This is a genomic window from Natrinema salaciae, assembly GCF_900110865.1.
In the GTDB taxonomy this organism is placed as follows: domain Archaea; phylum Halobacteriota; class Halobacteria; order Halobacteriales; family Natrialbaceae; genus Natrinema; species Natrinema salaciae.
Window position 1 is genome coordinate 297,001 of the sequence record NZ_FOFD01000002.1, and the last position, 447,704, is coordinate 744,704.

A 447,704-nucleotide genomic window follows, 5' to 3' on the forward strand; every position below is an offset into this window, starting at 1 on the left:
GCGCTAGACGACTACCGCGGGATCCTCTACGGCCAGTTCATGCTGACGGCTACCGGTCCCCGGGTCGTCGAGTTCAACGCCCGCTTCGGCGACCCCGAGGCGATGAACACGCTGCCGGTTCTCGAGACCGACTTCCTCGAGATCGTAACTGCCGCTCGCGACGGCGACGCACCGCCGGCACTCGAGTTCGCCGAGCAGGCGACGGTCTGCAAGTACGCGGTGCCGGAGGGGTACCCCACCGACCCCGAGGCGGGTGCGAAGGTGCAGGTCGACGAGGAGAGTGCCGGGGACGCGTTGCTCTACTACGCCAGCGTCGAAGAGCGACGCTCTTCGAGTTCTGATGACGTGGACGAACGCGACGACGGGATCTACACGACGACGTCCCGGTCGTTCGCCCTGGTCGGCGTCGCCGACTCGATCGCCGAGGCCGAGGAGATCGCCGAAGACGCGCTCGCGGTCGCCGGCGAGGAGGGACTGCGCGTCCGCCACGACATCGGCAAAGCGGACCTCATCCAGCGCCGGATCGATCACGTGAACGAGCTCCGCGGCGAGTAAATCGAGATCGAGACACGCGGGCGCTCGCATCGCGCTGTTTCTCGCTGATCGCCGGGCATCTCGGAACGGCGTCTCCGTTTTGGGCACTTCGAGGCGTCCCCGTTCCGTACGTCTCGTACCGCCAAGCGGCGCTCCCGTCGCCGCGTCGACTCGTCGTCACGCGGACGGGACGTCGGTCGTTCGTCGCGCTGACTGGTCGGCGCCAATAACTGTCAGTTTACCATTCACTAGCGTGGAACGAAGTATCTGGGAGTCCCACGGTACGACGGAGCCGATCGCCCGCGATCACGCCGATCTGTGCAGATTCCGATGGCAATTATCGAACCGCTCGGACACCACGAACTGTTGCTCGTCATCGTCCAGCTCACGCTGTTGCTCTTCGTCGCGAGAGCGCTCGGCGAGGCGTTCAGTCGAATCGGCCAACCGACGGTCGTCGGCGAGCTGTTCGCGGGCGTTCTGCTCGGCCCGTCGGTGCTCGGCCTCGTCGTACCGGGCGTCTACGAGTCGCTGTTCGCGGTCTCGGAGAGCCAGTTCCACCTGCTCGAGGTCATCTCGTGGCTCGGTCTCATCCTGTTGCTGATCGTCACCGGCCTCGAGACGGACATCGATCTCATCGTCAGCAAGGGGCGAACGGCGGTCATCCTCTCGCTCGGCGGGATCGTCGTGCCCTTTACGACCGGATTCGCGCTGGGCTGGGTACTGCCGGTATCGTTCGTCGCGTCGCCGGGCCAGCGGCTCGTGTTCAGTCTCTTTCTCGGAACCGCGATGAGTATCTCCGCGATCCCCGTCATCGCGAAGGTGCTCATCGAACTCGACGTCATCCGTCGCGACATCGGCCAACTGATTCTCGCCGCGGGGATGGTCGACGACACGATCGGGTGGATTCTGTTGGCCACGGTCGCCGGACTCGCTCGAACCGGCGTCGTCGATATCGGATCGGTCGCGACGACGATCGTCTCGGTGCTCGTCTTTCTCGGCGTCTCGCTTACCGTCGGACGTCGGTTCGTCGCGGCACTCGTTCGCTGGGTCGGGACCGTCTTCGGCAGCGAGGTCGCGCTGGTCTCGACGGTGATCGTGCTCGCGTTCGCAGCGGGCGCGGTCACCCAGTACATGGGGCTCGAGGCGATCCTGGGCGCGTTCGTCGTCGGAGTGCTGGTCGGCCAGGTCAAGCGCTTCCCCTACGAACTCCGACACACGCTCGAAGTGATCACGCTCGCCGTCTTCGCGCCGCTGTTCTTCGCGATCGCCGGGCTGCGAATGGACGTGGCCGCCCTGTTCGACGAGACGGTGTTCGCCGTGGGACTCGTCGTCCTCGGGGTGGCGTGTTTCGGCAAGTTCGCCGGGATCATGGGCGCGTCTCGGCTCGCCGGCCTCTCGAGGTGGGAGGGAGTCACGATCGGTGGCGGGATGAACGCTCGCGGGGCCATGGAGATCATCGTCGCGACGGTGGGACTCGGCGCGGGCATCTTGACGACGGACATGTACAGCATTATCGTCGCGGTCGCCATCGCGACCTCCGTGATCGCACCGGTGATCATGCGGTGGTCGATCCCGAAGATCGAGATGAGCGAGGACGAACGCGAGCGCATCGAACGCGAGGCGTTCCTCCGGGGGAGTTTCGTCAACACCCTCACGAGAATTCTGTTGCCGGTCGGTGGCGGTGCGGACGGCCGGTACGCCGCCCGTCTCCTCGATCCGCTCGTTCGCGATCGCGATATCGACCTCGACGTGATGTGCGTGAGCGACGGTTCCGGTGCCTCGGACGGACGGTACGACGGCTTCTTCACCGGTCTCCGAAACGATCGCTTCGCGCCGACGCGAGCGAACCACGGGTCCGGACGGCCCACCGCCGTCACGTCCGACGAGGTGGATCGTGTTTTCGAACCGATCGAACGCCGGTTACGCGACCGGAGGCAGCCGTCGAGAACGTTCGTTCGCAACGCCCGGGGAACGGTCGCCGAGACGATTCTCGACGAGCTGGACGCCGGGTACGATCTCGCCGTCCTCGGCGAGTCGGTCGTCGGCGACGAGTCCAACGAATCCCTGTTCGGTACGACGGTCGACCGCATCATCCAGGGGACGACGTGTCCGAAGATGATCGTCAGTACACCGTTCGAACCGGCTGCGTCGACGGATCGGGCCGACGAGCCCATCGACCGAATTCTCCTCCCGACGGTCGGGACGGTGTCCAACCGCCACGCCGCCGAGATCGCGTTCACCGTCGCCGCAGCGGAAAACGCGCTCGTCGAGATCGTTCACGTCGTCGACGAACCCCCGTTCGACGACCGGTTCGCCACTCGACCAGATCCCTCCGAGCAGGTTCGGATCGGCGAACAGATCGTCGAGCGGGAGGCGGAGTTCGGCAGACGACTCGACGCGACGGTGCTGACGAGGGTGACGATCTCGGAGACCCCCGAAACGGAGATCGTCGACCTCGCCGACCGGACCGACGCCGACGTGATCGTTATGGGCGCGAACATGCGGCCGATCTCTCGACGGGTGTTTCTCGGCCATCGCGTGGAGTACGTCGTCCGGAACGCTCCGTGTCCGGTCACGATACTCAGTTCGCTCTGAGCGTTCCGACGCGGACGAGACTGGACGGCGCTGCGAGCCGACCGGCCCGCTCGTACACGGATCGATTCGGCGGGGGCCGTCGGTGTCGGTCGACCGTTACGGGCCCTCGTCCGCGACCCGCTCGAGCGACTCGAGCAACAGCCTCGTCCCCAGTTCGATCTCCCGTTCGGTGACGTCGAGCGGCGGCAGCAATCGAAGCGTCTTGTAGCCGCAGCCGAGGGTCAACAGGCCGTGGTTGAACGCGCTCTCGAGGACCGCGTCCCGGCGCGCTTTCGTATCGAACTCGACCGCGAGCATCAGCCCGCGACCGCGGATGTCGACAATACCGGGCGCGTTACCGTCTTCGACGGCGTCCGCGAGTCGGGTCCGCAACTGCTCGCCTCGCTCGCGGACGTTCGCGAGCAAGTTCTCCTCGTGAATCGTGTCGATCGTGAGCACGCCCTGCATGGCGGCGATGAGATCGCCCGCGCCCCACGTCGAGGAGAGGCGGCTCTTTTCGGCGGGGAAGACGTCCGACCGCGAGATCGTCGCGCCCACACGGAGCCCCTTCGCGCTGGTGATGACGTCCGGCGTGAGATCGAGGTGATCGACCGCCCACAGTTCGCCCGTCCGCCCCAGCCCGGACTGTATCTCGTCGGCGATAACTGTGAGATCGTACCGGTCACGGAGCGCCTCGAGGTCGCGGGCGAACTCGGGATGGGCGACCCGATAGCCGCCCTCGCCCTGAATGGGCTCGAGGATCAGGTAGGCGACCTCGTCGGGGTCGACGACACCCCGTTCCGGGTGGAGCGCGTCAGCGACGACGTTCCCACCGGGGCCGTCGGTTCGCCAGCGGGTTCGGTACGCCTCGTCGGTAGCGGGATAGGGAACGCTGACGACGCCCGGAACCTCCGGAAAACCGCTTCGGTGGGCGGTCTTCGAGCGGTTGAGCGAGAGCGCGCCCAGCGTGCGACCGTGGAACGCGCCGTCGAAGGTGAACGCCCGGTGACCGCCCGCGGCGTAGCAGATTTTGATCGCGTTCTCGATGGCCTCCGCACCGGAGTTCGAGAGGAAGACCCGATCCATGTCGTAGTGGTCGGTCATCGCGACGAGGCGGTCCATCAGCTGCGTCGGACCGGGGAAGTCGGGATCGTCCGGTCGACCGCCACCGCCGCTGACGTAGAAGTCCTGTCCAGCGATCTTCAGCGGATCGACGATGTCGAACTCGCGGAGCTTCGTCCGGATCGTCGGGTTGTTGTAGCCGAGCGGGGCGGCCGCGACGTGACTCGTGAAATCCAGCAGGACGTTGCCGTCGACGTCGGTACAGAACGGGCCCGTCGCCTCACCGCCGGCGTCCCAGACGAACTCGTAAACGTACGTACTCGGGGCGGCGTACTGGTGGTGATACTCGACCCACTCGCTCGCTCGTTCGCCGGGGATCGAGTCGACCTGTGGTTCGACCGTTGCTCGGTCCATACAATATCTTCGGCAACCGTCGGATAAACGTAGTGAGTCCGGGCCGCCGAAACGGTCGCTGCACGGCGACGGTGACCGTCGCCTTACACGGCGACGATTGCCGCCGCGGCCACCCCGCCGCCGACCAGCAGAATCGTGCTGTAGGCCGCGATCCGGTTCCGGAACCCGTCGTTCGACGAGGTCGACGCCAGCAACGCCTTGACCACGATACTCGAGACCGTCGCGAGGAGGATGGCGACGGTCGCCTCGGGGGCACCGAGTTGACCGCCGCGATAGAGGACGACCGCGGAAGTGGTCGCGCCGGCGCTCGAGACGAAGCCGCTGGCCACGGCCGTCGCGTAGAAGCCGAGCGTCCCGAACCACGTCTCGGCCAGCGATCCGAACACGAGGACGACGAGGAAGACGGCCCCGAACGCGAGGGCGTTCTTCAGCGAGAACGGGCTCTCGAGTTCCATGGGGCCGGACTCGCTCCAGTCGGCCGTGAGGGCGGCGATGGCGAAGGCGAGCAGGATGACGGCACCCAGCGGAACGACCGCCTCGACGAGAATGCCGGTCTCACCGCCGGCGGTGAAGCCGACCGCGATCGCGAGGTTACGGGCGGCCATGGCGGCGTTCGCGAGCAGGATCGCGGCGACGGCGTAGGACGCGGCCTCGGGGCGCTGGTTGACGTGATCGAGCATCGTCCCGACGACCGCCGTCGAGGAGGCCAGCCCGCCGAAGAATCCGGTGATCGCGATGCCGCGGCCACCGTAGGTCGAGACGATCGCGTAGTTCGCGATACCGATCCCCGCCACGGCGACGACCATCAGCCAGATGATCTGGGGCTCGAGCGGGATGGTGATGCCCGCGACCTCGGGCTCGTACGTGGCCGGGAGGAGCGGATAGATGACGAACGCGAGGATGGCGAACTCCGTCGTCGATCGCATCTCCTCGCGCGAGAGCCCCCAGGCGAACTCGTGAAGCTCCCGCTTCAACACCAGTAGCAGCGACGAGAGGACGGCGACGGTGACTCCCTCGATGATGAAGCCGGCGGCGACCAGCACGCCGATACCGTAGGCGACGAGCATCGAGACCGAGGTCGTCAACGAGAGCCCCGTGTCGGCCGGGTCGTCCTCCGTGAGCCCCTGCACGGCGAGCAGGACCCCCTGGACGATCACGAGCAGTCCACCCAACAGGAGCAGACTCTCGCCGATACCCCCCTCGCGAACGAGCACCGTAAACACCGCACCGAGCAGGCTGATCAGCGAGAACGTGCGGATACCCGCGGACTTCTGGGACCACTCGCGCTCGAGGCCGAGGAACATACCCAGTGCGCCGGCCAGCGCGAGCCGAACGACCGTTTCCTCGAGCGGCGCGTCGGCGACCTGTAACGCGACCTCGTTCACTCCAGACCGTTCACCGTGCCCGCATATAAGCAACGCGCCGGCGGCGGACAAACTGGTCGCTCGGTCCGATCAGACTCTCGAGGCCCGACGGGCGCAAAAGTGGGAGTCGCCGCTCGGAGGGATGACGGGCGGCGGTCGCGCGACCGGAGTCGGCGTGACGGTCGGCCTAGAGGTCGACGTACTGGGACTCCCAGTCGCGGCGCGCCTCGAGTTCGCGGCGGCCGCGACGGGTGAGCGTGTAGAAGTTCGTCCGCCGGTCGCGACGGCCCTTTTCGACGAGCCCCTTGTCGACGAGGGTGTCGAGGTTCGGGTAGAGCCGACCGTGGTGGATCTCCTTCTCGTAGTAGTCCTCGAGTTCCTCTTTGATCGCCAGTCCGTGCGGCTCCTCCTCGCCAGCGATGACGTAGAGCAAGTCACGCTGGAATCCTGTCAGGTCGTACATTGGGGAAGTACCAATCGCATTTACTGTCGAATTTTAATAAGGCTATCGGGTTGTTTCGACCGAAAGGAGGCTATTACCAGCGAGAGGACTCGTTTCGAGTGGAGACGATCCATAACACCCGTGATGGATCTACCGCTGTAACTCACATAATGAGCGATTCATGTTTACAGTTCGTTGATTACGTTTCGGTACAATTATATCGTTCGAGCGCGATTATTGCGCGCTAATCGAACTCGATGAGAACGGACGCATCGCTCCGACACATAGACACGTCGAAACAGGAAAGCAGATCGCGTGGCGGAAAAGTGCCACGCGATCGCTTGCCGCCCTGAATTGGTCCCCGCTGACGCTTCGGCCCTCCAAGCGAAGCGTCACGTGGATGATTCCGCCGAGAGGACTTAAAGGTAACGACACCGGTCACCTCGTCGCAGTGCGTCGGGCCGGTCCCGGCGTCCGCGGGCGGCTCAGATGTGTTCTTCCTCGAGCACCCAGCCGATCGCGCGCTTGTAGTAGGTAAACATCTGCCTGACGCCGTCGTGGCGCATCTCGTCGCTCTCGAGGTGTTCTTTGAGGAACTCGTACTGCTCGCGGATTTCTTCTTCGTCACGCATACTCGTCACTACCGACCGAGGGGGCAAAAAAGTCGCCACGGCGAGCAACTCCTCACGCCGCCCGGCCCGCCACCGCCTGGGCTCGAGCGGGGGCAGCGAATCCCGAGCGATCGCGAACCGCTCGCCAGACGTGTTCGCAACGGGACAGTTTCACGGGCGGCGACGACGGTCTCCTGTTCCGGTCGACAGTCTGCCACAGTGGTGTCCGACTGTCGTCGCCGTTTCGGTCGGGAAGGCTGTGGTTTCCGCGTGAAACGATCTCGGTCGATCGTTCCCACCGCGACGGCGGCCGCTCGAGGCGCGGTTCGGCGCGCTGACCGAAAACGGGCGTCGATGCGTCCGTCCTCGAGGTCGATACAACCGGTCGATGGGACACGGCTCCGACTGTGGAGCCGACGGACCGCTTACGAACTATTCTCGTCGCCGCTTTCGTTCCCAGTCGTCGTTTCGTTGTCGGTCTCGTTACCGCCGGCACCGCCCTCGCCGAACGTCAGCGTGACCTCCTCGTCGTCGCCGTCGATCTCGACGTCGCCTTCGGTCTCTTCGCCCTCGTATTCGGCGGTCACGGTGTATTCTCCGTCCTCGAGTTCCTCGAATTCGACTTCACCGTTCTCGTCAGTCTCGTCTTCCATCGGGAAGCTCTGCCCGCCCACGTCGGACGTGCTCTCGTTACCCATCGTCTCGTTGCCCGACTCGTTGCCCATCGTCTCGTTGTCCGACTCGTTGCCCATCGTCTCGTTGTCCGACTCGTTGCCCATCATTCCGTCGGACTCGTTATCCGACTCGTTGCCCGCTCCGCCACCGCCCAGCCCCGCTTCCTCGAGGGTGACCGTCGCGCCTTCGACGGGCCCCTCGTCGTCTTCGACCGTGACGGTCAGCGTATACGTTTCGTCCGCACCGCCTTCGGTCTCGTTGCCGGTTTCGTTCTCACCGGTCGTGTCGTTCTCGGATTCGTTGCCACCGGGGCCGCTGTCGGCGCAACCGGCCAGTGCCAGTGCGCTTGCTGTTCCTGCCGCGGTTACGAACGTCCGTCGGTTCAGTCGGTTACGGGACATATACCTTGGTTTGACGTTCCGGCTGGTTTCGATGTGGCCTGCACCTGCCACCCGTTAATCACCTATTGAACGACACCGACGACCCGATGACCGTCATCCGTCTCGCACCGTCAACGGATCGGAATGATCACGACGGGCGACACTCCGCGAGCGCGAGCCGTGGCGGGACTCGAGGTCCGATCGCCGTCGCCGCTCCCGTCTCGACGGGGTAGCGGGAGGGCCTCGAGTGCTGCCGGGTGGTTCGGTCGCGGGCCGCGATCCGTCGCCACCGACGCACGGTAGGTCCGGTGAGATTTTTTGTGTGCCCCCCGTAGCGCCGCCCATGAAGATCCGGGGTGAGCGCGAGTGTACGGAGTGTGAGACGCGCTGGTCGTACTACGAGACCGGGAGCGTCGGCTGCCCGGCCTGTGGCAGCCTGCGAAGCGTCGGCGTCGACGAACGCACCGAGCACACGGACCTGCAGGTCGCGTTCGATCTCACCCCCGTACGGAACGCGATCGACGAGGCCGATACCGACGACGTCGCCGTACGGGCCCGCGACCGCTGTCGCGAGTACGTTCGGCGGCGCGGATTCGTCAACGCCGGTACCCTCCGTGAACTCGACGACACCTACCTCGCCGCGATCGAACTCCTTCACGTCAGCGACATCGTCGCCCGCGAGATCAGTCTCGAGGACCGTGAAGAGCTGTACTTCCTCTCCCTGCTCCGGGACGCAGACCAGGGTGAACGGCCGTCCGCCGCCGACGTCCCCCGATCGCTTCGGGCGGCCCGCGGCCTCGCGTACGCGAACGCCGTCCGGGAGTACCGCCGCGACGTCCGAACCTGGGCCGAGGACCGCGACCTGACGGCGAGCGAACGGAGCGCGCTCGAGACGCTCGGCGAACACGTTACGCGTATCCGAATGCTCGACGGCGACGTCGACCTGCGGACCGCCGAGCAACTCGTCGACGCGACGCGCGAACTCGCGAACGGGCTGCGCGGCGACGAGGTCGCCTTCTCGCAGGCCGAGGAGCGGTTGGACGCCCTCTCGGCCGGTCCGGACGGGTGATCTCGGGAAACGACCAAACGGGGATCGCGTCTCGAGTCGGTACTTCAGGGCAAGTCGACGTCGACGTCTTCCTGCAGGCTCGCCGCCTTGACCGTGTTGTAGAGCAACATCGCGCGGGTCATCGGGCCGACGCCGCCCGGAACGGGCGTGATCGCGCTCGCTTTCTCCCTGGCGCTCTCGAACTCGACGTCGCCGACGAGTTCGTACCCCTTCTCGGTGTCCGCGTCCATCCGGTTGACGCCCACGTCGATGACGACCGCGCCCTCGCCGATCATCGAGCCGTCGATCAGTTCCGGTGCGCCGGCGGCTGCGACGACGATGTCCGCGGCCCGCGTCTTCGCCGCGAGGTCGTCGGTCCGTGAGTGACAGACCGTCACGGTCGCGTTGCCGTCGTCGGCCTTCTGGATCAGGAGGTTCGCGAGGGGTTTGCCGACGATGTCCGAGCGGCCGACGATGGTCACGTCCGCCCCTTCGGTGTCGATATCCGCGGACGCGAGTAACTTCTGGACGCCGTGGGGCGTACAGGGCCGAAACCGGGCGTCGCCGGCGACCAGTCGACCGACGTTCTCGGGGTGGAAGCCGTCGACGTCCTTGATCGGGTCGACGCGGCGGATCACGTCGCGGTAGTCGACGTGGTCCGGCACCGGGGCCTGGACGATGTAGCCGTGGACGTCGTCGTCGTCGTTGAGGTCCGCGATTGCGTCGTATAACGCCTCCGGCGGCGCGTCGCCGTCGACGTCGACGTGGTGGCTCTCGATGCCGACCTCCTCGCAGTCGCGCTGTTTCATGGTGACGTAGGTCTGGCTCGCGGGGTCGTCGCCCATGAGTACGGTCGCCAGCCCCGGTCGCGCACCGGCGTCGGCGAGGGTCTCGATCGCGTCCGTCAGATCGTCTCGGATCTCGCTCGCCACGGCGTCGCCGTCGATGATCGTTGTCATTACTGGAGTGGGCGACCGCGAGGCTCATTAATCTCCGGATTCGTGCTCAGAATCGAGCCAGCGCCGACCTGAATGCGCACGTTCGTGGATACGTCCTCCTCAGAATCGGTCGTCGAGGAACGACCTGATCGCATCGGTAGCCGGCTCCGACCGCTCGAGATTCGAGGTGTGTCCCGCGTCCGGAATTAGCTCCATCTCGGCATCGGGCAGCTCCTCGAGCATCGGTTCGGCTCGTGAGGGATCGATCGACGGGTCCTCCTCACCGTGGACGATCAGGACCGGGACGTCGATCTCCGAGAGGCGGTCGGTTACGTCCGACCGCTCGAGCCAGGAGTGGAGTTCGTGGTAGACCGCAGCGCCGGGATACGTCGCCCAGCGGTCAACCCACGCCTCGACCAGTTCGGGATTCTCCTCGCGGGTCGTATCGCCGAAGAGGTAGCCCGTCACACCCTCGGCCAGTTCACGCGGGGTGGCCTCGTGGGAGCCGTCCAGGGGCGCGACGAGATCGCCGTAGATCTCCTGCTCTTCGGCCGTGTGCGGGGCGGCCATCGAGTCGATCAGCACGAGTCCGTCGACCCGCTCGGGATACTCGAGCGCGAATCGCAGTGCCATGAAACCACCCATCGACATGCCGGCGATGACGGCGCTGTCTTCGCCGATCCCGTCCAGCACCGCCGCACAATCGTCGGCCAGCTCCCACAGATCGTAGCCGGGGGCGTACCGGTCGGTTCGCGCGCGAAGATCGTACGCGACGGCCCGGTACTCGTCCTGCAACGCCTCGATCTGGGGCGCGAACATCGTTCGATCCATCAGCGTCCCGTGCGCGAAGACGATCGGCTGCCCCTCGCCGACGTCGGTCGTCAGCGCGTCGGTCCGGGATCGATACATCTCGGTCGCGGATGCGTCCGTCATGTGAGATCATTCACGTGAAACGATCTGAAAAAGATACGGCATGCGGAAACACACACCACACAACGACCGACGGGACTCGGCCGGATCGGCGTCCTACCCGAGTTCGTGGCGAACCGTATCGCTCGCGATAGTCGCGCGCGCACCGTGTTCGTACCCGTCGCGGATACCGTTGGTGACGTACGCGAAGGCGAGGTCGTTCACGGGGTCGGCCCACCCCATGATGCTCCCGAGTCCACCGTGGCCGAACGTGCTCGGCGGCGCGGTCACGCCGTAGGAACTGTGGACCAGTCCGCCGAGGAAGAAGCCGAGCGAGAACCGACCGGGCGACCCGCCGCGGACGGGATCGGACTCCCGTTCCGCCTCGAGCGAGGTCCACTCCCGAACCGTCTCGGGGCTGAACAGCCGCGTTCCCTCGAGTTCCCCGCCGTTCAACAGACAGGCGTAGAAGCGAGCCATGTCGCCGGCGGTGCCGACACCGTTCGCGGCCGGGACGACGGCCCGGTGGACGGCTTCGCTGTTGAACTGCTCGGCGACCTGTTGGTTGTAGGCCGCGTCCGCCGGCGCGGGGTCCTCGATCTGATCGTACGGTTCGAAACCGACGAGCGTCGCGACGTCGTCCGGGTCGCCGGCGGGGAGCCCGATGTGGGTGCGGTCCATGCCGAGCGGTTCGAAGAGCTCCTCGCGCGCGAATCGATCGATCCGCCGCCCGGTCACCTGGCGGACGAGTTCGCCGGTGAGCCAGCCGAAACTGAGGATGTGGTACTGCGCCCGCTCGCCCGGCGCGTACTCGAGGTCGGCCGCCTCGAGCCGTCGAGCGATCGCGTCGGGATCGCCCCAGATCGACGGCTCGTCGTCGATCGCCGGGAGCTGCGACAGTCCCGCCCGATGCGAGAGGAGGTGCCGAACGGTCACCGCAGCCTTCTCCGACCCCGCTTCGGCGAACGCGGACCAGTGCTCGACGATCCGATCGTCGTACGAGAGTTCGCCGCGGTCCGCGAGCAGGTGGACGCTGGCCGCGGCATACGGTTTCGTCGCCGAAAACAGGATGTGACGAGTCTCGGTCGTCGCTCGAGGGACCGCCCTCACCGTCCGGTTCGCCGCCGGTCCGGGACGCACAGCCGGCGAGGGCGGCCGCGCTCGCCGCGCCCACCGTCGAGAGTACCGTCCGCCGATCCACCGCATTCCGTTCTCGTGTCATGCGGACGAACACCTCGACTCGATGTCGTATGACTACTGTCAACGTACCCTGTCACGGTTCGCGGTACTCCGGCACAATCGGACGGACGGTCTCGGTACTGGACCGGTTCCGCGCGGCAACGAGACGACGAACCGATCAGTTCGTCTCGCTCCGATCGGCCGTTCCGGCTCCGAAATCTTCCACTCCGCGGTGTCGCGTGCGTCGATCACGAGCAGGGCGTACTCGTCCACCGGACTACAGGGGTATTCCGGGAGAGCCGTACAGCGGAATCGGGACGAAAAGCAGCTCCATCGGCAGTTCGAAGGCGACTCCGCGATCGGTTGGGGTCGCAGTCCTACTCGTACAGCGGGTTCTCGTCGCACAGCGTCGCGACTTCCGCTCGGACGTCTTCGATCACGGCCTCGTCCTCGGGGGCGTCGACGACGCGGGCGATCAGATCGCCAACCGTCCGGCAGTCGTCCTCGTCGAAGCCGCGCGTGGTCAGCGCCGGCGTGCCGGCGCGGATCCCGCTCGGGTTGAACGGCGAACGCGTCTCGCCGGGCACCGTGTTCCCGTTGAGGACGATGCCGGCTTCCTCGAGGGCGTCCTCCGCGTCGCCGCCGGAGGTGTCCGGGTGACTGTCGCGGAGGTCGACGAGCACGAGGTGGTTGTCGGTGCCGTCCGAGACGAGCGAGAGCCCGTTCTCGGCGAGGCTCTCGCCGAGTGCCTCGGCGTTCGCGACCGTCTGCTCCGCGTAGTCCTCGAACGCGGGCTCGAGGGCCTCCTTGAAGCCGACGGCTTTCCCGGCGACGTTGTGCATGAGGGGGCCGCCCTGTCCGCCGGGGAAGACGGCGGCGTCGATGTCGTCGGCGTACTCCTCGCTCGTCATGACGATGCCGCCCCGTCCCGCGCGGATGGTCTTGTGGGTCGACCCGGTGACGAAGTCCGCGACGCCGACCGGCGAGGGGTGGACGCCCGCGGCCACGAGTCCGGTGATGTGGGCGATGTCGGCGAGGTGGAGCGCGTCGACGTCGTCGGCGGCGTCCTGAATGCGCTCCCACTCGATCTCGCGCGGGTACGCGGAGTACCCCGAGACGATGATGTCGGGATCGAACTCGGCGGCGTGGTCCGCGAGGTCGTCGTAGTCGATGTAGCCCGTCTCGGGATCGACCTCGTACTGCTCGACCTCGTAGAGCTGGCCCGTGAAGTTCGCGGGGTGACCGTGGCTGAGGTGGCCTCCGTGGTTCAGATCGAGCGACAGGATCTTGTCGCCGGGCTCGAGCATCGCGAAGTAGACCGACTGGTTGGCCTGCGTGCCCGAGTGGGGCTGGACGTTGACGTGCTCGGCACCGAACAGTTCTTTCGCTCGGTCGATCGCGAGCCCTTCGATCTCGTCGGCGTACTGGCAACCGCCGTAGTATCGCTCGCCCGGATAGCCCTCGGCGTACTTGTTCGTCAGGGCGCTGCCCTGGGCGTCGATGACGGCCTCGCTGGCGTGGTTTTCGCTGGCGATCATCTGCAACGTCTCTCGCTGGCGGTCTACCTCGGCCTCGAGCGCGTCTGCGACGGCGGGGTCGACGTCCCGAACCTTATCGTGGTCCATGTCCGAACTGCGGTCTGGCGGCTGTATAAGTGTACCCTTCCCCGGCAAGTCGGGCCACTATCGTCGCGTCGATTCCGGCGGCTGTCAGACGGACGCACGACGCCCTCCCCGACTACGGCCCGATACAACTAACTTGTCCCAGTGACATTCAGCCAACCGAATGATCGAGTGGGCGGTAGACGACGACACCCTCCACGTCACCGACGCGGACAACGCCGAGCTAACGGTCGACGGTGACGGACTTGTCGTCGGCGACTCCGGCGCGGACATCCCGCGTCCGGTCGACGACACGGTCGCCCTGACGGCGGACGAGCTCCGGTTCCCGCACGCGGTCGTTTACGCGTTTTCCCTCGGACTCGAGGACCAGTACGAACTCGATCCCAGCGGGGATCCGCTCACACTGTCTCCCGACGAGTACGTCGTCGACATCGACACCGACATCAAGGCCTACCTTCGGTTCTCCGGCGCGGCGACGATCGCAAAGACCGACGACTACGAGGAAATCGTCGTCTCCTTTCCGGATCGGACTCGCGTCATTCTCGGCCTCCGATGCCGGCACGAGTTTCCGGCGGGGACGATCACCGTTCCCGACTCGCCGTCGGCTATCGCCGACGCCATCACGCACATGGCCGCGTCGCACAAGACGGACAGTCCGGACCGGTCGTACCCCACGCTCCGCGGCCATCCGTCGTTGATCGAACGCGGCGACCGCCTCGAGATTTCCGACTACCTTCGGGCCGATACGCCCGACCACGGGATCGAACTGGTCGTCCCGCCCGACTACGAATCGCTGTTCGTGACCGCGCCGCTGGCGTACTATCTGCAGGCGGCCGTGCGGACGACCGACGAGGGAATCGGGAACGGAATCGGGTCGGACCCCGACGGGCCGCGACTCCGGCTCGTCGACCGCGCGGTCGAAATGGAGCTCTCGACGATGCCCGACCTGGAGCGTGACGTCGAGCGGCTGCTCCGAAAGGTCTTCTTCCTCGACTGTCTCGTCCGCAACGCCGGTCCCTACGGGACGACCCTCTCGGAACTCAGCCTGCTCGAGGCGCTCGATATCGATGCCCGCACGTTGTACGACGCCTCGCCACAGGACCGCCTCGCGACCTATCTCGACGTGCCGTACGCGGCGATCAAACACCGCCTCCCGGAGTGGCACCTGTCGACGTACGTGACGCCCGCCTACGACAGCGTCGAGACACTCCCGTTCCTGCTCGACCGGCTGAGCATGATCTACACCCCACGGACCTCTACGCTCGAGGGCCAGGAACTGGTCGAACGGTCACTCGAGGACTTCTATCGGGGAGCGGACCCAACCGAGGCCGACGCAGAACCCGTCCGCGGCCCCGACACGCGGGCCAGCACCGGGCAGGTCGCCTCGGTAGACATCGTCAAACCCGATCTCCGAAGCGGCCGAACCCACGGCTGGCTCGCCGAGGGCGTTCCGATCGACGTCTTCAAATCGGCACCCGAGGCCTACCGCAATCGCCTCGACTTCCTCCGGAAACCGAGCGACTCGATCTCGATCTGCGTCGTCCTGAACGATCCGGAGATGGCCGGCGAGCACGACGACGTCGCCGAGATCTACCGCCAGCGATCCGAGGAGCTATCGATCGACCTCACCGTCGAGGAATCGCTCGGGACGGCCGCTCTCGCACGGGTCTTCGAATCCGATCACGACTTCGTCCACTACATCGGTCACTGCGAGACCGACGGCCTGCGCTGTCCGGACGGGACGCTCGCTGTCTCGAGTCTCGACCGCTGTAACACGCAGACGTTCTTCTTGAACGCCTGTGGCTCTTTCTACGAGGGCATGCGTCTGATCGAGAAGGGCAGCGTCGCCGGTGCCGTCACGTTCACCAAAGTCCTGAACGACCACGCGATCAAGGTCGGCTCGACGTTCGCCAAACTGCTGGTCCACGGGTTCAGCATCGAACGCGCCATGGGCCTCGCGCGCAGGCGAATCATGATGGGGAAAGACTACGCCGTCGTCGGCGACGGCACCCACTCGCTCACACAGGGCGAACACCGGAATCCGACGACCGCGACGCTCGAGGAACTCGACGCCGACGGCGACGGCCGACGGTACCTGCTGAACCTGGACTGTTATTCGACGCGCGTGACCGGTTCGTACTACTTTCCGCACACCGAGACCAACGAGTACGCCTATCTCTGTGGTAACGAGTCGAGTTTTACGCTGACGGAGCCGGAGCTTGCAACCATGCTCGAAGAGACGGAAGCGTCGGTCATCTACGACGGCGACGTGTACTGGTCGAAAAAGCTGAGTTCCCGGTTCGATCGATAACCTGTTCTACGGTCCGCCGTACGTACTGACGCGCTTGGCCCGCAGCCCGAACCGTCGCATTATTCGGTCCGTCTTCCTCCCGATTGGAACTTCGTCGACTAACTCGTGAGCGACCCACCACAATCGATTGCGTCGAACACCCATACGATATCGTAATAACACGTTTCATGTATATAGTTATTGTTGTTTTCATGATATGAGGGTGTTTTTTCGACGGATTTCCGAGCGCTATTAGCTATCGTGACTTTCTAGGCTTACATGCGTGTAAGAGATAGCTATCATTCGTCGGCGAACTAACGAGTTATGGGACAAAAATTACCGGTACAGTCGCTGGACGAGAAGTTCTGGTGTGCAAACGGCCACCAAAATTAAGTAGGTCGCTCTCGATTACTTCTGTATAGGCATGACCTCGAATTTACTAAACCACCAGATTGACGATATCCTCGGGTCGGTTCTCGAGGACGCGACCGGGGATATCTACATGGTAAACCCGTCGCGGGACGCCATCGAGGAGTTCGTTTCCGTCGCGACCGCGTTCGACGGCGAGCTCCCGTCGGTTCACATGCTCGCCGACGAGCGAACGCTGAAAGACGTCATGGACGACTTCATCGTCGCTTCGAACGCCGCCGACCTCATCAGCGAGGGCGCGCTTTCGCTGCGGACGCTCGAGGAGGCACCCGAGAACTCGCTGCTCGTCAGCGAGGACCGCGTCGTCGCCATCGTCCACGCCGGCGACCGCGTCGGCGGGCTCATCACCGACGACGACAGCTTCGTCACGGACACGTACGACACCTACGCGGGCCGCTGGGAGGACGCCGCCGACTTCAATCTCCGGACCCCGCCGATCACGGACGTCCGCGAGACCCTCGCCGACGAGATCAGCCCCGACGCCGAGGACGACTTCACGGCCATCCTCAACTCGCTCGAGACCGCCCGCGGCGACGGCGACGGACTCGACGAAGTCACCATCTCGCTGCTCGTCGCCGCCAAGAACGAGGCCCTGCTCTACGACATCAGCAAGTGGGGCGAGGACGTCGGCATCGCCTCCAAGGCGACCTTCAGCCGAACGAAGACCAAGCTCGAGGACATGGGCCTGATCGACACCGAGAAGGTCCCGATCGACGTCGGCCGCCCGCGCCTGCGTCTCAAGATCGGCGACGAGCGCCTCGGCGAGGCCGACAACGGCCAGCTCGCGACGGTCGCGCAGTCGATTCTCAATTAAGTAGCGTCTACTATCGAATCCCTCCTGATATATTCCTTTCAGGGATTCGACGTGGAAGATTACACTTCCAGTGGCAAAGCTAGTTCAAGAGCGTAAGCACAAACACGTATATGGATTATTTACAATAGGAAAGAAGAAATTAATAATCCACGAAACTATGGCCCCAATATATTTTGGCGATATCTTTTAATAATATTTGAACATATTTACCTATGAATGGCGCCTCGAAAAGTACGCCATTTGCTTCGACACAGAAACTATGTCCCCGAAGAAACAACACATCGACCGGCGATCGTTCGTTCGAACCATGGCCAGTGCGGGAATCGCTACGCTTGGCGTTGCAAGTTTCAGCACCTCTTCCGCCGCTGCCGCATCCGTAGGCGACGAGTGGAGTCGTAACGAAGAAACGGTTTACGAATATGGAGGTATTGATACTTATGACATTCTATACGGACATGATCTTCAGGTCAACTATCTAGAGAAGAATCACTCAAGCGCGAACGAAGCGTTCTACCTGACCTTCGAGATGCTGGGTACGGGATATGAGCGCCAGCGGGCCCATGGCTCAAATGGTGAATGGAAAGCAATGAACTTCAACATTGTCGAAAGAATTGGGTTTGAAGTCTCGACACCCGACAGCGGAGTCGGAATTTATCAAACTCCGGCGCAAGAGGAGATGTCATCCGCAGCAGGAATCCCCGAGGAAGATGCCTATACATATAACGAACTTCTCGCGGACGCTGCGCTTGCGATCGCTACTCGCGGCGCGTCCAAAATGGTTGACCGGGATATTTGGATCCACGCTGCATCGGATATAGTGAGTGCGTTCGTTCAAGAGACCAAAGATACCGACAGCACATCTACACTCGCCTCTACGTGGACGAACCAGGATGTCCTCGATTTGCTCTCGCCTCGGCCCAGACACACGATGACCTGTTACACCAAGTTCCGGGTGGAGGTCCCTGATACGTTTACCCACGCTAATCTCGCGCTCAACAACTGGTCTGAACCTACCTCGTCTGGTAGCGGAAGACAAACCGCTTCTCTCGATATCACTGTCGATCTGGACAACTCGCCTGGTGGCGGCATCAGCTAGAGTTCTTTGCCCAACTCTCCGAACATTTCCAAATAAACCTATTATTCCTAACTTCAGCCATTTCGTCGTGCCGTCGATCAAATCAGTTTTGACAGCGCCAGCGGCTTCAGGGTCCCACACCGTTCCGCGAAAACGCAAGCACAAAGACCCACACGGGACATCATATGAGTATGTACGAGGCCGTCCACGCCCACCCCGACGGAGAGAGCACGGTCGCCAGATTCGCGAACCGGGCGGCCGACTACGGCTACGAGGGCGTGGTCGTGCGCAATCACAGCGACGCGCGAGCCGAGTACGATCCCGAGGAGATCAGCGAGGAGTACGGGATCGACGTCGTCGAGGGAGTCGAGATCCGGGCCGACGATCCGCAGGAAGCGAGCGGCTCGGTCGGCAACTTTCGGTCGTCACAGACGATCGTCGGGATTCACGGCGGGACGACGACGATGAATCGGTTCGCCGTCGAACAGACGAAAGTCGACGTGCTCGCCCACCCGATGACTGGCGACGGGGACGTCAATCACGTCCTCGCGAAGGCCGCCGTCGAGAACGGCGTTCGCATCGAGTTCGACCTCGCCGGGGTGCTCCGGGAGAGCGGCGGCCACCGCGTCCGCATCCTGCAGTCGTTGCGAAAGCTCCGGGAGATCGTCGACCACTACGACGCGCCGTACGTCGTGAGTGCCGATCCGACCTCCCACCTCGAGTTGCGGACACCCCGTGAACTGAAAGCGCTCGGCGAGCAGATCGGATTCACCCGCGAATTCGTCGGCGACGGCCTCGCGGAGTGGGGACGGCTAGCCGAGCGCAATCGGCACGTCGACTCCGAGTCGTTCATTGAGCCGGGGGTCCAACGAGGGAGATATGAAGAGGACTCTTGAGGAACACGCAGCCCGGTTCGACGAAAAGGCCGGCGAGTACGACGACTCGAAGTCCGACGAGTACCACGCCTGTGCGAATCTCGTCGTGGAACACGCCAGCCCCGGCGAAGACGATGTCGTCCTCGATCTGGCAACCGGAACCGGTGCGATCGCGCTCGCGCTCGCCCCCGATGCGAAGCGCGTCGTCGGCCGGGACATCAGCGAGGGCATGCTCGAGGAAGCCGAGCAGAAAGCCGCAGACGAAGGACTCGAGAACCTCTCGTTCGGTCACGGGAGCTTCCGGGAACCGAACTACGACGGGCCGGTCGACGTGGTCACCTCGAACTTCGCCTTGCACCACCTCTCGGACGAGGAAAAGCGCGAAGCGATCGCGGTCATCGCCGACCTGGAGCCCCGGAAATTCGTCCTCGGAGACGTGATGTTCTTCGGAGAGCCCGATCCCGACGAGCCGTTTTACTCGCCCGACGTCGACGATCCGGCAACCGTCGGGGTGCTCGCGGACGCCTTTACCGATGCCGGCTTCTCGCTGACTGCCGTCGAGCGCGTCCACGATCAGGTCGGTGTGCTGGTCGCAGAGCGAAGTTCGACCGCAGGCGACGCGGTCGGCGAGGAATGAAACACCTCCCGAAACACCTCCGGCCGCGCTGGCGGTATCTCGCCGTCGAACTCGAAACGTGGCCCGACGAGCGGATCGACCGACGGTCGTTCCAGCGGGACCTGTGGTACGCGGGCCAGAACCTGCTGGGCGATCCGGGCAGCGCGGACGCCGATCTCGGCGTCGTCAGGTTCGACTTCGCCGACGGACGGGGGGACGCAGTCGTCAAAGTCCGCCGCGGGGAGACCGAGCCCGCACGGGCGGCGCTCGCCTGTATCGACGAAATCGACGGGGCTCCCGTCGGGATTCGGGTCCGCGGTATCAGTGGCACGATCCGGGCGGCTGAAGAAAACTATTTAGGACGCGACGGGCAAGATTCCGAAGAGAGAAACGTCGTGTTCGGGAACGAGGAGCGAGTCGCCGTCCTGCGGGACGGCGTTGGGGACGTGCGGCTCGATGAGACGTTCGTGGGCGCGACAGACCTCGATTACCATTTAGTGTGATACTATGCAGGGACAACAACAACAGCAGGCGTACGACCGCGGCATCACGATCTTCTCGCCCGACGGCCGACTCTACCAGGTCGAGTACGCTCGCGAGGCGGTCAAGCGAGGAACGGCGAGTATCGGTGTCCGAACGAACGACGGCGTCGTGCTCGCCGTCGACAAACGAGTCCCCTCCCCGCTGCTCGAGGACTCGAGCGTCGAGAAGATTCACAAGGCCGACGACCACGTCGGCATCGCCAGCGCGGGCCACGTCGCCGACGCTCGCCAGCTGATCGACTTCGCGCGCCGCCAGACGCAGGTCAACCAGCTGCGCTACGGCGAGCCGATCGGCGTCGAGACGCTGACCAAGGAAGTCACCGACCACATCCAGCAGTACACCCAGGTCGGCGGCGCCCGACCGTTCGGCGTCGCGCTGATCGTCGGCGGCATCCAGAACGGCGAACCGCGCCTGTTCGAGACCGACCCCTCGGGGACGCCCTACGAGTGGAAGGCCCTTGCCGTCGGCTCCGACCGCGGCGAACTCCAGACCTTCCTCGAGGAGAACTACGACCCCGAAGCCGATCTGGACGGCGGTATCCGGCTCGCGCTCGACGCGCTCGCGTCCGTCAACGAGGGCTCCCTGCTCCCCAACGAGGTGGGGCTGGCGACGATCGACGTCGAGACCGAGTCCTTCGAGCAGTTCGACCAGGATCGAATCCAGTCACACCTCGAGGAGAACGACCTCCTCGATACGGGCGAGGACGAGGCCGACGACGACGAACCCGCCGAGTAATCGAGGCCCGATTCCGTTTCCGACCGCTGTTTTCCCCACCGGACCCGTCCGGGCGCGCGAGCAGCGCGTACGATCGCTCCGCCGAACGACCGCGTCTCGACACCACGCGGCACCGTCGGATCGAGTCGGGAAACACTCTTTTAATTGGCGAGGGAACCATCCGGTATGATTTCGCTCGACGAGGCGGTGACGGCGCGACTCGAGTCCCACGGGGCGCGCTTCGAGGTGCTCGTGGATCCGGACGCAGCGCTGGCGATCAAACGCGACGAGTTCGACGGCGACCTGGAGGACGTGATCGCCGCCGAGGACGTCTTCGAGGACGCCTCCCGCGGTGATCGCCCCGCGGAGGCCGACCTCGAGAAGGTCTTCGACACGACGGACCCGCTCGAGATCATTCCCGAGGTGATCACGAAAGGGGAGATCCAGATCACGGCCGATCAGCGACGCGAGATGCAAGAACAGAAGCGAAAACAGCTGATCGACACCATCACGCGCAACGCGGTCAACCCGCAGATGGACAACGCGCCCCATCCCCCCGAACGCATCGAGAACGCCCTGGAGGAGGCCGGGTTCACGGTCGATCCGATGGAGCCGGTACAGGAGCAGGTCGACGACGCCCTCGACGCGCTCCGACCGGTGATCCCGATTCGGTTCGAGGAGATCACCGTCGCCGTGCAGATACCGGCCGAACACGCGGGCAGCGCACAGGCCAAGATCCGCCAGTTCGGCGACCTGGAGCGCGAGGAGTGGCAGGCCGACGGCTCGTGGATCGGCGTCCTCACGTTCCCGGCCGGCATGCAAAACGACTTCTACGACACGGTCAACGAACACACGAGCGGCGAGGCCGAGACGGAGATCGTCAAGGACAAGGACGATCTGAAGACGCGGTAGCGACGGGGCCGCGTGGCACCGCTATCCGCGTTTGAACCCGATCAGGAAGCCGCCGGTGAAGCCGGCGCCGATCGAGAGCGTCGAGACGATCGACTCGAGCCAGTGGATATCCGCCGCACCCTGTGCCCGTTCCTGGGTTTTCAGGACCCCCGCCGAGAGTCGGTTCCAGTCCACGACGACGATTCCCTGCGACTCGAGGTAGCGAAAGACCATCAACTGGACGCCGACGATGATCGCGAGGAGTTTCGCGATCTTCTTCGCGGCGAACCCGATGACACCGCCGATGACCGCGCCGCCCCCGAACTCGAGGCCGAGCGTCGTCGGATCGAGATCTATCATTATGCGTCCCAATTCGAGTCGGCTCCTATGACTGTTGTGATCGGACACACGCTCGGGACCGGCGAGCGACCCGACCGACGATCGCTGGCTCGCGACTCCCGGGTCTCGACGGCTCGAGTGGCCGAGCGAGCGACCCGTGATCCAGCATCGGGCACGGGATTGAAGACGGTTCGCCGCGTACGGACGACTATGACTCACGTGCGTCCAACGGAGGTGTGTGACCGGCATCGTTAGCGTCTCCGGGCCCACGAATCAGTGCCCGAACCGTCCGTGCGGCCGGCGCGTGCGTGCGACGGGTCGCAGGAACGACGAGCCGCGGCACTCGAGCGAACAGGGCCGATCGCGCCCGGCGGACACACAGTCACCCCCATGAACACGATCATCGCGAAACGCGTCGATTCCGGCACGGCAGACACGAGTGAGATTCGCGACCTGGCCCGCGCGGCGGGATACACCGTCGTCGGCGAGGTCACCCAGTCACGGCGGGCGGATCCGGCCCTCCAGATCGGCGAGGGGAAGGCCGACGAGCTGGCGGCGTTGGTCGAGGAGACCGACGCCACGACCGTCATCTTCGACAACCGACTGGGGCCGTATCAGATGTACAACCTCGGACGGCTCCTCCCAGAGGGCGTCGAAGTCATCGATCGCTTCACGCTGATTCTCGAGATCTTCGGGCAGCGTGCGCAGACGCGGAAGGCCCAGCTCCAGGTCGAACTGGCCGAACTCAGGTACGAACTCCCGCGCGCGGAGGCGAAGACGAGCCTCGCCAAGCGCGAGGAACACCCCGGGTTCATGGGTCTCGGTGAGTACGACGAGAGCCGCGAGCGGGACATCAAGGCCCAGATCAGCCGGATCAAGGACGAACTCGAGCGGATCGAGCAGACCGAGCAGCACCGTCGGGAGCGACGGCGCGATTCCGGGTTCGATCTGGTCGCGCTCGCGGGATACACGAACGCGGGCAAGTCGACGCTACTGCGCCAGCTCGCGACCGATCTCGAGGTCGACGAAAACGAGGAACTGCACCCCGATCTGGATACGACGGCGGAGTCCCAGGACAAGCTGTTCACGACGCTGGGGACGACGACCCGCCGGGCGGACATCGACCGGCGGGACGTGCTGGTGACGGACACGGTCGGCTTCATCAGCGATCTGCCCCACTGGCTGGTCGAGTCGTTCAAGTCGACGCTGGACTCCGTCTACCGGGCGGATCTCGTCTTGCTCGTCGTCGACGTCAGCGAGCCGATCGACGAGATCCACGAGAAGCTGGTCACCTCCCACGACACCCTCTACGAGCGCAACGAGGCACCGATCGTGACCGTCCTGAACAAGATCGATCAGGTGACCGACGAAGAACTCGCGGAGAAACGCGAGGCCCTCTCGTCGCTCGCGCCGAACCCCGTCTCCGTCAGCGCGAAGGAGGGTCTCAACGTCGATACCCTCCTCGATCGGATCGACCACGAACTCCCCGACTGGGAGGCAGAGCGACTCATGTTGCCGATGACCGACGACACGATGAGCGTCGTGTCGTGGATCCACGACAACGCACACGTCGACGACGTCGCCTACGGCGACGAGGACGTCATCGTCTCCTTCGAGGCCCGACCCGCGGTGATCTCGCAGGCGCGCTCGCGCGCGAGCGAGCTACGGACCGCCGCGGCGGAATCCGCGTAGTTTCTTCGAACGGTATTTGACTGTCGCTCGGGATGGCTTGGACGTGCCATCACGTTCCCAATCTGACACCGACGACCCGCGATCGTTTTACGACGAATACGGCGACGACGAGTGGGAGCGACTCGAGGACGGTCTCGACGGTCGACTGGAGTTTACTGCCACCGTGGAGACCGTCGCGGAACACCTCCCGCCTACTGGCCGTGTGCTCGATGCCGGCGGCGGTCCAGGACGGTACAGTCTCTGGCTCGCCGAACAGGGATACGACGTTACGTTGGTGGATCTCAGTCGGGGGCAGCTCACCATCGCACGAGAGCGGGTACGCGAGTACGGTGTCGAGTCCAACGTCACGCTATCGCAGGGAACCATTACGGAGCTTGGTCTGGCTGCGAATACGTTCGATGCGACGTGCTGTCTCGGCGGACCGCTTTCTCACGTGAGAGACGAACCGGACCGCGTACGTGCAGTTCGTGAACTGCAACGAGTGAGTCGAGCCGGTGCGCCGGTGTTCGTCTCCGTGATGGGGCTGCTCGGTGCAGTACAGCTGTACCTCCTGACGGGCCACAATCTCGAGGCACTCCCAGCGCTGCTCGAACACGGTGATTACGATTCCGAGCTGCTCGAGGAATACGGCTACGAGAACGAATTTACGGCGACGCACTTCTTCCGGCGGGACGAACTGCAGTCGCTCCTCACGGAGAACGGGATCGACGTGGTCACGATGAAAGGATTGGAGGGTTTGGCTTCGCCACTTCACGCCGATCGACTCAGAACGGGTCTCGAAGCGATCTCGGATGCCGAACGCGAGGCCCTCGAGAAGGTCGTTCGACGGACCAACGCTGCGTCGACTGTAACGGAACTGTCGATTCACATGCTCGCCGTCGGAGAAGCATAGACCGGCCGAATGCGAACTGTACGTGACAAACCGGCTCGCGTGCGTTCGGTCTCGAAACCCACAGCGGCCGTCGATCGCTGTCGCGACCCTCACTTATAAATCGCTGACCTGAGTCCGGGTAGGATATGGAACGTGTTGCGATCATCGGTGCCTCGATGACCCAGTTCGGGCAACGCGAGGGGGAGTGGATCATGGATCTCCTCGCGGAGGCTGGAATCGAGTGTCTCGAGGATGCGGGTGTCGACGCTGACGACGTCGACCACCTGTACGTCTCGAACATGGCGAGTGGCGAGTTCGAAGGACAGACCGGCGTGCCGAACGCGCTGGCACACGACCTCGACGCGATGCCGGCGTACACCCAGCGCGTCGACCAGACGAGTTCCAGCGGCGGTGCCGGGATCTTTGCGGCCTGGCAGTCGGTCGCCAGCGGGGCCAGCGACATGACGCTGCTCGTCGGCGGCGAGAAGATGACCCACAAGACGACCGGGGAAGCCACCGACGTCATCGCGTCGCTGACCCACCCCGTCGAGTACAAGACGGGCGTCACGCTCCCGTCGTTCGCCGGTCTGACGGCGCGCCACTACCTCGAGCGGTTCGACGCGCCCCGCGAGAGCCTCGGGAAGGTCGCGGTCAAGAACCACAAAAACGGCGTGGACAACCCACACGCCCAGTTCCAGAAGGAGATCGACCTCGAGACGGTCCTCGAGTCACCGATCGTCGCCGACCCGCTGCGGCTGTACGACTTCTGTCCGATCACGGACGGTTCGGCGGCGCTCATGCTCTGTCCCGAGTCGGTCGCACAGAAGTATACGGACGAGTACGTCGTGATTTCGGGGATCGACGGCGCGACGGATACGCACGTCGTCCACGAGCGCGAGGACCCGACCGTGATGGGCGGCGTCGTCGAGAGCGGCGAGGGTGCCTACGAGATGAGCGGGCTCGGCCCCGAGGATATCGACGTGGCCGAACTCCACGATATGTTCACCATCCTCGAATTCCTCCAGATGGAGGGGCTCGGCTTCGCCGAGCAGGGCGAGGCCTGGACACTCGTCGAGGACGGCTACACGGACCGCGACGGTCAGTTACCGATCAACACCTCGGGTGGGCTCAAATCGAAGGGGCATCCGTTGGGGGCCAGCGGTGTGGCACAGGGCGTCGAGATTTACGAACAGCTGGTCGGCGAGGCCGGCCCGCGACAGGTCGACGCGGACGTGGGGCTGTGCTGTAACGTCGGCGGCTTCGGCAACTGCGTTATTACTACGATTATGGAGGCTGCACGATGACGATGGACGCGACGCGCTACGAGGACGGATCGATCAGTTACCCCGGCCACCCGCGTGGACCGGGCGGATCGGAGCCGGTCGAAACGATCGATCTCAGCGAATACACCGCCGAGATCGTGACGTGGACGACCAGTACCGCGACGCCACCCGGCGTCCGCGAGCCCAATCACCTCGCGATCGTCGAGTTCGACGTCGACGGCGAGTCGGTCCGCGCGATCGGGCAACTGACCACCGGCGACGTCGAGACGGGCGACGAGGTCCGACCGGTTTACGTCGACGAACTCCGCGAACCCGGTGCGGGTATCAGGGTGCCCGAAAGTCAGGAGTGGGACGGGTATCGGTTCGAGCCGGTGTAAGTCGTCACAAAACAGCTCTCCGCGGAGACGGGCGCTTCGTTCGTCGCCGAAACGGCTGTCCAGCCGTCGTCGACTACCGTGCTCTCCCCATACCTGCCCCGACAGCCGTTCGCGGCAATTGCCGAGAACCCCTCGAGGGAGCGCGACGGCCTCCGTTCGGTTCGATTGATTCGTTGAACGGTTCTCTCCCTTAGTTTTAAACCACCGTTCGTGGTCAGCCATCGGCAGAGGGCACACAATATATGGAACGTGTTGCGATCATCGGTGCCTCGATGACCCAGTTCGGGCAACGCGAGGAGGAGTGGATCACGGATCTCCTCGCGGAGGCCAGCATCGAGTGTCTCGAGGACGCAGGCGTCGACACGGACGACGTCGACCACCTGTACGTCTCGAACATGACGAGCGGCGAGTTCGAAGGACAGACCGGCGTAATGAACGCGCTGGTACACGACATCGGTGCCATGCCGGCGTACACCCAGCGCGTCGACCAGACGAGCGCGAGCGGCGGTGCCGGGATCTTTGCGGCCTGGCAGTCGGTCGCCAGCGGGGCCAGCGACATGACGCTGCTCGTCGGCGGCGAGAAGATGACGCACCGATCGACGTCCGAAACGACCGATATCATCGCCTCGGTCACACACCCCGTCGAGTACAAGACGGGCGTCACGCTCCCGTCGTTCGCCGGACTCACCGCGCGCCACTACCTCGAGCGGTTCGATGCGCCACGCGAGAGTCTCGGAAAGGTCGCGGTCAAGAACCACAAGAACGGCGTCGACAACCCACACGCCCAGTTCCAGAAGGAGGTCGACCTCGAGACGATCCTCGAGTCGCCCATCGTCGCCGACCCGCTGCGGCTGTACGATTTCTGTCCGATCACGGATGGGTCGGCGGCGCTCATGTTCTGTCCGGAATCCGTGGCACAGGAACATACCGACGAGTACGCCGTCGTGTCGGGCGTCGACGGCGCGACGGACACGCAGGTCGTTCACGAGCGCGAGGATCCGACCGTGATGGGCGGCGTCGTCGAGAGCGGCGAGGGTGCCTACGAGATGAGCGGGCTCGGCCCCGAAGACGTCGACGTGGCCGAACTGCACGATATGTTTACTATCCTCGAATTCCTCCAGATGGAGGGGCTCGGCTTCGCCGAGCAGGGTGAGGCCTGGACACTCGTCGAGGAGGGAGACACCGAGCGAGACACCGGTTCGTTGCCGACCAACACCTCGGGCGGGCTCAAATCGAAAGGCCATCCTCTCGGCGCAAGCGGCGTGGCACAGGGCGTCGAAATCTACGAACAGCTGGTCGGCGAGGCCGGCCCGCGGCAGGTCGACGCGGACGTGGGACTGTGTTGTAACGTCGGCGGCTTCGGCAACTGCGTTATCACCACGATCATGGAGGCTGCAAAATGACGATGGAGGCGACGCGCTACGAGGACGGATCGATCACCTACCCCGGTCATCCGCGCGGTCCGGGCGGGTCGGAGCCGGTCGAGACGATCGACCTCAGCGAGTACACCGCGGAAGTCGTGACGTGGACGACCAGTACCGCGACGCCACCCGGCGTCCGCGAGCCCAATCACCTCGCGATCGTCGAGTTCGACGTCGACGGCGAGTCGGTCCGCGCGATCGGGCAACTGACCACCGGCGACGTCGAGACGGGCGACGAGGTCCGACCGGTTTACGTCGACGAACTCCGCGAACCCGGTGCGGGTATCAGGGAGCCCGAAAGTCAGGAGTGGGACGGGTATCGGCTCGAGCCGATCTAGCGGTCCCCGCCCCTCGTCGCGTTACGTTTCGTCGCTGCCGTTTTCGCCGTCACCGGTTTCGTCGCCAGCAGCCCCGGGATCGTCATCTTCTGCAGTCGGTTCGCCGGAACCGCTCTCGTTCGCGTCGCTCCCGTCATCGTCGTCGGCGTACTGGTCCCGTAGCGTCTCGAGTTCGGCGTTGACGTCGACGGCGGAGTCGGGATCATCGGTGCGGTCCGGTTCCGTCTCGGCGTCGGGCAGAGGCCCCTCTTCGATATCGATCGTGACGGGTTCGTCGGACGCCGCGCGATCCGAATCCGTCGCACCTCCCTCTCCGTCGACGGCGTCCCGGAGCCGGCTATCGACGTCGTCACGGAGGGCGCGAGCGTCCGCAAGGAGGTCGCGGGCGTCTTCGTCGGCGGGGAGCCCGCCGGTAGAGGCTGCCCGCTGGAGTTCGGCCAGCACGGTATCGAGCTGGGAGAGCGTCGTTCGGCGGAGTTCGCTCGCGCGCTCGCTCGTCGCCTCGGCGGCGGTCGCGGTTCGATCTCGAGCCTCCCGCTCGGTTCGGACGACTTTCAGGCTCCGCTGGAACGCCTCGAGCGCGCGGACGCTGGTCTCGAGGACGGCCAGCGCGGCCGGCAGGGCCACATCGTCGGTGAACCGCAGCAGCTCTCGAGGGGTCGGCGGTCTGAGCGGCGGCCGGCGGCGCGGCCGCGAGCCGTCGAGCTCCGCGCGGAGGTCGTCGATCGTCCGCGCCAGTTCGCGAACGGCGTCGACGAGTTCGTCGTCGTGATCGGCCATACCGGACTTACGACCGCCCGTTTGAAAAACGGGCCGATCGGACGGGCCGTCCCGATCGTCTTTTCAGAGCGCGAAGGGGCCACAATTTTTATTGCGATACCGACTGTTTCGTGGAACTGAATGGAAGACGAGCGAGGGGGAGCCGTGCCGGATAGTGCGACGTTCGCACGGACGCTCGGCACGCTCAAACGGGAGGGGAGCAACGTTCTGCTCGTCGGTTCGGAAGCGACGGGGACGCACGAGACGGCCTGTCAACGATTGGCGGGGGCGACGAAACGGGACTCGCGGTATCGACTGTTCGTCACGGACGAACGCGGGGTCAGCTGCGGTGGCGACCACGAGACCGACTGCGTCCACACGATCGATTACTCGAGTACGGTCGACGATCGAACGCCGCTGGGAGCGCTCGGGATCGAGGTCGTCGAGACGATCGACGAGTTCGCCGACGATGCCGACGGATTCGAGCCGTCGGAGCTTCGCGTCTGCGTCGACTCGCTGGTGCCGTTACTCCGGGAGCACGACCCGCAAGCGGTGTTCAGGCTGCTCCACATGATAACGTCACGAATCGACCAGGCTCGCGGCATGGGCCACTATCACGTGCCGCTCCCGCGGGATCACGACGCCGTCAACCTCTTCGAACCGATGTTCGACGCGATCGTCACGGTTCGGTCCCGCGGTGGGACCGAGGAACAGCAGTGGTACCTCCGGGAAACGGAGACGACCACCGACTGGCTCGAACTGTAGCTTCGCGGGGCGTCGACGTTCGATACGTAGTCGTACATGTCTCGAGTCGTGTACGATCGTTGAAGCCAACGGAGTGGGCGTAGAAGCGCCGATCCGTCCGTCTTCTGTCGATGAAACTCCAGTGTTATCGGTGTTACGGCACAAGGTCTATATATCGAACGACCTATCCGTTCAAAGAGTAGCATACATGGTCGAAGCCAGTACTGAGCTTCTCGTCGGAGCCGCCGTTACCGTTTTCCTCGCGCTCTTGTTCTTTGGCGTCGTCGTCCTCTGGGACGTGGCACTCGCCCTCCGAAGCGTCGGCGACAAGATCGACAAACTCGAGGACAATATCGACGACGATCTGACCGATATCGCCCACAGTCTGGACGGGATGTCGAACGCGCCGGGCGGTGGTGGCGGGACGCAACTGCACCTGAACGGCGGCACGATCAGCTCCGGACCGGGAGCGGACCGGCCCCAGCAGGCACCGCAGGCGGGACCGCAACGGCAGGCGCGTCCACAGCAGGCCGCTGCGGGGCAGCCGGAGCCGCCGGATGGCGCGGGGCCCCAGCCGCAGTCGAACGCTCACCAGCAGCGACAGCAGTCCCAAGCGGCCCAACGGGACCCCGAGGCGGCCGAAGGGGCGACCTCGAGCGCGGGGGCCGCCGATCCCGACGCGGAGGAATCGGATCGACGGACGGCGGCGTCCGCCGCGCCCGACGACCCCTCGCGAGGGACCGACGAGTCGGACGGTGACGAATCCCCGGCGGACGCCCCGTCGCCGGACGAAGAATCGGCGGCGGACACTGCCGAGGAGGAGCGGTCGGCCCACCCGCGCGCCGAGGGTAACCGCGGTCGATTCATCACGTCGCCCGATCGAACCGCATGGTACGCCACACCGCTGGACCGCGATGCGATTGCAGCGGCCGGCCCGTCGATCGCCGGCGCGCTTCCCGACGGCTCCGACTCGGGGATCGACGAATCCGAGATCATCGCCGCGGGACCGGTCGACTCGGCCGAGTCGGTCGAGGGCGGTGAGAGCGCTGGAGCGACCGATGCGGCGGCTGCGATGCCGGACTCGGAGGGCGATGCGACCGATCGGACGGCAACCGACGCGGAACCGGACGATGAGCGTACCGACGGTGTAGAACCGGGCGACGAATCGAGCGTGGACGACGAACCGGGTGCCGACGAGGTGCCGGCATCGGAGACGACGGCCGAACTCGCAGCAGGTCGCGAGGCGGCCGACGACGACGGGATTCCCGAGTCGCCGGACGAAATCGACGTGCTGTCGTTCGACGAGGCGGCCGACGACGAAGCCGCGGCAGACGGGACGCAGTCGGGAGCGGAAACGGACCTCGGCGACGAAGACGAGTCCGACGACGCCGACGAGGGCGACCGGTCCGATTCGCTCGAGTCCGTCGACGAACCGAGCGACGCGGCGCTCCCGGCCGAGGCGTCCGAGACCGAGTCCGACGGCCCGAGCGACGAACCGCCCGCAGACGGGCTCACCGAGCTCGAGTTCGACGAGAGCGAGTTCGAGACCGACGAGGACGACGTGAGCGTCGAGGAGGCCGTCGACACGATGAACGAAGACGCGCCGGCTCCGGAGCTCTCGAGCCACCGGTTCGACGTCACCGCGGCGGAGACCGACGAGGGAACGGTGGTGGTGACCATCGAGTTCGATACGGAGACGGTCGACATCACGGGCTCGACCGAGCGACTCCTCCAATATCAGATGCAGAGCTTCGCGGATCGGGAGTCGACGCCGGCGGGCGACGTGACCATCGGTCGGGACCGGATCGATATCGAAATCGCCGACTCCGACGGCACCGCCGTCCAGCAGTGGGGTGAAGCGGCGGTCAGCATCATCGATCGGACGCTGTACCTCTCGGACAACAGCGACGACAGCTAGCGGGATCGCGTCCGACACGATCGCTTCGGTGCGGTCGAACCGAGCGTTTTTACTCACCCCTCTCCCTTGAACGGGTGTGCGAATCGAGAACAGTTTCATCCCCGTCCGCGGCGTCGGTGAAACCACCGAACGACGGCTCTGGGAGAACGGGATCACCCACTGGGACGAGTTCGACGGCAGCGTCGTCGGCTCGACGCTGGCCGACCGCATCGAGACCTTCATCGACGACGGCCGAACGCACCTCGAGCGAGGGGACATCTCCGTCTTCGCGGACGCGCTTCCCGCGGCGAGCCGCTGGCGGTGCTACGAGAACGTCAGCGACGAGACCTGCTTCCTCGACATCGAGACCACCGGTCTCGACGCCTCGTGTGACGATGTGACGACCGTGAGCCTGCATCGTGGCAGCGAAACGAAGACGTTCGTCAAGGGCCGCGATCTCACGGCGAATCGCCTCGAGCGGGAGCTCGCCGAGTCGGCCCTGCTCGTCACGTTCAACGGGCAGCGGTTCGACGTTCCGTTCCTCGAGACGTGTTTCGACGTCGACGTCGACGTCCCTCACGTGGATCTCATGTACCCCTGCAAGAAGATCGGCCTCGACGGCGGGCTGAAAGCGATCGAACGGGAGCTCGGCATCGACCGGGACAGGCCGGATCTCAGCGGCCGCGACGCGGTCCGCCTCTGGCGCGAGTACGAACGCGGTGACGAGGGCTCCCTCGAGACGCTCGTCGAGTACAACCGCGCCGACACCCGCAATATGGAGCCGCTGCTGGAGATCGTCGCGGACCGGCTTCACGAGAGCGTGTTCGAGGCGGCGACGGCCGGCGACTGAGCGGGTGCCGTTGTCGTTTTCGCGGCCCGTGACGATGCGATGGTCGCAGCGTCGAGCGATGCGTATACGGCGGCCAGTGCTGTAACGCTCTCACATGGAAGACTACAGCTACGAGACGGCCGTCGACGTTCGGCTTCGCGACGTCGATTTCATGGGCCACGTCAACAACGCGATCTACGCGACGTACCTCGAGCAGGCTCGCGAGGACTACTTTGCCGACGTACTCGACGTCTCGCTGGTCGAGACGGACACCGTACTCGTGAGTCTCGAACTCGAGTACGCGCGGCCGATCGAGGCCGACGACGAGGTCACCGTCGCGCTTCGCGTCCCCGAGCTCGGAACCTCGAGTCTGCCGATGGCGTACGAAATTCGGTCGAACGGAGAGCGGGCGGCGACGGCGCGGACCGTTCAGGTACTCACCGACCCCGAGACGGGCGAGTCGCGGCCGATCCCGCCGGAGTGGCGAACGCGTATCGAGCGCCGCGAGTAGCGGAGTCGGCGATCGGAGTCACTCACTCGAGGTCGCCGTCGAGATCGGCGACCTCGACCTCGCCGTCGCTTCTGACGACGACGTGATACCCACAGAAGGGGAATTCGACGCGGCCGGTCGGTCGCTCTTGGCCGTTCGATCGCATTTCGAAGAGCGAATCGAGGGCTTCGGGATTGACGACGTCGTAGAGGGCCTCGTATTCGGGCGGCTCGAGTTCCATCGGATCGACTCCTTCCTGCTCGGCGACGGCGGCAATCACGTCGAAGCTAATAGACTGCCCGACTGTCGCATCCGATCGATCGACTGAGAGTAGCATTGGCCGGACTCTTTCTTCGGTCGGATATAAATCCTCTGGCCCCAATCCGAGCTTGGGCCCCATTGTTGGTGCCCAACGCATATATTTGTACACTGGCGTATTTGTTTATAGGATATTTATATCTAATTTTGTCTCATTCAAACTATCTAAAACTGTTCAGGAAGTGATAATCGCCGTGCAATCGGTGGTTGTCGTCCGAGTCGGTGTGACAGTCGCCGGTTCGAGACCGCGATCGGTGCGCAGGTCACATGTTCGGGGAGAGCTACTGGACGATCCGAAACGCAGTCGGAGACACGATGAATCCATTCTCGCGCGGACGATCGGCGTCCGGATCCGCCGACGATGGCGGCTTCGACGATCGGGGAACGTTCGTTCCCGAACACGTTCCGAAACCGGGGGCGTTCCTCGCGGGCCACGACGTCCTCGAGGGCGAAGATCACGTCGCGTTCCACGACGTCACTCGAGCGCTGTTCGAAGAGCGGGGCGTCTACGACGCCACCTTCGGCTACAATCTGGCGCGGCTCAACCTCGATCGGCGACACCCCGACGCGGGATACCGGTACGCGGTCGACGCCGACGATCCGACGGTCCTGCGGGCGGAGTTCAGCCCCACCACGGAGTTCTGTCCGCAGGCCGAGGCGCTCGTCACGGGGTCGTTCCGCGCGTGGAACGGGCTGTCCGATCGCCACGAGTACGCCCTCGTGCGCGTCCGCGTTCGCCCGACCCACCACCAGTCCGACTCGCTCAACGAGGCGCTCGAGGACCTCGAGACGCGGTATCGCGAATCCGGGTCGGTACCCGACGCGCCCGCCGGCCGGAGCCCAGACGGCGGGTCCGACGACCGGGCTCGAGGGGCGGACGACACGACCGCACAGTCGCCTTTCTGACCGACGATGGTGACGGGGAGCGGGAACGCGACCGCGATCGTCACGCGGTGGTCGCGCGCGTTCGTCGCGGCCGGCGTCGGGTTCTTCGTCGCGTGGCAGATAGCCGTCGCAGTTGGGCTGGCGCGAGCGGCGACCGTTCCGCTCGGCGTGTTCGGATTCGTCTTCCACGTCGTCTTCGGCAAGGCGTACACGCTCGTTCCGTCGTACTTCGCGCGCGAACTCGCCGTCCCGCACGCGCCGGCGATCCACCTTCTGTTCGCGCTGGCCGGCGCGATCGGTGCGTTCGCGGCCGGTGCCGGAATCGGCCCCTCGACGGTCGCGCTCGCCGGCGCGGCGAGTTGGCTGGTCGGCTGTCTCGTCTTCGTCGCGACCCTCTGCTGGACCGTCCGCGACAACCCGACGGGGCGCGAAACCGGTACCGGCACGACCGACGCGCACCGAAAACGAGTCGACCGGATCGCAAACGCCGCGATCCCGTTCGTCGTCGCGTACCTGCTCGTCGGCTCGTCGCTCCTCGTCGCGGCCGAACTCGGCCTCGAGCCGCCGCTGTCCGCGGGCGGACCGGCGACGACCCACCTGTTCGCGGCCGGAACGGTGGCGCTGCTCCTGTTCGCGGTCGGATTCCGGCTGTTACCGCGATTGCTGGTCGCCTCGACGCGGCCGTCGCTGGTCGGTCTCGTCCTCGTCGCCGGAATCGGCGGCCCGCTGCTGCTGGCGGCCGACTTCCGCGGGGGATCGCCGTTTCGCCTCGGTGCTGGTCTGCAGGCGATCGCACTGATCGGGTTCGCCGCGGCGGTCGTCGATCTCTCCCGCCAGAGTGAGCGCCGACGCGTCGGCCGACTGGCGATCCTCGCCGCCGCCGGCTGTGGCGCTCTGGTCGCCGCGCTGGGGCTCGCCGTCGCGTTCGCACCCGCCTCGATCCTCCCGCCGGCCGCGTTCGACGCCCACTACCGGCTCGCCGTCGGTGGCTTTCTCGGGTTGACGATCGTCGGCGTCAGCTACCACTTCTACCCGCCAGCCGTCGCCACCGTTCCCGGGATCGGTGACCGGTCCGCGAGCGCATCGATCGCCGCGCTGGTCGCCGGTCTGGGACTCGAGGTCGCGGGGCTGCTCGCGTCGGTGCCGTCGCTGGTCGGTCTCGGCCGCTGGTGCTCGGTGCTCGGCGCGGTCCTGTACGCCGCCGTCTGCTGGACGATCTTCCTCGAGCGGGCGCGGTGAGACGACCGGGCCGCGTCACTCCGCCCGCGCCTCGAGCCAGCGGACGGCGGGCGTAGCGGTGATGCCGTGGACGACGATCGAGATGAGGACGACCGCGCCGACGGTGGCCCACAGGAGGTCGGCGTCGGGGAACGCGCCCTCGTTCAACCCGTGCGCGAGGTAGTAGAACGAGCCGATTCCCCGCACGCCGAAGAACGCGATGGTCGCCCGCTCGGCGGGGTCGCGATCGAACCCGAGAAACCCCACCAACCCGGCGAGCGGACGGACGAGGAACACGATCGCGACTGCCGCGGCGATCGCCTCGAGTGTGAGCGGTTCGAGGAGTCCGCCGACGATCGCGCCGCCGAAAAAGAGCATGACGAGGGCCATCATCACCTGCTCGGCGAACTCGCTGACCTCGTGGAGCGACCGGTTGTAATCGTGCGTGCGCTCGTAGTGGCGGACCATCAGTGCGGCGACGAAGACGCCGATGAAGCCGTAGCCGCTGACGAGTTCGGTCGCACCGTAGACGAGCAGGGTACCGGCGATCGCCTCGAGTCCCCGGACCGACTCTGCCACAGGGGTATCGGGCTCCGTGGCGAACACGAGCCGCGCGGTCGGATAGCCGAGGACGATGCCGACGACCACGCCGACGACGATCCGGTAGCCAACGTCGACGAGCAGCCACTCGCCGAGCCAGTTCCCCGGGGCAACGCCGACGAGCGCGATCGCGATCGCCAGATTGGTGAACGGAAAAGCGAGTCCGTCGTTCAATCCGGCCTCGGAAGTGAGCGCGAATCGGACCTCGTCTTCTCCTCCGGCGGCCTCCGTCATGCGTTCGTCCTCGCTCCCCATCCCCGGCCCGCCGACCTGCACCTCCGACGCCAGTACGGGGTCGGTCGGCGCGATGCACGCACCCAGGAGGACCGCGGTCGGCACCACGAGGCCGATCCACCGGCCGAGCAGGGTCGCTCCGGCGATCGACAGCGGCATCGTGATCGCGAGCAGCCGCCAGGTCGACGCCCACGCGCGCAACCCCGGGACCCGATCGATCTTCAGCCCGACGCCCATCAGCGCGACGATGACGCCCAGTTCCGCGAGGTGTTCCGTGGTCGTCCCCTGCTCGAGCGGATCCGGCGGGGGCAGTCCGATCGGGAGTCCGAAGACGAGCATCCCGAAGCCGACGAAGAAGATCGGGAGCGAGATCGCGCGGTCCGAAACGAATCGAGGCAGGACGGCGACGCCGAACAGCGCCACGCCGACCACGACCAGGCCGACGTTGTACAGCTCGAGGACCATCTGGAACGACCGGTTCTACGGACAATCGATCCTTTATCTCGATGCCGGCGTGTGCAGAACGAATTCATATGCCTCGAGACGGCGAGTCGTCACGTATGGATGGGAACGCGACGGGGGACGGGAACGAGACGTCGACGCGGCGGCGGCTCCTGCAGTCGGGAGCGGTCGCCGCGACGCTCGGCCTCGCCGGCTGCATCGAGGAGATGGGAACGGAATTCCCGGAGAACGAGGAGTGGCCGACCGCGGAGTACGTCCCCGCCCTCCCCGTCGAGGAGCGAAGCGCGATCGCCGAGGAGCGGATTCCGGAGCTCGCGGGGGCAGCTATCACCGATCCCGAGACCCTCGCGTCGACGCTCGAGGAGTACGACATGACCGTCGAATCGGTCGAACGCGAACGCGACGTGCTCTCCCTCGAGTACGTCAACACGGATCGGTACGACGAGGGGAACGTCCACGACGTCTCCCTGATCGCGGGCGGCTACGCGGCGCTGGTCGACGCCGGCTACGACGCGGTCGCCCTGGGCGCGACGATTCTCGACGATGCCCCCGCGTCGTACGGGTCGGCGACGGTCGAGACGCCGCTAGCGAGGGAGTACAACGAAGGGGCGCTGACGGCCGCCGAGTACGGCGAACTGGTGGTCTCGACGATCGAATCGCAGCGATACGAACCGGAGGTCGACGTCTCGCCGAAGGAGTAGGCTCGCCTCGAGCCCGTGCGCTCTTACCGGTCCGGCGACGCGTCGATGTCGGGCTCCCCGCCGCTCGCCGCCGGCTCGTCGCTCGACTCGAACCCGCTCGCGAACACCCCGGCGATCCCGTTCGGTCCGTGCCGGTGGATCGTCGACAGCACGTTCACCACGAAGAGTATCGCGCCGAGCGTCGCGAGGACGCCGCTCGCGGTGCCCGCGAGGGCCGGGAGGCCGACCAGCGGCGTCACGGAGAGTCCGGCAAACCCGGCGAGCGTCAGCCGGAAGTCCGCCCGCTCGAGGCGGTCGTCGTAGAGGTCGTCGATCATCGGGACCCGTTCGAAGCCGAGCCGATCGCTGTAGCGTTCGATCCAGATGATGAACGGAACGATGTGGTACAGCGAGCCGATGACGACGAAGCCGAAGACGCCGAAGAGCAAGAGCGGCCGGGCGTCGGGGTGGCCGAACAGCGATCCGTACGCGAGCGGATCGGTCCACCACGTCGGCGCGGCGAGCGCGATCCACGCGAACAGCGACGCGACGACGACCCAGTACCGGTCGATCATCGGCGATCGCCCGACCGTCGCGCCGGCCAGGAGACGGCCGACGACGACCGCGACGGCGGCCAGTCCGACGAGCAGGGCGACCCCACCGACTCGGGCCAGCGGCTCGACGCTCAGCCCGCGACCGAGCGCGAGCGCCGCGAGCCCGGCGGGGTAACACAGTTGCTCGAGTGTGAGCAGTCCCTCACCGAGTCGGTCGGGGTCGGCCTGCGTGAACATCTTCGCGAGCTGGAAGAGCGCGCCGACGACCGTCGCGAGCAGGGCCCCGAACAGCGCCAGCGTCGCGTGGACGAGATGGAGTTCGAACCGGGAGAGCGGGAGCGAGTCGAACACCGGCGTCGTGAAATCGACCGCCAACAGGAATCCGAACGGTGCGACGAGCCCGAAACACGCGAGCGCGAGCGCGAAGTGTCGCTCCGTGAAGTCGAACGGGCGGGCACCGGCCAGCGTCCGCCCCACGTTGTAGACGAAGAGCCAGAATCCCGCGAGCATGAGCGCGCCGGCGACCGGGAGCCACGCGAGCGTGCCCGCGAGCAGCGCCGCCGCGAAGCCGATCAGACCGGCGGTGACGAGCCACAGTTGGGCGACCGCCAGCCGTCGCGAGTGGATCGTCGCGCCGGACCAGACGGGAACGAACTGGGTCATCGCGCCCATGATCGTCACCGCGACCCAGCCGACGAGCAGGGCGTGCAGGCGTGCCAGCCCCGACAGCCCGGGCAGCGTCGCAGCGGCCACGGCCGTTCCGCCACCGACCCCGACGACGAGGAACCCCAGCGCGAGCACGAAGTGCCGCAGCGGGATCACCATCGGCGGCTGCTGGTCGGTCCGTAACCCGCCCGGTATTCCGTTCATGTCTCGCGGTTCGGCCCGGACGGCCGTCCCGTTCGTCCCGAACACGTTCGGAACGTAGCGTTTGGCGGCTCGCACCGTACCATCGGGTGAGCCATGGGAACCGACCGAGCAACGACCGCCGATCCGAAACCCGCCGCGACGGAACACCGAGAGCCGGACACGACGACGGTCACCGTCCGCTGTACCGGCCACGTCCGCACCGCCGTCGGGAGCCACGAACTCGAGTTCACCTTCGAGGGGGACCGACTCAGAGACTTCCTCGAGTCGTTCTTCGACGAATACGATCTCGAGGACATGCTCATCGCCGAGACCGAAGCGGACGCGGCCCACAGCGGCTGGGCACCGGTCCCCGACGACCTTCCCGGTACCTGGCGCAAGAATCCGGAGGGCGAGCAGACTCGCCCGTACGCGCGGGTCTGCGTCAACGGCCGGTTCAACGAACACCTCGGCGGGTTCGAGACCGAGCTCACCGACGACGACCGCGTCGCGCTGATCTATCCGTTCATGTTCTGCTGCTGATCCGGCGTCGACCGCGGTGGCGGACGGCCGAAAACCCGAACGAGTTCGTCTCAGCCCTTAGGTCCGTCGGGAGCCGATGGACGACCATGACCGAAGACGTCTCCGGCGTCGAACCCGTCACACGCAGGGACCACGACGCGTCGTGGTCCGCGAACCTCGAGGGGCCAGCACACGCCGCGAACCGGTCACTGGTGGTCGCACAGTCGAAAGACGCGATCGAGGCGACGACCGCCGGTTCCCACGTCAACCTCGTCACCCACGGCGAGCACGGCCGTCCTGAATCGTATCTGTGGCCGGAACTCGAGGCCGAATTCGACGGAATTCGCCTCGAATACGTCGACCGGTGTGGCTGCGGCGGACACGTGACCCGTGTTCACGTCGGCGACGAGTGAGCAGTCGGTCCCTCGGTCACGGGATCGCCCTGCCCCGTCGAACGCGCGGACCGTCGCGTCGTTCGTCGTGGGTTCGCCCCACCCCTCGTCCTTGCAGTCGTCAGCCGGCTGACTATCCGGCTCCGCTCGCTACAGTTGGCAATGACTTCTCGGACTCGCACGATAGAGGAACCGGCCACGTGCCGCGTGTGCGGCACGGAGAACGACCACCACTACACGTACTGTCGGAATTGCCTCGCGGGGCTTCCCGCGCGGCCCGACTCCCGCCGCTGAACGGACCCCCGGGAGGACCGTTGTCCGCGAGCCGGTGCCGTCGTTCCCGAGCGCCCGCGAAACGGGGGCGCGGTCTCAGTCGGCGACACCGCCGACGGGCGGCCCATCGCCGTGAACCTCCTCGTCGCGGAGATAACACTGCGGATCGGGCGCGAACAGGTCGCCGGTCGTCGCCAGCGCTCGCAGCCGCGACGCGCCGCGACAGATCGACCGATACTGGCAGTCGGCGCACTTGCCGTTCAGACGGTCCTCGCGGTTCCGGAGCGCCTCGAGCAGCGGGTTCGACTCGTCGTCCCAGATTTCGCCGAACGGACGGTCCCGAACGTTGCCCAGACTGTATCCCTGCCAGAACTGCGTCGGGTGGACGTTGCCCTGGTAGTCGACGTCGGCGATCCGCTCGCCCGTCGGGTCCCCGCCGTTTCGCTCGAGGTACTCGTACACCGCCCGTGCTTTCCCCGCACCGAATTTCTCGCGCGCGTACTCCACGAGGAAGGCCGCGTCGGCATAGTTGCCGACCAGCAGGGTCTCGATCTCCTCGCCCCGGTCGTGATACTCGAGTGTGAGATCCGCCAGTCGCTCGACCGCCTCGCGCTTCTCGCGAGGCGTGAGATCGGCGTCGACGATCTCGGCCCCGCGACCGCCGTAATCGAGGTGGTAGAAACAGAACCTGTCGAGCCCCCTGTCGACGAGCAGCTCGACGACCCCCTCGAGATCGGGCGCGTTCGCCTCGGTAATCGTGTACCGCAGGCCGGTCTTGAGGCCGGCCTCGAGGCAGTTCTCGATGCCGCGGACGGCGGCGTCGAACGCGCCGTCTTCGCCCCGAAACCGGTCGTTTCGCTCCGGGAGACCGTCGACCGAAATCCCGGCGTACTGGAGCCCGGCGTCGCGGAGCGCGTCGGCCTTCTCGCGGGTGAGCAGGGTCCCGTTCGAGGACAGCACGGGCCTGAGTCCTCGGTCGGCGGCGTATCCGACGAGTTCGACCAGATCGTCGCGCACGAGCGGCTCGCCACCGGAGAAGAGGACGACGGGTGCGCCGTAGTCGGCGAGCTGGTCGAGGAACGACTTCGCCTCGGCGGTCGTGAACTCGCCGGTCGCGGGCTGGGTCTCGGCGCCGGCGTAGCAGTGCGAGCAGTAGAGGTTACAGCGGCGGGTCGTGTTCCAGACGACGACCGGCCGCTGCTGTTTCTCCTCGGTTATCTGTGGCTTGTCCGACCCGTCGGCGGCATCGTAGCGCAGGCCGTCGCCCTCGGCGTCGAGATCGCAGAGCAGCTTGCTGATGGAGATCACAGGCTGTTCACCTCGGAGACGCCGGCGGTTTCCTTGTAGACGCGCGGTTCCTCGCTCTCGGCGTCGTCGCCGTCGCGATCGTCTTCGTCGTCGCCGGCGTCGTCGGCCCGCTCCGCCGCGTCGTTCGCGAGCCCCCGCGTCGAGTACCGTTCGACCGCCGCTGCCGGACAGAGCCAGACGTCGACGGCGTACCAGCCGAACAGCCGGGACGCGTGTTCGTGTGCCTCCGTTCCGTTCGCGGCGGCGACGCTGCCGACGTGGTGCATCGGATCGTCCGCCTCGGCGCGGACGAAGACCTCCCACTGCCGCGTCGGGTTCCCTCGATCGTCGCTCTCGACGGGTGACCGGCGTGCTTTCTCGACCATATCGACACCTTCGAGACGGGACCGAAGGCCGTTCCGCGACCTCCCAGCGCGCGGGAATACCTCGCCGATCGGTCGAACATCTTCCCGTCTTCCCGCCCGACGGGAACGAGAGCCGCGTTTTCGGTCGTCCGATGCCCAGCCTCGAGCATGCGCCCCGGCGATCTCGACACGTCCGAGCGACCGTTCGTCCTCATCTGGGAGCTCACGCAGGCCTGTGGGCTCGCCTGCGATCACTGTCGGGCAGACGCTCAACCCCGACGGCACCCCGACGAGCTCTCGACCGCCGAGGGGAAGGCGCTGCTCGAGGACGCTGCGAAGTTCGGCGACGGGCAGCTGGTCGTGCTCTCCGGCGGCGATCCGCTCGTCCGCGACGACGTCGCGGAGCTGATCGCCCACGGCGACGACCTCGGGTTGCGGATGACGATCACGCCCAGCGGCACGGGCTCGCTGACCGCCGCTCGGATCCGGGAAATGGCCGACGCGGGGCTCAAGCGAATGGCCGTCAGCCTCGACGGTGGCTCACCGACCGCTCACGACACCTTCCGCGGCGAGGCAGGCAGTTTCGACGAAACGATCCGTGCCGTCGAGGACGCTCGAGCGGCGGGACTCCCCGTTCAGGTCAACACGACGGTCTGTCGGGAGACGGTCGACGAACTCCCCGCGATCCGCGACCTGCTGACCGAGATCGGGGCCGTCATGTGGAGCGTCTTCTTTCTCGTCCCCGTCGGCCGCGGACGACTCCTCGAGCCGGTCGGGCCGGAGCGGGCCGACGCGGTGATGGAGTGGCTCCACGAGGTGAGCGAAACGGAGCCGTTCGGCGTCAAGACCACCGAGGCCCCGCAGTACCGACGGGTCGCGATGCAGCGACGGGCGGGCGCAGCCGGTACCGACGACGGATCGCCGGGCCCGGGTGCCGGCATCGAGCGCCGGACCGGCATCGTCGCGGGTGACGGCTTCGCGTTCGTCAGCCACACCGGCGAGGTGTTCCCCTCCGGGTTCTTGCCGGAGTCGGCCGGCAACGTCCGCGATCGGCCGGTCACGGAACGCTATCGGGAATCACCACTGTTCCGGTCGCTGCGCGACCGCGACAACCTCTCGGGCAAGTGCGGTGCCTGCCCCTATCGGCACGTCTGCGGCGGGAGTCGGTCGCGCGCGTTCGCCCACACCGGCGACCCGCTCGCGAGCGATCCGCTCTGCCCGTTCGTTCCCGAAGGGTACGAGGGCCCCCTTCCCTGGGACGACGGCGACGGCGAGCCCCGCGGCGTCTCGAGCGGGGACTGACTGCCGACTGGCCGGTCCGAATCGGCGGTTCGCAGCCGAATCCGGACGATCGACACGGCCCCGGACGCCGCGAACGGTGGCTCGGTGGAGCCGCCGCAACGATACGGGGCTCGTCCCGACCGCTCGCGGTCGAGCGCACGCGACACCGGGGTGGGATGAGCATCGGATCGACGGCCAGCCTTCGCCGGTCGCGTCTTCGAGGACGACCGTCCGGCGAGTACCCTGCTCGCCGCCGTCTTTTTCATGGACCGTTTCGACGTGAGGTCGTAGCCGGCCGACTCCGCCCCCCACGCCGTCGCGAAGCCCAGCGCGAGCAGGCCAGCGAGATCGTGCGAGATGGGCCCGACGGCGAGCCGCCGACGTCGGACGTGATCGACGCGGTCCTCACTCACCTGATCGAGAGCGAACAACACAGCCAGGTGGCGCGCGACGAGCATCACCCGAACGTCATCCAGTCGATCGCGAATACGTCCGTCATCGGCCTTCGATATCGGACGAGAATCGAAAGCCGCTGGCGACAATTGTGTTCGAGGTATTCACCCCAGATTCGATCTGGGAAAACTACCTTTTGACTATACTCGCCCATACTCACCAGAAGAGGTACGTTGTTCCATTCGTAACAGTATATGTGGAAGAAAACAACGCCGGAGCGTTTGAAACCATATTCTATCTGGGTATTGCAGGTATCGTATTATTCGAAGCTATTTTCGGATTCCCGTACAAAACAGTAGTTTTCATGTTCATCGGGGCTGTTATGGTTATTTTTGCCGTATACAAAATCACACGCGACAAGAATTCAGAAGCGGCACAAAATAGGGCATAATATTCCAGATTGTCATTCTATATCGTGCTAGTGTCGATGATTGGCGAAACTAACGCATAAATTTCCCGACTATTTATATATTGGTAATTAGAAGGAAAGCAGAAGCGAAAATAATCCTTCAGATTACAGTGTCCAGCTGCCCGTCAGTTCCCGTCGCCCGCTCGCAGAGTGCAGGGCCTCGAGCCGGCGGCGCGTGCAGGTACACCGTGACCCGAGACCGCCGTCGGCGTTGTGCCGAATGCGTTCGCGGCCGCGACCGGGGCTCCGACTGCGAGCCGCCGGTGGCGACTGCGATCGGTCGCCGTTACTCGAGGACGACCAGCGTGTCGCCCATGTCGACGCTGTCGCCTTCCTCGACGGCGATCTGGGTGACCGTCCCGCCGCGGGACGCCACGATGTCGTTTTCCATCTTCATGGCCTCGAGGACGACTAACACGTCGCCGCTGGCCACGTCGTCGCCCTCCTCGACCTCGATACCGAGGATCGTCCCCTGCATCTCGGCGTCGACGGTCTCGCCCTCGCCCTCGAGTTCCGCACCACCGTCGCTACTGGAGCCGCCGGACGGCTCCGGTCGGCTCGCCTGTCCGCCGGCGTCGACGTTCCCGGTCGGGATGGCGGGCGCACCGTGTTCCTCGAGTTCGACTTCGAAGCGCTTGCCGTTGACCTCGACGGTGAACTCGCGCTCGACAGACTCCTCGTCGTCGCCGGCACCGCCGTTGCCGACGTCGCCGCCCCACTGTTCCTGGGCCTCCTCGATGCGGCTCTCGTCGAGTTCCTCGTCGAGGTACTTCGTGGTGTGCGTGCTCCGGACGAACTCCTCGTCGGTAAGCATCAGCCGGTGGAACGGGATGATCGTCGGGATGCCCCCGATCTCGTACTCGCGGAGAGCGCGCAGCGAGCGCTCGATACACTCGTCGCGGTCCTCGCCCCAGACGACGAGCTTCGCGATCATCGAGTCGTAGTCGGTGACGAGGTCGTCGCCCTGTCGGAGGGCGTCGTCCAGGCGGACGCCGACGCCGCCCGGCGGGTCGTACGTCTCGAGCGTCCCGCCGGTCGCGGGCGCGAAGTCGTCGGCCGCGTTCTCGGCGTTGATCCGGAACTCCATCGCGTGGCCGTCGATGTCGACGTCGTCCTGATCGAAGTCGATCTCCTCGCCGGCGGCGATCCGGATCTGCCGTTTGACGATGTCGATACCGGTGATCTCCTCGGTGACCGTGTGTTCGACCTGGATCCGCGTGTTGACCTCGAGGAAGAAGAAGTTCGCGTCGGGGCCCAGCGGGCCGTCGCGTCCGGGCTCTTCCTCGACGAGGAACTCGACGGTTCCGGCGTTGGTGTAGTCGGCGGCGGCGACGCCCCGACGGGCGGCCTCGCCGATTTTCTCGCGGAGTTCGTCGGTCAGCGCGGCGGACGGCCCCTCCTCGATGACCTTCTGGTGGCGGCGCTGGAGCGAACAGTCGCGCTCGCCGAGGTGGCGCACGTTCCCGTGCTCGTCGGCGACGATCTGGACTTCGATGTGTCGGGGCTGCTCGAGGTAGCGCTCGAGATAGACGGAGTCGTTGTCGAAGTAGGCCTCGCCCTCGCGCTTGGCGCTCTCGAGTTGTTCCTCGACCTCACTCTCGTCCCAGACGACCTTCATCCCGCGGCCGCCGCCGCCGCCTTCGGCCTTGATGGCGATGGGGTAGCCGTACTCCTCGCCGAACGCTGTGACCTCCGCCGGGTCGGTGACGGGGTCGGTCGTTCCGGGGACGATCGGGACGTCGGCCTCGTTCATGATCGTGCGGGCCTTGGTCTTCTCGCCGAGGGACTCCATCGCGTCGCTGGACGGGCCGATCCAGGTGATCCCCTCCGCCTTCTCGACCTTGCTCGCGAACTCGGCGTTCTCCGCGAGGAAGCCGTAGCCGGGGTGGATGGCGTCGGCGTCGGCCTTCCGCGCGGCCTCGATGACGGCCTCGTGATCGAGGTAGGAGTCTGCCGCGCGCGCCGGTCCCACGTTGTACGCCTCGTCGGCGTAGCGCACATGCCCCGAATCCGAATCGGCCTCGGAGTAGACGGCGACGGTCCCGATGTTCAACTCTTCACACGCCCGCATGACTCGCACGGCGATTTCCCCGCGGTTCGCCACGAGAACCTTCCTGAACATTCCTGTGGGAAACGTCGGCAGGGCCCTACCTTACTTTTTCGCAACTGATTCGACAACGCGACAGGTATTGCCAGCTTCACAAGGCGAAGCCGCCGATAGCAGCGGGTCGGTCACCCTGACCCCGAGCGCGGGGGACGATCGACGGTACCGAACCGACGGAGCGCACGAGCGCGGGGCCGCGAACGTGCCACGCGGCTGCCGCCGTCTCGACCCAGACGTGGACTCGCGTTCCCCGGGTCGAACCGTCATCTATCGTGACCCATGCTAGTTATGGACAACTGTTATCCGGTCCGAACCCCTGATACACACGATGTACGAGTTTACACACGGTCCACTACAGACGCAATCGGTGCTCGAGGATCCGCTGGTACTCGTCGGGCTCGCGGGACTCCTCCTCGTCGTGATCACGGTCTGGCAGATGATCGAGATCGTCGACGCCTACGACAGGGCCGCGCTGACCGTCTTCGGCGAATACCGGAAGCTGCTCAAGCCCGGACTGAACATCGTGCCGCCGTTCGTCTCGCGGATATACACGTTCGACATGCGAACGCAGACGCTGGACGTCCCCCAGCAGGAAGCGATCACCCGCGACAACTCGCCGGTGACCGCCGACGCCGTCGTCTACATCCGCGTGATGAACGCCAAACGCGCGTTCCTCGAGGTCGACGACTACCAGCGGGCGGTCTCGAACCTCGCACAGACGACGCTGCGCGCCGTGATCGGCGACATGGAACTCGACGATACGCTGAGCCGGCGCGAGATGATCAACGAGCGAATCCGCACCGAACTCGACGAACCCACCGACGAGTGGGGGATCCGCGTCGAGAGCGTCGAGGTCCGCGAGGTCACGCCGTCCGCGGGCGTCAAGGGCGCGATGGAGGAACAGACCTCCGCCGAGCGCCGCCGTCGAGCGATGATCCTCGAGGCGCAGGGCGAACGCCGCAGCGCCGTCGAGAAGGCAGAGGGTGACAAGCAGTCGAACATCATCCGCGCCCAGGGTGAAAAGCAGAGCCAGATCCTCGAATCACAGGGTGACGCCATTTCGACCGTCCTGCGTGCGCGCTCCGCCGAATCGATGGGCGAACGCGCCGTCATCGACAAGGGCATGGAGACGCTCGCGGAGATCGGACAGGGCGAGTCGACGACGTTCGTCCTCCCGCAGGAACTCTCGTCGCTGGTCGGCCGCTACGGGAAGCACCTCTCCGGCAGCGACGTGAAAGGCAACGGGGCGGAACTCGACAGCCTCGAGTTCGACGAGGAGACGCGCGAACTGATCGGACTGGACGACATCGCCGACATCATCGGCGAGATCGACGAGCAAGCCGAGATGGACGTCGAAGCGATGGAAGAGCAGGCTCGGGCGATCAAAGAAGGCCAGGACGTCGGAATGGAGGCCGAAAATCCGATCACCATGTCGGGCTCTGATGACGAATCGGAACCGGACGCTGACGCGGAGTAGGCGTGGCCCTCGGGTGGGAATCCCCCGTCGTCAGTCGTCACTGCTCGAATTCATCCGTTCTTCGATCTCGTCGCGGCCCTCCTCGAGCCACGCCGGTTCGGTCGGTTCGACGGCCGTGATCTCCTGTGTGAACTCCTCCGTGACGAATCGCCGATCGCCGTCGGCCGTCAGCTCGCCCTCGAGCGCGTAGGCCGTCAGATGGCCGTCCTCGGCGAGCGTGAGCGTGAACGAGACGTTCTCGTAGTGCCCGAGCTTTCCGCGTGGCCCTCGAGGCGATACCGCTCGTCCGACTCGTTCTCGACGGTCACGGTCTCGACTTCGTCGTAGGCCTCTTCCAGCGGAATGGGCGGAGCAGGTTCGATGGCTCGCGTCGAACCCGGCGTGTACGTGACCGTTCCGGACTCGTTCGTTCGAACGATCGGCAGTTCGGTGTCGATCCAGTGACCGTGGGTTATCGTTTCGGCAGCTCCGAGGGAGCTGGTTCTCTCGACGCGTGCGGGTGATCCGCTCGGCGCACTCGAACGATCTTCCCGGTGGCGTCACTATCGGTGGAACGGACGTCGCGATCGGGCTGCGCCAGAAACGTTGTTTTCGACCGTCGTCAGAACTGTTTCGTCCGTCCCGCGGCCGACCACGGGTCGGTCGGTGCATCACGCGGAACACGGACGGTCCGGTGTTGCTGTGCGCGAACGCGGCCCGCGAAGGCCCATCGCTTGTCGTCCCACGTCTCCTCGCCCTCGGCCGCCGCCGCGGCAGCCGCGAGCGCCCGATCGTGGAGGTGCGCGCCGACGGCGGCCGCGATCGCTGCGGCCTCCTCGTCGTCCGCGTCGTCCGGCAGGTCGAGGGTGACGTCCCCGGGCAGGACCGCCTCGAGTTCCGACGACTCGTCGGTGGCGGCGGTCTCGTCGGCCGACGGCGTCGCGCCGTCGGCGGTGGTCTGTCGTGAGGTCATCTGACTACAGCGGGATGTTGCCGTGTTTCTTGTCCGGGTTCTGTTCGCGCTTGGACTCGAGCATCTCGAGGTCGGCGATCAGTCGCGGCCGGGTTTCGGTTGGAACGATGACGTCGTCGAGGAAGCCCTTGTCGGTAGCGGTGTAGGGGTTGGCGAACTCCTCGCGGTACTCGTCGATGAGTTCGTCGCGGAGTTCGTCGGGGTTGTCCGCCTCCTGGAGTTCCTCGCGGTAGAGGATGTTGACCGCGCCCTGCGGACCCATGACGGCGATTTCGGCGGTCGGCCAGGCGTAGTTGACGTCCGCGCCGAGGTTCTTCGAGGCCATGACGCAGTACGCGCCGCCGTAGGCCTTCCGGGTGATGACGGTCAGCAGCGGGACGGTCGCCTCGGCGTAGGCGTAGAGCAGTTTCGCACCGTGGCGGATGATCCCGCGGTGTTCCTGATCGGTCCCGGGCATGTAGCCGGGGACGTCGACGAAGGTGACGATGGGGATGTTGAACGAGTCACAGAAGCGGACGAACCGCGAGGCCTTCATCGAGGCGTCGACCGTCAGCGTCCCGGCGTTGACTCGCGGCTGGTTGGCGACGAGACCGACCGATCGCCCGTCCAGGCGACCGAAGCCGACGACGATGTTCTGGGCGAAGTTGTCCGCCACTTCGAAGAACGAGCCCTCGTCGACGACGCTATCGATGACGTTCGTCATGTCGTAGGGCTTCTGCGGGCTCGGCGGGACGATGTCGGTGAGCGCCTCGTCGCGGCGGTCGGGGTCGTCCCACGGTTCGACGCGCGGCGGGTCCTCGACGTTGTTCTGGGGAAGATAGGAGAGGAGCCGCTTGATGTCGTCGAGCGCCTGCTCTTCGCTCTCGCAGGCGAACTGGGCGACGCCGGTCTTGTTGGCGTGGGTCATCGCGCCGCCGAGTTCCTCGTGGGTGACCTCCTCACCGGTGACGGTCTTGGTGACGCCGGGACCGGTGATGTACATGTGGCTCGTGTCCTTGACCATGAAGATGAAGTCGGTGATCGCCGGCGAGTAGACGGCACCGCCGGCACACGGTCCCATCGTCGCGGAGATCTGGGGGATGACGCCGCTGGCCTCCTGATTCCGGCGGAAGATCTCGGTGTAGCCGGCGAGGCTCTTGACGCCCTCCTGAATGCGAGCCCCCGCGGAGTCGTTGAGCCCGATGACGGGCGCGCCGACCTCCATCGCCATGTCCATGACCTTGCAGACCTTCTCGGCGAAGACCTCCCCGAGCGAGCCGCCGAAGACGGTGAAGTCGTGGGCGAAGACGAAGGTGGTTCGCCCGTTGACCTCGCCGTAGCCCGTGACGACGCCGTCGCCGGGAATTTTCTTCTCCTCCATTCCGAACTGGCTCGTCTGGTGGGTCCGGAGCTGGTCGAACTCCGTGAAGGACCCGTCGTCGAGGAAGTAATCGATCCGCTCGCGGGCGGTCATCTTCCCCTTGTCGTGTTGTTTCTCGATCCGCGCTTCCCCGCCGCCGTTCCGCGCTTCCTCGCGGAGCTCCTCGAGTTCCTCGATGCGATCCTCCATCGTCATAGGGAAACCCTCCCGTGCCAACTCATTGCCCGAGGCAACGGTCACCTGCATAAAAAGCGTTCTGTAACTCGTATTATTTCCCATGAGGGTTTGAGTGTTCACACATAGCACGGAAATGTAATCGAACGAATGATTGTTTGCTGGTTCCCCCGCAAACCCTCCGCGTTCCGGATAGGAACTGTATTTGCGATTCACCAAAGAGTCTTATATTAGAAATTACCTTGTAACGCCATAGCAATGGGATTTGATCGACGACACGTACTAAAGGGGCTGGGTGCTGCAGGTATCGCTAGCGTTGCTGGATGTATCGGTGACGGGGTCGGCGGCGGGGGCGATGCCGACGCGATGGTGGGCGTCCTCCAGCCGGTTACGGGCGACCTGGGGAACCTCGGCGCGCCGATCCGGGACGCGGCGATCCTGCCCGGGACGCAACTCGAGGACAGCGACTTCACGATCGACATTCGCGAAGAGGACACGGAGTCACAGCCGGACGCCGGTGTGAGCGGTGCGAAGGCGCTCGTCAACGCCGGTTATCCGGCGATCACCGGTGCGGCGTCCTCGCAGGTGACGATCACGGTCGCGGAGGACACGCTGATTCCCAACCAGGTCGTGGGGATCTCCCCGGCGAGTACCGCGCCGACGATCACCAACCTCGAGGACGACGACTTCCTCTTCAGGACCTGTCCCAGCGACGCCCTGCAGGGCGAAGTCATGGCGAACGTCGCGTACGAAGAGCGCGGGCTCGAGTCCGCAGCATCGTTCTACCTGAACAACGACTACGGACAACAGCTCTCGGACTCGTTCGTCACCGCCTTCGAAGAGCTCGGCGGGACGGTCTCGAACACCGTCTCGTTCGAGGCGGAACAGCCGTCGTACACGTCCGCGCTCGAGAGCGCGCTGGCGGACGATCCGGACATGATGATCGTCATCGGCTACCCGGCAAGCGGCGAACAGATCTTCCGGGACTACTACTCCGACTTCGACAGCGGGCAGACGATCATGGTGACCGACGGCCTCCGCGACGGCGACCTCCCCGGCAACGTCGACAATTCGATGGACAACGTCGTCGGGACGGCCCCGCTGGCCGCCGGTCCCGAACAGGACGCGTTCACGGAGCTCTTCCAGGAAGAGTACGGCGACGACCCCGGCGTGTTCACCGCGCAGGCCTACGACGCCACGGCCGTCAACATCCTCGCGAGCATCGCCGCCGGCGAGACGGACGGGCCCGCGATCCGCGACAGCCTCCGTGACGTCGCGAACCCCGACGGCGAGGAGGTCGGCCCGAGTAACCTCGAGGAGGCCGTTCAGCTGGTCGACGACGGCGAGTCGGTCAACTACCAGGGCGCCTCGAGCAGCGTCAATTTCGACGACAACGGTGACATGCAGGCGGTCACCTACGAAATCTTCCAGTTCGGCGACGGCGGCGTCGAGACGGTCGAAGAGATCGATTTCGAAGCCTGATCGGTCCGGCTCGCGATTACCCAATTTTTTCGAGAGACGAAGCGAGAAGAGCCATCGGTACCGCGAGAACGCGGCCCGACCGAAACTCGCACGATCCGCGGCCGGTCCGTGTCGGCGCGGCCGAACGGCCGCGCTATCCGCCGAGGAAGTCCTGTCGAACCTGCTCGTCGGCCAGCAGCGCGTCGCCGCTGTCGACGTACCTGTTCCGCCCCTGGACGAGAACGTACCCCCGGTCACACCGGCGCAACGCCTCTTTGGCGTTCTGCTCGACGAGCAGGATCGCCGTCCCGTCGTCGTTGATCTCGTCGATCCGGTCGAACATGTCGTCGACCAGATCGGGCGCGAGCCCGGCGCTCGGTTCGTCGAGCATGAGGAGGTCGGGATCGAGCATCAGCGCCCGCCCCATCGCGAGCATCTGCTGTTGCCCGCCGCTCATCGTCCCCGCTTTCTGGGACTTGCGCTCCTCGAGAATGGGGAATCGGTCGTAGATCCCCCGCAACCGATCCTCGGGAAGGTCGTCGAGAATGTAGGCCCCCATCTCGAGGTTCTCTTTGACCGATAGCGACGCGAAGACGTTGTCGTTCTGCGGGACGTAGCCGATCCCCGTCGCGATGATATCCTCGGGGCGGGAGGAGCTGATCTCCGCACCGTCGAACTCGATCGAGCCGCCCATGTAGCTTGTCAGCCCGAAGATCGACTTCATGACCGTCGATTTCCCCGCCCCGTTCGGACCGACGATCGTGACGTACTCGCCGCCGTCGACGGTCATGTCGACGCCCTCGAGGATCTGCAGGTCGCCGTATCCCGCGTCGAGATCCGAAACCTCGAGCAGTCCCATCAGACGTCACCCCCGAGGTAGGCCTCGACGACCGCCTCGTCGGCCTTGATGTCCTCGGCCGTCCCTTCGGCGAGAACCGATCCCTGATGCATGACGATGACGTGTTCGCAGTGATTCATGATGACATCCATATCGTGTTCGACCAGGAGGAAGGTGTAGCCCTGCTCCTGCAGTTCGTGCACGTGCTCCAGGAGCTTCTTCTCGAGCGACGGGTTGACTCCAGCCATCGGCTCGTCCAACAGCAGCATCTCCGGCTCGGTCAGCAATGCCCTCGCGAGATCGAGCAGTTTCCGCTGGCCGCCCGAGAGGTTGCCGGCGTACTCGTGGGCGAGGTGGTCGATCTCGAAGAACTCGAGCATCTCCCAGGCGCGGTCGCGCGTCACCGCCTCCTGTTCGACGACCTCGCGTCTGGCGATCGGCATGACAGAGCGCCACAGCGACTCCCCGAGCTGCGCTTTCGGCGCGAGCATCATGTTCTCGAGAACGGTCATCTCGGGGAACTCGCGGGCGATCTGGAACGTACGGACGAGTCCGCGGTTGGCGATCTGGTGGGGTTCCCGGCCGGTGATCTCGTCGCCGTCGAAGACGACGGACCCCGCGTCGGGGGTGTGAACGCCGGTGATGCAGTTGAACGTCGTGGACTTCCCGGCCCCGTTCGGCCCGATCAGTCCCGTAATCGTCCCGCGTTCGACCGCGAAGCTCGCGCCGTCGACGGCGGTGATGCCGCCGAAGTGTTTCTCGAGCTCGCGGATCTCGAGGATGGACGAGTCGGTCGATCGGCTGGTCGGTTCGGCGGTGGCCTCGCCGCCGTCAGCGGGGCGGGACTCCGTATCGACGTCACTCATCGGTCTCACCTCCGTTGGTTGCGGCGGGTCGGCGTGAGAGGTCGGTCGCGGCTGCGATCTCTTTTCGATGGCCGAGCAGGCCGTCGGGGCGTCGGATCATGAGGACGATGAGGACGAGTCCGATGAAGATGTATCGTATCTCGTCGAGACTGCCGATGGCGTACCCGAGCAGCGGCAGGGGGTCGCCCGAGGCCAGCGGGACGAACGCGTCGTAGATGGTCGGCGGTGCGCGGACGTCGACGAGCGCTCGGACGATCGTTCGGAGGAATCGAGGGCCCTGATAGAGGAACGCGGCGAACGCGAAGCCGCCGACGATGCTGCCGGTGTTCGAGCCCGAGCCGCCGACGATGAGTGCGACGAAGATGTAGAACGTCACGATCGGCATGAAGCTGTTCGGGCTGATCTGGGTTCGGCTTCCCTGCCAGAGGATGCCGGCGAGCCCCATCAGCGCACAGCCGAGCATGAAGACCTTGATCTTCGTGCGGTTCGTGTCCTTGCCGAGCGAGCGGGCTGCGAGTTCGTCCTCGCGGATCGCCTTGAGGATGCGACCGAACGGGGAGTACGCGATCCGGGTCAACAGCACGTAGAAGGCGACGACGAACGCGATCAAGATGAGCGTGTAGACGCCGTTTCTGATAATTGACGGCTGGATTCCGAGGAGTTCCGCGGATTCGAACAAGACGGCTCCGAGCGTCGTCGGGTCGCCAGTTCGGTCAGCGCCGACGTACAGCAAGTAATCGGCGACGACGTCGGTCGACGGGGCGCGGATCCCGCTGCCACCGCCGGTTCCGAGGGCGTAGCCGGCGATCTCGAACTCCTGAAGCGATCGCGAGAGCAGGGCGCGACGAATGATCTCGGAGAGGCCGAGCGTGACGATCGCGAAGTAGTCCGCTCGTACCCGCAGGGCCGGCAGGGCCGCGACGAAGCCGACCAGCGAGGCGGCGATCATGCCGCCCACGACGCCGACGATCAGGGGGAGTCCCAGCCCGGGCGGTGAGCCGTCCGGAGCGGCGGTCAGCATCCCCATCGTGTACGCGCCGACGGCCATGAAGCCGGCGACGCCGATGTTGAACAGGCCGGTGTATCCCCAGTGGAGGTTCAACGCGAGCGCGGCGAGCGCGTAGACGGCGGCGAAAAACGTGATCTGCTGGAGCTGCCCGACGATCAGGTTGGTGCTGACGCCGAACACGATCCCGATGACGATGAACAGGGCGTACGTCGCCAGCACGACCCCGCCGATCAGTAGCAGGTCGACCGCCCACTGTGGCAGTCCCAGCTCGGACACGCGGTCGGATAGCCGCTCTTCGAGCGCGGTCATGCCGTCTCCACCCCGCTAAACAGCCCGTCGGGCCGGAATATCAGGACGACGATCATCAGCGTGAACGCTGCGATCTCGTTCATGTCCGACGGAATCCAGACCAGCGAGAGATTGATGGTGATGCCGATGACGAGCGATCCCGCGATTGCCCCGTAGATCGACCCGATGCCGCCGAGGATGACGGCCGCGAAGATCAGGAGCAGGAGGAACCAGCCGAGATTGATCGAGACCTGGCCGCGATCGAGGACGATGAGATAGCCGGCGGCACCGGCCAGGCCGGCCCCGATCACCCAGGTCGCGAAGATCACGCGTTCGGTCGGGATGCCCGTGATGAGCGCGAGGTCCTTGTTGTCGGACATCGCGCGCATGGACTTGCCGAGTTTCGTGTACTGCAAGAGCAGGTGAATGCCGAGCATCAACGAGACCGCCGAGACGACCAGCGTCAGCTGATGGAGGTCGACGCCGCCAGGTGACGGTGCCTGGGCCACGACGCCGCGGGTGTCCGTCGTGTAGAACACGGCGAGGAGATATCGTAACGCGAGCGCGACACCGACGCTGGCGATGAGCAGCGCGATACCATCCTCGTCGCGCAACTTCCGGTAGACGAGTCGATCGATCGCGAGCGCGACGAGCACCGTGACGATCACGGCCGCGACGAGTCCGAGAACGATCGCGAGCGGTGCGGCGAGTACGTCCATCCCCACAGCCCCGGGCTGTGCACCGCCGTTCGCTCGAAGCAACAGTCGACTGCTCAGGTCCGCGACGCCGATCCCACCGACGAGGTAGGCGACGGTCCACCCGGAAAACGCGCCGGTCGTGATGAGATCGCCGTGCGAGAAGTTCGCGAACCGAAGAATGCTGTAGGTCATCGAGAGCCCGATCGCCGCGAGACCGATGTACAGCGAGTCGACGATCCCCGCCCAGAGATACGATCCCAACCGCGCGATCGACAGCTCCCCCGTCACGAGCAGGCGGACCAGATCGAGCGCCAAAACGGCGATCCCGAGCAGCAGTACCGCCCCCACCATTTCCTGGGCTGTCGTGTCAGACAGCCTCCCTCTTACGTTACCGGTACTCATACTTGTTCGAGTGTTACACCGGGGGTTGAAATACTTCACGACAAATCGACTGCATTGACGGCGACTAGGGGCGAACCGAGCGACGGGATCTGCGCTCTGTCCGGACGGCAACCGATCGAGTTCGAACCGGCCGTCGTCTTGTTCAGTTTGTATTCATTTATAGAATGACATTCCGGCGAACAGGGTCCGTCTTCAAACTGAATGTTGTCGAGCGATAGAGGAATTAAAAAATAATGAATACAATGCTCAAATGTAAGGTTTTAGGTGCACGGGACTGTCCTCTCGGACATGGCACAACGCGAGTCATGGGCGACACGAACAGGCTTCATCCTCGCCGCAGTCGGAAGCGCAGTGGGATTAGGAAACATCTGGCGGTTCCCGTTTCAGGTTGGACAGGAAGGTGGTGCAGGGTTCGTACTCATTTACCTCCTGTTTATCGCGTTAATCGGGTTCCCCGTGATGCTTGCAGAATTCGTCATCGGTCGCCGAACCGAACTCAATCCGGTCGGTGCGGTGAAACAGCTTGCAGCAGGACGATTCCGATATGCCGGATGGCTCTTCTTCACAACCGGTTTCCTCATTCTTTCGTACTATAGCGTCGTCGCAGGATGGACGTTCCGATACGTACTCCTGGGACTGCAGAACGACTACGTTGCTGATGTCGCGGGTGCCGAGCAGCAGTTCCTCTCCGTGGCGAGCGGACTAGATGCGGTACTCTTCCATGCCCTGTTCATGCTGGCGATAATCGTTATTGTCGGTTTTGGTATCCGGCGTGGAATCGAACTCGCAGTGAAAGTGATGGTTCCTGCAATTATCGTTATTATGATTGGAATGGCGATCTATGCCTTCACCCTCGAGGGATCGGGTGAGGCGTACGCGTACTACCTTTCCCCTGATTTCGGCTACATCGGTTCAGAGTGGCAAAATATACTTCCTGCAGCTGCTGGGCAGGCGTTCTTTACTCTTTCACTGGGAATGGGTGTGATGATCACCTATGCCTCATATCTCGGTGAAGACCGAAACCTCGCCGAAGACGGCCTGATTATCGTCGGGTTTGACACTTTCATTGCGTTACTCGCCGGTCTCGTCGTCTTCCCGATCTTCTTCAGCGCGGGAGTGAACCCCGGTTCCCCCGGTGCCGGTGCGGTTTTCGTGACACTCGCCGCTGCGTTCGGGGAAATCTCGTTCGGTGGACTCATCGGCGCGATCTTCTTTTTCACTGTCGCCATCGCCGCTCTCTCGAGCGCAATCAGTATTCTCGAGGTGGTCGTTTCCTACCTGATCGACGAGCACGGAATGGACCGACTGTCGGCGACCACGATCATCAGCGTCGTTATTTTCCTCGTCGGACTTCCAACGACGTATGATATCGTCGTTCTCGACCTCTACGACAAACTGGTCAACGATATTTTGCTCGTGTCCGGCGGCTTCCTGATCGCACTCTTCGTCGGGTGGGAAATCTCCGACTTTGCAATCGACGAACTCGAACAGGGTATTGGCGACCTGGGATCGTGGGGTATCGCCTGGCTGTGGTTGCTTCGCATTCCAGCGGTCATCGGTCTGTTAGTAGTCGTCCTGCTGGGTATCAGCGGCTATTACGACTTCCTCACGGGAGACTTTGCGGGGTGGCTCGAACAGACCGTCTAGATCGGAATTTCTGATTTATGCGGATCTGACCGAATATAGGTAGAGAGTGATATATGAGCGTATCAGCCAGTGAGATAATAACCCGGATTTTAATTAATTTCTCCATGTGATTTCGCCAAGCGTTATCTCTAGTTCTCCACCATAAGGTTGTTCTTAAAAACCGAGTATTTGTTAACTCAAGAATAGATTGATTCAGGCTTCGCCGTATACCGGCACGGCAGCGCCGCTCGTCACCGTCGCCCCGTCGCTACAGAGGAAGGCCATCACGTCCGCGATCTCGCTCGGGTCGACCCACTCGTCGTGATCGGCGTCGGGCATCATCTCCCGGTTCATCGGCGTATCGATCACGCTCGGCATCACGCAGTTTGCCCGCACCGTTCCTCGGTTCTCCTCGGCGAGCGTCTCCGTCAGTAGCCGGATGCCGGCCTTCGTAATCCGATAGGGGCCGTCCCCCTCGCCACCCTCGAGCGAGGATCGGGCGCTGATACTGACGATCGATCCCTCGCTCTCTTGCAGGTGGGGCAGGGCGTGTTTGGACGCGAGGAAGGCCGTCTTCAGGTTGACGTCCACGAGCATCTCGAACTCCTCGAGCGCCGTCTCCTCGACGTGATCGCCGCCGCGCCACGTCCCGGCGATGTTCAGCAGGTGATCGATCCGGTCGTGGTCCGCGGCGATGGACTCCAGCAGCCCCGCGACGTCGTCCTCGTCGGTCAGGTCCCCCTCGTAGAACGCGAGAGCGGACTCCTCGCCGGGATCGCGCTCGAGCAGGCTGTCGTCGTCGGCCGGCGCGACGACGTCGACGGCACAGACGGTCGCGCCCGCCTCGAGGAAGCGATCGACGGCGGCGCTGCCGAGCGCGCCGCTTGCGCCCGTAATCACCGCGACGGTACCGCTGAAGTCGACGTCGAACGCAGTCGTCACTGCCATACCAGACGGTGTGCGGGCTGGTCGCATCAAAGGTGGGGGCCGTTTCCGACCGGGTGAGTCCGACGAGGAGTCTACGACCGATTGGTCGGCAGGGCGGCCCGCCTGAACCAGAAGTCCGCGACCGCTTCGACCATCTCGGCGTACTCGTCCGGATCGGTTGGTTTCGTAAGATACGCGTTCGCCGCGAGGTCGTAGCTCTCGTGGACGTCCGCGACGGTCGCCGATCGCGTCAGGACGAGCACCGGAAGCCGGGCGAGAGAATGCTCGTCCGTGAGCGTCTCGAGCAACTCGAACCCGTTCATCCCCGGGAGTTCCAGGTCCAGCAAGACGAGGTCGGGGATCGCCGGCGGCTCGTCGCCGCGGTCGGTGAGGATCGTCAACGCCTCGTCACCGTCGGTAGCGAGGCGAAGCGACGTTTCGACAGCTACCTTGTCGAACGACTCGCGAATGAGCCGAGCGTCCGAGTCGTCGTTCTCGACGAGGAGTACGTCGACCGGCTCGTCGCGTCGGCCACTCATCGGGGGATCACGACCGACCAATCGGTGTCTGTCTCATCCAATCGAGTAATCGACTCTATCTAGCCAGGGTGTTCGCTTAAACGTCGTTGCTAAGTGCTTTGGAACTCGCGCGATATCGTGTCGTCACCACGGCGACTACAGTGAGCGGCCGAGCGACGACTCGGAGGACCGTCGCGTCTTCCGGTGGCCGACCGAGCGGTCGCAGATCCGAGCGACAGCGAGAAAAGTACGTACTCGAGTCCGGGTCGCAAGCCGACAGGTCACCGGGGGCCGCTGGAGTCCGAGGCTGGATACGGCCTAGTGCTCACGCTTGAGCAACCCGGGCGTTACCGAACAACCACACGGGCTGGCGGTGCCCGTGTGGGGGCCGACGGCAGTGACGACGGCGACCGGTTCGCCGCAGTTCGGACAGGCCGGGCGCGGCGGCGTCTCGTCGTCCTCGCTGGCCTCGAGATCGCTACGCATCGCGACCAGACTCCGGTGGCCGTTTCGAAGGTGAGATCGGTTGCGTCGTGCGATTCCTCCGCCGTGCGGGACGTTTATGTCCCGGTAGAATGTACGGAATCATGCTTCCTTGCTCCCGGTTCGGGGATTTGGAAGCCGAGTCTCGGGTGACCCAATCACCCGGGGTGTTCGCGTACACCACCGCTCAGAGACGCGGCCTCCACCCTAATTGCCGAACTATCCCAACTTATATCTATTGATTACTGTATAGAATTTACCTGGACGGCAGCGCACGAGCGGACGCGGGCCCACGCCGAACGTCCGAATGGAGTCGCCGCTGTCCGAACGAGGGACCTGCGTTCCAGAACCGACCCTAGTCCCCGACGGTCGTCACGGACACCGTCCGCGTTCGCGGCCCGTCACACTCGACGAGCAGCGCCGACTGCCACGTCCCCAGCGCCAACTCACCGTCCGCGACCGGGATCGTCACGTCGGGGCCGACCAGCGCAGCCCGCAGATGCGAGTCCGCGTTGCGGTCTAGCTGGTCGTGCGCGTGGCCCTCGTCGGGAACCAGATCCCGCAGGAACGACTCGAGGTCGCCGCGAAGCCGCGGCTCGTTCTCCTGGACGACGAGGCCCGCGGTCGTGTGTTCGACGAAGGCCGTACAGGTCCCCGACTCGAGGTCCTCGGGGACGGCCGCAGCGATGCGATCGGTCACGTCGACGGTCGTCAGCCGCGACTCGGTCTCGACGGTGAACGCCATAGCCGGTCCCACGGCCGCGAGAATAGAGTTCGTTCCGGTCCCACCGCGGACCGCAGGACTACTGCCTCGCCGAGAGCCGCTCGGCGGCCCACGACGCGCGATCGCGAACGTTCGGCGCGGGGTCCTCGTACGCGAGGGTCGCGAGTCGGGGCGCGGCCGCAGCGACGCGTCCGTTCCCGAGCGCGATGCAGGCGTTCGCCCGAACGCGTGGCTGATCGTCCGCGAGCAACTCGAGTAACTGGTCGCGAACCGGCTCGACCGCGGCGTCGGTCTCGGTGGCGACGCGAGCGACCGTGATCGCGGCGACGGCCCGCGTGTCCGGATCGGGAGACGAGAGCGCCGGCCCGAGGTCGGCACAGATCGGCTCGACTGCGGCGGGATCGCGGCGGGCCACGTCGTCGAGACAACCGATCGCGTCGCGGCGCAGGGAGCTGTCGTCGTGATCGACGAGCGCGGCGACGTGTGTCACGAACCCGAGAGCGGGAAGCGACGCGTCGGAGCGGGCGAGCCGACCGAGCGCCCGGAGCGTCGGTCGTCCGTTCTCGACCGGATCGGCCGCCAGCGCGCCCGTGAGTACGTCTACCGCGGGTTCGACCGCCGTCGGCTCCGCCCTCGAGACGTGTGCCAGTACTCGGAGCCCCCGGCGATCGTACCCGGACCGTCGCTCGAGCACGTCGGCGATCGCCGGGACGTGATCGGCGACGACGGTCGGCCGTTCGTCGGCGACGGCGGCGAGACAGCGAAGGAGTTCCTGCGTTACCGGCTCGTCGGCGCGTTCGACGGCAACGTCGACTATCGTCGCGGTCGACGGTGCAACGTCGGTCGGTGCCTCGGCCGCCAGATCGGCGAGACAGGCGGCGACCGCCACTCGGAAGTCGATGTCCGGCCGCTCGAGCAGCGCTCGGAGCTTCGGCACCGTCGGGACGTACGCCGCCGTCCGTCCCTGCTCGTCGATCGCGGTTCGGATCCGGCGGACCGCGGCTCGTTGCTCCGTCGATGCAGCGTCGTCGAGTTGTGCGAGGACTGACGGCACGTCGATTCCGGCGGCCCCCTGACCCCGAGGCTCGACGGCCGCATCCCCTTCCCCATCCCCATCCATCGTGTCTCCTGCATGTGTGATAGTCAACAAAAGCGTTCTGGCCGAATGGGGCGTGTTACGCGCGCTTCCCGACAATTTCAACGGAATCGGGTTCCGGATCTATCTCACGCCAGCCACTCGTCGGGCTTGGTGTCGTAATCGATGTCGTCGGCCGCGAGGTGTTCGACCTCCTCCCACGGCACGTCCTCGATTGACACCGTTTCGCCGTCGTACCGGATCAGCTTCCCCTGCTCTTCGGGTTCGGGTTCGCGGTTGCGGCGCTTGGCGACCTCGATGTCGTGTTCGTCGACCTCCTTGACGATCGTCAGCAGGTTCACCGGCCGCCCCCACAGTTCGAAGATCCGCTTGAGCGTCTCCTTGGCCTGCCCGAGATCGAGCATGACGCCGTTGTACTGGTGCGCCAGCAGCAGTTCGTTCGCGTTGTTGTAGTTGCCGTCGTAGACCGCGATCGTCGGCTTCCCGAAGTTGGTGAACTGCAACAGCAGCTTCTTCTTGACGTCCTCGGCCGCGTCGCTGGCGACGTGGAACTGCCCCGTCGCCTGCGAGTGCTCGTAGGTGAAGTAGTTGTTCTCGGTGATGAACTCCTGGGTCAGGAACTCGTCCAGGAACGTCACGTCGTTGTGGCTCTCCCTGATGTCGAACATCCGGTCCCAGCCGACGGTGAAGTCCACGTCCTCGAGCGCCTCCTCGACGGACGAGTAACGGGCGTCGTCGAACAGGTACCGGCCGATCCGTTCGAGTTCGTTCTGGTTGACGCGCGCGAGGAACCCGCGGTTCTGGCGCTTGACCAGCGAGTAGTGTCGACGCGCCAGTCCCTCGTAGGTCAGCACCTTCCAGGGGTACGTCTCGACGTCGATCTCGCCCGCACGCGCTCGCTCGAGCGCCTCGCGGTCGACCCATTCGTCCGGGACCTCCTCGAGCGAATCGAGGGTTTCCGGAGTGATCGTTTCGATCGCGTCCGGCGGCTCGAGCGTCTCGAGGACGCCCTCGAAGTCGACGACGTCGGTGAGGTTCCGCCAGGAAACGCCCTCGACGCGCAGGAGGTGCTCGAGGACCTCCCGGCGGTTCGTAGTGTTCTCGACGTACTCCCACAGCTCCATGCCGAGGCTGTAGGGATTGAGGCCACCCGACGCCAGTACCTTCGCCATGTGGTCGGCGTAGTTGAGGAACTCGTCGTCGCCGGCGAAGACCTCGTCGGTCATCATCGTCGACTCCCAGTAGGCGGCCCAGCCCTCGTTCATCACCTTGGTCATCTTCTGCGCGGCGAAGTAGTAGGCCTCCGCGCGCATCATGTCGAGGATGTCGCGTTGCCACTCCGCCATCTCGACCGCGCGCTCGGCCTCGTCGTCGTACTGCTTGCCGTGTTCGCGGACGAACGCCAGCACGTCCTTCTGGGGCTCCTCGGGGAAGCTCGCGGTGATCTCCTCACCCTCGAGTTTCTCGACCCACTCCTCGTTGAAGACCTCGCCTTTGATTTCGTCGGAGAGATCGAGTTCGTCGAGCTTCTCGGCCAGGTCCTCGTCGATCTCCTCGCCAGCCGGGCCGTCGACGTCGAGCCGGCGGCTGAACACCTGATGCTGGTCGATGTTGTCCTCGAGCGAGAGGCAGTGGTCGATCCACTTCTCGACCTCGGCGCGGTCGATGTCGGGGTCGGACATGTACTCGTCGATGGCCCGCGCGTGGCGCTCGAGCATGGCGGCGGCGTTGACCTGCTCCTCGTCGGCGCGCCCGCTGGTGAACATGCCGAACCAGTCGTTGTTCGCGAAGAAGTCGGAGTGGGCCTCGACGTGGGTGATGACCGCCTTCTGGTCGGCCACCGTGTTCGACTCCTGCAGGAACGCGTGCGCGGGATTGTCGTTGTTGACGATCTCGAAGGCTTTCCCGCCGCCGTACTGTCCCTGCTTTTGTTGCTTGTCGTACTGCATCCCCCACCGCCAGTGGGGGTACCGCGACTGGAACCCGCCGTAGGCGATGAGTTCGTTCATCTCGTCGTAGTCGATGATCCAGTACTTCACCGGGTAGGGCTCGAGGCCGAGCTTCGTCGCGAGGTTCCGGGCTTCCGCGACCGGTTCCTCGAGATCGCTGGCGATGGCCTGTTTGCGGAATCTGTCGGCGTTACTCACTGTCATCACTCTCCGTCGAGAGAATATCGTAGATCGCGTCGGTCACGTCGCTCTCGTTGTTGACGTACGCCACCGCGACGTCGTCGGCGTCGGTCCCGAAGTGGCGCTCGAGTTCCTCGGCGTGGGTGGCGTTGATCGCGTTGCCGCTCGGCTGGGTCTCCACGTAGGCGTGGAGGTTCGCCGGGATCTGCTCCATCATCGGAATCACGCGCTCTTCGGTGTCGTTCGAGGAGTTCTCGGAGTCGCCCGCCGCGAAGACGTAGCGGTTCCAGTCACTCCACGGGTACTCCTCTAGCAGTTCGTTGGCGAGTTCGTACGCGCTCGAGATCTTCGTCCCCCCGCCGCTGCGGATGCCGAAGAACTCGTCGCGCTCGACCTCCCAGGCGTCGGCGTCGTGGGCGATGTAGACGAACTCGGCGTTGTCGTACTTGCCCTGGAGATACCAGTCCAGCGGGGTAAAGGTCCGCTCGACCAGCTCGCGCTTCTTCTCGCGCATCGAGCCGGAGACGTCGCGGATGTTGACCACGACGACGTTCTTCTCTTTCTCCTCGATGATCTCGGGGTGGCGGTAGCGCTCGTCCTCGCGGCGGAAGGGGACGTGCTGGATCCCCTCGCGGCGGATCTTCTGCTGGACGCTCTCGCGCTCGACGTTGTCTTCGACGTCCCGAATCGAGTCCCACGTACCGCGTTCCTCGTCGGGGATGTCCTTGTAGGCCTCTTCGATCCAGGCCATCGACACCGGCAGGTTCTCGCCGCGGGCCCACTCGAAGACGTCGCGGGGCTCGATCCCCTCGACCTTGCAGAGTTCGCGGAGGAACTCCTCGTCGAAGTCCATCGCGAGCTTGCGCTTGAGCCCCTCCTTGAACATCCGCTCGAAGTCGAGCGTGCTGTTCGGCCCGGTCCGGGTGAGGTCCGTGAACGGCCCCTCCTTTTCCTCGACAACTTTCTTGCCCTTCGGATCGAGGTCGAGCCCGAGTTCCTCGTCGAGCTCCTCCGCGAACTCCTCGGGGTCCATCTCGTAGTACTCGTGGTCGCCGCCCTCCTCGCCGGGTTCGCCGTCCTCGCCGTCGTCGTCGCCCGGCTGTGGCTGCGGTTGCCCGACCGGCTGGCCGGTGTCGGGCGTGCCGTCCTCACCCTGTCCGACGCCGCCCTGGTCGCGCTGGTCGTACTCGAATTCCGGCAGCGAGACGATCTTGACCGGAATCTTGATCTCGCCCGGCCGGCTCTGGCCGAGGTCGCCGTACTGGATGAAGTCGGCGAGGTCCTCGCGGCGCTGCTCACCCACCTCGCGGAATCGCTCGAGGTCGTCTCTCAGTCCCATCGGTAGCTCACCTGTCCCATGACGTGTCTGCTCGTTAGCTCGGCCGAGGCGTCGGAGTAGCCGAAGAGATCGACCATCGTCTCGATGGTGTCCGCCTTGACTTCGGCCGTCTCGGTCCCGCTCGGCGGGTCGCTCCACTGCCGCGGGTCGAAGTCCTCGAAGGTCCGCTCGACGTCGTCCCAGTCGTGGCTCTCGAGGACGGTTTTGATCACCGGGATCGCCGTGAGGTCGACGTCCTCGACGGAGAAGTCCTCGTTGCGGTGTTCCCAGGCGTGGCGGTTCAGCGACGTGATGACCTTCTCGCGTCGGAAGTTCCGGACGCTCTCGCGGGGGAGGTTCCCCTCGTACTCGGCCTCGGAGAAGCGCCCGAGGTGCTCGACCTCGAACAGCTTCATCTTCAGTGGGTCGGGCTCGACGCGCTCGCCGCGGTCGTTGTACAGCGGCTCTTCGGTCTCCCAGGCGTAGACGTGTTCGACGTACTCGGCGACGGTCTCCTCGTCGACGCGCTTGTCGTGCATGATCGCCTCGATGACGTCGCTCTCCTGTTGATCGTAGATGTAGTTCTTCACGGGGACGACGCGGTTCTCGAACTCGGAGCGTTCGCCCGTCGAGAAGACCGGCGCGTCGATCAGCCCCTCGACCATGGCGTTCAACACGTCGCGGGGCATGACGATATCCTCGACCGACAGCTCGGCGTGGTGGCGGTCCCGATCGGTCTGGAGCAGTTCCGCGAGCGTGTCCCGGGTGTACGTGACCGGAATCCCGTGCTCGCCGTCGTTGCCGTCGTCGTCGAAGTCGAACTCCTCTTTCTCCCGGCGGCTATCGCCTTCCTGCAGATAGCCCTGATCGTAGATCAGCGCCTTGTCGACGAGGTCGAGCCCGTTCGGGAGATCCTCCTCGTCTAACCGGGTGACGACCGCGTACAGCGCGGCCGCCTCGATCGCGTGCGGGGCGAACTCCTGAACCCGCGTCTCCCCGTCGCGGTCTTTGATCGTCACCGTCACCGGCGCGCGGATCCGATCGGCGAGTTCGTCGTAGCTGTCGGCCTCCCAGACGTTCGTCTCGTTCGTCAACTCGCGCCGGATCAGCTCCGTCTCGAGGCTGAGGTTCGTCAGATAGCCGAAGCGGTGCTTGTCGAGGCGGCGCTTGAGCGCCTTCAGCGGGTCCATCCCGTTGCGGTCCGAGTGCTGGTTGAGCTGGGCCTCGAGGTCGGGGTTCGAGATGATCAGCATCTGCGTGTCGACGTCCATCCCGATCCCCTTGTCGAGCTTCACCGACTGCTCGTCGGGGACGTTCAGCAGCTTCTGGAGCAGGTCGGCGTGCTGGGCCGCGTCCTCGACGACGGTGAGGACGCCGTTGCCCTGCGAGAGGACGCCGTCGTAGCTGAACGCCTGCGGGTTCTTCCGGCCTCGCGAGTCTAGCTCCTGGAGCATGCCGTGCATCCACGAGCCGACGAGCCGTTCCTTGGGTCGGCCGTCGTCCTCCGAGTGGAGGACGCCGACGCCCTGTCCCGTGTCGACGACGTAGTTCTTCACGCGGAGGTGGCTCTCGTCCGTGATCGCCGAGAACAGCTCGTCTTCGCCCTCCCGACGGTAGCGCTCCTCGAGGAAGTCGTACGCCTCGCGGGAGAACGGATCGAGTTCGGCGTCGACCTGGACCGGAACGTGATCGTCGAGCTCCTCGTTGAGCCGCTCGAGCAGCCCCGCTCGGACTTTCTCGGGGAACACCGACAGCGGATGGGCCTGGACGGGGCTCTCGTACCAGTTCTGGTCGTCGCCCGCGGTGGCGTCACCGCCGTAGCTCAGGCCGCGATCGCTGGCATCGGCGGTGGTGATGTTCCACTCGACCGTGTACCGGCGGCCCTCGGGCGTCTTCGAGTACTCGCGCAGCCCGTTGACCAGACAGCGCTTGAGCTCCGACTTTCCGGTCGCGGTCGGGCCCTCGAACCAGATGATCTTCTCGTCTTTCGCCCGGCCGGCGGCGATCGATCGCAGGTCGTCGACGAACCCGTTCAACACCTCGGTGTTGCCGAGGATGGCGTGCTCGCCGTCGTTGTGCGGGTCGTCGAAGAAGCGGTAGCGCTCTTTCTCCTCGCCCTCTTCGACCACGGTGCGGGTGCCGGCGGCCTCGATCGCCTCGAGCAGGTACTTCGAGGCGTGGGAGGCGATCGTCGGATTCTCGAAGATCCGATCGACGTACGCCGCGAGGCTCATCGGTTCCTCGTACGTCTCCTCGAGGGCGCGGTCGGCCTCGGTGACGTAGTCGTGTCCGGTCATGTTAATCGTCCATCTCTGCTTTGGCGACCTCCGCGCCGGCGAACTCGAGCACCTCCTTGGCCCCCTCCTCGGAGTACCCCTGTTCGATCAGTGCGTCGATCCACGCGGAGCGTTCGTCGTCGTCGAACTCGTTGGCCGACACCAGCGCGGAGAAGTTGATGTTGTGCTTCTTGTCCTCCCAGAGCTTGCGCTCCAGCGCGCGGCGCAGGCGCTCGTTGTCCTGCGGGTTGAACGCTTCGCCCTCGCGAGCGCGCCGGGAGACCCAGTTCGAGACCTCCTGGCGGAAGTCCTCCTTGCGGTCCTCGGGGATGTCGAGTTTCTCCTCGACCGACCGGAGGAACGTCTCGTCGGGTTCCTGCTCGCGGCCCGTGAGCTCGTCCTCGATGGTGTCGTCGTCGATGTACGCCATCACGTGGTCCATGTACTTCTCGCCCTGTCGCTGGATCTCGTCGATGTCGTAGGCCAGCGCGTGGCGGACGTCCTCGATCGCGCGTTCCTTGTACTCCTCGCGGACCGTCTCGAGGTAGCGGTAGTACTTCTCGAAGTTGTCTTCCGGGATCGAGCCGTGGTGCTCGAGGTTCTCCTCGAAGAAGTTGAACACCGTCAGCGGGGAGAGGAACCCGCGCTGGCGGTGCTTGGAGTCCATGATCGCTTCGGCGATCTCGTCGCCGATGAAGCGGGGCGAGACGCCGACCATCCCTTCCCCGATCTCGGCCTTCTCGGCGGCCTCTTCACGAAGCTTCTTGGTGTCGATGTCGTCGCCCTCGTCGATCTCGCCGTTGTAGGCCTTGGCCTTCGAGAGCAGCCCGACGGTCTCGGTGTCGGGCTCTTCGATCCGCGTGAGGACGCCGAACAGGCCCGCCATCTCGAGGGTGTGTGGCTCGACGTTGATGTCGGGGACGTCGGCGTTGTTCAGCATCTTCTCGTAGATCTGGGCCTCGTCCTCGTAGGAGAGGACGTAGGGGAAGTCGATCCGCTTGGTGCGGTCGTTGAACGCCTCCATCTTCTCGTCGCCCTTCTTGTCCTTGTACTCGGGCATGTTGGTGCGACCCACGATCACCTGGTCGATGTCGATCCGCGGGTTGTTCTTGGGCTTGATCGTCTGCTCCTGGGTCGCGTGGAGGAAGTCGTAGAGGAACTCCCGCTGGAGCTTGAGCAGCTCCTCGCCGGAGAAGATGCCGCGGTTCGCGTTACAGAACGCTCCCGAGTAGTCGAACGCCCGCGGGTCGGACTCGCCGTAGATGGCGATCTTGGAGTAGTTGACGTCGCCGGTGAGTTCGGTCTCGTCCTGGTTCTTCTTGTCCTTCGGCTCGAAGGTCTCCAGTCCCTGTCGCTTGTTCTCGTCGGCGACGAACCGGACGATCTCGACGTGGTTCTCCAGGACCTGCTGGAGGTCGTCGTCGTAGTAGGCCAGCAGCCTGTCCATGTAGAACTCGCTTTCGGGGTCCAGCGCCTGCTCGTTCTGGATGGTGTACGGCGCGTCGAGGTTCTCGTTTAGGTCGTCGATGACCCGCTGACGCTGCTCGAGGGGGAGCAAGACGAGCGGGTCCTGGTTCATCGGGGAGCGGACGGTGTCGTCGGCCGGGTCCTGGTCCTGGATGACGTCACAGAGGTTCGTCCAACGGAAGGTGTACATCCGGCCCTCGTCGCGCAGCGTGTAGTCCTCGAAGTACCTGCGGACCTGCTTGTCGAAGTGGGACTTCCCGGAGCCGACCGGGCCGAGGAGGAGCTTGATCCGGCGTTCGGGGCCGAGTCGGCGGGCACCGGATTTCACCTTGTTCACGAACTCGTGGATCGACTGGTGGATCACCTTCCCGTAGAAGGTGTTCTCGCCGTCACCCAGCGGGTCCTCGCTCGCGAGCTGGTACTCGACCATCCCCTCGGTCTCGTCGTAGGTGGTGCCGTAGTAGTCGAACATGTCCGCAACGCGCTGGTGGGCGTTGCGGGCCACCTTCGGGTCCTCGTACACCTCCTCCAAGTACCAGTCGAAGGACTTGGTCTCCCGCAGGTCCGCGGGCATCGATTCCTTGTAATCCGTACTGAGCTGCTCGAGTGTTTCGATGTCACCGGTCATGGTATCATTGCCAGTTGGGTGGGTCCCCCGTCCGCAGTGCAGTTGTCCGTGATCGTACGGACCGGTTGTGCTGACGTCGTTCGACCAGCCGCACCGTCTCGTGGTCGAACCGTCGGAATCCGTCGCCTCGTGTCACCCGACGTGAACGCGTCGGACCCCTCGAGCGGGCTCTCGAGGAGCGCGATCCTGTCGCGGGCGGCGTCGATCTGCCGTGTCATGTGTCATCTATCGCCACTCGCCGTTGCGCGATGCCTCGTCAGGGCTCGGGCAACGGTGCGCCGGGGACGGGCGCGGAGTGGATCGGTCCGGCAAACGGATACCGATAGTATTTAATGAGTGAGTAATCCAGGTACTTAGCCTTAGCCCCAAAAGATATTTATCGGGACGCTATTCCGGGCGAATATTGCCAATATCGGCCGCTGGTCCTCGATATCACACCCCACATTCGGCGGGCGACGACATAAGTCACCGGCCTGCAGTGTCCACGTCAACTCGCGCGCGCCGCCGGGAAGCCGACGCGAACGGGTCGCCCGACCGAATCGGTCCGTCGTCCGGCCGCCGTGACGACGAGGATTTAGGGGCGGCGGTCCTAACCGCGGTCATGTCGGACCCGGACGCGGACGGTGAGCTGGACCGATCGCGGCTGCCGGACGGGTGGACCGTCTGGAGCCAGGGGGCGGACGGACGGCTCGTCCTCGCGTACCGACCGGACGTCTTCAATGCGGACGACTTCCCCGCGGCCTGCCTGCCGACGCTGTATCTCACCCACGGCAAGCGCACCCGTCGTCCGGGCATCAACCCGGCCGACACCGCCGACGCCGAGGACTGGTTCGTCACGCTCTATCTCGAGCCGGACGTCTCGCTGAACGAGACGCTGCGGTTCCCGACGCGGACCGCGGCGCTCGAGCGAACCGTCGAGCTCGCGCGGACGTTCGACGACGGCGAGATCGATTACCGCGGGCTGTATCAGGTTCCCCGGGAGACGTACTTCGAGCGGCTCGACGAGCTCACCGGCGCGGACGGCGGCGAGTGACCGCGGCCGGGAGATCGAGTCCCGTCGCGAAACGGGACGCGAGTTTCGGTTCCGTCCGGCGGACGTGAGCCTTAACCGCGAGTGGCGACTACCGAATCCTATGTCGACCGTTACGCTCATCGGCTCCCGGCTGGCCGAGCCGGGAACCGAGTTCGTCTACGAGGGTGAAGCCGACGGCTGCGCCGGCTGTCCGTACCGCAGTCAGTGTCTCAATCTCTCTCCCGACACGAAGTACCGCGTCACGTCCATCCGCGAGAACGCACAGACCCTCGAGTGTGCCATGCACGACGGCGGGGTTCGCGCCGTGGAAGTCGAGCCCGCTCCCGCGCGCGCGAACATCACGTCGAAGGGTGCGTTCGCCGGCAGCAAGACGAGCCTCCCGGGTCCCTGCCCCTACGTCGAGTGCCCGAGCCACGAGTACTGCGAACCCGACGGCATCGCGTTCGGCGAGGAGTACCGAATCTCGGACATCATCGGCGAGCCGCCCCACGAGGTCTGTCACCTCGACCGCTCGCTCGAACTGGTCGAACTCGAGACCGACGACTGAGCGGTCGGTAATCGGGCAGCCGCTGGCAGGTCAGTTGGAATCGGACGCCGCCCCGAGGGCGGCGGTCCGGGCCGCAGGCGAACGAAAATCAGCTCGCGACCGGTTCGACTCCGTCTTCTCGCGCCCGTCAGGCCTCGAGTTCGGCGTCGTCGAGCCAGGACCCCGCCCAGCACTCGATCTCGCTGAAGACCGGCTCCAGGGACTCGCCTTTGGCTGTCAGACTGTAGTAGGTGGCGACGGGGGCGTCTTCCTCGATGCGGCGCTCGACGAACCCCGTCTCACCGAGGTCGTCGAGGACCCGCGAGAGGGTTCGGGCGTTCGCGCCGGTCGACCGCTTGAGTTCGTTGAACCGCTGTTCGCCGTTCAGCAGTTCGTGGAGCACCGCGAGCCGCCACTGGGAGCCGATCTGCTCGAGGGAGGCGATGACCGGACAGGCGTCGTCGTGTTGCTCGCTGGGTCTCGTCTGGGGAGAGGACATCGGTGGTATCTACGGGGGATTTCGTCACGAACCGTTTTAGTAGTTCGGTTCCGAACCGGATAACATCGTGTTAGTAGCCCACTCCGCGGAGGGAGACCGATGACCGACGACGGGTCCACCAGTAGCGGGACCGACGCCCTCGAGATCGCCGCCGACGAACGCGAGGGGTCGCTCTACCGAATCCTCTCGAGCGCGGTCGTTCCGCGGCCGATCGCGTGGGTGAGCACCCGGAGCGCGGACGGCGTCGACAACCTCGCACCGTACAGTTTCTTCACCGTCGCGTCGGTCGAGCCGCCGGTGGTGCTGTTCGCGCCCGTCGACGGCGCGGACGGTCTCAAGGACACGCCGCGGAACGCCCGGGACACCGGCGAGTTCGTCGTCAACCTCGTCACCGAGGACCTCGCCGAGGCGATGAACGAAACCAGCGCCACGCTCCCCGCCGGCGAGAGCGAGTTCGATCACGCCGGCCTCGAACGAGCCGACTCGACCGCGGTCGACCCGCCGCGAGTCGCCGGCGCGACGGTCGCCTTCGAGTGTACCCTCCACGACCTCGTCGACGTCGGCGGCTCGACGCTCGTCCTCGGCGAGGTCCGCCACGTCCACCTCGCGGAGTCCGTGACGACCGACGGCGAGATCGACGTCGACGAGATCGACGCCGTCGGCCGACTCGCCGGGAGCACGTACGCCCGAACCGGGGATCGGTTCTCGCTCGAGCGCCCGCCGTAGATTCGGACGACCGACGGGACCAGTCGGGACGAGACGGGGCGTCGCACTCGAGTTCCGAACGCCGAGCGCGACCCCGGGCTACTCCTCGCGGCTGCGCTCGAGCAGGTCCGGCGGCACCGAACAGCCGCAGGGCTCGACGGTACCGGTGTGTGGCCCGGTCACGACGGCGAAACAGACCGGATCGCCGCAGTGCGGACAGTCGGGGAACGGGGACGCGGTGTCGTCGCTCGCCTCGCCGTCGCTAGCCATCGCGACCACCCGTCGCGGTCCGCCGCGATCCGGAATCGGGTCTCGTGACTCGTGGTGGCTGTCGATTCGACTGGCGTGCGGGATGTTTATATCCCGGTAGAATGTACGGAATCATGCTTGCAAAGCCGAGTGGCTTTGGAAGCAAAGTCTCGGGTGCCTGTACACCCGGGACGTTTCGGTACGCCCCCAACGGAGACTCGCTTCCGTTCTAATCATTGACTCGTTATGACTTATAACTATTGGAACCGGGGCGGAATAGAGGGGGTGGAGGCCGAGCGAACAGTCGGACGAAGCCGTCGTCTCGCGACGGCAGCGATCCGCGTAACAGCCCGGTATTCCCGGAAGTGCCCACAGCGCTGGTCCGGTGTTCGGGACGATCCGACACTGAACGGGACGGGGAGTACTCGTGCGTACTGAACGGCGGCGCGAAACCCGCCCGGGTACTGGCCACGCTCAGCGGGTTTCCGACTCGATCAGATTCGGTAGCCATGCATTTGACGGGTGCCTGATTATTCGTGTCGGTCCCCAAGTTAGCCCGATGACACAAGATGACCGCGTAACCCGACGCCGGATGCTCACACTGACAGGTGCCGCGACATCGACAGCGTTCGTCGCCGGTTGCGGCGGCGGTGGGAACGGCGGCAACGGCGGCAACGGTGGCAACGGCGGTACCGGCGGTGGCGGTATCGAGATCGAGCCCGACACACAGATCGAGTTCGACGGGCAGACGTCCGGCTGGCTCGGTATCGCGCCCGACGCGATCGCTGACGAGGAGAACCCGACGCTCATCCTCCAGGAGGGAGCAACTTACGAGATGGGCTGGACGACCGGCGACGGCGCCGAGCACAACATCGCGATCTACGACGAAAACGACGAGGTCGTCGACGATCTCGTGACCGAGCGGGTCACCGAACCCGAAGACCAGTGGCTCGAGTTCGAGGCCAGCAGCGAGATGGTCACCTACATCTGCGAGGTCCACCCGAACACGATGATCGCCGATATTCAGGTCGAAGGTGGCGGCGGTGGCGGCAACGAGACCGGCGGCAACGAAACCGGTAACGAGACTGGTGGTAACGAGACTGGCGGCAACGAAACTGGCAACGAGACCGGCAACGAAACTGGCAACGAAACCGGCAACGAAACCGGCTAACGACAGCTACTTCGACAGATCTCGGCCGTTGTCACGGCGAAGAGACAGACGACCGCTCTTTTTCCGCACCCCGTACTGGTCGGATCGAAATACGCACCACTCGGCAATACGGCCTCGATACCGGGGTCCTGTCGTCCGCTACGGGGTCGCCGATACCGTCGAGAGGGCCGGGGCAAGCGGTGATGACACGAGACGATGGTACCGGTTCTCCATCGTGCCCCGACAAAACCGGTACGCCGTCGCCATCTATAGCTCTGGCACTTACAAAGACATGGTCGGTCCCCAGTGTCGCCCGAAATCAGGTGGAGACGAACAGCTTGCCCGTTCCGTCGAAATGACGCTCGGACTGCGTCGTCTACCGCCTCCCCGACACCGACCTCGCACGAGCGGGACGTTCCGCACCCGCCTGTCCCGCGGTTTTCACGAGTGGGGCTCGAGCAGCGACTCGAGGTTCTCTAGCGATCGCAGACAGATCGGCACGTATCCGGCACCGCCGAGCGGCAGTTCGAAGGCGATCCGACACCGAGCCGCGCCGAGGTCGTCGACGCGGTGGCCGGCGGCGGGAATCCCCGTCACGCGCCAGGTCCACCGCCGCTCCGTGCACGCGGTGATCCGAAACGGGAGCCAGACGCCGGGGACGCGGATTCGGCCGGTCGTCCCGGTCCGGACCCGACGATCCGTCGCCTCCACGCCGGTCAGGAGCGGCGACCACGTCGGCCACCGAGTCGTGTCGACGAGGGCGTCCCAAGCGTCGGTCGCGGGGACCTGCAGGACGTGCGAGACTTCGAGGCGGCGGCCGTCCGGCGTTCGCGCGGTCCGGACTCGAGTCATGGTCGGTGGTACGCGGTCCTCGGCAATGGGGGTTTGGACGAGTACAGGTCCGACGACGGCGAGCGACGACGCGACGACCGATCGACCGGTCGCTCGCGGTGACTGTCGTGGCCGCTAAACTTTACTAAGGGGGCTCCTTCCGTCGGCCTAACGAATGGCGATACTCGAGGTAGACGACCTCCGGAAGGAGTACGGCGGATTCGCGGCGGTCGAGGGGAGCTCCTTCGAAATCGAGCGCGGTGAGGTCTTCGGCGTCGTCGGCCCCAACGGGGCGGGCAAGACGACGACGCTGAAGATGCTGGCCGGGCTGATCGAACCCTCCGCCGGCACCGCCGTCGTCGCCGGCCACACCCCCGGCCAGCGCGCGATGCAACGCCGACTCGGCTTCCTGCCGGAGGAGTCCCCACTCTACGAGGAGATGACCGCGGTCGACTACCTCGCGTTCTTCGCCGACCTCTACGACGTCCCGTCGGATGCCGCCCGCGAGCGGATCCACGACTCGCTGGACAGGCTCGACCTCGAGCACCGCGACCGGCGGATCGGCAACATGTCGAAAGGGATGCAGCGGAAGGTCGCGATCGCGCGGGCTCTGGTCAACGATCCCGACGTGCTGATATTCGACGAGCCGGCGTCGGGGCTGGACCCGCTGACGACCAACTACATCATCGAGTTCACCCGCGAGCTGAGCGACGAGGGAAAGACGATCGTCTTCAGCGCACACAACCTCTTCCACGTCGAGAGCATCTGCGACCGGATCGTCATCATGAACGACGGCCGGATCGTCGCCCGCGGCACGCTCGAGGAGATCCGGGACGCCCACGGCGGCACCGAGTACCACGTCTACGCGACGAGCGACGGCAGCGACGGCCTCGACGCGACCGCGGGATCGATCGAGGTCTCCCGCGAGAACGGCCAGGTCCGCCACGTCGTCCCCGACATGACCGCCGTCGACGCCGTCCGCGAGCGCGTCGAGGCCGACGGCGGCCGCGTGACCGACGTCCGGACGGAGACGCCGAGCCTCGAGGAGATCTTCCTCGAGGTCGCGAGCGAACCGGAGGCGACCGACGCGTGAGCGACGGCGGCCTTCGCGGGGTCATCGCGCGCACGGCCCGGATCGCCCGCTGGGAGGTCGTCCGGAGCGCCGGCACCGTCGATCGGAAGACGGTGCTGGCCCTCGCGGTGCTGGCCCTCGCGGTCGGGACTGCCGGCTTCTCCGTCGCCGACGAAGGGCTCGGCCTCGAGCGCGAAATCTACGTCGTCGGCGTCGACGAGGACAGTCAGTACCACGACGTGGCCGTCGCCAGCGAGCAGTTCCGGCCGGTGCCGCTCGAGCGCGTCGAGGCCGAGCGCGACGGCGAGGCGAACGCCGACGCCATCGCGGTTCGAGGCGACGCCGCCGTCGACGTGGTCGTGACGCGGGACGGGGGGATCGATCACGTCGGCGACAACGGCGCGGCAGCCTACGACGCGTTTCGAGACTCCGTCGAGGAGTACAACGCGGAGCTGATGGACGGGGAAGCCGATCGAGCGGCCGCGTACCCGGTGCTCGTCTCGATCGACTACCAGCAACGCGATTCCGCCGAGCCGGCCGACTCCGGGGCTGACGGCGGGGGCGGGACGGGGGGCGGAGACGGCTCCGACGGCGGAGGCGGAACGGACGAACGTGCCGACGGGAGCGACGGAACCGATTCGACGGCTGGCGGCGGCAGCGGCGGGAGCGGTACCGACGGCGGGAGCGAATCCCTGCAGGTCCCCGGCGTCGGTGACGGATCGACGGCGTCGACGGAGCCCGGAACGCCCGGTTCGATCGCTCCGCCGTTCCCCTTCCAGTCGCTCGTCCTCGCGTTCCTGTTCGTCGTGCCGATGAACTTCGTCATCCAGGCCTACGGGAGCACGATCATGGACGAGCGAGTCAAGCGACGCGGCGAACTCCTGTTGGTCTCGCCGGCCTCGAGCCGCGAAATCGTCGCGGGGAAGACGCTGCCGTACCTGCTCGGACTGGTGGTCGTCGTCGCGGTCATCGCGAGAGCGATCGACGGGGGTCCGGTCGCGGTCGCGGCGGCACTGCCGGTCGCACTCCTCTTTCTGGCGGCGACGTTCGTCGGCGCGATGCTCGCCCGCTCGTTCAAGGAGTTGACCTTCGTGACGGTCACGATCAGCGTCGGGCTGACGACGTACACGTTCGTTCCGGCGATCTTCACCGACGTCAATTCGATCGCGCTGATCTCGCCGCTGACGCTGGTCGTGATGGACTTGCAGGACGAGTCGGTTCGACTGGGGGAGTACCTGTTCTCGACCGGTCCGTTCTACCTGAGCGCGGCCGTCTGCTTCCTGCTGGGCGTCGGCGTCTACCGCGAGGAGGACATGTTCGCCCAGAAGCCGATCCCGGCGAAAGTGATCGACGCGGTCGCCAGTCGCGTTCGCGGTCGCCAAAGCATACCCCTGCTGTCGGCACTGTTCATCCCGTTCGTCTTCGTGAGCCAGCTTCTCGCCGTGGCCCTGTTGTTCGCGGTTCCGGAAGCGGTCGCGGTCCCGGTCATCGTGGTCGTCGCCGCCGCGGTCGAGGAGGTCGCGAAGAGCGTCCACGTCTACGCCGGCTTCGCCCGCTCGCGGTTCGACGCGACGCTGCGGACGGCCGCCGTCCTCGGCGCGCTCTCGGGTGCCGGCTTCTTCGTCGGCGAGAAACTCACCCACGTCGTCCAGTTCGTCGGCCTGCCCGACCTGTCGGTCGGCGTCGCCGCCTTCGGGCCGGCCGTCTCGAGCGACCCGTTCGTGCTCGCCGCGGTCTTCCTCGCGCCGCTGGTCTTGCACGTGGTGACGGCCGTCTGCTCGGCACTGGGTGCGAGCCGCGGGCGGAACGGCTACGCCCTCGGCTTCCTCGCCGCGACGCTGGTTCACGCGGCCTACAATCTGGGGGTGATCTTCCTTGTCGCGTGAGCGCGAGCGGGGGCCCGAGTCGAGCCGACGCGGGCCGAACCCGCCGACGAGACCCGACGGCGGTACCGACCTGGGATCGACCCGGGGTGCCCGCTGGGCGATCGCCCGCCGGGAGCTGCGCTCGCTGCGCTCCGAGAAGACGATCGTTCTGGCGCTGGCGATTCAGCTGTTCATCGCCGGGTTCTCGTCGTTCCTCGTCGTCGGGTTGGTCTCGCTGTACGATCCCGGTTCGGTCGACGGCTATCAGACGGACGTCGCCGTCACGGGGGACGACACCGAGACCCTCCTCGCGGTCGCGAACGAGCGAGACGGCGTCACCGCCCGATACTACAGCAACCGGGCGGACGCCTACGAGGCGTTCGAATACGGCCGCACCTCGGCCGTCCTCGACGCGAATCGGAACGACGACGGCCGACTCAGCGTCAGGGTCACCGCGCCCGAGGAGGGGTTGCGAACGACCCTGCTCGTCGTCCAGCTTCGGGACACCTTAGAGCACGTCGAGCGCGTCGAGCGCCAGCAGAACGCCGACGCCGGTCGACTCGAGCAGTCGCCCGTTCCCGTCCCGGATTCGATTCAGGCGAGCCCGTACGCGGGCTTTACGTACACGATCCTGCTACCGCTGCTGTGCTTCCTGCCGGTGTTCATCAGCGGCTCGATCGTCGTCGACTCGCTGATCGAGGAGCGACAGCGAGGCACCCTCGAGCTGCTCCGGGTCGCCCCGCTCTCGCTGGCGGACGTGATCGACGCGAAGCTCCTCGCGATCGCGACGCTGGCGCCGCTGCAGGCAGTCGCCTGGCTCCTCCTGCTGGCGGTCAACGGAACCGCGATCGCAGCGCCCGTGGCGCTGGTCGTGCTGGTGGCCGCGCTCTCCCTGCTCGTCGTCACCGTCGGCGTGGCGGTCGCGCTGTGGGCCCCTGATCGGCGGCAGGCCCAGTTGCTCTACTCGATGGCTACCGTCGGTGCGCTGGTCGTCGCGACGGGACTGCCCGAACACCCCGCCAACACCGTCGCGAAGTTCGCGATCGGTAACCCGACGACGACGACGTGGGGACTGCTCGGGGCGTACTGCCTGCTGGCGATCGCCGCGTTCATCGTGCTCGGGCGGGGTATCGGTCGTCTCGATCCCGACTCGCTGTAGCGATTCGGGCCCAGCGAGCCGTCGGGTGTCGACGCGGCCGCAATGGCAGATCCTAAACGCTTAGTCTCTCTACGAATGCGTGTCTGCTAATGAGTAATCCCGACCAGGAGCGGACGGACCACGATCCGCCCAACCAGGAACAACAGCGGGCTCGCGAGCCGCCCGAACAGGAACAGGTTCGAGAGGCGGTCGAACGGTCCAGAAGCGGTGCTCCGGCCGTGGGGGCGGTCGTCCGGGATCGCTTCTCCGCCGACGAGGTCTTTCAGCGGATCGTCGCCGCGGCGGACGAGGAGGTCACCTCGGGGAGCCGCGAGCTTTTCTTCAGCGGTATCGCCGCCGGATTCGCGATCTCGATCACGGTCCTGCTGTACGCCTCGCTGTACGGCTCGACCGACGGCCACCCGATACTGAGCGCCTTGCTCTATCCGCTCGGGTTCGTCTACATCATCATCGGCGGCTACCAGCTCTACACCGAGAACACGCTGCCGCCGGTCGCGCTCACCTTAGAGCGGATCGCCAGCCTTCCCGCCCTCCTGCGCCACTGGTCGATCGTGCTGGCCGGGAACTTCACCGGCGGCCTGATCGGCGCAGCGGTGCTCGCCTGGGGCGGCGTGTTTTCCCCCGAGGCGGCCGAGGCGGCGATGCATCTCGGGACCCACGGCCCGGAGACGCCGTGGTGGGACCTGTTCTTCAAGGCCGCCTTCGCCGGCCTGATCGTCGCCGGCGTCGTCTGGGTGGAGTACTCCGCCCGCGAGACGATCGCCAGGATCGTGATCGTCTACATGGCCTTCCTCGCGATCCCGATCGGGAATCTGTTCCACGTCGTCACCTCCTTCACCGAGATGGCCTACGTCGTCTTCCTCGGCCAACTCGATCCGCTCGTCGGCCTGACCCAGTTCGTCCTGCCGGTCCTACTCGGGAACACCATCGGAGGTATCCTCCTGGTGACCGTCGTCAACTACTTCCAGACGAGCGAGCGACGACTCGAGTCGGCCCGGTTCGAGGGGAACGAGCGCCAGCTCTCGATGCGGGAGTGGCTGTTCGGGGGCTACGCCGGCCGCTCGTACGTCCCCCTGATCGATACCGCCGAGTCGACCGCGGTCGACAACGGCGAGACCTACCGCGTGCTCGTCCCGATCTCGAACCCCCGAACCGAGTCGCGGATCGTGGATCTGGCCTGTACGCTGGCGAACAACCACGAGAACGCGGTGGTTCACGCCGTCCACATCGTCCAGGTACCCGAGCGCCGATCGATGCGGTACGGTTCCGGGCGCAACCAGCGGATCGTCTCCGAATCCGAGAAGCAGATGAAGGGGATTCGAGAGACGGTCTCCTCGTACGATATCGGCTGTGAGACCTCGACGGTCGTCTCTCACCGGTCGTTCGAAGACGTCTTCGACACCGCAGAGCGCGAACGAGCGGACCTCGTCGTCCTCGGCTGGGGAGACGATCTCCCGTGGGGAGCGGGCCGTGCCGAGGGGCGGATCAGCAAGCTGACCAGTAACCTCCCCAGTGACTTCCTCGTCCTCAAGGACAGAGAACTGGACACGTCACGCATCCTCCTCCCGACCGCGGGCGGTCCGGACTCGGACCTCAGCGCCGAAGTCGCCCGAACGCTCGAGCAGGCCGACGGGTCGTCCATCTCCCTCTTGCACGTCGTCGACGACGCCGAGGAACGCGCGGACGGCCGGGCGTTCCTCGCGAACTGGGCCGCCGAACACGGCCTCGAGAACGCGGACCTCACGATCGACGACTCGGGCGACGTCGAGGGGGCGATCTGTCGCGAAGCGGCCGATAACTCGCTCGTGATCATCGGCGCGACGGAGTCGGGACTGCTCTCGCGGCTCGTGAGCGATTCCCTCCACATGGACGTCGTCAACGAGGTCGACAGTTCGGTCCTGCTCGCCGAGCGACCCAGCAAACGAAACGTCGTCCGGCGGCTGTTGGGCCGCTAGACGGCTCTCTTCGCTCGACGTCCGCGATCGTCTCCGTCGGTGGTCGTCACGCGCGAAAAAAGCCGATACCCGATCGAAACCGGCCGTCCGGATCAGCTGCGATCGAACACGTTCTTGATTCGCGAGACGATACCGCCGTCCTCGTTGCGTTTCGCCTCTCGGTCGTCGTGTTCGTCCGCCATAGACAACCGGTCGTAGACGTTTTCGTCACTAAAAAATAACGCCGGGCGATAGTGATAGTGGTTGCCGTACCACGTACTGTTTTCTCTCCGGTTCTCCTACAACCGCTATGGAATACACGACCCTCGGTTCGACCGGCATGGCGGTCAGTCGCCTCTGTCTCGGCTGCATGAGCTTCGGCTCGAGCGACTGGCGCGAGTGGGTTCTCGAGGACGAGGAGAGCACGGAGATCATCGATCGGGCGCTCGACCTCGGGATCAACTTCTTCGACACGGCGAACATGTACTCGCGGGGCGAGTCCGAGCGCATCCTCGGCGAGGCGCTCGAGGGCCGCCGCGAGGAGACGGTGGTCGCGACGAAGGGCTTCTTCCGGATGCGCGACGACGATCCGAACTCGGGCGGGCTCTCCCGGAAGGCGATCGAACAGGAGCTGGCGGCCAGCCGCGACCGACTGGGAATGGAGACGATCGACCTCTACCAGCTCCACCGCTGGGATTACGACACGCCGATCGAGACGACCCTCCGGACGCTCGACGACGCCGTGCGACGGGGACACGTCCGCTACATCGGGGCCTCCTCGATGTGGGCCCACCAGTTCGCCGACGCGTTGCACACGAGCGACTCGCTGGGACTCGAACGGTTCGTCACGATGCAGAACCACTACAACCTCGTCTACCGCGAGGAAGAGCGGGAGATGCTGCCGCTGTGTGAGAACGAAGCCGTCGGCGTTCTCCCGTGGTCGCCGCTGGCTCGGGGCTACCTGACGCGCCCGCACGAGGAGATCGACGCGACCACCCGCGGCGAGACGGAGGAGCACCTGTACGACCACCCCTACCGCGAGGGCGGCGGCCAGGAGATCAACGAGCGCGTCGCCGATCTGGCCGACGACAAAAACGCGACGATGGCCCAGATCGCACTCTCGTGGCTGCTCCACCAGGAGTGGGTCGACGCGCCGATCGTCGGGACGACCAGCGTCGAACACCTAGAGCAGGCCGTCGAAGCCCTCGAGATCGAGCTCACCGATTCGGATCTCGAGCACCTCGAGGAGCCGTACGAGCCGGTGCCGGTGTCCGGACACCGCTGAAGCCGTTCGCTCGACCCGCCGTCGCGTTACTCCCGCGAACAGGACGCCGAGTCGGTCGTATCGATGCCGAGCAGGTAGTTCCCGCCGCAGAACCGGGTGGTCGCGTTGAACAGGAGGCCGGCGGCCGCGATCGTCGCAGTCACGGCAGTCGCGCGCCGATCGGCGAGAACCGCCGCGACGGCGACCGCGAGCAACCAGGTTCCGAGGACGCCCCTGACGATTCGATCCGATCCGCCGACGTTTCGTTCCATGCTCGAACGAGCGGGCTGCAGGCAGTAATCAGTGCGGCCGAATCTCTCGGGTCGGTTTATATGGTGCCCGTGCACGCGTTCGAGACACGGCCACCAGTCCGCGCTCGGAGCAATCGTTTTCAGCCAGCCGCCGAACGGTGACCTATGAAACGCGTTCGAATAACGCTGCGTCCGCGGGGCGACTACGCCCCGACGATATACGAACGGCTGGCGGGCGGCGCGAGCTACCTCGAGCGAGCCCGGATCGTTAACTGGAACGTTTCGACACCGCCGACGGCGTTTCTGTTCCGGCTCGAGGGCGAGTACGAGCGGTTCGAACGCGTGCTCGACGAGAGCGAGATGGTCTCGGCGTACGAACTGCTCCCGATTACGGATCGGTCGTGTTACTGCTTTTTCGAGGGCACCGTGTCGCCGGCCGCGCGCTCGTTGTTCGAGAACTTCACGCGGGGAAGCCTGATGACGGTCCCGCCGATCGAGTGCAACGAAGACGGGAGCACCACGTACACGATCGTCGGAACGGAGGCGGACATTCAGGCCGCAGTCGACGGCGTTCCCGACGCGGTTGGCGTCACCGTCGAGGCAGTCGGGGGGAAGCGGGTCGCCCCCGATAGCGTCGTCGGTCGACTGTCTCCCCGGCAGCGGGACGCGGTCGAAACCGCCCTCGAACTCGGCTACTACGACGTGCCCCGCGACGCGACGAGCGAGGACGTCGCCGACGAGCTGGACTGTGCGACCGCGACCGCGGCGGAGCACCTCCAGAAAGCCGAGTCCGCGGTGATGGCGTCCCTGTTCGAGCCGTGATCAGGGAATCCGTTCCGCGGCTTCGACGAGTTCGTCCTCGGTCTCCCACTGGTACAGCCGTCCATCCGACTCGAGCAGGTCGAAGACGCCGTCCTCCATCCAGCCGTAGGGTCGGTCCTCGTCCGGGTACTCCCGCTTGAGCACGTAGGTCTTCTCGAAGTACTCCTCGGTGCCCGCGAGCACGCCCTGTTCGACGAGAAAGCCGCTCGGGTCCCGCTCGGCGACTCCGACGACGTGGGTGACGAGATCGGCGAGCAGACAGAACTTCTGGATCCCGTTGTCCCACTCGCCGCGGACGTCGACCATCCGAAAGGCGTAGACACCCGACCGGCGGTTCAGGCGATCGACGACCAGATTTAGTCGACGGATCGGCTCGCGATCGTAGTTCCCGAGGACGAAGTACGACCGCTCGCTCTCGTAGAGCGGCCGGAGTTCGCTCACCGCGTGGAGGAGCTCCTCGTTGTCCGCGAGCGAGAGCTCCGCGGCCTCGAGCCGCTCCGTCGCGCTCGCGAGCACCGCCTCGGGGTCGGGGACCGGCGAATCGTCGTCTGTCATGCCTACGGATTCTCGTGAATTAGGGAAAGTAGTTACCGTGTTATTTCCGTTTCCAATAGTCGATGCGGGTGCCAGCAAGTTACCGACGGGTGAGTTACTCCAGGGTAAACTACTTGGTGTCGCGGTCCGTAACTGGCTCTATGAGCACCGACGTGGGGACGCCGGAGGGGGACACCGCCCGCGAACTCGTCCGCTTCGTGACCCAGGAGACGCGGTTCGCACTGCTTTCCAATATCCTCCAACACCCCGAGGGGCTGCCGTCGATGTACGAACTCGAGCAGTTGAACCCGAGCGTGAGCGAGGCGACGGTCTACAAGCACGTCCAGAAGCTGATCGACGCCGGAATCGTCGAATCGGTCGTGCTCCCGGAAGACGAGCGACAGCAGGGCTACCCCTGGACGTTCTACCGACTGACCGACGAGGGGCGGGCCCTCCTCGACGATCACAACCTGCTCGCGGCCGAGGAGACGCTCAAACGGATCTACGAGACGATTTCCGATAAACCCGAGAAGATGATCAAGTACGAGAACGCGCCCCGCCCCGACGTCGAGTAGGCCGGTGCTCGGTCGCAGCGGCCGCGTTCGACGCCGCTTCGCCGCGTTCGTTAGCTCATGAACAGCCGTCTTCCGGCGCGTTCGTGGCGCATTCCCATGATTTCGGCCAGCGGCGCGAAGGAAGCCATCGCCGCCGCGTCGTCGTCGACGTGGCGTTCGCAGACCGCGGTGATGACCGGTTCGAGCGACTCGAGCACCGACTGGATCTCCGTGTGGCCGAACCGCCCGAGCCGCTGCGCCGCGCCCAGCAGCCCGGTGACGAACGAGTACGCGTGGCTGAGGCAGGCCTCGAGCCGTGCGACCCCCCGCGACTGACTGACGACACCGAAGACGACCGGGTAATGGCCGGGGGTCGCGTCGGTCTCGATCGCGTCGGCCATGGCAGCCGTGAGGTCGCCGCCGTCGGCCGCCGGCGACGGGGCGGCGCGTCCCGCGTCTCCCTCCTCGCGAGGCTCCGCACCCTCGATCGAGCCCGAACCGACCAGTTCGGAGAGCTTCGCACCCGCCTTCGTCGAACTCTCGCGGAATTCCCGGGGCATCGTCACCGCGTGGAGTCGCTCGTCGACGGCCAGCAGTCGCTCGAGTTCCCCGTCGCCGCTCGCGGCGTGTGCGCTCGCCAGCGCGACGGTTTCGCAGGGGCCGACCACGCGCCGGAGATAGGCCGCGAGCAGCGCCCGAAGGTCGTCGCCGGTCTCGATTCGGTCCTCGTTGAGATACTGCTCGAGGCCGTAGGAGGCCGTGTACCCGCCGACGGGGAGAAACGAGTCCGAGAGTCGAAGCGCCGTCAGGAAGGAGCCGGGATCAGTGGTCATGGGCGTGATCGTGCTCGTGGGAATGGTCGATTCCGTCAGTGCCGTGCTCGTGGGTGTGGTCCACGCCGCCGCGGCCGTGCCCGTGCTCGACCCCGTTCCCGTGTTCGGAAACCCCGTCGGAACCGGTCCTCTCCGCCTCGAGGTCCGCCACGAACAGGTCGGCTTCGACCGTCGTCTCCCGAACGTCGGACCCCGGAACGACGTCGGCGACGACGCGCTCGACGATGTGGCGATCCGCCTCGAGCGGGACGTAGACGGTCCCTTCCTCGACCGCGAGGTCCCAGTGCTGGTTGCCGACGCGGTGGCCGAGTTCGACCGCCGCCTCGAGGCGCTCCGGCGTCGCGTCGGGCAGCGTGACCGCGAGCGCGTCGCGGGGTTCGAACGCGACGACGATCAGCCGATCGTCCTCGGCGAGCAGGACGTCGCCGGCCGACACCGCGGGTTTATCGACGACGACGCCTACGTCCGTCCCCCGGTCGGTCGTCGCCCGAAACCGCGATCGGCGACGGTTGTCGGCGTCGATCACGACGCGCTCGAGGGTGTCCGCTTCCTCGTGGGCCGCACGCGACGCAGCGAGCTCGTCGTCGGCGTGGACGTTGCCGACGATGCCGTCGATTCGCTCCATCAGTATCGCCGGTCGGCGGGTGCGCCGACCCCGAGTGTTGCCCGTCTCGTTTCGTCCCACGCGCCGCGCAGCGCCCCGGTCACGTCCGTTTGCCGGTGACCGAGGAGCCGAACGATCGCTCCGGCGTCGGCCGGGAGCTGCGAGACCCCGGCCGCGACGTCCTCGCGGTCCGCGAGCCGGTTGCGGATCGCCTCGACGAGCGACTCGAGATCCGTCCGGCTCGAATCCGCGGTCGCGCCCGCGCCGCCCCCATCGTCGTCCCGATCGCCGCCCGGCGCGAAGACGTACAGGGAGCCGACGACACCGTACTCGCCGACGCTGGCCGGGTCCCGCGGATCGCGCTCGTCGGGGCGCAGATCGACGGCATCGGCACAGACCAGACGGCCGTCGTACTCGGCCTCGACGCGCGCGTGGTAGTGCTCGAAACTGAAGGGGTCGTGATCGCTCAGCCCGTCCGGCACGAGCACGTCCGCGACGACGACGACCGTGTCCGAGGCCAGGTCGACGGACACCGTCTGGAGACACCGCGCGTCCTCGTTGACGATCGTCGGTCCCGGCACGTACTCGAGATGACTTCCCGCCTCGACCCGGAGCGAGGCGTCGAGGTGCGCGTAGTTGGCGTCCATGCTGTGGACCGTCGTCGCGCTCTGGGTCGTCACGTGTGCGCGGGCACCGGCCCGCGCGTCGACGGCCATCCGATGGCGGTCGCCCTGGACGACGCCGCCGGTCGGTTCCTGTGCGACCACCGTCGCGAGTCCGGGCGCTGGATCGGTCTCGAGCGTCCCGGTCAAGTGGTAGGGGACCGCCGCGCGGTCCCGAATCAGACGCGTCGGACCCTCGCCGCTGCGAGCGAACGTCGCCTCGAGCAGCCCGTTCTTGCCGGGGCCGCCGGCGGGTGCCTGCGCGAGGGATTCGTCGGCGTAGGCCTCGAACGCGGGCGGCAGGCGCGCCGCGTTTGCAGCGGCGCTCACGCGAACAGCACCTCCCGCTCGACGTGGGAGAGCACGTCGTCGATCCCCTCGCCGTCCTTGCAGTTGGTGAAGACGAACGGGTCGTCACCGCGGACCGTCGCGGCATCGTCTTCGATCACGGCCAGGTCGGCGTCGACGTGGGGCGCGAGGTCGGTCTTGTTGACGACGAGCAGGTCAGCCTGCGTGACGCCGGGTCCGCGCTTGCGCGGGATATCCTCCCCCTCGGCGACCGAGATGACGAACACGAAGTAATCCGCGAGTTCGGGGTTGAAGGTCGCGGCGAGGTTGTCGCCGCCGCTCTCGATCAGGACCACGTCCAACTCGGGGTGTCGCTCGGTGAACTCGTCGATTGCCGCGAGATTCATCGACGGGTCCTCGCGGATTCCCGTGTGCGGACAGGCCCCGGTCTCGACGCCCTCGACGAGATCCGCGGGGAGCAGGTCGGCGAACGACTCCCGGAAGACGTCGGCGTCAGCCTGGGTCATGATGTCGTTGGCGATGACACCGACCGCGTAGTCGCGATCGACGAGTTCGGGCACCAGTCGGCGGACCATCGCCGTCTTGCCGGAGCCGACGGGACCGCCGAGGCCGACCTTCGCGACGTCGCGGTACCCCATCAGTCCCCCTCCATCGGTTCCGAGCGGCTGTCGCCCTCGCGTCCGCCCTCCGTCCCGAGTTCCTCGTCGGGGTCCGGATCGACCGTCTCGAGTTGCTCGCGGCTGTCGGCCCGGATCGGATCGTGAACGGTGACGAGCTTGGTGCCGTCGGGGAAGACCGGCTCGACCTGAATCACGTCGACCAGTTCGGGGACGCCGTCCATGACGTCCTCGCGGGTGAGCAGTTGGGTCACCTCCGATCGGATCTGCGAGACCGATTTGCCCTCGCGGGCGGCTTCACAGGCCCAGTCGGAGATGTACGCGACGGTCTCGGGGTGGTTGAGCTGCACGCCGCGATCCTTGCGCCGCCGAGCGAGTTCGGCAGCCACGAAGACCGTCAGCCGCTCCATCTCCTTCGGTGAGAGGTTCATCGGTTCACCCCAGTCGCGGTGAGCAGGGTGTCTCTTCGGCTCGAGTCGGTCGGTCGTCTCGCCGATACGGTCGCCGTCCTCGTCGTCCGTGTGCGTTCGTGAATCATGCGTTCAGAGCAGGTACCGCTGTGCGAGCGGGAGTTCCGTGGCGGGGTCGCAGGCGACGTGTTCGCCGTCCACTTCCACCTCGAACGTCTGCGCGTCGATTTCGACGTCCTCCGGGCAGCGGTCGTTGTGGAGCATGTCCGACTTGCTGACCGACCGCGTGCCGCTGACGGGTCGGACCGGCGTCTGCAGGTCGTAGGCGTCGCCGACCTCGTTCTCGTAGGCCGCCTCGCTGACGAACGAAACCGAGAGTCCGTGTTTCGCTCGACCCTGTGCCCCGGCGCGTTCGCGGCCGATGACCGGCTCGCAGGTCATCAGCGAGCCGTTGGCCTCGCCCATCTGGGACCAGACCGGGAAGCCGCCTTTGACGACCGCCTGCGGCTTGCTCCCGAAGAAGGCGGGATCCCACAGCACGATGTCGGCCAGCTTGCCCGGCTCGAGCGAGCCGACGTAGTCGTCGATCCCCGCCGTAATCGCGGGGTTGATCGTGTACTTCGCGACGTAGCGCTCGATGCGGGCGTTGTCGGCCTCGGTTCCCGCGTCGGCCTCGAGCGGGCCGCGCTGGGCCTTCATCTTGTGCGCGGTCTGCCACGTCCGACAGACGAGTTCGGCCATCCGGCCCATCGCCTGCGAGTCGGTGGTCATCATCGAGATCGCGCCGGTGTCGTGGAGGACGTCTTCCGCGCCCAGCGTCTCCGCGCGGATGCGCGACTCGGCGAAGGCGACGTCCTCGGGGACGTCGGGGTTGAGATGGTGACAGACCATCACCATGTCGAGGTGTTCGTCGAACGTGTTCTCGGTGTAGGGCATCGAGGGGTTCGTCGACGACGGCAGCATGTGCTCGTGGCCGATCAGTTCGAGCACGTCCGGCGCGTGACCCCCGCCGGCTCCCTCGATGTGGAAGGTGTGGATCGCGCGGCCGTCGATGGCGTCGAACGTGTCCTCGACGAAGCCCGACTCGTTCAAGGTATCCGTGTGGATACAGACCTGGACGTCTTCGTCCTCGGCGACCGCGAGACAGGTGTCGATCGCCGCGGGCGTCGAGCCCCAGTCCTCGTGGAGTTTGAGCCCTGCCGCGCCGGCCTCAATCTGCTCCCGGAGTGCGTCGGGTTCGCTGCTGTTGCCCTTTCCGTAGAAACCGACGTTGACGGGCCACTCCTCGGCGGCCTGCAGGAACCGCTGGATGTTCCGCGGACCCGGCGTGCAGGTCGTCGCACCGCCGCCGAACCCGCCGCCGAACATGGTGGTCACGCCCGCGGCGAGCGCGTGGTCGACCAGTTGCGGGCTGTTGAAGTGGACGTGGATGTCGAGCGCGCCGGGCGTCGCGATCAACCCGTCGGCCGGAATCGTGTCCGTGCTCGGACCGATCACCATGTCGACGTCGGCCATGACGTCCGGATTGCCCGCGTTGCCGACGCCGACGATCTTCCCGTTTCGGACCCCGATATCTCCCTTCCGAACGCCCAGCACGGGGTCGACGATCACGACGTTCGTAAAGGCCCAGTCGAGCGCTCCCTCGGCCTGGGTCGTGCCGGACTGCATGCCCATCCCGTCGCGCATCGTCTTTCCGCCGCCGAAGACAGCCTCTTCGCCGGGAACCGTGTGGTCGCGGTCGACCTTCGCCAGCAGGTTCGTATCGCCCAGCCGAAGGCGGTCGCCTTCGGTCGGCCCGAACAGTTCCGTGTACTCCTCTCGCGGGAGGTCACGACTCACTGCGACCCCTCCGAGCGGTAGCCCTGCGCTCGAGCGCGCTCGAGCGCCGCCGCTTTCGCGTCCTCGTCGTCGAGTCGCCCGTCGACCAGCCCGCCCATCCCGCGGACGATCCGATCGCCGCCGATTGCGACGAGGTCGACGTCGCGTTCACACCCCGGCTCGAACCGGATCGCCGTTCCCGCCGGGATGTCCAGGCGGGTTCCGTAGGCGGTCTCGCGGTCGAACTCGAGTCCGGGGTTGACCTCGAAGAAGTGAAAGTGGGAGCCGACCTGAACCGGTCGATCGCCGGTGTTCTCGACCGTAACCGCCGCGGTCGGCCGCCCCTCGTTTATCGTCACCGGCTCGTCGGCCGGGAGCAGCTCGCCCGGGACGAACTCGCTCATCGATCGACCACTCCGGCGACAGCGCCGGACCGAACGGAACACCGAATATCCATCACGCCCAGTATAATGCGAACAGTGAGTGTAAATGTCCGCCAGAACGCCAATATTTGCGAGGAATTGGACGAAATGCGTTATATTTTGGCAAAAATTTGCGAATATCCCCTTCGATATAGAAGGCCGTATTAGGATTGAACGGATGGGACGATACGTCCTGGAAAAGAGAACACGAAACTACCCGCTGCCGCCGGCCAGGAACGCCGATTCCGGCCGCGTTCGCAGTCTGAGCATCGCGATCGTCCCGATCAGCGGCCCGACGACGAGCGGGGCGAACGCCCACTGCCAGCCCACGGCGCGCTGCACGACGGGAACCAGCTGGATCGACCCGATCGTCACGAGGAACCCGACGGCCGTCTGGAGTGTCAGTGCGGACCCGACGTAGCTGTCGTCCGCGATTCCGAGATCGCCGCGGAGAACTGTGCGGAGTCCGCGACGACGAAAAAGCCCCAGACCAGCACGAAGGGGGCGACCACGGCGAACGACGACCCGTAGACCGCTCCCGCGAGCAGGCACGCGGCCCCGGAGACGACCATCGACGCGCTGGTGACGAGCGAACGGCCGACGCGATCGGCGACCGCGCCCGCGAGCCAGGCACCGACGCCGCCGATCGCGATCGTTCCGAACGCGAGGAGCGCCGCGCGTCGCCCGGGGTTCGGCGCGCCGCTCGCCTCGAGTCGCGCGAGGCGGTACTGGTCCCGGAGTCGCTCGCGGTCTCAGGAGAGGCGCGCGGCGATGTCGGCCTCGGTGATGATGCCGACGGTCTCGCCGGCCTCGGTGATCATCACGGCCTTGTAGTGCTCGAGTAAGTTGCTGATCTCGTCGAGGGTGGCGTCTTTCGAGACGGTCGGGAAGCTCTCGCTCATGTGCTCCTCGATCGGTTCGTCGCGGTCGTCGGAGTCCAGATGGACGAGGTCGCTCTGGCTGATCGATCCGACGGGGATACCGTCCTGAATGACCGCTAACTGCGAGTAAGCCTCCTCCTCCATCTTCTGGGCGGCCTGACTGACCGGATCGTCGGGAGCCACGCTGACGACGGCCTCGTTCATCAGGTCCTCGGCGCGGATCACGTCGCTCTCGGCTTTCTCCAGGGCGTTGACGATCCGCCGGAGCGTCGACAGGCGCGGATCGACGTCACCGCCCTCGATTCGGGCGATCAGCGGCTGGGAGACGTCGGCCGTGTCCGCCAGTTCGCTCTGGGTAAGCCCGAGTTCGGTACGGCGCTGCCGGAGGTCTGCAGGCGTCGGGAGTTCCATACGAATCAATAACCACGGGTTATAGAAAGTACTTTGGGTTGGCTCGGGTCGGGACCGAGACCGACGGCTCCTCGACTCGAGTGGTCACCGCGAAACCAAACCGTCGAACAGACGAGACGGCGGCGTCCTTACTCGTCGTCCGCGTCCGTCTCGAAGATCTCGACGACCGACAGCGGTACGTCGCGCAGCGCGCCACCGACCTCGCTCTTGGCGATTCGCGAGGCGTGTTCCTCGCCGTCCGCGTTGAAGACCTCCATCTCGAGCGCGAGGCCGACGAGCGCGGTGTCGGCCGCGATAAAGGCCGAGTCGAACGGCTCGCCACAGGCCGGACAGCCCGTCGCACCGACTTCGACCTCGACGTAGTCCATGTCTTCGCTGTTGAGTCGCTTCCCGGCTTCGCTGACGGCGACGCCGATCGCGTCGTCGATCTCACCGACGTCACGAACGAGCCATGCCGCTTCCATCGCGACGAGATAGTTGCCCATACCCCGTGGTCGGGCCGAGGGGTTTCCTGCTTTGCGGTTCGTCCGCGCTTGCTTCGTAGACAGTACGCGTGTTCGCGTGTTTCACCGATCGAGCGTGCGCACGTGAATCGGATGATTCGCATAAGTTACGAGAAATCCCCGGATCGATTGCCACCGACATACCCGTAGTTCGGCTCGAGTCCGCCTCCAGTTGTTCCGCCGGCAACCTCAGTTGAATCGCAAGCAGGCGGCGACCCGATTAGGAATTAACTACCATTATAAATTCCTATTTTCAAGAAGACTTATATATGCCCTCCGTCTGGGCATGGCTGAACGCCGATGATATCCCGCGCGTACCACGCGACCCTGTTCGCACTGTACCAACTGTGCATCGTGATCGGCATCGTCGCGATGCCGCTCGCGATCGCCGCCCGCCAGGCCGGGCTCACCCTGCCCGTTCACCGCGTCCTCGCCAACGTCGAGGAGGCCTACGAAGCCGCACAGCACTGATCGACCGACGCTGACTGATTCTCCGGCACGCCGACCGCCGAGCCGTCGGCACCCGATGCGATCGACTCGTCGCAACCACCGCGCTCCCGTCGCTCGAGCCGTCTCGCTTGCGGGCAGTCGGAAGCGGAAACGAGGGCGGTGACCGCCGGTGTTTTATACCGTCCCGGTCGTAGAGTTCGATCAATGCGTACGCCCAGACACGACTCCGATTTCTCTCGGACGGTCGACCAGTTGGCCGACGATCCGAACCCCTACGAGCCGGAGATCGGATCGATGCCCCAGAACGACATGACGCGTGATGATCTGGACAACGTCAACAAGACCGGGACGACGACGATCGGCATCTCCACTGCCGACGGCGTCATCATCGCGACGGACATGCGAGCCAGCCTCGGCGGCCGGTTCGTCTCGAACAAGAACGTCCAGAAGGTCGAGCAGATCCACCCGACCGCCGCCCTCACGCTCGTCGGCAGCGTCGGCGGTGCCCAGTCGTTCATCTCGACGCTCCGCGCCGAGGTCAACCTCTACGAGGCCCGCCGCGGGGAGGACATGAGCATCGACGCGCTGGCGTCGCTCGCGGGCAACTTCGCCCGCGGTGGCCCGTTCTTCGCCATCCACCCGATCCTGGGCGGGGTCGACGCCGAGGGCAGCCACGTCTACAGTATCGATCCCGCCGGCGGCGTCATGGAAGACGACTACACCGTCACCGGCAGCGGGATGCAACTGGCCTACGGGCACCTCGAACAGGCCTACGAACCGGACATGTCCAACGAGGAAGCGAAGACGGTCGCCGCCCGCGGGATCAAGTCCGCCGTCGAGCGCGACACCGGCTCCGGAAACGGCGTCTTCCTCGCGGAGATCACCGGCGAGGGTGTCGACATCCACGGCCACCACGACTTCGACGAGGTCCTCTAGACCGGTCGACGGCCGAGCCGAGCGGCTTTTGCGGTTTTCTCCCGTCCGGACAGCGTGGCCACCGGCACCGACATCCGCGGCTCCGTCCCGGTGACTGCCTCGCTGTCGCAGCGACCGTCATCGACACCAGAACGGGACCAGCGACGACGACGAGGACAGGAACGACAACAGCAACACAACAGCAACAGGGAACCGGTCTCACCAGTACGGGGCGAACGAGCACGAAGACGAAACACACGTCCGCCGTCGCACACGGGGACCGAGCGCAGGCGATACCGAGCGTCGAGTCGGCTAGTCGAGCCGCGTCGCCTGCTCGAGCTGGGCCTCGCTGACACGAGTGTCGGCGAGGGTCGTCGTCCGACCCGTCTCGCTCGAGCGATAGATCGCATCGATGACTCGCTGGACGGTCAACGCTTCGGCCACCGTGTTCGTCTCCGGGACCGTGCCCGTGGCGATGGCCTCGAGGAACTGCTCGTCCTGCTTGGCGTAGCCGGTCAGCGTCTCGTCACCGGTGAGATTGACGTCGGCGTAGTGATCGCAGCCGGCCGTTCCGGCCTCCAGAATCCGCAGATCGGTGTCGCCGATGTCGAACTGGGCACCCGCGCGCGTTCCGCGCACGCGGAAGTCCATGCTCTCCTCGCGGTTGGTCGCCCACGCGGCCTCGAGCGAGACCGTCTGCCCGTCCGCACAGCGGATGAAGGCGCTGACGGAGTCGTCGACGTCGTACGTCTCGGCTTCCGCGTCCCAGTTGTCGCCGAAGCCGTCCGGATCGGCGTACTCCTCGGTGGTGCCGAACGTGGTTCGCGTGACGCCGCTCACTTCGACGATTTCGGGGAAATCGAGGGCGTAGAGCGCGAGATCCAGCGCGTGAACGCCGATGTCGAGCAGAGCACCGCCGCCGGCGAGTTCGGGATCGGTGAACCACGAGCCGGGGCCGGGAACGCCGCGTCGGCGGACGTAGTTGGCCTCGACGTGGGTCAGATCGCCGAAGCGGCCGCGCGCGTGCTGTTCGTCGAACATGGCCATCGACGCGGCGTGGCGGTTGTGAAAGCCGACCATACAGATACCCGTCGAACGGGCCGCCGCTTCGGCGATTCGCTCCGCGCTCTCGAGCGTGTGTGCGAGCGGTTTCTCGACGAGGACGTCGAGTCCTTCGTCGAGAGCCGCGACGGCGATCGGTTCGTGGAACCGGTTCGGCGTCGTCACGATGACGGCGTCGACCGCGTCGTCGACGACGAGTTCGTCGTGGGTCTCGTAGGTTCGCGCGCCGAACTCCGCGCCGAATCGGTCGCGCTGCTCCGGGACGAGGTCGACGCCGGCGACGACGTCGGCACCGAGTTCCCGGACGCTTCGCGCGTGGAGGTTCCCCATCCCTCCGAGGCCGACGATTCCCACACCGATTCCGGTACCGATCATGTCCAAATCCCCGATTTCGTCGCAGGAGCGTTGGAGGTGAAGTGAGAAATCAACCCTTTCGCTGTCGTTAGTGTTCGATCCCGGTCCATACGGAGAGGCAGTCGGCGATCGAAATAAGGGTTGTGACCGATTAATCTGTACAACCATTTCGTATTTCACGTGTTACTATACTATTATGAGGAAAGAGTGCAGATATATTGAATATGTATGGTATTGCAGACTGTATTACCGACGGCGATCCGTCCGATCGATCCTATCGACGGTGTTCCGCCGCCGGACGCCTCGATTCCGTTCCCGCGGGTGCCCGTCCGGGCGTCCGGCAGACAGTATAAGACGCCGGAGCGTCGACCGGTCGCTATGGTGGCAGTCACGGTCTGGAACGAGTTCCGACACGAACGGGAGGACGACGACGTCGCGGCCGTCTATCCGGACGGCATTCACGAGGCGATCGCCGGCGCTCTCGACGCCGATCACGACGTCCGAACCGCGACGCTCGACGAGCCCGAGCACGGCCTCACCGAAGGCGTACTCGAGTCGACGGACGTCCTGCTGTGGTGGGGCCACGAGGCTCACGACGCGGTTGCCGACGCGGTCGTCGACCGCGTTCACGACCGGGTGCTCGAGGGAATGGGACTGATCGTGCTGCACTCGGGTCACTACGCGAAACTATTCAAGCGGCTCATGGGGACGTCCTGTAGCCTGCAGTACCGCGAGGACGGCGGCACCGAGCGGCTCTGGGTCGTCGATCCCGGTCATCCCATCGCCGACGGGCTCGACGAGTACATCGAGCTTCCCGAAACGGAGATGTACGGCGAGCCGTTCGACGTCCCCGAACCGGACCGGCTGGTGTTCACGAGCTGGTTCGAGGGCGGCGAGGTGTTCCGGAGCGGCTGCTGCTACCGGCGCGGAAACGGACGGATATTCTACTTCCGGCCGGGTCACGAGACCTATCCGATCTACGAGAACGAGGCGATTCGCCGGGTGCTTCGCAACGCGGTCGCGTGGGCCAGTCCGACCGACGGCTCGCCGCGGACGTTCGGAGCCCGCGAGTAACGGCCGCCCCGGCGTTAGCCGCTCCGAAGGGTCGACACCAGTTCGACGATCACCTCGAGCTCGACGCCGGCCGCCGACTCCAGCCGTTCGCGCACGTCGTCGGCGAAGTCGTCCGGCAGTTCCTCGTCGGGCGGTCGTTCCACGAGGACCGTCACCGTCGGCTGCTCGCCGGTGTAGACGTCGACGAGTTCGTAGTCGATCGCGGTCTCCCGGAACTGTAGTTCGGTGCCGGCCGCCAGCTGTTCTTCGCTCATCGTCTCGAGTTCGGTACTGACGTCGTATTCGACCGCTGCGGTGCGGTAGGTCCCGTACGTGACGCCGCCGAGAACGACCGAGAGAACGAGGATCGCGGCCAAGATGACCGCAACGCGCGAGCGGACCCGACCGTAGACGCGGTCGACGGTCTCCGCTCGCTCCGGTCGATACCCTGCGAACCACAACAGGACCAACGCGGTGAGGTTGATCGAGAGCACGTTGACCAGGACGAGCGTCCCCGCCGTGACGACGACCGCTGGCTTCCCCCAGGCGATGCCGAGTCCGACGGTGGCCGCGGGCGGCACGAGCGCGACGGCGATCGCGACGCCGACGAGGACCGAACCGACGTTGCGGGTCAGGCTGATGACGGCAGCGACGCCGGAGCCCAGCGCGAGAAACAGGGCGAGAACGTTCGGCGTGATTCGCTCTTCGATCTGCGGGACCGCCGTAATATCGAACCCCGGGGGAAGCAACACCGACCCTCTGAGCATCCAGCCGATCACCGCCGCCGTCAGGACGGCGACCGCGAGTCCGACCACCTGTAACGTGACGCCGCGCGTCGCAAGCGCATCGTCGTCGACGATCACCCCGACGCTGGCCGCCAGTGCCGGCCCCATCAGCGGTGCGACGACCATCGCGCCGATGATCGTCGCCGCCGAATCGAGCAACAGTCCGGCCGTCGCGATCGCCGTACTCACGATCAGGAGACTGAAGTAGGTCGACGCAGTCGGCGCGAGATCCGCCGCCCGGGACCGAAGTTCCTCTCGAGCGATCCTGGTCCCCACGAACTGACCGGTCAGGTCGTCGATCCGATCCGAGACGATCGTCTCTGCCGCCACGACGACCGTGTACGAGCCCTCGTCGAGCCCGGCGCTCCGAAGATCTGCCAGCAGCGGTTCGACTGCCGGCGGCGGGACGGGTATCGAAACGAGGGCCTCGAAATCGCCGCGGTCCGTATCCCGGGAGACGGTGTAATCGACGCCGGCCTCCTCTACCACCTCGAGAACGAGGTCCAGTTCGGTTCGGGGAACGAACACCTGTACGAGACGCATACGGACCGTACACCGGTGTCGGGGATAGGCTGTTGCCACCCGATCCTGACCGTCACGACGGCCGGACCGTTCGATCGGGGACGCAGTCGCGATCGAACCGGTCGCCGGTTCAGAACTCCCAGCGACCCTCGTCCGTGATGACGCTCTCGAGCAACTCGATCGGCGTCGCGTCGTAGGCGGGGTTCTCGACCCGGAACCCGTCGGCGGGTTCGGGCAGTACCTCGCTGCCGGGCCGGAACTCGTTTTCGAAGACGAACCCCTCGCTGACGATCTTCGACGCCGAGCCGAGAACGGTGACCGGCACGTCCAGTCGGGCGGCCGTCGACGCGATCGGGAACGTGCCGACGCGGTTGTACAGCGTGTCGTCGACGATACAGTCCATGCCGACGACGACCCGATCGCACTCCTCGAGATAGATTCCCTGCGCGCTATCGGTGATCAGCGTCGTGTCGACGCCCTCGAGGTCGGCGAGCATCCGAGCGGTCTTGCGCCCGATATAGCGCGGTCGCGCCTCGGTGACGTACACGTCGAACGTCTTGCCGGTCGCGGTCGCCTGCTCGAGCGCCTCGATGACCGTCGAGGAGTAGTCGTGAGTCAGGACGGTCGCGCCGTCGTCGAGGACGTCGGCGGCGTTTTCGGCTGCCAGCCGTTTGCCGGACTCGATCCGCGAGACGACCTCGTCGATCTTCTCGCTGGTGAGTCGGCGGGCCGCCGCGACGCTGTCGGGGTCGGCGTCGGTCACGTCGGCGACGATCTCCCGAACGGCGACCTGTAGCGAGGCGTGCGAGGGGTTCGCCCGCCGCAGCACGGAACCGTTCCGCTCGAGGGCGCGGGTGTACTCCTCGACGGTCGCGAACTCCCGCTCGATCAGCTCCTCGAGGGCCTGGGCCGCGCGGACCGCGACCACCGAGGAGCTGTGCGTCTGCATCTCGCGGATTTCCTCGGCCGTCTCGTCGATCATACCTACACGGTTTCCCGTCATCGCAAAAGGTGTTCCGGGTGCACTCACGCGTTCCGTCCGTCGCCCGTCGGTCGTCGTGGCCCCGTCAGGCGGTCTCGTCGAACTCGAACGTCCGCCGTAGCTCGTCCTCGATCCGATCGACGAGCGTCTCGAGGACGGTATCGAACTGCTCGTGGTCGGCTACCGCCCCAACTCGCTTGCGGGGATTTTCGGGGAGTTCGACGCGGAACTCGCCGGCGCCGTCGTAGACGGGTTCGCTCTCGCTCAGCACCTGTCGATCGACGGCGCGGAGCACCGTCGAGTCGTACTCTCCGTGGAGCTGCTGGTACGCGTTCGAATAGGCCGCCTCGAGTTCCTCGAAGTAGTGGACGTACTTCGCCTCGAAGAGCTCGGGATCGAACTCGGTCATAGCTAGCCGTCGGAGCCTCGACGGGTAAACGGTTCGAACGCGCGCTACGCGGCCGGGTCGACTGGTCGTCGGCCTCACCGACGCCCGCAGGTTTACGTTCTCGAGCACCCTAGAACGCCCGATGACCGTCACCGTCCGGTACACTTGTCCCCACTGCGGAGCCGTGGTCAGCGTCGAGCGCGAACCTGATCTCGCGGACCGGTCCGTCACCACAGTCCCCCAACCGGGCTGGGAGTACGCGGAGCCGGACGGCGACCTCGAGTCCGCCGACGGAATCGAGTTCCACTGCGGCGAGGACGGCGACGTCACCGATCTCGACGGCGATCCGGTCGCGGGCTGTGGCCGTCCCTTCTACCTGAACTTCGTTCGCTACGAGCAGGGGATCGAACTCGAGCCGGAGCCGCCGACCTACGGCGGGCCGCGGTTCGATTTCAACGCGTAGGGACGGACTCCAACTAACAGGTGAGGCGGTAGCTGCGGATGATCGTGTCCGAGCGATGCACCCGCGAGCGAGGGCGTTCGAAACGGCGGACCCGTTTCGGGATGTGAGAACCCGTCGGTTTCTCAGCAACCCGCAGCAAAGAGGTGGGAACACAACCCTTTTCGACGCCCGGAAGTAGCTAGTGACATGGACGAAGCCGCCGTTCGCGACCGCCTCCGGACGGTCGAGGATCCGGAACTCGGCGACGACATCGTTTCGCTCGGACTCGTCAACGACATCACCGTCGACGGCGACGCGGTCGACGTCGATCTCGCCCTGGGTGCCCCCTACTCACCGACGGAGAGCGACGTCGCGGCGGAGGTCCGCGAGGTGCTCACCGCCGCGGGCCTCGAGCCCGACCTCACCGCGAGCGTCCCCGACCGCGACGACCTCACCAGCGAGGAACAGGTCCTGCCCAACGTCAAGAACGTCATCGCCGTCGCTTCCGGGAAAGGCGGCGTCGGCAAGTCGACGGTCGCGGTCAACCTCGCCGCCGGTCTCTCGCAACTGGGTGCCCGCGTGGGCCTCTTCGACGCCGACGTCTACGGACCGAACGTCCCGCGGATGGTCGACGCCGACGAGCCGCCGATGGCGACCGAGGACGAGACCCTCGTCCCGCCCGAGAAGTACGGCGTGAAGCTGATGAGCATGGCCTTCCTCACCGGCGAGGACGACCCGGTCATCTGGCGCGGTCCGATGGTCCACAAGGTCATCACCCAGCTGACGGAGGACGTCGAGTGGGGCCACCTCGACTACCTCGTGGTCGACCTCCCGCCGGGCACCGGCGACACCCAGCTGACGATGCTCCAGACGATGCCCGTCACGGGCGCGGTCATCGTCACGACGCCCCAGGACGTCGCGCTGGACGACGCCCGCAAGGGCCTCGAGATGTTCGCCAAACACGACACCGTCGTCCTCGGGATCGCCGAGAACATGTCGACTTTCGCTTGCCCCGACTGCGGCGGCGAACACGACATCTTCGGCTCCGGCGGCGGCGAGGCCTTCGCGGAGGAGCACGAACTCCCCTTCCTCGGCTCGATCCCGCTCGACCCGGCCGTCCGTGAGGGCGGCGACGGCGGGAAGCCGACGGTCCTGAAAGACGGGAACGGGACCAGCGACGCCCTCCGGACGATCACCGAGAACGTCGCCAACAATACCGGGATCGTCCACCGTCAGGCCATCTCCCAGAGTCGACACAGCGAAGCGGCGTCTCCGGATCGATGAGTTCGAGCGGCAACGACGAGGAGGGCGGCAGCGATCCGGATGACGGATTCGAGCCCGACCCCGATCGCGTCGCTTTCCTCCGCGAGATCGCCGACGACGTCCGCGGCGACACGAGCGAGAGCAAACAGCTCGCGAACGTCCTGTATCGGACCAGCGACCTCTACGACGAGAGCGAGGAAACTTCCCCCGAGGAGATCGTTCGCAACGTGAAGTTCATTCTCGAGGTCACCGAGCAAGGGGGTCTCGAGCGCTGAGCGGTCGACTCGAGTGTGCGGGTAAACCAACGTATTCTCGGGTGTCGAGCGCGCCCAGAGTCGATCGGTGGAGTGTCGCTCGAGACCCCGCTTCGGCCAGCCCCGACCAGCGAGTGTCGTCCCCTCTCGCGATACACTGTGAACGAAAAACCGCGAGCCAGCGACGCGCCGATACTGTATACCACTTTGTGGTATCAAATACCCTCTAAAACCATTTAGGGGTGTGCCTTATTCGTCTGGCCCGTGTTCGTCCGGCTAGGAAACAGTGGCGGGGCATCGATTCGTCTCGACGCTGGACCCGATACCCATGACCGACACGACATCACCTATCGAAAGCACGTTCGAGATGCAGCGCCGATCGATCAAACAGAGCCAGCAGCTGGTCCAGCAGGGACTCGAGTTCCAGGAGAACGCCGCCGAGACGTTCCTGCACAACAGTATGGCGATGCAGCGAAGCGCCCAGCGCCAGGGAACCGAACTCGCCCGGCAGCTCTTCGACGCGCAGCTCGAGGCCCTCGAGTCGGCCATCGACGAGGACGCGTACGACATCCGGTCGACCATCGACGAGGGGTTCGAAGAGGGAACGGAACAGACACGGCAGCTGTTCAACGATGGATTCGAGCAGGGGACCGAGATGGTCCAGCAACTGCTGCACGCACAGTTCGACGCGCTCGAGTCGGCTCTGAACGGAGACGGGGCGGACATCCGATCGACGGTCGATCAGCAGTTCGACGAGTTCGAGCGGAGTCAGGACGACGTCTGGGACGAGGTCGAGACGGAGTTCCTCCACGCAGTCGAGGATCTCACCGACCAGCAACGGCGGATGCTCGTGGAGTCGATCGACTCGGTCCTCGACGCACACCAGGAGACCGAACAGCAGACGGTCGAGGGAGTCCGTCGAGCCGAGGAAACCGTCGGCACCGTCCAGCGCCAGACCGAAGAGGTCGCCGAAACCATCCAGCAGGGGACTGAAGCCACCATGCGGACGGCTCAGAACGACGCCGAATCGGTCGCCGAAACGACCCGAGAGAGCGCCGAGGCCACCATCGACGAAGCCGCCGAAACGACCGAGCACCTGGCGGTCGATACGACCGACGCGATCGAAACCGCGTCCGAGCAGGAGACAAACGCTGCGGAGCAGAATCTGCAAGCCATCGATGGCGTCGGCCAGACCTACGCCGACCGGCTCGCCGAGGCGGGGATCGAAACCCTCGCGGACCTGGCCAGAACGGAAGCGACCACCGTCGCGGAGGCCGCAGAGATCACACAGGCCCGTGCAGCAGAGTGGATTCAAGCCGCTCAGTCCCACACGTAATCGAACGTCGGAGCGAAGCCGCGAGGCCCCGTGTGCCACCTCGAGCTAGACGCGTCGCTTTTAGTTGCTGCTTCCGAAACGGGAGTGTGGACGCGAATCAACGGTCTCGAGCGAACCCCTACGGGATGGACGAGGAGTGTCGGAACTGTCCGGCGCTCTGTGAGACGCGCACGCGGGTCGTTCACGGCTACGGCGACGTCGGCGCGGACTTCCTGTTCGTCGGCGAGCGGCCGACGACGCGCGCGGACGCGACCGGCGTCCCCTTCGCCGGCGAGGGCGGCAGTACGGGAGACGGCGGGCTGCGACGCATGCTCGAGCGGCTCGGGCTCTGTGCCGTCGACTCACCAGCCGACGAACCGGCACTCGAGAACGCTTACCTGACGAATCTCACTCGCTGTCGCGACCCCGACCGGCGGCCGACCGACGAGGAGATCGGCAACTGCGAGCCGTATCTCAACGCCGAGATTCGGATGATAAACCCCGAAATTCTCGTTCCTATCGGCGAGCGCGCGCTGACGGAACTCGGCACCGAGTACACGACGACCCCGGTCGAGGAGCTCGTGCTCCCCGACGATCACGCGACGCGGATTCGTGGTCGCGGCTTCGAGCTCGTTCCCATGATCGATCCCCGGGAGCAGACCGACGAGCAGACGCAGGCGTGGCTCGAGGCATTCGTGGAGCTGATGGCATCGGACTATCGGCAGACGAAGGGGCGTCGGGAGCGATAGAACCGTCGAACGATCGAGTGAGCGGTCACCAGTAGGGGTTTTCGCGCCAGCGCCGCGAGCCGGCACCGAGGGCGGTCAGGCCGCCCACGACGAGAACCGTGACGACGAGGACGCCGATCGTCGGCGCGAGGAATCCGCTGTCGGGCGAGTCGATCAGGTAACCGTTGCTGAATCCGAAGACGCCGAGGACTGCGAGCGCGACGATCACGAGCGTCGCGAACAGTCCGGCGATCGTCCGTTCGTCCATATCGGACCGGAGGTGCTACTCCATTATAATTCATCTTCATTTCGGATTCGGTCCCGGACGGTCGGTTCCCGGAAGCGCCGCGTTCAAGGCCCGCGCGCTCGGAGTATGAGCCATGATCGTCGTCGTTCCGGTCGACCCGCCGCGGGAAGGGCTCGTGCTATCGTCGCTCGTCGACCAGTCGCCCCTGACCGACGCCGAGGCGGTGTCGGTCTACGAGGCCGCCGTCGCCGACGTCCTGTGGGCGGTCTCCCGGAGCGGCGGCGACCTCCTGGTCAACTACCGCGACGAGGAAACCCTCCCGGAGGCGTACGCGGACGGCGATCCCGAAGCCGAAACCCGTGCGCTCGCCCTCGACGCGCTCGGCGACGACGCGGCCGTTCGATTCGAACGGCAGGTCGGCTCGAGCCGAGCCGCACGGATCGGGAACACCGTCACACACCTGCTCGATCGCGAAGACGCCCAGAGCGTCGGCGTGCTCGAGCCGACGGCACCGCTGGTCGCCCGGACGGAGATCGACGGCGCGGCGATGTCGCTGCGCCGTCACGACGTCGTGCTGGGGCCGTCCGACGAGGGACGGGTGTACTTCGCGGGCTTTTCCGACCCGATCGACTTCACCGACGCGTACGCGACGCCCGAACTGTCGACGCTGGCGCGGCGGGCGAGCGACGAGGGTCTCGGCGTCGGTTTCGCACCGATGCTCCCGACCGTCGCGACGCCGGCCGGGTTCCGAGCGACCGTCGCCGGTCTCGAGGCCAGGCGCGCAGCCGGGCGGCCGGGTGCCGAGGCGACGGCCGCGCTCGTGGGCGAACTCGGGATCACCGTGGGCGACGATGGGCGACTCGAGCGCGAATAGACCGACAACCCTTTTTGAGCGTGCGGAGAACGCAGTAGTGAGGTGGGGTGGCAGAGCGGCCTAACGCGCCTGCCTTGAGAGCAGGTGGCTGTCAAGCCTCATGGGTTCAAATCCCATCCCCACCGTTTCTGCCACGAGCGATGCGCAAAGAGCAACGCGTAGGACGAGAGTGCGAATTGCGGACTGCGTATCTACTGCTGCCCCTCGATGGAGTGCTCGAATTCGCGGCCGAAAGGTATTCTGGCGGTCTCGGGGGACCGACCGTTTTCGGTCGAATCGGTGAATCCGAGACGGCGCGCTCGCGGGGAGGACTCGCCAACGCCTCAGCGCCGATTGTGGCCGCGGTACGCGAGTAGCGCCGCACCGACGAGCACCGCGAGGACGGCGATCCCAGCGCCGAACCCGGGGATGCTCGTGCCGTCGGCCGCCGTCTCATCGGGTTCGAACGTCGCTTCGAACCCCTCGAATGCCGTCCCGCCGTTCCACGTCGCGGCGGTGCGCGTTCGGTCGGTCGGCTCCGGCGTCACCGTCGTCAGTTCGTACCCGTCGGGACCGGTAATACGGACGGTGCGGTCCGTGGCGAATTCGCTATCGAAGGGCTCTCGGACCACGAGCCGATCACCCGTCCGGGCAGCGAGCCCGTCCCACGTCACCGAGAGCGTGACGATCCCGGTGTCCTCTCGCTCGGTGAACGAAATGGCAGCCCCGCGGACCTGCATCGCCCGTCCGGTGTCGTTCGCAGCCCCGCTCGCGATAGCCCGCATCCGCGCGGCGAATTGCTCCGTCCGTCGCTCGTGTGCCGTCGCGTTCGCGCGGAGGGACTGGAAGGCCTGCCGTTCGCTGTCGGTGGTGAGATCGAACGTGACCGTGAGCGCCACCTGCGCCGAGCCGTTTACGTCGAGTTCCACAACGAACGCCGGTTCGGCTGGCACCGGGTCCGACATCTGACTCGTTGCTGCTCTCGCTTCCGTCGCTGCAGCGACCGGTGCGGTCACGAGTAGTGCGATCGCGACGAGTACGTACGCGACGCGAACTCGCCGTCGTCTCGGTCGTCTCTGGATCTCATCGTCAGTCATACTTGTGAATCATGTGTCTCGAGTTCTGTCGGCGAATCATCGTCGTTCGCATCGGAGCATCGTACCCGGCCAAAACACCGGCTCAGGTGTCTTCGACCTCGGATTCGGTCTCCGTCTCGTCGTCATCGTCCGGCTCTTCGTCTCCGTCGTCGACGGATTCGGTCTCCGTCTCGTCGTCATCGTCCGGCTCTTCGTCTCCATCGTCGACGGGTTCAGTCTCGTCCTCGCTCTCGTGTGCGTCCTCGGTCAGCGTGAGCGAGCCGTCCCGGACCTCGTATTCGAGTTCGGCCTCGAACTCGCCTTTGCGGACGTCCAGCTCGAGTTCGTCGGTCTCGCGCACGTCGAAGATGAACGTCACCGTTCCGTCCGCGTTCGTCGTTCCGACCACTCGGTCGTTCGCGGAGACCGTCGCGTTGGCGACGGCCGATCCATCGTAGTTGACGACCGCCGTCGCGGTTTCTCCTTCGAGCGTCGTCTCGACGCTTAGATTCCGGATGGCGTCCGCATCGTCTCGCTTATCTTCACGTTCGTCGTCCTCTCGATCGTCTTCACGCTCGTCGTCCGCTTCGTCTTCACGTTCGTCCTCTCGATCGTCTTCACGTTCGTCGTCCGCTTCGTCTTCGGCCTCGATCTCCTCTTCGAGTTTGTACACCTCACCCGTCGAACCGTCGATCCGGACCTCGGCCTCGCCCGTCTGGCCGGCAGCGTTCCGGAGCGCGAACTCGAACTCGTAGGCACCCTCGTCCTCCTTCACGCTCGATTCGCTGTGCTCCCAAGTGCCGTTTTCGGGCGTCGAAAGCGCCGCCTGCGCCGTCTCGAGGGCAGCGGACTGGCTCACCGTGATGGACCGATCACCATCGCGCGTGCGTTCGACCTCGCGCGACCGTTCGCCGTCTTCGCTCGCTACTTCGATGGAGAGTCCGCCGGCGGTCTCGAGTTCGATTTCGCCCCGTGACTCACCGGTGAACCGCTCGAGCAGCGCTGTGGTACCGCTTCCGCTGACGCTACTCAGGTCGTTCACTGCCTCGTCGAGTGCGGACTGATTGACGCCGGCCGCCTGGAGTTCGAGTGCGGAGACGTTCGCGGCCCGCCGTTGGAGCTGTTCGTTGCTGTCGGCTACGTTCGCCGCCCGGGCGTTCAAGGTCGCGAGCCGCTGGGCGTACTCGGATCTGCTGATATCGCCCGCCTCGTACTCTTCGGTGGCTTCGTCGTACTCCTCACGGATGTCCTCGGCGCGCTCGCGCAGCGTTTCCGCGCGCTCGGCGACGGCCTCGACCCGTTCCTCCTCGCTGTCACTCTCGATGGACACCTCGAACGCGGTGTTCTCGAAGTCCGTCCGTACCTCGTCGCTCGACACGTCGATGACTGTCGAAAGCTGTTGGCCGACCGTGACGTTCACGTTCGAGCCCGAGCCGGATTGCGTCCCGTTCTCCTGTACCACCATTCCAGCTGCCTGCCCCGAACCCACGCTCGAGGCCGTCCCGGTGTCGACCGCGACCGCCGGCGGGACGGTCATCCCGACGACGAGCACTGCGAACAGTAGGGAACCGATCGTGATTCGTTTCATCGTAGGAGACACTCACGACAGATCCTATGATAAATCAGAGAGACGTTCGGAGTGGTTTGCAGCGGTTTGCACCGTCATTTGTAGCCGTTTGCACTCGTTTTCACGTTCCCGTCGTTGCCCACACCGTGGAATTCCGATACGCGGGTTGGTGTGGCCGTCGAACTTATACGAATCTCGTTTAAACAGGGGGGTGAGATGGATCGTTTGCTGGAGTCTCGTCCGAGAAGACACGTCGTAGTCGGCGTCGTTATTCTCTTGCTCGGAGGGATGATCCTGCCCGTGGGAACCGCCGGCGGTGTGACGCGCCAGACCGAGCCCGAAGCGGACAACACCGTCACCCGGATCGACGTGGACGCTAACGGGTCTGCACGGTGGACGATTCAGGTTCGAACGCGGCTCGACACCGACGAGCGCGTCGAAGAGTACGAGGCGTTCCAGACACGTTTCCGGAACGATACGTCGCGGTATCTCGACCCCTTCCGGGACCGAATGCGCGGGGTCGTCTCTAACGGGGCGAACGTGACCGGCCGAGAGATGCGCGCGACGAATTTCACCGCCTCCACCAGCGTTCAGGAGGTCCCGCGCCGCTGGGGGGTAGTCACCTACCGATTTACCTGGACGAACTTCGGAACCCGAACGGACGGGGAAATCGCCGTTGGCGACGTCTTTCAGGACGGATTTTTCATCTCGTCCGACGATACGCTCACGATCGAAGCACCCGCGGAGTACGAGATCAGTCGAATAGAGCCCGCGCCGGACAGTCGGAACGAGCGAGCGGTAACGTGGGTCGGCAGAGCGGACTTTTCGAACGAACACCCGCAGGTTGTCTTCGCCCCAGCGGGGGCAACCGCCGGGACACAGTCGTCTTCCTCCTGGATACCGTTCCTCTTCGGCCAGAAGTGGCCCGGGTTCGTGGTTGGCGTGGTCGTTTCGTTCGGGATCGTCACCATCGCGTACACGGTGTACCGACGGCGGGATGATTCCGCCGAGACCCACCAGCCGCCGACGGCTGTCCCCGAGGAACCGTCGAATGCGACCACAGGTCCGGCGACGGGCCCGATACCCCAATCCGACAACTCGCAGGCGGAGGAGCAAGTCATGACGGACGAGGAACGCGTTCTCGCCCTCCTCGAGGACAACGGCGGTCGAATGCGTCAGGCGACGATCGACGACGAGTTCGACTGGTCCGCCTCGAAAACGTCGCGTGTCATCGGGAAGCTGGTCGACGACGGATCGGTCGAGAAACGCAGGATCGGTCGGGAAAACCTGATCGATCTCGTGGACGACGAGTGACGATCCCCGGGCCTGTCCTCTCATCACGATCGGAGCACCGGAGGGAGTAGTCGACGCTCCGCCGACGTCACATTCGGTCCGACACTGACGGGATCACGTAAAAGACCGCGCAGTTCATCAGACGGTCGTATACAGCAGAAACCGCACTACTGGAACGAGTAGCAGTACCAGCTCCGTCAGTATCGGTCGCTCTCGCAGGGCAGCCGCGATCGCGCGGAGGCCGACGACGAGGCACCAGAACGGACGCTTGCTCCACGCACCGACAGCGGTGACCGATTCCGCGCGCCGGAGTCGTTCGATCCGACCATCTCTGGCTACCCGGCGCTCACGGCAGTCGCTCGAGACAGTATTACACGCGAAAAATATGGGTTCGATATTCGGTAGGCGCGAGGCGACGATTAGCGGTAGGAGAGCTCGAGGTCGCGCGCTCGATCGAGCAACTCGGCGTCGTAGTAGTCTTCGGTCTGTGCGGGTCGGACGTCGTCGATCGCGCGGACCTGCTGGACGGTGTTCCGGAAGTTCTTGAAGGTGGCCTCGTCGACCATCTGGCCGTCGATGGTGACCGCGCCGGTCCCCTCGCGCTTGGCCTCGTTGAAGCGCTCGATCTTGTGGACGTCGCGCTCGAGTTCGGCGGGCGTGGGCATGTGGACGGTGTTGGCCTGGACGGTCTGCTTGGGGTACAGCGACCAGGAGCCGTCCAGTCCGAGGCGGGCCTCGTGCTCGACCTGGTCGGCGTACTCGTCGGCGTTGTAGTAGGTCAGCCCGGCGCGTTCCTTGAACAGGTCGTCGAAGGGGCCGCCGATCGAGAGCAGGCCGCCGGCGCTGGCTTCGTTCGAGAGGGCCTCGAGGAGGCCGTCCCAGCGGGGCATGCCGTCACCGAGGTCGCGGCCGCCGAGTTCGGCGGCGTAGTCGACGGGGCCGAAGACCAGCGCGGTGAGTCGGGAGTCCTCGCCGAATTTGGCGATTTCGCGCAGGTCGGAGCGGGCACGGCCGGTTTCGATGATGATCGAGAGGCCGATGGAGCCGTCGTCGTAGCCGTGTTCGGCCTCGGCCTCGGCGACGACTTCGGCGGCGCGTTTCACGTCCTCGAGGCGGCCGACCTTGGGGACGACGACGCCGTCGATCTCGCCACCGATCTCGCCGACGAGGCGGTCGATCTGGTCGCGGCCCTTCTCGCAGTACTCCTCGTCCTCGTAGCTCCACTCGACGCGGGGCCAGATCTCGCCGGGGAAGTCGTACTGTGGGACCTTCTCGATGGTGTTCTCGAGCCCTTCGGCTTTCATGTCCGGTGCCGTCCCGTCTTCCATGTCGGGGACGAGCCAGTCGGGGGCCTGGAATCCCTCCGCCTCGAGGGCGGAGGTGAGATACTTCGCCGAGTCGTCTTTCGGAACGGCGGCCGGTGCGGTCTGGAACGTACGGCAGAGTCGGATGTCGTCAGTCATGTGTCTGAGTTCGGAATTGTCTGCTGTCGAGTATGATGTTCGATCGTGTTAGTTAGAACGCTTTCGAATCTCGGCGGTTCGCGTCCCCGAGTAGACGGGTTCGTCGTCCTGGTTGAACGCGATGTGTTCGAACGTGACCGTCCCCGCGTCGTCGCTCGAGGCGTCGTCGTCGGCCTCGAGCACGCGCGTGAACGCGTAGACGGTGTCGCCAACGGCGACGAACGTGTGGAACGACTCGTCGTCGAAGCCGACCTCGCGCCACGTTTCCTCGTCGGAGCGCGCGTGTCCCAGCGCCGTGGAGCGAGTGACGTCGCCGTAGGTGACGATGTCGCCCGACGGCGAGTCGGCCATCACGTCGACGTTGTGGTGCTGTTTGGCCGTGTTGAGCGTCGACAGCGGCAGGGAGGCGACGGTGACGTCGTCCTGCGTGCGGCCGCGCTCGTGTCGATAGGCGACGGCGGCGTCGCGGTCCGCGGCCGCCTCGAGCGCCTCGACGAAGTCCTCGTAGTAGCCGCCCTCCGGTGTGACGAACTCCTCGGGGAGGTCGGGGTCGGGACCGTCGTCACCGTCCCCTTCGGTAGCCGCCGTGCCGCCGTCCGTGGCCACTGGCTCCCGGCGCGGAATCATGTTCGTCCGCTCGTAGGAACAGAGCACGTCGCCGGTCTCCGCGTCCGTCCCGCGGGTCCGCCAGGAGACGATGCCGTACTCCGGTCGGGAGCTCGAGGTGGCCGTATTCACGACCTCGCTCTCGACGTGGAGTTCGGTCCCCGCGTAGACCGGCGACTCGGGAAACCGGACGTCGGTGCGGCCGAGGAAGTAGCCCCCCTTCTCGCTCAGGTCCTCGACGGTGATGCCGAGGGTGGCCGCGGTCAGATAATCCGGATGGATCGGCGGCTCGTCGAAGCCGCGTTCCGCCGCGGCGTCCGTGCGCCAGTAGGCCGGATCGTGGTTGAGCGTCTGGCTCATCCAGGACTCGTTGCCGAACTGGGTCAGCGTGAGCCCGGGGTCGTGTTCGATCACGTCCCCCTCCTCGAAGTCCTCGAAGCAGTTGCCCTTCTCCTTGGTCTCGACCTGGTCGAGCGCCTGTGCAAACGTGTCGGGATCGGTCCAATCAGTCATCTGCGGTCACCTCGTCGGTTTCGGTTCGCTGCTGGTCCCGCTCGCGGCGGGCGATCGTTCGTCGCATCTCGTTTTCGACGATCATGTACCCCTCGTCGAAGCCCATGCCGGGCTTTGCGAGCACCTGCGCGGCGTCCGTCGCGAGCGCGACGTGAGCGCAGGCACGCGCGGAGGTTTCCGTTTCGTTGCAGGTCCCGCCCAGATAGGCGCGGGTCTCGGTCCCCTCACAGTAGCGGACCGCCTGCCCGCTGCGGTGGATACCGCCTAGATCGGGCGTCTTGACCTGCACGAGGTCCGCTGCGCCGGCGTCGACGAACGCCTGCACGTCCTCGAACGTGTTACACCACTCGTCGGCCACGATGTCGACGCCGACGTTGGCGTCGGCGAGCCCTTCGCGGAGCTCGACCATCGCCGCGATCTGGTCGGCGCGGTCGCCGACGTCCATCGGTCCCTCGATCTGGATCGGGAACGGGGCCGCGGCTTCCTCGAGCGCGGCGAAGTAGTCGACGACCTCGTCGCGATCGTAGGGCGCGCCGAAAATCTCCCCGATCATCCCGTAGACGTCGATGTGGAACCGCGGCTCGTAGTTCTCGGGGCCGAGTTCCTGTGAGCGCTCGACGAGCCACTCCACGTACTCGAGGAGGGTCTCGCCGTTCTCGCCGATTTTCTCGACGCTGTTGATCAGGGCGTGGGGCAGGACGGGAACGCCCTTGACGAACATCTTCTCGGTGTTGGTGTAGCGGTCGTCGCCGGACTGGCCGAAGACGGGCACCGGCTCCGTCGCGGGCTCGGTGCCCAAGGCGTCGGCCACGATATCCGTGCGCGTCGTGTTCTCGGCTTCCGCGGCGGCGGCGAGCAGCGCCTGCGAGACGCCGTACCGGATCGCCGTGTGGAGCCGGTCGCCCTCGACCTGCATCTCCTCGAGCAGCTCCGCGTTGGCGAGGAACTCGGTCGCGTCCCGGCCCTCGAGTTCGTCGGCGACGGGGCCCTCGATGACGGGGGCGTACTCCTCGGCCTGAAAGAGCGGGTCGCGCCCGCCGGCACCGGAGTACTGGACCGCGGCGCAGTCGCCACGCAATACGGTTCCGTCGGCGAGTTCGACGTCGACGATGATCGTTTCGCCGGCCTGACGGATCTCGTCGAAGCCGTCGGTGACGGGTTCGCCCTCGTAGGTGAACCCGTCCTGCGTTGCTCCCTGCTTGATCGCGCGCTGGTCGTCGAAGAAGAACCCGGAGTAGCCGGGCGTGGCGTGTAGTCCTGTAATCTCCATTTAGACGTCACCCTGCGGTCGGCCGATGAGTTTGCCGTCGCTGATCGCGTCGACGTCGTCCGCGACCATCCGGAACGACTGGTCGCGGCCTTCGGTCGTGGCCCGTTGCGAGAGCCGGGCCTTGTGAATCTCCTTGATATCGTCGTCCATCGCGAGGTCGGCCCACTCGAAGATGCGGACGCGACCGTCGTCGTCCCGCGCGGGGAGGACGGCACCCCGTGCGCTGTCGCTGGGTGCGAACGGCACGTCGAGCGCACCGGAGTCGAAGGCCTTGAGCGTCCCCTGAACGACGTCGCCGTCGCCGTGTTCGAAGATGGTGTCCATCAGACACCGGGTCTCGCGCTCGATGAGGTCCTGTTCTTCCTCGATGCCGTCGATGTCTATCTGCTGCTCGATGGCCATGTCGATGACCTGGCGCGTGGTGCGCAGGCCGGCCGAGTTGGCCTCCATGGTCGGCACCCCCTGGAACTCCTGGGGCGACTTGGTGATGACCTTGTCCGGTTGCGCGATAGCCGCGGTCATGCCGCCGAGGCTGATGACGCCGTTGGCGCGGGCCTCGTCCGGCGGGAAGCCGCCCATCCACTCGTGGAAGACGGTCGTGACGACGACCTCGTCCGGCAGGTACTCGTTGCCCAGTTTCTTGAGCGCGTTCAGGGCGGCCACGTCCTGCACGATGTTGCCGACCTGCCCGTAGCCGAGCGTGATCGAGCGCACGCCTTGCGTCGCCGCTAACTTCCCTTCGACCAGCATGATCGCGATCGCGATCGACGGCGGAACGAGCGTCCCCGTCAGCGGGCCGAACGGCTCGCGGTTGATCCGCACGCCGCGTTCGGTGTAAGCGCCCGCCAGCCGGTCGACGAACTGCCACTTCTCGATCGTCTCCTCGAGTCCGTGGCGTTTCGTGTACGGAATGTTGTAGGAGATCGGGCCGCCCTCGAAGCTCTGGAAGCCGCCGGCGAAGGTGATCGCCGCGAGCAGTCGGGCGTCCGGCGTCCCGTGGCGAACCTCGATCGGCGCGTCGACCGCGTCGATCAGTTCGCGGCAGCCGTCGACGCCGTGGTTGACGGCCGGGAAGCCGTTGAGGGTGTCGTCGCCCGTCTCGAGGGCCTTGTCCAGCCCCTGCTGGGCCTTCTCGTACTCGTTGTCGCGCGTGTACGAGTCGATCGTCGTCGGCAGGAGATCCGCCTTCCCCTCCTCGAGGAGGTACTGCAGGAGCTCGATCTGGTCGTCGAGCCGGGGGACGCCGGCCCGAGGCTGCAAGAGGGGTTTGTCCGCCGACTCGAGGACGTCCGCGAATCGCTTGTGATCCGGCAGCGATTCGTGGTACTCGATTGCGTCCTCGAAGTCGATGTCCGCGCCCGTGGGCCAGTTAGATCGGATCGCTTCGTCAATACGCCGTAGCTCGTCGGATGGAATGCGTTCGTCTCGTATCATCTAGACATCTACGAACTGATAGTCGCCCGTTCCGACTCCGCCGGTCTGATCTGGAGATCCTCGCGGAGTGCGGCGATCGCGTCCTCGGGATCCGTCTCGGAGTCGAAGACGCGGTCGAACCCGAGCTCCCGGAACGTCTTCCGGGTCTGCTCGAAGTCGTCCTGCCCGACGGCGAGGTTGCCGCCGATGTAGCTGACCGCGTCGACGCCCGCGTCCTCGAGGACGTCGTGGAATCCCTGACAGTCCTGCTCGGCGTGGCCGTAGAGCGACGAGACCAGTACTGCCTGGGCGTCGTGAGCTACCGCGGCCTCGGCGAACTCCTCCTGGGAGGTCTGGACGCCGAGGTTCACGACATCGAAGCCGGCTGCACTGAAGGCTTGCTCTAGGATTGTGATGCCAACGACGTGGGCATCGGAGCCGATCACGCCGAGGACGACCGTTTGGGACATCGTATCCAAAACCATGATGGACCACCCTATAAACCTAATGATCTTCCATGATAATACTCCTTAAACATCCTAGCAGCGTCTCTATGTCGGACGTTCACAGGGACTGTGGTAGGGTGAAACAACTACATGATCGATGGTAAGGGTTTTGGTAGTGGTTTCGGAAGGGACTCGTACACATGGGAGCACTCTCGAACCTCCGCGTGCTGGATCTGACCCAGGTGCTGGCTGGGCCGTACTGCACGATGTTGCTCGCGGATATGGGCGCTGACGTCGTCAAAATCGAGCGGCCGGGCGGCGATATGATCCGGTCGAACCCGCCGTTCGTCGACGACCCCGAGGCCGAAGCCTACGGCGGCTACTTCCAGAGCGTCAACCGCGGCAAGAAGAGCATCGAGCTGAACCTCGGTGACGAGGAGGATCGTGCGGATTTCCTCTCGCTCGTCGAGGAAGCCGACGTCGTCGTCGAGAACTATCGCTCGGGGACGATGGCGAAGTACGATCTCGGCTACGAGACGCTCACCGAATACAAGCCCGACCTCATCTACTCCTCGATCCGCGGCTTCGGCGACCCGCGGACGGGCGAAACCGACCGCCAGGGCCAGCCCTCCTTCGACCTCATCGCGCAGGCGCTGGGCGGCGTCATGGAGACCACCGGCCAGCCCGACGGCCCGCCGACGAAGACCGGCCCCGGCGTCGGCGACCTCTTCACCGCGACGCTGAACTGCATCGGCATTCTCGCGGCGGTCAACCACCGCGAACAGACCGGCGAGGGCCAGTACGTCGACACCGGCATGTACGACTCGATGCTCAGCTTCACCGAGCGCGCCATCTACCAGCAGTCCTACACCGGCGAGGCCCCCACCCGACGGGGTAACTCTCACCCGACGCTGTTTCCCTACAACGCCTTCGAGACCGCCGACGGGTACGCCGTCATCGCCGCCTTCAACAACAACCACTGGGCGGAACTCTGCGACGTGATGGACCGCGAGGACCTGGCCGAGGAGTACCCGACGACCGCAGAGCGACTCGAGCACCGAGAGACGCTCCGCGCGGAAATCGCCGACTGGACGGTCGAGCAATCCAACGACGAACTCGTCAGCAAACTCGAGGGCCGGGTCCCGGCCGCCCCGGTCCAGACTACCGCGGAGATCTTCGACGATCCGCACGTGCACACTCGAGATATGCTCGTCCCCGTCGAACAGCCGGGTGCCGACACCGAGGTCGAAATCGCGGGCAACCCGATCAAGATGACCGAGACGAACCCCGAACCCCGCGGTCGAGCGCCCCTGCTGGACGAGCACCGCGAGGAAGTGCTCGGCGAGGACGCGGACGCCGAGCCGGCCGACGACTGACCGCGGTCGGTTCGGACGGCGGTCGCCGATCGACGGGACTCGAGTCCGAGCCCCGGCTCAGTCGCCACGCCGGAGCAAGTCGGGCGGCACCGAACAGCCGCAGGGACTCGCCGATCCCGTGTGGGGGCCGCTGGCGGTGACGACGGCGACCGGCGCGCCGCAGGTAGGACAGTCGGGGAGCGGCGGCGAACCGTCGTTAGTCCCGTCCGAGGCGTCACCCATCGCGACCACCGTTCGGGTGCCGTCGCGGCCTCGAAACTACTCGGTCCGGGCGGTTCGATCGCCGTTCGGGAAGGTTCCATCCCGATGGAATGTGCGGAATCATACGTGCGGAATCATGCGTCCCGAATCTCGGTTCGGTAATCCGGAAGCCGAGTCTCGGATGCGTGGCTCATCCGCGGCGTTTCCGCGCATCCCTTCGGAGACGCGGCCTCCGATTTACTCGTCTATTTACCATTACTTATAGCTATTGCTATTCGGGACGGGTGTCGGTGGCGAACCGAGCGGAACTGGAGTCGTTCCGGTCGCTGACGGCCGGTCGAGCGGGACCTCGAGCGACCGTTCGCTCGAGACGTACCCGAGAGGTGGACGACCGATTCCGATCGCTCGAGCGCGGTGGTCGGACGCGTCCGCCGTGTCCCGCCCGGGGTATCGTCCCTGTTCGAGCGTACCGGGCCGATCGATACGGGAACTCGAGTTCACTCCGCTCGCGCCGGTATCCAGCGCGGTTGCCACAGCGCCGATCCGAGACGCTGCCCGCTCGGATCGGGCCGTCACTGGTGCCGATTCTGGGCGTCGGTTACCGATCGGACACACAGCCAAATTGTCCGGGGAACAGATTGATCATCGACGCATCGGTACTCCGTCGTGGATGAATGCTCGGTGCCCGGACTGTGGCAGTGGGTTCGGCGAACTACTCGAGAAATACGTCGCTAACGGCGAGGTGATCGCGGATTTCAGGTGCTCGAACTGTGGTCACGAGTGGTCGCTGTCGCTGTGACAGATTTCGCTCGAACTCGGCGAGCTGTCGAACAGGCGAACGGGCTGCCGGGCGGTCCGACTCGAACTCGACCGCCGAAACCCGTCGGTGAGACGATCCGAATCTATATCCCCCTCGTCGCCCGACAACTCCCATGGACAGCCGAGACGAATCCCTGAGCGGGAGCGTCTCGATGGACCCGATCCGCGTGTTGTACGTGGACGACGAGTCAGAGTGTGTCGCTGCGAGCGCCGAACTCCGCGAGTGTGAGGATGTCGCCATCGAAACGTACAGTGTGACCACCGCGAGCGACGGACTCGATCGACTCGCCGAGACGGATATCGACTGCATCGTTTCGGAGTACGGGCTGCCAGACGCGGACGGAGTAGCGTTTCTGGAGGCGGTCCGGATGCGAGACGAGGACGTCCCGTTTATCCTGTTCCCAGAGGCCGGCTCGGAGTCGATCGCGAGCGAAGCGATTGCTGCGGGCGTCACGGACTATCTGCCGAACGACGGCTCGAGCGATCGGTATTCGGCGCTGGCGGAGCGAATCGTTACCGCCGTCGACCGGGCCCGAACGCGCCTGCAGAACCGGCGGCAACTCCACGCCATCGAAACGGCGCGGGAGGGGATCGGTCTCCTCGACGACGACGGCCGTTTCGTCTACGTGAACCGAGCGTACGCGGACCTCTACGGCTACGAGCCGGCGGAGCTGATCGGCGCTCACTGGGAGCGGCTCTATCCGGACGACGACGTCGCGACCGTCCGTGACGAGATCATTCCGACGGTGATGGCCGAGGGCGACTGGTGCGGAGAGACGACCGGCCGCAGGGCCGACGGCACGACCTTCGTCGAAGCGCACTCGCTGTCGACGACCGGCAACGGCGACCTCGTCTGTACGGTGCAGGACATCACCGAGCGCAAGGAACGCGAGCGCGATCTCGAGCGCTACGAGACGATCATCGACGCCCTCGGGGACCCCGTCTACACGGTCGACGAGGCGGGACGGTACACGTTCGTCAACGACGCCTACGCCGACCTGACCGGCTACGAAAAGGACGAGATCCGCGGCCGACACGTCTCGTTCCTCCTCGACGACCCGTCCGTGGAACGGGCCAGAGCGTGTGTCAGGTCGCTGCTCTCCGATCGGAACGACGCGCAGAAGAAAACCTACGAGATCACCGTCGAGACGAGCGGCGGCGAAGGAATCCAGTGTGAGGACCACCTCTCCTTGCTGCCGCTCGAGAACGGCCGCTTTCGGGGTGTCGCCGGCGTCGTTCGGGACATTACCGAACGGACGGAACGCGAGCGGGAGCTCGAGCAGTACGAGACGATCTTGAAAACGATCCCCGACGAAGTGTATAGTCTGGACCCCGACGGCTACTTTACACGGGTCGTGCCGCCGATCAACGCGGAGATGTCGACGATGGGATACAGCCCGGCTGAGCTGGTCGGCGAGCACGTCTCGAAGATCATGGACGCCGAGGACGTCGCCGAGGGGGAAGCGGAAATCGCCGCGGTGCTGAGCGACGACGACCGCGAGAACGCGTCGTTCGAGATGGAGATCATCACCAACGACGGCGAGCGGGTGCCGATCGAGAACCACATCGCGATTCTCCCGCCGGACGAGCACGGCCGCTTTCGGGGGACCGTCGGCGTGTTGCGCGACATCACCGACCGCAAGGCCCGAGAACGCGAACTGAGGGCACAGAACGAGCGACTCGAGCGCTTCGCCAGCATCGTCTCGCACGACCTCCGAAACCCGCTCAACGTCGCGCAGGGCAACCTCGAGCAGGCCCGCGAGAACGCCGACTGTGACGGCGAAGCGCTCGAGGCCGTCGACTGGGCGCACGATCGGATGTCGGTCCTGATCGACAATCTCCTGACCGTCGCACGGCAACGGGATCCGGATCCGGATCTCGAACCGATCGAACTGGCGACCCTCGTCGACGATTGCTGGCGACACGTCGAGACGGCCGATGCGAGGCTCCGAATCGAAACCGACGCCCTCGTGCTTGCCGATCGCGCTCGGCTCACCCAGCTCCTCGAGAACCTGATTCGAAACGCCGTCGAACACGGGGGGCCGACCGTCACGATCACCGTCGGCGACCTCGAGACCGCGGCGGGAGACGGGTTCTACGTCGCGGACGACGGCCCCGGGATACCGGACGACGAACGCGAGCGGGTCCTCGAGAGCGGCTATTCGGGCACCGGCGACGGAACCGGCCTCGGGCTCGCGATCGTCGAACGGATCGCCGACGCCCACGGCTGGACGGTCACCGTCACTACCGGCGACGACGACGGTGCGCGGTTCGAACTGACGGGAGTCGAATCGGGTAATCGACGAGCCGGCGGCGACGAGGAGTAATCCTTTTGCGGGACCCCTGCACACGTCCGGGTATGAGCAACGAGTGGCCAGTCGATCCTGACGGCGAGGAGGGCAGCGATGGGATGCGCAGGTACGACATGCGGATCATCGCAGACAAGGTCGACGAGGAGGAGGACTTCCCCATGAACCGCGACGAGTTCGTCGCGGAGTACGGCGATTACCCGATCCGGATCAACCACGAGAAGGTCGTCGCACTCAGCGATATCTTCGACTACGTCGAACCCGAGGAGTTCGAGACGATGGTCGACATGCACAAGGCCGTCGGTGCGGCGATGCGCGCCGGAAACTTCTGGACGTACCATCCGAAGGGCGACGACCCCGAGAAGAAACACGCCTGAACCGCAGCTCGCGAGGCGCATCACGAATCTGGATTACGTATCACTTATACGACGGCGTTCGAAAGAGTCGGCTACAGTGACTAACACGCAGGTAACGCTCGTTCAGATCGACAACTACGGGCCGTGGACCGTGACGCCGGAACCCCGGCGGGAAGCGGATCTCCAGACCATGCAGTCCCGGCTGTACGCGGACATCTCGCAGTTCGTCGGTAACCGCGGCGGCTACGTCTTTTTCACTCGCTTCGATAACATGATCGCCGTCACGAACGGCTGCTCGCTCGAGGATCACGCCCTCATGCAGGAGTCGGTCGGCAACCGATACCCCGTGACGCTCAGCCTCGGTGTCGCCACCGGGAGAAGCCCCGTGCAGGCACTGTCCGACGCGACCGAACGCCTGCAAGACGCCGGCAGCGCACAGGACGAAACCCGCCGCGAGTGTCTCGAGGGCCGCGTCATCGGCGACGACCACCGGTCCGACGACGACGTCCAGATCGCCCACTTCGACGTGATCGACGCGACCGGCAACTACACGGACGAACTCAACGCCTTCGACACGTTCATCCGGATCGAACAGGGCTATGCGGAACTCATGCGACACATGCGCTACTCCCACGAGAGCCTCTCTTTCTTCGTCGGCGGCGACAACGTCATCGTCGTCTGTCCGGACCTCGGGACGGCCGAGTACGAGGAAGCGATCAGCCACGTCGAGGAGGCCGTCGACGTCGAGATGCAGGTCGGCGTCGGCCGCGGGCCGAACGCCCACGAGGCGGGCTTCGCGGCGAAACACGCCCTCGAGACCTGCCGAGCGGACGGAACCAGGGTCGAACTCGAGTGGGAGACGGCCTGAGATCCGGAATCACGGAACTTCGGCGCCGGTTCGCTTAAGTGTGGCGGAGGTAGCTTTTAGCCCGTTCGTGTTATCAATTCACACATGGAATCGGAACTGTCCGTCAGAGATGTCCTGACGACCGACTACGTCGGCGTCAGCGAGTCCGACGCCCTCCGCGGAGTCGTGGGACTCATGCGCGACGAACGGACGAGCTGTGCGCTGGTCGTCCGCGGCGCGGACCCAGTTGGCATCGTGACAGAGTGGGACGTGCTCGGCGTCGTCGCCGACGCCCGCGATCCAGCCGACACGACCGTCGGCGACGTGATGACGACGCCGGTCATCACGGTCAGTCCCGATCGGTCGCTCACGGACGTCGCCACCATGATGGCCCGCCAGAACATCCGTAACGTCGTCGTCGAAGACGAGAGCGGTATCGTCGGCCTGGTCACCCAGCGTGACGTCATCGCCGCCGCCGGCTCGTTCCAGGCGACCATGACTCCTGCTCGCTCGACCGACCCGCCGGTCGACAGCGAACGCGGGGTCGCCGAACCGGCGGCCGCCCGTACGACCGAGGAGGGTGACACCCAACTGCTCCCCAACGGGGGCGACGAGTACACCACGCAAGGCGTCTGTGAGGCCTGCGGCTCGCTCGCCGACGCACTCTGGGACGCCAACGGGCAACTGGTCTGTGCTGATTGTCGGACGGTGTGATTGCGGAACCGTCTCCGACGACAGCGCTCCGCGGCAGTCACTGCTCCCTATCTCTCCGATAGAAAGACCTTTCGGGAGGCGCGGTGGAGGGGTCGATAATGATCGAGACCCTCGACGACCTGGACGTCGAAGGGACTACCGTCGGTGTTCGCGTCGACGTCAATAGTCCGATCGACGACGACGGCACGCTCGCGGACGACGCCCGGCTTCGTGCCCACGTCGACACCCTCTCGGAACTGCTCGACCGCGGCGGTCGCGTCGCCGTCCTCGCCCACCAGGGACGACCCGGCGGCGACGATTTTGTCTCGCTCGAGTCCCACGCAGATCGCCTCTCGGAACTGCTCGACCGGCCAGTCGGCTACGTCGATGCGACCTTTACGGCGGCCGCCCGCGAGGCGGTCAGCGGCCTCGCGAACGGCGACTGCGTCGTCCTCGAGAATACGCGCTTCTACAGCGAAGAGTACATGGAATTCGATCCCGAGCGGGCCGCTCGAACGCACCTCGTCGAGGGACTGGAATCCGTCCTCGACGCCTACGTCAACGACGCCTTCGCCGCGGCACACCGGTCGCAACCCTCGCTCGTCGGCCTCCCCACCGTGCTCCCCAGCTACGCCGGCCGCGTCATGGAGTCCGAACTCGACGTGCTGGGCTCTATCGAGGAGACCGGCGAACCCCGCGTCTACGTCCTCGGCGGCGCGAAAGTCCCCGACTCGATCGACGTGGCCTGGTCCGTCCTCGAGAAGGGACTGGCCGATCACGTCCTCACCGCGGGCGTCGTCGGCAACGTCTTCCTCATCGCCGACGGCGTCGACCTGGGCGACGCCAGCTCGGACTTCATCTACGATCAGGGGTACTGGGACGAGATCGACCGCGCCGCCGACCTGCTCGACGCCTACGGGGACCGGATCGCCATCCCGCGGGACGTCGCCGTCGACCGGGGCGACGACCGACACGAACTCGGCATCAACGCCCTGCCGCCCGGGGACGAAGAAGCCGCCATGGACATCGGCGAATCGACGCTGGACTACTACCGGCGCATCCTCGCGGACGCGGAGACGGTCATCCTCAACGGCCCCGCCGGCGTCTTCGAAGACGAGCGCTTCGAGACGGGGACGCGACAGCTCTACAGCGCGGCCACGGACATCCCCACGAGCATCGTCGGCGGCGGCGACACGGCCTCCGCACTGCGCCGGCTCGGGATCGACGGCTTCTCCCACGTCAGCACCGGCGGCGGCGCCGCGCTCCGGATGCTCACCGCCGAATCGCTCCCCGCCGTCACTGCACTCGAGAATGCCCCCCAACAGCCCGCAGCCGACGATTGAACCCGCCTCCCGCGACGACCTCGAGACTCTCGCCGATCTGTGGGTCCGACTCGCTCGAGACCAGCGGCGATACGACTCGGCCGTCCGTCCCGACGCGAACCGCGAGACGATGCGCGAGACGCTCGCGGCCTACCGGGTCACCGACGGCCTGCTCGTCGCCCGCCTCGAGGGCGATATCGTCGGCTTCGCTTCGGTGTCGATCGAGCGGGGCTCGCTCGAGCTCGATACCACTCGCGGCCTCCTCTCGAACATCTACGTCGAACCCGCCTACCGCGGCCGCGGAATCGGAACGGCACTGCTCGAGGCCGCCGAGGAGTCGCTCTCTCGACAGGGGGCCGAGGAACTGCTCCTCGAGGTGATGGCCAACAACGAGTCCGCCCGCCGGTTCTACCGACACAACGGCTACGACGAGTTCCGCGTGACAATGGCGCGTTCCCTCGAGGATCGGGAGGAAAACGATACACACTCAAGGGAGGACGGCTAACCCTCGGCCTGCGCCAGGGGAGCATGGGCGGTTCATGCACTCGACTTGTAATCGAGACTTCGTGGGTTCAAATCCCACCCCTGGCTTGGCGGCGCGAACAAACCCGTGAGCGCCGCCAACACGACGGATTTGACGCAGGGAGTGAAGCGGAGCGGAACGACCATGGTTCAAATCCCACCCCTGGCTTACATCCGGAGGTTCAAATCCGCTACCGACTGGTGGCGGCATTTTCCGACGTTTTGGAGATGTCGATGAGACGAACCTGCGGTTCAAAGTCCGTTCTACCTGTGGCCAGAATGGCGGTGGCAGAGCGTGCGCTCCGCGACCGACGGGTTCGGTCCGTTCTGCGGAGCGCTCGGCTGCACTGAAGACGCCACCGTCGTCATCCACCATTCCGAGCGCGGCGAGTTGTGCGCCTGCGACGGCTGTGCCGAGAGCCACGAGGTGGTTCGTGATGTCTGAGGAGACGGACGTCCGCCCGGAGGACGCCCTCGAGGTTGCACAGCGAGCGCTCGAAAGGATCGACGAACTCGCGGGCTGCGTCGTGGAGCTCGAAGCGCTCCTCGAGGACTCGGCCGGCGCGGCGATTGACCACGACGATCGCGACGGCGTTGAGCAGCGGCGAGAGGATCTGATCGGACTGACGTATGACCGTGTCCAGAGACTTCGATTTCGGAGTGAGAACGATGCACAACTTCGCCAGCTTGATCACCCAGCCAGTCCTAGAAGCGTGCCAGCATCCCAATTTACGGGATCGCTGGTCGCGTACCACGCTCCTGGCCCCGAAGAGTGAAGGTCAAGTGAAACTCCTGTCGGGAGGGGCCGGTATGCCGTACACCATTCTACTGGAAATAGCTATTGGCCGCACAACATGTTCTGAGTGTATCGTTCGGTTTTCAGTCGGCCAGGGAACCGATCGCCCAGTCACACAGTTCGAGAACGCTGCGCGAAGCAAAGGGAGAGATGACACGTGGCGACCGGCTACGTGTGGCCAAACTCGACAACGGGCATAACGGCTATTGTGTCGAGAATCCCGTCGGCGTCACGTACTGCGGGGAGGCGTTCGACCCGAGGTCGTCGAGCGCGAGCGCTACGCGATCGATCGCGGTCACGATACCCGCATAACACTCTCCGCAGTAACTGTTCGAAGGTCGATTCGCGGACAGTCCACGGCACAGTTCAGGGAGAGGTGTCACGATGAGTGTCTTCGGAGACACCTGCGAACGCAGGTACAACGTCCTCGAGCACGACGACGTCCACGTCCGTTATTCAGAGGACCACCAGAACTAGCCACCGACGTCGGGCTTCAACGGGGCCGTCTGTTTCCGATACAGTGTCTGATAAGCCGTGCCTCTGCCTTTTGGAGATGGGTCGAGGCAGTACTCGTTGCACAGTCGAGAATCTCGGCTACGTCTGCGACACTCCCGGTCCGAGGATACTCATAGAACCCGACCTCAACCGCCGCTCGAAGCGCCTCACGCTGCCGGCCCGTGAGATCGACAGCAGGGACGCCTGGGCGAGCATCGTACTCGCCGACCTCGGACACCTCTGCAGTGATTTCGTCGGGCAACCTGTCAAGAATTCCTGCTAGATCGTCGGGCTCGCCGACGACGTCGAAGTCTACCCTCCCGTTGGGCCGATAGGCGAGTGGTGGCACAACAACCACTGACGGCTGTTGGAATGCTGTCCGGAAGCGCTTGAAGATCGCCTTCTCGCGCTCCCGAACGTATGCGTAGAAAGAGCTGTCGTCAACGGGTGTAATATTGTAGTCGACCGTCCCCTCGGCACCAGCGATATGTTGCTTGTATCGTTCACGGTCGCCGATAAGATAAAATAACGTGTAGATGACGTCGCCCTCACCCAGCAAGTTCCACGTGATCAGCCAACTGCGCTCGAGAGTCGCAGAATCCGTCAGGAACCGCTGCATCGGATGCTGGACCGCCCGCTCATACTGCAGCGACAGATGAAGGTATTTCATGGCTAGTGCAGCGGCCGCCTCGCTTTTAAATGCACTAGAACATCCGACAACGACTGCATACGATTTGAGCCCCAAACCGCTACTGATGGCAGGCGTAGAAACGCTCACGGACACAGATGCATCGTTACGTAATGCACACGGGCTCGAGTCCACCGCCCGCGAAATTAACGACTTGCAGTTACACGTCGTGGCCGCGGGCGACCCCGACGATCCACTGGTCGTCCTCCTGCACGGCCATCCCGATTTCTGGTACGGCTGGCGCGACCAGATCGGTCCGCTCGTTGACGCCGGCTTCCGTGTGGTCGTTCCGGATCAGCGGGGCTGTAATCTGAGCGACGCTCCCGATGGTATCGATGCTTATCGGCTCTCGACTCTCGCAACAGACATCTGCGAGCTGATCCATAGCGAGGGGCAGGAGTCGGCCCACGTCGTTGGGCACGACTTTGGTGGTTTTGTCGCCTGGCATCTCGCTCTCCGGCACCCATCCATCGTCGATCACCTCGGTATCTTGAACGTCCCCCATCCGACGGTCTATCGAAAGACCCTCCGCTCAAGTCCCCAGCAGATCATCCGGAGCTGGTACGTGTGGTTCTATCAGATTCCGACGCTCCCCGAATGGCTTTTGCGTCGGAACGACATGGACAACATGGTCGATTCCCTCGAAATCACGTCAAACGAGGGGACGTTCGACGACGAAACGATCGAGCGCTACAAGACGGCTTGGCGATACACCGGCATCGAACCGAGGATCAACTGGTATCGTGGGTTCCGTCGGTCAGACAGCCCTCCGCGGGACACTGTCACCCAGCCAACGCTGATTTGCTGGGGCAACGATGACATCGCTCTTCGCCCCTCGATGGCCGAAGAGAGCGTCGACTACTGCGACGACGGGCAGCTCCGGATGTTCCCCGATGCGTCACACTGGGTCCATCACGAGCGTGAAGAAGTGACTGAAGAATTGATCCGGCACCTCGCGTAGAACTCGCTGTAGCTGTCTCCGAGATCCGCAGATCTTCGTCCGAGTACTCGAAACGATCACTATGGTATCATATCCGCCTGCCGGTGTCTCCTCTCTGTTCAGTACGCCGTTTCTGGCGGCTATCGGAGAGAACGATGGCTTCTCCAGTACCGACTCCATCTGTACCGTCCACCGATAGTTCCCGAAAAACAGCGTCCTCTCTATTCGCTCGAGTTTACCAGCGTAGACGCCCCAGCTGATGTCGCCTTCGGCGCTCGTATCGAGGTCCTAGCTCTCGATGAACTCTTCACCGGCCTCGAGCTCGAACAGCCGGCGATCGCGACCAGAGCACTAGCGGCAAGCAGTTCGCGACGTTTCATGTCTATAGATTATGTTATCTTAGAAAGTATTAAGATACTACAGTTAGAAATATGCCATGTCGACATGGACGATAATAACCCGACTGCATTGACCCGACGTACCGCGATAAAGTCAGTTGGTACTGCCAGTATAGCCGGTCTGGGAATTACTCTTGGCACTGGGAGCGCTGCAGCCACACCAAGTGGCCCAGAGATCAGAGTCACCACCCAAAGTTCTGGATCGTACGTCATCTCGACCGACGCTTCCAATGTCGAAGCAGGTGGAAGCGCCACTCGAGACAACATTCAGAACACATACCCCGGTCGAAATTTCCATGGTGATATTGAAGGGGACGAGACGCACATCTTTTACACCGACTCTGCAGTAATCCAAAAGGCACACCTCCAAGATAGCGTGTTCGTCGATGTCTATAATACAGGTGACGAAAACGGTAGTGGGGCACTCACTGTTGAGGCGAGGGATACGGAATATCATTTCTATGCAACAGGTGATGTAGTCGCCAACGGTGATGCTGGCGAGATCAATAACGGGAATGCAACCGCTGTCGTCGATGGGACAGCTACTCACGACTACTTCGCGTCCGGCGAAATTGGCGCACTTACTTCCATCCCACGCTCGTCGACTGCAAACGTGACGTTCACCTACGACATCTAACTGACTCCATTTCCCATTTCAGTTTTCGAGCACGTCGACGGCCGCGGCAGGCTCGACAGTGTGCTCGATGAGGAGTAACGGACAACTGCCACATCCACTTGGCGAGTTCGAGATTGACTTGCTTTTGATGGACAGTAGCGAATAGCTCAATCGTCGACCCCCCTGAGGTTGACAGAGTATTGAGGGTCGACGGAAATCGATTTGTGTGAGCGATCTGTAATTCCGCTCAGAGTCGGGATTCCGGCATGGTTTCAGACGAACCCTTGTGGGGTTGAAGCACCAACGTCGTACTCGAGACTGGCCTCGTCGCTTGAGCAGCCGGCGATCGCGACCAGAGCACTGGCGGCAAGCAGTTCGCGACGTTTCATGTCTATAGATCACGCGATTCAGTGGTAAGCGTGAAGACAGTTCAAAAATGATTTACGATCCGATATATTGGTTAGGGTCTCGACTAGAAATACATTTATGCATGTGTCATGGGTATGAATTATGGCAAGCGATGAGTCAGGTATAGTTGAAGACATTATTTTAGCTATTGGTTTTTGTTTATTTTTTATTATACCTTCAATTTCTGCAGGTAGGAACAGTTCGTATGCAGCACTTGTGGGACTGTCCGCTGGCGTGGGTATAATTTTGAAAGGTGAATTTAGCAGTGGAGTGTCTGTCGTTCCAGAAAAACGACTGGCTATATTTGGGGAAGGACTTTTGTTGGCTGCGTGGACGATGTTTATTGCTAGCGTATGGAGCACACCACGCCTCGGGGTGGCCGTCGGGATCGTAGTCATGAGTATTATACAACTCGTTGGACCATCGTACTTCGAGATTTGTGCCGCCGTGAGACGGGAGGCTGCTGATCGAGAGGGCGGACGTGACATCGACGACCGGGAAGGCAAGAGCGAGCAGTCTGCATCCGGTGCGGACTCAGGCCCTCAGACCTCCCGTTTCAGTCCCGACAATCTGGGGCGAACGTTTTTACTGCTGTTCGGCGCGAGTGCAGCGGTATTTTATCTGTCGGTGATTGTGTTTGTGGGATACGTTTGGCAAAGTCCTCCAGAGGCGACGACGGGGATTCATCCGGTCGTCCTGGTCCCTGTAATCTCGTGGGCTGGGATGGTCCTGTCGCTTGCTGGGTACAGTCTGTGCTCCATCCGAAAAATCCGCCGAATGCGTCGGAACGGGGGCCGGTCACCCACTCGGAATCCGGTAACGAAACTCCTCTATCTGTTGGCGTTGGTAAACTCCAACGGTCAGGAACTGTCCACGTACGACAGGCGGGCTCGCCGGACCACGCTTTCGGTTCTCTTCGGACTGTTCTTCCTCATGATCCCAGTAGCTATTTTGTACGGAGAGCCTGGTTACTAATATTCACGCGTGCACTTCCGTCGATGCACGCGGCCTCGCGGACATCTGTTTTCGAGACGCCTGTACCAAGCGCGGCTCACTTCGTCGACGAAGTCATCCTCGGCGTCCTGGACGAACTGGCGGAGGGAAACTGATATCTCCCGGTCCTGTTTCACGTTCTCGCGCGTGTAGACCCTGGCACGCCAGAGGCGTCACTGTCGGCGTAGGGCGGCTCCAGATCGAGATCGCCGCCGACGTCGCTACCCTCGAGTGGCGTATCCGCCGCCGGTCCGAACGATGGCTCGTCGCTCTCCTCCTGGTCGTCTTCGAGCCCCGATCGGTCGGCGGCTACGACCGCGAAGAGTACGAGTGCCGCAGCGGCGAGTGGCGTTGCGTCGGTCGCGAGATTGTCGCCCATGTCGATCTCGAGACCGGCGACGGCGTCCCGATTCGCGAGTAGAATTCGTTCAGGATTTGGGACGCTCCCTTCACGAATTGGTACTGGCATGCTCCGGCACGGACGCCTTCCGGGTACCAGTCTCCGTTCTATTTGGCCCCGGCTCCAATGAGTTCCTGCACTTCATAACCAGCTGTGCCGACGGGGCCATCGGACGCGACCCCCATCGGGTCGTGTTATTTTTGAATACATATCCGGTTTAGAATTGCGCCTGAAAATGCCAACAGTGTCGTGATCGGCGAGTAGAGCGATCTGGCTCTGCTTAAACTCTTACCGGGCGATAGGTTCTGCTCTATGATGATCAGTACAGGCTACCCAGATACCGGTTCGCCCAAAGCTAGTAGGCATCAAACTGTCTACCGACCCAGGAGTGAGATGAAGCATACGCGTAACTGCGTGTCTGAACCTAACTATCGACCCCGCCTATGCTACACAGTAACAAGAACTATTTCAGACGCAGGAGCGTGGGCCACCTATGACGGACACCAGTCTGGACGAGGTTGATCGGGCCATCCTCCGGGCACTTCAAGAGGACGCACGACACCACACGAACGCCGAGATCAGCGAGCGGGTGGACGTCTCCGCAACCACCGTCGGCAAGCGCATTGCCGCGCTCGAAGAACAGGGGGTTATCCAGGGCTATCGAACGGAAATCGACTACGAGGTGGCTGGCTACCCGCTGCTTGTCCTGTTTATCTGTACGGCCCCGATTGCCGACCGCGAACGCCTACTCCGGGAGACATTCGACTTTGATGGGGTCGTGAACGTCCGCGAGTTAATGACCGGAGTGAATAACGTCCACATCCTCGTCGCTGGCACAGCCACCGACGAGATCACGCGGATCGCCCACCAAATCGATGAACTGGGATTCAACGTGAACGACGAGATCCTGCTGCGCAACGAGTACAACGAGCCGTCGGCCCACTTTGAGCCCGGTGTCGCCGACGAGTGACCGGTCACGCGAGCCACCAGCTTCAGAATCGGTCATCGAGGGCATTTATTGCGTGCGTTTCCATCGGTACGCCAGGATCGTTCGCGTTTGGGGTTTGTTACGATGGAATCGAAGGAACAAATTCCAATGTTCTTATAGTGAAACAAAGCGTGGAGGTAGCTGTGAATCATATGCCCGTTGTATCACCCGTGCAAACGAAGTTGCCGAGCATCGCTATCGTCGAATCCGTGGCTGCCCACGAAGGCGTCGATCCCGTAGACCTTGAGGTGCCACTGTACGACGTAATTGATCCTGACGCGCTGGACACCCTCCTCCAGGGAGCGAGCAAGGATGAACCCACCGAGCCGCTCGAGATCGAATTTACCTACGTCGGCTACGACGTGACCGTGACCCGTGACGGCGCCGTCCACGTTACCGAATCTGGATAACCGTTACGTATGCCTGTGGTCGCATCATACAAACTGGAGTGTACCGACTGCTCCTTTCAAACAATCGTCGTCGGCGAGTACGAGACGGTCCTGGTCAAGGTCGAAGCCCACCAGGAAAACACAGGCCGGACCGCTTGACCACTTCGTGAACGACCACTGCCGACGGTGAGGAACCGACCCTGGCCAAGTTGGGGGGACCCGCATCGATAGGCTGGATTTTCTTCTGAGTGACTCCCTCGGAACAGGAACTGGCAGCTCTCTGTCGAACAATATCAACGCTGACGCTACGAAGCTAACTCCGTGCGAGATACGTACCCTGTACTGTATTCAGCAAGGTTAGTTCAGCAAGGTTAGATACGCAGATCTACTGAACGGCTGTTTCACTCTCAGTTGCATTTAGAAGGGTTCAACAAAGCCAGTTATTTCGAAACGACGCCCATTACGGCTTTTATACTACCAATCGAAATAGTCAGGTATGATTGACTCTCGGTGGGTCTTTGACGACGCATATCCGACCGAGATCCTCCATCGCTACGAAGAGCTCAACGGCCTCTCGCGGTTGCTCAAACCCGCAACGATCGGCCATCGGGCAGACGATGTCCTGATCTACGGTCCCTCGGGCGTGGGGAAGACCGCGACCGCCCGGCGAATGCTTCGCGATCTCCGCCAGCGGGCCAAGGTCAGTTCGGCGCTGATCGAATGCTCAAGCAAGACGGGCAACGAAATCCTCCACGAAGCGATCGAGAAGTAGCCCACGGGTCCGGTCGTCCACAGAAACTAGCCGCGGGCGGAACTCGTCGCGACGCTCGAGAAGATCGTCACCGAGCCGTTGATCGTCGTCCTCGACGAGGCTGATATCATCCCCGACCTCGAGGTTCTTGAAGGTCCATTCTCGGTCGAGCTCCGCCGGCCCGGCCTTCACGATCGCGCGCCGGCAAGATCGTCTCCGATCCCGACGGCGGTGAACAATGGTGACCCAGGAGTATGCCGACGCTCGCCACGCCGACGAGTCACTCGACGAGGGTGTGGCCAACGACGTCGCCTTCCGAAAGCTCACCTACGGGCTTGCTGGCGACGATATCGACCCGACCGAGTGTGGCCCCGTCGAGGCAGCCCAGGCGTCGTCGAACTCAGTGACACGGTAACCAAGATGAGACGGGCAGCGGAGTGCTACCGGGACGTCGCTCGAAAGACTGCGGCGAAGCGAGAACGGGTGGTAGTCTGGCTAGTGACTTCGTTGTGGTGCGATATCGGGAGTTGGCGAGGACCGTCCGTCTCGGAGCGGCAGATCGTGCCGTGCAACGACCAAATTCAGTTCCTCGCCATGTGAGGCGTGTCTCCCTCTTGCCATTGCTTGCAGGGTTTCCTGTACTTCCTCTTGTGGCCTCAGGACGAGGGAGACGTAATGAATTCGAATCGAGTACCACGATCCTCACTTTCGGTGACTTGGATCGACCAACCGTGACCGTCGACGATTTGACTGACGATGGCGAGACCGAATCCGGTCCCGCTCTCACTCGTGGTGTGACCGAACTCGAAAATGCCCTGTCTGTCGCCGTCAGGAATTCCAGGACCGTCATCTTCGACGAAGAATCCATGCGCACACGTTTCAGCTCGCACGTGGACGGCTGGTCCACAGTGCTCGATTGCATTACGAAAGAGATTTTCGAGCAAGCGGAGGAGCCGGTCCTCGTCGGCGACGATCGATCGATCACTAGCTACGGATAGCGACGCATCGGCAGTATCGACGTTTTTCCACGCCTGTTTGACAGCGCGCGTAAAATCGATCGGTTCGGTATCAGTGATCACGTCTCCGTCGCGGGCCAAAAGGAGTACATCACCGAGTATCGATTCGATTCGATCGTGTGCTATTTCGATATCGTCGTGGAACTCACACTCGACGCGTTCGCTGGCCGCCTCGAGGTAGCCTTGCGCGACAGCCAGAGGGTTACGCAAGTCATGACTGAGGATGCCCGCAAATCGGTCCAGCTGTTCGTTTTTCTGGCGTAGCTCTCGCTCGCGCCTTTTGCGTTCTGTGATGTCACGGGTGTTTAATACGAACCCGTCGACGAATGGCTCGCCAAGCAGGTTTCTACCGATGGTTTCGACTTCACGCCACGCGCCGTCAGCGTCACGAAGCCTGTATTCTTCACGCCGGATTGAGTCCTGTTGTGTGAGGGACTCTCGGAACACGTCTTTGATTCGGGTTCGGTCTTCGGGATGCACATATTCGAGGTAGAACTGCCCAGTGAGGTCCGATTGATCATACCCCAGGACGGTCGATACTGACGGACTCTGATAATGTACGATTCCGTTTCTATCAACCATGGTGATGAGGTCCGACGCGTTCTCGATGTACGCCTGATACCGCTGTTCGACGGCGTGTTGGCTTGTGACATCGCGTAAAAGAAGCAGCCGAAAATGTCCTTCACCTGAGAGTGGCTGGACCTGTACGTCGAATAATCGTCGCCCGTCTCCGCTATCCACGGAAATTTCGTTATGATCTGTTGATGAGTCCGCACGAATTATCGACGCAACGTCCGGAAGCACCGTGGTAACGTTACGGCCGATTACGGACCGGGGACCGTCTCTTGAGACCATTTTACGAACTGCTTCGTTAGCGTCTCGGATTCGGTCGGTGTCGTCAATGACGAGGAACCCATCGCGCATGTTTTCGACAACCGCAGTACGGGCGACTGGTTGAATATCCAGCAAGTGGTGCCGATAGACCGTAACTGCGTATACAAGCCCCGAGACGACGAACGCGACCGGCGTAAAATCGATCCCTTCGATCGGTCCCAGTTCGAGAAACCACACAATGTTCGCAAAAATCGGAACGAGAATCGCGATCAACACCGCGATAGCCTGGACTTTGTAGACTCGTCGGGAGTTGTAGGCCATCCTCAGCAAAAACCCGGCGGCGACGATCAGGAGGCTGTACAAGTACAGAACGTGAATGAGCCCGATCGGGCCGAACGAACGATCTAGTACGATGAGTCCTGAAACGGAGACGGTTTCGGCGGACTGGGTGTACAGATTTTGATACCGGGTCACCAACAATACGAAAGCGAAAATAGGTTCAATTGCCACCAGAAGCAGGGTTCTGCGGGAAAGCCATTTTTCATAGCCAGTGTACGCGATAGCGAACGAGAATATAGACACCACTACCAGTACAGAGCCAATCCATGCTACCGTAAACCAGGCCAGCTTCGTTTGCAACGAAACACTCAATACCTGTATTGCGTATGCACCCGACCAGAGCGCAGATCCGACGTTGAGGCCGACAAACGCTCTGACGCTGGGCTCACGCAACGAATCTGGCTTTGCGACGATCGTATAGGTGGCTATTCCGCTGGCGATGAGCGTCGACAGGAAGAGAATCCAGATGTATGGAATTACTTCGGGAATATATTGTAAATTCATAATACGTTGCCCAGCGCTTAATTATTCTCGTGGTGCCATACCCGTTTTGGCCAGATTCATCAGGAATGTGATTTGATCACGGTTATTCTGAATCCAGCGAAGACGACTATCGATTGAGTTATTTCACGCATTCAGGAATTCCGAGCTTTTGGGATTCTCTCTTTCCTAGAATATAAATTCTCGAATACGACGCCGATCGAACTGCGAAGAACGTCGACGTTCGATCGGCGTCAAAACCGGAATACAGAGCAACAGAGCGAACTCGCCCGTGACCGAGTCCTCGAGCGAAAGCGTGGACGAGTTCGATGGGGCCGTCAGCGGTCTACCACAGTCCGAGCCGATGACCCACTGCGATGAACGCAAACAGCAGCAACGCTAACAGCAGCAGTGCCGACACTTCGGGGGATTTGATCGCCTGCAGCATGTTCGCGGACCAGACGGTTCCCGCCTGGCTCCGACCGGTCGTCCAGTTCCTCCCCTCACTGTTTGCCATGGTATGTCATAGAATGGCGATCACTAAAAGATGTTCATAGTCGCAGTATCATGTTCTCGATGACAGTACGTGACCTAATAGCACGGTCGTTCGACACGATTTCGCTCGAGTCGGCGTTCCGGTATCGCAAGCGTCCTCTCTCACCCGCCGTGGAATCGGAGGCTGCGCGCTTTTCGGAGCGGCGTGTGCGGAACAGCCGGCCGGCAACCGAGGGCGGCCGTGGGGCACCGATCCGATCGCGGGAGTCCTAGTCGGTCCGCGTCCTGTCCGCGACCCGCGCCTCGCTGGTCACGGCGTCGACGTGGACGTGAACGGGTCCGGTGTCGGTCTCGAGCGGGACGATCCAGGAGGCGCTGGTCCGGTGGGGGTCCTCGCGGACGCTGACCCGCTCGTACCCCTCGTTCTCGGCCGTCCGTCGGGCGATCCGTGCCGCCTCGTCGGCGTCCTCGATCCGGAGCTCGTCCGTCAGCCGGACGGTCACGACCGGCACGTCCGCCATCCGGACGACCCGTTCGGTGACGCTACCGACCAGCACCCGGTCGAGCCCGGTTCGGCCCTGTGTTCCCATGACGATCATGTCGATCCCGTGGTCGTCCGCGTACGCGAGGATCTCCTCGTGAGGAACGCCCCGTTCGACCGCAGTGACGGTGTCGACGCCCTCTCGCGTCGCTTCGGTCTCGACGCGCTCGACCGCCCGTTCGGCGGCCGGGATCGCTTCGTCCGTCTGGAGCGTCCCGAGCGGTCCCTCGGGGACGACCGACAGCGCGTGAATCGTCGCGTCGAACCGACTCGCGATCGTCACCCCGTGGTTGATCGACCGGCGAGTTCCGTCGCTCCCGTCCGTCGGGATGAGGACGTCCTGGTACATGACACGCGAAATTGGGGATGCGGCCGTAAATACCTTCGAATCCGTCTCCAGCACGGACCGTCGCCACATCGCCTCGAGCGCGGCCCAGTGGTTGAGTGACCGACAGGAATATATATCTTAGCTAACGAGTATGAAATATGTCCGGACGATATCGACGCGGGCTGGCGGTCGTCGACGCCAGCCTCGGCGTGTTTCGGGACCGCCCCCGTCTCGCGATTCTCCCGCTCTCGAGCCTCGTACTCGTCGGGTGCGCGTACGCGGCGATCGGCGTGGCGATACTGCACTACGGGCTCGTGGAGGCGGTGTTCACGAACAGAATCGTCAAGTACGGCGTCATGTTCGCCGGGCTCGCCGTCTCCTCCGGCGTCGGCGTTTTCTTCAACGCCGCGGTGGTCCACTGTGCGGCCGGACACTTCGCCGGCGAGGAGGTGACGGTCGGCGACGGGCTGGCCGCCGCGTGGCGCGCTCGCAGCCGGATCGCGAAGTGGGCGCTCCTGTCTGCGACCGTCGGCACCGTCCTCTACATCGCCGAGGATAACGTCCCCGGAGTCGGAACGATCACCCGCTCGATCCTCGAACTGACCTGGGGGCTCCTGACGTTTTTCGCGGTTCCGGTGATCGTCACGGATCGCACCGACGCGCTCCGGTCGGACCTGCGACGGAGCGGCACCGCCTTTTCCCGGACGTGGGGTGAGAGCGTCAGTGCGACGTTCGGTATCGGGCTGGCGCTGTTGCCGGCGACGCTCGCCGGGATCTTCCTCCTCGGGGTTGCGTACCTCTCGATGACGGGCGTTGCCGCGACCCTCACTGGTGTGATCGGTGGACTGCTTCTGGTCGCGACGATCGTCATCGCCCAGGTTCTCGGCATGGTCGTTCGGACCGCACTCTACCGGTACGCGACCACCGGCGAGCGAGTCGGTCCACTCGAGGAGCTCGAGCCGGACGCGATCCTCTCCGAGTAACGCGTTCGCGCGAGTGTGTGTCGAACGTCGAGTGAAACTCGTCCGTCCTCAGCGCCGCTTATCGCTGGTAAGGAAAGTCGGCCCTCTCGCCGAACGATGTAAATCTTTTTTACGATACACGCAAACGTACCGCACGGACTATGACAAATCTTGTCACTAATCTTGCGGCTGCCGTGGAGGAACACGGTGATAACACCGCAATCGGATTTCAGGGCTCCGAAACGAGCTACGACGAGTTCTGGGGACAGACGGGGGCGTTCGCGACCGCGCTCGAGGAACGGGGACTCGGCGCGGGCGACCGGGTCGCGCTCTATCTGCCGAACGTGCCGCCGTTCCTGATCGCCTTCCACGGGACGCTTCGCGCCGGCGGAGTCGTCGTCCCGATGAATCCACAGTACAAGGCGAGAGAGATCGGGCACCTGCTCGGCGACAGCGAGGCGAAAGTCGTCGTCGCGCTGGCGGACCTCGTCCCCTTCGTCACGGAGGTGCAGGACGAGACCAGCGTCGAGCACGTGGTCAGCATCGGCGGCGACGCGGAGGGTGCAACCCCGCTCGAGGAGTTCCTCGAGCCGGGCGATCCCGAGGTCACCGCTCGCGACGACGACGACGTCGCGGTGCAGCCGTACACCTCGGGAACGACCGGGCAGCCGAAGGGCGTTCAGCTCACCCACGACAACCTCGCGTCGAACGCAAACGCGGCGTCGAAGCTCATTCCCGACGGGATTCGACCTGACGACAGGACCCTCGGCGTGTTGCCGCTGTTTCACATCTACGGGATGACCGTCGTGATGAACACGTCGCTGTTCAACGGCGCCGCGTACTACCCGATGGCCGCGTGGGACGCACAGGAGGCCGTCTCCCTCATCGAGGACGAGGAGCTGACGATCTTGCACGGCGTGCCGGCGATGTACAACGACATCATCAACCAGCCCGACGCCGAGGAGTTCGACATGTCGTCGCTGCGGCTCTGTGGCGTCGGCGGCTCCGGGATCCCCGTCGAGGTCCTGCGCCGGTTCGAAGAGCTCTACGAGCCGAAGATCTACGAGGGGTACGGGCTCACCGAGACCAGTCCGATCACCCACTTCAACAGCCCGCTCGAGGGCCGCCGGGTCGGCAGCGTGGGGAAGACAGTCCCGGGCGTCGACTCGAAGGTCGTCGACGAGGACTTCGAGGAGGTGCCACCGGTCGAGGAGGGGCCGATCGACGAGGAGAACGCCGACCTCCGCGAGATCACCGGCGAGATCGTCGTCGCCGGGCGGAACGTGATGAAAGGCTACTACGGCCTGCCCGACGCCAACGAGGAGGTGTTCACCGAGGAGGGTGGCCGCCGCTGGTTCCACACCGGCGATATCGGCTACAGGGACGAAGACGGCTTCTTCTACGTCGTCGACCGCGAGAAACACATGATCGTCACCGGCGGCTACAACGTCTATCCGCGCGAGGTCGAGGAGCTCCTCTTCGAGCATCCCGACGTCGCCGACGCCGCGGTGGCCGGCATCCCCGACGAACGCCGCGGGGAGACCGTCAAGGCGTTCATCGTCCGAACGCCGGATGCCGACGTCACCGAGGACGAGATCAAGGAGTACTGCCTGACCAACCTCGCGGAGTACAAACACCCGCGCGAGGTCGAATTCGTCGACGAACTGCCCCGGACCACGACCGGGAAAGTGCAGAAGTTCAAGCTCCGCGAACAGGAGGGAGGTGAATAATGACACTTGGTGACGACGTCCTCCTCGAGATCGAAGACGAGGGGGTCGCGACGATTACGCTCAACCAGCCGGACCGACGAAACCCCCTCTCGGAGGGGATCAGTGCGGGACTCACCGAGGCGTTCGACGAGATCGAAGACAGCGACGCCCGCTGCGTGATCGTCGAGGGATCGGGCGGGTCGTTCTCGGCCGGCGGCGACATCGAGGCGATGATCGAGGGAATCGAAAACGAGGTCCCCGCAGACGAACGGGTCCGCACGCTCGAGCGGTCGACGAACGAACTGATGCGGCGGCTGATCGACTTCCCGGTGCCGACGGTCGCGGCCATCGACGGCCCCGCCGTCGGTGCCGGTGCGAACCTGGCGCTGGCCTGTGACATGCAACTCGCCACCGAGGACGCCGTCTTCGGCTTCGTCTTCCGGCAGGTCGGCCTGAGCGTCGACGCCGGCACCTCCTACCTGCTCCCCCGGGTCGTCGGGGAAAACGTCGCGAAGGAACTCGTCCTCACGGGCGACATCATCGGCGCGGATCGCGCCCACGACCTCGGGCTGGTCAACCACGTCTACGCCGCCGACGAGTTCGACGAGCAACTCGAAGCGTTCGTCGACAAGATCGTCTCCGGCCCGCCGATCGCGCTCCGTCACGCCAACCGCCTCCTCGGCGAGGGCCTCGAGAAGTCACTCGGACAGGCCCTGACCGACGAGGCGACGGCGCAGGGACTCGTCTTCGAGACCGCGGACCACGAAGAGGGCGTCAGCGCCTTCTTCGAGGACCGCGATCCCGAGTACGAAGGACGGTAGGCCGGTCACCGCCGGTGCCGACGTGAGTTGCCGTCTGCTGCCGGTGGCCGGACTAACCGGATGGTCCGTGATCACCGAAAACGGTATGACGGTTCGGTCACGGCGTCGCTCCACACGGTTTCGGATCGACTCGTCTCCGGAATTATTTCCGTTCCTCCATTGAGGTATGTTCCCATGTCGCCGTTCCCATCCCGTGCCCCGATACGGTCACCAACCGGAATTGCAGTCGGTCTCCTGTGGCTAGTGGGCACCGGATACGGTATCGTTAGCGCCGGTTCTATCCTCGTCTTTTCGATTCTCCCGATCGCCCTCGTCGTCGCTCTCGCTTCCCTGTCTCTCTGTTATCGACTGGTCGTCGCAATCGAACACATCGCCGACGAATCGAGCGAAAGCCACTCGGCGCGGCGCAACAGCGGAGTCCCTACAGCGGCGCGACGTGAATCGGGCTCGTGGCGACGATCAGCCACGTCACGAGCAGTCCGGTCAGAACGCCACCGGTCAGCGACGAGTCGGTCAGCCGCGTGGTGGCCGTCGCGACGACGGTCGCGACCACGAGGGTCCCCGTCGCGGTAATCGCCGTGATCGCCAGCGGACCTGCACTCGGAACGGGCATCCCGTAGCCGAGGAACAGCGGTACGTACTGGACGGCGAGGAAGACGACAAGTCCGCCGCAGGTGACTGCGAGTGCTCGGCCGAGCGCTCGAGGGAGCGATTTCGAGCCGCCGACGCCGACGCCGACGACGCTCTCGAGGCCGGCGGCGAAGGCGACGGCAGCGGCCGTGATCGGGAGGACGTACACCGCAAGCGAGATCCATCGGAGGGCCGACAGCGGACTGAACCCGATCATCCAGGCGTCGAGCGCACCGCCGGCGACGGCGTCAGCGACGGCTGCGATGGCGTACAGTGCACCACTACCAGCGACGGCTGCCAGCAGTGCACGACCCGCTGTGGATCGGTCCGGACGGAGCGCCCGAAGCGACGCCCGATCGACGCCGCCGTGTCGCCAGCGAACGATGCCGGCGGCGAGCGCGATGGTGCCGGCGATCCAGAGGACGTAGCCGTGCGTGAGTTGCTGGTGGGTCAGCCGAGTCGTCGGAACGACGACGGTTCCGATCGCGTACAGCGGGTAGATCGTCAGCGCAGGAAGCGCCGAGAGGCCGAGGGTCGTGGACCGGGCGACCCTGCTTTCGGCGTCGCGATCGGCTCGAGTCGCCCGACCAGCCGTATCGCCCGTCCGACGCCAGACGAGTGCGGTTACTCCGACCCCGACGACGAGGCCGCCGAGGAGCGCGAGCGCGTGGCCGATCGAGGCCCAGTACCAGCGCTGGTCGTCGACGGAGGGCTCCTCGGCACCGCCGGTCGTGCGTTCGATCCACTCGACGGTGTCCCCGACCGCCGTCGTCGACCGGTGCATTCCGCTGTGGATCGTCGGCGGTGCGGTGTACGTTCGTGCGGTGCCGTCCTCGATCGAACCGTAGGTCGTCCCCGGTTCGATCGCCGAGGCGGTCGGGAACGCACCCGCCATTTTGTCGCCCTCGTTGACGTCGCCCGGCACCGACTCGTTCCACATGGCTGGACTGAACTCGTCGTAGGGCGCGTAGACGACGGCCATGTTCCGTGGGAACGTCTCGTTCGCCCCCGGTGCGCCCGAGAACCCCCACGTCGAACCGATCAGCGTGAGCGACTGATAGCCGTCCGGATGGGCCTCGGCGGCCGCCAGCGAGGCGAAGCCGCCCATGGAGTGTCCTGCCAGTGCGACCCGACTCTCGTCGACCGTCTCGAGCGAGCGCGTGTACTCGAGGCTCGCGGGGCCGCCCCAGCCGTCCGCGAACGCCGGCGGGTCGGAGCCGCCGTGGCCGGGCTGGTCGACCGTGACGGCGACGTAGCCCCGATCGGCGAGTTCGGTCGCGAAACTGGACATCGTCCCGCGATGACCGGTATAGCCGTGGATCAACAGCGCCGCGGGTGCGGGATCGTCCGGACTCGCACCGACGGGCTCGTAGACGGTCGCCGACAGCTCGAGCCCCGACTCGGTCTCGATGGTCGTCTCGCGGACGTCGACGTCGCCACTGCTGGTGGTCGCCCAGTTGCCGACTCCCGTTCCCCCGACGACGAGCAACAGACCGACGACGATCGCGACCAGTAGTCGTCGCGTCCCGATTCCCCCGCTCCCCGATCGGAGACGTCCGGAACTCCCGGCCCCGTCCGGATCGGCGTCGATCGATTCGCGCGTATTCGACTCGCTCATCGTGTATGAAACGTGAGACGTGACATACGAATGTATCGAATCAGCGCCCGAAATAAACGCTGTTCGGAGAACGCGGGTTTACTGACTGGTGTCGAGAGACGGTGCAGCCTCGAGTGGCGAACGCAATCACGGGCTGAACGGATTCGCAGTCTTCACTTCGACGACGGGAGCGAGACGGGTACGGATGGGCCGCACGGCTGGTCCGTTTCCGGTCGTGGAGAAAGACCGTCTCGAATCCGTCGCAGAGAGGGATGGTCTCGGGCCGGTTTACTCGGATGGCACTGACCCGGTCCCGATCGGCACGAGCGACGACACTCGCGCGTTCTCCTTTATTTTGAGCCCGCCATCGGCGACCGTCAGCGGGATCAACGGCAGGTGATCTCGGACCTGCATCGAGGGATGTGAGCCACCGCGGGCCAGCAACTCGTTGCGCGGCTGGAGCTGTGCCGGTTCCGCGAGGTCGGTGAGGAACTCGTTGTGCTGGATCACGTACTGGCCGCCGTCGAGGTGCCACCAGCCGAACTCGTCGTGCGGATGCTCGAGTTCCGTCGGGATCGGCTCGAGGTCGGCGTCCGCGAGTTCGTCGCCGCCGAAGTCGAGACGGCCGGGGGCGGCCACCTCGTAGACGGCGCTGACCGTCAGATCGATCCCGTGGTCGGAGATCTGTATCGGTTCGTACACCAGGTTGTCGACGGAATCGGCGAGGGGATGGTCGGCGGACATATCGAGTGGTACGACGGTTCCGAGCGTCAAAAAGGATACTGTCACACCGTCGCGAGTATCGAAAGGTATCGACCGCTCGAAGCGGGTCGAGGACGATCGCGTTTCGCTCGAGCCTCACCATTCCAATCGAATTGGCAGGATTAAAATCGCAGTCTAGCGAGCGCTGCTGCGTTTGTTGGTGCAACTGTACGATCCATCCACCGACGGCCCCTCGAACGTCCTCGGGAAGAAGTATTCCCTGGCCAATTCCTTGTTTTCTAACACGAAAAGGATCCACTTGATAAGAAACAACGATGTGGAGAACAGAGAAGCGTCATGAAAGCCCCCAATTTTCGCCAGAGTACATCCAAACGGTTACTAGTTCAACGGTGCTCCTTAGCTCAGATGAACTAACAGATTTGCTACTTCTCAAACGTCTATTGGCTAAGTATCTCCTAAGCTGAGTGAGGAATATTTATTACCCATATAGTTTAAATATATCTATGGTGAAGCAATAAGATGGCTGGCTACCAGATATCTAAGGAAACGAAGAAATTGCTCGAAAATTTACTTTTTGGAGCTAGCGGCATCGTGTTTACTTTTCTGATTGTCGGGGATATAATGGAGTACGTGGCCCTTATTTCTGATCGCTATCCGATGGTCCTTACAGGATCGTTGTTCGCTGTTTTCTCATTTTATTTTTTTGAGATTACAAAATGGGGATCAAAAATCGATAAGCGATTCCGAAAGTCGATGATTTTTACGGCGGTTACATTAGTTATATTGTTTATATCCGTGGCTTATATCGTGATAAGTACAGAAGTTGTTACCCGCTCCTCGGTCGTCGTCTTCCTGATTGGGTATTCCCTAATGTTACCGATAATATCGTTGGTCGCTTATTTACGGTGAACCCGGGCCATACGATGAATCTGGGCCGCAGACCTCGTGCTCCACGAGCTCCGACGAGTCACAGAGATTACAATTCTCTTCATCTGCTACCTGCCAAATCCATACTCCTCCCTCTGCTAAACAAAGTATGACCCCAGCCCATCCACCACTTATTACGGCCAGTCCACAGCCACCATAAGCAAGTCCAATTGATGCGACGCAACTCCAATTAACATTATTACACTCTTCTGAAATATACTCTACACAATTTTCTCCATCAAGCGAGTCCTGGGTACTGATGTCAGATTTTGATGATATCTCCCTCGTATTTCCATCCGCATCGCCAATGCTCAACGCTGACTCCGTAACTTTTCCGTTATTCTCAAACAGGCGTGTTTGTGTCTTCGCCGTATCATCAAGAATAGTTAACACACATCCGGGGGCAGAATTACTTTCTTTATTGTTCCATGTTAAGAAGATGGACGAACTGTTTTCCGAATGCCGGTTCTTTTTCAGCCGGGAGTAATTGACTGTCACAACTCGGTATTGGTTTTTCCCGGCGTCCGTTTTATTAGACTCGCTAACCTGAAATACGCTCCCTGTCTCCAATTCAGGATAGATCGGTTCATCGATATTGTCCTGTAACCGCTGAGCCTCTTCAGAAAAAATCACATCAAAAAGAATGTTTCGTTTTTTATGACCCTCTATTTTTTCTACGGTGCGATTTTTTTCGATTGCTGTCGCTCCTCCGGACAGACCTACAATTGACAAGCCTGCTAGACTAGCCGATCGGAGAACGTTTCTTCTGTTCAACGACCTTCTCTTACCTTTTTCTTTCATCTTCACACAATAGTTAAAGCACCAACTATATATAACTTTCTGGGTGGAAACCACAAAGAATTAGTGGGCATTCTGATATTGGTGCCACTGATGTCGGCTTCATCCACCAGGTCAAACCCTATAGCATCCGCCTCTCACCGCCTGTAAAGCCGTTGTGATGATAGGGCCAGCGTATGTCTCGGCTCGAGATCGAATGACTATCGGCCACCTGTCGCATCCATCGTGTTCTGCAGCGATCCGTCTCCGGACAACGACACGCTGTTTTCGGCCAACGGTAAGCGAATCCACCCTATAGGGGCGGGTTTCCGCGCTGTACTGCTATGAGAGTTCGGCCCGTTCGAACCGCCAGTAGCCGATCGCGATCGGGATGATTGCCCAAGCGAGCAACATCGCAAACCCGAACAGGTCGGGGCCGTGAACGCTGGCGACCGTTCCGTTCGCAGCGTTTTCGACGAGTTCCGCCATGTTGTATCGCGAACCGTCAAACACGTGAACGGGGTTGAGTCGGGTCGCGTAGAGATACCACGTCGGCCCGTCGGCAGTCACGATATGATCTAACCCCTGCGTGCTCGCGCTCCCGGTGAACAAGAGCGCGAAAATCGGAAGCACGGTCGCTTCCCAGAGCGCCAGAAACAGGACGAACAACCCGACGATAGCGGCGACCGCTCGAGTCTCGCTCGAAACGCTGCTCGAGATGCCGACGGTCATCCCGGTCCACGCGAACCCGTAGAGGAACAGGAGGGCCGCCGCGCCGACCAGTTCGTACGGATTGACGTTCTCGAGTCGCACGAACGAGAGGGCGATCAACGTGACGACCGTGACCGACATGATGACCAGAAAGACGACCATTCGGCCGAGGTACTTGCCGAATACCACGTCGCGACGCCGTCCCGGAAGGCCGAGCAGAATGCGTATTCGCCCCGACGTGCGCTCGCCGACGATCGACTTGTAGCCGAGAACGATCGCGACGAACGGAACGAACATCCCGAACGGATTGATCGCATACAGTATCGGGTTGTTCTCCGCTCGCTCGAGCAACGCTCCCGAGTCGTTCCACGCGAGCACGAGCACGAGCACCATGAGGGAGACGGCACCCCACAGGAGCCGGGATCGACTGGCGTCGGAGATATCCTTGCGCGCGATGGTTCCCATCTTGGTCATGCGTACTCACCCTCGGCGGTGTACTCGCTGAACAGGTCTTCGAGCGATCGGTTCTCGACGTCGATGTCGGTGACTGTGGCTCCGGCGTCCTCGACGCGATCGATAATCGTGGCCTTCATGCTCGGGTCCGAGCAGGAGATCCGGAGCGTTCCGTTGCCGCGTTCGACGCCGGTGACGCCGTCGAGATCGATCAGTCCGGGATCCGCGGGGACCGCATCGACCGACAGAACGAGCAGCGACTCCGCGCCGACGGACTCGTTCAACTCGTCGACCGTCCCCACCTTGCGGAGTTCGCCGTCGTCGATGATCCCGATACGGTCGCAGACCGACTCGACCTGCCCGAGAATGTGACTCGAGAAGAAGACGGCGGTTCCACTGTCGGACTCCTCGCGAACGATCCGTCGAAGCTCCCGTGCACCGTTGGGATCGAGCCCGGAGGACGGTTCGTCGAGGATGAGCACGGACGGGTCACCGACCAGCGCCATCCCGATCGCGAGCCGCTGACGCATCCCCGTCGAGAAGCCCGAGACCGGTTTCTCGCCGTCGGTAGCGAGTCCGACCCGGTCGAGGATACGATCGGGATCGTCGTCGCTTTCGTGCATCTCGACGGCGAACTCGACGTGTTGTCGCCCGGTGAGCCTGTCGTAGAGCTGATAGCCTTCCGGGAGGACGCCGATTCGCTGTCGGATCGCCTGCGGATCTCGTTGCGTGTCGTACCCGAGGATCGAGGCCCGCCCGGCCGTCGGACGGATGAAATCGAGGAGCATATTGATCGTGGTCGACTTTCCGGCGCCGTTCGATCCCAGGAACCCGAAGACCTCACCCTCCTCGACGGTGAGATCGAATTCGTGGACGGCCGTGACCTCTCCGAACCGTTTCGTCAATCCGTGCGTTTCGATCGCAGCCATAGGCGAATCCACTCTCCCAACCCGTTTAATTTCTATTATCCATAAGTATTGGTTTTACGCGTCGCCAGCGGCACACGGACGAGTGAACGAGGGTGAGATCGGATCGGCGCGTCCGCAGAAGCGGTAGCACTACTGTGCTCACGGTCGAACGGTCGCGCATGGCCGACGTGCTATCAGACGACATCGACCGGTTCGTCCTGGCGATGACACCGGACCCGGACGAGACGCTGATCGAGATGGACGAGTACGCCGCCGCGGAGGGATTCCCCCACGTGGGCGCGGACGTCGGGTCCGCGTTACGGCTGTTCGCTCGCATGACCGACGCCGAACGGATCTTCGAGTTCGGATCGGGCTACGGCTACTCCGCCTACTGGCTCGCCGAGGCCCTCCCCGAGGAGGGCGAGATCGTCCTCACGGAGGTCGACGAGGACGAACTCGAGCTCGCCCGCGAGTACATGGCCGCGGGCGGCTACGACGGACTCGCGCGATACGAACTCGGCGACGCGATGGAGACGATCGACCGCTACGACGGGCCGTTCGACCTCGTGCTGATCGACCATCAGAAAGAGCGCTATGCGGACGCGTTCGAGGCCGTCCGTCCGACCGTTCCCGTCGGGGGCGTCGTCGTCGCCGACAACGCGATCACGGCCAGCGCCGTCGAATTCGACGACCTGCTCGAGTGGATCGACGGCGACTCGCCGGTCGAGACCAACGAACACACGCGGGGCGTCATCGACTACCTCGAGACCGTTCGGGCCGACTCGGCCTTCGAGACGATGGTCCTCCCGCTCGGCGAAGGGATCGCGGTCAGTTATCGCGTCGAGTAGTCGGAGGCCTCACCGTCGAGAACCTGTTCGTCGGCCGGTGCCGGGGAGCCGTACTCCCGGAACCCGAGAAAGATCGTCGTCGCGGCGGCGGCGAGCAGGGTCGCCCACGTCACTGCGGTGAGCGCGACGACCGTCACGGCGGCGGGACCCGGTGCGACCGAACCGATCGTCTCGAGGCCGATGGCGTGACCGGCGGCGATCACGAGGAACGAGATCCACAGTCCGAGCGCCGTGTGAGCGAGCCGCTGGCGCGAAACGGACTGGGCGTAGCGGGCGACCCCGTAGACGCCGGCGATGGCGAGTGCGGTCGCTCCGAGGTGTAGTTCGACCCCGTCGACGGTGTTCGCGACGCCGGCGACGGCGAAGCAGGCGAGCGAGGCGGCGAGCAGGGATCCGTCCGAACCGCGTATTGTCGGAATCACGTCGTGCACCGCTTTGACGGGTTGAGTAGGCCGTCGGTTATATAGCTGTTGGGTGATCGCAGTCGGCTCGAGTGCTCGCGCGTCGACCCGCAGGCCGATCCCCTCGAGTCGGCCGGCCTCGGCCCGCGCGCCGAGACGGCGACCGGCGGCTACGTCGCCGCCGCTGCGGCCGGCAGGGCAACCGTGAACGTCGATCCCTCGCCGGGTTCGGAGTCGACGCGGATCTCGCCGCCGTGGCGCTCGACGATCCGGTGACAGAGCGCGAGCCCGATCCCCGTGCCGGCGTGGTCCTCGCGGCTGTGGAGTCGCTGGAACACCTGAAAGATCCGGTTCTGGTTCTCGGGATCGATGCCGATTCCGTCGTCCCGAACCGCGATCTCCCAATCACGGCCCGTCCGCTCGGCGCTGACGCGAACGCGCGGTGGCTCGTCGCCGCTGTACTCGATCGCGTTCGCGAGCAGGTTCTGGAACACCTGTCGGAGTTGGCTCGCGTCGCCGGCGACCCGCGGGAGCGACTCCACCGTGATCTCGGCGTCGCTCTCGTCGATCGTAAACTGGAGGTCGGCGCGGACGTCGTCGAGAATCTCCTCGAGGTCGACGGGCTCGAGTGGGTCGCCCTGCGTTTCGACGCGGGAGTACTCGAGCAGGCCGTCGATCATCTCGCGCATGCGCTCGGCACCGTCGACGGCGAAGTCGATGAACTCCCGGCCGTCCGCGTCGAGATCGTCGGCGTAGCGGTTGTCGATCAACTGGAGGTAGCTCGTGACCATCCGGAGCGGTTCCTGCAGATCGTGGGAGGCGGCGTAGGCGAACTGCTCTAACCGCTCGTTGGATTCCTCGAGCCTGCGCTGGCGCTCCTTGCGTTCGGTGACGTCGCGGACGACGCCGATCCGTTCGCGCCCGGCACCGTCGGACGTGACCGAGGTCACCGTCGCCTCTATCGGGCGCTGCTCGCCGGATTTCGTCTCGATTTCGGTCTCTATCGTCGGCTCGTCGCTCTCGTCGACGGCGACCTTCTGGGCGAGTTCCATCACCGGTTCCTCGACGACGAGCGAGGCGTGGCTCCCGAGCAACTCGTCGCGGTCGTATCCGGTGAGGGCCACGTACGCATCGTTGACCATCGTGAACCGGCTGTCCTCGTCGAGCACGTAGATGCCGTCCTCGATGGTTTCGATGATCCGTTCGTACTGCTCGAGTTGTCGCTCGCGTTGCTTCCGATCGGAGATATCCCGGAAGTAGACCGACAGTCCCGTCTCGGAGGGATAGGCCTGTATCTCCATCCAGATGTCGAGCGAGCCTGAGTAGCGCTCCCACAAGACGGGGTTCTGGGTCTCCATCGCCTCGTGATAGCGGTCGGCGAGATCGGAGCGCGCGCCGCTGGGGAACGTCTCCCAGATGTCTTCGCCGACGAGGGCCGTCGCGTCGTATCCCAGCAGCTCCGCGGCACGGTCGTTGACGTGCGTGAACCGCCACTCGTCGTCGAGCGCGTAGAACGCGTCGGAGACGCGACCGAGAATCTCGCTCAGTTCGGTCTCGAGTTCGTGTTTCTGCCGCTCGAGCCGACGTTCCTGTTCTTTGAGCGCCGTGACGTCCTCGCCGGCCGAGACGACCCGCTCGAGCGAGCCGTCGGGGCCGAACACGGGGACGGCGGTGACGGAGAACCACGTCCGCTCGCCTGACGGCCCCTCGATCGCGAACGTCTCGTCGCGGACCGCCTCGCCGGTCGCCCTGACGCGTGCCGAGGGGCCGTTCTCGGGGTCGATCGGTTCGCCGTCGGCGTCGACGACGTTCCGCTCGGCGAGCAACTCGGTCTCACCGAGCGGCTCGCGGTCGCCCAACCCGGTCGCCGCCTGTACGTATCGGTTCGCCAACAGGGTCTCGCCGTCGGCGTCCTCGACGGAAATCGCGACTGGAACGGTCTGGAGGAGCTTCTCCGTCTGGGTCCGTTCGCGCTCGAGGTTGCGCTCGTGGTGGATCCGATCGAAGGTCGCCTCCAGACTCGAGGCGACGACCTTCGCGAGCGAGAGATCGCCCTCGTCGAACGTATCGCGCTCCTCGGAGCCGATGATGACGACGCCGTGATCGCCAATCGGCAGGCAGATCTCGCTTCGGATCGGCGTCTCCGGGTTGTAGACGTCCTGCTCGGCCGTGACGTCGTCGGAGATCACCGGGTCGCCGGACTCGAACACGCGCCACGCGATTCCCTCGCCTTCCCCGAACGTCGGGACTTCGTCGAACAGGGCCGCGGCCGGCTCCGAGCAGGCGGCCGGTTCGAGCGCGGCCGCCTCCGGCTCGTGGAGATAGACGCCGTTGATCTCGAGGTCGAGGATATCGAGGAGGTCGCGACAGGCCTGCTCGGCGACCGCTTCGCGCGTACTGGTCCCGAGCCACTCGCGAACGGCTTCGTTCAACCGGCGGAGCTGGTACGCGCGTCGGCGCTGGTCGGTCACGTCGTAGTAGAGCTCGATCCGACCGCCCGCGTACGGCCCTGACTCGATCGGTTTGCTCCGGTGTTCGAGCCACCGTTCCTCGCGGGTTTCCCCCGGCGTCACGCGAAGTTCGAACCGCTCCGAGTCGCTATTCGTTTCGTAGGTCTCGGTGACGATGTCGGCGAACCGATCCGAATCCGCGACTCGATGGCGGATCGTTTCGTCGATCAATCGGGTCTTGTCTCGACCGATCACGGCCGTCGCGTCGAGCCCGAAGTAGCGCTCGATAGCGTCGTTTATCCAGACGACGTCGAACTCGTCGTCGAGGACGAAGACGCCGACGTCGGCCTCTTCGAGCACTGTCGTGATCGGTTCGAGCGACGGGTAGGGGTCCGACTCGAGCGCCGCCGGCGTCCGCGAGTCGGCGTCCAGTTCGCGGACGATACCGATCGAGCCCCGTCGGCCGTCGACGGCCGGGACCGTTCCGAACCGCAGTTCGCAGGGAATCGTGCCACCGGTGGCCGTCCGAATCGGGCTCTCGACCGACGTGACGCCGCCCGGCGAGTCCCCGTCGAGCGCCTCGACGCCGGTCTCACCGAGCAGCAGCGAGACGTGTTCGCCGTAAAGCGCTTCACGGGTAAAGCCCGTCAGCTCGAGGAGCGTCTCGTCGATGGCGACGATCCGATCGTCGCCGTCCAGCTGGAACACGCCGCCCGAAACCGTCCCGACGAGCGTCTGGTACCACTCGAGCGCCGCCCGGTCGTCGTCGCCACACCATGGGGCTGGCTCCGGCGGTTCCACCCGTTCGGTCATTAGGAGAAGGAAGCCGTTCCGACGGATAAGTCCAGCGCCGCTGCCCGTCTCGAGCGTGTCTCGCGGACGAGCGGGTGCGCTAGTCGTCCCCGCCGTCGGTCAGAACGCGCTCTTCGGGCGTCGGTCGACCCGGGTGGAGGCCGTACCAGGCGACGCCGTAGAGGACCGTCATCGCCACCGCACAGCAGACCGTCGCGCCGGCGACGGCCTCGAGCGCGAGGCCGGCGATCGGCCCGGCGAACGCGTCGCCGACGGCTGCAGCCGACTCGCTCGCGGGGGCGTTCGCCAGCGCGTACGGGACGAACGTCGCGAACGCGAGCAGCCACCAGTGTTTCGCGGTGCGCCGGAGCCGTGCCGTGCTGTACTCTCTTGCGGTGCTCGTAACGCCGGCGACGCCGAGCGCGACGAGCAAGAGCGCCGGCACCGTTCGAAGCGGGGAGTCAAAACCGATATTAACCGCAACGCCGGCGGCGACGATCGCGACGGAGCCGACGAGGCGTGGAATCGAGGGGCGGGGCCCTGTCCGAGGCATTCTGAGGCCCGGTAGTAACGCATTGTACAAAACTCTCGCGAACTGCCGGTCCCGGCCGAAGCGCGAATCGATCGCCGGTCGGTCACGGCGCGACAACAAAGGACGTATTACCGGTGCCCGCAAGTCGAACGTGAGAACGATGAGGGAACGCGATCGAGTCGATCCCGTGACTGCCCTCCGACGGCGCGCGCCCGCCGCAGCCGACCGAGCGAAACGTCTCGCATCGCGGGTGCCCGGCGTCGGAACTGGACGGCGACTGGGACGACTCTGGCAGCGACACGTCCGGGAGCGTCCCGACCAGTATCAGATCACGATCTCCTTTCCGACGGCACCCGATCGGCCGATGGTCGGCGAGATCCACGGCTGGATCGAGGACCTCGAGTACGCCGTCGAGGGACGCCTCGACGTCTACGCTCGACGGGGGAGCGTCGCGGTCGAGACCGACCGAATCTCGGCCGCGCTGTTCGACGAGGACGAGTTCGACGCGCTCTGCGAGCGAATCGAGGACGGCTACGGCGGCTCGCACTCGATTGCGCACCTGAAAAAGTGGCGGCGGACCGACGGTCGGCTCGTGAGAGCCCACGTGATCGTCCCGGTCAAGCCGCTGTTTCCGCGCGCCGAAACCGACGATCGAACGGCAAATCGAGCCGCAGCCGAAATCGACGCCGACTGATCCGCACGCGATCGGCGTCGACCTCGAGCGCGATCTCGATCAGCGAACGCGGGATCAGTCGTCGTCGCTCGGTCCGGGACCGGGCTCGGAGCCGCGCTCGCGATCGGTGCTCGGGCTGCTCCCGGTGCGGTCGCTGCTTCGAGACTGGCGGCCGGCAGCCTCGCTCTCGCTCGGGCCGACCTCGCTCGTCCGGCTCATCCAGCGGTCGATGTTCTCGGAGACGTAGTCCTTGCCGCCCCAGCCGAAGGCGACGCCCGCGCCGATGGCGATGGCTGCGCCGAGTCCCCACGCGAGCGCTCGCGCGAACACGTAGAGGATGCCGACGTCGATCCCCATCGTGTCGAGGCCGATGACGATCGCCGTGAAGTAGAGGAACATCCGCGCGCCGTTAGCGAACCAGGAGGTGTACGCGGTCTCGGTCGCCGCGCGAGTCCGTTCGATGGCGTCGCCGATGAAGTCGGCGACCACGAACCCGAACGTGATGACGAGCAGCCCCGCGATGAACGCCGGCAGGTACGAGACCGCCGTCGAGATCCACTGCGACAGCGTCGCGATCGCGAGCGCGTTCGCGGCCGCGAGGATCGCGAGACCGTAGACGAACCACTTCGCTAGCGAACCGAAGGCGCTCGAGACCGCCCGTTCAGTGCCGCCGAGTATCCGCCCGAGCGGCGTCTCGAGGACCATTCGGTCGAGTTCGACGCCGTCGGCGATCCGCCGAACGACGCCGGCGGCCAGCCGACCGATGATCCAGCCGATAAAGAGGATCACCAGCGCGCCGATGATTCGTGGGAGGAACGTCACTAGCTGTGCGATCGGATCCTGTAGCCACTCGGGAACCTGTGCTTGAGCGGGGTACGGTGGTATCATGAACGACCGCACGTTGGTCTCGTCGGTCCTTTGTAATTGAGTGCATATCTATGAGTAACGAAACGAACCTGTCTCGAGCGAACGCGCCGCGATGATTGAAGTGTCCGTTACGGGGAATTGCGCGGCGACCGTACCGTGACGGATCGATACGGGTTTCGACGGGACCGGCGATAACCGAAGCGGACCGAGCGCCGGACGACCCCCGAGCAGTCCCCGGATAAACGAGTATTGCGACCGGGAACGAACGCGGGATCGCTGCGGCCGATAGCCGACACCGAACGCCGGCCGCCACCGGTCGGCCGAACGTGTCCAGTTTCACTCATGGGACGCGCCCGCCGCGTCGAACGCGGGCCGGGCGCTCGGACTCGGTCGCGGATGTGCTCGACGCGAACTGCGAGCGAACGAGCGACGGTCACCCCGGTTCGTGGGCTGAATATGAAAGCAGTTCGATGAATACGCCCCGAGCGAGCCGAATTCGGTAACACGGGATTACCGAGCGCCCCTCGTCGACGATGAGACGCGTCCGTGTGACCACGGCTCCGCCCGTAGCCGGGGTTCGAGCCGAGTCCGGGTCTCGAACCGCCGAGAGCCGCTGGTGGGAGTTCGGACGCTACGCTATTGGTGGTCCGCACACGAGAGGGTATTATGTATCTCGCCGACGAGGCGTGGCCGGACCTCGAGTCGTACTTCGAATCGGAATCGCTCGCGCTGGTCCCGCTCGGATCGACGGAACAGCACGGACCGCACCTGCCGGAGGCGACCGACCACCTGATCGCCGAGGCGTTCGCGCGCGAGGCCGCCGACCGAACGGGCTATCTCTGCACGCCGACCGTAACGATCGGCGTCAGCGGCCACCACCGACAGTTCCACGGAACGATGTGGGTCGAGCCGCCGGTGTTCAGGGAGTACGTCGCGTCGCTGACGCGGAACCTCACGTCGCACGGCATCGATCGGGTGATCTACGTCAACGCCCACGGCGGGAACGTCCCGCACCTGCGGGAGGTCGGGGCGCGACTCAGGCAGGAGGAGGTCGCCTACGCGATCGAGTGGATGTGGAACGATTCGATCCCGGACCTCGTCGACGACCTGTTCGAGCAGAACGGCCCCCACGGCGGGCCGAAGGAGACCTCGATGATCCAGTACCTCGAGCCGGCGCTGGTCCACGACGACCGCGTCCGGGACGCAAGAGACGGCGGGGTCCCGAGCGTCGACGCGGCCGAGACCGTCAAGCACGGTTCGCGGACGTTCTACGACGCGGCGGACAATACCGAGAACGGCGTTCTGGGCGATCAGACGGACGCGTCGGCGGAGAAAGGCGAACGGCTGTTCGAGGCGGCGACCGACCAGCTCGTCCAGCTGTGTGAGTGGCTCGACGAGCAGCCGTTCGAGGATCTGCTTCCGAAAGACCACGTCTAGACCGCCGTCGCGGCCGGATTACCGCCTCGAGATGGGACGGGATCGGACGAGGTCGTCGCGGCCGTTCGTCGGCCTCGAGCCGCGTCCGCGGCCGTCCAGCATGATAATCCTTAATAGTATCACCACCCGTGTTATTATATGGCAGTCGTCAGCGTCTCGATGCCGGACGAACTCCTCGAGCGACTCGATCAGTTCGCCGAGGAGCACGGCTACACCGGTCGAAGCGAAGTCGTCAGGGAAGCCTCCCGAAACCTCCTCGGGGAGTTCGAGGACACCCGACTCGAGGACCGGGATCTGATGGGAATCGTCACCGTCCTCTTCGATTACGAGACCACGAGCGTCGAGGAACGGATGATGCACCTGCGCCACGAACACGAGGACCTCGTTGCGTCGAACTTTCACAGTCACGTCGGCGACCACTACTGCATGGAGCTGTTCGTCCTCGAGGGCGAACTCGAGGACATCTCGGCGTTCGTCGGCAAGATCCGAGCGACCAAGGACGCGCTGACCGTCGACTACTCCGTGATCCCGGTCGATAGCTTCGACCCCCTCGCGCAGGGGTAGTGGAACTGGGACGGTCGGGATCACGGAGACAGTATAGTTTTACTGTTCCCCTCTCGAATGGAGTGGTATGTCATACCGGAAGGTCAACTACGAGGCGGTCGAGCAGGTCTCGAGTGCGATGCACTTTCTCAGCGACCCGCTCGAGACCGAACAGGTCGGAGTAACGGTGGCCCGCTGCGATCCGGGCTGGAACAGCAAACCGCACGACCACACCGAGAACGCACACGAGGAGGTGTACGTCCTGATCGAGGGGGAAGCCACGGTCGTCGTCGACGACGAACCGGTGGCCATGGAGACCGGCGACGCGCTGTGGATCCCGCCCGACTCGACGCGCCAGATCCGCAACGGCGACCGCGAGAGCGCGTTCGTCCTCGTGAGCGCGCCGAGTATCGCGGACGACGACGGCGACGGCGACGAGTGGCTCCTCTCCGGGTTCGCGGGATAGCGGGTGCGAGGGGACTGCTCGAGGGGAGTTCGCCGGCGACCGGCGACAAGTTGTCGGCGATCAACGGACGGCGACCGACGGACGGCGGGACGATTTAGTGAGCCGACGTGGACGGTTTCCGCAGGTGAGTCCCGATTTACTCGAAACACCACGCGGCCGTCTCGCTCGTCGTCGCCGGGGTTCTGACCGCGCTGCTCCCGCCGATAGCCGTGTTCGGCACTCCGGTCCCCGCCGCGCTCGTCGTCGCGTACGGCACCGCGGTCGGCGTCTTCATCGATCTCGATCACTTCCTCATCGCCCGATTCAAGACGGGACACTGGGACGCCGTCCGGTTCTGTCTCTCCCATCCCGCCACAGCGGTCGGCGACCAGTCGGCGATCTTCGAGCCCGGCGACGTCGGCGTCCTCTCGCGGCTGCTGAGCCACGTCGTGATCGGCGGCGTCGCCGTTCCGGTGCTCGCGGCGCTCAGCGTTCCCCTCGCGATCGTGACCGGTGCGGTGCTCTACGCCCACCTCCTGGCTGATCTCGTCTGGGACATCGCCCTGCTCGAGAAGCAGGCCGACGCGGCCGACTCGGTGGACGACCTCGTGCGGACGGTTCGGTAGCACCCGGCGAGACCGAACCCGAGCGACGCGTGGCCGTCTCGGGTTGCACTGTTCGCCCCCGGCTATTTGCGGCGAGCGGCCGTTCGATCGGACATGGAGCTACTCGACGATAGCATCGTCCCGGAGCACGCACGTGACGTCAAGGCCGAGGCCCGCGAGTTCGCTCGCGAACACATCGAACCGAACGCACAGGAGTACTTCCAGTCCGGGGAGTATCCCGAGCAGATCCTCGAGGCCGGCCGTGACGCCGACCTCGTGGCCCAGGATATTCCGGCGGAGTGGGGCGGTCGAGGACTGGATCTGGCGCAGCTCCTCGCGATCACGGAGGAGTTCTATCGGGCTGACGCCGGGATCGCGCTGACGCTCCAGCTGGCGAGTTTCGGCTGCGAGATCACCTACGAGCACGGTTCCGACGAGCAGTGCGAACGGTACATCCGGCCGGTCGCGGAGGGAGAGCAGCGCTCCGGACTCGCCGTGTCGGAACCGGACACCGGCAGCGACCTCGCGGGGATGCAGACGACGGCCGAGAAGGACGGCGACGAGTACGTCATCAACGGCGAGAAGTACTGGATCGGTAACGGCGTCGAGGCGGACTGGGTGACCGTCTACGCGCGCACCGGCGACGACGAGGACAACCGCTACGGCAACCACTCGATGTTCATCGTGCCGACCGATACCGACGGCTACGACGCCGAACACATCCCCGAGAAGATGGCGATGCGTGCCTCGAAACAGGCCCACATCGAGTTCGACGACTGCCGAGTGCCAGCCGAGAATCTGATCGGCTCGGAGGGGGACGGCTTCATGCTGCTCGCGGACTTCTTCAACCACGGTCGCGTCGCCGTCGCCGGCCACGGCCTCGGCATCGCCGCGGCCGCGATCGAGGAGGCCTGGGCGTTCACTCACGACCGCGAGGAGTTCGGACGGACGATCAGCGAGTTCCAGTCGGTTCAGCACGGCCTCGCGGACATGCTGGTCGAGTTCGAGAGCGCTCGGACGCTCACCTGGCGCGCCCGCGAGAAGGTCGCGACCGAGGACAACGCGGGCTACTGGGCGGCGATGGCGAAGACGAAGGCGACCGAGACGGCCGTCGACGTCGCGGAGCAGGGGATGCAGTTCCACGGCGGCCGCTCGATCCTGGACGAGCGCCGGATCGCGCGCGTCTACCGCGACGCCCGAATCCCGGTCATCTACGAGGGTGCGAACGAAATCCAGCGCAACCTGATATACGGCCAGGCACCCTGAGTCGCCGACTCGCCGCCGGTCGAGGACCAGTTCGTCGCTTCCTCGAGGTGCCGCCGGCCCGAGACGGACCCAGTTGGCCGTCGACGTTCCGTCGCCGTCCGTGACTCTTCGGAAACGATCGCACTGCGGACCGATTGGTCGAAAGAACAATCCCGTTCGACAACATTCGTACTGGCAGACCCGCGACCGTCGTGAGAGAGATGCATTCAGCCAGACCCACACCGCTATGAGCCGGCCACGCGTGCTCTGCGTGAGCAGCGATCGCTCGACGCGAGCGACGATCACGCTGTCGTTGACGGACGCGCCCGTCGACGTCATCATCGCGCCGCGATTCGTCGACGCGGTCGACCGGATCAATCACGAGCCGATCGACGCGGTCGTCATCGATTCGAGAACGATCGCGAACGCCGCGGCGCTCGTCGACGCGGTCGACGCCGAGACGCCGACGATCGTCTACCAGGAGACGGACGGCGATACCGGCGCCGTCCTGACTCGAGTCAACGGTCACACGGACGACGCCGAGTCAGCGACGGAGCTGGCGAACACGATCACCGAGCATATCGCGGCGGGAACGAGCGCCGAACTGCCGACCGCGCTCGACTCGGATACCGACCGGAACGTCGCCGCGGTCCGCGACCTCCCCGACGACCTCGAGCGGCTCGTGAGCCGGGTGCGGAGCCGTCTGGTCGACGCTACCTCACCGCTTACCGTCGAACGAGCCCTCCGCGAGGAGTTGACGGCCGGCGACCGGTTCGCGTTCGCCTGGGTCGGTGAGTACGACCGCGGTGAGCGCGCGATCATCCCGTGGCTGTCCGACCCCGACGTGATAGAGTGGCCGCTCCAGCGAACCTTCGGGATCGGCGGCGGTGAGTACCCGCTGCTCGAGCGAGCGATGCGAACCCGAGACCTGCAGTACCGACGGTACGACCGGGACGATAGCGACGCCGTCCCGTTCGGCGGTCGCGCCGTCGAGCGCGGTGCCCGGTCGGTCGCGGTCGCGCCCCTCGCCGCGAACGGCGAACTGTACGGCGTGGCCGTCGTCTACGCGACGGACCCGATCGCCGAGCGCGAACGGGACGCGATCAGGGCGATCGTCGCGGCCGCGTCCCACGTCCTCGAGACGATCGCCCTCCGTGGCCGACTCGAACAGCAAGAACGGACGTTGCATCGGTACGAGCGCCTCGTCGAGACGGCGGGTGACGGAATGTACGTGCTCGACGACGCGGGTCACCTCATGACCGTCAACGACGCCCTCGTCGAGATGACCGGCTTCAGCCGCGAGGGGCTGCTCGGCGAACACGCGTCGATTCTGTTCGACCGCGAGGACGTCGAAGCCGGCACGGACATCATTCGATCGCTCCTCCAGCGCGGCGGGGGGACGGACACGCTCGAACTGAATCTCGAGACGAAAGCCGGCGGGACGATCCCCTGCGAAGCCCAGATCGCCGTCCTCGTCCCAGACGGGGAGTTTTTCGGCTCGGTCGGCGTGCTGCGGGACGTCACCGAACGGAAACGCCGCGAACGGAAACTCCGCGAACGCAACGAGCGACTCGACGCCTTCGCTCGGATCGTCAGTCACGACCTCCGGAACCCGCTCGGCGTCGCCCAGGGCTACCTCGAACTCCTCGAGGAGACCAACGACACCGAGTACGCCGAGAAAATCCACGACGGACTCGACCGGATGGAGTCGATCATCGAGGACGTACTGGCCATCGCCCGCGACGGCGACTGGGCGGCCGAAACCGAGCCCGTCGACCTCGAGTCGCTCGCTCGGGAGGCCTGGGATCACGTTTCGACCGGCAGCGTGACGCTCTCCATCCCGGCGACGACGACGCTGGATGCCGATCGCTCGCGGCTCCTGCGGCTCCTCGAGAACTGCTTCCGCAACAGCCTCGAGCACGGCGTCACGACCGAGTCCGTTCGGGTCGGCCCGCTCGAAACGACGGAGAACGGCGCGAGCAGTCGAGGATTCTACATCGAGGACGACGGAGAGGGGCTTTCCGAAGAGCTCAGAGAGCAGGTCTTCGATCGGTCGGTCTCGTCGTCGACGGAAGGGCTGGGAATCGGGCTGTGGATCGTCAGAGAAGTCGCTACCGGACACGGATGGTCGGTCGTCGCGACCGAAAGCGACACGGGAGGGGCACGCTTCGAGTTCGAAACCGAGGCTCAGTTCTCCGACTGAAGGTCCTGGAACGCGCCGACGAAATCGTCGTGAGAGGACATGCTCGAGACCGTCTCGTCGACCCGCCGCTCGAGGTCGTCGATGTGGTTGCGGAGCTCCTGATACTCCTCGTTGTCCGCGAGTTCACGATCGGCCTTTTCGGACTCCAGAAGCGCCTTCTTCGAGACGAGCGCGTAGTACTCCTGAATGTCGGACTCGTAGTCGGATCGGCCGGCGACGTCGTCGACCATCTCGGCGAGTTCGTCCCTCGAGACCGGCTTGACGAGGTAGTCGTCGAAGCCCATCTCGATGATGTCGAAGTCCGGATCCACCGCCGTCACCATGACGACCCGGGAATCGTACCCTCGCTCGCGGATCTGTTCGAGGACTTCGTCGCCGGAGAGCCCCGGCATCCGCCGGTCCAGCAGTACGACTTCGACGGAGTCGGTCATCTTCTCGAGCGCTTCCTCCCCGTCGTATGCCGTCTCGACGGCCCATTCCCCTTGGAGCCACGCGGCGAACAGGTCCGCGAGGCGAGCCTCGTCGTCGACGACGAGTACCTCGAGCCCGTCACTCATCGGGTAACCCCTCCATTCTCTTCATCGATTACAGCCACGCGTCACCAATGGTACCTATGGGTCATAAATCTCGCGACCAAATATAATATTTCGGTAACGTGCGGCGATGAAACACGAACATATATCCAGTATTGATTGTAGAACGGAACGCGGCGTGGTACTTCGTCGCATCGATCTTCCACCGACTGTCGGACTCGAACGCCGGCTCCGTTCCGAACGGGTCGCTTCGCTCGTCTTTCGACGGGCGCTTACTTTCCTTCGAACGCCGGCTCCTCGTCTCCCATGAAGGCCGTGATACCCTCCATCAGATCGTCGGTCGCCATCAGGTGGCCGAACGCGGATGCTTCGTACTCGAGACCCGCCTCCGTGTCGTCGCGGCCGGCCAGCATCGCGCGTTTGGTGAACCGCTGGGCGATCGGCGGACCGCCGGCGAGGTCGGTCGCCAGTTCGAGGGCGCGATCCTCGAGGTCGTCGTTGTCGACGAGTTCGTTGACGAAGCCGTAGTCGACCATCGTCTCGGCGTCGTAGCGCTCGGCGGTGAGGATAATTTCCTTCGCGCGCCCCTCACCGACGATGTGTTTGAGCCGCTGCGTCCCGCCCCAGCCGGGAATGAGTCCGAGGTCGAGTTCGGGCTGGCCGAACTCGGAGCGCTCGCTCGCGACCCGCAGGTCGGCACAGGTCGCCAGTTCCATCCCGCCGCCGAGACAGAAGCCGTCGATCCCGGCGACCACGGGCATGTCACAGGCCTCGAGTTGGCCGAACGTCGACTGGCCGAGCCGCGAGAGCTCCTGTCCCTCGAGCGGGTCCGCCCCGCTGCCGGCCATGCTCTGGACGTCGGCACCGGCCGAGAACGCCTTCTCGCCTTCGCCGGTGATCAGCAGCGCGCGAACCTCGTCGTCGTCCTCGAGCCGGTCGACCGCCGCCGACAGCTCCTCGAGCAGGTCGTCACTGATCGTGTTCATCCGGTGTGGTCGGTCGATGACGACGTGACCGACCATGTCGCCGGGTCGCTCGATGCGGATCGTCTCGAAGTCGACCGCGTCCGACGCCTCGTCGGCGTCGTAGAACCCGCCCTCGTCGGCCCGCTCCGCGAGGTAGTCTGCGGGCGCGTAGCGCTCGTGGCCGGTCTCCTCGTAGGCCTCCTCGAGCGCCTCGTGCAGCGTCGCGAGGCCGTAGTCGTCGACCAGTTTGACCGGGCCGTCGGGGAAGCCGGCCCCGAGCTTGACCGCCTCGTCGATCGATTCCGGCGGGGCGACGTCGCCGCCGATCAGCTTCGCGGCCTCGTTGGCCATCGTCGCGAGCAGTCGTTCCTTGACGAACTCGGACTGCTGGTCGGTGGGAATCTGGACGCCGTCGCCGTCCTCGTAATCGTAGAAGCCCTTGCCGGTCTTCTTCCCGAGCTCCTCGTTCTCGACCTTCTGCTCGAGCAGCGGGGCCGGCTCGTAGGCACCACCGAGCACCTCGTTCATGTACTCGAGGACGTGATAGCTGACGTCGTTACCGACCTGGTCGCCGAGTTCGAAGCTCCCCATCGGTAGCCCCATATCGTATTTCGTCGTCGAGTCGACCTCGGCGATCGTCGCCTCGTCGTCGCTGACGAGCCACGCGGCCTCGTTCATCAGCGGCACGAGGATTCGGTTGACGATGAAGCCGGGCGAGTCCTTGTGGACTCTCACCGGTGCCTTGTCGAGGTCCTCGGCGAGCGCTTCCGTGACTGCGAGCGTCTCTTCCGCGCTTTCCGCACCCGAAATCACCTCGACGAGGGGCATCCGGACCGGCGGGTTGAAAAAGTGCATCCCGCAGAACTGCTCGGGGCGTTCGGTCACGTCCGCGAGTTCGGTGATCGAGAGGCTCGAGGTGTTCGTCGCGAAGATCGTCCGATCGGGGGCGTACTCCTCGAGTTCGCCGTAAACGTCCTTCTTGATCTCCATCTGCTCCGGGACCGCCTCGATGACGAAGTCGGCGTCGCCGACGGCTTCTTCCATATCGACCAGCGGCGTCACGCGGTCCAGGGCGGCGTCGGCTGCTTCCTGAGTGAGCTGGTCGTTTTCGGCGAGTTTGTTCAGCGACCACTCGATCTGCTCGTAGCCGTTCTGGACGAACTCGTCCTTGATATCGCGCATATTCACGTCGTAGCCCGCCATTGCGGCGACCTCTGCGATACCGTGGCCCATGTTTCCTGCACCCAGAACTGCGATGGTGTTGATATCCTCCAAGTCCATGCCCAAAAATCCTATTTGCACCCGTTTCAACGTTTCCCTCTCCCGTATCAAAAACTGTAGTTCTGTTTACTCTCGGTTACAAAGTTCTTTACCGCTTCGATAGTAACGGACGTTCATGGAATTCGGACTCAGCGAAGAACAACAGCAGATCCGCCAGGAGGTCCGCCGATTTGCCGAAAACGAGATCGAGCCGAACGCCGAAAAGTACGACACCGAGGAGAAATTCCCCCACGAGGTCGTCGACAAGGCCGCGGAGATGGGCCTGGTCGGTTCCACGATCCCCATCGAGTACGGCGGAGCCGGCTACTCGACGCTCGAGTCGGTCATCATCGCCGAGGAACTGTTCTCGTACGACCCGGGCATCGCGCTCTCGATCATGGCCTGTTCGTTCGGGACCGAGGCCATCCGCGAGTTCGGGACAGAAGACCAGAAGGAGCGCTTCCTAGAGCCCGTCGCGACCGGCGAGAAGATCTCGGGCGCGGCGATTTCCGAACCCGACACCGGTTCGGACGTCTCCTCCGTTTCGACCCGCGCCGAGAAGGACGGCGACGAGTGGGTGATCAACGGCAACAAGATGTGGATCACCAACGGCAGCGTCGGCGACTTCTTCGTCGCGCTCTGTAAGACCAACCCCGACGCCGAGAGCCGCTACGACGGCTTCAGTCAGATCGTCGTCGAGGCCGACCGCGACGGCTTCAGCGCGGACAAGATCACCGGCAAGCTCGGTATCCGCGCCTCCGACACCGCCGAACTCATCTTCGACGATGTCCGCGTCCCCGAGGAGAACCTCATCGGCGACGAGGACGCCGCCTTCCTCCAGCAGATGCACTTCTTCGACGCCACCCGGACCGGCGTCGCCGCACAGGGACTCGGCATCGCGAAGGGCGCACTCGAGGCCGCCCTCGAGTACGCCGAGGACCGCGAGCAGTTCGGCCAGTCCATCTCGGAGTTCCAGGCGATCCAGCACAAGCTCGCGGAGATGGCCACCGAGACCGAGGCCGCGCGCAACCTGACCTACAAGGCCGCCTGGAACGTCGACCAGGGCAACGACATCACCAAGCTCGCCTCGATGGCCAAGGAGTACGCCTCCCGGGTCGCCGTCGAGGTCTCCAACGAGGCCGTCCAGATCCACGGCGGGGCCGGCTACGTCAACGACTTCCCCGTCGAGCGGTTCTACCGCGACTCCAAGATCACCCAGATCTACGAGGGGACCACCGAGATCCAGAAGAACGTCATCGCCCGCGAGCTGCTGAACGACTGACGAGCGAAATTTTCCACTTCGGTCGCGGCTTCGCCGCTCCCTCGGCAAAATTTTCGACAGAGCGCCGCGCGCTCTGTTGGACTGGGCGATTCCGTCGGCATCGCTTGCAGTCGGCGCGAAGCGCCGCGCTCTCGACCATCGTCTTTTCGCTACGGTATTCTCAGACGACCACGATCACGAGCGACAGCGCGACGAAGACCACGTGCGCGAAGACGTGACCGATCATGGCGGCCTCGAGACTCCGCTGCCAGAACAGCCAGCCGAACGCGAGCCCGCCGATGGCGTTGCCGGCGACGATCCACGCCACGACGTCAGCGCTGAGACCGCCGTAGAGACTCGCCGCGGCCGGCAGGTGGCCGATCCCGAAGACGACCGCCGCGACGACGACCGCCGTTGCCATCAGTCGCGCGGAGGGGGCGTCCGTCCCGCGGCCCACTGTCCGCCAGAGACCGAACGCGACGAGCGACATGACTCCCCAGCGCAGGAGCAGTTCTTCGGTCAGCCCGCCGTAGAGAAACCGGACCGGAACGCTCGCGAGGACCGCGCCGACGGTCGCGTCGCTCCCACCCGCGCCGGCCGGGGCCGCGGGTGCGAAGACGGCCTCCGCGAGGACGATCGCGACCCCCGCCGCAGCGCCGAGTCCGGCCGCGATCGGTAGTTCGGCTCGCAGTCGCGACCCGATCGGTGTTCCCGCGGACACGCGCTCGAGGAGGTGCGAGCGGAGACCGAGCCGCGGTGCCGTATACAGTCCGACGAGTACCGCGATGGCCAGCAGGATCGACGACTGCACCAGGGCCGCGGCAACGAGGATCGCGGTCGGCACGTCCGGTGCCTCCGGCAGGGTCTCGAGTTGCGAGGGCGTCGTGGCCGCTAGCGCGATGATACCGAGGAAGCCGACTGCGAACAGGACGCCGAACCGTCGACCGGTGATCCCCAGCGAACTCGCCCCGTCCGACTCCCGGTTCTCGTGTGCGTGAGTGTCCACGGTACAGAATGTACTCTCGAAACGATAAAGGCTGCTTCGCGGTCGGAACCGTCCCGAGGAACGAGACGAGAGCGAGAAACCCCTTTGTCGCGTCGCACCCTTCCTCTCGGTATGAGAGAGTTCGTCTTCGCCCTCGAGTACGAACCCGGGCACAACAGAGTGGCGGACGTCCTCGCCGACCACCCCGACGCCCGGGTCCGCTCGCTGTCGCTGCACGCCACCGACGAGCGCCTCTGGCGAGTCGACCACGCCACGGGCACGCCGGCGGCCCTCGTGGACATCGAGGACGTCTTCCTCAACAGCGACTACTACGCCGACTGCCTCGCGACCGAGGACTGCGGCGCGACCCAGACCACGCGGGTCCTCGACCGCACCGACGACACGCTCGTTCTCTACTCCGACTGGGAACGCACCGCCGACTGCGCCTCCGTCCCCCACATCGCCCGCGACCACCTTGGCGACGGCCTGCTGTTCGAGACGCGTCACGAGGGACGCCACTACACGTGGCGCATCGTCCACTCCGGCGAGGGCGATGCGGCGGCGTTCTTCGACGACCTCGAGGCGGCGGTCGGCGACTGCGCCCGGATGGAGATGCTCCGGACGGCGGACGCCGCATCGACGGGGAACGCGAAGGGAGCGGGAAGCGGACTCTCCACCGAACAGGAGGCTGCGCTCCGGGCCGCCGTCGAACACGGCTACTACGAGTCGCCTCGCGAGGTCGACGTCGGCGAACTCGCCGAGCACCTCGACGTCCCCCGGTCGACGCTCACCTATCGGCTCCGCCGGGCCGAAGAACGCCTGGCCAAGGGGTACGTCGCGGGTGAGCAACTGGCCGACGGGCCGTCGACGCCGCTCTAGCGATTCCGCGGTCGTTGGAATATTCCAACGAAGGCTTATCGAACTGACGCCCGTACCTTCGGGGTGATGACTGACGACTCGAGCGCGACGACACGGTCGAGCGGGGGCGGGCAGCGACGGGAGCTGACCGCCCAACTCACCGTCCCCGAGATGGACTGTCCGTCCTGTGCGGGCAAGGTCGACAAGAGCCTCCAGCGCGTCGACGGGATCGTCGACACGACCCTGCAGCCGACCACCGGGACGGCCAGCGTCACGTACGACCCCGACCGTGCCAGCGAGGCCGACGTGGTCGCGGCGATCGAAGGTGCCGGCTACGAGGTCGTCGGGGGGAGAGACGGCGACGACGAGACGAACGAGTCGGAGCCGGGCTCGGGCGGTGTGGACGTCGCACCGCCGTCCGAGGTCTGGACGAGTCCCCGCGCGAAGAAGACGTGGCTCGGCGCGGTGTTCGTCACCCTCGGACTGTTCGTCGAGTTCCTCCTGACGGGCGGGAACGTCGCGGTGGCGAGCGTCCTCGAGTATCCGCTCCACGTCGCGGATCTCCTCTTCCTCGGGGCGACCGCCGTCAGCGGCGTCCCCGTCGTCCGGAGCGGCTACTACTCCGCGAAGAACCGGAGCCTCGACATCGACCTCTTGATGGGGACGGCGATCATCGCCGCGACCGGCATCGGCTACTTCGTCGAGGCCGCCACGCTGGCCGTCCTGTTCAGCGTCGCCGAACTGCTCGAGGACTACGCCATGGACAGGGCGCGGGACTCCCTGCGCGAACTGATGGAGCTTTCCCCGGACGAGGCCACAGTTGTACGCGACGGCGAGGAGGTGACCGTCGACGCGGACGACGTGGCGGTCGGCGAGACCGTCGTCGTTCGACCCGGGGACAAGATCCCGCTCGACGGCACGGTCCGCGAGGGCGAGAGCGCGGTCGACGAATCGCCGATCACCGGCGAGAGCGTCCCAGTCGACAAGTCGACTGGTGACGAGGTGTACGCCGGTGCCATCAACGAGGATGGCTACCTCGAGGTCGAGGTCACCTCGACGGCGGGCGACTCGACGCTCTCGCGGATCATCGAGATGGTACAGGGTGCACAGGCCGAGCAGACCGAGACCGAGCAGTTCGTCGACCGGTTCGCGGGCTACTACACGCCGGTCGTGGTGGTGTTCGCGATTCTGACCGCCGCCGTTCCGCCGCTGGTCATCGGCGATCCCGTCACCGCGGGCGTCGCCGGCTACGAACTCGCGTTCGCCGGTGACTGGGGGACGTGGTTCGTTCGCGGCCTCACGTTGCTGGTGATCGCCTGTCCGTGCGCGTTCGTCATCTCGACGCCCGTCTCCGTGGTTTCGGGCGTCACCAGCGCCGCGAAGAACGGCGTCCTGATCAAGGGCGGCAACTACCTCGAGGCGATGGGCGAGGTCGACGCCGTCGCCATCGACAAGACCGGCACGCTCACGAAGGGCGAACTCGCCGTTACCGACGTCGTCCCGGTCGGCGAGACCGACGAGGTGACGCTGCTTCGCCGTGCCGCCGGACTCGAGCGGCGGAGCGAGCATCCCATCGCCGCGGCGATCCTCGCCCGCGCCGAGGAAGCGGGTGCGAGCGAGGTGCCCGAGCCGACGGGGTTCGAGAGCCTGACCGGCAAGGGAATTCGTGGGGAGATCGACGGCGAAACGTACTACGTGGGCAAGCCCGCGCTGTTCGAGGAGCTCGGCTTCGACCTCTCGCGAGCTCGCTCGTCGGACCCGCGCTCCGACGGCGGTGCTGTACCCGAGGGCGAAATCGGAACCGCGGACCGAGCGTTGGCCGGTGACACCCTCGCCACGCTCGAACGGGAGGGCAAGACGGTCGTCCTCGTCGGGACGGCGACGGAACTGCTGGGTGCTATCGCGATCGCAGACGAGGTGCGCCCCGCCTCGAGGCGGGCGGTCGAGCGCCTGCACGAACTCGGCGTGAAGCGCGTCGTAATGTTGACCGGCGACAACGAGGGGACGGCGCGGGCGATCGCCGAGCAGGTCGGCGTCGACGAGTACCGCGCCGAACTCCTGCCCGACGAGAAGGTCGCGGCCGTCGAGGAACTGCAGGCGGCGGACGGCGAGGTCGCGATGGTCGGCGACGGCATCAACGATGCGCCCGCGCTCGCGACCGCCGAGGTGGGCATCGCGATGGGTGCGGCCGGCACCGACACCGCCCTCGAGACGGCGGACATCGCGTTGATGGGCGACGACGTCGGGAAGCTGCCGTACCTCTACGAGTTGTCACACACGGCCAACGGCGTCATCCGGCAGAACGTCTGGGCGAGCCTCGCCGTGAAGGCCCTGCTCGCGCTCGGCGTGCCTCTGGGGCTGGTGAGCGTCGCACTGGCAGTCGTGGTCGGCGACATGGGGATGAGCCTCGGCGTGACCGGCAACGCAATGCGGCTCGCGAACGTTCACCCCGAACTCTCCGCGGACCCCGAGAGCGGGGGAGGCGGTCGGTAACGTCGGGTCGTCCGTCCGACCGGGACGCAGTGAAGACGGGCGCGGCCCCGCCGGTGCGTTCGGGAGCGCGACAGCAATGGCGGGGGCCTCTCTCGACGGCCGAACCGATCGGTCGCGTCGGGTTCCGGTGACAGTCTGCGACGGTTGAAAGACAGGTGTACGAGCCGACCGATAGTCACACTGCTTGAGGCGGCTGAGAAGCCGAATATGGCCTCCATTAGCCCAGAGGATCACTTTCTGCATCGTTCGGGGCGAGAGCTAAACCCGGCCGTCGATTACATCCACTCGATGACAAAAACACCACCGAACGGCAGCGACACGACGGCCGACGACCGCCGAACGACGACCCGCGATCCGTCGACTGCCGGCATCGAGAACCGCCTCGAGACCGAGGGCGATCCCGAATCGGGCGGCGGCCTCGAGTACGAGGTCGTGACGACGCCGGTGCTCGTCGTCGGGGCGGGCGCGGCGGGCGCTCGCGTCGCGATCGAACTCGCCGAATCGGGCCTCGAGCCGCTCGTAATCGGCAAGCGCGAGCACGGCGACGCGCACACGACGTGGGCGGCCGGCGGCGTCAACGCCGCGCTCGGGTCGCTCGATCCCGACGACGACTGGACCGTCCACGCGGCGGATACGCTCAACGAGGGGCACCACCTGAACGACCCCGACGCCGTCGAACTGACGGCGCGGGAGATGCCCGACCGTATCCGCGAACTCGTCGAGTGGGGGATGTCCTTCGATCGAACGGCCGACGGCGACATCAATCAGCGCTACTTCGGCGCACAGTCCTATCGCCGCACCTGCTTCGTCGGCGACCGGACCGGGGAAGCCATGCTCGAGACCCTGATCGGACGCGCTCGCGACCTCGAGATTCCCTACCGCGAGAACGTGATGATCACGCGGCTGCTCTCGGACGGGGAACGCGTCGACGGCGCCGTGGGCTTCGACATGGAGACCGGTGATGGACTGCTGTTCCGGACGAACCACGTCGTGCTCGCGGCAGGCGGATTCTCCGCGCTCTATCACCGCCACTCCTCGCGCGACGACGAGAACAACGGTGACGGACAGGCGCTGGCGCTCGAAGCGGGTGCGCGGCTGCTGGACCTCGAGTTCGTCCAGTTCCACCCCACGGGGATGGTCGGCGAGCGCTACGGCGAGGAGTGGGACGGGCGGCTGGTCACCGAAGCGGTCCGCGGTGAAGGCGGCCGGCTCTACAACGCGGAGGGCGAGCGGTTCATGGAACGGTACTCCCCCGATCAGATGGAACTCGACGCCCGCGACGTCGTCGCCCGGGCCATCGCCCGGGAAGTCCGCGAGGGGCGGGGTACCGACGACGGCGGCGTCTATCTCGACATCTCCCACCGGGACGCCGAGTACGTTCGCGAGCGGCTGCCGTCGATGGTCGAGCGCTTCGAGTCCCTCGGCGTCGACATCACCGCGGAGCCGATGACGGTCGCGCCGACGGCCCACTACACGATGGGCGGCGTCGACATCGACTTCCGGACCGGCGAGACTGGCGTCGACGGTCTCTACGCCGTCGGCGAGACGGTCGCGGGCGTTCACGGTGCGAACCGCCTCGGTGGGAACTCGCTGGCCGAAACCGTCGCGATCGGCAAACTCGTGGGGGACCACGTCGCGAGCGCAGTCGCCGTCGGTGACGACGATCCCACCGTGACCGACGGCCAGCGGGCGATGGCCGAACGGGAGTTTCGAGCGCTCGCCGACCTCGCCGCGTCGGACGGGACGGTTCCGCCGACCCGAATCCTCGAGGCGCTCGGCGATCTGCTGTGGGACCACGCCGGTATCCTCCGTGACGAACCGGGACTCCGGGACGGGCTGGCGACGCTCGCGGAACTCCGGGAACGAACTGCCGATCTCCGCGTCGACGGCGGGCTCACCTCGAAGTCGTTCGAGTACGCCGTGGACCTCTCGGCGAGCCTCACCGTCGCCGAGGCGATGCTCCGGGCGGCCCTCGAGCGAACCGAGTCCCGCGGCGCTCACTACCGAACGGACTACCCCGAGACGGACGCCGACTGGCGGGTGAACCTCGTTCTCTCCGCCGGCACGGAGGGGCTCTCGATCACCCGTCGCGGCGTGGCCGAACCCAGCCCGGCCGTTCGGGAGGCACTCGAGGAAGGGTACGAACTCGATTACCACCACCTCGAGTGAGCGCCTCCCCTGGGACCGAGACGCATATGCGTTCTCGGCCCCCTACTCTCGCCACCGTCGCGTATGAACGAAGAGGCACACGCCGTCCTCCGGCAAGACCCCGTGATGGCCGCGCTCGTCGACCGACACGACCCCTACGTCGAACCGGACTGGGACGAGTACGAACGGCTCTGCATTTCGATCATCAACCAGCAGCTTTCGACGGCCAGCGCGGCGGCCGTCCGAGAGCGCGTGTTCGACCTCCTCGACGGGGACGTGACACCGGCGTCCGTCCTGAACGCGGACGAGGCCGCGCTCCGCGAGGCAGGGCTCTCCCGGAGCAAGGTCGAGTACGTTCGAAACGCCGCGCGCGCCTTCCGGGAGAACGACTACACGCGATCGGGGCTCGCCCCGTACTCCGACGACGAGGTCGTCGACCGCCTCACCGAAATCAAAGGAATCGGCGCGTGGACCGCGCGCATGTACCTCCTGTTCGTCCTCGAGCGACCCGACGTGCTCCCGCTCGGCGATCTCGCCGTTCGTCGCGGGATCGAGCACCTGTACGGTGACGGGGCGGAGTTGACCCGCGCGGAGATGCGGGAGATCGCCGACCCGTGGCGTCCCTATCGGAGCGTCGCGACCCGGTACATCTGGGCCGAATACGAGTCCGAGTGAGCCCGTGTGCCGTCGGTCGTCGCTGCTCGAACGGCGGCGAAGTCTCGGCTGCAGACGTGCCGGCGACCGCCGCGCAGTAACACGATACTACGGCACCACCCGGGTCGTGAAACAGTACGCGACCGACCGGCAACGACGGATTACACCCCGGCCACTGCCGGCCGAAAGAGGGGTCTCGAGAAACGAGACACTGTGCCGATGGGATGGTCCCACCGACTGAAGTGCAGATCGGTCCCAGTGTGGTAGCGAGATGGCAAACGACACATCCTCGACCGACACCGACGAACCCGATCAGCGCCACATGACCACCGATCCCCAGCGCATCAGGGAGTGGGCCGAGGCCCGCGACGCGGTCCCGGTCAGAATACGAGACAGCGAGGACCACGGCCACTCCTTCGCCCACCGCGACGAGATGGGCGACGAGCACGAGGAGTACACGTGGGACGAGTTCGAGAAGCGGTTCGAAGACGACGACCTCGTGTTCGTCTACCACGAGGAGGAGCCCACCGGCGAGGGGCTGGGCTTTTTCGAGATCGTCGAGCGCGACCGGGCCTTCGAGCGCGCCGACCTCGGCCGTGACGAACTCGAGGACTCGCTGCGACGCGGTGAGACGGTGACGACGGAGATCGTCGAGACGCAGGTCGTCGAGACGGAGGTCGTCGAACGGGACACGATCGAGAGCAAAGTGGTCGACACGGAACTGGTCGAGCGCGAGGTCGTCGACTCCGAACTGCTCACTCGCGACGTCGTCGAGACCGAGTTCGTCGACGAGGACCGCATCGAGGTGATCGTCGACGAGACGCGACTCGACACCATCGAGGAGATCGAACGCTACATCGTCGAGAGCCGGGTCGTCGACATCGACATCGAACAGGATCAGGAGATGGAAAGCGACGTCGTCGAGACGAACGTCGAACTCGAGAGCGTCCAGCGATCGATCCTCGATAGCGACGTCGTCCGGTCGAGCGTGGCGACCGACGACGTGATCGAGCGAGAGGTCATCCAGAGCCAGCGCACCGAGGGCGACACCGTTCAGAGCGAGCTCATCGAGCGGCGGACCGTCGAAGAAGAACTGGAGGAACGCCTCCGGATGGTCTACGTGCTCGAGGAGTCCGAGCTGGTCGATTCCGAGGTGGTCGGCAGCGAGATGATCGAGGGCGAGATTATCGACGTCGAGGAGTACGGAGCCGTGGAGACCGCCGGGATGGAGACCGAAGCCGGCGGAACGATGAGCGGCGAAGCGACGGCGAGTACCGGGTCCGAGGCCGACATGGACGCGACCGGCCCCGCCATCGAACTCTCCCCCCACGATCAGGGGAAAGACGTCGTCGACGAGTCGGGCCAGCAGATCGGCATGGTCGCCGAAGTCGAGGGACAGACGGCGTACATCGATCCGGAGCCCGGGCTGACGGACCGGCTCAAGGCGCGTCTGAACTGGGGCGGCCACGGCGATGACGACTATCCGGTCGAGTCATCGCAGATAGAAGAGATCACGGACGACGAGGTCGTTATTCGGGGCCAATAACGCGAGCAACCGGTTAGGCGAGGGCCCGATCGGGCGATAATCGGTCCCGGCGAACGCGGGCCTCGTCGCTAGTCCGGCCACGCCGCGTCCTCGAGCGCGTTACTCGAGATCGAAGCGATCGAGCGTCATCACTTTGCTCCACGCGTCCACGAAGTCACGCACGAACTGCTCCTCAGCGTCGTCGGCGCCGTAGACCTCCGCGATGGCGCGAAGCCGGGAGTTCGACCCGAAGATGAGATCCACGCGGGTCCCCGTCCACTCGAGTTCGCCCGTTTCACGGTCGCGCAACTCGTAAATGTCGTGGGCGTCAGAAGGCGCTTCCCACGCCACGATGTCCTGGGCGTCCGCGGCCGCTTCCCACTCGTAGTCCATGTCGAGCAGAGTCACGAAGAAATCGTTGGTCAACGTCTCCGGCTGGTCGGTGAAGACGCCGAGTTCGGACCCCTTGTAGTTCGCGTTCAGCGCGCGCATGCCGCCGACCAGAACCGTCATCTCGTCGGCCGTCAGATTCAGGAGGTCGGCCTTGTCGACCAGCAACTCCTCCGCCGAACGGTCGTGCTCGTCACCGAGGTAGTTACGGAAGCCGTCGGCGTTCGGCTCGAGCGCCTCGAAGGACTCGACGTCGGTTTGTTCCTGCGAGGCGTCGGTACGGCCCGGTTCGAACGGGACCGTCACGTCGTATCCGGCGTCCGCCGCGGCCTTCTCGACGGCTGCGGAACCGCCCAGCACGATCAGGTCGGCCAGCGAGACCCGTTTCCCGTCGGATCGCGAGCTGTTGAAGTCCGCCTGAATCGCTTCGAGGGTCGAAAGCACCGTCTCCAGCTGCTCCGGCTCGTTCACCTCCCAGTTCTTCTGCGGTTCGAGGCGAATGCGGGCCCCGTTCGCTCCGCCGCGCTTGTCGCTGTCGCGGTACGTCGATGCCGATGCCCAGGCGGTCTTGACCAGCTGGGCGATGGACAGATCCGACTCGAGGATCTCCGCTTTGAGTTCGGCGATCTCGTCGTCCTCGATCAGTTCGTGGTCGACGTCGGGGGTGGGGTCCTGCCACAGCATCTCCTCGTCCGGAACCTCCGGACCGAGGAAGCGCTCCGGCGGGCCCATGTCGCGGTGGATCAGCTTGTACCACGCCTTCGCGAACGTTTCCTGGAACTCCCTCGGGTTCTCCTGGAAGCGCTCGAGGATCTCCCGGTAGTCCGGATCGCGCTTCAGGGCGACGTCCGTCGTCAACATCATCACGTCTTCCTTCTCCGACGGGTCCTCGGTGCCCGGTGCGGTACCGTCGAGTTCGCCGTTCTGCGTGGTCCACTGCCACGCACCGCCGGGGCCCTTTTCGGGCCACCACTTGTAGTCGAGCAGGTTGTCGATGTAGCTGGTGTCCCACATGGTCGGCGTGGCGTTCCACGGCCCCTCGATTCCGCTGGTGATCGTGTCGGCCCCGTTGCCGGAGCCGTGGCTGCTCTCCCAGCCGAGCCCTTGCTGGTCGATGGGGGCAGCCTCGGGCTCGGGGCCGACGTGCTCGTCGGGGTCGTCGGCACCGTGGACTTTCCCGAACGTGTGTCCACCCGCGATGAGCGCGGCCGTCTCCTCGTCGTTCATCGCCATCCGGCCGAACGACTCTCGAATTCGTTCCGCCGACCACTCCGGATCGGGCTCACCGTTCGGGCCCTCCGGATTCACGTAGATGAGCCCCATCACCGTAGCGCCGAGCCGTTCCTGGAGGGTATCCTCGTCGTCGAAGCGGTCGGAGGCTTCCCACTCGGTCTCGGGACCCCAGTCGACGGCCTCGTCCGGCTCGTAGGCGTCCTCGCGCCCGCCGGCGAAGCCGTACGTCTCGAATCCCATCGACTCGAGGGCGACGTTCCCGGCCAGGACGATCAGGTCGGCCCACGAGAGGTTGCGGCCGTACTTCTGCTTGACCGGCCAGAGCAGCCGGCGCGCCTTGTCGAGGTTCGCGTTGTCGGGCCAACTGTTGAGGGGCGCGAACCGTTGTGTGCCGCCGGACGCGCCGCCGCGGCCGTCGCTGGTGCGGTACGTGCCGGCGCTGTGCCACGCCATCCGAATGAAAAGCGGCCCGTAGTGACCGTAGTCAGCCGGCCACCACTCCTGTGACGTCGTCATCACGTCTTCGATGTCCGCTTTCACGGCTTCGAAGTCGAGGTCCTCGAACGCCTCGGCGTAGTCGAACTCCTCGCCCATCGGATCGCTCCGGCGAGCGTTCTGATCGAGCGGCTTCAAGTTCAACCGATTCGGCCACCAGTCGTGGGTAGATCCGGTCATCATCGAACGATTGCTACGTTCGCATATTAAGATTTTCTAATCCGATAACGATGTCTTCGCCGGACCCAAACTAATTTTATTCGTTTATGAAGCGTTGTCCGTGATGGGTTCGGACCGTATATTCGGCACCATCGCCGAGAACGATCACTAACTGAGAGCTCCGTCGAGTCCAATTGGACCATCGCCTCGAGGGGTGAGCGTATCGGCTCCCAGCAACGGCCCGATCGGGCCAGCGCTACGGGTTTTCCGGTCGGCCGGCCGGGGTTCGCCGGCGTTGGACGGCTACTCTCGGGTCGACTCGGCCTCGGCGGATGGCGCTTCCACGTCACCGACTCGTGTCTGGACTGCCGTCGCTCAGCGACGGTTCGTACAGGCGACCACACGGGCCAGGCAAGAGCCGATGTTTCGAACGGAACGTTCGTTTGCTAGTTCTCCAAGATAGTTTCGGATAGCGAAAAGGAACCTGTCGGTTGTGTCCCGTTCGAGCGAGCGCTCGGATACGTCGCGATCCTCGACGAGCGATCCGAACCGGACGCGACCGCGTCACCCGAAACCGGCCGGTCGAGAAATCGAGTGCCGTCCCGTCGGCTGGCACTCGAGCGTTCGTCAGTTACTCCTCTTCTTCGGGCGTATCGGCGGCATCGCTGTCGATGCGACGGCTCACGTCGACCTGGTAGTTCTCGAGGATGTCTCGGCCGAGCAGGACGGGGTAGTCCATGTGGCTGCGGTCCTCGACGCTCGCCGTCACGGTGTGCTGGTTGCCGCCGACGCCGACGACGACGTCGACCACGGGACGGCTCTTGGACTGTTTGCTGCTGCCCGACCGGATGCGGGTGATGGACTTGATCGGACCGGCACCGATGTCCGCGGCGAGACTGGTGTCGATGCTCGTCCGGGTCGCACCCGTGTCCGACTTCGCGAGCACCGATTTCGAGCCGCTGGTCCCCGAGAGGACGACCTCCTCGGTGTACCCGATCACCGCCGACTCCGTGTCCTTCGCCACCGTCTCCGCGGGCTGAGCGCTCGGCCGCGAGTCGTCGAGGACGTTCGAGAGATCCCGAACGCGGTCGTCGTCGACCTCGCCGCCAGCGCGCTCGATCGCCAGCTTCGCGATGTACGGTGCCGGGCTCACCTGCGTGGCCTGATAGAGCCCCTTGAACCCCGCCGTCGGGTTGACCTCGAGGACGAACCAGCCCTCGTCGCCCTCGACGAGGTCGACGCCGGCGTAATCGAGGTCGACCACGTCGGCCGCGCGCTGGGCCATCTTGCGGGCTTCGTCGGGGAGATCCCCGGTCGCGTCCTCGACGGACCCGCCGAGCGCGACGTTGGTCCGCCAGTCGTTGTCCGGCGCGTAGCGGTACATCGCGGCGACGACGTCGCCGCCGACGACGTAGACCCGGAGATCGCGGTGTCGAACGTCCTCCTGATCGACGAGTTCCTGCAGGAAGGCGTAGCGGTTGCCGACCTTCGCGTTGATCGGATCGTCGGGCCCGACTTTCCAGGTTCCGCCTCCGTGGGTCCCGATCGCGGTCTTGTACACCGCTTCCTCGCCGTATCGTTCCCGCGCGGCCCGCAATCGGTCGCCGCTGAGCGCGAGCGTGACGTCGGGCGTTCGGACGTCGTTCCCCGAGAGCGCGGCCGCCGTCGACAGCTTGTGGATCGCGGTCAACACCGCACTGGGTTCGTTGAGCGTCGGCACCAGCTGGGAGAACGTGTTTGCGAGCCCGAGCTCCTCGGCCGGCTGTTCGGTGTTCGACAGCAGCATTCGGTTCGCGATCACGTCGACGTCGGGCTCGAGAACGGGACTCCCGTCGCTGACGCTGATCGACGTGTTCTCGGCGCGAAGCCACTCGGTATCGTGTCCGAGATCCTCGACGGCGTTGAGAATCGCCTTGGTTTCCTTGCTCGTATGAAGACTCAATACCCCGACAGTCACGGGATCGGCACCGACCATACGGGCTAGACGCTGAGCCCTCGGATAAGTATTGGCAGTTCATTCAATTCGGGTTGGCGGCCTCACAGGAACCGCTCCGGGCGAGCGACTCAGCCGATGACCGATCGCACCTGCCCCGGATCGACCAGCCCGCTCAGCACCACGAGCACGGCCCAGGTGATCGCCCCGACGGCGATCGCGCCGACCAGCATGAGCAGACTCGAGACAAGCGGCGTGACCAGCAACACCGCCACCGCCATCACGCCCGTGATCCCGCAGATGAGTCCCGTCGTCCGGCCGAGCCGCGCGAGGTTCAGACCCAGTTCGCTGTGGACGACGTAGAGGTTCACCGCGACGTACACCGAGTGGGTCGCGACCGTCGCGATGGCGGCCCCGACGACCCCGATCGTCGGGATCAGCAGGATGTTCAGCCCGAAGTTGGCGATGGCCGTCCCGCCTTTCGCGATGGCCCGTTCTCGAGCGCGGCCGAGGTAGTCGAGGCTGTCGCTGGTGAGGTTCGTGATCGCCTGCAACACGACGAAGCCGGCGAGGACCTGCAAGACGGGGACCGCGGCCGCGTAGTCGCTCCCGAATACCATCGTCAGGAACGGGCCGGCGACGATCGCGAGGCCGGCGGCGGCCGGAACGTAGAGCAACAGGATGTTCGTCAGTGACGTCTGGTAGATCCGTCTCGCCTCCTCGAGCTGGCCGGCGGCCTTCTGTTCGCCGAAGTTCGGCGAGATGGTAAACCCGAGCGACTCGGCGGGTGCGAGCACGAAGTCGGTAATCTGTTTCGAAAGCGTGTAGAACGCGACCGCTGCGGGGTTGAGGAAGAGCCCGACCAGCACGATGTCGATCTGCTTGTCGATGACGTTCGCGCTCTGGGTCGCCGTCAGCGGGACGCTGTACTCGAGCAGTCTGCGCGAGAGGCCGTCCTCGTACTCCTCCGCGGCCTCGTACCGCCTGAAGAAGCCGTAGTAGAGGATTCCGATCCCGATGGCTGCGGCGATCGCGTAGCCGACGATGTACCCGAAGAACGCGCCGAGCGCCCCCAGTCCGGCCAGGACGAACGCCACGGAGAAGAGCAGTCGCCCGGCCCCGCTGACGGCCTGGACGATCGCGCTGTACCCGAGGTGGTTGAACCCCTGCAGCGCCACCTGGGAGAAGGTGCTCATGGAGAAGACGGCGAGGTAGAGGGCACCCGCCGCGAGAAACGGTACCGCGCCCGGCTCACCGAGCGCGAGTGCGATCCGCTCGTGAAAGACGACCAGCACGTACCCGACGAACGCGATCAGGACGATTTTGGCCGTGACCGTCGTCTTGAGGAGGTGGGGCACCTGTCCGGGATCAGTCTCGCGGTACTCGGAGATGTACCGCGCGACGGACCGCGACAGGCCGAGGTCCGCGAACAGCTGGACGATCGTCAACACCCCGATTGCCCAGTACAGCGCGCCGTACCCGTCGGGATCGAGCAGGTACCGCGCCAGAACGAACATTAACAGCGCGCTCGAGAGCATGTAAATCGCGCGCGCGACGAGCGTTGCCTTGAAGCCGTCGACGATGTGGTCCTCCCTGTTCATTCGATTAGCTGGGTGGCGTGAGACACTCGTGACTGCCCGATGCGGAGCGGATAGCGACCAACGTGGTTGCCCCATCGAGGGAGCGACCAATTGTAATGCGGGGGCAACAGACGGAAGGGGGTCGCAACAGGACCGCCGATGGCGGGAAATGCGGCAGCCAGTCCCGACGAGGACGACGTTCGTCCGTGTCGACTAGAAGACGACCGGTAACGGCATGCAAACCCTCGAAATCTCACCGTAAACGGGTGGACGGAGGGCCAAATCGCGACGGATCACGCGCGACTCGATGCGAACCGCCGAGCCGACCCGAGAGCCGACGAGTCGAGAACCGGAGTCAAACCGCCTAGAGGTACGAGGCGTCCCACCGGGTCGCCTTCCGGCGGTTACCGCAGTTGTTACACTCGATCCGCCCCATCGCGTCCATCGCGTTGTCGATCGAATCACAGTTTCCGCAGAACCAAGCGTACCGATCGCGCCGATCCTCGCTCCGGTAGGCCGTGTAAAACGGCGCTCGCGTGCCGCGGGCGGCCTCGCCGTAACTCACGTAGATCGTCTCCCCGTCGACGGTGAGTTCGTCGATCGCCCCCCACTCGCCGTCGTCCTCGAGGTCACTCTCGACGTAGATGTTCTCGGTGAACGTCTCGTCGCCGATCTCGACGTCGCGCTGGCCAGCCTGCTCGAACCCGTGCGCCCGGTAGAACTCGTTGCCTCCCTCGTTGTCCGCGAGCACGAAACACTGGATCGCGTCCGCGCCCGCCTGGAGTAACGCTTCGCGGGTACGGACCAGGAGCCGCACGCCTGTCGCGTCGCCGCGGTGATCAGGATCGACGTGGAGCCAGAGGAGGCGGCCGGTGTTGGCCTGCTGGCCGACCAGTTCGCTCTGGGAGAACCCTGCGATCTCGCCGTCGCGCTCGACGACCAGGAAGCGCGTCCGATCGTCCGCGAGCTCGTCGGCGAACGACTCGCCGTACCACTGCTCGATCGCCTCGTCGATGGTCTCCTCGTCGAGGAACGACGTGTAGGAGGAGTTCAACGAGTCGTGTGCGATCGATCGAATCGCGTCGGCGTCCGAGTCGGTTGCCTCTCGAATTTCCATAGGGTGGTATACCGCAGCCAGATACAAAACGTATGCCCACAGTCCCATATTCTGCTACCCGTTGTTCGAGGGAAACCGCTTTTCTCCGGGAAAAGTGGCACGGAACGGGTCACCCCCTCGAGCCCGCGGACGGGAGAACGGATGTATCGGAGACGCTGACGGACGGAGACTCCCGTCGGAGGCGGTGAAGGGAGAAGATTCACGGTGATGCCGCCGGAGGATTCGATATGAGCGACGACGCGACGACGACGAGCGAACCGCCCGACGGGGCCGATGCGACCGCCGAGGCGTTTACCTATAACGGCGGCCGGGTCGATCCCGGCGAGTCGGCGAACATTCGGTACGGGATCAGCGAAACGTACCTCGGCGACCCCGTCAGGATTCCAGTGACGGTGATCAACGGCGAACAGCCGGGGCCGACGGTCTTCCTCTCGGCGGCCGCACACGGCGACGAACTCAACGGGATCGAGGTCGTTCGGGAGGTTGCCCACGACTGGGATCACTCCGTCCTCCACGGAACGCTGGTCTGTCTGCCCGTGATGAACGTCCCCGGGTTTCTCGCCCAGGAGCGGTACCTGCCGATCTACGACCGTGACCTGAACCGGTCGTTTCCCGGCCGCGAGGGATCGACCAGCGCCAGGCGGATGGCTCACCGGATATACACGAACTTCATCGAACCCTGTGATCTCGGGCTCGACTTTCACACGTCGACGCGCGGGCGAACGAACATGCTCCACGTCCGCGCGAACATGGAGCGGCCGAACGTGGCCCGACTCGCCAACGCGTTCAGTTCCAACGTCATCATCGCGGGCGAGGGTCCCTCGGGGACGCTCCGCCGGGAAGCGACCGAGGATGGGATTCCCACGATCACCATCGAAATGGGCGAAGCCCACAGGTTCCAGCGACGGTTGATCGATCGCGCACTCACCGGAGTCGCGAGCGTCCTCGCCGAGTACGGCTGCCACCGGGAGTCGTCGGTCCACTGGCCCGGCTGGCGGACGATCATCGACGACGACAACGAGAAGACCTGGCTCCGCGCGGACGCCGGCGGCATCGTCGACATGAAACGCGGCCGCGGCGCACTCGTCGAGGAGGGCGAGGTCATCTGTACGATCACGAACCCGTTCAAGGAAGAGGAGGACATCGTCACCGTCGAAGCACCCTTTACCGGACTCATCGTCGGCGTCCTCGAGAACCCCGTCGTCTACCCGGGGAACCCGCTTTGTCACCTCGTCGGCCTCTCACCGGACACGCTCACGGCGCTGGAGCGCGAGCGGACGACGGAGAGTTCGCGGTCCGAACTTCGGCAGAACGACTGACGGGATTCGGGACGCGAATCACGGGTCGATGACCACCGAACCGATTCGGTAGTCCGCCGATAACACCGTTCTACCACCAGAATTGCTGATATGTACTGGAGTACGAAGCGGAGAGATAAAAGTAACTTCTATACCCCCACGGTCAAACGGTCCACATGAGCGCATGAGTCAGTCTTACAATCGCGGTCTCGTCGAGGACTTCGGTCGGTGGAAGGAGTTCTCGGCCGGCATGTGGGCGTGGATCTTCCACAAGTTCACCGGGTGGATGCTGATCGGCTACCTGTTTACCCACATCGCCGTGCTGAGTACCTCTATCGGCGGTGCACAGGGCGATACGACGATGGTCGACGGAGAGGCAGTCAACGTCTACACGGCGACGCTGCAGGGGCTCGAGGGCCTGTTCCTCGTTCGCCTGCTCGAGGTCGGCCTGCTCGCGGTGGCCGTCTTCCACATTCTGAACGGTCTCCGCCTGCTGATGGTCGATCTGGGCGTCGGCCTCGAGGCACAGGACAAGAGTTTCTACGCCTCGCTGATCCTGACGGGCGCGATCACCGTCGCCAGCGTCCCGACCTTCCTGACGGGGGTGGGGATCTGATGGCGGAGCGATACTCCTCGTTTACCCCCGGCGGTACCGGCTGGTTCCTCCAGCGAATCACGGCAGCGTTTCTGGTCGTCGTTCTTGCCTTCCACTTCTTCCTCCTGCACTTCTACAACCACGCGTACGAGGTAACCTTCATGGGCACTCAAGCCCGAATGGAGAACATCGGGTACTTCCTCACGATGGTCCTGTTCCTGATCACGGCCACGTTCCACGGCGTCAACGGCGTCTACAACGCGCTGGTCAATCAGGGCCTCGAGGGAACCCAGAAGAAGGCCGTCCTGGCGGTGCTGGTCATCGCCGGCCTCGCACTCATCGCACAGGGCACCTACGTCGCACTCGCGATGCGGGGGATGATCTAATATGAGTACGCAACAAGCCGAACCCGAGACGCAGGAAGCACCGGAAGATCCGGAGATGAAGGGCGCGGAGTCGCCACAGGAGCGGCGACTCAAGGAGAAAGACGACGGGATGGTCGACGAACGCTCCGAGAAGAAGGCCGAACTCGAGGGGGAGACGGTCCACATCAAGGTGTTCCGCTACGACCCCGAAGTCGAGGGGAAGCAGGAACCCCGCTTCGACGACTTCCACGTCCCCTTCAAGAAGGGGATGACCGTCCTCGACGCGGTCATGTACGCCCGCGACGAGTACGATTCGTCGCTGACGTTCCGTCACTCCTGTCGGCAGGCCGTCTGCGGTTCCGACGCGTTCTTCGTCAACGGACGACAGCGACTCGGCTGCAAGACCCAGATTTCGGAGCTCCAGCAGCCGGTCCGCATCGAGCCCCTGCCCCACCAGGAAGTCGTCAAGGACCTGGTCGTCGACATGGACCACTTCTACGACCAGATGCACACGGTCGAACCCTACTTCCAGGACGAGGACACGCCCGACGTGAGCGACCTGGAGGAGCAGCGCCAGAGCCCCGAGAACCGCGAGAAGATCAAGATGTCCTCGCGGTGTATCTGGTGTGGCGCGTGTATGTCCTCGTGTAACATCGCGGCCGGCGACAACGAGTATCTGGGCCCCGCGGCGATCAACAAGGCCTACAAGTTCGCGATGGACGACCGCGAGGACGAGCAGATCAAAGAGCACCGACTCCGCATTCTCGAGCAGGAACACGGCGTCTGGCGGTGTCAGACCCAGTTCTCCTGTACCGAGGTGTGCCCGAAAGACATTCCGCTCACCGAGCACATTCAGGAGCTCAAGCGGGAAGCAGTCAAGAAGAACCTGAAATTCTGGTAATCCATGTACGAACACGACGTTATCGTGGTCGGCGCCGGCGGCGCCGGCCTCCGGGCCGCGATCGCAGCGCACGAAGCAGGAGCGGACGTGGCGATCGTCTCGAAGCTCCACCCCGTCCGCAGCCACACTGGCGCGGCGGAAGGCGGCATCAACGCCGCCCTCCAGGAGGGTGACGACTGGGAACTCCACGCCTACGACACGATGAAGGGGTCGGACTACCTCGGCGACGCGCCGGCGGTCGAGACCCTCGCCAAGAACGCCCCCGATGAGACGATCACCCTGGAACACTGGGGGATGCCGTTCTCCCGCGAGGAGGACGGGCGGGTCTCCCAGCGGCCGTTCGGCGGGCTCTCGTACCCGCGGACCACCTACGCCGGTGCGGAGACGGGCCACCACCTGCTGCACACGATGTACGAGCAGGTCGTCAAGCGCGGTATCCAGGTCTACGACGAGTGGTACGTGATGAACCTCGCGACCACCGACGAGCCCGATCCGAACGATCGGGAGTGTCACGGCGTCGTCGCCTACGACGTCCAGTCCGGCAAGATCGAGGGCTTCAAGGCCAACGGCGGTGTCGTCCTCGCGACCGGCGGCCCCGGCCAGGCCTTCGATCACACCACGAACGCCGTCTCCTGTACCGGCGACGGCCACGCGATGGCCTACCGTGCCGGCGCGCCGCTCGAGGACATGGAGTTCATCCAGTTCCACCCCACCTCGCTGCCGTCGACGGGCGTTCTCATCTCCGAGGGGGTCCGCGGCGAAGGCGGCATCCTCTACAACAGCGAGGGCGAGCGGTTCATGTTCGAGCACGGCTACGCGAACAACTCCGGCGAACTCGCCTCGCGGGACGTCGTCGCCCGCGCCGAACTCACCGAAGTCAACGAGGGACGGGGCGTCGAGGACGAGTACGTCCACCTCGACATGCGCCATCTCGGCGAGGAGCGCATCATGGACCGCCTCGAGAACATCCTCCACCTCGCGGAGGACTTCGAGGGCGTCGACGGGCTCGTCGAGCCGATGCCGGTCAAGCCCGGGCAGCACTACGCGATGGGCGGGATCGAGGTCGACGAGAACGGACAGACCTGCGTCAACGGCCTCTACGCCGCCGGCGAGTGCGCCTGCGTCTCCGTCCACGGCGGCAACCGCCTCGGCGGAAACGCCCTGCCTGAACTGATCGTCTTCGGGAAGCGCGCCGGACGCCACGCCGCCGGGGACGACCTCGGCGAGCCCGAGATCCGGACCGGCTACGGCGACGACGTCGAGGACGAGACCGAGACCGAACTCCCGGTTGCGCCGGGGGTGGCGGGACTCGACACCACCGGCGGCGTCGCCGCCGACGGTGGGGTTACCGCCGACGCAGAGGGAATCCTCGAGCGAACCGTCGAAACCGCACGCCAGCGCGTCGACCGCCTGATGGACAAAGACGACGGCGTCCAGCACGCCGAGATCCGCGCGAAGCTCCAGCAGGCGATGACCGACTACGTCAACGTCTTCCGGACCGGGGAGGGCGTCAGGAAGTCCCTCGAGATCATCCGCGAGTGCCGCCAAGAGTACCAGGACGTCTACGTCGACGACCCGTCGCGGACGTTCAACACCGATCTCCAGCAGACGATCGAGACGCGGAACCTGATCGACGTCGCCGAGACGATCGCGCTGGGCGCGCTCGTGCGAAACGAGTTCCGCGGTGCCCACTGGCGACAGGAGAATCAGATCCGCGACGACGAGAACTGGCTCAAGCACACGCTCATCTCGTGGGACGACGGCGAACCGTCGATCTTCTACCGGCCGGTCATCCTCGAGGGCGAGAACAAGACCTACGAGCCCAAAGAGCGCAGTTACTGACCGTCGTTCGCGACGGGTTTCGGCCGGCGTCCGCTTCCGTACACCGGTCCGGGAGGATTTATTTACCGCCCCTTCGAGAACTATCTATGGACGAGACTCGGATCGAGACTCGGCTGAACGTCATTATCGCGCTTCTCCTCCTTATTCTCGGGTATCTCGTACTCGGTCCTACTCTCCGCGGTCTGTTGTTCGGGTCCGTTTCGGCCATCCTGACGCCGTTTGCCGTCGCAGTGCTCGGTCCCGTAACCGTCCTGCTAGCGGTGTGGGGGCTCGCGAAGCTCTCGTTGGCGCTCGAGTCGGCCTGAAAACTGACTGGCGGAGATCGTATCCGTCCTTTCAAACCCCGAGTATCTCGAGCAGGTCCACGCCGACGTCGAAGTGCTCGATCAGCTTGTAGCCGACGTAGATCCCGACGATCCCCATGATGCCGGGAAGCTCCGGCGGAGCGGGGATCGGAACGTTGAGAAAGCGAAACAGCGCACCGGTCACTAATCCGGTCAACAGTGCGAGGACGGTGATTTGCGTCGACATTCGTCTGCTACTATTCGAGAGTGCGTCTACAAAAGCGGTCCGTCTGAGTGAGCCGTTCGCGGCGTTCTTGGGACTAGACATCATCCCCCATTGATACGTCAATCGCCTATATCGCGACGTCGCCGCTCTAGCGGTCGACGCACGGTTTCGCCGGAAGTTCGACGAACGACGTCATTCGTATCGACGGTGATGACGCCCGTCTCGCCGGACGTATTTCGACAATCGTTGTAGATGACATTTATTATCGTCGAAATACAGTGGATCGAGTATGAACCAACCGGCGACGACGGATCTCGACGTGTCGATCCCGACCGATCTCGATTCCGCTCGAGCGAAACTCGTGTACCTGTATCTGGCGGCCAGTAACGGCGCGACCGCCGACGACCTCCGTGACGATCTGGCGGTCACGAAGGGGACCGTGCTCTCGATTACCGGCACGCTTCGGGACCGCGGCTATCTCGAGCGGCGCGACGGACGGTACGAACTCGTCTGATCGCGGCGCGGAACCGATCACTGCAAGCCGTCGCGGGGAAGACGCCGCTCGTCCAGGACCGCGCGGGGCGCTCTCGGGTCCCGATCACGCCAGTCGGCAACCGGGCACTCGAGCCGCCGAACGCCGTTTCACTCTGCGACGGCTACGGTAGTGTGGGATTCGTCTCGGGGACTGCGATAGGACGGGAGGCGCTACGTCGGCAGTAACATGATGACCGAGGAGGTGTTGTGGTAGCCGCTCATCTGGCCTCGCTCCATACAGAGCTCCCCGTACGTCTCGAAGCCGCTGAACGGGACGTCCAGCACCTCGCTCATCGCGTCGACCGCATCGTCGAACTCGTCCCCCAGGATGATCGATCGGCACGCGCAATCGTAGACGAATCCGCCGGCAACCTCCCCGGACGCGTTCCGGGCCGCGGCCTCGGCCGTCTCGCGGGCGGACACGATCTGCTCGTCCGGCGGGCTGTGCATCACGCGCAACACCGTTCCCTCGGGGACGCCAACGGGAAACTCGAGCGGCCCCGCTTTCGACCGCGTCAGTCCGGGCCAGCGGATCTTGTATCCGCCGCTGATCGCTCCGTGTCCCTCCTCGATGCCGAACTCGAACTCGGTCAGGAGCTCGAGCAGTTCCTCGCTGTCCCCCTCGATGGCATCGACGTCGATCGTCCGGTCGGTTCCGTCGAGATGGGATTCGACAGCCTCGCGCCAGGCCTCGAACGCAGGTTTCCCGTCGAGCTCGATGACTCGCCCGCCCTCGGATTTCGTCACCGTCATGGGCTCCGAGATCGGCGAGTGTCCGTGACCGACGGTGATCGTTACGGGCTCTTTCGAGGCCACGAGCGCGATGACCACCGAATCGGTCGTGACCGTCTCGTCGTGGAAGACGTGCGTCGCGTTCATCGTCAAATCGTCGCTCGCGGAGCCGCCGACGAAACTGACGTCGTGACCGAGGTCTCGCTGCGTGACGAGCGCGATCTGGTCGCTGATCCCGGCCAGTCCGTCGTGGAGGTTTATCGCAGCGAGGTGGGGATATCCCTCGACCGACGACGGCAGCTCCGCTACCGCTTCGTTTACCGCGTCCGCGGCACCTTCGGAGACCGCCGTTCCGAGTCCCGTGAAGAATTCGATCGTGTCGCTGGCGACCAGCGACACCGCGACGCTGCCGTCCGACACCGTCCGTTCGGTGAACTCACCGGCGGACGTAGCGCCGATCAGTTTCGCCTCGTCGCCGATAACGTCGCGGATTCCGCGGAGCACGTCCTCGTAGTCGTACGCCGGCGAGCAGAAGACCTGACAGAAGTCGACACGATCGGTGTCCATCGCGGTGAACGCCCTCGTCGCGGCTCGGTGTCCGACGAGGAAACTGTCCTCACCCGTCGCCAGTCCGGTCTGGAACTGCGTTGGAAGCGCCGCTGCATCGTCCGTGGTCCCGGACGAGCGCTCCGCCGGTTCGATCGCCGATGCCGATCGTGTGCCGGTCGCGGCTCCGGTATCCGCCGTCCGATCCGCAGACGAGCGCTCGCGCTCGGAGTCGCTCGCCGAGGAGGACGATGACGATAGCTCGGGCCAACTCGACGGCTCCCCGGTCGTCCACGTCGGCATCGAACCGGCGTCGGCTTCCGCGGCCGCATCGGTACGCTCGGCCGACGACAGTCGATCCGTGTCCGGCGGGTCGTGGCGCGCTTTGTACATATCGAGCGTGTCGTGCAGCCAGTTGGCGTTCTCGGAGAGCCGCTTGGCGCTGCTGGAAACGTCGGTGAGCGCGGCCGTCTGCTCTTCCGCCGAGGCGGTGACTTCCTCGGCCAGGTCGGACGTCTGCTCGCTGATCGACGCCGTTTCGTCGACGAGCGCGACAACCTGCTGTGCCGACTCGGCCTGTTGATTCGCGGCCGTGTGGATCTCCTGAACGCCGCGATTGGTCTCCTCGGCGTACTCCGCGATCTCGGCCAGCGCGTCCAGCGCGTTTTCGATCGAGTCGGTATGCACTGCGACCCGTTCTTCGGTCTCTCGAACGGTCTCCGTCGCGACCTCGGTCTGTGCGTGGATGTCCTCGATACGCTTCTCGATGTCGTCGGCCGCCTCTTTGGTCTCCGCCGCGAGTTCCTTGACTTCCTTCGCGACTGCCGCGAATCCGTCTTCGCTTCGGGAGCCACTGGTGTTGCGACTGGCCTCGATATTGGCGTTCAACGCCAGCATGTTCGTCTTGCGAGCGACCTCGCTGATGAACTCGACCAGCTCGTCGATCGCTTCCATCTCCGTCCGGAGTGACTCGATCGCGTCGACCGCTTCCGCCGACCCGTCCTCCATTTCGTTCAGTCCGTCGATCGCCGTTTTCGCGGCCTCCTGCCCCTCTCGACCGGCGTCCGCGGTCCGCTCGGAGAGCGTCGTCACGTCGTTGGAGAGCGCGGCGATCTCTTCGATACTCGAGGAGAGCGTCTCCATTTCGTGCGTGACCGATTGCAGCCGCTCCGACTGGACGGTCGCGCCCTCGGCGATCTCCTGAATCGCATCGCTGATCTGGTCACTCGCTTCGCTGACTTCTTCGGTCCCCGACAGCACTTCGTCGCTCGAGGAGACGACCAGCGCGATGAAATCCTTGAGGTGACGCACGGTCCCCTCGAGTTCGTCCATCATATCGTTGAAGTCGTCCCCAACGTCCAGCGGCGTCTCGTCATCGATCTCGATCCGATGTGCGAGCTGCCCGCCGGCACACAACTGCATCGCCTCCCGAAACTGTTCGGTCTGGGTCTCGATGCGTTCGTTTCGCTGCTCCGTCTCCGCCAGTTCCGCCTCCAGGTCGTCGACCCGTTCGCGCAGCCGCCGGTTCTCCTCGACCTGGTCCTCGAGCGCGGCGTCCAATCCCCGAATCTCACCGTCGGCCACCGTCAACTCGGACGCACCGATCGTCGATTCGATATTCGAAACGGTTTGCTCGAACGCCCGATCGACTCGGGACCCGAGAACCGCACCCGTTCCGCTGACGACCCCCACGCCGACGAGTAGTCCCGGAATACCGGCTACGTAGTCGGCGGCGGTCAGTACAACTGCCGCTCCGAAGAGGACAGCGCCGAACCGTAGCGCGTAGTTCGGCCCGTCTGCCCGTCGTCCGTCATCCATGGTGAGATACTGCGAAAGCCCATACAATACTATGGAGTCGTTAGTGGATTTTATCTTCGAAATACGTGACTACTGTCGGACGTCTCGGGGTTCCGAGTCAGTTTGGACCGGGGAGACGGACCGGCGACCGAGCACAGTGGCTGGCTGCTGTCGGTGGATTTGCCACACTCACAGCGCCGTCTCGAGTCGCACGAGACGAGTCCCACGAGGGGTCCGCGATTCGGTGGAGCGCAGGTCCCACGCCCGTCGGGCATCGCGGGCGATGAGGGTCCGCTCGACGGGGTCGACAGTGGTCCACGCACCGCCCCGCTACAGTTTACAGTTCGATCCGCTCGACCAACTGCTCGTGGTTCTCGTTCGTGTTGAGCGCGACGATCCGGATCTCCTCCTCGAGCCCGGAGTCCTCGAGTTTTGCCTTGAGGAGGTTGTCGACCTGGTAGACGCCGGCGGCGTTGGTCATCGCGATCTCGACCATGACGGGGGTGGTGTCGCCGGACTGGAGCGAGACGCTCTTGATCGCCTGACTCGAGAGGGTGTTGATACCGCGGCCGCCGTACTCGTAGGGGATGCGGGAACGGCCGCTCTCCATGTCGAGGGCGTCGGCGACGCGAATGACGCCGGCTTCGGTGGTCAGCGGCGTCTCGGCAGTGTGGTGGCAGAGGATCGCGTGGAGGACCTCGCCTTTCATTCGGACGGTCTCGGCGACGTCGTAGAACTCCGGGAGAACCCGGTCGAGGATGTCGGCGGCGAGCGGGATCGAGTAGTAGGCGTGGCTATCGCGGTGGACGACGTGGCCCACGTCGTGCAGCGTCGCCGCGAGGGCGATGATGACGGACTCGTCCTCCTCGACCAACCCCTGCTGGCGAGCGCCGTTGAAGTCGACGTCACCGGCCTTGAGCAGGTTGTAGAGACGCAGCGCCCGGTTGCGAACGATTTCGATGTGTTTCGTTCCGTGGTCGTTGTACTGCATCCGGTCGACAGCGTTGACGTTCTGCGCCTCGAGGTAGGTCGTGATCTCCTCGTCGGCTTTGATGAAGTCGAGAACGGTATTCAGCTTCTCGTCGGGAAAGTTGTGGTCGTCGTCGGGAGAGTAGACGCGGGGCGAGTACTCGTCGGCGGCTGAATCGCTCATGAGTGAACGACGACTGCGTCCTAAAAAAGCCCTGCGACGGTACGTGTCGGTCGGCGATCCAGTGTCGGACTACGACAGGTCCTCGACCGCGGCCTCGATCTCGTCGTAGTCGGGTTCGACGCCGGGGTCGTCGCTGACCCACGAGTAGGCGATCCGACCGTCGCCGTCGACGACGAACACGGATCGCTTCGAGACACCGTGGACGCCCAGATCGGCGAAGTCCATCGCGATGCCGTAGTCGTCGGTGACCTCCTTGTTGTAGTCGCTGAGGAGGCCGAACTCGAGATCGTTCTGCTCGCGGAACTCGTTGAGCGTGAACGGCGAGTCCCGGCTCACGCCGTAGACGGTGGCGTCGAGGTCGTTGAAAGCGGCCAGGCGGTCCTGGAACGCACACATCTCGGACGTACAGACGCTGGTGAACGCGCCGGGGAAGAACGCGAGGACGACCGGTGCCTCGTCATCGAGGCGGTCGGAGAGCGTGAACGCCTCGATGTCGCCGTTTGCGAGCGGTGCGGTGAAGTCGGGTGCGGCGTCTCCGGTTGTGACCATCGTGAGACCGTTGTGTGCAAACGGGAAAGACAGTTTCGTTCGCGGAACGATTCCGAACGACGAAATGAGTTGCCTCCGATCCGCGCGACTCGCTGTGAAATCGTATCACATTCGACGGATCTCTGCCTCAAGCGGACTATCGCGGTCTTTTCTTACCTAAGTGGTCCAAAAAGGTTATAATTGGCAGCGGGTAAGCCACGCATAGAGATGGTAGCCGAAATTGCACCGCTGTTCATCCCCGGCGGCATGGGGCCTCCGGAACTCGCCATCATTCTCATCATCGCGATCCTGCTCTTCGGAGCCAACAAGATTCCGAAGCTGGCACGGTCGACCGGTGAGGCCATGGGTGAGTTCCAGAAGGGGCGCGAGAAGGTCGAAACGGAACTCGAAGAAATGCGCGAAACCGGTGACTACGATGGCGACGCCAGCGAGGCAAACCGCAACGAAGACGAGGAGTTCGTCGACACGGAGCCAGTCACCACCGACGAGGAGACGAGCACCGAAACCAACTGAATTTTTTTCGCGCCGGGGCGTGTGGCCTAGCGGATAGGGCAGGAGGTTCCTAACCTTCTGATCGCGGGTTCGAATCCCGTCACGCCCGTTCTGCGAGGAGCGAACGCGACGAGCGAACAGGCACGGAGTTCGAACCCTGCAAGTCGCAGCGCCGAGCGAAGCGAGGCGACCGTCTTGCTTCGGTTCGAATCCCGTCACGCCCGTTCGCCGACTCGCTGCCAGCCCGCTCGAGTCGGGCGGCGACCGCGGAATCCCGAGACCAAAGCGAGCGGTAGCCGGAGCTCGAGGGAGACCCAGCGGTTCCATCTCGCCCGGTCGCGTCCGTATCGCGACCTAGCGAATCGTGCCATGTGAATAATGGGCATGTGACCCGGCCAGCGACGCCAGCGCGGAAGCGTCGTCCGCAGGGGCGTCGTCAGCGGTCCGTACTTCGCTCCCGGTTAGGGTCGCCAAAGCGGGTTAGCGGCTCGAGTTCCTCCTCGGGGACGTCTTCGAAGGCCGCGCGAGCGATGACTCGGCGGTGGACCTCGTCCGCGCCGTCGACGATGCGGAACTGCCGGACGGACTCGTAGAAGTCCGAGAGCGGGAGGTCCTTTCCGATGCCGTTCGCACCGCAACACTGGACGGCCAGGTCGATCGCGTCCTGTGTGACGTTCGCGGTGTACACTTTGCACATCGAGACGGGGACGCGGGCCTCGTCGCCGGCGGCGATTCGGTCGGCGGCGTCCCGGATTGCGGTCCGGGCGACGTGGAGTTCCGTCTCCGCCTGCGCGATCCGGTGACGGAGCGACTGCTTGTCCGAGAGCGTCGAGTCGAACCCCTCGCGCTCGCTCGTGTAGGCCTTCGCGATGTCGAGCGAGCGCTGGGCCATCCCGGAGTAGCGCATACAGTGGGTCAGTCGGGCGGGCCCGAGCCGCTCCTGGGCGTGGGTAAAGCCCTCGTTCAGTTCGCCGAGCAGGTGCTCCTCGGGGACGCGGACGTTCTCGTAGCGAATTTCGGCGTGGGAGGCACCGTGGCTCCCCCCACCCATGTGCGGCACGTCGCGGACGACCTCGACGCCGTCGGCGTCGGCGGGAACGAGAAAGAGCGAACAGCCCTCGTAGGGATGGGCGTCCGGGTCGGTTCGAGCGAGCACGATCAGGAGGTCGGCCTCGACGCCCTGGGTCGTCCACCACTTGTGGCCGTCGATGATCCACTCGTCCCCGTCCCGCTCCGCTCGAGTCCGGATCATCTTCGGGTCCGATCCGGCACCCTGCATCGGCTCGGTCATCGAGAAGCCCGACTTGAGGTCCCCGGCGACCAGCGGCTCGAGGTAGGTCTCCTTCTGCAGGTCGTCGCCGGCCAGTTCGAGGAGGTGCATGTTCCCCTCGTCGGGGGCGTCGACGCGCATCGCGACCTGGCCGAGGAGGCTGCGGCCGGCTTCCTCGAAGGTCGGTAGCGAATCGCGGAAGCTCAGTCCCATCCCGCCGTACTCCTCGGGGATCTGCGGGGCGTAGACGTCGTACTCGCGGGCGGCTTCGCGGAGCTCCGCGACGGTGCCGCTCGAGACGGCCATGCCACCGGCGCGTTCGCGTTCGATCGGCAGGACGACCTCCTCCATCAGGGCGTTGGCACGCTCGGCGACCTCGCGTGCCCGGTCACTGTCATCGTATCGCATACTGGGAATAGCCTGGGTCGATGGCTAAGCCTTGGGAGAACTACCGCGCGGTTGCAACTACCCCCGTGATTTTTGCTGGAGAACGAGTGCGGCCGAACGTGATCGGTTCGGTCGCGTCGAAGAACGGCGACCTACCGCGCCGTCCACCCGCCGTCGGCGGCGAGTACGGCCCCGGTCACGTAGCTGGCGGCCTCGCTCGCGAGGAAGACGACGGGACCGGCGATCTCTTCCGGATCGGCGAACCGCTCGAGCGGCGTGCGGTCGATGATCGACTGCCGGAGTCGATCGTTCCCCTCGAGGGCTTCCGTAAGCTCCGTCGAGACGTAGCCCGGCGCGACGGCGTTGACTCGGACCGACGGTGCCCAGTCGAGGGACATGCTCTTGGTGAGCCCGACCAGCCCGTGTTTCGAGGCGACGTAGGGGTGCTGGCGCGGCAGCCCGACCAGGCCGCCGACGCTGGCGACGTTGATGACCGAGCCGCCGTCGCTTTCCTGGAGGTGGTCCGCCGCGGCGCGGGTGACCTCGTACGCGCCGTTGAGGTTGACGTCGAGCACGCGGTCGAGGCTCTCGGTGGCGACGTCTTCGGGCTGGCCGAGCGCGTCGTCGGGGTTGTAGCCGGCGTTGTTGACGACGACGTCGACGCCGCCGAACTCGTCGGCGGCCCGATCGATGACGTCGTCGACGGCGTCGGCGTCCGTTACGTCCGCGGACACGGCGATCGCGTCGCCGCCCGCGTCCTCGATGGCCGCGGCGACGGCCTCGATTTCCGCTGTCGAGCGGGCGGTCGGAACGACCGCGGCTCCCGCGTCCGCCAGTCCGACGGCGATCGCGCGGCCGATGCCGCGCCCGCCGCCCGTTACCAACGCGACTTGCCCGTCCATATCGAATAGTTCGTTCATCGATCCTCCGTTTCGTCGGCTCCCACGTCAAGCTTTTCGCGCAGTCCTCGCTCGTCGACGTTCCGGTCGCCGTCTCGGGGTATCCGCTCGTCGACGCGGACCGTCCGGGTCGGGGCCCCCGACGGGACGACGGTCGCGAGCACGGCTTCCCCCACGTCTCGAGCGCGATCCACTCGCTGCCCCGCTCGATGACGTCCGCCAGTCGTCCGTAGACCGTGCTCGCCGTGTGACACTGATTGTCACCCACCCGATCATGTCGATCAAAGGTAATTACCACACGAATTGAACGTGACACAACCATAATAATTCTTACATATGCAAGTAACGACTGATCTGCGCTACTCGAATCCATTCCGAGCATCTCGCTTCCGTCCCCGACTTTTTGGATAACATCGGGTAGATGGCTGACATTATATTTATAGTTATATGTATTGAATGATGTGGCGATGCTACGGAGGTTTGTCCCACCTGGCGTCGTCGAAACGGGTCGAAAATTACCGGACATGTCATTATCAGAAATGGTAACCGGCGGATGAATTTTTTGAGGGGTGAGCGTGCGTGTAGGGGCAATGGCTATTGACGAGGCCGACCAATCGGATGCCGGGGACTTTTCTGAGGGGGAGGCGTCCGGCCCTGCGTCGGACGACGACCGGGCTTCCGAGTCCGACCACGGATCGAACTCGGCTGTCCGCGTCGGTGAGTACACGTGGGAAGAGTTCATGGACGAGTACGGGTACAGTGACGAGATCTCCACCCTGTATCCGGACGACACCGAGCTCGCCGGTGGGGACGACCAACTCGGACTCGATACCGACGAAGGCGTCGGCTCGAGGGTTCCGAGCGGGGAGGACTGGGACGAGGTCGAGTTCGATCCAGCGTCGTATCTCGGCCACCACCCGGACGACCTCGCGGACCACGTGTTGCCCACCGCCGGCGACAACGCCGACGTACTCTGGGACGTCTTCCTCGAGCACGTCGACCCGGAGACGACCCCGGTCGTCAAGGACACCTGGTCCTGGGAGCACTACAAGTGGGAGTACTACTACGAGGACGACGGCAGTCGCCCGCGAGACGGGGATGGCGAGATCGTTCGCCACGACGAGGAGGAGGCCCTCGGATTCGACCCCGACACGTTAGAACAGCGACTCGCGGCCGGCAACGATGCTGCCCTGGAGCTCGACGACATCGTCGAAGAACGGACCGTCAACGTCCAGGAGGACCTCGACGAGGACGAGTTCTTCTCGACGGCCGCCGGCAACACCACCGTCTCCAACCGGTACGACCTCGAGAAGGCCGTCCCGTTCGAGAAGAAGACGCACTTCCGCGAGGTCGAGCGCTACTGGGTGAACAAACCCTACGCCTACGTCGTCATCTTCCACTCGGAGAAGGAAAACGAGAAGAAGTACTACATGATCGAGCCGTACCGGAACGAGATCGAGATCGAACTCCAGGAGTTCCTCTCGGGCAAGCTCCGGACGGCGATCAAATACTCCGAGGACGGCATCAAGGAGAAGGCGACCGAAGACGGTCGTCGGACCGTCATCGAGGACGAAACCCGGCGGCTGCTACAGCGGTACGACCTGTTCGAAGCGGCCTCCGGTGAGACGGCGGAAGGGATCCTCGAGACGCTCCGAGGCCTCCTCGACGACGACGAAGAAGCCGAGGTCGAAGACGTCGGTCCGAGTCAACTCGAGGGGATCGAAGTCCGGCCGGAGCCGGCGATCCTCGCGGACGATCCGGACACGTTGAGCGAGTACCAGGTCGAGAAGCTCCTGTACCTCCTCAAGCGGGACTTCATCGGCTACGAGCGTATCGACGGCATCAAACACGACATCAACGTCGAGGACATCTCCACGAACGGCTACAACTCCCCGGTCTTCGTCTATCACTCCGAGTACGAGCAGATCATCACGAACATCTACCACGGCGAGGACGAACTCGACGACTTCGTCGTCAAACTCGCCCAGCGTTCCGGGAAGGGGATCAGCAAGCGGCTCCCGCAGGTCGACGCGACCCTCCCCGACGGCTCCCGTGCACAGCTCACGCTCGGGCAAGAGGTCTCCGATCACGGGACCAACTACACCATCCGTCAGTTCAAGGACGTCCCGTTCACCCCGATCGACCTCATCAACTGGAACACCTTCAGCCTGGACGAGATGGCCTTCCTCTGGCTCGCCATCGAGAACCACAAGAGCCTGATCTTCGCCGGCGGGACCGCGTCCGGGAAGACCACCTCGCTGAACGCCGTCTCCCTGTTTATCCCCTCGAGTGCGAAGATCGTCTCCATCGAGGACACGCGCGAGGTCGAACTGCCGCAGCGAAACTGGATCGCCAGCGTCACTCGCCCCTCCTTCTCCGACGACGAGCAGGGCGACGTCGACGAGTTCGACCTCCTCGAGGCCGCACTCCGGCAGCGGCCCGACTACATCGTGATGGGCGAGATCCGCGGTGAGGAAGGCCGGACGCTGTTCCAGGTCATGTCGACCGGCCACACCACGTACACTACCTTCCACGCCGACTCCGTCGACGAGGTGCTCAAGCGGTTCACGACGGACCCGATCAACGTCTCGAAGACGATGTTCACGGCGCTGGATCTGGTCTCGATTCAGACCCAGACGCGCGTGCAGGGCCGAAAGGTCCGCCGGAACAAGTCGTTGACCGAGATCAACCACTACGAGGCCGAACACGACGAGATCAACGTTCAGGACGTCTACCAGTGGCAGGCCGAAACCGACGAGTACCTCAAGATGGGGGACTCGAACACCTTAGAGGAGATTCAGTTCGACCGCGGGTGGAGCAACGAGAAACTCGAGGAGGAGCTGTTCAAACGGGAGATCATTCTCGCGTATCTGATCAAGAACGAACTGAACACGTACGCGCATGTCGCCGCGACGGTTCAGGCCTTCATCAACGACCCCGACACCATCCTCACGCTCATCGCGAACGGCCAACTCGAGGAGAGCCTCGAGGACCTCCGGGAGATGGAGAGCGTCCTGATCGACGTCGACCAGGAGAAAGAAGAACTCGTTCCCCGTCCCGAGGCGACCAGCGAGACGTACAACCTCTCGATGGATATCCTCGAACGAGCGGAGGAGTCGCTGTTCGAGGAGTATCGTGGCAAGATCCCCAGCGGCCTCGCGAGCGCACTCGGTGATGTCGAAACGGAGGACGCGATCGAGGTCGACCGCGCAGACAGCGAGGAGTTCGAGTTCGGCGGTGACGTCGACGACACCGTCGACGACGACGAGTGGGAGCTCGGCGACGAGTCGACCGAGTTCGCCGTCGAAAGCGGCGACGACGGTGACGGCGACGAACCGGCGTGGTTGAGCGAGGACACCGGCTTCGACATCGATAGCGGAACCGACGGAGCAGCGGACACTGCCGACGCCGCGGCCGGCGGTGCGTCCGCGAGCGACACGACCGCGCTGGACACCGTCGATTCCGAATCGGACCCGAGTACGGCCCCCGAACCGACGACCGGCGGCGACGTCGGCAGTAGCGGCGAGTCGACCGCCTCGAGCGCCACGTCGCAACCGGATGCGACGAGCGCGGCCGACACGTCCGCTGCAACCGAAACGTTGCCGGCCGATCCGGCATCGAAATCCGCCGACGATCGCTCGCCGTCGACGCAGTCGTCGGGCTCGAGCGACGCCGGTGCGGCCGGAGCAGCCGGGACGGCGGCGACCGACTCGACTGTGCTCCCATCGGACGACGCCGAGGACGGGGATCTGGGTGGCCTGTTCGACGACATGGGCGAAACGGTCGACGAGATCGACGACCCCGGTGGTCGGGGGACGAGTGGGACCAACGGGCCGACGGCCGACCGGCAACCGGACACCTCAGGCTTCGATTCGATGTTCCCGGAGGACGACCTCGATTCGATCTTCGATCCGGAATCGTCCAGCGACACCGGGACGAGTAATATGAGCGAGGCACTCGAGGCCGATACCTCGGGGACCGAAGCGGCCGGCGAATCGCAGACCGCAGACGCCGCCGACCGATCGGCGTCCACGGACGGTGACCGGGAGCCGCCGACGATCGAGATCGACGAGAGTGCTGCGGACCCGCCGGACGATTCCGACGACCCAGTGGCTGGAACGGAGCCGGACGACGACCCAGTCGCGGGAGCGGAGCCGGACGACGACCCAGTCGCGGGAGCGGAGCCGGACGACGACCCAGTCGTGGGAGCGGAGCCGGACGACGACCCAGTCGCGGGAGCGGAGCCGGACGACGACCCAGTCGCGGGAGCGGAACCGGACGACGAGCCGGTCGCGGGAGCGGAACCGGACGACGAACCAGTCGCGGGAGCGGAGCCGGACGAGTCCGATGCTGACGACGAGTCGATATTCGGGGACGAATCCGAGTCCATCTTCAGCGACGACGACGAGACGGACGAGGGTGACGACGACGGGTCGCTGTTCGACGATCGCGACTCGAGCGACGACGAGTCGATCTTCAAACGTGACGACGGTGACGAGGAGGCGGAGAGCAATACGAGCATCTTCGATACCGACGAGGACGACGACTCATGAGTCTCCAAACGGACAGTACCGGCGGGTCGGGCATGTCGGCCAGCTCCGACGCGCTCGGCGATCGGTTCTATCCGCTGTACGATCGGCTGTTCGGCGACGACAGCGAGTTCGTCGCCGACGTCGAGACGAAACTCGCCCAGGCGCGGATGACCGACACGGTCGAACTCTACCTCTCGCGGGCGCTGGGTATCGGCTGTATCAGCGGCCTGAGCCTCTGGCTGGTCGGGATGATGCTTGGCTACGGGCTCTTCGCGATCGGTCTCCTCGCGAACGAGCCCCTGATCGGGATCCCCGTCGGCTACGGACTGCTCCTCGATATCATCGAGCTGATTCGCATTCCGGTGGTTATCCTCTTCAGCGGCATCCTGTTCGGGTCGATCGGGTTCGCGATCGGCTTCGGCTCGATGGTCGCGATCCCCTACTCGCGCGCCTCGGCCCGCAAGCGCGAGATCAACATGCTGCTAACCGACTCGGTCTCGTTCATGTACGCCCTGTCGGTCGGGGGCCTGAACCAGCTCGAGATCATCGAGGCGATGGCGCAGGCCGACGACACCTACGGCGAGGTCGCAAACGAGTTCCAGAGCATCGTCAAGGAGACCGAGTACTTCGATATCGACTACAGGACGGCGATTCGAAAGCAGGCCCTCGAGACGCCCAGCGACGATCTTTCGCAGTTCCTGACCGACATGCTCTCGATCGTCAACAGCGGCGGCGACATGGAGAGCTTCCTCGAGGACAAGAAGGAGAAACACATGCGAACCGCGAAACAGGAACAGGAGCTCACCCTCGAGACGCTGGAACTCTTCGGGGAGATGTACATGACGCTGTCGCTGTTCCCGCTGTTGCTGATCATCATCATGGTCGTCATGAAGATGATCCCGGACGCGACCGTGACGAACAACATGCTCTACATGACCGTCTACGGGCTCATTCCGATGATCGGCGCCGGGTTCATCGTCCTCGTCTCGACGGTCAAGCACGACGAACCCGGCGACGGCTACCTCTCGATGCGCGATAACAACCAGCGGACCGAGACCGGCCAGGAGGACGGCCTGTTGAGTCTCGGACTCGTCGAGCAGTTCACGGGCGGTCACAGCGTCTTCGACCGGATCAAGAACCGCGAGGGGACCTACGAGACGATGGAAGTCCTGCGGAAGCCACACATCTTCTTCCGGGACAATCCGTTGATCACCCTCGCGCTGACCGTCCCCATCTCGCTGGTCATCGTCGTCACGGCCATGGTCAACGGGTCGGCACCGACCTCGTGGGACGGCCTCCTCGACAAGCCGATCTGGGGGACGTTCCTCTATATCTACCTGCCGCTGTACATCACCTCGGTCCCGCTGGCGATCTTCCGCGAGTGGAACGTCCGCCACCGAAACAGCGTCGTCAACAAGCTCTCGGAGGACCTCCGCAAGCTCTCGAGTTCGAACGATACCGGGCTGACGCTGCTCGAGTCGCTCAAGGCAGTCTCGGACACGACGAACGGTAAGCTCGCCCGCGAGTTCGAGATGATGCATACGAAGGTCAACTACGGGATGAGCCTGAAGGAGGCGCTCATCGAGTTCAATAACAAGTATCACATCCCGCGGCTTGCCCGGACGACCCGCCTGATAACCGAAGCACAGGAGGCTTCGAATCAGATTTCGGACGTGCTCCGGACGGCCGCACGCGCGAGCGAAAACCACGACGACATCGAACGTGAGCGGAAGTCCAGAACCCGGATGCAGATCGTGATCATCATCATGACGTTCATGACGGTGCTGGCCGTGATCGCGATCCTCAAGACGCAGTTCATCGATACGATGGCCGGCCTCAACGCCGGCGGTGGTGAGACCAGCGGCGGGGCCGCCGGCGGTCCGGCGAGCGGGGCGAACCTCAGCGAGAACATCGACGTCGACATGCTGTCGGTGTTGTTCTTCCACGCGGTGACGCTGCAGGCGATCATCTCCGGATTCATCTGCGGCTACATCCGCGACGCAGACCTGCTGAGTGGGCTGAAATACGCGGTCGGCCTCGCGTCGATCGCACTCATCGGCTGGGTACTGGTGGCCTGATATGAGTCGGAAACGAACTCGCGACCGGCAACGGGGACGACCGCGAGCCCAGCGACCCCGAACGATTTCGGTGTCGCTCCGCGAGCGGGGACAGACCACACAGGACTTCGCCGTCGGTATCAGTATTTTCCTGCTCGCGATCACCTTCGTCTTCGCGTTTCTCCCCTCGGTCGTGACGCCGTTCCATTCGTCCGTCGGCGGAGCGGAGACGGCACAGGCGGATCGGGTCGCGGACTTGATCGTGCACAATACGTCGACGGGGACGGGGAACGAGATCGACTTCACCGGCAGCGACTACGCGGGCGAGGAAGATCTCTCGAAGCACCTGGGGCTTCGGGCGAGCAGCGACGACGACACGGTCTTCGATCACGTGAACGTGAGCGTCGAATACCTCGGTAACGGTACCGTGATCGGCGCCACCGACGACTGGACCGCCGGGGACAGATACGACGACCAGTCCGCAGCCAGTTCGGCACGAATCGTGACGGTCGAAAACGGAGGCGGCAACTGCGATCCCGCCTGCCGACTCGTCGTGAGGGTGTGGTGAGACCATGTCCGGACCAGATACCACACGAACGATCGGAACCGACCGCGGACAGGCGTACACGCTCGAGGGATTCATCGGTGCGATGGTCGTCCTATTGGCCGTCCTCTTTGCGCTCCAGTCGTCAGTGATCGTGCCGACGACGGGCGGGCTGGCCGACCGGTCGGTTCAGGCCCAGATCCAGCAGGAGGCACAGGACGCACTGATCGTCAGCAATCACGACGGAAACCTCTCCGAAACGGTCCGAAACTGGGACGGGGACGGTGGGTTCGAGGGTGCCGCACAACCGCCAGCGCCCGACGAAGACGCCGAGACGTACTCCACGGACCAGTTCGCGAACGAGTCCGAACTCGGCCTCGTTCTGAAAGAACGGTTCGGCGAAAACGGGTGGAACTACAACGTCGAACTCCACCCGGAGACAGGCAAGCGAACGACGCTCGTGTATCAGGGCAGCCCTCCATCCAGTGCGCTGTCGGCGAGTTACACGATCGCGCTCTACGCCAATCAGACCGTGACATCGGAGTGGTCGGACGCGGAACTCCACGAGGTCGACCCCAACCAGCGCACGATCAAGTACGCGAACAGCGGCGATACGCTGCTCTACAACGTCGTCGAAGTTAGGGTGATCCTATGGTGAGCAACGATCGGAATCGCGGGCAGGTGATCCTCATCGGTGCGATCACCCTCGCGTTCATCCTGCTGGGTATCGTCGTCGTCTTCAACGGCGTTCTCTACACGGAGACGCTCTCCTCTGGCGGGACGAGCCAGGGCGCGAGCAACGCCGACGTGGTGGAGTACGAGGTCAACCAGAGCGTCGGCTGCCTGCTCGAGTGGGTCGAGGACGGATCGACTGCGGAGGACGGCTCCTTGGAAACGCTGGCGGAAGAGAACATCTCGGCGCTCAATACGGCCTACCGAGAGACGACGGTTCAGTCGACGCCCGTCGCCGTGACTATCAGCGATGTCGATGCAGCCGCCGACGGCGGCAATTTGGAGAACGCTACCGTGACCATCGAATACGACTCGAATTCGCTCAATTACAGCCAAGAGCGGACGATCGAGGCGCACTGCGCCGGTGATGGGCCGTGATCGAGCGTGGCTCCGACCGAGATCGAGCGATCTCGATCACGGTCACACACGTCCTGACCATCGGTATCACGACGATCCTCATCGCCGTACTGGTGACGAGCGCCGGGACGATGCTCGAGACGGAGACGAACCGCAGCGGCGACGCGGCGCTCGAGACGGTCGGCGAGCGGATCGCCGACGAGGTCGGAAACGTCGACCAGATCGCTGGAGAAAACGACGACGACGTGATGATGACGACCGACCATCCGCGGACCCTCGTGAACTCGCAGTACACCGTCGAACTACGGAAACAGTGTGACGCGCCGTTGCTCGACGGAACGACCGACTGCGTCAGACTGACGGCACGCGATACCGACGCCGTCGCCCACGTTCCGGTCAAGACCGACGCCGACATTCGGAGCAGTTCGGCGTCCGGCGGTCCCATCGAGATCGTCTACGAGAACGGCGAGATCTGGATCAGGGAGGGTGTCCAATGAGACGGACGCGACCCCGGCCAGGACCGGCGACCCAGGGACGACGGCGTGATCGCGCGGTCTCCGACGTGCTCGCGTTCATCCTCGTATTCGCGATCATCCTGAGTTCCGTCGCCATCCTGTCGACGTTTGGCCTGCAAGCGATGACTGACTATCAGGAGAACGAACAGTTACGGAACGCCGAACGGGCGATGGAGGCGCTTACCGTGAACTTCAACGACGTCGTGCGATCCGACGGTATCGACCAGCGCTACGGCGAACTCGCGCTTCGGGAGGGGACGGTCAGGACCAACGATACCGGGACCCAACTCAATATCTCGATCGATGGCGTCGGTGGCGGCGATCCGATCGGCACGACCGGCAGCGGAGAGTTCGACGGCTACGGAAACGGGACGACGGCCGATCTCGGTGAGTTCACGTACACCGCCGAGGGGAGTCAGATTGCGTACGAAGGCGGCGGTCTCGTCCGGAAAGAACAGTCGGCGTCCTGGAGCCGCGTCCTCAAACGGCCACAGCTCCGGTGCAACGACGAGACGGCGGTCGTGTCACTCGTCGTCGTCTCGTCGGACTACGGCTCGATACAGAGCAGCGACGGACTCGGCTTCACGATGTCCGTCGAAAATCGCAGTAGCGCGGTATACACCGGCGCGGATAGCGTGTCGATAGCCGTCGTAGACTCGCCGTACGAGGAGGCCTGGCAGTCGACGCTCGAGAGCGGCGACTGGAGCTGGGACGGATCGACGGACACGGGTACGTGTGACGTCGGCAGCTCCGGACGAGTCGTCGTCACCCTCGTCGAAGTCGATATCGACTACTGACCGGAGCGACCCCCGCGGCCCCGCGTTTACTCCGTCGCGTCCCAGTCACCGGTGAGCATCGCCCGCAATCCGGCTCGAGCGGCCAGCGCCTCGACTCGATCGGCGCGGTCGTCGACGTCGCCTGTGGTACGGAGATAGAGGCCGTTCGAGAGTTGCGCAGATGCGCCCATCGGCGAGCCGTCAGCGTGTACCGGTTCGGCGTTCAGGATCGTTTCGTCGGCGTCGGTCGGGCTCCAGGGCACCTCGATTCCGGAGAGTCCCCGTTCCAGGAGGTATTCGGCCGCCTCCACGAGCGCGCCCTCGGGGGTCGAATGCCCGATCGCACCGATCGAGCCGCGGTCGTTGAAGAACCGGACGACGTATTCGCCGTCCGCGCTGCCGCCGCGACTCCGCTCTTCGTGTTCGCGCTCGTCGTCGGCGTCACCGTCGCCGTCGGCGTCCGGCCGGTCCGATTCGTCGTTCGGCGCGGTGGGGTTCGCCGAACCGTCCGTCTCGGTCGTCTCGGTCGCAGCCGGCCTGTCAGCGCCGGTCGCATCGGGATTCGATTCCGTGTGGTCGCGGTCCGTCGACGTCTCGGCCGCGTCGGACCCGATAGCGTCGTCGCTTCGATCGTCACCGCGCGGCTCGGCCCGCGAGTCCGTATGCCCGGTACTCGTCTGCGGTCCGTCGCCGCCGATCGCCGACTCGTCGAACCGGATCGAAACGTCCCCGGTGGTGGCGGGCCGCTCGGGACCGTCCGCGGTGAACGCGACGACGAGTTTATCGATAAAGCGGTCGGTCGCGGACTCGAACTCGCCGGCGTAGACGTCACCTTGAACAGTGGCGTCCGTCAGGAGGTCGACGATCGAGTCGACGAGCCGCGGTCGTTCGACGGCGAGCTGTCTGGCGACGTGCGTTCGCGTGTGGTGTTCGAGCCGGCGTCCGATCGACGCCCTCGCGTACTCGGTCATCGCCGATTCGGCATTGGCGAGTTCGGAGAGTCTGAACGCCTGATACTCGACGTCCGTCGTTCCCGCGAGCAGGAGATAGTGACGGCCGTTCGTGTAGATCGCCCGGTCGACACCCGTCCAGGCCATCGCACTTCGGAGAGCGTTGGCTCGTGACTCGTCGAGCGACTCCTCGTACCCCTCGACGGCGACGAACAGCGCCGGGACCGAATCGATCCGCGGCACGTACTCGAGGCGGGTCTCGTCGACGAGTCGATCCGTCGCACACGACTCCGCACGGAGCTCCCAGCCGAGGGTCTCGAGGAAGGGTTCCACGAGCCAGGCGCGGGTCTCCCGACGGGTGGTCGGCGGCGAGGAGTCGACCAGCGCCGCAGCACGGGCAAGAAACGACTGGAGGTCGGGCGAAGGCATTCGTGGGCAGTATTCGGCCGACCGTCATGTAACAATTGGTTGCCTTCCAGTCCGCGAACCGGAGCCGTTCGGCTCGCGGGCGAGTACAATGGTCTCGGTGTTCCGTCGGCGGAGTCGGCCGTCGGCGACGCGCTCGCGTCGGCGCGTTACGATTCGGGACTCGAGTTCGTCCGTCGGTCGATCGGTCCGTCCGCCGGGCCCGTGAGTTCACGCTGGTAGATTCGGAGGCGGGCCTCGCGGACGGCGAAGGCGGACTGGAGGTTCGGGGGGATCGTCTCGGCCTTTCCGATGACGAGGTAGCCGTTCGGTCGGAGCGACCGGGCGATCGTCTCGAGCATGGGCTGTTTGTACTCGTTGTCGATGTATATGAACAGATTGCGACAGGTGACGAGGTCGAACCCCGACTTCGGCTCGTCGTTGATCAGGTCGTGGCGCTGAAAGCGAACCTTTCGCCGGATGTGATCGCTGATCCGGTAGGTGCGTCCGTCGACGTCGACGTATCGGTGGTAGTCGTCGAGAAAGGTGAGCTGGTCGTCCAGATCGATGGTGCGCGATTCCTCGTAGACGCCCGCCCGAGCGGTCTCGAGCGCCGGTTTGGAGATGTCAGTCCCGAGGACGTAGACGTTCGACTCGTCGATCTCCGGATCGGCGTGGGCCAGCATCGCCAGCGAGTACGGCTCCCGGCCGTCGGCACACGCGGCGCTCCAGACGCGAACGGTCGTGTTGGTCGCGGACAGCTTGCGAAGGACGGTTCGAATGCCGGCCCAGACGTCGGGGTTGCGAAAGAAGCCCGTGACGTTGATGCTCAGCGCCTCGAGCAGCGCCTCCTGTTCGTCCGGATCGGTCCGCAGCAGTTCGAAGTACGAGGCGTAGGTATCGTTCTGGGTACGGCGCATCCGCGAGGAGACGCGCCGGTCGAGATAGCTGTCGTTGTAGTGGCTCGTCGCGAACGCCAACTCGTCCTCGACGAACGCGAGGAGGTCGTCGAAGGTCTCGTCGTCCCCGTCTCCGACGTCGTCGCGACCGGTCCCGGAATCACCGGTCCCGTTGCCGATCACAGCTCCGTCACTCCGTTGTCGCCGTTGGAGGTTTTCACGGTCAGCGTCCCCGTTCCGGGCGTGAACTCGACGGTTCGACCGTACTCGCCGCCGACGTCTTCGGCCTCGAGCGGAACGCCGAGTTTCTCGAGTTCCGCTTTGGCGGCCTCGATGTTGCGCTGGCCGACGCCGTCACCGAAGCTCTCGAACTCGAACATGTCGCTTCCACCGGCGATCTTCGATTCGACGGTGGTGTAGTTGGCCCCCTGTTCGACCATCCGGCGAAGGAGCGCTCGGATCGCCGTATCGGCGTACTTGCCGGGCTTGCGGTCGCTGTTGTCCGCAGCGTCGCCGTCGGGTAACATGACGTGCGCTAACCCGCCGATCCCCGTGTTCGGATCGTACAGCGCGATCGCGAGACACGAGCCGAGGCCGTAGGACTTGAGCGTATCGTCTCCCTCGGTGACGATCAGTTCGGAGATGCCGACCTGAACCGGCGTCGGTACACCTGGTTCGGTTCCGTAGGTTTTCATGCGTTATCGACTTCCTGGAACTCCGCCGTCGTCGGGGTCTCCTCGATCCGATCGACGTCGAGGTTGTTCAGCGCCCGCTCGAGGTCCGATTCGTCAGGGATCGCGTACACTTCACAGTCGAACTCGCGGCCGTCGGCGACGACGACCGTATCGAAGACGAACGCGAAGTCCTGATTCTCCCCGAGCTGGATGATGACCGGGTCGACGGCCGCCGCGCCGATGTCGTGGATGAACTCCGGCGTCGAGTGGTCGATCGTCGTGTCGAGGACGTTCGCCCAGCCGTCGAGGAACCCGCTGGCCATGATGTTGCCGAGTTCCTTGATCGCGCTCGTTCCCATCTCGCCGAAGCCGTCCTCCTCGACCTCCATGGGTACCATCGCGTCGACGATCTCGTGGGCCGACTCCTCGTCGAAGAGAAAGAGCAGATAGCCACTCGGCATGCCGTCGAACTCGAAGGCGACCCCGACGAGTTTCTCGTTGGCTACCTGCTCGGGAATCGCCTCGAGCGAGACGAAGTTCAGGCGACGGATCTCGACGTTGGTGTCGATCCCCGTCAACGTCGTGGCCGTCTTGGCGACCTCCTCGGCACCGCGCTCGGCCATCCGGTCGAAGCCGTCGAGCTTGTCGTACTCGATACCGTCGCTGGTGCGCAGCCGTTCGAGGAGTTTCGCCATCGACTCGCGTTTCGGAAAGAGGTAGTGGCTGAACCCGACCTCGGTGCCGACGGTCTCGATACGGCTCTGGAAGAGCAAGGCGAGGTCGTCGTCGGCCGGTGCCTCGTCGATCTCGCCGAAGAACGGTTCGGCGGACTCGCCTTCGACGAACTCCGGCGTCGAGACGTCGATGACCGTCTCCAGGACGTCGGCCCAGCCATCGATGAAACCGCTGTTCATGATGTGGCCGACCTCCGTGGTGGCGCTTTCGGTCATCTCGTCGAAGGCGTCGATTTCGCCGACATCGGTCTCGACGTTTGCGTCGGGACCCGCCTCGGCGAGCAGGGTTTCGACGATCCGCAGCGCGTTCTCGCGGTCGAAGACGACGACCGAATACCCCTCGATTCCGCCGGTCAGCTTGACTCGGACGCCGACCTTGTCGGTCGAGTCCTCGAAATCGCGCCGGATCTCCTGACCGCGCATGAAGTTGAGTTTCGTCACACCGACCTGCGTCTCGACGCCCAGCATATGCGTGAGTCGGCCCGCCGCCAGTCCGGCGCCCTCTCGAGCCATCCGGTAGAACGTGCCGAGTGCGTTGACGTCGAGTTTCATGCGGGTTGGACTTCGATGCCGTTGACCATCTCCACGAACTCTTCGAGGTCGGGGAAGGCGTAGATTTCGGCTTCGATCTGGTAGCTGGGAACCGACAGGTCGGAATCGAAGAACAGCGCGAGGTCGTCGCCGCCGAGGCTGGCCGTTCGGGTAACGATGTCACCCGTGGGGGCGTAGACGAGCTGTGGGGCGGCGATATCGATCGCACGTCCGAGCACGTCGGCCCAGCCGTCGATGAAGCCGCTGGCCATCATATTGCCCATCTCCTCGACGGCACTGCGGGCCATCTTCCCGGAGACGTCGCCCATGTCGTCGACGACGTCGCGAAGCATGATCGCCGTGATCTTCTTCGCGCTCGCCTCGGGGAAGAGGATGAGGATGTGCCCGTGCGGTGGGTCCAGGAGCCGAACCCGAACGCCGACCCGCTTCCCGCTGTCGAGCTGTGACTCGATGTCGTCGACGTCGATGAAGTTGGTCTTGGTCACCTCCATCTGGGCGTCCTCGCCGGTCAGCTTACTCATGTTGTCGGCGACGCCGTTCGTCCCGACCTTCGCCATTTCGTTTATGAAGCTCAGCTTTCGTATATCGACCATCATCGTCATAGATTCCTCCGTAGGGTTGAGTGTGTTCGCTCGTTCATAGTGTCGTCACGTCCAGAATGTTGACTACTTCTCCTCGGCCCCGAACCGTTGCGCCGCTCAGTCCCGGAATGTCGCTCATGAAGCCCTCGAAGGGCTTGACGACGACTTCCTGCTGGCCGTGCACGTGATCGCAGTGCAGGGCCACCTCTCGGACATCGTCGCGGATTCGGACGACCATTCCGTCCCCGTTCGCACCGGGAGCCGGCGTCTCGAAGACGTCGGCCAATGGGATCACGGGGTAGTCTCGGTCCTCGCCGGGGAGGACGGACTCACCGCCGGCCGTCTGCATCGCCATGGCGGACTCGATGTCCTGGACGGCTTTGGTCGGGACGCCGAACTCCTCACCGCCGCTCTCGACGAACAGGATCTCGTCGATCGCGACCGTCACGGGGAGTTCCATCGTGACGGTCGTCCCCTCCCCGTCCGTACTGTCGATCGAGACCGTGCCGTCGAGGTCCTGAATCGTACGTTTGACGACGTCCATCCCAACGCCGCGGCCGCTGACGTCGGTCACCTCGTCGGCCGTCGAGAGGCCGGGATGGAAGATGAGGTCGTAGACCTCCTGGTCGGACATCGAATCCGCCGTCGATTCGTCGACGATATCGGCCTCGACGGCTTCGGAACGGAGCCGATCGGGATCGAGCCCATTTCCGTCGTCGTCGACCGTAATCGTCACGCGATCGCGTTCGCGCTCGGCGTGAACTTCGACGGTTCCTTCACGGGGTTTCCCGATCTCTTCACGCCGCTCGGGCGCCTCGATCCCGTGGTCGACTGCGTTTCGAACCAGATGGATCAGCGGGTCGCCGATCCGGTCGAGGATACTCCGGTCGATCTCGACGTCCTCGCCAGTCATCTCGAACGAGACGGTCTTGTCCTGATCACGAGCGATGTCGCGAACGACCCGCGGTAAGCGGTTCGTCACCGTCTGAAGCGGCACCAGCCGGATGTCCATCACCGTCTCCTGAAGGTCCGTCGTCAGATCCGACAGCGCGTCGAGTTCCGTGTCGAGTGCGGACCCGTCCTCCGTGGAGTCGGCCGCGTGTCGCAGTCGAACCCGGCTCGTCACCAGCCCCTCGACGAGGGTCAGCAGCGAGTCGATCTGCTCGACGTCGACGCGGACCGACTGAATTTCGTCCGTTTCGGCGTCGGCGTCCGGTCGGTCGGTCGTGTCCGGAACGTCGATATCCGGAATCTCCATCTCCGGTTCGTTAACGATCCGAACGACGTCCGAATCCGCTTCGTCGCCCGACCCAGCCGCGTCGTCACCGAACGAGCCCGCAGACGGGGCACTCGAGTCCGGGTCCGTCTCGGTGCCCGTGGCCGGCGAATCGAAGCCGGCGTCGGTGGTGTCGAACTCCTCTGTCCCGGCGAACGCCGCCGCGTCGGACTGGGTGTCCAGGGGATCGTCGAACTCGACTTCGAAATCGTCGTCCGCGTCCAGATCGGTCTCGTCCGGATCGACATCGAACTCGTCCAGCGAGTCGTCGTCCTCGAGTTCGAAGTCGTCGGCGTCGTCGAACGGATCCGTCTCGTCGGCCGGCGCGTCGAACTCGTCGTCGAACGCCGCCGCCGGCTCGAAGTCGTCGGCTTCGTCCGTCCCGAACGAGTCGCTCGCCGCACCGTCGTCGGTGTCGGTGTCGTCGTCGGCGACCGTCGTCCGATCCTCGTCCTGGAATTCGTCGGCTTCGTCCGCTTCCGCGAGCGCCGTCGCGTCGTCGGTCTCGAGTTCGGTCGTCTCGTCGGGGACGCCGGACTCCGTCGCGTCGTCCGCGGCCTCGTCGGCATCGTCGTCGGACGGGTCGGACTCGACGGGCACGGCCGCAGCCTCGTCGGCCTCGTCGAGAGACGCAGCATCGGTCGGTTCCGAATCGTCGGCTGACAGTTCGACGGCCTCCCCATCGGTCGCAGCGGGATCGGCCTCGACCGGGTCGTCAGGAACGGCATCGTCGACGGCCACATCGTCGGTCGTCGGCTCGCTATCGTCTCGGGCAACGACGTCGTCTTCGGCGGCGATGTCGTCTTCGTCTTCGACAGCGACGACCTCGTCATCAGCCATCTCGTCACCAGCGTCCTCGTCACTAGCGTCCTCGTCGGCCACTGCCCCAACAGCGCCACTTTCGTCGGATACGTCATCCTCGAGTGCCGCCGTCTCGGCTGCCTCGCCGGTCGACGCTTCGGGCTCCGAGTCGTCGGGTTCGGCGGTCGGCTCGGCCGACGTCGGCTCCCCGGCGGGAGCGCTACCGTCGGCGTCGACAGCGCCGTCAGTTTCCGTCGTCTCGTCGGTCGGTGCCGAATCGACGAGGATGTCGTCGACGTCGCTCTCGGTCGGTTCGCTGCCGCCGAGGAACGAGTCGTCCGCCGCGTCCTCGCCGAGGAGTTCGTCCATGTCGACTTCCTCTTCGTCGTCGAACTCGTCGAACTCGAGCTCCTCGAGTTCGTCCTGGAGCTCGTCGAAGCCGACCATCTCGACCTCCTCTTTGAGTTCGTTGAAGACCGCACCGGCGTCCTCGACGTCCTCCGCGCCGTCGTCGCTCGCCTCGTCGTCGCCCGAGTCACCCGCCTGCTCCCCTTCGTGGGAGTCGGCCGGCGGTTCGCCGGGTTCGGCGTCGAGTTCGTCGACGTCGTTCTCGTCGAGCAGGTCGTCGAACGAGCCGGCCTCGCCCATGTCCTCGAACGCCTCGAGTTCCTCGTCCTCGACGTCCTCGACCATCTCGTCCAAGTCGTCGAACTCGTCGAACTCGTCGAGCAGGTCGTCGACCTCGAGATCCATCGCCTCGTCGGCGGAAATCCCGTCACCGGGTTCGGTGTCATCCGCAGGGTCCGCTGTGGCCCGGTCCGCCTCGTCGGCGTCGAACCGATCGGTGACGTCGACGATTTCGAACTCCTCGACCTCCTCGACCGGCTCGAGACCGGAGGCGATCGCGGCTTCGCCGACTGCGGTACCGAAGACCGCGTCGAAACTGTAACCGTACGCTCCGGCTTTGATCGTCTCGTGGGGCGGGTCGGTCCCCATCAGATCGAAGGCGTCGATCAGGGCGTCGACGACCAGCTTCCCGTTGTTGACGCCGTCGCGTTCTGCGATCGCGAGTCGGGCGAGGTAGACGTCGTGGCCGTCGTCGGCCGGCGGCTCGAAGCGGGCGCACACGTCGTCGATCTCGTCGGACGTGGGCGTCGTAATCCCCGCGGGCTCGTCGGCCGAACTCGCCAGATGCTCTCGCAGCGCCGCGATCGTCGCCGTCGGATCGGTTTCGATTTCGCCGTCGGCGGCGACCTCGTCGATCATCGCCTCCAGCTCGTCGACGGCGTCGAAGATGACGTCCATCAACTCCGCCGACACCTCGATCTCGTCACCGCGGACGGCATCGAGCAGATCCTCGATCGCGTGTGCGAGGTCGCTCGCCGATTCCAGACCCATCGCTCCGCAGTTCCCCTTGAGCGTGTGTGCGATCCGGAAGATGTTCTCCATCGCCTCCTCGTTGCCGGGATCGCGCTCGAGGGTGAGCAAAGCGTTGTTCAGTTCCGTAATCCGTTCTTCGCTCTCCTGAACGAAGTCTGTCAGATAGTCACTCATCGTTCTCACCGTCCGTCGTGAAGGCGTCGACGATCGCGTCGGCGATGCCGCCGGCTGGCGCGACCGTGTCGACACAGCCCGTTTCGATTGCCTGACAGGGGATGCCAAAGACCGGACTCGTCGCCTCGTCCTGTGCGATCGTGTGACCGCCTGCTGTCCTGATCGCCTCGATCCCGGCCGCACCGTCTCGGCCCATGCCAGTCAGGACGACGCCACAGAGCCCGTCGGAGACCCGCTCGGCGGCGCTTTTCATCGTCACGTCGATCGCCGGTCGGACGCCGTGGACTCGATCGCCGTCGTCGAGTCGCAGTCGAAGGGCGTCACCGACGTTGCTCGCCACCTCGAGGTGGGCGTTCCCCGGCGCGACCGCGGCCTCGCCGGGTTTGAGCCGAGCCATATCCGTGGCTTCGCTGACGTCGTACTGGCTCCGCGAATCGAGTCGGTCGGCGAACCGTTCGGTGAAGCCTGGCGGCATGTGCTGGACGACCAGCACCTTCGCCTCGAGATCGGACGGGAGTCGTTCGAACAGTCGTTCGACGATCTTCGGCCCGCCGGTCGACGCACCGAGCACGACCGTCGGCGCGTCCGTGCGGTCGCCGTCGACGGCGACCGGCGTCGCGTCCGCGTCGGTCTCGGAATCGGTTCCGATACCGGGGGCGACGTCCGGGCCGGCCGTCCGCTCGAAATTTACCTGCGCGTCCGCACTGCCTCCGGCGACGGCGTTTCCGGCCGTCGTCCGACGTCCCGTCCCGCTAGCGCGTCCGGATCGAGTCGCGTACGCCGTCGCGGAGGCCCGCGCGAGTGCCACCGAGGAGACGTCGGCTTCGGCGAGGTCGTCGACCTTCTCGACGACCTCGTCCGTGAGGTGTGCGATGTTTCGCGAATCGGAGCCGTCGGGCTTGTGGAGAAAATCCACAGCCCCCCGTTCCAGCGCGTCGAGCGTGGCCTCCGTGCCGCGTTCGGTGTGAACGCTGAGCATGAGAATCGGGGTCGGACTCGTCGCCATAATCCGTTCGACGGCGTCGATACCGCCCATCTCGGGCATTTCGACGTCCATCGTAACGACGTCCGGATCGAACGCAGTGACGGTTTCGACCGCTTCGGAGCCGTTCGCAGCCGTTTCGACCTCGTAGCCGGCGTTGCCGAGCGCGTTGCCGATGACTGTCCGCATGAACTTCGAGTCGTCGACAACGAGTACTCGCGTCATGCAGCAACGACGTCTGAAAGGGCCTTTCTGACGCTGGGTTCCTCGAACGGTTTCGTGACGTAGCCGTCCGCGCCAGCTTTCACGGCGAGTTTCATTTTCTCACGCTGTCCGACACTCGTACACATGATGACGCGGGCGTCCGGATCGATCTTCTTGATCGCTGCGGTCGCCTTGATGCCGTTACACTTCGGCATCACGATGTCCATCATGACGATGTCGGGATCGTGTTCTTTGTACAGTTTAACGGCTTCTGCGCCGTTGGACGCCTCTCCGAGGATGCGGTAATCCTGCTCCAGAATCTGACGCAGTAAGTTCCGCATAAAATGAGAGTCGTCCACGATGAGCACCCCTGTCGACATTCAGTAGTACACCAAACTCTCGTAGAGATACAACTACCATAAATGCTGTCTCTCGATTATCAGACGTGATAAACGTCGAATACGCCCCGGAGAGACCACTCACTGAGCGAGATCCGGAATGGGCTGTTTACGGTAATTCTTACGACTGTCCGGACGCCGACAATAATCTGTCGACATCGACCAGCGCCGTCGCCTCGACGACGATCTCCTGTGGCGATTCGTCGCCGTCGGTTCCGTCGTCCGGTTCGGCAGCATCGTCGGCGTCGTCGGTCGGCTCTATCTCGAACGTGTCACCCACTGACTCGCCGAACCTACTGTCCGTGGCACCGGCCGACGAGAGCGCCGCCGAGCCGCCCGCGCCACTCGTCCCGCCGATCTCGGGTCCAGTCGACACACCGGACGCGTCGTCCGCCGTTCCGTCGGCCACCACGCTCCCGACCTCTACACGCGGTTCACGTTCCTGCGTGACGAGCGCGACGATCAGCGGGTGTTCGAGGACGTCACCCGAGAATTCGCTGGCCTCGACGTCGTCGCCCTCGAGGACGTCGCTCTCCGGAACCGTCTCCACGCCGATCACTTCGTCGACCCGGATCGCGGCCGATTGCTGATCGCTCGGCCGGTCGAGCACGAGCAGCCGTTCCCGCCCCGGTCGTTCCTCAGTTACCGAGAAATGAACGTACGGGTTGATGACGGCGGTGATCTCGCCTCGAAGGTCCATCAGTCCATCGATGGCGGGGGGCGAACGCGGCACTCGCGTTAGCTCCGTCGGCGGATCCGTGATCGTACTGACCGCGTCGACCGGGAGTGCGAGTCGGTGTTCGCCGACACCGACGAAGACGAACTGTACGAGGTTCTCCTCTTCGCCGTCGCCACCGCCCGAATCGCGGGAACGATCCGTTTCGTCGATATCGATTCCGAGAAGCTTTTCCGAGAGGTCCGGGGCCATTGTCCTGTTCGTGTATCAGGTTCCATCAATAAAACGTTGACCCCACCGAGAAAGGATAGCTATCTGAGAGTATCGGGTCCCACGGGGACGACGTTCGGGGAGGCACCTCCCACTCTTCGGCGGGTGTGGGGCCGTCCTCGTCTCCGCATTCGAGACTCGACGACGGTTCCTCGATCCGATAGGTTTATTCGAACGACTTCCATCGATCAGATGGAATGGAATCGGGTTCGAGCCGCGACGGGACGGGTACCGACGAGCGCGTTACCGTAGTCACGTTCGATCTCGAGGAAAAACGCTACTGCGTCAGGGCCGAATCGGTCGTCTCGGTCCTTGGTGTCGCCGGCGACGCGTCCTTCGGGGACGCGACCGACCCGTGGGACGCCGGGACGACGACCGTCGCCGGCGAGCGGGTCAGAGTCGTCGATCTGCCGCGGGCCTTCGGAACGTCGTTTCGAACGGCGACCCGGGTCGACGATCCGCGACTGCTCGTCTTTTCGGCGACCGACGACGACGGGCGCCACTACGGCTGGCTCGTCGACGACGTCGACGTGACACGACCGGTCCGAACCGCCTCGCTCGAGCCCCTGAACGCGAACACGACGCACGTCAAGGGGCGACTCGAGATCGGTGACGAAGCAGTCGTCTGGCTCGACGAACGGGCCATCCACGGCTGACGGACAGGTCGGTCGACGTTCGGTAGAAACGCGCCGGAGGCGGCCGGCTACGGGAACCCCGGCGGCCCGCCGTCCGAATCGTCGTCGATATCGACGTCGAGACCGAACTCCTCACGCTGTTCTCGCAGTCGCTTGATCTGCCGGTAGTAGTACCCGATTCCGATACCGCCGATCAGGACGACCGTTCCGATGAGACCGAGGAACAGCGGAATATCCCGCGTAAGATAGTATCGGAGGGAGATCGTGCTATCCGCGTCGAGGTCGTCCCAGTAGAGGCGTTCCCGGTCGTCGACGACCTCGCGCTCGTAGTCGCCCGGCGAGACGTCGCCGAACAGGAAGTTCGACGTCCGATGATTCTCGGGCCCTCTCACTTCGTAGGAGCCCTCGACGTAGACCGGCAGGCTGAACGTCTTGCGCCCGGCCTCGCCCGAGAACGCGATCGTCCCGTTGCCGTCGGGGACCTGTATCGTCGTCGCCGACTGGCCCTGCTCGACCTCGAGTTCGGATCCCGTGCGCTCGGTACCGTTGGGATACCAGTAGCGGAGGCCGTTGATCTCCAGGGGGTCATCGCTGTAAAGTGTCGACCGATGGAGCGACAACTCCTCGGTGCCGTTGAGGTCGTAGACCGCTCGGAACTCGCCGCCGTCGATCAGGTTCCCGTCTTCGACGGCGATGGTGACGTCGGCGTCGCCGTCGCGCAGGTCGTCGTACTCCCGCTCCCGATCGAGTTGTTCGTCGGAAATCCCGCCGGAGATCGCCGAACAGCCCGCTACCGTCGTGAGCAGTGCGACCGCGATCACTGCGAGAACGAGCCGTCGATTCATGCTAGGGAACGACACAGCGGAGTTCGGCCGGGAGGTACTCGCCGACGCTGGCGAGCAGTCCCGGTGGATCGGTGCTCTCGGTACAGACGACGCTCTGCTCGAGCAGGCCGAGTCGCTCGACGGTCACGTAGTCCTGTGCGTGGCCCGCGCGGTTGAGCGTCGCCCGGACTTCCGCTCGCGTCGCGCTGTTGACGTTGAGTCGGCCGTCGCCGCGGGTCCACTCGTAGAGGCGGTCCCGTTCGGCGTCGGCGAGGCGGGACGGCTCGCTCTCGCCGTCCTCGCCGTCACCGCCGTAGACGAACTGGAGCGGGACGTGCTGGACCAGCCCATACCGTTCGCGGATCTGCGTCGCCGATCCCGGCCCGAGTCCGAGTTCGTCGGTTGGAATCCGGACCGCCTGCCCGGCGTCGAGGACGAACCCGTCATCGTCCCAGGACTCGAGGGTTCCGACGTAGGTCTCGCCGGACTCGAGATCGGGGACGATCTCGCCGAACTCCTCGCGGAGGACGTTCCGAGCCACGGTGGCGTCCTCGCCCTCGATCGTCACGGACGGGAAGTCGTCGTGGCGGACGCCGAGTTCGAACGTGACGTCCAGTTCGCCGATCTCGTTGCCGACCAGCGACCGCAGCGAGTCGAGCGAGCGCTCGCGGGCGTCGCCCTCGACGTACAGTTTGGTTGCGAGTACGACCATCAGGCGTCCGCGTCGATGTTGAGTTCGTCCTCGAGCGAGTCGAGGCGGTCGTCCATCGCGGTGACCAGTCGGTTGTTGTCCATCGATTCCAGCGGCGAGCCACACTCGGGACACTCGAAGTTGAAGTCCATCGCCTCGCCGAACTCGAAGCGGATGGAACAGATCTCACAGAGGTAGAACTCGTGGTTGCGCTCGTACTCCCGTCGCTCTTCGAGCGCCTCGTGGAGCCGGTACATCTCCTCTTCCAGATTCTCCGGAATGTTGTCGTACTCGAAGGTCCAGAGGTAGGTCAGCCACCCCGAATCCTCGTCGCGCAGCCGCCGATACGTGGCGAGATCGTTCTCGTACAGAATGAACAGCGCGCGCCGCACGTCGTTCAACTCGAGGTCGAGTTCCTCGGCGAGCTCTTCGTCGGTCACTTCCCCGTCCGGCGGCGCCGCCGCGACGGGCATCCCCTTGGGACCGACCAGCTCGTGCAAATATTTCTGGATTACCGGGTCCTCGAGCAGGTCCTCAAAAGCCATTACCTACGTGTAACGGCATGGAGCCATTAAAGCTTGTCAAGTGACCCCGCCCGCGGCGCGTGATCCAGTATACTCGTTACTGAGCCCCGAGCAAGTACTGACGGGATACCCTGTCCCCCGGACCGGTCGTTCGGCGTGCGGTGGCGCGCGCTGCCGGATGGCCGAGCGAGTGAAGCAGGTGAGCGAATCGGCTGGAGAAGGTGTAGCGATTCCGTGCCGCCAGGCTGTGCAGGTTGTGCGGGCTTGCAGGCTATTCACCGCAACTGTTTGTGTCGAGGGTGCCTGTCAGCGGCCCGCTCTCGGCCGCCCGAGACGAGCGCCCCTGACGAGTCACCGTCCGAATTCACGGACGTGGTTGCAGCACGTTCAAAAAGAGTATCGGAGCGACGAGTACGGCCAAAACGATACCGACGGCAAAAAGCTCCAGCGGAAGTGCCGAAAAAAGCAGTACGAAAAGGAGACTACTCAGGAGGACGATGATGATATTGAGCCGGACGATGATCTCTTCATCAGCCATTATATCAAACCCAGCCGAACGTCAGTAAAATCTTTCCACTGGAAATCGTTCCACTGGTGACGGTCCCGCCTGCACGTACCGTTCACCAGAAACCCGCCGCAACAGTATCGAAATCCGCCGGCGCTTTCGAGCGCGGTGCTTATGGTGCTGGCTGGGCGTTTTCGAGACAATGACTCCCGACGCTTCTTGCGGTGCCGTTCGGAACGATTCCACCTGCTCGCGGATCCATCGACTCGAGTTCGACGTCCCCTGGCCCCCGAAACACGTCGCCGCCTACCTGCTCGAGGGGCCGGCACCGATCCTGATCGACGCGGGCGCACCGGGCGAGGTCGGCGAGACGGAGCTTCGAGAGGGGCTCGCCGAAACCGATCACGAGCCGAGCGATATCGACCACGTCGTCGTGACGCACATCCACAGCGATCACATCGGCCAGCTGCCCGCCCTCAGAGCGGCCGGCGCGACGGTCCACGCCCCGCGGGCCGCCATCGAGAGACTCGAGGGCGAACTGGAAACGGTCCGCTCAGCCGTCCGAGAGACCGCGATATCGGCGGGGTACCGGGGCGACGATCTCGAGGCGGTGATCGAGGAGGAACTCGAGTCGCGGCGCCGGGACCGACGGCTGGTCGACCGCGAGACCGCCCGTCCCGTCGATCCGGCCGAGCCGTTCTCCGTCGGCGGCCGCGAGTTCACGGTCTTCGAGACGCCGGGTCACGAGATCGACCACCTGTGTTTCGAGACGACGGTCGAGGGGACGGACGTGCTCTTCGCCGGCGACGCACTCGTCGAACCGTTTCGCGCCGGTGCCTTTCAGGTCGGATTCAACGACGGCGCCTACGACGCGGTCGAGGCCTACTACGAGGCCATGGACCGGCTGCACGAGACGACCGCGAGCCGGGTCTTCCCCGGCCACGGCCCCGTCTTCGAGGACCCCCAGCGAGTCGTCGAGACGACGCGGGAACGGCTGGACACGCTGCTCGAGGAGACGCTGACGGCGCTCGAGGCGACCGAACCGGCCGCGCCGCTATCGATCGCCGAGGAGCGCGTCGGAAACGTCCGCTATCACGCGCCGGTGCTCGATACGCTCGGTGCACTGGGGACGCTCGAGAAGCGGGGTCGAGTGGTCCACGAGACCGAAGACGGCGTCCGCTACTACGAGACGGCGTGACCGACGAGCGGGCCGCGCCATCGGGAGCGGAATCGCGGAGACGACGGGGTAGTGAGAGCGTATCCGTCCGTCGCCGTCTCCTCGAGCCGCGTCCCGCTGCTGTGCGTGAGTCGGTCGGCGATACCGGGAAACCGAGGTGCGCAACCGGCATACTGCTGCCACCCCGAAGCGGCGCGCAGTGCGGCGATTCGGCCGGTCGGTGCCGGCGGTTCGGTCGTAAATGCCACTTCCAATACTTCTAAATGGGAGTGCATCCCACTTCCGCCCGGGATGGCTCGCGGCCATCGCCCGGCGTGGCGGAACCACCCTACCACCCACCGCACCACGGAACCATCGTCGCGCCGGTCGCTTCCCACCACCCGCGAGTTCCCACCTCCCGCGAGTGTCGCCGATTATCCGAGCAGTCCGATACCCGCACTGAGCGGCGGCGATTCGATCGAATGCGGAGCGAATCGGCCGGGATCGCCGTTGGTCGGCCCGATCTCGATAGCCCGTCGTACAGCCCCCGAGTACGTCGCCGGCTACTCGTCCTCGAGTTTGTACTTCTGGACCTTCCCGCTCGTCGTCCGCGGGAGTTCCTCGATGAATTCGATCTCGCGAGGGTGTTTGTACTCGGCGACCTCCTCGAGACAGAACGCCTCGAGTTCCTCGGCCGTCACGTCGCTGCCGGGTTCGGCGCCGTCGACCGGAACGACGAACGCCTTCGGCACCTCGTTGCGGCGTTCGTCCGGGATACCGACGACGGCCGCGTCCGCGACGGCCTCGTGCTCTACGAGGAGGTTCTCGAGTTCGCTCGGGTAGACGTTGTAGCCGGCGGTTACGATGACGTGTTTCTTCCGGTCGACGATCTCGTAGTAGTTGTTCCCGTCGCGGCGGGCGACGTCGCCGGTCCGGAAGTAGCCGTGTTCGGTGAAGGCGGCGTCCGTGGCGTCGGGCATGCCGTGGTAGCCGTTCATCACCTGCGGCCCGCGGACGAGGAGTTCACCCTCCTCGCCGGGACCGACTTCCTCGCCCGAGTCGTCGACGATCTTGCAGTCGGTCATCCGGAGCGGCTGGCCGATCGTACCGTGTTGCAGGCCGAACGTCGAGCCGCTCTGGGTGTGGGTCGCGCCGTGGGTCTCGGTGAGGCCGTACCCCTCCGAGATGTCCACACCGGCGGTCTCCTCGAACCGCTCTTGGACCGCCGTCGAGAGCTTCGCCCCGCCCTCCGAGGCCGACTCGAGGCTGCTCAGGTCGTACTCGCCGAAATCGTCGGCCTCGACCATGTCCGCGTACATCGTCGTCACGCCGACGAAGTGGGTGATCTCCTCGTCCTCGATCAGTTGCATGCACTCCCGAGCGTCCCACTCGAGCGCGCTGCGGAAGTAGAGTCGGCCGCCGCCGACCAGCGGCTGCAAGGCGGTGTGAGTGAAGCCGGTGATGTGGTACAGCGGGAGCCACGTGAGGCTCCGGACCGCTTCCGGCTCGACGTCGACGTTGGAGGCGGTCAGCGGCCACAGAAGTTGCGCCCGCGTGTTGCTGTGGGTGAGCTGGACCCCCTTCGGATCGCCGGTCGTTCCCGAGGTGTAGGGCAACAGGGCGACGTCGTCGTCGGCCCGCTCGACCAGCGTCGGCTCGCCCCGGAGTTCCTCGAACGCGTGATCGTCCGGATCTCGGGGCCAGTCCTCGCTCTGGATCGTGATCACCTCGGGATCCATACCGGCGTCCTCGGTTCCCTCGTCGACGACCTCCCGCAACGCCGGGTGGGTGACGATCGCGCCAGCGTCCGTGTCCTCGAGCTGGTAGGCCACCTCGCGGCGCTTGTACTGGGGATTGACCGGCGAGATCACCACGCCGGCTTTGAACGCGCCGATCGCGGCGATCAGATACTGCGGGCAGTTCGGCAGAAAGAGGAGCATGCGGTCGCCGGGCTCGAGGCCGATGTCGTGCAGGCCGCCGGCGAATTCGGCGGTCCAGTCACGGACATCTTCGTGTGTCCAGCGCCGCCCGTGGTGTTCCATCGCCTGTGCGTCCCCGTGGTGGACCGCAGTCTGGTCGAACAGGGTCGCGACGTTTCCCTCTCGTGCGGAACGATCGACGGCGTCGAGGTCCATGTATCGTGATACCGAGAGGCACAATAAAAGGTTTTCCTCGCTTACATCTGCCGTACGAATCGGTCGGTTCCTCGAATCGAATCGCGAGCGGTACGTTTAGTATCGAGCGTGTTGTATCGCCGACAGATGATCTACGAGTCGCTTGCGTGGCTTCGCGACCGAATCGATCCGTCCGATATCGTCGTTACCGTCGGTCTGGCTGTCTTCCTCTTCGTTATGGGGCTCGAGATCAACGCGATCGCGACGGTCTTCGGAATCGTAATCGCCGCGCCGCTCGGCGAGGCCGCTGTCGACAGATTCGATATCGACCCGGCGCTCGCCTGGATCGCCTTGGGCACGTTCGCCGTCGCCGGCGGCATCGTTCAGTTGCGAGAGAGCGGCACCTGGTTCGGCGGCTCGCTGGTCGCGGTCGGCTGCTGGATCTGTCTGGATGGCCTGTACGCGTGGCGCAACGTCGATGCAACCGCTCGCGACGATGACGACATGACGAAAGACGAGGTCCGCCTTGTCAGCCAACACAACCGGTGGTTGCTCGAGGAACTCCGCGAGGCCGATCGGCCGCTCACGAAGGCGGAGATCTGTGACCGGACCGGCCTTTTGGAGGACGACTTCGAGCGGCTGCTCGAGATCCACGGTGATTCGGGACCGATCGAGCGAGTCGGGAACGGGTACGCGATCGACGACGCGGAGATGGGTGCGGGACCGTTCGTCAGAAAGATCCTGCAAACGGTCGGTAGTCGGCTCCTTCGACCGGTTCGACTGTTTCGACCGGCAGGCTGACCGTTCGAAGTTCCTTTGTGCTCGACTAGAGAGAGGTCCGATATGGGGCGGTCCGTCGTCCGTAGCGTGTGGTCCGAACTGGTCGACGATGGGCCGGTACTCGTCTTCTCGGCCGGTCTCGTCCTGTTGTCCGCCGTCCTCGAGATCGGCTGGCCATCGATCGCGACCGTCGGCGGTACCATGATCGCGGTACGGACGCTCGAAGCACTGCGATCGGCCGCCGGCATCCCGCCGTTCGGTTCGGGACTCGTCATCGGCGCAGGTGTCACGGGCTACAGCGCGTCGCTGCTTCGGACCGAGGTTTCGTGGGTGGCCGTCTCGTTCCTCCTCGTCGGCGCGTGGTTCGTTCTCGACGCGTGCTACGAGTGGCGTCGAGGGATCACGCCGCCGGACGGCTCGGCCGAAGAGCTGATCGCGACCACGCTTCACGAATCGTCGATGGCGCTTCCACCCGACCGGATCGCCGATCGAACGGGACTCACGCTCGAGGTGGTCGAGCGAACGCTCGCGGAGCGAGCCGACGACGGCGTCATCGAACGGGTCGGAAACCGTTATACGATTCGCGAACGGACGGCAGCGCCGGTCGACCGTCTCTGGAACGCGCTCCCCCACCATCTCCGGCTGTTTTCGGGGCGATCCTGGCGAGAGTAGCTCCTCATTCGTCGGCGCTCCTCTCGTCCCGTTCGCCGGTATCCGCCGACTCGACCCGTTTACCAGTCTCCGTCGGGACCACCCGTCGGTCGGCGTCCGCCCACTCCCGCTCGAGCTCCCGTCCCTCGAACAGCCGATCGAGAAAGACGGCGAGCCCGGCCACTTCGGAGTGGGGCTGGTTGGTGACGCCGACGTTCCAGTCGGCTGCCTCGTAGACGTCGAACGGAACCTTCTCGGAGCCGACGACGATCAGGAGCGGGTCGCCCTCGCCCGCGTGTGCCGCTCGGATGTCCGACTCCACGTCCTGAACGCGCTCGCCGTACATCGTGAGGTGGACGACCCGCCCTTCCCAGTTGTTGATGATTCCCTGGGGCGAATCGGTGAGTTCGGCCTCGAAGGGACCGCCGAACCGCTCGGTGATGTCCGTGACGGTCTCGAGCGACTGGCCGGCGTTGTCGGGAAAGAGGACGCGGTCGGCACCCAGCGCCCGGGCGGTCAGGCCGACGTGGGTCGTCATCCGATCGTCCCGGCCGGGGCGGTGGCCGAGCCGAAGGACGGCGACCGCGGGATCGTCGTGCATGCTCGAGTGCACTCTCGGGCGGGGTTAGGGGGTTTCGCTTTCCGCCCGGCGAGCGGCACGAATTCACCGACTGTCAGTTCTCCGCCCGCATCCGGCACCGGGATCTCCAGTCCCGCGGGCGGTACGGACGAGAGCTGGCCACCAGCGCCGTCCCGAAGTTGCTGCCGTCGGTTACTCTTCCATCTTGGTCGCCACGCGTCTCTTCGAGGGATCGATCGTTCACTCCGCCGCACTCACGGAACACGTGACGGCTGTGTCCGGGTGCGAACGCCGTTCAGTCCGCACAGCACTCGAGCGATCTGGCTCGGAAACGAGTGCGTGACGAAATTATAAGCGGTTACGTTCCATCGAACACGATATGGAAAAAGTCAACGAGTCGGCCGTCGACTGGCGGGAGTACGACCGCGAGGAAACCGCGTTCCGCCGGAAAGAGCTCTCGAACGCCGTCGACGCGTCGGCCATCGGCTGCAGCCTCTACGAGCTCCCGCCTGGAAAGCGCTCGTGGCCGTACCACTACCACACGGCGAACGAGGAGGCGATCTACGTGCTGGCCGGCGACGGCCAGCTGCAGACGGACGACGGCCTCGAGCCCCTGACGGCCGGCGACTACGTGACGCTGCCGGCCGACGAGCGCGGCGGTCACAGGATCGTCAACGACGGCGAGGAACCGCTCCGATATCTGGCCGTCTCGACGATGAACGAACCGGACGTGACGGTGTACCCGGAGATGGACAAGTTCGGCGTCTTCGTCGGCTCGCCGCCGGGCGGTCGCGACGAACGGCCGCTCGAGGGTTACTACCGCATCGACGACGAGACGGAGTACTGGGACGAGTGAGCCGCCAGCCTCCCGCGGCGATCGGTCTCGGCTGCGAGACGACTGCCGGTCGACCGCTCGAGTGGCGGGCCGCCGCGAGGGGGCGCGGCCGAGGCCGGAGCCGTCGCCGAGGGGACGTCGATGCGGCCGTCGATAGGCTTTTTCCGACACCCTGCGAAACGCTCGCACAATGATCGAATTCGGGAGTCGGGTGGTCGGCCGATGACGGGGGCTCGCGAGTGGCTACGGACCGCTCGCGAGGAGCGGTGGGGGATACTGACCGATCTCGCGTTCGCGGTCGTCTGGGTGACGATCGTCGAGACCGTCGACCACTTTCTCGGGACGCCGACCTGGGTGTACTACATGCTCATGCTCGCGGGGGTCGTCGCGTACTTCGGCTTCATCTGGAACTTCGAACTCGCGATCAGGCGCCAGAACCAGTAGCGTCGAACGCTCGACGGCCGGTTCCGCGAAGGTCGCCGTCGACGAGCTCGTGGAATCGTCTCGCATCCCGCGCCAGCGACATCGCCGCCGCTCCGCGGGGTAGCGTCCCGAAAAAACGCCGCCTCGGTCCGCCGGTCGCCTCAGTCCTCGTCGATGACGAGGACCGGTGCGCGGGTCGACCGGAGCGTCCGTTCGGTGACGCTGCCGAGCAGTGCCCGTCTGACCCCCGAACGACCGTGCGATCCCATCACGACGAGATCGATGCCGTTGTCGTCGACGTAGTTGGCGATCATCGAGTGGGGTCTGCCCGCCGAGACGTGTTCGACGGTGTCGATCCCCCGCTCGGCCGCGCGATCGGTCACGTAGCCGGTAGCGCGTTCGGCGCGCTCCCGCACTTCGTCCATCTCGCCGTACTGGCCCTGCTCGATGCGATCGAGCTGCTCGCCGCCGAGGCTGAGACTCATCGCGTTGGTATCGACCACGTACAGGGCGTGCACCTCGGCCCCGTACTGTTCGGCGAGATCGAGCGCGTGCTCGACCGCCGTCTCGGCCGTCTCGCTACCGTCAGTCGGAATCAGTATTCGTTCGTACATGGGGTTAGTCGTCCGCGGGTTCGCCGCCGTCGGTCACGACGTCTTCGGCGGTCTGTTGCTGGCGCATCGGTTCGGGGCTGTGACACTGCCGGACGACCCGCTTGGTCTCCATGTCCGGCTCGTCAGTCAGCAGCGACACGGTGATCGTGACGATGAAGACGATCGGCAGGGTGATCAGCGCCGAGCCGATAGCCGGCATCCACTGTGCCAGGCCCGCCGACAGCGGGGCCTCGAGCGACGAGACGTAGTTCGGCACGATCTGGTTGATCATCGGGATCGACCAGAGGACCAGCCCGGTGGTCATGCCGGCGAGCGCGCCCTGTCGGTTGGCGTTCTCCCACCACATCCCGATGAAGAACATCGGGAACAGCACGGAGCCGGCGAGCGAGAACGCGTAGCCGACGAGCGCGGCGATCGACGACGCGGGGTCGAGCGCAGCCAGCGTGGTCAGCGCGCCCAGCGCGACGATCGAGAGGCGACCGACGAGGATCTGCTGGCGCTGCGTCGCGTCCTCGTTGATGATGTTGGTGTAGATGTCGTGGCTGATCGCCGAGGAGCCGGCGATGAACAGCCCGGCGACCGTCGCGATGGCCGCCGCGATACCGCCGGCGGCGACCAGTCCGACGAACCACTGCGGGAGCCCCGACAGCTGAGCCGCCAGCACGACGATGACCTCGCTGGCTGCACTGGCCATACCGGGATCACCGTACGTCGCGCGGACGTTCTGGCTGTAGAGGTCGGTCCCGAACGCCGCGAACGCCGGTGCGCTCCAGTACAGGATGCAGATGAAGAACAGCCCCCAGACGGTCGACCAGCGGGCCGTCCGCTCGCTCTCGACCGTGTAGAACCGCACCAGCACGTGGGGGAGCCCGCAGGTCCCGACGATCAGCGAGAACGTGGTCGCGACCCACAAGTAGTAACTCGAGGTGGCGAACGGTTCGGAGAACTCGCTGCCGAGGTCGTCGATCAGCATGCCGTACTCGAGCTGTGGCAGCACCGTCGAGTAACCGTTCACGTACCCGACGACGAACAGGCCGGCCACGAACGCCACGATGAGGATGACGTACTGGACCGCCTGGTTCTTCGTCGCACCCAGCATTCCGGACAGCGTCAGGTAGCCGACGGTGATCGTCATCATGGCGACGACCATCACCTGATAGCCGTCGAGGCCGGGGATGAGGCCGCCGTAGTCGCCGAAGACGTACAGCCCGACGAGCGCCATGCCTTTCGCCTGCCCGATGGCGTAGACGAACCCGATGAGGAACGTCGTCACCGCTGCGATGGCGCGTGCGCCGTCGGAGTTGAAGCGGTCGCCGACGAAGTCCGGCGCCGTGTACTTCCCGAACCGGCGGAGCTGGGCGGCCATGAAGATGAGCAGGATGAAGTAGCCCGTCGTCCAGCCGACGACGAACACCAGCCCGTAGAAGCCGGCCAGCGCGATGGAGGCCGCCATTCCGAGGTAGGAGGCCGCGGACATCCAGTTGGCACCGATCGCCATCCCGTTCTCGAGGTTTCCGATGGAACGGCCGGCGACCCACATGTTCTCGGTGTCGGCGACGCGGAAGACGACCCCGATGGCGAGGAACAGCCCCAGCATCCCGAGGACGAGGATGGACGGCACCAGCTTGAACGAGATATCCAGCGACTCGGGGAGGAGGCTCTCCTGCAGCGGAACGACCGGGAGCCCCGTCATTCGTCGACCCCCCCGTCAGCGGCCGCGGCCTCACCGCCGTGCCCCGTCTCTCCGACGGCTGCGTGATCGATACCGTACTTCTCGTCGAGCGCGTCGCGCTTGCGCGAGTACCAGAACGAGAGGATCAGCGCGCTGGTCGGCGCGCCGAACGCCACCAGGAAGTAGTGGAGCGGGAAGCCAAGAACCGGCATCTGGGTCGTCATCGTGTCGGTCGCCAGGTACGTCATCGTCACCGGGCCCCATACGGCGATGACCCAGATGACGAAGCCCGTCCAGACGATGCGCAGGTGATCGCGCATGAACGGGGTGCTCGGATTCAGCAGGTTCACTTCCGAGCTGAGGTAGTCGGTGTTTCGGTGGGCCTGGCCCGCCTTGCTGGCGACGCCACCGTCAGTCGCGGTCCGTTCGTCGGTCGAGTCGTGAGTGTTATTATCTGGCATATGTGTGCGTAGCGTGTGTCTCAGTCGTGTTTGTGTCGAAAACAATGGGTGTCGGTCAGTCGCTCGTTACCTGGTCTGCGATGTCGTCGACGACCTCGGGGTTGCGAAGCGTCGAGGTGTTGCCGAGTTCGTTCCCGCTCGCGATGTCCTCGAGCAGGCGTCGCATGATCTTGCCCGAGCGCGTCTTGGGCAGTTCCGGCGTGAAGATGATCTCCTCGGGCTTGGCGATCGGCCCGATCGAGTCGAGGACGGCCTCCATGGCCTCCTCCTCGAGTTCGTCTTCCCGGTCTTCGTAGCCGTCTTCGGGGATGGCGTAGACGTAGACCGCCTCGCCTTTGACCTCGTGGTCGCCGCCGACGACGGCGGCTTCGGCGATCCCTTCCACGCCGACCACGGCCGACTCGATCTCCATGGTCCCCAGCCGGTGGCCGGAGACGTTGATCACGTCGTCGACGCGGCCGAGGATGGTGATGTAGCCGTCCTCGTCGATCTTCGCGCCGTCCTCGGGGAAGTAGACCCACTCGTCGGCGTCCTCGTCGGAGTACTCCTGCCAGTACTCCGAGATGAACCGCTCGTCGTTGTTGTACAGCGTGCGGAGCATCCCGGGCCACGGGTTGTTGACCGTGACGTAGCCGGCCTTGCCGGCATCGACCTCCTCACCCTGTGCGTCGACGACGCGGGCGTCGACGCCCGGCAGCGGCGGGCCGGCGGAGCCGGGTTTCATCGTGTTGATTCCCGGCAGCGTCGTGATCATCATGCCTCCGGTCTCGGTCTGCCACCAGGTGTCGACGATGGGGCACTCCTCGTCGCCGATGTGCTTGTAGTACCACTTCCACGCACGCGGGTTGATCGGCTCCCCGACGGTGCCGAGCAGCCGCAGCGAGGACAGGTCGTGGTTTTCCGTGTACTCCGAACCCCACTTCATGAACGCCCGGATGGCCGTCGGCGCGGTGTAGAAGATGTCGACCTCGTTCTTCTCGACGATCTCCCAGAGCCGGTCCTTGTCGGGGTAATCAGGCGTCCCCTCGTACATCACGCTCGTCGTGCCCAGCGCGAGCGGGCCGTAGACGATGTAGGAGTGGCCGGTGATCCAGCCGATGTCGGCCGAACACCAGTAGGTGTCGTCGGCCTCGATGTCCAGCACGGCGCGGCTCGTCCAGGCGGTGTACGCGAGGTAGCCGCCGGTGGTGTGCTTGACCCCCTTCGGCTGGCCGGTCGTCCCCGACGTGTACATCAGGAACAGCATGTCCTCGGCGTCCCGCGAGACCGGCTCGACCGTCGACCCCTCGTGGTCGGCGACCAGCTCGTCGTAGTCGTGCTGGTTGTCCGCGAGCTCGTGGTCCAGGTCGTCGCCCAGTCGGTCGACGACCACGACGTCGGAGACCTCGTGCTCGACGCCCTCGAGGCCCTCGTTGGTCTTCGAGATGTGATCGAGCGCGTCGCCGCGCCGGTAGTAGCCGTCGCAGGTGACGAGGTACTCGCTGTCGGCCGAGTTCATTCGGGTCGCCAGCGCGTCGGCCGAGAAGCCGGCGAAGACCACGCTGTGGGGTGCGCCGATGCGGGCACACGCCAGCATGGCGATCGGCAGCTCCGGAACCATCGGCATGTACAGCGTGACGACGTCGTCCTCCTCGACGCCGAGGTCGCGCAGCGTCGCGGCGAAGTCTTCGACCTCGTCCAGTAGCTCGTCGTAGGTGTACGTACGCGTCTCGCCGAGTTCGCCCTCCCACTCGAGCGCGACGCTGTCGCCGCGACCCTCCTCGACGTGCCGGTCGAGACAGTTGTACGACGCGTTGAGTTCGCCGCCGGTGAACCACTCGTAGAACGGTGCGTCTCCGTCCTCGAGGACGGTATCGTACTCCTCGTCCCACGAGAGAAGATCGGCCGCGCGCTCCCAACACGCCGGCCAGTTCTCCTCGAACTCCTCGTAGATCCCCGGATCGGTGACGTTTGCCTGCTCGACGAACGACTCGGGTGGCTCGAACGCCTCCTGCTCCTCGAGTCGTGCCTCGAGATTGGCATCCTCCTGTGACATGGTACACCCACTCAATCGAGTACCCACATAGTAAAGACGGCCTCTAGTTGTGCAAAATCGACCCGATTATCGGAGGGACAACTAGCATATATTGACTATATTAGGACATGATAGCCGGCCGTGAGCGCCGCACCGACCGGAACGTCGAGGGTATCGATATTTATTACCACCTCAACTGCAGTGAACGGATATCGAACGTGTTCCGGAGGCGACCGGGACGAGCGGACTGTCTAGAGATCTAGTCTCGAGCAGGTCGGACCGAAACGATCGGCCGTGAGTCAGCCGTCCGGATCGTCGAAGAACGTCCGGAGCAACTCGTGTTGGCCCTTCCGCAGGTGATTGTGCAGCGTCGGCGAGGAGACGCCCATCGCGTCGGCGACTTCCTCGGCCGTACTCTCCCGGGGCCAGTCGTAGTAGCCGCCGAAATAGGCCGCCCGGAGCGCGGCCTCCTGGCGGTCGGTCAGCCGGTCCTCGAGGCCCTCGCGGAACTCGCGGGCCGTCTGGACGTCCCGCTCGACCTCGCGTTTCCCGAGCAGTTCGGAGGCGGGAAACGCGGAACGGAGCCCGTCGAGGATCGTCCGGAGGTCGGCGTCGGCGGCGCAGTCGCCGGTGATGGTCGCTGCACCGTCCTCGAAGACCGCCTCGTGAACGGTCACCCCGTACTCGGTCAGCGTGACGATGGGACAAGCGCTCTCGATGACGAACTCGACGCGCCAGCCGTCCGCACCCGTTTCGACCAGCCGACAGTCCTCGATGCCGGACTCCGCGTCGGCGAGTTCGAAGACGTCGGCCGGCGACGCCCCTTCGAGTCGGACGTAGTAGAGCTGCGTCGACTCGTCGATCGGGACCAGCGAGTCGAGTTCGAACCGACAGTCGAGCCGACTCGAGGCGTCGACGAAGAACGACCGGTCGTCGCGACAGGCGATCTCGAGTTCGATCACGCGATCGGACAGCAGGAGGTTCCGCCGGCGGATGGCGGCGATCGCGTACCCGACCTGTCGACCGATCGTCGCGAGCCACGCCCGTTCGTCGTCCGCGAAGGGCATCGAGCGGTCGGTCGCGACCGCGAGCGTGCCGTAGACGGTATCGCCGTACGCGAGGGGAACCTTCGCGACGGCACCCGCGAACGTCTCGTCGCCGTCAACCGTCGCCGTGACGTCGGTTGCGACTGTCACCGGGGCCGGGTCCACGGACCGGTCGTCGGCGTCCGGATCGGCGGACTCGAGGGGGTCCACGGAATCGCCCTCGCGCCACTCGTCGGGGACGACCCGCTCGACGGTGCTGGGATCGATTCCGCTGGACGCGCGCCACTCCTGGCGTCGATCGGAGACCGTTGCGCGGTCGATCCAGGCGAACTCGTAGGCTCGGCCGTCGGTGAGAGCGGTACACGTCGCCGTCTCGACCTCCTCGTGATCGGTCGACTCGAGCAGCGCCGCGGTCACCGCTCGATGCCGTCGGGCGACCGCGTACACACGGTCGAGTTCGTCGCGGCGTTCGCGGACGGCCTCGAGTTCCTCGTGAGCGGCCGTTCCGTCGCGGACGAAGACGGCGAAGCCGCGGTGTCGTCCCTGATCGTCCCGGAGCGGCGAGACGACTTCGGTGGCGCGAAACTGCGAGCCGTCCTTGTGGACGCGCCACCCGTCGGTCTCGCACCCGGATTCGTCGAGGGCTCTCGAGAGCGTTCGCTCCGGAGCGCCGTCCTCGACGGCGTCGTCGGTGTAGAACGCGGAAACGTGCGTGCCGACGATCTCGCCGGCCCGATAGCCGAACATCGCGGCCGCGCTGCGGTTCCAGCGCTCGACGTAGCCGTCCGCGTCGAGTCGAACGAGCGCGTAGCGGTCGCTAGCGGCCAACAGCAGCCGAACGACGCTGTCGTCGCTCACCGCGGGGCCGGACTGCGGGTCGCCGGATCGGGGTCCGGACGGTCCCTCGACGGCGTCGAAGGCGTCGACGATCTCCGCGTCCGTCGGCTCGGGCAGATAGGACTCGAGGGCTTCGAAACTGCGCCAGCCGCCCGCGGTCTTGACGACGCGGGGGTTGACGTCGTGGTCCACGAGGGCGGTGTGGGCGAAGTACTGCCGGAGGTCGCTCGTCGAGGCGTCGGCGAGGCCGGGCTCGTCGAACAGTTCGCTCGCCCGGTCGGCGACGTCCGAGACCAGCATCTGGAGCCGACGGGCGGTAACGGAGAAGATCCGGTCGTCCGTCGAGAGGTCGTTACTGCGGGCGTAGCGCCGGAGCTCCCGCTCGACACGGGTCGGCAGGTACGCGGTCCGACTCCCCCGTTCGTCGTCGGTCGGCACGCGAATCACGTACCGCGGCGGATCGATCCGCACCTGATCGACGTCGTCGATGGTGAGCCGGGTCAGCTCCGCCGGGCGGAGACCGACGTCCCCACAGAGGCGAAGCACCAGCGCCTCGCGGTACGTTTCGGCGGCGTCGAGCAACGACTCGTACTCCCGCCCCGTGAGTGCCGCCCCCGTCGTCCCCTCGAGACCCATGGCGTCTGATTCGCCCTTTCCGGGGATGCGAACATAACTGTGTCGCCTCTCGTCGTGGTTCGCCGGCAATCGACGGCCACAGCCACGGGCGCGGGCCGGAACTCCGTTTCGTGACGCTGGGAAGAGCGAAACGACTACGAGCGACGATCGGGCGGCTCGTCGTCGTCGCCGATCGCGGCCTGGATCTCGCCGACGATCTCCGGGTTGCGTAGCGCGCTCGTATCGCCGAGTTGCTCGCCGTTGGCGACGTCCTCGAGCAGGCGGCGCATGATCTTGCCCGAGCGCGTCTTTGGCAGTTCCGGGGTGAAGATCACTGCCGCGGGCCGGGCGATCGGGCCGATCGTCGACTCGATGCTGTCGTGGATCGTTCGCCGAATCGCCGTGTCGGCGTCCCAGCCGCGCTCCGTGCTCACGTACGCGTAGATTTCGGTGTCGCCGGTCTCGCTCGAACGGCCGACGACGGCGGCCTCGGCGACGCCGTCCACGTCGGCGATCGCGCTTTCGATTTCCATCGTACCCAGTCGGTGGCCGGAGACGTTGATCACATCGTCGACGCGACCGAGGACGGTGATGTAGCCCTCCTCGTCGATTCGGGCTGTGTCGCCGCTGAAGTAGCGCCACGCGTCGGCGTCCGGATCGGAGAACCGCCGCCAGTACTCCGCGACGAACCGCTCGTCGTTGTCGTACAGGGTTCGGGCCATGCCCGGCCACGGCCGCCCGATCGTGAGGTAGCCGGTCTCCCCGGGGTCGACCTCGTCGCCGGCCTCGTCGACGATGCGAGCGTCGATCCCCGGCAGCGGCGGGCCGGCGGAGCCGGGCTTCATGTCGTCGATCCCCGGCAGCGTCGAAATCGTCACCGCACCGGTCTCGGTCTGCCACCAGGTGTCGACGACCGGGCAGTCGCCGCCACCGATGTGTTCCCGATACCAGCTCCAGGGACGGGGGCTGATCGGCTCGCCGACCGTTCCGAGCAGGCGCAGCGAGGAGAGGTCGTGGCGGTCGGGATAGTCGGCGCCCCACTTCATGAACGCGCGGATCGCCGTCGGCGCGGTGTAGAAGACGTCGACAGCGTTCCGGTCGACGATCTCCCAGAGTCGATCTCGGTCGGGGTAATCGGGGGTCCCCTCGTACATCACGCTCGTCGTGCCCAGCGCGAGCGGGCCGTAGACGATGTAGGAGTGGCCGGTGATCCAGCCGATGTCGGCCGCACACCAGTAGGTATCCGCTGGCTTGACGTCGAGGACCGCGTGGCTCGTCCACGCGACGTGCGCGAGGTAGCCACCCGTGGAGTGGACGACGCCTTTCGGCTCGCCGGTCGTCCCCGACGTGTACATCAGGAACAGCATGTCCTCGGCGTCCCGCGAGACGGGTTCGACCGTCTCGCCCGCGAACGCGTCGCGAAGCTCGTGGTAGTCCCACTCGTCCTCCCCGAGGACGTGGGGCAAATCGTCGCCGAGCCGATCGACGACGACGGTTCGAACGTCCTGCTCGAGGCCGATGCGCGCGTTGTCGACCTTGCTCTTCTGGTTGAAGGCGTCGCCCCGCCGGTAGTAGCCGTCGCAGGTGACCAGGTACTCGCTGTCCGCGGCGTCCATCCGCGTCGCGAGCGCGTCCGCGGAGAGGCCGGCGAAGACGACGCTGTGGGGTGCACCGATCCGGGCACAGGCGAGCATCGCGATCGGCAACTCGGGGATCATCGGCAGATAGATCGTCACGACGTCGTCCGGTTCGACGCCGAGATCCCGCAGGGCAGCCGCGAACTCGTTGACTTCGACGTACAGGTCCCGATAGGTGTAGGTCCGCCGCTCGCCCTGCTTGCCCTCCCAGCGGATCGCGGCGTGGTTCTTCCGCCCCGACTCGAGGTGGCGATCCAGACAGTTGAAGGCGGCGTTGAGTCGTCCGTCCGGGAACCAGCGGTAGAAGGGCGCGTCGTCGGCCTCGAGGACGGTGTCGTACGGCTCCTCCCACGAGAGGAGGTCCGCCGCCCGCTCCCAGCAGTCGGGCCAGTTCGCCGCGAACTCGTCGTGAATTCCGGGAGCAGCGACGTTCGCCTGCTCGACGAACGATTCCGGAGGGCTATGGGTGGGGGTGGGCCCAGTGGGCGCGGACGCGTCTCGGTCCAACCCGTTCCGATCGACCATTCTCGTCCGAATCGTGGACGGTCAGGGGAATAAACGTTCCTCCGAACCGCCGCGCCGTGGACGGGTTCGCGGTCCCGTCGCCCGCGGCGTCGGCTCGATCAGAGATCGTCCTGGGTCGAGTCGATATCGGCGATCTCCTCGGGATCGACCTCGTGACCGGGTTCGCGAACGACGTAGACGTCGTACCGGTGGTCGTTCGCGACCGGGCTTCCCACGCTCGACTGGGGCGCGATGACCGAGCCCGCGTTCTCCGAGCCGATGAAGACGACCGAGGCCTCGATCTCGCCGGCGACGCGCCGAATCTCGCGAACGACGTTCGTCGTCGACGTCGCGGTCGGTTCGTCGGAACTGACCCGTTCCGTTCGAACGGTCGCTTCCGGCGCTACCTCCGCCGCGCGGTCCCCGATTCCCGCCGCGATCGCCGCTGCGTCGAACGGCTCACCCTGCGTGATCCAGCCCCGCTCCCGCGCGTAATCGGGGTCGTCCGGGATCACCGTGAGCACGACGACTTCCTCGTCGAGCAGGTCGCCGAACGACGAAGCGCGCTCGAGTGCTTGAACCGCTAGCGTGGAGCCATCGAAGGGGACGAGCAGTGACATACGGTCATGTCACACGACAGCAGAGGTAAATGTTCGCCTCCCGTACCTCGGGCCGCCGCCGAACTGGACCCGAACTGGTGCACCGCCGCCGGTCCGTTCGCGGGGGCTGTCGTTCAGCCGCAGTAGTTGGCCACCGTACTGCGAGGGCATCACCGAGAGCAGTACCCCGACGAACGCGCTGACTGCGGCACACAGCCCCGTTACCGAGACGAGGCCCAAAGCCCGGCCCCTGCGGTTGTGACGACCTCGAGGGGGGCGGGCCGCCTACGCCGTCGATTCGGCCTCGGTGCTTCCGACGACCAACACCGGACGGGCGGCGATCCGAACCACCCGGTCCACGGTACTTCCGAGCAGTGCCCCCTTGAACGACGATCGGCCGCGGGCACCGAGTACGATCGCGCTAACGTCGCGATCGGCCGCATAGTCGAGGATCTCCTCGTGGGGAACCCCGAAGCGGACCGTCGTCTCGACGGCCACGTCGGCCTCGGTCGCCGTCGCCTCGAGGTCCGCGAGCCAGCCCGCCGCCCGCTCCTCGAGGTGTCGCCGGGCCTCCTCGGGGTCGACGATGCCGGTGTCGTACTCGGTCCGTTCGTCGACGACGGCGATCCCGTACAGCGGCGCGTCGAACTGCTCCGCGAGCGCGATCGCGTGGTCGACCGCGGTCCCTGCGGCGTCACTGCCGTCGGTCGCGACCAGAATGGAGTCGTACATGCTCGGCGGTACGGGCCGCCTCGAGAAAGATCTGTGGCTCGCTTGCACGCTCGTTCTCTTGGGGCACCCGCACGCGGTGACGTCCGCCGTGTCACAGCCACCATCGGGAGACCGAGCGACGTAGGCTCGAGACGCGAGCAGGTGGCGGAGCGCGACACCTCGATCCGCCGAACTCGCCACGTCCGTCGGAAGCGGTTTCCGCCCCGACCCGCGGTCGGCTACTCCTCGTCCCGTTCGTCCGCCGCGACACCGCGCGCTGCCGTCGCCTTCACCGAGGCGACGATCGACCGGCCGGGCTCGAGCGACAGCGCGTCGACGCTTCGACGGGTCACCAGCGCCACGAGTTCGGTGCCGCCGTGTTCGTCGCCGCCGTCGAGTTCGATCCCCACGCGAGCGACGGCGTCGCCGGCCTCGAGCCACGAGATCGTTCCCGAAAAGCGGTTGCGAACGCTCGTTCCTTCGGCTCGCGGCACGTCGCTCGGTGCGTGGAGGCTCACGGCGTCGGAGCGAATCGTCACGGACGCGGTCGCGGCGTCGGCCGGAACGACCGCCAGAACCGCACCGACGTCGGTGTCGACGGTCGCGAGTTCGCCGTCCCGATCGACGACCGCTCCCTCGAGTACCGTCTCGTCGACGCGGGCGACCCCCTCGTAGGCCGCGACCAGTCGGTCGAACCGCGCCAGCAAGTCCCCGGCCGTCGCCGTCAGGGAACTGCCGCCCCCGTCGGCCCCGCCACGAGTTCGGTCGACCAGCGGGCCGATCGCCGACTCGAGTTCGACGACCCGCTGCTGAAGGCGGGGATAGGACCGCTCGAGCGCGTCGGCCGCACCCGACAGCGAGCCGCAGTCGGCGATCGCGCGCAACATCTCGACGTCACTGCGGTCGACCGCGACGTCGTCGATCCGCAGGTAGGGGTCGAATCCTTTCTCCATGGGATATCTGTCTCTGGGTCCGGACGATCGGGTCCGCTCGAGTACGCCTACGGGATCAGGCGAAAAGTTCGTTTTCATCGTACAGGAGGTCGCCGCGAACGAACCGCGCGGTCCGTTCGTCGCGCGGGGCCTCGAAGATCCGCTCCGGCGGCCCGACCTCCACCAGTTCGCCCTCGAGCAGAAACGCGACCCGATCGGAGATCCGCTCGGCCTGATGCATGTCGTGCGTCGCGAGCAACACGCCGTGATCGTGCCCTCGGGCGCGTTCGATCGCCCGCTCGAGGATGGCCGTGTTCCGCGGGTCGAGATCCGAGGTCGGCTCGTCGAGCACCAGCAGGTCGGGCTCCGCGGCGAGCGCGCGGGCGAAGGAGACGCGCTGGGCCTCGCCGCCGGACAGCGATTTCGCGTCGCGGTTCCAGGCGTCGCGGAGACCGACCAGTTCGAGGGCCTCGAGCGTCCGCTCGTCGACCGTGAGCGACCCGTGAATCCACCGGTCGGCGAGCCGCTGGAGGAAGTCCCGAAACCGCCGGGGCCACGGCCGGCGAACCCGCTGCCCCACGTCGACGTTACGCGCCACCGACGTCTCGAACAGGCTCGCCTGCTGGAAGACGACGCCGATCCGTCGACGGAGGTCGAGGCGCTCGTCTCGAGAGCGCGCCCACGGATCGATCCCGTCACAGCGGAGGGCTCCGTCGGTCGGCCGCTCGAACAGCGACGCGAGTCGCAACAACGTCGTCTTCCCGGCCCCCGAGGGGCCGATGACCGTCACGACCTCGCCGGAGCCGACGGCGAGCGAGACATCGGTCAGGATCCGCGCGTCGTCGATGCCGTACGTGACGCCGTCGAGCTCGAGGTTCACTGTCGGCTCACCTCCACCGCGATCGGGCGCTGCGGTGTCGGACGAGGGCGGTTCGGAACCGCCACCGTCACCGCCCCCCGAGTCGCATGACGACGCCGTTGACGAACAAGACGAGCACGATCAACACCGCGCCGAGCGCCAGGGCGGTTTCGAACTCGCCGCGCCGCGTCTCGAACGTGATCGCGGTCGTGATGGTCCGGGTCTTCGAAGTCCCGTCTGCGTAGGCGATGTTGCCCCCGACGATGAGGACGGAGCCGACCTCGCTGATCGCCCGTCCGAAGCCGGCGAGGATGCCCGTTATGACCCCGTATCGCGCCTCTTTGAGCGTGACCAGGGCCACGTCGGCGCGGGTTCCGCCGACGCCGTAGGCCGCGTCTCGAACGGCGTCGTCGACGCTCTCGATCGCCGAGAGCGCGACGCCGGTGATCACCGGCGCGGCGAGCACGCACTGCGAGAGGATCATCGCCTCCGGCGTGTAGACGAGGTCCAGCGAACCGAGCGGCCCGTCGTTCGAGATGAGCATCAGGACGAGCAACCCGATGGCGACGCTCGGAAACCCCATTCCCGTGTTGATGACGGCCGTGAGAAAGCGCTTGCCGCGGAAGTCGGCGAAGCCGACGAGGAACGCGAACGGCAGGCTCAGCAGTGTGCTCAGCAGGACGGCGGTCAGGCTGACCGTCAGCGACACCCGGACGATGCTCCGGAGATAGTTCGGTTCGGCGATGAATTCGAGTGTCATCGGTCGTGGTTCCGTTCGCGGTCACCGGCCGGCGATCACTCGTCCGAGGCGTTCGACGAATCGGGTTGCCACCCCTCCGGCACGTACTGCTGGAAGTCCGGGTCCTCCGACAGCGCCTCGGGATAGAACAGCTGCTGGCCGTTCGCCGTGTAGTCAGCGATGAGCTCCTGTCCGTCCGGGCTCGTGAAGAAACCGATGTAGGCCATCGCGAGCTGGTAGTTGACGCCCGAGTGAATCTCGGGGTTGACGGCCATGATCCCGTACGGGTTCGCGAGCAGTTCCGGGCCGCCCTCGATCGGCCCCTGGAGCAGGATCTCGAGGTCGACGGAGTCCTGCCTCGAGAGGAACGTGCCCCGATCGGCGAGCGTGTACGCTTCCGACTCGCTCGCGATCGTCAGCGTGTTGCCCATCCCGCTGCCGGTCTCCTCGTACCACTCGCCGCCGGGCTCGGCCCCGGCTTCGGACCAGATTACCAGTTCCTTGGTGTGGGTCCCCGAATCGTCCCCGCGCGATTTGAACCCCGCCTGCGCGTCCGCGATGGCCTCGAAGGCTGCCGTCGCCTGGTCGGTGTCGCCGACGCCCGCCGGGTCGTCGCTGGGTCCGACGACGACGAAGTCGTTGAACATCAGGTCCCGCCGGTTGACGCCGTAGCCCTCGCGCATGAACTCGTCCTCCTGGGACCGCGCGTGAACGAGAATCACGTCGGCGTTCCCGTCGCGGGCGGACCGAATCGCCTTCCCAGTCCCCTGTGCGTTGGCCGCAACGGGCGTTCCGAACCGCTCCTGAAACGCCTGGTTGAGTTCGTCGAGCAGCCCCGTGTCGTACGTGCTCGTCGTCGTCGCGAGCGCCAGCTCCTCGCCGGCGATCGATCCTTCCTCGCCATCGCCCCCATCCGATCCGAGACAGCCCGCGACGGACGCGGCGATTCCGGCCGCACTCGCCCCGAGCAGCTCTCGGCGTCGATATTCCATATGGGGAACAACGATGGAGTACAGTCGTATAAACGTATCGCTCGAGTAGCTACAAGCGGTTCACGACGCCCGTTCGAGCGCTCGTGGCCGTCGATTCGTAACCGATCCCAGTTACGTGGGGCCGGCTGGACTGGCCGGCCCGGCCGCCCCTACTCGGCCTCCGCTACCGCGACCACGACGTTCTGGACGTACCGCATGCTCGTCGCGATGGCCATGATCCCGTCCATCAGCGTCTGCTGGGTGGCTCCGTCGGGATAGACCCGGTACTCCACTTGCACCGTCTCGGCCTCGCGCAACTGGCACGAGGCGTCGTCCTCGTCGAGAAACGTGTAGAACCCCGGTGTCGCCGCCAGCATCGGCCCGACGTACTCGAGCAACTCGCCGCGTCGCCGGTCGTCGCGGAGCAGATTCCGGGCTCGCTCGGTGTCGAAGCCGCTACGACCGACGATTCGAACCGGCCCGAACTCGTCTTCCTTGATGACGTGGACCGGCAGCTGTGAGAGTTCGACCTGGAAGTTGAACTCGGTGTCCTCGTCGGTGTGGGGAGTCACGTTCCTGATCGCCGTCTCGTCGAGCCAGTGGCGGACCTGGGTCTCGCTGATGTGTTTCGTCATACACGAGCCGTCGGCGAGCGACTGAATAAGGCTTCAGCGGGCGATGGCCAGTTCGCGGTCGCCGCTCCGTTCGCCCTCGAGCTCCGCTCGGCTCGTGCTACCGCGCTCCTCCGGAACGCTATCCGTGCTTGTCGGGCATCGTCGAGTGGCGCACGGGCCCGCGCATGTCCGCCCGCTGGGACGGCGGTGGTGCCATCGTCGAGTGGCGACTCGGACCGCCCGGCGTGCCGCGGTTCCCCCCGTCGAGACCCGATCCGAGAAGGCCCCTGTCTCCGCCCTCGTCCTCGTCGGTCTCCGCCTCCGGCGTCTCGTCACCAGCCGAATCGTCCGCCGCACCGCTACCGGCGCTTCCGGCATGCGCCGACTCGAGTCGCGCTTTCAACTGGGAGATCTCGTCGCCGAACTCCCCGAACGAGTCGCGCATCGCCGATCGGAGTCGGTCCCCGACGTCGTCGGTCGGCTCCGACTCTGTCTCCCCGCGGTCGGCCGTCCCCGACTTGGCCGCCTCGTTCTCGGCGGCGTCCGCGTTGCCCTCGGCGGCCGCCGGTTCGCCGCCATCGTCGTCTCCGTCGGCCGCGCTCGCTGCAGTTTCGGTCGTGGACTCGGCCCGCTCGCCGATCGCCTCCCGGAGGTCGTCGACCGCCCCCTCGAGACTCGCCTCGTCCGTGCGATCGGCGAGCTTCGAGAGCCGGAGCAGTCGATGGAGGTCCTCGACGTTCTCCTGTTCGCCCCGAGCGATGGCCTCCGGGATCGACGCCGGTTCGGTCCCGTCCTCGAGCGTGTCCAACCCGACCGCCGCGAGCAACTCGTCGGAATCGGCCGACTCGAGGATACCGTTCGCCTCGGCCGCGGCCTCGACGAGGCCGGTCTCGCCGTCGGGGCCGTCCTCGGAGAGCATCGACACACTCGATTCGTCGGCTCGGTTCAGTACCTCGCGGACGCGATCCTGTAGTTGTGAGTCGGTCATTGGTGGTTCACCGGTCGTACCGCGCCGTTCTCGTGCTGTTCGCCCCCGTCGAAACGGGACCGCGATGCGGTCGTTACTCGGCTTCCGCCTCCGCTTCGGATTCCGAATCCGAATCGGAATCCCCATCGCCCCCTTCGTCCGTCACCGTCTCGATGATCTCCCCGGTCATCTCCTCCCGGCTGAGGTTCGCCTTCACGCCGACGTCCTTCGCCACCGACTGCAGGTCGCTGTAGGACATCACCCCGAGGAAGTCCTCGAGCGTGTCCTTCCTGAGATCCTCGAGTTCCTCCGTCGACGCCTCGTCCTCGCTCTCGCCGGACGGTTCGGCCGCTTCGGCTTCGCCGGTCGCTCCTTCGGCCGTCTCTTTGGCTTTGTCGGCAGCGTCTTCGGCCGTCTCTTTGGCTTTGCCGGCAGCGCCTTCAGCCGTCTCTTTGGCTTTGCCAGCAGCGCCTTCAGCTGTCTCTTTGGCTTTGCCAGCAGCGCCTTCAGCTGTCTCTTTGGCTTTGCCAGCAGCGTCTTCGGCCGCTTCTTTGGCGTCCGTTTCGTCGCTCTCGACGCCGTCGTCAACCTGTTCTTCCGCTTCACCCGCTGTCTCCTCCGCCTCGGATTCCGCTCGTTCCTCGCCTTCGTCGCCGCCAATCTCCTCTACAAGCCCCTCGACGCTGGTCCCTTCGGTAACGCCTTTGGCCATCGACTCGAGCGAATCGCGGCCCTCGACTTCCGACATCGATTCCCGCAGAGCGTCCCGAATCGCCGTCGAGAGGTCGGCTCGAATCTCGCCGAGGTCGTTCCCGTCTTCGACGCCAGCGGCGATCGTCTCGTGGACCTCTCGGCCGATCGCCGCGCCGACTTCGCGCCCGAACCGTTCGCCGAACTGCCGACCGACTACGGCCCCGACCTCGCCACCGTCGATGTTGTCCTCGATACTCCCGCCACCGAGCATATCGGCGACGTCGAGCTGGTTGCTGACCTCGTTGGCCACCATTCCTTTCAGTCCGGACCCGTCACTCACGGCGACCACCTCGAGTCGGACCGCGGATAGGGAAAGTGTGCTGGATCACGGTGTTATTCCTCGGCTTCGGTCGACTGCTCCGATTCTTCGGCCGCCGATTCCTCGCCCTCCGCGTCCGACTCGGAGTCGCTTTCCGCCTCGGTCCCGTCGTCGCCCTCGCTTTCGTCTTCTCCCGCGGCCTCCGTCCCTTCGTCCCCTTCTTCGGCGGTCTCTTCGTCCCCTTCTTCAGCGGGCTCTTCGTCAGTTTCGTCTTCTTCGGCGGTCTCTTCGTCCCCTTCTTCAGCGGGCTCCTCACTGTCTTCGGCGGGTTCTTCGTCGGGACTGAGCAGTTCGTTGACGACCATGTTCCCGATCGTCCGACCGAGCGATTCGCCGATCGCTCGCCCGAGAATCGCGCCGATCTGTCCGCCCAGCGCTTCGCCGAGCGGCTTGTCCCCGTCGATCTCGTCCTCCCACTGGGTTCCTTCGACCAGTTCGTCGACGTCGACGGTTTCGGTTATCTTCTCGGTATCGATCCGCTCGGTCAGTGAGTCGTCGCTCATGATGATGCCTCCGCCTGTGACGGCTCCGCCTGTTCGCCGGGCTCCTCCTCGCCCTTCGGCTCGAGCCGCTCGACTAGCTGTTCGATCACTTCTCTGACGATCATCGCCACGATCTCCTCGGTGGGGATGCTGGGAACGAGTCCGGACAACTTCTCCTTCAGCCAGCTGCCCGCTCTGGAGATGCGGCCGGGCGACTCGCGTTCCTCGCTCGGTTCCGCTTCGTCGGCCTCCTCGTCCGCTGGCCCCCCTTCGTCGGCGTCCGTCTCACCCTCCGCAGCACCGCCACCGAAGAGGCCGCTGAGCCACTCTCCGGGCTTGCTCAGCAGGTTACTGAGCATCGCTTTGGGTTTGCCAAGCAGGGTGCCGAGCATCTCTTTTGGCTTACCCAGCAGCGACTTTACCGAGTCCAGCATGGCACCGGGACCGTCCAGCAACCCCGTGACTGCGGACAGCAAGTTCCCGAGCAATTTGTTCCCGCCGGGCCGCGCCGAGACGTCGAGCGTGACCGGGTTCAGGTTCACTTCGAGGCCGAGCAGATCGAGGTACAGGCCGTCGAGATCGAGGTGGAGGACGCCGGACGCTTCGTCGTCCTGATAGACGTCTTCGGCGTCTTCGACGTGGTATTCGTCCTCGGCTTCGCTTTCGGCCGCTTCCTCGGGCTCTTCGTCCTCGGCTTCGCTTTCGGCCGTTTCTTCGGGCTCTTCGTCTGCCGCTTCGTCCTCGACTTCCGCCTCGTCCGCCGGTGCGGCGTCCTCGTCACCCTCGGGCGCGTCTTCGGCGTCGGACTCGTCCATCTCCGCTTGCCCGCCGTCGGTCATCACCCGGCGTGGCGGACCTGGCGTGCGCTCGGCGTCGTGTGAACGGCTCGAGGAGCGGTCGGCCCTCTCGGAGTCCGATCGCCCCTCGCGGCCGTCGCGTGGAAGATGCTCGGTCATTATACGGACGAATAGACGCCCGTGAGCGTTGTGGGGGTTGGCCTTGCGTATGCGACTATTCGACACTATCGCGGGATCATCCCCGGGGAAAACGACCGATTGGCCGTTACTCGCGTGTTACTCGAACGAACCGACGCGAAGCGCGTACTCGCCGCGCGTCTCGCCGTCGTCGTGGTACGCGACCGGTTCCTCGATGGCGGCGACCGTCCCGCCCTCGACGGCAGCTGCAGTAGCGATCCCGTCGAAACGGACGACCCCGCCGGCACCGGATTCGAGATCGAACCAGCGGAGGGCGTGGGTGTCGGGATCACGAACCCGGAAGTTCTGGGCGCACGGCGCGACCAGCCGGTCGCCGTCGGCGGCCAGTCCGTGGACGAAGCCGCGAACCGCGTCGTCCCACAGGCCGTCGCCGTCGGCGTCGAACGCGGCGACTCGATGCTCGTTCGGGTGCCGGTTCTCCGTCTCCCGACTCCCCACTGCGTAGGTGTTGCCGGTCACGAACGCCACCCGGCCGTCGTTCGCGTAGGCGTGGTTCGGATAGGCGTACAGCCGTTCGCCGTCGACGTCGGTCCCGACCGCGAGGTCGACGCACCAGCGCTCTGCACCGCCGGGCCCCAGCAGGTAGCCGCGCTTGTCGCCGTGACTCGAGACCGCGATCGAGTCCCCGTCGAACGACGCGTCACCGACGCGGCGGTCGCCCTCGGTGCCCGGGTCCCAGGTCCACTCGAGGTTGCCCGATTCGGTCTCGAGGACGACCAGCCCGGTGTCGTGGTCGCCGAGACAGCGGTTGTAGCCGATCGCGAGTCGCTCGCCGTCGGCGTCGAGATCGAGCGCGATCGGCGAGGCGTCGGTTTCGTAGGTCCACCGGACCGATCCGTCGGCGTCGAACGCGTAGACCGTGCTGTCCCACCGTCGGGTCTCGCCGTCGCGCTCGTAGCGCCGCGCAGCGGCGTAGAGTCGCGCGGTATCGTCGGCATCGGTGTCGGTGTCGGTGCCGGTCTCGAGTGCGACGACGTAGGGCAGGTTGAAGACCGTGTCCGTGACGGCCGTTCCGATGTCGTCGGCGGTGTCGTATCGCCAGCGCCGATCGCCCGTCGCGGCGTCGTAGGCCGCGACTGCACCACTGTCGCCGCGGCCGGCGACGACGACGGTCTCCTCGCCGTCGTCGCTCGCACCGGCCTCGAACGACGCGATTCCGACCGCGTGGTCCGGATGGTCGATCGTCCACCGTTCCTCGAGCGAGTCGGCGTCGCGTGCGGTGACGGTACCATCCCATTCTCCCGTGACGACGAGGTCACCGTCCGCAGCGACGTGAACCGCCGAACGGGTCCACATGTGGCGGCTGCGGGCCGGCTCGATCTCACCGAGCGGGATCGACCGGCACGCGAGGGATCGACCGGGTTCGGTATCGGCAGTCTCGGCCATGGTCAGTCCTCTACCGGGAAGGTCTCGTGGAGGGTGTCGTGAGCGTCGCCGAGTCCGTCGACGATGTGCTCGCCCTGCGCGCTCAGTCGTTGTACCGCTCGCTCGGCGTCGCGGACCGCCAGCAGCCGTCCGCGCGTGTAATCGTACTCTGGGTCGTCGTCGTCCATCGCGGCGATTTCCTCCTCCAGGTCGACCAGCGCAGCGTCGAGATGGCGCTCGACGTCCGCGAGGCTGTCGGCCTCCGCGAGGCCCTTGATTGGGCCCTCGAGGTGGCCCTCGAGTTCCGTCTCCGCGTGATCGCGGGCGCTGTTGTCCCCGATGCCGAGGACGGTCATCAGTCCGAGTCGTAGTGCTTCGATTTCGTAGCAGCTCATGTGTGACTGTCGTGAAGTGTCGAATTGGTGTCTCTCGTCTCGATTCGTGGTCGTTTCGTTCGGTCCGCTACAGCGTCTGATCGACGAGATCGCTGACGATCCGATCCCGATCGAGGTGGTCGCCCACGATCCGTTCGGCGTCGTCGTCTTCGACGCCGCCGTACCAGATCCCGTCCGGGTAGACCGCGATCATCGGCCCGTCACCACAGCGCCCCAGACAGGACGACCGCGTGATGCGAGCGTCGCAGTGGTCCGAGTCCCGCACTTCCTGGCGGAGGCGCTCGAGGACCGCCGGCGACCCCATCTTGGCACAGGTCTGGTTGGTACAGACGGCGACGTGCTTTGCCGGCGCGTCGTGGCTATGCGGGTCGTCGTCGACGTCCTCGCGGTCGGCGTGGGCCTCCTGATGGGCCAGCGCCCGGAGCATGGCTCGCGCCCCGCCGATGTCCTCCTCGTAGCCCTCGAGGTCGACCTTGTACTTGCACGTGTCACAGGACATGGAGACGCTGTCGGTGCGGGCCTCCTGCCACCGGTCGGCGAAGACGTCCAGCAGCCGGGAATCCGTCCCGAGCGGATCGCCGGCCAGCGCGTCGACGTACGGGTAGTCGTCGTCGAAGTCGGCTGTCCACTCCCGAACCCGCTGGGTGAGGACGCCGTCGCCGAGCATGTACGGCAGGACGACGACCGCGTCGGGCCGGTGCTTCGAGAGCCCGTGTAAGGTCTCCTCGAGCGTCGGCTCCGTGACGCCGACGAACGAGGCATCGACGCGGTCGAACTCGCGGCCCTCGTAGAGGAGGCGGGCCAGCTTGTACACGTCGCCGTTGGCGTCTGGGTCGCTCGAGCCGCGGCCGCAGACGACGACGGCGACGTCGTCGTCCGCGCGGTCGACGCCGAGCTCGCGCTCGACGGCGGTGGCACGGTCGTCCAGCAGGTCCAGAATCGCGGGATGGACGCCCAGATGCGCGCCGTTGTCGATCTCGAGGTCGTGTTCGGCTCGGGCCTGCTCGATGGCGAGGGGCACGTCGTTCTTGACGTGACTCGCGGCGAACAGCGAACAGTGGACCACCGTCACCCGCGACGCGACGGGGGCGAGGTGGGCGAACGCCTCGTCGATCGCCGGCTTCGCGAGTTCGAGGAACGCGGCATCGACCGGGATCCCCAGCCGGGATTCGAGGGCCGCGGCCAGGTGGCGGACCTGTTCGTTGGACTTCTCGCGCCGGGAGCCGTGGCCGATCAGCAACACGGCCTCGTCGTCGAACCCGGCCGTCGATGCGGGCGTGGTGTCGTCGGGTGTGCTCATCGATCGTCGATCTTAGTCCTCGTCGCCGTCGTACGCCGCGGCCTGCTCGAGACTCCGCTCGAGTTTGCGGCGGCGACTCGGCGCGAACAGTCCGGTTTCCTCGCAGTTCTCGTAGAGCCACGTGCCGAAGACGGGCGCGGCATCGTCGTCGACGCCGAACCAGTAGCCGCCCGAGGACGTTTCCGAGCGGTCGCCGAAGGGAGCGTCGATTGGACAGTCGGCGATCAGGTCCTGCGCGAGTTCGAGCAGGTCCTCGTCGTCGTGGACGAAGGAGATGCCGACGGTGCCGCTCGAGGACTTGAAGCAGATCGTGCCACAGCCCTCGAGCAGTCCGCGGAGCAGTTCTCGGTCGTACGCCGAAAACGCGCCGAAGCGGTAGTTGCCGCGGCCGTCGACGGGGAGTCCGAGCGCGCCGCTGCGCCCGAGGAGACCGCTCCCGGCGTCGCCGTCGCCCCCGTCGCCGTCGATCGAGAGCGTGTACTCGTCTTCCGTGCGCGTGATCGAGGTGTCGTGGGCGTAGTCCCGGGTGGCCGTCTCGTGCTCGAGGTCGCCGCCGGCGATCGCGGCGAGCACGTCCGCGGACGCCTCGTCGGTGGTCACGACCTCGATGCGCGCACGGCTTCGCCGTGCGCCATCCGCGGTTCTCACGTCGTTCCGAACCGCGCCGTCGTCTGAAACGTCGCCGCTGCCGGCGACGTGGCCCCAGAAGTACGCCGTCGCGGGGTGGCCCGCGAGCGGGTCGGCCGGAACCTCGATCTCGATCTCGGTCGCGGCGTCCGCGTCGCTCATTCGCCTACCTCCCGGACGACGATCGCGTCCGTCGGGCAGGCCGCCGCGGCCTGCCGGGCCTCGTCGATGCGGTCGTCGTCGAACGTGGCGACGACGTGCGCTGCGGTGTCGGTGACCTCGCCCTCGCAATCGTAGACCGGATCCGCACCGGGGTCGACGGTCGCGAGACCGTCGTCACCTTCGACGAACCGCGGGTCACGGGTCAGGCAGGCGAAGATGCCGTCGCAGGCGTCTTTCTCGATCGTCACTTCGTATCGTGTCATTGTGGATCTGTTCTGGGTGGCCTCAGTAGTCGTATTTCGTCTCGTAGCCCCGCGGGGTCACCATCCGGTCGTCCCAGACGTAGGTGTCCTCGGTGCCGACGACGATCGTCGTCGTCATGTCGACGATCTCGCTCTCGCCGAGGGCCTCGAGGTCGGCGAGTTCGGTGATCATCACCTGCTCGTCCTCGCGACCGGCGCCGTGGACGATGCCGACCGGCGTGTCGGGGTCGCGGTGGGTGAGGAGGATCTCGCAGGCCTTCTCGAAGTTCTCCCGGCGCTTGCGGCTCCACGGGTTGTAGATCGTGATCGTGAAGTTCTCGCTGGCCACCGAGTGGAGGCGGGACTCGATCTCGGGCATCGGGACGAGGTGGTCCGACAGCGACACCGAGACGGTGTCGTTCACCAGCGGCGCACCCAGTCGGGCCGCACAGGACTGGGCGGCCGGCACGCCCGGTACCACGTCGAAGTCGACCATCGACGCCGTCGCGCCCTTGGACTCGAGGATCTCGAGGGCCAGCCCCGCGAGGGCGTAGACGTTGGGATCGCCGCTGCCGACGATCGCCACGTCGTTGCCCGCGAGCGCGCGGTCGATCGACTCCTCGGTCCGCGAGACCTCGCCACACATCGGCGTATCGTAGATGTCGTCGGCCGCCTCGGTGATCTCGTCGGGAATCAGTTCGATGTAGGTCGTGTAGCCGACGATGTGGTCGGCCTCGAGCAGCGCCGTCTTCGCGCGGTCGGTCATCCCCTCCGGGTGGCCGGGACCGAGGCCGACGGCGCTCAGTTTGCCGGGCTCGGCGTCGAAGTCGTCGACGGTCGAGCCGACCTCTTTCTCGTTCGAACTGTCGTCGTCGGAACTCGAGGCCCCACAGCTACTCGAAGACGAGGAACTCGAGGACGCCCCACAGTTCGAACTCGAGTCGTCGGTGCTGCTCGATGCGCCGCAGCTGCTCGAGCTCTCGGTGCTCGCCTCGCTGGCACTACTCTCCGTGCTCGATGCGCCACAGTTGGAAGTCGATTCGGCGTCGGCGTCCGCGTTAGTATCCGTACTCATGATTGTGTGGTATCGGTTTCAGAAGTCGTCGACGTCACGCCCGCCGCGCGGGGTGACGAGGTACGTTCGATCGTCGTTGCTCCAGGTTTCGGTCTCGTGGTTGCCGATGATCAGCGAGGTTCCCATCCCGGAGACCTTGTCGTCGTGGTCGGCGGCCTCGCCGAGCGTCGTAATGTGTTGGCTCTCGCCGTTTCGGCCGGCGTCCGCGCGGCCCGCGTCGTTGACGATGGCCACGTAGGCGTCGTCGGTCCGCTCCTCGCGGACGATCTCGACCGCTTTCTCGTAGTTTCGCCAGCAGTTGTAGAGGACGATCACGAAGTCGCTGATCGCCGCTGCGCGCAGCTTCTCCTCGATCTCGTCCCAGCCGCGCCACTTGTCCGACAGCGAGACCGTACAGAAGTCGTTGCACAGCGGCGCGCCGACGTTCGCCGAGCCGCCGAGCGCCGCGGTCAGGCCGGGGACGATCTCGATCGGGATATCCGTCGCGTCGTCCTCCGCTGCCATCTTGAAGACGAGGTCGGATTTGCCGTAGACCGACGGATCGCCGCCGGAGACGTGGGCCACGTCTTTCCCCTCGCGGACGTGGTCGAACGCCGCGCGCGCGAGTTCGATCTGGCGACCCATCGTCGAGCGGACGATTTCCTGCTCGAAGCCGTCCTCTCGGTCGCCTTCGGCTCGCGCTGCGGTGTCGTCCTCCCGGACCGCGATGCCGTCCTCGTCCGTCTCCGCCTCCGACAGCAGGGTGCCGTCGTCGCGCAGGAACTCCTGATAGAGGCTCGAGGCGATGACCACGTCCGCGGTCTCGATGACCTCCTTGGCCCGCTTGGTCATGTGGTCGGGCAGGCCGGGGCCGATACCGACGACGTAGAGGGTGCCATCGGTTTCCCGGTCATCCTGGTGTGCAGCGGTTTCCGTCACGGTTCGAACTCCGTCCGACGGTGCCGTTTCCGGCGTCGATGGTCCATCCGATTCATATCTCTTCGGGACGTAACGGAGCCTAATAACAATTTATATTGCGTTAGGACAACTACGGTTTATTACCGCGTATTTTGGCGTGAGACCGACGAGAACGATTTCTTCCGATCACCGGGTGGCGCTCATGCTTGACGGTCGCTGGCAGGGGAGAGTGCGTTCTCAGGGGGTGATCAGTGACAGAAACGAACGCGCGGCGACCCGAACGACGGAACGCCCCCCTCGAGTACCATTCTATCGTCGTTCGGAGGATCGAAACAGCAAGCGCGCGCTCTCACTGGGTCCGCTGTCCGTTGGGAACGGGCCGTGAGAGATCGTCGAACTCCTCAGTCCGGAACGAAAGCCGTGCCCCACCAGCCACACTCGTGTCGATCGAGACGGTCCAGCCATGTGCCTCCGCGATCTGCGAGACGATCGACAGACCAAAGCCCGTCCCCGTTTCGGCGGTCGTATATCCCGCCTCGAGGACGTCATCCCGTTGATTGTCGGGAATCCCGGGTCCATCGTCGGCGATAAAAAACGACTTGTCGGTCGTACCGATCGTGACGGTCACGTCGGCGCCAGCGTGTTCGATCGCGTTTCGGAAACAGTTCTCGAACAACCGGAGCAACCGATCGCGATCGGCCGCGATCGTGGTATTCGAGTCAACTACCAGGGTAGCGTCGGGTGTTTCCACGTGCTTCCAGGCCTCCCTAGCAATCGACGCGAGACCGACGTGCTCGGTTTCACCGATCGATTTTTCCTGCTGAGCCAGTGTCAGCACGTCCTCGATGATCGACTCCATTCGCTCGTGGGACTGTTCTATCGCCTCGAGAGAGTCCATATCTCCAGTGTCCTTGGCGAGTTGGAGGTGTCCCTGTGCGACAGTGAGTGGATTGCGGAGATCGTGCGAGACGATGTTCGCGAACTGTTCGAGTCGGTCGTTCGTGCGTTCGAGGTCGCGCTCCCGTTCCGTCCGTGCAGTGATGTCCCGGGCGTTGACGACGACTCCCTTGACGTAGGGGTTCTCGAGGAGGTTGCGAGCAACACCTTCCATCGTTCGCCAGGAGCCGTCGATATGGCGCAACCGATATTCGAACCGAACGGTCTCTGCTGGATTCATCACTACCTCGTCGAATCGCTCGGCTACTGATTCGATGTCTTCGGGGTGGATGTGGTCCATGGTGTTCTCACCGATGATCTCGTCCGCAGGGACGCCAATGATCGACTTGGCCGACGGGCTCACGTACGTGAGATCACCTTCCTCGTCGAGGACGACGGTGAGGTCGGACGAGTGTTCGATCAGTGTCTGGTATCGCTTCTGGACCCGTCGCCGATTGGTGATGTCACGGAGGATCACCAACTGTCCGAGTGGATGGTCGTGTTCGGGCCTCGTAAGGTCGGTGCGATGAGCGATGAGGAATCGAGGGTCATCGCTGGCCGTTTCGACAGTCAATTCGTGCTCGGTCCTGGTCGCGTGGTCGTCGCCATCGAGAACCCCCTCGTCGTTCGGAAACAGTGCGTCGAGGTGGTTACCGACGATGTCACTGGCAGTTCGATCGAGGAGCGCCTGACCGGCGTCATTGACGTCGACGATTCGGCCACTGGGATCGGTCACCAGATAACCGTCTCGCATGTTATCGACGACGGTATCTCGAGCGACGGGAACGATGTCGAGGAACCGAAAGCGGAACAGGGCGTATCCGAACAGGGCCCCCTTAATCGGAAAGGCGAGCGTAATCAGTGGAGGCGAGAATTCGAACAGTAGCTCGACGACGAACCACACGATCAAAGAGGTGATCAAAACGAGCATACCACCTGCTACGGCGATAGCCTGTCGACGGTACAGTCGTTGGGAGGTGAGTGCCAGTTTCAACAAAAGCGTGCTTCCGATCAGAACCAGTACAGCCCCGTACAGCATCGGCACGTAGAACGCTGTCGTAAATTCCCGGTACAAGAACAGCGCGCCGCCATATTCAACGACTGACGATGCACTCCACATGAGTCCGTGATACCAGTTCGTTACCGCGAGAATGATACTCGCCACAGGAACGACCAGCAACAGTGTAACGTACCGGCGAGTGACGAACCGTTCGTGTCCGGCAAAGAGGAGTGTGAACACGATGAACAGAACCGGGGTGAGCGCTCCAACAATCCGACCGATGCCCAACACAGTTTTCAGCCATTGATCGGTAATCGAATACTCGAGTGCGACACAGAGGACCCAAATCGTCGCAATCGCTTCCATCGTCGTGAACGCGAGGACGGGATCATTGAAGCCGTGTTTCCGACCCTGTTGGAACGCATACACTGTAATGATAGCCGAGATGATAGTTGCGAGATAATATGGGAGAGCAAATGGCGTAAATTGGACAGGTATCATCGGCAATCGCTACGTTCTCGAGAGTACGCTCATTTAACGATAAAGCTAGTGGCCACTAGCTATCAAGACATCACAACTCGAGCAATCCGACGAGAGACCAGAACGAACGCGATGAATTATAAATTCCCCATCATGTCGGAACAGCGACCCGTCCCTTCGATTACCGTCCGATCGCCACCGTCACCTCGTTTTCGTAACTGATCTTCTCGAGGAGTAGTTCCTGTTCGGCACCGCCCGCGATTGCGGAGGCTTCAGAGACCCCGGGCCAGCCGATCAGCTCCTTCGATTTGGAGGGCGTCGGCCCCTCGTGTGCGAGCAGGGTTTCCTTGTCGAACGCGACCACGCCGAGGTCGAGTTCCTGGGCGGCCGCGAGCAGTCCCTCCTCGTCTTCCTTCCGGGTCGCGGTGCCGACGAACTCCACGTCCTCGAAGTCGTACTCCGTTTGCTCGAGGGCTTCCTCCCAGGCCTCGAGGAACGCGTCCTTGCTCGCACCGGAGACGCTGCCGGTGCCGAGGACGACGCCGTCGTCCTTGTTGCGTTTGAGAACCGTCACGTCGTCGCCGACGAGGACGGCGTTCGGCCCGTCGAGTCGGGCCACGGGACCGAGGGTCTCGTCGAGGACGGCGAGGTTCGTCTTGACCGTCGAGTCGCCGTTGACGACGTGGGTGTCCATCGCCTTCGCACGGGACTCGACGCCCTGCTTGCCCGCGGCCTCGCTCGCGGTGGTCATCGCCGGCACGGCACCCATCGTCGCGAGGTCCTGTGCGACCTGGTTCGCGCCGTGGTGGCCGCCCGTGATCGGGATGGCCCAGGTGAGTTCCTCGTCGACGACGCAGATCGCGGGGTCCTCCCACTTGTCGTCGAGCAAGTGGGCCGTCTTCCGCATCGCGATCCCCGAGGCCATCAGGCCGATGAAGCAGTCGTACTCGCCCCAGTGCTCCTCGAAGACGTCGCCATGGTACTCGATGATGTCGATCGCCTCGTAGCGATCACCGATCTCCGATTTGATCTCCTCGGCGGTGTCCATCTTCCGGCCGAAGGAGATGATCGCGATCTCCTCGGCGACTTCGCCGTCCGAATCCGGCGTAGAACAGTGTCCGCCGTCGGAATTCGATCCCGAATCGTCCGTCGTATCCGCGTTCTCAGTTCCTGAACTCATTGTTTGATGTCTCTCGTACCGACATTGGCCTGTCCACACTCTACGAACCCGTCCAGACCACCGACCGGTCGAGCGAGGCAGGGGCTTTCATCGCGGTTGCGGTAGTGACTCCGAGTCATCTCAGTCGTCACCCGCCTCCGTCTCGCTGGACTCTCCCGACGATCCTCGATTCGCCCAGTCCCCGTAGAGGAACGAGCGCTCGTAGCCCGCGCCGGTCACGGCGTCGCCGATGACGACCAGCGCCGAGGCGCGGTAGCCGGCCTCCTCGACCTTGTCCGCGATGTCGCCGATCGAGCCGACGATCACGTCCTCGTCCGGCCACGAGGCGTGGTAGATCACCGCGACCGGCGTGTCGGGGTCGTGGTCGTCCTCGAGCAGCCGATCCATCGTATCCCGGACCGCGTGGGTTCCGAGGTAGATGCAGGTCGTCACGTCGCCCATCTCCACGAAGTCGGAGATGTGGTCCTCCTCCGGCGTCAGGGTCTTGCCCTGGGGTCGGGTGAACGCGACGTGGTTCGAGACCTCGTTGAGCGTCAGTTGCGTCCGCAGCGTCGCGCTCGCCGCGAACGCCGACGTGACGCCCGGTACGAAGTAGGTCGGCACGCCCTCGTGTTCCAGTGCGTCCATCTGCTCGATCGCGGCCCCGTAGATGGCCGGATCGCCGCTGTGGAGCCGGACCACGTCGTCGCCGTCCTCGTAGGCGTCCCGCATCAGGGGGATCAGCTCCTCGAGGTCCTTCCCGACCGAGTTGACGAGGTCCGCGTGGCCGCAGTACTCGTCGAGGAGTTCGCTGTTGACCAGCGATCCCGCGTGAACCACGAGGTCGGCCGCCTCGAGCAGTTCCGCCCCGGCGACGGTCAGCAGTCGCGGGTTGCCGGGACCGGCACCGACGAAGGGGACCCCCTCCTGCTCGTCGCCGGCGCTGTGCTCGAAGATCCGGTCGTCCAGTTCCTCGCGGCGGCGCTCGCCGCGCGAGTCGATCGCCTCCTGCGGATCGGTCGGCGTCTCGTCGCTCATCGGTGGCCTCCGCAGTCGCCGCCCTCACAGCCCTCGGCGCGCTCGGCGCGTTCGAGGCCGACCAGCGTCCCGCCGTCGGTGACCGGCTCACCGCTCGTCGCCTCGTCCTCGCTCGAGGAGTCGGCGTCGTCGGTCTCGAAGGCGGCGGTCGCTTGCTCGACCTCGAGTGTTTCTTTCTCGGCGTAGGCGAGCGTGTAGTAGTCGCGCTCGTCGATGTCCGCGGGGTCGTCGGTGACGATCGTCTCGCCCTGTTCCATGAACAGCCGGCGGCCGTAGGTCACGTCGTAGCCGGCCTCGACGAGGCCCTCGTGGGTCGCCGGCGCGTCGGTGACCTTGAAGAGGATCATCCGGTCCGGCCCGGTCGGGCTGTGGCCCGACGCGGCCTCTCGCAGCGAGAGGCCCGCACCGGCTTCGATCTCGACGCCCATCGCCGTCGCGAACGCGGTAACGGCGCTGACGCCGGGAACGATCTCGAGGTCGACGTCGGCGTGAAAGGCGTCGATCGTCCGGCGCAAGTGACCGAAAGTCGAGTAGACGTTCGGGTCGCCCAGCGTCACGAAGGCGACGTCGCCGTCGCGTGCGTTGGGGGCGATCTCAGCCGCGGCCTCCTTCCACGCCGCTCGCAGCTTCTGTTCGTCTCTGGTCATCGGGAAGTCGAGGTCCCCGATCTTCGACTCGTCGACGTGCTCGAGCGCGACCGTTCTGGACAGCCGGCCGGGCGAGTAGACCACGTCGGCACTCTCGAGGACCGCCTTGCCACGGACGGTCACGAGATCGGCTTCGCCGGGTCCGAGTCCGACGCCGTAGAGGGTCACCGCCGGCTCCCCCCGCTTCCGTCAGCGGCGACCTTCTCGCCGCCGTCCTCGTCTTCGTTCGCGTCCGGCGTCGCGCTCCCGACGAGCATGTAGACCGGATTGTCGGAGTCGAAGCTCGTCGCGCCGGCGAGTTCGTAGCCGTGGCTCACCTGGAACTGGACGACCTCCTCGAGGAGGTTCCGCTCGCGGAAGGCCGCCGTCGCCTCGCCCGCGACCTCGAGCCGCGAGACGTTCATCACGATGCGGTCGATCTCGGTTTCGACGGCGTGATCGAGCACCGCCTCGAAGTTGCGGCTTCCGCCCAGAAAGAGTGCGTCGGCGTCGTCGGGTAGCCCCTCGGGCGCTTCAGCGTTGCGAAGTTCGACGTCGGCACGTACCGACCCCTCGTTCGCCGCGAGGTTCCGCTCGGTCGTCTCGACTCGTTCTGTCTTCCGCTCGAGAGCGGTCACCCGCCCGGCTCGCTGTGCGGCCTCGATCGTGACGGCCCCCGTACAGGAGCCGACCTCCGCGAAGTGGTCGTCCGACTCGAGCGCGAGCTTCGATCGGACGACGGCGCGGACCTCCGACTTGGTCGGCCCGGCCTTCGCGTCGTGTGGAAGCGCGATGGGTGGCATCATCCGGTAGGACAGAGTCCGGCCCTAAAACAATTTTGTTTGTGGTAGAACAACTGCGGTTGCCCATATGGGGTTGGAGTAGGACAAGAAGAGTTGTCGAAGGAGAGCGAACAGTTCGCTCGGACCGGAAGTACTGGCGAAAACGACAGCCACGAGTTCGAGCACGGACTCGAGAGCGACGCCGCTCGAGCGGCCAGACCTCGATCCGAATCGACGCCGTCAGTCGATCGTCACCACTCCATGCCGCCGTTGATCCCGAGCACCTGTCCGGTCATGTACTCCGCCTGGTCGCAGGCGAGAAACCGAACCATGCCGACGATGTCTTCTGTCGTCGCGAATCGGCCCAGCGGGATGTCCTCGCGGATCTTCCCCTGTACTCGTTCGGGTACCTTCTCGAGCATATCCGTCCTCGTGAACCCCGGCGCGACGCAGTTGGCCGTCGAACCGTGGCTCGCCAGTTCAAGCGCCAGCGTCCGGGTAAAGGCGAACAGGCCACCCTTCGAGGTCGCGTAGTTCGCCTGCCCGTAGTTACCCTGCTGGCCGACGACGCTCGAGATGTTGATGACCCGCCCGTGATCGGACGCCTTGATGTCCTCGTAGAACGCGTTCGTGCAGTTGAACGTCCCGTTTAGGTTGACGTCGATGACGGTCCGCCAGTCCTCGTAGGTCATGTCCTCGAACTTGCGATCGATCGTGATCCCCGCGTTGTTGATCAGCACGTCGATCTCGCCGAGTTCGTCGCGAACCGCCGCGGCCATCTGTTCGACCTGGTCCGGGTCGGAGATGTCCGCCTGCACGGGGACGGCCGTCTCGCCGTTGGCCTCGATCGTCTCCGTGACCTCGAGGGCGCGGTCTTCGGCGGACCGATAGTTCACCGCGACGTCGGCGCCACAGCGGGCGAGTTCGAAGGCGATCTGACGGCCGATCCCTCTCGAGGAACCGGTGACGAGACAGGTGCGGTCGGTCAGGGGGCGACGCTCCAGCGGTTCGAGTCGGTGGACGGTTTCGGACATACGTTCCACGGTACACCCCCGTTCGTGTTAACTATTTGACTGCGTTTCAGTATCCGTGAATACCCGCCCGTGGGTCACTTCTTTCGGCGCGGATGGACGCGGACGGCGGCGATCCTCGACGTCCGGGTTCAGTTCGCGATCGACTCGAGGAACCGATCGAACGCCCCGCTCTCCGGATGCACGTGGACGTACGTTCCCAGCGACTCGTACTCGGTTAGTCCATCGTGCTCGCCGTCGATGCCGTCCCCTCGAACGGTCTCGAAGGCGAACCGGGCATCGTCGTCGACGTCGGCGCTCGAGTAGTGGAACTCGTGGCCCCGGATCGTCTCGCCGGCGTCGGCGGTCAGCGTCCCCCCGCGAGCCTCGAGTTCGACGTGATCGAGCGCTTGATAGCGGTCGTGCATCGTCACGTCGGCGGGCAGGATGCCGGCCATCTCGCTGCGGTCGCCCTCGGCCGTCGTTAGCGACCGGCTCATGGCCATCAAGCCGCCGCACTCGCCGAGCACCGGGAGCCCGTCGCCGGCGAGGTCGCCGAGTGTCGAAAGGGTGCCGGCCGACTCGAGGTCGTCCGCGTGGAGTTCGGGATAGCCGCCGGGCAGATAGACCGCGTCGCAGTCCGGAACGGGATCGCCCGCGACCGGCGAGAACGCCACCAGTTCGGCCCGGTCGCGGAACCGCTCGACGGTCGCCGGATAGCGGAAGCAGAAGGCGGCGTCGCTGGCGATCGCGATCGTGGCGTCGACCGGCTCCGCGGTCGCGGCGGGCGACGGCGACTCGGGAGCGGGCGGGGCGGTCGCCACGTCGGCCAGCCGCTCGGCCTCGAGCGACTCGGCGGCCTCCCGGAGTGCGTTGCTCGGCAGGGCGGCGTCCGCGCCCATCTCGAGACCCAGATGCCGCTCGGGAATCTCGAGCTCGTCGTTCGGCGGAATTCGGCCGAAGAACTCGAGGTCGTCGGGCAGGGCGTCGCGGATGCCCTGCTCGTGGCGGCCGCCGTGAGCCCGCTGGGCGACGACCCCGGCGACCTCGATGTCGCGACCGATCGTCTCGGCGTACGCCCGGAAGCCGAGCGCGGTCGCCGCGACGCTCTCCATGCCCGCCTTCGCGTCGACCACGAGGACGACCGGTAGCTCGAGGGCCTCGGCGACCATCGCCGTGCTCGAGCCGTCGCCGTCGTAGAGGCCCATGACGCCCTCGACGACGCAGACGTCGCCCTCGCCGCGGCGGTAGTTTCGGCGGAGACCGTCCTCGCCGCAGAGCCACAGGTCGAGCGTGCGGGAAGGCCGTCCCGCGATCGCCTCGTGGTGGCTCGGATCGATGAAGTCCGGCCCCGCCTTGGCGGGCTGAACCGCGTGCCCCGCGTCCTCGAGGGCCTGGATTATCGACAGCGTCGCGACGGTCTTCCCGACGCCGGAGCTGACGCCGCCCAGAACGAATCCGTTCATCGGTCGCCCTCCGAGCACCGACCGGGTCTATCGGCCCGACCGACGCCGTCGATCGTGTGGGACGTAGCCATTGTGGTTGGATTAGAACAAGTGAACTTGAATCCGTCGGTGAGCCCGAAGCCAGGGTCACTCGTCGGCGGGCGTGCGGGTCGCGGTGCGGAGACGGTCACACCGGCGACACCGTTTGGAGTGCGTGTCGAAGCTCTCCCGGAACCGCTCCTCGTCGATCGCTCTCAGACGGGAGGTCGGATCGCGGGCCCCCTTCGCAGTACTCGCAGATACGGTTTCCATGTCCAGCCCACCGCCTGAAGTAGACGGTCGGTGTCGGCTGTGTCGTTACCCGGGCGGAGACCATCCCCATATTTTTGTCAGGTTGGCCTTGTGAACAGGGGATGCAAATTCGTCGGAGAGAGACGTTTGGTATGGCGATAGGGCCTCTGTATTGGCCACTGGCAGATATCGGACCACGGATCGGGAACTGCTTTCGACAGGAGTATCGAAGACTGTCAATTATAAAATGTATTTCGAGTGTATGAGAAACAAGATTTATATACTGTTATAGTACGTTGTATTCATGGGAGAAAGGAAGTCGTTGAGTTTTGAGGTGATAATGGAAGTTGCCGAACAGGAAGGGGTAGGTCCAACAGAAATCGATGTGCCGCTGTATTCAGTTATCGATCCTGAACTCCTTGACCGGTTGGGGTCCGAAAGCAATTCAAAAAACGATACGAATCTCAATATTCAGTTCGAATATTACGGCTACCGTGTCACGATTCGAGGTGAAGATGATATTTCCGTTCGACCATCTCAAGGCGAACAGGATCTCCAACTGTAGCCATTTCACGACGAAGACTGTTCACAAAGATCACTTCCCGTGCGGTATCGCCTTTAATATCTCTTCAACCAAGGTATGGCCCCAATATCGAACTTCCTTCGATTCCGGCTTATAGTCTAGGATACCTATTTCTTTCAGTCTGGGCAGATGGTTGTGATGCAATCCCACTATTATTTCCTCCCTCGATCCGAACTGTGCTTCGCGTCCAAAGAACGACGCATTGATATGATTTGCAATTTCCTCAGTTGAAAACGCCTCGCCATCGTTCATGATCAAATATCTAAGGATGTTTCTGCGTAGATAGCTCTCCATAACCTCTAACGTATCAGTCACTTCTTCTACCGTCATTGCCATTTTCTGACTTTCCCCTCCCATCATAGTTAACGAATGAGTGCTGTCGTATATTAGTTAGCATTCTAAAAATACTATAGAAACTAATTTGATTTATAATATATATTTGAGAGTCGTAACTTCAGCCGATCGGTTCGCTGTCCGCTAGCGATTTCAATCAGCGAGTCCTGTAAAAACAGTTGCATTCCACAGAGCTCGCCGTGATGTGTCCGTATCGACTACTGCTCGTTCCTCGGCACCGTGGGACGGCTCGAGCCGGAGCGACCGCCCGACCGTCGGTGGGCGAGCCGAGCTGAATCGGGTCGGCGCTCCGTTCGGGCGGTCGAATCCGATTCGCGACGCTACGACCTCCCCGCCGAGGCCTCCGCGCGTTCGAACTCGAGTCCCGGCGACGCATCGCGGAACGCGGAACTCTGGAACTGTCGCACCCGGACCGACCTGAAGGACGATTCGATGTCGACCGGAAGGCGACGACGCGACGGGTGCCGAACGGCGAGCGGCGGCCCGGAACGCGCTCGAGTGACAGGGCACCCCACCGACGAACTTAACCGCTCGAGTCGGTTACGACCGCCGGACCAACCATGAACGGGGATCGACCGAATGGGGACGACAGTCTCGAGACCGAACAGCACCTCCGGAAGGCCCTGCAGCACCTGAGCGAGGCTCGCGATGGCGACGACCTCAGGAAAACCAACGCCGTCGCGCTCGAGGAAGTCGCGAACACCGTGTCGACGGTGTTGCACGAATACGAACACGACGAGTGAGGATCTCGCCAGTTCAATGGACAGCCGTCACCAGAGACCTGGAACGAGTCGGTACGGCGTCTGCGTCGCGTACGCGTCGTAGGAGTCGCCCAACTGTTCCCGCGAGTCGCCCAACTGTTCCCGCAGGACGCGCTCTTCGACGCGGATGCGATACCCATACGCGACGAGTCCGGCGACAGTCACGAGGCCGAGGCTCAGCCAGTTGCCGGTGGCGACGCCGGTACCGATCAGCGTCCCCAGTCCGCCGGTGTACGACGGGTGGCGAACCCATCGGTACGGTCCCGAACTGACGACGCGATCGGACGCGTCGACGGACACCGCCACTGAGAAGTACTCGTCGAGCGTCCGAACGGCGTATTGACGGAGGAAGACGCCGCACAGCACGAGTCCGATTCCGATCCAGAACGCCGCCATCGGGCGCGGGAGGTCGGGACGGACACCACTTCGGGAAGGACCGCAGCACCCGCCGTGCCGCCGCCAATGGCCAGCCCGATCGCGCGCTTCGAACCGCGATCCTGAGCAGGGTCGGTTCGACCGCGGTGTCGAAATCCGATGCGCAGGTCCGAGGCGGCCCAGAGTCCGAGCGCCCCGAAGAAGACGTACAGATACGGTTGCTGAAGATGTATTGATATATTTCCGCATGCGAATCGACCGCTCATAAGTGTTGGTGTCCCATCCACTTCGGGCGAGCCGATCCGGGAGAGAAGCGACGCGAGACGCCGCGGGCGTCGTTCGAAACGCGGCTGCTACGACGGTTCTCCCGCGGCGACCGGTCGTCGGACAGCGAGCACGATCAGATCCGAGAACGGCGTCTCGTCCTCGCCGCACCCGCCAGCGTGGTCCGCCAGTTCGGTCAGCGTGAACCGGTGGATCTGCTCGTCCTCGTGGGTCAGCTTCTCGAGCACCAGCGCCTCGAGCGACGGCTCTGCACCCCGATCGAGCAAGAACCGGGCGATATCGCCGGGCATCCGGTCGTACGGCCGCGGGAGCACCAGCAGGTGACGGTCGTCGACCGCGGTGGCGAGCCGCTCCATGTCCGACTCGAGGTCGCCGCTCTTGTGGAGCGTGACGAACTCGGTATCCTCCATGGGCGTCCGGGCGCGGCTGGCGGCCAGCTGGAGCGAGGAGATGCCGGGGATCACGCGTACCGGGATATCGGGGTCCGCGCGTTCCACGGCGTCCTGCACTTTGCCGACGAACTGGTAGCCCGAGTGGTTGGGATCGCCCATCGCGACCGCCGTCCCGCGCTCGCCGTCGGCGACGCGCTCGCCGAACGCCTCGAGCGCCTCGGCCTCGTCCTCGTAGCCGCAGGTCAGCAGGTCGGCGTCGGTCAGGTCCTCGACGAACTCCACGACCGTGGTGAAGCCGACGATCACGTCGGCTTCGCGGATCGCCCGCTCGCCGCGGGGCGTCAGATACTCGAGGTTGCCGGGCCCGACGCCGACGGCGTAGACCGGCTCGGCAGCGGCTGCGCCGATGGCGGACTCCGGCGCGGCAGCCGCGACCGTCGCCGGGTCAGGTCCCGCGTCGAGGTCGTAGTCGCTCATTCGTCCTCGCGGTCCTCGCTGTCGGATTCGGTTCGAGCCGCTCGAGCCTCGGCCGTCAGCTCGAGCGCGAGTTCGTCGGTCCGGACGTCTTTCGCGACGTGAATCAGTTCGTTCGTCAGCGCCGCGGCGAGTCCGCTGCCGCCGCGGCGGCCGACGTTCGTGATCGCCGGCACGTCGTACGCCTCGCTGACCTGGCGGATGCGCTGGCGGCTCTCCTCGGCCTTGACGAAGCCGACGGGGGTCGCGACGATGGCGGCCGGCCGGGTCCCGTCTTCGATGCAGTCCGCCAGCGCGAACGCGGCCGTCGGCGCGTTCCCGATCGTCGCGATGGCGCCGTCGTAGACGCCGCGCTTGTCGAGTTCGAGCACCGAGGCCGCGGTCCGAGTCATGCCCGTCTCCTTCGCCAGTTCGGCCCCGTTGCCGATCGCCTTGCGCTTCTCGCAGTCGTGGCCGCGGCCGGTGATCCCGGCTTTGGACATCGTGATGTCGGTCACGATGGTCGCCTCGTCGAGGACGGCTCGCGCACCGGCGCGGACGGGGGCGTCCTCGTCGTCGCCGAGCGCGTCGCTGCCCGTGAACTCGATCAGGTGCTGGAACTCGATGTCGCCCATCGAGTGGACCGACTTCTGGCGGACGCGGTCCGCGAGCGTCTCGTCCGGCACGAACTGCCGGACGATATCCATGCTCGTCTCCGCGATGTCCATCGCGTTCTGCGTCGTCGCACCGAGGTCGGCGTACTCCCTCTCGAAGTCCTGTTCGCCGCCGTCAGTCATCGGACGACACCTCCGCATCGGCGTCCGCACCGACGCCCTCGTTGGTCGTCCGCGCCTCGAGGTCGCCCTCCACCGCGAGGTTCAGATCGCGCAGGCGGTCGACCGTCCCGTCGTCGGCGTCCCAGCAGCCGCGCTCGACGGCCTCGAGTAAGGTATCCGTGATGGACTCGAGGGCCCACGGGTTGACGTCGCGCATCCACTCTCGACGAGCGTCGTCGAAGGCGAACTTCTCGGCGACGTCTTCCCACAGCGTGTCGCTGACGACGCCGGTCGTGGCGTCCCAGCCCAGTGTCACGTCGACCGTCGTCGAGAGGTCGCCCGCGCCCTTGTAGCCGTGCTCCTCCATCGATTCGAGCCAGTCGGGGTTGAGCACGCGCGAGCGCATCGCCTTGCGGACCTTCTCCTCGTTCGTGTAGACGTCGACGTTGTCCGGGTCCGAGGAGTCGCCGACGTAGGAGGCGGGTTCAGCGCCCGATATCTCGGCCACCGCCGAGATGAAACCGCCGTGGAACGCGTACCAGTCCGAGGAGTCGAACTCGTCTTGCTCCATCGTGTCCTCGAGTTTGACCGTCGCGTCGACGCTCGAGAGACGGCGCTCGAAGGCGTCGTGGGCGTCCGAGACGCGCCCTCTCGAGCCCATGGCGTAGCCGCCCCACTGGACGTACACATCGGCGAGGTCGGAACGGTCGTCCCAGTTGCCCTCGTCGACGGCCTTGTTCGTCCCGGCACCGTAGCCGCCGGGCCGGGTCGTGAAGACGCGGTGTTTGGCCGCTTTTCGCGCATCCGCTTCGTCGAGGCCCTCCTCGTCCGCGAGTTCCGCCTGCTCTTCCTCGACGTGTTTCTTCACGTAGTTCATCTCGTGCGGTTCGTCGAGGTCGACGACGGCGTCGACCGCATCGTGGATGACGCCCGCCGCCGCGGGGAAGGCGTCCCGAAAGAGACCGGAAACGCGCGTCGTCACGTCGATCCGCGGTCGATCGAGTTCCTCGAGCGGGATCGGTTCCACGTCGTCGATCCGGCCGGCGTCCGTCCACTGCGGTTCGACGCCCATCATCGCGAGGACCTGCGCGATCGTCTCGCCCCGAGTCCTGACGGTGGGGGTCCCCCACGCGACGACGCCGATCTCTTCGGGGTACTCGCCGGTTTCGTCGTGGTGGCGCTCGAGCACGCCCGCCGCGACCTCGCTCCCGACCTGCCAGGCGGCCTTCGCCGGTACCTTGCGCGGGTCGAGCGTGTAGAAGTTCCGCGCGGTCGGCAGCAGGTCGACGCCGCCGCGGGTCGGCGCGCCGGAGCCGCCTGGCGGCACGTACTCGCCCGAAAGGGCGTCGGCGGTCCGTGGAATCTCGTCTTCGGCACCCTGCACGCGCGGCTGGGCCTCTTCACAGATGTACGCCAGTGCGTTCCGGAGGTCGTCGTGTGCGCCCGATTTCGCCCGCCCGTCGCCGATCGTCTCGAGGTCGACGATCAGCAGGTTGACGTTGACCTCGTCGTCGGGCCCCGCCTCGCGCTCCGAGACTGGGATGTCGAAGTCGTGTTCGGCGAGCGTCTCGATCAGCTCGACGCTGGTCTCGTAGACCTCGTCGGCGGCTTCGGCGTAGGTCATTCCGAGGGCCTCGTCGTACTCGCCGGGCGACTCGAGCATCGTCTCGTAGTCGACGCCGAGCGCACCGGCGACGCTCTCGCGCAGGCTCGGCGCGCCGGGGTTCTCGAGGCGTGTGAGCGCGACCAGATACTCTGTCAGGCGCTCGCCTTCCGGCGGCTCGGACATCGTGTGCAGTCCCAGCCGGATCTGGGTCGTCTTCACGTCGGTGAGGTACTCGTGGACGCGTTCGACGAGCTCGTCGACGTCGACCTCGTCGCCCTCGACGTCGCCTTCAGCGAGGGTCGAGCCGGCCTCGTCGGGACCGCGGACGTCCGCCTTCTCGTCGATCGTCCCGGCGATACCGAGTTCGACGGCGAGATCGAGTTCCTCGACTTTCTCGCGGATGAGCGTCTCGAGGTGGTCGCCGTCGTCGGCGCGGGCGTCTTCCATCCCGGCCTCGCGGTACTGATTGGCAAGCTCTTCGAGTTCCGAGAGTTCGTCGTACGTACCGGCGTTTCGCATGACCGGCGTGAGGTAGTCGACGATGGCGGCGTAGGACCGGCGCTTGGCCTGCGTTCCTTCACCGGGGTTGTTGACGATGTACGGGTAGACGTTCGGAATATCGTCGATCAGCTGATCGGGTGCGCTCTCGCCGTTCAGTCCGACGGTCTTGCCGGGGAGCCACTCGAGGCTGCCGTGAGTACCCAGATGGACGACCGCGTCGGTCTCGAACGTATTCCGAAGCCAGCCGTAGAAGGCGTAGTAGTCGTGTGGCGGCTGCAGATCCGAATCGTGGTAGACCTTCGAGGGGTCCATCCCGAATCCGCGGGGCGGCTGCACCGTCACGAGCACGTTGCCGAACTCGACGCCGGGGATGGCGAACGGGCGGTCGGGGACCTCGCCCCACTCCTCGACGATGTTCTCCTGAAAACGCTCGTCGGCATCGGCGAACCACGCTTCGTACGTGTCCGAGGAGACCACGTCGACCGAGAGGTCGCGAACGTCCGCCGGCGCGACCCACCGGTCCTCGAGCGTGAGCTGTGCGGTCAGTTTCTCGACGAGGGTTTGGCCGTCCTCGGGCATCTCGTCGCCCACGTCGTACCCCCGAGCGTCGAGTTCCTCGAGCAGGTTGACCGTCGACTCGGGACTGTCGAGGCCGAACGCGGTCCCGATTCCGTCGTCGCTCGGCGGGTAGTTGTGGAGGACCACGGCGACCTGTTTCTCCTCGTTCGGCGTGTGCCGAAGTTCGGCCCAGTTGACCGCAAGGCGGGTCGCGTGGTCGATCCGGTCCGCGATCGGGAAGTGGTGTTTCGGCGCGGAGCCGATGCCGGCCTCGTCGTCGGTTCGCTCCTTGCCGGAAATCGGGTGCGTGATCACGTTCCCGTCGAACTCCGGCAGCGCGACCGAGAGGGCGAGTTCGAAGCCCATCACGCCCGTATCGCTGGATTCGTAGCGCGAGCGCGAGCGCATCGTGGTGATCGTCTGGAGGACGGGGACGCCGAGGCGGTCGAGGAAGACGTCCTCCGCACTGTTGCCTTCGTCGCTGGCACTGCGACCGCGCTCGTCCATCGAGAGGGAGAACATGAACGAGGAGAGCACGGCATCGACGATGGACCGTCCATCGTCGTCGATCAGCCAAGTATCCGTCACCCATTCAGCGTCTTCCTGCTCGTCCGTCTCCGTCGCCGGGTTGCAGAAGATCGGCAGAGCGTTCGCACCCTGTTCCTCGAGCGCCCGGACCTGCGCGTCCACGTACCGGGTGTTCTCGTGGGTCCAGTGGGACTCGTAGAACCAGACCGCGACCGTCGGCTTGTCGGGGTCGTGCGTCTCGAGCAAGTTCTCGTACTCGATCCCCGGATGGTCGGGGTGGTAGACGCCCTCCGTGGGGAGTTCGGTGGGCTCGTCGTAGTCGACGTCGCGACCCTCGTACTCGGCGGCAAGGAAGCGACACAGGTTCGCGACGTTGATCGTCCCGCCCGTCTCGAGATAGTCGTAGACCCGGTCGCGGTGGGCCGACGAAACCGTCGTGTCCTCGAGCGCGAACGCGTCCCCGGTCGCCTTGACGATCAGCGGGACGCCCGCTTCCGCGAGCGCTCCCGTCGCGTAGTCGTAGCCCGGCATGCTATCTTCGGCACCGTGCAGCCAGAAGATCGCCGCCGCGGCGTCGTGCAATTCCTCGACGAACTCCTCGACGTCGGCCTCGTCCTCGAGATCGCTCTCCGAGCGGACCGCGAGTTCGATACCCTCGAGTCGCTCGGCGGCCTGCCCGATCGAGCCGAGTTCGTTCTCCGTCGCAGTGTATATCCCAATGCGTGTCATCGCGTTTTTAAACCTCTGTTGTATTAGCTCAAGTATGGTTGCAAACGCCGGGGGCAAAAAGCTATCGTCGCTCCCCTTTCCGGCGATCGTCGGACAGGCGGAACTGAAGCGCGTGCTGCTCGCCGTCGCGGCCGACGACGGCCTCGACGGGGCCCTGATCGTCGGCGAGAAGGGAACCGCGAAGTCGACCGCCGTTCGAGCGCTCGTCGACCTCCTTCCCGAGCAGCGGGTCGTCGCGGACTGCCCGTACGGCTGTTCGCCGGACGAACCCGAGTTGCAGTGCGTGGACTGCCGCGAGCGCGATCCCGACGAACTGCCGGTGGAAACGCGACCGGTCCCGCTCGTCACCCTGCCGCTGGGTGCGACTCGAGACCGCGTCGTCGGCACCCTCTCGGTCGAAGACGCGCTGGCCGGGGAGGCCGACTTCGATCCCGGCCTGCTGGCCCGTGCGAACCGCGGCATCCTCTACGTCGACGAAGTCAACCTGCTGGACGACCACCTCGTCGACGTCGTTCTGGACGCCGCGGCGAGCGGCGTCAACACCGTCGAGCGAGACGGTATCAGCGTCTCCCACCCCGCGAACGTCACCCTCGTCGGGACGATGAACCCCGAGGAGGGCGATCTGCGACCCCAGCTTCGGGATCGCTTCGCCCTCCAGGCGACCGTCGAGGGCTGCCGCGAGATCGACGATCGCGTCGAGATCATCGACCGCGCACTCGAGGCCGACGGCGGCAGCGCGTCCGACCCGCGAACCGAGTACGCCGACAAGGTCGAGACCCTCCGCGACGAGCTGGCCGCCGCTCGAGACCGCCTCTCGACCGTTACCCTCCCTGCCGAGTTCAAAGAGCGGATCGCCCGACTCTGTCTCGAGGCCGGCGTCGACGGCCACCGCGGCGACGTCGCGACGGCGCGCACCGCCGTGGCGCTGGCCGCGCTCGAGGGCCGAGAGACGGTCGTCGAGTCCGACGTCCGCGAGGCCGCCACCTACACGCTCCCGCACCGCCTCCGGAGCACGCCCTTCGAGGACGAACCGGACCTCGACGATCTGCTCGAGGATCGGTTCGACGAGGAGTCGTCGGGCGAGGAAGAAGGAGAGGGAGAGGGGGAGGACGGGGGTGATCGAGACGATGCCGGCGAGTCCGACGGCGACGAGGCGAGCGAGGACGAACCGGCCGCCGACTCCAGTGACGGAGACCGCCCCGGCGACAGCGACCGCACCGAGGGGGAGTCCAGTGGCGACGACGACTCGAGCGAGGGCAGTTCCGAACCCGACGGCGACGATGCCGGCGACGGAACCCGGCCCGTCTCGGCCGACCAGTCGCCCACAGACCCCGGCGACGAGCGGTCGGACGACGGCTCGAGCGAGGGGGAATCCGAGTCCGCGGGATCGTCCGGGGACGGGGACGACGAAACCGCCCAGCCGCTGGTCCCCGGCCAGCAACGGGCCGAAATCGGCGAGGCGGCCGCGCCGGATCTCGAGACGCCGACCGCCGACCGCGGCGAGGGCGCGACGGCGACGGGCACGCGTGCGAGGACGACGCCGAGCACCGATAACCGGGGCGCTCGCGTCCGTACCGAACCCGCGTCCGGCGAGGGGCCGATCGACGCCGCGGCGTCGATCCGCTCGGCGGCGGCCCGCGGCGAGTCGCGGGTCCAAGAGCGGGACCTCTGCCGGTCCGTCCGGAGCGGCGAGACGTCGGTGACGATCGTCTTCGCCGTCGACGCCAGCGCCTCGATGCGGCCGGCGATGCGGACCGCCAAGGGCGTCGTCCTCGAACTCCTGCGCGACAGCTACGAGCACCGCGATCGGGTCGCGTTCGTCGCCTTCGCCGGCGAGGACGCCGACGTCCTGCTCCCGCCGACCGACAGCGTCTCGCTGGCCGCCCGCCACCTCAAGGACCTCCCCTCGGGCGACCGGACGCCGCTGCCGGCCGGTCTCGAGACCTCGCGACGGGTCCTCGAGCGCGCCGACACGGACGCGTCGGTCGTCGTCCTCGTGACCGACGGTCGGGCGAACGTCGCGGACGGGAGCCCGACCGACGCGACGCGAACGGCGGCTCGAGCCCTCGCGAGCGACGATACCCGCGTCGTCGTGGTCGACGCCGGCGACGACTCCCGCGCCGGCCTCTCGGAGTTGGTCGCCGGCGAAACCGACGGCGAACTGGTCGACCTCGCCTCGCTGTCGGCCGACACGGTCCGGGCGGCTGCCGAGAGTGCGGTCGACGAACCGTAACGAGGACGAGAGCGTACCAACACCCCTTTGAAGACCCTCGGCCGTTATCCGACGAGAATCGATGACGGGGGACGAGGCAGTCGCCGACGAATCGATCGGTGACACTATCGAATACGGAATCGACGAACAGCCGCCGCTGGGCGAGTCGGTGGTGCTGGGGATTCAGCACTACCTGACGATGGTCGGCGCGAACATCGCGGTCCCGCTGATACTGGCGGGCGCGATGGAGATGCCGCCCGGCGTGACCGCCCGGTTCATCGGCACCTTCTTCGTCGTCTCCGGGATCGCGACGCTCGCTCAGACCACGTTCGGGAATCGGTACCCGATCGTACAGGGCGCGCCGTTCTCCATGCTCGCACCCGCGCTGGCGATCGTGGGCGTCGTGACCGCCGGCGGCGTCTCGGGGCAACCGAGCTGGGAGGCCGCACTGCTGCAGTTGCAGGGAGCGATCATCGTCGCCGCGATCGTCGAGGTCGCGATGGGCTACTTCGGACTGGTCGGGAAACTCCGGCGGTTCCTCTCGCCGGTCGTCATCGCGCCGACGATCGCACTGATCGGACTGGCGCTGTTCAACGCGCCGCAGATCACGACGGCAAACCAGAGCTGGTGGCTGCTCGGCCTCACGCTCGGGCTCATCTTGCTGTTCTCGCAGTACCTCGACGTCAGGCACAAGGCGTTCCGACTCTACCCGGTTATTCTGGCGCTCGTCCTCGCCTGGGTCGTCGCCGCAGCGCTCTCGATAGCGGGCGTGATCGGCACGTCCCATCCGGGATTCGTGGATCTCGGACAGGTGACGGATACCCGATTCCTGCTTCCGATCTACCCCTTCCAGTGGGGAACCCCGCAGGTGACGACCGCCTTCGTCGTCGGGATGTTCGCCGGCGTGCTGGCCTCGATCGTCGAGAGCATCGGCGACTACTACGCGGTGGCGAACATCGCAGGATCGGGCGCGCCGAGCGGGAAGCGGATCAACCACGGCATCGGGATGGAAGGGCTGATGAACGTCTTCTCGGGCATGATGGGCACCGCCGGCTCGACCTCCTACTCCGAGAACATCGGCGCGATCGGCCTGACCGGCGTCGCCTCGCGGTACGTCGTCCAGATCGGTGCCGTCGTCATGCTGTTCGTCGGCTTCGTCGGCTACTTCGGCCAGCTGATCGCGACGATCCCGGATCCGATCGTCGGCGGCCTGTTCATCGCCATGTTCGGCCAGATCGTCGCCGTCGGAATCTCGAACCTGCGCCACGTCGACCTCGAGTCCTCGCGAAACACCTTCATCATCGGCTTCGCCCTCTTCGTCGGGCTGGCGATCCCGGCGTACATGGGCAACTTCGAGAGCACGATCGCGTTCCGCGAAACCGTGGGTCTCGAGTCCGCGACCGAGTCGCTGGTCACCGCGCTCGGCGCCAGCGGGACGGGCACCGCAGCCCCGATCGAGGCCGCCGCGCAGGCCGTCGTCGACACCGTCTACATCATCGGCTCGACCGGGATGGCCGTCGGCGGCCTCGCGGCGCTGTTCCTCGACAACACGATCCCGGGCACCCGAGAGGAACGCGGCCTCGCCCAGTGGGACCGCATCACCGAAGACGAGTCCGAGTTCGAATCGTTCTGGGACCGCTGGGTCGGGGCGGAATCGACCCGCGAAAACTGATCGCCGGCGTCGACTCGAGTGGAGCCCCGTTCGATTAGAACGGCGAGACGATGCAACCCGTCAGTGTAAGAGCGAGCGGACCGGAGATCGTGTATGGCAGAACTCACGCTCGCGGACGGGACGATCCACTACGAGACGACCGGCGACGGCCCGCCGTTGGTGTTCGTCCACGGCGGCTGGATGGACGGCACGGCCTGGGAACCGCAGGTCGAACACTTCGACGACGAGTATCGCGTCGTGACGCTCGACGTTCGGGGCCACGGCGAGACCGGCGCGACCGAACCGGACCGGTACTCGATCGGCCTCTTCACCGACGACCTCGAGGCGCTCTTCTCGGAACTCGCGATCGAGCGGCCGATCCTCTGCGGGCTCTCGCTCGGGTCGATGGTCGTCCAGGAGTACATGAACCGCCACCCGAACGGCGCATCGGGCGCGGTTCTGGGTGGCGCGGTGCGGTCGATGCCGCCGGTCGCGTTGCCGCCGGGGACCAAGTCGCTCTGGACGCCGCTGCCGGCGCTGTCCGCGTCGCTGTCGCTCTCGGGATCGGCGGGTACCTTCCGGTCGATGCTGTGTTCGATCCAGGCAACGACCGGCGAGCGCTGGCTGTCGGTCGACCCCCAGACCAGGGCCGACGCGATCGACGCAGTCGGCGACATCCCGTCGGCCGAGTTCCGGAAGATCTTCGGCGCGCTCTACCGGTACGAGCCGCCCGTGCTGACCGGCGTCGACACGCCGACGCTGATCGTCCACGGCGAGCAGGAAGCGCCGCTGGTCAAGCGACAGGGCCGACAGATCGCCTCGGCGGTCGCCGACGGCGATCGGCTCGAGCTCGCCGACTCGGGGCACCTCGTCAATCAGGACCGACCCCGCGCGTTCAACGCAGCGACGGCCGACTTTCTCGAGGAACTCCCCGCGGCGTAGGTCGCGAGCGGCCGTGTCGCCGTCCCGTTCGGATCGGTGACGGTGACGCGATTTACCGGTCCGCTCGCACGGGGCCGAGCCGCTCGAGCCGCCGGACACGGGCCGTCCGCGAGCGCTGGCGGTTCGCGTCACACGGATCGCCACGGTGCCTGCGGCACGCGGACGGCCGTCGCTGCGACGAACCTATCCGGAGTCGAGAAATCCAGCGGTAGCGGCCCAACGTGCTTTGGCGATACCACAAAGTCCGCGACTGGCATAGGGGTATGCGGAATCGCAACTCACGTCGAATGGTACCCCTCCATCACCACCAATGAGCAGTCAATGCCCGGACACAGAGAACACCGACTCAGTTCGCGCGGCCGAACAGTGGACCAGCATCTCGAAACACGTCGTCAATAGCTACGTCGAAGCCAACAACGCGCTCCTCGCGGCGATGGGATTCGATCCCGCAGACGAGGAGCCGTCCGCGGCACAACCGGCACTCGAGACGACGACCTCCGCGTCGACCGCCGAAATCGCCTTCGGCGACGAGAACTGGATCATGGAACGGTCGGCCGACGACTACGCCTCGCTCGGCGTCGGTGACTACGTCCGGTTCAGCAAACCGATCGCGGACGCCGACGTCACCGCGTTCGCACAGGTCTCCGGCGACACGAATCGACTCCACCTCGAGTCCGACTTCGCCGAAGGAACGCAGTTCGGCGGCCGAATCGCTCACGGGACGCTCGTGGCCGGCACGATCAGCGCCGCGCTGGCTCGCCTCCCCGGCGTGACGGTCTACCTCTCGCAGGACCTCGAGTTCACGGGACCGGTCCACATCGGTGAGACGGTCACCGCCGAGTGCGAAATCGTCGAAGACCTCGGCGGCGATCGCTACCGGCTGCACACGACGGTCAGCCGCGAGGACGAGGTGACGGTCATCGACGGCGAAGCCGTCGTCATCATCAACGAACTGCCGGCCGAGTAACCGATGCCCGTCGGGCCGTTCGATCGGCACGACCCGAGCAACGGTACCAAGCAGTGAGCCGCGCCCGACCGCTCTCGGATCGCCTGCGCTTCGCCCGAAGAGAACACAAAACACGTGCCACTCGAGTGAGAGCATCGTGACGATGACAGACGATTCACACGTCGATTCGAGGAGCCCTCGGGACACCCACAGTCGCCGACGGGTCCTCCAGGTAGCCGCCGGCGCGGCCACCGCGACGGCCGGGCTCGCGGGCTGTCTCAGTCAAACCGACACCGCGAAAATACCGCTCGCGGAAACGGGACTCGAGCAGACGATTCCGGACGGCGTCGCCCAGTTCAGGCGCTCGCTCGAGCGCTGGGGATACTACCCCGAGGCGACGGTTCCCGACGAGGTCGAACGGGAGTGGCGGCTCGACCAGCTCAACACTGGTTCGCACAGCGCCGCGAAGGCCAGCGCCGTCCCCCTGCCGGACGGGGGCGTCGTCTTCCCGGGCGACACGGGATACCTGGTCGCCCTCGACGCCGACGGCACCGAGCGCTGGCGCGCCGGAACGGACACCGACGGACGCGGCATCCACGGCACGCCCGCCGTCGCCGACGGGCGAGCATACATCGGCGCGTACGACGGCATCCTCTACGCCGTCGACCTCGAGTCGGGCGACGTCGACTGGCAGACGAAACTCGGCGGCTCTATCGGCTCGAGCCCGCTCTACCACGACGGACGGATCGTCATGGCGGTCGAGTATCCCGACCCCGAAGGGAGCACGTTCGTCGTCGACGCGGAAACCGGGGAGACGATCTGGGAGGACCCCGAGCACCGGCCCACCGACCACCCCCACTCGACGCCGGCGGCCGATCCCGAGACTGGCCGGCTGGTCTGTGGGTCCAACGACGGAATCCTCTACGGCTGGTCCTACCCCGATCCCGAATTTGCGTGGTCGTTCGAGACCGGGTCGGGCGACGACAACGACGGCGACATCAAGGGGCCGATCGCGACCTACGACGGCGGGGCCTACTTCGGCTCGTGGGACCACAACGTCTACCGGGTGGCTCTCGAGGACGGCAGCGAAGACTGGTCGTTCCAGACGGGGAACCTGGTGATGTCGGGACCGGCGCTCGATCCCGTCCTGGATACCGTCTTCATCGGCAGCCACGACGGCAACCTGTACGCGCTCGACGCCCAGTCCGGCGAGCGACACTGGTCGTTCGAGACCGGCCGGCCGATCACGGGCTGTCCGACCGTCTGCGACGAGCGGGTACTCGTCGGCTCGAAGGACGGCAGCGTCTACGCGCTCGAGAAGCGCACCGGCGAACTGGTCTGGGAGGTCGACAACGACGGCGTGGTCACGAGTACGCCACGCGTGATCGACGGCGGGATCTACTACGCCGAACGCGCGCCGAACCCGCCGGAGGACGGCGAGGACGCGTCCGACGAGGGCGTCGACGACGACGGCGGCGGCTACAAGCTCGTGGCCGCGGAGTGAGCGGGTGGGTCGGACCGTCCGATCGTCCGCCGCTCGGTCGCAGTCGACGCCGCAGAGACGGCTCGGCGGGGGAGACTCCGCTCACTGCGAGTTCGGCGGCAGCTGCACCGCTTCGAACCAGAACCGTTCGATCGTCTCGATCGTCGCCACGAGCTCGTCGTGGTCGGTCGGCTTCGTCAGGTAGGCGTTGGCGTTCGTCTCGTAACACGCCGCGACGTCCGCGCTGGCCGCAGAGTCCGTCAGCATGATCACGGGCAGCCGCTGAAGCCGCGGCTCGTCGCCGAGCGCCTCGAGCACTTCGACCCCGCCCCGTCTGGGGAGGGCGAGATCCAGGAGGACGAGATCCGGGAGCGACGCGTCCTCGTAGTCGCCCTGCTGGGTCAGGAAGTCCACGGCTTCGTCTCCGTTCGTCACGACGTGGAGCGCCGTCGCTCCGTCGGTCGCGTCGAACGCCTCGCGCACGAGTCGGACGTCGCCGGGATTGTCTTCGACGAGCAGGACATCGACCGGTTTCGTCGGAAGCCGCCGATGCGTGGTGTCGGGCATGGTAGCAGAACGGGTGTGTCGGTCGCCGTGCTCACGACCGGGTTCCGATACGGTCCGTCAGCGACGAACCGCGATCCGTGGAGGGAGCACACGGGACCCAGTTCTCGCGTTGTCGGATACACAGCATCGACGGGCATAAGCGCTCGCTTCACTCGAATCCTCACACTCTCGCGCGATTTCGCGCCGTCGGTCGCGAGCGGTTCTCTCACGGCGGGAGACTTCCCGTCGGTCTCCGGTTCGCCTTGAGGACAGTCTCCGCCGTCAGTCATCGTCGCTCGTCGGTGACTACCAGCAGACCTATAACGACCTCGCCCAGAACCTGTGGCCGACCATGACCGAACGGCCGCCCTCCCCGTCCGCGCCGACGATCGGCCCCGCGATCGGCGACACCGGCCCCGAGGGCCGCGTCGTCGCGACGACCGCACAGTTGACCGCCTCGATCGAAGACACGCTCGGCTGTCGCCTCGACGAGCCGACGCTCGAGGACCTCCTGCTCGAGCTGGATCGCCACGACTACGTCGACTGGGTGAGCGTCACCCGGACCGGCGACCACGTCTGGGATCTCTCCGACGCGCCCGACCGGCTCGGCGAGGCCGTCGCCGCGGCCGTCGTCGAGCGCCTTGAGCCGTGGCTCTCGAGCGACTAGACGACCACCTCCCGAATCGTGGGATCGCGACTCCACTCCGATGGCTCGTTTAGCTGAATTGAGGCGCTAAGCCCCCTTCCTCAGCGAGCGCCGAAGGCGCGAGCAGGGAGGGGATACAGCGCCGCTCGTTTTTAATGCACTCTACTATGGCAATCTTACGATCCTACGTTCCGCAAGACTTAATCACACAATATTCGTAACTTATATTGTGGCAACTCGAAAGAACATCTCGAGCCGAGACTACCAAGAGGATTGGATTCAAGAAAATCACCGAAACCTCTCCTCGTTCGTCCAAGGGAAACTCGACGAGCTCATTGAGGAACGCGAGAACTGATGTACTACGCCTACAAGTATCGTCTCGAGCCGTCCGACGCCCACCGAAAAGAATTGGACCGCCACCGCGATATCTGTAGGCAACTGTACAATCACACTCGCTACCGGCTCAACGAGTACCAAGAGAACTACGCGAACTCCCGTCCATGACTACGCTTCGATCGGAGCTACCCGATCTCAAACAGTGGTGGGACGACCTCAACGACGTATACTCGAAGGTACTCCAAACCGTCGTCGAACGGCTGTTCAACAACCTCAGTGGCCTTTCTGCTCTCAAGGAGAAGGGCTACAGTGTCGGGATGCTCAAGTGGAAGCCGCCACGTGAGTTCCGCAGTTTCACCTACAACCAGTCTGGCTTCAAGCTCAACAAGAAGGGCGGTCAGACTGTACTATCACTCTCAAAACTCGCAGACATTCCAATCCAACTGCACCGAGAGATTCCCGACGATGCCGCACTCAAGCAGGTCACGCTTAAGAGGGAACCGACCGGTGAATGGTTCGCCACATTCGGTGTCGAAGTTGACCGAGAGCCACCGGAGAAACCCGACCGTCCGAAGAACGCCGTCGGGATCGACGTAGGTATCCTGAAGTACGCCCACGACACGGACGGCCACGCGATCGAATCGGTCGACCTCTCGGACGAACGCAATCGGCTGGAACAAGAGCAACGCAAACTCTCGCGCAAAGAGCACGGGTCGAATAACTACGAGAAACAACGCCGTCGAGTGGCCGAGTGCCAAGCCGATCTGAAGCGAAAGCGTCGGGACTTCTTGCACAAACTCTCGAACCACTACGCTCGAGAGTACGATCTCGTCGCGGTCGAAGATCTCGATGCAAAGGGGCTAGTCGAACTCGACGGCAACTCTCGGAACCGTGCCGGAGCGGCGTGGGGGACGTTCCGCCGAATGCTCGAGTACAAATGCGAACGCGAAGGGACGCACTTCGTCGCTGTCGACCCGGCCGGAACGACTAAAGAGTGTGCGGCGTGCGGTGTGTCGACTGACAAGCCGTTGTGGGTCCGCGAACACTCGTGTCCCTCGTGCGGGTTCACCGCTGATAGGGACTGGAACGCAGCTTGGAACATTCTTTCTCGCGGTATCAAGCAGGTAGGAGCGGGGCGCTCCGAATCAACGCCTGTGGAGACTGCGCTCCCTACGGGAACCCATTCGGTTCCTGCAAAGCGCGTCGTGAAAGCAGGAAGCCCCAGCCTCAAGCGCAAGCCGTCGGGCGAGCGGTAGGGTGGGGTAGTTCACCTGCCGAATGGATTTATTCGTCCGACTAGATAACCGAGACCGAGGCAGACGAGAGCCACGGCAGCGAGCCTCGTGTTGCTGCCGGTCGGGATAACCCGCGTCTCGGAGTCGGTTATTTCGACGATCGCAGTCGGGGTGGCGATGACACCGCCACCCATCCCAGCGCCCGTACTCTCTCGATCTTCGTCGTCTGCATCTTCACGGTGCTCGTCACCGTCGGAATCCGTCCCGTATCCGCCTCCGAAGCCGTACCTGATCTTCGTGACAGGAATAATCGTTTTCCCGTTGCTCTCGATGGGACGACCGTACACGGACTCCACTGTCGCGCTCTCCTGGAGTCTGCTGATGACCGAGGTGAATCCTTTGCCGTCGTTCATTACGCTGTACTGAGGATAGCGACCAATATGGCTCTGTTGCAGACTCGCGGGACGGTGGATGCGATGGATTCTCGAGCCCGTCCACACGGCACCGTCCGACGGGGGACTTCGTCCGCGTTTGCGAGCCGCTCCCAGCCAGCGGTCGATGGAGTTGCTTCCCGCGTGGAAGACCGCAACCGCCAAGACACTCCCTCCAGTGCTGTCGTCCATCCAGATCCAGAGAATCGGTTCGGCGAGGCTCGAGGGCGATCTTCTCCACCTGTTGTGCCGTCGACTGATTTTGAGCAGCTACCCCCGGACCGTCTCGGAGAGCGTACAGTTCGGTTATTTCCTCACGCATCCTACCCGCACCGACAACAGCAGCTAGCCAGAACAATGAACCAGAACGTAAGCGCAGACTGGGTCTTCCGGTGTCCATTTCCAGAGAAAAGCGCAGGTAATGCGGTAACTGGTGACCGATTTCCCCCGTCAAACGGCGAGAACACGACATGACCGAGACAGCACAACTCCCGGTCGGCAATGGTCGTCTCGCCGTCGGCAATCCGTGGGTATTCTTTGCCGCGACGTTCGCCATCACGTGGTTCTTCTGGCTCGTGGCCATCGCCCTCGAGGTGAGTTTCAGCAGCGCCGCAGGACTCGTGTTGCTATTGGCGGGGCTCGTTGGCCCCGGAATCGCCGGTATCGGGTTCGTGTATCTCGTCTACGACGAGCGAGGGCGGGCGGACTTCTGGGACCGACTCACCCAGGTTCGGCGAATCGGTGTCCGGTGGATTCTCGTCATTCTTCTGCTCCCGCCGGCCGTGACGCTGGTCGCCGCGGGAGTCGATCTGCTGTTTGGTGGCCCAGGCGCAACGTGGGGCGAAGGGGTGCAGGAGTTCGGCAGTAATCCGCTTGCGATCCTCCCTGCGCTATTTTTCGCAACGCTCCCACCCCTCCTCGAGGAAGTAGGGTGGCGAGGCTACGCGTTGGACAGACTTCAGCTGAACTGGTCGGCACTGAGCGCCAGCTTGATTTTGGGAGTCGTCTGGTCGATGTGGCACCTCCCGCTGTTCTTCGTCGACGGGACGTATCAGCACGATGTCGTCGGGTTCGGTACGATGGGATTCTGGTTCTTCACGATCGGAATCGTTCCGCTCTCAGTGGTATTCACGTGGGTGTACAACCACACGTCGCGCAGCATCCTCGGCATCATCCTGTTGCACGGATGGGTCAATTTCGTCGCCGAAACGCTCGAGGTTACGGACAGCGTCTACTACATCCACTGGATGCTGGTAGCCGTTCTCCTGACGGCAATCTGGGGGAGGAAGACCCTGACAGCTGCTGCAGACGTGCCGCGACCACCGCTTCCGACCGACCGGTAGGTCCGTTGGAGTGACGGTCGTCTATCCGATGCCAACCAGTGAAAAGTGAACAGGAGCCGGCTCAGTTCCCGTGTCCGATAAGACGTCCGACTGATACTCAACGCGTCTCGGAGGTGATGTGAACGGTCCACTCGAAGCTGCGTTCGTCACCGTCGCCGCGGCTCTCGGTGAGACTCCCGGTCACGCGCTGCGTTTTGGTGCGTTTGCCCTGCCACCGGACGGCGAATTCATCGGTGTCCTGGCCCGTCTTCTCCGGGTGAGGACCGACCGTCCCGTTATCCTTCCTGTCCCCGCCCGGATCGTAGACCATCACATCGCCGCCGCCTGTGACGTCGACGTGTGACCAGAGTTCGCGGAGTACGCCCGCTTCCCGCGGACGAGCGCCAGACCAGAGCCAGTACACGTAGTCGTCTTCCTCCAGCGACGACGACTGCGCGTTCTCGTAGAGCGCGCCGTAGTTGTCTGACTCGGCGAGCGTCGTCCCTGCCGAATCGGTCACAGTCAGTGACTGCTCGCCGTCCCAGACGCGGTCTTCAAGCGCAATACCCGGTTGCAATTGCTGACTCAGGGCGGCAGCGTCGGGTTCGATCTCGTCGGCCGCTCGAGAGCCGTACCGTTCTGCCATCCGGTCGACGTACCGCTCGCGCTCGTCGTCGGTCAGTCCGTCACTGTCGGGGTCGACCATCATGGAGGCATCGGCCGTGGAGCCGGGCGATGAGAGGAGGTTCGACAGAGTGGTCGTACACCCGGAGAGCGCTACAGCTCCCGACCCTGTGGCCAGAGCGAGGAACCGGCGTCTACTACCCGTGGTGTATCGCCTATCCACTATACTCATCAATGATAATCCGACAACAGATGTCTGTTTCGATATTTCGAATATTCCAGGATTTGACTAAAAGGCAGGAGAGGGAGGCTATCAGCTACGAAGGTAGGGAGAGATTTTTGCCGACAAGGTGGACCGTCCACTCAAAGCCCCTTGTATCCCAGGTAGTCCCACGGTCGTCACTCCGTTCGACGTGGGAGTCCTGAACGTCGGCGAGGTGGTTCATTACCGCCGCACCGTTGGCGCGCGGTTTCGGGAAAGTGTCAGATTCGGTTTGTTTATGCCGTCGAATTGTACCGGGTCGTCGGCAGCGTCGACGCTCGTAGCGGTCTCGTCATCACCGACGACGCGCCGAAACCGATCGGCAACGTGAGCACCACAGTGACGACAGGTCGAGTGAGCGACCGCTGACCAGGACGTGACCGTCACGCCGACCACCCCGTGTTTGCGATGAGAATCGCGCGACGTGACGGGTCCGCAAGTGGTTCCCGCGTTGTATCCGATTTTGACCCCCGATCTGAAATCGCCGAATGCGAAGAATTCGAGGGTATCGATAGCTCTACTCGACGGTTACGAATAGTTCCAAAACGGGCGGGAACGGGATGGGCGCTACAGGATTTGAACCCGTGACAGCTTGGTCCGAAGCCAAGTACTCTGTCCAGACTGAGCTAAGCGCCCGCACCGTTTTGTTTTCAACGGGACTGTATAAGTCACTCGATTTGCAGCGGTTGCGACAGTCAACGACACACCAGCCGTACATTCTCAGCCCGTGACAATCACCGACAGGGATCTTCCTTATGTAGACCCAACGGCTACCCGAGTTATGACCGAGACCGAAGCCCCCGTTCCGGACGAGGCCCAGATCGGCGCGACGCCGCTCGAGTTGTTCGCCGCCGACGAGGATAGCTGGACGGCCGTCCCGGCTGATGCGACCGGAAACGAGCGGGTGACCAAGTGGCTCGAGATCGAGGCCGACGGGCTCTGCGATCTCGAGGCGTGGCGCTGAGACGCCGGCCCGCTGGAACGCAGTCGAATCCGAGAATCGGTTTGCACCCGGCATCGTCTTTTCCTCGGTGGTTCGAGGCACCGAACGCTGCAGGTTCGTCCGGACTGTGGGCCGAGCCGTCCCCGACCTCGGGGGCGGACCGTACCGTTTAACCGGGCCGCCTGACCACTCCAGCGTATGACAGTCGGGGAGACCGGTCGCGGGTTGCTCGAGTTGACGCGGCCGGTGAACGTGATCGCGGCGAGCGCGCTGACGTTCATCGGCGCGTTCGTCGCGGGCGGCGTGACCGAGGCGCCGATCGCGGTCGCCGCGGCGGTCGGGGCGACGGCGCTGGCGGTGGGTGCGGGGAACGCAATCAACGACTACTTCGATCGCGAGATCGACCGGATCAACCAGCCGGAGAGGGCGATTCCCCGGGGGGCGGTGAGCCCGCGCGGGGCGCTCGCGTTCAGCCTCCTCCTGTTCGCCGGCGCGGTCGGGCTCGCGATCACCCTGCCCCGGCCGGCGATTGCCATCGCAGGCATCAATCTCCTCGCGCTGGTCGCCTACACCGAGGTTTTCAAGGGACTCCCCGGGCTCGGGAACGCGCTCGTCGCCTACCTCGTGGGCAGCACGTTCCTCTTCGGGGCGGCGGCGATCGACGGGGCCGAGATCGGGCCGGCGGTCGTCCTCTTTCTCCTTGCAGCGATCGCGACCCTGACTCGAGAGATCATCAAGGACGTCGAGGACGTCGAGGGCGACCGCGAAGAGGGGCTGAACACGCTCCCGATCGCGATCGGGGAACGGCGGGCGCTGGCGGTCGCCGCATTCTTGCTCGTGGTGGCCGTCGTCGCGAGTCCCATCCCATTCCTCCGTGGACACTTCGGCGTGTCCTACCTGTTGATCGTGGCCCCCGCCGACGCCGTCATGCTCCTCGCCGCCTACGAGAGTTTCGAGGACCCGACCGTCGGACAGTCGCGGCTCAAGTACGGAATGTTCCTCGCCGCGCTGGCGTTTATCGTCGGGCGCGCCGCCCTCGAGTTTTCGAGCCTCTGAGCAGTTAGTTCGACCCGCCTCGTACAGACACGGTTGCTTCGTCGTCGTTCCGTTCGCGTCTCCCGTGTGTTGCACGTATGCAACGGAGTCGCACAGCCGCGCCACACGAGCAGCGGGTTTAATCCACTCGATCGGTAATAATTGATGAAAAAGTTCAACAGCTATAATATATTCTGCCTGGCAGACGTATTCGGATGCAACGGCGAAAATTCATCACGGGATTCACCGCTACCGGTGGGCTATCGCTGGTCGGCGTCGCGGAGGGGTCCCTCACGGCAGCGGAGACATCGTACTGGCCACACGGACGAAGAGAGGGGTTCGTGACGGCGTACGACCACGATGTCGCGATGTCGGACCTCCCGCGGGTCTGGTACACGATCACGGCAGGGGCGATCGCGGAGGTCAGGTTCCCGCGGCTCGATCTGGTCAACACGACCGCGGTAGAGTTCGTCGTCACCGACGGCGACGGGTACGCGGCCCGGACGTACGACATCGACAAGACCGACAACGGGACCGACGTGGACCCGGTCGACCGGCAGGTGACGATGGTCGAGGAGGACGCGCTCGTGTTCGAACAGACGATCACGGACGGCGTCACCCCCGGACGCGACTGGACGCTCACCGTCGAATACATCGCCGATTCGGACGGTAACGCCCTCCTCGCGGACGTCACGTTCGACGCGGCGAGCGAGTACGATCTCTACGTGGCGGCGGACCTGGCCCTCGGCCACGGGACGAACGCCGATCAGGCGAGCCTGGCCGGACCGACCGCGTCGAAGCGCATCGTCGGAACGGGCTCGAGCGACGAGTGGATCACGAAGCCGGACGGGAGTTCGTACGAGGTCGCGACGGCGCTGACCGCCACCGACGGGTTCGACTGGGCGACCGTCGACACCGCCGGCGGCGAGATCGCGTCTCTGCTGTCGGGAACCGTCCCGCAGACGAGCTCCAGCGCGAGCGGGAACGTCCAGGTCGCCGGCCGGTTGCTCTCAGGCGGCGGGGAGACGACGCTGGCGATGGGATTCGCCCAGGATGGAGACGCTGACGACGCGACGGCGGCGGCGCAGGACGCCCTCTCTCGAGGTTACGCCTCGGTGCGTGAGGCGTACGTGTCCGGATGGCAGTCCTATCTGGACGGCACCGATACGCCGGCGTCGGTCGCCGAGGACGCGGCCCTCCGCGCCCAGTACAACGCGAGCCTCATGTCGCTGAAGGCCGGCGAGAGCAAACACGAGGAGTTCCGCGGGGCGTCGGTCGCTGCGCCGACCATTCCGTGGGGTCAGATCAAAGTGGCCGACTCGGCCGCACGGACGGGCTACGCTCACTGTTGGCCGCGGGATCTCTACCACGTCTTCACGGCTCTCGAGGCCGTCGGCGACGTCGAGGGCGCGACGCACGCGACGGAGTACCTCTTCGAGTACCAGCAGCAATCCGACGGCTCGGTCAAACAGAACACGACGTTCGACGGAACGGAGCGGTGGGGAACCGTCCAGATGGATCAGGTCGCGTCCCCGCTCGTCATGGCCTACCAGCTCTTCGGGCGTCACGATATCGCGCCGAGCGACGGCGACGTCTCGTACGACTACCGGAACGTCAGGCTCGGTGCCGACTACGTGGCCGACAATGGACCGCGATCGCCACAGGAACGGTGGGAGGAAAACGCCGGCTTCTCGCCACAGAGCATGGCCGCACAGATTGCTGGGTTGATCTGTGCGGCCGAACTCGCCGACCACGAGGGCCACGCCGCGGACGCAGACCGCTGGCGAAGCGCGGCAGACGACTTCTCGAGCCAGCTCGAGTCGTTGACCGTCTCGGACGACGGACCGTTCGGCGACCGGTACTTCGTTCGGGTGTGCCCGAACGGCGACCCGGACGGCTCGAGTATTACCCTCGCGAACGGCGGCGGGACCCATCCCGCCAACGAGGTCGTGGACCCGAGCTTCCTCGAGCTGGTTCGGTTCGGCGTCCGATCGGCGGACGATCCGCTCGTTCGGGAGAGTCTGCGCGTGGTGGACGATCGCATCCGGGTCGACACGCCGAACGGCCCGGGCTGGTACAGGTACAGTCACGACGGCTACGGACAGGAGGGCGACGGGAGTCCCTGGGACGGGACCGGCGTCGGCCGGCTGTGGCCGTTTCTCACCGGCGAGCGAGCGGAGTACGAACTCCTCGCGGGCGGAACCGGTGATCTCTCGCCGACGACGCTCCTCGAGACCATGGCGAACTTCGCGAACGAGGGTCGAATGATCTCCGAACAGGTTTGGGACCGGTCGGACGCAACCGAATACGACTGGGCGTTCGGCGAGGGGACCGGCGCTGCGACGCCCTTGCTGTGGTGCTCGGCGCAGTTCGTCCGCCTGGCCCACTGTATCGACGCCGGACGACCCGTGGAGACGCCGTCGGCGGTCGCGGACCACTTCGACACGTCGCCCGGGAACTGTCCGTTGCTCTCCGTGGACGCACCGGACGACGTCGACGGCGACAGTGCGACGATCACTGGGACGACCGAGGCGGATTCGGTGCGGATCGAAACGCCCGGCGGTGACGTCCTCGAGCCGACCGTCGCAGCGGACGGCTCCTTCTCCGCCGACGTCCCGCTGGCGATCGGTGAAAATACCGTCACCGTCTCCGTCCGGGAGACGGACGGCGACGGCCGCTGCGAGGAGTCGGTCACCGTCGAACGGTTCGAACGCGTCCTCCGGTGGAGCGATCCGGCGGGCGACGACGTCGGCCCCGGCGACTACACCTATCCGACGAGGCCGGTCTTCGAGGACGGCGATTTCGACATCGTCGAGTTCACCGTTCGAGACCGAGGCTCGAGCTACCGGTTCGCGGCCACGATGGCTACCGAGCCGACGAACCCGTGGGAGTTCGATACCGGGTTCGGGAAGCAGTATCTGCAGTTCTACGTCCGCGACCCGTCGGCAACCGGCGGCTCGACCGAGGCCGCGCCCGGCGTCAACGCGACATTTGCGAGTTCGTACCACACACGCATCCTCGCTGACGGCGAGAACGGCGTCCGCGTGCAGGATTCGACGGGCGATCGGGTGGCGACTGGGAGCGTGACGGTCGACGGCTCGGAGATCGGTGTCGAGGTTCCGAAAGACGCGATCGGCGACCTCTCGTCGGCGTCGGTCGCCGCGCTCGTGGCCGGCTACGACGGGACGAACTCGGATTACACCCGCGCGGTCCGTTCCGAACGGAGCGAGTGGACCTTCGGCGGTGCGGCCAACGAGAACGCGCCGCAGATCCTCGATGTCATCACCCCGCCGGGCGTTTCGCAGTCCGCCGCACTGGCGTACACGAGCGAGTCGCGAGCGTCGATCCCGCTCAGGCAGGTGTCCGACGGGAGCGGCGATCCGGCGGTGTTCGACGTCTCGAGCCTCGAGCACCCATCGTCGGCGACGGTCGGTGACGCGATCACCGTCTCTGCGACCGTGACCAACACCGGCGACGCCGAGGGAACGGCGACGATCGAGTTGGCCGTTGACGGAACGGTCGCGGAATCGACGACCGTCACGCTGTCGCCGACCGCGAGTACGCCGGTCTCGTTCGAGTTCGACACGAGCGGGCTGACGGACGGGAGCCACGCGGTCACCGTTTCGTCCGGAGACGACGCGACGTCCGGGTCGATCGACCTCGCCGGCGACGAGTCGGCACATCCGTTCGCCGTTCGAAACTTCGACGCCCCCTCGTCGGCTGCGGTCGGGGACCGGATCTACGTGAGCGCCGACATCGTGAACGAGGGCGACGAGCTGACGACGAAACCCGTCGAGTTCCGCGTCGACGGCGCGCTCCGCACGGAAACGTCGATCCAGCTTCACGAAAACTCCACGCGGTGGGTCCAGTTCGACCTCGATACGTCGGGGATGGCCGCGGGTGCGCACACTGTGACGATCTCGACGCCGGACGACAGCGCGTCGGGAAGCGTCCCTTTCACGGACGGCTCGTGACGGTTCCCGTCGACGACGCAGGTGACGCCCCTTGCCGATGATCGGTGGGACCGAACGCGAGCCGGTCCGTCCGCGACTCGAGGCCGAACGGAGACGGACTGTCTCGGCCGTCGTCCCTGGTTTCGCTGCGGTTTCAAAGCGTACGGCGGTGAAACCGAAGGAAATTCGCGTTGGCCGCCACCATGACCGATGGATGTTTAATCAAAAGTACTATAAGCTGCTTCGCGTATTTGCATACAACACGCCGGACGCCAGAGTGGCCTGTGATCCGAACAATGGAGTCGCCATGGCGATGGATGTGAGTAATCCGTATGTATGATCTCGCAGACGTCCTTCCGGATGTCGAACTCGATCCGGGGACGAACGTACTCGTCGCGGGCCCGCCCCTGACTGGAAAACGGCGGATCGCCTTCGATATCCTCGCGAGCGGTGCGAATCGCGGTGACGGCTCGATCGTCGTCACTACGAAAGACAGCGCCGACAAGGTCCTCGAGAGCGTCGGCGAGCACGTCGCCGAGGGCGTCGAGCCGGACATCGGGGTCGTCGACTGCGTCACCAAACAGCGTGGGATCGGAACGATCGACGACGACCCGCGGATCAAGTACGCGTCCTCGCCCGTCGACATGACCGGGATCGGCATCAAGCTCTCGGAGTTCCTCCAGGAGTTCTACGAGACGCGAGGGCTCACCCGGAACCGCGTCCTCTTGCACTCGGTTTCGACGCTACTGATGTACTCGGATCTCCAGACCGTCTTCCGGTTCCTCCACGTCTTCACGGGCCGAATCCAGAGCGCCGACGCGCTGGGCGTCTACGTTATCGACTCGACGGCCCACGACGACCAGACCATGAACACGCTCAAACAGCTCTTCGACGCCGTCGTCGAACTCGAGGAGACGGCCGACGACGAGGAGCCCGCGATCAGGACTGCCGGCCTCACGACGTAGATCGGACACTCTCGACGCCGTCTCGCTCGTCACAGTCGGTTCGGACGACTCGACTCCGAGATGGTTACTTTTACACCTCGAACCCGTACGCTCGCGTATGCCAGTCGAATCCGCGGACGAGATCGAGGAGATTCTCGAGTACGAGACGATCGCCGTCGTCGGCTGCTCGAGTACCCCGGGGAAGGCGGCCCACGACGTGCCGAAGTACCTGCTCGATCACGGCTACGACGTGATCCCGGTCAATCCCTTCGCGGACGAGATCTTCGGTCGCGAGGTCTACGACTCCCTCACGGACGTCCCGGACGGGATCGACGTGGTCTGTATCTTCCGTCCGAGCGGGGAAGTGAGCGAGATCGTCGACGCTGCACTCGAGCGCGACGACGTGCGGGTGATCTGGACGCAGCAGGGCATTCGCGACGACGAGGCGGCAGCTCGCGCGGAAACCGAGGGTCGAGCGGTCGTCCAGGACCGGTGTATGAAGGTGCAACACCGGCGGCTCGCGGCCTGAGCGGGGCTGGAGCCGCTACGAAGGCGGCGTCGATGCTGTTCGAAGCGACGTCAGCGCGTCGTCGATCGTCGTGTGCAACAGGTCGTCGAGGATCGACTCGAGGTGTCGCAGTCGGATCGCCGTTCGAGCGACGGGGTCGTCGGGGAGGTCGGAGATGGTCGACGCGAACTCGTCGATGTCGATGTCGACATCGTCGCCGACGCCGGCCGGGAACCGGTTCTCAGCGATGCGGTCGGCGATGTAGCGACGCGTCGAGCGCTCGTCGCCGGTCACGCCGTCGCGAATCGCTCGCCGCTCGGCCGGCGAGACGGTGTCGGTGATCGGCACCGAACACACCGACTCGCAGTACCACGCCAACGCTCGAGCGGCGGCGTCGAGCAGCGCTTCGGGAGACCGAGCGAGCGATGCGGACAGCTCGGACGCGGCGGTTTCGATCGCGGCTCGTCGGGCAGCGACGAGATCCGCGAGTCGGTCGGGAACGTCCGACGCGAGGACGGCGTCGATCAGGGCCTCGGTCGATCGGTACTCGTCGGGATCGCCGTCGAACCAGACGAGCGGGAGGGTCGTGATGCCGTTTTCGACGTCGTCCGGCAGATCCGCGAGATCGTCGATAACGGTCAGGACGAAGAGGCCGTTCGTCGCGATCGTTCGGACGGAGTCGAGTTGCTCGTCGGAATAGCGACCGGTGGCCGCCACGAGGTCGGCGGCGAGATCCCCCCAGACGCAGCCCCGCTCCTCGACCCGGTCGATCGCGTCGTCGACGGTCGCCGTCGCCGCGTCGAACTCCTCCTCGGCGAGCTGGCCCGACCCGATCTCGCGGACGGTTTCGAGCGCCGGTGTCAGGTCGACACCGCTCGGTGACTCGGCGGCGGCCTCGAGGACGGCCGTGAAGACGAGATCTCCCGTCGAGACGTGCTCGTTCAGCCGTCGTTTGCGGTCCGCGCCCCACCTGTCGGCGTCGTCGATCGCGTCGTCGTGGAGCGCGCTGGTCACGAAGAGAGCGGTCGGTATCGACGCGAGCGTTTCGGCGACGCGCTCGTCGCCGGTCTCGAGAACGGTGAAGAAGTACGTGAACGCGCCGAGCAGACCGCCCTGATCGGCGTAGGCGTCGACGGTCGTCCGAAGGGCCGGCGGGAGGTCGTCTTCGAACTGGAAGGCGTTCGACAGCCGGTTCATAGCCTCCCTTTCCAGTGAAATTTTTATGAGTGTACTGGTTACCGACTCGACTGCGCCGCCTACGACGTCCACTCCTCGAACGAGCGATAGATCCCCTTCGAGAGGTAGCGCTCGCTCGAGTCCGGGAAGATCGTGACGACGGTCTCGTGGGGCACGTCGAGGTCGCCGTCGGCGATCCGTTCGGCGACTCGTTTCGATGCCACGCTCGCGGCACCCGCGCTCGAGGCGACCAGATGTCCCTCTTCGCGGGCGAGCCGTTTGAGTTCCTCGTGGGCGTCGCGATCGGAGATCGAACGGACGTCGTCGACCAGTTCGGGGTCGAACAGCTCGTTGGTCGCGGTGTCGTGGGTGCCGATCCCCTCGGTCTTGTACTCGTCCTCCGTGCGCTCGTCGCCGAGGAGTTCGCCGTACACCGATCCCTCGGGTTCGACCGCGACGATGTGGGTGTCGGGATCTCGCTCGAGCGCGTAGCGGGCGATCCCCATGAGCGTGCCGGCGGTGCCACAGCCGACGACGACAGCGCCGACCCGTCCGTCGAGCGCATCGAAGATCTCGGGGGCGGTCGTCTCGGAGTGGGCCTCGGCGTTCAGCGGGTTCGAGAACTGCTGTGGGACCGCGGCCTCGTCGAGTTCGTCGGCCAGTTCGTGAGCGCGCGCGATCGCACCGTCCATGCCGTCCTCCGTGGGGGTGTTGATGACCTCGGCTCCCAGCGCCGCCATCAACTGCTGTTTCTCCACGCTGAACCGTTCGGGAACGACGAAGACGGCCTCGAGTCCGAGCTGCTGGGCCGCGATCGCCAGCCCGATGCCCGTGTTCCCGGCCGTCGGCTCGACGATCGTCCCGCCCGACGCGATATCGCCTCGTTCGAGCATCCGTTCGAGCATATACCGGCCGATGCGGTCTTTCACGCTCGCGCCGGGATTGAAGCTCTCGAGTTTCGCGTAGATCGATACGTCTCCGGGCCCGTCCCGGAGGCGGACCAGCGGCGTTCGACCGATCGTCTCGAGGACCGAATCCACCGGCTGCTCGTGGGTCGTCATCGTGCTGGCAAATGTTGCCTCCGTTGTTAGGTCTTACCGTTACGACCGGAGCGACGTGAATTCGAACGGCGACCGGCGAAACGCAATCGATGTCGAACGGGTGACGGGGAACGATGGCCGATATCGAACGGCCGACGAGTCGGAACCGCCGCTCCCGACGCTCACGCCGCTCGAAGACGCCGGAAGAGCGGGCCACCGCGGTCCCGAGACCACACTACGCCTCACTCGGCGGTCGCGTCCGTCGATTCGGCCGGCTCGCTCGCCGTCGATTCGTCGGCGGCGGCCTCGTCCTCGAGTTCGGCTTCGTCGATCGCCGCCTGGGCCAGGATCTCCTCGCCGTCGATCCCCTGCTCCTCGGCGATCGCGAGCAGCAGCGCGCGCTGCTCGGTGAGCTGGTGGTCCATGCGCGTGACCGTGTCGTGTGTCTCGTCCATCTCCTCTTCCAGTCCGGTGATCCGCTGCTGGAGTTTCTGTACCTGCTTGTACATCGCTTCGGCCCGATCCGAGAGGCTCTGGATCTTCTTGGCAGTACTTCCGAGTCCCATATCCGAACGATGTGTCGGGTAACTAATGGGCCTTTTCCTCGCTTACTCGCGACGGGACGTGGTAGACATCAAGTAACATGATTCGACAAATTTATTACGAACCGCGGACAATTATCTCCTGGATACGAGGTGATCAGCCATGGTGCGAGCGAGCCCACCAAGCACCTGGATGCAAGGCCTCGACCTGCCATCACAGCTGTTCGGTGACACCGGAGGCAGCGACTACGAACTGTACGAGGAGGACGACGAGTTCGTCCTCACGATCGACATGCCGGGCTTCGAGACCGAGGAGATCGATCTGGCGTGGGACGACGGCGTCCTGAACGTCGCCGCCGAACACGCCGACGAGAGCCGGGGTCGGAAGAAGACCTACCACCGTCGGTTCCGGTTCCCCAAGACCGTCGACGAGGACGAGATCGACGCCGAGTACACGAACGGCGTCCTCGAGGTCCGGCTCCCAACGGCCGCGTCGACCGTCCAGGGTAAGGAGATCCCGCTCGAGGGATGACCGGTCCGGACGGTCCCTGAACGCGCCGTCTCTCCGCGACGCGGACGAATCGACGCCCGGGTTCACCCGGCGAACGACCATCCCGTCGACGCGTGCACGCGCACGCGTCGATCGGTCGGTTTCTGTCTCGAGTTCGTCGTGTCCAGTCCGCACGCGTCGACGAGCGCCGCGACTGAAACGAGTATCCATGCGACTCCGCGTCAAACCACTCAAGCGGAAGGACGCAGGGAGCGGTCTGGCAGCGATCGCGAGACGATGGCCCGCCGGCCCCTCACCGGCGGACCGCGTCGTCCTACGGTGCGGTCGAACACAGTATTAAGAGGATTCGGTATCGAACGAAAGGCATCGAGTACTATGACGGACGGTGACGACGCGTCGGACCGCGATGGTGCGACCGAGAGACGGACGTTACTGAAGGGGATCGGGCTCGGGGCCGTCGGGACCGGAACGCTCGGAGCCGGACTTCGATACCGCGGTCGGCTGCTGGGTGCCGCCGAGTCGGCCGAGACGGCGAGCGTCGCGGAACTCGTTCCCGAAAGCGAGGTAACGCATCGCGCGACAGGGGGGCGGTGGACCGCGGCGTCGGCGTGGGAAGACGACGTTCCGGACGACGGAGCCGACGTACAGATTCCCGCGGAGACGACGGTCACGGTCGACCACGAGTCCGACGCGCGGCTCCGGACGATCCGGATCGACGGAACGCTTCGGTTCGATCCGACGGCGGACACCCACCTCGCCGCGGACACTATCGTCGTAATGGGCAGCGGTCGACTCGAGGCCGGAACGGCCGACGAACCGATCGGCGGCGATCCCGAGGGCGGCTCGGCCGCGATCACGTTCACCGATCGCGCGCCGATCGATACCGACTGGGACCCCGATCGCCACAGCCGCGGCCTGCTCGCGCTCGAGGGCGCGACCGTCCGCATGCACGGCGCGGAGACGACCCCGTTTACTGCGCTCGCTGAACCGCCCGAACGCGGCGACGCCGCGCTCCGCCTCGCGGAGCGGCCGACCGGCTGGCACGCCGGCGACCGACTCGTCGTCGCGGGCGTGAACCCGGACCGAGACGAGGACGAGCGCGTGACCGTCGCGGGGATCGACGGATCGACGGTCGAACTCGAGGCGTCCCTCGAGTACGATCACGTCCCGCCGCGAGACGACCTCGAGACGTACGTCGCTCACCTCGAGCGGCCGATCCGGTTTCAGTCCGAGACGGATCGGATCCCGCGGCGGGGGCACGTGATGTTCATGAGCCGGGACGTGACCGTTCGCGGCGTCGAGTTCCGCGAACTCGGCCGGACGGACAAGTCCCGACCCGTGACGAACCCCGACAACGGCGTCCCGCCCGAAGACGCCGAGCCGAACCCGAAGGCGCGCTACGCCTGCCACTTCCACCGCACGGGGACCGAGACGGATCGCGACCCCGCGGTCGTCGACGGCTGCGTGGTTCAGGGGAGTCCCGGCTGGGGCTTCGTCAACCACCGCAGCTACGTCCACTTCACGAACAACGTCTCCTATCGCGTCTTCGGGTCCGGATTCGTCGCCGAGGTCGGCACCGAGACCGGCCGGTTCGAGGGCAACTTCGCCCTCCGTTCGCGAGGGACCGGCAGACTCACGGACCACCGCCAGTTCCACGAGGACCGCGAGGGCGCGATCGACGACTTCGGCCACGGCGGCTACGGTTTCTGGTTTCAGGGGCCCGCCGTCGCCGTCGAGGACAACGTCGCCGCCGGCCACCGCCACTTCGGGTTCGTCTACTGGACCCGCGCCAAGCCCGACGCGACGGTCCCGGCGAACGAGATCGGCGGCGTCACCGGCGTCCGCGCCAACCTCCCGCTCGAGCACGTCGACGGTCAACCGGAGTTGAAGCGATCCGACCGCGTCGAGGACGGGATGGTCCCCTCGAGTTACGTCGCACTGCGGTCGTTCAGAAACAACACCGTCTTCGCCTCCGGCGGCGGCCTCGACGTCTCGCGCCACCAGTTCGGCAACCATCACGACCGGGTCGAGGAGTACAGCGTCGTCGAGGACTTTACCGCGTACAACATCGGCGGGCTCACGAGCGCGTGGGGCTCGCTGCGGGTTCCGAACCACGGCGGCGGACAGGGCGGTGCAAACGGGATTTCGATCCGCTACAGCGCGAACGTCGCCCTTCGGGACGTTCGGTTGATCGCCGGCGACGGCGACGCCCGCGGCGTCGGCATCAACCGCAATCACGCGCCGGTCAACGTCCGCCTCGAGGGCGGCGAAATCGCCGGCTGGACGGTCGGCGTCCGAGCGCCGTCCCGCGGCGAGTGTCCGATCCGCGGCGTCGCCTTCGACAACTGGATCGACGTCCAGACCGTCGACGGGATGGACCGCAAGTGGACGCCGGCGCGGCGGATCGAGATCGACGACTGCTCGTTCGAGGACGGCGGTCGCGAGCAGGTCCACGCGGGTGCGCATCTCGAGCGGGACCTCTACGCGCTGTTCAGGCCGGACGGCGGGGTCAGCGTGGACGGCGACGAACTCGCCGCGCCGGTTCAAGCGCCCGCGTTCGAGCCGTACCCCACCGACGACGATCTGGCAGCGGTCGAGCCGAGCGGGGACGCCCTGTCCGAGCTGACCGACGTCGACCCCGCCGCCCTCGTCGGCGAGTCGAATCGGGCGTTACACGAGGCGTACGGGATCAGCGCCGGCGGGACCCTCGCGACGGCGACGACGGCTTCCCGTCCGACATCCGAGGACGGGATCGTCGCGCGGGTCGTCTCCGCCCGCGGGTCGATCTCGCAGCGCGGCCGACTGCGACGCGGCGAGCGATCGTACGTCTACGACGAGACCGCGTTTCGCGCCGTCCCCGGCACGTACGCCGGCCTCGAGTACGTCCGCCCGGAACGGGAAGACCACCAGGGCGAGCGCCGGTCGTTCCTCGGCCTGGAACTGACCGCGCCCGCCACGGTCTACGTGGCCTACGACGACGAGGTCGATCCCCCCACGTGGCTCGCCGACTGGACCGACACCGGCGATACGCTCGGCACCGACGACGGAACCCGCCGGATCTACGCCCGGGAGTTCGACGCCGGCACCGCCTGGCTCGGCGGCTGTCCGAACACGCACCGCATGTACACGCCGTTCGTCGAGCCGGTCTGACGGATATCGAACCCCCGTGGTCGGTCGCGAACGACCCGCCAGGACGCCAGCGACGGTCGACCCCGCGACTCGAGCGCCGATCTCGAGGTGTTTTCGAACCGACACCACCCGGCTATATATTTCGCCAGTCGCTATCACGGACCGATGAATTTCGGGACCGAATCGCCGATCGACGGGGGGAACCGCCGCGACCTGCTCGCTGCCGCGGGGATGGCGCTGCTGGGTGGGTTAGCGGGCTGTCTCGGCGCGTTCGAAGACGACGGGGACGAGACGGATCCGACGGGCGACGAACGCGAGTCGACCGAGTCGGCCGGGTCGACGGCGGCGTTGCGGGAGCGGCTGGCCGACGCCGATCCGTACCGAATGCACCAGTACGGTCCGGCCCACGCCGGCGCAGCGCCCGGACGCGGTCCGACCGCCGACGTCGATGCCGCCTGGACGTTTCGCGAGGGTGCCGACGACTCGTTGTACGGAATCGGACCGCCGGCGGTCGTCGACGGAACGGTCTACGTCGCGGAAGGCCACTCGGTCGGCGACGGCGCGGAGACGGTCGTCTACGCCCTCGACGGCGCGACCGGCGAGATCGAGTGGGAGTGGCCCTATCCCGGAACCAACAGCTTCGGGGCGACGGTCGTCGCCGAGGGCGCGGTCGTCGTGAGTATCGGCACGTCCGTCGTCGCGCTCGAGGCCGACTCGGGGACCGACCGCTGGCGGGTCGACCGGGACTTCTCCGATCCGCTCACGGTCGCCGACGGGACGGTCTACGCGATCGATACCACGTACGCCGACCCGCCGACCCTCGTCGCGATCGACCTCGAGACGGGCCGCGAGCGCTGGACCGCCGCCCTCGCGGACGGGCGACCGAACTGGCCGACGCCGCCGGCGGTCGCCGACGGGACGGTCTATCAGGGCGGGCTCGAGCTCGTCGCGCTGTCGGCGGCCGACGGCGAGCGGCGGTGGTCGCGCGACCTCGAGCACGCGATTACTGGCGCACCGACCGTCGTCGACGATGGCCTCTACGTTCCCGTCGGCGACGGAACCGTCGCGGCGTTCGACCGTGACGGGAGCCGACGCTGGCGGCAGTCGGTCGACCGCGCCGGCCGAGGATCGGGGCTGGAACCAGTCACCTCTCCGGCGGCCGCCGACGGGACACTGTACGTCACGAACTCGTGGCAGCTCACCGCGCTCGAGGTCGGTACCGGGACGGAGCGGTGGACGACCGAGGTCGGCGGCAGCGATCCGCCGATCGTCGCCGACGGCGTCGTCTACGTGAGCGGGCTGAACACGATGGAGGCGTACGACTGCACCGACGGGACGCTCCTGTGGAGATACCGCTCCGACGCGACGAGCGCCAGCGGCGACCGGATCGCACCGGTCGCCGGCGGGACCGTCTTCTACCCCAGCGCGGGGTTGCACGCCCTTCGCGGCACGGACGAGTCCCCCGACTGAGACCGAACCGCGGTGACCGATCCGTTCGTCCCCTCGCGGCGCTTCGTCCACCGGGTCCCGCGCGAACTCGGTGCCGTCGGGCGGTCGGGGAGACGAAAGGCCCTTAAGGTCAGCCGCCCAAGGACTGGATGGACTAGGTCGGGCAGTTAGGCCCTGCTCGCTACCCGCGCTATGGTCTTTAGCGGGGACCGAACACCGCGGGCGTCCGGTCAGACCGACCGGGGCCTCGGGAGCCAACAGAGAAGCCTCGTCCGTCGGGGACAGCGGTCCGCGATGGCCGTCCGCAGGGACGACCCATCGCGGTTAGTCGGCGACAGCCCATCAGGCGCGGAAGCGAGCAGTGGACCGCCGGACACCTGTCGCTCGACGGGTCGCGGGGTGGAGAAGGCAACCGAGATTCCCCCGGCCGGAACGTCGGGCAACCGCGGCCGTCCGCATTCATACCGGACGATAGTTTCCGACGAGCGCCGCGTGTCGCGCCGCCGCTCCACACAGCGGACTATATTTCTCCCGACCGACCGCCAGATCCCAGCCCGAATACTGCAACAGAAAAGACTACTATCATCCTCCGAAATTACCCCAGCAATGACAACGCGACGACTCGTGGCTGTCCTCGGCATCGTCCTCGCGAGTGTCCTCCTGAGCGGTTGCGTGGCACTCGACACGCCCCCGGACGGTGACGAGGGGCCCGATGTCGATCCCGAAGCGGTATTCGAGGGCGCGTACGTCCACGCCGACGACCTCGAGGACGTGCAGGGCAACCGGACGAGCGAAGTGACCAACGGCACGGTGACGGTGACGGAACGCCTCCGGGTCCACGAACGGCCGTACGTCGACGAACGAACCGAAGTGCTCAACGCGTCCGATCCGGAGACAATTGGGAACCTCTACGTGTCGAACGCGACGAAAAACTGGTTCTACTACCCCGACTCGCAGGTCGCCCAGTACTTCGAACCCGACGAGCCGTTCGAGAGCGAATCGGTCAAAGCGAACCGGACGAAGATGGCCGAACGGCTGCTCGAGCAGTACGACATCGAGTATCGCGGCACCGAACGGGTCGCGGGCCGCGAAACCTACGTGCTCGACGTCGAGGCGAAAAACGAGACCGTCGAGGAGGGGATTTCGGCGATCGTCGGCGACACCAAGTACGTCTACGCCATCGAGACGAGTAGTCCGCGGCGGGAGCTCGAGACCGTCGAGCAAACGCTGTGGATCGACACGGAGTACGAGTATCCGCTGCGGGAGAAGGTGGTGTTCGAGGAACCGAACGGGGAGCGGATCGTCCTGACCGAACGGTTCGAGTCGGTCAGTTTCAACACCGGCCTCGAGGACGAGACGTTCGCGTTCGAGCCGCCGGCGAACGCGACCGTTCAGGACATCTCCTGAGTCGCCGCGACACCGACCGATCGGCGGATCGGTGCCGCTACTCGGCCGGCTCTACGATGCTCTTGCCCGTCCCGAACTCGAGGCCGCCCTCGAGCGTGCGGACGGGGTAGGGGATGTCGATGCCCTCCTCGTCGAAGCGTCGTTTGACCGCAGTGACGTACTCGCCTCGCGTTCGGACGAAGTCCGCTCGAGACGGGTTCTCGATCCAGAACCGCGACTGGAGGCCGACGTCGGAGTCGCCGAGTTCCGTCAGTCGGACCGACGGTGCGGGATCGTCCATGATGTCGGGGTGGCGCTCGGCTTCGTCGACGATGATGTCGGTCGCCCGTTCGATGTCGTCGTCGTAGCCGATCCCGAAGACGAACTTCAGGCGGAGCTTGTCGGCGTCGACGGGATTTTTGAGCACGTCGTCGGTGAGCGCCGAGTTCGGCACCGTCAACAGCTCGTTGTCGAACGTTCTGACGCGGGTCACGCGGAGGCTGATGTCCTCGACGACGCCCGAGTAGGTGCCGTCGTCCCACTCGATCCAGTCGCCGATGCGGAACGGCTTGTCGGTGTAGATGAACACGCCCGCGACGAAGTTCGAGATCACGTTCTGCATCGCCAACCCGACCGCGAGCGCGCCGGCCGCCGCGATGCCGGCCATCGACACGAGGAAGTTCCCGAAGCCGGCGAAGCCGAACGCGATCGCGAGCGCGAGGAATCCGACCCCGAACTTGGTCAGCATCAACAGCGGGTTCTGCGCGTGTTCGTCCAGCCCTCGCTTGTCCATGGCCCGCTTGATCAGCGGCAACACGAGGTGTCGGCCGAGTATCCAGATCGCGACGAACCCGACGACGAAGCGGATCGCCCCCTCGGCGGCCCCGGCCTGCGCCGCGGTGAGTCCCGCGTCAGCCAGTTCGTTGCCGATCGGACCGAGGTCCTCGCTCTGGAGTGGGACCGGACCAGCCCCGACACTCATCGATAGACCACTGCCGTGTGACCGCGCGTCTCGACCAGATCGGCGCTGACGCGGTCGGCGAGATCGGCTGCCGTTTCCTCGGTCGAACTCCCCGCTCGAGCGGCGCGGAGGAATTTCACTTTCACGAGGTCCCGGTCCGAGAGCTGATCGTCGAGTTCGTCGACGACCGACTCGATGCCGCTCTTGCCGACCCAGACGGTGACGTCGAGATCGTGTGCGCGCCGCTTGCGTTCCTGTGTATCCATAGCCCCGAATAGCGAAGCGAGCCGTTTCAATCTTCGCGATTCGGAATCCGATCCCGAGACGATACCGATCGAGCGGAAACCGGCCGTCGTCGCGCCGCGGGCGTGACGGCGGTTACTCCTCGTAAGGATATCTGGCGTGGGCACCGCAGTCACAGGTGATCACGACGTGACCGTCCTGTAATCTGACGCGGGCGTTCTTCCCCGGTCGGAGGTACGCGTCGCAGCGATCGCACGTGAATCGGCGAAACTCCCGCGGAAGCGTCAACCGGTTTCGCTCCGCGACCCGCCGCGCGAGGCGAACGTAGTATCGGGCGCGGTCGATTTCGCCGTCCGCTGCCGCCGCTCGAGCGAGTTCGTGAAGCCGCTCGATCCGTTCGGCGGCGATATCCATACCCCTCGTTTCGTCGGTTCCCGTATTGATGTTGCGCTCCGCCGACGGGACAACCGTCCGCGGTCGTCGAGCGGATTGTCAACTACTCTCGCGGCATCCTACAGCTGAGGCGAAAGTGCGGCTGATTGAAAAGATTCTTTACCCTACTACGCATTCGGTTGTAGTGCACAGTATTGTTACATATTGGTTGAAAAGCGGTGCTATACAACGGTATGAATTGGTCCTCTCCCCCATCCGACGACGGCGTTAGCAGGCGTTCGTTTCTGGCCGCCGGTGCGGCCAGTGCGGCGATCACGACGAGCGGTTGCGTCGATCGCGTGCAAAGCGTCGTCGACCAGACCGAAACCGAACAACTCTCGCTGTCCATCACGACGCTTCCGGCGGACGCGGACAGACAGAACGTCCGGATCGCCCGACAACTCGAGGAGAACCTCGAGCGGGCCGGAATCGCCGTCTCGCTGGATACGCGATCGCGGTCGGAACTGCTCGAGGCAGTCCTGCTCGAGCACGACTTCGATTGCTACGTCGGCCTCCATCCGGCCGACTACGATCCCGACTTCCTCTACGAGGCCCTCCACTCCACGTTCGCGAGCGAAGCCGGTTGGCAGAACCCCTTCGGGTTCACCAACATGTACCTCGACACCCTCCTGGAGAACCAGCGGCGATTCGACGGCGAGAAACGCAAGCAACACATCGAGTCCGTCCTGCAGGCACTGGCTCAGGAGAAGCCCTTCGAACCGATCTGCTTTCCCGACGAACACCGCGTCGCCGGGACCGATCGGTTCGACGGCTGGGACGAGGGCAGCCTCGCCACCCGCCACGGCTATCTCGGCCTCGAGCCGGCCACCGGTGTCGAGGAACTGCACGCCCTCGTGACCGACAGCCGGATGACGCGGAATCTCAATCCGCTGTCGGCGACGATTCGAAACCGCGGGACGACCGTGGATCTGATCTACGACTCCCTCGGGACCGAACACGAGGGTGAGATCCGACCGTGGCTCGCCCGGTCCTGGGAGTTCGCCGAAGCGCCGACGGATTCGGCGTCCGACTCACCGGACCGGGACGCGACGCGGACGGTGACGATCACGCTTCGAGAAGCGTGTCAGTTCCACGACGGCGAACCGGTAACCGCCGAGGACGTCGCCTTCACCTATCGGTTCCTCGAGGACACGTCGCTGGGGCGGGCGTCGATCCAGTCGCCGGCACCGCGGTATCAGGGCCATATCGGCGTGATCGACGAGATCACGGTCGAAGACGACTACGAGCTGACGATCACCGTAACCGGTGGCCGGGAGGCCGCCAGACGGGTATTTACCGTTCCGATACTGCCCGAACACGTGTGGCGCGACCGGGTCGACCAGCGCACTGCTGACGGCGAGGTAACCGCACAGCAAGGGCGGTGGGGCATCGTCACCGGAAGCAATATGCCGCCCGTGGGAAGCGGTCCGTTCCAGTTCGACAGTCGAAGCGAAGACGAGTCCCTCGTCTTCCAGCGCTTCGAGGATCACTTCACGCTCCGCGAGGACGTCGACCTGCCCGAACCGACCGTCGATCGACTGCGGTTTACCGTCGATCCCGGGAGCATCTCGTCGATCGGTCGGGTCGAGGACGGCGGTGCGGACGTGACGGCGTCGATGCTCAACGCCCACTCGCTGGGTGCGATCCCCGACTCCGATGCCGTCCAAAAGCTGTCGTCGCCATCGCGGATGTTCTACCACATCGGGTTCAACGTTCGCAACTCCCCCTTCAGTAACTCGCACTTCCGTCGGGCGGTCACGCAGCTGATCGACAAGAGCACGATCGTCGAGGACGTGTTCTTCGGGAACGCGACGCCGGCTTCGACGCCGGTGACCGGCGAGTGGGTTCCCGACAGTCTGGAGTGGAACGGAGCGGATCCGGTGACGCCCTTCGCCGGCTCGGACGGGCAACTCAACGTCGAAGCCGCGAAGGCGGCGTTCGAACGAGCCGGGTTCCGGTACGATGATAACGGCAGACTTCTTGGGGGCTACTAGAAGCGATGCTCGCCGAGGTGCTGATCCAGCTCGCTATCGTTATCGGGATTCTCCTCCCGATATCGATAGCCGTCTTTATCGGTCGTAAGCGCCTCGTGCGGACGTACGCGGAGTGGCGGAGCCGGCTCAGAAAGACCGCCCCGATCATCGCCGTGTTGCTCGTCGTCCTCCTGATCAATCGCGTCGCCAGACAGCGGGCCCCGCGACTCTCTCGAGAGGTCGGGCTCCACCTCACCTCGCTGTTTTACAACGTCGAGGGGGAGTTCATCCTGATCTTCCAGTCGATCGCGTCTCCCGAGCTAAATGCGTACTTCACGTCGATCTACGTCTACGGCTACACGTTCCTGCTCATCTTTCCGGTCATCGCGTACTTCACGCTCTCCGATACGCGGATATTCCGCCGGTTGCTGGCGGCCTACGCGCTCAACTACGCGATCGGGCTCGTCCTCTACATCTTCATCATCGCCTACGGGCCCCGAAACCTGATGCCCGCGGAGGTCGCGCCGACGATGCTGTACGATACCAATCCGCAATATCAGTATCTCACCCGCGAGGTCAACAGCAACACCAACGTCTTTCCGTCGCTGCACACGTCGCTGTCGGCGACCGTCGCCGCGTTCGCGACGATGACGCGGTCGGAGTTCCCGAAGTGGTTCCCCGTCGCGGTCGTGCTTGCAGCCAGCGTCGCGATTTCGACGATGTACCTCGGAATCCACTGGGGGATCGACGTGACCGCCGGCCTGGTGCTCGCGGCCGCCTGTGTCGTCCTCTCGGACCACCTCATCGGCCGCTGGTCGATCTCGGAACTGTTCGAAGATCACGTCCACCGGATCGAGGATCGGCTTCCCTGGCCGAAGCGAGACGACTGACCGCCGACCGACGACGGGACCGGCCTCGGCCCGTCGACGGCCGCAATCGCGAGCCAGTGTCGAGACGCATCGATATTTCTACGGGCTCGAGCGGAGCACAATACTGTTATATCGTGGCTCTGCAACTATGAGAAACGAACGAAATGAACGGGAGACGGGCCGCCCAGAACCGCAGGAGTCGCAAAAGTGACGACGGGACCCTGAACCGGCGGGCGATGCTGGCAGCGACGGCCGGGCTGACGGTCTCGAGCAGCGGTTGCCTTCGGCAGGTCCGGGAGATCGTCCTCCCGAACAACGTCAAGCAGCTCTCGCTGTCCATCACGACGCTTCCGGCGGACGCGGATCGGGAGAGCGTCCGGATCGCCCGTCAGCTCGAGGAGAACTTCAAGGCCGTGGGGATCGACGTCTCGCGCGACATCCGTTCGGAGATCGACTTCCGGCGGACGGTGCTCTACAACCACGATTTCGACATCTGGATCGGGCGTCATCCGGGCGGAACCGACCCCGACTACCTCTACGAGGCGCTGTACTCCCGATTCACCGACGAGTCTGGATGGCAGAACCCGTTCGGGTTCACCAACCAGAACGTCGACGAACTCCTGGAAGCGCAACGTCGCGCGGAAGGCGAGGAGCGTCGCAAGGCCGTCACGGAGGTGCTCGAGGCGATCGCGTCCGAACAACCGCTCGTCCCGATCTGTGTCCCCGAAGAACACCGCATGGTCAACGCGGATCGGTTCGACGGCTGGGAAGACGGCCACCTCGCGACGCGACACGGCTATCTCGGCCTCGATCCGGACGTGGACGTCGAGTCGCTCGGCGTCGCACACACGGACGCCAGACCGACGGAGAACCTCAATCCGATCGCGACCGACTACCGTGGTCGCGGAACGATCACCGACCTGTTGTACGATTCGCTGGGAACGCAGGACGGGACCGGCGCGATCCAGCCGTGGCTGGCGCGGTCCTGGGAGTGGGACGGGGACACGGCCGACGTTCGCCTCCGACCGGACTGCGAGTTCCACGACGGGGTCCCCGTGACCGCCGAAGACGTCGCGTTCACGTATCGGTTCTTGCAGGACGTCTCGCTCGGGAACCACGAAGCGCCGTCGCCCGCGCCCCGCTATCGAGGGCAGATCGACGCCGTCGAGGCGGTCGACATTCGCCGGGACGATCGGCTCGAGATAACCGTCGATACGAACCAGACGGTCGGTGAGCGTGCGTTCCTCGTGCCCATCCTTCCGGCCCACGTCTGGCGCGAGCGGACGAACGACGTCATAGGGCCGGGCGGTCCCACGATCGCCCAGGGGACCACGCAGGCGATCGTCGCGGATAACATGCCGCCCGTCGGGAGCGGGCCCTTCCAGTTCGCAGACGCGACCGAAGGCGACCGACTCGAACTCGAACGCCACGAGATGCATTTCACGCGGCGAACGACCGACGAACTCCCCGAACCGACGATCGACGAGTGTACGTTCGCGATCCATCCGGGCAGCGCCGGTGCAGCGCGGGTCGTCGCGGACGGCAGCGCGGACGTGACGAGTCTGCCCCTCGATACGAACGTCCTCGGCGATATCGACGAGTCCGGCAGCGGTCAGTTGCGCGAGTCGACGTCGTGGACCTTCTACGTGCTCGGGTTCAACGCGCGCAAAGCGCCGTTTAACAACTACCGGTTCCGGCGACTGATCGCGCAGTTGATCGACAAACAGTGGCTGACAGACGAGATCTTCTACGGCCACGCTCGCCCCGTCGCGACCCCCGTTACCGAGGAGTGGGTGCCCGAGAGTCTCGAGTGGGACGACCACGACCCCAAAACGCCGTTTCTGGGCGCTGACGGGGATGTCGACGTCAGGGCGGCCCGCTCCGCGTTCGAAGACGCCGGCTTTCGGTACGACGATCGAGATCGACTCCGCGTCAGACACGAGAATTGAGCGCGGCGACAGCCGCGCGCGTCACGACCGCCGCCGCGGTATCCACGTCGCTGCACGCGAGACGAAAGCAGCAAAAACGAGTCGAACGGCCGAACGGCCGTTACTGGTCCTCGAGCGCGTCGGCGATGCGCTTCAGCGCGCGGGTCTGGTCGCGCATTTCGTCGCGAAGCTGTCGGACCTCGCGGACGAGTTCCTCGTTGCTCTCGTCCTGCCCGCCGGCACCGGGACCGCCGGGGCCAGCGCCCGGACCGCCGCCCATCATGCCGCCCATCATCTGTGCGAACGGGTTGCCGCCGCCCATGCCGCCGGGGCCGCCGGGGCCGCCACCGCCGCCGCCGAACGGACTCTCCGGGGGTTCTCCCTCGCCGTCGCCCTCTTCGGCTCGCTTCTCGCGGATCTCCTCGACTCGTTCGCGGAACGATTTCTCCTCGCTGTCGTCGCCTGCGTCTTCGTCGGGGGAGTCGTTTTCGTCCGTCATACCATCGGATTCTGTAGCGTCGGGGAAAAGGGTTGCCATGTTTCGGATACCCGTTCGTCGGCCCCTGCTTGCAGAAGACGGACCCGGAACGAGCCGGTATCGTCCGTATGGCCGACGATCCGACCGACCGAGAGCCGATCGTCAGCGAGGGACCGTTCGCGATCGTCGACGCGAGCGACGACGAGCCGGCGGCGTATCGACTCGTCTCGAGGGCCACCGACCCGGCCGACGCGGCCGAGCGCCGGCCCGGCATTCCGATCGACGATACCGAAATCGACGATCTCGCAGCCGTCGTCTCGCGGCTGCGGGGGCTGAAGACGGACGTAGCGGAGTCGCCGGAGCCGGCCGAGCTGACCTGCCACGAGTGCGGCACGGCGTGGACCTACACCGGGTCGGACGAACACGCGTCGTGCCCGAACTGCGAGACCGAGGTTCCCGTCGAAGGGATCGGCCCGTAGCCCCCGCGTGAGCAATCCGCGACGGGACCGGCGATCGCGGACGGCGGGGCCGGCTACGGCGACCCGAACGATCCCAGCGACGACTGGAGGTCCCTGTCCGTCGGGCCCGCCTCGAGGTCGTGGCCGACGAGATCGCGCATGTCGACGGCGTAGGTCGTCCCGCCGTTGGCGAGGACGAGGAGTCGCCCCTTGACGCCGACGACCGTCCCCGAGGCGATCGTCTCGCGGACCGGCCGAGCCTCGAGGTCGAGTCCGTAATCGAGGGCGAACTGGTCGATGACGTCGAACGCCGCGAGGACGGACTCCCAGCCGTCCGCGTCGACGTCGGCCGCCAGCGCAGCGACTTTCTGGCCGGTTCGAACGCGATCGACCAGTCGCGTCGCGATCTCGGCCTCGAGTTCCCGCGCGATTCGGCCGTTCGAGACGGTGTGGACGTGGGCCGCGCGGTCGGCGCCCTGCTCGCACAGACGGGTCTCGAGCCGGCGGTGCTTCGTGACCCCGACCTTGAACGTGTCGGGGGCGAACGCCGCGATGTAGACGGCGTGCGCCTCGTAACAGTCCATCTCGTCTTTCAGGCAGGTCCCCGTACAGCGGGCACACACCCACGTATTCGTGTGGTAGTCGCAGTAGGGCGCTGTCGATCGCTCGCAGGAGACGTGCTCGCCGTCGTCGATGGTGCCGGCGCAGTGGCGCTCCCCGAGCGAGTACGCGAGGTCGTCACCGGACTCGAGCGGGTGGCGGTCGACGCCACCGCTGCCGTCGCTCATCAGCAGCGCCGCCCCGCGACCGCTCGGTTCGTAACCGACCAGTTGCACGCCCGCAAGTTCGTGTCCGGGACAAATAGACGTAGCGCTCTCGACTATCGTCGACACTCGTCGACAGGGACCGGGTAACGGTTACTACGAACGGATACATACCGGTGGGACGGTGACAGATCCGTTCTGTTCCTAAATTACTCGAATTTATATAAATTATATAAGATATTGTATCGGTGCCGTGAGGAATGAACCGCAGGTATGACGGAACGACACACCGGCGGACGAGACGAGTCGACGACGAACGATCGGCGGACGTTCCTCCAGGCGATCGGGCTGGTCGCGGCGTCGTCCGGCCTCGTCGGAACCGCGAGCGCGGACCCCGGACGGGACGGTATCGACGGCTCGAACGATGGCGGGGACGGCGGCGGTCTCGTCCCGCTCACGCACGGCGTCGCGGTGGGCGACGTTACCGCGACCACCGCGACCGTCTGGGCACGCGCGGACCGCGACGCGACCGTTCACGTCGCGTACAGCCACGACCAGGGGTTCGACGGCGTCGGCTACGATCGGACGGCGGTCGACGTCGAGACCGATCACACCGGCCACGTCAGACTCGAGGAACTCGAGTCCGGGACCCGGTATCGCTATCACGTCTGGGCCACGCGGGCGGCGGAGACGTACCGGCCCCTGGACGACCGAGACGACGGACGCGGCCCCCGCGGCGAAGCGGAACGCGGCGACCACAGCGGCGACGAGTCGATCGAAGCGTTGCTTCCCGATGCCGTCGAAAGCGGGACGTTCGTCACAGCGCCGGCCCCCGACGAGGAGGAGCGCGTCACGTTCGCCTGGAGCGGCGACACGTGGGGGTACGGGGACGACCCCGTCGAGCCGCCGTTCCCCGGACTACAGACGATCGCACAGCGAGAACCGGACTTCTTCCTCTATCACGGGGACACGATCTACGCCGACGCGCAGACGCCGGCCGGGAAGATCACCGCGAACACCCCTCTCGACGAGGCCCTCGAGATCTACCGGGACAAGTACAAGGAGATGCGCGATCCCCCCGAAGAGATCGCGGAACGGACGAATCTACAGGAACTGCTCGAGACGACGTCGGTGTACACCGTCTGGGACGACCACGAGGTCATCAACAACTTCGCCGGGCCGATCGAGCCGTTGATGCCCGAGGGGCGGCGGGCCTTCCGCGAGTACTGGCCGCTCGACCGGGACGACGAGGCCGAACCCGGCGAGTCGAACCGATTCTACGATTCGTTCCGCTGGGGGAAACACGTCGAACTGTTCGTCATCGACACCCGCCAGTATCGCGATCCGAACGTCGAACTCGGCACGAAGACGCTGCTGGGTCGCGAGCAACTCGAGTGGCTGAAGGGCGCGCTCGCCGACTCCGACGCGACGTGGAAGCTGCTCGCCTCGCCGGCCCCGCTGGGGTATCCGTCCGACTCGTGGGCGACCCCTGCGGATCGAACCGGCTACGAGGGGGAACTGCTCGAGCTCGTCGAATACGTCCGGACGGAGTCGGTCTCGAACCTCGTCGTCGTCGCCGGCGACGTCCACAAGTCGGTCGTAGGAGGGTACGATCCCGACGACGACGGTACGTTCGAGTTCGTCGAAGCCATCGCCGGGCCGCTCGGCGCGCCGGCGGGCGAACCCGACGACCTCTATCCGGCCCTCAATCCGACCGAGTTCTTCGCGAAGGGCGAGTACACCAACTTCGGCACCGTCGACGTCGACGAATCGGGCGAAACGCTGACGGTCGGTATCTACGACGAGCGGGGTACCGAGCAGTTCACCAAGACGTTCCACGCCGACGAGATCAACGCGGGGGACGGCCCGGAACCGCCGAGTCGCATCGAGAGCACGTTCGACGAGGACGGCGACGGCTGGCTCATCTCGCAAAACGGCGGAAGCAACCGTCCCGTCTACCGTGCGACTGGCGGCAATCCCGGCGGCCACGTCAGCGACGAGGAGAATCAGGGTGGTGTCGCCTGGTACTACCAGGCCCCGTTCAAGTTCCTCGGCGACCGCGAAGCGTTCTACGGCGGCACCCTCTCCTTCGATCTTCGACAGGCGCGGAGCGACCGGCAGTTCGACGCCGACCCCGTCGAGGGAGGAGACGTCCTGCTCGCGAGCGGTGACACGAAACTCGTCTACGAGTTTCGCGGCCCCGAGAGCACGCCGGGCGAATCGTGGACGGCCTTCGAGGTGCCGCTGTCGGCCGACGCCACCTGGATCGATCTGACGAGTCGAGACCCGATCGCGACCGAAGCGACGTTCCGCGCCGTCCTCGCCGAGCTGGACACCCTCCGAATCCGTGGCGAGTACCGGGCGGGCGACGACACGAGCTACCTCGACAACGTCGTCCTCTCCCGGTAGGCTCGCGTCTCGGGTTCGTTTCCGCACCGATATGGCAAAGATCTATCAGCGGCGGGGACAACACTCGAGCCATGACGCTCGACGGATCGCTCGAGACGGCAGCCGACGGGACCAGAGACGCCGTAATGCTCGTGTTCACCGTGACGAACACGGGCGACGAGGCGGTCGACCTCCAGTTTTCGGACGCGTGCAAGGCCGAATTCGTCCTCGAGGACGACGAGGGGGCGGAGGTCTGGCGGTTCACCGAGGGGCGCATGTTCGCACAGGTGCTGAGTTCCGAAACGATCGCTCCCGGCGAGGAAGCGACCTACGAAGCGGAGTGGTCCGATCCCGTGCCGGGCGAGTACACCGCGGTCGCCGAGTTGCGAGCGCAGTCGGCGCGCTGTGAAGCGCGGACCTCGGTTTCCGTTCCGTCGTGACGCCACCGGCGCGAGCGGCGCGTCCTCGGTCTCCAGACCCGGCGACGCGGACCGGCAGCGAAGTCCCTATACCGTCTCCATCCTAAGCGCCGCCCATGCAAGCGCTGGTCATCGCGGCACACGGATCGCACCTGAATCCGGACGCCTCGGATCCGACCTACGCCCACGCGGACGCGATCCGCGAAACGGGCGCGTTCGACGAAGTCCGCGAGGCGTTCTGGAAGGAAGAACCGCACTTCCGCGAGGTGATCCGCACCCTCGAGTCCGACGAGGTGTTCGTCGTTCCCCTGTTCATCAGCGAGGGCTACTTCACCGAACAGGTCATCCCGCGAGAACTGCGCCTCGAAGACTGGGATCCCGAGCAGTGGGAGTCGGACGGGACCAGCGCGTCGCAGGCTACGCTCGAGGCGAGCGACGTGGGGAAGACGATCCACTACTGCGGGCCGGTCGGGACACACGACGCGATGACGGACGTGATCGTCCAGCGGGCGGAGACCGCGACGGACGATCCGAACGTCGGCGACGGAGTCGGGCTCTCCGTCGTCGGCCACGGAACCGAGCGCAACGAGAACTCCGCGAAGGCCATCGAGTACCACAGCGACCGCATCGCCGAGCGCGACCGGTTCGACGAGGTGAAGGCGCTGTTCATGGACGAAGCGCCGGAGGTGGACGACGTGACGGACTACTTCGAGAGCGACGATATCGTCGTCGTCCCGCTCTTTATCGCCGACGGCTACCACACGCAGGAGGACATCCCCGAGGACATGGGGCTGACCGAGGACTACCGGCTCGACTGGGACGTGCCGGCCGACGTCGACGGTCACCGGATCTGGTACACCGGTGCCGTCGGTACCGAGGACCTGATGGCCGACGTCGTCCTCGAGCGGGCGGCCGACGCCGGAGCCGACATCGGCGACGCCCGCGAGGCGGTTCGCGAACTCGCCGCCTCGGTCGCCGAGACCGAGGCCGAGACGAACGCCGGAGCGGGCGCGGGGGACTGACGCGTGCCGGTGGCGACGGCAACCCTCGACGCGCTGCTCGAACGCGCAGCGTCGGGCATCGCGTTCGACGGCTTGCGAATCGACGAAACGGACGGCGAGTACGTCCTCGAGACGCCGGCAAACGAGTGGACCGATCTCGACGAATCCACCCTCGGGCAGGCGCTCGAGTCGGCCGAGGAGTACGTCACGAACTGGCGCTACTGGCAGGAGACCGTCGGCGGCGAGGGGACCGCCCGACGCGCGTTCCTCCGGTGGTGCGAGCGGGCCCCGCTCGCGGACGCCGAGGCGGGTGACGCGTCCGCCCCCTGGAACGACGACGATGACGGCGGTGATCCCGTCGGCGCTGACGCGACCGCACTCGCGGTCCCCGAACGTTACGACGCGCTCCGCGACGGGATCGATCGCGAGTGGGGACAGCTCGCGATTACGGCTCGCTTCGTCGACGTCGACGATCCCGACGGCGAACGCGTTTACGACCTGTGGCACGTCGACGACGCCGACAGCGACATCGCCGACCTCGAGGTCTACGACGACCCGCGGGACGCGCGGGAACTCGCGACCGAGGACGAGGACGGTCGCTACCGGCCGCTGAAGACCGCACCGACGCTGTCCGCGGGCTGGGCGTTTACCGGCCTCTCGGGCGACGACCTCGTCGAGACGGTCGAGTTCTTCTATCCAGCGACGGTCGCCAACTGGCACCGGGAACTGCGCGGGACCCTCGACGTCGACCACTGGCTCGAGACCGCCGAGCGACAGACCGGCATCTACGACGTCGTCGACGAACTCCCCCGGGAGGCCGTCGAGTGGCTGACCGAGGCCTGCTGCGTCGACTCCCAGTGTCTGCGCCGGCGGGAGTGGCAGTACGAGGCGGGCGACGACCTCGACGGCGACGGCGGCGACGGTCCGTTCCCCTGTCGGGAACCGTGCTCGCTCGTGATCGCCGCCGCTCGCAAGTGGGCCACCCTCGAGTCCGAGGACGAACACACCTACGAACTCGAGTTGACGACCAGCGAGCTGAACCAGCTCGAGGAGCTGATCGACGCGGTCGCGGATGGTCGCACCGACGAGATCCGCGAGGCCGACGTCTACGACGGTGCGAACCGCTACCGAGCCCGCTATCTCCGGGCCAAGCGGTTCGACGACGAGGGAGGACTCGAGGCGACGCGGGTCGACGAGTAGTCGTCTAGCCGCCCACGACCAGCCGTCTCACGGCCACAACCTTCGTGTTCGGGGAGTCGCACACTCCGGTCGTGAACCGTCGCGAACTACTCGCTACTGCCACAGGGGTCGCCCCCGTCCCGGCGGTCGCCGGGTGCTCGAGCGCGGCGGACGACGAAACCGGCTATACCTATACCCTCACCCTATCCGACGTCGACGAGAGACCGGACCGGCCCCTCGATTTCGACGCGGCGGGGCTGGCCGGCGGGCAGGCGGCCATTCTCGACGAAGCGGTCCGATCCGGCACCTACAGCGAGGAACACGTCAACTGGGACACGCTCCCGGGACGCGCGGGGATCACGATGGAGTTTCGGACGGTGATCCAGCTGATCGCCCGCCACGTCGACCGCGATCCGCAGGTCGATCACGAGACGTCGTTCGGAACGCCGTGTCGGTACGGACGGACGGCCTACCGAGCGACGATCGACGTCGCGTGAGCGGGCCGGGTCGGTCCGCTACCGAACCAGCAAGAACAGGGCGACGAGGAGACCGGCGACGACGACCGCGATCCCCGCCGTCGCGACCGGGCCGCCGATCGTCGCCGTCGTCACCGCCGCGATACCGACCGCGACGACCCCGAGCGCGAGAACCGCGAGCGCTCCCGCATCGAGCCCGCTGACGGCGGAGACTCGGTCGAGAATCCGCTCGAGCGGCGTCGGGTCGGGGTCCGGTCGGCGGGGTTCGGCGAGCCGTTCGTCGACGTCGACGCCCGGCGGCCCGGGGACGACGGTGACGGCGATCGAGACCGATTCGGAGCCGTACCCGGTCAGCACTTCGAGCCGGCCGTCGACTGGGGCGTCGACGGCGTCGGTGTCGACGGTGACCGGCACGGCGGTGACGGCGTCCGGTTCGACGTAGTGGTTCGAGCCGTCGACCGATGCGATCCGCTCGAGGTCACCGTCGAGCCGACAGTGGACGTGTGCAGGCGTCTCGTGGCCCGTCAGGTGGAGCGCGAACGACTCGCTGGTCTCGAGGGCGTCGGTCGCCACCTCGAGCGCGTCGGCGGCCCTGCGGTTGACGTGGACGGTGACCTCGGTCCCGGACATAATCAGGTGGGCCGCTCAGGCCGGGGTCTCCTCGCGCATGTCCGGCGGCAGCAGGTTCGGAATGCCGTCCTCGATCGGATAGGTCTCGCCGCATTCGGTACAGACGAGGTCGCCGCCGACGACCTCCTCGTCGTCGTACTCGGCGTCCTCGAGTTCCAGGTCGTGTTTGTCGAGCGGACAGCAGAGAATGTCCAGTAACGACTCCTTCATACTACGTAGGCTTACCGCCTCCAGCAAAAGGTTTCGGGAACACCGCTCGGTCGCGAGCGGCGTGTCGTCACGCGAACCGGCGATCGATGGACGCTCGCCGAGCGGTTACTCGTAGGGGTTCTCCACGACGACGGTCTCCTCGCGGCCGGGGCCGACCCCGACGGCGTAGACCGGCGCGTCGAGTTCGTCCGCGATGTACTCGAGGTAGGTCCGGGCGTTCTCGGGGATCGCCTCGTACCCCTCGTCCGCGACCGCGGCCCAGTCGACGTCGGACCAGCCGTCGAACGATTTGAAGGTGGCCTCGCAGCGCCCCCACGCTTCGGTCGTCGACGGCATGGTAAGCGTTTCCTCGCCGTCCAGTTCGTAGCTGTGGCCGACCTTGACCTCGTCGAGACCCGCCAGCACGTCGACGTGATTGACCGCGAGGCCCGTAAAGCCGTTCACGCGCGCGGAGTGGCGGAGCATCGGCATGTCGAGCCAGCCGACGCGGCGGGGACGGCCGGTGACGGTCCCGTACTCGCCGCCTTCCTCGCGGATGTACGTCGCGAGCTCCTCGTTTCGGCCGTCCGTCTCCTCGTCGTATCCAGGCGTATCACCGACGACGCCGCCCAGTTCCGTCGGGAGCGGTCCGCTCCCGACTCGCGTAAGGTAGGCTTTGACGATGCCGATGATCTCGCCGTCGCCGATGACGCCGGGACTGAGGCCCGTCCCCGCCGCCGCACCGCCGGCGGTCGGGTTCGAGGACGTGACGTACGGGTAGTTGCCGTGGTCGATGTCGATGATCGTTCCCTGTGCGCCCTCCAGGACCACGTTCTGTCCGTCGGCCATCGCGTCGGTGAGAAACGCGCTGGCGTTGACGGTCATCCCCTCCTCGTCGAGGCGACGGCCGAACTCGCTGAACTCCTCGAACAGCGCCTCGACGTCGAAGGCGTCGGGGTCGTCGAGGTCGTCCACGTCGACGCCGTAGACGTCTTCGACCAGCGCGCGCTTCTCGGGGACGACGTACTCGAGTCGCTCCCGCAGGATGTCCGGGTCCAGCAGATCTCCGATCCGGACGCCGCGGCGACCGGCCTTGTCCTCGTAGGTCGGTCCGATACCGCGGCCGGTCGTCCCGACCTCCTGATCGGACTCGCTTTTGACTTCCTCTTCGATTCCGTCGAGAACGCGGTGGAACGGCATGATGACGTGGGCGCGCTCTGCGACGCGGACGTCCGGGTCGAGCCCCTTCTCCCGGAGCGTGGTGATCTCGTCGAACAGCGTTCGAGGATTGACGACGCAACCGTTGCCGAGGACGCCGATCTTGCCCCGGACCGCTCCCGACGGGACGAGCGACAGTTCGTACTTCGTCCCGTCGTGAACGACGGTGTGTCCGGCGTTGTCGCCGCCCTGATAGCGGGCGACGACGTCGGCGGCGTCGCCGTACAGATCGACGACGCCACCCTTCCCTTCGTCGCCGAGTTGCGACCCGACGATAGTGACGGTCATAACAGCGGCGGATTCTTGCCGGGCCGATAAACAGATTTCGGTATACGGGTACTCGCGCGTGCTCGCACGAATAGCAAGAAAACGGAACTCGAGGTCAAGACGGGACGTGGGCCGACCGCTTCCCGGCGGTATATCTACCAGTATAAATGCGAGTAGCCCAAACGATCGGGAGAGACGCCCCCCTCGACCCCCGATCGCCAAAGCCCGCCTCCGAGATCGAGGTCGCGGGTCGCGACGCGCGGCGGCACCGACTGAATCCGAACTCCCGCCGATCGCTCGGGTTGGGCGATCGGAAACGTTAACTACTGACAGGAACGTACACTCAGTTGAGAGTGGACCCGTCAGTCGCCGAGAGTAACTTTTAAAAGGTCCAAAGACAAGTTAACAAATGCCATGATAGATAGACTTGAGAAGGAAGTCGATATGCTGGAACGTCATCTCCAGGTCCTGAAGATGGTCATCGAGAACGAGCCGATCGGGATCGTCAAAATGTCGAACGAAACGGGCTACCCCCACCACAAGGTTCGCTACTCGCTTCGGGTCCTCGAGGAGGAGAACCTGATCGAGCCCTCGAGCCAGGGTGCGATCAAGACCGAGCGCACCGCCGAGTTCGTCGACGAACTCGACGGCAAGATCGACGACATCGTCGACAAGCTCGACGGGATGAAGATCGAAGACGTCGCCGAGATCGAAGGCTAGTCTCTCGTCCGGTTCGGACGCTGTCGCCCGCCCCGCGATCGATAGCCGGCATTGCGCCGGCGAACCGAACTCTTTCCGCCGTTTTCCGCCGCTCCAGCGATTCGCTCGCCCGGTCGCCGTCGACCACGGGAGGACGGGAACGACCGACACGAGACGACCCATCGAACACGCTCCGATAGCCACGGTCGCGGAGCCGTTCGGGTCCCTCGGACCCCGCGGCCCTCCACCTCCAACGCCGCTCCCCGGACCGATCGGGATCGCGATCCGAGAGAAGACAAAGCTTGGCTTTATCAGTCCGGAGGGCGACGGTCGAGATATGCAAGGAAATCTGCCGCCCGAGGCACAGGAGAAAATCGAGCAGTTACAGGACCTGCAGGAGACGGCACAGGAAGTCGCCGTCCAGAAGCAGGAAGCCGAATCGAGCCTCACCGAGGCCCAGAACGCCCTCGACGAACTCGAGAACATCGACGAGGAGACGACCATGTACCGCAGCGTCGGCGAACTCCTCGTCGAGACCGAGTACGATCAGGCCGAAGAGGACCTCGAGGACAAAGTCGATACGCTCGAGATCCGCCTCGAGACCCTCGAGAAGCAGGAAGGGCGCGTCCAGGACCAGTTCGAGAGTCTCCAGGAGGAACTCGAGGACCTGCTCGGCGGCGGCATGGGCGGTCCGGCCGGCCCCGGCGGCCCGGGTGCTGGCGGCGCATAAATGCCGACCGACGAGCCGTCTGACGAGACCGTCGTCCAGACGGCCTCGGACGCCGCGGAAGGCGTCATCTTTTCACAGTACAAACAGTCCGACGTGCGCGATTACGACGTGACGGTCGTCTTCGAAGACGGCGTCCTCGAGGTCGACGTCTACCTCAACGCGCCCGCGGACGAGGAGGAGGAGGCCGACCCCGAACGGGTCGCCGACGACGCTGCGCTCGCGGCGCGGCACGCAGTCGACGACCTGTTCGCGGAGTAGCCGTCCAAGTCCGGCGGCCGGCCGATTCGGTTCTCGGTTCGGAGCTGCGTTCGATCGACGAGCCCCGGGCTCGAGTCGCGACGGACATCGCTCGTCGGAGTCGTGTTCGGTGACCGGCCGTCCCGTCGTCTCCCGCCATCGGGCGAGACGCTACTGCTGCAGGCGACCGCTCCCGACGTATGCGAGGCCGAGGCTCCCGACGAGAATCAACACGCCCGGGACGACGTCCGGAAGCGAGACGAGACGGTCCCCGAAGTAGCCCGTCGCGAGGACCGCTACTGCGACAGCTGACGGGAGCGGCTGCGCGGCCAGCTGCCGACCGAAGACCCTGACTGCCCAGTAGGCCATCTCCAGCTTCGAGGCGACGACCGCCGCGAGCGGACGGGTTCCGTCCGGATTCTCGGCCGGCTCGAACCCCTCGAGCTCGTCGCGGCCGACCCGGACGATCTCGCCGGTGGTGACTCGCCGGCCGTCGGCGTTCCCCACCCGGAGCAACGTCACGGTCTCGTCGCTCGTTCCGACGACGCGGTAGATGCCACTCGGGTAGTCGCTGTCGGTCGGTCGGACGTGATCGCGCAGTGTGGGCGCTGGCATATCGTTACGGTCGGGTGCCGGGGGCGAGCAACTCGATCGGATGCGGCACGTCCCGCTCGAGCAGCACCTCGAGTTGCTCACCACACGAGGTTCCCGACGCTACGACCGTTTCCGCGCCCTCGACCTGCCCCGCCAGTCGCTCGCCGACCGCCACGCTGAGGTCGTAGTACTCCCGCTTGTAGCCGAACGAGCCGGCCATCCCACAGCACTCTGCAGTCGACGTCTCGGGTGCGTAGCCGCAGCGCTCGAGGACGGCCACCGTGGGCGCTTCGAGGTCGAGCGTCCGCTGCTGGCAGTGCGAGTGGTAGGCGACCGGCTCGGCGCCGTCACCGGTCGACAGGACGTCGGGATCGGCACCGTTCTCGAGGAGCCCGTAGACGTACTCGCAGATCTCGTAGCTGCCGTCCCGGAGGCGCTCATACGAGCTCTCGGGCAACAGTCGCTCGTACTCGCGGTGGATGGCCGCCAGATCGGACGGTTCGACGACGACCACGTCCCGGCCGGCGTCGAGGTCCTCCGCCAGCGCGGCGTAGAGCCGGCTGGCCTGCCGGTCGGCCGTCGCGACCATCCCCTGGGAGAGCGCCGCGCGCCCGCTCTCGGGCAGGTCGGGGACCGAAACTGGGACGCCAAGCGCCTCGAGCGTCCGGACCGCGGCCTTTCCCCGCTCCGTGTCGACGTAGTTCGTGTAGACGTCGGGGTAGAGAACGGCCTCGCGGTCGGCGTCGGTCCCGCCTCGAGCTGTTACCCGACCGGTCGAGGCGTCCGCACCGCCTTGCGGTACTCGCGGTTCCGCCGCTCGCTTTTTCGAGGCGGCTTCGCCGCCTCGCTTCTCGAACCAGTCGACGAGCGATTCCCGCTGGAAGGTCGGGAGATCGCGCCGGCGATCGATTCCGAGGGCGTGCTCGAGCGCCGCGCGGACGGGACCGGCGTCGGCGAGCCAGTTCGAGACGGGGGCGGTCGCGCTGGCGGCTTTCGCGACCGCGCCGATGTTCCCGAAGAAGCGCTTGCCGGGGTCCACTCCGCGTCCCTCGGTATCGGGCGTGAGGCCGTCGACGAGGAAGTCGTAAGCCTCGGGGTCACCAGTGTGGTTGATCCGGTCTCTGACCACGGTATTGATCCAGGGGATGTCGATCTTCACGGGACAGGCGTCGACACAGCGCGTGCAGCCGGTACAGAGGTCGTTGAACTCGGCCGCGGACTCCTGTCCGTGGACGCCCGCCTCCCAGCCGGTGGCGATCCCGCCCGAGTAGGTCTCGCCGCCGAAAGCGTGGCCGCCGACGGCCTGGAAGTTCGCACAGGAGTTCGAGCAGGCCCCACACCGGATGCAGTACAGCGTCTCCCGGAGCTGATCGTCCTCGCGCATGTCCATGCGGCCGTTGTCGAGCAAGACGAGGTGGAACTCGCGGTCGGCATCGGCCGCGTCGTCCACCGCCCCGTCGTCGGCCGTGATCGGCTCGTCCGGCCGATCGAAATCCAGCGTCGGCGACTCCGTCGGCGGCGAGAGCATCGTCACGTACTGGGAGATCGGCTGCCCCGTCGCGCTCTTGGCGATGATGTCGACGAACGGCTCGAGGTCCGACAGCGTCGGGAGCAGCTTCTCCACACCCGCGACCGCCACGTGGGTGTCGGGCGTAACCGCACACTTGCGGGCGTTCCCCTCGTTCGTGACGAGGGCGATCGTCCCGCTGTCGGCGACGACGAAGTTCGCGCCGGTGATCCCCACGTCCGCGTCCGTGATGATCTCGCCGAGATGATCCCGGGCGAACCGGGTCAGTTCCGCCGCGGTCTCGAACGGTTCGTCGGGGTCGAACCGCTCGTTGAACAGTTCGGCGATCTCCGGTCGAGAGATGTGCATCGCCGGCCCGACGATGTGCGAGGGGGTGTCGTCCGCGACCTGCAGGACCCACTCCCCGAGGTCGGTCTCGGTGACGTCGATCCCCGCGGCCTCGAGCGCCTCGTTGAGGTCGATCTCCTCGGTCGTCATCGATTTCGATTTGACGACCGACGGCGTCTCACCGCCTCCGGCGATTCCGTTCGCGTCGGTCCGGCGCTCGACCACGTCGGCCACGTACGCGTTCGCGTCCGCCGCGTCGTCCGCGACGTAGACGGTGCCGCCGTTTCCCTCGACGGCATCCCGGACCGTCTCGATCAGGTCGGGGAGGCGGTCGATGGCGTCTTCCTTGATCGCTCGCGCGTCGGTCCGCAACTTCTCGATGTCGTCGGTATCGTCGTAGGTCTGATACCGACGAGCGTTCGAGGCGCTCGCGTGGGCGTGGATCGCCGGCCCCTCGGTCTCGAGGAGGTGTCGAATCCGATCCGCCCGCTCGGATCGCGTGCGCTGTGCCATCTTATCGGTCCTCCAGGAGGATCACGTGGACGTCTCCCGGCCCGTGAACGCCGTGGACGAGGTCGCCCATGTCCGCCGTCGCGCTCCGGCCGGTCGCGAAGACGACGCTGTCTCGACCGGCGTCGAAGCCGTCCGCGAGACGGTCGAACCCGGCGCTGAGATTCGGCACGACGTCGCTTTCGGCGACGACCGCGACGTGGCGTTCCGGATAGAGGGCGATCGGCTCCGCGCCGTCCGCCGTCGATTCGATGGCGACCGTTCCGTACTCCGCGATCGCGAAGCCGACCGGCGTGACGCCCGTCCGGGCGGCCTGGAGATCGGCGGTCGTCGGCGCCGTCGTCACCGCGTCGGGAAGCGATACGCCGTCGAACGGGAGCGGCGCGCCGACGGCCGGCAGTTCGACGATCCGCTCGATCCGTTCGCTCGCGTCGGCGGCCGCGACGCGCTCGAGTCCCACCTCGAGTCCCTCGAGTGCGCGTTCGAACCGACCGACTGTGTCGACTGTCATCGTCTCCCACGTCCCGCCGGACGGGCAAGAGACTGATGGTCGGTTCGGTGTCACTTCCGAACGGCGACTCGACCGGCACCGGCCACAGGAATTGGCCACCTGGCCGGCGATCGGCGGCCGCGGACAGTCGCGACCACCCTCGGGAGCGGTCTCGGCCGGTTCGGCCCTCCGAAATCGGCACCGAGGCGTTCCGCGCGGGGACGGCTCCGTTATTTTCGCCCGCGACATGTCGGGTGCCATTGTGTCAGCTACTTCGAGCCGTTCGGAAAACGTGCGGTGTGGTTTCCATGACAGAACCAGAACTCGGCACCCACGAGTGGTGGGAGTCGTACAAGGAGACGGTAAACGGCGATCCGGAAATGGACGTCAGAGGGCACGACAAATTTTCCGAGAACTTCTACGTCCAGATGGGCGACGAGCGGGTCCTCATCGAGATGGACGGCGGCGAGATCGAGAGCCTCGTGCCGAACCCGACGATGAATCACCAGTGGTCGTTCGGCGTAGAGGGCGACCGCGAGGCCTGGGAGCAGTTCGTTCGGGAGACGCCACCCGCGTTCAACCACGAGATCATCGCCTCGCACTATCGAACCGCGGTCCGCAACGAAGACGGCCACCTCGAGTTGACCGGCGACAACAAGAAACTCTTCCAGCATCTGCGCGCGTTCCAGCGGACGCTCGATCTGATGCGGGTCGCACACAACGACGGAGGGAGCTGAGATGGCGGCGACCTACCGGCCGGGCGACGTCGAACCGATCAGCGGATCGTACGTCCACGTCGAAGTCGAGGGCGTCGACCACCGGATCTATTTCGAGGAGAATGGCCCCGAGGACGGCATCCCGCTGCTGTGCCAGCACACCGCGGGGAACAACTGTCAGGAGTGGCGACACCTGCTGACGGACGAGGAGATCACGGACGAGTTCCGCGTCATCGCCCACGATCTGCCCTATCACGGGAAATCGGTCCCACCGACCTCGCGGGAGTGGTGGACCGAGGACTACACGATGACGGCCGAGCAGTTCACCGAGACCCTCGTCAACCTCGCCGACGCCCTCGAACTCGAGGACCCGATCTACATGGGTTCGAGCATGGGCGGGAACATCACGCTCGAACTGGCCGACTGGTATCCCGAGCGATTCCGGGCCCTGATCGGCCTCGAGTGTGGTGCCCACAGCCCCGGATTCTACATCGACTGGCTCGATCACCCCGAGGTCAACACCACCGAGGTCAACGCCTACGCCTGCTGGGGGCTCATGGCACCCCAGAGCCCGGAACGGACCCGCCGCGAAACGATGTATCTCTACGAACAGGGCGCGACGGGCGTGTTCAAAGGCGACCTCTACTACTACTCCGTCGATCACGACTACCGCGACAAACTCGAGCAGGTCAACGCCGACGAGTGTCCGCTCTACATCGCCAACGGCGAGTACGATTACCTGACCACGCCGGAGGACGGCCGCCAGACGGCCGAGGGCGTCGGCGAAGGCGCGACCGCGATCGAGTTCGCCGAGATCGGCCACTTCCCGATGAGCGAACACCCCGAGCTGTTCAACGCCTACATCAAGGAGGTGCTCGCCGACGTTACCGGCGACCGAGACGAAGAGCTTCCCGACGTCCTCGAGCCCGACGACGTCGGTATCGAGCTTCACCAGCAGGGACCGGCGCGCGAGAAACCGCCCGAATAGACGCCGACCACCGGCCGCGCTTCGATCGTTCGAACCGCGTCCCGACCTCCGTTCGTTTTCTTCCGACGACGGCGCACCTCGTGACCCCGTCTCGAGACCGCGACCGACCGTCGCCGCTGGACGAGACGCAAGACCTATATTGTATGTGTCTAGTGTCCACGTGACACACTTCATGCCAGAATCGACGTCCGCTCCCGGTCGCTACGCCGAACGAGAGAGAGACGACGGTGCCGTTCGCATCTTCGATACGACGAACGACGACGCCTGGATCGAATCGGACACGACGCTTTCGATCGCCTGGCAGACCTGAGCGTCGCCCGCTCCGCTGTGACTCCGCCGCCGCGACCGCGCTTCGAGAACGGACGCTCGGAGCCGATTCCCTCGAACGCGTCCGGTATCGACGGCTATTCGCCGACCCGATCGTGTCGTCGGCACGAAAAATCAGTGGTTCGGCCGCTCGTCCGATTCGTTCGTCCTCTCTATCGGATCGCGACTGAGCGGCGTCTCAACCGACGATCGGGCTCGCGGCGGTGCCGATGCCGATTTCGGCTCCGATGCCGGTGATCACGTCCCAGATGTCCGAGATGTCGTCGGGGAAGTCGCCCGTGTCCGGCTGTTCGGGACCGTCCGCGTCCGGTTCCTCGATGGCGACGGTCGCGCCGTCGTACGCCGCGTCGAGCGGTTGGGTCTTCCAGAAGAAGGTCCGCTCGTCGACGCTCGAGGCCGCCGAATCGAACTCGAACGTCGCGTCGTCACCGGCGCCGTCGACGACTTCGAACTCGGCGCTGAACGCGTCGACCGGCATCTCGCTCTGTCCCGGCGGGACCCACGCTCGATCGACGATCAGGATGCCATCGTTCGCGATGTCGACGACCTGCCAGCCCGGTCGGTCGATGCTCTCGAACTCGAGGGCGTCGGCATCGTACCGGAGAACGAGCGTGTACGCGCCGATCTCCGTCTCATCGCCGGGGAGGAATTCGGTCTCGGCGTCGGCGGTCACACGTTCGATGTCGACGTCGACGGTAACCGTCTCACCGACCGCGACGGTCTCGTCGTCGACCGTCGCGTCGACGACGACGTCGGCATCGATCTCGTCGTCCTCCTGCTGGAGCGTGACGTCGACGGTCGCGGTCGCGCCGGCGTCGACCGCGACGTCCTCGCTGGCGTCCTCGTATCCATCGGCCGAGACGGCGAGCGTGTACTCGCCGGCCTCGAGTTCGAGGGCGTAGGAACCGTCCTCGTCGGTCGTCGTCTGCTGGTCGCCGACGGTGACCGTCGCGTCGGCGATCGGTTCACCGTCGGTGTCGGTGACGGTCCCTTCGACGGTGCCGGTCGTCGGCTCGGGTTCGAGCACCACGTCTGCGGTCGTCGCCGCGTCGGCCTCGACCGTGACGGTCCGGCTCGCATCTTCGTACCCCGCGGCCGAGACGGCGAGCGTGTGCTCGCCAGGCTCGAGCTCGATGGCGTAGGAGCCGTTCTCGTCGGTCGTCGTCTGCTGGTCGCCGGCGGTGACCGTCGCGTTCGCGATCGGCTCGCCGTCGGCGTCGGTGATCGTTCCCTCGACGGTGCCAGTCGTCGGCTCGGGTTCGGATACGTTCTCGAGTTTGTCCGCGGCGGCGTTCAGGTTCGGCTGCACCGTGAACTCGACGAGGTCGGCCGCGTTGTGCAGCGACTCGTTTGCGAGTGCGGCGTCGTCCGAAATGTCACCGTACTCCTCTTCGATGCGTTCGCCTTCCGCTCGAGCCTCCTCGGGCGTGGTGACGTCGGCGGGGTCGACGATCGGCGAGACGATGTCCGGGGCTCGTGCGTTGATCACGCCGACGACGGTCTCGAAGATGGCGGCCTGTCGGTCGTCGGCGTCGTCACGCAGGCGGTCGGCTTCCGCGGCCGCTTCCGCCGCGTCGGTCGCCTCGACCGGAGCGACGGCTTCGACATCGTCGAACTCGTCGTCGATCTCGGCCGTCTGATTGTCGACCTTGTCGTTGAACGCCTCGAGCGCCGCGTTCGTTTCGGCGATCTCGTTTTCGTTGACGCTCTCCACGATCTCGGCGATCGGGTCCGAGCCGTCGTCCTCCTGCTGGAGCGTGACGTCGGCAGTCGTCGTCGCATCGGCCTCGACCGTCACGTCTTCGCTCGCGTCCTCGTAGCCGTCAGCCGAGACGGTAACCGTGTAGTCGCCAGCCTCGAGTTCGAGGACATAGCTACCGTTGGCGTCGGTCGTTGCCTCCTGATCGCCGGCGGTGACTGTCGCGTTGGCGACTGGTTCGCCGTCGGCGTCGGTGACCGTGCCCTCGACTGTGCCGGTAGTCGACTCGAGTTCGAGGGTGACGTTGACGGTCGTCGTCGTACCGGCGTCGACCGTCACGTCTTCGCTCGCGTTCTCGTAGCCGTCAGCCGAGACGGCGAGCGCGTACTCGCCCGGCTCGAGCACGAGCGCGTAGCACCCGCTCTCGCTGGTCGTCGTCTGCTGGTCGCCGGCGGCGACGGTCGCGTTGGCGACCGGCTCGCCGGCAGCGTCAGTGACCACGCCTCCGATCGTTCCAGTAGTCGATTCGGCATCGAGCGTGACGTCGACGGTCGCGGTCGCATCGGCCTCGACCGTCACGTTTTCGCTCGCGTCCTCGTAACCGTCAGCCGAGACGGCGAGCGCGTACTCGCCCGGCTCGAGTTCGAGTTCGTAGGAGCCGTCGGCGGCGGTCGTCGTTTCCTGATCACCGGCCGTGACGGTCGCGTTGGCGACGGGCTCGCCGTCGGCGTCGGTGACGGTCCCGGCGACCGTTCCGGTTGCTGGCTCGTCGCCCCCGAGCGACTCGAGTTTGTCCGCAGCGCCGTGGAGAGCGGGATCGAGGTCGTTCTCGATCAGATCGGCGGCGTCCCGCAGCGATTGGGCCGCCTGCGTGGCGAGACCCCCTTCCTCTTCGAGGCGGTCCGCGACGTCGCGTGCGTCGGCCGGCGACTGGATCTCACTTCGGTTGACGTCCGCGACGCCACCGTCGTTGATCACCGTCACGACCTTGTCGAAGATCGCTACCTCTCGATCGTCGGCGGCGACACGAAGGCGGTCGGCCTCGTCGTGGGCTTCCGAGACGGTCTCAGCTTCGACCGCGTCGACGTGGCTGACGTTCTCGACGTCGACGCCGAGGAGTCCGGCCTTCTCCTGAAGCTGGCTGTTGAAGGACGTGAGCGCGTCGTTCGCGGCCGGGATCTCGTTCCCGTTGACGCTCTCGACGACCTCACCGACCGAGTCCGATCCGCCGTCACCCTCCTGCTGGAGCGTGGCGTCGGCGGTCGTCGTCGCAGTAGCCTCGACCGTCACGTCTTCACTGGCGTTCTGATAGCCCTCGGCCGAGACGGCGAGCGCGTACTCGCCCGGCTCGAGTTCGAGTTCGTAGGAGCCGTTCTCGTCGGTCGTCGTCTGCTGGTCGCCGGCGGTGACCGTCGCGTTCGCGATCGGCTCGCCGTCGGCACCGGTGACAGTCCCGGCGACCGTTCCGGTTGCTGGCTCGTCGCCCTCGAGCGACTCGAGTTTGTCCGCAGCGCCGTTGAGGGCGGGATCGAGATCGTTCTCGATCAGGTCGGCGGCGTCCCGCAGCGATTGAGCCGCCTGCGTGGCGAGGCCGCCTTCCTCTTCGAGACGGTCCGCGACGTCGCGTGCGTCGGCCGGTGACTGGATCTCGCTGCGGTTGACATCCGCGACGCCACCGTCGTTGATCACCGTCACGACCTTGTCGAAGATCGCCACCTCTCGGTCGTCGGCGGCGGCCCGGAGGCGGTCGGCCTCGTCGTGGGCTTCCGAGACGGTCTCGGCCTGAGCCTCGTCGACGTGAGTGACGTTTTCGACGTCGACGCCGAGGAGTCCGGCCTTCTCCTGAAGCTGGCTGTTGAACGACGCGATTGCGTCGTTCGCGGCCGGGATCTCGTTCCCGTTGACGCTCTCGACGACCTCACCGACCGAGTCCGATCCGCCGTCACCCTCCTGCTGGAGCGTGACGTCGGCGGTCGTCGTCGCATCGGCCTCGATCGTCACGTTTTCGCTCGCGTCCTCGTAGCCGTCAGCGGTGACCGTCAGCGCGTGCTCGCCCGGCTCGAGTTCGAGTTCGTAAGAGCCGTTCTCGTCGGTCGTCGTCTGCTGGTCGCCGGCGGTGACCGTCGCGTTCGCGATCGGCTCGCCGTCGGCACCGGTGACGGTCCCGGCGACCGCTCCGGTGGCCGACTCGTCGCCCGTGAGCGACTCGAGTTTGTCCGCAGCGCCGTTGAGGGCGGGATCGAGGTCGTTCTCGATTAGATCGGCGGCGTCCCGCAGCGATTGGGCCGCCTGCGTGGCGAGGCCGCCTTCCTCTTCGAGACGGTCCGCAACGTCGCGCGCGTCGGCCGGCGACTGGATCTCGCTTCGGTTGACATCCGCGACGCCACCGTCGTTGATCACCGTCACGACCTTGTCGAAGATCGCTACCTCTCGATCGTCGGCGGCGGCACGAAGGCGGTCGGCCTCGTTGTGAGCCTCCGAGACGGTCTCAGCTTCGACCGCGCCGACGTGGCTGACGTTTTCGACGTCGACGCCGAGGAGCCCGGCCTTCTCCTGAAGCTGGCTGTTGAACGACGCGATTGCGTCGTTCGCGGCCGGGATCTCGTTCCCGTTGACGCTCTCGACGACCTGACTCGGGTCGTCGCTCTGTGCATCGATACGGTCAGCGGTCGGTACTGTGTCAGCACCCATTCCTGCAACCCCGAAGGGGGCAGCAACGAGTGACAGAACGACAAGGGCAGCGAGTGTCGTTGCCCGTATATGTTTCTTTCTCATGGCTTTCACGCCGGGTGAGAAGTCAACAACTGTGTGATTGTATTTTGTCCCGGATATAACTGTAACTTTTAACTTCTATCGGCTAGCGATCGGCCGTTTGGATTCCAGTTCGCGGACCGATACAGGTGGGAGAATTGCTCACAGCGGCAATTCGATTCCGACGCGAACCGCGTACGCTACCGAACAAGGTTCCGCCGACGGGGATGTCGCTGGCTCGCTCGAGAAGGGGCCTCGGTCGGCGACGGCGAAAACGGCCGTTCCGAGGACCGGGCGTCAACCCTGGGCCGGTCAGCGGTCGCAGCCACTCGTTCACTCGGTGGCCATCGCCCCGTCGAAAACGCGTCCGTCGTCCGACGCGATCGTAACGAAAGATGGAGTTCGAATCGGCCTCACTCCGAGACCGTCAGTTCGCCGTAATCGAACGCCTCGCCGAGTCCCGACAGGCTGTCGAGTTCGTCCTGTTCCTCGCGGAGGGTCTGCTCGAGTTCCTCGAGCGCGTCGACGAGGCGCTGTTCGGTGTAGTACGCGTGTTTCAGGCCGTCTACGAAGAGATCTTCGGTTGAATCTACGGTCATACGTGCTTGTCAACGTGGAGCGCGCTGCTCCGAATAAGCGGGCTGCTTGCACCTGAGGAGCCGGATTCGGATGCTCCAGCGTCAGAACTGGCCGTCAGCGGGACGAGTCGGCTTCGCAGATCGCCAGAAAGTTCTCGAAGACCTCGTCGCCCTCCTCGGTGTGGGCCACCTCGGGGTGCCACTGGACGCCGTAGAGATCGCGGTCGGTGTCGCTCATCGCCTCGACGTCGCAGACGTCGCTTCGGGCCGTGAGTTCGAATCCATCGGGGAGTTCCTTGACCTCGTCGGCGTGACTCGCCCAGACGCGGGTCTCCGGGTGCAGGGAGCCGGTCAGCGGGTCGTCAGCGTCGACGATGTCGACGCTGACGTCGGCGTAGCCGCCGTACTCGCCGCTGCCGACGCGGCCGCCCAGCTCCGCGGCGATCAGCTGCATTCCCAGGCAGATACCCAGAACCGGCATCTCCGCCTCGAGGTACTCGGCGGAGTTCCCGATCCGATCCATGTCCGGACCGCCCGAGAGGACGACGCCGTCGGCGTCGACGTCTTCGGGGGGCGTGTCGTTGTCGATCAGCTCCGTGTCGACGCCGAGGTCGCGAAGCGCCCGGCGCTCGAGGTGGGTGAACTGTCCGTGGTTGTCCACCACGACGATCTTCGTCATTGCGTCCTCGTAGCGGGTCACTCGGTAAAAGCAGTCCGAAAACTGCGCTCGACATCGGGCGGTCGGCGGCGGTCTCCGCGCCCCTTGATAAACGACGAACGACTCGAGGCCGGGGTTTTTCAGTGCTCACTACAATCCGAGCGTAGAACCAGTATGAACCGGCCGAGTGTGGACGCAGGCGATATGCGGTGGGGGTGGACCTGTCCGCGGTGCGAGACGGACGCCTCGGTCTCGAGTGATCCGGCCTCCGAGACCTTCCGATGGGAGTGCGACGACCACTCGTGCGAGGCGGTCGGCTTCGGCTTCACCTCGCGGCGCAGGGCCCGACTCGCTCTCCGAGAGTACCGCGAACGGTATCAGAACGTCTACCGGTAGGCGCTCGCGCTGTGGCGGAAACCGCAGTTCTCGAGCAGGGGTTCCGGTACGCTTATGCGTTCGTCACCGGATGAAAACCACATGGCAGTCGATCTCAGCGAATTCGAGCATCCGTCGTGGCTCACTGCGGCAGGAACGGGTATCGGGTACGGACTGATCCTCGCGGTGTTGACGCTGGCCCTGTTCGTCGTGCCGTGGCTCGTCTTCATGGCCCTGTTCTAACGCGGTGTCGTGGGTCCGTTCCGAGCGGTGACTCGCGAGACGACCGTCTTCTATCCGCCATCCGGCTCGAGTAGCCCGAAATCGGCGCGCTGAGAAGTGAGTGGGGTTCGGTCGCCATCGCTCGAAGAACGAAAATCGAATCGAAAGATCGGCGTCGACCTCGCGTCGAAACGCTCAGGCGAACGTCTTCGAGACGTCCTCGGTCTCGTCGGACTCGGCCTGAACCTTGTCCCAGGCGTTGCGGAAGTCCTCCATCCGGATCTCGGTGCGGTCGTCGCGGATGGCGAACATGCCGGCCTCGGTACAGACGGCCTTGATGTCGGCCCCGGACGCTTCCGCCGCGTCGGTCGCGAGTTCGCCGAAGTCGACGTCGTCGGCGACGTTCATGCCGCGGGTGTGGATCTCGAAGATGATCTCGCGACCCTCCGCGTTCGGCTTGGGTACCTCGATCAGGCGGTCGAACCGGCCGGGACGGAGGATGGCGCGGTCGAGCATGTCGAAGCGGTTGGTGGCGGCGATGATGCGGATCTCGCCGCGCTCCTCGAAGCCGTCCATCTCGGAGAGCAGCTGCATCATCGTCCGCTGGACCTCGGCGTCGCCGGAGGTCTTGGACTCCGTTCGCTTGGCGGCGATGGCGTCGATCTCGTCGATGAAGATGACGGCGGGCTCGTGCTCGCGGGCCACGTCGAAGAGGTCGCGGACGAGCTTCGCACCCTCGCCGATGAACTTGTGGACCAGTTCCGAGCCGGCCATCTTGATGAAGGTGGCGTCGGTCTGGTTGGCGACGGCCTTGGCGAGCATCGTCTTCCCCGTCCCCGGCGGCCCGTACAGCAGGACGCCGCTCGGCGGGTCGATCCCGACGTCGTCGAACATGTCGGGCTTCTCCAGGGGCATCTCGACGGTCTCGCGAACCTCTTGCATCTGCTCCTCGAGGCCGCCGATGTCCTCGTAGCTGACCGCGGGGCTCTCGGTGACTTCCATCACGCGAGCGCGGACGTCGGTCTCGTTGGAGAGCGGCTTGACGATAGACAGCGAGTTGTTGACCGCGACCCGCGCGTCCGGCTCCAGGTCCTCGCGCATCTCGTCGGTGACCTCGGTCAGGGCCTCCTGGTTGTTCCCGTGCTGTTTGATAATGACGCCTTCGTCCGTGACCTCCTGGACGGTGGCGACGAACAGCGGGGACTGCTTGAGTTTCTTGTTCTCGTGCGTGAGTCGCTCGAGCTTCTGCTGGTACTTGTTGTTCTCGGCGTTGGCGTCGAGGAGCTTGTCGCGCATCTCCTCGTTTTGCGTCTCGAGGATCTCCAGCCGTTCCTCGAGCGCCTGGATTTTCTCCTGTTGGGACGCCTCGTCCTCGTCGTATGGGAGGTCGACGTCGTCCACGGTGTCGCTCATCACCCGACCTTTGGGCACTGGTTCATAAGAGACTTCGGGTAGGTGCACCTCCAAACGAAATATAACTGAAATGCATTAAATTGAATAGAAAATATTATTACCTCGTATTCGGAATGGGGAGATAGCATGAGTGCTTCAGAGTCGTTTCGACGGGAGACCAGCGAGCGGGGGACGTGGGACGACGTTCGTGACCTGCCTCCGAGCGCGAAACTCGTCGCGAAAGTTCTCGAGTACAACGACACGATGACCCAGCAACAGATCGCCGACGAGACGCTCCTGCCGTCCCGAACGGTCCGATACGCCCTCAACCGACTCGACGAGGAAAACGTCATCGACTCGCGCTTTTCGTTCTCCGACGCCCGCAAGCGGCTGTACAGCCTCGAGATCGAATCGTAATAGACGTTCGGCCCCTCGTCACTGCGTTCTCCTCGCGTGGGTTTTCTCCGCGTTCTCTCGGAAACGGCTTCCATTCGTTTCAGTCGAGAGTGCGGTTTCGAAGCGTGGCTAGTACTCGTCCGCGGAGAGTTCGCCGATCCGGTGTGCCTCGTTCGCGATCGACTCTACCGCCAAAGCCGGTCTCTCACCCATCGTTGTTCTGTTGCTCGGGAAGCCCCTCGATCAGCGGTTCCGTCGAGAGCGCGAAATCGTCGATCAGGAACTCCGTGTCCTCGGCATACGTTGGGTTCGACCAGCCCAGGAGGTAGCCTTTGTTCCAGCCCTGGGGTTTGCTCGGATCCTCGGGCGGGCTGAAAACGTAGTCGGTTCTCTCCGCAACCAGTTCGACCGCGGCTTCGTCCTCCCAGCGACGCCACCACTGCATGACGCCGTCGGCCTCACCCGGAGCCGAGCTCATCGTCAGCCGATGGACCGAATACATCCACCGACCCTGATCCCGGGCGGGGACGATGAAATCGTCGATTCCCTTGGTGTGGCTATACGACTGCCCGTCATCTCGCTCGGCCAGGCTCCCGGATACCGTCGCCCTCGCCGACCCGGGTTCCTCGTCGTGCGATGACCAGAGGTTGAACACCCCCGTGGGCCCGGTTCCGTGGATCGAGTAACCGTCCGTCCACACGGCGAGGAACTTGTCGTTGGTCGGGGATCCCCCACCACTCGCCTGCGAGTAGTTGTGTGGAACTCTGATCCAGAAACCAATCCAGATCTCGGGATAGCCAGTGGCGTCGTCGTTCATCCAGAACCGCTGTTCCGCCCAGGATTCGCCCGCGGGGTACCGAAACCGCAGCGACCGTCGTCCGCTCCGAGGCCGCCAGTCGCGACCCTCGGCGAACACGTCTTGCTCGCCGTTACTCCAGATGCTTCGCCCGCCGTCGGGCCACTCGTCCTGGACGACCGACGTCCGGTTATTCGACTGCCAGTAGAAGCCGTCCCTGTTCAGGTCCAACGAGAGCGTGTTCGCTTCGGCCATACTCCCGCTCTCGAAGTCGTCGAAAAACAGGGTCGGTTCCCGCAGCTCACCGGGCCCGTCGCCGCCCGTGCCATCTCCCGTGCCGGTCACCTGCACGGAGTCGACACGGTAGGTCGTTTTCGGATCGGTGGTACGTGCCGTGATCACGATCCGCAGCGTGTCACCGGCGGCGACCGTCGCTTCGACCGTCTCACCCTCTCGGGACACGTCGTCAGCGTACGTCGCAACGACCGTCTCGTTCCCGTCCAGCAGGTACGAGACAGTCAGCGTCTCACCGACTCGCCCGCACTCAGTATCCGCATCCGCATCGTCACCGTCGTTGCGGGCGTTCCTCGCGAGAGTGACGACGTCGTCGTAGTCGGCGTCGCCGTTACAGTTGCGGTCGAACGCGTCCGCGTTGGCCGACACCTCCTCACTCTCGAGGGCGTCGAACAGTGCGACGGCGTCGTCGAGATCGACGCTCCCGTCGCCGTCGACGTCCTCGAACCTGCCGTCGCCGTCCGGGTCCCTCGGCGGATCGGATCCGACGACGGCCGGTGGGCTGTCCGGGTCGTCCCGAAGCGGACCGCTGCCCCGCACCGTAACGGTCACGTCCACCGCATCGACGCTCGAGACGTCGATCGGTTCGGAGAGCCATCGTCCCTCGCCGTCGGTCTCCTCGGCGGTCAGGGCACCTGACCGGACGGCAAAGGACGGATGGGCGTCCGCCGATTCGATCTGCCAGGCGGTTTCGCCGTCGTGGACGGTAGTGCCGTCGGCCTGGTCGAACGGCTCCGCCCACGGCAGGGCGTCCGCGTCCCGGCTATCTCCGGCTCGGCCGGTCGCACCGGTTCCGAGACCGGTGCCCAATAGCATCGCGCTGACGCCCGCCCGTCCGAGGAACGACCGTCGATCGATCGCGTCGGCGCGTTCGTTCGGTTTCATCGTTCGGCCGCGCCGGTCGATTTCACGTCGACCTCGCCGTCAGTCGTCGAGACGTCACGCCGGTACCCGTCGTCGTCCTGGAACCGCTCGCTCGTAAGCCGGAGCGAGGTCGTTCCGGGTTCGACGCCCTCGATCGTCAGCGTCGCGAGGCGAACGTCCGTGGTCCCCGGCTCGACGGTTTTCCCGACGTCGACGGCCTCGACCGTCACCGACGAGCCGTCGTCGGCCACACTGACGTTCGAGATGTCGTCGAAATCGCCGGCGAGAGTCGCGTTCTCGATAGTCGTGACGCCCGTGTCGACCCCGATCGTGCTCCGAAACCCGGACATTCCATCGGGCGCCGACTCGAGAGTGAGCGCAACGTCGTTGCGTTCCCCGGAGTCGATATCGGCCGATTCGACGGCGATCGCGGCCTCGCTCTCGCCCCCGTCATCGTTTCCGTCGTCGCCGCCGTCGTCCCCCCCGTCGCTGCCAGTCCCGGGACCATCATCGCTGTCCTCACCGCCGTCACCGCTGGTGTCGTCCTCCCCGCCGTCGGTACCGGTATCGGTCGACTCGTTGTCCGTCGGCGAATCGTCGCTCGAGTCGTCGGGTTTCGGTGTGTCGTCCGCGTCAGTAGTCCCGTTCTCCGACGTGTCCCCGTCCGATGCGTTGGATTCTGCCGGTTGCGACGCCGTCGTAGTGGACGGTTCCGTCGATCCATCGTCCTGGGACAGTCCAAAACCCAGCATGCCGACGAAGACCGTCCCCGCAATCAGTACCGCTGCAACCCCTGCTACCGCTACTTTCTCACCATACTTCATGGCGGAAACAATTATCGTGTGCATTTAATAGTATTCGTAGATGATATAATTATCATACTATTTCTATCGGAATACGTCGGTTCATACGCGCTGATCGGGGGGTGTCGCTGAAGTCGGCCGAAACAGGACTGTAGACTCAGCGCGGACTACCGGTGGTGGCCGCCACTCGAAAGCCGCTCGAGTCACCCAAAGACGAACGAACGGTGGGCGAACTCAGACGGCGAGCGCGTCGAAAAGGATCGCGACGAGCACCGCGCCGAGGAAGGCGTTCGAGGCGTGGAACGACCGGAACGCGGCGGCCTCGGTCTGCTCGAAGTGGAGTCGAACGGCCGCCCAGAGGAAGATCCCGCCGAAGAGAACGACCGTCCCGGCGTACAGCGCGCCGAGGTCGGTGAGCAACGCCAGCGCGATCGAACTCACGAGCGTCGCGGCGATGTAGTAGAGGATGTGCTTTCGGGTGACGGTCTCGCCCCGAACGACCGGCATCATGGGGAAGCCGCCGCGTGCGTAGTCCTCGCGGTAGGCCAGCGCGAGGTTGTAGAAGTGCGCCGGCGTCCAGAGGAAGATGACGCCCGCGAGCGCGAGTCCCGGCCAGCCGATCTCGTTCGTGACGGCGGCCCAGCCGATCAGCGCGGGCAGCGCGCCCGCAGCGCCACCGATGACCGTGTTCTGTACCGTGTTCGGCTTGAGGAGGAGCGTGTAGACGACGCTGTAAAACACGATCGCGGCCAGTCCGAGCGCCGCGGCGAGCCGGTTGATCGTCAGAAACGCGGCCAGCGACGCTGCGGTCAGCGCGACGCCGAACATCAGGGCGTTTCGGACCGGGATCAGATCGACCGCCAGCGGCCGGTCGGCGGTTCGGGACATCTTCTGGTCGACGTCGCGCTCGAGGACGTGGTTGAACGTTCCGCTGGCACCGATCGCGAGGACGCCGCCGCCCAGCGTCGCGACGATGGTGGCGATCTCGAGCCCGGGGCCGGGGGCGGCGGCGAGGGCCATTCCCGCGGCGGCGACGAGACAGAGGAGCCACATCAGCCGCGGTTTCATCATCTTGAAGTACGCGAACGCGGTGAGTCGAGCCCGAGCGAGGCGACTCGTGGGGAGCGTCCGTTCGGGTGCGGTCGAGCCGCCCTCGAGTTCCTCGAGCGGTTCCGGCGAGTCGATGGCATCGTCCTCGCTCCCGGTCGCGATCTCGAGGTCCCACGCGAGCGCGATAACGACCCCCGTGAAGATCACGAGTCCGAGCGCGAGGTGGAGGCCGGGGACGATCGCGTCGGGTCCCATCGTCGCGGTGATGGCACCGACCCCGATCTGGACGGCGTAGAGCGCGGCGGCGACGACGAGCGTCGCCCGGACGCGACGCGATACGTCACCGAATATCGCGCCGACTGCCGTCGTAGCGACGAGCAGGCCGACGACGACGGCGGCGATCCGGTGGCCCCACGCGATCGCGAGTTCGGTCTGGCTCAGCGGGTCGACCGGCGTGTGACAGGTCGGCCACGTCGAGCACGACGCGGCCGCGTTCGTCAGCGAGGTCGTCGCGCCGACGATCAAGAGCAGATAGACGCCCAGCGCGGTCGCTGCGAGCAGTGCGGAGAAGCGACGGCGCGTGCCGATCGGACGGGGAAACGACTCTGTTGACACGGCTATTCTCGTCTACACCGTTTGACTCCGCATATTTAGGGCTCTCGCTTTTTCCCACCTGCAGCGGAATCGATTCGCTGCGGAGCGCGAGTCGGCGACGCGACCCGAGCGGCGACCAAAGAACAATCCGGTCGGTCGTCGTAGCCCCCACCGTGCCCGGCGAACCGCGCGGCCACACGCCTGCGATCGACGATACCGCGGCAACCGCGGCCGCCGTCGGAGCCCTCGAGGGCGACGATCGCGACGACGAGCCGTCCGCTCGGTGTCCGTACTGCGACCGGCCGTTTCGGCGGGAGCGATACGAGCGGCTCCACCGCAGTCGCGAGCACGCCGATCGACTCTCCGACCGCGAGCGTGCGGCCGTCGAGCGGGTCGTCCGCGAGGAGCGCGCGGCGATGCGACGGTTCCGCCTGTACGCGCTCGGCGTCCTCGTCGCGCTGTATTTCGGACTGCTGATCACTGCCGCCTTCGTCGTCTGACCCTCACATCCCCATGTCCGCTGCCGCGTCCGGGATCGGGAGGTCGTGGGGCGAGACGCCGAGCAGCTCCCCGACGTGATCGAGCGCCATGTCGAATCCGTAGTAGCGCTCGAGTTCGTCGCCGTCCGCGCTCGGCCGCACTTTCAACATCGCGTACCCCTCGCGGTTCTGCGCGACCGCGGCGGTTCGGCTCGCTGCGTTCCCGCCAGCGGTTTCGCGTTCGAGTTCGAACGTCAGTATCCGCTCCGTCTCGGTCTCCTCGTAGGTCGCCGCGAGCCCGTTTGCGTCCGCCGTCCGAGTCCGATCGTCAGTCATGATCGGTACTCGCGGAGCGACCACCGGGAACCTGTCGGTTCCGGTCGAGGTGGCCGGAGCCGCGAACATCGATACCGATTTTTCGGTCCGCTTCGAGGATCGTCTCGTGAGCCGTTCGGAGCCAGCGCCGGCCCGTCGCCCGCTCGCGTCGTTTCGACTCACGCGAGCGGTCGCGCTGCAGTGGCTCGTCGTCTCCGCGGTAGGGTTTTTCGGCTTCGCGTACTGGCTCGGGCACGTCCTCGCGCGGATTCGGGGCACGTCGCTCGAGCCGATCGTGATCGCGCCGTCCTCGCCGCCGTCGGTGATCGGCTGGCTGGCGGTCTCCCTCGGGCTGCTCGTCTGCGTGGTCGTCCCCCACGAACTGCTTCACGGCGTGTTCATGGCGCGGTACGGCGATCGCCCGAACTACGGTCTCGGCGTCTCCTACCTCGTGCTCCCCTACGCCTACGCCGAAACGAGCGGCGAGAGCTACACCCGGAACCAGCTGCTCGTCGCCCTGCTCGCGCCGTTCGTGGTGATCACGGCCGTCGGACTCGCCGCGATGACCGTCGTCCCCTCACCCCTGCTGATCGTTCCGATGGCGGCGAACGCGGCCGGATCGATCGGCGACCTCTGGATGGCCGCCGTCCTCTGTCAGTACCCCGCCGACGTTCGCGTGGGCGACCCGCCGGGCGAGGTTCGAGGATTCGGGATCTACGGCACGGACGAGCGTCCGGTGAATCGCCTGCCCGGAACGGCGCTCCTGTCCCGATTCCTGACCGGCAGCGTCGGGACCCTCGCCGCGGTCGCGGCCTACGCGCTCCTCGCCGTCTTCCTCTCGCTCGCGTTCGGTTCCGGCGACGTCGTCCTCGGCGATCCCGAGCGGGGGTGGCTGCTCTTCCGTCACGACCACCGGCCCGGCGGCCGTGCGCTCCTCGAGATCGGCGACGGGCCGGTGCTCGCGGTCGCCGCCCTCGGCGGACTCGCGTGGACGGTCGTCGCGACCGCTCGTCGACGGCTCGAGCGCGCCGACGGGGAGGTCTCGAAACCGTGAACCGTAACGCTCGAGCGCACGCGGCGCGAGTGCCGGGCTATGAGCAAATTCCTCCGCAGCGGTCGCCGACGGGACATCTGTTTCCTGCTCGCGGCCGCCGAGGACGGCGAAGCGCGCGGCCAACAGCTCAAGTCCCGCCTCGAGTCCCACTACGACGACCGGCTCGAGCCGAAATCGTTCTACGGCTCGCTGTCGGCGCTGGTGGACGCGGGCTTCGTCGAGAAACGGACCGAGGGCCTCCACGACGTCTACGCGTTGACCGACGGCGGGGAGCGACGAGTGCGCGAGCACTACGAGTGGGTTCGGGACTGTCTCGGGACGGACGCCGACGAGACGTGATCAGCATCCCTCGCTACGCTCGTTCGAACCACTCGCTCACCTCGCGGACATCGTCGGGATCGGCTCGGTCGGCTTCGTCGATCGCCGTCCGAATCGCCCGGACCTGTCATCGCCCAACACCGTCCGGCGGTCGCCGAGTGACGGGCCACTGGCGAGCCGCTCGACGGTCTCGCTGAACGACTCGTCGCTCCGTTTCTCCGATTCGGTCGTAGACGTCGTCGAGCGGAATTTTCCGTGACATCCGTGTCGACAACGGGAGCGCTGCACCGAAGTACTACGAGGGGACAGTGAGCGAGTCGATCGACGGGACACACGAGGAGACGAGGCACCGAAGAGCCCGCTTACTCGAGTCTGTCGATCCAGCGGTCTACGAACGGCAGCGACGGCCGAGGCCCTATTCCTCGAGCAACTGGTCGCCGATCGTGTTCCGGAGCACTTCGCTGGTGCCCTCGTAGATCTCGTTGAGTTTGGCGTCGCGGTAGAACCGCTGGGCGGCGAAGTCCTTGGTGTAGCCGTAGCCGCCGTGGATCTGAATGCCCTCGTTCGCGACTTCGCGGCTCACCTCCGAGGCGTAGAGCTTGGCCTGGGAGGCGTCCTTGATGTAGTCCTCGCCGCGGATCTTCTTGTCCGCGGCCTTGTGCATGAGCATCTTCGCGGCCTGGATCTTCGTGTCCATGTCCGCGAGCTTGTGTTTGATCGACTGGAACTCGCCGATGGGCTGGCCGAACTGCTCGCGCTCGTTCGCGTAGTCGCGGGCCTCCTCGAAGGCCGCGCGAGCGATGCCGACGCCGCGGGCGGCGATGGTGATGCGGCCGCCGTTGAGCGTCTTCAGCGCGTGGACGAAGCCCGCGCCCTCTTCGCCGAGCCGTCGCGATTCCGGAATCCGGAGGTCGTCGAACCGGAGTTCCGCGGTCGGGCAGCCCTTGTCGCCGAGTTTGTCCTCCGTGCCTTCGACGATGAAGCCGTCGTCCTCCGCGGGCCGAACGACGAAGGAGGAGATCCCCTTGTTGCCGGCGTCGGGGTCGGTCTTCGCGAAGAGGGTGACCGTATCGGCCACCGAGCCGTTCGAAATCCAGAGCTTGCCCCCGTTGATCACGTACTCGTCACCGTCCCGCTCCGCCGTGGTCTCCATCGCAGGGACGTCGCTGCCCGCACCCGCCTCCGAGAGCGCGAACGCGCCGATGTCCTCGCCGGCGGCCAGCGGCGTCAAGTACTCCTCCTTCTGGGACTCGTCGCCGAACTCGTAGAGCATGTTCCCCGCCAGCGAGGTGTGGGCGGCGACGATCGTTCCGAGTCCACCCGAGCCGCGGGCGATCTCCTCGAGCCCGATCGCGTAGGAGTGATAGTCGAGACCGGCACCGCCGTACTCCTCGGGGAACGGCATTCCCATCAGCCCCAGCTCCGCCATTTGGCTCACGAGATCCGCGGGGAACTCGTCGTCGTGGTCGATCTCCTCGGCGACGGGGACGACCTCCTCGTCGACGAATTCCGAAACCATGTCACGAATCTGCTCCTGTTCGGCCGAGAGTGCAAAGTCCATACGGCGGCATTAGGAATCGTGAACCTTTACTGTTCTCTCTTTCGTCGGCCGTCTCGCCTGACGCTGACGAGTGCTACCTCTCGTCGGGTGAGTCTAGACGACGGTGACCCGTCGATGAGGAGATCCAACGGACGAGGCATCGACGACGGATTCGTCGGAGTTGGGATCGCTACGAAACCCGAGACGAGAGGGCCTCAGTCGCTATCGGGCGCCGACTCTTCCGGAACCTGTCCCTCGACGAGGGACTGATCGGCGTACTCCTCGCGGATGTCCTTCTTCGAGAACTTGCCCGTCGCCGTCTTGGGCACTTCCTTGATGAACTCGATTTCGTCCGGCAGCCACCACTTGGGGTACTCGTCGGCGAGCTGCTCGTTGATCTCGGAGACGAGCGCGTCCCGATCGGCGTCCGCCGCGGGGACGACGAACGCGACCGGTCGCTCCTGCCAGCGCTCGTGCGGGACGCCGACGACGGCCGCCTCGGCGACGTCGTCGTGGGCCATGATCGCGTTCTCGAGTTCGACCGACGAGATCCACTCGCCGCCGGATTTGATCACGTCCTTCTCTCGGTCGACGATCTTGATGTAGCCATCCTCGTCGACGGTGACGACGTCACCGGTCTTGAGCCAGCCGTCCTCGAAGTCCGCCTCGTTTGCCTCGGGGCGTTTGAAGTACTCCGTGGTCACCCACGGCCCGCGGATCCACAGCTCGCCGAACTCCTGCCCGTTCCAGGCGATCTCCTCGCCGTCGTTGTCGATGACCTTGAACTCGAGACCGGGCACCACGAGCCCCTGTTTGCCGCGCTTCTCGAGCTGGGTGTCGTAGTCCGCGTCCTCGAGATCGGATTTGAGATGGGATACGGACCCGATCGGGGACATCTCGGTCATCCCCCAGGCGTGTAAGACCTCGACGCCCTGGGTGTCGAACCACTCGATCATCGATTTCGGTGCCGCCGAGCCGCCGACGATCACGGTATCGAGCGTCGAGAGGTCGACCTCGTTCTCCGAGCAGTACTCCATCAGGCCGAGCCAGACGGTCGGAACGCCCGCGCTGATCGTCACGCCCTCGTTTTCGATGAGGTTCGCGATGTCTTCGGGCTCCGGCGAGGGGCCGGGGAAGACCTGTTTGGAGCCGCCCGCGGTCGCCGTGAACGGCATCCCCCAGGCGTTGACGTGGAACATCGGCACGACGGGCATGACGACGTCGTCGTCGGCCATCGGAATCCCCTGTGGCGTCAGGGTGGCCATCGTGTGGCTCCAGAGCATCTGCTGGGTGTATTCGACGCCCTTCGGGTTGCCGGTCGTTCCCGAGGTGTAACACATCCCCGCGGGCTGTTCCTCGTCGACGTCGGGCCAGTCGTAGTCGGTCTCGTGACCCTCGATGAACGACTCGTACGGCGTCGCCTCGAGGTCGTCGGCCGGCTGGCTGCCCATGACGACGAAGTCGACGCCGTCGAACTCGTCGTCGGCGTCGGCGACCGCGCCCGCGAGTTTCGGTGCGAGCGACTGGTCGACGAAGATCAGTTCGTCGTCGGCGTTGTCGACGATGTACTGGATGTGTGCGTCCGGGAGTAACGGATTGATCGTGTGGAGTTGTGCGCCGATCGACGGGACGGCGAAGTACGTCTCGAAGTGGCGCGAGTGGTTCCAACAGAACGTCCCGACCCGGTCGCCGGTCTCGATCCCGTATTCGTCGAGCGCGTTCGCGAGGCGGCTCGTTCGGTCCTCGTACTCGGCGTACGTGTATCGCTGCATCCCGTCGTGGTTCCGGGAGACGATCTCCGTATCGGGGTACAGTTTGGTAGCACGCCACAAGAACGGTCGAAGTGTTTGGTCTGTTCCCGCTGGCATCTCAATTATTTATCGGCACAAATAACGTATTAGTCTTTTCCTACGGCCGTCGACACGGCCCGCCTATGGCCGCGTCCGTCTCCCGTCATCGCGAGGCGACTCGCTCGAGCGCCGCGTCGATCGGTTCGTCACCGCCGAGGATTTCGAACGTCTCCCCGACGAGATCGTCGCGCTCGAGTGTGGCCACGAGCGTTCGAGCGACGTCTTCGCGGGGAATATCGCCGTCGGTTAGCTCGAGGCCGTCGCCCGCGGCGCGGATCTCGCCGGTTCCGGACTCGGTCGTCAGTTCGCCCGGCCGGACGATCGTGTGCGCGAGGTCGCTCTGTCGGAGGTACTCGTCGGCTTCGGCCTTGGCGATCAGGTAGTCCTCGAGGGCGTCGGGGCCGGCCTCGGGGTCGTCGGCTCCCATCGAACTGAGCATGACGAACCGATCGACGCCCGCCGCTTCCGCGGCGTCGATCAGCCGGATCGCGCCGTCGCGGTCGACGCCGTAGACGTCGTCGCCCCCGGAACCGGCGGCGAAGACGATCGCGTCACAGCCCTCCACGGCGTGGTCGACGTCCCCCGTCAAGTCGGCTACGACCGGGTCCCCGCCCAGATCCGCCATCGCGTCGACCTGGGACTCGTCGCGAACCATCGCTCGAGCGATCCCCTCGCGCTCGCCGAGTAGTTCGGTGACGTGCTGTCCGACTCCTCCGTGCGATCCGGCGACGAGTACGGTTCGATTCATCGGTTCGATTTCGTTCGGCCGCGACATACGAATTTCGTCGGAACGCGCCGGGCCAGTCGCTCCGGCCGGCCCCCTTCGGACTGCGTTCCGCATCGATCGGTAGATCGCGCCGCGACCGCGGCGTTTTTCCCGGATGGTCACCAAACTAACTCGAGTAGATGACCACGGGCCAGCCCGAATCCACAACCGACACCGACCTCGAGTGGTGTTACGACGCGGTTCACGGCGTTTCGCGGACCTTTTCGATCACTATCGATCGGCTCGAGGAGCCGATGGCGAGACACATCTGTCTCGGCTATCTCCTCTGTCGAATCGCAGACACGATCGAAGATGCGGGTCACATTCCACCGGAGACGCAGACAGAGCTGCTCGCGACCTACGATCGATTACTCGATCCGGACGCCACGGAATCGGTCGCGACTTTCATGGACGACGTCGAGCCGTGGCTTCCCGAGGACCGAAACGACGACTGGGACGTCGTCGCAGAGACGCCACGGGTGCTGCGGACCTTCGAATCGCTCGACGAGGAGCCCCGCGAGATCATGCGCGAACCGGTCCGCGAACTCGTCGACGGTATGGCGATGTTCACCGATCGGTACGCCACGGAGGGCGGCTTGCGTCTCCAGACGATCGAGGAACTCGAGGAGTACTGCTGGTACGCCGCCGGCACCGTCGGCACCCTGATCACCGGACTGGTCGCCCGCGGCACCTCGCAGGACCGAGCGGTGGAGATGCGGGAGAACGCCCGCTCGTTCGCCCTCCTCCTGCAACTGGTCAACATCGCGAAAGACGTCGAAGCCGACTATCACGAGGAGAACAACGTCTACCTCCCCGCCGAATGGCTCGCGGCGGAGGACGTCGACGTCGAGGAAGTCACCGACGAGGCCCACCACGGTGGCGTCACGAACGTCATCAAGCGGGTGACAGGCCGCGCCGAAGGCTACCTCGACGGCGCCCAGCGCTACCTCGAAGTCGTGCCGGAACACAACGGCAACCGGCTCTCGGCGTGGGCGATCCCCTACCTGCTCGCGGTTGGGACCCTTCGGGAACTGCGCGAACGTCCCGAGGACGTCGTCCGCGAGGGCGACGTCAAAGTCTCTCGAGCGGAAGTGTACGCCCTCCTCCAGCAGTTCGAGGACGGCGTCTCTCGCTCGCGGCTCGAGGAACTCCGGCGCACGATGTCGGAGCAGCCGCTTCACCAGTGAGCGGCCGTCGTCGATTCTGAGTGTGGGTTCGGGTACGGCGACCCGGTCGCAGTACCGTTCTCGTGGCTCTCCGCCCCGGGTTGCTCGTCGCCACTGACATTGCTCTCGCCTCCAGCCGCTGCTCTCGCCTCCAGCCGTTGCTCTCGCCACCAGTCGGCTTCCGTTGCTCGAGGGGGTGCGCGCATCGGCGAAAGACACAAAGCATATTTCACGTAGATGATGAGTAAGGGGAAACCGCAGCTCGTGATCGACCGGCGGCAGGTTCCGGTCCAACGCAGTACCGGACTGCCGCAGTCGAGCGGTCCCGTCGACGACACCGGCTGATCGAGAGCGGCCCGACTCACCACGATGATCGAGATCCCCGTCCATCCATGAGTACCCGTTCGCTCCGCCCGAGAGTGGATTCGCTGCGAGCGCGCACGAGAGACGCGCTCGAGCGCCGGCTCGGCATCGACGCTCGAGCGCTGGCGGCGTTCCGCATCGCGGTCGGGCTCGTGTTGTTGTTCGATATCGGCCACCGGTCGCGGGACCTCCGCACGTTCTACACCGACGGCGGGGTGCTGCCGCGGGCGATGCTGGTGGACCAGTATCCGGCCGCCGAATACTCGATTCACGCCCTGTCGGGAGCGGCGTGGGTACAGGCGCTCCTGTTCGGCTGTGCGGCGGCGGCCGCCGCGGCGCTGCTCGTCGGCTACCGGACGCGGACGGCGACGGTTCTCTCGCTACTCTTGCTCGTCTCCGTGCAAGCCCGCAACCCGTTCCTGCTGAACGGGGCCGACAGGCTCCTCAGTCAGCTGTTGTTCCTCGCCATCTTCCTGCCGCTGGGACGTCGGTGGGCGATCGACGCGCTGGGCGACACCGGCGACGTCGAAGATGCCGCGCGCGAACCGGACCCCGAACGCCGGTCCGAACGCACTCCCCGGATCGTCACGCCGGCGACCGCAGCGATGCTCGTCTCCGTCGTCGCCGTCTTCGTCAGCAACGCGCTCGGCAAGGCCGAGGGCGACACCTGGCACACCGGTGAGGCGCTCCACTACGCGCTCCGACTGGATCACATGACCGTGCTGCTCGGCGACCACCTCGTGAACTACCCGCTCCTCCTGACGGTCGGAACCTTCGCCTGGATGGGGCTGGTGACCGGCGCACCGCTCATGATACTGTTTGCCGGCCGTCTCCGGATCGCCTACGTCGCCGTATTCGTCGCGGCGGCCACCGGGATGGCGCTCTCGATGGCCGTCGGCCTCTTCCCCGCCGTCCTCGTCGGTTCGTTCCTCCTGTTTCTCCCGCCGCGGTTCTGGAACGCGCTCGAGCACACCCTCGCCGTTGCCGTCGGCCGGATCGACGGACTCGACCGCGGTGTGGCGGTGGTCCGAGACGCGACGACCAGGGTGCGACGACCGCGACCAGCGGGATCGGCACTGCCGACCCCGACCCAGCGACGGGTGCGACAGTGCCGGTCGTTTCTCCTCGCCGCCCTGTTGATCGGCGTCGCTTGCTGGAACGTCGGCGTGCTCGGCGTTGCGGACCCGTTCGAACCGGTCGACGCGGTAGATCCGGCGGACCACGAGTGGAGCATGTTCGCCCCCGACCCCAGCACGAGCTACGGCTGGTACGTGGTCGAAGCCGAGATCGACGGCGAACCGAATCGCGACGTCCTCGGGGGAACGGAACGCCGTACCGACCGGCCGCCGGACGCCGCCGAGACCGTCCCCAGTTTCCGGTGGCGAAAGTACATGAACTCGCTGTCCGACAGCGACGAGCGCGCCGACCGGTTCGCTGCGTCCATGTGCGAACGGGCGCGCTCGCGGACCGATTCGTCCGTCGAGGCCGTCACCGTAACCTACACCGAGCAGCCGATCCGCCTCGAGGGCGAACGCGAAGCGCCGACGACGTATACGGTGGTCGACCGATCGTGTTCGGCCGACGACGCGATTGCCGACCGAAACCGTGAATCACGGCCGGCACTAACTGCCCGTACCCAATGAACTCGCCGGCCTCCGACGACGCTCCGATCGTCCTCTTCGACGGCGTCTGCAACCTCTGTAACGGGTTCGTCCAGTTTATCCTGCCCCGAGATACGGAGGGCCGGTTCCGCTTCGCCGCACTCCAGTCCGACGTCGGCGAGGCCCTGCTCGCCGAACGCGGCCTCCCGACCGACGAACTCGAGTCGGTCGTCCTGATCGAGGGCGACGACTACTACGTGAAGTCGGCCGCGGTCATCCGCATCGCGAGGCTCCTCGGCGGCGTCTACGCGCTGCTCGGCCCGTTTCGATTCCTGCCGCGCGGCCTCCGGGACTGGGCCTACGACGCCGTCGCCGCCCGCCGCTACCGCTGGTTCGGGAAGCGAGACCAGTGTGCGATGCCGCCGCCCGACGTCGACGTCAGCTCGCGATTCCTCGAGTGAGTCGCCGGCGTTCAGCGCCGCGATCGGTCGGCCTCGAGAGCGATGCGCCGCCCGAGCAAGGCGAGCGGGTAGCCGAACACGGCGACACTGGCGACCCACGGCAACAGCAAGAGACCGTACAGGCCGGGTCCGTAGCCGAACACGGAGACGGGAGCGACGGCCGCGATCGCGGCGATCGGCGTGAGGGCGGCGACGACGACGAGCGCGATCGGCGTCCGGCCGCGCTCGAACGCGTGTCCGATCGGTAGACAGAGCGCGGTCGCCAGTCCGAAACAGACCGGGAACGCGTACACCGGAAAGCCGGCGAGCAGGACGGAGACCCCCGCGGCAGTGACCGTCGCGAGCGCCGCCAGACCGACGAGCCCGCGGGTCTCGAGCCGATCACCCAGACGACGTGCCGTGCTCCCCAGCAGGGCGTATCCGACTCCGAGAGCGGCCAGTGCGACGGCACCCGGCGCGAGACCGCCACCGGTGGCGACCACGCCGACGACCAGAAAGCCGCCGGCACCGACGGCCCCGACGGCGGCGATCAGCCGCTCGAGCCGCGCCGCGTCGAACGCCGCGCGCCCCCGGTCGATGTGACCGAATGCGACGCCCGTAAGCGCGATCAGTATCCCCGGGACGAACCCGCCCCTCGCGCCGTGATCGAGCGCCGTCGGACCGGTCTCGAGGCCGATCGTCGCGTATCCGGTCGCGGTGCCGAGGACGCCGCCGTCGCCGTAGGTGACGTACGTCTGTCTGTCGACGCCGTCCGCTCGCGTCCACGTCGCGGCGCTGCCGTCGACGGTCGCGCGGGCGGGGTCGTTCGTCACGGTCGTCCCCTCGGGCGTGTGGAGCGTCACCCGGTCGGCTTCCAGCCCGTAGCGGGCGTTCGACGTCCCGAGGGCGAAGTAGTCGACGATCCAGCTATCGCCGACACCCCGCCGAGCGACGTCGTCGACGGTGTAGTTCACCACGACCGTGTTACCCTCGAGCGTCGACTCGACGGTTCGGACGTCGCCGTCGGCGACGTGGTATCGCACCCAGGCGTCGTCGACCGCGGCCTCGAGCGCGGTCGCGTTCGTCCGATACCGCTCGGCGGCCGACGCGGTGACCGGAACGCGAGCGTGCCACCGCGAATCGCCGGCCTCGTCGACGTAGACGTCGAGCGTTCCGGGTTCGGTCGCGCCGTCGATACCGGCGTCGTCCCCGAGCCCGGAGCCACAGACGCCGCAGAGTTGCGACGGCGGCGGTGCACCGGCGACGGTGGCGACGCCGATCACGCCGAGGAGCGTACAGAGGGCGACGACGACGGCGAGGCGAGTAATCCGCATCGTCGTCGACTACGGATGTCGGGCGGAAATAAATTGTGCTCAATTGAAACGACCGGCCGCGCTCGTTCCGACGGCTGCGATCGACGATCGGCAATCGGTTACTCGTACTCGTAGAATCCCTCGCCGGTCTTCTTCCCCAGATCGCCGGCCTCGACCTTCCGCTTGAGGAGGTAGGCGGGCTGGTATCTGTCCCCCAGCTCCTCGTGAAGCGTTTCCGAGGCGTGGAGACAGACGTCCAGTCCGATGTGGTCCGCGAGCGTCAGCGGCCCCATAGGGACGTTCGTTCCGAGTTCCATCCCCGTGTCGATGTCCGCCTTCGAGGCGACGCCCTCGTCGTACGCGCGAATCCCCTCGTTGATCCACGGCATCAGGATGCGGTTGGTGACGAACCCCGGCTTGTCGTCGGCCTCCCACGTCGTCTTCCCGAGGTCCTCGGCGATCTCGTGGGCCAGCGCGGTCGCCGCGTCGGTCGTCTTCTCGCCGACGACCACCTCGACCCCCTCCATGATCGGGACCGGGTTCATGAAGTGGAGCCCGACCACGCGCTCGGGGGCCTCGAGATCGGACGCGATCGACGTGATGGAGATCGTGCTCGTATTCGTCGCGAGCAGGACGTCCTCGTCGGCGACCCGCTCGAGGTCGGCGAAGACCTCCTGTTTGACCCCCAGTTCCTCGAGCGCGGCCTCGACGACGAGGTCGCAGTCGCCGAGGTCGTCGAGCGTCGTCGTCCCCTCGATCCGGTCGCGGATCGTCGCCGGTTCCTCGTCGAGACTCCCTCGAGACTCGAGTCGTCCGAGACTGTCGTCGATGGTCTCGAAGCCGCTCTCGACGAACTCCCGCTCGATATCGCGCATGACCACGTCGTACCCGTTGGTCGCCGCGACCTGTGCGATGCCGCTTCCCATCGTTCCTGCACCGACGACGCCGATCCGATCGATCTGTTCGCGAACCATACTGTCGCTTCCGCGGTCGTCGCCGTAAGCGTGCTGGTCGATTCGGCGGCGAGGATAAGTTTCAAGACGAGAGGGTGTGAGCTATGGACAAGCGGTGAATCGCGTGAGCAAGAAAAACGTCGCCAGCGACGTGGGAACGGGGACGACGACCGAGAGCGACGACGAGGGGGGCCGTGTGATCGATATCGGCATTACCGTCGACGTGAGCGACGACGGGGAGGCGGCCGTCGACGGCACTACTGTCGAACTCGCGTTCGACGAGGGCGAGACGGAACCGTTCGAGGCGGCCGCCGAGTCCGACGCCGAACTCGATGCGCCGGTCGATCCCGACGAGCAAGCGGTGCTCGAGGCCGCCGAGATCGATCCCGACGAGCAAGCGGTGCTCGAGGCCGCCGAGATCGATCCCGACGCGGTCGCCGACAAGGAGTACTCCTATCGGATGCTGCTGGATCGGGGCGTCGACGAAACGATCGCGGCCACGCTCCGCCGGCGATTCTCCCTGCCCTGGTCGTTCGAGAGCGACGGCGACCTCGACCGGCGCTCGAACGAGGTGCGCGGGCTCGGCGACGCCGAACGGGAGTGGATCGCCGTCAGCGGCGACGAGGACTGGCAGACCTTCGAGTACGAGCATTCGGAACCCATCGCGGTCGGACGAGAGCGCCCCTCGGAGCGGCCGTATCCCAGACCGACGCCGGTGACGGCGGTCACGGGGGTCGGCCCCGACGACGCCGACGCGCTGGCCGACGCCGGCATCCGCTCGGCGGAGCGGCTAGCGACGGTCGACGCGATGGCGGTCGCCAACGCCCTCGATTTGAACGTCCTGCACGTCCGGACGTGGCGACACAACGCGCGCGAACTGCTCTAACTGCTGCGTCGTCGCGCGGCTATCGACTCGAGCCGCCGTGCGTCCGGCCTCGACCGACGAACGAACCGGATCGAATCCCGGCCCGAACTGGAGATCCGTCGACTCGAGACGACGATCCGTCCCCGATCCCATCCCAACTTACTACTTTTGTACGTAATTTCGATAATCAGGACCATCAGAGATTTATAGCGACCCGTTGGACCGTCTTACAGATGATTCCGATCGACGACTCTCCGATCGTTCGCGACGGCAAGTCACTGATTCTGGCGATGGACCACGGGCTCGAGCACGGTCCCGTCGACTTCGAGGAAGTACCGGAGAAACTCGATCCGGCGACGGTCTTCGAGACGGCCACCCACGACGCCGTCACCTCGATGGCCGTCCAGAAGGGAATCGCGGAGGGGTACTACCCCAGCTACGAGGACGACGTCAACCTCCTCCTGAAGCTCAACGGCACGTCGAACATGTGGATGGGCGAACCCGACTCCGCGATCAACTGCTCGGTCGACTACGCGGCCGAGATCGGGGCCGACGCGGTCGGCTTTACCGTGTATAGTGGTTCGAACCACGAGGTCGAGATGTACGAGGAGTTCCGGCGGGTTCACGAGCAGGCCCGCGAGTACGACCTCCCCGTCGTCATGTGGTCGTACCCGCGCGGACAGGGACTGAAAAACGACACCAAGCCGAGCACGATCTCCTACGCGACCCGCATCGCCCTCGAGGTCGGTGCCGACATCGCGAAGGTCAAGTATCCCGGCAGCCCCGAGGCCATGGAACACGCCTGCGCGGCGGCAGGCGACATGATGGTCGTCATGAGCGGCGGCTCCAAGACCTCCGACTACGACTTCCTCTCGACCGTCGAGGCCGCCGTCAACGCCGGCGCGAGCGGACTCGCGGTCGGCCGCAACGTCTGGCAGCGCGAGAATCCGACCCGAATTCTCGACGCGCTCGAGGAGGTCATCTACGAGGAGGCGACCGCCGACGCCGCGCTCGAGGCCACCGAATAGGATGACGGTCTCCGACCCAGTCGTCGAGGCCGTCGTGGCGACGATCGGTCGCTCGGCGACCGAGATCCGACAGGGACTGATCGGCCGCCGCGGGACGGTCGCCGAGGAGAACCCGAGCGGCGAGACGCAGGCCGAAGCCGACGTCTGGGCCGACGAGGTGCTCGGCGATCGGATCGCCGGAATCGACGGCGTCGGCCAGTACGCCAGCGAGGAGCGCGCCACGGTCGTCGACTGCGGCGACGACCCCGCGTCGTCGGCGGCGTACGCCGTCGCCGTCGACCCCCTCGACGGCTCGTCGAACCTCAAATCCAACAACACGATGGGGACGATCTTCGGCGTCTACGACGCCGCGCTCCCCGCTCGCGGTGACACGCTCGTCGCCGCGGGGTTCGTCCTCTACGGCCCGATCACGACGATGGTGATCGCGACCGACGAGACCGTCACCGAGTACGAACTGTCCGGCGGCGAGCGGACGGTTATCGAACGCGATCTCACCCTCCCCGCGGACCCGGTCGTCTACGGGTTCGGCGGTCGCGTCCCCGACTGGCCCGACGACTTCCGCGAGTACGCCCGCGAGATCGAGTCGGAGCTCAAGCTCCGCTACGGCGGCGCGCTGATCGGGGACGTCAATCAGGTGCTCACCTACGGCGGCACGTTCGGCTACCCCGCACTCGAGTCCCGGCCCGAGGGCAAGCTCCGGCTCCAGTTCGAGGGGAACCCGATCGGCTACGTCGTCGAGCGGGCCGGCGGGCGATCCTCGAACGGTACCCAGTCGCTGCTCGCCGTCGAGCCCGACGCCCTCCACGAGCGCACGCCGCTCCACGTCGGCACCGACGCGTTGATCGACCGGCTCGAGGCGACGCTCGCGTAGCGGACGGCCACGGGCCGCAGGCCGCGAGTCGCGGGCTGCGTGACGCCGGGGACGTTCGAGTTCGGGTTCGGTTCCGGTTCGAGTTCAGTCGTCGCTCCCGCGGAACCAGGCGGCCGTCACGGTGACGTACAGCGCGACGCCGACGATCAGCGCGCCGTAAAAGACCCATCGCGGCCAGCTCGTCTCGAGGAACAGCAGCGTCAGGAAGAGGACCCACAGCGAGACCGCGACCAGGTCGAGGAGAAGCCGGATTCCACCGCTGACGACTGCTCCGACGGTGCGACGCGCGCGTCCGGCTTCGGTTCTCGTGGAACGGGTTCTGTCGTCGCTCATTCGTCTCAGAAGTGATAGCCGTGTTTCTCGGTCAGTCGATAGGCGCCGACGCCCCAGACGTAGCTCTGTCCGGGCCACCAGGTGCGGGCGTTGTTGAATCCCGCGACGAGCACGTCCTCCTCTTCGCCCTGCGGGTCGCTGTGGTAGCTCACCGAGCCGCTGTCGCCGTCGGTCAGATCCATCTCGCCGCCCCAGCGGATCTGCCCGCGGCGGCAGAAGTCGTCGGTGAAGCAGGTGACTGCATCGATACCCTGAATTCTCCCCGTGGTATGGCCGCTCAGGGCACCGACCTTCTCGAGTTCCTCGCCGCGGGCGACGAGATCCGCGAGGCCGAACCGGGTGAACTGGCCGCAAACGCGGGGACTCGACGGCGCGTCGATCCTGCTCGCCGGTTCGACCCAACTGTTTGGCTCGACGGCGGCGACGTCTTCGAGGGGATGATAGTGAACGACCGTCCCGAGTTCGAGCGGGTCGGTGTCCTGGCGCGGCAAGAACAGCGCGTCGTCGGTCGAGTCGTGTCTCTCCCCGAAGGCGTGGTCCGCCGTCACGAAGAACTGCCGCTGCCCGTCGGGATGGTACAGTGCGGGTCCGAGCGTCGCCATACTCGTCGGTGTTTCACAGGCCACGCCGCTCGGAACGGGGCCGTCCGAGGTGGCGTCGGCGAATCGCGGCTCTCGGGATTCGGGCCCTTCCTGAATCTCTTCGACGTCGATGATGGTCTCGGTATCGATATCGATCCCCTCGGCGACGTCGGTGACCATGTCGACCAGGGAGTGGCCGTCGCTCGAGACGCCGACGGAGACGGTCGCCGTGCTGCTCTCGTAGTCACCGGGGATGACTGCGCTGCCGAGGTACCCCGTAAAGGCGACCCGAGCCAGCAGTTCGTTCAGTTCGAACGCCTTCGTGACGGCAGCGTACCACTCGGCGGGGACGTGTCGCGTTCGTTCTCGGATCGACCACGGATCGGCGGGATCGTCCCTAACGAGCGCGGTGACGACGGGGACCTCGCCGTCGTCTGCCGCGAGGAAGTCGTCGACGCCGAGCCACTGGGCCATCCCGACGGCGAAGCCGCCGCTGACGAGGGTCCGAACGAACTCTCGCCGGTCCATCCCCGTCTCGACTCGATCGCGAAGCGTCGCGAGTCGCTGGACGACCCGCTCGGTCTGTGACTCCGACATACGCCGACTCTGCTGTTCGATCGCTGTGCTCCCCGTTCCGCCAACGGCTCTGTATACGGACACGGGATCGTAACCGTCACAACCAACGGCAAAATGGACGAAAGCGGTTCTGCCTGCAACTGCCGTCGAAGATACCGGGGCCATCAGTTGACGGATTCGATACTCTTTCGTCAGCGGCCGCAACGACGGCACTCGCCCCACGAGATGGCCATTCCCGATAGCGATACCCGACATAATGACTGCACGACTGAACGCGAGCCTTCGTGTCACGAGCCCGGTCAGTAGGAGCTGTCTCCGTGCTGGTGACCACGGAGGCAGAACGCACTCTCGATCGGCTCGCGCCGCGCCCGCGACGAACCTCCTCATCCCTCGCGGCGAGCTCCAACGATCGGTTCGGCGCGACCCGTTCTCTCCTCTCCTCTGTGTGGTCGACGCTCGATGCCACCGTGGCTGACTGGCTCGAGCGGTCACGTCTCGGGGAAAACGGTATTTGATCGCCCGACAGAGGCAGTAGCATGCGAGTCCGTATTGCGGCCAGTGCCGACGACGACGAGGCTGCGGCGATTGCGGCCGCACTCGCCGATCACACCGGCGAGACGGTCGAGGTATATCTCGGTGACGATGGGGAGCCGACCGCCGTACACGAACTCGAGCGGAAGGCCGGCGGCGGGTCGAACGCCGGCGTCGGGGACGACCCGTCGGCGTCCGAGACCGGCGGGGACGACCTCGAGCCGACGGCATGCGAGCAGCGATTGCGGGAGGAGATCGCCGACATCCTCGAGGGCGGCCCCAGGAAGTACAGGGACCAGCTGCCCGAGCAGGGGAAACTGTTCGTCCGGGATCGGCTCGAGCTGTGGTTTTCCGGCGCGGACAGCGAGTTACACTTCGAGGACGGCAAGTTCGCCGCGTTCGACGAGTGGCATCCGGACGGAACGAACCCCGACGAGGAGACCGACGACCGGCTCCCGGCGGACGGGCTCATCACGGCCGCGGCCACGTTCGAAGGGCGGGACGTCCACGTCATGGCCAACGATTACACCGTCAAGCGGGGCAGCATGGCCGCCAAGGGCGTCGAGAAATTCCTGCGGATGCAACAGCGCGCGCTCAAAACCGGTCGACCGGTGTTCTACCTGATGGACTCGTCGGGCGGTCGGATCGATCAGCAGACCGGCTTCTTCGCCAATCGCGAGGGGATCGGGAAGTACTACTACAACCACTCGATGCTCTCCGGCCGGGTGCCCCAGATCTGCGTTCTCTACGGCCCCTCCATCGCCGGGGCCGCCTACACGCCGGTCTTCGCGGACTTCACGATCATGGTCGAGGGGATGTCCGCGATGGCGATCGCCTCGCCGCGGATGGTTCGGATGGTCACCGGCGAGGAGATCGACCTGCAGGAACTCGGGGGACCGCAGGTCCACATGCGCGAGTCGGGTTCGGCGGACCTGATCGCCGAGGACGAGGACCACGCCCGCGAACTCGTCGCGCAGTTGCTCACCTACCTGCCGGACAACGCGGACGAGAAACCGCCGAAGCGGGACCCCAACGCGCCGGCGAACCCCCCCGCAGGGATCGACGCCGTCGTCCCCCAGCGACCCGATCGGGGGTACGACATGACCGACGTCATCGATCGGATCGTCGACGAAGGGTCGTACTTCGAGTTACGGCCCGATTACGGGCGCGAGATCGTCACGGCGTACGCCCGGATCGGCGGCCGCCCGGTCGGTATCGTCGCCAACCAGCCCGCCCACCGCGCCGGTGCGATCTTCCCCGACGCGGCCGAGAAGGCCGCCGAGTTCATCTGGAAGTCGGACGCGTTCAACATCCCCTTACTCTACCTCTGTGACACTCCCGGCTTCATGGCCGGCTCGCAGGTCGAGAAAGACGGCATCTTGGAGCAGGGCAAGAAGATGATCTACGCGACCTCGTCGGCCACGGTCCCGAAACAGACCGTCGTCGTCCGCAAGGCCTACGGCGCGGGCATCTACGCGATGGGCGGTCCCGCCTACGATCCCGAGAGCGTCATCGGGCTGCCGTCGGGCGAAATCGCCATCATGGGGCCGGAAGCGGCGATCAACGCCGTCTACGCGCGCAAGCTCGCCGAGATCGACGATCCCGACGAACGCGAACGGATGGAACGGGTGCTCCGGGAGGAGTACCGCGAAGATATCGACGTCCACCGGATGGCCAGCGAAGTCGTTATCGACGAGATCGTCCCGCCGAGCACGCTGCGCGAGGAACTGGCCGCCCGCTTCGACTTCTACGCCGATATCGAGAAGTCCCTGCCGGACAAGAAACACGGAACGATTCTGTGAGCGTCGCCCGCCGCTGTGCGCCGTGAGCTCCGCACGCTCGTTTGCTACTCGCCCGCAGCCAGTTACGACCCCTTAACGAGGACGACGTTTCCCATACGGCTGTCATAACAATACCCCGCCTGCTGGAACCGGAGCGTGCTCCCGGTGGCACGACGAGCGACGATCCGGTTCGATTCCGGCGGGGAGCCTATGAGTTCCGAGAACGCCACCCTCCATCATCGTCTCCCCGGCGACGTGACGGCCGTCGACCTCGAGCGGCTGTGCTGGATGCTCGTGGCCGTCGCCCTGCTGGCCGACGTCGTGACGACGTTCGTCGGCCTCCAGGTCGGACTGGCAGAATCGAACCCGGCCGCCCGCGGCGCGATCGAGGGCTACGGCGTGGCCGGGATGCTCGCCCTCAAGGCGTTCGCCGTCGGCATCGGCCTCGTCGGTCGACTCCTCCTCGAGCCGGAGTATCGACCGATCGTCCCGGTCGGACTCGCGGTCCCGTGGCTCGCCGCGGCGATCCTCAACCTCTACACGATTTCGACGGTCGTCTAACCGGGCCGGACGCGCTCGACCGCGACCGCGTCGATTACGGACGCTCGAGGCGCTGTCGCCACGCTCGGACCTCGTCGAGGACCGTGTCCCACTGGTCGCGTCCGCCGGGGATTTCGGCCCCGGTCAGGCGCTCGCGCTCGGCCTCGAGCCGATCGCGAACTCGACCCGGGTCTTCGACGTTCCAGAACCTGATCTCGGTGCCGCTGGCGGTCTCGAGCGTGACGGTCCCGTAGCCGACGATCCGTCCGATCGGATCCTGTTCGACGGTCGTGTTCTGAATTCGCTCGAGGGAGACGGTTCGAACGGTCCGTCCGAAGACGCCGTGCCGCGTCGCGGCGACCGCGTTCGTGACGACGAACGCCGTCCGGGAGACGCGGGCATACTGCCACAGCGCCGGTGCGACGGCGATCGGGAGGCCGACGGCGGCGAGGATCGGCAGCGCGTCGACGGCGATCGCGGCAACCAGGACTGTCGTTCCGACGAGCGCGAACGCGACCCACGGCAGCACGGTCTGGATTCGCGGCCCGCCCCGCCAGCGGATTCGTTCGTCTGCCGCAAGGGGGAGCCACGACGGCTCGGACACGACCCCCTGCGCGGGCTGCCCGCCGTCTGGCTCTGTCGCAGTCTCGACCGATTCCGAGCCGCGCTCAGACGGACTGGTCCTCGTCATACTCGTAGGAGTGCCGATCGGTGGCCTCGCGGTCGGTCGGTTCGGTGGAGCGGTCGGCCGTCGGCCGATCGCCCTCGTCACGCGGCTGGCCGGTCGGTCCGTCCTCGACGGCCGCCCGAATCGCCCGGAGTTCGGTCAGGATCTCCTCGAGGACGTCGGCTTTCGTCCGATCGTCGGCGGACTCGCCGCGCTCGCGGTTGATCCGTTCGCTGATCCGCTGCTGGAGATCCTTCGGGTCGGGTACCGAGTTGAACGCCATCTCGACGCCGGAGCCGCCGGCGGTGCTGACTTCGACGGTCCCATAGCCGAAGTGGGTGCCCAGCGCGGTCTGACTGTACGAGATGTCCTGGACCTTCTCGTGTTCGATCCGCTTGACGTCCCGCGAGAGCACGCCGGTTTTCTTGTACAGGGCACGAGTCGTCACGACGTAGTGGGTGTTCGTCACGCGAAGATACTCGCTGACGACGATGACGAGCCCGATCAGGACGATCGAGAGCGGGATCCCGATCGCGAACGCCGGAATGAGCGTTCGTCGATCCGGGCCGCCGGCCCAGAGGATCTCCTCGTCGGCGTCCAGCGAGAGCCACTCGAGGTCGGCGTCGGCGTCGATGTCAGTTTCGACGTCCGCGATATCGGTGCTCACGGCGATCACTCTCCGTCCCTTTCTTCGTCCCGACCCTCGCTCTCGGTCCCGTCTTCGTCCGCGGTCGCGTGCTCGCGTTTCAGCGAGAGGACGGTCCGGTCGAACTCGCAGACGAGCGGCTCGTCGGGGTCGTCGATCTTGAAGGCCTCGACGTGCATGGTGACGACCCCACGCTCGCCATCGCTGGTCTCGCGCTTGTCGGTGACCGTCGACTGGACGCGGATCGTATCGCCGTGGAAGACCGGGTTCGGATGTTCGACGTCGTCGTACGAGAGGTTCGCGACGATCGTCCCGTCGGTCGTCTCCGGAATCGAGACGCCGACGGCCAGCGACATGGTGTAGAGGCCGTTGACCAGCCGCTTGCCGAACTCGGTGTCGGCCGCGAACGCGGAATCGAGGTGCAGCGGTTGCTGATTCATCGTCATGTCACAAAAGCGCTGATTGTCGCTCTCGGAGATCGTTCGTCGACGCTCGTGCTCGATGGTCTCGCCGACCTCGAACTCCTCGTAGTACAGTCCGGTCATGGCTGTCCTGTCACGCAGGCCCCATAAAAACGCGTCGTCCGCTCCGGCGAGAACGTCTCGATCCGTCGGAGACGAGTCGAAAACGGAGACGTTCACCGGAATAGTCATTATTCGTGAGGGAATACCGTCTCTCGAGTTGTCTGAAACCGTATGGGTGGGATGAGAAGACGGATAGGTGCCGTTGCGATCTCGGTCATGGTACTTCTCGCTCTGTCGACCGCGACCGTCGCTCGGCCGGCTTCCGCTGGGGCAGCGTTCGAACCCCCGTCAGAGATCCGAACGGTGACCGCGGCCGAGACGCCGACCGAGATCGGTCACGCGGCGGCGGTCCGTTCGGCCGCCGGCGAGAATACGGGCCGTCTCAGCGGACGGGTGACTGACGAAGCGGGAAATCCCATTATGGACGCGACGATCACAGTCAACGGTACCGGGGGGAAGACGACGCCGAGTAGCGACGGATACTACAGACTGAAACTCCCCGAGGGAACGTACGAGGTCACCATCTCGGCGGACGGCTTCCAGCGGGAAACGGCGACCGTGACCGTCACGTCCTCCGATTGGGCGCGCCTCGACGTCACGCTCTCGGTGCCGACGACCGCGGTGTTCGGAACGGTGCGAAACGAGACGGGAACCCCGATCGAGAACGCAACGGTGGCGATTCGCAGTGTCGGGGCCGAGACGGTGACGCGTTCCGACGGTGCGTACGAACTGGTCGTCCCGCGAGAGCGACACACGCTCGAGGTGAGCGCGGCAGGTTACGACAGCCAGCGCGTTGTGATCGAGACGGAGAATCGTCGGTCGCTCGAGCGAAACGTGACGCTCGCACTCGAGATCGACGAGGAAGCGAACGGCACGACGAACGAATCTGTGACGAACGAGACACCGGACAGCGATACGGCGAACGAAACGGTCGCCGAAGACGAGTCCGGTGCCGACTCGGAACAGCCGGCTGCTGGGAAGTCTCCGTTTCTATATCGACCGCTCGACCTGCTACTGTTTGCCAGTCTGTTCCTGGCTGTCCTGGTCACAGCCACACTCGTGGGGTTGTACCGCGACCGTTCGTACCGGTCGTGAACCGAACACGGTCTCCCGGTTCCCCGTGAGCAACGAGGGTCCGTTTCTGTCGGGATTCCGCTCGCCGATCGATCGCGATCATCGAACGGGGTACGATCGGGATACCGGTCGTCGTCCACTCCCCGACAGCAGCCAGACACCGACCCAATCCTCGCTATCGAAGGACGATTCTGAGTCGCGGCGTCCTGTACGCCCGGCTCTCCCGGAGAAAGTGCCGTGGGGCTGTGAAGAAGTCCCCGAGAAAGGTACCGTCGACCGCTTATTACGTCACTCCACCATCTCCGTCTCCTCGCCGGCGTCCTGCTGGACCCAGATCGTCTTCGTGTTCACGAACTCGCGAATCCCGTGGCGTGAGAGTTCGCGACCGTAGCCCGAGTCCTTCACGCCGCCGAAGGGCAGTCGCGGATCGGACTTGACGAGTTCGTTGACGAACGCCAGTCCGGACTCGAACTGACGGGCGACTCGCTCGCCGCGCTCTACGTTCTCGGTCCAGACGCTCGCGCCGAGGCCGAAGCGGGTGTCGTTGGCCTTCTCGATTGCGGCCGCCTCGTCCGGAACTCGGAAGACGGTCGCGACCGGACCGAACAGCTCCTCCCGATCTGCGGGTGCGTTTTCGGGAACGTCCGTGATCACCGTCGGCGGGTAGAACGCGCCGTCGCGGTCCATCGGTTCGCCGCCAAGTTCGATTTCGCCGCCCTGATCGACGGTTTCCTGGACCTGTTCGTGGAGGTCCGCCATGAGATCCTCGCGCGCCTGCGGGCCGATGTCGGTCTCCTCGTCCATCGGATCGCCGACGACCTGCTCGTCCATCGCCTCGGTGAACCGGTCGACGAACTCGTCGTAGACCTCGTCGACCACGATGAACCGCTTCGCGGCGATACAGGACTGGCCGTTGTTGATGAGCCGCGCCTGCACCGCCGTCTCGACGGTCTGCTCCATCGGCGCGTCCTCGAGGACGACGAACGGGTCGCTCCCGCCCAACTCGAGGACGTTCTTCTTGAGTTGACTGCCAGCCGTCTCGGCGACCGATCGACCGGCCCCGTCGCTGCCGGTGATGGTGACGGCCGAGATGCGATCGTCCTCGATCACCGCGTCGATCTCGCTGGAGCTGATCAGGAGGGAGGTGAACGCGCCCTCGGGGAAGCCGGCCCGCTCGAAGACGGCTTCGATGGCCCGGGCGCAGCCGGGGACGTTCGAGGCGTGTTTCAACAGTCCGACGTTGCCGGCGGCGAGGGTGGGGGCCGCGAAGCGAAACACCTGCCAGAAGGGGAAGTTCCACGGCATGATCGCCAGCACCGGCCCGAGCGGCTGGTAGGCGACGACCGTCCGCGCGCTCTCGTCGCTGGCGATGACCTCGTCCTGCAGGTGTTCCGCGGCGGTTTCGGCGTAGTAGTCGCAGACCCACGCGCACTTCTCGACCTCGTCGTGCGCCTGGCCGATCGGTTTCCCCATCTCCTCGGTCATCAACTCCGCGTACGTCGCCTCGTTCTCCCGGAGGACGTCGGCCGCCCTCGCCAGCAGCCGCTGGCGCGTCTCGATCGGGGTGTCGCTCCACTCCTCGAAGGTCTCCGTCGCCCGCTCGAGGTGATCGTCTTGCTCCTCGTCCGTGGTCTCCTCGAAGCTGTCGACCACGTCGCCCGTCGCTGGATTGGTGCTCTCGATGGACATGGCGTGATCGACGGCGACGAACTGCTTAGTACGCGGGGCTGCCTACCAAAGGGCACGGTCGATCCGTCACGATCGTTCGTTTCGCACAACCCCTATTGGCCTCGGCTCTCTAGTACCGACCATGGCAATACACACGTATCACGACGATGCTCACCCGCCGCCCGAGCGGCGAAAGACCGTCCTCTTCTGTCCGGAATGCGGCCACGAAAGTCCGATTACCGGCGACTGGAACACCGACGTGTCCGGTGACGAGCGAGTGCTCGTCTGTACCGCGTGCGGCTCCGTCGTCGACCGTCGATCCCGACGTCGGACCGACGTCGTCGAAGCGACATAACGCGGGTACCAGGCTATTCTCGGTGGGTCGGATCGAGGCGTTCGTGGACCATGCGCATTCGCACCGGTCGACGGCCGTCCGCGAGCGCACGAACCGGCTGCGAGCGCACTACCGCGGGTTCTGTAGGAGTGCTGGAGCGAGCGCTGCGGGAGCACTATCGCGAGTGCTGCGGGAGTACCGCTGGGGGTCCCCCACCCCTCGTTCAGAGTGAAAACGCGCTCGAGCGACGTGGGGGTTTCGGATCGCCGGATCAGCGTCGCGGCTCAGGAAAAGGAACCCAGATTCGCGTCGCGGTTCGCCGTCGACGGGCCGTTTTCGCCGAGTCGATCGTACGTCGGTAGCTCCTCGAGCGCGGCGTCGCGGCGGACGGCTTTGACGATGTGTTTCGGGTCAGTGACGAGTCGATGCAGGAGGTAACTCCCCTGTGATCGACCGCCGCCGGTCTTCTCGGACTCGATAACGCCGAGAAACGCCTGTTCTTTGAGCTGGCGATAGAGTCCGTTCTCGGTGATCGGATCGTTGGCGACCAGTTCGCAGATGCCGACGTAGCGCTCGTAGATCTCGCGGGTCTTGTAGGTCTCACGATCACCGGTGATGATACGGCTCGCGAGCGCGTACAGCGCGAGTTTCGCGTGGACGGTCGCACCGCTGGTGAGCTCCTCGATTCGATTGATCTCGGCGACCTCCTGTGCCTGTTGGATGTGATCCTCGGAGACCGTCTCGCTCCCGGTGCGGCGGGCGAGCTCTCCGGCCTCCTTGAGGATCTCGATGGCCTTGCGGGCGTCACCGTGTTTCTTGGCCGCGAGGGCCGCACAGAGCTCGATCGTCCCGTCCTCGAGGACGTCGGGCTGGAACGCGTCTTCGCGGTTGCGCATGATCTCGCGGAGTTGGGAGGCGTCGTACGGGTGAAAGAACAGCTCCCGGTGCCCGAAGCTGCTGTCGATGCGCTCGTCGAGGGTCTCTCGATACTGGACCTTGTTACTGATCCCGATGACGCCGATGTAGGCGTCCGTCTTCTGTGCCTCGCGAGCGCGGGAGAGTTGCATCAGAATGTTGCTGTTGTCCAGTTTGTCGATCTCGTCCAGGATGACGATTACCGCGTCGAAGCAGTCCTCGAGAATGCCCCAGATGTGCTGGTAGTACTCCATCGTCCCGACGCCTCGAAGCGGGATGTTCTGTTCGTACCCGGTCTGTTCTTTCAGACTGAGCGCTAACTGGCGCGTGGCACGCGTCTCGGTGTTGGCTTCGGAACAGTCGACGTAGAGAACGGCACAATCGATATCGTTACTCCGGGCGGCATCCTGGGCGCGAGTGGCGACGTGGCGAGAGATAAGACTCTTTCCGGTGCCGGTTTTGCCGTAGATCATCACGTTGTTCGGCGGGTCCCCGCGCGTGATCGCACCGACCTCGGCAGCGACGGATTGGATCTCGTCGTCCCGCCCGACGATTCGGTCCTCGTCGGGGACGTGGCCGACGTGGAGAAGTTCCTTCCGATTGAAGATGGGGTCGTGAGATTGGAAGAGCGGGTCCCCACCGGTCTGCTCAGCCATGTTTCCGTTCTGGAAGACAGTCTTTATAAATCTATGGAAGGTAGTTCAGACTGATAATCGAGCAATAGAGCGTCGAAAAGCGGAGTATCGTCCGTCTTCGTCCTGATCGACCGATCTGCCGGATGCAGACTGAACTCGGCCTCGCAGTGCGACGCACCCCTCGTTCAGAGTGAAAACGCGGGGATGGACGGTTCGCCGAGACGATTTATTCACAGTATTGAATGTTTTGTCATCGGATTTTATTGCATCTTCGCGTTCACGGTAGTCGTTCTTTCGTGTTCACGTTAGCCGTTCTTTTGCGCTCACGGTGACCGTTCGAACGAAGTCGATCACGCGGTAGCCGTTTGAACGAAATCGGTCACTAGACGGGGCCGGTCGCTAGACGTCGGTACGTGACGAATGGTATCGAGTTGCGTTGGAGAACGCAACAAACGATATCGGGAAATCACGTCGGGAGAGTGTCAGTTCGGAAGGAATCGACGACTGCGTTCGATCGTCCGCTCTCAAGCGACCGCCCTCGAGCGTCCGCTCCCGAGCGCACTGAATGTCGTCTGTATGCCGATCCTGTTCGACCCACCCCGTCCGAACGGCTTTTCACTCTGAACGAGGGGTGGGGGTCCCGCCACGTCCTCGCTGAGCCGTCCATCGAAGAGACGGAGAACGAAGGGAAGTTAACCCGGCCAGTGTTGGCCGGAGTCCAGAACAGCCAGCGTCGGCCGGAGTCCAGAACAGCCAGCGTCGGCCGGAGTCCAGAACAGCCAGCGTCGGCCGGAGCCCAGAACAGCCAGCGTCGGCCGGAGCCCAGAACAGCCGGCTTCGGTCAGAACCGAGACGGATTCGCGCCGTCGGGTTCCGTATCACTCTGAACGAGGGGTGGGAACGACTCGCGTGCGACCGCCGATCTGAACGGAGTGGAACCGACCCCACGCCACCCTCCCCTTTCACTCTGAACGAGGGGTGTCCGTCGCCACGACGGCCTCCCGCCGTCGCCGACTCGAGCACTCGTCGGTGGAGGACGGCCCGCTCCGCGTGACGGTTCCCGATTCCCGCCGTTCGCGCGTCCCTCGAGCGACCGGGGACGTTCGCCGCCATACCGACGACTTTGATCCTGGACCGATAACACGACGATATGGTTCGCAGAAGCGTACTGTTCACGCCCGGTGACCGGCCCGAAATGTGTCGGAAGGCACCGACGACGGGGGCCGACGTTATCGTCTTCGATCTCGAGGACGCCGTCGCTCCACAGCGCAAGACGGAGGCCCGCGAGGCAGTTCGAGACGTACTGACCGATCCCGAGTTCGATCCCGACTGCGAAGTGTGCGTTCGGGTCAACGCGACCGACCCGACCCGAGCAGCCGATCTCGAGGCGCTGTTCGAAGACGGGCCGATCGCGTCGCTCGAGAGCCTCATGCTTCCGAAGGTCGGCTCGCCGGACGACGTTCGCGCGCTCGTCGACGACCTCGGCGCGGACGTCTCCCTGCCCGTCCTCGCGCTGCTCGAGAGCGCGGACGGCGTGCTCGCGGCTCCCGAAATCGCGGCCGTGCCGGCGACCGACGCGTTGGTGTTCGGCGCGGAAGACCTCGCGGCGGACATCGGTGCGACCCGGACCGCAGCGGGGACCGAAGTACTCTACGCGCGAGAACGCGTCGTGCTCGCGGCGGCGGCGAACGATTGTCCGGCGATCGACACCATCGTGTCTGACTTCGAGGACGAGGCTGCACTGCGCGAGGACGTCGATTTCGCGATCCAACTGGGGTACGACGGCAAACTCGCGATTCACCCTGCGCAGGTCGGGCCGATCAACGAGGCGTTCACCCCCTCGGCCGAGGAACGGGAGTGGGCCGACCGCGTCCTCGCAGCCAAACGCGAGGCCGATGCCGAGGGCCGCGGCGTGTTCGCGGTCGACGGCGAGATGATCGACGCACCGCTGATCGCACGCGCCGAACGGATCCGAAACCGTGCCGAGGCGGCGGACGAAAGGTGACCGAATGATCAGCATAAAAGGCGATAGTAATAATTAAAATATATAGATCTACACTCACATGGCAGATATTCGCTACGCTTATACATCGGGTGCCGGAATTACTCAGGTATGAGCGACGATACCAATCCGTTCGAGAGCCTCCAGTCACAGATCGAGGACGCTGCGAACTACCTCGACATCGGCGACGACGTGATCGAACGGCTCAAACACCCCGAGCGGGTCCTCGAGACGAACCTCACGATCGAACGTGACGACGGCGACCTCGAGCGGTTCAAAGCCTTCCGTTCCCAGTTCAACGGCGACCGCGGGCCGTACAAGGGCGGCATTCGCTACCACCCGCAGGTCTCCCGGGACGAGGTCAAGGCGCTGTCGGGCTGGATGACCTACAAGACCGCGATCGTCGACATTCCCCTCGGCGGCGGCAAGGGCGGTATCGTCATCGATCCCGACGACTACTCCGAGAGCGAACTCGAGCGGCTCACCCGGTCGTTCGCGAGGGAGCTGCGGCCCATGATCGGCGAGGACCGGGACGTCCCCGCCCCCGACGTGAACACGGGCCAGCGGGAGATGAACTGGATCAAGGACACCTACGAGACCCTCGAGAACACGACCGAACCGGGAGTCATCACGGGGAAAGCGATCGATTCCGGCGGCAGCGCGGGCCGCGTCGAGGCGACCGGCCGCTCGACCGTCCTCGCCGCGCGCGAGGCCTTCGACTACCTCGACAAGGATCTCGAGGGTGCAACCGTCGCCGTCCAGGGCTACGGGAACGCCGGCTGGATCGCCGCGAAGCTGATCGACGAGATGGGGGCGACCGTCGTCGCCGCCAGCGACTCGACGGGCGGCATCTACAACCCCGACGGCTTCGATCCGGTCGCCGCGAAAGACCACAAGATCGAGACCGGCAGCGTCGTCGGCTACGAGGAAAGCGAGGAGGAGCTCACCAACGAGGACGTGCTCACCCTCGACGTCGACCTGCTGATTCCGGCCGCGCTCGAGAACGCGGTCGACGCCGACCTCGCCGCCGACGTCGAGGCCGACGTCATCTCGGAGGCTGCCAACGGCCCGCTCACGCCCGCGGCCGACGAGGTGCTCGAGGGGAAAGACGTCTTCGTCATCCCGGACATCCTCGCGAACGCGGGCGGCGTCACCGTCTCGTACTTCGAGTGGGTCCAGAACCGCCAGCGGTTCTCCTGGTCCGAGGAGCGCGTCAACGAGGAACTCGAGACGATCATCGTCGACGCCTTCAACGCGCTGGTCGAGACCTACGAGGAACACGACCTCGAGAACCCCCGAACCGCTGCCTACGTCGTCGCGATCCAGCGCGTTGCGGACGCGTTCGAGGAAGCCGGCAGCTGGCCGTAACGCACACGCGATTCGATCACCGTTGAGTTGCTCGGTTCCCTCCCGTGTATTACGTCCTCCAGTGATGTTGATTGATCACATTCCAACAAACACTTACCAACTGAACCCCCATTCATAGGGGAATGAATCGACGAACCGTCATCGGGGGGCTCGGCGCAGCGGGTCTGGCCAGCCTGTCGGGCTGTCTGGGACTGCTCGGACTGGACGAACACGAATCGTCGCCCGCGGGCGTCGAGGCCGCCGCTCGCGACGAGACCGGCTACGACCAGACGGCCATCGAGCCGCTCTCCATCGACCGCGACGTCGGGCCGACGGACGCGACCGTCACGGTCACGAACCACATGACCAAACACGAGAAGGCCGTCGATATGGGCCCGCTGGGAAGCCAGCGCGGTGCCATCTTCAACGTCCTGACGACGCCGCAGGTCAGTATCCTCGGCAAGGAGCTCAACCCCATCGAAGAGATGTCGACGCAGGAGCTCATGGATCTCGTCAGGGACAACTACGACGGGATCAGCAACATCTCCGAGGGCGAGGACACCGACGTTACGATCCTCGGGGAGTCGACGACCCAGACGCGGTTCACCGCCGACGCGGAGTTCGACGGTCGGGACGTCAACGTCGCCATCCACATCACCGAAGCCGTCGAGGCCGGCGAGGACCTGCTCGTAACCATCGGTGTCTATCCCGACTACGTTGCGACGCAGGAAGAAGAGAACGTTCGGACGCTCACAGAAGCGGTGACCACCGACGTCGACGAGGACGCCTCGAGCGGCGACGCCGGGTCGGACGCCGACGGCGGGAACGAGAGCGACAATTCCACGACCAAGAGCACGGACGGGAGCGACAACGAGAGCGACGACGGTATCCTCGGCTGATCGGCCGCGTCGTGGCTCGATCGGCCGTGTCACAGCCGAAACCGGCCACACCAGCCGATGCGATGGTCGCCACTCGAGCCGACGGCAGCACGATTCGAGACCGACCGTTCGACGGCTCTAGAGACCAAGCTCCCGACCGAGCACGAGGTGCTGAATTTCGCTGGTTCCCTCTCCGATCTCCATCAGCTTCGCGTCCCGGTAGAACCGTTGCGGGGCGAAATCGGTCGTGTAGCCGTATCCACCCAGCACCTGCACGGCGTCCTCGGCGACCTCGCGGGCGGCCTCGCTGGCGTCGAGTTTCGCCAGGGCCGACTCCCTGGTCACGGGGTCTCCCTGATCGTACGTTCGAGCGGCCTTCCGAGTGAGCAACCGCGCGCGCTCGGTCTTCCGGTACATGTCGACGATCGTGTCACGGATCGCGTCGAACTCGGAGATCGGCTGGCCGAACTGCTCGCGTTCCGTGCTGTAGCGTTTCGCGTGCTCGTAGGCACCCTGCGCGAGGCCGGTCGAGAGCGCGGCGATCGAGATGCGCCCCCCGTCGAGGGTCGTTTTCGTCTGCTCCCAGCCGTCTCCCGCCGCACCCAGCAGGCGGTCCTCGGACAGGCGCACGTTCTCGAGCGAGATTTCACACGTCGGCGACGCGTTGAGCCCCATCTTGTCCCAGACCGTCGTCACCTCGAAGCCGTCGTCGTCGCGGGGATCGACGATGAACGTCGAGATCCCGTCGTAGCCCGCGTCGGGGTCCGTGACCGCCTTGACGAGGATCGACCCGGCCTCGGTGGCGTTCGTGATGAACTGCTTGGTCCCGTCGAGGACCCACTCGTCGCCGTCTTTCACTGCGGTGGTATCCATGTCCGACGCGTCGGAACCGCTCCCGGGCTCGGTCAGCGCCCATCCGCCGAGGTACTCGCCCTCGGCGAGCGGCCGGAGCCAGCGGTCCTTCTGGCTCTCGGAGCCGAACAGTTCGATGGGCTTCGAGGCGAGTGACGTGTGTGCGACGTAGGAGAGCCCGATCGCGCCGGAGACGCGGCCGAGTTCCTCGGCGACCAGTGCGTACATGAGCGTATCCCCGCCGAGTCCGCCGTACTCCTCGGCGATCGGAACGCCCATCATATCGAGATCGGCGAGCTGGTCGAAGATCTCCGCGGGAAACCGGTGTTCGTCTTCGATCTCCTGTGCGATCGGTTCGATCTCCGTCTCGCAGAAGTCGCGGACGGTTTCCCTGATCATCCGGTGTTCGTCGGGTAGATCGACGGCCATACGCAATACTTGCCGGGGTGCGGAATAAACGCACCGACGAGGCACGCCGGGGACGGACCGATCGCGTCGTTACCAGCCGTCGCGATCGTCGCGATCGTCGCGATCGTCGTCCGATTCACTCGAGTCGTTCCATCGATCTGGACCGCCCCACGAATCCGCCCCGCCGTCGTCTCCGCCGGAGGTGCCGTCGTCGCGCGTTTCGTCCGTCGAATCCCAGCCGTCGGAACCATCGCTATCCGAATCCCAGCCGTCGGAATCGTCGCTATCCGAATCCCAGCCGTCGGAATCGTCGCTACCCGAGTCCCAGCCGTCAGAGCCGTCGTCTCCTGAGCCCCAGCCGTCGGTTGGTCCGTTCGGTCCCCTTCGATCGTCGTCGGTATCGCCACCGCGGATCGCGGCTCGCTGGTCGGGGATCAGGTCGAGTTCCGCGTCCGTGTCGCCGAGCACCAACAGCGCGTAGTACCGGAGATACGTGACGAGCGGGACCTGCACCAGAAGCACCACGAAGATGATCAGCGGAACGGCGAGGAGAACGACGATGATCCCGATGATCGGGATGAGAGCGATCAAGATGAGGGGGATCGCGAGGACCAGGAAGACGACGAGAAGGACGATCCCGAGCGCGAATGTGAGTACAAACTGAACGATCCAGACGAGAACGAGATAGGCGAGATACTCCTTCCAGTTTGCGGTCATCGTCGGCCAGAACCGCTTCCAGGCGGCGACGACGCCCAGATCCTCCTGCAGCATCGTCGGTGCGACGAAGACTGTCGTGAACCGGCTGATGACTGCGTAGACGAGGTACACCGGTATCCCGAGGAGTATCATCAGCCCGAATATCCCGAACGAGACGCTCCCGGTCAGGAGGTACGTCGCGAGAATGGGACCGCCGACGATGACGAGGGCGATCAGTCCGATCGCGATACGGAAGCCGAAGAGGCTGACGCCGAGTCCGAAGTTGCGCTTCGTGTACCGGCGGATGTGAACCTCGCCCGAGCGTAGTGACTCGAGCAGCGTGAACTCGAACAGTGCGCTCAGCAGACCGAACACGAGGCCGATGGCCACGACGATGATCCCGACGACGATGAGTATCGGGAGCAGCTCACCGATGTCGACGCCCGCTCCGGGGTCGGTCTCCGGCCCGGGCGTCGGCTCGCCGCCGAAATCACCGCCACCGCCGGGGACCGTCGGGCTGCCGAATCCGATACCGCCGACGAAAAAGACGATGATCGCCAGTTTGACCCACATCCCGAGACTGGCCGATGCCAGAAACGATCGCGTCACGTCGATCGCGTCACTCAGATCCTTGGTCGCAAACATTTTCTTCAGATAGATATTCTCTCCTGTTAATATTATCTATTCGGTGACCGGCCGGGGTCGGGGATCGGCGAATCCGGCATCGATACCGGATTCGGTTACCGAACGCGATGGTTACTGGCGGCCGATACGTTCGCCCGGTACGATCGATACCTTCCTCCGACAACACTTCGAGGAGCATTTAACGACGACACGCGACAGTCTCCGTATGGACATCCGCCGGCTCGCACGAGGATCCGTCGAGTGGAGCCGCATCGAGCGCGTCGCTCGCACGCTGGCGGAACGCTACGACCGTGAGTGCGTCCGCGTCGAGTTCCTCGAGGCCGACAACTGGCTCTCGACGCCGTGTGTCATCGATGACCAGTGGTTCGTCAAGATCGTCTCCCGACAGAACGCGCTGGTCCACGCGGTCCTGACGACCGGCCGGAACGTCGGTGCGTTCTCCTCGGGCAGCGAGGGGTTTTTCGACCGGTTCGATACGCCCCGCGAGATGGTCGAACACGAGTACGACGCGACCGAACGGATGCGCGAAATCGGGATCAACGCGCCCCGACCGATCGACGCCTTCGAGGTCAACGGACTCGGCGTCCTCGTCCTCGAGTACCTCCCGGAGTTCGAGTCGCTCGACGACGTCTCCGACGACGCGGTGGCTCGACGAGCGCCGGAACTGTTCGGGATGCTCGCGACCTTGCACGAACACGGGCTCGCTCACGGCGACCTCCGGGCGGAGAACATCCTCCTCTGTGACGGCGAGTTCTACTTCATCGACGCGACCAGCGTTCACGACGACCGTGTCGACGAGACCACCGCGTACGATCTGGCCTGCGCGCTGGCCGTCCTCGAGCCACGCATCGGTCCGCGGGAGGCCGTCGACGCGGCCGCGACCGCCTACGAGCCCACACACTTGCTCTCGGCACGGGAATTCCTCGACTTCGTCCGACTCCGACCCGACCACGAGTTCGACTCGACGACCCTGCGCAGCGAACTCGAGAAGGCGGCCGACCTTGGCGGACAGTGACGGGAACCGACGGCGACCCGATCGGTCGCTATCGGACAAGCCACTGCAGGCACCACGCGCTTTCGCGAGCGAGCGCTACGCTTGCGTATGTCCCCATCGTTCTCCGACGACGACGTCGGCAAACGTGTCGAAACCGCAAGCGGCGACCTCCTTGGGACCGTCAAACTGACCGAGGCGGACACGGCGTACGTCGACGTGAACGACGACGCCAGGGAGACGATACGGGCGATCCTCGAATGGGAGACCGACGAGGACATCGTTCCGATGAACGCGAGCGCCGTAAGCGAGAGTACCGAGACGACGATCCGACTCGAGGACGACCGTTCGTCGCCGGACGAACCGGCCGCGGCAGGTACCGATTCCGTCATCGAGCGGACCGAGAGCACTGAGCAGCGAGACGACAGCGACGAGCAGCGGACCATGGGCCCACCGTCGGGGACACCCGACGAACCGGCCGCGGATGCGGAGGGACGAACGGGCGAGGGACTCGAGCCATCGACGGAAGCGATGACTGAGTCAGGTGGGGAACGGCACCCGGATACCGAGCAGGCCCCGCCGGAGGGCGAGCGGACGGTCACGAAAGACCGTGGTGTGGAGGAGGATCGATAGGACAACGCGGCCCACGTTCGTATTCGTACATACGTCGATCGGGCAGCTGTGTCGATGGACAAATCGAATGACACAGTGTAACAACATCGGTAATTCACTCGAAATCTGTAAACGACCAGTATGATTTTTCACCGCTCCCGTCGTTCCCCCTCGTATGAGCCAGCAAGCCACCGAACAGGTACACGGCCACTACATCGGCGGCGAGTGGACGACCAGCGCAGGCGATCGGCCGCAGTCCGGCGACGGGAGCGAAGATACGTTCGAGAGCGAGAACCCAGCCACCGGCGAGACGCTGGCGACGTTCCAGCGCGGGACGGAGGCGGACGTCGATGCGGCGCTCGAGGCCGCCGAGGACGCCTTCGAGGAGTGGCGCGACCTGTCCGCCATCGACCGCGCGGAGTACCTCTGGGACATCTATCACGAGCTTCGAGATCGCCACGAGGAACTCGGTGAGATCGTCTCGCAGGAGTGTGGCAAGGAGATCAGCGAGGGGAAAGCGGACGTGACCGAGGCCTGGCACATGGTCGAGTGGGCGGCGGGGAACGCGCGCCATCCCCACGGCGACGTGGTCCCCTCGGAGGTCCCGGGCAAGGACGCGTACATGCGGCGCAAACCCCGCGGCGTCGTCGGCTGTATCACGCCGTGGAACTTCCCGGTCGCGATCCCGTTCTGGCACATGGCCATCGCCCTGGTCGAGGGCAACACCGTCGTCTGGAAACCGGCGGAGCAGACGCCGTGGTGCGCCCAGATCATCGCCGAGATGATGGACGACGCAGGCATCCCCGACGGCGTCTTCAACATGGTACAGGGCTTCGGCGACGCCGGCGCGGCTATCACCGACGACGACCGGGTCGACACCGTCCTCTTTACGGGCTCCGCGGAGGTGGGTCACGAGATCGCCAGCAAGGTCGGCGGCCAACCCGGCAAACTCGCAGCATGCGAGATGGGCGGCAAGAACGGAATCGTCGTGACCGAAGAGGCGGATCTGGACATCGCGGTTCACTCCGCGGTGATGTCGAGCTTCAAGACGACCGGTCAGCGCTGCGTCTCGAGCGAGCGCCTGATCGTCCACGAGGACGTCTACGACGAGTTCAAGGCTCGCTTCGTCGACATCGCCGAGGACGTCGCAGTCGGGGACCCGCTCGACGCGGAGACGTTCATGGGTCCAGCCATCGAGGCCGACCACATCGAGAAGATCCGTCAACACAACGAGCTCGCCCGCGATGAGGGCGCGAACGTGCTCGTCGACCGGTTCGAGCTCGGCGACGAGGAGATTCCGGACGGTCACGAGGGCGGTCACTGGGTCGGCCCGTTCGTCTACGAGATCGACTACGAGCCGGACCTCCGGTGTCTGAACGAGGAGTGTTTCGGTCCCCACGTCGCCCTCCTCGAGTACTCGGGTGACATCGAAGAGGCGGTCGAGCTCCACAACGACACGCCGTACGGCCTCGCGGGCGCGATCATCTCCGAGGACTACCGCCAGATCAACTACTTCCGCGATCACGCCGAACTCGGACTCGCGTACGCGAACCTGCCGTGTATCGGCGCGGAGGTCCAGCTCCCCTTCGGCGGCGTCAAGAAGTCCGGCAACGGCTACCCCAGCGCTCGAGAAGCCATCGAGGCCGTCACCGAGCGCACCGCCTGGACGCTGAACAACTCCAAAGAGATCGAGATGGCACAGGGGCTGTCGGCCGACATCAAGACCTCGAAGGACTGACGGCGGCCGACTCTCATTACTCACCGGCGAACGAATCGCTTATCCGCTGATTCGTGGAACAAAGACGTACATGAAGGCAGTCGTTCTCGCGGCGGGCCAGGGGACACGGATGCGACCGCTGTCGGAATCGGTCCCGAAACCGATGCTTCCGGTCGCCGATCGCCCGCTCGCGGCACACACCGTCGACGCAGCGATCGATGCCGGAGCGGACGAAATCGTCATCGTCATCGGCTACGAGGGCGAACGGGTCCGCGACTACTTCGGCACCGAACGCCGGGGGACCCCCGTCTCCTACGCCGTCCAGGAAGAACAGGCCGGGACCGCCGACGCCGTCAACGCCGCTCGAGACCACCTCGAGGGTCCCTTCGCCGTGCTAAACGGCGACAACCTCTACGACCAGGCCGCGATCGACCGGTTGTTCGACGCGTGCCCCGCCGTCTGCGCGATCGAAGTCGAAGAACCGAGCAATTACGGCGTTCTCAGCACCGACGATAGCGGCGACGGCCACGTGACGGAAATCGTCGAGAAACCGGCCGAACCGCCGACGAACCTCGCCAACGCCGGCGCGTACGCCTTTCCGGCCGAGGCCCGCGAGTGGCTCGAGGTGCCCGCGAGCGAGCGCGGTGAACACGAGATTACCGACGTCGTCGCGCGGGTGATCGACGAGTACGAGATGACGCCGGTCACCCTCGACCGGTGGCTGGACGTCGGCCGCCCGTGGGAGTTGCTCGAGGCCAACGAGTGGAAACTCGCCGCGCTCGAGGGGCGACTCGACGGCGACGTGAGCGAGGACGCCACGCTCGAGGGGCCGGTGGTCGTCGAGGCGGGCGCGACGGTCGAACCCGGCGTCGTGATCGAAGGCCCGGCGCTCGTCCGCGAGGGTGCCGAGGTCGGGCCGAACGCCTACGTCCGCGGTGCGACGCTGATCGGTCCCGACGCGGAAGTCGGCCACAGCGTCGAGATCAAAAACAGCGTCGTCTCGCGCGGGACGTCGGTCAGTCACCTCTCCTACGTTGGCGACAGCGTCCTCGGGCGGGACGTCAACGTCGGTGCGGGGACGAACGTGGCGAACCTCCGGCACGACGACGCCGACATCAAATTCACCGTCAAAGGGGAGCGCGTCTCGACGGGGCGTCGGAAGTTCGGCGTCGTCGCCGGCGACGAGGTCAAAACGGGTATCAACACGAGCCTCACACCCGGTCTGCGACTCGAGACCGGTGCGACCACCACACCCGGCGAAACCGTCGACCGGGACCGGTAACCGCCGACCCGGACCGATGCATCCGCGGCGGGTCGTCGAACGGAGAGACCGCCCGCTCGGCGAACGGAAACGGCGAAAGGTGAGACGAGGACGAGGAGACGGGTGCGGGCGTGGTTGCTCGGTTCCCGGGAACCGAGCGCGCGACGGGCCGGAGCGACGCGCAATGCCGGTTGAGACGTGAAAAGCGCCTGTGTCCCGGCAGCCGTACCAATGTGGTGCCAAAATAAAAAGTCAGCGGTCGGTGTCCACCGGGGGCCGCAGTCCCGCGGTCACAGCCGGCGATCCTGCAGCGCCGGGAACTCGTCGCGGACGTCGGCGACCGTTCCCGGGTCGATCTCCGTCGTGACCAGCGCCGGCTCGTCGCCGCTCGAGGCGAGCGAGACGCCCCACGGATCGTAGACGCTCGATCGACCGAGGAGGGTCGCGTCGTCGAACTCGCCGGCCCCGTTGATCGTCGCGACGTAGGCCTGGTTCTCGATCGCGCGAGCCCGCGAGAGGGTCTGCCAGTGTTCGATGCGCGGGTAGGGCCACGCGCTGGGGACGAGTACCAGATCGACCCCGTCGTCGACCAGTCGCCGATAGAGTTCCGGGAACCGCAGATCGTAACAGGTCGTCACGCCGACGGTGAAGTCGCCGATCGTCGCGGTCTCGAGCCGTTCGCCGGCGACGAGGAGGTGGGACTCCGCAGATTCGTAGCCGAACAGGTGGTGTTTCCGGTAGACCAGCCGGCGTTCGCCGTCGGCGTCGAACAGCGCGGCCGTGTTCGCCAGTCCCTCGTCGGCCGGCGTTTCGACAGCGTCGGTCGCCGCGAGGTCCTCGACGATGCTGCCGGCGAGGACCGCGATACCGTGGTCGGCCGCCGCGTCCCGGAGCCGCGTGAACGTCTCCCCTCCGAACGGCTCCGCGTTGCGCGCGTAGAGATCGAACGCGAAGTAGCCCACGTTGAACAGTTCGGGAAGCGCGACCAGGTCCGCGCCGCGGTCGGCGGCCCGCGAGACCGCTTCGAGCGCGCGATCGACGTTCGCCTCGACCGCGCCGGCCTCGACGCGAAGCTGTGCGAGCGCGAGCGTCAGGGAGTCGCCGCCGTCAGTGTCGGCGGCGTCGGTGTCGGTATCGATCGTCATGGTCCCACCGTGGCCGCCCCACCGTCCTTACTGTGTCGTCTGCAGATCCCGCTCGAGCGCGCGCCGGAGGTTCTCGAGCTCCGAGTCGAGGTTGCGCTTGAAGAACTTCTCGACGCCCGGCAGTTTGCCGTCGACGACGAAGTGGTTCTCGAGGCGAGCGCCGCCGTCGGTGTCGACGATCTCGTGTTCGCCGGTCACTTTCAGGACCTTGGATTTCCCGACGAACTTGACGTACTCGGGGGGGTCGCGTGTGACGTCTTCCGTGTGTACAGTCACCGTTTTCCGCACGAGAGGGATGGGAAGTTTTACCTGCCAGGTGACTCGCCGTCCGTCCGAACCGTCCACCGAGTACTCTTCGACGACGCTGATCGCCCGGGCGCGGTTCGCCGGATCGGCGATGAACTCCCAGACCCGCTCGGGCGACGCCGAGACGTCGAACGACCGGTCGACCCGTACAGTCATGCCCGTACGTGCGCGATTGTCGGATAAAAAGACCGTGGACCAGCGGTCGCCATCGATTCGAGCGGTATCGATCGGGTCTCGGTTCGGCATCGAACGAGAGACGCGGGTCCGTTCGCTGCTGGCGGTCAACTGATCGTGACTTTCCAGGTCGTCGACCGGGCCCGCCCCCACTTCTCGATGTCGACTTCGTCCGCCTTCTCCGCGAGATGGGGGAGGCGAACGCCGACCTGTTTCGACGAGAGTCCGATCGCGTCCGCGATGTTTTTCGCCCGGAAGTATTGCTCGCCGCGGGCGGCGCTCTCGCGGAGGTACGAGAGGATCTGCTGCTCTTCGTCGGAGTAATCGGTCATCGTCCGTGCGGCTCTCTAGGGTGTCGTCGGTCTTAACTCTTAACGGCCGATACGGCCCAGTTCGGTGCGGCCCGCCGGTCGTCCGCCGGTCGAATTCGAGCGCGGATCGTCGTCAGTACCAGTAGAGGTGGATGCCGACGACCGCCAGCGAACTGAAGAGAACGGCCGCAGCGAAGCCCCAGGCCGCCGTCACGTCCGGTGCACCGATCAACATTAGCAGTGCCCCGACCACCGCGAGCGCGCTCAGCACGAGCGCCAGTCCAACGCCTTTGTCCGTCGATGCGGATTCCGTAGCCATGGGCGGGCGTTGTGTGTGGGGTGTCTTAACTTCTCTCTTTCCTGAGCGAACTGCGGGACCGGACGACCGGTGGCCACTCGAGCGGCCGGATGGGTGCAGGTGATACTCGAGCGGCCGCGATCGGCTCGACCAGTCGAAAAGCGGCGATCACTCGCTGGGACGCTACGACGCTGGGACGCCGCCGGTCACTTGATCGTCGTGTGCTCGGACTCCTCGTTCAGCGCGAGGTTCGCCGCGATTTCCGCGTTCCGCATCGCGTACTGGGCGGTCTGCTGGAGGCTGACGAGCACCTCGCGGACCCGGAGCAGGTCCGCGTTGTCCATCTCCGGGAGCCCCGAGAGGATCTCCTGCTCGAGGTCGGAGATATCGTGGAAGAGCGCCCGGACCTCGTTGGACTTGTCGTAATCGCGCTCGACGGCCGCCTCGACGGCCTTGGACGTGATCTCGTCGACTAACTCGTTCAGCTCCCGAATCTGGCGCATCACCGAACTGTCGACGTTCAGCGTGTGACCCTCGGTCTCGATGACGATTTCGGCGATATCCTCGCCGTTGTCGGCGGTCAGCTCCAGATTCTTCGCGATCGAGCGGTAGCCGATCAGCGGGAAGCCGCTGTTGAGGCCGACGGCTCGCGCGAGGTTCGGGTTCTGGTAGGCCGTAAAGATCAGGCGCAACAGGAGGACGAAGATCTTGTTGGCCTGTCGCTCCCGGTTCAGCGCGCGCTGGGCCAGATCGGGGTTGCCGTGGGCCAGCGCCTTGATCCCCTCGCCTCGCATCGTCTGGCCGGTCCGCTCGAGGCGCTCGAGCAGGTTGTCGAGCGTAAAGTCCTCGGGGTCGACCGAACACCGGATCGAGATGCTCTCGGGCGTCTCCTCGATGACGCCGAGGCCCATCAGCTGGGTCTCGGCCTGATAGACGGCGTTGATGTGGTCGGACTCGAGCGCGCCGTCCTCGCGCTCGATTCGAATGATGCGCCGTCCGAGGACGTACTGGGCGACGATCGCGCGCTCGACCGCGTCGGCGTCGAGCTCGTCGGTGTGAATGATCGCTTCCGTTTCTTCCGAGCTCGCGGACTCGGGCATCACGGTCAGCGTGCCCTTGCCGCTAGTCCGCAGTGAGACTTCGTCTCCCTTCTCGACGGCGTGTTCGGACGCCCACTCCGCCGGGAGGGTCATCGCGAGCGTCGACGGGCCGAGTCGTTGCACTTTCCGCGTTTCCATGGGGGACCGTAGGATCGACCCGACCTTAATCTTGACTATATGGTCATTATATCTGATCGAATCGTTATATGGTTGTCTTCGGTTCGGATCTACACTACTACCTTAAATATCTGGTCGCCGGATGGGGTCCCCTTAGACGGGACGGCGGCTACACGACGTTGACGAGACGGGTCGTGAACCGGCCCGTCCTGACCTGCAGCCAGCCGCGAAGCTCCTCGTCGATCTCCTCGTCGTCGGTGTCGACGCGCAGCGCGTCGATCTCGTCGAGTTTCTCTCCCGCGGCGACGACGGCGATCTCGTCGGCCCGGCGGATCACCTGCGGCGAGAGCTGGTGATTCCCGCGTCCGAAGATGAACCCCTGGCCGCCGATCGGTGAGACGACGATGGTGATCGGCTCGGCGAGGACCGAGAGGATCTCCGACTCGGCGGCGTCGCGGGCGAGCACCACCCCACGCTGCGAGCGGCGATCGGCCCCCGATCGCTCGGCCGCCCCGTCCGCGTCTGCGTCCTCCTCGGCGGAACCGGCGCGCCAGACGTCGACGCCCAGCGGCGACGGCTCGATCCCCAGTTCCTCCTCGATCGCTCCGACCGTGCTGCCGGGCCCGAAGACGTAGGTTCGCCCGGGCTCGACCTCCCGGGCGAATCCCGCGGCCAGCGAGTCGACGCTCCCGCTCGAGACCTGTTTGCCCGATTGGACCGCGGGCGCGACGGGGACGGGGACGACGGCTTCGAGCTGCGTTCGAACCTCCCCCTCTCGGTAGGCGTCCTCGTCGATATCGTTGACCTCGCGGCGTTCGACGCGATCGAATTCCGCGGCGATTCGGCCGGCGTCGGCCGGCGTCACGCCGAAGACCGACGAGTAGATCTTGACGCCGGCCGGGACGCCGAGCATCGGGGTCTCGTTCGCTCCCTCCTCGAGAACCTCGGCGACGTCGACCGCGGTCCCGTCGCCGCCGACGAAGAAGAGCAGGTCGACGTCGCGCTCGAGCAGCGCCCGGACGGCCGCGCGGGTATCGGCCGCCGTCGTGTCCGCCGTCGCGGGATCAGTAGCGCTCGCGGACGCGGTCGACTCGTGACGATCGCCCGTCTCGTCCGGGTCGTAGACGATGACCGGTTCGTAGCCGGCGTCTCGAGCCGCGCGTTCGCCCATCGCGCCCGCGACCGTGTACACAGTGATATCGGGCGCACGTCGATGGAGTGATCGCAGGGCCTCGCGCGCCCGATCCGGTGCTCGCGGCTCGGCGCCGCGGCGGCGCGCCTCCGCGAGCTTCCCGTCGGTCCCCTTTAATCCGACCCGCCCGCCCATTCCCGCGATCGGGTTGACGACGACGCCGATGGACTCCATAGCCGGCTATGTGGACGCCAGTCTCAAAGCCGTATCGCAGCCGTCCGTCGGTCTCGACGCGCGAGCGACGGCGCTGCTCGCACGGTCCGACGCCGACGAGCCCCGGTGACGAGACCGACGAGCAGCGGACGGATTCGCACGGTTTCTGAACAGTTAAGGGGGATGCGGACCGATCGCCGACTATGACTGCACTGATCGACGCCGCCGTTCTCGCGACGGAATCGGAGCTGCCGATGCACATCGTCGGCTGGGTAACGCTGGCTCTGAGCCTGCTGGTCACGATCGCCTGGGTGGCCTACTTCTACCGCTGACGGCGTCGCCGACTCACGGGGAGTCGACCCGCTCGCGAAGCCACTCGGCCGCCGCCGTGACAGTCGCTTCGTCGGTCCCCTCGAGTTCGATCCGGACCGACTCGCCCGGGTAGCTCCCGACGGAGACGTCGAACCGCTCGCGGAGGTCGGCGATCCGCTCGAGGAGCGCGCTCTCCGGTTCGTCGGCGACGACCGTGTCTCGATGCGTCGGCGTCCCGGTAAACTCCTCGGCGATCGACTCGAACATCGCTTTCATCTCCGTCGGGACGCCTGGGAGGACGTAGACGCTCTCGAGCGCCGCGCCGGGGGCGACGCCGGTCTCGTTGTGGAGCGCTCGCGCACCGGCCGGGAGGTCCGTCGTTCCCGACGCGAGGTCGTCGCGGGCGTAGCCGTCGTCCTCGAGCCAGGCGAGGGCTGCCGCGTGTTCCTCGACCGCGCGGCCGAGTGCGGCCGCGACGCCCTCCATGGTGACGTCGTCGTGGGTCGGACCGAGCCCGCCGGTGACGAGGACGGCGTCGTACTCGGCGCGGTACTCGTTGACGACGCGGGCGATGTCGGCGACGCGATCCGGGACGGTGGTGACGCGCTCGACGCTGACGCCGCGATCGGCGAGCCGTTCACAGAGCCACGTGGCGTTCGTATCCGTCGTTCGTCCCGCGAGCAGTTCGTCTCCGACCGTTACGACCGCGACGTTCATACCGGTTCGTTCGCGCCCATCCCTCAAATGCGTCTCGTCCTCTTCACAGCCGTCCTCGCGTTCCCGATCGCACCCGTTCGATTGGAAGTCGCCATTACCGTGGAGAACAGCCATATAAAGTATCGCTCCCGATAACCACAAGATTCAATCTTGATAATTAGTAACGGGGAGAGTATGTCTCGGAGTCGGACAGAAACGAACGAGGCGGATTCGGCTGTGGTCCTCTCCGCTCTGGGGAGCAAATACAGCGCAGAGATCCTCTGCGCGGCGGGAACACCGAAATCGGCACAGGCACTGAGCGAAGATATCGAGATCCCGATCGCGACCTGCTACCGTCGAATCGAAGAACTCGTCGATGCCGGCCTGTTGACCTGCGAGGGGCGGCAGCTCTCGGAGGAGGGTCGACGAACGAACATCTATCGCCGAACGGTCGACGAGATCGAAATCGACTTTTCGGACGACACCCCCGTGTTCTCCCAAAAACACCGCACTGAGGCCAAGAACAGGCTACACGACAAACTCACGGACTGAGGTCGAACCTCTCGAACCAGCCCTCCCTCGCGGTCCGCCGCCGTCGACGACGCGACACGGTGTCGGTGGCGGCGAATCCTAGCCGATTCGAATCGTAATGTTAGAACGTATACACTATTTATCCCCGTCGAGTCGCTTCGTCAGGACGCATGTGGGAACTCGGTCCTGATGCGGACGAACCGGAGTGGCGAGCGGTCGAGACGCCGTTCTCGGCCGATCTCTTCGAAGTCGTGAACACCGTTGCCGGTCCCTACGCGATCGGCGACGGCGGCGTCATCGTCGCCGATCGCGGCGACGGGTGGGACGTGATCGTCGACGACGGCCCCAACGTCAGGGACAACCAACTCCGCGGGCTGGACGTCACCGACGACGGCCGCCGAATCTGGTTCGCGGGCTCGAGCGGTGCGATCGGCTGTTACGACGTCGAGACGCGGCGGAAGTTCGACTATTCGTATCCGAAGGAGAAGACGAGCACCTGGGAGGGGCTCGCCGTCTCGGGAGAGGCGGGCGACGAGAAGGTCCTCATCGCGAACGGCTCCGGGGAACTCCTTCCCGTCACGATCCACGGGTTCGACGCGGACTGGGGGGTCGCGAGCAAACCGAACCAGAAGGGGTCCAAGGTCGCCGGGCTCGCCGCCTCGCCGAACGGCTACGGCTACGCCGTCGACACGAGCGGGAACGCGTTCAAGACGACGCCGGACGACGGCTGGGAGGACATCGGGATCGTCAACTCGCAGGTAAAGTTCTACGACATCTGGGCGGGTGAAGACGAGCGCGTCTACGTCGCCGCTGGCGACGGCCGTCTCTACCGGTACGACGACTCGTATCGGAACTGGACCCCGATCGGCGTCGGTGAGAAGTCGCTGCGCGCCTTCGACAAGTACGGAGCACAGTTGGTTGCCCTCGGCGACGCCGGCGCCCTATACCAGCGTATCGACGGGGGAGAGCGATGGGAGAAACGCCACACGCCGACCGAGAGCGTTCTCAACGACGTCGCACTCGGCGATCCGGACGTCGCGGTCGGCAAGAACGGACTCGTCATCGAACGTCCACGCGGCGAGCCCCGCGACGCGGGGACGAGCCCGGACGGTGACAACTTCGACGGCCGAGGCGAGAATTTCGACCCCAACGAGACCGGTCGCCGGGAATCTACCGAAGAGGCGGGCGACGACGGCAGCACCGAGCCGGACCGACCGAACGAGTCCGGCGCTCCCGACCGGTCGGACCGGTCGGACTCCCCCTCCGAGTCCTCACCTTCCGCTGACGGCGAACCGACGGACGGAACGGACGACTAGTCGCTTCCAGCGATGACCAGCGAGGGAACCCGAGAACCCCGCTCCGGTTCCCGCCGGCAGTTCGGGAGCCGCGACGCGTGCGTCGAGGGACGGTTACTCCGCCGTTCGCTCGAGCACGAGCCCGTTTTCGCCGACGGCGACGCTCGGTGAGCCGACGAGGACGCCGTGGATCGTCCGCGTCCCGTTCCAGTCCGTCTCGCGCCACGATCCGCCCTCGCGAATCCGGAGAAGCCCGCTTTCGCCGCCGGCTATTCGCGTCCCTTCGGCGACGTCGAGACACTCGATAGCGGCGTCGCCCACCGAGTATGGGGTCCAGCCGTCAGTTTCGTCCCGTTCGTAGAGCCGACCGTTCCCGCCGCCGACGACGAGGGTCGACTCACCCGCGGCGGCCGCGTAGAGACTGTCCTCCACGCCGGCGAGACCGATCCGTTCCCATCCCGTTTCGGTGGTCTCCCACACGGTTCCATCGTCGTCGACGCCGTATCCTCGCCCGTCACCGTCCGCCGCTAGCGCGGTGATCGCGGTCCCGTCAGCCGGGTTCGTCCGTCGGTCCCAGTTCGGCTCCGCGCCGGCGACAGTTCCCGGGAGGACGACGCCGTTCCCGTCGGCGAGCAGGAGTTTCTCGGACCCGCGGTCGCCGGCGACCGTGAGCGCGCGAACCGTGCCGTCCATTCCGTCGGGGCCGGAGTGGTCGACCCGGTTGCCGGTCGGAAGATCGTAGTGGCCGACCGCACCGCCCGAGCCGGCGAACCAGATCCGCGTCGCGTCGTCGGTGGTCGCGACCGCGTGGAGCGACTCCCCACGGGCCGCCGGCCCGTCGTCGACGACGGTTCCCCAGGAGCCGTCTGGTGCCCGGCCGACGACGGTGCCGCCCTCGCCGACGGCACAGGGCCCGTTCGCCGTGTTCGTCACGTCGTAGACGGCTCCGTCGATCGGTGTCGAGCAGGTCGTCCACGTGAGATCGTCGTTCGTCTCCGCATCGAAGTCCCACATACGATCAGTTGGGACCGCCCGTGCAAGAGTGTCGGTCATCGCTCGGAACGCCGAGGTATCCAGGGGAGACCCTGCGGGCCGGCCACCCGGAATCGTCCCGCGGGAGCCGTCGCCGCGGCGACGGACCGCTCCCTTCACCTTTAAGTATTGTCTCGGGAATACTCGAGTATGACTGAGAGCATCGGTGATCGAACGAACGAGCGAGAGGCCGACGGCGCTGCCGTCGACGAATCGGTCGTCGGAAGCCAGCGCGTCCTTCGCGTCGGACGCGACCGACCGATCAGAATCAGCGCAGGGCATCGAATCCAGCACCACGACGGTAAGTGTTCGCGACCGCACGGCCACAACTACGAGGTCGCCGTCACCGTCGCAGGACACCTGACCGAGGAGGGGTGGATCGCGGACAAAGGAGATATTACGGACGTAATATCCGAGTGGGACCACATGTTCCTGCTCGAGGCCGGCGATCCGCTCGTCGAGGCCTTCGAAGCGGCCGGGGACGACGACGGCGTCGTCGTCCTCCAGCACCCGCCGACGGCCGAGGTAATGAGCGTGATCCTGGAGCGGAAACTCGAGGCGACCCTGCCCGAGACCGTCACCGACGTCGCCGTGCAGGTCAGCGAGACGAGCGAACTCTGCGGGGGACGCGAGTTCTGAGATGCCGGTTTCAGATTCCGTCGACCTCGAGTCCGGGGCCGATTCGGACACCGCCGACGCCGAAGACGAGAGCGAAGCGACCCCCGTCGGGCTGCCGATCAACGAGCTGTTCTACTCGCTGCAGGGCGAGGGAACCCTCGCCGGCGTCCCGTCGGTGTTCGTCCGGACGAGCGGCTGCAACCTCCGGTGTTGGTTCTGTGACTCCTATCACACGTCCTGGGAGCCGACCCACGCCTGGCTGGGACTCGCGGAGATCGTCGCCGAGATCGAGTCCCACGACGCCGATCACGTGGTTCTCACCGGCGGTGAGCCGTTGCTCCACGAGGAGAGCGTCGCCCTGCTCGAGGCGCTCGACGACCGCGGCTACCACACCACCGTCGAGACCAACGGGACGATCTACCGGGACGCGCCGATCGATCTCGCCTCGATCAGCCCGAAACTCGAGAGCAGTACGCCCACACCCGAGCGCGCGCCCGACGAAGACGACGTCGACGCGGACCGATGGGCGGAGCGCCACGAACGCGAGCGCATCGACCTCGACGCGCTGTCGCGGCTGGTCGAGCGCTATACGTTCCAGCTCAAATTCGTCGTCACCGACGCCGGCGATATGCCGGAGATCCTCGCGTTACTCGAGGACCTCCGCGCGACCGCCGACGTCCCGGTGCGGGACGACGACGTCCTCCTGATGCCCGAGGGAGCGACCCGGGACCGCCTCGCCGAGACGCGCGCTCGGGTCGCCGACCTCGCGATGGAGCACGGCTTCCGCTACACGCCCCGACTGCACGTCGACCTCTGGAACGACGCACCCGAAACGTAATCACCGACAGTCGACTCTCCCATGACTCATACGACCACCGATTCCGCGACCGACGAACAGCGTTCCAAGCGCGCCGTCGTCCTCCTCTCCGGCGGCATGGACAGCGCCACCGCGGCCGCCGAGGCCCGCGACCGAGGGTACGAAATCTACGCCCTGCACACCTCCTACGGCCAGCGAACGGCGGACCGCGAACTCGAGTGCGCCCGCCGACTCGCGGACGAGTTCGACGCGGCCGACTTCCTGCGGATCGAGACGGGCCACCTCTCGGCGATCGGGGCCTCGAGCCTCACCGACGACGCGCTGGCCGTGGACGACGCCGACCTCGAGAGCGACGAGATCCCCTCGTCGTACGTCCCGTTCCGGAACGCGAACCTGCTCTCGATGGCCGTCTCCTACGCCGAAGCCAACGACTGCGGGGCGGTCTTCATCGGCGCGCACAGCGAGGACTTCTCGGGGTATCCCGACTGCCGCCCCGCGTTCTTCGAGGCTTTCGAGCGAGTCGTCGACGTCGGCACGAAACCCGAGACCGAGATCTCGATCGAAGCGCCGTTCGTCGACTGGTCGAAGACCGACATCGCCGAGCACGGCGTCGACCTCGCGGTCCCCTACGAACACACCTGGAGTTGCTACCGCGAGAACCAGCCCGCCTGTGGCACCTGCGACGCCTGTGCGTTCCGCCTGCAGGCGTTCCAGAACGTCGGCGTCCGCGATCCGATCGAGTACGCCGAGCGGCCGTCGTACGTCGACGACGCGTAGAAGACGGAAACGTTCACGTCGAGTTGCGACGCACACAACGCTGATGGGCGGCACACTGCTCGAGTGGTTTCGAGACGACGACGGAAGCTGGCAGGTCCCCGACGGGCGTCGCGGCGAGTTCGTCTCGCTCGCCGTTTCCCTCCCGGTGCTGGCCGTATTCCTCCATTTCGAGACGGAACTCCCTCGTCCCGCCGAACACCGGCTGGCGGCAGTCGTCGGCGTCTGGTGCGGGTTCCTGTACGCGACGTACTATCGAACGGCGTTCGTCGAGCGCGTTCCCGACTGGATTTCGGTCGGGCAGGTGGTCTCCCTTCTGGCCGGCGGGCTCGGCCTCACGATCCTCCGACTCGTTCACGTCGCCGATCCCACGGTCGTGTTCGTCCTTACTGCCGGGGGAACGATCCTGTTGCTCTACCTCGTCAGGTGGTTCTCGCCGTTCCATCCCGGTCTCGAGCCGCCGCGGCGGGGCGTCGAACCGCCGCCGGCGAGAGACGTGGGCGCGAATTCGGGGGCGGACGCGAGCGGTGACCACTGACTGCCGCCGACGTCGCCACTAGTTCGCCGACTCGTCGGCCGCGGTTCGCCGACGGAGCCACTCGAGGGAGAGCGCGCCGCTGGCGATACCGACGCCGACGGTGAATCCGGGGGTTCCCTCCGGTTCGTCCTCGTTGTCCGCGTCCGCCTCGTCGCTCATCGTCGCGTCCTCGGACCGGATCGCGAGGAGCGTGCCGTCCGCGCTTGCGTAGAGGGTTTCGTCGGCGACCGCGATCCGACTCGGTTGACCGTCGGTGGCGACGGACCACTCGCGACTCCCATCCACGTTATCGAAGGCGACCACGCCGCTCTCCCCGGACGATTTTTCGACGGTCGCGTACACGGATCCATCGTCGACGACCGGCGCGCCGAACGACGCCGCTCGCTCCGCCGACTCCCAGGCGCTGTCGCCGGTCTCTCTGTCGTAGCCGACGAGACGGACGGTACCGTCGTCGGAGTCCGTTTCGGCCACGGCGTACGCGCGAGCGTCGGTCAGCACGTCCAGCGAGTACGTGGGCAGCGTCGACAGTTCCTCACCCGTCGCCGCATCGAAGAACGTCGCGGTATCGGCTTTGACGGCCGCGACGACGCCGTCGGTAGCCAGCGGCGAACCGGAGAATACCTCGGTGGCCCAGTCGTCCTGTAGCACGTTCGTCCACCGCTCGTCGCCGGTTTCGACGTCCCGCGCGAACAGCTGCTTGTTGGCCACGGCAAACACGGCACTGTCGGCGACGGCGACCGGCCGCCTCGACAACCGGTCGCCGAACTCTCGCCCGTCGAACGTGACCGGCTCCGGCTCGAATTCCCACTGCTTCTCGCCCGAGTCCGCGTCGAGGGCGTACAGGACCGTGTCGACGATCGAGAACACCAGCCCCGACGCGACGGTCGGCGACAGGTTCGTCTCGTACCCGAGATCGGTCTTCTGCCAGCGGATGTCGCCGGTCGCGGCGTCGAGGGCGGTCAGCGACGGACTCATCCGATCTCCGTTCACGTATACGGTGTCGTTCGCCACCGCCGGCGATCCCGACGCGGTCGCCTCTCCGTCCGAGCCGATCCCGCTCGTCCACTCGGGCGAGCCGTCGATGGCGTCGAGGGCGTGGATGCGTCCGTCGGCGGCGACGAGGTAAACCGTCCCGTCGACGACGGCGAACCGACCGCCGTGCTCGTACTCCCAGGCGACGGTTACCGGTGGGGCGGGTCCGGACGCCATCGGAACGGAAGCAGTGTTTCCCACGCCGCCACGAGCCGACGGCCATCCGCTCGAGTCGTCGACCATCGTCGAACTGACGGCTCGGTCGCGGGGAGCGTGCTGGTCGGCGGCGGCCCTTTCCGTCGTCGCGGTTAGTCCTCCGAACGTCACCGTTAGTCCGGCGGTTTTCAGAACCTGCCGCCTGTCGTGATCGATCATCGTATCGACACCCAACGACCGATCGCTGTTACTTATCGGGCAGGTAGTATCGTTCGCCGCTGGAAACACGGCCTGGCGGACGGTTTCCTCGCTGCAACAGTTGCGTACGAACCGACCGTTCGCCGCGCTCGCCCCGGCACAAGCCGCGTTGCGCTCGAATCGGTCGCGACCGGTCGATCACCGCCCGTCCCGACCTACCACGCCGCCTCGAGCACGGCCTCGATCTCCTCGACCGAAGGGGCCAGTCCGGGCGGCGCGTTCGCCATGAACGGATCGTCGAGGATCGCCGCCGCGACCGCGGTGAACGCGTCCGGTTCCGGGCCGTCGACGTCCCGAAGCCGCGCGGGGAGCCCGAGCGCGTCGCGAATCTCGGCCACCGCCTCGACGACTGTGGCCTCCCGATCCGCGACGTTGTCGACGCCGAGCGCGTTCGCGAGCAGCCCCGCTCGCGCATCCACGTCGTCCCGTTCGAACAGGTACTCGAGGACGTGGGGCACGACGACCCCGTGTGCGGCCCCCTGCTGGACGTCGTACGTGCGCGTCAGCCCGTGGCCGAAGGCGTGGACGATCGAGGCCGTCGTCTCGCCTGGCCGCGAGATGCCGTACTGGACGAGGACGACCCCCTCGAGGATCGTCTCGAACGTGCCGAGATCGCGGTCGCCGTCGCCGAACGCCCGGAGGGCGTCCCCGAGCTTCTCGAGGCCGTGTCTGGCCGTCGCGTCGGTGATCGGCGTCGCGTTGCTCGCGTAGAGGGTCTCTATTCCTTTGTCGAAGCCGTTCATCGCCGATCCCGCCAGCACCGATTCGGGGGTGGTCGCGACCAGCTCCGGATCGTAGAACGCGGCCACCGGCATCAGTCCGGGATCGGCGATCCCGCCGCCGATCTCCTCGTCGACCGGGCTCGACTCGGGGGAGGCGGTGACGCCCGCCACCATCGAGAGGTCTGCGCCCGCGAGCGTGGTGGGGATCGCGACGATCGGCACCAGCCTCTCCTCGGGGACGGAAATGGTGCCCGTCTCTTCCAACTCCCGGGCGGCCGCCGCCGGACCGAGGTCGGTCGCCGCGAGGACGCTGCTGCACTTGGCGACGTCGAGGCTGCTGCCGCCGCCGAGGCTCACGAGCGCGTCGGCGTCCACGGCCTCGAGCCGATCGCGGCCCTCGAAGGCCGTCTCGAGGCGTTTCTTCGGCGTCGTTTCGTCGAAGACGCCGGCCAGCCGATCGCCGAGACCCGTTCGAACCGGATCGATCACGTCGGGCGTGTCGCCGACAGTCGAGCCGCAGACGACGAGCGCGCGCTCGAGACCCAGCGCCTCGAGTTCGGCGTCGAGGGCGTCGACGCAGCCGACGCCGAATCTGACGGTCGGCGGTTCGTACTCGAATCGGAACGACGGGTCGCGGTCGCTCGAGCGGAACGGCGTCATGGGAACCGATACGGGCCGATCGGTGGTAAAGGTGAGAGCAGCGGCCAGCCGCTCGCTGGCGTCGCCGGCGACCGTCGGGCCGCTAGCGATCGTTTCGGTCGGCCCACGGTCGCAGGATCGCGTGGATCGCCTCGTTCATCGGGGCCTCGACGCCGACGTCGGCCGCGTGTCGGACGACGGAGCCGTGCAGCGCGTCGAGTTCCAGTCGCTTGTCGTGGGTCAGGTCGTAGTGCAGCGACGAGTACATCTCCGGATCGAGGTCGCGCGCGAACGCGAGCCACTCGTCGACGGTATCTTCGGGGAGGTCGATGCCTTCGGCAGTGCCGACGGCACAGACTTCCGCCACGATCCGGCGGTACATCGCCCACGAGGCGTCGGTGTCGCGGATCTCGCCCACGGGGAGCCGGCTCGCGGCGGTCATCCCCGCCTGCGCGCAGATGAACGCGAACTTCCGCCAGAGCTCGACGCGGACGTCGTCGGCGAGCACCGCGTCGATCCCCTCGCACGCCGACAGCGCGTCGTCGAGCCGCTCGATTCGGTCGGTTCGCTCGCCGTCGAGTTCGCCGTAGACGAACCGGGCCGGACCCCCGGTGTGCTCGACGACGCCGGGGTCGCCGATGGTCGAGAAGATGTACGCGACGCCGCCGACGACGTGGTCCTCGCCGATTTCGTCCCCGAGCCACCCCTCGTTGTCGACGCCGTTCTGGAACGAGACGACGGCCGTGCCCTCGCCGAGAAGGGACTCGAGATCCCTCGCGGCGGCTCGCGTGTCGTGGGCCTTCACGCAAAAGAGGACGTAGTCGCACGGCCCGATCTCGGTCGGGTCGTCAGTCGCCGGCAGATCGACCGACGCGTCGCCGTCGACGCTCTCGAGGCGCAGTCCGTCCGACTCGAGGGCGGCGAGGTGATCCCCCCTCGCGACGAGGTGCACCTCGTGTCCCGCATCCGCGAGACGGGCCCCGAGATAGCCGCCGACGCCGCCGGCACCGAAGACAGCGAATTTCATACCCGGCGTACGGACAGACCGGGCAAAGGCGTTGTGGACGGCCGCGTTTCGGCGAGTCAGTTCCCGCTCGCGTCGACGGTCGGCCCGTCGAAATCGGGCAGTTGGGCCTCGATCGCCTCGCGTTCGGACTCGAGTCGCTCGGGAAGCGACAGCCGTTCGCCCAACTCGTCGAGCGGTTCGTCCGCCGTGAAGCCGGGCCCCGTCGTCGCCATCTCGAAGAGGACGCCGCCCGGTTCGCGGGTGTAGATCGACTGGAAGTACGTGCGATCGATGACCGCCGACGGCGCGAGCCCCGCGTCGGCGTAGGCCTCGCGCCACTGCTCTTGCTCCGCGACGCTCTCGGCTTCGAACGCCACGTGGTGGACCGTTCCGACCCCCATCTGGCCGCGGCCGGCGTCGGTCTCGACCAGCTCGACGATCGAGCCTGGACCGCCGGTCGCGCTCCGGTAGCGGCGACGGCCGTCGGTCTCGCCCTCGAGTTCGTAGCCGAGGACGTCGGTCAGGATCGTCTCGGTCGGACCGACGTCGTCGACGGCCAGCGTCACGCTGTGGAACCCGCGAAGCTGGTGGTCGGTCGGAACGGGGCCGTCCGCCCACGGCGTCGCATCGTATTCTGCGTCGGCGGCCGCGACCAGCTCGAGTTCGATCCCGTCCGGGTCCGCGAATCGGAGGACGGTGTCGTCGAACCGCGTCTCCCGCTCGTAGTCGACGCCGTCGGACTCGAGGCGGTCGCGCCAGTAGTCGACCGAGCCCGCGGGGATCCCGTAGGCGGTCGTTTGCGTCTGCCCGGCACCGAACCGGCCCCGCCGCCCCCGATCGGTCCACGGGAAGAAGGTGATGTTCGTGCCGGGGGTTCCCTCCCCGTCGCCGAAGTAGAAGTGGTAGGTGCCCGTATCGTCGTGGTTGACGGTCTGCTTGACGAATCGCAGTCCGAGCGTGCCGACGTAGAAGTCGGCGTTCGCCTGGGGATCGCCGGCAATCGCCGTCACGTGGTGCAGTCCGGGTGTGTCCGGTGACATTACCGCCTGTAGGGGCCCGACCCTTGAGTCGTTTGCTCGCACCCGCGTCACCGGGGGACGCGGGGGTTACCACCCCCTCGGCCCGTGATCGACGTCGACGACCATCCCGCGACCTACGAGTCGACCCGAAGGATTAGGCCGGTTCCGGTGATAGCGCCGATATGGACACTCTCGAGGCGCTCCGAGCCGACTCCGGCGTCGTCGCGGTCGTCGGTGCCGGCGGGAAGAAGACGACGCTGTACGCGCTGGCTGCGCGGGCCGCCCGCGACCGCTCCTTGCGGGCGGTCGTGACGGCGACGGTCCGAATCCCCATCTTCGATAGACGCGTCGAGGAGGTCGTCGTGACCGAGGACCCGGTCGCGGCACTCGAGCGAGCGGCGGCGTGGCCCGTCGGTGTCGTCCCGGAGCGGGAGGGCGAGGACCGGTACGTGGGATACGAGACGGACGTGATCGACGAGCTCGCGGCGGCCGACGCCGCGGATCTGGTCCTCGTCAAGGCCGACGGGGCGCGGACGCGGGCGTTCAAGGCACCGAACGAGCGCGAACCGCAACTCCCCCGGTGCGTCGACACCGTGATCCCGATCGCGAGCGTCGAGGTCGTCGGGACGCCGCTCTCGGCCGAGCGCGTCCACCGACCGGAGCGAGTGGCGGCGATCACGGGGCTCGACGGCGGCGACACGATCCGGCCGGTCGACGTGGCCCGCGTGCTCGCGAGCGACCGCGGCGGGCTGAAGGACGTTCCGGACGGTGCCACGGTCGTTCCGTTGCTCAACAAAGTCGACGACGCCGAGCGACGGGCGGTCGCCGAGGAGATCGCGACGGAACTACTCGAGCGAGCGCCGAGCGTGCCTCGAGTGGTGCTGGCGCGGATGATCGCCGACGAGCCGGTGGTCGACGTCCTCGAGCGCTAGCGGGTCACTCCGTCTCGAGGCGCTCGGCTGCCCGCTCGAACTCCTCGCGAGTGTTGACGTTCTCGAAGGTGTCGAGCGACGCGTCGTCCCGAACGTCGTCCTCGTCGACGACGACGTAGTCGAGGTCCAGCAGGGGTTCGACGACCCGCCGCTCGTCGCGCTCCAGGGCGCGCTCGCAGGCGTCGATCATCGGCGCAGTCCGGTAGACGGCCTGTGTCGTCTGGAACCACTGGTCGTCGAGCCGCGGCACCGCGGCGTCGTGGCCGGCCGCTCGCTCGAACAGCTGATCGACGAGGGCGGGATCGACGAAGGGCATGTCGCAGGCGACGACGAGCGCGTACTCCCCCGCGGCCGCTCGAAGCCCGGTCATGATGCCCGCCATCGGCCCGCGGTCGGGGATCGGATCGACCGCGAACGAGGCGACGGGCCCGCCCTCGAGCGCGTCCCTGATTGCGGGCACCTGCCCCTCTCGGCAGTTGACGACGACATCGCCGACGACGGAATCGATGCGGTCGACGACCCGGCGGATCATCGGCGTGCCGGCGAGGTCGGCGACGGCCTTATCATCGTCGCCGAAGCGGGTCGAGTGGCCGCCCGCGAGGACGACGCCCGTTCGCTCGTCGCGTCCGGTCTCGAGGGACATGATCGACCGTTCGTGCAGCGACGGCAAAAGGGTCCGGACGCCGGACCGGGTCGAGGCTGGGAACCGAACCCGGTCGAGCCGACCGTCCGCTTCGGCCGCTCAGTCCGGGCGTCGCCAGAGCGCCCGATACAGCGTCCACAGGTCGCACTCGAACCGGTCGGCGAGCGATCGACAGCGCTCGAGGTAGGTCTCGTACGCCGGAGTCGACGGGGGGTCCGGGTACGGTCGGGAGAGGTCGCCGGCCTCCCGGAGTGTCGACCACTCGCGGGGACCGACGACGACGTACGCCTCGGGGTCGACGAACATGAGGAACGCCGACGCGACGGGGACGTCGACCGCCTCGAGCGCGGTGAGACGGTCGATCCCGCCGGCCGCGTCGCTCGCGTCGACGGCGTCCGCGATGGCGCTCCGGACGGCCTCGAAATCGTTGGTCCGGAAGCGTTCCTCGGCGTCCCGTCGCTCGGCGTCGGGATACTCCCCGAGGAACCGCCGATAGTACCACCTGACGACCCAGGCCGCGTCCCGGCGGCCGTACTCGCCCGTCTCGAACGCCGCCGGGAGCGTCTCGAGTTGCTCCCGCTCGACGGCGTACAGGGGCTCTTCCTCCCGATACTCGCTCGCCCGTGACTCGACGAGCGATCGCGTGAGCTCCATCGAAACACTAGTGTGCACCCACTGTCGTCAGCGTTTCCCCGCCGGCGGACGCTCGAGCCGGCAACGCAGACAATGCTGCGACCGGACCGCGCGACCGGTCGCTCACGGCTACATACTCCCCATGTGGTAGAAAACCTCATACACACACGGGTAGTGGACTCCGCCTAACGGGTGTGACACCTGAGGAACTATCCATGTCCAACGATCAACGAGAGCCGGTCAAGACGATCTGTCCGTACTGTGGCGTCGGGTGTGGTATCAAAGTGCAACCGGGCGAGGAGCCCGGCGACGTCCGATTCATGCCGTGGGGGGAGGCACCGGTCAACGAGGGCCGTATCTGCATCAAGGGCGGGGCGGCGACGGAGGTGGTCGACCACGAAGACCGGCTCACCGACCCCCTGATCAAGGAGGACGGGGAATTCCGCGAGGCCTCCTGGGAGGAGGCCTACGAGTACGTCGTCGGCGAACTCGAGCGGATCCGCGAGGAGTACGGCCCGGACGCGATGGGCTTTTTCGGCTCCTCGAAGGTGATGAACGAGGAGAACTACCTCCTCCAGAAGCTGGCCCGCCGCTACGGCACCAACAACGTCGACAACTGCACGCGGATGTGCCACGCCTCGACGGTCTGGGCGCTGCGGACCAGCCTCGGCGCGGGGGCGATGACCAACAGCATGCGCGACCTCCGCGAGGCGGCCGACGTCTTCTGGATCCAGGGGGCGAACCCGGGCGAGCAACACCCCATCGCCAACAGCCAGTACTTCCGACAGGCCGTCCTCGAGGGAGCGACGGTCATTCAGGTCGATCCGCATGCCAACAAGACGACGCGGTCGTTCCAGATCGACGATACCGACCGTCATCAGCACCTGCAGCTGAATCCGGGGACGGACATCCCGCTGTTGAATATCGTCCTCCAGACGATCCTCGAGAACCACGAGGAGAACCCCGACGAGGGGTGGATCGACGAGGAATTCGTCGAGGAACGGACCGAGGGATTCGACCACCTCGAAGAGACGCTCGAGGAGTTCGACGAGGAAGCGGCGGCCGAGGAGTGCGGCGTCCCCCTCGACGAGATCGAACTGGCGGCAGAGAAGTACGCGATGGCCGACAACGCGGCCATCTTCACCGGGATGGGGATGAGCCAGCACACCTGCGGCGTCGACAACGTCCAAAACGAGATCAACCTGGCGCTGATCACGGGCAACCTCGGGCGGCCCGGCACGGGTGTCAACCCGCTCCGTGGACAGAACAACGTGCAGGGGACGTGTGACGTCGGCGCGATGCCGAACGTGTTGCCCGGCTACCAGCTGGTGGACGACGACGCGGCCCGCGAGTCGGTCGAGGAGGTCTGGGGGTTCGAAATCCCGGCCGAACCCGGGCTCACGAACGTCGAGATCACCGCCGAAGCGGGCAACTCGATCACGGGACTCTACGTCATGGGCGAGAACCCCGTGATGAGCGAGCCAGACGCCAACGCCGTCGCCGAACGGCTGAACGAACTCGAGTTCACGGTCGTCCAGGACATCTTCATGACGGAGACCGCGGAGTACGCCGACGTCATCCTCCCGGCGACGACCTGGGCCGAGCGCGGCGGCACCGTCACGAACACCGACCGTCGGGTCCAGCGGATGCGCGGCGTGGAAAAAGTCCACGAGAACACCAAACACGACCGCGAGATCCTGAGCGAGCTCGGGAGTCGGCTGTTCGCCGACGGAAAGTTCGACTTCGAGGACCCCGAGGAGATCTTCGAGGAGCTCCGGCAGGTCTGCCCGAGCTACCACGGGATGACCTACGACCTGCTCGGCGAGGAGGGACTCCACTGGCCCTGCTACGAACTCGGCGACGAGGGCGACCCGTTCCTCTACGAGGACGAGTTCGACACCGAGAGCGGGCGCGGCCACATCGAGGGCGTCGCTCACCAGCCGCCCGCCGAGACGCCCGACGACGAATACCCGCTGATCCTCACGACGGCCCGACTCGAGGAACACTACAACACCGGAACGATGAGCACGCGATCGCCGACGCTCAACAGGCAGACGCCGGAGAACTTCGTCGACGTCCACCCCGCCGACGCCGACCGCTACGGGATCGAAGACGGGACGTACGTTCGGCTCCGCTCGAGACGGGGCGAGATCACGCTCGAGGCACACGTGACCGAGGACACGAAGGAAGGCGTCGTCTGGACGACGCCGCACTTCGCCGCTGCCTCGGCGAACAAGCTCACGAACCACGTCCTCGACGAACGAGCGAAGATCCCCGAGTACAAGGCCGCCGCCGCGGAGATCGACGTCGGTATCGAACCCCTCGGCGAGACTGCCGATCCAGCGGCCGACGACTGAAGCGGGTCGCGTGGGGGCGGTTCGGTTGCCGTTTGGATGCCGAGTCGTCCGCCGACACTCCGACCAGCTCGATCCAGTGGTCGGCGCTCGACTCGGCGACGGCGAGTTCGACCAGCGGCCAGTCGAACCAGATCGCGACGCGAGGTCGCCGACACCGGTGCTCGAGGCGCTCCACGGTCGGTCGACACCAGCCGGAGACGGAGAATCGGGCCGACGAACCCCTGTGCGGTCACAACTTCGTGATCGCCAGCGGCGCGACACGAACCAGTGGAACACGCACGTTCGGTCGGAATGCCTCGACGAAGCGGGCGACACGCAGCGTGTCGAGTTCGTCGCAGAGGAAGACACGGGTGTCTCCCTCGATCAGCGACAGTGACCGTTCTATCGACGAACGGAACGAACGCCGAATCGTTTCGTCGAGCGGCGGCGGTGACGGCAACGTTTACAACGCCGTTCGTGGTCCGTTCCTCGAGGTGCGATAACTAATGTCAATGAACGCCGTCGTCTATCAGGAACCGCACGATGTCGCAATCGAGGAAGTCGACGAACCCGAGATCGAACACGAGAACGACGTTATCGTCGACATCACGACGACGTGTATCTGTGGATCGGACCTCCACATGTACGAGGGACGAACCGCCGCCGAATCGGGAATCGTCTTCGGTCACGAGAACATGGGTATCGTGAGCGAGGTCGGCGACGCCGTCACGTCGCTCGAGGAGGGCGACCGCGTCGTGATGCCGTTCAACGTGGCCTGTGGCTTCTGTCGGAACTGTGAAAACGGCTACACCGGCTTCTGTACCAACGTCAATCCCGGCTTTGCCGGCGGAGCGTACGGATACGTCGCGATGGGGCCGTACAAGGGAGGCCAGGCCGAAAAACTCCGGGTCCCGTTCGCCGACTATAACGCGTTGAAGCTACCGGAGGGCGACGAGCACGAGGACGCGTTCGCACTGCTCGCGGACATCTTCCCGACGGGGTGGCACGGAACCCGCCTCGCGAACCTGCAACCCGGCGAGTCGATCGCGATATTCGGGGCCGGCCCCGTGGGCCTGATGGCGGCCTACAGCGCCATGATTCAGGGAGCCTCCGAGATCTACGTCGTCGACCGCGTCGAGAGCCGCCTCGAAATGGCCGAGGACCACTGCGACGCCCGCGGTATCAACTTCGAGGAGGGCGATCCCGTCGAACAGATCACCGACGCCCACGGCGGCGAAGTCGACAAGGGCGTCGACGCCGTGGGGTATCAGGCGATCGACCCCGAGACGGATCCGGGCGACGATGCGTACGATCCGGCCCGGGAGAACCCCGCGGTCGTGCTCAACCAGCTCATCCAGACCGTTCGACCGACCGGCCAGCTCGGGGTTCCGGGGCTGTACGTCCCGTCGGATCCCGGCGCGCCCGACGAGATGGCGGCCCAGGGCCGACTCGGTATCGACTTCGGCAAACTCTTCGAAAAGGGGCTCAAGATCGGGACCGGCCAGTGTAACGTCAAGGAGTACAATCGGGAGCTACGAGACATGATCATCGAGGGACGGGCCGACCCCAGCTGGGTCGTCTCCCACCGCGAAGACCTCGAACGCGCCCCCGAGATGTACGAGAAGTTCGACGACCGCGAAGAAGGCGTCATCAAGGTCTTGCTCGAGCCCTGACCGCCCACGAACGCCATTTTTTCGCCCGCTACAGCTCGAGACCGCGGTCGCGAAGAGCCGCCTCGCCGAGTGCGGTGGCTTCAGCTTCGCACCCAGGCCATCGGATGTTCGTCGCGAAGGTGATCCTGGTACTGTTTGATCAGTTCCGGGTAGGACCCTGCAACCGCGTGCCACTCACAGCGATCACACTGCCGTTCGACCGTATCGGTTGCGCTCCGAACGTATCCGCCGCTTCGATTCATGCTCGTCGCGCTCTGTCGTGACGGCATAACCTTTCTGGCTCGGCCGTCAGTCACACGTGGTCCCCCCGTCGCTCGCGACCGACCCGGGCGTGACTCGACCGCCGTCCGTCAGGACGACGGCGTCTCGGTCGGAGAAACTGGTATACTGTCGAGCGACGTAGCCGACCGCATGTGCCAGTACTGCAGCTACTCCCTTTACGACGGCTGGACGCAGCTGCTCGAGTACGACGACGTCTATCAGAATACGCTCCCCGACCGGGCGACGGACCAGTCGACCCACGGCTTTCACGAGTCCTGGGAGGAGCTCAGTGACGAGCTAGCGTTGTGACGCGCGGCTACAGTGGGAACGGGGTGACCGATGCGTCCGCCATCTCGGTTCCGTCGTCGTCGACCAAACACGCGTCGAGTTCCTCGCGAATTCGCCCCTCGTTCATCTCCCGGCCGATGAACACCAGCTGCGTCCGCCGATCGTCGGTCGGCCGCCACTCGCCGATCGGGCCGGCTCTGACGGACGGACCGGCCTGACTGACGCCGATCACCTCGTCGTGGTTCGCGACGTGACAGACGCCTTTCGCCCGAACGATCGCTCCGTCCCAGTCCTCGAGCCAGGATGCGAGTCGCTCGGGGTGGAACGGTCGATCGGAACGGAAGACGAACGACGAGACGCCGTGTCGCTCGGCGGCACGTCGTCCTCCGTCGTGGTCGTGATCGTCTCCGTTCCGGCTCTCCTCGTGTCCGTGATCGTGGCCGTCCCCACGCAGGTGCCGCTTCCATCCCTGCGAACGCGTCGCCGTCGCGAAGTCGAACAGATCGGTGTCGAGGACGACGTCCGGATCGACCTCGCAGTGGGTCGTCCGGAGTCGCCTCGCTCGTGGCTGGAGGGTCTCGACGACCGCCTCGATTTCCTCGAGGACTTCGTCGGGAACCATATCGGACTTGTTGAGGAGCAGTACGTCACAGAACTCGATCCCCTCGACGAGGACCTCGCTCAACGGTCGGTCGTCGTCGGGTTGGACGCCCTCCGGTAGCCGCTCCCCGGCGTCGAATTCCTTCCAGAAGCCGTACGTATCGAGGACGGTCACCATTGTATCGAGCCGGAACAGGGTCGTCGGATCCACGTCGCTCGCGTTCGTCCCGTCGGTGAACACCTGCGCGATCGGGATCGGCTCGCTGATCCCCGACGCCTCGACCATCAGGTAGTCGAAGTCTCGGCTACGCGCCAGCCGCGCCGCTTCCGCGAGGAGGTCACCGCGCAACCGGCAACAGATACAGCCGTTCGACAGATCCACGATTCCCTCGTCGTCGTTGTCTCGAGCGAGCAGGTCCGCGTCGATGTTTACTTCCCCCATGTCGTTGACGATCACCGCCACGCGCCGGTCCCCCGGATTCGACAGCACGTGATTGATCAGTGTCGTCTTTCCCGCCCCGAGGTAGCCGCTGACGACGGTTACGGGGATCCTGCTATCGTGAGCCATGACACACCGTGTGTCACGGTCGGGACGCTACTAAGCGACCGGGCGGATTCCGCCGACAGTATCGATCACGGGACTGTCGTGGCGATCCGCCACGAACGGCTCCGAGCCGACCGCGTCAGTCCGCGGGTTCGCCGTCGCGCTCCCGCTCGAGCGTCGTCACGGCGACGCCCGCGATCACGACGCCGCCGCCGATCACCGTGATCGCGTCGGGAACCTCCGCGAGCAAGATCAGCGCGAGCAGGGTCGCCCCGACCGGTTCGCCGAGCCAGGCGACGCTGACGACGACCGACTCGAGGTGCTCGAGGGCCCAGTTGCTCACGGTGTGGCCGAAGATACCCGGACCGACGGCCAGCCCGAGAAAGAGGAGCCACTCTCGAGGGGGGTAGCCAACGTACGAGTGGTCCTGCACGCCCACGAGGAGGAACAGCGCGAGCACGCAGGCGCCGTAGACGACGGTCACGTAGGGAAACACCGGGACGCGCTGGCGGATCGAGCGGCCGGCGAGCGTGTAGCAGGCGACGGTCACCGCGCCCAGCAGCGCGAGCGAATTGCCGTACACCGTCGCGCCGGAGAGGGCCGCGTGCTCGGCGCCGCCCAGCGACATCGCGGCGGCCCCAACGATGGCGACGACGATTCCGACCACCGTCGCGCGACTGATCCGCTCGCCCAGAACGAGACCCGCACCGAGCGCCACGAAGACCGGCTGTACCTGAACGATCGTAACGCTCGCGGCGACGCTGGTGTGTGAAAGACTCTCGAACCAGGCGGCGAAGTGAACCGCCAGCGCGACGCCGGCGACGACGGCACCGGCGAGGTCGCGCCGCGAGAGCCGTGCGAACGCCGCGCGGTGACGGGTCAGGGCGATCGGTGCGACGAGCACCGTCGTAAAGAGCACGCGGTAGAAGGCCGCGACCGAACTCGGAGCCGCGCTCCAGCGTACGAGGATGGCGCTGGTACTCGCCGCGAAAACTGCGATGGCGAGTGCAATCATCGGCGTGGCCTCGAGATCGTCGTTCACGTGATACCGGACTCGCCCCCGGGGTGAAACGGGTTCCGGAACCGCCCGGCGGCCGGGTCCGGGGGCCCGCACTCGCCGTACTGGCGGCCGCCGGCCGCGACCGCGGTTCGGCCCCTACGCGTCCGGGAGACGCGCGCCGCGATAGATCGATGCGATCTCGAGGTCGACCGCCTCGAGTCCGACGATGATGTCGTCCTCGGGCGACAGGTCCTCGGCCTCCCACCCCTCGAGGAACGCGACGGCGTCCTCGCGGTCGGCGTAAGGACGGGGGTCGATCCCCATCGGGTCGTCGGCGGCGTCCTCGTCGGTGATGAGGACGAAGTGGGCCTCGGTGGCGTCGATCAGGTCGCTCGTCTCGTAATCGGTCGTCCACGCGCCGGCGATCGGCGACTCCGGCGTCGACGAGACGACGTAGGCGAACAGACACCCCGGCGAGTCGAAGACCGCCGCGAGCCCGTTTTCGTGGACGAGCTGGCCCTTGCCGAAGTAGTCGGTCGCAGTCATACCACAGACCGCACAGCGGTGCCCCTCCGGGAACTCGAACGGACCGTTCTCAACGTCCTCGATCGTCGGTTCGTACACCTGTGCCGGGGAGCCATCGTCGTCGTTCCCGCCGTCGCCAGGCCGGATACCGCCGAGACACCCCGCGATGGCCGCAGCGACGCCCACACCGAACGTCCCGAGAAGCCCCCGCCGCTCGAGTCCGTCGCGATCGTCCATGTTCCCTCTACCGGCCCGACGGTCAAAACGGGTCTGGTTCAGTCACCGAATCCGACCGATACGGCCGTTCTCGCCGGTCACTCGAGGCGTGCTTTCGCCAGCCGGTGGCGCGCTCGGAACATCGCCTCGAAGCCGATCTTCGAGACGGGTGCAACCGCATCACCGAGCCCACCCAGTGGAAGCTTGTACTCCACGCGATCCCGGAGCACCGTCCGGTCGCCGTCGGCGTGGAAGGTGTGGGTGTGTTCCCAGTGGTCGAACGGGCCGTGGACCATCTCGTCGCGAAAGTACGCCGAACCGTCCTCGCGTTTTCGCGCCGTGATCTCCGAGGTCCAGTGCTGTCGCGGCCCGACGCCGAACGGACGGATCGACAGCGCGACCTCGGACCCAGCCTCGAGTACGTCCGGGTCCGGCTCGCCGTCCGGCCCGATCACGCGCTCGACGCGCAGGTGCATCCAGTCGGGGGTTACCGCCTCGAGCCCGGTGATCCGAGAGTTGAACGTCCAGACCTCTTCGAACGGCGAGTCGACCGTCGTTTCGCGTTCGTACGTCTGCATGTGCTGTTCGGAGCTACGGCGGCCAGCCTGAAAACGTGAATCCCGACGATCGGGGACGACGGATCGATCGCGAGCGAATTACTTCAGCCGTTCCTGCAGGAACGACGGATGGGCCGCGGTAACGCCCTCGATCTCGAGCAGCTCCTCGGAAATGGTCTCGCCGAGCGCGTCGCCGTCTTCGGCGCGGACTTCCGCCATCAGCATGTGATCGCCGCTGGAACTGTACAGCGCCTCGACCTCGTCGAGCGCTTTCAGCGCCTTCGTCGCCTCGACGTAGCGTTCGCTCGCGACGTCGAGTCCGACCAGCGCGATCGTCTGGCTCGAGAGCTTCTTCGGGTCGATGTCGGCCGAGTAGCCCACGATGACTCCCTCCTCCTCGAGCTGGTTGATGTATTTGCGTACGGTCGGTTTCGAGACGTTCGCCCGCTCGGCGATCTCGGCGTACGACGCCTGTGCGTCGTCCTCGAGGACTTCGAGGATGCGATCTTCCGTCGCCTGGGTACTCATGAGAGTATGTTTTGCTCCGGCGGAAAAATATCTTTTGTATACGAAAACGACGGATATCCGAACGGAAGCGCGGTGAGACGGCGGTTTCGAAGGGCTTCTGTGCGGGGACCAACCGCCGGACTTATTCGACTGCTGGCCCCAGGTCGGCTATCGGATGGTCGACCCGAATCTCGTCAGCGGTGCCGTCTGGGTGGCGTGCGGACTCGCGATTCTCTCGCTCGGCTCGCTCATCGCCTTCCGGGGTCGGGTGGACCTCCACGCGAACTACGACGAGTCGGTCGATCCGGCGTACGTCTCCCGGTGGGCCGGCGGTACGGCCCTGCTCATGGGCCTGCTCGTCGTGGCCTACGGCGTCCGCGAGATGCGCGACGGCTTTCAGCCTCGCCTGCTCGCGGGGTTGATCGTCGCCTTGCTCGTCCTGCGCTATCTCTCGAAGCTGTTCGCCGGCGGATTCGGTGCCGGCGAGTAGTCCGCGGACGGGACTCGAGGGGCAGCCATCGAACCCGCCCGAGTTGTGACTTTCGACTCTCGAGTCTCCAGATCAGCGACGTGGTTCACCCACTCGAGCGCGTCTCCGGACCGCTCGCTGCGAAAAGACGAAGACGGTGCGTTCGCCGCTACGTGTGCCGCTCGAGGAGGTCGTAGCTGCGTTCCCACTCGGCGTCCTCGTCGAAGTACCGCTCGGCCAGCGGCTGGTCGGGCAGTTCGCCGACGGCGGATTTCTCCTCCTGGTAGGAGGGGCGATCCTCGTCGACGTAGTACCGGCCGGTCAGGACGGTCCCCTCGTTGAGGACGTCTTCGGTCTCGTACATCATCTCGGCGGCCTCGCGCCGGTCCGTCACGTCGAAGTCGTAGTCGTCGGACTCCTGGACGTCGATGTAGGGGACGTACTGGCGCGCGTCCTTGTTCCAGGTCGGACACTGGGTCAGGAAGTCGACGTGGGCGAAGCCGTCGTGTTCGATGGCCTCCGCGATGATCTCCTTGGCCTGGTTCGGGTTGACGGCGGCGGTGCGGGCGATGTAGCTCGCGCCGGCGTTCAGCGACAGCGACAACGGCCGCAGCGGCGTCTTCGCGCTGCCCGAGGGCTGCGTCTTGGACTTGTGGCCCTTCGGGCTCGTGGGCGAGGTCTGGCCCTTCGTCAGGCCGAAGATCTCGTTGTTGAACACGATGTAGGTCATGTCGTGGTTCTCCCGGGCCGTGTGGATGAAGTGGTTGCCGCCGATCCCGTAGCCGTCGCCGTCGCCGCCGGCGGCGATGACCTCGAGGTCGGTGTTGGCCAGCTTCGCGGCGCGGGCCACGGGCAGCGAGCGCCCGTGGATCGTGTGGAAGCCGTAGGTGTCGAGATAGCTGTTCAGCTTGCCGGAACAGCCGATCCCGGTGACGGTCAGCACCTCTTCGGGCGTCTTGCCGACTTCCGGCAGCGCCTGTTTCAGCGATTTCAGGACGCCGAAGTCGCCACAGCCCGGACACCAGGTCGGCTGCGGTTCGACGCCGGGCGTGAACTCGTCCCGGTCGATCTCCCGTTCCTCTCCGATCGCGTTGAATGCACTCATGGGTCAGTCACCTGCAGCGGGTTCGATTCGCACCTGTGCAGTCGGCTGGCGGTCCTCGTCGGCGAGGTTGACCTCGTAGCCCTCGACGATCTCGGCGGGCTCGAAGGGGTTGCCGTTGTACTTCAGCAGGCTGGTCATCTTCTCGCCGAAGCGGCCCAGTTCCTTCTGGATCAGGCCGCGGAACTGTGCGGTGGCGTTCATCTCGACGACCATCGCCTCGTCGACGCTCTCCAGGAACTCGGTTACCTCGGCCTCGGGGAACGGCATCATGTCGGAGACGCCGAGTCCCTTCACCGCGTGGCCGCTCTCGTTGAGCCGTTCGACGGCCTCCTCGACGGCGCCCTGACTCGAGCCCCAGGTGATGATCCCGTACTCGGCCGTCTCGTCGCCGAAGGTGGTCTGGTTCGACTCGTGTTCCTCGTCGAGTTCCTCGCGGATGGACTCGAGCTTCTCGATGCGCCGCGTCATCTGTGCGACGCGGTTGTCGGGGTCCTCGCTGATGTGGCCGACGGGCGAGTGCTCGTTCCCGGTCGCGAGGTAGCGACCACCCTTCTGGCCGGGTAGCGACCGCGGGGCGACGTTGTTCTTGGCGTCCGCGTAGTTGAACCGCTTGAACTTGCCGCTCGCGTCGTGGGCCGCTTCCGCGAGCTCGTCCTCGGTCAGCGTCGCTCCCAGATCGGGTTCCGGCTCGCGGTCGAAGAACTCGACGTCGACGTTCTTGTTCTCGCCGGAGAGCTTCTGGTCGTAGATGATGATCGACGGAATCTGGTAGTCCCAGGCGATCTCGAACGCGAGTCGGGTCTGTTCGTAGGCCTCCTCGATGTTGCCCGGAGCGAAGACGACCCGCGAGGAGTCGCCCTGGCTCGTGTAGAGGACGAACTCGAGGTCGCCCTGTTCGGGTTTCGTCGGCATCCCGGTCGAGGGGCCGGCCCGCATCGACTCGACGAGGACGAGCGGCGTCTCGGTCATCTCCGCCAGCCCGAGCGGTTCGCTCATGAGTGCGAACCCGCCGCCGGATGAACCGGACATCGCCTTCGCGCCCGCGTGGCTCGCGCCGAGCGCGAGCGCCGCGGCGGCGATCTCGTCTTCGACCTGTTCGGAGACGCCGCCCATGTCGGGGAAGTTCTGGCTGAGGATGGTGAACACGTCGGTCCACGGCGTCATCGGGTAGCCGGCGATGAATCGGCAGCCGGCGTCGATCGCGCCGTAGGCGATCGCGTTCGAACCCGACAGCAGCGCCTGCTCGGTCTCGTGGGTGCCCTCGGGGGCTCGTAGCTCGTGTTCGAACTCGTACTCCTCGTTGACGGTGTCGTACGCCTCGTGGAGGATCTCGAGGTTCGCCTCGAGCACGTCGCCGCCCATGGCGTCGGACATCAGGTCCTCGATGTGCTCGAGGTCCATGTCGAGCAGCGCCGCCGTTACGCCGACGCCGGCGGTGTTGCGCATGACCTCGCGGCCGTGTTCTCGGGCGAGCCCGCGGAGGTCCATGGGGAAGACGTGCCAGTCGTTCTCCTCGGCGCGGGCCTCGAGATCGAGTGCCTCGACGTCGTCCTCGCCGATGAGTCCCTCGTCGTAGACGATGATCCCGCCCTCGCGGAGGTCGTCGAGGTTCTCCGAGAGGGGTTTGATCTCTTCGTTGCCGTAGTAGGCCTCTTCCTGAGGGTTGCGGGCGAAGGAGTCGCCCAGCGCGAGCAGGAAGTTGTAGCCGTCACCACGTGACTGTACCTCGTGGTCCGCGGCCCGGATCTCGACGTAGGTGTGGCCACCCCGGATCCGCGACGGATAGTGGCGGTGGGTGAATACGTCGAGCCCCGAGCGCATCAGCGCCTTGGCGAAATTCTGGCTCGTCGAGTCGATCCCGTCGCCGGAACCGCCCGCGATTCGCCAGATAAGTTCGTCGCTGCTCATAGTGGATCAGTGGCCGGTAGGCCAACCGTACTCGGAATTTGCCCCACGTGACCTAAAGACTTTGCTATAGATTACCAAGGATCTTTCGTGAAGAATGGACATCCATCGAATAAAATGTATGAATGATCATTACTTTTCGAGAGAAACGAGTTCATAATTGTCCACATTCGTTCAGCGGTACCGGTTCGCCGAGCGCGGACCGCCACGGCTGTCGTCTCGCGTCGTTCGACGGTGCGGCTCCGCCGACGCGGAACGGCGGTTTCGACGAGCGACACCTTTTCCACTCGCGGGACGGTGCTCTGTCGCATGGCCTCCATCGTTCGAATGCCGACGTTCGACCGCGAGACGGAACGCGGAACGCTCCTCGAGTGGGCCGTCGACGAGGGCGGGTCCGTTGCCGAGGGCGACCGACTCGCGGCTGTCGCGTCGGAACGGCGCGTCGCAGCGGTCGAGGCCGGCGAAGACGGCGTCCTCCGGCGGACGTATCTGGCGGTCGACGACGCCGCTCCGCCCGGAACGCCGATCGGGATCGTCGCGCCGGCGGACTGCGATATCACCGCCCTCGAAGCGGAGGCCGCGGCCGACATCGGGTTCGAAAGCCGGATCGAACGCGGGCTGACCGACGGCGGCGAACGCGCAGGGATGCCCGGCCGCGCCGTCACGGCCGTAACCTCCAGCGGACGCCGAGGCCGTATCGAGGCCGGCCCGTTCGAGTGGTCGTTCGACGAACCGGAATCGAACGGCGGCACCGAGACCGGCCCGACTCCGGTCGACGTCTTCCTCGGCGGACTCGCGTCGTGTCTCTCGTTGAGTACCCGATACCAGGCGAACAAACGCGACGCGTCGGTCGACGCGATTCGGGTCGACGCAAACGCGAGGCCGGAACACGGCCCGGTCGAACGGATCGCGGCGACGATTCGACTCGCCACCGACGAGGACGACGAGACCGTCGCGCGGATCGTCGACCTCGCCGAGCGGGGATGTCACGTCTCGCAACTGCTTCGAGCGGATCTGCCGTTGGACCTTTCCTGGGAGCGACGCTGACCCGGGGTCGCGGTCCGTCCCATGGGTCGGGCGGATCGCAATCGAGCGCCGCGATTACCGCTCGAGCCCGTCGGGAACGACCGGCTCGAGGCCGGTCTCGTCGACGAAGCCCTCGAGGAAGTCGGCCCGATCGGGGATCTCGTCGGGACGGTGCGAGTCGGTGCCGACGGTGACGGAGACGTCGTGCTCGCGGAGGACGGTCAGGAACTGCTCAGAGGGGTGAACGATGTCGGCCTCGGTCAGGGCCCGACCGGCGTTGATCTCGGGGATCGTCCGCGAATCGGCGAACGCCTGCGCGACGCGCCGGTAGTGGTCCTCGGTCGCTCGACCGCGCAGCGGCGGTGTGCGCTCGACGAGGTCCGCGTGCGCCGCGATCTCGAACAGCTCGGACTCGACGAGCGCGACGAGTTGGTCGAAGTAGTCGTCGACGACCGCGTCGCGCTCGGCCTCGGTCAGGTCCGCGAAATGCGACGCGATCTGGACGTTGTCTCCACCGACCTCGTGGACGCTCCCGATCGCGTAATCGAACGCCGCCTCCGCGAGGAACGCGTCGATCGCGTCCTCGTCGCGCGGATCGTAATCCAGCTCGACCGCGTCGTAGACCGCGATTTCGGCGGACTCTCGAACCCGTTCGATCCCCTGCCGTCGGCGCTCGTACGTGAGGTCGAGGTTGAACCCGTAGAGCCCTCGCATCGCCTCGGGACTCTCGCGGCTCGCCACGTTACAGTGATCGGCGACGCCCACGCCCTCGAGGCCGGCTGCCTCCGCCGCCCGGACCATCGATCCGAGGAAATCGCCGTCCGAGTAGTTCGAGTGGACGTGAAAATCTCGCATACGCCGACGACCACGGTGGCCGAGTTAGTTGTTACGCTTACAGAACGATCAACTGGCTCCGCAACGGGTCACTCGTTGCGGGGATTGCTCGGATGGTAGTGGGTGTCGTACTCGCCGGGCCGATCGTCGACGCGGTCGGGGTTGATCCGGCCCGACAGCAGCATGAAGTCGACCAGCGTCAGGGCGAGCATGGCCTCGACGACGGGGACGCCCCGCGGCGGGAGCACGGGATCGTGGCGGCCGATGACTTGCTCCTCTTTGAGTTCGCCGGTCTCCCAGTCGGCCGTCTGCTGGGACTTGGGGATCGAGGTCGGTGCGTGCAGCGTGACCTCGCCGTAGATCGGCTCGCCGGAGCTGATACCGCCCTGAATGCCCCCGTGGTCGTTCTCGACCGGCGTCGGATTGCCCTCGTCGTCGAACTCCCAGTCGTCGTTGCGTTCCTTGCCCGTCCACTCGCGGGCCTCGCGGCCGAGACCGAACTCGAAGGCGGTCGTCGCCGGCACCGCCATCATGGCCTGGCCGAGGCGCGCAGAGAGGGAGTCGAATCGGGGTGCGCCGAGGCCGACCGGGACGCCCTGAGCTTCGAAGTAGATGCTCCCGCCGATGGAGTCGCCCGCCTCCTGGTACTCCGCGATCCGCTCTTGCATCCGCTCGGCCGTCTCGGGGTGGGCACAGCGGACGTCGTTCTCCTCGGAGTGCGCCGTGATCTCTTCGAAGCTCACCTCGGGGGCCTCGATGTCGCCGATCTGGTTGACGTGGGCCTTGAGTTCGATCCCTTCGCGCTCGAGCAACTGCTTCGCGATCGCGCCGGCCGCGACCCAGTTGACCGTCTCGCGGGCCGAGGAGCGACCGCCGCCGCCCCAGTTTCGCGTGCCGAATTTGGCCGAGTACGTGAAGTCGCCGTGCGAGGGCCGTGGCGCGGTGATGAACGGCTCGTACTTGCCCGAGCGAGCGTCCTTGTTCTGGATGACGAGCCCGATCGGCGTCCCCGTGGTGTAGCCGTCCTGGATCCCCGACTTGATCGAGACGGCGTCGGGTTCGCCGCGGCTGGTCGTGATCATCGACTGGCCCGGCTTTCGCCGGTCGAGATCCTCCTGAATGTCCTCTGCAGAGAGTTCGAGGCCGGCGGGACAGCCCGAGACGGTACAGCCCATCGCCTCCCCGTGGCTCTCGCCGAACGTGGTCACCTGAAAGAGGCGACCGAAGCGGTTGCCGTTCATTACCACGTCTTCGGAGGCGAGGCCACTTAGCGGTGCAGGATTCGCGCACGAACTGCGGCCGTCCGTCCCACACGCGAGTGATCACTTCGCCGTAGCATTGAGTACCGTCCGCGACCGTTCAGCGCCTATGGGCGGACCTGACGGAGGGGCCTCGAGCGACGCGCCGCAGACGAAGTGGCTGCGGTTCGGTATCGGGATCGCGATTCTCCAGGCCGTCTTCCTGCTCCTCGTCGTCGCGCTCCTGCGGATCGATCGCGCCGTCGGGCTCGGAGTCGCCGTTTCCCTGAGCGTTCTCGGCGGCATCGTCGTCACGGTCGCCATCTTCTACTACTATTGACAGCCGAGATTTCGAGAAACGCGTCGATTTCGGCGGGGAGGTACCGATCGGTGGTCGCACTTCGTCGATAGTTTATTTGATCGCCGTCAGTGTACGGTATCGAAATGAATCCGGTGGGAAACGACGCGGCCCCGTCTCGACGACTCGAGGGATGAACGGATGGTCTCGATAGTCGAACTATTCGTTCGAGTCGCCGGCGAAGACCCGGTGGTTCAGGGGCTCCTCGGCGGAGTCGTTATCGCGATGTTGAACCTGTTCGGAGCGTCGCTGGTGCTCGTCTGGCGGAATCCATCGGAGCGCGCACTCGACGGCGCGCTCGGATTCGCGGCCGGCGTGATGCTCGCCGCGGCCTTCACGAGCCTCATCATCCCGGGAATCGAGCAGTATTCCGGCGGGAATCCGATTCCGACGCTCGTGGGCGTCGCGCTCGGGGCGGTCTTTCTCGACCGAGCCGACGGACTCGTTCCACACGCGCACTATCTGCTGACTGGTAGCGAACGAGCGGACGAGGCGAATCCGCGTACGTCCCTTCCGCTCGATAACGATCGGGTAGCGCCCGTCGTCCTGTTCGTCCTGGCGATCACGCTCCACAACATGCCCGAGGGACTGGCCGTGGGCGTCGGCTTCGGCTCCGGCAACGTCGAGAACGCGATCCCGCTCATGCTCGCTATCGGCATCCAGAACGTTCCCGAAGGACTCGCCGTCTCGGTGGCCGCGATCAACGCCGGGCTGGACCGACGCTTCTACGCGGTCTTCGCCGGCGTGCGTTCGGGGCTCGTCGAAATTCCGCTCGCGGTGCTGGGTGCGCTCGCGGTGAGTGTCGTGGAACCGGTTCTCCCCTACGCGATGGGGTTCGCTGCGGGGGCGATGCTCTTCGTCATCTCCGACGAAATCATTCCCGAAACCCACATCCGCGGATACGAGCGGATCGCGACGCTCGGGCTGATGGCTGGCGTGATCGTGATGCTCTACCTCGACGTCAGTTTAGGATAGCGACCGACCGACTCGAGCGACCCGCTGCCGGGCGGACACGGCGAGTACCCCGCGGCGTACCGAACCGCCCTCCCGGCCGATCGGAACGAGCACGATCGGTTCCGCGGCGACCGCGCAGCGATCGACTCACAGCGACTCGAGCGTAGCCGCCCCGAGGGGAACGAGCATCTCGTCGGGGTGGAGCCCGCCGTGCATCCCGATCAGCTCGAGCTTCGCGGGGTCGCTGCCGTACCAGACCGCCTGCTCGCGGTGGGAGACGACGAGATCGCCGAGTCGGCGACGGAAGGTGTCGCTCTCGTCGCAGTCTCCGAAGAGGCGGCGCTCCCGGACCTCGTCGGCGGTGAACACGCGGGCGTCGAGAGCGGCGGCGAGCTCCGAGCGGACCCTCTCGCGGATGTCGTCGCCGTCTCGCAGGTGCAGGTGCGCGTTGCGCGGGCTGCCGGCGTACCGGACCGGGTCCCCGTTCGCGTGGCGCTGCAGGTTCGCCGTTACCGCCTCGAACGACTCGAGGTCGACGGCCCGATCGGCGTCGGTGTCGACGTGGCCGTGATCGGCAGTCACGAGGACGAGTGTGTCGCCCGCACCTGCCTCGTCGGCGGCCGCGAGGGTCGAGAGCGAGCGGTCGACCGTCTCGAGGACGTCCGCGACGGTCGCCCGGTACTCGTCGCTCTCGGTGCCGGCGGCGTGTGCGGCGGCGTCGATCTGCGGGAGGTAGGCGTACAGATACGACGGATCGTCGGCGGTGACGAACGCGTCACGCAACGCCGATTCGAACCCCTCGAGGGGATACTCCGGCGGAGCAGCGCCGTTCCCGCCGTAGGTGTGGACGGCCGCACCGTCGTACGTCTCCGGGAACGGAACGACGTGGCGGCAGTCGATTCCCGCCGCCGCGAGTACGGGATAGATGGGCTCGCCGTCGAAGACCGCCTGCAGGTCGCGATCGACCGACTCGTCACCCGCTTTGACGTCGCCGGTGAAAGCCTCGTAGGAGGCGTCGGCCGCCGGATCGTAGACGTCCCACCCCAGCACACCGTGGGACGCGGGCAGCCGGCCGGTGTGGAACGTGGTCAGCGCCGCCGCGGTCTCGGACGGATAGGTCGTCGTCAGCGGCGAAACCGTTCCGTCGGCCTCGAGTCGCTCGAGCAGCGGGTGGTCGTGGCGCTTCCAGAACGCGAGTCCGAAGCCGTCGAGCAGCACGACGAGAACGCGGTCGTACTCCCGGCCGACGGCCTCGAGGACGTCGTCGGGGAGGCAGCGACGAGGGGACGGGAGCGACGGAACGTCGGCGTCGAGCACCGACAGGACCGTCCCCGGGACGTTGGCGAAACAGTACTCCGCGTAATCGGGGAAGAGGTACCCGTCCTCGGACAGCCGCGTTCTGAGACGAGACTCGAGGTCCGTGCGCATGCGTCGACCCACGGGCGCGACCGAAAAGTGATATCGGGGTATCGAGCCGACGGCTATCGAAGCGTCACGGGGGGCCCGACGACCCACACCCGGAACGAGACGACGGGACGCGCCGGCGAGGGCTCGGCGGTCGGCTGGCCGCGCTCGAGCGTCAGGACGACCGAGCGGGAGGGACGGCCGCTGGTACGGCCATTTCGGGCGACGGCGGCGATACGGCACGCCACGAACTGATGCGTTGAATCTGCATAACTTACGAATATCCATGATACTGCATATCAAAATAAGATTATATACTATCCCGTCTTTCTAGGAAGGAGGAAGTTTTCTTCCGCTACCATGACTGCACCCACTCTCGTCCCAGACACGCGCAACACGTTCGAAAGCACCATCGGCGGCTACACGGTCGGCGGCCGCGCCCACAGCCTCTCGGCCTGGTTCGTCCTCTCGCTCCGGCTCATGATGGGCTGGGCGTTCGCCTACTCCGGGTTCACGAAGCTCGTCGCAGCCGAACCGTTCAGCGCCGGCGGCTACCTGACCGCCGTCGCGGCGACCAACGGCAACCCGCTCGCTGACCTCTTCGCCTGGATGGGCTCGACGCCGTGGTTCGTCGAGTTCGCGAACGTCGCCGTCCCGTGGGGCGAGCTCCTGATCGGCCTCGGGCTGCTCGTCGGCGCGCTCGTCCGGCTCGCGGCGTTCTTCGGCGCGCTCATGATGCTCATGTTCTACTTCGGGAACTGGGACGTCGCCCACGGCGTCATCAACGGGGACTTCGCGTACATGCTCGTCTTCCTCGCCGTCGCCGCCTTCGGTGCCGGCCGGATCCTCGGCCTCGACGCCCGCATCGAGAGCTACGACCTCGGCGGCGAACCCCTCCTCGAGCGCTACCCCCGCCTCGAGTACATCCTCGGCTAAGGGGACTCTCGTTCCGGTCCTGTCGTCGTAATCACGTTTTCCGGTACCCGAACCGTCGTCCCGCCCTCCCGCACGCGACGCAAACCGACCCGCCCTTCGACCACCGTTCGTCTCGCTCGTCGCGGCCTGCTCACGGTTTGCCCGGCTCCCCGTTCGCATCGCCGCGATTCCCGCTGACTTCGTTCGCTCCGAACCGCGCGTCGCTCCTCGCTCGCAAAACCTGGACGAAAAGGCCTCGGACGGGCCTCTCAGGGACGTTCGAACTCGATCGCCGCACCTTGTCCGAAGCCGACACACTCGGTCGCGATGCCGCGATCGACGCCCCGGCGATTCATCTCGTGGACGAGCGTCACCGGCAGTCGCGCGCCGGAACAGCCCAGCGGGTGACCGATGGCGATCGCGCCGCCGTTGACGTTCAGCTGGTCGTCCGGAATGCCGAGTTCGCGCTGGGAGTACAGCGTCTGGCTGGCGAACGCCTCGTTGATCTCGACGAGGCCGTAGTCGTCGATCTCGCGGTCCGCGCGCTCGAGGAGCCCCTCGGTCGCGGGGACCGGGCCGACGCCCATGATCGTCGGGTCGACGCCGGCGACGTAGCTGGTGCCGACTTCCGCGAGGACCTCGAGGTCGTTCTCGTCGGCGAAGTCACGACTGGTGAGCATGACGCCGGCCGCGCCGTCGGCGATCTGCGAGGCGTTACCGGGCGTGACCGTGCCGTCCTCCTTGAACACGGTGGGCAGTTCGGCGAGCTTTTCGGTGGTCGTGCCGGGGCGGAGTCCCTCGTCCTCGTCGTGGACGCCGTCCTCGGTTTCCAGGGGCACGATCTCGTCGTCGAACCGGCCCGCTTCGGTGGCTTCGACCGCGCGCTGTTGACTCCGCGCGCCGTACTCGTCTTGCTCCTCCCGGCTGATGTCGTACTCCTCGGCGACCTTCTCGGCGGTCATCCCCATCTGGAGGTTCCGCATTCCGTATTTCTCGTCGAGCTTGGGGTACATGTCGCCGGCGTCGCCGCCCCCCATCTTGACGCGGCTCATGCTCTCGACGCCGCCGGCGATGACCGCGTCGTGGCGGCCCGCGGCGATCGAGTCCGCGGCGCTGATGATCGCTTGGGCGGAGGAGGCACACTGACGGTCGATGGTCGTCGCGGGAACCGACTCGCCCAGCTCCGAGAAGAGCGCGATCTGTCGCGCGATGTTCGTTCGCTGCTCCGAGCGCTGCTGTGCACAGCCCCACATCAGGTCGTCGACGGCCTCGCCCTCGACGCCCGTCTCGGCGAGCATCTCGTCGACCAGCGGAATCGAGAGGTCCTCGCTTCGGATATCTGCGAGCGCACCGTCCTCTCTTCCCTGTGCGGTTCTAACAGCGCTAACGATTACTGGCGTATTGGCTGACATTGTATACCATCATTTTTCGTGGACATAAATAGCTACCCTCTCCGGAAAGCGACGAGCGGACCCACCGAACAACTGTAGGCGTCACTCCCGAGCGATCGAGACGGCCGATACCCCGTCGGACCGCTCGAGAGCCGGACCCTGAGCCATTTCCGACACGTGTTGTATCACAGAACTTATTAGGTGAATTGACAACTAGACGGTATGGTCCACCGCCGCCAGATTCTGCTCACGACACTCGCCGCCGGAGCGACCGCGACTGCGGGTTGTGTGGGCGACGATCCCTCCGACGAAAACAGCGACGATCAGTCGGCGAACTCGAGCGACGAGAACGTTCCACCGGATCTAGAGCTCACGTCCGACGGCGTCTACCGGATCGACATCGACGCCGTCAGCGACCGATCGGCGTCGATCGGCGACTCTCAGGTCACGTACGACGGCGATCCCGAAGTCATCTGGGCGTACGAACGCGCTTTCGAGTTCGACCGTCCGTCCGAGTCGACTCCCGAGTTAGCCGTCGATCCAGTCATCGACACGACCGACGACGTCGGGGGCCTCTTTTTGGCCCCGGTGTACGACGCCGACGCCGAGGGCTGGCAAATCAACGCCTACGCCGACGAGACGTACTACGAAGCCAGGGACACTCACCAGTTCTGGATCGGACAATTTCACGCGGAACCGTCCGAAGAACGGGCGGTCAGTGACCTGGATGCGACGTTTACCGAGCACCACGACGGTATCTACCGCGCGATCGTCGAGTACGGCGAGACGCCGCCAGCGGACAAACACTCCAACGAGTTGCAAAGCGTGGTCCTCGCGAACAGCACGTGGGACGAGACGGCGCTCGAGGAAACGGACCCGATACTCGGTGTCGCTGTGGGTCCCACCCGGGTCGGACCGACGAGTCCGGACTACAACGAGGCGGACGAGGATGACCCGGCCCCGGTCGTCGATTTCTCGTTCGAGTACGATCAGAACGGGAAGACGATTACGATCGTCCACGAGGACGGGCCCGCGTTCCAGGGCGAACACGTCCAGGTCGGGTTCGAAGGCGGCCTCACCGAGGCCCAGTTCTCCGGCGAGATCGCCGCTGACGACGAACTCACCGTCGAGGTTCCGAACGCTGACCCCGGCGAGTACCTCGCGATCGCCTGGCGAGGGGCGGATCGAGAGTACTACATCGTTCTCGATCGATTCCAGATCCCCGAGTGATCCGTCGCCGGTTCTGGCACAATATTTCGATACCCATATACATTGATGCAATTAATACAGAACTCGTATGATTCGCCGACGTAGACTCTTGCGCACGACACTCGCCGCTGGTGCGGCCGGTGTGGCGGGCTGTATGAGCGCCGAACCTGCCGATGAGCAGGACGGCGAACCGCCCGACGACGACACCCCGGCGGATCTCGAACGACTGGGCGACGGTCGCTACGAGGTCGACATCGGTGCGATCAGCGACGGCCAGGTACAGGTCCTCGAGGCTGATGCCGCGATGGGGGCGATTCTGTACATTTCGCCGATCAGAATCGAGTGGACGTACGGGCACCTTCAGGGCGACGAGACGCCGGAGTCGTTCGACATCGACCCGGTCCTCGACACGACTGACGACGAGGCCACACTCTTTTTGGCACCGGTGTACGACGCCGACGCCGAGAACTGGCAAATCAACGCCTACGCCGACGAGACCTACGACGAGGCCAGGGAGAATCATCGGATTCACCTCGGGAGGTTCATGGGCGTCGTCGATGACCGGGAGATCGAGGAACACGACGCGGGGTTCACCGAACATCACGACGGCGTGTATCGAGCGACCGTCGATTTCGGCCCGACGCCGGCCGATTCCGAGGATCCTCGCGCCGTTCACGTCTCGAACATGACCGTCGAGGAGGCCGATAGCGACGACGCGGGTCCCGAGGTGGGCGGGTTCCTGCACCCGAACGTCATCGACCGCGACCCGCCCGCGGTTCCGACCGTCGAGTTCTCGTTCGCGTACGACGACACGGCCCGCCAAGTCACGATCACTCACGAGAGCGGTGATACGCTCCAGGGAGAGTCGACGTGGATCGGGTTCGGAGGCAATCGCACCGACGAACAGTTCTCCGGCGAAGTCACGCCAGGCGATCAGCTCACCGTCGCAGTGGCGGATGCAAACCCGGACGACCCCCTCGTGATCGTCTGGGACAATTCGACCACGGACGAGGGCATCCCGCTCGGTACCTTCGAGATACCGGAGTGAGCCAGTGCCGGCCCGGGCGGCGTCCCGTGAGAGTAGCCCCGCTGCCGCCGGCGCACCGTCGCTATTGCTCGTCGTCGCGCTCGAGCGAGACGCCCAGCTCCTCGAGCAGGCCGAAGAAGCCCGGGAACGAGACATCGACGTGGTCGGCACCCTCGATGGTGGTCTCGCCGTCGGCGACCAGCCCCGCGAGCGCGAGCGCCATGATGATTCGGTGATCGGCCCGGCCCCGAACGGTCGCCCCCTCGAGCGTCGATTGGCTGCCGTGGATCGTCAGCGAGTCGCGTTCTTCGGTCGTTTCGACCCCCATCTTTCCCAGTTCCTCGGCCATCGCGCTCACGCGGTCGGTCTCCTTGTACCGGACGTGTTCGGCGTTCGTGATCCGCGTGTCGCCGTCCGCGACCGCGCCGAGGGTCGCGATCGTCGGGAGGAGATCCGGCGTGTCCGCCACGTCGACCTCGACGCCTTCGAGCGGCGACTTCGAGACGTCGATCGTGCCCGCCTCTCGATCCCAGTCGACCGCGGCACCCATCCGCTCGACGATGTCGACGATGGCGCTGTCGCCCTGCGCGCTCGGGTGTGCGCCTTCGATCCGGACGCCATCGCCCTCGTCGCCGGCGATCGCACCGGCCGCCAGCGGGTAGGAGATCGAGGAGAAGTCGCCCGGAACCGCGTACTCGCCATCCGCGGGCGCGTAGGACTGTCCCCCGTCGACGGCGAACCCGCCCTCCGTCTTCCGGGCCTCGACGCCGAAATCCGCGAGGACCTCGAGCGTGATGTCGACGTACGGGGCGGACTTGAGATCCGTCTCGAGGTCGATCGCGATCCCCTCGTCGGTGACCGCACCGGCCATCAGCAGGGCGGTGATGTACTGCGAGGAGACGTCGCCCGGAATGGCCACCTCGCCGCCAGCGAGGGGACCGGTGACGACCAGCGGGGCCTGCCCGTTTCCGCGAGTGCTGTACGCCTCGGCCTCGAGATCGGACAGGGCCTCGAGCAGCGGGCCCTGCGGCCGCGACCGCAGCGACTCGTCCCCGGTCAGCACCACAGTGCCGTCGGCCAGCGCTGCCGCTGCGGTGACGAGGCGCATCGTCGTCCCGCTGTTCCCGCAGTCGATGACGTCCGCCGGAACGTCGGGCCGGCCGTCGAACCCGTCGATCTCGAGGGTACCGTCCTCGGCTCGGTCGACGTCGCCGCCGAACAGTTCGACCGCTCGCGCGGTCGCCTGCGTATCCGCGCTCCAGAGCGCGTCGCGAACGGTCGCCTCGTCGGCGTAGCCGGCCGCGAGGATCGCCCGATGCGTGTAACTCTTCGATGGCGGTGCTCGCGCCGTCCCCGCGACGCTCGAGGGCGTGATCGTGACGTTCATGCTCGACGTGTCGCACGGTCCGCCTATGACGGTACCGGTTGCCGACGTTTGCTGGAGCCAGTTCCGACTCGCGGAACCGATCGAGATCGGTACCGAATCGAGCGATAAAAGACGATGGAATCGACGGCTCTGCGGCGATCGGTGGTCCTCGTTAGGAACGAGGATGGTGTTTGGCTTTGCGGTGGCCGTCAGAAGATGCTCACATCGACGGCGTCGTCCGTATAACTCTCGTTGACCGACGCGCTAGTGTTCTCGTACGTCAGGTGAATGTCCGCATCGTGGCTGACGACGCCTTGCAGTTCGATGGTTTCGCCCTCGAAGTTCCAGTTAGACCATTCGAACTCTCCGCTCTCAGTATTGATCGTGACGTCGTCCTGATCTTCGAAATCGATCTGGACCTGGTAGTCGCCCTGATCCGCACCGGGCACGCTGATATAGATATCTCCGCTCGAGGCGGCGGCAGCGGAACCGACACTGCCGAGCGCGCCGATGGCAGCTGTCGCAGCGATACCTTTCTTTACGACTTCGCGTCGAGTATTCTTCGACGACATTGCAGTTTCTACGACTACGGGATAGACAATGAATGTTAGCAATGGTGATTTTGATGCTCGATTGCCAAAAGTAATTATATTCGGTTGGTGCCGTCCCCACTATCGTAGCCACTGAGAATCACTACACTCCGACTCGAACGGCGACGTCGCGATGAGCGTGCCAATCGTTTCAGTGGCCACGACAGCGTGTCGGCAGTGCGATCGCGGTCGAACGGACGGAGGCCTCGGTTTACCGGTCTCGACACCCGGAACCGTCGCTCGTCACTCGCCGTCGGCTGAAACGCCGAGTGACTCGCAGAGAGACCCGTGGCTGTCTATCAGGACAGCAATGTCCGTCCGGTTGGGAAGCCGTCAGCGACAATCGATCGACGAGGCGATCTCGAAGAGCGGCGTGTCTTCTCTCAGGCTCGAGACCTCGTAGGACAGGTCCGCACAGTTCCAGAAGATGGTCTGGACCCCTTCGTCCCGACGGTACGCGGTTCGTCCGTCGAGATCGATTTGCTCGAGATCCGGTGACGTCGAGCTAAACCGCTGGGACTCCCGGACGGCCACGTAGAGTTCGCGTGCGATCACGTTCGGATCGTTGTACCACAGTGTCGTGGTCGTCCCCCCGTACCGGTCGCCCCGCTCGACGACGGTGATCCGATCCAGTACGTACGCGTCCGCCACGTCCGGTGCCGGCAGTTCGTACGGGAGGTTCTCCTCGGCGGCCGATCGGGAGTCGAAGATGCCGTCGGGCTGGGGGCCATCGGTGACGACGGTCGCGTCCGCCGGCGGCAGGTAGGTAAACGTGTCCTCGGCGAGCCCCTCGTCGATCGAGAGGTCTGCGTACGTGACGGTCACCTCGTAGCGCGTCTCCCCGTCCTCGATGATCGCGTTTCGCTCCTTGATCGGATACCGATACTCGTCGTCGATCCAGACGGTTCGAGTCACCGACAGCGCCTCGCGGTCGTCGCTCGCCTCCAGCGGAATGACGAACTCCGTGTCCCCGACGACGAGATCGAGCGATCGATCGACGTCCTCGACCGGCGGTCGCGTCTCGATGACGTGGGCCCTGCGACCGTCGACGGCCTCCGTTCCCTCGTAGCCGAGCCGAGACGCCGACTGCAGTTTCTCGAGCTCGCGTTTCGTTCCGTCGCTGTCGACCTTGTTCGGATGATACTTCCTGTCTGCAACCTCCGTCGCGGGGTTGTACTCCCAGGTCGTCGTCCGGTTCGTCACGATGACCGAGCCGGCTGGGACGTCCGGATCGGTCGACTCGACGACCTCGATACGCTGTTTGGCCGGCGGCTCTCGAGCGATCTCTGCGACACGCTCGAACGCGTCATCGGTGGTTTCGACTCGCATGGTTCGCTGCGCTTCGAGGTCGGTCATGTGCTGCCGTCTCTCGATCGCGTCCTGGATGAGTGCTTCGCTCGAGGGGGTGTCGTCCGTGTAGCTCACGCAGCCAGCGAGTGCGACTGCGGCCCCCGTTGCCAGAACCCGGCGACGATGCATACGCGGGAGATATTCATACCCATTGATAAGTTTGTGGGTTCGAATCGAGCCGGAACGGACCGAATCCCCGGGATTATGTACGCCGATATCACACGTCCGTCTATGAACGTCGACGTGGACCTCTCCCCGCTTCGCGAGTATCTCTCGGTCGAGAACGTAGACGGCTATCTGATCGATGACGACGCCGCGGATTCGGACCAGCGATACGTCTCCGGCTTCACCGCGCCCGACCCCTACCAGACGCTGGTGACCCGGGACGGCGTCCACCTGCTCGTCTCGGGCCTCGAGTACGGTCGCGCCAGTTCCGAGGCCACCGCGGATTCCGTCACCCGACGAGCCGCGTACGACTACCAGCGACTGGTGGCGGACCACGGCCAGTACGAGGGAACGATCCGCATGCTCGCGGCCTTCCTCGAGGACCACGACGTCGCGTCGGTCGCCGTTCCGCGGAACTTCCCGACAGGGACCGCAGACGGGCTCCGCGAGCACGGCCTCGCGGTGACGGTCGAACCCGACGGGATCGTGACGGACATCCGCGCGACGAAAACGGACTGGGAGATCGACCAGATTCGGGCGAGCCAGCGGGCCAACGAGGCCGCGATGGCCAGAGCGGAGGAGTTGATCGCAACCGCGGACGTCGAGGACGGAGTCCTCGTCCGCGACGGCGAGCCGCTCACCAGCGAGGACGTCACAGAGGAGATCGAGGTTACCTTGCTCCGCCACGGCTGTGCGCTCGACGAGACCATCGTCGCCTGCGGAGCCGACGGCGCTGACCCGCACGACCGCGGCAGCGGCCCGCTCGAGCCCGACGAGTTGATCGTGATCGACATCTTCCCCCGGGACAAGGAGACGGGCTACTTCGCGGACATGACCCGGACGTTCGCTCGCGGGGAGCCCGGCGACGAGGCCCGGCGGCGCTACGACGTCACGCGGGAGGCCTACGAAGCCGCCCTCGAGACGGTCGCGGCGGGCGTGACGGGAGCCGACGTTCACGACGCGGCCTGCGACGTGATCGAAGACGCGGGCTACGAGACGCTCCGGAGCGATCCGAACGCCGAGACGGGATTCATCCACAGCACCGGTCACGGCGTCGGCCTCGACATCCACGAGGAGCCGAGCGTCTCGCCCGCCGGCGGCGAACTCCAGGCCGGCCACGTGATCTCGATCGAACCCGGCATCTACGACCCCGCGGTTGGCGGCGTCCGCATCGAGGACCTCGTGGCCGTCACCGAAGACGGCTACGAGAACCTGACGGCGTACCGGATCGGACTCGAGCCGACGGCCGGCGGTCGACAGTAACGTGGGAAGGACGGGTGAATCGGGTCCCGTCGGAGACAGGGAGACGACCTGCATCCGCGTGCGAAATCGTTCTCAGTACCCAGCGGTGGGTGGAGAAAAATACCAGCCGGTTGGCACAGCCCGGTGTCTCCCTGCACGACCGTTGTACTATCCCAACCGCAGTCGGGATTCCTCCGCCTTCAGGCGGAGGAGACTGTCAATCGCCCGCGTCGTCGCCACTGCCGCTATTCGACTTGAATATCGGCGACCATCGTGTTCGGGTGGACCTCGCAGATGTAGGTGACCATCTCGCTGCTGGCCTCGAACTCGAGCCACTGGTCTTCGGGTTCGGTGACCCGCTCGGTCACGAGATCGTCGACGACCTCGTCGTTTTCGTCGTAGATCGCGATGTTGTGTTCGGCGCCGTCGCCGGTCGTCCAGCCCATCTCGTAGGTTGCTCCCTCCTGGAGGATGAGCGTCGGGTTCTCCTCGTCAGCGATCGCGTCGGGCGCGATACCGAGCCAGCCGGCCGTCTGCCCGTCGAACTCGATCTGTGTGTCGGGCTCGATCTCGATACCGCCATCGCCACCGCCGTTCCCGCCGTCCCCACCGTTACCGTCGCCACTGCAGCCGGCGATGAACGCGATCGACGCCGCGGCACCTGTTAGCTCGAGCATCCGCCGTCGGGACACGCCCCTCTCTTGTGTCATCACGTTCGCTTCGGGCCCAACAGCAATAAGCAGAGAGACAAATCCGACTGACTGGGAACGTCGCTCCAGCGACGAGCGACCGGCTCAGCGATAGCCGCCGTCGCCCGCGCCGCGAGCCGCGTCGATCCGCTCGAACTGCTCGGCGGAAAGCTCGAGGTCGACCGCGCCGACGTTCTCCTCGAGCTGAGCGGGCGTTCGCGCGCCGACGATCGGCACGCAGGTGACCCGCTCGTGCTCCATCAGCCAGCGCAGCGAGACCTGTGCCGGCGTGGCGTCGACCTGATCGGCGACGGACTCGACGGCCTCGAGCACCTCCCAGGCGGTCTCGCTGGTGTAGCGGTCCGCGAACACGTCGGTGAGGCTGCCGCGAGCGCCGTCGGGCCCGACGACGGTGCCGTCGTCCGCTCGCTCGTACTTCCCGGTGAGGAAGCCGCCGGCCAACGGCGAGTACGGGCAGACGGCAATCTCCTGGTCCGCACAGACGTCGAGGTAGTCGCTCACGTCGTCCGTGTCGGCGGCGTTGAACATCGGCTGAGTGACGTCGAACCGCTCGAGCCCCTCGACGTCGCTGGTCCACAGTGCCTTGGTGAGCTTCCAGGCGGCCATGCTCGAGGCACCCAGGTAGTGGACTTTTCCCTCGCGGACGAGTTCCGTGAGCGTCCGCATCGTCTCCCGGATCGGCGTGTTCTCGTCCCAGCGGTGGATGTAGTAGAGGTCGAGATAGTCGGTGCCCAGCCGCTCGAGGGTGCCCTCGATCTGGGCCCGGATGTGCTTGCGCCCGAGTCCGGAGTCGTTCGGCCCGGGCTCGCCGCGGCCGTTGAACGGGAAGTAGACCTTCGAGGCGAGGACGAGATCCTCGCGGTGGTGGCCCCGGTCAGCGAGCCACTCGCCGATCCACCGTTCGCTCGTGCCGTTGGGATCGCCGTAGACGTTCGCGGTGTCGATGAAGTTGACGCCGTGATCCCAGCAGGCGTCGAGGAGGTCGTGGGCCTCCTCGCGGTCGGTCTCGACGGTCCCGTCGCTCTCCTTTCCGAAGCGCCAGGTGCCGAAACAGAGCTTCGATACTGCCGTGCCCGTATTACCGAGCGTCGTGTACTCCATGGAAGCCGGTTCAGTGTCGAGGGTCAAAACGAGTCGGGAAGCGGCGATCGCCCGACGGTGGTCAGTCCGTGAGGCTCTCGAAGCCGTCTATTCGGTCGAAGTTCCGAAGCTACAAACCGTTCGATAGTCACGTACGGATAATGAATCACTGGTGGCGGCGGATCGTCCGTTCGCTGGTCGCCGTTCTCGCCCTCGTACTCATCTACGCGTGGCTCTATCAGCAGGGAATGGCCACGTTCGAAGGTGAGACGAGGACGTACGCGAAGGCGATCCAAGCCGTCATCGAGATACTGACGACGGCCGGCTTCGGCGGCGACGCGGACGACTGGCAGAGTACCCCCATGAACCTGATGGTCGTCGCGATGAACCTCACGGGCGTCCTGCTCGTCTTCCTCGCGCTGCCGCTGATCGTCGTCCCGCTCTTTCAGCAGGCCCTCGAGGATCGGCCCCCGGAGTCGACCGACCTCACCAACCACGTCGTCATCTGCTCGTACACGCCGCGATCCGACGTGCTTGCACAGGAACTCGAGGCCGCGGACGTGCCCTACGTCTTCCTCGACGACGACGCCGAACTCGTCGTCGATCTCAACAAGGAGGGGACCAACGCGATCTACGGCGAACTCGATCAGGAGGAGACGCTGCGCGCGGCGAACGCCGAGCACGCCAGTGCGCTCGTCACCGACATCGACGACGAGACGAACGCGATGGTGATCCTGACAGCGCGCGAGCTCTCGAGCGACCTCGAAATCGTCAGCGTCGTCGAGGACGACGAGGTCGCGAGCTACCACCGCTACGCCGGGGCCGACGAGATCGTCCGGCCGCGGCACGTACTCGGACGGAGCCTCGCGACGAAGGCGACGACGACCGTCTCGGCCGAGCTACGGGACACGATCGAGCTCAGCGAAGACCTCACGGTGACCGAACTGCTCGTCCAGGAACACAGCGACCTCGTCGGGCAGACGATCCCGGAATCGGGCATCCGGGACCGGATGGGAATCACCGTCATCGGCGCGTGGTTCAACGGCGAGTTCGTCCCCGTTCCCGGCACCGAAAACGTGATCGACGGCAACACGATCCTGCTCGTCGCGGGGCGTCGCGACGACCTCACGGAGCTGAAATCGCGGACGGTATCGGCGCTGCGGCACAACCCGGACCGCGTCGTCGTCGGCGGCTACGGCGTCGTCGGACGAACTGCAGTCGAGACCCTGGCGTCCGGGGGCGTCTCGACCTGCGTCGTCGACCTCGCGGACGAACCGGGGGTCGACGTCGTCGGCGACGTCACCGACGAAGCGGTGCTCGAGACCGCCGACGTCGACGACTCCCGGGCGGTCATTCTCACCCTCGACGACGACGCGACGACGATCTACGCGACGCTGGTCCTCAAGCAGGTCGCGCCCGGCGTCGAAATCATCGCGCGAGCGAACGAGACCGAGAACATTCCGAAGTTCTACCGGGCCGGAGCCGAGTACGTCCTGTCGTTGTCGACGGTGACGGGCCGGATGCTCGGCTCCATCCTGATCGAGGACGAAGAGATCCTCACGCCCGAGACCCAGTTCGAACTCGTCCGAACGACCGCCCCCCAGATCGCCGGCCGGAGCCTCGGCGACGTGGATCTTCGAGCCCGGACGGGGTGTACCGTCGTCGCGGTCGAACGCGGCGGAGACCTGCTGACCGACCTCGGCCCGGAGTTCGTCGTCCGCGAGGAGGACATGCTGATCGTCGCGGGGAGCGACGAGGCGATCAACCAGTTCGTCACGCTCGCGTGCTAAGGCGGGCGGTTCGAGACCGTCGCGGGCTCACGCGAACGACGGCAGCACGTCTTCCTCGTAGAACTCGATCGCCTTCTCCTGTTCCGGACCGATCTGGTGGAAATAGACGTGGTCGTAGCCGGCGTCGACCGCCCGCTCGATGCTGTCGATGTGGGCCTGTGGGTCCGGACTCGTCGTCGTCCCGGCCTCGGCGATGTCCGCTTCCTCGACCAGCTGTGCGGCCTGCTCGAAGTGGGCCGGCGTCGGGAGCTCCTGCCCGAGTTCGCCCGGAATCGAGCCGTTGGGCCACTGCTCGAGGATCGTCTCGATCGCCTCCTCCTCGCTGTCGGCGTAGCAGCCGTGGAGTTGGGTGTATTTGGGCCCCTCGCCGCCGGCGTCCTCGTAGGCCTCGACCGGCTTCGCTTTCGGCCCGGAACACCAGAGTCCGTCGGCGGTCCCGGCGACCCACTGCGCCGTCTGCGGGCCGAACGCGCTCCCGATCGTCGTCGGCTGCTCGTCGGGGACGGTGTAGAGCCGCGCGTTTTCGACGGTGTAGTACTCGCCGTGGTGACTCGTCGTCTCGCCCGTCCAGAGGGAGCGCATCACGTCCATCGCCTCGTCCAACATCTCGAGGCGGACGTCGTGCTCGGGCCACCGTTCCCCGGTCACGTGTTCGTTCAGGTTCTCGCCCGTGCCGACGCCGAACGTGAACCGGTCGCCGACCATCTCGTCGACGGTGGCGACCGCGTGGGCGACGTTGACCGGATGGATCCGGATCGTCGGACAGGTAACGCCGATACCGACCTCGATCTCGTCGGTCACCGTCGCGATCCCGCCGAGCGTCGACCAGACGAACGGCGACTCCCCCTGCGCCGAGACCCACGGGTGGAAGTGATCGGAAATCGAGAGAAAGTCGAAGCCGGCGTCTTCGGCGCGGCGAGCGATGTCGACGAGTTCGTTCGGGCCGTGCTCCTCGCTCGAGAGGGTGTATCCGAGGTCCGTCATTCCCGCCTCGATACCACGAACCGGCGGGTAACGGTTGAGCCTGCGAAGGCAACGCGATTCTCACCCGCTTCGTCCGCTCCGAATCGCGATGCGAATCGTGCGAGATCGATGGCTTCGCAACCCGCGCGAGCGGTGCTTCGCACCGTGAGCAGACGGCGTGGTGCGTCGTGAGCACGCGACGCAAGCGAGCCCGCCCGGCTGCGAGAATCGAACCCCTTACCCGCGATGCGCGGAAACCGATCCGTATGGAAGCCGTAGTCGAAGCGACGGATCTCGAGAAACGCTACGGCGAGACGACGGCGCTCTCGGGGGCGTCGGTATCCGTCGAGCCCGGCGAGGTCTTCTCGCTGATCGGTCCGAACGGGGCGGGAAAGACGACGCTCGTCCGTGCGTTGACCGGAACGACCGAACCCGACGGGGGCAGGGCGCGGATCCTCGGCGAGTCGCCGTCGGCCGTCGATCGCGGTCGCCTCGGCGTCCTCCCGCAGGAGTTCTCGCCGCCGGCCCGACTCAGTGCCCGCGAACTGCTGGTGTACTACGCCGGACTCTACGACGACGCGCGCGATCCCGACGACGTCCTTGCAGACGTCGGCCTCGTCGACGCCGGCGACACCTGGTACGAGGACCTCTCGGGCGGCCAGCAGCGGCGCGTCTGTGTCGGCTCCGCGCTGGTCAACGACCCCGATCTCCTCTTTCTCGACGAGCCGACGACCGGCATCGACCCCGCCGGACGGCGCACCGTCTGGCGACTGATCGAGGACCTCGCCGACGGCGGGACGACAGTCGTCCTCACGACCCACGACATGGCCGAAGCCGAACGGCTCGCCGACCGCGTCGGGCTGCTCGCCGACGGAACCATCGTCGCCCAGGGCACTCCCGAGGCGCTCGTCCGCGACCACGGCGGCTCGAGCCGCCTGACGGTCGAGACGGCGGCCGATCCCGACGTCTTCGCCGACCTCGAGTACGCCGTCGAACGCCCGGATCGCGGCCGCGGCCGAACGGTGGACGATGCGGTCGTCGTTCGGGACATCGACCCCGCCGCGATCGGCGCGGTGGTCGACTATCTCGAGGCACGTGACATCGGGTACACGGGGCTCTCGTGGGCCGAACCCGACCTCGAGGACGTCTATCTCACGCTGGCCGACGTGGCGGAACGCGAGCGAACCGATCGCCTGGAGCGCGGAGCCGACGAGTCCGACCTCGCGCGGGCGGGTGAGACCGCATGAGCCGGATGGGGCGCGTGCGAGCGGAAACGAGCGCCGGCTGGCGGTCGTTCGTCCGTCGGCGGACGGCGGTCTTTTTCACGTTCTTCTTCCCTGTGATTCTGATCGTCATCTTCGGGGCGCTGATTCGGACGGATCCGACGGGGGAGGGATTGTTCACGGAGCCGGCCGCCTACTACGTGCCGGGCTATCTCGCCGTCGTCGTTCTCTTCACCCCGCTGTCGCGGATGGGGAGCGAGGTGGCGCGCCACCGGGAAGGGAGTCGCTTCGAGAAGCTCGCGACGACGCCCCTCACTCGGGCGGAGTGGTTGCTGGCCCAGACCGTCGTGAACGCGGCGATCATCGGACTGGCGAGCCTGCTCATCCTCGGGCTGGTGGTCCTGCTGACGGGCGCCGAGATCGCGTTCTCGGCGCTGCTGGTGCCGTACGTCCTCGTCGGCGTCGTCTGCTTCTGCGGCGTCGGCGCGATGCTCGGCAGCTACACCGATTCCCAGGACGGCGCGGTCGCCGCCAGCAACGCGATCGGGCTGCCCCTGCTCTTCCTCTCGGAGACGTTCGTCTCGCTCTCGCAACTGCCGGGCTGGTTCGAACCGCTCGTGAACCTCTCGCCGCTGACCTACTTCGCACGCGGCGTGCGGGCCGCGACCTACTCGGGCGCGGAGACGCCCGCGATCGCCGGCGTCGAGCCCGCGATCGCGAACCTCGGGATCCTCGCCGCGCTCGCCGTCGTCGCGTTCGCGCTGGGCGCGCAGTCCATTCCGCGGACGGACTGACGGCGGAGCGGCTCGAGCGATCGACCGCGAGAACGAACCGATTTACGCCCGGCACTCGAACCGTCGGCAACCAGCATGCGCCCAGCCCACCCCACCGAGCAGGCCGTCGGTATGGAACACTACGTCAGCGAGACCGACGGCGTCGGCGGCCGCCTCCGCGAGGACGACGATCACTTCCGGGTGCGCGAACTCGAGCGCTTCGACACGGAGCCGATCGACGCGCCGACGGACGCCTACCCGCACCTCGTCGTCCGCGCGACGCTTCGAGGGTGGGACACGAACGATTTCGCCTCGCGACTCTCGGACGCGCTCGGGTGCTCCCGCGAACGGGTCAACTGGGCCGGAACGAAGGACAAGTACGCCGTGACGACCCAGCTGTTCTCCGTCTACGGGGCCGATCCCGCGGACCTGCCCGAGATCGACGGTGTCGAGATCGAGGTCGTCGGCCGCGCCGGTCGTTCGCTCGAGTTCGGGGATCTCGCGGGCAACGCGTTCGAACTCGTGGTCAGCGATCCCGAACGGCCCGAAAACGCCGTGGCGATCACCGACGAGCTGCGCGCGTTCGGCGGGCTCGAAGACGGCGAATCGACCGTCTCGATCGGCGTTCCCAACTTCTTCGGGCAGCAGCGCTTCGGGAGCCGTCGCCCGGTCACGCACGAGGTCGGCCTCGCGATCGCCCGCGGTGACTGGGAGGGGGCGGTGATGGCCTACCTCGGGAATCCGACCGACGCGGAGCCCGAGTCGACGCAGGAAGCACGCGCGTTCGTCGAGGAGACCCGCGACTGGCAGGCGGCCCTCGAGCGGGTCCCGAACCGTCTCCGCTACGAACGGTCGATGATCCACGCGCTCGCCGAACGCGACGGCGACCCCGGGCCCGAGGCGTTCCGCGCTGCGCTCGAGCGCGTGCCCTCGAACCTCCAGCGGCTGTTCGTCCACGCCGCCCAGTCGTACGCGTTCAACCTGATGCTCTCCGAACGGCTCGAGCGCGGACTGCCGTTCGACCGGCCCGTCGCGGGCGACGTGGTCTGTTTCTCGGATACCGACGCTCCCGCGGGCCTCGAACTCCCCGACACTGATCGGCTCCAGCGCGTCGACGAGCGCCGGCTCGATTCGGTGACCCGCCACTGCGAGCGGGGCCGAGCGTTCGTCACCGCCCCGCTGGTCGGCACCGAGACGGAATTGGCCGACGGCGAGCAGGGCGAGATCGAACGCGACGTCCTCGACGATCTCGGCCTGTCGCCCGCGGACTTCGACCTCCCCGGCGAGTTCGGGTCGACCGGTACTCGACGAGCGATGCTCCTCCGGACGGATCTGCGACTCGAGGCCGAGCCGCTGTCGCTCGCGTTCGCGCTGCCGAAGGGGTCGTACGCGACGGTGGTCTGTCGGGAGTACCTGAAGGTCGATCCGGTCGCCCTCGGCTGAACGCGGTTCGTCTCGGCGATATCGAACCTGTGCCGTCCGCCAGCCGTCGAAATACGTATCCGCTCGTCCCGAATATCGGGGAACCGAGATGAGCGACGCGACGCACTTCGACGCGACGGAATCGAGGGTTCGACGATGATCGGCACGGACGAGAACCGCGAGATAGTCGAGTGGCGGAAAACGACCGAGGACGGGCAGACGGTGTACGTAATCGAGTACAGCGAACCCGTTCCGGAGCCGGCGGGCCGATCGAAGACGCCGTTCGGTGCGAGCAGCGGCGGAACCGTTCCGGCCCGGACGCAGTACGTTCAGCTACCGGACGGGGAGCGGATTCCCGCGACGGAAGCGGCGTTCGACGCCGAGGGAACCACGCTTCGAGTCCGCCACCGGCCGTCGGTACTGGACCGCATCCGGCGATACCTCCCCTGGTGACCGGCGTCCGCCGCCCGTTTGCGACGTCCCGTCGGTTCGAGAGCGGCCAGCCGCGACCGCGGCGAGCGACCGACGCGGCCGACGCGGCCGACGGTATTGGCTCACGGATGCGAGGAAAAGTCAGAATTCGTGCCATTATTCAGAGCTGATAGTTATGTGCATTGGAAATGTCTTCGCGCGTCGAACCGGCCGTTCGTCGCTCGACGGGTCGAGTCGGTGGTCTCCCTCAGACGCCACTCGAGTGGGTTTCGCGGCCGAAAACTGGTACAGACCTCGGACGCGTCGCGGGAGCGCAGACGAACTGGTCGAAGCGCAGAGTACTGGCCTGACGTACAATTTTCACAAAACTTACTTTATAGAAGAATATACTCACCTAATACATGGGCTATGTACTTTCATTTAAGCCGTCTATAGGGCTTTACGGACAACACGATCCGAGTGCTGCTCTCTTCGCCGACGGCGAGCTCCGCTTTGCGGTCGAAGAAGAACGACTGAGCCGTGATAAACACGCCACGGATACCTTTCCGGAGCGAGCGATCCGTGCCTGTCTCGAGCACGAGGGGCTCGCACTCGCCGACCTCGAGAAGATCGTGTTGCCGTACGATCCGCGACTCCGAACGAAGATCCGCGGTCACTATCTGCGGAAGACGCTCCAGCACGACGGCGTCCTCCAGACGCTCTCACACCTGCGAAACGTGGTCAGAGACGAAGTCGTCGCTCGGTACCTGCCGACACACGACGTCGAATCGCGACTCGAGCGGATCGGGACGCCACTCCCGCCGATCGAGTGTCGCTCGCACCACGCCTGCCACGCGGTGAGCGCGTTTCACCCGTCGACGTTCGACGAGGCGCTGCTCCTCACCATCGACGCGAAAGGCGAGTACGATTCGACCGTCGTCTGGCACGCGACTCCCGACGGACTCACTCGACTGCGAACCTACGAACACCCGAACAGCTGGGGGCTGTTCTACGCCGCGATCACGGAGTATCTCGGCTACCGAATGTTCAACGGGGAAGGGAAAGTGATGGGGCTCGCTCCCTACGGCGAGGACGATCCGGAGATCGAACGCCGCCTCCGAAACGCTATCGACACCGGCGTCGAGTACGACGTCACGGCGCTCACCGGCCGATGGGGGACGGAGTACGGTGTGCGCACGCTCGAGGAGCTGTTCGATCGGCCGCGCTCGACCGCGACCGACGAGTTCGACCGGTTCGAGAAGAACCTCGCGCACACCGCACAGACGCTGCTCGAGGAGTCCGTCACGGCGATCGTCGACGAATACATCGATCGGGTCGGAACCGGTGCCGTCGGACTCGCGGGCGGCGTCGCGCTGAACTGCAAGCTGAACAAGACCGTGCGCGAACTGCCAGCCGTCGACGACGTCTTCGTCCAGCCGGTCGCTCACGACGCCGGCCTCGCGCTCGGGGGCGGCTGGATCGATCAGCGCCCGGATCGAGTCGAGCCGATGACGGACGTCTATCTGGGTCCCGAGTACGACACCGACGCGATCCGGTCGCTCCTCGAGATGAACAAGATCGACTACGCCGAACCGGACGATCTGGAACGGTCCGTCGCCGAGTTACTCGCGAACGGGGCGCTGGTCGGCTGGTTCCAGGGTCGACTCGAACTGGGGCCGCGAGCGCTCGGCAATCGGAGCATCCTCGCGGATCCGCGAACCGACGCCTCCCGCGATCGGGTCAACCGATTCGTCAAGCATCGCGAGGAGTGGCGTCCGTTCGCCCCGTCGATGCTCGAATCCGCCGCCGACGACTACCTGGAAGACGCGGCCGAGTCGCCGTACATGATCGACACGTTCGACGTCGCTCCGGAACGCCGCGACGACGTGAGCGCCATCCTCCATCCAGCAGACGATACCACCCGACCCCAGACCGTTCGCGAGGAACAGAACCCGCGGTACTACCGACTGCTCCGGGAGTTCGAGGAGATCACCGACGTCCCCGTCCTCCTCAACACGTCGTTCAACGACCACGGCGAACCGATCGTCAACACGCCGCTCGAGGCGCTCAAGGACTTCTACGGGATGGGCCTCGACGCGCTCGTCCTCGAGGATCTCGTGGTGACGAAAGACGAGTCTGCACTGAACGGGACGGAGCCGACTCCGGTTCGCTGACACGGTGCGAGCGGAATCACACCCCTGAAGCGGCGGGGAGACGAGTCCCGGAACCGGTTCCGGGCACAGCGTCGCGCGGTCTGGTGTCCCTCACGCGTTCGCGGAAGCGGGACGCCACATCACCGTGATACAGGGAGAACGCCCACGGCTCCAGTCGTGAGACGAATCCCGTGAGCGTCATCCAGTGTAACACTGCGGTGAGCTATTCCGAGTTCCGAGCAAGGTCACCAACGTCGCGTTCGGCGAGCAGTTCACACCACGCGACGACGTCGTCGTCGGTCGGTGTGGCGGGATCGACCGTGTCTCGAAGGGACTCGACTCGTTGTTCTGGATCGTCGGGTTCGTCTGCGTGATCGGTCACGGTGTCTCGCGAACGCAGACGTGCGTCGGTTGCTATCGTTCGGTTCTGTCGGCCGCCGAGCGGTCGTTTACGCGATACGTCAACGCAGCACGTTCACCGATCCTCCCGTTCCGGTGGGTTACTGCCGCGTCCGCCGTCGGTGTTCGAGACCGGCTCACCGTCGGGGAAATCGGGTTCGTCGCTTCCCTCGACCTCGAACAAGTCGTTCGCGAGCGTCTCGTATCCTGTTCTCCGGAGACCGTGGTCGATGCGGATCACGTAGTCGCCCGGGTTTTTGACGTTGACCGACGACAACGTGTCGGCGGTTCGTGAAACCGTTCGTCCCAGAGCGCCATCAGCGCGGAGCAGCTCCGCGTCGCCCGCTGCCTGGAGCGACTCGCTCACGGCCTCGATGCACGCTTCGATCCGTCTCCTGGGACCGTGTCTCTTTGCACCCTCCACGACCACGTCGGCGTAGAGGCCTTCCAGGAACGCCGCCGGATCGTCGACGTACGGCCCCCTCGTGAACTCTCGGAGCTCCGCATCGAGTCGTCGACGCCACTCGTCGCCACCGTGTTGAGCCGCGTCGAAGATCGCCCGAACGTACACGGCGGCGACGAACTCGGCTGGCTGCTCCGGCGTTTCCTTCGTCGCCGTCGCTTCGATCCGGGTGCTGACGAGCTCGAACCACTCCGCCGTCTCGGAGACGTCGGTGTGCGTTCGACCGACCTGCGAGAGCGCCTCGGCGTAGACCCGCTTGAAGATGTCTGCCCGCTCGAGTTCGATCCACTCGAGCGAGAACGCTTCCTGGAGGACTGCCAGGACCTCGGTCACCCCGAACCGGACCTCCTCGGCCGGAGCGTCGGCGGCGAGTGCAAGTGCACCGCCAAACACCGAGGCCACGTACGTGACCGGATGCGGTGGATTGTCTGGAGCGGCCGCGGCTGCCTGAATCTGGGACAGCACTGCCTCGACCAACCGTTCGTGTGTCCGTTCGCCGACGTCCGTCCGGGTCAACACTGCCGCCAGAATCTCGGCGTCGGTCGACGCGAACGCCTCGAACCAGTCCACCGTGTCGGGCCCGTCGATGGACTCGCGACTGGTCCGTAGCGACTGGACGAGCACCGTGATCCACTCCTGGGCGCGACTCGAGTCCCCGTCAGTCGCCCAGTTGACGGCGGCTTCGCCGTACACGTCCGCGAGGAACTGAACCGGATCGTCGACCGAATCGGTCGTGGTCGCCCGTGCCTCGATGCGATCCGTGAGGCCGGCGTACCAGGTATGCTCCTCGCGTGGCGTCACTCCATCGTCCGAATCGGCGTCGAAGCCCTGAACGTGTGTCGAGAGCGTCTCACGGTAGATCTCGGTCAGATATTGCGTTCTCTCCGCAGTGGATGCGTCCACCGCGACCCCCCGCGTCACTGCGGCGTCGTATCGCTCCATCCAGTCCTCGAAGCCGAGGGAGTCATCGAACGGGATCGTGTCCCTCCCGTACGGGTAACTGCTGACCGCGTCGGGATCGTCCTGCTCGACGTCGCCAAAGGAGGCGAGCGCGTTCGCATGCAGGGCTGCTCGGCGTTGCTGTTCTGTCTCGAACTGTCCCGACTCCGCGATCGTATCGACGAGCCGGTGACACGTCGAAAACAACAGTTCCGCTCGCTCGAGTTCGCCCAGTTGGACGATCGTCCGAACGGCGTGCCCGTACCCGTCGAGGACGAACGTTTCAGGATCGTGGTCGAGGTCGAACGCTGTCGCTGTGTGGCACATGCTCCGGCCGACGGCGTCGAAGAAGGAGCCGACGTCCTCGTCCGGACAGCCGTGCTCGAACAGCCACAGACCGATCCCTGCGACGTAGAACTCCGTGAGCGTCATCCGCTGAACCTCCCGATCGATGATGATCTGGACTGCCTCCCTGGCACGGGACTCGATATCGGCTACCCAGGCCGACAGTTCCTCGGGAGAACACTCGATACCTGCGACTGCCCCGAGCATAGACGCGAAACTGCTCCCGAGGACGCCCATCGTGTAGCGATCGTTGGGGCTCATTGCGTGCTGGCGAACGCGGGAGACGATGGTGGTGATGCCGCCGTTCGCCGCCGCCGGATCGTCAGCCCGTCGGACGATTCGGCCGACCGCACCCCCGTAAACGAAGTGGAGCGGAAACTGCCACCCGTCATCCGAGACCATCTCGTGGAGTGCCTGGTCGACACACTCGATCGCACCGTGGTTCACCCTCGAGCCGTCCGGCGGCTGTGCGAGCCGAGCCAGTGCGCCCGTGAAGGCGGTGGCAAACGGTTCCACGTCGCCACCGACCGACTCCCGTCCGTGCGGGGCGGCGGTTTCGTTCGTGACCTCGAGCACGCCGCGTGCGACCGCGTGGACCCACTCGTCGGTCCTCGGGTTCGCTCGTGCGACGGCTGCGATCGCAGTTCCGTAGACCTCGCCCCGATACAGGAGGGACTCGTCGGAGTCGGCGGTTCGATTTCGCCCGACGTCCGCTACGAGGTCGTCGATGAACGAGAGCCACTGCTCGGCCGCGGCTGGCCCGTGCGTCGTCGAGATGACGTCGACGGCCTCGGCGACGACGGTGCCGACGAACTCGCCGTCCAGGGCGTGATCCGGTACTCCCGCGATCGCTGCCAGCGTGCTCTGATCCGTCACCGACTCGACGTCGATCGACCGGCGAGACGGCGACTGGATCTCGTTCCAGCCGATCGCATCGAGCAGGTCGCGAGCGACGGTCGCCGGCTCTCGGTCGATATCGGCGATCGATTCGGCGACCGAGAACTCGACGCGGTCGGTCCAGGCCGCCAATTCGTCACAGCCCGCCCGTTCGGCGACGTCCTCGAGTCGTGCGCGATTGGTGTCGTCACAGATGAGCACCGCGCCCGCACAACTCCCGTCGTCGACCCACTCGGGAAGTGCTCGAACGCCGTCGTCGCCGTTGATAGCCGCAGGCTCGGCACCGTACGTCGCGACGACGACCGCGTTCGGCGTTGCCTCGATCCCCGTCCGAACGTGATCGGGACGCGTGAGAACGGGAAGGGTAACGGTCGCTCCCCAGTCGGCGAGTTCCGAGGCGAGGGACGCGGCCAGTTGTCGTTTCCCGCTCGCTTTGGGACCGGAGAGAACGACAAGCCCCCCGTCGAGTGCCTCGAGGAGTTCGTCTCCGTCGACGAGCGATCTCCAGTCCGGATCAGTCTCGTCGTCGGTGCCCTCGAGCTCCCGGATCGGGGTCGGCAGTTCACGCTCGGCTGCGGCATCGTGCAACGCTTGCGGACCGTCCCAGTGCCAGGCACCGACGAGTGGGGAGGTGCCGTACTCCTCGGGTCCCATCGACATCGTTTCGAACGAGGGACCCGCCGAGTGGAGCGCGTCCACTGCCTGCCCGATCACGTCACGTGCTGCGTCGACCACCGACTCCTCGTCGGCGTCGTCAGCGAGCCGGTCGCGGATCAGTGCTCGCGCGGGATCGTCAGCGAACACGCGGAGGTGATCGACCGTTCCTGGCGGAAGATCGAGGGCGATTTCCAGTCCCTCGGCGGTTGTGGGGAGTACCCGATATCGAGCGAGGGGCTCGAGCCAGTCTGCATCGTCCGCCAGTCCAACGGTGACCAGCGCTACCGCAGCGAGGACCGCTGGCGAGCGTTCGTGAGGCCGTTGACTCGGGAGGCCACCGCTCGGGACGAGCCGCGAGACGGCGTCCGCAAACGCCTCGCTGAACGGTCCGACCGAGACGTCACGGTCTCCGAACGCTCGCCCGACGTCGTCAGGGAAGAGCACCTCCGCAGTGTCGTATTTCGAGAGGGAGAGAAACGCTGCCGGCGTGACTGTCGCATCGTACCATCCCAGGTGTTGCTGCAGCTCCGGGGTGTCGAAGTAGTATGGCGGATACCTGGCCTGCTCCAGCACGGCCGCTCGCTCGTCGTCTCGTAGTCCGGGCGGACTTCGCTTGTTGAGACGCTGTCGAACAGCGTCGACTGCGGCTGCGGCACCGGTCGGTGGTGTTCGGACCAGCAAAACGGTGTCGACCGTCTCGATGAAACTCCCAGAGACGCCGTGGTCGCTCCGACAGAGCCAGTCGAAGCTCCGTGGACGGGTGACGAGCACCGCACCACCCGATCTGGAAAACAGCGATTTCTCACCGTACTCGTACGTATAACTCGAGAGGGGTTCGTCCTCGAGGTCGAACACCGCGGAGACGAAGTCCTCGACGATCACGGGTTCCTGATCGTCGACGGCGGTGGTCTCGGGCAACTGTTCGACGGACTGACACAGCGGTTGCAGGTGCCGTGACGTTCCGATACCGGGTGCACTGAGTACGAGGGTCACCCCACCCGACTCGACAGCGTCTGCCAGTTCGTCAGGTATGACTTCCTGAATACGGGATGTCATGAGTTCACTTCAACCAACTCCGTCGGCGAACGAATACGAGAGAACGACAACGGCGGTTGACTATGTTCGAATATATTCGCACTTAATATAATAGTTTCTACCGCGAGTGGTTCCCGTCACAGTCAGACGGACGCTCCCGTCCACTGCCGTCGGTGCGCATCGGTGGGCGGCGAAGATGTCCTCCGTGCGGATCAATCAGGATTCGACGGTACAGCCCCTCTCGGCGTTGTCGTGATACTCGCTGTCCTCACAGACATCGTCGTTTACGACGGTGAGGCTCGGTGGATACCGCATCGTGGTCGGTGGTCCGCTCTCGAGCGGATTGACGGAGGCCGACATTCCTGCGTCACTCGGCATCGTGTTTCACTGTCGTCATTCACAGCTGATTTCGTGGCTCGCTGCGTTTGGATACCAATGAACGTCCTCGACAGCGAGTCCTACTCCTACGTGCTGGTTGACGACGATGGCGAGTGGATCCTCACCTTTCTGCTGGGTGGGCCAGTTGAACGTGACGTGTCTGTCGCGTTGACCGACGACGAGGTGACAGCGATAGCGGAGGGAGACCGGTCAACTGGCGACATCGTGGAGCAGTTCCGCGACGATCCGGCGGCGTACGAGGGGCGACGAGTGCACCCGCCCGTCCGGCCTCGGCGTGATAGTGAAGCGCCCGACTCGGATTCCTGAGCGGAGCGGGAGTCTCGAGACAGAGCGTCTGCAGCCTTCAGCGTCGTTCTGATACTCAGCGCGGTCGTCATCGGGGACGAGCGCGCCGTCGGCCTGGAGAGACACGTACTCGCCACCCTCGAGGGCACGAAACGATTCACATACCGATCGCACCGCTGTCGTGCGATCAGGTGTGTAATGACGTTCAGTTGTTACGATAGCTACAGAACGTCTGTCAGTTCCGCTGCGCTCGTATCGGGCCACTTCCGTACTCGATTCCAACGACCTTTCATAGCACCCGTACGGAAGGAAATCAAAATAAGACCGCTTGCTCAGAGGTTGCTTTCGAGCGACGAGACGATGGACTCCGTACGTTTGTCGACTTTGTTCATATTGGTGCACGGTTCTTTGTCCACCGTGAGGACTCCGTCTTCGTAGCCGATGTCGCCGGTCATGCCCGTCTCGTTTTTGAACACCACCGTTTCGAGGCTCTCCTGTAGCGCTTCACGCCCCAGTTCGTCGCTACAGATTGACTCGATTGCATCGATCGTCGGCTGGAAGTACACTTTGGACCATCCTTCGAACCAGAGGTCTTCATTGACGTTCACGTCGGTCAGCGATTCCCAGTCAACGTCAAGGTCTACCTCGAAACCGGCTGCATCATCCATCGATTCTTTCAGTGGGGGCATTTCGTTCTCCTCGAACTCCTTTACTTTCCGGCGATCGCTTAGATCCATTAATTTTTCACCTACTAAGTAGCTAAACTATGGGTACTTAATATTACGTATTCGTCTTCCGTATTCTCGGCCACCAATGCTATCGATAGCCGAGGCGAACTCGACGCTCGAGGGCCAGTGGGTAACGGTCCATCCCAGTCGTGACCCCGACGACTCTGACTCGAATGCTTGATCAGTGGTTCTCGGTGACGAGTGTGCCACGTTCGGTCACCGCTTCGAGAAACTCGGTCTCTGAAAGGTCGGCGAGCGATCCGCGTGGAGACAGTAATTCGACGAGCCATTCGGCGTCACAGTCGTGGAGAAACGCCTCCCACTCCGAGAGATCGAACTCGTCGAAGCCGTAGGACGCGCCACCGAGTCCGTGGCCCTTCCCTTGCCACAACCGTATCTCCCGGGCGTCGAAGGAAATTCTGAGTTCTTTCGGCCAATCAGTCCCGTGGGGCGTGTCGGGATCCGGGTCGCCACTCGAGAGAACGTAGTCGGTGTCCATCGTATCGGATTCGGGTTCGTCGTTCATAGGAATTGATACGCTGTCATACGTCGTCTCGGTGCAGTCGCCGAAATTCTTCGACTGATTCACAGTCGTGTTCGTCCAGCCGTGTGACCCAGCCACCGAATTTGTATCGGCGCCAGCACTGCTGGCCGTCGATGAAGACGGGATTGTCACCGATGTCAGCTACCACCGCACTATCGATGGGGTCGTCGGACTCTCGTTGTAGATACGCCCGTCCAGTGGCTGGCTCTTCATCGGAACTGGTCACTGCCCCTGCGTCACAGGCTTGACAGACGAGGTTTGCATATGTGCTTGCAAACTCGACATCGTACACCTCGAAGTGATTTTCACAGAGTGCACAGACCGTCTGGGGTTCACCCGGCGGAAATGCCACCATCTCTATGATGTGTGCCGTCACCACTGAAATAAAGCCTCGCTTCTGCAGCGCAGGTACTGCAGCAGATCGCTCCGATCGGTCTCTACGATCGGTTCGACGATGAAAATTCGAATTCGACGTTCGGAGTCCGGTCGAGTTCGACAAGTGTGCTCGTCGCCAGCATCCGTGCGCGCGGTCCAGGCAGGCCTGACGGAGCATCAGTCCGAATACGTCTGCGTCCATACCGTCGTCATGCCGGCGTTCCACGACCGCTTTGGCGGTGATACTTCGACTGTTCACTCCGACATCGAGGACGATGTCGGTGACCGGCCGAATCGCCTCGGGATGTGCTGTTGCAACGTGACATAGTGTCCACCCGGTATTGCTCGAGACGGTCACGTCGGATTCTCGCTCAGCGATCTCGAGCACGACACCAAGTGGTCGCGAACACCGCTAGGATACGTGCTGGCCGCCGCAGAGAGGAAGCGAATCGACGATAGCAGTGAGTTGTCCAGTGGTTCAGGGACCTGGTGAGAGCGTCCCGTCACGACAGCGTTTCCATGCGGAACCCTTACTATACGTGGGCGAATCGCTCGATTCAATCGAGGAACGCCGAAACCGATGTGGCTTGAATGGGCTGACTCCAGTATCGAGTACGTCGAAGACCCGGCACGAAGCCCCATTGAAGTCGAAATCGAGGGAACGAGACACTCGATCGAGCCGGGAGCCCGATGGCACTCGAGGAGGTGGACCACCATCCAGCTGACGCCAGTCCGGGTGCGATTCCGTCGGCACTCGGGCTGCCCGTGGACGAGTTCGACGGGTCACCGGTGTATCGCGGTAGCGAGACCGGTCTGGAATTGTCCTCCGCGGACCTCGGTGCTGAACCCGAGAGGAGACTCGCCATCCGCTCCTCGGAGAAGTGCAATACGGTCGGTACGCATACAAACTCGAGGCCGTGCTGTATCTCGACCGGCCGTCGAGTGACTGAGATCGGAATCCGGGGCCACATATCGGCTACGATAGGTATCCGATCCAGGTCTGCCGGTGTTCGGGTAACTTCGAGCGGTCGTGTTCGTTGTACACGACGAAGAGTCCGTCCAGAACCGGAACGAGGACGTCCGCGTCGGCGTACCGACCGGCGACGGGGTGGCCATCGGGACTGGTGGGAACGCCAGATCCGTCGTCGTTCGGATGCGTGAGTTCGGGTTCGGGGGTTGCGCCCGGAGGGCGGACCACGAAACGAAAGTCCCGAAGCCCCCCGTCACCGTCGAATCGGACGAGCCACGGGAGGGAACAGCCGTCGAACAGCGTCGTTCCGGAGAGCACGTAGCCGTCGTCGAGTGCGACGGCGTCCTGCCCGAAGTTACTCCTGTTTGGGAGGCCCAACGATCGGTCGAGCAGGATCTCGCCACGGGTATCGATCACGAGTATCCGTGCCTGATTCGCCGTCGATCCTTCCCACGCTTTGCCGGCGACGACGCTGTCTCCGTCTCGATGGCTGGGGGCGATGCTCTCGAGCGTATCGCTGCTGCCAGTCTCGGCGTAGTAGTACCGGCTCCGTTCCACAGTTCCGTCGCCGGCGATCCAGACGACGCGTGAGCCGCCGACGAACCGGAGTGTCCCCGTCCTGCCCGCGACGAGCGACAGGCAGTCGTTGCCGTAGTAGCTCTCGCGCCAGCGTTCCGTCCCGTCATCGAGATCGGCGGCGAGCACCCAGTCTCTGGTCCCGTAGACCCGCTCCCAGGAATCGGGGGTTCGCCTGGTGTACTCGCCGGTGTGGCCACCCGCGACGACACCGCCCGGTATCGCGACCACTGTCTCGAATCCGTCACCGACGCCGTTCGGATAGTCCCGTTCCCAGCGACGGTCGCCGCTGGCCGTGAACGACGCCAGCCAGGCCGGTGTCTCCTCGTCCGAGCGGTCCGTGTCGGAGCCGACTGTTACACCGGCGGCGACTGGTCCCGCCGGTGTCGCTGTGACGGCCGTCGGGCGTCGTTGATCGCTCCAGGAGTACTCCCAGCTGACGGCCCCAGTCGCGTCGATCCGCGTGAGGAAGCCACCCGTGCCATCGCCGCGTCTCGCTCCAGCTTCGTACCGGCCGACGACGTACAGACCGCCGTGGCCCGTCGATGCTGCGTCCGTGACGACGCGCTCGCGTTCGGCACCGAGTCGCTGCCACCATCGCACCGTCACATCCCGTCTCATCGTTCTGCGCCCCCGGCCCTCCCGTTCCGGGCAGCAGTACGGAGCGACCGTCTCTCCTCGTTGTCGGGATAGTTGTCGGCCAGCGTCTCGAGACGGCCGAGATCGGGCTGTACCCTCTCGATATCGTCCGCGTTAGACGCCTCCTTGACGGCACTGCGGACGTTCCTGGCGAGCGGAGACGGACTGTCGTCGGGTGCGGTATCCTCGAACGGCTGCCCCGAGTCGCCGTCGTTCATTACGAGTGATAACGCACGGAAGTTAATAAATAATACCAATCCGTCCACCTTGGAGAACGGTAGTTGGTGCGGACGGAGGGGCCGTCGGTACTCGTCGATCGGCGCAGAGACGTTTATTGTCCCGTTCAGCGAGGCTGGACTGTCGCCTTCCGCTGGGTGCTCGAGGTCGCCGACGCGGGCGCAGCCAGCGGATTCGGCGGTATCGTCGACACCCCATCGGAGGCCGGAGCCGGCCGACGCGCGGTGATTTCTTCGTTCGCCACGGTCCGCAGTTCCAGTCGTCTCTCCCGGCGGAGACAGCGGCATCAGGCGAAACGACGTGAAGGCACCGGGATCGCTAGTACAGGAAGGAGGTCAGAGCTGCGTCGCCAGCCGTTCGACGCCGCTCTCCAGTTCGATCCCGGGTACGTATCCGAGACGATCGTTCAGCTTCGAAACGTCCGCGCAACGCCGGTCGACGGTGTACGGTCGCGGATGCTCCACGAACGCGACCTCGCCGCTCCCGACGGTGTCGACGACGGTTCGGGCGAGATCCGCGATGGACACTTCCGTTCCGGACCCGATATTGAACGTCTCGTTGGCACCCGCGGGGCCGAGCGTTCGGACGGTCGCTTCGATCGCGTCGTCGATGTACGTGAAGTCTCGCGTTTGCGATCCATCACCGTGGACCGGGACCGGCTCGTCGTTCTTCGCGTGTTCGATGAACCGCGGCACGACGTAGCCGTACTCCGAGGACTCCTGGCGCGGCCCGTAGACGTTGAAGTATCGGACGATCGAGTAGTCGATCCCGGATTTACTGCAAAACGCCTTCGTATAGCGCTCGTCCGCCAGCTTCGCGACGGCGTAGTTGGTCTTCGGTGACTTCTCGTCGTCCTCCTCGTAGGGCGGTTCGACGAGATCGCCGTACACTTCGGAGGTCGACGTGAACAGGACGCGGTCGATGTCGCGCTCCTCTGCCGCCTGGAGAACGGTCTTCGTCCCCTCCATATTCACCTCGAGTACCTCGAGCGGGTTCTCGAGCGTCCGTCGAACGCCCATCATGGCGGCCATATGAACCAGGATATCCGCGTCGTCGACGAGGTCGCACACGGTATCGCCGTCGGTGATATCGCCCTCGACGAGTTCGACACTCGAGTCGACGTTGTCCGCCGATCCGGTCGACAAATCGTCCAGTGCGACGACGTCGTTCGTCGACGCCAGCCGGTTCGCGAGGTGACTGCCAATGAACCCCGCACCGCCGGTGATGAGGACTTTCTTGTCGACCAGCTCGTCCGCCCCAGCACCCGTCGACGAACGCGGTTTCGTGACGCTCGGGACCGACCCGTTGCGGGAGGCGTCTCCGGCCGCTTGCGTCGTGGCTCCTGAGTGCACCTCGTCGCTGGTCGCGACGGCGGCCGATTCGTCCTGCACGCTCGTTTCCGCCGGTGAGCCGTCAGCCGAACCGAAGAGACGTTCCCCGTCGACGGTCGCCGTGTCACGGCTCACGGCTCGTCGTCCACCAACAAGACCCAGATCGGTAGTCGAACCACCTTTAATTACCATATTTACGGAAGTAATTTACACACCTACCTTCTTTGTTATCTATTCTATATACTGTGAAAAATAAAGATGGGACGATTGCTGGCGCGTTATACATGCATTAAACCGCCTGTCGGCGGGGTTCGGATGGCGATGCGAGTTCACTTCAGCGGTGCCCTCGAGCCCCGGAATCCACTCGGTGATGCGCTGGCGATCGCAGTCCGCCGAGACGCGGATCTGCGGTACACGCGGATCGCCCCCACCGAACGCCGAAACGGAACGGGCGATGGAGTCGGGAAGAGACGGCAACGAGGAATCGAACGGAGCAGCGATACTAACGGGTCCAGTGGCGCGACCGAAGCCGCGTGAGCCTCACTTTCTCCAGTTTCGGTTGCCGGTTACGATGTCCGTCGCGACCCGGAAATACGTATACGTCAGGACGGGCATCATCAGCATCCGGATCAGGACGAACGGGACGAAGTTACGAACGAAGTGGACCCGCTCGGAACGAGTTGCGATCGCGAGAACCGTGTACAACGTCAGTTCCCACAGCACCAGAAAGCCGACGATCTCGAGGCCGATTACCCCGAAAAACGAGAGCACGAGAAACAGGAGGACCGTCGTCGGGTAGAGCCCGTCGACGAGCCGCGCCGTGACGGCGCGACCCAGCGGCGGGAGAACGGTCGCCGATTCGTCGGTGGATCGACTCGAGTCAGTCCGGTCCGTTGCGTTCTTCGTCCCTGACTCGTCTCCGTCGGGGTTCGATTCGTCGACCGATTGCTGGTCCGAACGCTGGCGTTCCGTGCCGGACGCCGGCTGGTTCGATTCGGCCGACGGCACTGGTTCCGACTCGGCCTGCTCGCCACCGGTGTCGGCCGTTTCCGCGTCCGCCTCGATCTCGCGTTTCCGGTAGCGCGTCGTGAGGTCCCCGAAGTAGTAGGCGCTTTGCAGGAAGCCCGATCCCCACGCGTAGTTCTGCTCGAACGTCCCTTTCAGTCCCGGAACGTCCGATCGCATGAACGTGTCGTCGACTTGGACGTTCGCCCACCCGCGGTCGCAGAAGGCGAACCCGACGAAGATGTCCTCGCTGTTGGTCAGGTCGTTCCCGTGGGACTCCTCGTAGTCGTCGAACACGGAGACCAGTTTCGCGCGGTCGTACAACACGCCACAGCCCACGGGGAACAGCGCCGAATCGAACAGCCGATAGAAGCCGTCGCCGAAGAACCGCTGTTCGACGTGATAACTCACGTTCCGATACTGGACGACCGGTGCCCCGCTCCGGAGATACTCGAGCGGGCCGGACCGGGACTCGGCCGCCGCGAGGTCGGCTTCGATATGGGACCGAGTGACGCTCTCGTCCGGGAGCAGATCCGCGCTGAACTCGTCGTGAAACGCCCGTTTCGAGGCTGTTTCCGTCGGATAGGCGATCCCGAACGAGCTGGCGACGTCCGACTCGATGTGCGGTGCGAGCAGCCGTTCGAGGTAGTCCTCGCTCTCGAGGAACGTATCGGCGTCGAGGACGAACAGGGTGTCCGTCTCGACCGAGCGAGCGACCTCTTTGACCCCTACAGTCTTGCCCATCGGTTCGTCGTGTTGCCACAGCTCGACCGACACCTCGAGTTCGTCGTTCAGTTCGCTCGTGATCGCCGCCGTGTCGTCGGTCGACCCGTCGTCGACGACGATGATGCGGTCGGGAGCGACGGTCTGCACCGCGAGCGACGTTAGCGCGTACGGGATCGTCCGCTCTTCGTTCAACGCAGGGATGATCGCCGTGATCGTCGGCCGATCACCCCCGTCCGTCACCGGAAACGGCCGGCGCGATTTGAACAACTTTCCGTACGACGCGAGTAGTGCGGAGAGACCGGGAAACGGAAGCGGCGTTGCCACAGTTCGTTACTCCCCCCTTCGATGCATAGATTTCAATTCTTACCTGCCCACATTTAAATTTTTATCATTCTGAATATAAGTGTCGCTGCGATCGTATTTCGGCTCCATCATTCCTCCTCGAGTGACAGTGTCACCGCTCGATCGGTCGGTTCCTCGAGTCGCAGCGTCGCGGTCGCCGTCGTCTCCCCCGCAGTTGCCGAAATCTCGTGTTCCCCGAGCACTGCCGTTGTTCGAAAAACGCCGTCGTCGTCCGTTCGGCCCGTCTCGTCCGTCCACCACTCGTCGAAGACGAGGTCCGTATAGATGTCGTACGCCGGTTTCTTGGACCAGTCCGATCGGAACAGCGGAGCGTTCTCGTGCCAGTGGATCGCGTCCCAGAACCCCCACATGATGAACCCCTCGACGGCTGGATGGCTGAACACCGTTTTGAGGAACGTATAGAGGTACTCCGCCTCCATCGTTTCCGACCACTCCTCGCCCCACGTATCGTACTCGTGCACCTGAACCGACGACACCCGCTCGGCGAACCGGTCGAGCGTCTCGAGCAACTGCGTCGGCGTCCGACGCTGTGTCGGACTCCAGTGGTGACCCTGCAATCCGAGTCCGTCGAGCGGCGCACCCCGATCGAGGAGCGCGTCGACCAGTTCTTCGAACGCGTCCTTGTGTGCCGTCTCGTCGCCGGCCAGAACGCTGTACTCGTTGAGATAGAGCCGAGCGTCGGGGTCGGCCGCCGCCGCGATTCGAAACCACTCCGCCGCCGTCGGGGAGTTCGTGGGACGGGAGTTCGAATCGATGATCGACGTCATCTCGTGTTCCTCGACCTGCTCGTTGAGGACGTCCCACTCGGTGACTCCGGCCACGTCGCTGTAGTAGCCGACGATATCCCGGATGTGGGATGCGGCTCGCGTCTCGATGTGATCGCCGTCGCCGTCGTCCATCGCCTCGACGACGTCGTCCGGGATCGCTCCCTGATCGCGCTTCTGCCAGATACAGGCGTGCCCCCGCATCTCCAGCCCCTGCTCGAGCAGCCAGTCGGTGGCCGCTTCGGCCCGGTCACGTTCCGCCGGGACCTCCCAGAACCCCCACTTGTGGTGGTTTTCGAGGACGGCCTTGTTGAACAGTTCCGGAATCAGCGTTCGGTACCGGTCGCCCTCGTCGGTTTCGTCGACGAGATACGCCGCGTTGACGGCCGTTCCGAAGCCGAACTCGTGTCGATTCATCGTCACTTCCACGTCGGCGTCGGGAACCGGCTCTCCCTGCCCGTCGAGAACGGTGATCGACAGCCCCGCCGTTCGATTCGTCTCGATTCGATCGTCGATTTCATCCTCGCGGGGCATCGAGCGGTCGACGTTCCGGAGGCGATCCTCGTCGTCGCTCGGTCCCGAGAGCGGTCCGAGCCATGGAGCGTCGTCCCAGTTTCGATAGGCCGCGTATCCGCCGACGCCACCGGCACTCACCGCGAGCGTCCCGAGGGCCGCTCGCCTGGAAACCAGCGGCCCATCGCCGTCGGACGGCGGCTCCGCGCCCTCAGCCGCGCGGTCGCCGGGGTTCGGTTGGTCGTCGCTCATTCACCGCCCTCCGTCACGTACCGTCCCGGATCGTCGGCGTCGTACAGCACGTCGAGGGCGCACACGTTACCGTCCTCCCACGACGGCGTCCAGTCCTGTACCAGAACGTCGAGACCGCGGTCGTCGAAGGGGTCCTCCTCGAGGTAGTTCTCGTAACCGACCGCACCGGAGAGATACGCGTCGCCGTCGAAGTGGTTGGTCAGCGCGGCCAGATACTCGGAGGCGTCGCCGGGATGCTCGAGTCCGACCTCGCTGGAGCGAACCACCGTCGACGTCACGTCGAACCGCTCGAGGAGTTCCTCGACGAGCGGGACCGTTACGTCGGCCAGGCTGACGTCGCTCGTCCAGCGCTCGGGGTCGACGCCGTCGAGGTTCCAGAGCTCGTACAGCGGCAATCGATCGACGTCCCGTTCGTGACCGAGCGACTTCGAGAGCGCCACCAGCGTTCTGTTGCGCCGCTCTTTGAGCTCTCGACAGGCGTCGGTCGCCGTCTCGAGTCGCTCGTCGATCGCGGCGGCGTCCGCGAGCAGGTCGTCGATATCGGCGGCGGGATCCGCCCGCTTCCGCTCACCGATCCGTTCGTCGAGCCGCTCTTTCTCCGCACGGAGTTCGGGGACCTCGTACTCCTCGAGTCGGTCCCGCCACCGCGTATCGATACGGACCCAGTCGTCTAGCAGTGCTCCGATATCGGAGTCCGCCGTGAGCTCGCCCACCCGGTCGATATCGTCACGGAGCGTCTCCGGATCGACGAGGGAGACGCAGAGCCGTCGATAGAACGGCTCGAGGTCGGTCGCCTGACTCCCGTACTTCCCGACGAGCGTCTGCAGGTGTCTCGCCGGCCACGGGACCGACATGTCGACCCGCGTCTCGGTGATCAGCGTCTCCTGGCCGGTGTGCGCGACCGGAACGGTGAGCCACTCCTTCTCGTAATAGTCGATGTGGGCTCGGTGGTGTCGCGACCGTCGCGAAAACTCGACGTCGTCGTAGATGACGAAGACGTCCGCCTGGTGGGCGCGTGCGAGATAATGGAGTCGCGGATAGTAGTGCGGCTGGTAGACGGCGACAGTTCCACTCATTACGCGGGAAGTGGGATCTATTCGACTTTACTATACCTTTGTTTTAGAAATTAAAAGGTGTATAATACGCCGTTCGCGGTATCGCACTCGAGCGAGTGTGCGCTCGCCGACCGGTATCGTCGCGACCGTTACCGTCGGCGCTCTACGAGCAACTCGAACGGCTCGGCCGCGAACAGGCCCGACTTGTCTCCCCAGACCGTGGCGTTGTTCCGGATCGCCTCGGTGCTACGCGGATGCGGCCGCTCCCGCATCTCGCTTTCGTAGGCGTCGATCGCCGCCATCTTCCGCTCCAGGTATTCGTCGATATCGACGAACGTAGTGGGCTGGAACGCGTTGTCCGGCGACGGCATCCCCCACTCGGTCGCCGAGAGGGTCTCGAACGAGAGCACTCGGTCGACCGGCGAACCGACGGTCGGTCGAGCGGCGGTCCGGACGGCGCGCGCGACGAGTTCGTGGTCGACGTTGAGATCGCCGTAGTGGTGCGTGTAGATCACGTCCGGTCGGAACGCGTCGATTTTGGACTCCACGTCGCGAACGACGTCGATGAGCGGCACGTCGTCGAGTTGATTCCCCCAGTAGTCGAGGACGGTCACGTCCGACACGCCGAGGATGTCGCCCGCGGCCGCCGCTTCCGCTCGGCGTTCCGCTCGGCGCTCCGCGGCGGCTTCGGTCTCCGTTTCGAAGCGAGCCATTGCACCGTCGCTCAGCAGGAACACTTCCACCTCGTCGCCCTCCGCGACGTGTTTGGCGAGCGTCCCGCCCGCGCCGAGAACCTCGTCGTCGGGATGTGCGGCGACACAGAGTACCTTCATTACGCCCCTCGATTCCACGCATACAGTATAAATTATATCGTCTTTATCTTATAAACAAAGGCGGTCGCATACGCCATTGCTGACGCGCATTCGGTGTGTGCATAGCGCCGCTCGGCGGTGAGCGATGCGGATCGCATCCGGAATCCGCGTCCCTAATTGGTATCGTAGACCGGCTGATCGTCCGCAGGTGTGTACGACCAGCCGTTACCCGCCTCCGTTAGCCGCCCGTCCCGCGATGCATCGCCGAACTCCTCGAGCGTCAGGAACAGGACGTCGTCGTGCCGTTTGACGTAGCGAATGAACGACTCGAGCTGTTCGAATCGGCGGTCGCTGTCGAACGTCCAGTAGTGAAGTCCTTGCACGTAGATCTCACCGCTGGTGTAGGCGTCTTCGAACTGGTTGCGAAGCGTTTGCGGCTCGTGGAACGCGTTCGTTTCCCAGTTCTTGACGAAGCCCTGATCCTCCGGGAGGTGGACGACCGAGTCCGTCTCGAACGGCTCCGTCCGCCCGTAATACGACTCGGTGAACCACCCACCGCCGGCGACGGTCGTGAAATTCTCCGCGGCGAGCGCCGACACCGTCGCATTGTCGTAGGTCGCATACGGTGGGACGAACGACCGTGGGGTGGTCTCGAGACAGTCGGCCATGATTCGGGTACCGTTGCGGAGCCGGTCGCGCTGTTCGGCCGCCGGCAGGCCACCGAACTCGCTTCTGACGGTCGAATTTCCGCCGTTCGTTCGCGGAGCGCCGTCGGCGTTCGGCTCGTGGCGGTAGCCGTGCAGCGAGTACTCGATCAGTCCCGGGTTCGCCCGCCGTTGTGCGGTGAGTTCTCGACAGAACGACTCCTCGGTCGCGATCGACTCCCCGTCTGTCGTCGGAATGACGGCGTTCGTCACCGGCACCTCCTCGTCGATAAATAGCTGATCCACCGACCGACGGAGCTCGTCGCTGTGTCCCGGTTCGATGTCGTCGTTTCGAAAGATGACGACCGATCGATAGTCGGCGTCTCCCGTGAGTTCGTACGAGTGATTGTGTGGAATAAGGGACATCGGAATCGTGGATAGAACGAGCAAGAGCGTCAGGAGGCTAACGCCGATAACGAACACTGCCGATCGTCGTTCATCCATCGAACAGTCCTACCGACTCTCCACTGTTATTTATCGGGCAGTTAGCGACTGCGGACGGACCGATATTATGGTGTATGTAGCTATTAAATCATCATAAAATATCTCGGAATGAGGGGGCGGACTGGGCCGCCCGCCCGCAATCCGCTCGATCTCCGCCGGCGGTAGCTGCCGTGGTAACGGCTTCGACCGTTACAGTTACATCGTTGTCAAATCTTCCGTGACCTATGTTCGAGTTGTTCTCGATATTCATGTCGGCACTGTACATTGTTCAGGGGCTCCTGGGCCTCTCCGAACAGCACCTCTATACGAGCGCGCAGCGATCGCGCGCACCGCTGGTCTCGAGGGTCCACCTCCTCGTTTCGATAGCGTTCACCGTTGTCGGCGTCGCCAGCGCGTTGTGGGTCCACCGGAACGGCATCCCGACGACGTGGTATCCAACGATTCTCGCGTGCGGGATGTTCGTCTCGATCCTCGTTCAAGGGCGGATGTACCGAGCGATGAACGTCTCGCACAGTCCGATGCTCGATCGCGTGTTGGTGCGCCTCGACTGACCTCCGTGCCCGCTGTTAGCCGAGGTAGCTTCGGAGTACCGAACCGAAGCCGGCGGCACCGATACAGAGTCCGAGCAGGCCACCGATACCGGTCAGCGCGAGCGCTCCGCTGATCCCCGCAGCGACCAGGAGCGGTTTCAGCCAGCCGTCGTCGCGATCGACCAGCCGATCGGCGATTCGTTCCCCCGACCGTCCACACCAGATACGCGAACGGGTCAGTCGCCGACCAGTCGCAATCCCACTGACAGGCTTTTGACCGCTCGAGTCTTCCCTCAGGTATGCACAGCAAACGCCTGCAGGCGGAGATCGACGACCTGGTCGCGCGGGGGTGGCGGATCGAAGAGGAGACGCCGGACCGCGTCGTGATGGTCGACCGGGAGTTCGGGTCGGTGATCACTCACGTGCTGGTCGCGCTCCTGACGTTCTGGTTCTCGATGGGTCTGGGAAACGTCGTCTGGGGCGCGTACAATTACGTCTCGAAGTCCCAGCGGCGCGTTCTGTGGGAGGACACAGCCGATTGTCCGTCGTGTGGGGCGGACGTCCCGACGTCGGCCGACTACTGCCCGTCCTGCGGCGAGGACCTGGCGGCTGCCACCGAGCCGAGCGGCGGGATCACCTGTCCCGACTGCGACGCGGTGGTCACGAACGGCTCGCGGTACTGCCCGGCGTGTGGAACGAGGCTCACGGACGCGGTCGATACGTCGTCGTAGCGGACCCTGCGGTAGCGAGCGCCGCCGGCGCGACTGTCGATGCCGGGGAACCGAACTGATACGTAGCTCGCCCGCCATCGACCGAACGGGCAATGGAACTGGACTCGAACCCCAACATTCTCCTGACGAACGACGACGGCATCGACGCGCCCGGTCTTCGGGCGCTGTACGACGCGCTCTCGAGCGTCGCGACTGTCACCGTCGTCGCACCCGACCGGAACCGGAGCGCCGTCGGCCGATCGCTCTCCTACGGCCGGACGCGGTCGTCGCCCGACGACGATCACTCGCTGGACCTGGAAGCGGATGCGTTTACCTCGCCGGTCCCGCACACCGACCACGAACTCGGCTACGCCGTCGACGGCACCCCCTGCGACTGCGCCATCGTCGGCGTCAACGCCCTCGAGCCGGCCCCGGATCTCGTCGTCTCCGGCTGTAACTCGGGTGCGAACCTCGGTGCGTACGTCTTCTCCCGATCGGGGACCGTCAGCGCCGCCATGGAAGCGGCCTTTCTCGGGGCCCCGTCGATCGCCGTCTCGATGGACACGCTCGGCCTCGACGGGGAGCTCGAGCCGGCGGACTTCGAACGGGCGGGCGAGGTCGCCGCGAAACTCGTCAGCGAAGCGCCCGGCACCGGGCTGTTCGACCGTGTGGACTACCTGAACGTCAACGTGCCGCGGCCGGACTGCGAGCCCAACGGGTTCGCGATCACGCGCCCGACTGAGGTCTACGAGATGGACGCCACCCTCGAGAACGGCGGGTTCCAGTTGACGAACCGCCTCTGGCAGCAGATGGCCAACCGGGACATTCCGGACGCCGAGGACACCGATCGGCACGCCCTGCTCGAGGAGCGGGTGTCGATCTCCCCGTTGCGGGTCCCCTACGACATCGTCGACACGGAGCCGGTTCGGAACGTCTTCGACCGGATTCTGTGAGCCGTCGGTCGCGGACGCCCGTCCCTGGCGGACGGGGCGGGAGGTCGACCCGCGACCGGCAGCCGCTCGAACGGCACCGGGCCGCAGCGATCGCGTGACCGGTTGGAAAACACGCCTGTTTTACACGCGTCCCGTCAACGGTCGCTATGGAGTGTCGCCACTGCGCATCGCCGCTCGAGAAACCCGGGGACTTCTGTCTGGTCTGTCGAGAGGCCAACACGGCGGCGATCGTCCTCGAGGCGGCGCGCGACAGGGCGACCATTACGATGCTCGCGGGTGCGGACGAGGCCCGCGAGGGGGAGACGCCGGCGGACCCGGACGAACAGGTTCTCGGGGAGACGACGATCACGACGACGCCGGAGGACGGCGAGAACGAGCCCGTCGAACTCCGGAACTTCGCGGGGCTGATCGGCGACGAGATTCGGCGGAAACGTCCCGAGGAGGTCTACGCCGGCGGCGTTCGGACGGTCATTCGCGCCGTTCGCCAGGACGTTCACTATCCGTTCTATCGCGTCGACGACGACGACCCCGTTCGAGCGGTCCTCGAGCGACGCGGGAACCGCGCGCTCGACGTCGTCGAGACGCCGCCGGCCGAGAAGATCGGCGGGAGTCACTCGACCCTCATCGGCGGACGAACGGGAATGCGGGCCATCCAGACCGTCGCTGGCCATCCCCACGTGAAGAAGGTGATTCCGGGCCCGATCGACGCCGGCGGCAAGGGGTCCCAGTCCGGCATGCGCGCGAAGGTGACCCGCGCCGACGACGGCGGCAACGTCCGGATGCTGCTTCGAGACGGCTCGAGCGTGCAGGAAAACCGGGTCGTGACGACCGCCCGCGACCGGGAGATGGGCGAGCGGATCCGCGAGGACCTGAACGACGTGCTCGCGGATGCGGAGTTCCAGTAGGCACGGCAACGGCTGGCCGATCTCCCGGAACCGGATTCTCATCCGTCGGCGTCGGTTCCCCGATCGGGAGACTCTCGAGGCAAGTATTGTGGCGGCCCGATGGAAGTGTCAGTTCCTGCTGGTTGTCCGAGGCTTAACGGGACGGGTGTAATTAGATATAATTAGCCATGCTCGAGCGACCGGATGCCGTCCTGACCTTGATCCCGCTGCTGGCGGTGAGCGGGCTCGCGACCCGGACGCTGATCGCGGCGACGGGTATCGGAACGTGGCTGCTCGGTGCACCGCTCGCGCCGGTCGGCTATCTCGCTGCCCTCGCGCTCGTCGTCGGGGAACTGCTCGCGTGGCCGGTCGCCGATCGGATCGGCGGTTCGTGATCCGACGGGGCGGACCGGCGCTCCCACGACGTCCAACGCGACTCAACAGGTTTAAGAATCCGCTGGCGATAGACAGCACTACTATGGCCAAGAAAGGACAGGTCGGTAGCGCTGGTCGCTTCGGTGCCCGCTACGGCCGCGTCGCACGACGTCGCGTCAGCGAGATCGAAGACGACATGGAACGCGCCGAAGTCGACGGCGACGACGTCACCCGTGTCGGCACCGGCATCTGGAAGAACGAGGAGACCGGCGAGATCTTCACCGGCGGCGCGTACCGCCCGGAGACCCCCGCCGGCCGCACCGTCCAGCGCTCCATCCGCGCTGCCCTCGCAGAGGACGACGAATAACGCCCCTCTCAGTCCAGTATGAGTTACAAATGCTCTCGCTGTAAACGCGACGTCCAGCTCGACGAGTACGGCGGCGTCCGCTGTCCCTACTGCGGCCACCGCGTGCTCCTGAAAGAACGCAGCCGCGACGTCAAGGAAGTCGACGTCCAGTAGCCAGCGTGTCTTCTCACGACGCGACCCTCGAGTTCGACTACGAGACCGCGTCGCGCGCCGAACTCGTCGCCGAGAGCGTCGCCCGAGAAATCGGCGAGATCGACGACGAGCGCTCGCACACCACCCTCGAGCGGGACGGTTCGCGCGTTCGAATCGGGATCGACGCCGACGACGTCGTCGCCCTGCGAGCCGCACTGAACACCTGGTTCACGCTGGTCGACGTCGCGGAACGGACCGCCGACGCGGGCGCGGGAGCGCTCGAACCCCGATAGCGCCTCGAGCCGACGATCTCTGCGACGGTTTTCTGCGAGCGTCACACACGTCGGTCTCCGTCAGGTAGGGCCCGCGGCGATACCGCGGGCTCCGATAGCCGCCCGCGGCCTACAGCTCCGGCACGTTCATGTGGAATCCTTCGGAGCGGGACTCGACCAGACAGAGGTGATAACCCTCTTTCCGCGAGAGGTTGACGTAACTGAGTTTCGACCCGCGGCTGAGGAAGCCGCCGCTGGTCGCCTGTTCGGCGACCTCGAGCGCACCGGGTTCGAAGTAACTCGAGGTGACGGCGATCGCCGCCGCGAGATCGGGATAGTTGGCCTTCACTGCGGAGGCGGCCTCCTCGAGTTCCGCGAGGAGTTCCTTCGACGCCGGCTCCCGGGAGTCGCTGAGCGTGACCAGCAGCAACGGATTGCCCATCTTGTCGAAGGCGACGATATCGAAGGTCACCTGATCGGGGACGTCCTCGGTGTCGTCGTCCGCGAGCGAGATGGTCGCGCCGAGCTCGGCCCGATCGATCCGCGGAATCGCGTCGTAGAGGTCCGCCAGCGCGTCCGCGTTGCCGGTGTCGCGGATCTCGTAGAGGACCATTTCGGTGAGCCAGTTGACGAACCGGTACTCCATGGTCGACGTGAGGAACTCCTCGTAGGGCTCCCCGTCGACCGCGGTGTCGGCCGAGTCGAACTGGGTGTGGTGTTCGAGCCGGATGTTCGACGCCACTTCGCTGCGGTTGGCGGCACCGTCGTGGGCCGTCTCGAGCGTCGGCTTGCTCTTCGAAGCGTATCGAACGAAGAGGTTCGTCCCCGAGAGGGCCTGTTCCGGCGCGAGCTGGGTGCCGGCACGAACCTCGGGTTCCGCACCGCCGGCGGCGTCGCGTTCGCGAGCCCGTTCCCGCTTCAGTTCCGTTTCGAGCTCCTCGATCCGGGACTGGAGGCGCTCGACCGTCGAGGACAGTTCGTCGTTCTCCGACCGCAGCCGGTCGCGCTCGCTCTCGAGTTCCTTGGTCTTCGCCGCGAGGGCCTCCCGTTGTTCCTGCAGCGTCTCGACCTTCTCGGTGAGCGCCGCGACGCGGTTCTCCGCCGATCCGGAGCCGCGGTCGCCGCTCGAGGCCCCCGTCCGGGTTCGGTCCGACTCCTGTCGACGGGGCTGCGTCTCGGATCGCTCCGATCGAGATCCGGACGAGGTGGCCGTCGACCCCGTCGTCTGCGCTGCGGAGCGCGAGTCGGCTCCTGTGCTGGTCGACGTGGAAGCGGACTCCGACCCCACGCTTGCGGATCGGCTCGCGTTCGCGTCGCGACCGCCCGCGCTCGAGTCCGACGACGCCGTCGGCTCGCTGTTGTCCGGATCGATCGAGGGAATGCGCCGCGTCTCTCGCCACGCTTCCTCGCGTTCGAACTGTTCTTCGAGATCGCCGTCCTCCGCGTCCGGGTCCGGGTCCGCGTTCTCGGGCTCGGTATCGGTGTCGGCATCGGTCGCAGGTTCGTCGGTCGATCCCTCCGCGTTTTCGTCCTCGTCGTCGTCATCGACCCAGGTGATATCGTTTTCGGCCAACTCCTCGGCCGCCGCTTCGATCTCCTCGAGGTCGGGGCTCGAACTCGCGGTCGTCTCGGTGTCGGTTCCGGCGGCCGTCTCGTCCGGATCGGTCACGTCGGAATCCGCTTCGGCGGAGGCCGCAGCGGTCGAGGTCGACGAGTCGTTCCGATCGTCAGTCGCCGGCGTCGTATCGGTCGCGACGGCGGGGTCGTCGGACGACGACTCGGACGCCTCTTCGATGACGGATGCGCCCGCGATGTCGTCCCCTTGTTCGGCCTGATCGATCACGTCCTGCGCTCGAGCGTCGGACCCGGCGTCCGTCCCGATCGAGTCGGACGTCGGATCGACGGACGGTTCTGCCTCGGTGATGCCGTCCGATACCGACTCGGTGTCCGTCTCGGTCTCGTCGGTCGTCGTAATCCCCGTTGGATCGTCCGTGAGGTCGATATCGGACATCAGTGACGACTCGTCGTCCGCGGTGACGTCCTCGATCGCCTCTCCGCCGGCTACCTCGCCGGTGCCGACTGGATCGGTGCTCGAGACGTCGATCGGCTCGATCGACGACGCCGTCGGATCGGCACTCGCGTCGGCGTCGGTCGTGGACTCGGACGTGGTTGTCCCAGCCCCGGCCGATCCGGCCGCCGAACTCGCGTCGCGGTCGTCGGTGGCGTCGGACGTCGATGTCGCCTCGGTTCCCGGGACGTCGGTGACCTCGATCTCGACATCTCTGACCTCGTAGATGCCAACCTCGTCGGCCGCTCGATCGAAGGCCTCGTCGCCGGTGAGCAGTCGTTCGGCGTTGCCGATGTAGGCGGCGGCCATGCGACGGCCGCCGTAGTAGACGGCGTAGTAGTCGCCGCTGAGAACGTTCTCGCTCAGTTCGATGTAGCCGGTAAACGAACCGCTCTGGAGCGTGCCGTCGACCTCCCGGAGCGGCGTCTCGTTGGTGTAGTATTTCGCCCGTGTCTCGCCGCCGCGTTCCTCCATCGTACAGAGCAACGGCAGCGACGGATCGGGGGCCTCGTACCGCGTGCCCGAGGCGGTTTCGAAGTCCTCGATATCGCCGTCGATGACGCCGATGATTCGGCCGTTGAGCATAAAGAGCCACGTGCCAACTGCCGAGACGGCACCCGAAAAATTGGCATCAGCGAGATCGGAGAGACCGTCGAAACCGCCGCTGAACTGGCGGGAGTCCCACTCCTCGACGCGCTCTTGCGTGCGCGGGTCCATACGTCAACAAGCGGGAACCACACCAAATACGTTTCGCCTAGAAATGAGCTATATTTTCGACTCCGCGTCCTCGGCGAGTTCCTTCATCCGCTTGCCGATTCGACCGGCGCTCGAGAACTCGTCCTCGCTCATCGCGCTCGCAAGGGCGTTTCCGAGGACGAAGACGGCGTGTTTGTGCTCGCTCTTCGACTTGTGGACGTGCGAGGGATCGACATCGAGCTGGCGGTAGGGATCGAACAGCGTTTCGTCGACCTCCTCGCGCTCCGAAAAGTATTCCATGATAACGACGAGTTCTTCGTGGAGCTCGAGGAGTTCGTCTTTATGCATACTCGCCATTAGGAACGGTTTCAATTTAAGCGTTGTGTGGCCGTGCGTCGCAACACCCGTCTGGAGCAGTCAGCGGCTCGGTACATCCAGTTCGTTGTCGTTGCGGGCACCGGCCGGTTCGCCGTCGGGACGACGGCGAACGGCGACCGCGAGCGAGAGGATCCACCCGCCGAAGGCGACGGCGGCGACGAACTCGGGGACGGCGAACCACGTCCCGGTATCGAGGGCCCCGCCGATCGCGAACAGCCATCCCAACCAGACGACCGGGTGAACGTTTCCGAACCAGAACGACGCGACCGCGAGCCGGCCGTCGCCGGCCAGCGCGGCCCCGGTCCCGTAGACCCAGCTCGCGAACGGCGCGATGCCGAACACGGTCAGCGCCGCGACTCCGTGCAGACTCGTCTCGAGGTAGACGGCCGTGTGCTCGAGGAAGAAGATCCCGACGCCGATCTGTCCGGCGATGGCGATCGCGAGCAGGGCGATACCGGCGCGCTCGAGGACGTTGCGGCTCGCGATCCACAGCCGCCAGGCGAACGGAAGCCCGACGAGGCCGCCCAGAATCAGACCGCCGTTGAACACCGGGAACGTCGGGGCTCCGTAGCGACCCATATCCGAGAGCGCCCGTCCCTGCCAGGTGAACGTCTCGGGCGGTGCGAGGACCGTCGCGAGGAGGATCGCTCCGAGCGAGACGAGCGCACCGGCGATCCCGCAGTTCGTCGCGATCCGTTTCCTGTCAGCCATACCGTATCTCACGCGTGGCTGTGTATCAACGTGACTGTTTGGAAATACGATCGACGTGGCATCCGAGGACGAGCGACGAGTCTCGAGGGGGTCGGCGGCGCGGGTCGATCAGTCGGCGCCGGCGGAGACCGCATCGGCGTCGGCGTCGGCCTCGGCGTCCTCACGGTGGTCCACGGGGAACCACGCGAGTTCGTGATCGGCCGTGACGCGGACGTCGACACGCTCGTCGAGGTCGATCCGATCGGAGTGGTTGTGCATACACTCGATCGTCTCGCCGCCGTCGAGTTCGACGCGGTAGAGGACCGTGGGGCCGAGATACCGCCGGTAGACGACGCGACCGTCGGCCTCCGGTCCCTCGGCGGGAGCAGCCGTCACGTCGTCCGGGCGCACGAGCAGATCGACGGCGGTGCCGTCGTACTGGTGTGCGAGCCCGTGGACGTCCTCGCGGAGCACGCGGCCGAGCGCGGTGTCGACGTGGTCGCCGTGGACGTCGCCCGAGAGGAAACTGGCGTGGCCGAGAAAGCCGGCGACGAAACGGGATTCGGGCTGCTGGAAGACCTGCTGCGGGGTGTCGATCTGCTCGATGTCGCCGTCGTTCATCACGGCAACCCGATCGGAGATCGACAGCGCCTCCTCCTGATCGTGCGTGACGGAAATGGCGGTGACGCCCGTCTCCTTGATGATCCGGCGGACCTCCTCGCGCATCTCGACGCGCAGGTCCACGTCCAAATTCGAGAACGGCTCGTCGAGCAACAGCATCTCCGGTTCGGGGGCCAGCGAGCGCGCGAGCGCGATCCGCTGTTGCTGGCCGCCGGAGAGTTCGTTCGGGTAGTCCTCGTCGTGATCCGCGAGGCCGACGAGCTCGAGGAGGTCGTCGACGCGGGCGGCGCGATCGGGTTCGCTCCAGTCCTGCAGGCCGAACGCGACGTTTTCGCGGGCGGTGAGATGCGGAAAGAGCGCGAAATCCTGGAAGACGACGCCGACGCCGCGTTCCTCCGGCGGCACGAAGCGGCCGTCGCCCGCGACGGTCTCGTCCTGGAGTCGAACCCGGCCGGCGTCGGGTTTCTCGAGGCCGGCGATCAGTCGGAGCGTCGTGGTCTTTCCGCAGCCGGACGGCCCGAGCATCGTCAGAATCTCGCCGTCGCGGACGGTCAGCGAGAGGTCGCCGATGACGTCCTCGCTCCCGAACCGTTTCGCGATGCCGTCGAGCTCGAGAACCGTCGGTGCGGTCGTCGGGTCTCGGCCCCGTTCCGTGACCGTCGTCGTGAGTAGTTGTCCGTTCGCCATGAATCGACCCTCCGGCGTCTGCCGGCGTACATTCCCTTTAGGCGAGCCTAAAACACTTATAATTGCCGGTCCGGTCCCAGTCGATAGGAGCGACGAATCGGTTCTAGAGTTCGACGCCGCTCGGGATCAGACTGTGTTGGCGAAGCAAGCTCCCCTCGTCGTCGTAGACGAGAAAGGTCCGCTTGTCGTAGCTGACGAACGGGTCGCCGTCGAGCGTGATCTCGACTTCGTACCGGCCCTCGTCGTCGGCGGCATCCTCGCCGTAGCCCCGCGCCGCTCGAATGAACTGGAGGACGTCGTCCGCGTCTTCGTTGAGTTCGAGAATGAACTCGCCGGTGACGCGGTTGGTCACACTCACTACTCCCGTGGTGTCGTCCCCGAGCGGTCCCTGCAGGCGAAGGGCTGTGTCCGTTTCGCTCGCCTCGAGAACGTCTCCGTCGGGACCAGTGAGGCGCTCGCGAAGCATCGTCGCCGGGCCGGTGAAATCGATCGATACCGCGGGCTTCGCCGGCTCGCCGCCCGTTTCGACCCAGTCGATGTTGTTGACGTCTAACGTGAAGTGCTCGCGCCTCATTCCGTGCCCCTGACTTCGTTCTCCCATGGTATGAACGTAACGCACGAAAAATACAGCCGATAGAACAGTTCACTGTGTGGCAGGTACACGAACGGCCAGCCGGATCGGAGCCGAATCGGCCGTCTCATTTATCACGGTTCCGTCCAGACGTGTCACGAACCCCGCGTTCAATGGCACCCCCAGCACACAGCGATCGGCCCGAAGACGCTCCCCCGACCGGCGACCGCGAGCCCACTGCGGATCGCGGAGCGGAACCGGACCCGCCGTCCGGCGACGATCGCCGCGAATCGACGATCGACGCCGCTCGCCGCACGCTCCGGCGCGTCGCCGAGACCCTTCGGGGATCGACCCTCGACATCGCGGACTACGATCCGGACGCCCACGGACCGCTGGTCGCGTACGACGGCCCGACAGGGCTCGAGGAGGTCGACCGCTACTGGGTCGACGCGCCGTTCTCGTTCGTTTCGATCGGCTACGATCGCGAGGCGAACGAACACCGATATCACACCGTCGAGCCGACGCTCCGGGATGACGAGGCGGTCCTGCTCGAGACGCTGTTGGAGGACGTCCGCGATCCGCTGCTCTACCGCGACGACGAGGGGACCGACATCGAGACGCTGTTGCGGGAGACGATTCGCGACACCCTCGAGCGCTACGGCGCGGAGATCGAGACGGCGACGTTCTACCGCCTGTTTTACTCGATCTACCGCGACTTCCGGGGGTACGGAGCGCTCGATCCGATCATGCACGACCCCCACGTCGAGGATATCTCCTGTGACGGCTACGACCTGCCGATCTTCGTCTATCACGACGAGTACACCGACATCGAAACGTCCGTCTCCTTCGGACAGACCGACCTCGACCGGTTCGTCGTCCGCCTCGCGCAACACTCGGGTCGTCACATCTCCATCGGCGACCCGATGGTCGAGACGACGCTCCCCGACGGCTCCCGCGCCGAACTCGCACTGGGGGAGGAGGTGACTCCGCGGGGATCGGCCTTCACGATCCGAAAGTACGCCGACGATCCGTTCACGCCGATCGACCTGCTCGAGTACGGCACGTTCGGCGTCGAGCAGCTGGCCTACCTCTGGCTCGCGATCGAGCACAACAAGAGCCTGGTCTTCGCTGGCGGGACCGCGTCGGGGAAGACGACCAGCATGAACGCCATTTCGATGTTCATCCCGCCGCGGTCGAAGGTCGTCACCATCGAGGACACCCGCGAGCTCCAGCTCTCCCACGACAACTGGCTCTCCTCGCTCACGCGCGAACGCATTCACGAGGGGACGGACGTGACGATGTACGACCTGCTGCGCTCTGCCCTGCGCCACCGCCCCGAGTACATCGTGGTCGGCGAGGTCCGCGGCGAGGAGGCGATGACCCTCTTTCAGGCGATGAACACCGGTCACACCACCTACTCGACGATGCACGCCGATTCGGTGCAGACGGCCATCAATCGCCTCGAGAACGAGCCGATCGACGTTCCGCGGTCGATGGTTCGGAGCCTCGACATCCTCTCGGTCCAGACGCTGACCCGCTCGGACGACCAGCGGGTGCGCCGGAACAAGGTGCTCGCCGAGATCGAGGGCGTCGACCAGCGAACCGGCGAACTCGACTACTCGACGGCCTACACATGGGACAGCGACACCGATAGCTTCCAGCGCAGCGGCAGTCGGGTCCTCTCCGAGATCCGCGACGAGCGCGGCTGGAGCCAGACCGAACTGCTGGGCGAACTCGAGAATCGCGAGCGGTTCCTCGAGTACCTGCAGGCCAACGGGATCGACGACTACCGTCGGTTCACCGCGCTCGTCAACGAGTACTACAGCGATCCGGAGCGCGTCCTCGAGACGATCGACGACCGTGGGTCCGACGATGACGGCGGGTCCGACGACCACCGCGAGACAGATCACCGCGCCGATCGAGACCGATGCGACTCGTGACCGCCGTGCCGCTCGTTCTCGTGGCGCTCCTCGTGATTCCCGTCGCGGCCGCCAGGTACTCGGCACGAGTCGATCGGGTCCTGAGCCGGATCGCGATCCGCGTCTTCGGGGACCACGTCGACGCGTTTCGGGACGAGCATCCGGAGCGGACGGCGGCGTTGCGGGCCGCACACGCCCCCACGACGATCCGGGAGTACGGGGCGACGACGCTGCTGTACGCCGTGCTCGCCGCGGTCGTCGGCTCCGTGGTCGGCCTCTACGCTATCTGGGGGCTGCTGGCGCTCCTCTCGATCGATCCGGCGACCATGCGCGCGGCGCTGCCGAGCGCCCT

432 protein-coding genes, 4 tRNA genes, 1 other RNA gene and 5 pseudogenes (2 of these 442 only partly in view) are annotated in these 447,704 nt (G+C 65.5%); 208 read left to right on the forward strand and 234 right to left on the reverse strand.

What is annotated here, in order from left to right; translation table 11 throughout:
* Both purD and BMX07_RS06795 read left to right on the forward strand, forming a co-directional pair.
* Window positions 1-555: the 3' portion of a phosphoribosylamine--glycine ligase gene (gene purD / locus BMX07_RS06790; protein ID WP_090615757.1), read on the forward strand. It extends 771 nt beyond the left edge of the window; only the last 555 of its 1,326 coding nucleotides appear in the window; the start codon falls outside the window, past its left edge; it ends in the stop codon at window positions 553-555.
* Between the two features lie 309 nt (window positions 556-864).
* On the forward strand, window positions 865-3,129 hold the full coding sequence (locus BMX07_RS06795) for a cation:proton antiporter domain-containing protein (RefSeq protein WP_090615760.1): 2,265 nt from the start codon (window positions 865-867) through the stop codon (window positions 3,127-3,129).
* Window positions 3,130-3,225: 96 nt separating this feature from the next.
* On the opposite strand, the gene BMX07_RS06800 is transcribed toward BMX07_RS06795, so the two are convergent.
* From BMX07_RS06800 to BMX07_RS06815, 5 genes are all read right to left on the reverse strand, one after another.
* Window positions 3,226-4,584, reverse strand: coding sequence for an aminotransferase class III-fold pyridoxal phosphate-dependent enzyme (locus tag BMX07_RS06800; protein ID WP_090615763.1), 1,359 nt, complete (start codon window positions 4,582-4,584; stop codon window positions 3,226-3,228).
* Between the two features lie 83 nt (window positions 4,585-4,667).
* Window positions 4,668-5,969, reverse strand: a complete 1,302-nt coding sequence (locus BMX07_RS06805) for an MgtC/SapB family protein (RefSeq protein ID WP_090615765.1) — start codon at window positions 5,967-5,969, stop codon at window positions 4,668-4,670.
* 166 nt (window positions 5,970-6,135) lie between these two features.
* Complete coding sequence (locus BMX07_RS06810; RefSeq protein WP_090615768.1) at window positions 6,136-6,411, reverse strand: PadR family transcriptional regulator; 276 nt, start codon at window positions 6,409-6,411, stop codon at window positions 6,136-6,138.
* A gap of 464 nt (window positions 6,412-6,875) precedes the next feature.
* Window positions 6,876-7,022, reverse strand: coding sequence for a hypothetical protein (locus BMX07_RS24290; protein WP_175480071.1), 147 nt, complete (start codon window positions 7,020-7,022; stop codon window positions 6,876-6,878).
* Between the two features lie 404 nt (window positions 7,023-7,426).
* Window positions 7,427-8,077, reverse strand: coding sequence for a hypothetical protein (locus tag BMX07_RS06815; RefSeq protein WP_090615772.1), 651 nt, complete (start codon window positions 8,075-8,077; stop codon window positions 7,427-7,429).
* A gap of 322 nt (window positions 8,078-8,399) precedes the next feature.
* Here BMX07_RS06815 and BMX07_RS06820 point away from each other — a divergent pair, with 322 nt between their 5' ends.
* The gene (locus BMX07_RS06820; RefSeq protein ID WP_090615774.1) at window positions 8,400-9,125 is read left to right on the forward strand and encodes a DUF7117 family protein; all 726 of its coding nucleotides are present in this window, start codon (window positions 8,400-8,402) and stop codon (window positions 9,123-9,125) included.
* A gap of 44 nt (window positions 9,126-9,169) precedes the next feature.
* On the opposite strand, the gene BMX07_RS06825 is transcribed toward BMX07_RS06820, so the two are convergent.
* From BMX07_RS06825 to glyA, 4 genes are all read right to left on the reverse strand, one after another.
* Entirely contained in the window at window positions 9,170-10,063 is an 894-nt protein-coding gene (locus BMX07_RS06825; protein ID WP_090615777.1) for a bifunctional methylenetetrahydrofolate dehydrogenase/methenyltetrahydrofolate cyclohydrolase, read from the reverse strand.
* A 99-nt stretch (window positions 10,064-10,162) separates the two neighbouring features.
* Window positions 10,163-10,975: an alpha/beta fold hydrolase gene (locus BMX07_RS06830; protein ID WP_090615780.1), complete on the reverse strand. Its 813-nt coding sequence runs from the start codon at window positions 10,973-10,975 to the stop codon at window positions 10,163-10,165.
* A 93-nt stretch (window positions 10,976-11,068) separates the two neighbouring features.
* Window positions 11,069-12,061, reverse strand: a complete 993-nt coding sequence (locus BMX07_RS06835; protein ID WP_175480072.1) for a serine hydrolase domain-containing protein — start codon at window positions 12,059-12,061, stop codon at window positions 11,069-11,071.
* 446 nt (window positions 12,062-12,507) lie between these two features.
* Window positions 12,508-13,755, reverse strand: a complete 1,248-nt coding sequence (gene glyA, locus BMX07_RS06840) for a serine hydroxymethyltransferase (RefSeq protein WP_090615788.1) — start codon at window positions 13,753-13,755, stop codon at window positions 12,508-12,510.
* Window positions 13,756-13,915: 160 nt separating this feature from the next.
* Here glyA and BMX07_RS06845 point away from each other — a divergent pair, with 160 nt between their 5' ends.
* From BMX07_RS06845 to BMX07_RS06880, 8 genes are all read left to right on the forward strand, one after another.
* Window positions 13,916-16,063, forward strand: a complete 2,148-nt coding sequence (locus BMX07_RS06845) for a hypothetical protein (RefSeq protein WP_090615790.1) — start codon at window positions 13,916-13,918, stop codon at window positions 16,061-16,063.
* Window positions 16,064-16,466: 403 nt separating this feature from the next.
* Window positions 16,467-17,285: a transcriptional regulator TbsP gene (gene tbsP, locus BMX07_RS06850; protein ID WP_090615793.1), complete on the forward strand. Its 819-nt coding sequence runs from the start codon at window positions 16,467-16,469 to the stop codon at window positions 17,283-17,285.
* A 307-nt stretch (window positions 17,286-17,592) separates the two neighbouring features.
* Window positions 17,593-18,381: a hypothetical protein gene (locus BMX07_RS06855; RefSeq protein ID WP_090615795.1), complete on the forward strand. Its 789-nt coding sequence runs from the start codon at window positions 17,593-17,595 to the stop codon at window positions 18,379-18,381.
* Window positions 18,382-18,551: 170 nt separating this feature from the next.
* Window positions 18,552-19,256 carry an RNase P subunit p30 family protein gene (locus BMX07_RS06860; protein ID WP_090615799.1) on the forward strand — a complete coding sequence of 235 codons (705 nt, stop codon included), beginning with the start codon at window positions 18,552-18,554 and terminating at the stop codon, window positions 19,254-19,256.
* Window positions 19,240-19,872, forward strand: a complete 633-nt coding sequence (locus BMX07_RS06865; RefSeq protein ID WP_090615802.1) for a class I SAM-dependent methyltransferase — start codon at window positions 19,240-19,242, stop codon at window positions 19,870-19,872. The genes BMX07_RS06860 and BMX07_RS06865 overlap by 17 nt, the downstream gene beginning before the upstream one ends.
* Entirely contained in the window at window positions 19,869-20,354 is a 486-nt protein-coding gene (locus tag BMX07_RS06870) for an Rpp14/Pop5 family protein (protein WP_090615806.1), read from the forward strand. Before BMX07_RS06865 ends, BMX07_RS06870 begins: the two co-directional genes overlap by 4 nt.
* Before the next feature lie 4 nt (window positions 20,355-20,358).
* Window positions 20,359-21,129 carry an archaeal proteasome endopeptidase complex subunit alpha gene (psmA, locus tag BMX07_RS06875; protein WP_090615810.1) on the forward strand — a complete coding sequence of 257 codons (771 nt, stop codon included), beginning with the start codon at window positions 20,359-20,361 and terminating at the stop codon, window positions 21,127-21,129.
* 165 nt (window positions 21,130-21,294) lie between these two features.
* Entirely contained in the window at window positions 21,295-22,020 is a 726-nt protein-coding gene (locus BMX07_RS06880; RefSeq protein WP_090615813.1) for a ribosome assembly factor SBDS, read from the forward strand.
* A gap of 21 nt (window positions 22,021-22,041) precedes the next feature.
* On the opposite strand, the gene BMX07_RS06885 is transcribed toward BMX07_RS06880, so the two are convergent.
* Complete coding sequence (locus BMX07_RS06885; protein WP_090615817.1) at window positions 22,042-22,359, reverse strand: FUN14 domain-containing protein; 318 nt, start codon at window positions 22,357-22,359, stop codon at window positions 22,042-22,044.
* A gap of 369 nt (window positions 22,360-22,728) precedes the next feature.
* Here BMX07_RS06885 and hflX point away from each other — a divergent pair, with 369 nt between their 5' ends.
* The 6 genes from hflX (at window position 22,729) to BMX07_RS06915 (ending at window position 28,320) form a co-directional block, all read left to right on the forward strand.
* The gene (hflX, locus tag BMX07_RS06890) at window positions 22,729-24,030 is read left to right on the forward strand and encodes a GTPase HflX (protein WP_090615820.1); all 1,302 of its coding nucleotides are present in this window, start codon (window positions 22,729-22,731) and stop codon (window positions 24,028-24,030) included.
* Between the two features lie 43 nt (window positions 24,031-24,073).
* The gene (locus BMX07_RS06895) at window positions 24,074-24,922 is read left to right on the forward strand and encodes a class I SAM-dependent methyltransferase (RefSeq protein ID WP_175480073.1); all 849 of its coding nucleotides are present in this window, start codon (window positions 24,074-24,076) and stop codon (window positions 24,920-24,922) included.
* 125 nt (window positions 24,923-25,047) lie between these two features.
* Window positions 25,048-26,205, forward strand: coding sequence for a thiolase family protein (locus BMX07_RS06900; protein WP_090615826.1), 1,158 nt, complete (start codon window positions 25,048-25,050; stop codon window positions 26,203-26,205).
* The gene (locus BMX07_RS06905) at window positions 26,202-26,561 is read left to right on the forward strand and encodes a PhlB family protein (protein ID WP_090615828.1); all 360 of its coding nucleotides are present in this window, start codon (window positions 26,202-26,204) and stop codon (window positions 26,559-26,561) included. The genes BMX07_RS06900 and BMX07_RS06905 overlap by 4 nt, the downstream gene beginning before the upstream one ends.
* A 242-nt stretch (window positions 26,562-26,803) precedes the next feature.
* Window positions 26,804-27,964: a thiolase family protein gene (locus BMX07_RS06910; protein WP_090615834.1), complete on the forward strand. Its 1,161-nt coding sequence runs from the start codon at window positions 26,804-26,806 to the stop codon at window positions 27,962-27,964.
* Window positions 27,961-28,320 carry an OB-fold domain-containing protein gene (locus BMX07_RS06915; protein WP_090615839.1) on the forward strand — a complete coding sequence of 120 codons (360 nt, stop codon included), beginning with the start codon at window positions 27,961-27,963 and terminating at the stop codon, window positions 28,318-28,320. The genes BMX07_RS06910 and BMX07_RS06915 overlap by 4 nt, the downstream gene beginning before the upstream one ends.
* A 21-nt stretch (window positions 28,321-28,341) precedes the next feature.
* Here BMX07_RS06915 and BMX07_RS06920 read toward each other — a convergent pair whose 3' ends face one another.
* A complete protein-coding gene (locus tag BMX07_RS06920) occupies window positions 28,342-29,100 on the reverse strand; it encodes a DUF7547 family protein (RefSeq protein WP_090615843.1) in 759 nt (252 codons plus the stop codon).
* A 120-nt stretch (window positions 29,101-29,220) separates the two neighbouring features.
* On the opposite strand from BMX07_RS06920, the gene BMX07_RS06925 reads away from it, so the two are divergent.
* The 4 genes from BMX07_RS06925 to BMX07_RS06940 all read left to right on the forward strand — a co-directional run bounded on the left by BMX07_RS06925 (window position 29,221) and on the right by BMX07_RS06940 (window position 33,060).
* Complete coding sequence (locus tag BMX07_RS06925) at window positions 29,221-29,844, forward strand: DUF7504 family protein (protein ID WP_090615846.1); 624 nt, start codon at window positions 29,221-29,223, stop codon at window positions 29,842-29,844.
* Between the two features lie 187 nt (window positions 29,845-30,031).
* Window positions 30,032-31,741, forward strand: a complete 1,710-nt coding sequence (locus BMX07_RS06930; RefSeq protein ID WP_090615850.1) for a hypothetical protein — start codon at window positions 30,032-30,034, stop codon at window positions 31,739-31,741.
* Window positions 31,742-31,817: 76 nt separating this feature from the next.
* A complete protein-coding gene (locus tag BMX07_RS06935) occupies window positions 31,818-32,570 on the forward strand; it encodes a ribonuclease H-like domain-containing protein (protein WP_090615853.1) in 753 nt (250 codons plus the stop codon).
* A gap of 94 nt (window positions 32,571-32,664) precedes the next feature.
* On the forward strand, window positions 32,665-33,060 hold the full coding sequence (locus tag BMX07_RS06940) for an acyl-CoA thioesterase (RefSeq protein WP_090615858.1): 396 nt from the start codon (window positions 32,665-32,667) through the stop codon (window positions 33,058-33,060).
* Between the two features lie 22 nt (window positions 33,061-33,082).
* Here the strand turns inward: BMX07_RS06940 and BMX07_RS06945 are convergent, their stop codons facing one another.
* Entirely contained in the window at window positions 33,083-33,376 is a 294-nt protein-coding gene (locus BMX07_RS06945; RefSeq protein WP_090615862.1) for a DdfA family disk-determining factor, read from the reverse strand.
* Window positions 33,377-33,624: 248 nt separating this feature from the next.
* Between BMX07_RS06945 and BMX07_RS06950 the strand changes: the two genes are divergently transcribed.
* Both BMX07_RS06950 and BMX07_RS06955 read left to right on the forward strand, forming a co-directional pair.
* Window positions 33,625-34,263 carry a DUF7998 family protein gene (locus BMX07_RS06950; RefSeq protein ID WP_090615864.1) on the forward strand — a complete coding sequence of 213 codons (639 nt, stop codon included), beginning with the start codon at window positions 33,625-33,627 and terminating at the stop codon, window positions 34,261-34,263.
* 6 nt (window positions 34,264-34,269) lie between these two features.
* Complete coding sequence (locus tag BMX07_RS06955; protein ID WP_090615868.1) at window positions 34,270-35,481, forward strand: hypothetical protein; 1,212 nt, start codon at window positions 34,270-34,272, stop codon at window positions 35,479-35,481.
* 15 nt (window positions 35,482-35,496) lie between these two features.
* Here BMX07_RS06955 and BMX07_RS06960 read toward each other — a convergent pair whose 3' ends face one another.
* Window positions 35,497-36,759: a cation:proton antiporter gene (locus BMX07_RS06960; RefSeq protein ID WP_090615872.1), complete on the reverse strand. Its 1,263-nt coding sequence runs from the start codon at window positions 36,757-36,759 to the stop codon at window positions 35,497-35,499.
* 95 nt (window positions 36,760-36,854) lie between these two features.
* Here BMX07_RS06960 and BMX07_RS06965 point away from each other — a divergent pair, with 95 nt between their 5' ends.
* The gene (locus BMX07_RS06965) at window positions 36,855-37,457 is read left to right on the forward strand and encodes a DUF8159 domain-containing protein (RefSeq protein ID WP_090615875.1); all 603 of its coding nucleotides are present in this window, start codon (window positions 36,855-36,857) and stop codon (window positions 37,455-37,457) included.
* A 23-nt stretch (window positions 37,458-37,480) separates the two neighbouring features.
* On the opposite strand, the gene BMX07_RS06970 is transcribed toward BMX07_RS06965, so the two are convergent.
* Window positions 37,481-38,860: a hypothetical protein gene (locus BMX07_RS06970; protein WP_245742067.1), complete on the reverse strand. Its 1,380-nt coding sequence runs from the start codon at window positions 38,858-38,860 to the stop codon at window positions 37,481-37,483.
* 93 nt (window positions 38,861-38,953) lie between these two features.
* Here BMX07_RS06970 and BMX07_RS06975 point away from each other — a divergent pair, with 93 nt between their 5' ends.
* From BMX07_RS06975 to BMX07_RS25765, 3 genes are all read left to right on the forward strand, one after another.
* Window positions 38,954-39,379 (forward strand): MoaD/ThiS family protein, encoded by a 426-nt coding sequence (locus BMX07_RS06975; RefSeq protein ID WP_090615877.1) that lies wholly within the window; start codon window positions 38,954-38,956, stop codon window positions 39,377-39,379.
* Window positions 39,380-39,465: 86 nt separating this feature from the next.
* Window positions 39,466-39,771, forward strand: a complete 306-nt coding sequence (locus tag BMX07_RS06980; protein WP_090615880.1) for a CGCGG family putative rSAM-modified RiPP protein — start codon at window positions 39,466-39,468, stop codon at window positions 39,769-39,771.
* Between the two features lie 141 nt (window positions 39,772-39,912).
* Window positions 39,913-40,044 (forward strand): DUF7577 domain-containing protein, encoded by a 132-nt coding sequence (locus tag BMX07_RS25765; RefSeq protein WP_449289578.1) that lies wholly within the window; start codon window positions 39,913-39,915, stop codon window positions 40,042-40,044.
* A gap of 75 nt (window positions 40,045-40,119) precedes the next feature.
* On the opposite strand, the gene BMX07_RS06985 is transcribed toward BMX07_RS25765, so the two are convergent.
* Entirely contained in the window at window positions 40,120-41,331 is a 1,212-nt protein-coding gene (locus tag BMX07_RS06985; RefSeq protein WP_090615885.1) for a TIGR04347 family pseudo-SAM/SPASM protein, read from the reverse strand.
* Complete coding sequence (locus tag BMX07_RS06990; protein WP_090615888.1) at window positions 41,328-41,696, reverse strand: Htur_1727 family rSAM-partnered candidate RiPP; 369 nt, start codon at window positions 41,694-41,696, stop codon at window positions 41,328-41,330. The genes BMX07_RS06985 and BMX07_RS06990 overlap by 4 nt, the downstream gene beginning before the upstream one ends.
* Before the next feature lie 147 nt (window positions 41,697-41,843).
* Between BMX07_RS06990 and BMX07_RS06995 the strand changes: the two genes are divergently transcribed.
* The 3 genes from BMX07_RS06995 (at window position 41,844) to BMX07_RS23670 (ending at window position 43,800) form a co-directional block, all read left to right on the forward strand.
* Complete coding sequence (locus BMX07_RS06995; protein ID WP_090615892.1) at window positions 41,844-42,977, forward strand: TIGR04053 family radical SAM/SPASM domain-containing protein; 1,134 nt, start codon at window positions 41,844-41,846, stop codon at window positions 42,975-42,977.
* Window positions 42,978-43,132: 155 nt separating this feature from the next.
* Window positions 43,133-43,549 carry a DUF7386 family protein gene (locus BMX07_RS25770; protein WP_449289579.1) on the forward strand — a complete coding sequence of 139 codons (417 nt, stop codon included), beginning with the start codon at window positions 43,133-43,135 and terminating at the stop codon, window positions 43,547-43,549.
* Window positions 43,501-43,800: a hypothetical protein gene (locus BMX07_RS23670; protein ID WP_175480074.1), complete on the forward strand. Its 300-nt coding sequence runs from the start codon at window positions 43,501-43,503 to the stop codon at window positions 43,798-43,800. The genes BMX07_RS25770 and BMX07_RS23670 overlap by 49 nt, the downstream gene beginning before the upstream one ends.
* A 304-nt stretch (window positions 43,801-44,104) precedes the next feature.
* On the opposite strand, the gene BMX07_RS07005 is transcribed toward BMX07_RS23670, so the two are convergent.
* Complete coding sequence (locus BMX07_RS07005) at window positions 44,105-45,940, reverse strand: acetyl-CoA carboxylase biotin carboxylase subunit (RefSeq protein ID WP_090615896.1); 1,836 nt, start codon at window positions 45,938-45,940, stop codon at window positions 44,105-44,107.
* 310 nt (window positions 45,941-46,250) lie between these two features.
* Here BMX07_RS07005 and BMX07_RS07010 point away from each other — a divergent pair, with 310 nt between their 5' ends.
* Window positions 46,251-47,399: an SPFH domain-containing protein gene (locus tag BMX07_RS07010; RefSeq protein WP_090615900.1), complete on the forward strand. Its 1,149-nt coding sequence runs from the start codon at window positions 46,251-46,253 to the stop codon at window positions 47,397-47,399.
* A 601-nt stretch (window positions 47,400-48,000) separates the two neighbouring features.
* Here the strand turns inward: BMX07_RS07010 and BMX07_RS07020 are convergent.
* Both BMX07_RS07020 and BMX07_RS07025 read right to left on the reverse strand, forming a co-directional pair.
* Window positions 48,001-48,351 (reverse strand): DUF8022 family protein, encoded by a 351-nt coding sequence (locus BMX07_RS07020; RefSeq protein ID WP_090615908.1) that lies wholly within the window; start codon window positions 48,349-48,351, stop codon window positions 48,001-48,003.
* Between the two features lie 4 nt (window positions 48,352-48,355).
* The gene (locus tag BMX07_RS07025) at window positions 48,356-49,900 is read right to left on the reverse strand and encodes an acyl-CoA carboxylase subunit beta (protein ID WP_090617189.1); all 1,545 of its coding nucleotides are present in this window, start codon (window positions 49,898-49,900) and stop codon (window positions 48,356-48,358) included.
* A gap of 237 nt (window positions 49,901-50,137) precedes the next feature.
* Here BMX07_RS07025 and BMX07_RS07030 point away from each other — a divergent pair, with 237 nt between their 5' ends.
* Complete coding sequence (locus tag BMX07_RS07030) at window positions 50,138-51,367, forward strand: ABC transporter substrate-binding protein (RefSeq protein WP_394328389.1); 1,230 nt, start codon at window positions 50,138-50,140, stop codon at window positions 51,365-51,367.
* A gap of 133 nt (window positions 51,368-51,500) precedes the next feature.
* Here the strand turns inward: BMX07_RS07030 and BMX07_RS07035 are convergent, their stop codons facing one another.
* From BMX07_RS07035 to BMX07_RS07050, 4 genes are read right to left on the reverse strand one after another with little or no spacing between them, the layout of a single operon-like run.
* Window positions 51,501-52,205: an ABC transporter ATP-binding protein gene (locus tag BMX07_RS07035; RefSeq protein WP_090615917.1), complete on the reverse strand. Its 705-nt coding sequence runs from the start codon at window positions 52,203-52,205 to the stop codon at window positions 51,501-51,503.
* Entirely contained in the window at window positions 52,205-53,050 is an 846-nt protein-coding gene (locus tag BMX07_RS07040) for an ABC transporter ATP-binding protein (protein WP_090615921.1), read from the reverse strand. The genes BMX07_RS07035 and BMX07_RS07040 overlap by 1 nt, the downstream gene beginning before the upstream one ends.
* Window positions 53,043-54,368 carry a branched-chain amino acid ABC transporter permease gene (locus BMX07_RS07045; RefSeq protein WP_090615926.1) on the reverse strand — a complete coding sequence of 442 codons (1,326 nt, stop codon included), beginning with the start codon at window positions 54,366-54,368 and terminating at the stop codon, window positions 53,043-53,045. Before BMX07_RS07045 ends, BMX07_RS07040 begins: the two co-directional genes overlap by 8 nt.
* Window positions 54,365-55,396, reverse strand: coding sequence for a branched-chain amino acid ABC transporter permease (locus tag BMX07_RS07050; protein WP_394328382.1), 1,032 nt, complete (start codon window positions 55,394-55,396; stop codon window positions 54,365-54,367). Before BMX07_RS07050 ends, BMX07_RS07045 begins: the two co-directional genes overlap by 4 nt.
* Window positions 55,397-55,735: 339 nt before the next feature.
* On the opposite strand from BMX07_RS07050, the gene BMX07_RS07055 reads away from it, so the two are divergent.
* Window positions 55,736-57,094, forward strand: coding sequence for a sodium-dependent transporter (locus BMX07_RS07055; RefSeq protein WP_090615934.1), 1,359 nt, complete (start codon window positions 55,736-55,738; stop codon window positions 57,092-57,094).
* Between the two features lie 192 nt (window positions 57,095-57,286).
* On the opposite strand, the gene BMX07_RS07060 is transcribed toward BMX07_RS07055, so the two are convergent.
* From BMX07_RS07060 to BMX07_RS07095, 9 genes are all read right to left on the reverse strand, one after another.
* Window positions 57,287-58,021 carry an SDR family oxidoreductase gene (locus tag BMX07_RS07060; RefSeq protein WP_090615937.1) on the reverse strand — a complete coding sequence of 245 codons (735 nt, stop codon included), beginning with the start codon at window positions 58,019-58,021 and terminating at the stop codon, window positions 57,287-57,289.
* Between the two features lie 71 nt (window positions 58,022-58,092).
* Window positions 58,093-58,539, reverse strand: a complete 447-nt coding sequence (locus tag BMX07_RS07065) for a response regulator (RefSeq protein ID WP_090615941.1) — start codon at window positions 58,537-58,539, stop codon at window positions 58,093-58,095.
* A 297-nt stretch (window positions 58,540-58,836) separates the two neighbouring features.
* A complete protein-coding gene (locus BMX07_RS24295; protein WP_175480075.1) occupies window positions 58,837-59,004 on the reverse strand; it encodes a hypothetical protein in 168 nt (55 codons plus the stop codon).
* Between the two features lie 352 nt (window positions 59,005-59,356).
* Window positions 59,357-59,746, reverse strand: coding sequence for a secondary thiamine-phosphate synthase enzyme YjbQ (locus BMX07_RS07070; protein ID WP_090615945.1), 390 nt, complete (start codon window positions 59,744-59,746; stop codon window positions 59,357-59,359).
* A gap of 58 nt (window positions 59,747-59,804) precedes the next feature.
* Window positions 59,805-60,845, reverse strand: a complete 1,041-nt coding sequence (locus BMX07_RS07075) for a HEAT repeat domain-containing protein (RefSeq protein ID WP_090615952.1) — start codon at window positions 60,843-60,845, stop codon at window positions 59,805-59,807.
* Window positions 60,846-60,949: 104 nt separating this feature from the next.
* Window positions 60,950-62,974, reverse strand: a complete 2,025-nt coding sequence (locus BMX07_RS07080) for a SpoVR family protein (RefSeq protein WP_090615956.1) — start codon at window positions 62,972-62,974, stop codon at window positions 60,950-60,952.
* Window positions 62,961-64,289, reverse strand: a complete 1,329-nt coding sequence (locus tag BMX07_RS07085) for a YeaH/YhbH family protein (protein ID WP_090615961.1) — start codon at window positions 64,287-64,289, stop codon at window positions 62,961-62,963. The genes BMX07_RS07080 and BMX07_RS07085 overlap by 14 nt, the downstream gene beginning before the upstream one ends.
* On the reverse strand, window positions 64,280-66,565 hold the full coding sequence (locus BMX07_RS07090; RefSeq protein ID WP_090615964.1) for a PrkA family serine protein kinase: 2,286 nt from the start codon (window positions 66,563-66,565) through the stop codon (window positions 64,280-64,282). The genes BMX07_RS07085 and BMX07_RS07090 overlap by 10 nt, the downstream gene beginning before the upstream one ends.
* A 1-nt stretch (window position 66,566) precedes the next feature.
* A complete protein-coding gene (locus BMX07_RS07095; RefSeq protein WP_090615968.1) occupies window positions 66,567-68,639 on the reverse strand; it encodes a PrkA family serine protein kinase in 2,073 nt (690 codons plus the stop codon).
* Between the two features lie 601 nt (window positions 68,640-69,240).
* On the opposite strand from BMX07_RS07095, the gene BMX07_RS07105 reads away from it, so the two are divergent.
* Both BMX07_RS07105 and BMX07_RS07110 read left to right on the forward strand, forming a co-directional pair.
* Window positions 69,241-69,672, forward strand: a complete 432-nt coding sequence (locus BMX07_RS07105; protein WP_090615972.1) for a DUF5820 family protein — start codon at window positions 69,241-69,243, stop codon at window positions 69,670-69,672.
* Between the two features lie 100 nt (window positions 69,673-69,772).
* Window positions 69,773-70,219 carry a UPF0179 family protein gene (locus BMX07_RS07110; RefSeq protein ID WP_090615977.1) on the forward strand — a complete coding sequence of 149 codons (447 nt, stop codon included), beginning with the start codon at window positions 69,773-69,775 and terminating at the stop codon, window positions 70,217-70,219.
* 127 nt (window positions 70,220-70,346) lie between these two features.
* On the opposite strand, the gene BMX07_RS07115 is transcribed toward BMX07_RS07110, so the two are convergent.
* Entirely contained in the window at window positions 70,347-70,697 is a 351-nt protein-coding gene (locus BMX07_RS07115) for a winged helix-turn-helix transcriptional regulator (RefSeq protein WP_090615980.1), read from the reverse strand.
* Window positions 70,698-70,796: 99 nt separating this feature from the next.
* On the opposite strand from BMX07_RS07115, the gene BMX07_RS07120 reads away from it, so the two are divergent.
* Window positions 70,797-71,423, forward strand: a complete 627-nt coding sequence (locus tag BMX07_RS07120; protein ID WP_090615984.1) for a flavin reductase family protein — start codon at window positions 70,797-70,799, stop codon at window positions 71,421-71,423.
* 78 nt (window positions 71,424-71,501) lie between these two features.
* Here the strand turns inward: BMX07_RS07120 and BMX07_RS24300 are convergent, their stop codons facing one another.
* The gene (locus BMX07_RS24300; RefSeq protein WP_175480076.1) at window positions 71,502-71,672 is read right to left on the reverse strand and encodes a hypothetical protein; all 171 of its coding nucleotides are present in this window, start codon (window positions 71,670-71,672) and stop codon (window positions 71,502-71,504) included.
* Between the two features lie 571 nt (window positions 71,673-72,243).
* Between BMX07_RS24300 and BMX07_RS07125 the strand changes: the two genes are divergently transcribed.
* Window positions 72,244-72,822 (forward strand): cupredoxin domain-containing protein, encoded by a 579-nt coding sequence (locus BMX07_RS07125; protein ID WP_090615988.1) that lies wholly within the window; start codon window positions 72,244-72,246, stop codon window positions 72,820-72,822.
* A gap of 420 nt (window positions 72,823-73,242) precedes the next feature.
* Here the strand turns inward: BMX07_RS07125 and BMX07_RS07130 are convergent, their stop codons facing one another.
* Window positions 73,243-73,653, reverse strand: coding sequence for an SRPBCC family protein (locus BMX07_RS07130; RefSeq protein WP_090615991.1), 411 nt, complete (start codon window positions 73,651-73,653; stop codon window positions 73,243-73,245).
* Window positions 73,654-73,807: 154 nt separating this feature from the next.
* Here BMX07_RS07130 and BMX07_RS07135 point away from each other — a divergent pair, with 154 nt between their 5' ends.
* The 5 genes from BMX07_RS07135 to BMX07_RS07155 all read left to right on the forward strand — a co-directional run bounded on the left by BMX07_RS07135 (window position 73,808) and on the right by BMX07_RS07155 (window position 80,947).
* Window positions 73,808-74,725, forward strand: a complete 918-nt coding sequence (locus BMX07_RS07135; protein WP_090615995.1) for an ABC transporter ATP-binding protein — start codon at window positions 73,808-73,810, stop codon at window positions 74,723-74,725.
* Window positions 74,722-76,590, forward strand: a complete 1,869-nt coding sequence (locus BMX07_RS07140) for an ABC transporter permease (protein ID WP_090615998.1) — start codon at window positions 74,722-74,724, stop codon at window positions 76,588-76,590. The genes BMX07_RS07135 and BMX07_RS07140 overlap by 4 nt, the downstream gene beginning before the upstream one ends.
* Window positions 76,580-77,728 (forward strand): ABC transporter permease, encoded by a 1,149-nt coding sequence (locus BMX07_RS07145; RefSeq protein WP_090616001.1) that lies wholly within the window; start codon window positions 76,580-76,582, stop codon window positions 77,726-77,728. The genes BMX07_RS07140 and BMX07_RS07145 overlap by 11 nt, the downstream gene beginning before the upstream one ends.
* A gap of 89 nt (window positions 77,729-77,817) precedes the next feature.
* A complete protein-coding gene (locus BMX07_RS07150) occupies window positions 77,818-79,683 on the forward strand; it encodes a formate/nitrite transporter family protein (protein WP_090616006.1) in 1,866 nt (621 codons plus the stop codon).
* Window positions 79,684-79,972: 289 nt separating this feature from the next.
* Window positions 79,973-80,947, forward strand: a complete 975-nt coding sequence (locus BMX07_RS07155) for an aldo/keto reductase (RefSeq protein ID WP_090616010.1) — start codon at window positions 79,973-79,975, stop codon at window positions 80,945-80,947.
* 26 nt (window positions 80,948-80,973) lie between these two features.
* On the opposite strand, the gene BMX07_RS07160 is transcribed toward BMX07_RS07155, so the two are convergent.
* Window positions 80,974-81,198, reverse strand: a complete 225-nt coding sequence (locus BMX07_RS07160; protein WP_090616014.1) for a YgaP-like transmembrane domain — start codon at window positions 81,196-81,198, stop codon at window positions 80,974-80,976.
* 144 nt (window positions 81,199-81,342) lie between these two features.
* Here BMX07_RS07160 and BMX07_RS07165 point away from each other — a divergent pair, with 144 nt between their 5' ends.
* Window positions 81,343-81,999 carry a helix-turn-helix domain-containing protein gene (locus BMX07_RS07165; RefSeq protein ID WP_090616017.1) on the forward strand — a complete coding sequence of 219 codons (657 nt, stop codon included), beginning with the start codon at window positions 81,343-81,345 and terminating at the stop codon, window positions 81,997-81,999.
* On the opposite strand, the gene BMX07_RS07170 is transcribed toward BMX07_RS07165, so the two are convergent.
* Window positions 82,000-82,554: a DUF8170 family protein gene (locus BMX07_RS07170; protein ID WP_090616021.1), complete on the reverse strand. Its 555-nt coding sequence runs from the start codon at window positions 82,552-82,554 to the stop codon at window positions 82,000-82,002. It lies immediately after the preceding gene.
* A gap of 140 nt (window positions 82,555-82,694) precedes the next feature.
* Between BMX07_RS07170 and BMX07_RS07175 the strand changes: the two genes are divergently transcribed.
* On the forward strand, window positions 82,695-83,108 hold the full coding sequence (locus BMX07_RS07175; protein ID WP_090616025.1) for a MarR family winged helix-turn-helix transcriptional regulator: 414 nt from the start codon (window positions 82,695-82,697) through the stop codon (window positions 83,106-83,108).
* Window positions 83,109-83,158: 50 nt separating this feature from the next.
* On the opposite strand, the gene BMX07_RS07180 is transcribed toward BMX07_RS07175, so the two are convergent.
* The 10 genes and pseudogenes from BMX07_RS07180 to BMX07_RS07225 all read right to left on the reverse strand — a co-directional run bounded on the left by BMX07_RS07180 (window position 83,159) and on the right by BMX07_RS07225 (window position 90,539).
* Window positions 83,159-83,920, reverse strand: a complete 762-nt coding sequence (locus tag BMX07_RS07180) for an urease accessory protein UreF (protein WP_090616029.1) — start codon at window positions 83,918-83,920, stop codon at window positions 83,159-83,161.
* On the reverse strand, window positions 83,910-84,545 hold the full coding sequence (gene ureE / locus BMX07_RS07185) for an urease accessory protein UreE (RefSeq protein WP_090616033.1): 636 nt from the start codon (window positions 84,543-84,545) through the stop codon (window positions 83,910-83,912). Before ureE ends, BMX07_RS07180 begins: the two co-directional genes overlap by 11 nt.
* Window positions 84,545-85,516: an urease accessory protein UreD gene (locus tag BMX07_RS07190; protein WP_090616041.1), complete on the reverse strand. Its 972-nt coding sequence runs from the start codon at window positions 85,514-85,516 to the stop codon at window positions 84,545-84,547. The genes ureE and BMX07_RS07190 overlap by 1 nt, the downstream gene beginning before the upstream one ends.
* Entirely contained in the window at window positions 85,513-86,133 is a 621-nt protein-coding gene (gene ureG / locus BMX07_RS07195) for an urease accessory protein UreG (protein WP_090616045.1), read from the reverse strand. The genes BMX07_RS07190 and ureG overlap by 4 nt, the downstream gene beginning before the upstream one ends.
* Window positions 86,133-86,543, reverse strand: coding sequence for an urease subunit gamma (locus tag BMX07_RS07200; RefSeq protein WP_090616048.1), 411 nt, complete (start codon window positions 86,541-86,543; stop codon window positions 86,133-86,135). Before BMX07_RS07200 ends, ureG begins: the two co-directional genes overlap by 1 nt.
* 111 nt (window positions 86,544-86,654) lie before the next feature.
* Complete coding sequence (gene ureC, locus BMX07_RS07205; RefSeq protein WP_090616053.1) at window positions 86,655-88,361, reverse strand: urease subunit alpha; 1,707 nt, start codon at window positions 88,359-88,361, stop codon at window positions 86,655-86,657.
* On the reverse strand, window positions 88,358-88,744 hold the full coding sequence (locus tag BMX07_RS07210) for an urease subunit beta (protein WP_090616056.1): 387 nt from the start codon (window positions 88,742-88,744) through the stop codon (window positions 88,358-88,360). The genes ureC and BMX07_RS07210 overlap by 4 nt, the downstream gene beginning before the upstream one ends.
* 231 nt (window positions 88,745-88,975) lie before the next feature.
* A pseudogene (locus BMX07_RS25620) lies at window positions 88,976-89,490 on the reverse strand (MFS transporter); the annotation flags it as partial.
* Window positions 89,491-89,514: 24 nt separating this feature from the next.
* The gene (locus tag BMX07_RS07220; protein ID WP_090616061.1) at window positions 89,515-90,054 is read right to left on the reverse strand and encodes a CBS domain-containing protein; all 540 of its coding nucleotides are present in this window, start codon (window positions 90,052-90,054) and stop codon (window positions 89,515-89,517) included.
* A gap of 128 nt (window positions 90,055-90,182) precedes the next feature.
* Window positions 90,183-90,539, reverse strand: a complete 357-nt coding sequence (locus tag BMX07_RS07225) for a DUF555 domain-containing protein (RefSeq protein ID WP_090616065.1) — start codon at window positions 90,537-90,539, stop codon at window positions 90,183-90,185.
* A gap of 318 nt (window positions 90,540-90,857) precedes the next feature.
* On the opposite strand from BMX07_RS07225, the gene BMX07_RS24305 reads away from it, so the two are divergent.
* Together BMX07_RS24305 and psmB are read left to right on the forward strand one after the other, a co-directional pair.
* A complete protein-coding gene (locus tag BMX07_RS24305) occupies window positions 90,858-91,028 on the forward strand; it encodes a hypothetical protein (RefSeq protein ID WP_175480077.1) in 171 nt (56 codons plus the stop codon).
* Between the two features lie 183 nt (window positions 91,029-91,211).
* The gene (gene psmB, locus BMX07_RS07230) at window positions 91,212-91,943 is read left to right on the forward strand and encodes an archaeal proteasome endopeptidase complex subunit beta (RefSeq protein ID WP_090616068.1); all 732 of its coding nucleotides are present in this window, start codon (window positions 91,212-91,214) and stop codon (window positions 91,941-91,943) included.
* A 291-nt stretch (window positions 91,944-92,234) separates the two neighbouring features.
* Here the strand turns inward: psmB and BMX07_RS07235 are convergent, their stop codons facing one another.
* On the reverse strand, window positions 92,235-93,359 hold the full coding sequence (locus BMX07_RS07235) for a Gfo/Idh/MocA family protein (RefSeq protein WP_090616072.1): 1,125 nt from the start codon (window positions 93,357-93,359) through the stop codon (window positions 92,235-92,237).
* A gap of 357 nt (window positions 93,360-93,716) precedes the next feature.
* On the opposite strand from BMX07_RS07235, the gene BMX07_RS07240 reads away from it, so the two are divergent.
* Complete coding sequence (locus BMX07_RS07240) at window positions 93,717-94,412, forward strand: ThuA domain-containing protein (protein WP_090616075.1); 696 nt, start codon at window positions 93,717-93,719, stop codon at window positions 94,410-94,412.
* Between the two features lie 14 nt (window positions 94,413-94,426).
* Here the strand turns inward: BMX07_RS07240 and BMX07_RS07245 are convergent, their stop codons facing one another.
* From BMX07_RS07245 to BMX07_RS07255, 3 genes are all read right to left on the reverse strand, one after another.
* Window positions 94,427-95,719, reverse strand: a complete 1,293-nt coding sequence (locus BMX07_RS07245; RefSeq protein ID WP_090616078.1) for a TIGR00341 family protein — start codon at window positions 95,717-95,719, stop codon at window positions 94,427-94,429.
* A 109-nt stretch (window positions 95,720-95,828) separates the two neighbouring features.
* A complete protein-coding gene (locus BMX07_RS07250) occupies window positions 95,829-96,680 on the reverse strand; it encodes an eIF2B alpha/beta/delta subunit family protein (protein ID WP_090616082.1) in 852 nt (283 codons plus the stop codon).
* Between the two features lie 85 nt (window positions 96,681-96,765).
* Entirely contained in the window at window positions 96,766-97,089 is a 324-nt protein-coding gene (locus BMX07_RS07255) for a DUF5783 family protein (RefSeq protein WP_090616087.1), read from the reverse strand.
* 121 nt (window positions 97,090-97,210) lie between these two features.
* Here BMX07_RS07255 and BMX07_RS07260 point away from each other — a divergent pair, with 121 nt between their 5' ends.
* The 5 genes from BMX07_RS07260 to BMX07_RS07280 all read left to right on the forward strand — a co-directional run bounded on the left by BMX07_RS07260 (window position 97,211) and on the right by BMX07_RS07280 (window position 101,091).
* A complete protein-coding gene (locus tag BMX07_RS07260; protein WP_090616091.1) occupies window positions 97,211-97,531 on the forward strand; it encodes a DUF7969 family protein in 321 nt (106 codons plus the stop codon).
* Between the two features lie 186 nt (window positions 97,532-97,717).
* Window positions 97,718-98,794, forward strand: a complete 1,077-nt coding sequence (locus tag BMX07_RS07265; protein WP_090616095.1) for an Mrp/NBP35 family ATP-binding protein — start codon at window positions 97,718-97,720, stop codon at window positions 98,792-98,794.
* Window positions 98,791-99,048: a DUF7976 family protein gene (locus tag BMX07_RS07270; RefSeq protein ID WP_090616100.1), complete on the forward strand. Its 258-nt coding sequence runs from the start codon at window positions 98,791-98,793 to the stop codon at window positions 99,046-99,048. Before BMX07_RS07265 ends, BMX07_RS07270 begins: the two co-directional genes overlap by 4 nt.
* A 307-nt stretch (window positions 99,049-99,355) precedes the next feature.
* Window positions 99,356-100,363 (forward strand): helix-hairpin-helix domain-containing protein, encoded by a 1,008-nt coding sequence (locus BMX07_RS07275; RefSeq protein WP_090616102.1) that lies wholly within the window; start codon window positions 99,356-99,358, stop codon window positions 100,361-100,363.
* Window positions 100,364-100,488: 125 nt separating this feature from the next.
* Entirely contained in the window at window positions 100,489-101,091 is a 603-nt protein-coding gene (locus tag BMX07_RS07280; RefSeq protein ID WP_090616106.1) for a uracil-DNA glycosylase, read from the forward strand.
* 25 nt (window positions 101,092-101,116) lie between these two features.
* On the opposite strand, the gene BMX07_RS07285 is transcribed toward BMX07_RS07280, so the two are convergent.
* Window positions 101,117-101,338, reverse strand: coding sequence for a hypothetical protein (locus BMX07_RS07285; protein ID WP_090616109.1), 222 nt, complete (start codon window positions 101,336-101,338; stop codon window positions 101,117-101,119).
* A 112-nt stretch (window positions 101,339-101,450) separates the two neighbouring features.
* Between BMX07_RS07285 and BMX07_RS07290 the strand changes: the two genes are divergently transcribed.
* Together BMX07_RS07290 and BMX07_RS07295 are read left to right on the forward strand one after the other, a co-directional pair.
* Window positions 101,451-102,191 carry a hypothetical protein gene (locus BMX07_RS07290; protein ID WP_090616113.1) on the forward strand — a complete coding sequence of 247 codons (741 nt, stop codon included), beginning with the start codon at window positions 101,451-101,453 and terminating at the stop codon, window positions 102,189-102,191.
* Window positions 102,192-102,232: 41 nt separating this feature from the next.
* Window positions 102,233-102,316 (forward strand) — tRNA-Ser (locus tag BMX07_RS07295).
* A gap of 198 nt (window positions 102,317-102,514) precedes the next feature.
* On the opposite strand, the gene BMX07_RS07300 is transcribed toward BMX07_RS07295, so the two are convergent.
* Window positions 102,515-103,267, reverse strand: a complete 753-nt coding sequence (locus tag BMX07_RS07300) for a DUF7345 domain-containing protein (protein ID WP_090616117.1) — start codon at window positions 103,265-103,267, stop codon at window positions 102,515-102,517.
* An 82-nt stretch (window positions 103,268-103,349) separates the two neighbouring features.
* The gene (locus BMX07_RS07305) at window positions 103,350-104,834 is read right to left on the reverse strand and encodes a DUF7096 domain-containing protein (protein ID WP_090616120.1); all 1,485 of its coding nucleotides are present in this window, start codon (window positions 104,832-104,834) and stop codon (window positions 103,350-103,352) included.
* 267 nt (window positions 104,835-105,101) lie between these two features.
* On the opposite strand from BMX07_RS07305, the gene BMX07_RS07310 reads away from it, so the two are divergent.
* The gene (locus tag BMX07_RS07310; protein WP_245742070.1) at window positions 105,102-106,127 is read left to right on the forward strand and encodes a helix-turn-helix transcriptional regulator; all 1,026 of its coding nucleotides are present in this window, start codon (window positions 105,102-105,104) and stop codon (window positions 106,125-106,127) included.
* Window positions 106,128-106,525: 398 nt separating this feature from the next.
* Here the strand turns inward: BMX07_RS07310 and citE are convergent, their stop codons facing one another.
* From citE to glmS, 5 genes are read right to left on the reverse strand one after another with little or no spacing between them, the layout of a single operon-like run.
* The gene (gene citE, locus BMX07_RS07315) at window positions 106,526-107,569 is read right to left on the reverse strand and encodes an L-malyl-CoA/beta-methylmalyl-CoA lyase (RefSeq protein WP_090616131.1); all 1,044 of its coding nucleotides are present in this window, start codon (window positions 107,567-107,569) and stop codon (window positions 106,526-106,528) included.
* A 48-nt stretch (window positions 107,570-107,617) separates the two neighbouring features.
* The gene (mch, locus tag BMX07_RS07320; protein WP_090616135.1) at window positions 107,618-108,688 is read right to left on the reverse strand and encodes a 2-methylfumaryl-CoA hydratase; all 1,071 of its coding nucleotides are present in this window, start codon (window positions 108,686-108,688) and stop codon (window positions 107,618-107,620) included.
* Complete coding sequence (locus tag BMX07_RS07325; protein ID WP_090616139.1) at window positions 108,681-109,958, reverse strand: methylaspartate ammonia-lyase; 1,278 nt, start codon at window positions 109,956-109,958, stop codon at window positions 108,681-108,683. Before BMX07_RS07325 ends, mch begins: the two co-directional genes overlap by 8 nt.
* Window positions 109,959-111,392, reverse strand: coding sequence for a methylaspartate mutase subunit E (locus tag BMX07_RS07330; protein ID WP_090616144.1), 1,434 nt, complete (start codon window positions 111,390-111,392; stop codon window positions 109,959-109,961).
* Window positions 111,393-111,400: 8 nt separating this feature from the next.
* On the reverse strand, window positions 111,401-111,856 hold the full coding sequence (gene glmS / locus BMX07_RS07335; protein WP_090616149.1) for a methylaspartate mutase subunit S: 456 nt from the start codon (window positions 111,854-111,856) through the stop codon (window positions 111,401-111,403).
* A gap of 161 nt (window positions 111,857-112,017) precedes the next feature.
* On the opposite strand from glmS, the gene mct reads away from it, so the two are divergent.
* Window positions 112,018-113,193: a succinyl-CoA:mesaconate CoA-transferase gene (gene mct / locus BMX07_RS07340; protein WP_090616152.1), complete on the forward strand. Its 1,176-nt coding sequence runs from the start codon at window positions 112,018-112,020 to the stop codon at window positions 113,191-113,193.
* A 57-nt stretch (window positions 113,194-113,250) separates the two neighbouring features.
* Here mct and BMX07_RS24310 read toward each other — a convergent pair whose 3' ends face one another.
* Window positions 113,251-113,415 (reverse strand): hypothetical protein, encoded by a 165-nt coding sequence (locus BMX07_RS24310; protein WP_175480078.1) that lies wholly within the window; start codon window positions 113,413-113,415, stop codon window positions 113,251-113,253.
* 911 nt (window positions 113,416-114,326) lie between these two features.
* Between BMX07_RS24310 and BMX07_RS07350 the strand changes: the two genes are divergently transcribed.
* The 9 genes from BMX07_RS07350 to BMX07_RS07385 all read left to right on the forward strand — a co-directional run bounded on the left by BMX07_RS07350 (window position 114,327) and on the right by BMX07_RS07385 (window position 121,038).
* Entirely contained in the window at window positions 114,327-116,540 is a 2,214-nt protein-coding gene (locus BMX07_RS07350; protein WP_090616159.1) for a PAS domain S-box protein, read from the forward strand.
* A 32-nt stretch (window positions 116,541-116,572) separates the two neighbouring features.
* Window positions 116,573-116,899: a DUF5785 family protein gene (locus BMX07_RS07355; protein WP_090616163.1), complete on the forward strand. Its 327-nt coding sequence runs from the start codon at window positions 116,573-116,575 to the stop codon at window positions 116,897-116,899.
* 76 nt (window positions 116,900-116,975) lie between these two features.
* Window positions 116,976-117,746: a GTP cyclohydrolase III gene (locus BMX07_RS07360; protein ID WP_090616166.1), complete on the forward strand. Its 771-nt coding sequence runs from the start codon at window positions 116,976-116,978 to the stop codon at window positions 117,744-117,746.
* 84 nt (window positions 117,747-117,830) lie between these two features.
* Window positions 117,831-118,439, forward strand: coding sequence for a CBS domain-containing protein (locus BMX07_RS07365; protein WP_090616171.1), 609 nt, complete (start codon window positions 117,831-117,833; stop codon window positions 118,437-118,439).
* 98 nt (window positions 118,440-118,537) lie between these two features.
* A complete protein-coding gene (locus BMX07_RS07370; RefSeq protein ID WP_090616174.1) occupies window positions 118,538-119,761 on the forward strand; it encodes a phosphoglycerate kinase in 1,224 nt (407 codons plus the stop codon).
* The gene (locus BMX07_RS07375) at window positions 119,730-120,245 is read left to right on the forward strand and encodes a GNAT family N-acetyltransferase (RefSeq protein ID WP_090616178.1); all 516 of its coding nucleotides are present in this window, start codon (window positions 119,730-119,732) and stop codon (window positions 120,243-120,245) included. The genes BMX07_RS07370 and BMX07_RS07375 overlap by 32 nt, the downstream gene beginning before the upstream one ends.
* 12 nt (window positions 120,246-120,257) lie before the next feature.
* A tRNA-Thr gene (locus BMX07_RS07380) sits at window positions 120,258-120,331 on the forward strand.
* A 226-nt stretch (window positions 120,332-120,557) separates the two neighbouring features.
* On the forward strand, window positions 120,558-120,707 hold the full coding sequence (locus BMX07_RS24315; protein WP_175480079.1) for a hypothetical protein: 150 nt from the start codon (window positions 120,558-120,560) through the stop codon (window positions 120,705-120,707).
* Complete coding sequence (locus tag BMX07_RS07385; protein WP_090616184.1) at window positions 120,700-121,038, forward strand: hypothetical protein; 339 nt, start codon at window positions 120,700-120,702, stop codon at window positions 121,036-121,038. Before BMX07_RS24315 ends, BMX07_RS07385 begins: the two co-directional genes overlap by 8 nt.
* Window positions 121,039-121,551: 513 nt before the next feature.
* Here the strand turns inward: BMX07_RS07385 and BMX07_RS07395 are convergent.
* On the reverse strand, window positions 121,552-122,223 hold the full coding sequence (locus BMX07_RS07395) for a helix-turn-helix domain-containing protein (protein WP_217643679.1): 672 nt from the start codon (window positions 122,221-122,223) through the stop codon (window positions 121,552-121,554).
* Between the two features lie 85 nt (window positions 122,224-122,308).
* On the opposite strand from BMX07_RS07395, the gene BMX07_RS07400 reads away from it, so the two are divergent.
* From BMX07_RS07400 to BMX07_RS07405, 3 genes are all read left to right on the forward strand, one after another.
* A complete protein-coding gene (locus BMX07_RS07400) occupies window positions 122,309-123,202 on the forward strand; it encodes an alpha/beta fold hydrolase (protein WP_175480106.1) in 894 nt (297 codons plus the stop codon).
* 423 nt (window positions 123,203-123,625) lie between these two features.
* A complete protein-coding gene (locus tag BMX07_RS23675; RefSeq protein ID WP_139210837.1) occupies window positions 123,626-124,216 on the forward strand; it encodes a hypothetical protein in 591 nt (196 codons plus the stop codon).
* A gap of 489 nt (window positions 124,217-124,705) precedes the next feature.
* A complete protein-coding gene (locus BMX07_RS07405) occupies window positions 124,706-125,578 on the forward strand; it encodes a hypothetical protein (protein ID WP_139210838.1) in 873 nt (290 codons plus the stop codon).
* 151 nt (window positions 125,579-125,729) lie between these two features.
* Here the strand turns inward: BMX07_RS07405 and BMX07_RS07410 are convergent, their stop codons facing one another.
* The gene (locus BMX07_RS07410; RefSeq protein ID WP_139210839.1) at window positions 125,730-126,065 is read right to left on the reverse strand and encodes a hypothetical protein; all 336 of its coding nucleotides are present in this window, start codon (window positions 126,063-126,065) and stop codon (window positions 125,730-125,732) included.
* Between the two features lie 424 nt (window positions 126,066-126,489).
* Between BMX07_RS07410 and BMX07_RS07415 the strand changes: the two genes are divergently transcribed.
* The 4 genes from BMX07_RS07415 to BMX07_RS25050 all read left to right on the forward strand — a co-directional run bounded on the left by BMX07_RS07415 (window position 126,490) and on the right by BMX07_RS25050 (window position 128,539).
* Window positions 126,490-126,966: an Lrp/AsnC family transcriptional regulator gene (locus tag BMX07_RS07415; RefSeq protein WP_090616196.1), complete on the forward strand. Its 477-nt coding sequence runs from the start codon at window positions 126,490-126,492 to the stop codon at window positions 126,964-126,966.
* 170 nt (window positions 126,967-127,136) lie between these two features.
* On the forward strand, window positions 127,137-127,394 hold the full coding sequence (locus BMX07_RS07420) for a DdfA family disk-determining factor (protein WP_090617195.1): 258 nt from the start codon (window positions 127,137-127,139) through the stop codon (window positions 127,392-127,394).
* Window positions 127,395-127,869: 475 nt separating this feature from the next.
* Window positions 127,870-128,145, forward strand: a complete 276-nt coding sequence (locus tag BMX07_RS25045) for an AAA family ATPase (protein WP_090616203.1) — start codon at window positions 127,870-127,872, stop codon at window positions 128,143-128,145.
* A 217-nt stretch (window positions 128,146-128,362) separates the two neighbouring features.
* On the forward strand, window positions 128,363-128,539 hold the full coding sequence (locus tag BMX07_RS25050) for a hypothetical protein (RefSeq protein ID WP_245742072.1): 177 nt from the start codon (window positions 128,363-128,365) through the stop codon (window positions 128,537-128,539).
* Window positions 128,540-128,780: 241 nt separating this feature from the next.
* On the opposite strand, the gene BMX07_RS07430 is transcribed toward BMX07_RS25050, so the two are convergent.
* The 3 genes from BMX07_RS07430 to BMX07_RS07435 form a co-directional block, all read right to left on the reverse strand.
* Window positions 128,781-130,817: a histidine kinase N-terminal 7TM domain-containing protein gene (locus BMX07_RS07430; protein WP_090616207.1), complete on the reverse strand. Its 2,037-nt coding sequence runs from the start codon at window positions 130,815-130,817 to the stop codon at window positions 128,781-128,783.
* A gap of 322 nt (window positions 130,818-131,139) precedes the next feature.
* Window positions 131,140-131,310, reverse strand: coding sequence for a hypothetical protein (locus tag BMX07_RS24320; RefSeq protein WP_175480080.1), 171 nt, complete (start codon window positions 131,308-131,310; stop codon window positions 131,140-131,142).
* 247 nt (window positions 131,311-131,557) lie between these two features.
* Window positions 131,558-132,178, reverse strand: a complete 621-nt coding sequence (locus BMX07_RS07435; protein ID WP_090616211.1) for a universal stress protein — start codon at window positions 132,176-132,178, stop codon at window positions 131,558-131,560.
* A 137-nt stretch (window positions 132,179-132,315) separates the two neighbouring features.
* Here BMX07_RS07435 and BMX07_RS07440 point away from each other — a divergent pair, with 137 nt between their 5' ends.
* The 3 genes from BMX07_RS07440 to BMX07_RS07450 all read left to right on the forward strand — a co-directional run bounded on the left by BMX07_RS07440 (window position 132,316) and on the right by BMX07_RS07450 (window position 135,649).
* Window positions 132,316-133,140 carry a DUF6159 family protein gene (locus tag BMX07_RS07440; RefSeq protein ID WP_090616215.1) on the forward strand — a complete coding sequence of 275 codons (825 nt, stop codon included), beginning with the start codon at window positions 132,316-132,318 and terminating at the stop codon, window positions 133,138-133,140.
* A 140-nt stretch (window positions 133,141-133,280) separates the two neighbouring features.
* Window positions 133,281-134,849, forward strand: coding sequence for a long-chain-fatty-acid--CoA ligase (locus tag BMX07_RS07445; RefSeq protein WP_090616218.1), 1,569 nt, complete (start codon window positions 133,281-133,283; stop codon window positions 134,847-134,849).
* Entirely contained in the window at window positions 134,849-135,649 is an 801-nt protein-coding gene (locus tag BMX07_RS07450) for an enoyl-CoA hydratase/isomerase family protein (protein WP_090616223.1), read from the forward strand. The genes BMX07_RS07445 and BMX07_RS07450 overlap by 1 nt, the downstream gene beginning before the upstream one ends.
* A 421-nt stretch (window positions 135,650-136,070) precedes the next feature.
* Here BMX07_RS07450 and BMX07_RS07455 read toward each other — a convergent pair whose 3' ends face one another.
* The 5 genes from BMX07_RS07455 to BMX07_RS07475 form a co-directional block, all read right to left on the reverse strand.
* Window positions 136,071-137,897, reverse strand: coding sequence for an alpha/beta hydrolase (locus BMX07_RS07455; protein WP_090616226.1), 1,827 nt, complete (start codon window positions 137,895-137,897; stop codon window positions 136,071-136,073).
* A 267-nt stretch (window positions 137,898-138,164) separates the two neighbouring features.
* Complete coding sequence (locus tag BMX07_RS07460) at window positions 138,165-138,620, reverse strand: dCTP deaminase/dUTPase family protein (RefSeq protein ID WP_090617197.1); 456 nt, start codon at window positions 138,618-138,620, stop codon at window positions 138,165-138,167.
* A gap of 879 nt (window positions 138,621-139,499) precedes the next feature.
* The gene (locus BMX07_RS23685) at window positions 139,500-140,333 is read right to left on the reverse strand and encodes a hypothetical protein (protein ID WP_139210840.1); all 834 of its coding nucleotides are present in this window, start codon (window positions 140,331-140,333) and stop codon (window positions 139,500-139,502) included.
* A gap of 312 nt (window positions 140,334-140,645) precedes the next feature.
* Entirely contained in the window at window positions 140,646-141,488 is an 843-nt protein-coding gene (locus tag BMX07_RS07470; protein ID WP_090616233.1) for an ABC transporter permease subunit, read from the reverse strand.
* Window positions 141,485-142,396 (reverse strand): ABC transporter ATP-binding protein, encoded by a 912-nt coding sequence (locus BMX07_RS07475; RefSeq protein ID WP_090616236.1) that lies wholly within the window; start codon window positions 142,394-142,396, stop codon window positions 141,485-141,487. Before BMX07_RS07475 ends, BMX07_RS07470 begins: the two co-directional genes overlap by 4 nt.
* A gap of 158 nt (window positions 142,397-142,554) precedes the next feature.
* On the opposite strand from BMX07_RS07475, the gene BMX07_RS07480 reads away from it, so the two are divergent.
* On the forward strand, window positions 142,555-143,223 hold the full coding sequence (locus BMX07_RS07480; protein WP_090616239.1) for an O-methyltransferase: 669 nt from the start codon (window positions 142,555-142,557) through the stop codon (window positions 143,221-143,223).
* On the opposite strand, the gene BMX07_RS07485 is transcribed toward BMX07_RS07480, so the two are convergent.
* The 3 genes from BMX07_RS07485 to BMX07_RS07495 form a co-directional block, all read right to left on the reverse strand.
* Window positions 143,208-143,654 (reverse strand): hypothetical protein, encoded by a 447-nt coding sequence (locus BMX07_RS07485; protein ID WP_090616241.1) that lies wholly within the window; start codon window positions 143,652-143,654, stop codon window positions 143,208-143,210. The genes BMX07_RS07480 and BMX07_RS07485 overlap by 16 nt on opposite strands.
* A 140-nt stretch (window positions 143,655-143,794) precedes the next feature.
* Window positions 143,795-146,887: a PAS domain S-box protein gene (locus tag BMX07_RS07490; protein ID WP_090616247.1), complete on the reverse strand. Its 3,093-nt coding sequence runs from the start codon at window positions 146,885-146,887 to the stop codon at window positions 143,795-143,797.
* Window positions 146,888-146,966: 79 nt separating this feature from the next.
* Window positions 146,967-147,419, reverse strand: a complete 453-nt coding sequence (locus tag BMX07_RS07495) for a hypothetical protein (protein ID WP_090616251.1) — start codon at window positions 147,417-147,419, stop codon at window positions 146,967-146,969.
* A 139-nt stretch (window positions 147,420-147,558) separates the two neighbouring features.
* On the opposite strand from BMX07_RS07495, the gene BMX07_RS07500 reads away from it, so the two are divergent.
* The gene (locus tag BMX07_RS07500) at window positions 147,559-148,092 is read left to right on the forward strand and encodes a hypothetical protein (protein WP_090616254.1); all 534 of its coding nucleotides are present in this window, start codon (window positions 147,559-147,561) and stop codon (window positions 148,090-148,092) included.
* Between the two features lie 54 nt (window positions 148,093-148,146).
* On the opposite strand, the gene BMX07_RS07505 is transcribed toward BMX07_RS07500, so the two are convergent.
* Window positions 148,147-148,959: a mechanosensitive ion channel family protein gene (locus BMX07_RS07505; protein WP_090616257.1), complete on the reverse strand. Its 813-nt coding sequence runs from the start codon at window positions 148,957-148,959 to the stop codon at window positions 148,147-148,149.
* Window positions 148,960-149,604: 645 nt separating this feature from the next.
* On the opposite strand from BMX07_RS07505, the gene BMX07_RS07510 reads away from it, so the two are divergent.
* The 6 genes from BMX07_RS07510 to BMX07_RS07535 all read left to right on the forward strand — a co-directional run bounded on the left by BMX07_RS07510 (window position 149,605) and on the right by BMX07_RS07535 (window position 155,416).
* Window positions 149,605-150,375, forward strand: a complete 771-nt coding sequence (locus BMX07_RS07510; RefSeq protein ID WP_090616262.1) for a creatininase family protein — start codon at window positions 149,605-149,607, stop codon at window positions 150,373-150,375.
* A gap of 138 nt (window positions 150,376-150,513) precedes the next feature.
* Window positions 150,514-150,939 (forward strand): nickel-responsive transcriptional regulator NikR, encoded by a 426-nt coding sequence (nikR, locus tag BMX07_RS07515; RefSeq protein WP_090616266.1) that lies wholly within the window; start codon window positions 150,514-150,516, stop codon window positions 150,937-150,939.
* Window positions 150,940-151,006: 67 nt separating this feature from the next.
* Window positions 151,007-151,384, forward strand: a complete 378-nt coding sequence (locus BMX07_RS07520; RefSeq protein WP_090616269.1) for a cupin domain-containing protein — start codon at window positions 151,007-151,009, stop codon at window positions 151,382-151,384.
* A gap of 209 nt (window positions 151,385-151,593) precedes the next feature.
* The gene (locus BMX07_RS07525; protein ID WP_175480081.1) at window positions 151,594-151,989 is read left to right on the forward strand and encodes a hypothetical protein; all 396 of its coding nucleotides are present in this window, start codon (window positions 151,594-151,596) and stop codon (window positions 151,987-151,989) included.
* 93 nt (window positions 151,990-152,082) lie between these two features.
* Window positions 152,083-153,234 (forward strand): acyl-CoA dehydrogenase family protein, encoded by a 1,152-nt coding sequence (locus tag BMX07_RS07530; protein WP_090616277.1) that lies wholly within the window; start codon window positions 152,083-152,085, stop codon window positions 153,232-153,234.
* A 226-nt stretch (window positions 153,235-153,460) separates the two neighbouring features.
* On the forward strand, window positions 153,461-155,416 hold the full coding sequence (locus tag BMX07_RS07535; protein WP_090616280.1) for a sensor histidine kinase: 1,956 nt from the start codon (window positions 153,461-153,463) through the stop codon (window positions 155,414-155,416).
* Here BMX07_RS07535 and BMX07_RS07540 read toward each other — a convergent pair.
* Together BMX07_RS07540 and BMX07_RS07545 are read right to left on the reverse strand one after the other, a co-directional pair.
* Complete coding sequence (locus tag BMX07_RS07540) at window positions 155,401-155,973, reverse strand: HalX domain-containing protein (protein ID WP_090616284.1); 573 nt, start codon at window positions 155,971-155,973, stop codon at window positions 155,401-155,403. The two genes, BMX07_RS07535 and BMX07_RS07540, sit on opposite strands and share 16 nt — an antisense overlap.
* 248 nt (window positions 155,974-156,221) lie before the next feature.
* Window positions 156,222-158,195: a 3-hydroxyacyl-CoA dehydrogenase/enoyl-CoA hydratase family protein gene (locus BMX07_RS07545; protein WP_090616286.1), complete on the reverse strand. Its 1,974-nt coding sequence runs from the start codon at window positions 158,193-158,195 to the stop codon at window positions 156,222-156,224.
* Window positions 158,196-158,310: 115 nt separating this feature from the next.
* On the opposite strand from BMX07_RS07545, the gene BMX07_RS07550 reads away from it, so the two are divergent.
* Window positions 158,311-159,456, forward strand: coding sequence for an acyl-CoA dehydrogenase family protein (locus tag BMX07_RS07550; protein WP_090616291.1), 1,146 nt, complete (start codon window positions 158,311-158,313; stop codon window positions 159,454-159,456).
* A gap of 160 nt (window positions 159,457-159,616) precedes the next feature.
* Here the strand turns inward: BMX07_RS07550 and BMX07_RS07555 are convergent, their stop codons facing one another.
* Window positions 159,617-160,441 carry a CPBP family glutamic-type intramembrane protease gene (locus tag BMX07_RS07555; protein WP_090616294.1) on the reverse strand — a complete coding sequence of 275 codons (825 nt, stop codon included), beginning with the start codon at window positions 160,439-160,441 and terminating at the stop codon, window positions 159,617-159,619.
* Between the two features lie 111 nt (window positions 160,442-160,552).
* On the opposite strand from BMX07_RS07555, the gene BMX07_RS07560 reads away from it, so the two are divergent.
* From BMX07_RS07560 to BMX07_RS07580, 5 genes are all read left to right on the forward strand, one after another.
* A complete protein-coding gene (locus BMX07_RS07560; RefSeq protein WP_090616298.1) occupies window positions 160,553-161,299 on the forward strand; it encodes a helix-turn-helix domain-containing protein in 747 nt (248 codons plus the stop codon).
* A gap of 66 nt (window positions 161,300-161,365) precedes the next feature.
* Window positions 161,366-163,771: a heavy metal translocating P-type ATPase gene (locus BMX07_RS07565; protein ID WP_090616301.1), complete on the forward strand. Its 2,406-nt coding sequence runs from the start codon at window positions 161,366-161,368 to the stop codon at window positions 163,769-163,771.
* 288 nt (window positions 163,772-164,059) lie between these two features.
* Window positions 164,060-165,940 carry an L-aspartate oxidase gene (locus tag BMX07_RS07570; RefSeq protein WP_090616304.1) on the forward strand — a complete coding sequence of 627 codons (1,881 nt, stop codon included), beginning with the start codon at window positions 164,060-164,062 and terminating at the stop codon, window positions 165,938-165,940.
* 63 nt (window positions 165,941-166,003) lie between these two features.
* Window positions 166,004-166,594 carry a DNA-3-methyladenine glycosylase family protein gene (locus BMX07_RS07575; protein ID WP_090616310.1) on the forward strand — a complete coding sequence of 197 codons (591 nt, stop codon included), beginning with the start codon at window positions 166,004-166,006 and terminating at the stop codon, window positions 166,592-166,594.
* A gap of 250 nt (window positions 166,595-166,844) precedes the next feature.
* A complete protein-coding gene (locus BMX07_RS07580; protein ID WP_090616314.1) occupies window positions 166,845-168,119 on the forward strand; it encodes a hypothetical protein in 1,275 nt (424 codons plus the stop codon).
* Window positions 168,120-168,218: 99 nt separating this feature from the next.
* On the opposite strand, the gene katG is transcribed toward BMX07_RS07580, so the two are convergent.
* The 4 genes from katG to BMX07_RS07600 form a co-directional block, all read right to left on the reverse strand.
* Window positions 168,219-170,396, reverse strand: coding sequence for a catalase/peroxidase HPI (katG, locus tag BMX07_RS07585; protein WP_090617199.1), 2,178 nt, complete (start codon window positions 170,394-170,396; stop codon window positions 168,219-168,221).
* Window positions 170,397-171,006: 610 nt separating this feature from the next.
* Window positions 171,007-172,350, reverse strand: a complete 1,344-nt coding sequence (locus tag BMX07_RS07590) for a RimK family alpha-L-glutamate ligase (protein WP_090616318.1) — start codon at window positions 172,348-172,350, stop codon at window positions 171,007-171,009.
* A gap of 89 nt (window positions 172,351-172,439) precedes the next feature.
* On the reverse strand, window positions 172,440-173,909 hold the full coding sequence (locus BMX07_RS07595) for a flippase (protein WP_090616322.1): 1,470 nt from the start codon (window positions 173,907-173,909) through the stop codon (window positions 172,440-172,442).
* 343 nt (window positions 173,910-174,252) lie between these two features.
* Window positions 174,253-175,005, reverse strand: a complete 753-nt coding sequence (locus BMX07_RS07600) for a GNAT family N-acetyltransferase (RefSeq protein ID WP_090616325.1) — start codon at window positions 175,003-175,005, stop codon at window positions 174,253-174,255.
* Between the two features lie 227 nt (window positions 175,006-175,232).
* Between BMX07_RS07600 and BMX07_RS07605 the strand changes: the two genes are divergently transcribed.
* The 6 genes from BMX07_RS07605 to BMX07_RS07630 all read left to right on the forward strand — a co-directional run bounded on the left by BMX07_RS07605 (window position 175,233) and on the right by BMX07_RS07630 (window position 180,311).
* Window positions 175,233-176,324: a succinylglutamate desuccinylase/aspartoacylase family protein gene (locus tag BMX07_RS07605; RefSeq protein WP_090616328.1), complete on the forward strand. Its 1,092-nt coding sequence runs from the start codon at window positions 175,233-175,235 to the stop codon at window positions 176,322-176,324.
* Between the two features lie 163 nt (window positions 176,325-176,487).
* Window positions 176,488-176,919: a succinate dehydrogenase, cytochrome b556 subunit gene (gene sdhC, locus BMX07_RS07610; RefSeq protein WP_090616332.1), complete on the forward strand. Its 432-nt coding sequence runs from the start codon at window positions 176,488-176,490 to the stop codon at window positions 176,917-176,919.
* A complete protein-coding gene (locus BMX07_RS07615; protein WP_090616336.1) occupies window positions 176,919-177,284 on the forward strand; it encodes a succinate dehydrogenase hydrophobic membrane anchor subunit in 366 nt (121 codons plus the stop codon). Before sdhC ends, BMX07_RS07615 begins: the two co-directional genes overlap by 1 nt.
* A gap of 1 nt (window position 177,285) precedes the next feature.
* Window positions 177,286-178,164, forward strand: a complete 879-nt coding sequence (locus tag BMX07_RS07620; RefSeq protein WP_090616340.1) for a succinate dehydrogenase/fumarate reductase iron-sulfur subunit — start codon at window positions 177,286-177,288, stop codon at window positions 178,162-178,164.
* 3 nt (window positions 178,165-178,167) lie between these two features.
* Window positions 178,168-180,006, forward strand: coding sequence for an FAD-binding protein (locus tag BMX07_RS07625; RefSeq protein WP_090616344.1), 1,839 nt, complete (start codon window positions 178,168-178,170; stop codon window positions 180,004-180,006).
* An 86-nt stretch (window positions 180,007-180,092) separates the two neighbouring features.
* The gene (locus BMX07_RS07630) at window positions 180,093-180,311 is read left to right on the forward strand and encodes a hypothetical protein (RefSeq protein WP_090616347.1); all 219 of its coding nucleotides are present in this window, start codon (window positions 180,093-180,095) and stop codon (window positions 180,309-180,311) included.
* 31 nt (window positions 180,312-180,342) lie between these two features.
* On the opposite strand, the gene BMX07_RS07635 is transcribed toward BMX07_RS07630, so the two are convergent.
* Window positions 180,343-180,537, reverse strand: coding sequence for a XapX domain-containing protein (locus BMX07_RS07635; protein ID WP_090616351.1), 195 nt, complete (start codon window positions 180,535-180,537; stop codon window positions 180,343-180,345).
* A 268-nt stretch (window positions 180,538-180,805) separates the two neighbouring features.
* Here BMX07_RS07635 and BMX07_RS07640 point away from each other — a divergent pair, with 268 nt between their 5' ends.
* Window positions 180,806-181,030, forward strand: a complete 225-nt coding sequence (locus BMX07_RS07640) for a helix-turn-helix domain-containing protein (RefSeq protein WP_090616354.1) — start codon at window positions 180,806-180,808, stop codon at window positions 181,028-181,030.
* A gap of 191 nt (window positions 181,031-181,221) precedes the next feature.
* Here BMX07_RS07640 and BMX07_RS07645 read toward each other — a convergent pair whose 3' ends face one another.
* From BMX07_RS07645 to BMX07_RS07655, 3 genes are all read right to left on the reverse strand, one after another.
* A complete protein-coding gene (locus BMX07_RS07645) occupies window positions 181,222-184,146 on the reverse strand; it encodes an FIST N-terminal domain-containing protein (RefSeq protein WP_090616358.1) in 2,925 nt (974 codons plus the stop codon).
* Between the two features lie 316 nt (window positions 184,147-184,462).
* Window positions 184,463-185,278: an HD domain-containing protein gene (locus BMX07_RS07650; RefSeq protein WP_090616362.1), complete on the reverse strand. Its 816-nt coding sequence runs from the start codon at window positions 185,276-185,278 to the stop codon at window positions 184,463-184,465.
* A 69-nt stretch (window positions 185,279-185,347) separates the two neighbouring features.
* Entirely contained in the window at window positions 185,348-185,827 is a 480-nt protein-coding gene (locus tag BMX07_RS07655; RefSeq protein ID WP_090616365.1) for a redoxin domain-containing protein, read from the reverse strand.
* A gap of 207 nt (window positions 185,828-186,034) precedes the next feature.
* Here BMX07_RS07655 and tatA point away from each other — a divergent pair, with 207 nt between their 5' ends.
* Both tatA and BMX07_RS07665 read left to right on the forward strand, forming a co-directional pair.
* Window positions 186,035-186,340 carry a twin-arginine translocase TatA/TatE family subunit gene (tatA, locus tag BMX07_RS07660; RefSeq protein ID WP_090616368.1) on the forward strand — a complete coding sequence of 102 codons (306 nt, stop codon included), beginning with the start codon at window positions 186,035-186,037 and terminating at the stop codon, window positions 186,338-186,340.
* A 15-nt stretch (window positions 186,341-186,355) separates the two neighbouring features.
* A tRNA-Arg gene (locus BMX07_RS07665) sits at window positions 186,356-186,428 on the forward strand.
* A 327-nt stretch (window positions 186,429-186,755) separates the two neighbouring features.
* Here BMX07_RS07665 and BMX07_RS07670 read toward each other — a convergent pair.
* The 3 genes from BMX07_RS07670 to BMX07_RS24325 all read right to left on the reverse strand — a co-directional run bounded on the left by BMX07_RS07670 (window position 186,756) and on the right by BMX07_RS24325 (window position 189,069).
* Window positions 186,756-187,997, reverse strand: coding sequence for an acyl-CoA dehydrogenase family protein (locus tag BMX07_RS07670; protein WP_090616371.1), 1,242 nt, complete (start codon window positions 187,995-187,997; stop codon window positions 186,756-186,758).
* 131 nt (window positions 187,998-188,128) lie between these two features.
* Entirely contained in the window at window positions 188,129-188,896 is a 768-nt protein-coding gene (locus tag BMX07_RS07675) for an SDR family NAD(P)-dependent oxidoreductase (RefSeq protein WP_090616375.1), read from the reverse strand.
* Window positions 188,893-189,069 (reverse strand): hypothetical protein, encoded by a 177-nt coding sequence (locus tag BMX07_RS24325; RefSeq protein ID WP_175480057.1) that lies wholly within the window; start codon window positions 189,067-189,069, stop codon window positions 188,893-188,895. The genes BMX07_RS07675 and BMX07_RS24325 overlap by 4 nt, the downstream gene beginning before the upstream one ends.
* Before the next feature lie 396 nt (window positions 189,070-189,465).
* Here BMX07_RS24325 and BMX07_RS07680 point away from each other — a divergent pair, with 396 nt between their 5' ends.
* Genes BMX07_RS07680 through BMX07_RS07710 form a run of 7 tightly spaced genes read left to right on the forward strand, consistent with a single transcriptional unit; the run spans window position 189,466 to window position 198,409 of the window.
* Entirely contained in the window at window positions 189,466-193,428 is a 3,963-nt protein-coding gene (locus tag BMX07_RS07680; RefSeq protein ID WP_090616378.1) for an ATPase, T2SS/T4P/T4SS family, read from the forward strand.
* Window positions 193,425-195,485, forward strand: a complete 2,061-nt coding sequence (locus BMX07_RS07685) for a type II secretion system F family protein (RefSeq protein ID WP_090616381.1) — start codon at window positions 193,425-193,427, stop codon at window positions 195,483-195,485. Before BMX07_RS07680 ends, BMX07_RS07685 begins: the two co-directional genes overlap by 4 nt.
* Before the next feature lies 1 nt (window position 195,486).
* Window positions 195,487-196,032 (forward strand): DUF7287 family protein, encoded by a 546-nt coding sequence (locus BMX07_RS07690; protein WP_175480082.1) that lies wholly within the window; start codon window positions 195,487-195,489, stop codon window positions 196,030-196,032.
* 4 nt (window positions 196,033-196,036) lie between these two features.
* On the forward strand, window positions 196,037-196,666 hold the full coding sequence (locus BMX07_RS07695; RefSeq protein WP_090616385.1) for a DUF7288 family protein: 630 nt from the start codon (window positions 196,037-196,039) through the stop codon (window positions 196,664-196,666).
* Window positions 196,660-197,118, forward strand: coding sequence for a hypothetical protein (locus tag BMX07_RS07700; RefSeq protein WP_090616389.1), 459 nt, complete (start codon window positions 196,660-196,662; stop codon window positions 197,116-197,118). Before BMX07_RS07695 ends, BMX07_RS07700 begins: the two co-directional genes overlap by 7 nt.
* On the forward strand, window positions 197,118-197,594 hold the full coding sequence (locus BMX07_RS07705) for a DUF7266 family protein (protein WP_090617202.1): 477 nt from the start codon (window positions 197,118-197,120) through the stop codon (window positions 197,592-197,594). The genes BMX07_RS07700 and BMX07_RS07705 overlap by 1 nt, the downstream gene beginning before the upstream one ends.
* Window positions 197,591-198,409 carry a DUF7289 family protein gene (locus tag BMX07_RS07710; RefSeq protein ID WP_090616393.1) on the forward strand — a complete coding sequence of 273 codons (819 nt, stop codon included), beginning with the start codon at window positions 197,591-197,593 and terminating at the stop codon, window positions 198,407-198,409. The genes BMX07_RS07705 and BMX07_RS07710 overlap by 4 nt, the downstream gene beginning before the upstream one ends.
* Window positions 198,410-198,435: 26 nt before the next feature.
* Here BMX07_RS07710 and BMX07_RS07715 read toward each other — a convergent pair whose 3' ends face one another.
* The 9 genes from BMX07_RS07715 to BMX07_RS07755 form a co-directional block, all read right to left on the reverse strand.
* Window positions 198,436-199,767 (reverse strand): hypothetical protein, encoded by a 1,332-nt coding sequence (locus BMX07_RS07715; RefSeq protein WP_090616397.1) that lies wholly within the window; start codon window positions 199,765-199,767, stop codon window positions 198,436-198,438.
* Between the two features lie 146 nt (window positions 199,768-199,913).
* Window positions 199,914-200,825, reverse strand: coding sequence for a CheR family methyltransferase (locus BMX07_RS07720; RefSeq protein ID WP_090616401.1), 912 nt, complete (start codon window positions 200,823-200,825; stop codon window positions 199,914-199,916).
* Entirely contained in the window at window positions 200,822-201,337 is a 516-nt protein-coding gene (locus BMX07_RS07725; RefSeq protein ID WP_090616405.1) for a chemotaxis protein CheD, read from the reverse strand. The genes BMX07_RS07720 and BMX07_RS07725 overlap by 4 nt, the downstream gene beginning before the upstream one ends.
* Window positions 201,334-202,602, reverse strand: a complete 1,269-nt coding sequence (locus BMX07_RS07730) for a chemotaxis protein CheC (RefSeq protein ID WP_090616409.1) — start codon at window positions 202,600-202,602, stop codon at window positions 201,334-201,336. The genes BMX07_RS07725 and BMX07_RS07730 overlap by 4 nt, the downstream gene beginning before the upstream one ends.
* A complete protein-coding gene (locus tag BMX07_RS07735) occupies window positions 202,599-203,204 on the reverse strand; it encodes a chemotaxis protein CheC (RefSeq protein WP_090616413.1) in 606 nt (201 codons plus the stop codon). The genes BMX07_RS07730 and BMX07_RS07735 overlap by 4 nt, the downstream gene beginning before the upstream one ends.
* 34 nt (window positions 203,205-203,238) lie before the next feature.
* Window positions 203,239-206,814 carry an Hpt domain-containing protein gene (locus tag BMX07_RS07740; protein WP_090616417.1) on the reverse strand — a complete coding sequence of 1,192 codons (3,576 nt, stop codon included), beginning with the start codon at window positions 206,812-206,814 and terminating at the stop codon, window positions 203,239-203,241.
* Complete coding sequence (gene cheB, locus BMX07_RS07745) at window positions 206,807-208,021, reverse strand: chemotaxis-specific protein-glutamate methyltransferase CheB (protein ID WP_090616419.1); 1,215 nt, start codon at window positions 208,019-208,021, stop codon at window positions 206,807-206,809. Before cheB ends, BMX07_RS07740 begins: the two co-directional genes overlap by 8 nt.
* The gene (cheY, locus tag BMX07_RS07750) at window positions 208,018-208,380 is read right to left on the reverse strand and encodes a chemotaxis protein CheY (RefSeq protein WP_006181855.1); all 363 of its coding nucleotides are present in this window, start codon (window positions 208,378-208,380) and stop codon (window positions 208,018-208,020) included. The genes cheB and cheY overlap by 4 nt, the downstream gene beginning before the upstream one ends.
* Before the next feature lie 139 nt (window positions 208,381-208,519).
* Entirely contained in the window at window positions 208,520-209,326 is an 807-nt protein-coding gene (locus tag BMX07_RS07755) for a chemotaxis protein CheW (RefSeq protein ID WP_090616423.1), read from the reverse strand.
* A 215-nt stretch (window positions 209,327-209,541) separates the two neighbouring features.
* Here BMX07_RS07755 and BMX07_RS07760 point away from each other — a divergent pair, with 215 nt between their 5' ends.
* Window positions 209,542-210,000 carry a chemotaxis protein CheW gene (locus tag BMX07_RS07760; RefSeq protein WP_090616426.1) on the forward strand — a complete coding sequence of 153 codons (459 nt, stop codon included), beginning with the start codon at window positions 209,542-209,544 and terminating at the stop codon, window positions 209,998-210,000.
* 47 nt (window positions 210,001-210,047) lie between these two features.
* Here BMX07_RS07760 and BMX07_RS07765 read toward each other — a convergent pair whose 3' ends face one another.
* The 4 genes from BMX07_RS07765 to BMX07_RS24330 form a co-directional block, all read right to left on the reverse strand.
* Window positions 210,048-210,824: a DUF5803 family protein gene (locus BMX07_RS07765; protein WP_090616429.1), complete on the reverse strand. Its 777-nt coding sequence runs from the start codon at window positions 210,822-210,824 to the stop codon at window positions 210,048-210,050.
* Window position 210,825: 1 nt separating this feature from the next.
* Window positions 210,826-211,515 (reverse strand): DUF2110 family protein, encoded by a 690-nt coding sequence (locus BMX07_RS07770; protein WP_090616432.1) that lies wholly within the window; start codon window positions 211,513-211,515, stop codon window positions 210,826-210,828.
* The gene (gene tfe / locus BMX07_RS07775) at window positions 211,515-212,039 is read right to left on the reverse strand and encodes a transcription factor E (RefSeq protein WP_090616436.1); all 525 of its coding nucleotides are present in this window, start codon (window positions 212,037-212,039) and stop codon (window positions 211,515-211,517) included. The genes BMX07_RS07770 and tfe overlap by 1 nt, the downstream gene beginning before the upstream one ends.
* Before the next feature lie 343 nt (window positions 212,040-212,382).
* Entirely contained in the window at window positions 212,383-212,556 is a 174-nt protein-coding gene (locus tag BMX07_RS24330; RefSeq protein ID WP_175480083.1) for a hypothetical protein, read from the reverse strand.
* Between the two features lie 169 nt (window positions 212,557-212,725).
* Here BMX07_RS24330 and BMX07_RS07780 point away from each other — a divergent pair, with 169 nt between their 5' ends.
* Complete coding sequence (locus BMX07_RS07780) at window positions 212,726-213,721, forward strand: MBL fold metallo-hydrolase (RefSeq protein ID WP_090616440.1); 996 nt, start codon at window positions 212,726-212,728, stop codon at window positions 213,719-213,721.
* 521 nt (window positions 213,722-214,242) lie between these two features.
* Here BMX07_RS07780 and BMX07_RS07785 read toward each other — a convergent pair.
* Window positions 214,243-215,814 carry a class I adenylate-forming enzyme family protein gene (locus BMX07_RS07785; RefSeq protein ID WP_090616443.1) on the reverse strand — a complete coding sequence of 524 codons (1,572 nt, stop codon included), beginning with the start codon at window positions 215,812-215,814 and terminating at the stop codon, window positions 214,243-214,245.
* A 126-nt stretch (window positions 215,815-215,940) separates the two neighbouring features.
* Between BMX07_RS07785 and BMX07_RS07790 the strand changes: the two genes are divergently transcribed.
* Complete coding sequence (locus BMX07_RS07790) at window positions 215,941-216,594, forward strand: hypothetical protein (protein WP_090616447.1); 654 nt, start codon at window positions 215,941-215,943, stop codon at window positions 216,592-216,594.
* A 42-nt stretch (window positions 216,595-216,636) separates the two neighbouring features.
* A complete protein-coding gene (locus BMX07_RS07795; RefSeq protein WP_090616451.1) occupies window positions 216,637-217,245 on the forward strand; it encodes a hypothetical protein in 609 nt (202 codons plus the stop codon).
* A gap of 4 nt (window positions 217,246-217,249) precedes the next feature.
* Here the strand turns inward: BMX07_RS07795 and BMX07_RS07800 are convergent, their stop codons facing one another.
* Complete coding sequence (locus BMX07_RS07800) at window positions 217,250-217,825, reverse strand: tRNA (cytidine(56)-2'-O)-methyltransferase (RefSeq protein WP_090616454.1); 576 nt, start codon at window positions 217,823-217,825, stop codon at window positions 217,250-217,252.
* A 358-nt stretch (window positions 217,826-218,183) separates the two neighbouring features.
* Here BMX07_RS07800 and BMX07_RS07805 point away from each other — a divergent pair, with 358 nt between their 5' ends.
* Entirely contained in the window at window positions 218,184-218,660 is a 477-nt protein-coding gene (locus BMX07_RS07805) for a cupin domain-containing protein (protein ID WP_090616458.1), read from the forward strand.
* Window positions 218,661-218,861: 201 nt separating this feature from the next.
* On the forward strand, window positions 218,862-219,083 hold the full coding sequence (locus tag BMX07_RS07810) for a DUF8119 family protein (protein ID WP_090616461.1): 222 nt from the start codon (window positions 218,862-218,864) through the stop codon (window positions 219,081-219,083).
* Window positions 219,084-219,223: 140 nt separating this feature from the next.
* Here the strand turns inward: BMX07_RS07810 and BMX07_RS07815 are convergent, their stop codons facing one another.
* The 33 genes and pseudogenes from BMX07_RS07815 to BMX07_RS24335 all read right to left on the reverse strand — a co-directional run bounded on the left by BMX07_RS07815 (window position 219,224) and on the right by BMX07_RS24335 (window position 252,254).
* Window positions 219,224-219,676, reverse strand: a complete 453-nt coding sequence (locus tag BMX07_RS07815; protein WP_090616465.1) for a universal stress protein — start codon at window positions 219,674-219,676, stop codon at window positions 219,224-219,226.
* Window positions 219,677-219,680: 4 nt separating this feature from the next.
* Complete coding sequence (locus tag BMX07_RS07820; protein WP_090616469.1) at window positions 219,681-221,369, reverse strand: sodium:solute symporter family transporter; 1,689 nt, start codon at window positions 221,367-221,369, stop codon at window positions 219,681-219,683.
* Entirely contained in the window at window positions 221,366-221,809 is a 444-nt protein-coding gene (locus BMX07_RS07825; protein ID WP_090616473.1) for a DUF4212 domain-containing protein, read from the reverse strand. The genes BMX07_RS07820 and BMX07_RS07825 overlap by 4 nt, the downstream gene beginning before the upstream one ends.
* Before the next feature lie 55 nt (window positions 221,810-221,864).
* Window positions 221,865-223,844, reverse strand: coding sequence for an acetate--CoA ligase (acs, locus tag BMX07_RS07830; protein WP_090616477.1), 1,980 nt, complete (start codon window positions 223,842-223,844; stop codon window positions 221,865-221,867).
* 278 nt (window positions 223,845-224,122) lie between these two features.
* The gene (locus tag BMX07_RS07835) at window positions 224,123-226,342 is read right to left on the reverse strand and encodes a bacterio-opsin activator domain-containing protein (RefSeq protein ID WP_090616480.1); all 2,220 of its coding nucleotides are present in this window, start codon (window positions 226,340-226,342) and stop codon (window positions 224,123-224,125) included.
* 134 nt (window positions 226,343-226,476) lie between these two features.
* Complete coding sequence (gene acs, locus BMX07_RS07840; protein WP_090616487.1) at window positions 226,477-228,483, reverse strand: acetate--CoA ligase; 2,007 nt, start codon at window positions 228,481-228,483, stop codon at window positions 226,477-226,479.
* A 98-nt stretch (window positions 228,484-228,581) separates the two neighbouring features.
* On the reverse strand, window positions 228,582-229,082 hold the full coding sequence (locus BMX07_RS07845; RefSeq protein WP_090616490.1) for a universal stress protein: 501 nt from the start codon (window positions 229,080-229,082) through the stop codon (window positions 228,582-228,584).
* A 264-nt stretch (window positions 229,083-229,346) separates the two neighbouring features.
* Window positions 229,347-229,793, reverse strand: a complete 447-nt coding sequence (locus BMX07_RS07850) for a universal stress protein (RefSeq protein ID WP_090616493.1) — start codon at window positions 229,791-229,793, stop codon at window positions 229,347-229,349.
* Window positions 229,794-230,011: 218 nt separating this feature from the next.
* On the reverse strand, window positions 230,012-230,725 hold the full coding sequence (locus BMX07_RS07855; RefSeq protein WP_090616496.1) for a TOBE domain-containing protein: 714 nt from the start codon (window positions 230,723-230,725) through the stop codon (window positions 230,012-230,014).
* A 55-nt stretch (window positions 230,726-230,780) separates the two neighbouring features.
* Window positions 230,781-231,584, reverse strand: a complete 804-nt coding sequence (locus BMX07_RS07860) for an ABC transporter ATP-binding protein (protein WP_090616500.1) — start codon at window positions 231,582-231,584, stop codon at window positions 230,781-230,783.
* Between the two features lie 67 nt (window positions 231,585-231,651).
* Window positions 231,652-232,323, reverse strand: coding sequence for an ABC transporter permease (locus BMX07_RS07865; RefSeq protein WP_090616506.1), 672 nt, complete (start codon window positions 232,321-232,323; stop codon window positions 231,652-231,654).
* 35 nt (window positions 232,324-232,358) lie between these two features.
* Window positions 232,359-233,294 (reverse strand): ABC transporter substrate-binding protein, encoded by a 936-nt coding sequence (locus tag BMX07_RS07870; protein ID WP_090616510.1) that lies wholly within the window; start codon window positions 233,292-233,294, stop codon window positions 232,359-232,361.
* 149 nt (window positions 233,295-233,443) lie between these two features.
* Window positions 233,444-233,908, reverse strand: a complete 465-nt coding sequence (locus BMX07_RS07875) for a hypothetical protein (RefSeq protein WP_090616514.1) — start codon at window positions 233,906-233,908, stop codon at window positions 233,444-233,446.
* A 118-nt stretch (window positions 233,909-234,026) separates the two neighbouring features.
* A complete protein-coding gene (locus BMX07_RS07880) occupies window positions 234,027-234,875 on the reverse strand; it encodes a hypothetical protein (RefSeq protein ID WP_090616517.1) in 849 nt (282 codons plus the stop codon).
* Between the two features lie 73 nt (window positions 234,876-234,948).
* A complete protein-coding gene (locus BMX07_RS07885; RefSeq protein WP_090616521.1) occupies window positions 234,949-235,896 on the reverse strand; it encodes a hypothetical protein in 948 nt (315 codons plus the stop codon).
* Between the two features lie 44 nt (window positions 235,897-235,940).
* Window positions 235,941-236,429 (reverse strand): hypothetical protein, encoded by a 489-nt coding sequence (locus BMX07_RS07890; protein ID WP_090616525.1) that lies wholly within the window; start codon window positions 236,427-236,429, stop codon window positions 235,941-235,943.
* The gene (locus tag BMX07_RS07895; protein ID WP_090616529.1) at window positions 236,426-237,364 is read right to left on the reverse strand and encodes a hypothetical protein; all 939 of its coding nucleotides are present in this window, start codon (window positions 237,362-237,364) and stop codon (window positions 236,426-236,428) included. Before BMX07_RS07895 ends, BMX07_RS07890 begins: the two co-directional genes overlap by 4 nt.
* A gap of 117 nt (window positions 237,365-237,481) precedes the next feature.
* Window positions 237,482-238,789, reverse strand: coding sequence for an outer membrane protein assembly factor BamB family protein (locus BMX07_RS07900; RefSeq protein ID WP_090616532.1), 1,308 nt, complete (start codon window positions 238,787-238,789; stop codon window positions 237,482-237,484).
* A 2-nt stretch (window positions 238,790-238,791) separates the two neighbouring features.
* The gene (locus BMX07_RS07905; protein ID WP_090616536.1) at window positions 238,792-239,163 is read right to left on the reverse strand and encodes a DUF3209 family protein; all 372 of its coding nucleotides are present in this window, start codon (window positions 239,161-239,163) and stop codon (window positions 238,792-238,794) included.
* A 67-nt stretch (window positions 239,164-239,230) separates the two neighbouring features.
* Window positions 239,231-240,463, reverse strand: coding sequence for a CbiX/SirB N-terminal domain-containing protein (locus tag BMX07_RS07910; protein WP_090616539.1), 1,233 nt, complete (start codon window positions 240,461-240,463; stop codon window positions 239,231-239,233).
* A 12-nt stretch (window positions 240,464-240,475) separates the two neighbouring features.
* Complete coding sequence (locus BMX07_RS07915; protein ID WP_090616543.1) at window positions 240,476-241,252, reverse strand: cobalamin biosynthesis protein; 777 nt, start codon at window positions 241,250-241,252, stop codon at window positions 240,476-240,478.
* Window positions 241,249-241,515 carry a ferredoxin gene (locus tag BMX07_RS07920; protein WP_090616545.1) on the reverse strand — a complete coding sequence of 89 codons (267 nt, stop codon included), beginning with the start codon at window positions 241,513-241,515 and terminating at the stop codon, window positions 241,249-241,251. The genes BMX07_RS07915 and BMX07_RS07920 overlap by 4 nt, the downstream gene beginning before the upstream one ends.
* A 22-nt stretch (window positions 241,516-241,537) precedes the next feature.
* The gene (gene cobJ / locus BMX07_RS07925) at window positions 241,538-242,569 is read right to left on the reverse strand and encodes a precorrin-3B C(17)-methyltransferase (RefSeq protein ID WP_090616547.1); all 1,032 of its coding nucleotides are present in this window, start codon (window positions 242,567-242,569) and stop codon (window positions 241,538-241,540) included.
* An 18-nt stretch (window positions 242,570-242,587) separates the two neighbouring features.
* The gene (locus tag BMX07_RS07930) at window positions 242,588-243,400 is read right to left on the reverse strand and encodes a precorrin-3B C(17)-methyltransferase (protein ID WP_394328390.1); all 813 of its coding nucleotides are present in this window, start codon (window positions 243,398-243,400) and stop codon (window positions 242,588-242,590) included.
* Between the two features lie 415 nt (window positions 243,401-243,815).
* Complete coding sequence (locus tag BMX07_RS25055) at window positions 243,816-244,880, reverse strand: sensor histidine kinase (protein WP_245742073.1); 1,065 nt, start codon at window positions 244,878-244,880, stop codon at window positions 243,816-243,818.
* Between the two features lie 27 nt (window positions 244,881-244,907).
* A pseudogene (locus tag BMX07_RS25625) lies at window positions 244,908-245,903 on the reverse strand (histidine kinase N-terminal 7TM domain-containing protein); the annotation flags it as partial.
* Window positions 245,904-246,063: 160 nt separating this feature from the next.
* A complete protein-coding gene (cbiG, locus tag BMX07_RS07940) occupies window positions 246,064-247,062 on the reverse strand; it encodes a cobalt-precorrin 5A hydrolase (RefSeq protein WP_090616553.1) in 999 nt (332 codons plus the stop codon).
* Window positions 247,063-247,182: 120 nt separating this feature from the next.
* Window positions 247,183-248,079, reverse strand: coding sequence for a cobalt-precorrin-4/precorrin-4 C(11)-methyltransferase (locus BMX07_RS07945; protein ID WP_090616555.1), 897 nt, complete (start codon window positions 248,077-248,079; stop codon window positions 247,183-247,185).
* Entirely contained in the window at window positions 248,076-248,894 is an 819-nt protein-coding gene (locus BMX07_RS07950; protein WP_090616557.1) for a cobalt-factor II C(20)-methyltransferase, read from the reverse strand. The genes BMX07_RS07945 and BMX07_RS07950 overlap by 4 nt, the downstream gene beginning before the upstream one ends.
* Entirely contained in the window at window positions 248,891-249,508 is a 618-nt protein-coding gene (gene cbiT, locus BMX07_RS07955; protein ID WP_090616559.1) for a precorrin-6Y C5,15-methyltransferase (decarboxylating) subunit CbiT, read from the reverse strand. Before cbiT ends, BMX07_RS07950 begins: the two co-directional genes overlap by 4 nt.
* Window positions 249,509-249,738: 230 nt before the next feature.
* Window positions 249,739-250,521, reverse strand: coding sequence for a beta-ketoacyl-ACP reductase (locus BMX07_RS07960; protein WP_090616561.1), 783 nt, complete (start codon window positions 250,519-250,521; stop codon window positions 249,739-249,741).
* Window positions 250,522-250,649: 128 nt separating this feature from the next.
* Window positions 250,650-251,963: a cobyrinic acid a,c-diamide synthase gene (locus BMX07_RS07965; protein WP_090616563.1), complete on the reverse strand. Its 1,314-nt coding sequence runs from the start codon at window positions 251,961-251,963 to the stop codon at window positions 250,650-250,652.
* A gap of 126 nt (window positions 251,964-252,089) precedes the next feature.
* Window positions 252,090-252,254, reverse strand: coding sequence for a hypothetical protein (locus BMX07_RS24335; protein ID WP_175480085.1), 165 nt, complete (start codon window positions 252,252-252,254; stop codon window positions 252,090-252,092).
* A gap of 283 nt (window positions 252,255-252,537) precedes the next feature.
* Here BMX07_RS24335 and BMX07_RS23690 point away from each other — a divergent pair, with 283 nt between their 5' ends.
* Entirely contained in the window at window positions 252,538-252,798 is a 261-nt protein-coding gene (locus BMX07_RS23690; protein WP_139210841.1) for a HalOD1 output domain-containing protein, read from the forward strand.
* A gap of 30 nt (window positions 252,799-252,828) precedes the next feature.
* On the opposite strand, the gene BMX07_RS07970 is transcribed toward BMX07_RS23690, so the two are convergent.
* Window positions 252,829-253,146, reverse strand: coding sequence for a DUF7344 domain-containing protein (locus tag BMX07_RS07970; RefSeq protein ID WP_139210842.1), 318 nt, complete (start codon window positions 253,144-253,146; stop codon window positions 252,829-252,831).
* Window positions 253,147-253,730: 584 nt separating this feature from the next.
* Between BMX07_RS07970 and BMX07_RS07980 the strand changes: the two genes are divergently transcribed.
* Window positions 253,731-253,913, forward strand: coding sequence for a hypothetical protein (locus BMX07_RS07980; RefSeq protein WP_090616570.1), 183 nt, complete (start codon window positions 253,731-253,733; stop codon window positions 253,911-253,913).
* A gap of 27 nt (window positions 253,914-253,940) precedes the next feature.
* On the opposite strand, the gene BMX07_RS25065 is transcribed toward BMX07_RS07980, so the two are convergent.
* From BMX07_RS25065 to cobN, 4 genes are all read right to left on the reverse strand, one after another.
* Window positions 253,941-254,327 (reverse strand): methyltransferase family protein, encoded by a 387-nt coding sequence (locus BMX07_RS25065; protein WP_245742075.1) that lies wholly within the window; start codon window positions 254,325-254,327, stop codon window positions 253,941-253,943.
* Between the two features lie 332 nt (window positions 254,328-254,659).
* Complete coding sequence (locus BMX07_RS07990; protein WP_090616572.1) at window positions 254,660-255,460, reverse strand: cobalt-precorrin-7 (C(5))-methyltransferase; 801 nt, start codon at window positions 255,458-255,460, stop codon at window positions 254,660-254,662.
* Window positions 255,457-256,233 carry a precorrin-8X methylmutase gene (locus BMX07_RS07995; RefSeq protein WP_090616574.1) on the reverse strand — a complete coding sequence of 259 codons (777 nt, stop codon included), beginning with the start codon at window positions 256,231-256,233 and terminating at the stop codon, window positions 255,457-255,459. The genes BMX07_RS07990 and BMX07_RS07995 overlap by 4 nt, the downstream gene beginning before the upstream one ends.
* Window positions 256,226-260,134, reverse strand: a complete 3,909-nt coding sequence (cobN, locus tag BMX07_RS08000) for a cobaltochelatase subunit CobN (RefSeq protein ID WP_090616576.1) — start codon at window positions 260,132-260,134, stop codon at window positions 256,226-256,228. Before cobN ends, BMX07_RS07995 begins: the two co-directional genes overlap by 8 nt.
* 34 nt (window positions 260,135-260,168) lie before the next feature.
* Here cobN and BMX07_RS08005 point away from each other — a divergent pair, with 34 nt between their 5' ends.
* The 5 genes from BMX07_RS08005 to BMX07_RS08025 all read left to right on the forward strand — a co-directional run bounded on the left by BMX07_RS08005 (window position 260,169) and on the right by BMX07_RS08025 (window position 267,389).
* Window positions 260,169-262,367, forward strand: coding sequence for a VWA domain-containing protein (locus BMX07_RS08005; protein WP_090616579.1), 2,199 nt, complete (start codon window positions 260,169-260,171; stop codon window positions 262,365-262,367).
* A gap of 61 nt (window positions 262,368-262,428) precedes the next feature.
* Window positions 262,429-264,018, forward strand: coding sequence for a uracil-xanthine permease family protein (locus tag BMX07_RS08010; protein WP_090616581.1), 1,590 nt, complete (start codon window positions 262,429-262,431; stop codon window positions 264,016-264,018).
* 93 nt (window positions 264,019-264,111) lie between these two features.
* Entirely contained in the window at window positions 264,112-264,939 is an 828-nt protein-coding gene (locus BMX07_RS08015) for an alpha/beta fold hydrolase (RefSeq protein WP_090616583.1), read from the forward strand.
* A gap of 310 nt (window positions 264,940-265,249) precedes the next feature.
* A complete protein-coding gene (locus BMX07_RS08020) occupies window positions 265,250-265,906 on the forward strand; it encodes a MaoC family dehydratase (protein WP_090616585.1) in 657 nt (218 codons plus the stop codon).
* Window positions 265,907-266,048: 142 nt separating this feature from the next.
* On the forward strand, window positions 266,049-267,389 hold the full coding sequence (locus BMX07_RS08025) for an outer membrane protein assembly factor BamB family protein (RefSeq protein ID WP_090616587.1): 1,341 nt from the start codon (window positions 266,049-266,051) through the stop codon (window positions 267,387-267,389).
* Between the two features lie 81 nt (window positions 267,390-267,470).
* Here the strand turns inward: BMX07_RS08025 and BMX07_RS08030 are convergent, their stop codons facing one another.
* The gene (locus tag BMX07_RS08030; protein ID WP_090616589.1) at window positions 267,471-267,935 is read right to left on the reverse strand and encodes a response regulator; all 465 of its coding nucleotides are present in this window, start codon (window positions 267,933-267,935) and stop codon (window positions 267,471-267,473) included.
* A 331-nt stretch (window positions 267,936-268,266) separates the two neighbouring features.
* Here BMX07_RS08030 and BMX07_RS08035 point away from each other — a divergent pair, with 331 nt between their 5' ends.
* The 3 genes and pseudogenes from BMX07_RS08035 (at window position 268,267) to BMX07_RS08040 (ending at window position 270,152) form a co-directional block, all read left to right on the forward strand.
* Window positions 268,267-268,581 (forward strand): hypothetical protein, encoded by a 315-nt coding sequence (locus BMX07_RS08035; protein WP_090616591.1) that lies wholly within the window; start codon window positions 268,267-268,269, stop codon window positions 268,579-268,581.
* A gap of 208 nt (window positions 268,582-268,789) precedes the next feature.
* Complete coding sequence (locus BMX07_RS25435; protein WP_281246945.1) at window positions 268,790-268,915, forward strand: hypothetical protein; 126 nt, start codon at window positions 268,790-268,792, stop codon at window positions 268,913-268,915.
* Window positions 268,915-270,152: pseudogene (locus BMX07_RS08040) on the forward strand (RNA-guided endonuclease InsQ/TnpB family protein). Before BMX07_RS25435 ends, BMX07_RS08040 begins: the two are co-directional and overlap by 1 nt.
* Before the next feature lie 11 nt (window positions 270,153-270,163).
* Here BMX07_RS08040 and BMX07_RS08045 read toward each other — a convergent pair.
* Window positions 270,164-270,544 (reverse strand): GerW family sporulation protein, encoded by a 381-nt coding sequence (locus BMX07_RS08045; protein ID WP_090616592.1) that lies wholly within the window; start codon window positions 270,542-270,544, stop codon window positions 270,164-270,166.
* A 488-nt stretch (window positions 270,545-271,032) separates the two neighbouring features.
* Here BMX07_RS08045 and BMX07_RS08055 point away from each other — a divergent pair, with 488 nt between their 5' ends.
* Window positions 271,033-271,905: a CPBP family intramembrane glutamic endopeptidase gene (locus tag BMX07_RS08055; protein WP_090616596.1), complete on the forward strand. Its 873-nt coding sequence runs from the start codon at window positions 271,033-271,035 to the stop codon at window positions 271,903-271,905.
* A 97-nt stretch (window positions 271,906-272,002) separates the two neighbouring features.
* Here the strand turns inward: BMX07_RS08055 and BMX07_RS08060 are convergent, their stop codons facing one another.
* A complete protein-coding gene (locus BMX07_RS08060) occupies window positions 272,003-272,593 on the reverse strand; it encodes a hypothetical protein (RefSeq protein ID WP_139210843.1) in 591 nt (196 codons plus the stop codon).
* Between BMX07_RS08060 and BMX07_RS23695 the strand changes: the two genes are divergently transcribed.
* Window positions 272,592-272,801 (forward strand): hypothetical protein, encoded by a 210-nt coding sequence (locus BMX07_RS23695; protein ID WP_139210844.1) that lies wholly within the window; start codon window positions 272,592-272,594, stop codon window positions 272,799-272,801. The genes BMX07_RS08060 and BMX07_RS23695 overlap by 2 nt on opposite strands.
* Before the next feature lie 257 nt (window positions 272,802-273,058).
* Here the strand turns inward: BMX07_RS23695 and BMX07_RS25775 are convergent.
* Window positions 273,059-273,166, reverse strand: a pseudogene (locus tag BMX07_RS25775) (DUF7563 family protein); the annotation flags it as partial.
* A gap of 165 nt (window positions 273,167-273,331) precedes the next feature.
* Window positions 273,332-273,406: transfer RNA gene (locus BMX07_RS08070), tRNA-Arg, on the reverse strand.
* Window positions 273,407-273,551: 145 nt separating this feature from the next.
* Between BMX07_RS08070 and BMX07_RS08075 the strand changes: the two genes are divergently transcribed.
* The 5 genes from BMX07_RS08075 to BMX07_RS08095 all read left to right on the forward strand — a co-directional run bounded on the left by BMX07_RS08075 (window position 273,552) and on the right by BMX07_RS08095 (window position 280,174).
* Window positions 273,552-273,734, forward strand: coding sequence for a DUF7511 domain-containing protein (locus BMX07_RS08075; RefSeq protein ID WP_090616602.1), 183 nt, complete (start codon window positions 273,552-273,554; stop codon window positions 273,732-273,734).
* A 177-nt stretch (window positions 273,735-273,911) separates the two neighbouring features.
* Window positions 273,912-274,769: a geranylgeranylglycerol-phosphate geranylgeranyltransferase gene (locus tag BMX07_RS08080; RefSeq protein ID WP_090616604.1), complete on the forward strand. Its 858-nt coding sequence runs from the start codon at window positions 273,912-273,914 to the stop codon at window positions 274,767-274,769.
* Window positions 274,770-274,963: 194 nt separating this feature from the next.
* The gene (locus BMX07_RS08085) at window positions 274,964-278,722 is read left to right on the forward strand and encodes a glucodextranase DOMON-like domain-containing protein (protein WP_090616606.1); all 3,759 of its coding nucleotides are present in this window, start codon (window positions 274,964-274,966) and stop codon (window positions 278,720-278,722) included.
* A gap of 311 nt (window positions 278,723-279,033) precedes the next feature.
* Window positions 279,034-279,666 carry an RAD55 family ATPase gene (locus tag BMX07_RS08090; protein WP_090616608.1) on the forward strand — a complete coding sequence of 211 codons (633 nt, stop codon included), beginning with the start codon at window positions 279,034-279,036 and terminating at the stop codon, window positions 279,664-279,666.
* 97 nt (window positions 279,667-279,763) lie between these two features.
* Window positions 279,764-280,174 (forward strand): CoA-binding protein, encoded by a 411-nt coding sequence (locus tag BMX07_RS08095; protein ID WP_090616610.1) that lies wholly within the window; start codon window positions 279,764-279,766, stop codon window positions 280,172-280,174.
* Window positions 280,175-280,189: 15 nt separating this feature from the next.
* Here the strand turns inward: BMX07_RS08095 and BMX07_RS08100 are convergent, their stop codons facing one another.
* The 3 genes from BMX07_RS08100 to BMX07_RS08110 all read right to left on the reverse strand — a co-directional run bounded on the left by BMX07_RS08100 (window position 280,190) and on the right by BMX07_RS08110 (window position 282,935).
* Window positions 280,190-281,350, reverse strand: coding sequence for a polyprenyl synthetase family protein (locus BMX07_RS08100; RefSeq protein ID WP_090616612.1), 1,161 nt, complete (start codon window positions 281,348-281,350; stop codon window positions 280,190-280,192).
* Window positions 281,351-281,409: 59 nt separating this feature from the next.
* Window positions 281,410-282,390 (reverse strand): PLP-dependent cysteine synthase family protein, encoded by a 981-nt coding sequence (locus BMX07_RS08105; RefSeq protein ID WP_090616614.1) that lies wholly within the window; start codon window positions 282,388-282,390, stop codon window positions 281,410-281,412.
* Window positions 282,391-282,611: 221 nt separating this feature from the next.
* Window positions 282,612-282,935, reverse strand: coding sequence for a DUF5798 family protein (locus BMX07_RS08110; protein WP_090616616.1), 324 nt, complete (start codon window positions 282,933-282,935; stop codon window positions 282,612-282,614).
* 139 nt (window positions 282,936-283,074) lie between these two features.
* On the opposite strand from BMX07_RS08110, the gene BMX07_RS08115 reads away from it, so the two are divergent.
* The 5 genes from BMX07_RS08115 to BMX07_RS08135 all read left to right on the forward strand — a co-directional run bounded on the left by BMX07_RS08115 (window position 283,075) and on the right by BMX07_RS08135 (window position 289,407).
* Complete coding sequence (locus BMX07_RS08115; protein WP_090616619.1) at window positions 283,075-283,443, forward strand: Hsp20/alpha crystallin family protein; 369 nt, start codon at window positions 283,075-283,077, stop codon at window positions 283,441-283,443.
* 354 nt (window positions 283,444-283,797) lie between these two features.
* Window positions 283,798-286,572, forward strand: coding sequence for a G8 domain-containing protein (locus tag BMX07_RS08120; protein ID WP_175480086.1), 2,775 nt, complete (start codon window positions 283,798-283,800; stop codon window positions 286,570-286,572).
* Window positions 286,573-286,716: 144 nt separating this feature from the next.
* Complete coding sequence (locus BMX07_RS08125) at window positions 286,717-288,021, forward strand: PQQ-binding-like beta-propeller repeat protein (RefSeq protein ID WP_245742076.1); 1,305 nt, start codon at window positions 286,717-286,719, stop codon at window positions 288,019-288,021.
* 126 nt (window positions 288,022-288,147) lie between these two features.
* An RNA gene (ffs, locus tag BMX07_RS08130) (signal recognition particle sRNA) lies at window positions 288,148-288,459 on the forward strand.
* Window positions 288,460-288,606: 147 nt separating this feature from the next.
* A complete protein-coding gene (locus tag BMX07_RS08135) occupies window positions 288,607-289,407 on the forward strand; it encodes a LolA family protein (RefSeq protein ID WP_090616623.1) in 801 nt (266 codons plus the stop codon).
* A 37-nt stretch (window positions 289,408-289,444) separates the two neighbouring features.
* On the opposite strand, the gene BMX07_RS08140 is transcribed toward BMX07_RS08135, so the two are convergent.
* From BMX07_RS08140 to BMX07_RS08150, 3 genes are all read right to left on the reverse strand, one after another.
* On the reverse strand, window positions 289,445-290,368 hold the full coding sequence (locus tag BMX07_RS08140; RefSeq protein WP_090616625.1) for a mechanosensitive ion channel family protein: 924 nt from the start codon (window positions 290,366-290,368) through the stop codon (window positions 289,445-289,447).
* Window positions 290,365-290,613 carry a YhbY family RNA-binding protein gene (locus BMX07_RS08145; RefSeq protein ID WP_090616627.1) on the reverse strand — a complete coding sequence of 83 codons (249 nt, stop codon included), beginning with the start codon at window positions 290,611-290,613 and terminating at the stop codon, window positions 290,365-290,367. The genes BMX07_RS08140 and BMX07_RS08145 overlap by 4 nt, the downstream gene beginning before the upstream one ends.
* A gap of 112 nt (window positions 290,614-290,725) precedes the next feature.
* Window positions 290,726-291,004, reverse strand: a complete 279-nt coding sequence (locus BMX07_RS08150; protein ID WP_090616629.1) for a ribonuclease P protein component 4 — start codon at window positions 291,002-291,004, stop codon at window positions 290,726-290,728.
* A gap of 212 nt (window positions 291,005-291,216) precedes the next feature.
* Here BMX07_RS08150 and BMX07_RS08155 point away from each other — a divergent pair, with 212 nt between their 5' ends.
* The 3 genes from BMX07_RS08155 (at window position 291,217) to BMX07_RS08165 (ending at window position 295,813) form a co-directional block, all read left to right on the forward strand.
* Window positions 291,217-293,016, forward strand: a complete 1,800-nt coding sequence (locus BMX07_RS08155; RefSeq protein ID WP_090616631.1) for an ABC transporter substrate-binding protein — start codon at window positions 291,217-291,219, stop codon at window positions 293,014-293,016.
* A gap of 5 nt (window positions 293,017-293,021) precedes the next feature.
* Window positions 293,022-293,885, forward strand: a complete 864-nt coding sequence (locus BMX07_RS08160; protein WP_090616632.1) for a phosphatase PAP2 family protein — start codon at window positions 293,022-293,024, stop codon at window positions 293,883-293,885.
* A 215-nt stretch (window positions 293,886-294,100) separates the two neighbouring features.
* Entirely contained in the window at window positions 294,101-295,813 is a 1,713-nt protein-coding gene (locus tag BMX07_RS08165) for an ABC transporter substrate-binding protein (RefSeq protein WP_090617207.1), read from the forward strand.
* Window positions 295,814-295,913: 100 nt separating this feature from the next.
* On the opposite strand, the gene BMX07_RS08170 is transcribed toward BMX07_RS08165, so the two are convergent.
* Entirely contained in the window at window positions 295,914-296,291 is a 378-nt protein-coding gene (locus BMX07_RS08170; protein ID WP_090616634.1) for a hypothetical protein, read from the reverse strand.
* Window positions 296,292-296,398: 107 nt separating this feature from the next.
* Here BMX07_RS08170 and BMX07_RS08175 point away from each other — a divergent pair, with 107 nt between their 5' ends.
* Window positions 296,399-296,749, forward strand: a complete 351-nt coding sequence (locus BMX07_RS08175; RefSeq protein ID WP_090616636.1) for a hypothetical protein — start codon at window positions 296,399-296,401, stop codon at window positions 296,747-296,749.
* Between the two features lie 53 nt (window positions 296,750-296,802).
* On the opposite strand, the gene BMX07_RS08180 is transcribed toward BMX07_RS08175, so the two are convergent.
* Complete coding sequence (locus BMX07_RS08180; protein WP_090616638.1) at window positions 296,803-297,564, reverse strand: DUF2797 domain-containing protein; 762 nt, start codon at window positions 297,562-297,564, stop codon at window positions 296,803-296,805.
* Between the two features lie 201 nt (window positions 297,565-297,765).
* On the opposite strand from BMX07_RS08180, the gene BMX07_RS08185 reads away from it, so the two are divergent.
* The 5 genes from BMX07_RS08185 (at window position 297,766) to BMX07_RS08205 (ending at window position 302,976) form a co-directional block, all read left to right on the forward strand.
* Entirely contained in the window at window positions 297,766-299,901 is a 2,136-nt protein-coding gene (locus BMX07_RS08185; protein WP_090616640.1) for an alkaline phosphatase D family protein, read from the forward strand.
* 71 nt (window positions 299,902-299,972) lie between these two features.
* On the forward strand, window positions 299,973-300,320 hold the full coding sequence (locus BMX07_RS08190) for a BsuPI-related putative proteinase inhibitor (RefSeq protein WP_090616642.1): 348 nt from the start codon (window positions 299,973-299,975) through the stop codon (window positions 300,318-300,320).
* A gap of 95 nt (window positions 300,321-300,415) precedes the next feature.
* Window positions 300,416-301,321: a CbiX/SirB N-terminal domain-containing protein gene (locus BMX07_RS08195; RefSeq protein ID WP_090616644.1), complete on the forward strand. Its 906-nt coding sequence runs from the start codon at window positions 300,416-300,418 to the stop codon at window positions 301,319-301,321.
* A 3-nt stretch (window positions 301,322-301,324) separates the two neighbouring features.
* Complete coding sequence (locus BMX07_RS08200) at window positions 301,325-302,500, forward strand: DR2241 family protein (protein WP_090616646.1); 1,176 nt, start codon at window positions 301,325-301,327, stop codon at window positions 302,498-302,500.
* Window positions 302,501-302,571: 71 nt separating this feature from the next.
* Complete coding sequence (locus tag BMX07_RS08205) at window positions 302,572-302,976, forward strand: hypothetical protein (RefSeq protein ID WP_090617209.1); 405 nt, start codon at window positions 302,572-302,574, stop codon at window positions 302,974-302,976.
* An 18-nt stretch (window positions 302,977-302,994) separates the two neighbouring features.
* On the opposite strand, the gene BMX07_RS08210 is transcribed toward BMX07_RS08205, so the two are convergent.
* From BMX07_RS08210 to BMX07_RS08220, 3 genes are all read right to left on the reverse strand, one after another.
* A complete protein-coding gene (locus BMX07_RS08210; RefSeq protein ID WP_090616648.1) occupies window positions 302,995-303,585 on the reverse strand; it encodes a DUF7524 family protein in 591 nt (196 codons plus the stop codon).
* Window positions 303,586-303,600: 15 nt separating this feature from the next.
* On the reverse strand, window positions 303,601-303,795 hold the full coding sequence (locus tag BMX07_RS08215) for a methytransferase partner Trm112 (RefSeq protein ID WP_090616650.1): 195 nt from the start codon (window positions 303,793-303,795) through the stop codon (window positions 303,601-303,603).
* A 105-nt stretch (window positions 303,796-303,900) separates the two neighbouring features.
* Window positions 303,901-305,280, reverse strand: a complete 1,380-nt coding sequence (locus BMX07_RS08220) for an adenylosuccinate synthase (protein ID WP_090616653.1) — start codon at window positions 305,278-305,280, stop codon at window positions 303,901-303,903.
* 393 nt (window positions 305,281-305,673) lie between these two features.
* Here BMX07_RS08220 and BMX07_RS08225 point away from each other — a divergent pair, with 393 nt between their 5' ends.
* The 3 genes from BMX07_RS08225 to BMX07_RS08235 all read left to right on the forward strand — a co-directional run bounded on the left by BMX07_RS08225 (window position 305,674) and on the right by BMX07_RS08235 (window position 306,946).
* Complete coding sequence (locus BMX07_RS08225; protein ID WP_006429686.1) at window positions 305,674-305,979, forward strand: hypothetical protein; 306 nt, start codon at window positions 305,674-305,676, stop codon at window positions 305,977-305,979.
* A 316-nt stretch (window positions 305,980-306,295) separates the two neighbouring features.
* Window positions 306,296-306,688, forward strand: coding sequence for a prefoldin subunit beta (locus BMX07_RS08230; protein WP_090616655.1), 393 nt, complete (start codon window positions 306,296-306,298; stop codon window positions 306,686-306,688).
* The gene (locus BMX07_RS08235; RefSeq protein WP_090616657.1) at window positions 306,689-306,946 is read left to right on the forward strand and encodes a DUF3194 domain-containing protein; all 258 of its coding nucleotides are present in this window, start codon (window positions 306,689-306,691) and stop codon (window positions 306,944-306,946) included.
* A 150-nt stretch (window positions 306,947-307,096) separates the two neighbouring features.
* Here BMX07_RS08235 and BMX07_RS08240 read toward each other — a convergent pair whose 3' ends face one another.
* From BMX07_RS08240 to BMX07_RS08250, 3 genes are read right to left on the reverse strand one after another with little or no spacing between them, the layout of a single operon-like run.
* A complete protein-coding gene (locus BMX07_RS08240) occupies window positions 307,097-307,540 on the reverse strand; it encodes a hypothetical protein (RefSeq protein ID WP_090616659.1) in 444 nt (147 codons plus the stop codon).
* A gap of 4 nt (window positions 307,541-307,544) precedes the next feature.
* On the reverse strand, window positions 307,545-309,887 hold the full coding sequence (locus BMX07_RS08245; protein WP_090616661.1) for an LUD domain-containing protein: 2,343 nt from the start codon (window positions 309,885-309,887) through the stop codon (window positions 307,545-307,547).
* 1 nt (window position 309,888) lies between these two features.
* Window positions 309,889-310,395: an LUD domain-containing protein gene (locus BMX07_RS08250; protein ID WP_090616663.1), complete on the reverse strand. Its 507-nt coding sequence runs from the start codon at window positions 310,393-310,395 to the stop codon at window positions 309,889-309,891.
* Between the two features lie 287 nt (window positions 310,396-310,682).
* On the opposite strand from BMX07_RS08250, the gene BMX07_RS08255 reads away from it, so the two are divergent.
* From BMX07_RS08255 to BMX07_RS24340, 3 genes are all read left to right on the forward strand, one after another.
* Complete coding sequence (locus BMX07_RS08255) at window positions 310,683-311,111, forward strand: hypothetical protein (RefSeq protein ID WP_090616665.1); 429 nt, start codon at window positions 310,683-310,685, stop codon at window positions 311,109-311,111.
* Window position 311,112: 1 nt separating this feature from the next.
* Window positions 311,113-312,078: an alpha/beta fold hydrolase gene (locus BMX07_RS08260; protein WP_090616668.1), complete on the forward strand. Its 966-nt coding sequence runs from the start codon at window positions 311,113-311,115 to the stop codon at window positions 312,076-312,078.
* Window positions 312,079-312,250: 172 nt separating this feature from the next.
* Window positions 312,251-312,388, forward strand: a complete 138-nt coding sequence (locus BMX07_RS24340) for a hypothetical protein (protein ID WP_175480087.1) — start codon at window positions 312,251-312,253, stop codon at window positions 312,386-312,388.
* A 195-nt stretch (window positions 312,389-312,583) separates the two neighbouring features.
* On the opposite strand, the gene BMX07_RS08265 is transcribed toward BMX07_RS24340, so the two are convergent.
* The 3 genes from BMX07_RS08265 to BMX07_RS08275 all read right to left on the reverse strand — a co-directional run bounded on the left by BMX07_RS08265 (window position 312,584) and on the right by BMX07_RS08275 (window position 318,112).
* On the reverse strand, window positions 312,584-316,795 hold the full coding sequence (locus BMX07_RS08265; RefSeq protein WP_175480088.1) for a carboxypeptidase-like regulatory domain-containing protein: 4,212 nt from the start codon (window positions 316,793-316,795) through the stop codon (window positions 312,584-312,586).
* 473 nt (window positions 316,796-317,268) lie between these two features.
* Window positions 317,269-317,454, reverse strand: a complete 186-nt coding sequence (locus BMX07_RS08270) for a hypothetical protein (protein ID WP_090616672.1) — start codon at window positions 317,452-317,454, stop codon at window positions 317,269-317,271.
* 94 nt (window positions 317,455-317,548) lie between these two features.
* Window positions 317,549-318,112: a GMP synthase subunit A gene (locus BMX07_RS08275; protein WP_090617211.1), complete on the reverse strand. Its 564-nt coding sequence runs from the start codon at window positions 318,110-318,112 to the stop codon at window positions 317,549-317,551.
* A gap of 153 nt (window positions 318,113-318,265) precedes the next feature.
* Here BMX07_RS08275 and BMX07_RS08280 point away from each other — a divergent pair, with 153 nt between their 5' ends.
* Window positions 318,266-318,487: a hypothetical protein gene (locus BMX07_RS08280; RefSeq protein WP_090616674.1), complete on the forward strand. Its 222-nt coding sequence runs from the start codon at window positions 318,266-318,268 to the stop codon at window positions 318,485-318,487.
* Window positions 318,488-318,568: 81 nt separating this feature from the next.
* A complete protein-coding gene (locus tag BMX07_RS24345; protein ID WP_175480089.1) occupies window positions 318,569-318,709 on the forward strand; it encodes a hypothetical protein in 141 nt (46 codons plus the stop codon).
* A 174-nt stretch (window positions 318,710-318,883) separates the two neighbouring features.
* Here the strand turns inward: BMX07_RS24345 and pan1 are convergent, their stop codons facing one another.
* Window positions 318,884-320,101 carry a proteasome-activating nucleotidase Pan1 gene (gene pan1, locus BMX07_RS08285; RefSeq protein WP_090616677.1) on the reverse strand — a complete coding sequence of 406 codons (1,218 nt, stop codon included), beginning with the start codon at window positions 320,099-320,101 and terminating at the stop codon, window positions 318,884-318,886.
* Window positions 320,102-320,227: 126 nt separating this feature from the next.
* Between pan1 and BMX07_RS08290 the strand changes: the two genes are divergently transcribed.
* Complete coding sequence (locus BMX07_RS08290) at window positions 320,228-320,497, forward strand: MarR family transcriptional regulator (RefSeq protein WP_090616679.1); 270 nt, start codon at window positions 320,228-320,230, stop codon at window positions 320,495-320,497.
* 184 nt (window positions 320,498-320,681) lie between these two features.
* Here BMX07_RS08290 and BMX07_RS08295 read toward each other — a convergent pair whose 3' ends face one another.
* The 3 genes from BMX07_RS08295 to BMX07_RS08305 all read right to left on the reverse strand — a co-directional run bounded on the left by BMX07_RS08295 (window position 320,682) and on the right by BMX07_RS08305 (window position 324,898).
* Window positions 320,682-322,451: a hypothetical protein gene (locus BMX07_RS08295; RefSeq protein ID WP_090616681.1), complete on the reverse strand. Its 1,770-nt coding sequence runs from the start codon at window positions 322,449-322,451 to the stop codon at window positions 320,682-320,684.
* A complete protein-coding gene (locus BMX07_RS08300; RefSeq protein WP_139210845.1) occupies window positions 322,448-323,254 on the reverse strand; it encodes a hypothetical protein in 807 nt (268 codons plus the stop codon). The genes BMX07_RS08295 and BMX07_RS08300 overlap by 4 nt, the downstream gene beginning before the upstream one ends.
* A 213-nt stretch (window positions 323,255-323,467) precedes the next feature.
* The gene (locus BMX07_RS08305; protein WP_090616685.1) at window positions 323,468-324,898 is read right to left on the reverse strand and encodes a heme o synthase; all 1,431 of its coding nucleotides are present in this window, start codon (window positions 324,896-324,898) and stop codon (window positions 323,468-323,470) included.
* Between the two features lie 152 nt (window positions 324,899-325,050).
* On the opposite strand from BMX07_RS08305, the gene BMX07_RS08310 reads away from it, so the two are divergent.
* Window positions 325,051-325,377: a DUF7410 domain-containing protein gene (locus BMX07_RS08310; protein ID WP_394328387.1), complete on the forward strand. Its 327-nt coding sequence runs from the start codon at window positions 325,051-325,053 to the stop codon at window positions 325,375-325,377.
* A gap of 3 nt (window positions 325,378-325,380) precedes the next feature.
* On the opposite strand, the gene BMX07_RS08315 is transcribed toward BMX07_RS08310, so the two are convergent.
* Complete coding sequence (locus BMX07_RS08315) at window positions 325,381-325,692, reverse strand: DUF7111 family protein (protein WP_090616687.1); 312 nt, start codon at window positions 325,690-325,692, stop codon at window positions 325,381-325,383.
* 106 nt (window positions 325,693-325,798) lie between these two features.
* Between BMX07_RS08315 and BMX07_RS08320 the strand changes: the two genes are divergently transcribed.
* Together BMX07_RS08320 and BMX07_RS08325 are read left to right on the forward strand one after the other, a co-directional pair.
* Window positions 325,799-326,725, forward strand: a complete 927-nt coding sequence (locus BMX07_RS08320; RefSeq protein WP_090617215.1) for a DUF3267 domain-containing protein — start codon at window positions 325,799-325,801, stop codon at window positions 326,723-326,725.
* Between the two features lie 39 nt (window positions 326,726-326,764).
* Window positions 326,765-327,064, forward strand: a complete 300-nt coding sequence (locus BMX07_RS08325) for a PadR family transcriptional regulator (protein ID WP_090616689.1) — start codon at window positions 326,765-326,767, stop codon at window positions 327,062-327,064.
* Between the two features lie 394 nt (window positions 327,065-327,458).
* Here the strand turns inward: BMX07_RS08325 and BMX07_RS08335 are convergent, their stop codons facing one another.
* The 3 genes from BMX07_RS08335 to BMX07_RS08345 all read right to left on the reverse strand — a co-directional run bounded on the left by BMX07_RS08335 (window position 327,459) and on the right by BMX07_RS08345 (window position 331,181).
* Window positions 327,459-328,604 carry an acyl-CoA dehydrogenase gene (locus tag BMX07_RS08335; protein ID WP_090616694.1) on the reverse strand — a complete coding sequence of 382 codons (1,146 nt, stop codon included), beginning with the start codon at window positions 328,602-328,604 and terminating at the stop codon, window positions 327,459-327,461.
* Between the two features lie 194 nt (window positions 328,605-328,798).
* A complete protein-coding gene (locus BMX07_RS08340; protein ID WP_090616696.1) occupies window positions 328,799-330,451 on the reverse strand; it encodes a long-chain fatty acid--CoA ligase in 1,653 nt (550 codons plus the stop codon).
* 85 nt (window positions 330,452-330,536) lie between these two features.
* Complete coding sequence (locus BMX07_RS08345; RefSeq protein WP_090617217.1) at window positions 330,537-331,181, reverse strand: SDR family oxidoreductase; 645 nt, start codon at window positions 331,179-331,181, stop codon at window positions 330,537-330,539.
* A gap of 158 nt (window positions 331,182-331,339) precedes the next feature.
* Between BMX07_RS08345 and BMX07_RS08350 the strand changes: the two genes are divergently transcribed.
* The 3 genes from BMX07_RS08350 (at window position 331,340) to BMX07_RS08360 (ending at window position 334,790) form a co-directional block, all read left to right on the forward strand.
* Complete coding sequence (locus tag BMX07_RS08350; protein WP_090616698.1) at window positions 331,340-332,386, forward strand: phytoene/squalene synthase family protein; 1,047 nt, start codon at window positions 331,340-331,342, stop codon at window positions 332,384-332,386.
* A 371-nt stretch (window positions 332,387-332,757) separates the two neighbouring features.
* On the forward strand, window positions 332,758-334,371 hold the full coding sequence (locus BMX07_RS08355) for an HTTM domain-containing protein (RefSeq protein ID WP_139210846.1): 1,614 nt from the start codon (window positions 332,758-332,760) through the stop codon (window positions 334,369-334,371).
* Complete coding sequence (locus BMX07_RS08360) at window positions 334,368-334,790, forward strand: thiol-disulfide oxidoreductase DCC family protein (protein ID WP_090616700.1); 423 nt, start codon at window positions 334,368-334,370, stop codon at window positions 334,788-334,790. Before BMX07_RS08355 ends, BMX07_RS08360 begins: the two co-directional genes overlap by 4 nt.
* A gap of 11 nt (window positions 334,791-334,801) precedes the next feature.
* On the opposite strand, the gene BMX07_RS08365 is transcribed toward BMX07_RS08360, so the two are convergent.
* Together BMX07_RS08365 and BMX07_RS08370 are read right to left on the reverse strand one after the other, a co-directional pair.
* Window positions 334,802-336,103 carry a hypothetical protein gene (locus BMX07_RS08365; RefSeq protein WP_090616702.1) on the reverse strand — a complete coding sequence of 434 codons (1,302 nt, stop codon included), beginning with the start codon at window positions 336,101-336,103 and terminating at the stop codon, window positions 334,802-334,804.
* A 98-nt stretch (window positions 336,104-336,201) separates the two neighbouring features.
* Window positions 336,202-337,056, reverse strand: a complete 855-nt coding sequence (locus BMX07_RS08370; protein WP_090616705.1) for a 3-hydroxyacyl-CoA dehydrogenase family protein — start codon at window positions 337,054-337,056, stop codon at window positions 336,202-336,204.
* Between the two features lie 76 nt (window positions 337,057-337,132).
* On the opposite strand from BMX07_RS08370, the gene BMX07_RS08375 reads away from it, so the two are divergent.
* The 3 genes from BMX07_RS08375 to BMX07_RS08385 all read left to right on the forward strand — a co-directional run bounded on the left by BMX07_RS08375 (window position 337,133) and on the right by BMX07_RS08385 (window position 339,799).
* The gene (locus BMX07_RS08375) at window positions 337,133-337,921 is read left to right on the forward strand and encodes a DUF7409 domain-containing protein (RefSeq protein WP_090616706.1); all 789 of its coding nucleotides are present in this window, start codon (window positions 337,133-337,135) and stop codon (window positions 337,919-337,921) included.
* A gap of 212 nt (window positions 337,922-338,133) precedes the next feature.
* Complete coding sequence (locus tag BMX07_RS08380; protein WP_090616708.1) at window positions 338,134-338,928, forward strand: class I fructose-bisphosphate aldolase; 795 nt, start codon at window positions 338,134-338,136, stop codon at window positions 338,926-338,928.
* A gap of 1 nt (window position 338,929) precedes the next feature.
* Window positions 338,930-339,799, forward strand: a complete 870-nt coding sequence (locus BMX07_RS08385; RefSeq protein WP_090616710.1) for a class 1 fructose-bisphosphatase — start codon at window positions 338,930-338,932, stop codon at window positions 339,797-339,799.
* 84 nt (window positions 339,800-339,883) lie between these two features.
* Here BMX07_RS08385 and BMX07_RS08390 read toward each other — a convergent pair whose 3' ends face one another.
* Window positions 339,884-340,132, reverse strand: coding sequence for a DUF8119 family protein (locus tag BMX07_RS08390; protein WP_090616712.1), 249 nt, complete (start codon window positions 340,130-340,132; stop codon window positions 339,884-339,886).
* Between the two features lie 5 nt (window positions 340,133-340,137).
* Window positions 340,138-341,310 carry a hypothetical protein gene (locus BMX07_RS08395; protein ID WP_090616714.1) on the reverse strand — a complete coding sequence of 391 codons (1,173 nt, stop codon included), beginning with the start codon at window positions 341,308-341,310 and terminating at the stop codon, window positions 340,138-340,140.
* Between the two features lie 515 nt (window positions 341,311-341,825).
* Here BMX07_RS08395 and BMX07_RS08400 point away from each other — a divergent pair.
* Together BMX07_RS08400 and BMX07_RS08405 are read left to right on the forward strand one after the other, a co-directional pair.
* Window positions 341,826-343,622, forward strand: a complete 1,797-nt coding sequence (locus BMX07_RS08400) for an acyl-CoA carboxylase subunit beta (RefSeq protein ID WP_090616716.1) — start codon at window positions 341,826-341,828, stop codon at window positions 343,620-343,622.
* A 189-nt stretch (window positions 343,623-343,811) separates the two neighbouring features.
* Entirely contained in the window at window positions 343,812-344,162 is a 351-nt protein-coding gene (locus BMX07_RS08405) for a DUF5658 family protein (protein WP_090616718.1), read from the forward strand.
* A 34-nt stretch (window positions 344,163-344,196) separates the two neighbouring features.
* On the opposite strand, the gene BMX07_RS08410 is transcribed toward BMX07_RS08405, so the two are convergent.
* The 3 genes from BMX07_RS08410 to BMX07_RS08420 are packed head-to-tail and all read right to left on the reverse strand — an operon-like array spanning window position 344,197 to window position 345,999.
* The gene (locus BMX07_RS08410; RefSeq protein ID WP_090616720.1) at window positions 344,197-344,832 is read right to left on the reverse strand and encodes a PH domain-containing protein; all 636 of its coding nucleotides are present in this window, start codon (window positions 344,830-344,832) and stop codon (window positions 344,197-344,199) included.
* Window positions 344,810-345,475 carry a PH domain-containing protein gene (locus BMX07_RS08415; protein WP_394328388.1) on the reverse strand — a complete coding sequence of 222 codons (666 nt, stop codon included), beginning with the start codon at window positions 345,473-345,475 and terminating at the stop codon, window positions 344,810-344,812. Before BMX07_RS08415 ends, BMX07_RS08410 begins: the two co-directional genes overlap by 23 nt.
* Window positions 345,476-345,480: 5 nt before the next feature.
* A complete protein-coding gene (locus BMX07_RS08420) occupies window positions 345,481-345,999 on the reverse strand; it encodes a MaoC family dehydratase (protein WP_090616722.1) in 519 nt (172 codons plus the stop codon).
* A gap of 195 nt (window positions 346,000-346,194) precedes the next feature.
* Here BMX07_RS08420 and BMX07_RS08425 point away from each other — a divergent pair, with 195 nt between their 5' ends.
* Complete coding sequence (locus BMX07_RS08425; protein WP_175480091.1) at window positions 346,195-347,073, forward strand: carboxypeptidase regulatory-like domain-containing protein; 879 nt, start codon at window positions 346,195-346,197, stop codon at window positions 347,071-347,073.
* Between the two features lie 267 nt (window positions 347,074-347,340).
* On the opposite strand, the gene BMX07_RS08430 is transcribed toward BMX07_RS08425, so the two are convergent.
* On the reverse strand, window positions 347,341-348,741 hold the full coding sequence (locus tag BMX07_RS08430) for an NAD-dependent succinate-semialdehyde dehydrogenase (protein ID WP_090616726.1): 1,401 nt from the start codon (window positions 348,739-348,741) through the stop codon (window positions 347,341-347,343).
* A gap of 121 nt (window positions 348,742-348,862) precedes the next feature.
* On the opposite strand from BMX07_RS08430, the gene BMX07_RS08435 reads away from it, so the two are divergent.
* Window positions 348,863-349,075 carry a DUF8106 domain-containing protein gene (locus BMX07_RS08435; protein WP_090616728.1) on the forward strand — a complete coding sequence of 71 codons (213 nt, stop codon included), beginning with the start codon at window positions 348,863-348,865 and terminating at the stop codon, window positions 349,073-349,075.
* 263 nt (window positions 349,076-349,338) lie between these two features.
* Here BMX07_RS08435 and BMX07_RS08440 read toward each other — a convergent pair whose 3' ends face one another.
* Window positions 349,339-350,625: a Cdc6/Cdc18 family protein gene (locus BMX07_RS08440; RefSeq protein WP_090616730.1), complete on the reverse strand. Its 1,287-nt coding sequence runs from the start codon at window positions 350,623-350,625 to the stop codon at window positions 349,339-349,341.
* Between the two features lie 1,129 nt (window positions 350,626-351,754).
* Here BMX07_RS08440 and BMX07_RS08445 point away from each other — a divergent pair.
* The 3 genes from BMX07_RS08445 (at window position 351,755) to BMX07_RS08455 (ending at window position 354,852) form a co-directional block, all read left to right on the forward strand.
* Window positions 351,755-352,609, forward strand: a complete 855-nt coding sequence (locus BMX07_RS08445; RefSeq protein ID WP_090616732.1) for an HpcH/HpaI aldolase/citrate lyase family protein — start codon at window positions 351,755-351,757, stop codon at window positions 352,607-352,609.
* Window positions 352,610-352,717: 108 nt separating this feature from the next.
* On the forward strand, window positions 352,718-353,974 hold the full coding sequence (locus tag BMX07_RS08450) for a Glu/Leu/Phe/Val family dehydrogenase (protein ID WP_090616734.1): 1,257 nt from the start codon (window positions 352,718-352,720) through the stop codon (window positions 353,972-353,974).
* A gap of 122 nt (window positions 353,975-354,096) precedes the next feature.
* Window positions 354,097-354,852 (forward strand): DUF6517 family protein, encoded by a 756-nt coding sequence (locus BMX07_RS08455; protein WP_090616736.1) that lies wholly within the window; start codon window positions 354,097-354,099, stop codon window positions 354,850-354,852.
* Between the two features lie 117 nt (window positions 354,853-354,969).
* On the opposite strand, the gene BMX07_RS08460 is transcribed toward BMX07_RS08455, so the two are convergent.
* Both BMX07_RS08460 and BMX07_RS08465 read right to left on the reverse strand, forming a co-directional pair.
* A complete protein-coding gene (locus BMX07_RS08460) occupies window positions 354,970-356,112 on the reverse strand; it encodes an acyl-CoA dehydrogenase family protein (RefSeq protein WP_090616738.1) in 1,143 nt (380 codons plus the stop codon).
* 69 nt (window positions 356,113-356,181) lie between these two features.
* Window positions 356,182-357,432, reverse strand: coding sequence for a DUF7544 domain-containing protein (locus BMX07_RS08465; protein WP_090616740.1), 1,251 nt, complete (start codon window positions 357,430-357,432; stop codon window positions 356,182-356,184).
* A gap of 205 nt (window positions 357,433-357,637) precedes the next feature.
* Here BMX07_RS08465 and BMX07_RS08470 point away from each other — a divergent pair, with 205 nt between their 5' ends.
* From BMX07_RS08470 to glmU, 4 genes are all read left to right on the forward strand, one after another.
* Complete coding sequence (locus tag BMX07_RS08470) at window positions 357,638-358,447, forward strand: RIO1 family regulatory kinase/ATPase domain-containing protein (protein WP_090616742.1); 810 nt, start codon at window positions 357,638-357,640, stop codon at window positions 358,445-358,447.
* A gap of 87 nt (window positions 358,448-358,534) precedes the next feature.
* On the forward strand, window positions 358,535-359,056 hold the full coding sequence (locus BMX07_RS08475; protein WP_090616744.1) for a hypothetical protein: 522 nt from the start codon (window positions 358,535-358,537) through the stop codon (window positions 359,054-359,056).
* A 154-nt stretch (window positions 359,057-359,210) separates the two neighbouring features.
* Window positions 359,211-360,773 carry an aldehyde dehydrogenase family protein gene (locus tag BMX07_RS08480; protein ID WP_090616748.1) on the forward strand — a complete coding sequence of 521 codons (1,563 nt, stop codon included), beginning with the start codon at window positions 359,211-359,213 and terminating at the stop codon, window positions 360,771-360,773.
* A 70-nt stretch (window positions 360,774-360,843) separates the two neighbouring features.
* On the forward strand, window positions 360,844-362,034 hold the full coding sequence (gene glmU, locus BMX07_RS08485) for a bifunctional sugar-1-phosphate nucleotidylyltransferase/acetyltransferase (protein WP_090616750.1): 1,191 nt from the start codon (window positions 360,844-360,846) through the stop codon (window positions 362,032-362,034).
* A gap of 269 nt (window positions 362,035-362,303) precedes the next feature.
* Here glmU and BMX07_RS08490 read toward each other — a convergent pair whose 3' ends face one another.
* From BMX07_RS08490 to BMX07_RS08515, 6 genes are all read right to left on the reverse strand, one after another.
* Window positions 362,304-363,158 (reverse strand): carbon-nitrogen family hydrolase, encoded by an 855-nt coding sequence (locus tag BMX07_RS08490; RefSeq protein ID WP_090616752.1) that lies wholly within the window; start codon window positions 363,156-363,158, stop codon window positions 362,304-362,306.
* Between the two features lie 27 nt (window positions 363,159-363,185).
* The gene (locus BMX07_RS08495; protein WP_090617221.1) at window positions 363,186-363,620 is read right to left on the reverse strand and encodes an SRPBCC family protein; all 435 of its coding nucleotides are present in this window, start codon (window positions 363,618-363,620) and stop codon (window positions 363,186-363,188) included.
* 125 nt (window positions 363,621-363,745) lie between these two features.
* Window positions 363,746-363,970, reverse strand: coding sequence for a DUF7123 family protein (locus BMX07_RS08500; protein ID WP_090616754.1), 225 nt, complete (start codon window positions 363,968-363,970; stop codon window positions 363,746-363,748).
* Between the two features lie 112 nt (window positions 363,971-364,082).
* Window positions 364,083-364,268 carry a DUF7525 family protein gene (locus tag BMX07_RS08505; RefSeq protein WP_090616756.1) on the reverse strand — a complete coding sequence of 62 codons (186 nt, stop codon included), beginning with the start codon at window positions 364,266-364,268 and terminating at the stop codon, window positions 364,083-364,085.
* Between the two features lie 185 nt (window positions 364,269-364,453).
* Window positions 364,454-365,485, reverse strand: a complete 1,032-nt coding sequence (locus BMX07_RS08510; RefSeq protein WP_090616758.1) for a phosphate signaling complex PhoU family protein — start codon at window positions 365,483-365,485, stop codon at window positions 364,454-364,456.
* Between the two features lie 148 nt (window positions 365,486-365,633).
* The gene (locus BMX07_RS08515) at window positions 365,634-366,830 is read right to left on the reverse strand and encodes an ATP-NAD kinase family protein (protein ID WP_090616759.1); all 1,197 of its coding nucleotides are present in this window, start codon (window positions 366,828-366,830) and stop codon (window positions 365,634-365,636) included.
* Between the two features lie 182 nt (window positions 366,831-367,012).
* On the opposite strand from BMX07_RS08515, the gene BMX07_RS25440 reads away from it, so the two are divergent.
* Window positions 367,013-367,141 carry a hypothetical protein gene (locus BMX07_RS25440; RefSeq protein WP_281246946.1) on the forward strand — a complete coding sequence of 43 codons (129 nt, stop codon included), beginning with the start codon at window positions 367,013-367,015 and terminating at the stop codon, window positions 367,139-367,141.
* Between the two features lie 13 nt (window positions 367,142-367,154).
* On the opposite strand, the gene BMX07_RS08520 is transcribed toward BMX07_RS25440, so the two are convergent.
* Window positions 367,155-367,838: a competence/damage-inducible protein A gene (locus BMX07_RS08520; protein ID WP_090616761.1), complete on the reverse strand. Its 684-nt coding sequence runs from the start codon at window positions 367,836-367,838 to the stop codon at window positions 367,155-367,157.
* A gap of 174 nt (window positions 367,839-368,012) precedes the next feature.
* On the opposite strand from BMX07_RS08520, the gene BMX07_RS08525 reads away from it, so the two are divergent.
* Window positions 368,013-368,369: a winged helix-turn-helix domain-containing protein gene (locus tag BMX07_RS08525; protein ID WP_090616763.1), complete on the forward strand. Its 357-nt coding sequence runs from the start codon at window positions 368,013-368,015 to the stop codon at window positions 368,367-368,369.
* 149 nt (window positions 368,370-368,518) lie between these two features.
* On the forward strand, window positions 368,519-369,664 hold the full coding sequence (locus BMX07_RS08530; RefSeq protein ID WP_175480092.1) for a WD40/YVTN/BNR-like repeat-containing protein: 1,146 nt from the start codon (window positions 368,519-368,521) through the stop codon (window positions 369,662-369,664).
* Window positions 369,665-369,757: 93 nt separating this feature from the next.
* On the opposite strand, the gene BMX07_RS08535 is transcribed toward BMX07_RS08530, so the two are convergent.
* On the reverse strand, window positions 369,758-370,657 hold the full coding sequence (locus BMX07_RS08535; protein ID WP_090616765.1) for a hypothetical protein: 900 nt from the start codon (window positions 370,655-370,657) through the stop codon (window positions 369,758-369,760).
* Window positions 370,658-370,825: 168 nt separating this feature from the next.
* Here BMX07_RS08535 and BMX07_RS08540 point away from each other — a divergent pair, with 168 nt between their 5' ends.
* From BMX07_RS08540 to BMX07_RS08555, 4 genes are read left to right on the forward strand one after another with little or no spacing between them, the layout of a single operon-like run.
* Window positions 370,826-371,314 carry a 6-pyruvoyl trahydropterin synthase family protein gene (locus BMX07_RS08540; protein ID WP_090616767.1) on the forward strand — a complete coding sequence of 163 codons (489 nt, stop codon included), beginning with the start codon at window positions 370,826-370,828 and terminating at the stop codon, window positions 371,312-371,314.
* A 1-nt stretch (window position 371,315) separates the two neighbouring features.
* Complete coding sequence (locus tag BMX07_RS08545) at window positions 371,316-372,131, forward strand: 7-carboxy-7-deazaguanine synthase QueE (RefSeq protein ID WP_090616768.1); 816 nt, start codon at window positions 371,316-371,318, stop codon at window positions 372,129-372,131.
* Between the two features lie 21 nt (window positions 372,132-372,152).
* A complete protein-coding gene (gene queC, locus BMX07_RS08550) occupies window positions 372,153-372,887 on the forward strand; it encodes a 7-cyano-7-deazaguanine synthase QueC (protein WP_090616771.1) in 735 nt (244 codons plus the stop codon).
* Window positions 372,888-372,930: 43 nt separating this feature from the next.
* The gene (locus BMX07_RS08555) at window positions 372,931-373,422 is read left to right on the forward strand and encodes a hypothetical protein (protein WP_090616773.1); all 492 of its coding nucleotides are present in this window, start codon (window positions 372,931-372,933) and stop codon (window positions 373,420-373,422) included.
* A gap of 18 nt (window positions 373,423-373,440) precedes the next feature.
* Here BMX07_RS08555 and BMX07_RS08560 read toward each other — a convergent pair whose 3' ends face one another.
* The 4 genes from BMX07_RS08560 to BMX07_RS08575 form a co-directional block, all read right to left on the reverse strand.
* A complete protein-coding gene (locus BMX07_RS08560; protein ID WP_175480093.1) occupies window positions 373,441-374,655 on the reverse strand; it encodes an outer membrane protein assembly factor BamB family protein in 1,215 nt (404 codons plus the stop codon).
* Between the two features lie 368 nt (window positions 374,656-375,023).
* The gene (locus BMX07_RS08565; protein WP_090616777.1) at window positions 375,024-376,250 is read right to left on the reverse strand and encodes an iron-containing alcohol dehydrogenase family protein; all 1,227 of its coding nucleotides are present in this window, start codon (window positions 376,248-376,250) and stop codon (window positions 375,024-375,026) included.
* Window positions 376,251-376,332: 82 nt separating this feature from the next.
* Window positions 376,333-377,256, reverse strand: a complete 924-nt coding sequence (locus tag BMX07_RS08570) for a 2-dehydropantoate 2-reductase (RefSeq protein WP_090616779.1) — start codon at window positions 377,254-377,256, stop codon at window positions 376,333-376,335.
* 56 nt (window positions 377,257-377,312) lie between these two features.
* Window positions 377,313-378,275 (reverse strand): ring-cleaving dioxygenase, encoded by a 963-nt coding sequence (locus BMX07_RS08575; protein WP_090616781.1) that lies wholly within the window; start codon window positions 378,273-378,275, stop codon window positions 377,313-377,315.
* Between the two features lie 161 nt (window positions 378,276-378,436).
* Between BMX07_RS08575 and yqeC the strand changes: the two genes are divergently transcribed.
* Complete coding sequence (yqeC, locus tag BMX07_RS08580; RefSeq protein WP_090616783.1) at window positions 378,437-379,186, forward strand: selenium cofactor biosynthesis protein YqeC; 750 nt, start codon at window positions 378,437-378,439, stop codon at window positions 379,184-379,186.
* A 4-nt stretch (window positions 379,187-379,190) separates the two neighbouring features.
* On the opposite strand, the gene BMX07_RS08585 is transcribed toward yqeC, so the two are convergent.
* The gene (locus tag BMX07_RS08585) at window positions 379,191-379,829 is read right to left on the reverse strand and encodes a molybdenum cofactor guanylyltransferase (protein ID WP_090616785.1); all 639 of its coding nucleotides are present in this window, start codon (window positions 379,827-379,829) and stop codon (window positions 379,191-379,193) included.
* 99 nt (window positions 379,830-379,928) lie between these two features.
* Complete coding sequence (locus BMX07_RS08590) at window positions 379,929-380,483, reverse strand: hypothetical protein (RefSeq protein ID WP_090616809.1); 555 nt, start codon at window positions 380,481-380,483, stop codon at window positions 379,929-379,931.
* Between the two features lie 194 nt (window positions 380,484-380,677).
* Here BMX07_RS08590 and fdhF point away from each other — a divergent pair, with 194 nt between their 5' ends.
* Window positions 380,678-382,819 carry a formate dehydrogenase subunit alpha gene (gene fdhF, locus BMX07_RS08595; RefSeq protein ID WP_090616811.1) on the forward strand — a complete coding sequence of 714 codons (2,142 nt, stop codon included), beginning with the start codon at window positions 380,678-380,680 and terminating at the stop codon, window positions 382,817-382,819.
* A gap of 491 nt (window positions 382,820-383,310) precedes the next feature.
* Window positions 383,311-384,471: a glutathione-independent formaldehyde dehydrogenase gene (locus tag BMX07_RS08605; RefSeq protein WP_090616813.1), complete on the forward strand. Its 1,161-nt coding sequence runs from the start codon at window positions 383,311-383,313 to the stop codon at window positions 384,469-384,471.
* A gap of 80 nt (window positions 384,472-384,551) precedes the next feature.
* Here the strand turns inward: BMX07_RS08605 and BMX07_RS23700 are convergent, their stop codons facing one another.
* A complete protein-coding gene (locus BMX07_RS23700) occupies window positions 384,552-384,713 on the reverse strand; it encodes a DUF1059 domain-containing protein (protein ID WP_139210847.1) in 162 nt (53 codons plus the stop codon).
* A gap of 169 nt (window positions 384,714-384,882) precedes the next feature.
* On the opposite strand from BMX07_RS23700, the gene BMX07_RS24350 reads away from it, so the two are divergent.
* Window positions 384,883-385,041 carry a hypothetical protein gene (locus BMX07_RS24350; protein ID WP_175480094.1) on the forward strand — a complete coding sequence of 53 codons (159 nt, stop codon included), beginning with the start codon at window positions 384,883-384,885 and terminating at the stop codon, window positions 385,039-385,041.
* Between the two features lie 7 nt (window positions 385,042-385,048).
* Here the strand turns inward: BMX07_RS24350 and BMX07_RS08615 are convergent, their stop codons facing one another.
* From BMX07_RS08615 to lrpA1, 5 genes are all read right to left on the reverse strand, one after another.
* Complete coding sequence (locus BMX07_RS08615) at window positions 385,049-386,188, reverse strand: CobW family GTP-binding protein (RefSeq protein ID WP_090616818.1); 1,140 nt, start codon at window positions 386,186-386,188, stop codon at window positions 385,049-385,051.
* 115 nt (window positions 386,189-386,303) lie between these two features.
* Window positions 386,304-387,206, reverse strand: a complete 903-nt coding sequence (locus tag BMX07_RS08620) for a DMT family transporter (protein WP_175480095.1) — start codon at window positions 387,204-387,206, stop codon at window positions 386,304-386,306.
* A 114-nt stretch (window positions 387,207-387,320) separates the two neighbouring features.
* Window positions 387,321-387,926, reverse strand: coding sequence for a nitrous oxide reductase accessory protein NosL (locus tag BMX07_RS08625; RefSeq protein ID WP_090616821.1), 606 nt, complete (start codon window positions 387,924-387,926; stop codon window positions 387,321-387,323).
* Window positions 387,927-388,003: 77 nt separating this feature from the next.
* Window positions 388,004-388,483 carry an SRPBCC family protein gene (locus tag BMX07_RS08630; protein WP_090616823.1) on the reverse strand — a complete coding sequence of 160 codons (480 nt, stop codon included), beginning with the start codon at window positions 388,481-388,483 and terminating at the stop codon, window positions 388,004-388,006.
* Window positions 388,484-388,561: 78 nt separating this feature from the next.
* Entirely contained in the window at window positions 388,562-388,990 is a 429-nt protein-coding gene (gene lrpA1 / locus BMX07_RS08635; RefSeq protein WP_090616825.1) for an HTH-type transcriptional regulator LrpA1, read from the reverse strand.
* A 154-nt stretch (window positions 388,991-389,144) separates the two neighbouring features.
* Between lrpA1 and BMX07_RS08640 the strand changes: the two genes are divergently transcribed.
* The gene (locus BMX07_RS08640) at window positions 389,145-389,459 is read left to right on the forward strand and encodes a hypothetical protein (protein WP_090616827.1); all 315 of its coding nucleotides are present in this window, start codon (window positions 389,145-389,147) and stop codon (window positions 389,457-389,459) included.
* 148 nt (window positions 389,460-389,607) lie between these two features.
* Here the strand turns inward: BMX07_RS08640 and BMX07_RS08645 are convergent, their stop codons facing one another.
* Both BMX07_RS08645 and BMX07_RS08650 read right to left on the reverse strand, forming a co-directional pair.
* On the reverse strand, window positions 389,608-390,543 hold the full coding sequence (locus BMX07_RS08645; protein ID WP_090616829.1) for a thiamine pyrophosphate-dependent enzyme: 936 nt from the start codon (window positions 390,541-390,543) through the stop codon (window positions 389,608-389,610).
* Between the two features lie 3 nt (window positions 390,544-390,546).
* The gene (locus BMX07_RS08650; RefSeq protein WP_090616831.1) at window positions 390,547-392,451 is read right to left on the reverse strand and encodes a 2-oxoacid:acceptor oxidoreductase subunit alpha; all 1,905 of its coding nucleotides are present in this window, start codon (window positions 392,449-392,451) and stop codon (window positions 390,547-390,549) included.
* Window positions 392,452-392,757: 306 nt separating this feature from the next.
* On the opposite strand from BMX07_RS08650, the gene BMX07_RS08655 reads away from it, so the two are divergent.
* A complete protein-coding gene (locus tag BMX07_RS08655; protein WP_090617224.1) occupies window positions 392,758-393,495 on the forward strand; it encodes an OsmC family protein in 738 nt (245 codons plus the stop codon).
* A gap of 54 nt (window positions 393,496-393,549) precedes the next feature.
* Here the strand turns inward: BMX07_RS08655 and BMX07_RS08660 are convergent, their stop codons facing one another.
* Window positions 393,550-394,329, reverse strand: a complete 780-nt coding sequence (locus tag BMX07_RS08660; protein ID WP_090616833.1) for a PHP domain-containing protein — start codon at window positions 394,327-394,329, stop codon at window positions 393,550-393,552.
* 68 nt (window positions 394,330-394,397) lie between these two features.
* On the reverse strand, window positions 394,398-395,549 hold the full coding sequence (gene aroC, locus BMX07_RS08665) for a chorismate synthase (RefSeq protein WP_090616835.1): 1,152 nt from the start codon (window positions 395,547-395,549) through the stop codon (window positions 394,398-394,400).
* Window positions 395,550-395,676: 127 nt separating this feature from the next.
* Between aroC and BMX07_RS08670 the strand changes: the two genes are divergently transcribed.
* A complete protein-coding gene (locus BMX07_RS08670) occupies window positions 395,677-395,886 on the forward strand; it encodes a hypothetical protein (RefSeq protein WP_090616837.1) in 210 nt (69 codons plus the stop codon).
* A gap of 159 nt (window positions 395,887-396,045) precedes the next feature.
* Window positions 396,046-396,879 carry a ZIP family metal transporter gene (locus tag BMX07_RS08675; RefSeq protein ID WP_090616839.1) on the forward strand — a complete coding sequence of 278 codons (834 nt, stop codon included), beginning with the start codon at window positions 396,046-396,048 and terminating at the stop codon, window positions 396,877-396,879.
* A 126-nt stretch (window positions 396,880-397,005) separates the two neighbouring features.
* On the opposite strand, the gene BMX07_RS08680 is transcribed toward BMX07_RS08675, so the two are convergent.
* Entirely contained in the window at window positions 397,006-398,286 is a 1,281-nt protein-coding gene (locus tag BMX07_RS08680) for an alkaline phosphatase family protein (RefSeq protein WP_090616841.1), read from the reverse strand.
* 336 nt (window positions 398,287-398,622) lie between these two features.
* On the opposite strand from BMX07_RS08680, the gene BMX07_RS08690 reads away from it, so the two are divergent.
* Complete coding sequence (locus BMX07_RS08690) at window positions 398,623-399,198, forward strand: DoxX family membrane protein (protein WP_090616846.1); 576 nt, start codon at window positions 398,623-398,625, stop codon at window positions 399,196-399,198.
* Window positions 399,199-399,446: 248 nt separating this feature from the next.
* Here the strand turns inward: BMX07_RS08690 and BMX07_RS08695 are convergent, their stop codons facing one another.
* Complete coding sequence (locus tag BMX07_RS08695; protein WP_090616848.1) at window positions 399,447-400,589, reverse strand: thiolase family protein; 1,143 nt, start codon at window positions 400,587-400,589, stop codon at window positions 399,447-399,449.
* Between the two features lie 201 nt (window positions 400,590-400,790).
* On the opposite strand from BMX07_RS08695, the gene BMX07_RS08700 reads away from it, so the two are divergent.
* Together BMX07_RS08700 and BMX07_RS08705 are read left to right on the forward strand one after the other, a co-directional pair.
* The gene (locus BMX07_RS08700) at window positions 400,791-401,798 is read left to right on the forward strand and encodes a hypothetical protein (protein ID WP_090616851.1); all 1,008 of its coding nucleotides are present in this window, start codon (window positions 400,791-400,793) and stop codon (window positions 401,796-401,798) included.
* A 133-nt stretch (window positions 401,799-401,931) separates the two neighbouring features.
* Window positions 401,932-402,825: a hypothetical protein gene (locus BMX07_RS08705; RefSeq protein WP_090616854.1), complete on the forward strand. Its 894-nt coding sequence runs from the start codon at window positions 401,932-401,934 to the stop codon at window positions 402,823-402,825.
* A gap of 61 nt (window positions 402,826-402,886) precedes the next feature.
* On the opposite strand, the gene aroA is transcribed toward BMX07_RS08705, so the two are convergent.
* The 3 genes from aroA to BMX07_RS08720 all read right to left on the reverse strand — a co-directional run bounded on the left by aroA (window position 402,887) and on the right by BMX07_RS08720 (window position 406,239).
* Window positions 402,887-404,191, reverse strand: coding sequence for a 3-phosphoshikimate 1-carboxyvinyltransferase (aroA, locus tag BMX07_RS08710; protein ID WP_090616856.1), 1,305 nt, complete (start codon window positions 404,189-404,191; stop codon window positions 402,887-402,889).
* Between the two features lie 188 nt (window positions 404,192-404,379).
* Complete coding sequence (locus BMX07_RS08715; RefSeq protein ID WP_090616859.1) at window positions 404,380-404,742, reverse strand: hypothetical protein; 363 nt, start codon at window positions 404,740-404,742, stop codon at window positions 404,380-404,382.
* Window positions 404,743-405,093: 351 nt separating this feature from the next.
* The gene (locus tag BMX07_RS08720; protein WP_090616861.1) at window positions 405,094-406,239 is read right to left on the reverse strand and encodes a LolA family protein; all 1,146 of its coding nucleotides are present in this window, start codon (window positions 406,237-406,239) and stop codon (window positions 405,094-405,096) included.
* A 102-nt stretch (window positions 406,240-406,341) separates the two neighbouring features.
* Between BMX07_RS08720 and BMX07_RS08725 the strand changes: the two genes are divergently transcribed.
* Window positions 406,342-407,538 carry a M24 family metallopeptidase gene (locus tag BMX07_RS08725; protein WP_090616864.1) on the forward strand — a complete coding sequence of 399 codons (1,197 nt, stop codon included), beginning with the start codon at window positions 406,342-406,344 and terminating at the stop codon, window positions 407,536-407,538.
* Between the two features lie 224 nt (window positions 407,539-407,762).
* On the opposite strand, the gene BMX07_RS08730 is transcribed toward BMX07_RS08725, so the two are convergent.
* Window positions 407,763-408,194, reverse strand: a complete 432-nt coding sequence (locus BMX07_RS08730; protein WP_090616866.1) for a cupredoxin domain-containing protein — start codon at window positions 408,192-408,194, stop codon at window positions 407,763-407,765.
* 117 nt (window positions 408,195-408,311) lie between these two features.
* Window positions 408,312-409,328: an aldo/keto reductase gene (locus tag BMX07_RS08735; RefSeq protein ID WP_090616869.1), complete on the reverse strand. Its 1,017-nt coding sequence runs from the start codon at window positions 409,326-409,328 to the stop codon at window positions 408,312-408,314.
* 140 nt (window positions 409,329-409,468) lie between these two features.
* On the opposite strand from BMX07_RS08735, the gene BMX07_RS08740 reads away from it, so the two are divergent.
* Complete coding sequence (locus tag BMX07_RS08740) at window positions 409,469-411,097, forward strand: potassium channel family protein (protein ID WP_090616871.1); 1,629 nt, start codon at window positions 409,469-409,471, stop codon at window positions 411,095-411,097.
* A gap of 27 nt (window positions 411,098-411,124) precedes the next feature.
* On the opposite strand, the gene BMX07_RS08745 is transcribed toward BMX07_RS08740, so the two are convergent.
* Window positions 411,125-412,081, reverse strand: coding sequence for a TIGR03557 family F420-dependent LLM class oxidoreductase (locus BMX07_RS08745; protein ID WP_090616874.1), 957 nt, complete (start codon window positions 412,079-412,081; stop codon window positions 411,125-411,127).
* A 245-nt stretch (window positions 412,082-412,326) separates the two neighbouring features.
* On the opposite strand from BMX07_RS08745, the gene BMX07_RS08750 reads away from it, so the two are divergent.
* The 5 genes from BMX07_RS08750 to BMX07_RS08770 all read left to right on the forward strand — a co-directional run bounded on the left by BMX07_RS08750 (window position 412,327) and on the right by BMX07_RS08770 (window position 418,063).
* Window positions 412,327-413,307, forward strand: coding sequence for an ABC transporter ATP-binding protein (locus BMX07_RS08750; RefSeq protein ID WP_090616876.1), 981 nt, complete (start codon window positions 412,327-412,329; stop codon window positions 413,305-413,307).
* On the forward strand, window positions 413,304-414,077 hold the full coding sequence (locus BMX07_RS08755; protein WP_090616879.1) for an ABC transporter permease: 774 nt from the start codon (window positions 413,304-413,306) through the stop codon (window positions 414,075-414,077). Before BMX07_RS08750 ends, BMX07_RS08755 begins: the two co-directional genes overlap by 4 nt.
* 75 nt (window positions 414,078-414,152) lie before the next feature.
* The gene (truD, locus tag BMX07_RS08760; RefSeq protein ID WP_090616881.1) at window positions 414,153-415,499 is read left to right on the forward strand and encodes a tRNA pseudouridine(13) synthase TruD; all 1,347 of its coding nucleotides are present in this window, start codon (window positions 414,153-414,155) and stop codon (window positions 415,497-415,499) included.
* A 135-nt stretch (window positions 415,500-415,634) separates the two neighbouring features.
* Window positions 415,635-415,931, forward strand: a complete 297-nt coding sequence (locus BMX07_RS08765) for a hypothetical protein (RefSeq protein WP_090616883.1) — start codon at window positions 415,635-415,637, stop codon at window positions 415,929-415,931.
* 380 nt (window positions 415,932-416,311) lie between these two features.
* Window positions 416,312-418,063, forward strand: a complete 1,752-nt coding sequence (locus tag BMX07_RS08770; RefSeq protein WP_090616885.1) for a carbamoyltransferase family protein — start codon at window positions 416,312-416,314, stop codon at window positions 418,061-418,063.
* Between the two features lie 202 nt (window positions 418,064-418,265).
* Here BMX07_RS08770 and BMX07_RS24355 read toward each other — a convergent pair whose 3' ends face one another.
* From BMX07_RS24355 to BMX07_RS24360, 3 genes are all read right to left on the reverse strand, one after another.
* Complete coding sequence (locus BMX07_RS24355) at window positions 418,266-418,424, reverse strand: hypothetical protein (RefSeq protein ID WP_175480096.1); 159 nt, start codon at window positions 418,422-418,424, stop codon at window positions 418,266-418,268.
* Between the two features lie 93 nt (window positions 418,425-418,517).
* Window positions 418,518-422,798 carry a hypothetical protein gene (locus BMX07_RS08775; protein ID WP_090616886.1) on the reverse strand — a complete coding sequence of 1,427 codons (4,281 nt, stop codon included), beginning with the start codon at window positions 422,796-422,798 and terminating at the stop codon, window positions 418,518-418,520.
* 195 nt (window positions 422,799-422,993) lie between these two features.
* Window positions 422,994-423,155 (reverse strand): hypothetical protein, encoded by a 162-nt coding sequence (locus tag BMX07_RS24360; RefSeq protein WP_175480097.1) that lies wholly within the window; start codon window positions 423,153-423,155, stop codon window positions 422,994-422,996.
* Between the two features lie 57 nt (window positions 423,156-423,212).
* On the opposite strand from BMX07_RS24360, the gene BMX07_RS08780 reads away from it, so the two are divergent.
* Complete coding sequence (locus BMX07_RS08780) at window positions 423,213-423,482, forward strand: hypothetical protein (protein WP_090616888.1); 270 nt, start codon at window positions 423,213-423,215, stop codon at window positions 423,480-423,482.
* A gap of 311 nt (window positions 423,483-423,793) precedes the next feature.
* Here the strand turns inward: BMX07_RS08780 and BMX07_RS08785 are convergent, their stop codons facing one another.
* The 6 genes from BMX07_RS08785 to BMX07_RS08820 form a co-directional block, all read right to left on the reverse strand.
* The gene (locus tag BMX07_RS08785; protein WP_090616890.1) at window positions 423,794-424,198 is read right to left on the reverse strand and encodes a hypothetical protein; all 405 of its coding nucleotides are present in this window, start codon (window positions 424,196-424,198) and stop codon (window positions 423,794-423,796) included.
* A gap of 172 nt (window positions 424,199-424,370) precedes the next feature.
* Window positions 424,371-424,715: a hypothetical protein gene (locus BMX07_RS08790; protein ID WP_245742077.1), complete on the reverse strand. Its 345-nt coding sequence runs from the start codon at window positions 424,713-424,715 to the stop codon at window positions 424,371-424,373.
* A gap of 16 nt (window positions 424,716-424,731) precedes the next feature.
* Complete coding sequence (locus BMX07_RS08795) at window positions 424,732-425,109, reverse strand: hypothetical protein (RefSeq protein WP_245742078.1); 378 nt, start codon at window positions 425,107-425,109, stop codon at window positions 424,732-424,734.
* 975 nt (window positions 425,110-426,084) lie between these two features.
* Complete coding sequence (locus BMX07_RS08810) at window positions 426,085-427,275, reverse strand: hypothetical protein (RefSeq protein WP_090616897.1); 1,191 nt, start codon at window positions 427,273-427,275, stop codon at window positions 426,085-426,087.
* Entirely contained in the window at window positions 427,272-427,511 is a 240-nt protein-coding gene (locus BMX07_RS08815; protein WP_090616899.1) for a hypothetical protein, read from the reverse strand. The genes BMX07_RS08810 and BMX07_RS08815 overlap by 4 nt, the downstream gene beginning before the upstream one ends.
* 354 nt (window positions 427,512-427,865) lie before the next feature.
* Entirely contained in the window at window positions 427,866-428,996 is a 1,131-nt protein-coding gene (locus tag BMX07_RS08820) for an NAD-dependent epimerase/dehydratase family protein (protein ID WP_245742079.1), read from the reverse strand.
* 180 nt (window positions 428,997-429,176) lie between these two features.
* Here BMX07_RS08820 and BMX07_RS08825 point away from each other — a divergent pair, with 180 nt between their 5' ends.
* Window positions 429,177-429,398: a hypothetical protein gene (locus BMX07_RS08825; RefSeq protein ID WP_090616903.1), complete on the forward strand. Its 222-nt coding sequence runs from the start codon at window positions 429,177-429,179 to the stop codon at window positions 429,396-429,398.
* A 3-nt stretch (window positions 429,399-429,401) separates the two neighbouring features.
* Here the strand turns inward: BMX07_RS08825 and BMX07_RS08830 are convergent, their stop codons facing one another.
* The 5 genes from BMX07_RS08830 to BMX07_RS08850 all read right to left on the reverse strand — a co-directional run bounded on the left by BMX07_RS08830 (window position 429,402) and on the right by BMX07_RS08850 (window position 435,499).
* Complete coding sequence (locus tag BMX07_RS08830) at window positions 429,402-430,916, reverse strand: glycosyltransferase family 2 protein (protein ID WP_090616905.1); 1,515 nt, start codon at window positions 430,914-430,916, stop codon at window positions 429,402-429,404.
* 107 nt (window positions 430,917-431,023) lie between these two features.
* Window positions 431,024-432,484 (reverse strand): endo-1,4-beta-xylanase, encoded by a 1,461-nt coding sequence (locus BMX07_RS08835; RefSeq protein ID WP_090616907.1) that lies wholly within the window; start codon window positions 432,482-432,484, stop codon window positions 431,024-431,026.
* Window positions 432,481-433,560, reverse strand: a complete 1,080-nt coding sequence (locus tag BMX07_RS08840) for a WbqC family protein (RefSeq protein WP_090616909.1) — start codon at window positions 433,558-433,560, stop codon at window positions 432,481-432,483. Before BMX07_RS08840 ends, BMX07_RS08835 begins: the two co-directional genes overlap by 4 nt.
* A 128-nt stretch (window positions 433,561-433,688) precedes the next feature.
* A complete protein-coding gene (locus BMX07_RS08845) occupies window positions 433,689-434,372 on the reverse strand; it encodes a PIG-L deacetylase family protein (protein WP_090616911.1) in 684 nt (227 codons plus the stop codon).
* Between the two features lie 152 nt (window positions 434,373-434,524).
* Window positions 434,525-435,499: a DUF2334 domain-containing protein gene (locus BMX07_RS08850; protein WP_090616914.1), complete on the reverse strand. Its 975-nt coding sequence runs from the start codon at window positions 435,497-435,499 to the stop codon at window positions 434,525-434,527.
* A 224-nt stretch (window positions 435,500-435,723) separates the two neighbouring features.
* Here BMX07_RS08850 and BMX07_RS08855 point away from each other — a divergent pair, with 224 nt between their 5' ends.
* Window positions 435,724-436,050, forward strand: coding sequence for a hypothetical protein (locus BMX07_RS08855; RefSeq protein WP_090616916.1), 327 nt, complete (start codon window positions 435,724-435,726; stop codon window positions 436,048-436,050).
* Window positions 436,051-436,065: 15 nt separating this feature from the next.
* Here BMX07_RS08855 and BMX07_RS25630 read toward each other — a convergent pair.
* A pseudogene (locus BMX07_RS25630) lies at window positions 436,066-436,258 on the reverse strand (hypothetical protein); the annotation flags it as partial.
* Window positions 436,259-436,328: 70 nt separating this feature from the next.
* Between BMX07_RS25630 and BMX07_RS08860 the strand changes: the two are divergent.
* The 7 genes from BMX07_RS08860 to BMX07_RS08890 all read left to right on the forward strand — a co-directional run bounded on the left by BMX07_RS08860 (window position 436,329) and on the right by BMX07_RS08890 (window position 439,743).
* Window positions 436,329-436,760 (forward strand): zinc ribbon domain-containing protein, encoded by a 432-nt coding sequence (locus tag BMX07_RS08860; RefSeq protein WP_090616918.1) that lies wholly within the window; start codon window positions 436,329-436,331, stop codon window positions 436,758-436,760.
* Between the two features lie 92 nt (window positions 436,761-436,852).
* A complete protein-coding gene (gene surE, locus BMX07_RS08865; RefSeq protein ID WP_090616920.1) occupies window positions 436,853-437,692 on the forward strand; it encodes a 5'/3'-nucleotidase SurE in 840 nt (279 codons plus the stop codon).
* A 146-nt stretch (window positions 437,693-437,838) separates the two neighbouring features.
* Window positions 437,839-438,597, forward strand: coding sequence for a DUF2103 domain-containing protein (locus BMX07_RS08870; RefSeq protein WP_090616922.1), 759 nt, complete (start codon window positions 437,839-437,841; stop codon window positions 438,595-438,597).
* 167 nt (window positions 438,598-438,764) lie between these two features.
* A complete protein-coding gene (locus tag BMX07_RS08875; protein WP_090616924.1) occupies window positions 438,765-438,971 on the forward strand; it encodes a hypothetical protein in 207 nt (68 codons plus the stop codon).
* A gap of 83 nt (window positions 438,972-439,054) precedes the next feature.
* Window positions 439,055-439,318 carry an eL43 family ribosomal protein gene (locus BMX07_RS08880; protein WP_090616926.1) on the forward strand — a complete coding sequence of 88 codons (264 nt, stop codon included), beginning with the start codon at window positions 439,055-439,057 and terminating at the stop codon, window positions 439,316-439,318.
* An 18-nt stretch (window positions 439,319-439,336) separates the two neighbouring features.
* Entirely contained in the window at window positions 439,337-439,471 is a 135-nt protein-coding gene (locus tag BMX07_RS08885; protein ID WP_006181151.1) for a DNA-directed RNA polymerase subunit P, read from the forward strand.
* Window positions 439,472-439,476: 5 nt separating this feature from the next.
* Window positions 439,477-439,743, forward strand: coding sequence for a KEOPS complex subunit Pcc1 (locus BMX07_RS08890; protein ID WP_090616928.1), 267 nt, complete (start codon window positions 439,477-439,479; stop codon window positions 439,741-439,743).
* Window positions 439,744-439,852: 109 nt separating this feature from the next.
* On the opposite strand, the gene BMX07_RS08895 is transcribed toward BMX07_RS08890, so the two are convergent.
* From BMX07_RS08895 to BMX07_RS08915, 5 genes are all read right to left on the reverse strand, one after another.
* Entirely contained in the window at window positions 439,853-442,507 is a 2,655-nt protein-coding gene (locus BMX07_RS08895; RefSeq protein ID WP_090616930.1) for a cell division protein ZapB, read from the reverse strand.
* 48 nt (window positions 442,508-442,555) lie between these two features.
* Window positions 442,556-442,834 carry a UPF0058 family protein gene (locus BMX07_RS08900; protein ID WP_006181940.1) on the reverse strand — a complete coding sequence of 93 codons (279 nt, stop codon included), beginning with the start codon at window positions 442,832-442,834 and terminating at the stop codon, window positions 442,556-442,558.
* A 69-nt stretch (window positions 442,835-442,903) separates the two neighbouring features.
* Window positions 442,904-443,575, reverse strand: coding sequence for a DUF998 domain-containing protein (locus BMX07_RS08905; protein ID WP_090616931.1), 672 nt, complete (start codon window positions 443,573-443,575; stop codon window positions 442,904-442,906).
* 108 nt (window positions 443,576-443,683) lie between these two features.
* Window positions 443,684-444,862: an ABC transporter ATP-binding protein gene (locus BMX07_RS08910; protein WP_090616933.1), complete on the reverse strand. Its 1,179-nt coding sequence runs from the start codon at window positions 444,860-444,862 to the stop codon at window positions 443,684-443,686.
* Window positions 444,863-444,965: 103 nt separating this feature from the next.
* A complete protein-coding gene (locus tag BMX07_RS08915; protein ID WP_090616935.1) occupies window positions 444,966-445,436 on the reverse strand; it encodes a DUF5793 family protein in 471 nt (156 codons plus the stop codon).
* A 170-nt stretch (window positions 445,437-445,606) separates the two neighbouring features.
* Here BMX07_RS08915 and BMX07_RS08920 point away from each other — a divergent pair, with 170 nt between their 5' ends.
* Window positions 445,607-447,373 (forward strand): type II/IV secretion system ATPase subunit, encoded by a 1,767-nt coding sequence (locus BMX07_RS08920; protein WP_090616937.1) that lies wholly within the window; start codon window positions 445,607-445,609, stop codon window positions 447,371-447,373.
* Window positions 447,361-447,704: the 5' end (the start) of a type II secretion system F family protein gene (locus tag BMX07_RS08925; protein WP_090616939.1), read on the forward strand. Its footprint extends 1,729 nt past the window's final position; the window shows 344 of its 2,073 coding nt (coding positions 1-344); its start codon is at window positions 447,361-447,363; its stop codon lies beyond the right edge, outside the window. The genes BMX07_RS08920 and BMX07_RS08925 overlap by 13 nt, the downstream gene beginning before the upstream one ends.

Excerpts from the sequence above, each read along its gene's own strand:
- BMX07_RS06830 (WP_090615780.1), bottom strand. The coding sequence starts at position 10,975 with ATGACGGACGCATCCGCGACCGAGATGTATCGATCCCGGACCGACGCG.
- BMX07_RS08545 (WP_090616768.1), top strand. The coding sequence starts at position 371,316 with ATGCCGGTTTCAGATTCCGTCGACCTCGAGTCCGGGGCCGATTCGGAC.
- BMX07_RS08535 (WP_090616765.1), bottom strand. The coding sequence starts at position 370,657 with ATGTGGGACTTCGATGCGGAGACGAACGACGATCTCACGTGGACGACC.
- BMX07_RS06995 (WP_090615892.1), top strand. The coding sequence starts at position 41,844 with ATGCGCCCCGGCGATCTCGACACGTCCGAGCGACCGTTCGTCCTCATC.
- pan1 (WP_090616677.1), bottom strand. The coding sequence starts at position 320,101 with ATGAGCGACACCGTGGACGACGTCGACCTCCCATACGACGAGGACGAG.
- BMX07_RS08145 (WP_090616627.1), bottom strand. The coding sequence starts at position 290,613 with ATGGATACACAGGAACGCAAGCGGCGCGCACACGATCTCGACGTCACC.
- BMX07_RS07965 (WP_090616563.1), bottom strand. The coding sequence starts at position 251,963 with ATGAACGGATTCGTTCTGGGCGGCGTCAGCTCCGGCGTCGGGAAGACC.
- BMX07_RS08575 (WP_090616781.1), bottom strand. The coding sequence starts at position 378,275 with ATGTCACCGGACACACCCGGACTGCACCACGTGACGGCGATTGCCGGC.
- BMX07_RS07450 (WP_090616223.1), top strand. The coding sequence starts at position 134,849 with ATGACACTTGGTGACGACGTCCTCCTCGAGATCGAAGACGAGGGGGTC.
- BMX07_RS08615 (WP_090616818.1), bottom strand. The coding sequence starts at position 386,188 with ATGGCTCACGATAGCAGGATCCCCGTAACCGTCGTCAGCGGCTACCTC.
- BMX07_RS08495 (WP_090617221.1), bottom strand. The coding sequence starts at position 363,620 with ATGACTGTACGGGTCGACCGGTCGTTCGACGTCTCGGCGTCGCCCGAG.
- BMX07_RS06990 (WP_090615888.1), bottom strand. The coding sequence starts at position 41,696 with ATGGTCGAGAAAGCACGCCGGTCACCCGTCGAGAGCGACGATCGAGGG.
- cobN (WP_090616576.1), bottom strand. The coding sequence starts at position 260,134 with ATGACACGCATTGGGATATACACTGCGACGGAGAACGAACTCGGCTCG.
- BMX07_RS06925 (WP_090615846.1), top strand. The coding sequence starts at position 29,221 with ATGGAAGACGAGCGAGGGGGAGCCGTGCCGGATAGTGCGACGTTCGCA.
- BMX07_RS08555 (WP_090616773.1), top strand. The coding sequence starts at position 372,931 with ATGGGCGGCACACTGCTCGAGTGGTTTCGAGACGACGACGGAAGCTGG.
- BMX07_RS07640 (WP_090616354.1), top strand. The coding sequence starts at position 180,806 with ATGAACCAACCGGCGACGACGGATCTCGACGTGTCGATCCCGACCGAT.
- BMX07_RS07440 (WP_090616215.1), top strand. The coding sequence starts at position 132,316 with ATGTCCGGACGATATCGACGCGGGCTGGCGGTCGTCGACGCCAGCCTC.
- citE (WP_090616131.1), bottom strand. The coding sequence starts at position 107,569 with ATGACTGACGACATCCGACTCTGCCGTACGTTCCAGACCGCACCGGCC.
- BMX07_RS08290 (WP_090616679.1), top strand. The coding sequence starts at position 320,228 with ATGAGTGCTTCAGAGTCGTTTCGACGGGAGACCAGCGAGCGGGGGACG.
- BMX07_RS24350 (WP_175480094.1), top strand. The coding sequence starts at position 384,883 with ATGTGCCAGTACTGCAGCTACTCCCTTTACGACGGCTGGACGCAGCTG.
- tfe (WP_090616436.1), bottom strand. The coding sequence starts at position 212,039 with ATGGCTTTTGAGGACCTGCTCGAGGACCCGGTAATCCAGAAATATTTG.
- BMX07_RS08110 (WP_090616616.1), bottom strand. The coding sequence starts at position 282,935 with ATGGGACTCGGAAGTACTGCCAAGAAGATCCAGAGCCTCTCGGATCGG.
- BMX07_RS08895 (WP_090616930.1), bottom strand. The coding sequence starts at position 442,507 with ATGGACCCGCGCACGCAAGAGCGCGTCGAGGAGTGGGACTCCCGCCAG.
- BMX07_RS08835 (WP_090616907.1), bottom strand. The coding sequence starts at position 432,484 with ATGAGCGACGACCAACCGAACCCCGGCGACCGCGCGGCTGAGGGCGCG.
- BMX07_RS25440 (WP_281246946.1), top strand. The coding sequence starts at position 367,013 with ATGACTGCACTGATCGACGCCGCCGTTCTCGCGACGGAATCGGAGCTG.
- BMX07_RS08565 (WP_090616777.1), bottom strand. The coding sequence starts at position 376,250 with ATGACGCCGTTCCGCTCGAGCGACCGCGACCCGTCGTTCCGATTCGAG.
- BMX07_RS08125 (WP_245742076.1), top strand. The coding sequence starts at position 286,717 with ATGAATTTCGGGACCGAATCGCCGATCGACGGGGGGAACCGCCGCGAC.
- BMX07_RS08300 (WP_139210845.1), bottom strand. The coding sequence starts at position 323,254 with ATGAAGTATGGTGAGAAAGTAGCGGTAGCAGGGGTTGCAGCGGTACTG.
- BMX07_RS24305 (WP_175480077.1), top strand. The coding sequence starts at position 90,858 with ATGATATCCCGCGCGTACCACGCGACCCTGTTCGCACTGTACCAACTG.
- BMX07_RS07455 (WP_090616226.1), bottom strand. The coding sequence starts at position 137,897 with ATGAGCGAGTCGAATACGCGCGAATCGATCGACGCCGATCCGGACGGG.
- BMX07_RS08380 (WP_090616708.1), top strand. The coding sequence starts at position 338,134 with ATGATTCCGATCGACGACTCTCCGATCGTTCGCGACGGCAAGTCACTG.
- BMX07_RS06810 (WP_090615768.1), bottom strand. The coding sequence starts at position 6,411 with ATGTACGACCTGACAGGATTCCAGCGTGACTTGCTCTACGTCATCGCT.
- BMX07_RS07395 (WP_217643679.1), bottom strand. The coding sequence starts at position 122,223 with ATGAAATACCTTCATCTGTCGCTGCAGTATGAGCGGGCGGTCCAGCAT.
- BMX07_RS07760 (WP_090616426.1), top strand. The coding sequence starts at position 209,542 with ATGGAATCGGGTTCGAGCCGCGACGGGACGGGTACCGACGAGCGCGTT.
- BMX07_RS07260 (WP_090616091.1), top strand. The coding sequence starts at position 97,211 with ATGACCGTCACCGTCCGGTACACTTGTCCCCACTGCGGAGCCGTGGTC.
- BMX07_RS06920 (WP_090615843.1), bottom strand. The coding sequence starts at position 29,100 with ATGGCCGATCACGACGACGAACTCGTCGACGCCGTTCGCGAACTGGCG.
- BMX07_RS08080 (WP_090616604.1), top strand. The coding sequence starts at position 273,912 with ATGACAGTCGGGGAGACCGGTCGCGGGTTGCTCGAGTTGACGCGGCCG.
- BMX07_RS07040 (WP_090615921.1), bottom strand. The coding sequence starts at position 53,050 with ATGAGTGACGTCGATACGGAGTCCCGCCCCGCTGACGGCGGCGAGGCC.
- psmB (WP_090616068.1), top strand. The coding sequence starts at position 91,212 with ATGCGTACGCCCAGACACGACTCCGATTTCTCTCGGACGGTCGACCAG.
- BMX07_RS06880 (WP_090615813.1), top strand. The coding sequence starts at position 21,295 with ATGATTTCGCTCGACGAGGCGGTGACGGCGCGACTCGAGTCCCACGGG.
- BMX07_RS07155 (WP_090616010.1), top strand. The coding sequence starts at position 79,973 with ATGGAATACACGACCCTCGGTTCGACCGGCATGGCGGTCAGTCGCCTC.
- BMX07_RS07560 (WP_090616298.1), top strand. The coding sequence starts at position 160,553 with ATGAGAGAGTTCGTCTTCGCCCTCGAGTACGAACCCGGGCACAACAGA.
- BMX07_RS08250 (WP_090616663.1), bottom strand. The coding sequence starts at position 310,395 with ATGACAGTCGACACAGTCGGTCGGTTCGAACGCGCACTCGAGGGACTC.
- BMX07_RS07370 (WP_090616174.1), top strand. The coding sequence starts at position 118,538 with ATGATCGAGACCCTCGACGACCTGGACGTCGAAGGGACTACCGTCGGT.
- BMX07_RS07325 (WP_090616139.1), bottom strand. The coding sequence starts at position 109,958 with ATGGAGATTACAGGACTACACGCCACGCCCGGCTACTCCGGGTTCTTC.
- BMX07_RS07855 (WP_090616496.1), bottom strand. The coding sequence starts at position 230,725 with ATGGAGAAAGGATTCGACCCCTACCTGCGGATCGACGACGTCGCGGTC.
- BMX07_RS07350 (WP_090616159.1), top strand. The coding sequence starts at position 114,327 with ATGGACAGCCGAGACGAATCCCTGAGCGGGAGCGTCTCGATGGACCCG.
- aroA (WP_090616856.1), bottom strand. The coding sequence starts at position 404,191 with ATGAACGTCACGATCACGCCCTCGAGCGTCGCGGGGACGGCGCGAGCA.
- BMX07_RS07365 (WP_090616171.1), top strand. The coding sequence starts at position 117,831 with ATGGAATCGGAACTGTCCGTCAGAGATGTCCTGACGACCGACTACGTC.
- BMX07_RS08340 (WP_090616696.1), bottom strand. The coding sequence starts at position 330,451 with ATGCCAGCGGGAACAGACCAAACACTTCGACCGTTCTTGTGGCGTGCT.
- BMX07_RS08425 (WP_175480091.1), top strand. The coding sequence starts at position 346,195 with ATGGTACTTCTCGCTCTGTCGACCGCGACCGTCGCTCGGCCGGCTTCC.
- BMX07_RS07680 (WP_090616378.1), top strand. The coding sequence starts at position 189,466 with ATGGCTATTGACGAGGCCGACCAATCGGATGCCGGGGACTTTTCTGAG.
- BMX07_RS07650 (WP_090616362.1), bottom strand. The coding sequence starts at position 185,278 with ATGAGCGATTCAGCCGCCGACGAGTACTCGCCCCGCGTCTACTCTCCC.
- BMX07_RS08185 (WP_090616640.1), top strand. The coding sequence starts at position 297,766 with ATGACGGAACGACACACCGGCGGACGAGACGAGTCGACGACGAACGAT.
- BMX07_RS24340 (WP_175480087.1), top strand. The coding sequence starts at position 312,251 with ATGCCAGAATCGACGTCCGCTCCCGGTCGCTACGCCGAACGAGAGAGA.
- BMX07_RS08160 (WP_090616632.1), top strand. The coding sequence starts at position 293,022 with ATGCTCGCCGAGGTGCTGATCCAGCTCGCTATCGTTATCGGGATTCTC.
- BMX07_RS07800 (WP_090616454.1), bottom strand. The coding sequence starts at position 217,825 with ATGCACGACGATCCCGCGGTCGCCGTCCTTCGGCTCGGCCACCGCCCC.
- BMX07_RS08905 (WP_090616931.1), bottom strand. The coding sequence starts at position 443,575 with ATGGCTGACAGGAAACGGATCGCGACGAACTGCGGGATCGCCGGTGCG.
- BMX07_RS08850 (WP_090616914.1), bottom strand. The coding sequence starts at position 435,499 with ATGGATGAACGACGATCGGCAGTGTTCGTTATCGGCGTTAGCCTCCTG.
- tatA (WP_090616368.1), top strand. The coding sequence starts at position 186,035 with ATGGTAGCCGAAATTGCACCGCTGTTCATCCCCGGCGGCATGGGGCCT.
- BMX07_RS08645 (WP_090616829.1), bottom strand. The coding sequence starts at position 390,543 with ATGAGTGCATTCAACGCGATCGGAGAGGAACGGGAGATCGACCGGGAC.
- BMX07_RS07600 (WP_090616325.1), bottom strand. The coding sequence starts at position 175,005 with ATGGAAATTCGAGAGGCAACCGACTCGGACGCCGACGCGATTCGATCG.
- BMX07_RS08740 (WP_090616871.1), top strand. The coding sequence starts at position 409,469 with ATGAATCACTGGTGGCGGCGGATCGTCCGTTCGCTGGTCGCCGTTCTC.
- BMX07_RS06900 (WP_090615826.1), top strand. The coding sequence starts at position 25,048 with ATGGAACGTGTTGCGATCATCGGTGCCTCGATGACCCAGTTCGGGCAA.
- BMX07_RS07910 (WP_090616539.1), bottom strand. The coding sequence starts at position 240,463 with ATGAGCACACCCGACGACACCACGCCCGCATCGACGGCCGGGTTCGAC.
- BMX07_RS07135 (WP_090615995.1), top strand. The coding sequence starts at position 73,808 with ATGGCGATACTCGAGGTAGACGACCTCCGGAAGGAGTACGGCGGATTC.
- BMX07_RS24310 (WP_175480078.1), bottom strand. The coding sequence starts at position 113,415 with ATGGGTGACGCCTCGGACGGGACTAACGACGGTTCGCCGCCGCTCCCC.
- BMX07_RS07400 (WP_175480106.1), top strand. The coding sequence starts at position 122,309 with ATGGCAGGCGTAGAAACGCTCACGGACACAGATGCATCGTTACGTAAT.
- BMX07_RS23700 (WP_139210847.1), bottom strand. The coding sequence starts at position 384,713 with ATGAATCGAAGCGGCGGATACGTTCGGAGCGCAACCGATACGGTCGAA.
- BMX07_RS07700 (WP_090616389.1), top strand. The coding sequence starts at position 196,660 with ATGGTGAGCAACGATCGGAATCGCGGGCAGGTGATCCTCATCGGTGCG.
- BMX07_RS08140 (WP_090616625.1), bottom strand. The coding sequence starts at position 290,368 with ATGAGTGTCGGGGCTGGTCCGGTCCCACTCCAGAGCGAGGACCTCGGT.
- BMX07_RS07420 (WP_090617195.1), top strand. The coding sequence starts at position 127,137 with ATGCCCGTTGTATCACCCGTGCAAACGAAGTTGCCGAGCATCGCTATC.
- BMX07_RS24320 (WP_175480080.1), bottom strand. The coding sequence starts at position 131,310 with ATGGCAAACAGTGAGGGGAGGAACTGGACGACCGGTCGGAGCCAGGCG.
- BMX07_RS07890 (WP_090616525.1), bottom strand. The coding sequence starts at position 236,429 with ATGAGCGACGACTCACTGACCGAGCGGATCGATACCGAGAAGATAACC.
- BMX07_RS07565 (WP_090616301.1), top strand. The coding sequence starts at position 161,366 with ATGACTGACGACTCGAGCGCGACGACACGGTCGAGCGGGGGCGGGCAG.
- BMX07_RS06870 (WP_090615806.1), top strand. The coding sequence starts at position 19,869 with ATGAAACACCTCCCGAAACACCTCCGGCCGCGCTGGCGGTATCTCGCC.
- BMX07_RS07575 (WP_090616310.1), top strand. The coding sequence starts at position 166,004 with ATGAACGAAGAGGCACACGCCGTCCTCCGGCAAGACCCCGTGATGGCC.
- BMX07_RS08810 (WP_090616897.1), bottom strand. The coding sequence starts at position 427,275 with ATGAGACGGGATGTGACGGTGCGATGGTGGCAGCGACTCGGTGCCGAA.
- BMX07_RS08115 (WP_090616619.1), top strand. The coding sequence starts at position 283,075 with ATGGTGCGAGCGAGCCCACCAAGCACCTGGATGCAAGGCCTCGACCTG.
- BMX07_RS06980 (WP_090615880.1), top strand. The coding sequence starts at position 39,466 with ATGACCGAAGACGTCTCCGGCGTCGAACCCGTCACACGCAGGGACCAC.
- BMX07_RS07850 (WP_090616493.1), bottom strand. The coding sequence starts at position 229,793 with ATGTACGACTCCATTCTGGTCGCGACCGACGGCAGTGACGCCGCAGGG.
- BMX07_RS07785 (WP_090616443.1), bottom strand. The coding sequence starts at position 215,814 with ATGGACCTCGACGCCGTCGATCGTTCCGCACGAGAGGGAAACGTCGCG.
- hflX (WP_090615820.1), top strand. The coding sequence starts at position 22,729 with ATGAACACGATCATCGCGAAACGCGTCGATTCCGGCACGGCAGACACG.
- BMX07_RS08875 (WP_090616924.1), top strand. The coding sequence starts at position 438,765 with ATGCTCGAGCGACCGGATGCCGTCCTGACCTTGATCCCGCTGCTGGCG.
- BMX07_RS25050 (WP_245742072.1), top strand. The coding sequence starts at position 128,363 with ATGGTGACCCAGGAGTATGCCGACGCTCGCCACGCCGACGAGTCACTC.
- BMX07_RS07245 (WP_090616078.1), bottom strand. The coding sequence starts at position 95,719 with ATGCGTCTCGTACAGGTGTTCGTTCCCCGAACCGAACTGGACCTCGTT.
- ureE (WP_090616033.1), bottom strand. The coding sequence starts at position 84,545 with ATGGAGCGAATCGACGGCATCGTCGGCAACGTCCACGCCGACGACGAG.
- BMX07_RS07980 (WP_090616570.1), top strand. The coding sequence starts at position 253,731 with ATGAACGGGGATCGACCGAATGGGGACGACAGTCTCGAGACCGAACAG.
- BMX07_RS08165 (WP_090617207.1), top strand. The coding sequence starts at position 294,101 with ATGCTGGCAGCGACGGCCGGGCTGACGGTCTCGAGCAGCGGTTGCCTT.
- BMX07_RS08585 (WP_090616785.1), bottom strand. The coding sequence starts at position 379,829 with ATGTCCCTCGAGACCGGACGCGACGAGCGAACGGGCGTCGTCCTCGCG.
- BMX07_RS07305 (WP_090616120.1), bottom strand. The coding sequence starts at position 104,834 with ATGAAACGAATCACGATCGGTTCCCTACTGTTCGCAGTGCTCGTCGTC.
- BMX07_RS07150 (WP_090616006.1), top strand. The coding sequence starts at position 77,818 with ATGAGTAATCCCGACCAGGAGCGGACGGACCACGATCCGCCCAACCAG.
- BMX07_RS08660 (WP_090616833.1), bottom strand. The coding sequence starts at position 394,329 with ATGCGAGATTTTCACGTCCACTCGAACTACTCGGACGGCGATTTCCTC.
- BMX07_RS07285 (WP_090616109.1), bottom strand. The coding sequence starts at position 101,338 with ATGGACGAACGGACGATCGCCGGACTGTTCGCGACGCTCGTGATCGTC.
- BMX07_RS07825 (WP_090616473.1), bottom strand. The coding sequence starts at position 221,809 with ATGCCAGATAATAACACTCACGACTCGACCGACGAACGGACCGCGACT.
- BMX07_RS06885 (WP_090615817.1), bottom strand. The coding sequence starts at position 22,359 with ATGATAGATCTCGATCCGACGACGCTCGGCCTCGAGTTCGGGGGCGGC.
- BMX07_RS06965 (WP_090615875.1), top strand. The coding sequence starts at position 36,855 with ATGGATGGGAACGCGACGGGGGACGGGAACGAGACGTCGACGCGGCGG.
- BMX07_RS08455 (WP_090616736.1), top strand. The coding sequence starts at position 354,097 with ATGAATCGACGAACCGTCATCGGGGGGCTCGGCGCAGCGGGTCTGGCC.
- BMX07_RS07045 (WP_090615926.1), bottom strand. The coding sequence starts at position 54,368 with ATGACCGCGCTCGAAGAGCGGCTATCCGACCGCGTGTCCGAGCTGGGA.
- glmS (WP_090616149.1), bottom strand. The coding sequence starts at position 111,856 with ATGGTTTTGGATACGATGTCCCAAACGGTCGTCCTCGGCGTGATCGGC.
- BMX07_RS07690 (WP_175480082.1), top strand. The coding sequence starts at position 195,487 with ATGAGTCGGAAACGAACTCGCGACCGGCAACGGGGACGACCGCGAGCC.
- BMX07_RS07635 (WP_090616351.1), bottom strand. The coding sequence starts at position 180,537 with ATGTCGACGCAAATCACCGTCCTCGCACTGTTGACCGGATTAGTGACC.
- BMX07_RS08720 (WP_090616861.1), bottom strand. The coding sequence starts at position 406,239 with ATGCATCGTCGCCGGGTTCTGGCAACGGGGGCCGCAGTCGCACTCGCT.
- BMX07_RS07330 (WP_090616144.1), bottom strand. The coding sequence starts at position 111,392 with ATGATACGAGACGAACGCATTCCATCCGACGAGCTACGGCGTATTGAC.
- BMX07_RS24295 (WP_175480075.1), bottom strand. The coding sequence starts at position 59,004 with ATGCGTAGCGATCTCGAGGCCAGCGAGGACGACGAGACGCCGCCGCGC.
- BMX07_RS08015 (WP_090616583.1), top strand. The coding sequence starts at position 264,112 with ATGGCAGAACTCACGCTCGCGGACGGGACGATCCACTACGAGACGACC.
- BMX07_RS08670 (WP_090616837.1), top strand. The coding sequence starts at position 395,677 with ATGGGCGGACCTGACGGAGGGGCCTCGAGCGACGCGCCGCAGACGAAG.
- BMX07_RS08860 (WP_090616918.1), top strand. The coding sequence starts at position 436,329 with ATGCACAGCAAACGCCTGCAGGCGGAGATCGACGACCTGGTCGCGCGG.
- BMX07_RS08240 (WP_090616659.1), bottom strand. The coding sequence starts at position 307,540 with ATGCCAGCGCCCACACTGCGCGATCACGTCCGACCGACCGACAGCGAC.
- BMX07_RS08295 (WP_090616681.1), bottom strand. The coding sequence starts at position 322,451 with ATGAAACCGAACGAACGCGCCGACGCGATCGATCGACGGTCGTTCCTC.
- BMX07_RS08505 (WP_090616756.1), bottom strand. The coding sequence starts at position 364,268 with ATGGCTACGGAATCCGCATCGACGGACAAAGGCGTTGGACTGGCGCTC.
- cheY (WP_006181855.1), bottom strand. The coding sequence starts at position 208,380 with ATGTCGACAGGGGTGCTCATCGTGGACGACTCTCATTTTATGCGGAAC.
- BMX07_RS07120 (WP_090615984.1), top strand. The coding sequence starts at position 70,797 with ATGACCGACGACGGGTCCACCAGTAGCGGGACCGACGCCCTCGAGATC.
- BMX07_RS08640 (WP_090616827.1), top strand. The coding sequence starts at position 389,145 with ATGGTCGACCCGAATCTCGTCAGCGGTGCCGTCTGGGTGGCGTGCGGA.
- BMX07_RS07795 (WP_090616451.1), top strand. The coding sequence starts at position 216,637 with ATGGGGCGGTCCGTCGTCCGTAGCGTGTGGTCCGAACTGGTCGACGAT.
- BMX07_RS08090 (WP_090616608.1), top strand. The coding sequence starts at position 279,034 with ATGTATGATCTCGCAGACGTCCTTCCGGATGTCGAACTCGATCCGGGG.
- BMX07_RS08255 (WP_090616665.1), top strand. The coding sequence starts at position 310,683 with ATGACAGAACCAGAACTCGGCACCCACGAGTGGTGGGAGTCGTACAAG.
- BMX07_RS08785 (WP_090616890.1), bottom strand. The coding sequence starts at position 424,198 with ATGGATCTAAGCGATCGCCGGAAAGTAAAGGAGTTCGAGGAGAACGAA.
- BMX07_RS07495 (WP_090616251.1), bottom strand. The coding sequence starts at position 147,419 with ATGCCTCGGACAGGGCCCCGCCCCTCGATTCCACGCCTCGTCGGCTCC.
- BMX07_RS07710 (WP_090616393.1), top strand. The coding sequence starts at position 197,591 with ATGAGACGGACGCGACCCCGGCCAGGACCGGCGACCCAGGGACGACGG.
- BMX07_RS08525 (WP_090616763.1), top strand. The coding sequence starts at position 368,013 with ATGTCTCGGAGTCGGACAGAAACGAACGAGGCGGATTCGGCTGTGGTC.
- BMX07_RS08690 (WP_090616846.1), top strand. The coding sequence starts at position 398,623 with ATGACTGCACCCACTCTCGTCCCAGACACGCGCAACACGTTCGAAAGC.
- cbiG (WP_090616553.1), bottom strand. The coding sequence starts at position 247,062 with ATGAGTTCAGGAACTGAGAACGCGGATACGACGGACGATTCGGGATCG.
- BMX07_RS08840 (WP_090616909.1), bottom strand. The coding sequence starts at position 433,560 with ATGAGTGGAACTGTCGCCGTCTACCAGCCGCACTACTATCCGCGACTC.
- BMX07_RS08855 (WP_090616916.1), top strand. The coding sequence starts at position 435,724 with ATGTTCGAGTTGTTCTCGATATTCATGTCGGCACTGTACATTGTTCAG.
- BMX07_RS08605 (WP_090616813.1), top strand. The coding sequence starts at position 383,311 with ATGAACGCCGTCGTCTATCAGGAACCGCACGATGTCGCAATCGAGGAA.
- BMX07_RS08435 (WP_090616728.1), top strand. The coding sequence starts at position 348,863 with ATGGCAATACACACGTATCACGACGATGCTCACCCGCCGCCCGAGCGG.
- BMX07_RS07065 (WP_090615941.1), bottom strand. The coding sequence starts at position 58,539 with ATGAGTGGCCGACGCGACGAGCCGGTCGACGTACTCCTCGTCGAGAAC.
- BMX07_RS24360 (WP_175480097.1), bottom strand. The coding sequence starts at position 423,155 with ATGCCGAGTGACGCAGGAATGTCGGCCTCCGTCAATCCGCTCGAGAGC.
- BMX07_RS08195 (WP_090616644.1), top strand. The coding sequence starts at position 300,416 with ATGCAAGCGCTGGTCATCGCGGCACACGGATCGCACCTGAATCCGGAC.
- BMX07_RS07685 (WP_090616381.1), top strand. The coding sequence starts at position 193,425 with ATGAGTCTCCAAACGGACAGTACCGGCGGGTCGGGCATGTCGGCCAGC.
- BMX07_RS25765 (WP_449289578.1), top strand. The coding sequence starts at position 39,913 with ATGACTTCTCGGACTCGCACGATAGAGGAACCGGCCACGTGCCGCGTG.
- BMX07_RS07220 (WP_090616061.1), bottom strand. The coding sequence starts at position 90,054 with ATGGAACTCCCGACGCCTGCAGACCTCCGGCAGCGCCGTACCGAACTC.
- BMX07_RS08030 (WP_090616589.1), bottom strand. The coding sequence starts at position 267,935 with ATGCCCGACACCACGCATCGGCGGCTTCCGACGAAACCGGTCGATGTC.
- BMX07_RS06975 (WP_090615877.1), top strand. The coding sequence starts at position 38,954 with ATGGGAACCGACCGAGCAACGACCGCCGATCCGAAACCCGCCGCGACG.
- BMX07_RS08910 (WP_090616933.1), bottom strand. The coding sequence starts at position 444,862 with ATGGCGAACGGACAACTACTCACGACGACGGTCACGGAACGGGGCCGA.
- BMX07_RS07970 (WP_139210842.1), bottom strand. The coding sequence starts at position 253,146 with ATGACGGTAGAAGAAGTGACTGATACGTTAGAGGTTATGGAGAGCTAT.
- BMX07_RS07500 (WP_090616254.1), top strand. The coding sequence starts at position 147,559 with ATGAGGGAACGCGATCGAGTCGATCCCGTGACTGCCCTCCGACGGCGC.
- BMX07_RS08510 (WP_090616758.1), bottom strand. The coding sequence starts at position 365,485 with ATGGAAACGCGGAAAGTGCAACGACTCGGCCCGTCGACGCTCGCGATG.
- BMX07_RS08625 (WP_090616821.1), bottom strand. The coding sequence starts at position 387,926 with ATGGACGATCGCGACGGACTCGAGCGGCGGGGGCTTCTCGGGACGTTC.
- BMX07_RS07090 (WP_090615964.1), bottom strand. The coding sequence starts at position 66,565 with ATGACCGGACACGACTACGTCACCGAGGCCGACCGCGCCCTCGAGGAG.
- BMX07_RS07410 (WP_139210839.1), bottom strand. The coding sequence starts at position 126,065 with ATGCCAGTACCAATTCGTGAAGGGAGCGTCCCAAATCCTGAACGAATT.
- BMX07_RS08480 (WP_090616748.1), top strand. The coding sequence starts at position 359,211 with ATGAGCCAGCAAGCCACCGAACAGGTACACGGCCACTACATCGGCGGC.
- queC (WP_090616771.1), top strand. The coding sequence starts at position 372,153 with ATGACTCATACGACCACCGATTCCGCGACCGACGAACAGCGTTCCAAG.
- BMX07_RS08750 (WP_090616876.1), top strand. The coding sequence starts at position 412,327 with ATGGAAGCCGTAGTCGAAGCGACGGATCTCGAGAAACGCTACGGCGAG.
- BMX07_RS07435 (WP_090616211.1), bottom strand. The coding sequence starts at position 132,178 with ATGTACCAGGACGTCCTCATCCCGACGGACGGGAGCGACGGAACTCGC.
- BMX07_RS08005 (WP_090616579.1), top strand. The coding sequence starts at position 260,169 with ATGGTTGCAAACGCCGGGGGCAAAAAGCTATCGTCGCTCCCCTTTCCG.
- BMX07_RS07235 (WP_090616072.1), bottom strand. The coding sequence starts at position 93,359 with ATGATCGGTACCGGAATCGGTGTGGGAATCGTCGGCCTCGGAGGGATG.
- BMX07_RS08590 (WP_090616809.1), bottom strand. The coding sequence starts at position 380,483 with ATGGAGCTCACGCGATCGCTCGTCGAGTCACGGGCGAGCGAGTATCGG.
- BMX07_RS08400 (WP_090616716.1), top strand. The coding sequence starts at position 341,826 with ATGCGAGTCCGTATTGCGGCCAGTGCCGACGACGACGAGGCTGCGGCG.
- BMX07_RS07025 (WP_090617189.1), bottom strand. The coding sequence starts at position 49,900 with ATGGAGGATCGCATCGAGGAACTCGAGGAGCTCCGCGAGGAAGCGCGG.
- BMX07_RS08470 (WP_090616742.1), top strand. The coding sequence starts at position 357,638 with ATGGACATCCGCCGGCTCGCACGAGGATCCGTCGAGTGGAGCCGCATC.
- BMX07_RS06960 (WP_090615872.1), bottom strand. The coding sequence starts at position 36,759 with ATGGTCCTCGAGCTGTACAACGTCGGCCTGGTCGTGGTCGGCGTGGCG.
- BMX07_RS07820 (WP_090616469.1), bottom strand. The coding sequence starts at position 221,369 with ATGACGGGGCTCCCGGTCGTTCCGCTGCAGGAGAGCCTCCTCCCCGAG.
- BMX07_RS08440 (WP_090616730.1), bottom strand. The coding sequence starts at position 350,625 with ATGGCTGAGCAGACCGGTGGGGACCCGCTCTTCCAATCTCACGACCCC.
- BMX07_RS07670 (WP_090616371.1), bottom strand. The coding sequence starts at position 187,997 with ATGCGATACGATGACAGTGACCGGGCACGCGAGGTCGCCGAGCGTGCC.
- BMX07_RS07625 (WP_090616344.1), top strand. The coding sequence starts at position 178,168 with ATGTACGAACACGACGTTATCGTGGTCGGCGCCGGCGGCGCCGGCCTC.
- BMX07_RS08220 (WP_090616653.1), bottom strand. The coding sequence starts at position 305,280 with ATGACCGTCACTATCGTCGGGTCGCAACTCGGCGACGAAGGGAAGGGT.
- glmU (WP_090616750.1), top strand. The coding sequence starts at position 360,844 with ATGAAGGCAGTCGTTCTCGCGGCGGGCCAGGGGACACGGATGCGACCG.
- BMX07_RS06815 (WP_090615772.1), bottom strand. The coding sequence starts at position 8,077 with ATGTCCCGTAACCGACTGAACCGACGGACGTTCGTAACCGCGGCAGGA.
- BMX07_RS25770 (WP_449289579.1), top strand. The coding sequence starts at position 43,133 with ATGAGCATCGGATCGACGGCCAGCCTTCGCCGGTCGCGTCTTCGAGGA.
- BMX07_RS07300 (WP_090616117.1), bottom strand. The coding sequence starts at position 103,267 with ATGACTGACGATGAGATCCAGAGACGACCGAGACGACGGCGAGTTCGC.
- BMX07_RS08735 (WP_090616869.1), bottom strand. The coding sequence starts at position 409,328 with ATGGAGTACACGACGCTCGGTAATACGGGCACGGCAGTATCGAAGCTC.
- BMX07_RS07605 (WP_090616328.1), top strand. The coding sequence starts at position 175,233 with ATGAGCGACGACGCGACGACGACGAGCGAACCGCCCGACGGGGCCGAT.
- BMX07_RS08055 (WP_090616596.1), top strand. The coding sequence starts at position 271,033 with ATGACCGAGACAGCACAACTCCCGGTCGGCAATGGTCGTCTCGCCGTC.
- BMX07_RS08385 (WP_090616710.1), top strand. The coding sequence starts at position 338,930 with ATGACGGTCTCCGACCCAGTCGTCGAGGCCGTCGTGGCGACGATCGGT.
- BMX07_RS07375 (WP_090616178.1), top strand. The coding sequence starts at position 119,730 with ATGCCCCCCAACAGCCCGCAGCCGACGATTGAACCCGCCTCCCGCGAC.
- BMX07_RS08175 (WP_090616636.1), top strand. The coding sequence starts at position 296,399 with ATGGCCGACGATCCGACCGACCGAGAGCCGATCGTCAGCGAGGGACCG.
- BMX07_RS07535 (WP_090616280.1), top strand. The coding sequence starts at position 153,461 with ATGAGCCGGCCACGCGTGCTCTGCGTGAGCAGCGATCGCTCGACGCGA.
- cbiT (WP_090616559.1), bottom strand. The coding sequence starts at position 249,508 with ATGCCACCCATCGCGCTTCCACACGACGCGAAGGCCGGGCCGACCAAG.
- BMX07_RS08120 (WP_175480086.1), top strand. The coding sequence starts at position 283,798 with ATGACGGACGGTGACGACGCGTCGGACCGCGATGGTGCGACCGAGAGA.
- BMX07_RS08655 (WP_090617224.1), top strand. The coding sequence starts at position 392,758 with ATGGCCTCCATCGTTCGAATGCCGACGTTCGACCGCGAGACGGAACGC.
- BMX07_RS07530 (WP_090616277.1), top strand. The coding sequence starts at position 152,083 with ATGGAGCTACTCGACGATAGCATCGTCCCGGAGCACGCACGTGACGTC.
- BMX07_RS07275 (WP_090616102.1), top strand. The coding sequence starts at position 99,356 with ATGACCGACACGACATCACCTATCGAAAGCACGTTCGAGATGCAGCGC.
- BMX07_RS07905 (WP_090616536.1), bottom strand. The coding sequence starts at position 239,163 with ATGAGCTGCTACGAAATCGAAGCACTACGACTCGGACTGATGACCGTC.
- BMX07_RS08105 (WP_090616614.1), bottom strand. The coding sequence starts at position 282,390 with ATGACGACCCACGAGCAGCCGGTGGATTCGGTCCTCGAGACGATCGGT.
- BMX07_RS06795 (WP_090615760.1), top strand. The coding sequence starts at position 865 with ATGGCAATTATCGAACCGCTCGGACACCACGAACTGTTGCTCGTCATC.
- BMX07_RS08570 (WP_090616779.1), bottom strand. The coding sequence starts at position 377,256 with ATGAAATTCGCTGTCTTCGGTGCCGGCGGCGTCGGCGGCTATCTCGGG.
- BMX07_RS08920 (WP_090616937.1), top strand. The coding sequence starts at position 445,607 with ATGGCACCCCCAGCACACAGCGATCGGCCCGAAGACGCTCCCCCGACC.
- acs (WP_090616477.1), bottom strand. The coding sequence starts at position 223,844 with ATGTCACAGGAGGATGCCAATCTCGAGGCACGACTCGAGGAGCAGGAG.
- BMX07_RS06910 (WP_090615834.1), top strand. The coding sequence starts at position 26,804 with ATGGAACGTGTTGCGATCATCGGTGCCTCGATGACCCAGTTCGGGCAA.
- BMX07_RS08815 (WP_090616899.1), bottom strand. The coding sequence starts at position 427,511 with ATGAACGACGGCGACTCGGGGCAGCCGTTCGAGGATACCGCACCCGAC.
- BMX07_RS07020 (WP_090615908.1), bottom strand. The coding sequence starts at position 48,351 with ATGACCTCACGACAGACCACCGCCGACGGCGCGACGCCGTCGGCCGAC.
- BMX07_RS08210 (WP_090616648.1), bottom strand. The coding sequence starts at position 303,585 with ATGTCCGGGACCGAGGTCACCGTCCACGTCAACCGCAGGGCCGCCGAC.
- BMX07_RS08100 (WP_090616612.1), bottom strand. The coding sequence starts at position 281,350 with ATGAACCGGCTGTCGAACGCCTTCCAGTTCGAAGACGACCTCCCGCCG.
- BMX07_RS08650 (WP_090616831.1), bottom strand. The coding sequence starts at position 392,451 with ATGAGCAGCGACGAACTTATCTGGCGAATCGCGGGCGGTTCCGGCGAC.
- BMX07_RS07180 (WP_090616029.1), bottom strand. The coding sequence starts at position 83,920 with ATGACCACTGATCCCGGCTCCTTCCTGACGGCGCTTCGACTCTCGGAC.
- BMX07_RS07080 (WP_090615956.1), bottom strand. The coding sequence starts at position 62,974 with ATGACAGTGAGTAACGCCGACAGATTCCGCAAACAGGCCATCGCCAGC.
- BMX07_RS07995 (WP_090616574.1), bottom strand. The coding sequence starts at position 256,233 with ATGACTGACGGCGGCGAACAGGACTTCGAGAGGGAGTACGCCGACCTC.
- BMX07_RS08885 (WP_006181151.1), top strand. The coding sequence starts at position 439,337 with ATGAGTTACAAATGCTCTCGCTGTAAACGCGACGTCCAGCTCGACGAG.
- BMX07_RS07050 (WP_394328382.1), bottom strand. The coding sequence starts at position 55,396 with ATGGTGGGGGCGGTACTGCTGCTCGGGATCGCCGTTTTGGCGCTCGAT.
- BMX07_RS07765 (WP_090616429.1), bottom strand. The coding sequence starts at position 210,824 with ATGAATCGACGGCTCGTTCTCGCAGTGATCGCGGTCGCACTGCTCACG.
- mct (WP_090616152.1), top strand. The coding sequence starts at position 112,018 with ATGGGAGCACTCTCGAACCTCCGCGTGCTGGATCTGACCCAGGTGCTG.
- psmA (WP_090615810.1), top strand. The coding sequence starts at position 20,359 with ATGCAGGGACAACAACAACAGCAGGCGTACGACCGCGGCATCACGATC.
- BMX07_RS07095 (WP_090615968.1), bottom strand. The coding sequence starts at position 68,639 with ATGACCGGTGACATCGAAACACTCGAGCAGCTCAGTACGGATTACAAG.
- BMX07_RS07730 (WP_090616409.1), bottom strand. The coding sequence starts at position 202,602 with ATGAAACTCGACGTCAACGCACTCGGCACGTTCTACCGGATGGCTCGA.
- BMX07_RS08775 (WP_090616886.1), bottom strand. The coding sequence starts at position 422,798 with ATGACATCCCGTATTCAGGAAGTCATACCTGACGAACTGGCAGACGCT.
- BMX07_RS08725 (WP_090616864.1), top strand. The coding sequence starts at position 406,342 with ATGAACGTCGACGTGGACCTCTCCCCGCTTCGCGAGTATCTCTCGGTC.
- BMX07_RS08680 (WP_090616841.1), bottom strand. The coding sequence starts at position 398,286 with ATGCGCACGGACCTCGAGTCTCGTCTCAGAACGCGGCTGTCCGAGGAC.
- BMX07_RS07920 (WP_090616545.1), bottom strand. The coding sequence starts at position 241,515 with ATGACACGATACGAAGTGACGATCGAGAAAGACGCCTGCGACGGCATC.
- BMX07_RS08335 (WP_090616694.1), bottom strand. The coding sequence starts at position 328,604 with ATGGACTTTGCACTCTCGGCCGAACAGGAGCAGATTCGTGACATGGTT.
- BMX07_RS08135 (WP_090616623.1), top strand. The coding sequence starts at position 288,607 with ATGACAACGCGACGACTCGTGGCTGTCCTCGGCATCGTCCTCGCGAGT.
- sdhC (WP_090616332.1), top strand. The coding sequence starts at position 176,488 with ATGAGTCAGTCTTACAATCGCGGTCTCGTCGAGGACTTCGGTCGGTGG.
- BMX07_RS07895 (WP_090616529.1), bottom strand. The coding sequence starts at position 237,364 with ATGACCGAGCATCTTCCACGCGACGGCCGCGAGGGGCGATCGGACTCC.
- BMX07_RS06970 (WP_245742067.1), bottom strand. The coding sequence starts at position 38,860 with ATGAACGGAATACCGGGCGGGTTACGGACCGACCAGCAGCCGCCGATG.
- BMX07_RS08515 (WP_090616759.1), bottom strand. The coding sequence starts at position 366,830 with ATGGAGTCCATCGGCGTCGTCGTCAACCCGATCGCGGGAATGGGCGGG.
- BMX07_RS07200 (WP_090616048.1), bottom strand. The coding sequence starts at position 86,543 with ATGAACCTCTCACCGAAGGAGATGGAGCGGCTGACGGTCTTCGTGGCT.
- BMX07_RS08630 (WP_090616823.1), bottom strand. The coding sequence starts at position 388,483 with ATGCAGACGTACGAACGCGAAACGACGGTCGACTCGCCGTTCGAAGAG.
- BMX07_RS08450 (WP_090616734.1), top strand. The coding sequence starts at position 352,718 with ATGAGCGACGATACCAATCCGTTCGAGAGCCTCCAGTCACAGATCGAG.
- BMX07_RS08490 (WP_090616752.1), bottom strand. The coding sequence starts at position 363,158 with ATGACGATCGATACCGACACCGACGCCGCCGACACTGACGGCGGCGAC.
- BMX07_RS07805 (WP_090616458.1), top strand. The coding sequence starts at position 218,184 with ATGGAAAAAGTCAACGAGTCGGCCGTCGACTGGCGGGAGTACGACCGC.
- BMX07_RS08225 (WP_006429686.1), top strand. The coding sequence starts at position 305,674 with ATGATAGATAGACTTGAGAAGGAAGTCGATATGCTGGAACGTCATCTC.
- BMX07_RS08265 (WP_175480088.1), bottom strand. The coding sequence starts at position 316,795 with ATGGGTGCTGACACAGTACCGACCGCTGACCGTATCGATGCACAGAGC.
- glyA (WP_090615788.1), bottom strand. The coding sequence starts at position 13,755 with ATGGACCACGATAAGGTTCGGGACGTCGACCCCGCCGTCGCAGACGCG.
- BMX07_RS07255 (WP_090616087.1), bottom strand. The coding sequence starts at position 97,089 with ATGACCGAGTTCGATCCCGAGCTCTTCGAGGCGAAGTACGTCCACTAC.
- nikR (WP_090616266.1), top strand. The coding sequence starts at position 150,514 with ATGGCAGTCGTCAGCGTCTCGATGCCGGACGAACTCCTCGAGCGACTC.
- BMX07_RS08705 (WP_090616854.1), top strand. The coding sequence starts at position 401,932 with ATGAGCGCCGAACCTGCCGATGAGCAGGACGGCGAACCGCCCGACGAC.
- BMX07_RS08880 (WP_090616926.1), top strand. The coding sequence starts at position 439,055 with ATGGCCAAGAAAGGACAGGTCGGTAGCGCTGGTCGCTTCGGTGCCCGC.
- BMX07_RS06860 (WP_090615799.1), top strand. The coding sequence starts at position 18,552 with ATGTACGAGGCCGTCCACGCCCACCCCGACGGAGAGAGCACGGTCGCC.
- BMX07_RS07385 (WP_090616184.1), top strand. The coding sequence starts at position 120,700 with ATGTCTGAGGAGACGGACGTCCGCCCGGAGGACGCCCTCGAGGTTGCA.
- BMX07_RS08230 (WP_090616655.1), top strand. The coding sequence starts at position 306,296 with ATGCAAGGAAATCTGCCGCCCGAGGCACAGGAGAAAATCGAGCAGTTA.
- mch (WP_090616135.1), bottom strand. The coding sequence starts at position 108,688 with ATGACTGATTGGACCGATCCCGACACGTTTGCACAGGCGCTCGACCAG.
- BMX07_RS08315 (WP_090616687.1), bottom strand. The coding sequence starts at position 325,692 with ATGACTGACGATCGGACTCGGACGGCGGACGCAAACGGGCTCGCGGCG.
- BMX07_RS08405 (WP_090616718.1), top strand. The coding sequence starts at position 343,812 with ATGAGTTCCGAGAACGCCACCCTCCATCATCGTCTCCCCGGCGACGTG.
- BMX07_RS07810 (WP_090616461.1), top strand. The coding sequence starts at position 218,862 with ATGACGGGGGCTCGCGAGTGGCTACGGACCGCTCGCGAGGAGCGGTGG.
- BMX07_RS07225 (WP_090616065.1), bottom strand. The coding sequence starts at position 90,539 with ATGGGCAACTATCTCGTCGCGATGGAAGCGGCATGGCTCGTTCGTGAC.
- BMX07_RS07740 (WP_090616417.1), bottom strand. The coding sequence starts at position 206,814 with ATGAGTGACTATCTGACAGACTTCGTTCAGGAGAGCGAAGAACGGATT.
- BMX07_RS07290 (WP_090616113.1), top strand. The coding sequence starts at position 101,451 with ATGATCGTCGTCGTTCCGGTCGACCCGCCGCGGGAAGGGCTCGTGCTA.
- BMX07_RS08060 (WP_139210843.1), bottom strand. The coding sequence starts at position 272,593 with ATGATGGTCGACCCCGACAGTGACGGACTGACCGACGACGAGCGCGAG.
- BMX07_RS08190 (WP_090616642.1), top strand. The coding sequence starts at position 299,973 with ATGACGCTCGACGGATCGCTCGAGACGGCAGCCGACGGGACCAGAGAC.
- BMX07_RS07880 (WP_090616517.1), bottom strand. The coding sequence starts at position 234,875 with ATGACCGACTCACAACTACAGGATCGCGTCCGCGAGGTACTGAACCGA.
- BMX07_RS07915 (WP_090616543.1), bottom strand. The coding sequence starts at position 241,252 with ATGAGCGACGCGGACGCCGCGACCGAGATCGAGATCGAGGTTCCGGCC.
- BMX07_RS24335 (WP_175480085.1), bottom strand. The coding sequence starts at position 252,254 with ATGGAAACCGTATCTGCGAGTACTGCGAAGGGGGCCCGCGATCCGACC.
- BMX07_RS07990 (WP_090616572.1), bottom strand. The coding sequence starts at position 255,460 with ATGAGCGACTACGACCTCGACGCGGGACCTGACCCGGCGACGGTCGCG.
- BMX07_RS08475 (WP_090616744.1), top strand. The coding sequence starts at position 358,535 with ATGTCCCCATCGTTCTCCGACGACGACGTCGGCAAACGTGTCGAAACC.
- BMX07_RS07125 (WP_090615988.1), top strand. The coding sequence starts at position 72,244 with ATGCTCACACTGACAGGTGCCGCGACATCGACAGCGTTCGTCGCCGGT.
- BMX07_RS08325 (WP_090616689.1), top strand. The coding sequence starts at position 326,765 with ATGAGCAAATTCCTCCGCAGCGGTCGCCGACGGGACATCTGTTTCCTG.
- BMX07_RS07250 (WP_090616082.1), bottom strand. The coding sequence starts at position 96,680 with ATGATCGACGAGACGGCCGAGGAAATCCGCGAGATGCAGACGCACAGC.
- BMX07_RS08780 (WP_090616888.1), top strand. The coding sequence starts at position 423,213 with ATGAACGTCCTCGACAGCGAGTCCTACTCCTACGTGCTGGTTGACGAC.
- BMX07_RS07545 (WP_090616286.1), bottom strand. The coding sequence starts at position 158,195 with ATGGACTTGGAGGATATCAACACCATCGCAGTTCTGGGTGCAGGAAAC.
- BMX07_RS08700 (WP_090616851.1), top strand. The coding sequence starts at position 400,791 with ATGGTCCACCGCCGCCAGATTCTGCTCACGACACTCGCCGCCGGAGCG.
- BMX07_RS07070 (WP_090615945.1), bottom strand. The coding sequence starts at position 59,746 with ATGGCGTTCACCGTCGAGACCGAGTCGCGGCTGACGACCGTCGACGTG.
- BMX07_RS07595 (WP_090616322.1), bottom strand. The coding sequence starts at position 173,909 with ATGAACAGGGAGGACCACATCGTCGACGGCTTCAAGGCAACGCTCGTC.
- BMX07_RS06825 (WP_090615777.1), bottom strand. The coding sequence starts at position 10,063 with ATGACAACGATCATCGACGGCGACGCCGTGGCGAGCGAGATCCGAGAC.
- BMX07_RS07960 (WP_090616561.1), bottom strand. The coding sequence starts at position 250,521 with ATGTCCGAAACCGTCCACCGACTCGAACCGCTGGAGCGTCGCCCCCTG.
- BMX07_RS24290 (WP_175480071.1), bottom strand. The coding sequence starts at position 7,022 with ATGCGTGACGAAGAAGAAATCCGCGAGCAGTACGAGTTCCTCAAAGAA.
- BMX07_RS07550 (WP_090616291.1), top strand. The coding sequence starts at position 158,311 with ATGGAATTCGGACTCAGCGAAGAACAACAGCAGATCCGCCAGGAGGTC.
- BMX07_RS08095 (WP_090616610.1), top strand. The coding sequence starts at position 279,764 with ATGCCAGTCGAATCCGCGGACGAGATCGAGGAGATTCTCGAGTACGAG.
- BMX07_RS08390 (WP_090616712.1), bottom strand. The coding sequence starts at position 340,132 with ATGAGCGACGACAGAACCCGTTCCACGAGAACCGAAGCCGGACGCGCG.
- acs (WP_090616487.1), bottom strand. The coding sequence starts at position 228,483 with ATGGTCGATCGGAACGGGTTGGACCGAGACGCGTCCGCGCCCACTGGG.
- BMX07_RS08270 (WP_090616672.1), bottom strand. The coding sequence starts at position 317,454 with ATGACCGTAGATTCAACCGAAGATCTCTTCGTAGACGGCCTGAAACAC.
- BMX07_RS08915 (WP_090616935.1), bottom strand. The coding sequence starts at position 445,436 with ATGAGGCGCGAGCACTTCACGTTAGACGTCAACAACATCGACTGGGTC.
- BMX07_RS07445 (WP_090616218.1), top strand. The coding sequence starts at position 133,281 with ATGACAAATCTTGTCACTAATCTTGCGGCTGCCGTGGAGGAACACGGT.
- BMX07_RS07175 (WP_090616025.1), top strand. The coding sequence starts at position 82,695 with ATGAGCACCGACGTGGGGACGCCGGAGGGGGACACCGCCCGCGAACTC.
- BMX07_RS08790 (WP_245742077.1), bottom strand. The coding sequence starts at position 424,715 with ATGAACGACGAACCCGAATCCGATACGATGGACACCGACTACGTTCTC.
- BMX07_RS08355 (WP_139210846.1), top strand. The coding sequence starts at position 332,758 with ATGAGTACCCGTTCGCTCCGCCCGAGAGTGGATTCGCTGCGAGCGCGC.
- BMX07_RS08410 (WP_090616720.1), bottom strand. The coding sequence starts at position 344,832 with ATGACGAGGACCAGTCCGTCTGAGCGCGGCTCGGAATCGGTCGAGACT.
- BMX07_RS08500 (WP_090616754.1), bottom strand. The coding sequence starts at position 363,970 with ATGACCGATTACTCCGACGAAGAGCAGCAGATCCTCTCGTACCTCCGC.
- BMX07_RS07430 (WP_090616207.1), bottom strand. The coding sequence starts at position 130,817 with ATGAATTTACAATATATTCCCGAAGTAATTCCATACATCTGGATTCTC.
- BMX07_RS07520 (WP_090616269.1), top strand. The coding sequence starts at position 151,007 with ATGTCATACCGGAAGGTCAACTACGAGGCGGTCGAGCAGGTCTCGAGT.
- BMX07_RS08755 (WP_090616879.1), top strand. The coding sequence starts at position 413,304 with ATGAGCCGGATGGGGCGCGTGCGAGCGGAAACGAGCGCCGGCTGGCGG.
- BMX07_RS07105 (WP_090615972.1), top strand. The coding sequence starts at position 69,241 with ATGTCGGACCCGGACGCGGACGGTGAGCTGGACCGATCGCGGCTGCCG.
- BMX07_RS08260 (WP_090616668.1), top strand. The coding sequence starts at position 311,113 with ATGGCGGCGACCTACCGGCCGGGCGACGTCGAACCGATCAGCGGATCG.
- BMX07_RS23690 (WP_139210841.1), top strand. The coding sequence starts at position 252,538 with ATGGGAGAAAGGAAGTCGTTGAGTTTTGAGGTGATAATGGAAGTTGCC.
- BMX07_RS08870 (WP_090616922.1), top strand. The coding sequence starts at position 437,839 with ATGGAGTGTCGCCACTGCGCATCGCCGCTCGAGAAACCCGGGGACTTC.
- BMX07_RS07540 (WP_090616284.1), bottom strand. The coding sequence starts at position 155,973 with ATGAGTGACGGGCTCGAGGTACTCGTCGTCGACGACGAGGCTCGCCTC.
- BMX07_RS07755 (WP_090616423.1), bottom strand. The coding sequence starts at position 209,326 with ATGGCCCCGGACCTCTCGGAAAAGCTTCTCGGAATCGATATCGACGAA.
- BMX07_RS06950 (WP_090615864.1), top strand. The coding sequence starts at position 33,625 with ATGTTCGGGGAGAGCTACTGGACGATCCGAAACGCAGTCGGAGACACG.
- BMX07_RS07210 (WP_090616056.1), bottom strand. The coding sequence starts at position 88,744 with ATGAGCGAGTTCGTCCCGGGCGAGCTGCTCCCGGCCGACGAGCCGGTG.
- BMX07_RS08025 (WP_090616587.1), top strand. The coding sequence starts at position 266,049 with ATGACAGACGATTCACACGTCGATTCGAGGAGCCCTCGGGACACCCAC.
- BMX07_RS24330 (WP_175480083.1), bottom strand. The coding sequence starts at position 212,556 with ATGGCTGATGAAGAGATCATCGTCCGGCTCAATATCATCATCGTCCTC.
- BMX07_RS07240 (WP_090616075.1), top strand. The coding sequence starts at position 93,717 with ATGGTGGCAGTCACGGTCTGGAACGAGTTCCGACACGAACGGGAGGAC.
- BMX07_RS07875 (WP_090616514.1), bottom strand. The coding sequence starts at position 233,908 with ATGACGAAACACATCAGCGAGACCCAGGTCCGCCACTGGCTCGACGAG.
- BMX07_RS07675 (WP_090616375.1), bottom strand. The coding sequence starts at position 188,896 with ATGAACGAACTATTCGATATGGACGGGCAAGTCGCGTTGGTAACGGGC.
- BMX07_RS24300 (WP_175480076.1), bottom strand. The coding sequence starts at position 71,672 with ATGGCTAGCGACGGCGAGGCGAGCGACGACACCGCGTCCCCGTTCCCC.
- BMX07_RS08770 (WP_090616885.1), top strand. The coding sequence starts at position 416,312 with ATGGGCTATGTACTTTCATTTAAGCCGTCTATAGGGCTTTACGGACAA.
- BMX07_RS07865 (WP_090616506.1), bottom strand. The coding sequence starts at position 232,323 with ATGACACTCGAATTCATCGCCGAACCGAACTATCTCCGGAGCATCGTC.
- BMX07_RS07930 (WP_394328390.1), bottom strand. The coding sequence starts at position 243,400 with ATGACCAAGCGGGCCAAGGAGGTCATCGAGACCGCGGACGTGGTCATC.
- BMX07_RS07835 (WP_090616480.1), bottom strand. The coding sequence starts at position 226,342 with ATGGGTCTCGAGGGGACGACGGGGGCGGCACTCACGGGGCGGGAGTAC.
- BMX07_RS07510 (WP_090616262.1), top strand. The coding sequence starts at position 149,605 with ATGTATCTCGCCGACGAGGCGTGGCCGGACCTCGAGTCGTACTTCGAA.
- BMX07_RS07280 (WP_090616106.1), top strand. The coding sequence starts at position 100,489 with ATGGACGAGGAGTGTCGGAACTGTCCGGCGCTCTGTGAGACGCGCACG.
- BMX07_RS08085 (WP_090616606.1), top strand. The coding sequence starts at position 274,964 with ATGCAACGGCGAAAATTCATCACGGGATTCACCGCTACCGGTGGGCTA.
- cheB (WP_090616419.1), bottom strand. The coding sequence starts at position 208,021 with ATGACGCGAGTACTCGTTGTCGACGACTCGAAGTTCATGCGGACAGTC.
- BMX07_RS08825 (WP_090616903.1), top strand. The coding sequence starts at position 429,177 with ATGGCGATGCGAGTTCACTTCAGCGGTGCCCTCGAGCCCCGGAATCCA.
- BMX07_RS08445 (WP_090616732.1), top strand. The coding sequence starts at position 351,755 with ATGGTTCGCAGAAGCGTACTGTTCACGCCCGGTGACCGGCCCGAAATG.
- BMX07_RS08540 (WP_090616767.1), top strand. The coding sequence starts at position 370,826 with ATGACTGAGAGCATCGGTGATCGAACGAACGAGCGAGAGGCCGACGGC.
- BMX07_RS08765 (WP_090616883.1), top strand. The coding sequence starts at position 415,635 with ATGATCGGCACGGACGAGAACCGCGAGATAGTCGAGTGGCGGAAAACG.
- BMX07_RS08045 (WP_090616592.1), bottom strand. The coding sequence starts at position 270,544 with ATGAACGACGGCAAAGGATTCACCTCGGTCATCAGCAGACTCCAGGAG.
- BMX07_RS06930 (WP_090615850.1), top strand. The coding sequence starts at position 30,032 with ATGGTCGAAGCCAGTACTGAGCTTCTCGTCGGAGCCGCCGTTACCGTT.
- BMX07_RS06855 (WP_090615795.1), top strand. The coding sequence starts at position 17,593 with ATGGCCAGTGCGGGAATCGCTACGCTTGGCGTTGCAAGTTTCAGCACC.
- BMX07_RS23675 (WP_139210837.1), top strand. The coding sequence starts at position 123,626 with ATGGACGATAATAACCCGACTGCATTGACCCGACGTACCGCGATAAAG.
- BMX07_RS07770 (WP_090616432.1), bottom strand. The coding sequence starts at position 211,515 with ATGGTCGTACTCGCAACCAAACTGTACGTCGAGGGCGACGCCCGCGAG.
- BMX07_RS07480 (WP_090616239.1), top strand. The coding sequence starts at position 142,555 with ATGGCCGACGTGCTATCAGACGACATCGACCGGTTCGTCCTGGCGATG.
- BMX07_RS08520 (WP_090616761.1), bottom strand. The coding sequence starts at position 367,838 with ATGAACGTCGCGGTCGTAACGGTCGGAGACGAACTGCTCGCGGGACGA.
- BMX07_RS07735 (WP_090616413.1), bottom strand. The coding sequence starts at position 203,204 with ATGACGATGATGGTCGATATACGAAAGCTGAGCTTCATAAACGAAATG.
- katG (WP_090617199.1), bottom strand. The coding sequence starts at position 170,396 with ATGACCGGATCTACCCACGACTGGTGGCCGAATCGGTTGAACTTGAAG.
- BMX07_RS07655 (WP_090616365.1), bottom strand. The coding sequence starts at position 185,827 with ATGGTCACAACCGGAGACGCCGCACCCGACTTCACCGCACCGCTCGCA.
- BMX07_RS07160 (WP_090616014.1), bottom strand. The coding sequence starts at position 81,198 with ATGGAACGAAACGTCGGCGGATCGGATCGAATCGTCAGGGGCGTCCTC.
- BMX07_RS06820 (WP_090615774.1), top strand. The coding sequence starts at position 8,400 with ATGAAGATCCGGGGTGAGCGCGAGTGTACGGAGTGTGAGACGCGCTGG.
- BMX07_RS07085 (WP_090615961.1), bottom strand. The coding sequence starts at position 64,289 with ATGGGACTGAGAGACGACCTCGAGCGATTCCGCGAGGTGGGTGAGCAG.
- BMX07_RS07715 (WP_090616397.1), bottom strand. The coding sequence starts at position 199,767 with ATGCCTTCGCCCGACCTCCAGTCGTTTCTTGCCCGTGCTGCGGCGCTG.
- BMX07_RS07165 (WP_090616017.1), top strand. The coding sequence starts at position 81,343 with ATGAAACGCGTTCGAATAACGCTGCGTCCGCGGGGCGACTACGCCCCG.
- BMX07_RS07780 (WP_090616440.1), top strand. The coding sequence starts at position 212,726 with ATGACTCCCGACGCTTCTTGCGGTGCCGTTCGGAACGATTCCACCTGC.
- BMX07_RS07900 (WP_090616532.1), bottom strand. The coding sequence starts at position 238,789 with ATGGCCGAGACTGCCGATACCGAACCCGGTCGATCCCTCGCGTGCCGG.
- BMX07_RS07060 (WP_090615937.1), bottom strand. The coding sequence starts at position 58,021 with ATGGCAGTGACGACTGCGTTCGACGTCGACTTCAGCGGTACCGTCGCG.
- BMX07_RS07405 (WP_139210838.1), top strand. The coding sequence starts at position 124,706 with ATGGCAAGCGATGAGTCAGGTATAGTTGAAGACATTATTTTAGCTATT.
- BMX07_RS07075 (WP_090615952.1), bottom strand. The coding sequence starts at position 60,845 with ATGGATGGGGATGGGGAAGGGGATGCGGCCGTCGAGCCTCGGGGTCAG.
- BMX07_RS07945 (WP_090616555.1), bottom strand. The coding sequence starts at position 248,079 with ATGAGCGACGAGACGCCGACCGATCCGCAGGAGGCGATCGACTCGCGC.
- BMX07_RS07490 (WP_090616247.1), bottom strand. The coding sequence starts at position 146,887 with ATGACCGAACGGGTGGAACCGCCGGAGCCAGCCCCATGGTGTGGCGAC.
- BMX07_RS06800 (WP_090615763.1), bottom strand. The coding sequence starts at position 4,584 with ATGGACCGAGCAACGGTCGAACCACAGGTCGACTCGATCCCCGGCGAA.
- BMX07_RS08010 (WP_090616581.1), top strand. The coding sequence starts at position 262,429 with ATGACGGGGGACGAGGCAGTCGCCGACGAATCGATCGGTGACACTATC.
- BMX07_RS07130 (WP_090615991.1), bottom strand. The coding sequence starts at position 73,653 with ATGACTCGAGTCCGGACCGCGCGAACGCCGGACGGCCGCCGCCTCGAA.
- BMX07_RS08155 (WP_090616631.1), top strand. The coding sequence starts at position 291,217 with ATGAATTGGTCCTCTCCCCCATCCGACGACGGCGTTAGCAGGCGTTCG.
- BMX07_RS06905 (WP_090615828.1), top strand. The coding sequence starts at position 26,202 with ATGACGATGGACGCGACGCGCTACGAGGACGGATCGATCAGTTACCCC.
- BMX07_RS06940 (WP_090615858.1), top strand. The coding sequence starts at position 32,665 with ATGGAAGACTACAGCTACGAGACGGCCGTCGACGTTCGGCTTCGCGAC.
- BMX07_RS07270 (WP_090616100.1), top strand. The coding sequence starts at position 98,791 with ATGAGTTCGAGCGGCAACGACGAGGAGGGCGGCAGCGATCCGGATGAC.
- BMX07_RS08020 (WP_090616585.1), top strand. The coding sequence starts at position 265,250 with ATGAGCAGTCAATGCCCGGACACAGAGAACACCGACTCAGTTCGCGCG.
- BMX07_RS08280 (WP_090616674.1), top strand. The coding sequence starts at position 318,266 with ATGAACCGGCCGAGTGTGGACGCAGGCGATATGCGGTGGGGGTGGACC.
- BMX07_RS08350 (WP_090616698.1), top strand. The coding sequence starts at position 331,340 with ATGACCACGGGCCAGCCCGAATCCACAACCGACACCGACCTCGAGTGG.
- BMX07_RS07645 (WP_090616358.1), bottom strand. The coding sequence starts at position 184,146 with ATGGATGACGGACGACGGGCAGACGGGCCGAACTACGCGCTACGGTTC.
- BMX07_RS07170 (WP_090616021.1), bottom strand. The coding sequence starts at position 82,554 with ATGACAGACGACGATTCGCCGGTCCCCGACCCCGAGGCGGTGCTCGCG.
- BMX07_RS07265 (WP_090616095.1), top strand. The coding sequence starts at position 97,718 with ATGGACGAAGCCGCCGTTCGCGACCGCCTCCGGACGGTCGAGGATCCG.
- BMX07_RS08360 (WP_090616700.1), top strand. The coding sequence starts at position 334,368 with ATGAACTCGCCGGCCTCCGACGACGCTCCGATCGTCCTCTTCGACGGC.
- tbsP (WP_090615793.1), top strand. The coding sequence starts at position 16,467 with ATGACCTCGAATTTACTAAACCACCAGATTGACGATATCCTCGGGTCG.
- BMX07_RS07870 (WP_090616510.1), bottom strand. The coding sequence starts at position 233,294 with ATGGAATATCGACGCCGAGAGCTGCTCGGGGCGAGTGCGGCCGGAATC.
- BMX07_RS08150 (WP_090616629.1), bottom strand. The coding sequence starts at position 291,004 with ATGGATATCGCCGCCGAACGGATCGAGCGGCTTCACGAACTCGCTCGA.
- lrpA1 (WP_090616825.1), bottom strand. The coding sequence starts at position 388,990 with ATGAGTACCCAGGCGACGGAAGATCGCATCCTCGAAGTCCTCGAGGAC.
- BMX07_RS08035 (WP_090616591.1), top strand. The coding sequence starts at position 268,267 with ATGACCGAACGGCCGCCCTCCCCGTCCGCGCCGACGATCGGCCCCGCG.
- BMX07_RS07570 (WP_090616304.1), top strand. The coding sequence starts at position 164,060 with ATGACAAAAACACCACCGAACGGCAGCGACACGACGGCCGACGACCGC.
- BMX07_RS07620 (WP_090616340.1), top strand. The coding sequence starts at position 177,286 with ATGAGTACGCAACAAGCCGAACCCGAGACGCAGGAAGCACCGGAAGAT.
- BMX07_RS08275 (WP_090617211.1), bottom strand. The coding sequence starts at position 318,112 with ATGACGAAGATCGTCGTGGTGGACAACCACGGACAGTTCACCCACCTC.
- BMX07_RS07055 (WP_090615934.1), top strand. The coding sequence starts at position 55,736 with ATGGCACAACGCGAGTCATGGGCGACACGAACAGGCTTCATCCTCGCC.
- BMX07_RS08370 (WP_090616705.1), bottom strand. The coding sequence starts at position 337,056 with ATGGTTCGCGAACAGATCGATCGGATCGGCGTCGTCGGTGCAGGAACG.
- BMX07_RS08730 (WP_090616866.1), bottom strand. The coding sequence starts at position 408,194 with ATGCTCGAGCTAACAGGTGCCGCGGCGTCGATCGCGTTCATCGCCGGC.
- BMX07_RS07580 (WP_090616314.1), top strand. The coding sequence starts at position 166,845 with ATGGCAAACGACACATCCTCGACCGACACCGACGAACCCGATCAGCGC.
- BMX07_RS23695 (WP_139210844.1), top strand. The coding sequence starts at position 272,592 with ATGGAGGCATCGGCCGTGGAGCCGGGCGATGAGAGGAGGTTCGACAGA.
- BMX07_RS07310 (WP_245742070.1), top strand. The coding sequence starts at position 105,102 with ATGATCCTGCCCGTGGGAACCGCCGGCGGTGTGACGCGCCAGACCGAG.
- BMX07_RS07355 (WP_090616163.1), top strand. The coding sequence starts at position 116,573 with ATGAGCAACGAGTGGCCAGTCGATCCTGACGGCGAGGAGGGCAGCGAT.
- BMX07_RS06845 (WP_090615790.1), top strand. The coding sequence starts at position 13,916 with ATGATCGAGTGGGCGGTAGACGACGACACCCTCCACGTCACCGACGCG.
- BMX07_RS07475 (WP_090616236.1), bottom strand. The coding sequence starts at position 142,396 with ATGGCTGCGATCGAAACGCACGGATTGACGAAACGGTTCGGAGAGGTC.
- BMX07_RS08845 (WP_090616911.1), bottom strand. The coding sequence starts at position 434,372 with ATGAAGGTACTCTGTGTCGCCGCACATCCCGACGACGAGGTTCTCGGC.
- BMX07_RS07615 (WP_090616336.1), top strand. The coding sequence starts at position 176,919 with ATGGCGGAGCGATACTCCTCGTTTACCCCCGGCGGTACCGGCTGGTTC.
- BMX07_RS07815 (WP_090616465.1), bottom strand. The coding sequence starts at position 219,676 with ATGTACGAACGAATACTGATTCCGACTGACGGTAGCGAGACGGCCGAG.
- BMX07_RS08465 (WP_090616740.1), bottom strand. The coding sequence starts at position 357,432 with ATGTTTGCGACCAAGGATCTGAGTGACGCGATCGACGTGACGCGATCG.
- BMX07_RS07590 (WP_090616318.1), bottom strand. The coding sequence starts at position 172,350 with ATGGTCGGTGCCGATCCCGTGACTGTCGGGGTATTGAGTCTTCATACG.
- BMX07_RS08235 (WP_090616657.1), top strand. The coding sequence starts at position 306,689 with ATGCCGACCGACGAGCCGTCTGACGAGACCGTCGTCCAGACGGCCTCG.
- BMX07_RS24345 (WP_175480089.1), top strand. The coding sequence starts at position 318,569 with ATGGCAGTCGATCTCAGCGAATTCGAGCATCCGTCGTGGCTCACTGCG.
- BMX07_RS06955 (WP_090615868.1), top strand. The coding sequence starts at position 34,270 with ATGGTGACGGGGAGCGGGAACGCGACCGCGATCGTCACGCGGTGGTCG.
- BMX07_RS08075 (WP_090616602.1), top strand. The coding sequence starts at position 273,552 with ATGACCGAGACCGAAGCCCCCGTTCCGGACGAGGCCCAGATCGGCGCG.
- BMX07_RS06945 (WP_090615862.1), bottom strand. The coding sequence starts at position 33,376 with ATGCTACTCTCAGTCGATCGATCGGATGCGACAGTCGGGCAGTCTATT.
- BMX07_RS08430 (WP_090616726.1), bottom strand. The coding sequence starts at position 348,741 with ATGTCCATCGAGAGCACCAATCCAGCGACGGGCGACGTGGTCGACAGC.
- BMX07_RS07110 (WP_090615977.1), top strand. The coding sequence starts at position 69,773 with ATGTCGACCGTTACGCTCATCGGCTCCCGGCTGGCCGAGCCGGGAACC.
- BMX07_RS08215 (WP_090616650.1), bottom strand. The coding sequence starts at position 303,795 with ATGAAGGAGTCGTTACTGGACATTCTCTGCTGTCCGCTCGACAAACAC.
- BMX07_RS07035 (WP_090615917.1), bottom strand. The coding sequence starts at position 52,205 with ATGGGACTGCTCGAGGTTTCGGATCTCGACGCGGGATACGGCGACCTG.
- BMX07_RS07115 (WP_090615980.1), bottom strand. The coding sequence starts at position 70,697 with ATGTCCTCTCCCCAGACGAGACCCAGCGAGCAACACGACGACGCCTGT.
- cobJ (WP_090616547.1), bottom strand. The coding sequence starts at position 242,569 with ATGAGTACGGATACTAACGCGGACGCCGACGCCGAATCGACTTCCAAC.
- BMX07_RS08900 (WP_006181940.1), bottom strand. The coding sequence starts at position 442,834 with ATGCATAAAGACGAACTCCTCGAGCTCCACGAAGAACTCGTCGTTATC.
- BMX07_RS07005 (WP_090615896.1), bottom strand. The coding sequence starts at position 45,940 with ATGTTCAGGAAGGTTCTCGTGGCGAACCGCGGGGAAATCGCCGTGCGA.
- BMX07_RS07460 (WP_090617197.1), bottom strand. The coding sequence starts at position 138,620 with ATGTCCGCCGACCATCCCCTCGCCGATTCCGTCGACAACCTGGTGTAC.
- BMX07_RS07415 (WP_090616196.1), top strand. The coding sequence starts at position 126,490 with ATGACGGACACCAGTCTGGACGAGGTTGATCGGGCCATCCTCCGGGCA.
- truD (WP_090616881.1), top strand. The coding sequence starts at position 414,153 with ATGCGCCCAGCCCACCCCACCGAGCAGGCCGTCGGTATGGAACACTAC.
- BMX07_RS08420 (WP_090616722.1), bottom strand. The coding sequence starts at position 345,999 with ATGACCGGACTGTACTACGAGGAGTTCGAGGTCGGCGAGACCATCGAG.
- BMX07_RS06865 (WP_090615802.1), top strand. The coding sequence starts at position 19,240 with ATGAAGAGGACTCTTGAGGAACACGCAGCCCGGTTCGACGAAAAGGCC.
- BMX07_RS07010 (WP_090615900.1), top strand. The coding sequence starts at position 46,251 with ATGTACGAGTTTACACACGGTCCACTACAGACGCAATCGGTGCTCGAG.
- BMX07_RS07470 (WP_090616233.1), bottom strand. The coding sequence starts at position 141,488 with ATGACCAAGATGGGAACCATCGCGCGCAAGGATATCTCCGACGCCAGT.
- BMX07_RS25045 (WP_090616203.1), top strand. The coding sequence starts at position 127,870 with ATGATTGACTCTCGGTGGGTCTTTGACGACGCATATCCGACCGAGATC.
- BMX07_RS06915 (WP_090615839.1), top strand. The coding sequence starts at position 27,961 with ATGACGATGGAGGCGACGCGCTACGAGGACGGATCGATCACCTACCCC.
- BMX07_RS07695 (WP_090616385.1), top strand. The coding sequence starts at position 196,037 with ATGTCCGGACCAGATACCACACGAACGATCGGAACCGACCGCGGACAG.
- BMX07_RS07790 (WP_090616447.1), top strand. The coding sequence starts at position 215,941 with ATGATCTACGAGTCGCTTGCGTGGCTTCGCGACCGAATCGATCCGTCC.
- BMX07_RS08170 (WP_090616634.1), bottom strand. The coding sequence starts at position 296,291 with ATGACGGACGAAAACGACTCCCCCGACGAAGACGCAGGCGACGACAGC.
- BMX07_RS08460 (WP_090616738.1), bottom strand. The coding sequence starts at position 356,112 with ATGGCCGTCGATCTACCCGACGAACACCGGATGATCAGGGAAACCGTC.
- BMX07_RS07845 (WP_090616490.1), bottom strand. The coding sequence starts at position 229,082 with ATGTCACTGCTCGTCCCCTTCGATGGCTCCACGCTAGCGGTTCAAGCA.
- BMX07_RS08530 (WP_175480092.1), top strand. The coding sequence starts at position 368,519 with ATGTGGGAACTCGGTCCTGATGCGGACGAACCGGAGTGGCGAGCGGTC.
- BMX07_RS07630 (WP_090616347.1), top strand. The coding sequence starts at position 180,093 with ATGGACGAGACTCGGATCGAGACTCGGCTGAACGTCATTATCGCGCTT.
- aroC (WP_090616835.1), bottom strand. The coding sequence starts at position 395,549 with ATGAACGGCAACCGCTTCGGTCGCCTCTTTCAGGTGACCACGTTCGGC.
- BMX07_RS08365 (WP_090616702.1), bottom strand. The coding sequence starts at position 336,103 with ATGCGGATTACTCGCCTCGCCGTCGTCGTCGCCCTCTGTACGCTCCTC.
- surE (WP_090616920.1), top strand. The coding sequence starts at position 436,853 with ATGGAACTGGACTCGAACCCCAACATTCTCCTGACGAACGACGACGGC.
- ureG (WP_090616045.1), bottom strand. The coding sequence starts at position 86,133 with ATGGGGTACCGCGACGTCGCGAAGGTCGGCCTCGGCGGTCCCGTCGGC.
- BMX07_RS08675 (WP_090616839.1), top strand. The coding sequence starts at position 396,046 with ATGGTCTCGATAGTCGAACTATTCGTTCGAGTCGCCGGCGAAGACCCG.
- yqeC (WP_090616783.1), top strand. The coding sequence starts at position 378,437 with ATGGACACTCTCGAGGCGCTCCGAGCCGACTCCGGCGTCGTCGCGGTC.
- BMX07_RS25065 (WP_245742075.1), bottom strand. The coding sequence starts at position 254,327 with ATGGCGGCGTTCTGGATCGGAATCGGACTCGTGCTGTGCGGCGTCTTC.
- BMX07_RS08395 (WP_090616714.1), bottom strand. The coding sequence starts at position 341,310 with ATGTCGGAGTCACAGACCGAGCGGGTCGTCCAGCGACTCGCGACGCTT.
- BMX07_RS07725 (WP_090616405.1), bottom strand. The coding sequence starts at position 201,337 with ATGAAAACCTACGGAACCGAACCAGGTGTACCGACGCCGGTTCAGGTC.
- BMX07_RS07505 (WP_090616257.1), bottom strand. The coding sequence starts at position 148,959 with ATGATACCACCGTACCCCGCTCAAGCACAGGTTCCCGAGTGGCTACAG.
- fdhF (WP_090616811.1), top strand. The coding sequence starts at position 380,678 with ATGTCCAACGATCAACGAGAGCCGGTCAAGACGATCTGTCCGTACTGT.
- BMX07_RS08745 (WP_090616874.1), bottom strand. The coding sequence starts at position 412,081 with ATGACGGACCTCGGATACACCCTCTCGAGCGAGGAGCACGGCCCGAAC.
- BMX07_RS08695 (WP_090616848.1), bottom strand. The coding sequence starts at position 400,589 with ATGTCAGCCAATACGCCAGTAATCGTTAGCGCTGTTAGAACCGCACAG.
- BMX07_RS08345 (WP_090617217.1), bottom strand. The coding sequence starts at position 331,181 with ATGAATCGAACCGTACTCGTCGCCGGATCGCACGGAGGAGTCGGACAG.
- BMX07_RS08715 (WP_090616859.1), bottom strand. The coding sequence starts at position 404,742 with ATGTCGTCGAAGAATACTCGACGCGAAGTCGTAAAGAAAGGTATCGCT.
- BMX07_RS08245 (WP_090616661.1), bottom strand. The coding sequence starts at position 309,887 with ATGGCACAGCGCACGCGATCCGAGCGGGCGGATCGGATTCGACACCTC.